The sequence below is a fragment of the Leifsonia shinshuensis genome, from assembly GCF_013410375.1.
Lineage (GTDB): Bacteria > Actinomycetota > Actinomycetes > Actinomycetales > Microbacteriaceae > Leifsonia > Leifsonia shinshuensis.
In genome coordinates this window covers 501,649-957,215 of sequence record NZ_JACCFL010000001.1, presented here as the reverse complement: position 1 = coordinate 957,215, position 455,567 = coordinate 501,649, and the positions used below count along the sequence as shown (strand labels likewise).

Here is a 455,567-nt window from a genome sequence, read left to right as displayed (position 1 = left end):
TCGTGGCCGGAACCGACCCGCTGCAGGGCGCGATCGACACCCAGGCCGTCCTCTCACGGTTCGCCGACACCGGGCGCGTGCAGACCGTCAGCGGCGTCGGAGCCGCCCGCGCGATCTCCCCCGCGCTCGCGGACGCCTTCGTCGCGGGTGGCGTGCACTCGATCCTGGTCGCGCCCATCCGGCACGACGATGTCCGATTCGGCGTCTTCGTCTGCTACTTCCTCCACCCCCGCCAGTTCGACAGCGAGGCGGCCCCACTCGCCGACGCGCTCGCGGGCCAGGCGGCGCAGATCGCCACGTCCCTGCGGCTCCAGCATCAGCTCGAGCAGGCCGCGATGCACGACGAGGTGACCGGCCTCCCGAACCGCCGCCGGCTGGAGGCGCACCTGCTCGAGTATCCGACGGAGGTCGACCTCGACCGCGGCGGCTCGGCGATCGCCGCCCTGTTCATCGACCTGGACGGGTTCAAGACCGTCAACGACGAATACGGCCACCACGCCGGCGACCAGCTTCTGAACGAAGTCGGCGTACGGATCCGCCACGCGGTCCGGCAGCAGGACTTCGTCAGCAGGTACGGCGGCGACGAGTTCGTCGTCGTCTGCGAAGTCCCCGACTCGGGGTCGGCGCACGACATCGCGGAGCGGATCAGGACGGCGATCGACCAGCCGTTCGCGGGTCTGCCGCCTACCCTCCCCATCCGCGCGAGCATCGGCTTGGCGGTGGCCGGGGACCGCGACCGCGGCTGGAACCCCGACGGGTTGATCCGCCTGGCCGACCACGCGATGTACACGGCCAAGAACGCCGGCGGCAATCGGATCGTCCAGCTGTCCGCCGTGTGAGCCCAGGAGCTTCAGACGATCACAGCGAGGGACCTTCGGACGGAAGTCCGAATGCCTGCGTGAGGTCCTCGATCCTTTCTTGCAGATAGCCGGCCTCGATGCGGTTGTCGGGCTCTGTCGCTTCGGTGGAGGCCGACTCCACCATCAGAGCAGTCGAGCTGTTCAGCAGGAAGCTCGCGTCGACGTCGTTGCCGTCCGCCCCGATCGCGTGGAGCCTGACGACATCGGAACCGCCGGCGCGACGGCCGTCTCGCTCGCCGACGGCGACCCGGTCGAGGCGATCATGGACGCGACCGACGGCTTCGGCGTCGACCGCGGCGTGGAAGCCGTCGGCTACCAGGCCCACGACGCCTCGGGGCACGAGCACCCCGAGCTTGCGCTCGACAACCTCGTGAGCGTAGTGCGCGCCACCGGCGGCATCGGCATCGTCGGCGTCTACGTCCCGGAGGACCCGGGAGCGTCCGACGAAGGGGCGAAGGAGGGTCGCATCCCCTGGGACTTCGGCGCCGCCTGGAAGAAGGGCATCGCGTCCGGCACCGGCCAGTGCCCGGTCAAGCGCTACAACCGCGAACTGCGCGACCTGATCATCCGCGGCAAGGCCACCCCGAGCGCGATCGTCTCCCACGAGCTGCCGCTCGACGAGGCCCCGGACGCCTTCGCGCACTTCGACGCCCGCGACGACGGCTGGACCAAGGTCCTGCTGCACCCCGAGGCCGCCTGAGCAGAGCGCAACGAGAACGGATGGGGCACGTCCAGCACGGACGCGCCCCCATCGCCGTCACCCCACGTCAGCGCGTGGCCGGCCGGCGGTTCTCCGCGCTCACCATCCAGGCGAGCTGCTCCAGTCGTTCGATGATCTGGTGGAGGAGATCGGCCGACGTCGGGTCCTCCTCGTCCACCTCGTCGTGCACCGAGCGCATCGTGCGGACGACCGCCTCCAGCCTCTCGGTGATGAGATCGACGGCCTCGGAGGTGTCGACCTCACCGCCGGGGAACTCGGCGAGCGACGTCGCCTCCGCCACCGTCCGCGACCGACCGTCGGTCGTCGCGTGCAGGGCGCGCAACCGCTCGCCGACCGCGTCGCTGAACTCGCGTGCGGCCGCGACGATCTCGTCCAGCTGCAGGTGGAGGTCGCGGAAGTTGCGTCCGACGATGTTCCAGTGCGCCTGCTTGCCCTGCAGCGACAGCTCGATCAGGTCGACCTGCACCCGCTGGAGGTCGCCGGCGAGCGCCTCGGAGGCGACGAAGCCGTTCTCCGCGTTCTCCCGCCGAGTCTCGTGCTCCCCGCGCGCGGCGTCTGTTTTCGTCTTCGTGTCGGTGTTCGTGGTCGCCACGTCTTCCCTCTTTCCGAGTCCCGGTCCGGATGGCTCTGCGTGCTGCACGGTAGGCCTGCTCCGTCCCGGGTGCGACCGCCTTCCCCAGGCCCGCGGGCGCGCGTATTCTCATCGATGCTTCCCTTTCGGGGGCGGCACAGTCCCAGGGGGACGGTGAAGACGAAGGAGTCCGGCATGGTGACCGGCACCACCACCACGCCCCGGAACGACGACAACGAGAAACCGGCGGCCGACGCGAAGGGGCGGCAGAACCCTGCTGATCGCCCGCGACCGGCGGTTGACGCGGGCCGGGGAACCAGCCGCATCCCGAGGGACGGGCTGACGGGGACGCACCGCCGTCACCGGTGCACCGCGTGCGCAAGGGGGTTGAGCTGAGCCCGGCGAGCGCTTGGAATCGGGAACATGACACTTTCAGTGCTTCACCGACCCACGAAGCGCGGTGGATCTGCGGCAGCCGGCGCCGACGCCGCCGTGATCCCGCCGATCGTCGTTGCTGCGTCCAGCGCGCGCGGACTGCTGTCCGGCACGCCGTGCATGTCCCCCAGCCCGGGAGCGACCCTCGCGGTCGTGTTCGGCTCGCCCCGGGAAGACGGGTGACAAGGTGGACTCCCCAGAGACGTCCCACACGGATCGCACGTCCCGCAGGGATCGCACGTCCCGCCCGGTTCGCGCGTCGTCCGTCCCGTCGGGCGTCCGCACCGCCTCCGAGTGGTCCTGGCGGCTGCTCGCCATCCTCGCGCTCGCCGGGGTCGTCGTCTACCTGGTGTTCACGTTCCACGAGATCGTGGTCCCGGTGCTGGTCGCGCTCCTCGTGGCCGCGCTCCTCCAGCCGGCGGTCGCCGGGCTGATCCGGCATCGGTGGCCCACGTGGGCGGCGATCCTCGTGTGCCTGCTCGCGTTCGCCGGAATCGTCGCCGGCCTCATCGCTCTGGTGACGTGGCAGGTGCGCGCGGGCCTGCCGCACCTCGAGCAGGAATCGGTCGCCGCCTACAACCGGGCTCGGGACGCGCTGCGCCAACCGCCGTGGAACATCAGCGACACGCAGTTCGCCGGTTACCTCCACGACGCCGGCGTCTACGCGCAGAAGGACAGCGGAGCGCTGATCGGCGGCGCTCTGCGGGTCGGCTCCACCACCGGACGCATCCTCGCCGACGCGCTGATCGCCCTGTTCGCGACCATCTTCATCCTGATCGACGGCGCCGGCATCTGGCGGTGGATCACCGGGCTCCTCCCCCGCGGCGGCCAGCCGGCCCTGCAGGCGGGAGGGGCCGCCGGGTGGCGCACCCTCACGAGCTTCGTGCGCGTGCAGATCCTGGTCGCGGCGGTGAACGGCGTCGGGATCGGACTCGTGGCGTTCTTCCTGGGCCTGCCGCTCGCGATCCCGATCGGCGTCATCGTGCTGCTGTTCTCGTTCATCCCGGTCATCGGCGCGATCGTCTCCGGCATCATCGCCGTGGCCATTGCCCTGGTCTTCGCCGGGCCCGTCCAGGCACTGATCATGCTCGCCGGCGTGCTCGTGGTGCATCTCCTGGAGGCCCACGTCATGCAGCCCCTGCTGGTCGGCGGCGCGGTCAAGGTCCATCCGCTCGCGGTCGTCGTCGGTGTCGCGGCGGGCACCGGCCTGGCCGGAGTGCCCGGCGCGCTCTTCGCCGTGCCCCTGATCGCCGTCGGGAACGCGATGATCTCGGCGATGGTCCGGGTCTCGCGCGGGGCCGCGCCGCGAGCCGCCGAGGCGGAAGCGGAGGACGAACCGCGGACCGAGCGGTGACCGGGTCCCGCGCGTATCCTCCGGCCGCGGGGTCGTGTCAATCCACTGAAACCCTTTCGCCTCGCGTGGATGTATGGACGCCACCACACTCGACGAGCGAAAGGGAGAGCCGAGGATGACGAACTCGGAGGACGAATACGGCGGAACGCCGGTGTTCGACAGCACACGCCAGACCACCAGCGCGCCCGCGACGTATCGCGGCCCCGCCGCTCCGGGCACGGCGGCCATGGGAACGGCCACCGCACCGGGCGACGCCGGCGCGGGCAAGACCGACGTCGCCAAGGAGGAGGCGGCACGGGTCGCCGACTCGGCCAAGGACGCGGCCGCGGACGTCGCGGGCGTCGCGAAGGACGAGGCGCGGGAGGTCGCGCACGAGACGAAGGCGCAAGCGCAGGACCTCTACCGCCAGACCCAGCAGGAACTGCGCGAGCAGGCCGCGATCCAGCAGCAGCGGGTCGCCGACGGCCTCCGGAGCATCGGCGACGAGCTGGCGCAGATGTCGTCCGCGTCGCAGCAGCAGGGCGTCGCCAGCGACATCGTCGGACAGGCGGCGGAGCGCACGCACTCGGTCGCTCGCTGGCTCGGCGAGCGCGATCCGGGCTCGCTGCTGCGGGAGGTAAAGTCGTACGCCCGCCGCAACCCGGGGACCTTCATCGCCGCGGCCGCCCTGACCGGTGTGCTCGCCGGCCGGCTGACCCGGGCTCTCGCGTCCGGGGACGACCAGCAGGGGGCGGGTGCGCACTCGGTGGGATCGTCGGGAGCGCCGGCTGCCGGCGCCCCCACCACTGGTCTGCCGGCCGCCGGCAGCGCCATCCCGGGCGGCACGATGGGCGGAGCCCTCGGTGGGACCGCCCCGGGCGACTCCACCGGCGGCCCCCGCCCGGGAGGCTCGCTGTGACCGACCAACCCACTCCCTCGGAGCGGCGGGCGGAACGGGAATCGCTGGGCGACCTGCTCGCCGAGGTGAGCCGCGACCTGTCCACGCTCGTCCGGCAGGAGGTCGAGCTCGCCAAGGCCGAGCTGAAGGAGACCGCCACCCGCACCGGGAAGGGCGCCGGCCTGCTCGGCGGCGCCGGATACGCCGCCCTGATGGCGGTGCTCTTCCTGTCCATCGCGCTCTGGTGGGCGCTGGGCTACCTGATGGGCAACGCCTGGTCCGGAGTCGTCGTGGCGATCATCTGGGCCGTCGTCGCGCTGATCCTGTACCTGGTCGGCCGCAATCAGCTCAAGGCGGTGAAGGGGATGCCGCAGACCGTCGAGACGGTCAAAGAGTTCCCCGAGACTCTGAAGCGAAACGGAGAGAACCGATGACCGACAACCCCGACGTGATCCGCGCCGAGATCGAGAACACCCGCCGCAACCTCAGCGGCGACGTCGACGCCCTGGCCGACAAGGTCACCCCGAGCAAGATCGCCGACCGGCAGAAGCGCAAGGTGAAGGGCGCGTTTCGCTCCTTCACCCAGCACATCATGGGGTCCGACGAGGAGGACGAGTACTCCTACTACGGGCGTTCGGACGCCTCCGTCGCCTCCCGGGCCGGCGACGCCCTCGATGACGCGAAGGACGCCACTGCCGAGGCCGGCCGCCGCGTCGTCGCCAAGGCGCAGGGCAGCCCGGTCGCGGTCGGGCTGATCGCCTTCGGCGTCGGCCTGCTCGCGGCCTCCCTGATCCCCGCCAGCGAGAAGGAGCAGGAGCTCGCCGCGAAGGCCAAGGACGCCGCGCAGCCGCTGCTTCAGGAGGCCGCGGACGTCGGCAAGGAGATCGCGAACGACCTCAAGGAGCCGGCACAGGAGGCGGTGGAGGCCGTGAAGCAGACTGCGCAGGAGTCGGTCGAGACGGTCAGGGCCGAGGCAGCCGACCGGGCCGCCGACGTCGCGGACGACGCCCAGGACGCGGGGCAGCGCGTGCAGGACGCCTGACCGAGGTCAGGACGACGGCGCGGCGCGGGCTTCGGCCGGCGCCGCGCCGTTCTTATTCCCCGACGGGGACCCGAACCCCCCATCGACGACACGAACACATGACAACACGAACACATAAGGAGCGACCTGATGAGCGACGACGACATCGGAGCCAGCCAGCGCCTGGCCGACGCCCCCTCCCCCGACGACCCCCGCAAGCCCGACAGCCCGCCGAAGCTGCACCGCAGCTCCTGGAGGATCGTGTTCAAGCGGACGCTGCGCGAGTTCAGCAACGACAAGTGCACCGACATCGCCGCGTCCCTCACCTACTACGCCGTCCTCTCGCTCTTTCCCGGCCTCCTGGCGCTCGTGTCGTTGCTGGGCGTCCTCGGCCAGGGGAAGTCCGCGACGACCCAGCTCGTCGACATCCTGAAGCAGGTCGCACCGGGCGATACCGCCACGCTGCTGCAGGGCCCGCTCCAGAACGCCGCGCACTCGCCCGCCTCCGGCATCGCGCTCGTGGCCGGCGTCGTCCTCGCGATCTGGTCGGCGTCGGGCTACATCGGAGCGTTCTCCCGCGCGATGAACCGCATCTACGAGATCGACGAGGGCCGGCCGTTCTGGAAGCTGAAGCCGCAGCAGCTGCTGGTCACCGTGATCTCGCTGGTCCTCGTGGCGATCGTGACGCTCATGCTCGTCGTCTCCGGCCCCGTCACGAAAGCGGTCGGGGGCGCGTTGGGCCTCGGCTCGACGCCGCAGACGGTGTGGGAGATCGTCAAGTGGCCGGTGATGCTCGTCGTCGTCATCGTCATCATCGCGGTGCTGTACTACTTCGCGCCGAACACGCGGCAGCCGAAGTTCCGCTGGATCAGCATGGGGGCGATCGTCGCGATCCTCATCCTTGCGATCGCCACGTTGCTGTTCGGGCTGTACGTGGCGACGTTCGCCAACTACTCCCGGGTGTACGGCCCGCTCGCGGGCGTGATCGTCTTCCTGCTCTGGGTGTGGATCGCCAACATCGCCCTCCTGTTCGGCGCCGAGCTGGACGCGGAGACCGAGCGCGGCCGCCAGCTGCAGGCCGGGATGGCGGCCGAGGAGACCATCCAGCTGCCGCCCCGCGACACCCGCCTGAGCGAGAAGTCGCTCAGGAAGGAGCAGGCGCTGATCGCCGAGTCGGTCACGCTCCGGGAGGGCGCAGGCGACGGATCTCCCGGGCGATCGCGCGGGGATGACTGAGCATGACCACATGCGGGGCGCGCGGCACCTCCAGGAGGCGGCCGGCCGGGGCCAGGGAGGCGATCGCGCGCGCCCAGCCGGCGCGTGCGATCGGGTCGCGCTCACCGCGGGCCACCGTGACCGGCACCTCCAGCGCCGGCAGGTCGTCCTCGACGCGGTAGGCGAGCATCGAGGGGAGCACCGCCAGATACCAGCGCGGTCCGCACCGGAGGTAGTCGGTGAACACGAGCGCGTTGCTGTGCGGGCTCTCCCGGAGCGTGTCGATCAGCAGCCGGGCCGCCGCACGGACCGGCGTCGCGTCCGCGGGCGGCATCACCGGCCCGAGCAGCACGACCGCGGTCACGAGGTCGGTGCGGCTCCGTGCCAGCCGCGTGGCGATCTGGGCGCCCATGGAGTGGCCCACGACCACGACAGGACCGATGTCTTCGGCGTCGAGGAACGACGCCACCACTCCGGCGAAGTCCTCCACGGTCAGGGGACGCCCCGGCTTCGGGGCGCGCCCGAAGCCGGGCAGGTCCACGGCGATCACGCGGCGGCCCTTGGCGAGCTCGAGCGCGAGCCGGTGGAAGTACCGCGAGCTGACGCCGATGCCGTGCAGCAGGAGAACAGTGTCCGCCGAACCGCCTCCGTGGCCGTTGTCGAACGTCACGACCATCGTGGGAGCCGGACGGGAACGCCCGCGCGCCGACTCCACCGTCACCATCGGCTCCCTCCGGGATTCTTCCACCGGAAACGAACCTCGGCCCCGCGGCTCCTCCGTGTCAACCCCTGCCCGACAACCGCGGGCGCGACTTCAGTGGGGGCAGGAACGGCGACGAAGGGAGTCGCACCATGTTGATGTCCTACGAAGGGACTCCCATCCCGGACGAGCTCGACTTCGTCGCGCTGACCGACCGCACCTGGCGCGTCTGCGGCAACCGTTTCCCGGGTTCCGGCTCGCCGGACACCCTCGCCTACATCGAGCAGGACGCCGCCGGGTTCGAGGTGATGCTGCTGCGCGGCGGACATGCGGAGACCCGACGGGCGGACTGCCTCGCGGCCGCGCTCGCCCTCGTGGCCACCGACGTGCGCGACGGCCTCTCCGCGGAATGATGACAGCACGCGACACCGGCCGCCGCGGACTCGACGACTCTCTCGCGCTGCTCGTCCGCGGCTACGATTTCGCGGCCGGCATCTGGTCGGCGGACCTCGAGAAGGCGCCGGAGCTGTACGAGCTGTTCCGCGACAAGAAGGACGGCTGCGTCAAGGTCGTGCTGCACCCCTGACGCCCGCGCCCTCGAAAAAGCCGGCCAGGGCGTCCGTCAGCTCGACCGGCGCTTCCTCCGCCAGGTGATGCCCCGACTCGATCGGACGGCCTGAGACCTGTACGGCCCAGTCGCGCCAGATCGCCAGGGGGTCGCCGAACAGCTCCTCCAGGTCGTCCCGGCTCGACCAGAGCACGAGCAGCGGCATCCGGAGTCGGCGGCCGGCCGCGCGGTCGGCCTCCTCGGCGAGCCGGTCGACGCCGAGCCCGGCGCGGTAGTCCTCGAGCATCGCGCGCACCACCCGCGGATCGTGGATCGCCCGGCGTCGCTCCGCGAAGTTCTCCGCACCCATCAGAACCGGATCGCCGCCGTACCAGGCGTCCGGGTCGGCCGAGATGACGCGCTCCGGCAGGTCCGGCTGGGCGAAGAAGAACCAGTGGTACCAGGCGGTCGCGAACGCGGGCGTGATCCGCTCCAGGTGCTCCACGATCGGGATGCAGTCGAGCAGTGCGACCGCGGGAACGGCCTCCGGGTGGTCCATGGCCAGCCGGAACGCGACATAGCTGCCGCGGTCGTGGCCGGCCAGCAGGAACCGCTCGTGGCCGAGCTCCCGCATCAGGGCGACGACGTCCTCCGCCATCGCCCGCTTCGAGGCCTGCGCGTGATCCGGTCGCGGCTCAGGGGCCGTCGAACGGCCGTAGCCGCGCAGATCCGGCACGACCACCCGGTAGCCCCGCCGGACGAGCAGCGGCGCGACGCGATGCCAGGTCGCGCCCGTCCGCGGGTGTCCGTGCAGCAGGACGACGGGCGGCCCGTCGCCGCCGTGCCGCACATGGATGACCGCGTCGCCGACGTCGATGTCCTCCTCGACGAATCCCTCGAACATGCCTGCTCGTCCCGTCCTATCCTCCCGCGAGCGTGAACCACGTCCCGTAGGCGCCGGCGACGCACATGACCGCGGTGGCGATCCATCCCATCGCGTTGGCCAGTCGGCCGTTCACGTGCTCCCCCATGATCGTCCGGCTGCGGGCGATCAGCATCAGGACGATGAGGAACGGCCCCGCGGCGATGCCGTTCACGATCGCCGAGAACACCAGCAGGTCGATCGGGTTCTTGTCGGCGACGGCGAGGATCGTCCCCACGATGATTCCGAGCGCCAGGAGGATGTAGAACAGGGGCGCCCGACGCGCGCCGCGGTCCAGGCCCCAGTCCTTGTTCAGCAGACCGGCCATCCCGGCCGCACCGGACGCGGCCAGCACCGGCACCGCCAGCACGCCCGAGCCGATGAAGCCCAGCGCGAAGAGCATCCCCGCGTAGCTCCCGGCGATCGGCTGAAGCGCCTTCGCGGCGTCCGCGGCGCTCGTGATCGCCGTGTGGTGGGCGCCGAGCGTGGCCGCGGAGGAGGCGATGATCGCGAACATGATGAGCACGCTGAAGGCCATGCCGGTGAAGACGTCCAGCCGGCCGTTGCGGAGCCTGCGCCGTGCCTCGGATCGTGGGCGGTCCTCGAGCGCGGGCGCCCGATCGCCGCCGCGTTCCTCGGCGCGCAGCTCCTCGACGCGCTGCGCCGACTGCCAGAAGAACATGTACGGGCTGATCGTCGTGCCCAGCACGCCGACCACCAGCCCGAGGAAGGCGGGCGTCGGCTTCATCCCCACGCCCACGAGCCCGCGGCCCACGTCCGCCCAGTTCACGTGCGAGACGAACAGCACGGCGATGTAGACCAGCAGCACCAGGCACAGCCACTTGAAGACGCGGCCGATCATCGCGAAGGATCCGCCGGTGATCGCCACCGCGATCACGATGCCCGCGATCGCGCTCCACATCACGGCCGGCCCGAGGTGGAGCAGGTACATCCCCTCGCCGATGGCGTTCAGGTCGGCGGCGATGTTGAGGACGTTCGCCACGATCAGGAACACGAGCAGCACCCCGATGGCCACCCGGAATCCGCGGCTGAAGTGGCGGCGGATCAGTCGCCCTAGGCTGTCGCCGGAGGCGAGCGCCATCCGGTCGCAGATCTCCTGCACCGCCATCATCAGCGGAAGGGTGAGCGGGACCGTCCACAGCATGCTGTTGCCGTACATCGCGCCGGCCTGCGAGTACGTGGCGATGCCCGAGGGGTCGTCGTCGGCAGCGCCTGTCACCAGACCCGGACCGAGGACACCGAAGAACCGGGCCAGGGGACCGCGTCGTGTCCGTTCCTGGCCCGGTTGGTCGGAGGTTCCCGCGTCGAGTTCGGGCGGCACCTCCTGCGGCGGCTGTTCCTGCATGAACGGACCGTTGCCCATTCCTACTCCTCGCCCGGGGCCGGCGGCTCCGTGCGGAAGCCGGTGAGTTTGTGGGTTCCGTCGCAGTACGGCTTGATCGTCGACACGCCGCAGCGGCACAGCGCGATGGTCCGGCGGCGCTGCTCGATCGGCTCGCCTTCGGTGTCCACGATCGCGACCGGCCCGCGGACCAGCAGAGGACCGTCCGGGCAGGCGACGATCGTCACCTCGCCGTCCGGGTGCCCGCTCATGCAGCGACGCCCGTCTCCGCACGCAGCGAACTGCGTCCCGCCTGCCAGCTCGCCAGCAGGTGCTCGCCGACGAGGCCGTCCACCACGAGGCAGCACCGTGCTCCGAAGACGATGTCCTCCAGCAGCTCCGGATGCTGCTCGGCCAGGCCGCCGGCGAGGTCGCGCCCGGCGATCTGCTCGTGCACGGCGTCCGCTTCCACGTGCTCGTCGTAGTACTCGGTCACGTCCTCGCCGAACCCCAGCCGGCGGAATCCGTTGCCGTAGAGGCGGTTCGGCACCGACGACGTCATCTCGAACGCCGCCAGGTGGCCGGCGATGGCTCCGCGGAGCCGCCCGTTCAGCCCGAACATGGACATCATGTTGAAGGACGCCAGCGTGATCGCCGGCACCCGGTCCAGGTAGACGCCGTAACGATCGTCCAACCCGACGCCCCGCATCGTCCGGGCGAAGATCGCCGCGTGGATGCGATGCGGCCGGCCGCCGCCGTACTCGTCGGACTGGACCTCGACCAGCGCGGCTTTGGCCCGGCCGGTCAGCCGCGGAATGGCCCACGAGTGCGGGTCGGCTTCCTTCAGCGTGTAGATCGACCGGTGGATGACGAACTCGATCGCCTGATCGCGGGTCGCCTTCTTCGCCACATACCGGGAGAGGCTCGGCCCGCTGTCCTCGGAGGTCAGGGCGAAGAGATACGACGCCACCGCGTCGGCCTCGGGCTCCGGGAGCACGACGTCGCCGACGAGCTCGCGCAGCCGGCGCTCGAACCGCTCCTCGATCGCGGTGCGCACCGCGACCTGGACGGGGTTCCACTCCCAGCGGCCGTCGCTCTCGGTCACGCCGCCGTAGGAGAGACCGTAGCTCAGCAGCAGAGTGAGCTGGAGGTCGTCGTCGTACAGGACGTCCGGCTCGCTTCGGAGGGCACTCTCGGCGAGGTCGAGCGCTTTCGCCATCGCCGGCGACTCGCGCTCGGCCGGCGCGCCCAGCGCTTCCAGGAACTGCGCGCTCACGGGTCCGCGCGGACGGATCGATACGGTCATGCACCGAACAGTCGGACGAAGAGGACGCGGCGTCAAGCCCGTTGAACATCCGGTTCTGCCCCGCTACGTTCGCGGGAGCAGCGGGAGCAGAAGGGATGCGTGGGTGGCGACGACGATCGGGGCGGAAGAGGAGTTCATCCTTCTCGACCCGATCTCGCTGACCCCGGTCGAACGGGCGACCGAAGCGCGGACCGCGCTCGCCGATCCCGACCGCGACGGCGAGGTGATGGCCGAGTTCTTCCCCTCGCAGCTCGAATACGCCTCGCCGGTCTGCTCGACGGCGGCAGAGCTCGGACGGTCGCTGTCGGGGTTCCGGGGCGAGCTCGCCGGCTGGGCGCGTGAGCACGGGGTCATCGGCGCGGGAGTCGGGGTCCCGTTCGATGTGACTGCCGGCGCCCGCGTCACCGACCTCCCGCGCTATCGGGACATCGCGAACGACTTCGGGCGGATCACCGCCGACCACCAGATCAGCGGCCTGCACGTGCACGTCGGCACGCGCGACCGGGACAGCGCCATCCGCGCCCTCAATCGGGTGCGACCCTGGCTGCCGACGCTGCTGGCGCTCTCCGCCAACTCCCCGTTCTGGGAGGGCGCGGACACCGGGTTCGACAGCTGGCGCGCGATCCACAGCCGCCGCTGGACCACGCACGGCATCCCGCCCGCGTTCCGGGACCCCGAGGACTATGCGCGGCGCACCGCGGCGCTCGGCGGGATCGGGGGCACCTCCGACGCGGGAACGCTCAACTGGGTCGTCCGCCCGTCCGAGAAGTACCCGACGCTCGAGGTGCGGGCCTTCGACGCCCAGCTCGACGTGCGGACCAGCACCGCCCTCGCCGTCCTCGTACGAGGGATGGTCGACGCCGGCCACGACGAGCCGGCCCATGACGCCGAGCTCCTGGACGCCGCATACTGGCACGCGGCGCGCTACGGCCTCGACCAAGACCTGTTCGACCCTCGATCCGGACGCCTGCGCCCCGCCGCCGACGTCGTCCACGCTCTCCTGGCCGCCGCCGGGCCCGGACTGAAACGCCACGGCGACGTGGAATGCGTCGGGTCCGTCGTCGACGGGATCCTCGAGCACGGCAACGGCGCGACGCGGCAGCGGCGGGCGTATCGGGACGGCGGCGCACCCGCGCTGGCCGAGCTACTCGACGCGGCGACCCGCTCCGATCGAGCGGCTCAGGGCCTGACCGAGATCCGGGAATGAGCCACGGACCGCGGGCTACTCCAGGTTGCCCCGGTCGGCGCCGTCGTACGGCACATCCGTCTCGTCCTTGCGGTCGTCGCGCTTGTCCGCACTGTCCTTCAGATGGGCTTTCACGTCGGCGACCGCGTCCTTGACGCTGCCTTTCGCCTGCTCCGCCTTGCCCTTCAGGACGCGCGACTCGTCATCGGTGGCCTTGCCGATGACCTCGTCGACCTTGCCCTTCAGCTTGTCGCTCTTCGCCTCGAACTTGTCGTCGATGCCCATGAGATCCTCCCTCTCGGCGAACGCGTCCGTTGTTCCCCGTAACGACTCGCCTCGTTCGCCGTGAACATACGCCGTCCCGGATCGTAGGTTAAGCGGTCCCCCGCACTCCGCGACGGCGGCGGCGCACACGGCGGAACACGACGACCCCGACGATGGCGAGCGCGAGAAGCACAGCGCAGGCGGAGACGACGACGATGACAGCGGAGTCTCCGGGTGCGGCACTGACCTTCGCCGGACTCTGCCCGACGGTGTGCGCCGGGTCGAGCACCCCCTGGATGGCGTTCGCGTCGGCAGCGCGGACGAGGATGCGCGAGCGGTCCCCCGACGCGTACAGCGTCGCGAGCGTCGTGACCCGGACCTCGCCGGCGGGGATGCGACCGATGTCGGCGGTCGCGTGACGGCGCTCGGACGAGCCGGGGGCGACGGTCACCGTCCACGCGGCTTCCGTCTTCTCCACGTGCGCGCCTTTCGCCTCCGAGAAGGCGGCGAAGGGCGGGAGAGCGACGACCAGTTCCGCGCTCACCGGCGTCGTCCCCCGGTTCGTGACCGTCACGGTGTAGTTCGAGGACGCACCGGAGGTCGTCTCCGCCGCCCCGTCGGTGATCGCGATCGAGAGCCCGTCCGGAGCCGGCTGGGCGGCCGCTACCGACGCGGCAGGCGCGGAGAGGAGGACGCTGCCGATGAGGGCCGCCGCCGCCACGATGGTCCATCGGCGGAGGGTGGGCCTGCGGTTGTGCGGGGTGTTCATGTGCGCGCTTTCGTGGTGGAGGTCGCTACGCGCCCGCCCCTGCGTGGGGCGGGCGCGCAGCACGGTTCTCGTCCGTCAGCTGCGGCGCCGACGTCGCAGCCGTGCCCCGAGCACCAGTCCGAATCCGGTCAGCAGGAGCAGAGCGCCCCAGAGGAACGGCGGCAGGAGGTCGCTGCCGGTGCGGGCGAGCGGGGTGGACGCTGCCGGCGGGTCCGTCGGCGGCACCCCCGGCGGGTCGACCGTCACATCCGCGGCGCAGTCCGGGTCGGTGTCTCCGGCCAGGCAGTTCGAGACCTCGCCCGCCGGGTCGGTCGGCGTGGCGACGACATTGTGCAGGACGGTGCCCGGACGGTCGGCGGCGAGGAGTCTCACGCTGTAGGTCACGTGGACGGTCTGGCCGACCGCCAGTGCGCCCGCCCAGGCGAGCGTCGGCGCGGTGTAGGTCGCGCCGCTCGTCGCATCGGCGTTGTAGGTGGCGCCGGTGAGGACGTCGGTCAGGTCGTCCGTGAAGGTCGCGGGCGCGCTGCTCGTGAACGGCACGGCTCCGGTGTTGGTGACGGTGATCGTGTAGGTCACGACTCCGCCGGGAGCGACCGTGGTCGCCGACGACTTCTTGGCGACGTGATACGACCGCACGGGGACCGTGGTCGTGCACGTGGAGTCGGTCGAGCCGGCCGCGCACGGTCCTGTCGGGGTGACGACCGCGTTCCGGAGGACGTGATCGCCGGTGTCCGGAGACTTCACCGTCACCGAGTAGGTGATGGTCGCCGTCCCCCCGACCGGGAGCGCCCCGGCCCAGCTCAGCGTCGGAGCCGCGTACACCGCTCCGCCGGTGGCGTCGTTGTTGTAGGTCGCGTCATCGAGGACCCGGCTGAGGTCGTCCCGGAAGGTCGCCGGCGCCGCAGCGGTGTACGGGACGGCTCCGGTGTTGGTGACCACGATCGTGTAGGTGACGGTCGCGCCCGGCGTGGTGTCGACCGCGGAGGCCGTCTTCACGGTCGAGTACGACTTCACGGGCACGACGACCACGCAGTCCGGATCGGTCGATCCCGACACACAGGGGCCAGTGGGAGTGACGACGGCGTTGGTGAGGAGCTTGTCCCCGGTGTCCGGGCTCTTCACCGTCACCGAGTACGTGACGGTGTGCGTGGCGCCGATCGCGAGGGCGCCGGACCAGGAGAGCACCGGGGCCGAGTAGACGGCCGCGTTCGTCGCGTCGTTGTTGTACGTCGCGTCGTCGAGCACGCTGGTGAGGTCGTCCGTGAAGGAGGCCGGGTTCGCCGCGGTGAACGGGACCTGTCCGGTGTTCGTCACGGTGATGGTGTACGAGACCGTGCCGCCGGGCTCCGTGGTCGTGGTGGACGATGTCTTCACCACCGAGTACGACTGGACGGGCGTCGTGGTGGCGCACCCTCCGGCCGTGGCGCAGCTTCCGCCGTCCGCCGTGGGCGCCACGCTGTTCTTCAGCGAGTGGTCGCCGTGGTCGGGGCTCGCGACCGTCACCGAATAGCTGATGGTCTTCGTGCCGCCGACGGGGAGGGCGCCCGCCCAGCTCAGGGTCGGCGCGGCGTAGGTCGCACCGTTCGTGGCGTCGTTGTTGTAGACGGCGTCATCGAGCACCTTCGTCAGGTCGTCGGTGAAGGTCGCCGGGGCTGCCGCGGTGTAGTCGACCGCGCCGGTGTTGGTCACCGTCACCGTGTAGGTGACGCGGGAGCCCTCGGTCGTGGTGGCCGTGGATGCCGCCTTCGCGACCGTGTACGACTGGACGGGGACCCTCACCGAGCAGTCCGGATCGGTCGAGTCGACCGTGCAGTCGCCGCCGAGACCGGGCGGGGTGACGACGGTGTTGTCGAGCACGTGGTCACCCGCGTCGGGATCCTTCACGGTCACCGTGTACGTGATCGTCCGGGAGGCGCCGACGGGGAGCGCGCCCGACCACGACAGCGTGGGCGCGGAGTAGACGGCCCCGTTCGTCGCGTCGTTGTTGTACGTCGCGTCGTCGAGCACGGCCGTGAGGTCGTCGGTGAAGCTCGCCGGGGCCGATGCCGGGTAGTCGACCTGGCCCGTGTTGGTCACCACGATCGTGTAGGTCACGGTCGCGCCCGGAGTCGTGGTGGACGACGAGGCCGACTTCGTGACGTGGAACGCCTTGGTCGGGATCTGCACCGCGCACGAGGGATCGGTCGATCCCGGCGCGCAGTTGCCGGTCACCCCGGTGACCACGGCGTTGTCGAGGACGTGGTCGCCGGCGTCCGGCGTGTTCACGGTCACCGAGTAGGTCACCGTCACGGTGGCTCCGACGGCCAGCGCACCCGACCAGGAGAGGGTGCTCCCGGTGAGGGTGGCGCCGTTCGTGGCGTCCCCGTTGTACACGGCGTCGTCGAGGACGCGCGTGAGGTCATCGGTGAACACCGCGGGATCGGCGGCCGTGTACGGGACCTGCCCCGTGTTGGTGATCGTGATCGTGTAGGGGACGACCTGGCCCGGGGTCACCGTGGTGGCGGGGCTCGTCTTGACGACCCGGTAGGACTTGACCGGCGTCACGGTCGAGCAGGCGGGGTCCGCGGAACCCGCGTCGCAGTTTCCGACGCCCGGCGGCGTGGACACGGTGTTCTTCAGCACGTGGTCGCCGCGATCCGGGTTCCGCACCGTCACCGAGTAGGTGATCGTCTGCGTGGCCCCGATGGCGAGCGGGCCCGCCCAGCTGAGCGTGGGCGCCGCGTAGGTCGCGCCGTTGGAGGCGTCGTTGTTGTAGACCGCGTCATCCAGCACGCCGGTGAGGTTGTCGGTGATCGTCGCGGGCTTGGCGGCGGTGTAGGCGACCTGCCCGGTGTTGGTGACGACGATCGTGTAGGTCACGGTCGAACCGGGAGTGGTGGAGGCCGTCGACGCGGTCTTCGCGACCGTGTAGCTTCCGACCGCGGTCGTGGTCGAGCAGTCCGCGGCCGTCGTGCAGCTTCCCCCCGAACCGGTCGGGACGACGGCGTTCTTCAGCAGATGGTCGCCTGCGTCCGGGGTGTTGACCGTGACGGAGTACGTGATCGTCCTGGTGGCTCCGATGGCGAGGGCACCCGACCACGAGATGGTCGGGGCGGCGTACGTCGCGCCGTTGTTCGCGTCGCCGTTGTAGGTCGCGTCGTCCAGCACACCGGCGAGGCTGTCGGTGAAGGAGGCGGGGTTCGCCGCCGTGTATCCGACCTGCCCCGTGTTGGTCACCGTCACGGTGTAGACCACGACGCCGCCCGGAGTGGTCGTCGCCGCCGACGCGGTCTTGGCGACCGTGTACGACGCGACCGGGGTGCGCGTCGCGCAGGCGCCCGCGGTGGCGCACGAGCCGCCGTCGCCGGTGGGCGTGACCGCGTTCTTCAGCACGTGGTCGCCGCCGTCGGGCGTCTTCACCGTCACGGAGTAGGTGACGGTCGTGGTGGCTCCGACGGCGAGCGCGCCGGACCAGGACACGGTCGGGGCGGCGTACGTCGCCCCGTTGCTCGCGTCGTTGTTGTACGTGGCGTCATCGAGCACACCCGCGAGGGAATCCGTGAACGACGCCGGGTGCGCCGCCGTGTACGCGGCTGTGCCGGTGTTCGTGACGGTCACCGTGTAGGTCACCGTCTGGCCTTCGGCGGCCTGCGCGACCGAGGCGGACTTCGCCACCGTGAACGACTCCACGTTCGTCGTGACCGTGCACGCGGGATCGGTGTTGCCGGTCACGCAGTTCCCGCCGGACGGGGTGGTGACCACGTTGGTCAGCACCTTGTCGCCGGTGTCGGGGTTGTTGACCTTCACCGAGTAGGTGATCGTGATGGTCTGCCCCGGCATGATCGACGCGGCCGACCACTGCAGGGTCTTCCCGGAGACGGACGCCGTTCCGGCCGACGCCGTGACGTCGCCGTTGTAGGTCGCGTCGTCCAGCACCTTCGACAGGTCGTCCGTCAGCGAGGGGTTCAGCGAGGGCGCGGAGCTGCCCGCCGGTTCCGACACCGTGATCGTGTAGGTCACGGTGCCGCCCGGGGCGACCGCGGTTCCCGGCGCCGGGTTGGCCGTCTTCACCACGCGGTACGGGTCGGGCACGACGATGCCGGCCGGGTCGGTGGCGGTCAGAACCGGTCCGGACGGCGGCGTCACCGACGTGGAGGCGACGTTGACCGTGGTGCCGACGACCGCGGTGCTGGAGCACGTGTTGGACGCCGACGCTCCCGCCGCGAGGCTGGCGACGGTGAAATCGCAGCCGGGGACGAGCGAATCGGTCACCGGGATGTTCGTCAGCGTGCCCGTGCCCTTGTTCGTCACGGTGATCTTGTAGGGAACCGTGTCGCCGGCGGCGTACTGCTGGTAGTCCGCGACGCTGTTCGCGTCATGCCAGTCGCCGGCCTTCGCGGGGTTGCCGCCCTTCACCAGCACGTACTTCTTCAGGTCGAGGGCGTAGCAGTCGCCGATCGCGGTGGTCGCCGACGACAGCATGGGCAGCGCGGTGTGCCCGGCGATCGAGTTCGCCGAGTTCACCAGCAGCTGGCCTGGCTTGTTGTCGGACGCCGCCGGAGCCGTGCAGCTCGAGCCGGCCGGGGTCGTGAACGCGATCCGGATCGTCTGGGAGCCGCCCGGTGCGAGCGCCGGGCCGATCACGCGCACCGCGGTCGGGTGGGCCACGGCCGTGGTCGACCAGCCCACCGTGTTGCCGGTGGTGCTGCCCGGCGTTCCGCCGTTGGAGGCGGCGCGCGGGTCGTTGCTCAGCGAGGCGATCGGCGCGGTCGAGTAGTACACCGTCGAACCGGCCGGTGCGGTCACGCCGGTCACGGAATACGTGCCGTCGATCGTGGTGCCGCGGCCGTCCGCCTTGTTCGGGAGGATGTCGATGGTGTCGGTGTACGGGTTGCTGACCGGGTCCTGCGACCGCACGACGAGGTCCCACGCCGAGGAGTCGCCGTAGAACGAGAGCGTGTTCGCCTCGGCCGACTTGCCGAGGGTCGTGGCGCCGTTGTTCGGGACCGTCACGGTGGCCGTCGCCTGGCGCGCGGCCGCCGGACGGTTGTCGCCCGGGACATCGATCTGAGCGAGGTTCGTCAACGCGGTACCCGGCGCGACCGTCGTCCCGGACGGGATCTGAGCCTGATACGTGATGGGCTGGGGGGTGTTCGCCGGCACGTTCGTGAACGTTTAGGTGAGCACCTGCTGGCCGGAGCCGTTCGTCGACAGCGCGGGCGTCGGCGTACCCGAGCCGGCGACGTAGCTCATGCCCGTCGGCAGCGTGTCCGTGACGGTGAAGGTCTGGTTGGGCGGGCTCTGGACGGCGAGGTCCGCCTCCGCCGTGAGGGAGTAGCTGACCGGGACGCCGGGCTGCGCGGTCGTGCTCGGGGTCGTCTTGGTGATGGCGCCGGTCGGGCCCTGGATCCGCATCGCGTCCCGGATGCCGTTGGTGTTCGGCCCGTAGGTGCTGCCCGGGATGGTGCCGGTCACGTTCGGGTTGGTGCTGATGTTGATGTAGTTGTTGAGGGTCGGGTAGCCCGGGAAGACCGTCGCCGTGTTGTAGGGGGCGTTGAACGCGCCGACCGCCCACGACTCGGATCCGATCGGCGCCGTCGTGGGGACGTATCCCCAGGCCCGCAGGAAGTGGTGGAACTGCTTGTCGACGGCCGGGTTCCAGGTCATCTTCACGGCGGTGACGCCGGCAGGCAGGCTCACGATGCACTTGTCGTCGGAGTAGGCGGGCGAGATCGACGCCGTCTGGGTGGAGCAGCCGGCCGGCAGCGGGATCGATGTCCAGGGGCTTCCGGCGACACCCACCGGCTCACCGCAGGTCTCGGTCTTGGTGTTCAGCGCATCGGTGCGGTACCAGAGGTGCGCGGTGGTCATGTTGGAGTAGGAGGCGCCGTCCGCGGCCAGGAAGTCCGCGTAGCGCGGAGTGAAGTCGGCCGGGTTCTGCACCATGACGCACGAGCCGGCCATGTCCGCGCCGCCCGATCCGCTGTAGGTGGACCAGGTGACGCTGTCGGCCTGGATCCCCAGCGGCTGGTCCGCAAGGGTGTACGGGCCGGGGTTCGTCGAGGACCCCGCAGCCGGCCAGGGGAACGTCTTGTCCTTCGCCGCCCCGGGCGCCGCCCAGAGGTTCGCATCCCAGGGGGAACGGCCCGCGGTCGGGCTGCCCATCCAGATGGTGGAGAACACGCCCGGGGTCACCAGAGTGGTGCCGGACGAGTCGTTCGTGGTGTTGGTCTCGGGCTGGGTGACGCCGTCGCTGAACGTGAAGGGAGTCGGGGTGGCGGTGAACGTCACGCCGGTGGTGGCCGTGATCGGGGTCGTGTAGCTGAAGTGGAGCTGGCCGGCTGCGATGAAGGAGCTCGTCGAGGGGATCGCGTTGCCGAGGCTGTCCGTCGTCGGCACGTGCTGCAGCGAGTAGTCCAGGCCGCTGAGGGTGACGGTGTAGTGCGTGCCGCTGCCGCTGATGGTGCACGCCGGGGCGTTGGTGCGGTTGGAGTAGCTGGTCGCCGAGTACGGGATCCCGGTGGCCTGAGCGGAGTCGTCGACCGGCGAGCAGCCTTCCCACTGGAGTCCCGGGAGCTGTCCGGCGACCGACACCGCGATGTCCACGGTGAAGGAGTAGCTCGACGGCCCCGGGATGCTCCCGGTCGTCATCGCGACACCGTAGTCGACCACGATGGAGGGACGGTTCCCGCCGCTGCGGCTCGGGATCGTGGACTGCTGGTAGTTCTGGTTCGGTGCGCTCAGCACCAGATCCATGCCGTGGCTGCCGGTGATCGGGAGCGGCGTCGTCGCCGTCGGCCCGGCCGGAGCGGCTGCGGAGTCCGAGGTCACCGTGCCCGACACCGAGAGCTTCGAACCGACAGCTCCTGTCGCGCGCACGGGCGCCTGGACGACCGAGGCCGTTCCTTCGGTGATCGTGCCCAGGTTGCAGACCAGGGTGGTGCCGTTGGCGGAGATGGCGGAGGCCGGCGTCACGCCCTTGGTCTGGCACACGGCGGGAATGCCGGCGAACACGCCGTTGGTGGCGACGAGGGTCAGGCGGACATTGTCGACCGGGGCATTCGCCTGCGGGTTGGTGGCATCGTTCGTGTTGACGTGCCATTCGCTCGTCAGCGCGGTGCCGTACGCCGCCGACGCCGGGTTCCCCACCCAGTTCGTCGTGATCTCGTGGACGGCGGTCGTCGCCGCCGTGGCGGCTCCGGCGAGGCCGAAGACGGAGACCGCGCCGACGCCGATCGCGAGCAGCGCGGAGACTACACGAAACCCTCGGGCCGGTCTGTCGCGGTACCAGAACAGCGAACGGATCGTCCGGCCGATCCGTCGGCCCGCGGTCGTGCCCTCAGCGGTGCCACGCGTCACAGCGGTTCCTTTCCCCCAGGTGTCTCCGGACGTCTTCGCGCACGGCCGATTCTCAGCTAAGCGAAAGGGTGCTCATCAGCGCCATCGGACCTGACCGGTTTCACCCCGAGATCACCCCGGGGTTCACCCCGCGCGAGGCGAGCGGGAGTCCGCCGGGCCGATCCACCCTCCGCGGGCCGCGCCCGTCGGCCCGCTTCGGGTGGCGGGCCGGACGGGCCCGGCCGGATCGTCGATGCTGATTCGGGCAGCACGCGACGCGTTCGTTTCTACCAAGCTCCGAAGCCGCGCCGGCCTCCGCTCACCCTGGAATCACCCGGCGGGCCGGGTCAGCCGTCGCGATCCGCCAGCAGGTGCCGGTCGAGGGCGACCGCGATCGCCTCGTCCCTGCTCGACACGCCGAGCTTGCGGTAGATGCTGCGCAACTGCGTCTTGACCGTGTTCACCGAGACCACCAGCTCCGCTGCGATCCCGGTCGGCGAACTGTGCCGCAGGAGCGCCGCGAGCACGACCTGCTCGCGTTCGCTGAGGATCGTGGCCGGGGTCGTCTCGGCGAGGACGGACCGGATGTCGCGTCCCTCGAACACGCCGCCGAACCCCTGTTCGACCAATGCCGCGCGGAGTCGCCCGAAATCGGCAGGCGGGACGAGCGCCAGCGGCATCCGCAGGCCGGTGTGCTCGAGCAGCGAACCGAGATGTTCGACCACTCCCGTCGACCGGACGCTCGAAGGAAGCCGGAGCAGTGCCGCAGCCTCGATCGTCATGGCCTCCGCCACGGCTCGCGGCGGGAGGTCGTCACCGGCGATCTTGCCCAGTTCCCGCAGGGCCGACCCGCTTCGACCCGCGACGAGCTCGACGCGCGCCTGCGCGATGTGACGGTCCGGGCCGGGCGACGCGTCGCGGTGGAGGATGACGCCGGCTGCGTCGCGCGCGCCCAGAGCCAGCTGGAGCAACGCGCGCGTCGCGGAGAGCCGCCCGCGCGCCGCCGCGGACCGGCCCTCACTGCGCGAGCCGGCGACGGCGTCCAGCCGCGAGAGCCCCTCGCCGGGGCGACCGGAGAGCAGCGCGGCCAGGGCCTCGGTCGTGGCGATCGTGATCCAGTGCTCGATCGTGCGCGGGTCGTTGACCATCGCGGAGAGGTGAGCCCGGGCGGCGACCGGGTCGAACTCCTCCAAGGCGGAGATCGCCTCGGCGATGCGATAGAACGTCCCGGTGTACATCGACCGCTGGTCATCGGACCACTCCGGGGAGTGCGCCAGCTCGATGTAGACCCGCGCCTCGTGCAGCTCCCCGCGCAGGGCGCGGATGCCGGCGAGCATCGCGAGGTTGCCGAATCCGTCGGAGGACCGCTTGTCCATGGACTCCGCCAAGCCCGACTCGAAGGCGGCCAGGGCCCCGTTCAGGTCGCCGCCGTAGTACAGGCTGACACCGGCCTGCGAGTAGACCCTCGGCAGCGAGCTGACCGCTTCGAGCTCGGCGGAGCTCATCCCGTCGAGGATCCGGATCGCGGAGTGCGCGGGCTTGACCCCCCTCGCGGGACGGCCGACCAGCCGGTAGACGGCGCTCTCGCTGACGAGGATCAGCGCACGGTCCACCGCGTCGAGAGCCGGCCGGCCGGAGCGCGCGGCGCGCACCGCGGTGGCGAAGTAGCGCAGCGCTCTGGCGCGCTTGTGCGGAACGCCGTTGTAGCAGATGCCCAGCATCATCGTCAGCAGCGGGTGGTCGCGCAGCGCGGCGGCCGGGATCGCGTCCAGCGCGACCCTCAGCTCGTCGCCGTGCGAGCGAAGCAGTTCGAACCAGAATCGGCGAACCAGAGCGTTCGCCGCCGCCAGATCGCCTCGCGAGATGAGCGACGGCAGTGCCGCGACCGCGTCGTCGACCTCGTCCGGAAGCCCCGGCCCGGAACCCCGGTGGACATCGACATCGTCAGCGAGATCGTCGTGCCGATCACTCACCATTGCCTCCGGAAGGGTGCTGGACATCACCGACCGGGCGACGACGTCCCCCGACTCGGCGAGGGCCGCCCCGGATGTGTCGCCCGGATGCGCACGGATCCACGGCGCCAACCGGGGAAGTGCCCGTCGCCGATGATCGATGCGGATGACTCACGCTACCGGATCGGGCGCCGGTCGGCGCATCATCGGCGAGCGCGACCCCTATGGCCCAGCGGGCCGCGGGCCAGCGGGCGCCGGGCCAGCAGCCGATGGATAGCGGCTCCCGCTCCCGCTGCCGCCAGTTGCCCGGCCGCTCGGCCGCCGAAGGTCGCCGCGAGGATGAGCGGGACCCGGTGAGCCGGCGACAGGACGGGATAGGACACGAGGAATAAGACCAGAGCCGAGACGAGCGCGGCGACCGCATACGCCCACCCGGGCGCACGGCGATCGGCCCGGCCCCGAGTGAGGCACCAGAGCACGGAGTCGTACGCGGCTCCCGCCCCGACGAACAGCACGACGATGAGGATGCCGATCGGGCTGAACGGCGCGGCGAGCACGGCGGCTACGACCCCGACCGTCGTCGCCGCCCACGTGTAGTCGAGGACACGACGCGCCAGGAACGGCACGACACTGTAGGCGCCAGCGATCAGCGCGTACAGCGGAGGGGAGAACGCGGCCGTCGCCGCGCTGAACGGCGAGAACGCCACGACGACGAGGGCGCCGACCGCGCCTGCGGCCACGGTGCCCAGCGCGAGTTGGAGCAGGGACCGTGGACGTGCCGTGGTTCGAGCGCCCTGATACGCGGTCATCCGATAGCTCCTTGGTCGATAGCCGGCTTGATCGAGAGGTGGGGAGTCCACATCATGCCACGCCGGGGAAGACGGCCGGTGCCGGCCCGGAGGAATCGACCATTTCCATCCCGCCGCCGCAGCACTATCCTGTTCGACGGCGGAAGGTTCGCCATGCCCGATGACACCGCTTCCCATCGAACCGTTCCGGACCCGACCAGTCCCCCACGACGACCCGGATCGCGACGAGCGCGCCGACGCGCGATCGCCGGCACGGTCGCGCTCGGCCTCGTCTCGCTCGGCGTCTCGCTGCCCGCGCACGCGGCGACCGTGACGCTGCCGGACATGACCATCAACGTGCCCACCTCGCTCATCTCCATCGGCATCGACCCGGCCACGCAGCACCGGATGCTGCGGTACACCCACATCACCGAGGACAGCGGGACCGGGCCGTTCGAGCTCGATCCGTCCTACGACGCGACGACCGGGATCGCGAGCTGGGTCCAGCGGATCTACAACAGCCCGTCGCCGGGGACCTGGACCACCGACCACACCGTTCCCCTGGCCGTGAACGGCGTCCGGGTCGCGCCGGACGATTTCCGGTTCCCGCTCACCTCGTTCACCCTGAACCACGTCCTCGCGAACGGGACGATCGGCGCCGTCGCCGCGACGAGCCCCAAGACCGACTACTGCATGACCGGTGACACCCGGGTCGGGGACGTCCCGAACACGCCGGCCGTGTCCTCGCCGTCGACCAGTAATTGCGGCGACCCGACCCTGCCGCTCGGCTGGAGCGTCGGCTGGGGCGACCAGTACGACCAGACCGACTCGGGGCAGCCCATCGACCTGACCGGGGTGCCGGACGGGTCCTACGCGCTCGTCGCGACAGTCGACCCGCAGCACGTGCTGACCGAGAGCAACGCGACGAACAACGTGACCGTGACCAAGCTGACCATCGCCGGCGCCAGCATCACCGTGGGCGCGCAGACGCGGCCGGCGACCGTGCCGCCGAGCGTGCGGGTGACCTCCCCGGCGGCCGGCTCCTCCGTCAGCGGGACGGTGCCGCTCACGGTCACCGCGACCGCGAACGCGCCGGCGTCGGTGGCCTCGGTGCAGTACCTGCTCGACGGCTCGCCGCTCGGGCCCGCACTGACCGCCGCGCCGTTCGGCTTCTCGTGGACGGTCGGCAGCACGCCGCCGGGGCCGCATCGGCTGAGCGCGCGCGTCACGGACACGACCGGCCTGATGGACACCGCCCCGGTCGACGCGATCACGGTCGCGCCGCCGCCGCTCCCCAGCGGGCTGGCGGTGGACCAGACGGTGACCGCGCAAGGCCACGGCTCGGTGACGGCGGCCGGGATCTCGCCGCGCGCGGCCGGGGAGGTCTTCGTCGCCCTCGTGGGTTCCGACGGACCGCCCACCGCGGGCGCGCAGACGTCCACCGTGAGCGGCGGCGGGCTGACCTGGCGGCGCCTGACGCGCGCCGACACGCAGTTCGGCGACAGCGAGATCTGGACGGCCACCGCATCGGGAACGCCGGCGGCGGTCAGCGTGACCGCCGTGCCCGGCGTCGCGGGCTACGACCAGCAGCTCACAGTGCTCACCTACGCGGGCGCCGCCGGTGCGGGAGCCGCGGCTTCCGCCTCCGCCGGGAGCGGCGCGCCGAGCGTGCCGCTCGTCACCACGGCCGCCGGCTCCCTCGCCGTCGGGGTCGGCAACGACTGGGACGCCGCGACCGCGCGGACCCCGGTCGCCGGACAGCTCGTGACGTCGCAGTGGCTGGACCCCGGCACCGGCGACACCTTCTGGACACAGGGGACGACGGCGGCCGGCGGCGCCGCCGGGTCGCACATCACCATCGCCGACACCGCACCCACGGCGGACCGGTGGAACCTCGCCGCGGCGGAGGTCGTCGCGGGGGCGCCGGCGCCTCCCGACACCGTGCCGCCCACCGTCGCCATCCTGAACCCGGCGCCAGGGCAGACCGTCTCCGGCACGGTCCCGGTCGCGGCCACCGCGAGCGACAACGTCGCCGTCGCGTCGGTCCAGTTCCTCCTCGACGGGGCCCCGCTGGGCGCGCCCGTCACGGCGCCGCCCTACTCGGTCCAGTGGGACACCACCACCGCCGCCGCGGGAGCGCACACGCTCGGGGCCGTCGCGACCGACACGAGCGGCAACCACGGGACGGCCGCGCCGATCCCGGTCACCGTGCAGAACCCGGCGCCGCCGATGACCTGCTTCGTCCTGCAGGCGCAGAAGACGGTGCACGGCACCGGGACGGTCTCGGCGCCGAGCCTGACCACCGCCCTCCCCGGGGAGTTCCTGGTCGCGTTCGTCGCGTCGGACGGTCCGGCGTCGGCCGGCTCCCAGCAGGTCACGGTCGCCGGAGGCGGCCTGACCTGGACGCTCGCCGCGCGAGCCAACGGCCAGGCCGGCGACGCCGAGATCTGGACGGCTCCGGCCGCGGCGCTCCTGAGCGGCGCGACCATCACCTCCACCCCGCTCGCCCAGGGCTACGACCAGTCGCTCACGGTCATCGCGACGGAGGGCGTGGCCGGCGCCGGCGCGACCGCGACCGCCTCAGCGGTCACGGGCGCGCCGTCGGTGAAGGTCACCACCGTGGCCGCGACCTCACTCGTCTTCGCCGTCGGCGCGGACTGGGACAACGCGATCGCCCGCACGCTGCCCACCGGGCTCGTGCCGCTCGACCAGTGGGTGGACACCGGCAGCGGCGACACGATGTGGTCCGAGTACACCAACCAGGCGACGGGCGCCGCGGGCAGCGTCGTCACGATCGGTGCGACCGCCCCGACCACGGACCGGTGGGACGTCGCGGCGGTGGAGCTCCGCAACTCCGGCGGCTGACCCTCAGCCGCGCAGTCCCGACGGGATGACCATCAGCACGGGTGTCGGCGCGACGAGCCCGTCAATAGCCCGCGGGCCACGAGAATGCCGCGGGCGGGGAGACCGTGGTCCCCGTCTTCGCCACCACGATGTCGATGTCCTCGTGCGAGGCGAGCGCGATCGTGCGGGGGTCTCCGGTGTAGGTCTTCCCGTCGACGAAGACGGTCACGGTCTGCCCGTCGACGCCGTTCCGGTAGGTCCCGACCTGACCTGTCCCGAGCTTCTGGCCCCACTCGTCGAACACCTGACCCAGCGTGAACGTCCGCACCTCCGGGGACTCGACGTGGATGATGCCGGACTCGTCGTGCGTGTGGATCGGCGAGATCCGCTGCTGCGCCTCGTCGATGCCGATGCCGGCGGGGACGGCGACGGGCCGGCCGTCCACGGTCACGGTGAGGTGCTGATGGATGTGCAGCGCGGTCCCCTCCGCGGTCAGCATCTGGAGGCCGGCGGTGCGCACGGCGGCCTCCACGTCGGCCGGGGCTGCCCAGTCCGCCGCGGCGGAGGAGGTCGCGGAGGGGGTCGCGCCCGAGCCTGCGACCGTCGCTGACGACGCGCCGTTCAGGACGACCGCGGTGACGATGCCCGCCACGGCCAGCGCGGCGACGGCGACGCCGCCTCCGATCAGCAGCCGGCGGCGACGGGCCCTCCGCTGCTCCTGCCTGCGGAGTTCGGCGGCGCGCTGCTGCGCTTCGAGCCGGCGGTCGCGCTTGGGGGTGTCGTTCACGCTCTCAGTCAACAAGCCGCCGCTGTGCGCCCGCCCCGGACTCGATGCGAATCGTGTCCGGATCCTCAGGATCCTGGGGATCCTGGGGATCCTGGGGATCCGGGCCAGCCGCGGCCCCTCAGCCGAGCAGTCCCGACCGCACGATGACCAGCACGCCGAGGACGCAGAACACGGCGGGCACCAGCCAGGCCTCCACCCGCTCGACGGCGCGCAGCACCCGGGGGTGGCCGGCGACCAGCCGGGCGGCGACGATCCACACGCCGATCAGCACGACGAACACGACCACCGTGACCACAGTCTCCGCGGCGGCCTGCACCCGGAACACCGGCGTGTAGACCGCGAGGTTGTCGCCGCCGTTGGCCAGGGTGATCCCGACGACGCCCCCGAGGCCGCCCGGGTTGAGCGAGGAGCGGATCTCCCGCGGGAGGCCGCGCGCGCGGGCGTAGCGGATGAGCCCGCGCACGCCGAGGGCGAGCGGGATCAGGCCGAGCAGCCCCACGTACCGGGCGGGCAGGAGGGTCAGGCCGAGGCCGGCGATGAGGCTCACCACGATGAGCGCGAGCACGCCGGCGTACTGGCCGACGACGACCTTCCAGGCGCGGATGGCGCCGCGCTGCGCGGCGAGGAAGAACAGCGTCAGGACGACGAAGTCGTCGATGTTGGTCGCGGCGAAGAGCCCGATGGCGGTCGCGACAGTGGAGAGCATGGGGGCGCCACCGGTCCTCTCCGTCACCGGCCGGGCGGCCGAATCCTGACAGGACTCTAACAACCGGCCTCCCGGGAATCGGCGCCCGACCAGGTGACAATGGCAGCGTCGGCTGTCTCTCCCGGCCGGCCGGAGGAGTGATCTCGAGTGAAGCCGCCCGTACTGCCCGCACCACGCAGGCCGGACGCGCCCGACACCGGCGCCGCCCGCGCCGGCGCGACCGCCGCGGCTGCCCCCGCCGCAGCCGCGAGGCGGCCGGCGAGACGCCGCCATCCGCGCAGCGTCTACGTGCGACGGCGGATCGTCGTCGGCACCCTCGCCCTCGGCGTCCTGCTCGTCGTGGCGATCGTCGCCTTCGCCGTCTTCTCGTTCGCCGACCTGATGACCGGACTGCACCGCTCCGACCTCGCCTCGGCCGCGGGCGGCGACCAGAACATCCTGGTGATGGGGCTGGACAGCCGGCTGGACGAGAACGGCGACGCCCTCCCCGCCGCCACGTACAACGCCCTGCACGCCGGCAGCCAGGACGACGGCGGCTACAACGCCAACGTGCTCATGCTCATCCACATCCCCGCCGACGGCGGCAAGGCGGTCGGCATCTCGATCCCGCGCGACGACTACGTGCCGCTGTCCGGCAAGCCCGACGGCGTCTCCCAGTCGAAGATCAAGGAGGCCTACGGGCTGGAGCTCGACCAGAAGCTCACCGAGCTGATGAAGGCAGGGAAGCTCAGCCGCGCCGACGCGTACCAGGAGGCACGCGCGGCCGCCAGGCGGACCGAGATCGCCACGGTCTCGGCGTTCCTCGGCGGCGTGCCGATCAACCACTTCATCGAGGTCACGATGGCCGCGTTCTACCAGGTCGCCCAAGCCGTCCAGCCGGTGACCGTGTGCATCGCGGAGGACACCAAGGACCCGTACTCCGGAGCGGACTTCACGGCGGGGGTGCAGCAGCTCTCGGCGTCGCAGGCGGTGAGCTTCGTGCGGCAGCGCCGCGACGAGAGCAACCCCTCCCTGAACTTCACCGACCTCGACCGCGAGCGCCGCCAGCAGGCGTTCATCGTGTCGCTGGCCACGAAGCTGAAGAAGGCGGACACGTTCGCGAACCCGGCGACGCTGGAGTCCCTGATCTCGGCGGCCAAGCAGAACATCGCCCTCGACTCCGGCCTGAACCTGCTCGACTTCGCCTCGGACGCCTCCCACTTCGCCGGAGGGAACATCACCTTCGACACACTCCCGATCGCGGGCTACGGCGTCCGCGACGGCCAGGACGTCAACCTCGTCGACACCAAGCAGATCCACGCCACCGTGCGACAGCTGCTGAACCCGGCGACCGCGAGCCCGGCCCCGGCGGCACCGGCGAAGTCGTCAACGTCGAAGGGGTCGGGGTCGTCCGGATCCGGGGCCGCGCAGTCGTCCGGGTCTGCGCCCGCGGCCCCGGCGCCGGCGGCTCCGAACGGCACGTACACGGATCCCACCGCGCCCCTGCCCTCGGGCGGCGTGCCGTGCGTGAAGTGACCGCACTCCGCTCCCCCGGCGCCCGCACAGCGACGCGCCTCCGCAACGTCGAGCTCCTGCTCCTGCTGACGGCGGGTGCGGTCTCGCTCGCCGCCGTCGCGCTGGTCCAGCTCGGCGCGCTGGGCAGGATCGAGGCCGGCTTCCTTCAGCTCAGCGCGATCCCGCTCGTGCTGGCGTTCGCGATGCACCTCACGATGCGGTTCGTGACGCCCACGGCCGACCCGTTCTTCCTGCCGATCATGACGGCGCTCAGCGGGCTGGGCATCGCCGAGATCTACCGGATCGACCTCCACTACGGGTACAGCGGGTGGGGAAGCACCAGCGTGCGCCAGATCGTCTGGTGCGCGATCGCGATCGTGTGCGCGATCCTCACGCTCGTCGTCATCCGGAACGTGCAGGTCCTCAACCGGTACACGTACACCGTCGGCCTGGTCGCCTTCGCCCTGCTGCTGCTGCCGCTGCTGCCGGGGATCGGCAAGACGGTGTCGGGCGCGCGGGCCTGGATCGGCATCGGCGCGTTCAGCTTCCAGCCGGGCGAGCTCGCGAAGATCGCGCTGGCCGCCTTCTTCGCCGGGTACCTCATGCGGCACAGGGACGCGCTCTCGCTGCTCGGCCACCGCTTCCTCGGCATGCGCTTCCCGCGGGTGCGGCACCTCGGGCCGGTCGTGCTGGTGTGGCTGCTCTCGATCCTGGTCGTCATCCTCCAGCACGACCTCGGGCCCGGGCTGCTGTACTTCGGGATCTTCCTCATCGTCATCTACGTCGCCACCGGCCGGATCGGCTGGCTGGCGATCGGCGGGGTCCTGATCGTCCTCGGCGGCGCGGCGGCCAACGCCGCCCTGACCTACGTGCACCTCCGCTTCGCCAACTGGCTGACGCCCTTCGACCAGCACGTCTACGACGCGGACGGCGGCAGCTTCCAGCTGGTCCAGGGCCTGTTCGGCATCGCCCACGGCGGCGTCATCGGCACCGGGCTCGGCCAAGGCCAGCCCTGGGTGACGCCGGTCTCGCAGAGCGACTACATCTTCGCCAGCCTCGGCGAAGAGCTCGGCCTCGCGGGCCTGTTCGCGATCATCTGCCTCTACCTGCTCTTCACCTTCCGCGGCCTGCGGATCGGGTTCGACAGCGCCGACGACTTCGGCGCGCTGCTCGCCGTCGGGCTGTCGTTCGGGGTCGCCCTGCAGGCGTTCATCATCATCGGCGGCGTGACGCGGGTCATCCCGCTCACCGGCCTGACCACGCCGTTCCTCGCGGCGGGAGGCTCCTCGCTCATCGCGAACTGGATCATCGGCGCCCTGCTGCTGCGGCTCTCCAGCGTGTGCCGGCTGCCGCAGCGGCTGCAGGGGGTCGGCGCCGCCTCCTGAGCTCAGTTCCCCGCGGTGTCGGTTCCCGCGGTGTCAGTTCCCCGGCGGTGTCAGTTCCCCTTGGTGCAGGTCTGCTGCGCGGCGGTCTGGCCGGTGACCGAGGAGGGCAGCGCGACCGACGTCGGGGTGGGGACGGGCGTCGGCGCGGTCGCCCCGGCGGACGGGGTCGGCGCGGGAGCGGCAGGCGCTGCCGGAGTGGCCGGCGTGGCAGGGGCGGCGGGCGCGCCTGCGGAAGGTGTCGGCGTCCCCGTCGCCGCGACGGTCCCCGACCCGAGCGTCCCGGTGAGCGTGACCGGAGTGTCGTTCTGGAGCGCTGTCTTCAGGATGCTCGCCGCGTACGTCGCCGGCACGACCCGGTTCGGGTCGGCCGGATCGGCTCCGGCCGGGTACTGCAGGAAGACGATGTTCGACAGGCTGACCGTCTTCAGGGTCAGCGCGATCGACACCAGGGTGGTCGGCTGGGTCAGCGTGTCCGAGAGCTCCATGTTCGTCACGGCGGCGTGCGCGAGCTGGTAGAGCGTGATCGGATTGCTGAGCACGCCCGCGCTCGTCATCTTGCGCAGCAGCGCGGACAGGAACAGCTGCTGGTTGCTGATCCGCCCCAGGTCGCTGCCGTCGCCGATCCCGTGCCGGCTGCGGACGAATGCGAGCGCCTGCGCGCCGACGAGCGTCTGCGTCCCGGCCGGGAGGTCCAGGCCGACGTACGGGTCGGTGAGCGGGGTGGCGAGGCAGACGGTGACCCCGCCGACCGCGTTGGACATCGCGATCACGCCGTCGAAGCTGATCAGCGCCGCGTCGCTGATCGTCAGGCCGGTCAGCTTCTCCGCCGTGAGGACGATGCAGGACAGCCCGCCGCGCGACAGGGTCGTGTTGAACATCGCGTCGTCGGTGGCCGGGACCGTGCCGCCGTTCGGTCCCGGGCACTCCGGGATCGGCACCATCAGGTCGCGCGGGATCGAGATCACCGTGGCGTGCTGGTGGTCGCCTGAGACGTGCAGCACCATCGTCACGTCGTTGCTGCCCGCCCCCGAGCTTCCCGCGAGCTCGTCCTTCGTGGCGAACTGGCCGCCCTGACCGGTGCGGGTGTCCGTGCCGGCGAGGAGGATGTTCACCGCCCCGCTCTCGGCGCCGACGCTCGCGATGTTCTGCGCGGTCAGCGACTTGCCCTTGGCGGTGACCAGGTGGATGCCCGGCTTGATCGAGCGGACCGTGTCGAGCACCGCGTACGCGGCCACGCTCGCCGTGCTCACCACGGCGACGGTCACCACGGCGACGAGGAACCGCACGACGAAGGTCCGCGGCCGGCGCACGGGCAGGCGGCCATGGCGGATCGCAACGCCGTGCGACCGTCGCGGCCGGCGCAGCGGCGCCTCTTGACCGCCCGGACCCGAAGGGTGATTCACAAGGTGAAGGTATCGGATGGACCCCGGGTCGTGAGGGTGGAAACCGTGAGAATCCTCATGTGATCCGGGCGGCGCACCCCCGGCGGCGGGTTTGACGGTGGCTGCGCGAGCCGCTACGGTGTGACCCGCAGCACTTCGTTAGGCGAAGCTCCTGCACGAACACAGGCCACTGATCTGACGACGTCGAGAGACGCCCAAGATCAGGACAGGTCACCCCGGCTTAAGGGGCGATCCCAAGTGGCTTCCCACCCCTGATCCGATCAGGTCGGCGGGACACGTCGTGCAGTGCCGAAGCTCTTACGTGGGAGTAGCTCCAAGAAGCGACCAGGCTTCCTGCCCCCACGTCTGCGTGTGCCGCGGACCGGTGAGGAGGTGACCCGAGATGGACGGCGACAGTCGATTGTCCTTCCCCCGCGGGTCCGCGGATCACCGGTCGCTTCCGGCGACGCGCTGACGAGCCCTCACCCGCGGGTATCCACTCTTCCGCGCTGCGCGCGCCCTGCACGGTCTCCCGGGTATCCGGCGATCCGTGCCCCGGCGCGCGCGAAACCCCGCCAGGAGGCCCGCCATGCGCACGTTCTTCCGCACCGATCTCGACCTGACCATCCCCACCGGCGACGACGTCCGCGCCGCACCCGCCGCACGCCGCGGCGGCAAGCGCCGCGGTGAGGAGGCGAGGACCGCCCGCCTCGCCGGCGAGCAGCAGGAGCTGCTGCTCGACGCGGCCATCCTGCCGCCCGAGGCCACCCTGAAGTCGCTCTCGACGACCGTCGCCGGCCTCTCCGACGACGAGGTGCGCAGCCGCCGCGCGCGGTTCGGGGACAACGCCGTCGACCACGACAAGCCCGCGCCGGCCATCGTCCAGTTCGGGAAGGCGTTCCTCAACCCGTTCATCCTCATCCTGATCTTCCTCGTGGTCGTGATGGTGTTCACCGACATCGTCTTCGCCGACCCCGCCGACGGCCCCGACTACACCGGGACGGTGACCGTGAGCGTGATGGTCCTCGTCAGCGTCACGCTCCGGTTCTGGCAGGAGTACCGGTCGTCCCGCGCAGCCGAAGCACTGAAGGCGATGGTGCGCACGACCGCGGCGGTCACCCGCACCCTGCACGGCACCCCGGTCACCCGGGAGCTGCCCATCGACCAGGTGGTGCGCGGCGATGTCGTCCAGCTCGCCGCCGGCGACATGATCCCGGCCGACGCGCGGATCGTCCGCGCCAAGGACCTGCAGATCAACCAGTCCATGCTGACCGGGGAGGCGCTCCCCGCCGAGAAGACGGCCGACGGCGACCTCGCCACCACCGCCGTCACGCTGCTCGACGCCCCCAACCTGGCGTTCATGGGCACCTCGGTGGTGTCCGGCTCCGGCACGGCCGTCGTCCTCGGCACCGGACGGGACACCTACTTCGGCAGCATGTCGTCGGCGATCGTCGGCGCCCGGCCGGAGACCGCGTTCGACCTCGGCATCAAGCGCGTCACGTTCACGCTCATCCGGTTCATGGTCGTCATGGTCCCCGTGGTGTTCGTCATCAACGGGCTCACGAAGGACTGGACCAGCGCATTCCTCTTCGGCGTCACCACCGCCGTCGGACTCACCCCGGAGATGCTCCCGCTGATCGTGACCGCGACGCTCGCGAAGGGCGCGCAGTACATGGCGAAGCGGAAGGTCATCGTCAAGCGGCTCAACTCCATCCAGAACCTCGGTGCGATGGACGTGCTCGCGACCGACAAGACCGGGACGCTCACCGAGGACCGGATCGTGCTGGAGCGCCACCTCGACACCGAGGGCCGGGCGAGCGGGACGACGCTCCGCTTCGCGACCGCGAACGCCTCGTTCCAGACCGGCCTGCGCAACCTGCTCGACGAGGCGATCATCGCCGCCGCGGGTCCGGACCGGCTCGACCGGGTGCGCCGGGAGTTCCGCGCGGTCGACGAGATGCCGTTCGACTTCGAGCGCCGCCGGATGTCGGTGGTCCTCGAGAGCGACGACACGCGCGTCATCGTCACGAAGGGCGCCGTCGAGGAGGTGCTCGGCGTCTGCGTCGCCGAGCAGACGGCCGGCGGGAGCGCGCCGCTGACGCCCGGCCGGCTGGCCGAGCTCGACCAGCTCGTCGCCGCGGAGAACGAGGCGGGCATGCGCGTGCTCGCCGTCGCGATCCGCGAGGTCGACGCGGACGGCGGGGACGAGTACGACCGCTCGGACGAGACGGGGATGACGCTGCTCGGCTTCCTCTCCTTCCTCGACCCGCCGAAGGCGTCCGCGGCCGCGGCGATCGCGAGCCTGCAGGGGCACGGCATCGCGGTCAAGGTGATCACCGGGGACAACCCGCTGGTCGCGGCGGCGGTCTGCACCCAGGTGGGGATCGACCCCGGCACGATCGTGCTGGGGCCGGAGACCGAGGAGCTCGGCCTCGCCGAACTGGGCGAGCTGGCCGCCGGGACGACGGTGTTCGCCAAGGTGAACCCGGCGCAGAAGGCCCGGATCGTGGAGGCGATGCGCGCGGCGGGCAGCACGGTCGGCTACCTCGGCGACGGCATCAACGACGCCGCGGCCCTGCGCACGGCCGACGTCGGCATCTCCGTCGACACCGCGGTGGACATCGCGAAGGAGTCGGCCGACATCATCCTGCTGGAGAAGGACCTCACGGTCCTGGAGGGCGGCGTGATCGAGGGCCGCCGCACCTTCGTCAACGCCATGAAGTACATCAAGATGACGGCGTCCTCCAACTTCGGGAACATGTTCTCGGTGCTGGTGGCGAGCGCGGTGCTCCCGTTCATCCCGATGATCCCCGTCGTCGTGCTGGTGCAGAACCTCGCCTACGACCTCTCGATGCTGACCCTCCCGTGGGACCGCGTCGACAAGGAGGACCTGGCGTCGCCGCGCAAGTGGGAGTCGACGGGCCTCGGCAGCTTCATGATGCGGATCGGCCCGATCTCCTCCGTCTTCGACATCACCACGTTCGCGCTCATGTGGTTCGTCTTCCAGGCGAACGGCCCCGAGCACGCGGCGCTGTTCCAGTCCGGCTGGTTCGTGGAGTCGATCATCTCCCAGACGCTGATCGTGCACCTGCTGCGGACCAAGCGGCTGCCCTTCGTCCGCTCCCGTGCCAGCATCGGCGTGCTGCTCGCGACCGGCGCGGTCTGCGCACTCGGACTGGTCCTGCCCTTCACGGGATGGGGCGCCGGGCTCGGGCTCGTCCCGCTTCCCTGGAGCTACTTCCCGTGGCTGATCGCGACGCTCGTCGCATACTGCGGACTCACCCAGCTCGCGAAGGTCCTGTTCATCCGGCGCTTCGGCACCTGGATCTGATCCGGAAGGAGTGTCCCATGACCCTCACCATGACCTACGACATCGCCCTGCGCGTGCTCGTCGCCGTCGGCTGCGGGACGCTCATCGGGTTCGAGCGCCAGTGGCGGGCGCGCACCGCCGGCGTCCGGACGAACGCCCTGGTCAGCCTGGGCGCCGCCCTGTTCGTCGTGATGGGCGCCTACAGCTTCCACGGCCCCGGCGCCGACCCGACCCGGGTGGCGGCGCAGATCGTCTCCGGCATCGGCTTCCTCGGCGCCGGCGTGATCATGAAGCAGGGCGCGTCGATCTCGGGACTGAACACGGCCGCCACGCTGTGGGCGTCCGCCGCGGTCGGCGCGCTCGCCGGCGGCGGCCTGCTGGCGGTCGCGTTCGGCGGCACGGTGGTCGTGATGCTCGCGAACACCCTGCTCCGGCCGCTGGGCCGTCTGCTGGACCGCCACGGCGACGGCCCGGCCGCGGAGACGCAGGAGGTCGACTACCGATTCGAGGTGCGCTGCACGGCCGCGTCGGAGCCCGAGGTGCGCGCCCTCGTCTTCGACGCGATCCGCCGTCCGCGGTTCTCGGTGCGGTCGCTCACCGCGACGGACCTCCCCGAGGGCGGAGTCATGATCGAGGCGGTCGTGCACAGTGCGGAGCGGGACGACACCGAGGTGGAGGACGCGCTGGAGGCGATCGTCCGCGCCGAGCCGGTCACGGCGGTGCGGTGGTCGGCCGCTCAGCTGGCGGTGCTGGACTAGGCGGCGAGCGGGCGTCACGGAACGGGCGCGCCGGCGGGTTCCTCCGCCTGCGCGCCCGCCCGAGCGAACCGTACGGTCACCTCCAGCCCGCCGCTCGCCGGCGCGACCGCCGTCACCGTCCCGCCGTGCGCGAGCGCCACCGAGCGGACGATGCTGAGGCCCAGGCCGAAGCCGTCGCCGGTGCGGTCGTTGAGCCGGGCGAAGGGCTCGAAGAGGCGGTCGACCTCCTCGGCGGGGACCGGCGGCCCGGTGTTCGTCACGCGGAGGACGACCTCCTCGCCCTCCTCGGTCACCGTCACGGTGACCTCGCCGTCCGGGCGGTTGTAGAGCAGGGCGTTCTCGACCAGGTTGCCGATCAGGCGCTCCAGGAGGGCGGCGTCGCCGAGGACGACGCCCTCGTCGGTCGCGACCTCGATCCGCACCCCGCCGCGGTGCGCGCGCTCCGCCACGTCGCGGGCCAGGTCGCCGAGCGCGACCGGGCGGGAGTCGACGACGATCCCCTCGCTGCGCGTGAGGGTGAGGAGCGCGTCGATCAGCTCGCCCGCGCGGTCCGTCTCGGCGCGGATCTCGTCCCCGGCCCGCCGGAACTCGGCGGCGCTCGGCGACGGCTTGGCGAGTGCGACGTCGACGGTCGTCCGGATGACCGTCAGCGGGGTGCGCAGCTCGTGGCTCGCGTTGGCGATGAAGCGCTGCTGGGCGACGAACGCCGCCTGGAGCCGGTCGAGCATGTCGTCGAAGGTGTCCGCGAGCTCCCTCAGCTCGTCGCGCGGGCCGGTCAGCGCGAGCCGCGCGCTCAGGTCGCCGTCGCCCGCCGCGCGCGCGGCCGCGGTGATCCGCGACACCGGCCGCAGGATCCGGCCGGCGACCAGCCAGCCGACCACGCCGGACACCGCCGTCAGCACCACGAGCGCGATCACCGCGGCCAGCGCCAGGGACTCGAGCATGTTCGCGCGCTGCGCCGCGGCGAGCGCCTGCGAGTTGTGGGACAGCAGGGTCGCGCACTTGAGCTTGAGGTTGGCGTCGACGGGTGTGCTGCCGGTCGCGAGACCTTCGCAGGTCTTCCGGAACTGCGCGTCGTTCGCCGGGGTGTTGAGGTCGACCGCCTTCACGTTCGCCGCGACCAGCGCGTACGTCATCGCGAGCAGCACGAGCCCGGACGCCGCGAACAGCCCCATGAAGACCAGCGCCAGCCGTCCCCGGGCGGTCGAGAGCGCGCGGATCACAGCCGGTACCCCGCTCCGACGACCGTCTCGATGACGGGAGGGTCGCCGAGCTTCTTCCGCAGCCGCGCCACGGTGACGGCGACCGTGTTGCTGAACGGGTCGGCGTTCACGTCCCAGACGTGCTCCAGCAGCTCCTCCGCGCTGACGACGGCGCCGTCCGCCGCGGCCAGGCATTCGAGCACGCCGAACTCCTTGCGGGTGAGCGCGAGCGGACGCCCGGCACGGGTGACCCGGACGCGCGGGCGGTCGATCACGAGGTCGCCCGAGCGAATCACCGCACGCTGCGAGGGCTCTCTCCTGCCGAGGGCGCGCACCCGCGCGACCAGCTCCTCGAACGCGAACGGCTTGCCGAGGTAGTCGTCCGCGCCGAGCTCGAGGCCGTCCACGCGGTCGGCGATGTCGGCTGCGGCGGTGAGCATGATGATCCGCACCGGCCGGTCCCGGCTCGCGAGCTCCCGGCAGACGCGGTCGCCGTGCACGCCGGGGAGGTCGCGGTCGAGGACGACGACGTCGTAGTCCACCTCGTCCGTCTGCTCCAGCGCCCGGGCGCCGTCGTAGACGACGTCGGTCGCGAGGCCGGCGTCCGTGAGGCCTTCGGCGATGAGATCGGCCAGCTGGCGGTGGTCCTCCACCACGAGAACGCGCATGCCTTCATTGTCGCGGCCGAGAGATGACACAGCCATAACACGGCCGGTTCGGCTGCTGTCATCGGCGCGGAGCTAGAACGGGTTCAGCGTCCGGCCCCGGGCGCGATCAGGAGGTGGACGATGAAGCGCACCCTCGCCGTCGCGCCCGTGCTCGCGGCGCTCGGCGCCGCACTGACGCTCGGCGCGCTGGCACTCGCCGGCTGCACATCGGGAGGCGGCGGCCCCACGGTTCCCGCGCTCGGCGGCGCGACCTCCGCCGCGACCGGCTCGGGCGGCGACCGCACGGCCCAGGTGCACGCGGTCGCCGAGTGCATCCGCACGCACGGCGCCCCCACGTACCAGGACCCGGTCATCGACGCGGCGGGCCACGTGTACTCCGACACCCGGAGCCTCGACCGGCTGAGCAGGTCGGCGCTCGACGAGCTCGACCGCTCCTGCGGGGCGCTCGCCGCCCGCGCCGGCTTCAGCCCGACCGACGAGCCGCCCGCGCCGCCCGCGCTGGTGGCGGCCGGGGTGCGCTCGGCCCAGTGCCTGCGGCAGAACGGGATGCCGAACATGCACGACCCGACCAGCTCCTCGACCTACACGCCGGGGCACGGCTTCGGGCTGCGGGCGAGCGACCTCCCGAACAACGGCGCGCTGGGCAAGGCCGACCCGGCGGTCCAGCGGGCGTTCAGCGCGTGCCGGCAGCTGCTGGACGCGGAGATCCGCGCATCGGAGCTGGCGAACCTTGCGAAGGGGTGAGCGCTCGGCGGTCTACTGGACGCTGACGACGTGCGTGCTGGTCGCCGCGGCGGCGGTGGGCGGCGGCGCCTGGACCGCCGCGCACTCCGCGCCGCCCGCGCGGACCGTCGTGCCCACGGCCACGGCGACGGTCCAGTCCACAACCCTGTCCAGCACGACCCAGCTCTCCGGCACGCTCGGCCACGGCGCGTCGCGCACCCTGTTCAGCCCGGCCGGCGGGACGGTCACCGGCGTGCCGGCCGTCGGCTCCACGGTGGCGGACGGCGGGGCCCTGCTCTCGGTCGACGGCCTGCCGGTCGTGCTCGTCGACGGCGCGGTGCCCGCGTGGCGCGACCTCGCCGTGGGATCCGCGCCCGGCGCCGACGTCGCCCAGCTGGAGCAGTACCTCGTCTCCGCCGGGTTCGCGGCCGGACTCGACCTGACCGTCGACCAGGACTACACCTGGGCCACGGCGACCGCCGTCGCGCGCTGGCAGCGCGCGGTCGGGCTGCCGGCGACCGGCGTCGCCGCCCGCTCGGAACTGGTCTTCGCTCCGGCGCCCGTGCGCGTAGTCGCCGTCGCCGCGCCCCTCGGGTCGCGCATCTCGGACGGCCAGCCCGCGCTCGAGGTCGGGTCGACCGCGGCGGAGGTCACGGCCGACGTCCCGGCGGCGCAGACCTACCTCGTGCACGCGGGCGACCGGGTCACCGTGACGCTGCCCTCCGGGCAGACGGTCCCCGGCTCGGTCACCGGGGTCTCCACGGTCGCCGAGGCGGCAGGGAGCGGCGGGGGCGGTGGCGGCGGGCAGCAGGGCGGCCCGGTGACCGTCCCGGCGACCGTCGTCCTGGACGACCCGGCCGCGGCGGCCGGACTGGACCAGGCGCCCGTCACCGTCCAGGTCACCGACCGGACGGTGCACGACGTGCTCGCCGTGCCGATCACCGCGCTCGTCGCGCTCGCCGGCGGCGGCTACGGCGTGTACGTCGTCGACCGCGGCGGCCGGCGGCTGGTGGCGGTCACGCCGGGGCTGTTCTCCGGCACGCTGGTGCAGGTCGGCTCCGGCTCCCTCCGCGCGGGCGACCGGGTGGTGATCCCGTCCTCATGACCGCGCACGCAGACCTGGTCGAACTCGACCACGTGAGCATGGAGTACCGGACTCCGGTCGCCTTCACGGCGCTCCGCGACGTCGGGCTGCGGATCGCGAGCGGCGAGACCGTCGCGGTGGTCGGGCCGTCCGGATCGGGGAAGACCACCCTGCTCGGCATCGTCGGCGGCCTGGAGCGGCCGACTTCCGGCGCCGTCCGGCTGCTCGGGGAGGACCTCGCGGCGCTCTCCGACGCGCAGGTCGCCGCCGCCCGGGCGCACAGCATCGGCTTCGTCTTCCAGCGCTTCCACCTCATCGAGCATCTCAGCGTGCTCGACAACGTCGCGACCGGCCTGCTCTACACCGGGGTGCGCGCCCGTGACCGGAGGAATGCCGCCCGCGCGGCCCTCGCGCGCGTCGGGCTGGGGCGGCGCGAGACGGAGCGGGTCGGCCACCTGTCGGGAGGCGAACGCCAGCGCGTCGCCATCGCCCGCGCCGTCGTCGGCGAGCCGCGGCTGCTGCTCGCCGACGAGCCGACCGGCAACCTCGACTCCGCGACAGGCGGCGCCGTGGTCGAGCTGCTCGCCGGGCTGGCCGGACCGGGCACCGCCGTCGTGGTGGTCACGCACGACCCCGCCGTGGCCGGCGCGCTCGCTCGCCGGATCGCGGTCCACGACGGCGAGATCGTGGACGACACCGGGAGGCCGGGATGAGCGCGGCCGGCGAGCGGCCGCGCTCCGTCCTCCGCCTCGGCGACGCCGTCGCGACCGGGTTCACCGCGCTCGCCGCCCGGAAGGCGCGGAGCCTCCTCTCGATCACCGGCATCGCGATCGCCGTCGCCTCACTGGTCTGCGTGACCGGGCTGGCGGCCTCGGCGCAGGCCGCCCTGATCGACCAGCTCGGGCGCGACGGCAACCTCCTCACCGTGGCCGCGGGGCAGACCTTCAGCGGCAACCCGACCCCGCTCCCGCCGACGGCGGAGACGATGGTGCGGGCCATCCCGCCGGTCACCGCGGTCACCGCGGTCGGGACGGTGCCGGACGCGACGGTGCGCCGGACGGACGCGATCCCGGCGCTGCAGACCAACGGCATCACCGTCCTCGCCGCCGAGCCGTCGTTCGGCGCGGTGATGTCGACGCCGCTCGTCGCGGGCCGGGCCCTGGACCGGGTGGCCCAGGCCTACCCGGAGGTCGTGCTCGGCTTCAGCGCCGCCCAGAACCTGGGCATCGACCGCCTCGACGGCGGCACCGCGGTGACGATCGACGGCGCCTCCTGGCCGGTCGTGGGCATCCTGGCGCCCTCCACCGTCGCCCCGGAGGTGGACGACGCCGCCCTGGTCTCCTTCCCGGTCGCGGTCCGCCTGCTCCACTTCGACGGCACGGCGACCCGCATCTACCTGCGGGCGGACCCGGACCAGGTCGCGGCGGTGGACGCGGTGCTCCCGTTCACCGTGTCGCCGCAGCAGCCGGAGGCGGTCGAGGTGCGCCGGCCGTCCGACATCCTCACCGCCCGCATCGCGGCGAAGAACGCGTTCGTCGGCCTGTACGTCGCCCTGGCCGCGGTCGCGCTGCTCGTCGGCGGCCTCAGCATCGCGAACGTCATGATCGTGGCCGTGGTCGAGCGCCGCACGGAGATCGGCCTGCGCCGCGCCCTCGGAGCGCGCTCGCGCCACATCGCGCAGCAGTTCCTCACGGAGTCGGCGCTGCTGGCCCTGATCGGCGGGCTGATCGGCGCGGGCATCGGCGCGGCGGTGACGGCTGCAGCCGCGACGGCTCAGGGCGAGCAGGTGATCGTGCCGCTGCCGTCACTGGCCGCGGCGCTCGCGGCCGCCGTGTCGGTCGGGCTCGTCGCGGGGGTGTGGCCCGCGCTGCGCGCGGCACGGCTGCCGCCGGCGGAGGCGCTGCGGGCGGGTGAGTGAGGGGAGCCGTCGGCCCGCGCCTCAGTCCACCCACACCCCGTTCACGAACAGCGCGGTGTTCACCGCGAGCAGCACCAGGCCGGCCCCGAGGACGGTGGCGAAGATCCAGCGCCGGCGGGGGTCGGTCACCGTCGTCGCGGCCAGGATCGTCAGGGGGAAGAGGATCGCGCTGGCGCGGGCGATCGAGAGGTACGTGGTGCTCGTCATCATCGCGACCGCCGTGAGGCCGACGTAGGCCGCCGCGCCCCACTGCCTGCGGCGGATCAGGACGACCAAGCCGGTCACGATGAGCGCCGCGAAGACGAGGTCGGCGGCGTTCTGGAGCTGGTGCTGCGCCGGCGGGACGAAGATGAACGCGACGGTGTTGCCGAGGCTGACCCACGGCCAGTTGAGAGCCCGGTGCCAGCCGAGGTGCTGCGCCACGAACCAGGCCGCCGGGTTGCCCGTCCAGGCCCAGAGCGCCGCCCAGTAGACCCCGATGCCGGCCCCGCCGATCGTCGCCGTGCCGAGGGCCTTCAGCAGGTACGGCTCGCCGCGGGCGCGGAGGCGGACGGCGACCAGGACCGCGAGGCCCGCGATCAGGAACAGCCCGTCGATCCGGGTGAAGGAGGCGCCGGCCGCGAGGAGGCCCGCGCTCAGCCACCTCCCGCGCTCCGCGCACAGCCAGGCGCCGAGGGCGAACGCGACGAACAGCGCCTCCGAGTACGGCGCCACCAGGAACAGGGCGTACGGACCGAGGACGAAGAGGAGCGTCGCGGCGACCGCGACCCGGTCGCCGTACCGGTGGTGGGCCAGCCGCCAGACCAGCAGCGCGGCGACGAGCGACGCGACCGCGGCCACCGCCTCCAGGGCGATCACGATCTGCTCGGGATCGGGGTGCGGAACGCCCACCATCGCCAGCGCGACCCGTGCGGACGCCGGGAAGCCGGGGAAGAACGCGGCCCAGGTGGGCCCGCTCTCCGGGCCGACGTAGCCGTGCTCCGCGATCGAGGCGAAGTACAGGCTATCCCAGCGGAAGAAGAGCGTCACCGGCGACAGGGCGGCGGCGTGGCCGCTCGCCACGAGCACGACGGCCCGCACGCACAGCGCCCAGCCGAAGATCAGCGCGTGGGCGACCGCCCACAGCGCCACCGGCACGACGACGGCCCGCGATTGCAGCCGGCCGAGCAACCAGGACCAGAGCCAGCGCGGGCCGGCGGGCCGCAGTCCGGCGATCCCGGACCCGGCCACGGCCGGACGCTCCAGCGTGCGCGTGCCCGTCAGCTGCGCGCGCCCGTCCTCCGCGCTGCTCGTCATCCGCGCCCGCCCGTCATCCGCGCCACCGTCATCCGGCCGCCACGTCCCGCTCGATTCTCGCCACGACACAATCCAACCCGAGGGACCCCGTGCGAAGGCGGGATAGCCCCGTTTGTTCACCATCGAATCCGCTCAGACTCCCGTCGTTCAGACTCCCGTCGCTCCGCCCGGCGGCTCAGCGGCTGTCCTCCGTCGTCCCGCCGTCGAGGGAGCGGCACGGCACGCTGACCGACCAACCGATCGTCTCCTTCAGGTTGACGAACCTCAGCTCGTCGTCCCGCCGGCACTGCGCGGCCGCGCTCGCGAGCTGGGGCTGCCAGGCGGGGCCGTCCGAACGGCGCGTGAACTGCGGTCCCGCCTGGGCGAGGATGAGGGCCGCGGACAGTCCGGCTGCCGCCAGGACCGACCAGACCCGCCACGGCCGGGGCGCGGGTCCGCCGAGCGCGCGCCGGACCGCGGCCTCCCGCCGGCGCGCGAGGGCGACCGTCGCCGCCACGGCGGGCACGAGCGCGAGCAGCATCGACGGGACGACGCCGTAGCGGGTGAGCCACGCGGTCTGCAACTGCGCCGGGGTGAGGCGCGCGTAGTCGTAGAAGGTGTTCGGGTTGGCGGCGACGCTCACCGTGTACAGCAGCACCGAGCCGGCCAGCGCCGCGATCACCAGCAGCCGCTGCGCGCGCGAGCCGCGGACGACGACGTACAGCGCCGTCGCAACGACGACGGCGAGGACGCCGAGCCCGACGGCCGGGCCGGTGGCCGCCAGCACGTGGCCGAGCTGCGCCTGCGGGACCGCGAGCGGCATGACCGCGTTGATGAGGTACCCGTACGCCATCGACAGCGGGTCGACGGCCGGGTTCGTGTTCTCCGCGCGCGGCCAGCCGAGGGTGACGACCAGCTGCACGGCCAGCCCCGCGATCAGGCTCGCGCGGACCAGCAGGACCCGCCGGTCCCGCCACGACGGCAGGCCGGGGCCGCGGAGCAGGAGCAGCGGCGCGAGGAACAGCGCCTGGATCTCCGTCAGCGCCCCGAGGAACGCGACGACGGCGAGCACGACACCGGCGCGGAGCGTCCGCGGCCGGGACAGCGCGATCCAGAACAGCGCCCAGAGTACGAGCGAGTGCAGGTCGGCGAGGTCCCCCAGCACCTCGCGCGGCACGAAGGGCGCGAGCACGGTCAGGCCGGCCACGAAGAGCCGCGCGGGCAGCCACGGGACCAGGTCGCGGGCGCAGACGAACACGACCACGGCGAGGCCGCCCGCGATCGCGCACGCGGCAGCGGTGGTCGCCAGCGCCCACCAGGAGACGGGGAGCAGCACGACCGCCGCCGCGACCAGCCGCGGGACGGTGTGCAGGTAACCGGCATAGGGCTGCAGGAGCACGGCCGGCCCGCCGAGCGCGGCCGAGGAGATGAACGTGCGCCCGTCCTCGGCCCAGAAGGTGTCGCGGGCGATCGCGGGGATCCGCAGCCAGGCCAGCACCGCGCAGCCGAGGCCGAGCGCGATCAGGAGCACGACCGGCCGGCGGGCGACGGCGTCGCGCAGCCGGACGGTGCGGGAGCGCGTGACGATCGGCGCGACGGTCATGCCCGTCACCTCCGATCTCCTCCCTTCCATCTCACCCGATCGTGCCCTGGATTCAGCCCAGAATCCGGCCGGTCCGCTGAGAGTTCGTCAGGGCTGGCCGACGGATCCGGCAGCCCACCCGGGCGCCCGCGCCGCGATAGCATGCGGCGCAGGAGGACGCGATGCGGGAACGGGTGCTCGATCTGGTGTTCCTCCTCGGCGTGCTGTTCAAGGGTCTGGACGGGCTGGTCGAGGTGGCCGGCGGGGTCCTGCTGCTGTTCACCACTCCGGCCGCCCTGCTCAGCGCGGCGAACCGGGTGACGGCGGAGGAGCTGTCCGAGGACCCCCACGACCTCATCGCCAACCTGATCGTCCACGGCGCCACCCACCTGCACTCCGGCGGCGTCGCGTTCGTCGCCGCCTACCTGCTGCTGCACGGTGTGGTGAAGCTGGCGATCGTCGTCGCGCTGCTGGTCGGGTCGCGCCGGGTGTACCCGTGGGCGATGGTCGCGCTCGGGGCGTTCCTGATCTTCCAGCTGTACGAGCTGGTGACCAAGCCGTCCGTAGGGGTGGCGGTCCTGACGGTGTTCGACGCGGTCATCATCTGGCTGACCTGGCGCGAGTGGCGGCGGAACCGCGAGCTGCGGACGACGTGGCGCGGGACGGTGGCCTGGGTGTTCCGGCGGCCGGCTCCGACGCAGGAGTGAAGCCGGGCGGAGCACCCGGGGCCGGGCGGAGCACCGAAGCCGGGCGGAGCAGCGGGGCCGCTCAGGCGGCCAGGGCCTCCGGAAGGCCGAGCCCGCCCAGGATCCGGGCCGCGAGGACGTCCGGCTCCGCGTCGATGTCCGCCGTGACACCGGCCTCGTCGGCGCCGAGCGGCTCCAGAGTGCGCAGCTGCGAGTCGAGCATCCCCGCCTTCATGAAGTGCCCGCTCCGCTCCGCGATCCGCCGCTCGAGCAGGTCCCGCGAGCCGCTCAGGTGCGCGAACACCACTCCCTCGCCGCGGAGGACGTCCCGGTAGCGCCGGGCGAGCGCGGAGCACGCGACCACCACGGGCCGGCCGGCGGCGCGACGCTCGCGCATCCGGTCGGCGATCGCCGCGAGCCAGGGCGCCCGGTCGGCGTCGTCGAGCGGGACGCCCGCGCTCATCCGTTCGACATTGCGGGCCGGGTGGAGGCTGTCGCCCTCCAGCAGCTCCCAGCCCAGCCGTTCGGCGAGGAGGGCGGCGACGGTGGACTTGCCGCAGCCCGCCACCCCCATCACGACGATCGTGGTCACCCGGCTCGCGGTCATGTCAGCCTCCGATGACCAGGGCGATCACCAGGGTTCCGGCGAGACCGACGACCGAGGCGATGCACTCCAGGACGGTCCAGCTCTTCAGCGTCTGCGGGATGCTGAGCCCCAGGTACTCCTTGACCAGCCAGAACCCGGCGTCGTTGACGTGGGAGAGGAACAGCGAGCCGGAGCCGATCGCCAGCACAAGCAGCGACACCATCGGGGTCGACAGGTGGGCGGTCAGCGGCACCATGATCCCGGCGGCGGTGACCGTGGCGACCGTGGCCGAGCCGGTGGCGACGCGGATCAGCGCCGCGATGAACCAGGCGAGCAGCAGGATGCCGATCCCGTTGCTGCCGTGGGCGAAGGACGCGATGACCTGGCCGATGCCGGTGTCGACCAGCACCTGCTTGAAGCCGCCGCCGGCGCCGACGATGAGCAGGATGCCGGCGATCGGGGGCAGCGATGCGGTGAGGCTGGCCTGCAGCGACTTGCGGTTCATCCCGCCGGGGATGCCGAGCAGGAAGAAACCGGCCAGCACGGCGATGGTGAGCGCGATGGCGGGCGTGCCGAGGAAGTCGAGGATCGTCTTCCACTCGGCGGTGGCCTTCGGGGCGGTGATGTCGGCGAGCGCCTTGCCGAGCATGAGGACTACGGGGAGCAGGATGCTGATGAGCGCGAGGGCGAACGCGGGGCGCTTGCGGTCGGCGGCGGCCGCGGTCGCGGCGGCGTCGTCGCCTTCGCCCTCGGTGCCGAGGAAGAGGCCTGGCACGTCGACCGGCACCCACCTGGCCGCGAAGCGGCTGAACACCGGTCCGGCGAGGATGATGACCGGGATCGCGACGAGCACGCCGAAGGCGAGGGTGACGCCGAGGTTCGCGCCGAGCGCGCCGATGGCCACGAGCGGGCCCGGGTGCGGCGGCACGAGGCCGTGCATGGCGGAGAGGCCGGCGATCGCCGGGAGGGCGACCCGCATCAGCGGCAGCCTCGACCGGCGCGTCACCAGGATGATGACCGGGATGAGCAGGACGAGGCCGATCTCGAAGAACATCGGCAGGCCGATGATCGCGCCGACCAGGCCCATCACCCACGGCAGGGCGCGGACGCTCGTGCGGGAGACCAGCGTGTCCACGATGCGGTCGGCGCCGCCGGAGTCGGCGAGCAGCTTGCCGTACATCGCGCCGAGCGCGATCAGGATTCCGACGCTGCCCTCGGTCGCGCCGAAACCGGTGATGAAGCTCGTGGTCGCCGCGTCGGCGGCCATGCCGGCGACGAGGCCGGTGACGAGCGAGCCGAGCAGCAGCGACAGGAACGGGTGGATCCGCAGCCAGGTGATGAGGACGACGATGACGGCGACGCCGACGACGGCGGCGAGGATCAGCTGCGGCTCGGAGGAGGCGGGGTGCGGCGCGGCCGGCGCCGCTGCGGCGGCGACGCGGAGCGCGCTGGAGGGAAGGTCGATCATGAGCATCCTTGGTCAGTCATGGGGACGTTGTGCTCGGCCACCCTACATATAAATCAGATAAATGCGAAGTCGAGCGAGCTTTCGTATGTATTAATCGCGGCGTAACCGTGTTTGTCCAGACGTAAGGGATCCTCGATAATGAGGCCATGCCTCCAACGGACTCCCTCCACGAGCTGGCCATCGAGTCCGTCGGCAGCCGCATCGTCACCGGGGCGATCCCGCCGGGCTCGGTGCTCACCCCGGAGGGTCTCGGTATCTCCCGCACCGTACTCCGGGAGTGCATCCGCGTCCTCGAAGCCCTGGGCCTCGTGCAGGCCAGACGGCGCCGCGGGACGGTCGTGCAGCCGGAGACCGAGTGGCGCGTCCTCGACCCGCGCGTCATCGCCTGGCGCCTCGCCGGCCCCGACCGGCTCGCCGCGCTGGGCACCCTGAGCGAGCTGCGGCTCGCGATCGAGCCCGTCGCCGCGCGCCTCGCCAGCACCCGCGCCACCCCGGAGCAGTGCGGCGCGCTCACCGAGGCGATCGTCGGCATGGCCTCCACCCAACGCGCGGCCGACCACGGCGAGTACCTGGCCTACGACCAGGCGTTCCACCGCGTCCTGCTGGAGGCCTCAGGCAACCCGGGCTTCCGCGCGCTCAGCCGGGCCGTGGTGGAGGCCCTGTCGGGCCGCACCGCGCACGCCCTCATGCCGCACACCGCCAACCCCGAGGCCATCCGGCTGCACCAGGAGGTCGCCGGCGCGGTCCGCTCGGGCGACGGCGCGCGTGCCGAGGCGGCCATGCGCGCGATCGTCGAGGAGGCCGACGCCGCGGTGCAGGCGATGGCGCGGGAGGACTCCGGAGCCTGAGCGCGTCCCCGGCTACGGCCCCGAGTTCGACACGTCGTGCTCGAGCTGCTTGAGGTGGTCGCCGAGCGTTCCGCCGACCGCCGGGTAGCTCCGCACCGGGTCCGGCGCGGGCTGCCCTCCCGCCGTCAGGGCGCCGATCGCGATCGCGATGACCACCGCGATCAGCACGACGGCGGCCGCCACGATCGCGAGCATGCCGCGCCGCAGCCCGAACACCGCGCGGGAGGTCCGGGTCGTGGCCGCAGGCGCGGGCGCGGCGGGCGCAGGCGCGGGCGCGGCGGACGCGGTCACCTGCCGCGTCGGCGGGAGCACCGTGGTCGCGGCGGACGCGGTCACCTGACGCGTCGGCGGGAGCACCGTGGTCGCGGCGGTGGGCCGCTCCTCGGGCATGGGCAGCAGCAGCGTCGGGGCGAGCCCCTCGGCGTCGGCGGCGGCGTCCGGCGGCGGGGCGGCCTGCGTCCGGGGCCCCGCGCTCGCCAGCAGCTCCCCCAGGCGGGCGGCCACGACGTCCGCGGCCGGCCGGTCGCCCGGCTCGCGCGCCACCATGGACCGGAGCAGCTGCCGCCAGTCCGGGTCCAGCGTCGCGGGCACCTCCGGGTCGCGCGCCAGCCGCGCGGCGGCCGACTCCACACCGCTGCCGGGGAACTCCCGCCGGCCGGTCAGGCACTCCAGGAGCACCAGGCCGAGCGAGTAGACGTCGCTCGGCGCGCCGACCGGCCCGCCCGCCGCCTGCTCGGGGCTCAGGTAGCTCGCCGTCCCGATCACGAAGCCCGTCGACGTGATCCTGGCGTCGTCGACGAGGCGGGCGATGCCGAGGTCGGTGAGCTTCGCGGCGACGCCCGAGGAGGTGGCGCCGGGCAGCAGGATGTTGGCGGGCGAGACGTCCCTGTGCACGACGCCCTTGGCGTGGATGTAGGCGAGCGCCCGCGCGATATCCGCCCCGAGCGCCGCGACGGCCGGCGCCGGAAGCGGTCCGGCCTTCAGGCGCGCGCCGGCGTCGGTGCCGTCGACGTACTCCAGCACCAGCACGCCCCGGCCGTCGACGTCCGACGTGGTGTCGAACAGCGTGACCAGGGAGGGGTGCGAGAGGTTCGCGAGCAGCCGCACCTCGGCCTGCTGGCGCTGGAGGTCCTCGGCGGAGGCGAACTCGCGTCGGAAGATCTTGAGCGCGACGTCCCGGCCGAGCATCTCGTCGTGGGCGCGGAAGACCTCGGCCATCCCGCCCGAGCCGACCCGCTCGACGAGGCGGTAGCGGTCGGCGACGCGCTCACCGGCGCGATGCGGCGCGGCGGCGGCGGGTGTCCTGCCGGTGGCGGTCATCCGTGGTCACCGCCCTCGTCGCCGCCCTTGCCTTTGCCCTTCTTGTCCTGCGGTTTCTGTTGCTGTTGCTGCTGCTGCTGCTGGAGCTGCTTGATCTGGTCCTGCAGGGCCTGGCGCTCGGCGGCGTCGCGGAGCTGCGTGAGATCGGCCTCGACGGCCGCGATGGACTTCGCGATCGCGTCGTGGCGGTCCGCGGCGATGGTGCCGGCCTTCAGTGCGGCGTCGTTCTGCTGCTTCAGCGCCGCCAGCTGCGCCAGGGCGCCGGCGTAGTCCTTCCCGCCCGCGGCGGTCACCACGCTCAGCACGCCGTGCTGCAGCCGGCTCGCCGTGTCGGTCGTGTAGGTCCCCCCGGCGCAGCCGGCGAGGCCGAGCGCGAGGGCGACGCCCGCCGCCGCGATGGGTAGTCGTCTCATAGCCCAGAGCACAGTAGTCGCAGAACGGGGCGGTGTCGAGTCGGCGGGCGCGCCATTGACCTGCGGCCCCGGAGGGAGTTCGGTGTGAGCATGGTTGCTCTCATCATCGTCCTGCTCGTGATCTGGCTGATCCTCGCGATCCTCGGCTTCGCGGTCAAGGGTCTGCTCTGGCTGGCGATCCTCGGGATCGTGTTCTTCGTGATCACCGCGATCGTCGGCTGGCTGCGCCGCGGGGCGTCGCGGAGCTGACCGCGGCCGATTGATCCGCGCGACGGCACAATCGCATCGTCGCGCCCTGTTGGACGAACCCGTGCGCGTGCACGAGGCTGGTGGCATGACCTACGTACCGAACGCGTCCCGCTACGACCGGATGCTGTACCGCCGCACCGGCCGCAGCGGTCTCGACCTGCCCGCGCTGTCCCTCGGGCTCTGGCACAACTTCGGCGACGACCGGCCGCTGGAGACGCAGCGCGCGATCGTCCGCCGCGCCTTCGACCTCGGGATCACGCACTTCGACCTGGCGAACAACTACGGGCCGCCGTACGGCGCGGCCGAGCTCAACTTCGGCCGCATCCTGCAGGAGGACCTGCGGCCGTACCGCGACGAGCTGATCGTGTCGTCGAAGGCCGGCTGGGACATGTGGCCCGGCCCGTACGGCCAGGGCGGCGGCAGCCGCAAGTACGTGCTCGCCAGCCTCGACCAGTCGCTCACCCGGCTCGGCCTCGACTACGTGGACATCTTCTACTCGCACCGGCCCGACCCGAGCACGCCGCTCGAGGAGACCATGCAGGCGCTCGACACCGCGGTGCGCAGCGGGAAGGCGCTGTATGTCGGGATCTCGTCCTACGGCGCGGAGGAGACGCGGCGCGCGGCGGAGATCCTCCGCGAGCTCGGCACCCCGCTCCTCATCCACCAGCCGTCGTACTCCATGCTGAACCGCTGGATCGAGACGGAGGGCCTGCTCGACGCCGCCGGCGAGCTGGGCGTCGGCGTCATCGGCTTCACCGCGCTGGCCCAGGGCATGCTCACCGGCAAGTACCTGGACGGCGTCCCCGAGGGCTCGCGGGCCGCCGCCGGCACCTCCTTCGACGCCGACTGGCTCACCGACGAGGCCGTGGAGCGGCTGCGCGGTCTGAACGCGATCGCGTCCGCGCGCGGGCAGTCGCTCGCGCAGCTCGCGCTGGCCTGGGCGCTCCGCGACCCGCGGGTGACCTCGCTGGTCATCGGCGCCAGCAGCGTCGCCCAGCTGGAGCAGAACGTGGGCGCGCTCGACAACCTCGCGTTCACCGCCGAGGAGCTCCGGGCCATCGACGAGCTCGCGATCGACGCGGGCGTCGACCTCTGGGCCGGCGCGCGCCGCGGGGAGCTGTAGGGCCTCCCGCTGCCGCGTACCACTCCCGCGCCGCCCCGTGAATCCCCTGCCCCGGATGCGCGAGCGCACGTAATCTCCCTAGTAGCACGCTGGATGCGGCGGAGCGTGGATCACGGACACCCCCGTCTTCCCGGCGTGTGTGGGGCGGATCCCGGGCGGCAGGGCGTGTTCGCGCCCGCGCCCGGGATCCAGCACTCAGACACGCGACTTCCGCTGACCGGAAACGCGGGGTGAATTCTCCGCAAAGTATGCGCTTCCGCAGTGGACCTTCAGCGACTCCCCGGGGACGTCTGGTTGGGTGGTCTGCGGACGTGCGTGCGCGAGGCGCTGCACGTGTGCGAGAACAGAGCCAGGCGCCAGGAGACGGGGGTGGGATGAGCGCGCTGACCGCGACAGAGCGCCCCACCGGCGTCGCGCCCCTCCGTGCCGTCCGGCCGTGGACCATCGCCGTCGCGTTCGGGCTGCTCGCGACCGTCATCTGCGCCGCAGGCAGCTGGATCCCGTCGCTCTGGGGCGACGAGGCGACCACCCTGATGTCGGCCCGGCGGCCGGTGTCCACGCTCTGGCCGATGCTGTTCCATGTCGATGCGGTGCACGGGCTGTACTACCTGGGCATGCACGGCTGGATCCGTCTGGCCGGCGAGAGCCCGTTCGCCCTGCGGCTCCCGAGCGCGGTCGCCATCGGGTTCGCCGTCGCGGCGGTCACGCTGCTGGCCGGCCGCAGGGGCGGCCCGAAGGCGGCGGTCGTCGCCGGCATCGTCGCGTGCGTCCTCCCCCGGCTGACCTACGCGGGCGAGGAGGCCCGGTCGTTCGCGTTCACCGCGGCCGCCGCGGGCTGGCTGACCCTGCTGCTGCTCTGGCTCGTGGACGGCAGCGGGCGGACGGCGCCCGCCTCGGTCCGGCGCACCTGCTGGGCCGTCTACGCCGCCGGGCTGGCGCTCACGTCGTACCTCTTCCTCTACACCGCGTCGCTCGCCCTTGCGCACCTCGCCGTCCTGCTGCTCTCCCGGGCGTCGCGGCCGACGCTGCGGGCGTGGCTGATCGCCACCGGCTGCGCCCTCCTCGCCCTCGCCCCGCTCGGCCTGCTGGCGTTCTTCGAGCGCAGCCAGATCGGCTACCTGGCCGACCAGAGCACCGACCCGCTGAGCCTGCTGTGGCAGCCGTGGTTCGGCAACGGCTGGGTGGCTGTGGCGGCGTGGGCGCTCATCCTGCTCGCGATCGGCGCCTGGGTGCGCGACCGCTGGGGACGACCCGGGGCCACTGCCTCCCCGGAGGGCGAGCTGCCGATCGGGGCCACGCTCGTCGGCGCCGCCTGGCTCCTGCTGCCCACGGGGGCGATGCTGCTGGTCAACCTGGTCTTCCCGATGTACACCGGCCGCTACTCCACCTTCGCGGCGCCCGCCGCCGCGCTGCTCATCGCGGAGGGCCTGCTCGTGCTCGGCCGGTTCGTCGCGCGGCGCAGTGCGATCCCGGCGGTCGCGGCGACCGGGGTGGGCGCCCTGCTGTTCATCGCGGTCTCGACCCCGGCCTACCTCGACCAGCGCGGTCCGTACTCCAAGAACGACTCGGACTGGTCGGAGGTCAGCAGCGCGATGGCGTCGGTGGCGCGACCCGGCGACGCCGTCGTCTTCGACGAGTCGACGCGGCCGTCGCAGCGCCCGCGCCTCGCGATGCACACCTACCCGTCCGGCTTCGCCGGCGTGATCGACCCGACGCTGGAGACGCCGTACACGCACAACATCGGCTGGGCCGACCGCGTCTACACCATCCCGCAGGCGGCGGCGCGCGGCCGGTTCGACGGGGTCCAGCGGGTGTGGCTGGTCGAGAACGACATGGACGGCAGCCTCCACCACTACGGCCTGGCCGACCTGGAGGCGCTGGGCTTCCACGAGACCGGACGCACCGTGCCGACGCACCGCACGATGCTGATCGAGCTGACCCGCTGACCTCCCGTCCACCGATGCCCCCTCCTCGCCGGCGGCGCGGGCAGCCTATGCTTCGACCATGAGTTCGGCGGTCTCGGAGGACAGCGCCGGCGAGCACGGTCCCGGCGAGAGCAGCGTCGGCGAGCGTGGTGCCGGTGAGCACGGTGCGGCCGAGCGGCTCGGCCGGCGGATGCGGGCGGCCTCCGTGGAGTCGCTCGCGCTCGGCGCCGGGGCGGTCGCCTTCGTGATCGTCGGCGTCGCCGCCTTCTTCGTCTTCGCCGGCCACGACCTCTCCATCTCCGGTGCGGGATCGGTCGGGCAGTTCGCGGCGATCGCCTGCTGCGCGGTGACGCTGGTCGTCTACGGCGGCGGCCGGGTCGCGACCTGGAGCATCCCCTGGTTCCGCCGCCCTCGCGAGCACCGGTCGCGCCTGGTCGCCGCCGTGGAGGTGTTCGACTCGCTCGCCATCGCCGTCGCGCACGCGGTGGTGGTGCTGCTGCTCTGGACGGTGCTGAGCGACGTTCTCGCCCGCAGCTTCCAGGACGCCCAGGTCTTCGCGATCCCCGCGACCCTCCTGGTCGGCACGGCCGCCGCCGTCACCGGCTACTACGTCTTCCTGGCCGCGGCGAACATGAACCCACTGCTGCTCTCCGCCGTGCTGGCGGTCTTCCTGGTCGTCGGGGCGCTCACCAGCATGCTCACGGCCTCCAACCCGCACTGGTGGAAGCAGAACCTGAGCGTCCTCGGCATCACCGACGACTGGTCGTCGGCGACCTTCAACATCACGGTCATCGTCGGCGGCGTCCTCGTGACGGCCATCGCCCGCTACGCGACCGACAGCGGCGCCGGCCGTCGCCCGGGGCGCGGCGAGCTGCAGGTGCGCACCGCGCTCGTCATCATCGGCACGATGCTCGCGTTCGTCGGCCTGTTCCCGGTCAACCGGTTCTTCCTGCTGCACAACACGGCGGCAACGGGGATGGCCGTGATCTTCTGCGTGCTCGCCGTCGGCATCCGCTGGGCGATGCCGCACCTCCCGCACGCGTTCTACGTGCTCGGCTGGGTGTTCATCGGCGTGATCGCCCTCGTCGCCCTGTTCTTCGCCGTCGGCTACTACAACCTGACGGCCGTCGAGCTCGTCGCCGCGGTGCTGATCTTCAGCTGGATCATCGTCTTCCTCCGGGTGACCGTCGCCGCCGGGAACGATAGGGAACCGATGCACTGAGGGGTGGACAGCCGGGGAATGTCGTGTTAATTTGCGTCGTCACCGGAGCCTCCGGGCGGCCCGGCGGGCCTCGCGCCCGGGTCTCACGCCCTCCGCTGGGCCATTGGCGCCACCCCCGGATCACGCTCCGCACGCCCCGCAATATCCCCCGAACTGGGGTCGATTATGCGGTCTGTTGTTCGGTTGCGACCTGATATAGCGGCCCCTACTATGGCCTCAACCGGCGCGCCCGACACGCCGGGGAAACCCCCCACCCACCCCCAGACGACGGAAGTGAACCCCGTGTGGTTCACCAATCGAACGGAAGATCCATCTATGTCCGACATGCCACGGCACAAACTGTCCGCGCGCAAAAATCGAGGGTTCCTGGCCGGTGCCGCAGCGCTGGCCACGATCGCGGTCACCGCTGGTGCGCTCGCGATCGGATCCGCAGCTGCGAAGGCCGATACGACCGGGATCTTCCCGGATGATCTGAGTCCCCGCATCGCAGCGGCCTCCGACAACGACTCCGTGGTGCTCGGAGTGAAGTTCGCTCCGACCCAGCCCGGCACCATCGTCGCCCTGCAGTACTACCAGGGCCCGAGGGACTCCGGCATCACCACCGCGACCCTGTGGTCGGCGTCCGGAGCGGCGCTGGCGTCCACCTCGGTGCCGGTGAACCGCACGGTCGGCTGGCACACCGTCCAGCTGCCCAAGCCGGTCACGGTGACGGCGAACACCACGTACGTCGCCTCCTACCTCGCGACCAAGGGCAACTACGCCGTCACCCAGAACGCGCTGAACAAGCCGCGCGTCCTCGGCGGCTTCTCGCTCCCGGCCAACGCGGGCGTCTTCACCTACAGCCGGACCAACACGATGCCGACGAGCACCTTCAAGGGCTCGAACTACCTGGCGGACATCGTGTTCTCCGCGACCGGAGCGGCCGGGAGCACCCCGACCCCCACCGCGACCACCACGCCGCGGCCGACGCCCACTCCCACGACGTCGCCGACCCCGGTGAACACGCCGACCCCGACGCCGACGCCCACTCCGACCACCACGCCGACCCCGCCCGCGACGGCCGGCGGCATCACGGCTCTCGGCCGGAGCTTCCCGTCGCCGGCGACCACCGGCGTGCCGGCGGGGACCGCGCTGACCCCGTACACGGGTCCGTGCACCATCCAGACCCCGAACGTCGTGATCGACGCGAAGGTGGTCAACTGCTACCTCCGCATCCTCGCCAAGGGCGTGGTGATCACCCGGTCGCAGATCGTGGGAGGCGTCTACGCCGACTACAACGACAACGTCGGATCGTTCACGATCTCCGACAGCCTGGTCGACGCCGGCAACTCGGCGGGCACCGGCATCGGTGACGCGTACTTCACGGCGACCCGCGTGCACGTGACCGGCGGCTCCCGCTCGATCAACTGCTACGCGGACTGCACGGTGCAGGACTCCTACGTGGCCGGCCAGTTCACCGACAACACGGGCGTCAACCACGAGTCCGGCATCCGCGTGAACACGAACAGCCACCTCATCCACAACACGATCGGCTGCACCGCGCCGGACGTCGCGCCGGATGCGGGCTGCTCGGCGGCGATCACCGGCTACCCGGACTTCGACCCGGTGCAGAACAACGTCATCCAGAACAACCTGATCCTCGCCGGCTCCGGCGGCTACTGCTCCTACGGCGGCTCGACCGCGGGCAAGCCGTTCTCCGGGCAGACGAAGAACATCACGTTCAAGGACAACATCTGGCAGCGCGGCACCGAGATGGGCGCGGGCAACCGCGGCTACGTGTGCGGCTACTGGGGCCCGATCACCTCGTTCGACATCACCGCCCCCGGTGCGGTCTGGTCGAACAACCTCTACGACGACGGATCGGCGGTCGCTCCGGCGAACTGATCCCGCGTCACCGCGAACGGGAGGTCTCCTGCACAGGAGGCCTCCCGTTCCGCGTTCACCACTGCACGAGCACGAGCTCGCTGTAGAGGTAGTCGAGCGTGGCGCCGTCGAGCTCCTTGCTGCGGACCATCTTCGGCCGGTTGCTCGCGAGCTCCCGGCCGGGACCGCCCGGCACGAACCCCAGCAGGCGCCGCTCCGCGAGCGTGACAGGGAGGCCGTGCCGGAGCAGGTGCGTTCCGACCCGCGGCCAGGCCCGCTCCAGGAGCGCCCGGTCGCCGCCGGCGTACAGCGGGACGGCGAACAGCGGCAGCCGCTTCCTGCGCTCCCGGCGGTAGACGAGGTAGGCGTACGAGCCCTCGGCCTCCACCAGCAGGTGCCGCGCCGCGGCGGCCCCGCGATGGTCGCGGTACACCTCCGCGTCGGTCCCCTCCAGCCGCCGCGACAGCGCGGCGGGGTCGTCGGTGACCCGCACGCCGGGCACCGGTCCGCGCGGGAGGTTGAGCGCCAGCCGGCCGGAGGTGTCGAGGTGCCGGAACCCGAGGCGCTCGTTCATCGCGACGACGTTCCCGCTCGGCGAGAAGTCCGTGAAGACGTACCCGCGCTGCCCCAGCAGCGCCCGGATCAGCCGGACGCTGTGCGCGCGGTGCTCCTCCCTGACGCAGAAGGCGGCCAGGTTGCAGACCTCCCGCAGCCGCCCCTCGAGCTCCCGGCGGGAGTACACGGCGGCGTACACGCCGACGATCCCCTCCTCGGCGACGAGCTGGAAGCCGTGGTTCGGGGCGCTGCCGTCGTCCCACGGCGGCAGCAGCAGCCGCAGCCATTGCCCGGCGCTGAGGCGCGCGTTGAGGTTCGCGTGCAGGAAGCCGGCGACGGCGGCCGCGTCGTCGGGCGAGATCGGCCTGACCTCGGGCGCCCCAGCTGTCTCCACGCGTACACCCTAGCGGCGCGGCGCGACGGCGTGGATTCCCCCGACCTGATGCGGGCATTTCCCGCTACTCTGGTGCCCAGACCGTCGATCGACGTCGCATGGACAGCTGTTGGGGGGTTGCCGGTGCCGAGCGTCGTGATCGCCGCTCACAACGAGGAGCAGGTCATCGGCGCGTGCCTGGACGCCCTCGCGGCGCAGGACTTCCCCGGCCCGGTCGAGGTCGTGGTGAGCGCGAACGGCTGCACCGACCGGACGGCCGAGCTGGCGCGCGGCCGCGGCGCGCTCGTCGTCGACCGGCCGGAGCCGGGCAAGCCCGCCGCGCTCAACGCGGGCGACGCGGTCGCGACGGCGTTCCCGCGACTGTACCTCGACGCGGACATCGTCCTGCCCCCGCATGCCCTCTCCGCCCTGGTGGCGCGGCTCTCGGAGGCGCCGGGGGCGCTCGCGGCCGTCCCGCGCCGACGGCTGGACACCACGGGCCGGCCCTGGCCGGTGCGGTCCTACTTCGCGATCAACGAGCGCCTGCCGGTGTTCCGCTCCAGCCTGTTCGGGCGCGGGGCGATCGTGCTGTCCGAGGCGGGACGCACGCGCTTCACGGAGTTCCCCGACGTGATCGCCGACGACCTCTACGTCGACTCGCTCTACGCCGAGGACGAGCGCGTGGTCGTGCCGGAGGTCGAGGTCGTCGTCGAGGCGCCGCACAGCACCCGCGCGCTGCTCCGCCGGCTCGTCCGTGTCCGCCGCGGGAACGCGCAGCTGCGGGCGGCGGCAGCCGACCCGGGCACCGGTTCCGCCGCCGCCGCATCTCCCGCGACCGTGCGGCGGACCCACCGCTGGGCGTGGCTCACCGACGTCGTCGTCCCCGAGCCGCGGCTCGCCCTCGCGGCGGTCCCGTACGTGACGATCACGCTCGCGGCCGCCCTGCTGGCGCGCCGCCGGGTCCGCGACGCGGGCCGGAGCTGGGGGCGCGACGAGAGCACCCGGGGCGGTCCCGCCTCCGCCGGCCGACGAGGAGCGCCGTGATCATCAACATCTGCTTCCACGGCGTCGGCACGGCCGGCGCGGAGCGCGAGCCCGGCGAGTCCTCCTACTGGATCGGCCGCGACCTCTTCCTCGGCGTCCTGGACGAGGTCCGCGGACGGCCGGAGGTGCGGCTGAGCTTCGACGACGGGAACGCGTCGGACATCGAGCTCGGCCTCCCCGCGCTGCTCGAGCGCGGCCTCCGCGCGACCTTCTTCCCGATCGCCGGGCGCCTGGAGGAGCCGGGCAGCCTGAGCCCGGCCGACCTGCGCACCCTCCGCGCCGCCGGCATGGACATCGGCAGCCACGGCTGGGCGCACATCCCCTGGCGCCGGCTCTCCGCGCCGGATCAGGAGCGCGAGTTCGTGACCGCCCGCGACGTGCTGGCCGAAGCGAGCGGCGGCCCGATCGCCGACGCCGCCCTTCCGCTCGGACGCTACGACCGCGCGATGCTGAACCGTCTGCGCGGGCTCGACTACCGCACCGTCTTCAGCAGCGACCGGTACCCGACCCGCGAGTCCGAGTGGCTGCAGCCGCGCTACAGCGTGACCGCGGGCGACACGGTGGCGACCGTCCGCGGCTTCATCACGCACCGCCCCGGCATCGCCGACCTCCGCGCCCGCGCGTCGAGCGCGTTCAAGCGACGCCGGTGAAGGTCGACCGCCGGCGCGGCGGCTCAGGGATGCGCCGGCGGCGGATCAACCCGCCGCGGCCGCCGGTCCCACGGCTCCGGACGAGCCGATCGGCCAGCACGACGGCCGCCGCGGTCACCCCCAATCCGAGGGCCGCGACCATGCCGAGCGAACGGGGCTTGCTGCCCCCGACGTGGTAGATCACGGTCGACCTCGGCGCCGCCTGGACGGTGATGTCGTTGATCGGTTCGACACCCCGTTCGCGCTGCAGCTTGTCGAGCTCGTCCTGGACCCGCGCCAGCATCGCCGTCTGCCGTTCCAGCACCGTCTCGCGCAGGGGCGCGACGATCTCCAGATTGAGGATCTGGCTCTGGAAGTTCGTCCCCCACTGACCGCCCGTATCCGGCAGGCCCAGCGACCAGCCGTCCCGGATGCCCTCGCCGATCAGGGTCACATCGGGGGACGCGTACTTGGTCACCGGACCCGGTCCGGTGATGCGTTTCGCGACCACCCCCGCGGTGTCGATGATGTCCTCCGACTGGGTCGCCAGAGTGTTCGGATAGTAGGTGCTGCTGGGGGCCAGGAAGACGATCTGCGTGCGGGTGTAATAGACCCCTTTGTCGCTCATCACACCGAAGGCAGCGATACCCGTGACGATGACTCCGACGAGCACGATCGGCCAGCGTCGGAGACAGGCGGCGAAAAATTCCCACAGAGTCATGAGCGTTCCTCGCTTAGACTAACCGTGATCCGCTGCCCCAGCCAGTCGCAGCGGCCCACTCGCATTCGATGGGGGAACAGTGACACGTGACGTCCTACGCGCGCTCGGCCGGCGATGGTACATCGTCGTCACGGGCCTGCTCATGACGGTCGCGCTGGCCCTCGGCGCGTACCACATCACCCCACCGAACTACACGGCGAGCGGCCTCATCCTGCTGCTCCCGTCGAAGACCCAGATCGGCCCGGGCGGCAACCCGTTCCTGGCGCTCTCCGACCTCGACCAGCCCGCCGGCATCCTGGTGGCGTACTTCTCCGGAGCGTCGGCGCAGGCCGACGTCAAGGCGCAGTACCGGACGGCGCAGTACACGGTGCAGATCAGCAGCTCCGCCCGCGGGCCGATCATCGAAGTGGACGTCACCGACAAGACGTCGGCCGGAACGCTCGGCGCCCTCGACTACATCACCAGCCAGATCCCGGAGGAGCTGCACCGGCTCCAGGCCGCGGTCGCCGCACCGGCCAACGCGATCATCACGTCGATGCCGCTGACGATCGACGGCAAGGCCAAGGCCGACTACTCCGGCACCATCCGCATGGTCATCACGGCCACCCTGATCGGGCTCCTCGTCACGGGCGTGGTGACGTTCGCGGTCGACGGCCTCCTGGCCAGCAGGCGCGCCCGGCGTCAGGCCAAGGCCGAGAAGGAGGGCGCAGCCGCGGCGGCCGCCCACGCGCCGGCGCCGCCTGCGCCGCCGACACCGCACCGGACGCCGTGGCGGCGCCCGGCCGCCGGACGGCAGCCCCCGCCGGCCGACGCGCACGACGCGCACGACGCGCAGGAGCCTGCCGCCTCGCACGAGCCCGGCGCCGGGAGCGGGCCCGGCGCCGCGCACGAGCCCGCCGCCGCGCACGAACCGGCGACGGCCCGCGATCGATCCGCTGAGATGGTGTCCCAGCTCTCCGGACGCGTCCCGGCCGACACCGGGCGGGAGCATTGACCACCACCAGGCTCTCCCCGCCGGAGCAACGGCTGGCGCCCGGTCAGATCGACGCCGTCGGGTGGCTCACGCTCTACGTGGTGCTGCTCCTCTTCATCCCCACCCGGCTGGTCTTCGGGCCGCTGGGGAGCGCAGGGGCTCCGTCGATGCTGTTCGGCCTCGGCAGTCTGGTGCTCTGGATGCTCATCCGGATCGGCGCGGGGCGCGGGGGCGCGCAGACCACCCAGCCCATCCGCATCGCGCTCGGGATCTTCCTGGTCTGCGTCGGGATCAGCTACGCGCTGGCCATGTCGGGGCCGATGCCGCCCGCCGAGATCAGCCCGGCCGACGTCGCCCTGCTCGCCCTCGCCTCCTGGAGCGGGACGCTGCTGCTCACGCACGACAACGTCCCCGACCGGAGCAGGCTGGAGACGCTGATCTGGCGCATCTGCGTGTGCGGCGCGATCATCGCCCTGCTCGGCATCTTCCAGGTGCTCACCCGGCAGATCTGGGTGGACCGGATCTCCATCCCGGGACTCGCCGGCTCAGCCGGTTACGCGCTCAATGACCGCGGCGGCTTCCCCCGGCCGGCCGGGACGGCGACCCACCCGATCGAGTACGGCACGCTCATCACGATGATCCTCCCGCTCGCCCTCTACGTGGGCTTCAACCGGAAGGACCGTCCGCTCCTCGTCCGCTGGCTGCCGGCCGCAGCGCTCGCGGCCGTCGTGCCGCTCACATCGTCGCGCTCGGCCTACCTGGGCGCGGCGGTCGGCCTCCTGGTCTGCCTGATCGGCTGGAAGCCGGCGCGCCGGTGGCGGATGCTCGGGTTCGTCGCGGTCGGGGTCGCGGCGATGAGCGTGGTGACGCCCAACCTCTTCAAGTCGATCATCGGCCTCTTCGCCGGCGCCTCCACCGACCCGAGCATCGCCTCCCGCACGGACAGCTACTCGCTGGCCGTGGAGTTCCTGCTGCGAAAACCGGTGTTCGGCCGGGGGCTGGGCACCTTCCTGCCGATCTACCGGATCTTCGACAACGAGTACCTGCTGCTCCTGGTCACGATCGGCGTGGTCGGCACCCTCGCCTTCATCGCGCTCGGCGTCACGTCCGTCGTCGCGATGGTCCGGCTCCGCGTCCGGCGGCGCGACGACGCCACCCGCGACCTGGCCATCGCGCTCGTCGCGTCGATCGCGACCGGCTTCATCTGCCTGCTGACCTTCGACGCGTTCGCCTTCCCGATGACGATGGGGACGCTGTTCCTCATCCTCGGGCTCGCGGGCGCCCTCCGACGGATCGAGGGCGGCGCGACCACGACGACGTTCACCCCGCTAGTAGGATGACCGCCATGCGCGTGGACGTCGCGGCGGTGGTCGTGACCTACAACAGTGAGGACCACATCGACGCGCTGCTCGACAGCATCCCCGCCGCCGCGGGCGGCCTGAGCTACTCGGTCGTCGTCGTGGACAACGGCTCCACCGACGGCACCCTCGAGCGGCTGGACCGGCGCACCGACTGCACGGTGATCCGCTCCACCAACCGCGGCTACGCGGCCGGCATGAACACCGCCGTCGCGGCGTCGCCCGAGGCCGAGGCGGTGCTCATCCTGAACCCGGACGCCACGCTCGACCCGGACTGCGCGCCGCGGATGCTCGCCGTCCTCCGCAAGCCCGGCATCGGCATCGTCGCCCCGCGCGTCCGCGAGGCCGACGGCAGTCTCTCGCCCACGCTCCGCCGCGGGCCGACGATGGCGCGCGTGGGCGGGCTCAGCTTCACCGGCCTCCCGGCGTTCACCGAGCGCATCGAGGACCCGCGCGAGTACGAGACCGAGCACGAGGTGGAGTGGGCGGTCGGCGCCATCCTGCTCATCCGCCGCGACTGCTACCGCGCGCTGCACGGGCTGGACGAGTCGTACTTCCTGTACTCGGAGGAGACCGACCTGAGCCTGCGCGCGAAGGACGCCGGCTGGGCGACGGTCTACACCCCCGACGCCGGCGCGATGCACATCGGCGGCGGCTCCGGCGAGAGCGCGACGACCCACACGATGAAGATCCTCAACCGGGTCCGCCTGTACCGCAGGCGCAGGGGCGTCGTGCTGGCCTCGGTGTACTTCGTGCTGACCGTCCTGGTCGAGCTGCGGAGGGCGATCCTCGGGCACGACAAGTCCTGGCCGACCGCGCGCGCCCTCCTCCAGCCGTCCCGCCGACCGCCCGCGCTCGGCGCGAGCCGCACCCTGATCCCGCGGTGAGCATGGCCGGGCGGAGGAAGGTGCTGCTGGTCGCGCCCGCGTGCGACGGCGACGACGTGGGCGAGTCGTGGGTGGCGTTCCAGTGGGCGTCGCTGCTGGCCGAGCGCGTCGACCTCACCCTGCTCTCGACCTACAAGCGCGGCCACCGGCCGCCGTCGCAGCAGCTGCCCGGCGTGGAGGTCGTGGAGTGGCCGGAGCCGCCGGGCGTGCACCGCTTCGAGCGGCTCAACAGCCTCATGCAGCCCGGCTACGCGCCGTTCGAGTTCCGGGCGCGCCGCTGGCTGAAGCAGCGGCTGGCGAGCGGCGACGGCTTCGACATCGCGCACCAGGTCGTCCCCGTGGCCATGCGCTACCCGTCGCCCGCCGCGGGCCTCGGCATCCCGTTCGTCATCGGCCCGGTCGGCGGCAGCCTCAGCTCGCCGCCGGCGTTCGCCGAAGAGGAGGGCGCGACCCCGTGGTACCAGCGGCTGCGCGCGCTCGACCGCTGGCGGATGCGCGCCGACCCGCTCCTGCGCAGGACGTACGAGTCGGCGGACTGCGTTATCGGCGTGGCCCCGTACGCGCGCGAGCTGCTCTCGGGCCTGCGGCTGAAGCGCTTCGAGGTCATGAGCGAGACCGCGATCCACGCCGTCAAGCCGCCGATCGACCGCTCGGGGCGCAGCGGGCCGGTCCGGCTGCTGCACGTCGGCCGGATCATCCGGACCAAGGGCCTGCGCGACGTCATCCGGGCGCTGGGCCTGCTCGCGGACCTGGACGTGGTCCTCGACGTCGTGGGCGACGGCAACGACCGGGCGGCGTGCGAGGCGCTGGTGGCGGAGCTCGGCCTGCAGGACCGGGTCGTCTTCCACGGCGCGATCCCCCGGGCCGAGGTCGACGGGTTCTACGAGCGCGCCGACGTGTTCGTGTTCCCGAGCTATCGCGAGCCGGGCGGCAACGTGAGCCTGGAGGCGATGGCCTACAGCCTCCCGCTGGTCGTGTGCCGGCGCGGCGGCCCCGGCGCGAACGTCGACGATTCGTGCGCCTTCCGGCTGGACGCGGTGTCGCCGGAGCAGCTCGCGGCCGACTGCGCTGCGGCGGTGCGCCGGCTCGTGGAGGATCCCGGCCTGCGGGCGCGCATGGGTGCTGCGGCGCGGATCCACGCGGAGCGCGCGCACCTCTGGAGCGCGCGGCTCGACCAGCTGAGCTCGCTCTACGACGAACTGGCGCCGCGCTCCGCCTGAGGCCCGGCCGGTGCCCGCGTGCCGGAGGCCGCGACCGGGCCGGACACGGCGACGAACAGGTTGGTCAGGAAGCCGACGGAGCTGGGCCGCGGCTCCACGGCGCCGGACATCATGTCGTCGAGCCACTTCTCGTCCAGGAGGCCGGTGCCGCCCAGGACATCGCGGACGGTCCCGTCCTCCCGCCAGGCCTGGACGACCTTGCGGGCCAGCACCTCGCCGCCGGCCGGCGGCCGGTTGCCGCGCCTGGCCCGCTGCGCCGCCTTCTTGACCAGACGGGTGCCCGTGCGCACGGTCTGCGCGACGGGATGCAGCGGCGACGGGTGCGCGTAGGCGGCCGGGCTCGGGCGACCCTCGAGCGGGAGCCGGCCCAGTTCCGGGTCGAGCTCCAGCTGGAGGGCGGCGAGGAAGCGGGAGTGCGCCTTGTCCTGCGGGGTCAGCCGCGCGCTGATGGCGAGGAAGTCGTGGTCCAGCATCGGGTTCACCACCACGCGGCGGTAGCCGACGGCGGTGTCGGTGGCGCCCGCCCACCGCTGCATCCGGTCGCGGAGGTAGAGCGTGTCGGTGGCGCGGAACCACTCGTCGCCGCCGCGGAGCAGCGCCGCGTAGACCTCGCCGTTCGCCGCCTCGCGCGCCCAGCCGGAGAATTCCGCCGTGAGCAGGCCGGGCTCGACCGCCTCGTTGACGAACATCCGCCAGGCGGCGAGCTGCTCCGCGTCCTTGCGCGTGTACGGCTTGTCCTGGACGCGGCCGACGTAGTAGAAGCCGCGCGCGACCTCGCCGCCCAGCCCGGAGATGCGCACGCCCTGGGCGAAGCCGCGTTCGGCCACCCCGAGCGCGGCGAGCGCGACCGGGTCGGACATCCCGTCGAGCTGGAGCGCCGCGCTCCGGCAGAGCTCCCACGCCTCGGCCGGGTCGATGCCGCCGAGGTCGGCCAGTCCGCGCACGTCGTGCACCATGCCGTAGCGGGCGGTGATCCCGCTGGCGATCCCGACGTCGCCGCTGCCCGGGACGCTGAGGGTCATGGCGTGCAGGCCGCGCCGGCGGGCGGGCGGGATCGCACTGAGCAGCAGCCGCGAGTCCAGGCCGCCGGTGAGCTGCAGCACGGCGTCCGGCTCGTCGTCGAGCAGGGTGGCGAGCGCGGTGCGGAGGACCGCTGCTGCCTCCGTCACGGCGCGGTCGAGCGGGATCGGCGGCGCCGGCTCGGCCTCCGCGGGCGTCACCCGTACGCCGTCCGCGCCGAGCTCGACGGTCGCGGCCGGTTCGAGCTTGCGGACGCCGTCGTGCAGGGTGCGCTGGCCGAGCTGCCAGCCGAGCAGGGACTGGACGCCGACGGCGACCCGGTCCAGCTCCGCGCCGCGGGTCCAGCCGGCCAGCAGGGCGGAGGTGGAGAGCACCCCGGGGCCGGCCGCGCCCGGCGCGCTGTGGAAGAGCTGCCGGAAGCCCATCGAGTCGGCGACCATCAGCACGGCGTCGTCCCGCGCGTGCGCCGCCGCGAACGGCGGGAGCAGGCGGGTGAGCGCGCCGGGGTCCGCGGCGATGAGGCGGGCGACCTCCTCCGGGCCGACCGCGCCCGACGCACGGCGCGAGACGCGGGAGAGCTGCACGGTCCTGCCGTCGGCGGCCGGGCCGAGCCCCCAGTGGGCGAGCCGGACCGTCCCGGCGTCGAGCCGGGCGGCGTCGCCGACGGCGGCCAGCACCTCCGCCGGGAGCGCGCCGGCGTCGGAGGCGAGGACTCCGGGAAGCGTCGCGCCGGCCATGACGTCAGGCGGCGAGCTTGGAGTCGACGAAGTCGGTCAGCGAGCCGACCGTCTCGAACAGGTCCGCGCCGAACTCGTCGTCGTCGATGACGATGTCGAACCGCTCCTCGAGCGCGACGACCAGCTGCACGACGCCGAACGAGTCCAGCTCGGGAAGCGCGCCGAACAGCGCCGTGTCGCGGGTGAGCTCGGCCGGGGTCCTGGACAGCTCGAGCGTGTCGATCAGGACCTCGCGGACGGCGTCGGCGGTCTCGGTCATGCGGGTTCTCCTTCTGGTCGGGTGGTGGAGCTGGCGGTTCAGACGAGCACCTCCGCCGGCGCGGCGTGGCCGAGGAAGGCGGTCGGGCTGGCCGTGAGGCCGTAGGCGCCCTGCTGGAAGATGACGATGAGGTCGTCGATCCCTGCGGGCGGGAGCGCGACGTCGTCGCCGAGGAGGTCGAGCGGCGTGCAGAGGCAGCCCACGACGGTCACGCCGTCGCCGTCCTCCGCGTCGACGCGGTTGCCGACCACGAGCGGGTAGTTGCGCCGGATGGCCTGCCCGAAGTTGCCGGACGCGGCGAGCTGGTGGTGCATCCCGCCGTCGACCACCAGGTAGGTGGTGCCGCGGGAGACCTTCCGGTCGAGGACGCGCGTGACGTACACGCCGCACTCGCCGACGAGGTAGCGGCCGAGCTCGATCACCGGGGTCGCCTCGGGCAGCCGCTCGGCGATGACGCCGTCGACCAGCTCGTGGAGCCCGGCCGCGATGGCGTCCAGGTCGAGCGGCCGGTCCCGTTCGGTGTACGGGATGCCGAAGCCGCCGCCCAGGTTGAGGTAGCGCAGCGGGCCGGGCAGGTGCTCGGCCAAGCCGCTCACCAGGTCCACCGTGCGGCGCTGCGCCTCCGCGATGATCGCCGCGTCCAGGTTCTGCGAGCCGGCGAAGACGTGGAAGCCCTGGATGTCCAGCCCGGACGACCCGTAGGCCGCCAGGAGCTCCGGCACCAGCTCCGCGTCGACGCCGAACTGCTGGGGACCGCCGCCCATCCGCATCCCGGAGCCCTTGACGGCGAAGTCCGGGTTCACGCGCACGGCGACGCTCGGGGTGAGCCCCAGGTCCTCCCCCGCCGCGATCACCCGCTCGACCTCGGTGGGCGACTCCACCTCGATGAGGATGCCCGCCGCCACGGCCTGCCGGAGCTCCGCCGGCGCCTTGCCCGGCCCGGCGAAGCTCACCCGGCCCGGGCGGATGCCGGTGTCGAGCGCCGCGCGCAGCTCCAGACCGGAGGCCACGTCGATGCGGTCGACCCGGGCCGCCAGGTGCTGCACCACGGCCGGCATCGGGTTGGCCTTCATGGCGTAGCTGAGCTCCACCCGGTCGGGCAGGAGGGCGCGGAGCCGGTCAACGCGGCGGTCGAGCAGGCCGCGGTCGTACGCGAAGAACGGCGTGGAGCCGACCCGGGCGGCGAGCCGGGACAGCGGCAGACCTCCGACGCGCAGCTCGCCGTCGACGGTGCCGAACGCTTCGACGTGCTCGTGCGGCCTCATCCCGCCACCTCCGCGCTGGCCGGGAGCGCGACCTTGGCCGAGACCTCGGCCTTCAGCAGCGTGCGGTCGAACTTGCCGTTGGGCGAGCGGGGCAGCTCGTCGCGCAGGTCGATCGTCGACGGCACCATGTACAGCGGGAGCGCTTGCCGGAGCGCGGCCACGAGCTCGGCGACGTCCAGCTCGCCGGACGCGGACGCCGCGACCAGGACGATCCGGTGGCCGATCCCCGGCTCCTCCACGCCGAGCGCGACCGCGTCGCGCACCAGCCCGGTGGCGTAGGCGGCCTCCTCGATCTCGGACGGGCTCACCCGGTAGCCGGAGGTCTTGATCATCTCGTCGGTGCGGCCCACGAAGTAGAGGAAGCCCTCCTCGTCGGCGACCACGGTGTCGCCCGACCACACGGCCAGCTCCGGCGCGCGCCACTCCTGCCCCGGCCGGTGCACCGGACGGTATCGCTCGGCCGTGCGGACCGGGTCGTTCCAGTAGCCGAGCGCGACGAGAGCGCCGCGGTGGACGAGCTCGCCCTCCTCGCCGGGGGCGCAGCGCGTGCCGTCCGGCCGCAGGACGAGCACCTCCGCGTTCGGGATGGCCTTGCCGATCGAGTCGGGGCGCCGGTCCACCTCGCGCGGGTCCAGGTACGTCGACCGGAACGCCTCGGTGAGGCCGTACATCAGGTACGGGTCGGCCTCGGTGAAGATGCCGCGGAGGCGGTCGAGGACGGTTCGCGGCATCCGGCCGCCGGTGTTGGCCCAGTACCGGACGCGCCGCGCGGCCTCCTCGGGCCAGGGCGCCTCGGTCAGCTGCAGCCAGAGCGGCGGCACGCCGGTGATCCCGGTCACGCCGTGCTTCGCGCACAGCCGCGGGACGTCGCGCGGCAGCAGGTAGTTCATGAGCACGCAGTGCGCCCCGACGGCGAACGCGGTGGTGACCTGGCTGAGGCCGGCGTCGAAGCTCAGCGGCAGGACGCTGAGGATCACGTCGTCGCTCGTGTTCTTCAGGTAGCTGCTGACGCTCTCGGCGCCGACGATCAGGTTGCGGTGGCTGAGCACGACACCCTTCGGCTTGCCGCTGCTTCCGGAGGTGTAGAGGATCGCGGCGGGGTCGACGTCGATGGCCCGCGCGGCCGGGAGCTCGACGGCCGGGACGTTGACGGTCGGGACATCGCCGGCCGGTGCCTCCGCCGGCCACGGATGCACCGCGATCCCCGCGGGCGCGGCGTCGCCCGCTCCGATCACCAGGACGTCGGTCACCGCCGTCCCGGGCAGCTCCTCGGCGAGCTGGCCCAGCCGGTCGCCCGAGGTGACGAGCACGCGGGCGCCGCTGTCGCGCAGGATGTGGCCGACCTGGGCGGGCTTGAGCACGTGGTTGACCGGCACGAAGACGGCGTCGGCGACGGAGGTGGCGAAGATCGCGACCACGGTCTCCACGCGCTTCTCCAGGTAGATCGCCACCCGGTCGCCGGGCTCGACCCCGAGCGCGGCCAGCCGGGCGCCGACCGCTACGACCTGCTCCCAGAGCTCCGCGTAGCCGACGGTGAGGTCCTTGTACGTGACGGCCGGGCTCTCCGGCGCGGAGGCGGCGGCCTGCGCGAGCAGATCGTGCAGGTGCGTCCTCATCGCGGAGCCCTCCGTTCCAGGACATACCGACGGAATCCCTCGGTGTCGTCGAGATCAACATAGCGCCGCCCCTGCGGGTCGGTGGTGGCGACGCCGTCGTCCTCCGGCACGGCGGGACCGGGCCGCGAGAAGCCGGACACCTCGTCGAACACGCCGACGTAGGCCTCCGCCTGCGGGCGCCAGTCGAGCTCCGACGCGACCCGCGCGCGTCCGGCCATCCCCAGCTCCGCGCGGAGGGCGGGGTCGTCGATGAGCCGCTCCACCGCCTCGGCGAAGGCCACGATGTCGCCGGAGGGCACGTAGAGGAGGCTGTCACCGCCCGACACCCGCGTCTCGGCCAAGTCGAACGACACGGACGGCAGGGCGTAGGCCATGTACTCCATCGTCTTGTTCATGGTGGAGAGGTCGTTGAGCGGCGTCTTCAGATCGGGGCACAGGCCGATGTCTGCCCGGCTGAGGTACTCGGCGATCGCCACCCGGTCGACGCGGCCGGTGAACGTCACGAAGTCGTCCAGGCCGAGCCGGGTGGACAGCGCCTTCAAGTCCTCCAGGCAGTCGCCGAAGCCGAGCAGCGTCGCGGTCACGTTGGCGCGTCCGCGCACGTGCACCAGCTCGTGCATGACGTGCAGCACCTGGTCCACGCCGTCCTGCGGGCCCATGATGCCGAGGTAGGCGAGCACGATCTCGTCCTCCGGCCGCGGGTCGGCCGGGAGGATCGGGCGCATCCGGCGGGTGTCCGGTCCGCTGCGGACCACCGTGACGTGGCCCGGGCGGCGGCCGCCGCGCGCGATCGCGATCGCCTTGTAGGACTCGTTCGTGGAGATGACCCGGTCGGCGGTGTGGAAGGTCCGCCGCTCCAGCCACAGCAGCGCGCGGAACTCCAGCCGCTGGGCGAGGCCCCGCGGCTTCCCGAACCGCGAGACGAAGAGCTCGGGGTTCAGGTCGTGGTGGTCGAAGACGAACCGGACCCCGCGGACGCGCCACAGCAGCGCGAGGAGCCAGTAGGTGTCCGGCGGATTGCAGGCCTGGATGATGTCGAAGCGCCGGCGCCGCCAGGCCTTCACCGACAGGAAGAAGGTGTTGATCCAGCAGAAGGCGAACTCCCACGCGAAGCCGAGCAGCCCGTTCGCCTCGGGAGGCGGGGCGTACTTGTAGATGTCGACGCCGTCGAGGTGCTGGCGGGCGGGGTCCCCCGGCCCCTTGGGGCAGATCACGCTCACGTGGTAGCCGCGGGCGACCAGCGCCTGGCACTCCAGCCACACCCGGCGGTCCAGCGGGACCGGCAGGTTCTCGACGATGATGAGCACGTGCGGCGCCCGTGACCCGGCGGTGTTCGTCATCTCTTCTCCCCCTGATGGACGGCTGCGGGCTGGTTGATGGCTGCGGGCTGATGGATAGCTGCGGGCTGAGCGTCCGGCTGCTCGATCGACGCGGCGTGCGGCGCCTGCTCCCCGTAGACCTCGTCCTCGACGATCTCCACGACCGCCCGGCAGGTCGGCTCCCACGAGCGGCCGACCACCGAGGCGGCGGCCGCGGCCGCGCGCTCGCGGACGTCCGGCGCCGAGACCGCGGCGCTGAGCTCCCCGGCGAGCGCCGCCGCCGTGGGCTGCGCCCAGCGGACGTGCTCGTTCGGCAGCACCAGGTGCGCCAGTGCCAGGTCGTTGACGACCGGGATGTTCCCGGCCGCGAGCATCTCCTCGGCGACCAGGGTGATGTTCGTGAACGACATCGCGAGCCCGGCGATCGTCCGGCCGTAGAGGTCGTTCAGCTCGCTCGTCGTCATCCGGCCGTGGAAGGTCACCGGGATGCCGAGGCCGCGCGGGCGCGCGCCGTAGACGTGGATCTCCTGGTCCGGGTGCAGCTCGTGGAACAGCCGGAGCGCGACGCAGGCCAGCTCGTAGCCGCGGCGCGGGAAGTCCGGGCGCGAGTAGAACACGATTCCGCTGCGTGCCGTCTCCCGCTCGGGGAGCCGGTAGACGCGGGAGTCGCAGCCGAACGGCACGACGTCGTTGCCGAGCCCGGTCTCCGCGGCGATCATCGCGTCGAGCATCTCGCCCAGAGCGATCCGCCGGAACGGCAGGCGGTAGGTCATCGCGGCCAGCTCGTACTGCGAGCCGTGGCCGTAGAAGTAGGGCTCGTAGTCCTGGATGAAGTAGAGCCGCCGCATCGGCTCGCGGCCGTACCGGACGATGACGTGCGCCGACTCCCAGCCGGAGGCGACGACCGCGTCGACGCCCCGGATGCCCGCCGTGACGTCCCGCACGGTCGCCCGCAGGCGCGGCCAGTGCTCGCGGATGACCGCGGTCACGGCGTCGACGTCGACGCCGTGCTTGTCGTAGAGGAAGAGGACGCAGCGGTGGCCGCGGCCCTCCAGCGCCTCCATCATCCGGAACAGGGTGGTGTGGCCGCCCGATCCCGGCGCCGGCGGGGTCGACACCCAGCCGATCGTCAGCGGCTCGCCGCGCGCGGGACGGGCGGCGGGGACCGGGAGGTCGCGCGGGACGTCGGTGAGGATGTCCTCGAACGCCAGGTTGAAGGAGAGCTCCGCCGCGCCGGTCCGCAGGTACGCGCGCTGGGCGAGGCGCTGCGCGATGCCGGCGACGCCCACGTCCCGTGCGCGCCGCAGCTTCGAGCGGATGGAGTGCAGTCTGTTCATCGTCTCCCCCAGGCGACTCGTTCGTTGCGTGGCGCCGCTTCGTTCCGTGGCGCCTCGGGGGCCTGCGCGGCTGCGCCGCGGAGCACCGCGGCGTGGCCCTCGACCATCGCCGCCATCAGCGCGTCGGCGTCCTGCGGGAGCGGCCGCTCCCCGGCACACACCCGGCGGGCGAACGCGTCCACCGCTGCCCCGAGCTCCGCGGCGTTGGGCTGGCGCGCGCAGTTCCGGCGCGCACGCGCCACGGCGGAGTCCGACACGGCGGCAGCGGGTCCGCAGGGGTTGGCGATCAGCACCGAGTGCCCCGGGTCGCGGCCGACCAGCTCGCGCGCCCCTCCGACGTCGGCGAGCACGAGTCCGAGACCCGCCGCCGCGGCCTCCGTCGCCGCCACCGGCCAACCCTCGAAGAACGAGTCGAGGACGAAGCCGTCGGCGGCGGCAAGCAGCGTGCGGGCGTCCGACCGGCCGAGCAGGCTCACCCGGTCCGCGCCGGGACGGCAGCGGCGGAGGGCGTCGGCGCGGCGCCACTCGGCCCAGTCCGACGGCTCCCCCGCGACCACGAGCCGCACCCGGTCGTCCGCGCTGTGCGCGAGGAACGACGCGACGAGCCCGGCGATGTTCTTCTGCGCGTCGTAGCGGGCGAGGCTGACCAGGACGACGTCGTCCGCGAGGTCGGCGCCCACGGTCCGTCCGAGCGCCGCGCGCGCCGCCCGGCGGTCGTCCGGCGTCGGCGCACCGGGAGACGGGACGGCGTTGGCCACCACGCGGATGCGGGCTGCGAGCTCCGCGGGGACGTGCCGCGCGTGGAACTCCCGCACCGACTCGCTGACCGCGACGGCCGCGACCGCGTGGCCGAGCACGCGCGCGAACCGCCGCCAGCGCGCCGGGGTGTAGTGGATCTCGGTGTTGTGCAGGACGGGGATCACCGGGATGCCCGAGGCGATCGCCGCCTCCTCCAGGTGGGCCGGGGCGCCGTGCAGCTCGATCGCGTCGAGCGCCAGCTCCCGCAGCACCCGGTGCGCGTCGGCCTCCGTCGCGGCGATCGCGACCTCCACGCCGTGCGATCGCAGCCGCTCCGCCCGGGCGCCGTCAACGGAGCAGACCACCACGGGGGTGACGCCGGCGGCCGGGAAGGCCGCGGCGAGCAGCTCCACGACCGCGCCGATCCCGCCGACGTCCAGGGCGCCGGCGAGCATCCCGCAGCGCAGGCCGCGGTCGCGGGCCGTGACAGGCAGCGGCATCGGGGCGGCGGAGGGCACGGCTGCGGCGAGGCCGGCGAGCGGACGCCCGAGGACGCGGCCGGTCAGCCGGTGCACGTAGCCGTAGCGGATGCGCGGCGGCAGGAGGTCGGTCAGGGTCACGACCGCGCCGAAGAGGGCGGCCTCCCGGCGTGCGCGGGCGCGGCGGCGCTCCTGCGTCGTCGACGTCTCAGCGGTCATGGATCACACCCCCGCTCTCAGCGGCGGCGGACTCGGTGCCGGCTTCCGTGGTGGCGGATCCGGCGTCGTCGGAGGTGTGGGCGGCGGTGCCGGCCGAGGCCCGCAGCAACCGGATCTGCTTGCGCAGCCACGGCCAGACCAGGGCGGCGTAGATCACGAGCGCCGCGCCTCCGCCCGCCAGCAGGGCGAGCACCGGGTTGCCGATCAGCAGCGTCGCGGCGACCGCGGCGGCCACCGCCGGAACGGTCGCCACCGTCGGCAGCCACGCCATCCGGAACAGCTCGCCGATCCGCACGCCCGACAGCTTGAGCGCGATCAGGTACGCGGGGAGGATCACCAGCGCGGCGACGAGCACGTGCGCCCAGCCGGCTCCGGCGATGCCGTAGGCCTCGGTCGCCGCGATCATCGCGCCGACCAGCGCGACCAGCCAGATGATCTGGATCCACAGCACCGGCCGCGACCGGCCCTGGGAGTAGAGGTAGCCGGCGGAGATGTCGAAGGCGACCCGGAGGCTGCCGTACAGGCCGAGCGCCGCGAGCACCGGCGCTCCGGGGAGCCAGCGCGCCCCGTAGAGCACGTCGATCAGCGGGAAGCTCAGCGCGGCGAGCACCGTCCCGGCGGGCAGAGCTCCGGCCCAGGCGACCGCCGTGACCGTGGCGAACGCCCTGCTGCCTCCCCCGGAGCGCGAGAAGAACGGCAGGGCGATCGAGCGCACCACCTGCGACAGCGCGTTCATCGGCCAGCTGGAGATGTTGAAGGCGAGCACGTAGTAGCCGAGGGCGGTGGCCCCGGCGACCCGGGCGAGGACGATGTTGTCGACGTTCAGCAGCGCCCAGGAGAGCAGGTTGGCCGCGGCGATCGGGAGGCCGAACGCGAGCACGCCCTTGACGACCGTCCGGTCGATCGAGAACCGCGGCTTCACGCGGGCGAGGAGGAACTGCATCGTGGAGGCGACGAGCTGGGCGGCGACCCGGCCGATGGCCAGGCCCATGACGCCGAAGCCGAGCGCGACGAGCAGCAGCGTGACCGTGGTGGACACCACGAAGTCGGCGACGCCGACGAAGAACAGCTCGCGCTGCTGGAACCGCCGCTGCAGCATCGCGTAGGGCACGACCGTGCCGCCGGCGAGCAGGAGCGTGATGGAGAGGACGCCGATCGCGGGGGCGGCCTGCGGGCTGTCCAGGAGGGTGGCGAGGCCGACGCTGGAGGCCGCCGTGGCCAGCATCGTGACCGTCCCCGCGGTGAGTCCGAGCGTGGCGACGGTGGGCGCGATCCGGTCGGGGTCGTCGGAGCGGATGAGGTCGGCGGAGAGCCCCAGGTCGGCGACGGTGATCAGGATGCCCTGCACGGTGAGGGCGACCGCGTAGACGCCGAACTGCTCCGGTGCGAGCAGGCGGGCGAGCACGATCCCGACGACCAGGCCGCCCAGCCGCAGGACCACCGTGCTGACGCCGCTCCACGCGGCGCCGTGGGCGGCGCGCGACAGCAGCGACGTCGTGCCGGCCTCCTCGGTCACGCGGGCACCTCGTCCCTGCGGGTGCGCGAGCGCCGCGGGACGCTGCCGGCGGCCTTCCTGGCGAGGATGGCGAGCTCCGGCCCGAGGTCGGCGCCCCAGCGCCGCAGCCCGTAGGCTCCGACGGCCTCGCCGTAGAAGCCGGCGAGCCGGGCCGCCATCAGGGTCAGCCCGAACCGCTCCACCGCGAACCGACGTCCGAGCTCCCCGAGCTCGGCCCTCCGCGCGTCGTCGGCGAGCAGGGGCGCGACGATGCCGGCGAGGCGCTCGACCGGCTGCTCGACGGCGTCCGCGCTCCAGAAGCTGTAGCGGGCCAGGGCGGCCGCGGTGCGCTCCTCGAAGAGCTCCGACCAGCCGGCCTCGCCCTGGACGACCAGCGGCTTGCCGAACGCCAGGCCGCGCGCGGCCGAGCTGCCCATGCCGAGCACCACGTCCGCCGCGGCGTACGCGGGCCGCGGGTTGGCCATCGGCCCGACGAACCGGACCGCCGCGCGGCCGACCGCCTGGTTCACCCGGTCGCCGGCCGCGCGCAGCCGCGCCGCGTCATCGCCCGTGCCGACGATCGCCAGCGTGGTGTCGTCCGGGAGGGTGCGCATGGCCTCGATCGCGAGCCCGATCGGGAGGGCCTTCATGCTGGCGTCCAGCCGGCTGACGATGACGAGGAGCTTCCCGTCCAGGCCGAGCTCGCGGCGGAACGCGGCGCCGGCGGCGTCGTCGGGCCGGTCGGCGTCGGTGTCGACGGGCGGGCTGATCAGGATGGTCCGGCCGGGCCGGTGCTCCAATTCGTCGATGAGGTAGCCGGTCCCGACGATGAGCGGCATGTGCCGCTTGATCTTGGGCGAGACCTCCATCTCGTAGACGGTCTGGACCCACGGCCGCCGACCGAAGCGGGAGTAGCCCCAGTAGGTCGGGCGCGCGCCGCCTCCCCACGATCCGTACACGTGCACGAGCCGGGCTCCGTGCTTCCGGGCGAGGGCGGTGAGCTGCCGTCCGCGGCCGAGGATCGACTCCTCCGGCTCGTACACCTCGACGGCGATGCCGCGCTCCGCGGCGATGTCCAGCAGCGAGGGTCCGGCGGGAAGCGTCTCCTTGGCTCCCACGAGCACGGACTGGATCCCGTGGTGAGCGCGCAGCGTCACGGCCAGATCGAGCGCGTTGATCTGGGTTCCCCCGAGCTCGAGGCTGTTGAGGTGCACGAGGACGCTACCCTCGAAGGCCCCATCCTTCGATTGAGACTTACTCACCTTTGAACAGTGCCATAGGCGGGGGTGGATAGTAAGCCCCTCATTGGAGGGGGTGACGGGTGTCCCCCTCACCGTCGGTGGCACCCGGTACGCTGCCCTCATGTGCGGACGATTCGCCCTCGACTCGGAGACCGATGAGCTGATCCAGGAGTTCGTCGCCGCGGGCGGCGATTTCCGCGAGTGGCGGCCGACGTTCTCGCTCGCGCCGACGGACCGGGTGCCCATCGTGCGGGAGCGCGTACGCAGCGGGACCGGCGAGCTGGAGCGCACCGTCGACGCCGCGGTGTGGGACTTCCACCCGGCCTTCATCCGCGAGTCCAAGCGGCCCAACTTCAACGCGCGGCTGGAGACCGTCGCCAGCAACGGGCTGTGGAAGGGCGCCTTCGCCTCCTCGCGCGCGCTCGTCCCGATGCGTGGCTACTACGAGTGGACGGGCGAGGCCGGCCACAAGGACGCGCACTTCCTGCACGCCGCCGACGGGGGCCTGCTCGCCGCCGCCGGCATCTACACCGCCCGCAAGCTCGGCGACGAGTGGCAGGTCTCCACCGCGATCATCACGCGCCCCGCCCGCGACGCCTCCGGTGAGATCCACGACCGGATGCCGGTGTTCCTCGAGTCCTCCGCGTGGGACGAGTACCTCGACCCCGCGAAGCTCGACGAGCAGGGCAAGGAGCGCATGGTCGACTTCCTGACCACGGAGTCCGAGCGGACCTCGCCGGGCATCACCAGCTACGAGGTCGACCGCCGGGTGAACAACTCGCGGACCATCGACCCGGCCGACCCGACGCTCATCGAGCCGCTCGAGAAGGAGTGAGCGGCCAGCGCCTCCCGCTCAGCGCCCTCCCGCTCAGTGCACGACCGACGGCGACCAGGCGTGCCGCAGGAACAGCGTCGGCGCCGCCGAGCCGTCGGCCTTGACCGCGTACACGTTGCTGTCGCCCGGCGCCTTCGGGTCGGCGAGGCCGTAGAGCAGCGTGCCGTCGTCGAGCCATTCGGCCTGGTCGTCGACGCTCACCGACGGCGGGATGGGCAGCTCCTTCTCCACCCCGGTCGCGAAGTCGAGCACCGCGAGCGTCCAGTGCTTGGTCGCCGTGGTGGAGATGTTCTTCTTGTACGCCACCCGGGTGCCGTCCGGGGACAGCGACGGGCACTCGGCGCCGTCCTTCACCGCGACGAGCGCCCGCGCCCGCAGGTTGCCGCGCACGAGCCAGATCCGGCCCTCCGACATCGCCGTCGCGAAGAAGGTGTTGTCGTCGGACGAGAAGGTGACGCCCCAGATGTCGTGGTCGGCGGTGACCTGCTGCCCGTTGACGATCAGCGCGAACTTCTCGAGGTTGCCGTAGTCGATCCCGCTCACCGCCGAGATCGTGGTCTGGGTGGAGAACCCGGCGGTGCCGTACGAGGAGCCGGTCACGAAGGACGTCTGCGCGACCAGCGACGAGTCGGGCGAGATGCGGGTGCGGCTCGGGAAGCCGGGCAGCGGCCACGTGTTCAGGACGTCGCCGCCCGCGTCGTAGAGGGTCGCGCCGAAGCTGGTGTGCGTCCCGCTGTCGGTGTGCAGGCACATCAGGTTCTGGTGCGTGGCGTAGACCCGGTCGCAGACCAGACCGGTGGAGGTCCGCGCGGCGGACGGGTCGGCCAGCGGGACGGACGCCACCTGTCCGTAGTGGGCGCCGGGCGAGGTGTCCCGGAACACCAGCCGGCTCCCCGCCGGCACCGTCGGCCTCGGGGTGGCGACCACGGTCGCGGTCGCGCGCGACTGGTACTGCGCGATCGCGACGGTCGCGTACGCCACCGCCCCGCCGAGCGCGAGCACGGTGACGGCCACCAGCAGCCACCTCAGACGCACCGCTTTCATGCGGCCATTCTCCACGATCCGCCGCCTGCGCTGTCCGCGGTCAGCCCGCGGCGGTGAACGCACCGTAGAGCGCGTAGGTCGTCCCGCCCTTGGCGGGCGAGACCGTGAGCGTCACGGAGTTGCCGTCCCGCTTGAACACGGCGGACGTGGACCCGGAGAGCGCCGGCGAGGCGCTGTCGTACATCCCGTACTTCGCCAGCTCCGCGCGGTAGAACGCGACGATGTCCACGACCTGCTGCGTCGATGCCGCCGTCAGCGTGACCTGCAGGTGGCCGCTCTGCGACGCGATCGCGCTGGTCGCGATGGTCGAGCCCGGCGCCTGCGGGAGCACGCCGGCCGGGTAGCCGGCGGCCAGCTTGCCCACGGCGGACGCCGAGGGAGGCAGCGGCGCTTTCACCGGGTACGGCAGCGGGTTCGAGGCGGGCAGCGCCGGCGCGGTCGCAGGAGCCGCGGGCAGCACCTCCGTCGTGAACCGCTTGCTCGCCACGGGCGGGGTGGTCGGCGCGGCGGGCGAGCCCTTGGGGCCGGTGGAGCCGGAACCGCCGCCCGGCGTCCCGCTGTGCGGCGACGACGGCGTCGAGGGCGCGGCGCTCCCGGCGACGGACGCCGGTGTCGGAACAGGCGCCTGGGAGAGCGCGAAGGCGCCCGCGGCGATGACCGCCGCGGCCGAGAGGCCCAGGATGATCCAGGTGCGCTGGGACGGCCGCTTCATGCGAGGTCCTCCTCGCGGATCAGGATGCCGTCGTTCTCGCGGTAGCCGTGCCGGGTGCGCGGGCAGCGCCACCGGCCGGCGCCCTCGTCGACCAGCGGGAAGCCGGCCTCGCCGACCCAGCCGATCCGGCGGGCGGGCACCCCGGCGACGAGCGCGTAGTCGGGGACGTCCGAGCGGACGACCGAGCCGGCGGCCACGAGCGCCCAGCGCCCGATCCGCACCGGGGCGATGCAGACGGCGCGCGCCCCGATCGAGGCGCCGGTCAGGACGGTCACGCCGACGGCGTCCCAGTCCTCCGCGGACTTGAGCGAGCCGTCCGGGTTCACCGCGCGCGGGAAGACGTCATTGGTGAAGACCGCGGCCGGGCCGACGAAGACGCCGTCCCCGAGCACGGCCGGCTCGTACACGAGGGCGTAGTTCTGCAGCTTGCAGTTGTCGCCGATGCGGACGCCCGGGCCGACATAGGCCCCGCGGCCGACTACGCAGTCCGCGCCGATCGTGGCGTCCTCGCGCACGTGGGCGAGGTTCCACACCCGGGTGCGCGCGCCGATCCGCGCCCGCGGATCGACCTCGGCGCCCGGAGCGACGGAGGCCGAGCCGGCCGGAGCGGCCGTCGCCTCCTCCGCTCTCGCTGTGCTGGTGATGATGGTCATCGGCGTCGCCCCCAGGTCGTCGCTCGTTCTCGGTCGGGTGGTGGCGCCTCAGTAGGCGCCGGTGGGATGCAGGAGCACGCGAGCCGTGCGCCAGAGGATCACCAGGTCGCCGGTGAGCGACCAGTTCTCCACGTAGTACAGGTCGAGCCGGACGCTCTCCTCCCAGGAGAGGTCGGAGCGGCCGTTGACCTGCCACATCCCCGTGAGACCCGGCTTGATGTACAAGCGGCGGTGGACGTGGCTCTCGTAGCCGTCGACCTCGCGTCGCAGCGGCGGACGCGGACCGACGAGACTCATGTCGCCGACGAGCACGTTCCACAGCTGCGGGAACTCGTCGATGGAGTACTTGCGGATGATGTGGCCGATGCGGGTGACGCGCGGGTCGTCCTTGAGCTTGAACAGCAGGCCGTTGCCCTCGTTCTTGTCGTTCAGCTCGGCCAGCCGCGCCTCCGCGTCGACGACCATCGAGCGGAACTTCAGCATCTTGAAGGTCGAGCCGTTGCGGCCCACCCGGTCCTGCCGGAACAGCGCGGGCCCCGGCGAGTCCAGGCGGACCAGCAGGCCGACGATCAGCATCGGGACGGCCAGGACGATCAGGGCCGCTCCCGCGAGCACGATGTCGAGCATCCGCTTGAGGATGTGCTTGCCGCCCTCGAACTGCGGGATCTCGACGTGGATCAGCGGCAGGCCCTCGACCGGCCGGAAGTGGATGCGCGGCCCGGCCACGTCGGTCAGCCGCGACGCCAGCACGAGGTCGGTCGCGGTGCCCTCCAGGGCCCAGCCCAGGTCGCGGATGTACCGGCTGCCGCCGCGCGGCTGCCCGGCGACGATCACGGTGTCGACGCCGAGGCGGCGCGCGGCGTCCGTGACGTCGGACAGGCCGCCGACGACCGGGAGCCGCTCGGTGCCGATGTCGATCAGGTCGCGGCCGGCGTTCTCGGTCGCGACGCCGACCACGTGGTAGGCCGCTCCCGACTTCGCCTGGATCTGCGCGGCGACGTAGCCGACGTCGTCGCGGTCGCCGACCACGAGGGCGCGGGAGAGGTAGTGGTCGTAGCGCTGCTGGCCGATGAGCCAGCGCCGCCACATCCACCGGCTGCCGAGCAGCGCGAGCGCGCCGGCGGGGAGCGCGAGGATGAAGTAGCCGCGGGCGACGTTCACGTCGCCGACGAGGAAGACGATGGCGAGCAGGCCGAAGGTCAGCGCGCTGGCGGACGCCACGCGGCGGTACTCGGTGAGGCCGGTGCCGCAGACCCGCGCGTCCCTGGTGTGCCCGGCGGAGAGGGCGATCGACCAGCTGAGCGCGATCAGGAGCGAGATCAGCGCGTAGGGCACCGGGAAGCCGGCGACGCTCGCGGCGACGTCGTGGGGGCCGAAGCGCACGACGAAGGCGGTGCCGATCGCGGCGAGGATGATGACCGTGTCGGTGATCCGCAGCCGCACCAGGTAGGAGTGCGCCCACGGGCGGCCGTCGCCCGGGCGGAGGCTCTCGACGCCTCCGGAGACGGCGAAGCGCCGCCAGGAGCGCGGGGTGCGGCCGCCGACGGCTCCGGCGACGGAGCGGGGGCGCACGACCGTCATGACCGGCCCCCTCTCGGTGCGGCGCCGTGGCGGGCGCGGTGGACAGAACCGGCGGCGGCTGGGGGAAAGCCGTGGTCTCGAACGACTTTGCCGCCGCCGGTCCCGTTCAAGGGGACGGCCGTGCTGACGCTGACCGGGCGGACCTTCCCGGCGCGTTGACTCGGAGTTATCGGGTGCATCACGACTCGTCCCTGCTCATCGGGTTTCACAGGTGTATTCGGGTGCAGGACTGCGGGTCGTCAGAAAGTGACTGTTCCTCAGCTCTACAAAAATGAGAATACATCGTCTTTTGAACGGGACCCTATCCCCCGTCCGGGGGGGGTGCAGGGGGGCTGGCGCCTCAGGCCGGGACGCCGGTCTCCGCGACCAGGTACGCCGCGATCTCCAGAGCGCTCGTCGCCGCCGGGGAGGGCGCGTTGAGCACGTGGAGCTGGTGGCGGGAGCGCTGGATGACGAAGTCGTCCGCGAGCGTCCCGTCCCTCCGCACGGCCTGCGCGCGCACGCCGGCCCCGGCGCGCACGATGTCCCTGCGCTCGATCCGCGGCACCAGTCGCGCCAGGCTCGCGGCGAAGGCCGAGCGGCTGAGCGAGCGGGTCACCTCGCGCACTCCGGTCTCCAGGTTGTGCGACGCCATCCGGAGGAACCCGGGATAGGTGAGCGCGTCGGCCGCGTCGCGGAGGTCGATGTCCCGCCAGCGGTAGCCCTCGCGCTTGAGGGCCAGCACGGCGTTCGGGCCGGCGTGCACGGAGCCGTCGATCATCCGGGTCAGGTGGACGCCGAGGAACGGCAGCTGCGGGTCGGGGACCGGGTAGATCAGCCCGCGGACGAGGTCGCGGCGCTCCGGGACGAGCTCGTAGTACTCGCCGCGGAACGGGACGATGCGCACCTCCGGCTCGACGCCGGCGAGGAGGGCGATGCGGTCGGCCTGCAGCCCGGCGCAGTTGACCAGCAGCGCTCCGCGCGCCTCGCCGCCCTCGTGCTCGACGACGACGCCGTCGGCGGTGTCGTGGATCGCGGTCACCCGCGCCCCGGTGTGCAGCTCGGCGCCGTGCCTGCTCGCGATCTCGGCGAGAGCCCGGCAGACCGCCGGGTAGTCGATGATGCCCGTCGTCTCCACCCGGAGCGCCTCCACGGCATACACCTCCGGCTCGTACTCGGAGGCCTCGTCGGCGTCGATGAGGCGGCACGGGACACCGTTGGCCTCGGCCCGCCTGTGCAGCTCGTGCAGGCCGTCGAGCTCACTGTCGTCGGTCGCGACGATCAGCTTGCCCGGCACGGCGTAGGGGATGTCGTGGTCGCGTGCGAAGGCGATCATGGAGGCGTTCCCCGCCGCGCACATCCGCGCCTTGAGCGAGCCCGGCCGGTAGTACGGCCCCGCGTGGACGACCCCGCTGTTGTGGCCGGTCTGATGGGCGGCCCAGTGGTCCTCCTTCTCCAGGAGGGTGACCTTGGTGCCGCGCTGCGCCGCGTGCGCGGCGACGGCCAGGCCGAGGATGCCTCCTCCGACCACGACGACGCTCGGACCCATCGACTCCTCCAGCACGGTTCGGTGACGCGGCGCTCTGCCCTGGGATCAGGGAAACTGAATAGTTCTCATAATCTCCCGTCCGCGCGACGGAATCACAGTCCCCCATCGGGAAAAGGGCCGGAATCACCCCCGCACTGGGGTCAAAGCAGGGCCGCGGCGAGCTCCTCCGCGACGAACTCCTGCTGGTCCGCCGTGATGTGCGGGTAGATCGGGAGCGAGAGGATCCGGTCGGCCGCCGCCTCCGCGACCGGGAACGACCCGCGGCCGAGCCCGGCGCCCTGATAGGCGGCGGTGAGGTGGAGCGGGGTCGGGTAGTGGATGGCCGCGCCGATGCCGGCCTCGTTGAGCCGGGCGAGCACGCGGTCGCGGTCGTCCACGCGCACGACGTACAGGTGCCATACGTCGAGGTTGCCCGGCGCGCTGGAGGGCAGCCGGACGCCCGCCACTCCCTCCAGCAGGGCGCCGTAGCGCGCGGCGGCGACCCGCCTGCGGCGGTTCCAGTCGGCGAGGTGCCGCAGCTTCACGCGCAGCACGGCCGCCTGCAGCGAGTCCATCCGCGAGTTGAAGCCGACCAGCTCGTGCACGTACTTCCGCTCGCTGCCGTGCGAGGCGATGAGCCGGACGGTTCGGGCGATCTCGGGATCGTCGGTGGTCACCGCACCGGCGTCTCCCGCCGCGCCCAGGTTCTTGCCCGGGTAGAACGACGTGGAGGAGACCAGGCCCAGGCTCCCCGCCCGGCCGTCCCAGCTCTCCGCGCCCTGCGACTGCGCGCCGTCCTCCACGATCGGGACGTCGCTCGAGCCGAGCGCCCGGCGGAGCGCGCCGACCGGCGCGACCTGGCCGAACAGGTGGACGGGGACCACCGCCTGCGTGCGCGAGGTGACCGCCGCGGCGGCCGCGGCCGGATCGAGCAGCAGGTGCTCGTCGTCCACGTCCGCGAACACCGGGACGGCCCCGATGCGCGAGACCGCCTCCGCGGTCGCGATGAACGTGTTGGCCGGGAGGACGACCTCGCCGCCCGCTGTCACGCCGGCCGCGCGCAGCGCGAGCTCCAGGGCGTCGGTGCCGTTGCCGACGCCGACGCAGTGGCCCGCGCCCGTGGCCTCGGCGTACTCGGTCTCGAAGGCGCCGACGTCGCTTCCTCCGATGTAGGAGGCCGTCTCGAACACGTGGTCGACCGCGACGCGGATGTCGTCGGCGGTCTCGGTGTTCTGCGCCACCAGATCGACGAGTGGGACTCTCACAGCCGTACCCCCAGTTCTCGTGCGGGCACGCCGGCCCAGGTCTGTCCTGCCGGGACGTCGGTGAGCACGACGGCCCCCATCCCGATGGTCGCGCCCGCCCCGACGGAGACCCGCTGGCGGATGGACGAGTTCATGCCGAGGTAGGCGGCCTCGCCCACGCGGACCACGCCGCCGACGGCGACGCCGGCCGCGAGGGTCGCGTAGTCGTCCACGATGTCGTCGTGGGTGAGCGTGCAGTTCGGCATCACCACGACGTGCCGCCCGACGATGACGTCGGCGGTCAGCACGGTGCCCGCCAGGATGATCGTGCCGGCGCCGACCAGGCTGTTCTCGGAGAGCCGGGCGCCGTCGTCCACCAACGTGGCGTAGCGCTCCGGGCCGACGCCGAGCGCCGCCAGCCGCTGCACGATGGCCCGGCGGCCCGCGCCGCCGCCGACGCAGACGGCGAGCGCGCCGGGAAGCTGCGCGGCCAGCTCGAGGCCGCCGAGGATCTCGACGCCGCCGATGCTGTGCCCGTGCAGACCGGGGTCGTCGTCCAGCACGCCGATCACGCGCATGCCGGGCTGACGCATGGCCATCACCTCGCGGGCGAGACCGCTGGCGCCGATCAGGACCAGGTCCCTCATGCCGCACCCCGCAGTTCCGCGGCGTCGCGCAGGGCGTCCACGACGCGCAGCTGCTCGTCGTCGGTCAGCTCGTGGAAGAGCGGCAGGATCAGCGTGCGGTCGGTCAGCCGCTCGGTCACCGGCAGGGGCACTGAGCCCGTGTCGACGTCGCGGTAGGCCGGCTGCCGGTGGGCCGCCATGATGCCGCGCCGGGCGGAGACGCCCGCCTCGGCGAGCACCTCCATCGTGCGCTCCCGCGTGGCCGGGAACGACGGCTCGACCTCCACCCAGTAGGACTGGAAGTTGCCGGTCCCCCACTCCGGGTCGGCGACCGGGCGCAGCCCGGGGATGTCGGCGAGGAGCTCGGCGTAGCGGGCCGCCAGCTCCCTGCGCCGCCGCACGATCTCCGGGAGGCGACCGAGCTGGACGATGCCAACGGCGGCCTGCAGGTCGGTCATCCGGTAGTTGAAGCCGATCTCGGTGTACTCCTCCTGCGGCGCGAGGATGCTCGCCTGGCGGTCGGCCGCCGAGACGCTCATGGAGTGCTCGCGGAGCCGGCGGGCGCGGTCGGCCCACGCCGCGTTGCGCGTGGTCAGCATCCCGCCCTCGCCGGTGGTCAGCAGCTTGCGCGGGTGGAACGACCACGCCGTCACGTCCGCCCCGGCCCCGACCGGGCGGCCGCGGTAGGTCGAGCCGGCGCCGCAGGCGGCGTCCTCGATCACGACGATGCCGCGCGGGTCGCACACCGCGCGGATCGCGTCGAGGTCGGCGGGCACGCCGCCCTGGTCGACGACGATCACGGCGCGGGTGCGCTCGGTGAGCGCCGCGGCGACCGACCCAGGGGTGAGGTCGCCCGTCGCGGCGTCCACGTCGGCGAACACGGGTCGCGCTCCGACATAGGTCGGGGCGTTCGCCGTGGCGATGAAAGAGAAGGACGGGACGACCACGTCGTCGCCCCGTCCCACACCGGCGACGACCAGCGCGAGGTGCAGCGCCGTCGTGCAGTTGGAGGTGGCGACCGCGTACGGCGCGTCCATCGCGGCGGCGAACTCCTGCTCGAAGCGCGCCACGCGCGGGCCCTGCGCCACCCAGCCGGAGGCGATCACCTCCGTGACGGCGGCGATCTCCTCCTCGCCGAGCCACGGCTTCATCACGTTGATCCGGTTCATGACGTCACCAGCTCCGCGCGGCCCGCGGCGATCTCCTCGCGGAGCGGGCGCCACCACTCGACCAGCTCGCGGAGCCCGTCGGCGAGCGGCACCTCCGCGGTGAAGCCGAGGTCGCGCTGCGCCGCGGTGGTGTCGGCCAGCCGCCGGGTGACGCCGTTGACCGCGCGCTCCGGGCCGTGCTCGACCTCCAGGTCGGAGTCCATCGCCTGCAGCAGCGCCTGCGCCAGCTCCAGGAGGCTGGTCTCGGTCCCGCTCGCGATGTTGTAGAAGCCCTCCTGCACGTCGGCGGTCGCCGCCAGCAGGTTGGCCCGGGCGATGTCGCGCGTGAAGACGAAGTCCATCGTCTGCTGGCCGTCGCCGAAGATCAGCGGCGGCTTGCCGTCGGCGATCCGCTCCATCCAGCGCACCAGCACCTCGGTGTAGAGGCCGTGCACGTCCATCCGCGGTCCGTAGACGTTGAAGTAGCGGAGGATGACGTAGTCGAGGCCGTTCATCGCGCGGAAGCTGCGCAGCATCCCCTCGTTGAACGACTTGGCCGCGCCGTAGAACGTGTCGTTGTTGTGGTGGTGGTGGCGCTCGGGGGTCGGGAACTCCTCGGCCAGTCCGTAGACGGAGGCGGAGGACGCCGTGATGAGCTTGTCGACGCCGTGCTCGACCGCCGCCTCGTAGACGTTGAAGCTGCCGTCGACCAGCACCTCCAGCGCGAGCCTCGGCTCCTCCGCGCACTGCGTGATGCGGATGGCGGCCTCGTGGTAGACGAGGTCCTTCCCGCGCGTGACGTCGTGGACGAGGTCGCGGTCGCGCAGGTCGCCCTGCACGAGCGTCACCCGGCCGGACGCCAGCGCGTCGTCCAGGTTGGCCAGCCGGCCGCGCACGAGGTTGTCGAGCACGTCGACGTGGGCCACGCCGGCGTCCAGGAGCTGGTCGACGATCTGCGAGCCGATGGTGCCGGCGCCTCCCGTGACGAGGACGTCGGCGCCGTCCAGGGCGGTCACCGCGCACCCGCCAGCTGCTCGGCGCCCGCGGGATCCTCGACGCCGACCACGGCGCCGTCCTTCGCGAGGCTGCGCGTGGCCGCCTCCAGGACGGACAGCACCCGGAGGCCGGCGGCGCCGTCGGTGCGCGGCGCCCGCCTGTCCCGGATGCTCTCGGCGAACTCGGCGGCCATCTGGCCGAGGGCCTCGCGCTCGGGAAGCGCGGGCGACCAGGTGTCGCCGAGCCGGTACGAGACCGTGGCCGCCGTGCGCTCGACGCCGTCGACGGCCTGGAGGCCGAGGTCGACGCCGCGGTCGTAGACGCTGATCCGCTGCTGCGGGTTCAGGTCGTCCCAGACCAGGGTGCGCTTCGTGCCGCCGATCACCATCTGCCGGATCTTGGTCGGGCTGAGCCAGTTGACGTGCACGTGCGCCATCGCGCCGCCCTGCAGCGGCAGCACCAGGTAGCCGACGCACGACTTGCCCGCGCCGAGCGGGTCGGCGCCGTGGGCCGCCAGGGTCTGCGGGCGCAGGCCGCCGGGGAGGATGAAGTCGATGATCGACAGGTCGTGCGGCGCCAGGTCCCAGAACACGTCGACGTCGGGCTGGATGAGGCCGAGGTTGATCCGGGTGGAGTCGATGAAGAGGATGTCGCCGAGCGCGCCCTCCTCGATCAGCTCGCGGATCTTCAGCACGGCCGGGGTGTAGCAGTAGGTGTGGTCGGCCATCAGCACGAGGCCGTTCGCCGCGGCGGTGTCGACCATCGCGCGTCCCCGCTCGCCGGCGTCGGCCAGCGGCTTCTCCACCATGACGTGCTTGCCCGCGGCGAGCGCCTTGAGGGCGAGGGCGTGGTGGGTCCTGGCGGGTGTGGCGATGGCGACGGCGTCGATGTCGTCCCTGGCGAGCAGGTCGTCGACATCGGTGACGACGTCGACGTTGCCGACGCGGGCGGCGAGACCTTCCGCCCGTTCCCGGTCCAGGTCGCAGATGGCGACGAGCCGCCAGTCCGGGCCGGCCGAGAAGTTCCTGGCCAGGTTCGGGCCCCAGTAGCCGGCGCCGATCACCGCGATTCGGAGTTGTGTTTCCATGAGTGCCCCCAGCACCTTTCTTGTGTCGACGGGATCGCCTTCGGGTGACGATCCCGGGGTTGTGCGGAACCGCTACTGACTCGCGACGAAGTTGACGTCGGCCCAGTAGTTGTTCGAGACCGTGTTGCTCGGGAAGACTGTCGAGTAGGTGTAGACGCCGCCGTTCGCGACCGTGGACAGCGGTCCGTTGACGACGGGGTTGGCCAGCGTTCCCGAGTCGACCGCGTAGGCCAGGTTGGTGGTGTAGTACGACGCCCGGTACTCCGTGCCCGCCGTGATGGTCACGGGGGTGGTGAAGAAGACGTCCTGCCAGCCGCTCGCCGTCTCGCCGGTGGAGACCGCGGTGGCCAGCTGCGTGCCGGTCGCCGACCACAGGTAGACGGTGTGGGTGCCGGTGTCGCCCGCTCCCTTGTAGAACCGGATGCCGGTGATCGTCCCGGCGGCCGTGGAGGTGAACCGCACGCCGAGCTGCACCGCCGCGGTGTCGGGCCAGGCCGTGTGGGCCGGGGTGGCCGTGCTCGGGAAGATCGAGACGCCCGCGGCCGGGTTGGTCCCGCCGGTGCCGCCCGTGCCTCCGGTGCCGCCCGTGCCTCCGGTTCCGCCCGTGCCGCCCGTCGTGGTCCCGCTGCCCGCGTTGGGCGAGTACACGATGTCCACGAAGTAGTTGGTCGAGCCGTACGAGTAGGTCGGGAAGCCGCCGGAGGCCCCGTAGAGGTAGAGGCCGTTCGCTCCGGAGGGCGCGGTGAGCGGCCCGTTGACCTTCGGCTGGGCGAAGTAGTTGCCGGTGAAGGCGTAGTTGCCCTGCGGCGCGAAGTACGAGACGACGTAGGTGGTCCCGGCCGTGACCGCGAGCGGGGTGGCCAGCTGCGCGGTCTGCCAGCCCACCGAGGTCTCGTTGGCGAAGGTCACCGTGGCGAGCTTGGTCCCGGTCGAGGACCAGATCGAGCCGACGTGGGTCCCGATGTTGCCCGTGCCCTTGAAGAACCGGATGGCCGAGACGGTCCCGTCCTGCGACGGGACGAACTTCATGCCGAGCTCGACAGCGGACGAGTCATTGGTGGCGTCGGAGGTCGCGGGCGACTCGCTGCCGAGCAGCGTGTAGTTCGTCACCGCCGCGGCCTTCACCGTGAACGACCAGGTCTGGGTCCCGAGGGTCGACCCCTGCGTGGACTTGATGCCGGACAGCGTCGCGGTCACCACGGCGCCCGACGGCAGCGCGGCGGACGGGGTGAAGGTGACGGTCGTCCCGTCGCTCGACAGCGCGACCGTCCCGGCGATCGCCGTGGAGCCCACGGCCGCCGTCAGCGAGTACCCGCTCGCGAGCGGGGTCGACAGGGTCGCCGAGATCGTCGCGGACGGGTCGACCTCGACCGCGCCGTTGGCCGGGGACTCCGACACGACGGACACCGGGGCCGGCGCCTTGTTGAAGACCACGTCGACCATGTAGCTGGTGGTCGAGGTCGACGACGGGAAGCCGCTGCCGTAGGTGTACATGCCCGTGCCGGTGCCGGCGACGAGCGGCGGGTTGCTGATCCCGGAGCCGGAGAACGCGCCGGGCGTCACCGAGTAGTTGCCGGTCGGCGTGCGGTACGAGACCACGTAGTCGGTGTTGGCGGCGATGTTCACCGGCGTGCTGAACGTCAGCGTCTGCCAGCCCGCGGTGGACTCCCCGCTGAAGGTGCCGGTCGCCAGCTGCTGGCCCGCCATGTTCCAGAGGGTGCCGGTGTGGGTGCCGGTGTTGCCGGAGCTCTTGTAGAAGCGCACGCCGGTGACCGCGCCCGCGGCCGAGCTGGCGAACTTCACGCCGAGCGTGACGGGCGAGTCGCTGACCTGGAGGACGGACGGGACGGCCGAGTCGGAGTACAGGCTGCACGGGCAGACGCCGGGCGCCGGATCCGGTTTCGCGGTGAGGAAGCTCCACGACCCGCCGCCGGAGAGCGCGGTGCCGTAGGTGTCCTTGGCGGTCACGGCGACCGTGTAGTTCACGAAGCCGTTCAGCGGAGCGGACGGGGTGAAGGTCGCGGTCCTCGTCGAGGCGGCGTAGCTGACGCTGCCGGCCACGGTGTTGCCGAGCGCGTCCTTCACGGTGAAGGCGATGCTGGTGGGATCGACCGCCTTGGACATGACCGTCCCGATGGTCGTCGAGAGCGGCACGCTGGAGGAGCCGGGCAGCGGCCACTGTCCCGTCGCCACGAGCGGCGAGTTGTCCACGGTCGAGAACACGGCGTCCACGAAGTAGTTGGAGCTGTTGTAGCTGCTCTGCGGGAACGAGCCGACGCTCGTGCTGTAGACGCCGGGGGACGGCGAGCCGAAGCCGCCGGCGACGGCGAACACGTTGTCGGTCGGGCCGCGGTACGAGAACGTGTTCGGGATCGCCGTGTAGTGGCCGGCCGGGTCGGAGTAGGAGACCGTGTACTTGGTCCCCGTCGTCACCGACACCGGCGAGACGAAGTTCGCCGACTGCCAGCCGGAGGCCGTCTCATTGCTGAAGGTCACCGTCGCGAGCCGGTTGCCCGAGGCGTCCCACAGCGAGCCGGTGTGCGTGCCGGTGTTCGCCGAGCTCTTGTAGAAGCGGACGCCGGTGATGAAGCCGTTCTGCTGCGCCGTGAACTGCAGGCCGAGCTCGACGGCGGACGCGTCGCCCGCGTCGGCCACCGCCGGGGTCGCCGCGCCGAAGATGGTCGCCGGCCCGGTCACCGTGATCGGCTGGGTGACGGGCGTCGAGGTGTTGACGCTGTCGTCGGTCGCGCGGACCATGATCGACTGCGCTCCGAGGCCCTTCTGCGGGTAGGTGTACGACCAGGAGGTCGTGCCCGTCGCCGGGTGCCAGCTGGCGCCGCCGTCGGTGGACACCTCCACGCCCGCGACGACACCGCCGACGTCCGCGGCCGTGCCGCTCACCGTGACGGACGCGCCGTTCGCGACGCTCGCGCCGGCGGCGGGCGACGTGACCGCGACGGTCGGGGGCGTGTGGTCGGTGCTGGCCGTCGCCGCGACCAGCCCGGACTGGAGCGACCCGGGCTGCGCGTTCATGTCGGCCAGCAGGTTCACCTGGGCCTGCTGCATCCGCGGGTCGGCTGCGGCGCCCGCGCCGTCGTGGGTGGCGTCGAGGCCCCACGACCACTGCACGGAGCCCGCCGAGAAGACGAGCGCTCCGCTCGAGGCGCGGTACAGCGTCACGTGGTGCGTGGTCGTGCCGGGCACCACCGTGTTGCCGAAGTCCTGCAGGTACTGGGGGACGGCGCCGACCGTCGTGGAGAGGTCCACCAGGCCGGCCGGCCTGAACCCGTTGTCGACGTCCTCGTCGGACTCGTAGCCGATGGTGTGCGCCGCGAGCGCCGTCGTGGTCCCCGCGGACATCGAGGTCAGGCTGGTGTTGCGCCACAGTCGCGTCTTGCCCTGGGCGGCCGTGACCGTGATCGGCAGGTCGGAGAAGTTGGACAGGTACTCGGTGCCCGTGATGCCGTTCTCCGGCAGCCCGGCGCCGTTGGCCTGAGAGGCGAAGCGCGGGTCGCGCCAGGTGCCCGTCCACTCCGGCTTCGGGTCGATCTTGGCGTTCGCCCAGGTCTCCTTGTAGGTCACCAGCGTCCGGTAGTTCGTCGCGGTGCCCGCCACGGACGGCTCGTACCGGGTGTGCCAGTACATCTCGTTGCCGGAGAGGAACTGCGCGTTCACGCCGGCGTTGATCGCGGCCTGGACGTTTGCACGCTGGTTCGCCGACCAGTACTCGTCGTGGCCGACCGAGAGGAAGACCTTGTGGTTGAGCAGCTCCGAGCCGTAGCGGTCGGTGTCGACACCGGAGAAGTACGACATGTTGTAGCCGTTCTTCTCCAGGAAGCGCACCTCGGGGTACTCGGCGCTGAAGTAGAAGTCGCGGCCGGAGTTGTCGCCGCGGGTCGTGATCGGGCGGTTGTAGCTGACCTTGTAGGCCCGGCCGTTCGCGGCGCCCTGGTAGAAGTCCGAGCCGCCGTAGGTGTTGTAGGCCTGCCAGGTCGGGTCCGAGGTCTGGTACAGGACGTCCGAGTGGCTGGCGTCGTTGCGCACGACGAAGGTGATCTGGCTCTGGTCGCCGTTGTCGTTGCGGGTGAGCAGTGCGATGTAGACGCCGGAGACCGCGGACGGCGGGACGGTCCACGACGCCGACTGCGCCCAGTTGCCGCAGTCGGTGAGCTCGACCGTCGGGTCCCAATAGCAGGCGGGCTGCGTCTGCGGGAGGGTGGCGGAGGGCGTGACGTCGGCGATCTTGCGGGCGCCGAGGCCCTGGTAGTAGCCGGTGCGGAAGATCTGGATCGTGTACGCCTTGGCGGTCGTGTTGATCTTGAAGCCGATGGTGCCGCCGATATTGACGCTGATGTCGGTGGAGAAGCCCTGGATGTCGGAGTCGCCCGCGCCGCTGATGTCCCACACGGACGGATCGGTGCCGGTGAGCGCGTTCTCGCAGACGATCGGGTTCGGCGCGGCGTTGCAGCCCTGGTCCGCTCGCGCGGGCTGGCTGGTCACGAGGCTGACCCACGCGAACAGCACCACGACGAGCGCGCACGCGGTCGCGAACATCGCGTTGCGCCGGCGGGTCGGGTGCCCGGCGCGAACTCCCACAGATTGAGCTTTGCTCATATCTGAGAGATTGTCACAAATTTGGCGTCATCGCTCACCCCCCAATAGGGGGCGAACGGCCGGGCGACCCGGGCGCGGGGGCCCGGTCGGGTCAGTCCTCGGGGCGCTCCCCGGGCTCGTCGGGGGCCTCGGCGGCGTCCTCGTCGGAGTGCTCGGCGGGGTCCTCGCCGGACTCCTCGCCGGACTCGTCGCCGGACTCGTCGCCGGGCTCCTCGCGCTCCTCGTCGGGCTCCTCACCTCCGGCGAAGCGATCCGTCGCCGCGATCAGCGCGTCCAGGATGCCGGGCTCGTCGTACGCGTGGCCCGCGTCCGGCACGATCGTCAGGTCCGCCTCCGGCCACGCCCTGTGCAGGTCCCACGCCGTCATCGCGGGCGTGCAGACGTCGTAGCGGCCCTGCACGATGACGCCGGGGATGCCCTCCAGCTTGTACGCGTCGCGGATCAGCTGGTCCTCCTCGAACCAGCCGCCGTGGACGAAGTAGTGGTTCTCGATGCGCGCGAACGCGACCGCGTACTTCTCCTCCGTGAACGCCTCGACGACCTCCGGCCGGGGCAGCAGCGTGATCGTGGAGGACTCCCAGCGCGACCAGGCCACCGCGGCCGGTCCGTGCACGGCCGGGTCCTCGTCGGCGAGCAGGCGGCTGTACGCCCGGATCAGGTGGCCGCGCTCCGCCACCGGGACGGGCTCGACGAACCCCTCCCACAGGTCGGGGAACAGCGCGGCGGCGCCGCCCTCGTAGAACCAGTCGAGCTCGGCAGGGCGCAGCGTGAAGATGCCGCGCAGGATCAGCTCGGTCACCCGCTCGGGGTGCGTCTCGGCGTACGCGAGCGCCAGGGCACTGCCCCACGAGCCGCCGAAGACCTGCCAGCGCTCGATGTCGAGCTCCTCACGCAGCTTCTCCATGTCGGCCACGAGCTTCCAGGTGGTGTTCGCCGCCAGGTCGGCGTCCGGGTCGCTCGCGTGCGGGAGGCTGCGCCCGCAGTTGCGCTGGTCGAACAGCACGATCCGGTAGCGCTCCGGGTCGAACAGCCTGCGGTGCGACGGCGTCGTGCCGCCGCCCGGGCCGCCGTGCAGGAAGACGACCGGCTTGCCGTCGGGGTTGCCGCTGGTCTCCCAGTACACCTGCTGGCCATCGCCGACGTCCAGCATCCCGCTGTCGTACGGCTCGATCTCCGGATACAGAGTGCGCATGGTGCGACTGTAGCGGCCCACCGCCCCTCGCCCCTCACGCCGCGCGCACCCCCACCCCGCAACGTGCCTACGGAGGACATCCCCCCTCCCCCCGCCCCGATCTCCTCCGTTAACGGCGATCCGGGCCCGCTCGCGACCGGATGTCCTCCGTTGCCGACAGCGCTAGGCTCGCGGCATGAGCACCCCCGTGACCGTCGCCGTCACCGGCGCCGGTGGACAGATCGGCTACGCCCTCCTCTTCCGCATCGCCTCCGGGCAGCTGCTCGGGCCCGACGTGCCGGTGCGGCTGCGGCTGCTGGAGATCCCCGCCGGGCTCGGCGCGGCCGAGGGCACGGCACTGGAGCTGCAGGACGGCGCCTTCCCGCTGCTGCACGGCGTCGACGTCACCGACGACCCGCGCGCGGCCTTCGACGGCGCGAGCGTCGCCCTGCTCGTCGGCGCGCGCCCGCGCACCGCCGGGATGGAGCGCGCCGACCTGCTGGAGGCGAACGGCGGCATCTTCGGCCCGCAGGGCGCCGCGCTCAACGACGTGGCCGCCGACGACCTCCGCGTGCTCGTCGTGGGCAACCCGGCCAACACGAACGCGCTCATCGCGAGCGCGCACGCCCCGGACATTCCCGCCGAACGGTTCACCGCGATGACCCGGCTCGACCACAACCGCGCGGTCGCCCAGCTCGCGGCGAAGCTCGGCGTGCCCGTCCACGCCATCGAGGGCGTCATCGTGTGGGGCAACCACTCGGCCAGCCAGTATCCCGACCTCAGCCACGCGACCGTGAACGGCCGCCCCGCCACCGAGCTGGTCGACGAGGACTGGCTCGCGGACGAGTACATCCCGCGGGTGGCGAAGCGCGGCGCCGAGATCATCGCGGTCCGCGGCTCGTCGTCCGCGGCCTCCGCGGCGAGCGCCGCCATCGACCACGTGCGCGACTGGGTGGACGGCACCGGCGACCGCTGGACCTCCGCCGCGGTGGTGTCGGACGGCTCCTACGGCGTGCCGGAAGGCCTGATCTCCTCGTTCCCGGTCCGGTCCGTGGACGGCCGCTGGGAGATCGTCCAAGGCCTCACGATCGACGCGTTCTCCCGCGAGCGGATCGACGCGTCGGTCGCCGAGCTCGTGGCCGAGCGCGATGCGGTGCGTGCCCTGGGGTTGCTCTAGCCCCTCGCGCCCGCCCCCGCCCCTGGCCGACATTCGTGCCGAATGTCGCGTTACACCGCCCGAAACCGCACATTCGTCACGAATGTCCCGTCGCGGCGCCGCTCCCACATTCGTCACGAATGTCGCGTTACCACGTCCGAATCTCCACTTTCGTGCCGAATGTCGCGTCGCGGCGCCGCCGCGACGTTCGGCACGAATGTGCGTCAGCGGTGCTTGCTCGGCGCCTTTTCCGGCGTGGGGAGCGTGCCGTCGGCTCGGCGCGCCGCGTAGTACGCCCGGGCCTCCGCCTGGCGCTCGGCCTCCGCACCGCTCGCGATCTTGGCGCGCACCAGCTCCGGGCCGTAGCCGAACGCGTCGACCAGGTCGACCGCGTGCGGGCGGATGCGGGTGAGCAGTCGGTCGATGTACGCCGAGACGGCCTGCGCGCGCTGCGGCGAGAGGCGGCCGTGGATGAGGTACCAGGCCAGGTGCTTCTCGATCAGCCCGAAGCCGAACAGGTCGCGCAGCCAGGTCAGCACCTGCTTGGTGCCGGCGTCCGGCGCCTGCTCCAGCGCCTCGGTGAAGGCCTCCCACTGCAGCAGCTCGGCGTGGGCGCGGGCGGCCTCGATGAGCTCGTTCTGCTGCGAGTTGAACAGGTCGGCCGCGGCCTTCTTGCCGAGCTTGGAGGCCGGGCGCAGCCGTCCGCCGATCTCGGCGATCATCGTCGCCACACGGTCGGTGAGCAGCTCGCGCTGGGTCGCGGACTCCTGCAGCCAGTTGACCGAGCGCGCCGTCGAGCCGAAGTCGCGCACGGTCTGGGCCACGCTGCGGAGGCCGGAGCCGTGGTACGCCTTGCCGGCCGCCTGCACGACGACGTACCGGGCGAGCGCGCCCGCGTCGGCCTTCGCGAACTTGCGGCTGTAGTCGGTCAGCAGCCGCTTGGCGACGAGCTGAAGGAGGACGTTGTTGTCGCCCTCGAAGGTCACCCAGATGTCGAGGTCCTGGCGCAGCGAGGTGATCCGGTTCTCGGTGAGGAAGCCCGCCCCGCCGCAGGCCTCGCGGGCCTCCTGGAGGGTCTCCAGCGCGTGCCAGGTGCTCAGCGGCTTGAGCGCGGCCGCGATGGTCTCCAGGTCCTGCCGGTCGGCGTCGGTGTCGGTCTTGCCGCTGAACACGTCGTCGAACTTGTGCAGGAACATTTCGTGCGCGAAGCTCGCCGCGTACGTCGTGGCCAGCAGCGGCAGCAGCCGGCGCTGGTGGCGCTGGTAGTCGAGCACGACCTCCTCGTCGGTGTCGCTGCCCGCGGTGAACTGACGGCGCTGGTCGCCGTAGGTGAGCGCGATCTTCAGGCCGAGCTTGGCCGCGATCGTCGCCGAGCCGTCGAGCGAGACCCGGCCCTGGACGAGCGTGCCGAGCATCGTGAAGAAGCGGCGGCCCGGGCTCGCGATCGGCGAGGAGTACGTGCCGTCCTCCGCGACGTCGCCGTAGCGGTTGAGGAGGTCGGTGCGCGGGATCCGGACGCCGGTGAAGTGCAGCCGCCCGTTGTCGATGCCGTTCAGGCCGCCCTTCTGGCCGTCGTCCTCGCCGCCGATCCCCGGCAGGAAGTCGCCGTTCGCGTCGCGGATCGGCACGTAGAAGGCGTGGACGCCGTGGTTGACGCCCTTCGTCACGAGCTGCGCGAACACGACGGCCGCCGTGGCGTCGACCGCCGCGTTGCCGAGGTAGTCCTTCCACGCGCCGCGGAACGGGGTGTCCAGGACGAACTCCCGGCTCTCCGGGTCGTACGTGGCGGTGGTCGCGATCGCGGCGACGTCCGAGCCGTGCCCGGTCTCCGTCATCGCGAAGGCGCCGGGCACGTCGAGCGACATGATCCCCGGCAGGTAGGTGGTGTGGTGGTACTCGGTGCCGAGGTGCAGGACGGCGGCGCCGAACAGCCCCCACTGCACGCCCGACTTGATCTGGAGCGACGGGTCGGCCGCGACGAGCTCCTCGAACGCGGCGATGTTCCCGCCGTGGTCCTCCAGGCCGCCGACCGCCTTCGGGAAGGCGCGGTGCACCTGGCCGTGGTCGACCAGCAGCTTCAGCTGCTCGAAGACGCGCTTGCGGTGGTCGGCGACGGAGAGGCCCTCCACCTTCTGCAGCTCGGGTCGCGAGGAGAGCTCCCGCGAGGCCAGCCGGACCTCCGCCCAGGTGCCCAGCAGCTGGCGGCCCAGCGCCTCCACGTCGACGTGCGGCGCGGCGCCGGCCGGAGCGGTGGCGGCTGCGGCGGCCGCCGCTTCGTGCTCTGCGGCGTCCACGACGGGGGTGGACGTGCGGGACTGCTCTGCTGCGCGCTCGGCGGTATCAACCATGAGTTTCCTCTTCGTCTCTCGGGGTCACCGTCACGCTACGACGGGCCGGTCGGGGGACGGAAACCGTCGGTGCGGAGGCGACAAAAACGGCCCGCGGGGTCCGCGGGCCGTTTGTGGGAAGCTCCAAATCGATGCCGCAACCCTCATCGGGTGTGGACAAGGCGGGCGGTGTGCCGGTACGGCTCAGGCCGCCCGGCGGGTCGCCCGCTGCTCGTGCAGCGGGGCGGCGAGGGACATCCGCGCGGCGGTCGCGCCGCGCAGCTCGATCACCGCTCCGGCCGGGACCTGCTCGTCGCGGTCCACCCGGGAGCCGTTGCCGATCATCGCGTTCTCGCCCACCTTGACGTTGCTGCCGATGCGGACGCCGCTGCCGATGACGCAGCCCTTGCCGATGTGGACGTTGGCGCCGACGAACGTCCGGTCGCCGACGGTCGCGCCGGAGTCGATCCAGCTGCCCGCGCCGATGTAGGCGTCGAGCCCGACGCGGGCGTCGGCCTCCACGTAGGCGCTCGGCTCGACCCGGGCCGAGTCGGCCACGCGCGCCGACGGGGACACCAGTCCCTTGCCGTTCGCGTGCCGCCTGTACTTGATGATTGCGCCGGTCTCGTCCTCGAGCTCTTCGATCCTCCGTGCCATTTCATCCCCTCCTTCGAGATCGTCGCGAAACTATGCCAACTGACATAACCGTGGACGGAGGGAAAAGATTCCCTGATCGCCCCACGGAACGGGCACTGTACGCCTGCGATCCGGGGGCGACCAGGGGCAACGCTCGGAAGATGCTGAGCGCGCGCGGCCTAGTAGCTCAGGCCATGGCCGAAGCGGTAGAGCGGGTCGGCCGTGTCGAAGGGCACGTCCGGGCGGTTCGCGATCACGGCGGCCATCGACGAGGGCAGGTCCATCGGGAGCCGGCCCTGCGGCGCCGCCTCGCCGAACAGGACGTCCAGCAGGGCGGCGGAGCTCGCGCCGAAGTCGGCCGCGATCGCGCACACCTCGCCCGCGAACGGCGTCAGGATCGCCGGCCGGTCGAGGAACACCTCCAGCACGGTCGGCACGGCGCGGGCGATCGCGAGGACCTCGTCTATCGTCTCCTGCGGGAAGTCGAGCGAGCCGGCGTGGAAGAAGTTCTCGAACACGGTCGAGCGCTGCTCGTACGGGGCGTGCAGGCGCACGAGCGCGACGTCCGCCTCCTCCGGGGTGGCGACGACGGTCGCGTAGGCGGCGACGGCCTCCGGGTCGAAGCCGTGCACGAACACCTTCGCGCCGCGCGCGAGCGGGAGGACCGCCTCGTTCTTCAGCAGGGTGACCGACGCGCGCTGCGCCGCCTCCCCCGCCGCGACGAACGCGGCGTTGCCGACCACGGCAGCCGCGCGGGCCGGGTCGACCGTCGGCGCGTCGAACAGGCCGAGCCGGAACTTCTCGCGCAGCAGGCGACGCGCGGACACGTCGAGGCGCTCCTCCGGCAGCTCGCCGCTGCGGACCAGGTCGATCAGGAGGTCCGGGATGGCCTCCCCGCCGAACTGGTCGGCTCCGGCGTCCAAGACCTTCAGCATCCGCTCGCGCGTGCTCAGGTGCTCGACGCCCCAGGCGCGGGCGGGGAACGGCTGGCCGGCGATCTCGGCGTCCGACAGCAGTCCCCAGTCGGTGCAGACGATGCCGTCGAAGCCGTAGCGCTCGCGCAGCAGGCCGGTGACGACGGACTTGTTGAAGCCGAAGCCGACCTCCTCGTACTCGGTGCCGACCGGCATCCCGTAGTACGGCATGATCTGGCTCGTCCCGGCTTCGAACGCGGCCTCGAACGGCTTGAGGTGCGTCTCGAACTCGCCGCCCGGGTAGATCTGCTCGCGGCCGTACGGGAAGTGCGGGTCCTCGCCGTCCTTCTGCGGGCCGCCGCCCGGGAAGTGCTTGGTCATCGTCGCGACGGAGTCGGGCCGAGCTCGGCGCCCTGGAAGCCGCGGATGTAGGCGGCGCCGAGCCGCGAGGTGAGGTCGGGGTCCTCGCCGAAGGTGGCGACCTGGCGCGCCCAGCGCGGCTCGGTGGCGAGGTCGATCTGCGGGTGCAGGGCGACGCGGATGCCGACCGCGGTGTACTCCTGGCGGGCGATGTCGGCGAACTTTTCGACCAGCTCCTCGTCGCCGATCGCCGCGAGGCCGAGGGTCTCCGGCCACTGCGAGAACGGGCCGGCCATGATCGCGGCCCCCGGGTTGTCGCTGAACGAGTGCCGCGGGTCGGTGGAGAGCGTGACCGGGATGCCGAGCCGGGTGCCGGCGGCGACCTCCTGGATGCGGTTGTGCCACTCGGCCATCTCGGCGGCCGAGCTGGCGGCGCCGAAGACGTTGAAGTGCGACATGTGCCGGTCGCGGATCATCTCGGCGCTGTCGGCGATGCCGAACTGCGGGATCGGCCCGGCGACCGTGCCGCCCTCACCGATGGTGATCATGGTCTGGAAGAAGAGCCCGGCCTTCTCCTCGAGGGTCATCTGACCGAGCAGGTTCTCCACGCGTTCGTCGAGCGGAAGGCTCGCGTCGCGGAAGGCGGGGTCGACGGGGAGGGTGTCGTCGGCGATCGGGTCGGTGGTCGTGTCGGTCATTCGCACTCCTTCGGGCGTCACGGGTTGACGGTTCCGATCATAAACCGACTACCGCTTGGTTTTTGCCGTGAGTGTGCGAGAACGACGCGGACGCGCCGGACTGACGGTCGGCCCTACCCCTCCCCCGCCACCACCTCCAGCAGTGCCTCCCCGTAGGTCTCCTTCTTCTTCGCGCCGATGCCGCTGATGCCGTCGAGTTCGGCCAGCGATGTCGGGCGGGCGGCGGCGACCGCGCGGAGGGTGGCGTCGCCGAAGACGATGTAGGCCGGGACGCCCTGCGTCTTCGCCTCGCCCGCGCGCCACGCGCGCAGCGCCTCGAACAGGCCGGCGTCGGCCGGCGCGAGGTCGGCCGCGGCGACGGAACGGCCGCCGCGGGAGGAGCGCGCCGCCCGCTCGGGCTCGCGGCGCAGGACGACCTCCCTGCCCCCGGACAGCACCTCGGCGCTCGCGGGCGTCAGGGTGAGCACGCCGTACTCGCCCTCGGGCTTCAGCAGCTCCTGCGCGATGAGCTGGCGGACGACGCCGCGCCACTGGCTCTCGCCGAGGTCCTCCCCGATGCCCCAGGTGGACAGCCGGTCGTGGCCGTACTGCTCGACGCGCGGGGTGCGCTTGGCGCGGAGGATGTCGATGAGGTGGCCGGCGCCGAAGCGCTGGTTGCGCTCGCGCTGCAGGCGGACGACCGTGGAGAGGAGCTTCTGGGCGGGGACGGTGCCGTCCCAGGTCTCCGGCGGGGTGAGGCAGGTGTCGCAGTTGCCGCAGGGCGTCGCGCGCTGGCCGAAGTAGTTGAGCAGGTTCACCCGGCGGCACTGCACGGTCTCGCACAGCGCGAGCATGGCGTCCAGGTGCTGGGTGAGGCGGCGGCGGTGCGCGAGGTCGCCGGGCGACTCGTCGATCATGCGGCGCTGCTGAACGACGTCCTGCAGCCCGTACGCCAGCCAGGTGGTCGACGGGAGGCCGTCGCGGCCCGCGCGGCCGGTCTCTTGGTAGTAGCCCTCGACCGACTTGGGGAGGTCGATGTGGGCGACGAACCGCACGTCCGGCTTGTCGATGCCCATGCCGAAGGCGATGGTCGCGACGACGATCACGCCGTCCTCGCGCAGGAAGCGCGCCTGGGTGCGTGCCCGCGTCTGGGCGTCGAGACCCGCGTGATAGGGGAGGGCGGTGAGACCGCGGCCGGACAGGAATTCGGCCGTGCGCTCCACCGAGTTGCGGGAGAGCGCGTAGACGATGCCGGCCTCGCCCGGGTGCTCGCCGGTGATGAAGTCGAGGAGCTGCTTGCGGACCTCCACCTTCGGCACGATCCGGTACTGGATGTTGGGCCGGTCGAAGTCGGAGACGAAGTGCTCGGCGTCCTGCAGGCGCAGCCGCTCGGTGAGCTCGCGGTGGGTCGCCTCGGTCGCCGTCGCGGTGAGCGCGATGCGCGGCACGTCGGGCCAGCGGTCCGCCAGCTCGGAGAGGGCCAGGTAGTCCGGGCGGAAGTCGTGGCCCCACTGCGAGACGCAGTGCGCCTCGTCGATCGCGAACAGCGCGACGCGGCCGCGCTCCAGGAAGCGCTTGGTGGCCTCGCTCGACAGCCGCTCCGGGGCGACGTAGAGGATGTCGAGCTCGCCGGCGAGGTAGTCGCGCTCGACCGCGGCGCGCTGGCCGGCGTCCTGCGTGGAGTTGAGGAAGGCCGCGCGCACGCCGACGGCGGTGAGGGCGTCGACCTGGTCCTGCATGAGGGCGATGAGCGGGGAGACGACGACGCCGGTGCCCTCACGGACCAGCGATGGGATCTGGTAGCAGAGCGACTTGCCGCCGCCGGTCGGCATCAGCACGACGGCGTCGCCGCCCGCGACGACGCGGTCGATGATGGCGGCCTGCTGCCCGCGGAAGGAGTCGTAGCCGAACACCGTGCGCAGCGCCTCGGCGGGCGAGGCGAACCGGGGCGGGGTCGCCCGCGGGGTCCGCGGTGCGGCGGCGGACGGACCGTCCGAGGGAGCCGCCGACGGCCCATCGGGGAGCGGCACGTCCGCGTACGGATCCTCGCCGAAGTCCGGCAGCGGGGGCTCGACGTCGAACGGCGGCTCGTCGAAGGGCGGCGCCTCCCGGTCGTCGGGCTCCCACGTGTTCCAGCTCATCCCTCGATCGTAACGACCGCCGCCGACCGCGGAGCCCGGACCGGGAAACCGTGGAGAACATCCCCGGGCAGCGGCCTGTGGAGGACGCCGGCCTCCGCTACGATCGCCCCATGCGGACGCACAGCACGCCGGCCCCCGGCGCCCGGATGCTCCGCGTCGACCGCTCGGCCCTCGGCTGATGCCGGCCGCGATCCTCGGCCTGCTCAGCGCTCTCGTCTACGGCTCGGCCGACTTCGTCGGAGGTGTCGCCGCGCGCGCGATCGGGCCGCTGCGCACCACCGCGCTCGGCGCCGTCGGCGGCCTGGCCCTGCTGCTGCTGGCGCTGCCGTTCGTCGGCGGCGTGTGGTCCGCCTCGGCGGTCGGCTGGGGCGCGGTCTCCGGAGCGGTGGGCTCCCTCGCGGTCGCGCTGCTCTACGCGTGCCTCGCCATCGGCCCGATGAGCATCCTGTCCCCGCTGACCGCGCTCGTCTCGGCGCTCGTGCCGATGGTCTGGGGACTCGTCGGCGGCGACCGGTTCGCCCCCATCGGCTACGTCGCGCTCGGACTGGCGCTGGTCGCCGTCGTCCTGGTCGGCTTCGTGCCGGAGCGCGGGGCGGTCCGGCCCAGCGCGCGGGCGCTCGGGATGGCGGTCGCCGCCGGCGCGCTCATCGGCGTCTTCCTCATCCTCCTGGACCAGACGCCCGCCGACTCCGGGCTCGTCCCCCTGGTCGCGAACCGCACCGTCAACGCGGCGATCATGTGGACGATCGTCGGCGTCCTGGCGCTCCGCGGCGCGACCAGGCGGCTCCCCCGCCGGGGCGCCCTGCTCGCGCTCGGCTCCGGCCTCCTGGACGCCTCGGCCAACGTGCTCATCCTGCTCGGCCTGCGGGCGGGCGACCTCACGACGATGTCGGTGCTCGTGGCGCTGTATCCCGCGGGCACGATCGTGCTGGCGGCGGTCGTCCTCCGGGAGCGGATCGCCCCCGTGCAGTGGGTCGGGCTCGTCCTCGCGGTGGTCGCCGCCGCCCTCCTCGCCGTCGCCTGACGCCGGACCGCCCCGCGGACACCGGGTACTGTGGTACGCCGGACCACGGGAGGCCCCGATGAGCACACCACAGCACGACCCCGCCGACGATCTGGAGAACCGCCGCGAGCACCTGGGCGACCTCTCGCAGGCGGTGCAGGACTTCTCCAGCGAGCAGGAGGGCTACCACAAGGCACTGTCGTCGCGGCAGCTCCAGATGATCGCCATCGGCGGCGCGATCGGCACCGGCCTCTTCCTCGGCGCGGGCGGCCGGCTCCAGCAGGGCGGCCCGCTCCTCGTGCTCGTCTACGCCGTCTGCGGGTTCTTCGCCTTCCTGGTGCTGCGCGCGCTCGGCGAGCTCGTGCTGCACCGGCCGTCGTCGGGGTCCTTCGTCTCGTATGCGCGCGAGTTCTACGGCGAGAAGATGGCCTACGTCGCCGGCTGGATGTACTTCCTCAACTGGGCGATGACCGCGATCGTGGACTCCACCGCGGTCGCGCTCTACGTGAAGTACTGGCAGCTGTTCTCCTCGGTCCCGCAGTGGCTGCTCGCGCTGATCGCGCTGGTGGTGGTCGTGAGCCTCAACCTGATCTCGGTGAAGGTGTTCGGCGAGATGGAGTTCTGGTTCGCGATCATCAAGGTGGGCGCCCTGGTGGCGTTCCTCGTCGTCGGCATCGTCGTGCTCTCGGCCGGCTGGCCGACCGATCAGGGTCCGACCGGGCTCGCGATGCTCGCGCAGAACGGCTGGCTGCTCCCGCACGGCGTCGCCACGATCGGGATGGCGATCGTGCTCGTGCAGGGCGTGGTCTTCGCCTACGCGGGCGTCGAGCTGGTCGGTATCGCGGCCGGCGAGACCGAGAACCCGGAGAAGATCATGCCGCGTGCGATCAACAGCGTGGTGTTCCGCATCGCGGTGTTCTACTGCGGTTCGGTGCTGCTGCTCGCGCTGCTGCTCCCGGCGAGCGTCTACAGCGGGAGCGAGAGCCCGTTCGTCACCTTCTTCAGCCACCTCGGCGGCCCGCAGCTCAGCGCAATCGTCGGCTCGGTGATGAACTTCGTCGTGCTCACCGCGGCGCTCTCCAGCCTCAATGCCGGCATGTACTCGACCGGCCGCATCCTGCACTCGATGGCGCAGACCGGCGCGGCCCCGGCTTTCACCGCCCGGATGAACGCGCGCGGCGTGCCGTACGGCGGCATCCTCCTGACCGCGTGCATCGGCGTCCTCGGCGTCTTCCTCAACCTGATCGTGCCCGCGGAGGCGTTCAACATCGTGCTGAACGTGGCCTCCCTCGGCATCGTCACGAGCTGGGCGATGATCATCCTCTGCCAGATGCAGCTGCGCCGCTGGGCGCTGCAGGGCAAGCTGGCGCGGCCGTCGTTCCGGCTGTTCGGGGCGCCGTTCACCGCGTATCTGACGCTCGCGTTCCTGGCGACCGTGATCGTGCTGATGGCGTTCGACTACCCGACGGGCACCTACACGGTCGCCTCGCTGGTCATCATCATCCCCCTGCTCATCCTCGGCTGGTACGCCCAGCGCTCCCGCATCCTGGCCATCGCCCAATCCCGCGAAGGCTACACCGGCGCCCACCCCGTCATCGCCGCCCGCCGCCCCCGCCAACCGCGCAACGAGAGGTGAGTAATCGCGGAAATCCGGGCCGGGATTTCCGCGATTGCTCACGTCTCGACGGCGGGGTGGGTTTGGGCGGCCTGCTCGAGGGCGGGGAGGGCCGCCTGGACGGCCGCCAGGTCCTCGGGGGACAGTTCGGCGAGGATCGCGGCCACGGCGCGCGCGCGGTCCGAGCGGGCCGCGAGCAGCAGGTCGTTGCCGGCCTGCGTGCCGGAGACGAAGAACGAGCGGCCGTCCGCCGGGTCGGGGCTGCGCTCGACGAGTCCTCGCGCCTCCAGGTCGGAGACCACGCGGGTGATCGTCGGCGCCGCCACGATCTCGATCGCGGCGATCTCGCTCGGCCGCAGCGGCCCGCGGCGCACGATCGTGGAGAGCGCCGAGAGCTGGCCGTGGCTGAGGCCTCCCGTTGCCGAGCGGATGCGGCGGTTCAGCCGCCCGACGGCCAGGGCCAGGCGGCCGGGGACATCGTCGTCACCGGTCGTCGGCCGTCCGGAATGGTCACGCTCGCCCTGCACCGACTTCCTCGCCTTCCACAAGGGCCGGCCGCGCGGCTGCGACGGCCTCCTCATGAACATACTTCGATCCGCCGAGGAACGAGGCGATCGCGCCGATGATCGACATGACCGCGGCGGCGATGAACACCACCACCAGGCCGTCGTGGAACGGTCCGGAGATGAGCTGCGGGAAGAACTCCTTGCCCGTCAGCGTCGCCGCGTCCACGTGCGGGGACTGCAGCAGGCCGGTCGGCCCGAGCAGGCTCGCGATCGGGTTGTAGCCGAGGAACGCCGCGAACAGGCTGCCGACCGGCGGGGTCGCGCCGATCTGCGCCGCCACGTTCTGCGGCACGCCGTGCGAGGTGAGCCCGGTGGTCAGCGCCGTCGGCAGCGCGACCGAGAGGCCCGCGATCATCAGCGAGAAGAAGATGCCGATGGAGAGCGAGCTTCCCGCGTTGAGGGCGACGCCCGCCATCCCGGAGGCCGAGCCGCGCTCGTTCGCCGGCACGCTGTTCATGATCGCCGTGCGGTTCGGCGACGAGAACAGGCCGGAGCCGATGCCGTTCAGGCCGGTCAGCAGTGCGAACTGCCAGTACTCGAAGTTCACCGGGATGAGCAGCAGGCCGACGAAGGTCGCCGCGACCAGCACGAGTCCGACGGTCGCGAACGCCCGCGACCCGAACCGGTCGGACAGCGCGCCGGAGATCGGCCCGGCGATGAGGAAGCCGATGGTGATCGGGAGCATGTAGATGCCGGCCCAGAGCGGCGTGGACTCGTAGCTGTAGCCGTGCAGCGGCAGCCAGATCCCCTGCAGCCAGATGATGAGCATGAACTGGAGACCGCCTCGCCCGATCGCCGCGAGGAAGCCCGCGAAGATGCCCGACGAGAACGCGCGGATCTTGAATAGCCGCATGTCGAACATCGGCGACGGCACCTTCAGTTCGATGACCACGAACGCGATCAGCAGCAGGATGCCGCCGATGATCGCGCCGAGCACCCACGGGTTGCCCCAGCCCTGCGAGCTGCCGCCGTACGGCTGGATGCCGTAGGTGATGCCGGTGAGGAGGGCGATCAGGCCGATCGCGAAGGTGACGTTGCCGAGCCAGTCGATCCTGCCGGGGTTCTTCTGGCCGACCTCGTGCAGCGACTTGTACGACCAGATGGTGCCGATGATCCCGAACGGGACGGACACGAAGAACACCGCGCGCCAGTCGATCTCGGCGAGCACGCCGCCGAGGATGAGGCCGATGAAGGAGCCGGCGATCGCGGCGACCTGGTTGAGGCCGAGTGCGAACCCGCGCTTGTTGGCCGGGAACGCGTCGGTCAGGATCGCGGTCGAGTTGGCGAACAGCATGGCGCCGCCGACGCCCTGGACGAACCGCCACGCGATCAGCCACATGGCGCCGGGTCCGCCCGAGAACGGGTCGAGGCAGAGCGCGATGGCCGCGACCGTGAAGATCACGAAGCCGAGGTTGTAGATCCGCACCCGGCCGTACTGGTCGCCCATGCGCCCGAACATCACGACGAGGACGGCGGTGACGAGCATGTAGCCCATCAGCATCCAGAGCAGGTACGAGACGTTGCCCGGCTCGAGCGGGTTCAGCTTGACGCCGGTGAAGATGGCGGGCAGCGAGATGATGACGATCGAGGAGTTGATCGTCGCCATGAGCATGCCGAGGGTGGTGTTGGAGAGCGCCACCCAGCGATAGTGCGGGTGATCCTTGCTGAAGATGCCGGTGCGGGCCAAGAGAGTCCTTCGTGCGTTTCGTGTCGTGTGTCGTGGGTCGCCGGCCCAGGCGGAGGGTGCACGCCGGGACGGGAAGCGCGTCGGCGCGCTGATGATTTATATGCGTTAACTATATATCCGGGTGGGTTGTTCCCGGAAGCGATAGCCCGAGCCGCTCGGCGATCGCGTGAACGCGTGCCTCCAGCGTGCTCTCCGACCTGCAGGGCTCAGAACTGCGAGCACTTTGCGCCGTCAGGAGACCATCAGTCCGCAGGGAGCGTGAAACCCGCGCCCGCGGCGGCGCAGTTCTGCCGCACCTCGTCGACAGCCCTGTTTGCATCGTTGCTTTCCGAGGGGGTGACGGTCGAGTCGTGATCGAGGTTGATCCGCTTTCCGACACGCGCGATGAGTGCCATGTCCCGCGCGATGGTCTCCCATCTCGCGTCCTCAGAAGCCGCTTGCCGCGCGATGGAAGCAGCCCTCTCCTGGTTCAGGAGCTTCGCCGCGACCTTCTGCTCGAAGGTCTTCCCGAACAGAATGCAGGCCCGTTGCCCGAGGCTCGCCGTCTCGTCGGGCGCCGGCGCCGTAGGGATCGCACTGGCAGGACCCGTCCGATGGGAACCCGCGGGACTCGGGGCCGGGGTACCCGCGGTGGCGCCCCCGAGATCTGGCGCGCAGCCCGTAAGGACGAGCACGCCAGCCACAAGAGCGGCAAACGGCAGCATCAGCACGGTCGGGTCGGGTCGCTTCATGGGTCGCGTACCTCATCCAGTCATGTCGTGATCACAGCGGAGCCGTCTCGGCGCGGCTGAAACTACAATATGCTATTTGTGTGAATCACCTGAGCATCAACGGTACCGTGACGCGGCGAAAGGCCTTCTGGGCCCGATTCGTTCTAGTGATGGGGGTTGTGGTCGCGGTGTGCAGCGGCGCTCTCACCACCTCCGCCCCAGCCGAGGCTGCCTGCGATATCGCGTGCGCGACCAGCAACCTTCCGAACACGCCCCAGGCCGCCGCCCGGGAACTCATGACGTACGCGTCCACAGGACAGCTGACGCAAGCCACGATCGTGCACGGGTCGATCATCAGCGACGAGATCGCGCCGCTCGCCAACAACACCCTCACCAACGCAAGCTGTCGCGTCGACAAGCGAACGATGCAGACCCTGATCGCGATCATCAGATTCACCGGAAGCGTACGGGTGACCGACCTCAACCGGCACTGTGCGAACGACGGCCAATACACATGCCCATCGTCTTCTCCGCACTGCGTGCTGAGCCTCGACAGCGACGGGCTCATGTCGTCGACGGCCATGGATATCGACGCGACGGGGCACGGCAAAGTCGACGGATACAACAACACCGCGACATCGAATCTTCGCAACCTCATGAAGGCCCTGGTGCCGCGTGTCAACGCCGCAGGCTTCTCACCTTCCGGCGCCAACATGGGCCAGAACAACTGCAGCACCGTCAATCTGGACTCGCCCTACTTCAATGCGTTCAACGACAGCTGCAACCATCAGCACGCCGATTTCCGCGGAAACAGCCGGAGTCTCAACGTCCCGACAAGCGAGAGCTCCCCGTCGGTTGTGAATGTGCGTGCTGGTGGGTCGGTGTGGGGCAAGTCGGGGTTGAACACCGACTGGGTCCAGCTGACCGATGACGGCGAATACGTCGCTGTCGCCACCTCGCCCGGCTCCGGTCATCCGCTCTTCGGTGCCCTCTCGGCCACCGGGGCACTGAAGGCCAAGACCGGCCTGAACGGGACCTGGATGAACCTCTGGCCATCGGGAGTGCGCTCGTTCGCAATGGACAGCTACTCCGACAACGGCGTCCTGGTCGCCGCCGTCATGGAGGACGGAACCCTGAAAGCGAAAGAAGGACTCAACACCGACTGGGTCCCCCTCGAACACAACGTCCAACAGGTCGCCGTCGCGATCGACCCGGTCAACGGACCACACATCATCGCCCTCTTCAACGACGGAACCGTCCGCGTCAAAACCAACCTCCGCACCGACTGGGTCACCGCCTTCTTCCCCACCCCCGCCGCCGCGGTCACGGTCGCCAGCGACACCGCCCACGGCCCGACCTTCGCCGTCATCAACACCGCAGGCACCGCGTTCGCCAAAACCGGAATCAACGAACGATGGATCAACATCGAGGACGCCGTGACCCAGCTCGCCGTCACCTCCGACACCGCCAACGGACCCTCCCTCGCCGTGCTCCGCACCGGAGGCGAACTCAAAGCCAAAACCGGAATCAACACCAACTGGATCCAACTCGACACCGCAATCACCAGCATGGGACTCGCCAACGGCCAAACCGTCCTCGCCAACAAAGCAGGAACCCTCCGAGCCAAAACCGGCTACAACACCAACTGGTTCACCCTCGACACCACCACAAAAACCGCAAGCGTGGGGAGGTAGGACCGGAGAGAACGTCCCGGAAGTCGGTGCCGATATCCCGACGAGCCCGGGGCGCGCGGACGGCACATCGCGGCGGCGCCGAGGTCCAGCACTCCCGCGTCATCGGTTGACAGCCGCCACCCCGCCTGGCTTAGATGAGCCACTGAGCGAGCCCAGAGGAGGAACCGTGTCGAAAGCGAGGCTCGAGGCGTTCAGCGACGGGGTGCTCGCCGTCGCGATCACCCTCCTGGTGCTCGACCTCCACCTCGCACCGGGAAACGGAACGAGCCTGCTGGCCCAGGTGGCGGCCGCCTGGCCGTCGTTCGCCGCGTACGTCGTCAGCTTCCTCGTGATCGGGGTCATCTGGGTCAACCACCACTCCGTCCTGCGGCTCGTGGTCACCGTCGACCGGCTCCTCTTGTTCTGGAACCTCATCCTGCTGATGTTCGTCACCGCGATCCCCTTCACCACGGCCACGCTGTCGGCGGCGCTCGCGGACGGCAGCGCCGCGGACGTGCGTGTGGCGGCGGTGCTGTACGGCGGCGTGTCGACCGGGTTCGCGGTCGCCTTCACGCTGCTCTTCGGCCGGGTCACGCTCATCGAGGTGCGCGAGGGCCGGCTCGATCCGCGCGAGCGCAGGGGGGCGCTTCGTCGGTTCGGGGCGGGTACGGTGTTCTACCCGCTGCTGACGATCATCGGCATCGTCTACGCCCCGGCGATGCTGGTCGGGTTCACCGCGCTGAGCGTGTACTACCTCTTCAATCAGACCGGCGCAGCGGAGGCTTAGCGCACGGGCGTCACGCGCTCCAGAGCGCCGGCACCAGCACCCACAGCACCTCGGCGCCGTCATCGCTGAGCACACGCCAGCTGTGCGGCTCGTGGCCGCTGAAGGTGAGGCTGTCGCCCGGGCCGAGCCGCCACTCGCGGTCGGAGAAGCGGACCTCGATCTCGCCGCGGAGGACGTGCAGTACGTCCACGTCCGCCGCCACCGCGTAGAGCTCCTCGCCGCCGTGGCCGCCGGACTGGATGACCGAGCGGATCACCTGCACGCGCGACTCGGAACGCGGCGACAGCAGCCGCTCCTCGGTGTCGACGCCGCCGAGGTTGACCTTCGCGCCGGTGCCGGCCGGGACCAGCTGCACCTCCGGCTCCTCGAACAGCGAGCCGACCGGGATGGAGAGCACGTCGCACAGGCTGATCAGCGAGCTCACGCTCGGGGAGGTCATGTCGCGCTCGACCCGCGACAGGAACCCCTTGGTCAGGCCGGTGATCCGCGCCACCTCGTCGATCGTCAGCTGCTGCGCCCGCCGCGCCGCGCGCAGCCGGGGGCCGATCGCCACGCGGCGGTCGGCGGGTTCGAGGGGCATCGGGCGCATGGGTCCACGGTAGCCGTTCCGCCCGCCCGCGCTCTCGAATCCCGCGAGCGCGTTGACGGAGGACGGATCGCGTTGTAGCCTCTCATGCAACAAAGGTTCCATAACAGGCAACCCGAATCGCACCAGCACCACCCGTCAGTACCGCACCAAGGAGGTTGCATGCCGCAGAACGTCGGCCCCATCGACTCGTCGCGCACACCCCGCTACGCCGGCCGGGACGGCTTCGCCCGGCTCCCGCGGCTCGACCAGGTGGGCCGCGCCGACATCGTCGTAGCGGGCGTCCCGTTCGACACCGGCGTCTCCTACCGGCCGGGCGCGCGCTTCGGCCCGAACCACATCCGCGAGGCCTCCCGCCTGCTGCGCCCCTACAACCCGGCGCTCGACGTCTCCCCGTTCGAGCTCACCCAGGTGGCCGACGCCGGCGACATCGCGGTCAACCCGTTCGACATCGCGGAGGCGATCGAGACCGTCCAGTCGGCGGCGTACGACCTGACCGCCGACGGGACGCGCCTCGTCACTCTCGGCGGCGACCACACCATCTCGCTCCCGCTGCTCCGCGCCGCCGCCGAGCGCCACGGGCCGGTCGCGCTGCTGCACTTCGACGCGCACCTGGACACCTGGGACACCTACTTCGGCGCGGAGTTCACGCACGGCACGCCCTTCCGCCGCGCGTTCGAGGAGGGCATCCTCGACACCGAGGCGCTCAGCCACGTCGGCACCCGCGGCCCGCTCTACGGCAAGAAGGACCTCGACGACGACCACCGCTTCGGCTTCGGCATCGTCACCAGCGCCGACGTCTACCGGCAGGGCGTGGACGAGGTCGTCGCCAAGCTCCGCGACCGGATCGGCGACCGCCCCCTCTACATCTCCATCGACGTGGACGTCATGGACCCGGCCCACGCTCCGGGCACCGGCACCCCGGAGGCCGGCGGCGTCACCAGCCGGGAGCTGCTGGAGATCATCCGCGGCTTCGTGGGTCTCAACCTGATCGGCGCAGACGTCGTGGAGGTCGCGCCCGCCTACGACCACGCCGAGCTCACCGGCGTGGCCGCCTCCCACCTCGCCTACGACCTGGTGTCGCTGCTCGCGCTGCGGCACAGGGAGACCTCGGCCGGGCAGCCGGCCGACGCCTCCGCCCTCTCCCGCTGAGAACACCCCCACCCGATTCCGCCACCCGCCCCCGAAGGGAACCCGCATGTCCGACGACGACGTCACCGCTGCCCTCAACCCGCGCCCCAGGATCACGGAAGTGGAGGCCCACGGGATCGACACGATCCCGGACGCCGACCGCACCTCGAACTGGCTCGACCTGGCCCGCATCCAGTTCGGCGGTGTGAACACGTTCGCCACCATCCTGCTCGGCACCTTCCCCATCGCCCTCGGGCTGTCGTTCTGGCAGGCCGTGGCCGCCACGGTGCTCGGCGTCGCCGTCGGCATCGCGTTCCTGGCGCCGATGGCACTGTTCGGCCCGAAGACCGGCACCAACAACGCCGTCTCCTCCGGCGCGCTGTTCGGCGTCCGCGGCCGGATCGTCGGCTCTTTCCTGTCGCTGCTCACCGCGATCGCGTTCTACTCGATCTCCGTGTGGGTGTCCGGCGACGCGATCGTCGGCGCGCTGACCCGGCTCGCCGGGGTGCCCGACTCGGTCGGGCTGCGGCTGGGGATCTACGCGGTCATCGGCCTGATCGTGATCGTCGTGGTGATCTACGGCTTCCAGTTCATGCTGCTGGTCAACAAGATCGCCGTCTTCGCCAACACGGCGCTGATCCTGCTCGCCATCGTGGCCTACTCCGGCGTCTTCAACGCCGGCTACGACCCCGGACCCAAGGCGCTCGCGATCGGCGGGGCGTTCTGGCCGACCTTCATCGCCGCGGCGCTCATCGTGATGGCCAACCCGATCTCTTTCGGCGCGTTCCTCGGCGACTGGTCCCGCTACATCCCGCGGGCGACCAAGCCGCGCAAGCTGATCGGCGCGACCATCCTCGGCCAGGGCCTCGGACTCATCCCGCTGCTGTTCGGCGTCGCCACCGCGACCCTCGTCTTCGGCAAGTCGGACTACGTCGTCTCGCTCATCCACGTCTCGCCGCTCTGGTACGCGCTGCTGCTGCTCGTGGTGGCCTTCATCGGCGGTCTGTCGACCGGCACGACGTCGCTCTACGGCACCGGGCTGGACTTCTCGTCGGTCGTGCCGCGGTTCAGCCGGGTGCAGGCGACGATCTTCATCGGGACCATCGCATTCCTCTTCATCCTGGTCGGCCGTCTGGTGTTCGACCTGCTCGGGACCGTGAACGCCTTCGTCGGCGCGATCGTGGTCACGACGACGCCGTGGATGGTCATCATGACCATCGGCTACGTCGTGCGCCGCGGCTTCTACGACCCGTCGGACCTGCAGGTGTTCAACCGCGGCGAGACCGGCGGCCGGTACTGGTTCGCCGCCGGCGTGAACTGGCGCGGGATGACGGCGTGGATCGTCGCCGCTGTGGTGGGCCTGCTGTTCGCGAACTACCCGCCGATCATCGTCGGACCGTTCAGCGACCTCGCCGGCGGCATCGACCTGAGCCTGCTGTCGAGCGTCGTCGTAGCCGGCGTCCTCTACGGCGTGCTGCTGGCGATCTTCCCGGAGCCGCGGTACGTGTTCGGGCCGGACGGCCCCCGCGGGGTGCGCTCCGCGGACGCGACCGTGCCGCCCATCCACCTGGACGAGCGCTCGGCGGCCGCCCGCGCCCACGCGTCGCGGCGGGCGAAGGCCCAGCTGCTGGAGTCCCGCACCATCGAGGCGCCGGAGGCCGGGGCATGAGCGAGCAGGACGTCCTCGCCGCCGTCGACCGCATCATCGACGACTTCGGCCGCCACCGCCGCGACGCCTACTTCGCGGGCTTCGCCGACGACGCCACCTTCGTCCTGCACACGCACCCGGTCCGCCTGGAGTCGCGCGCCGAATACGAGGCGGCGTGGGACGACTGGGAGCGCGACGGCTTCCGCGTGCTCGGCTGCCGCTCGACCGGGCGCCGCGTGCAGTTCGCGGGCGACGACGTCGCGATCTTCACGCACGACGTCGAGACCGAACTCGCCGACGGCGACGGCAGCACGACCGTGCGGGAACGCGAGACCATCGTCATGCAGCGCCGCGACGGCGCCTGGATCTGCGTGCACGAGCACCTGTCCCCGCGGGAGGAGGCCTAGATGCGGGTGGTCGACCTGAGCCATCCCCTCCGCGGCGGGATGACGGTCTTCCCCGGCGACCCGGAGGTCCGCGTGGAACCGGCCGTGACGATCGCGGAGGCCGGAGTGAGCGTGCTGAGCCTGGAGCTGGGCAGCCACACCGGCACACACGTGGACGCGCCGTCGCACACCGTCGAGGGCGGGGCGACGATCGACGCCGTCGATCTCGGCCGGCTGATCGGGCCGGCGCTCGTGGTGGACGTGAACGGCCTCCCGCCGCGGACGCGGATCCGGGCGGAGGACGTGCGCGACGCTCTCCGGGAGGTCGAGCCGGGGACCATCGTGCTGTTCCGCACGGGCTGGTCGGCGCTGTTCGACGAGCCGGGATACCTCGACCACCCGTTCCTGGACGCCGGGGTCGCCTCGGCGCTGCTCGATGCGGGCGTCACCGTGGTCGGCGTCGACGCGCTCAACCCGGACGAGACGCCACGCGACGACCCGGCCCCGAGCCTCCCGTTCCACGACGTCTTCCTCGGCGCGGGCGGGCTCATCATCGAGAACCTGACCGGGCTCGACCGGATCACGGCGAGCGCGCCGCAGTTCGTGGGGCTGCCGCTGCCGATCGCGGGCAGAGACGGGGCGCCGCTGCGGGCGGTGGTGGTGGAGGACGACGCGGAGTAACAGAGGAGCGGGAGCGCACCTACCGCCCACGGCCGAGCATGAGCCACGAGCTGCGGTCCGGGCGCCGGGACCCGAGGATCGCCGCCCCGAGGGCGCCGCCGAGGTCGCCGAGCTCCGACACCCGCACCGGCGGCGTCGCGGAGTACGTCGCGACCTCGCCCAGCCGCGCGAGGAGCGCGGGAGCGTACGCGGCGAAGTAGGAAGCCGCGCTGCCACCGAGCACGACGCCCGCTGAGCGGTGCACGGTGAGCAGATCCAGGAGGCCGTCGGCGATCCCGCTGCCGTAGTCGTCGAACAGCGCCGCAGCGGCCGCGTCTCCGTCGAGAGCGCGGTCGAACACCGTCCGGATGTCCTGCGGGCCTCCGCTCGGCCGGGCGAGCAGCGCGCTCGCCGAGCGCTGCAACGCCGTGCGCGACCCGACCTGCTCGAAGCACGCGCTCCGGCCGCAGTAACAGGGCGCCGTCCGGCCGGACAGGCTGAGGTGACCGGCTTCCGGGTGGACACCGTCGGCGCCGCGGACCGGTCCGCCTTCCACCAGCGCGGCCACGCCGACGCCGGTGCCGAGGGTCAGCATGAGCACGCTCCGGAACGGCCGGCCGGCGCCCGCGACCGCCTCCCCGATGGCGGCCGTCACAGCGTCGTTGTCGACTGCGACGGGCGCGCCGAAGGCGGCGGCGAGCGCCCCGGCGAGGTCGACGCCCGTGAAGGCGGGGAGGGTGTCGTCGTTCCGGATGACGCCGTCCGCGTCGATCGGCCCGCTCGCGCCGATCCCGATCGAGCGGACGTTCGCCTCTCCGGCGAGCGAGGCGACCCGCTCCACCAGGAAGTCGACCGCGGCGTCCGCGGGGACCGCGCCGGGCGTCGGGACGACCAGCTGCGCGACGGTGTCGCCGTAGCCGTCGAGAGCGACCAGCCTGGTCCCGGTACCGCCGAGGTCCACCCCGATCGCGATATCGGATCCGCGCCCTGACGCGTCCACGCTCGCGGCTTCCGCGCTCACGTCCTCGCTCACAGCGTCGTCGTCACCTTGCTGCCGAACGCGAACGCGCCGGGCACGACACCGTTCGTGCGCGCCAGGTCGACGGCGACGAGCTCGGCCACGACTGCTCCCGTCGCGAGGCGGGCCAGCGACGGCCCGTCAGGCGTTCGGACGATCGTCGCACCGTCGACACGGAGGTCGCCGACGACGACCACGTGCGCGCCGCTGTCCACGAGGTCGGCGGCCAGCCGGGCGGTGCTCTCGTCGGCGTCGGCCTCGTAGGCGCCGTACAGGAACGCCGTCATCCCGGGTCCGGCGAGCTCGAACGGTCCGTGCCGGAACTGGCCACCGACGTAGGCCTCGATGGCGACCTTCGACGACTCCTTCGTGATAAGCCCGGCGAGTAGGGCGGTCGCGGCGTCGTCGCGCTTGGCGACGGCCGCCAGCCGTGGGCGCGCGGGCTCCAGCACGCGGGCTGCGAGGCCGGCGTCTATTTCGCGCCCGAGCTGGGCCTCGACGGCGTCGGCCGCCGCGGCGATCTCACCCTCCACGGTTGCCGGCTCCTCGCCGGCGAGCACGGCGGCGAGGCGGCGGTGCACGGCCAGGGTGTTGAGGTAGCTCTTCGTGCTCACCGTCGCCTCGTCCCCGCTGAGGAGCGGAAGGTAAACGTCGGACTGGAGCGCGAGCGGGCTGGCGGCGTCAGCGGCGATCCCGACCACGGCGCCGGTACGGAGCCGACCGGAGTCCAGCCGGTCGAGCAGCTCGACCACCTCACCGCTGGCGCCGGACTGCGAGGTCGCGACGAGCAGCGTGCCGGGCGTCAGGAGCCCCGGCGCGTCGAGCAGCTCCCCGGCGTCGACGCGCCAGGCGTCGTGGCCGGCGCTGACCGCGCTGCGCCAGGTCGGGATGCTCGCGAAGTGCGAGCTGCCCATGCCGGTGAACACGATCCGGTCCCAGCGGCGTCCGCCGAGGGCGGCGAGCTCCGGCGCCGGGCCCGCCGTCACGAGTCGGCGCAGGGCGGCGGGCTGCTCCAGGATGTCCTCTTCGAAGGGGGTGAGCGTCGTCATGATCGGTCTCCTCAGCGCGCGTCCGCGGTCGTGCCCGCGGCGTCGAGGACGCGCGCGCCGAGCAGGCGGTTCGCGACGTTCACCCCGATCATCGCGGTCGGCAGGTTGATGTTGCCCCGGGTGATCGTCGGCATGATCGACGCGTCCGCGACGTAGAGCCCGGTCACCCCGTGCACAGCACCGTCGTTGTCGACCACCGCGAGCGGGTCGGTGGACGGCCCCATCTTGCAGGTGCCCGCCGGATGGCAGTAATTGACGATGTCGTCCAGCGGGTCGGCCTTCCCGACGCGCTCGCCGAGCACCTCGGCCAGCCCCGGCTGCGACACCATCGACTCGAGCAGGTCCAGCGCCTCGCGCAGGACGGTGCGGTCGTGGCCGTCGGGATCCGTCCCGTAACGGTGGTCGATCACCGGTTCGGTGACATCGAGGCCGAGGCCGAGCGTGACGCTGCCCTCGGAGCGGGCGCGCATCGCCCCGCCGTAAAGGGTGATCGGCGGCAGCCCGGGGTGGCCACTGTTGGCGCCGGCGACCATGAACACGTGGATGTCGTAGGGGCCGTCGTCGCAGACGCTGGAGCGGGCGCGGCCGACAGTCTGCTCATCCGGGTTCCAGTCCAGCGCGGCGAGCTCGTCGACAAGGCCGGGGCGGCCGGCGAAGTCGAGTTGCACGCACTCATGATCGAGCAGGTGCTTGCCGACGCCGGGCACGTCGGCGACCACCGGTATGCCGAGCGCCGTCAGCTCGGCCGCTGGACCGACGCCCGAGCGCAGCAGAATCGCGGGCGAGTGGTAGGCGCCGGCGGCGAGCACGACCCGCCCCGCGTCGATGTGGGCGACGCCGGACGCGTGCGTGACGAACGCTCCGGTGACCCGCGTGCCGTCGAAGCTGAGTCCGGTGACGGCCACGCCTCCCGCGATGGTCAGGTTGGGGCGGTCGCGCACCGGGTCCAGGAAGGCGAAGGCACTGTTCCAGCGCACGCCGTCCGAGATGTTGACCGGCATCGGGCCGATCCCCTCCGCGGCCTCCAGGTCGTCCAGGTCGTCGGCGAACGGAAGGCCCGCCGCCACCCCCGCCTCCACGAATGCGCGCTGCGGCGGCGTGAGCTCCGGCATCGTGTAGCGGCGGACGCGGAAGCGCTCCCGGACCGCGTCGAGCAGCGGAGCGACCTCGTCGGCCGACCAGCCCGGGTTGCCGAGCCCGGCCCACTCGTCGTACTCGAACCGCGCCCCGACCGAGGCGGTGCAGCCGTTGTGCGCCGAGCAGCCGCCGATGATCCGGGCACGCGGAAGATCGAGCGCCCCCTCGCCGGACGACCGGGCGGTCCGGAGGTCGTAGTCGTGCGACAGCGGGATCGAGCGCGCGTCGAGCATGTCGGCCGGCCATGCGCTCCGGTCGAACGCCCCGTAGTCGGGGCCGGCCTCCACCAGGAGGACGGTCTCGTCGCTGTGCGCGGCGAGGGTCCCCGCGAACGCGGCGCCCCCGGTGCCGCCGCCGATGACGAGGGTATCGACGCGGGTGGGAAGGGATGGTGTGGTGTTCATGGTGTTCCTTGGGTCAGGCGATCAGCAGCTCGGTGCCGGACACCGAGAAGTCGCGCTTCTGTTCTGAGCTGATCGCCGCGTCGGTGACGACGGCGGCGACCTGGTCGAGGCCGCAGATGCGGGCGAACGCCTCGCGGCCGAACTTGGAGGAGTCGACGGCGGCGATGGTCCGTCGTGACGCGGCGAGGCTGGCGCGCTTGATCGCGGCGTCCTCGAGATTCCACTCGGTGAACCCGGCGGCGGCGTCGACGGCGGAGGCCGTCATCACGTAGAGGTCGTAGCGGAAGTTCTGCAGCGCACGTTCCGCCTCGGAGCCGACAATGCTCGACTCGCCCGTCCGGATGAGCCCGCCCGGGATCATGACGCGGGTGGCGGACTCCGCGGAGAGAATGTCGGCGACGCGGAGGTTCAGGGCGCACACCGTGATGTTCCTGCCCACGAGCTCCTCCGCGATGGCCAGGCCGGTCGTCCCGCCGTCGAGGATGACGGTCTGGCCGTCGAGCACCTGCTTGGCGACGGCGATGGCGATCTGCCGCTTCGCCTCGCTGTTGGTGCGCGAGCGCAGACCGAACGGCGGCTCGAAGCTCCCGCTCGCCGCAGGCGCGGCCCCGCCGTGGGTGCGGACGACGACGCCGGCGGCGGCGAGCTGGTTGAGGTCGCGGCGGATGGTCATCTCCGACACGTCGAACCGGGCGCTGAGCTCCGCGATCGTGGCCTCGCCGCGGCGGGCGAGCTGCTCGAGGATCTGCTGCTGGCGGGTTTCGGCGTTCATCGTGGTCTCCTGAGGCTCTGGTGGTGCGGTCCGGGATCAGTCAACCTCAGGCAACTCCCCTGCGCGTGCCATCCAGGCCCGATTCCCCGGACGCAGGTTGCGGCCGATCAGGACGGCAAGGCCGATGACCACGTAGAGGACGGCGATGAACGGTGCCAGCAGCACCGGGAAGTCCGGGAGCGGAACGATGCTGTAGTAGGCGATCAGCAGTAGCGCGACCGTGGACACGATCGGCGCGACCACGTACGCCCAGACGCTGAACTCGTCGGGGTGGTGCCGCCGGAAGAAGAGGAACGCGGCGACGTTCATCAGGATGAAGATCGGGATGTAGACGAAGGTCCCCGCGGTCCCGAGCAGGTTGAAGAGGTTGTACGGGCCGAGCGGGAGACCGACGGCGAGGCAGACCACCACCGCGACGATCGACTGCACGTAGACCGCGACGACCGGCGTGCGGTGCTTCCGCTGAACGGTCGCGAGCACGGACGGGAGGGCACCGGTGCGGGCGATCCCGAAGATCGTGCGGGTCGCGCTGGTGGTGCAGGCGATGCAGACGCCGAGGCCGGAGTTGACGAGTGCGATCAGGATGATGATCGAAGCGCCGTCGAACAGGCGGTCAGCGAGCACGAACGCCGGAGCGGTGGGCGACGACGCGAGCTTGCCGAGGTCGCTGGTGCCCCAGCCGATCTGCAGGCCCCAGGCGGTGACGACGTAGAAGATGCCGATGAGGGTGAGCGAGCCGATGATCGCCTTGGGCACGATCCGCTTCGGGTCGCGCGACTCCTCGCCGACGGCGGCGGCGCTCTCGAAGCCGGTGAACGCGAAGATCGAGAGGACGATCGCGAGGAAGAAGCCGGAGCCGTCGGTGATGTTGGCCGGGTTGAAACCCTTTAGGTTCACGCCGCCGGGGCCGGGGTGGATGAGGCCGGAAAGCGCTAGCCCGAGTCCGACGACCATCTCGAAGCAGGTCATCACGACGAGGAACTTGATCGAGATGACGATCCCGCGGTAGGCGCACGCGAAGCAGATCGCGAGGATGACGACCGCATAGACCCACCACGGCACGTCGAACCCGTACTTGCCGGACAGCTCGTCCTGGAGCACGGCGCCGGTGAAGGCGGCGAGCGCGGCGGGGACGACGGTGACCATGATCGCGTAGAGCCAGCCGGTCATGAATCCGGCCTTCGGGCCGATCCCCGCCGAGACGTAGGTGTAGAAGCCGCCGGCGGAGGGGAGGTGGCGGGCGAGCCCGCGCATCGGCACCGCGATGATGAGGCAGACGAGGAAGGCCGCGAGGTAGGTCAGCGGAGCGGTGACACCGGCCTGGCCGGTCGTGAAGGCGATCGTGTAGAAGATGCCGAGGGTCGGCGAGATCTGGGCGATCGACTGCATCAGGGTGCCGCCGAGCCCGATGGAGCCTCGGTTGAGACCGGAGGGGAGATCGGGCTCCTCCACCGTCGAGGCTTCGTACTGGGTTGCTGACATGTGCGCTCTCCTTTGAACCGGGTGACCACACTGTAACACACATGGTGTTCATTCGCACACACTCAATGTTCGAATGAACAGCTTCTGTGCGAGTCGCGGTGCACCGCGCTGCAGGCCCACCGCGTGCCGCCCGCCTCCTAGGATTGGTGGATGACCGACGACGCCGAGACCGCCGAACGCCCCGGGACGGCGTGGAACGTGCTCGTCTACCGGGTCCCCTCCGAGCCGACCCGGCTGCGGGCGACGGTGTGGCGCCGGCTGAAGGCGCTCGGCGCGATCTACCTGCAGAACTCGGTCGCCGCCCTTCCCGACGACGTCGCGAGCGAGCGGGCGCTGCGCAAGCTGCGGCACGAGATCCTGGAGCTCGGCGGCACGGCCGCCCTTCTCCGCTCGGAGGTTCTCGCGGGTGACGCCGGCATCGTCTCGGCGTTCCAGGACGCCCGCACCGACGAGTACGAGGAGATCATCGACCGGTGCCAGGGCTTCCTGCGCGAGCTCGAGAAGGAGTACACGGAGTCGCACTTCAGCTACGCCGAGTTGGAGGAGAACGAGGTCGACTACACCAAGCTCGTCAACTGGCTGGAGAAGGTGCAGACCCGCGACCGCTTCGGGGCGCCGAAGCGCGCCGAGGCGGAGGAGGCCGTGGCGTCGTGCGCCACAGCGCTGGAGGAGTACGCGGCCCGCGTATACGCGGAGGAGCCGGAGGGGCACTGATCCCCCCGGGCGCGCGCTCCGACGGGGCCGGGCTCAGCGCAGTGCGCGCATGATTCCGTAGGGGATGAGGAGCGCCACGACGACCGGCATGACCAGCCACGCTCCCGACCAGCCGCTCACCGCGAACGTGATCGCGAGCCCGACGGCCGTTCCGGCCGCGATCTGCCAGTCGTCGCCGACGATGAAGTCCCACCAGAACAGCCCGAACGAGCGCAGTCCGCGCACCACGGCGTTCTGCCGCTGCGGGGCGGAGGCGGTTGTGGCGGAGGCCGGCGCCGCGGCCGTCTCGGCAGCGTGCCCCTGGGCGTCGCCCGTCGTCGTGACGAGGACCGGCGCCGGCTCGGACGCACCGACCGGCCGCGACTCGCGGCGCAGCTGAGCGGCCTTCCGGCGGCGGAGCACCGCGACGAGCAGCAGCGAGAACACGCCGACGGCGGGGATGATGACCAGCAGCGCCAGGTCGGCGCCCGGCCAGACGGCTCCCGCGCCCTCCGCACCCCAGAACAGGCCGAACGAGGTCAGCATCACGCCGACGACGAACTTCAGGGTGTTCTCCGGCACGCGCGACAGCGGGGCGCGCACCGCGGCGCCGATCAGGACGACCACGACGATCGCGGCGACGGCGGCGAGGGAGGCCAGGCCGATCTGGTTCTGGTTCGCGCCGAAGGTGAGGACGATGAAGACGACCTCCAGCCCCTCCAGCAGCACCGCCTTGAACGACAGCGTGAAGGCGAACCAGTCGCGGACACCGAAGCGGCTCTCCTTGCGGGCGGCGCGCGCCTCCGCCACCTCCCGTTCGTAGATCAGCGTCTCGTCGTGCAGGGCCTTGTAGCCGCTCGCGCGCAGCACGGCCTTGCGGATCCACTGCATTCCGAAGACGAGCAGGAGACCGCCGACCACCAGCCGGAGGAAGCCGATCGGGATGAGCGTGATCGCCGGGCCTACGACGGCGACGATGACGGCGAGCACGACCACGCCGGCCGCGGTCCCGGTCAGCGCCGAGCGCCAGTTGCGGGTGGCGCCGGCGGCGAGCACGATCGTGGTCGCCTCGACGGCTTCGACCAGGCACGCCAGGAAGACAGCGACGAACAAGGCGAGTGAGTTCACGGAGGGTCCTTCCACGGAGGTACCCCAGATTGTAACCACTGTTAGATCGTCTGTGTGACGAAATAGATGAATTGGGCATGAACGACGAAGCCCCGCGGCGATCGGGATCGCCGCGGGGCTCCATCAACCACGCAGGAGGTCAGCCGACCCCCTCCAGCGACTCGGTCTCGGTGTTGCCGATGTTCCGGATGACCTCCGGCCGGCGGCGCGCCAGGTACACGAACCACGCCACCGCCCCGATCAGCGTCAGGAGGAAGAGGTACGGGATGACGTTCAGCGGGAACGCCGGCACCGGCCAGATGTTCGCGAAGAACACGTACGCCATCGCCGCGACGGCGACCACCGCGCAGACCCAGACCAGCCGGTTCGGGATGCCCGCGTGGCGGGTGTAGGCGATGCACGCGATCGCGACCAGCGCGTAGGCGACCATGTAGCCGTAGGTGCCGTAGGTGTCCACCCAGACCGTGATGTCCATCGGGTCGGAGCCGACCAGCAGCAGGATCACGTCGAGCAGGATCGCCGCGGGGCCGGCGACCAGGAGCACGCGGTGCGGGGTCAGGTGGCGCTCGTGGGTGCGGCCGAAGCGCTCGGGGAGGACGCCCTCCTTGCCCATCACGTACATGACCCGGCCGACGACGTTGAGCGGGGCCACGACGACCGCGAAGAACGAGGCGCCGACGCCGAAGGTGAGGATGGGCGCGAACCAGGACGGCATGCCGATCAGCTTCGCGATGTCCTCCAGCGGGCTGGCGCTGGTGGCGAGGTGCTCGTGCAGCACGGCGATCTGCGTGTAGGCGGCGAACACGTAGAGGATGCCGACGACGACCGCGCTCCACATGATCGCGCGCGGGATGGCGGTGTACGGGTTCTTGGCCTCGCGGCCGAGCGCGTCCGCGGAGGAGAAGCCGACGAAGCCGAGGATGCCGAGCACCATGCCGGCGGCGATGCCCTGGAACGGAGCGCCCTGCGCGAAGACCTGCGCCGGGTCCCAGGCCTTCGGGCCGGCCCAGACGAGCGCCGCGATCAGCAGGATGGTGATGATCGTGACGGAGACGAGCTCCAGCACGAGCGAGACGCGGGCCGACAGCCGGATGCCGCGGATGGTGAACAGCGTCGCCAGGCCGCCGAGCACGATCGCGAGGCCGACGTACCAGCCGACGCCACCGGTCGGGACGCCGAGCAGCGCCAGGAACTGGTTGAAGTACGAGACCGCGCCGCCGAGCGAGCCGGCGGCGATGCCCCAGCAGCCGATGACCAGCGTGACGCCGGCGAGGTAGGCGCCGGTCGGGCCGAGGCCCTTGGCGACGTACGTGTAGAGCGAGCCGGCCGACGCGTGCTTGCGGGCGAAGACCACCACGCAGTAGCCGACGCAGAGGATGACGATGGTGGCGAGCACGAACGAGTAGATCGTGCCGTTGCCCGCGCCGATGAAGATGGACGCCGCGGTGAAGGCGATGACGGCGCTGGGCGCGATGTTGGCGATCGCCTGCGCGGCCAGCTCGGGTCCGCTCATGACGCCGTGCCGGAGTCCGGCGTCGGTCGGGCTGCCGGGCCGCGCGGCCAGACGGGGGTCGGAACTGGTGGTCATGGTGGCTCTCCAGTGAGTCGGGTTCGGGGGTGCAGGGGGTGGCGGTGCGGGTGCGGGTGCGCGGTGCTGGGGATCGGGTGGCGCTACGGGATGAGCAGGGTGCGGAGCACGGAGCCCTTCTCGAGGTCGTCGAAGGCCTCCGCCGCCTCCGCGAGCGGCCGCCGGCCCGAGATCAGGGGGTCGAGCTTGAGCTGGCCGTCCATGTAGCGGTCGACCAGCGCGGGGATGTCGATGGAGGGGCGCACCGAGCCGTAGTTGGAGCCCAGGATGCGCTGGTCGGCCTCCGCGAGCACGAGCGGCTCGAACGAGGCCTTCGCACCCGTCGGCGGGAGGCCGACGATGACGGCGGCGCCGCCGAGGCCGAGCATCCGGATCGCCTGCTCGGTGGTGGAGGTGCGACCGATCGCGTCGAAGGCGTAGTCGACACCGTCCGGGATCAGGTCGAAGAGCTGCTCCACTGCGTCGGCCTGCGACGCGTCGATGCGGTCGGTGGCGCCGAACTGCAGCGCGGTCTGCGTCTTGTCCGCGAGCACGTCGATCGCGACGATCCGCTCCGCTCCGGCCAGGCGCGCGCCCTGCACGACGTTGAGGCCGACGCCGCCGCAGCCGATCACGGCGACGGTGGAGCCCGGCTCGACGGCAGCCGTGTTGAGCACGGCGCCGACGCCGGTCGCGACGGCGCAGCCGACCACGGCGATGATGTCGAGCGGGGCGTCGTCGCGCACCTTCACCGCGCCGGAGGCCGGGACCACGACCTCCTCGGCGAACGACGAGACGCCGAGGTAGTGGTGGACGGTCGCGCCGTCGCGCGAGAGCCGGGAGGTGCCGTCGAAGAGCACGCCCTGCGGAGCGACCACGGTCGCGACCTTCTGGCAGCGGGCCTCGTGGCCCGACCGGCAGTACCGGCACTCGCCGCACGGCGGCACCCAGCTGAGGACGACGTGGTCGCCGATGGCGAGCGAGCTGACGCCCTCGCCGAGCTCGGTCACGACGCCGGAGCCCTCGTGTCCCATGACCAGGGGCGCCGGGGCGTCCCACTCCCCGCGCTTGACGTGCAGGTCGGAGTGGCAGACGCCGGCCGCGGCGATGCGGACGCGGACCTCGCCCGGTCCGGGGGCGGCGAGCTCCACGTCGGTGTACTCGATCGGGGAGGACGGCTCTCGGAAGACGACGGCCTTCATGGGGCTCCTTCGGGGGTGGTGCAGACGCGCTGCGGTGCGGGTGTCGCTCCCCCACCGGCCGGGGGCCGTGCTGGGGGCGGCCGACGGGGGAACTCCGCTCCATGCTAGGGAGGGCGGTGCGGCTCAGCACTGTGCGAAAGTGTGGATCGCGGCGGTTCGCTTCGACATCTCGTACACTGACCTCCATGTCCCGCGACGTCGCCTCCATCGCCCGCACCCTCGGCGGCGAGCTCGTGGAGGGCGCGCGGAACGGCGGGACTCCGGTGGACGAGGTGGTCGGGCTGGACGACTTCTCCGTCGTCGGTCACCCCTCCTACGCCACGCTCGTCGTCGTCCCCGCCCGCCGGCTGCGGGAGGCGCTCGGGGCGACCGACGACCGCGCGGCGGCTCTGCGGCAGGCGGTGCTGGTCACCCACGGCGGCGGCGCCGCGACCCGGCGCGCCGTCCAGGCCGCCGGGATGACCGCCATCGTCTCAGCGGAGCCGGCCGACGAGCTCCTGGCGCCGACGCTGACCGCGCTGCTCGCCGTCGACCAGGCCGCGGAGGACCGCGCCGTGACCTCCGCCATGAAGGTGCTGACCCTCGCGGCCCGGCGCGGCGGCGTCTCGGGCGTGGTCGCCGAGCTGGCCCATCGGATCGACGGCTGGGCCGTCCTCCTCGACCGGCACGGCCAGGTGATCACGACCGCCGGCGCGGGCGGCCTCCACATCCAGGACGCGATCGCCGTCGCGCTCGACCGGCCGGTGCGCGTCCGCCACCGCGGACTGCAGGTGCACGCCGTGGGCGCCGGCGAGGACCTCTCCGCCCGGCTCATCGTCAGCTCGCGCACCGAGGCCTCCAGCCGGGCGCGCGAGCTCGGCTCGCAGACGGCGGCGCTCCTGGACCTGCTGCTGCGCACCGACGACCCCACCCGCACCGAACGGCTGGGCCGCGCGGTCATGGTGGACGCGCTGCTCGCGGGCGGCGACGCGGCCGCGGACCTGCTGCGCAAGTGGGGCGTCCACGAGACGACGCTGACGGCGTTCGTCCTCACCGCCCGGTCGGCGGCGGTGGAGGTCGAGCGGCTGGTGAGCCACTGGCTGGACGAGCTCGGCGCCGCCCACATCCTGACCGCCGACCGCAATACGGTCACCGGTTTCCTCCGGGACGACCAGGTCGACGCGATCGGCGACCGGGCGGAAGCCTACTCGTCCGCCCTTTTCCTCGGCCTGGGCCTGCCCGCGCCGGTGGACGCCCTCGCGCGCAGCGCCGCGGAGGCGCGGCTGGCGGTCGAGGCGGCGCGCGCGGAGGGCCGCCGCGTGGTGCGCTATCGCAGCATCCCGACAGTCCAGTACGTGATCGACCGGCTCAGCGACGGCGACGCCCTCCGGCTGGGCCACCTGCTCGACCCACTGCGCGACGCCGACGGCCGGCACGGCGAGCTGACCGAGACGCTCCGTGTCTACCTCGCCGAGAACGGCGCCTGGGGAGTCACCGCCGAACGGCTCGGCGTCCACCGCCAGACCCTGACCGGCCGCATCCACCGGGTGGAGGAGCTGACCGGCCTGTCGATGGCGGACGCCGACGACCGCGCGTCGGCCTGGCTGGCCCTGCGGGCGCTGGGGCGGCCGGGAGCCTGACCGGCCTCAGTCCTGCGCGTCATCCACCGCCGCATCCTCCGGCGCCACCCCCGCGTGCGCCCGCACGCGCGCCACCACCGGACCGAGCGCGAACGCCGCGAGCAGCAGCACCACGATCCCGACCGCGAGCGGCACGCTGCCGCCGACGAGCGTCGGCAGGTTCTGCAGGATGAGCACCAGGAAGAGCAGGAGGCCCGCCAGGCCGAGCGCCGGGGCGATGGCGCGGCGCCAGAGCGAGACGCCGGTGCCGCGGTTGCGGCCGAAGAAGACCAGCACCGCCACGCTCGTGATGCCGAGCAGCAGGACGATGCCGACGGAGGAGAAGCCCGCGAGCCACGTGTAGAACTGGTTGATCGGGTCCAGCCCGGTGACCACGCCGGCCAGGAGCAGCACGCCGACGACCACGCCGGTCGCGACGGAGGCGCGGTGCGGCGAGCCGAGCCGGGCGTGCGCGTGGCCGAGGCGCTGCGGGAGGGCGGCGCGGCCGGAGAGGGTGAACACGTAGCGCGAGACGATGTTGTGGAACGACAGGATGCAGGCGAACAGGCTGGTCACGAACAGCACCTGGATGATGTGCTCGCCGACCGTCCCGAGGTACTTCTGGGTGACGTCCGCGAGCAGCGTGCCGCCGTGGTCGGTCGCGGTCTTGACGGCCTTGGAGTCGCCGACCGCGCTGATCAGCGCCCAGCTGGAGACCGCGTAGAAGACGCCGATCAGGATCAGGGACAGGTAGGTGGCCCGCGGGATGGTGCGGTCGGGGTCGCGGGCCTCGTCGCGGAACACCGCGGTCGCCTCGAAGCCGATGAAGCTCAAGATGGCGAACAGGATGCCGATGCCGGGCGCGCCGGAGAGGATCGCCGACGGCGACACGATCCCGGTCGAGAGGCCCTCCGGGGTGTTGCCGCCGAACACGATCACCGCGTCCAGGACGAGCACGATCAGCACCTCGGCGACGAGCAGCACCGCGAGCACGCGGCCGGACAGCTCGATGTTGCGGTAGCCGAGGAAGACGACGACCCCGAACGCGACGGCCGCGTAGATCCACCAGGGGATGCTCGGGACGCCGTAGGAGCCGAGCAGCGACTGCACGCCCGGGCCGATCAGGCCGAAGACCGCGGCCTCCAGCGTGATGTACGAGAGCAGGGCGGCGAACCCGGTGCCGAGGCCGGCCGCGCGGCCGAGGCTGCGGTCGACGTAGGAGTAGAAGGCGCCGGCCGACTTCACGTACGGGGTCATGGTCGTGAAGCCGACCGCGAAGAGCAGCAGCACGACGGTCGCGATCACGAACGTGAACGGGAAGCCGGTGCCGTTGCCGATCGCGATGCCGAGCGGGACCGGTCCGCCGATCACGCCGAGCGGGGAGGCCGCGGCGACGACCATGAACACGATCGAGGCGACGCCGAGGTTGCCGCGCAGGCGCGAGCGCACCGGGGCGGAGGTCGTGGCGGCCGTCGTGGCGGTGGGGGTCGGGATGGGCGCGGCGCTGGTCTGGTCTTCGATGGCCATGAGGGTTCTTTCGGGTGGAAGAAGGAGCGGAGCGGGACGGGTGTCAGCAGACAGTAGCGACCCGGCGGAAGCGGTGTCGCGGCGGATTACCGAATGTTGCCGGCGGGCGGCGGCGGGCGGCGTCAGACGGCCGGGACGGGCTCGTCGAGCGCGATCAGCGCGGCGGGGTGCGGCGCGCTCGGGCGTGCCGACGCACCGCCCAGCTTCTCGCGCAGCGTGCCCGGCCGGTACGCGGTCTGGTAGCGCCCGCGGCGCTGCAGCTCAGGCACGAGCAGGTCCACGACGCCCTCGAAGGTCTCCGGCACCGCGGCCGCCGCCAGGTTGAAGCCGTCGACGCCGGTCTCGTCGACCCACTCCTCCAGTGCGTCGGCGACCGTCTCCGGCGAGCCGGCGATCACCGGGCCGTCGCCGCCGATCCTCGCGTACTCCGCGATCTCGCGCACGGTCCACTCCCGGTCGGGATCGGCGGCGCTGAACGCCTTCACCACCGACTGGATGGCGTTGGAGTCCTGGTCGCGCAGCACGGCGTCGTCGTCCAGCGCGCTGAAGTCGATGCCGGTCCAGCCCGACATCAGCGTCAGCGCGCCGACCCGGGAGGCGACCTCCAGGTACTCGTCCAGCCTGCGCCGGGCCTCGGCGTTCGTCTCCGCGACGATCACGGTTTGCTGGTTGATCACCGCGACCGACGCGGCGTCGCGGCCGGCCGCGAACACGGCCTCCCTGAGCCCGGCGACCTGGCGCGCCAGCACCGCCTTGCTCGGAGCCGCGACGAACACGTTCTCGGCGTGCTTCGCCGCGAACGCGAGCCCGCGCGCCGAGGCGCCGGCCTGGAACAGGAAGGGCGTGCGCTGCGGGCTGGGCTCGCTGAGGTGGATGCCGGGCACCCGGAAGAACTCGCCTTCGTGCCGGATCGGCCGCACCCGCTCGGGGTCGGCGTACACGCCGGACTCGGCGTCCGCGACCACAGCGTCGTCATCCCAGCTCGCCTGCCAGAGCTTGTAGACGACCTCCAGGTACTCCTCCGCGATCTCGTACCGGCGGTCGTGCGCCTCCTGGCCGCTGACGCCGAGGTTCAGCGCTCCGCTGTTCAGGTAGGAGGTGACGATGTTCCAGCCGATGCGGCCGTTCGTCAGGTGGTCGAGCGTCGACATCCTCCGCGCGAAGGGATACGGGTGCTCGAACGAGACACTCGCGGTCACGCCGAAACCGAGGTGCTCGGTCGCGGCCGCCATCGCCGGGATCAGCTGCAGCGGATCGTTGACCGGCACCTGCACGCCGCCGCGCAGCGCCGCATCCCTGCTGCCGCCGTAGACGTCGTACACGCCGAGGACGTCGGCGAGGAAGACCGCGTCGATCAGCCCGCGCTCGAGCGTCTGCGCCAGCTCGATCCAGTAGTCGAGGTCGAGGTAGCGGCGGGACTCGTCCCTGGGATGCCGCCAGAGGCCGGGCGAGAGGTGCCCGACCGAGTTCATCGTGAACGCGTTGAGCCGGATCTGCTGCGCCATCGGTCAGATCCAGGAGTGCCGCGCGGGCAGTGTGCCGTTGAGCGCGTAGTCGCCGATGATGACCGGCTTCCAGCGCACCGGGTCGTGCAGCGTGTGGACGCGGGCATTCCGCCAGTACCGGTCGAGCGCCTTGGCGCCGAGGGTCGCGCGGGTCCCGCCGAGCTCGAGCAGCCGGGTGGAGGCCTCCAGCGACAGCTCGGTGGTGAGCACCTTGGCGCGGGCGACGGCGATGGAGGCCGCGGCCACGTTCGCCTCGTCGGCCGCGGGCTTGGCGGCGTCGATGGCCTCCCCGGCCTTCTCGGTAAGCGCCTCCGCGGCGGCGAGGTCGATGTCGAGCCGGCCGAGCCGCTCCAGGGTCAGCGGGTCCTTGGCGGCGGAGTCCACGCCGCTGTCGATCCAGGGCCGTGCCGCGCGGACGGCGTCGTGGGTCTCCCGGATGGCGCCGCGCGCGATGCCGAGGTCGATGGCCGCGGTCGTCAGCTGGGCGAAGGGTCCGGCGATCGTCGGGTTCTCGTACTCGGTGTGCATCGGGAACACCCGGTCGGCAGGGACGCGCAGGTCCTCCAGCACCACCGAGCCGCTGGAGGTCGCCCGCTGGCCGAACGCGGACCAGTCGTCCACCACGGTCAGGCCCGCGGAGTCGCGCTCGGTGAAGACGAGCTGCTCGAGCCCGTCCTCGTCCACCGCGAGCACCGGGATCCAGTGCGCGTAGGCCGAGCCGGTCGAGTAGAACTTGCGTCCGGTCACGACGACCTCGTCGCGGTCGCGCACGAGGCGGGTCTGGATCTCGGCGACGTTCTTGCCGCCGGCCTCCGAGAACGCGTTGGCGAAGCGGGCGCCCGCCAGCACGAGCTCGAAGAAGAACGCCTTCTGCTCCGGGGTGCCGGAGAGCCGGATGTCCTCGACCAGGCAGAAGTGGTTCTGCGGGATCTGGCCGAGCGACGGCTCGACGGCCGACACCGTGGCGATCACGTCGGCGAGCGTCGCGTGCGACACCTCCGCTCCGCCGTACTCGCGCGGGATGGTGATCGCCCACAGCCCGGTCGCACTGAACGCGTCGACGATCTCGATCGGGATGCGCCGGTCGGCGTCGATCTGCGCCGCGTGCGGGCGCACGGTCTCGGCGAAGGCACGAGCGGCGGCGCGGGCCTCCGCGTCGGAGGAGATCACGCGGGCGGGCGCGATGCTGCGGGCAGGGCTGACGACGGTGTCGCTGGGCATGGTGCACCTCGGGAGGGTCGGGACGGGTTCTCTCGCGCAGAACGCTATCGCGCTGCGCACCGCCCCCGTCGCCGCGGCGAAACCCGCCGTAACCTCCGGAGCGATTCGTGCCGAATGTCGCGTTACGCGCGCACTATCACGACATTCGTCACGAATGTGCGTTCGGCGATTCGTCACGAATGTCGCGTTACGCGCTCGCATTCGCGACATTCGTCACGAATGTGCACGCGGGGTGCTAGGCGGCGGCGCGGCGGCCGCCGCCGGTGAAGACCCGACGTGCGACGAGGTTCCACAGCCCGGCGAACAGCAGCACGCCGGCGACGCCGTTGAGCACGCCGCCGACCACGTCCGTCCCGTAGTGGACGCCGACGTAGAGGCGCGACCACATCACCAGCGCGACGAACAGCGCGCCGACCACGATGACGATCGTGCGCGACAGTGTGCCACGGCAGACCATCACCAGGGCGGTCACCAGCGCGGCGGCGAACACCACGTGCCCGCTCGGGTAGCTCAGCGTCGCCGGGTTCACGTGCAGCAGGTGGGTCAGCCCGGCCGTCGTCGGGCGCGGCTGGGCGACGACCGTCTTCACGACCAGCGTGGTGAGCCAGCCGAGGCCGGTGACCAGGACGGTGCCGAGGGCGAGCCGCCAGCCCCTCACGAAGAACAGGATGACGAAGACGATGACGAGGATGACCGCGACCACCGTGGGCCGGTCGAGCTCGTCGAGCAGCAGGGCGACCTTGTCCAGCAGCGGCGAGTTCAGGGCGTTGACCGTCGCGTCCAGTGAGTCGAAGCGCAGCGCGACGATCCATTTGGCGGCGAAGCCGAGCGCGAAGGTCAGAGCGAACAGGACCACGGTCCAGACGATCCAGTGCCGAGGGATGCTGAGCTGAGCGGGCTTCACGAAAACGGTCTCCTTCCGGGCGGACGTCTCAGTCAAGCACTTTTCGGCTCAGCAACCTCTAAGAGCGCACGGAGAATCGGTGCGCGCCCTCTCAGACGCCGCGCCCGGACGCAGCTCAGGCGACGCGGGCAGGGCGCGTGTTGACGACCTCGGCGTGCGAGTCGATGAACGAGTGCACGCTCTCGTGGATGTGGTACTGGGTGTGCGACAGCCGTGCGTCGTGCGAGCGCAGCAGCGCCCGCGCCGCCGCCCGGCGGGAGCGGATCCCGGCGAGCGAGACCGCGGCGCAGACGACCACGACCACGGCGAACGCGATCGCCACCGCGTCGGCGAGCAGCAGCCAGCCGGCCGGCAGGTGCGCGGCCGCCGCGACGGCCTCGCCCACGCCGACCGCTGCGAGCAGGACGAGGGAGATCGCGACGGTGCGGCGGGCGAGCGCCCAGGGGGTCGAGGCGAGCAACGCGGAGGCCGCGGCGACCTCGCGCTCGTGCTGGCGGCGGCGCTCCTTGGCCCAGTGCAGGTCGCGCTCGTGACGGCGGGCGAGCCGTTGCGCGTCGTCGTGGGCGCGGTCGTAGGCGGAATGGTGGTTCACAGACGTGTCCTTCGGGTGAACGTGACTGCTTCGGGTCAGTGTGGGTTACGCGCGCCGGACGGCGCCCGGGATCAGTGCGAGGGCGTGGTGACGACGGCCGGGGCGCTCGGCGTGCTCGACGTCGTGGTGCTGGACGCCGGTGTGCTCGACGTCGGGGTGCTCGACGTGGGCGGGAACGACGACACCGAGCCGAGCGTCGGCGCCGGGCCGAACGCGGGCGCGGAGACGACCGGCGCCGGCGCGGGCGGCGGCGTCAGGGCGACGACCGGGGCGAGCGCGGGCGAGGAGGGGATGGCCGGCGCGGCGGGCGCAGCGGCGCTGTCGGAGGCGTCCGCTGAGCGACGGCCGCTCGGGGCCGGCAGGGACTCCGGTGCGCGCAGGCCGATGTCGGAGAGCGTGCTGTCCGTCCAGCCGGCGCGCTGGGCCACCTGCCACGCGGACAGGTACTCGGCGATGGCGGTGTCCAGGTCGTTGAGGCGCTTGGCGAGCTGGCGGACTGCGTCGAGTCGGGAGTTGATCTCGGACTCGAGGAGCACGTGCGCGCGCTCGGCGGCCTTCTCGGGGTCGACGGCGTTTCCGTACGAAGGGTTCACGATAGCGTCCTTCCGCTTTGTTCGGGTCGGGGCAAAAGGCGATGGAACTGCGACGCGTCGGTGCGTCAGGCCGAGCATAGCCAGAAAGACCGTTCTGTGGGTCGTTTGGAGGACATTGATCTGTCCCCCAAATCGGGCGACACGACGACGGCGTGTCGCCGCGCTCGGCCGCTGCCGGCTACGGGCGCAGCAGGACCTTGCCGGTCCGGCCGGGACGGGTGGCGACCTCCACGGCCTCCCGCACCTGGTCGAACCCGAACACCTCCTGCACCGGCAGCGTGATCGCGCCGGTCGAGGCGGCCCGGATCAGCTCGCCGAACAGCTCGGCGCGCTTGCCGGGCTCCATCGACGCGCTCACTTTGCTGCCCCAGAAGCCCTTCACGGTGATCTGCCGGAAGATCACGTCGCCGGAGGGCACCCGCATCGGCTCGCCTCCGGTCGAGCCGAACGACACCAGCGTGCCGCCGTCGGAGAGGAGACCCGTGAGATCCCCGCTCGCGTCCCCGCCGACCGAGTCGACCGCCACCGCGATCCGCGCTCCGTCCGCGAGGTCGCGGACGCGGTCGCGCCAGTCGTCGTGACCGGTCGCGACCAGGTCGGGGATGCCCTGAGCCGTCAGCACATCGACGTCGTGCTGCCGGCGCATCAGTCCGATGACCCTCTCGTCGCGCGTCGCCGCGAACTGCGCGAGCAGCCGCCCGACAGCGCCGTTCGCCGCGTTCTGGAGGATGATCTCCCCCGGCTTCACGTCGAGGTAGTCGAGCAGGCTTAGCGCACTGAACGGCATCGCGACGAGCTGGGCGGCCACCTCGTCGGTGAGCCCGTCCGGCACCGGGATGAGCGCCCCGGCCGGCGCGACGAAGTCCTCCGCCCAGACGCCGAAGGTGCCGCCGGTGACCACGCGCTGCCCGACGGCGAGCGCCGAGACGCCCTCGCCGAGCGCGTCGACGACGCCGACGGCCTCCGTCCCCGCGCCGGCGGGAAGGGCGGGCTTGAAGCCGTACGTGCCGCGGATCGTCCACAGGTCGTGGTTGTGGATGGGCGAGAGCACCGTGCGCACGCGCACCTGCCCCGCTCCCGGCTCGGGGAGCGGCCGCTCCTGAACACTGAGGACCCGTGCCGGGTCGCCGAACTCGTCGTGGACGATCGCGCGCATGGAGTCCATGCTAGGCGGCTCGGCGTCGGCGCCGCCAGGACTCAGCGCGCCTCGGCGACCGTCCCACCCGGGACCAGCTCGCCCCGCATCAGGAGCTGCCCCGGCTCCCCCGCGCCCTGCTCGATCGCGTCGATCATCAGGTCCACCGAGGCGCGGCCGATCTTCTCGATGGGCTGGCGGAAGGTGGTCAACTCCAGCAGCGAGGTCGTGAGCGGGCCGATCCCGTCGAAGCCGGTCACCGAGAGCCGGCCGGGGACGTCCACGGCCGCCGCACGGCAGTACTCCATCACGGCGACCTGCGTGCGGTCATTCGGGCACATGATGGCGGTGAGGTCCGGCAGGCCGACGAGGCCGGGCAGCACGGCGCTCACGTCGGCGTTGGTGGCGACCTCCCGCACGAGCACGGTCGCGCCGCCCTCCCGGAGCCGGCCGATCATGGCCACGCCGCGCAGGTGCTGGCTGTAGGAGTAGGCGCCGTCCACGAGGATCACGGCGACCGTGCGGTGGCCGAGTCCGAGCAGGTGGTCGGCGAGGCGTTCGCCGCCGTCGCGGTCGTCCACGCACACGCTGGAGAGCGCGGTCTCGTGGCGGCCGGCCGCGACGACGGGGAGCCGGTCGACGAACGGCAGCACCCGATCGGACGGGAAGCGCGCAGAGCAGATCAGGAGGCCGTCCACCTGGAGCGAGATCAGCGTCCGCAGCGCCGTGAGCGCGTTATCGAGCGTCAGATCGCCCGGGTTGGTCGCCGTGACGACGGAGTAGCCCAGCTCGGTCGCGCGGGTCTGCATCGCCACGTGGAGATAGCCCGCGAACGGGTCGGTCACGTCGTGCAGCACGACGCCCAGGGTCCTGGTGCGCTCGGAGACCAGGCCGCGCGCCATCGCGTTGGCGACGTAGCCGAGCCGGTCAGCGGCCTCCAGGACCCGCTGCCGCACGCTCTCGCTCACCTCGCCCTGGCCGAGGAGCGCGCGGGAGACAGCGGATTTGGAGACTCCCGACGCGTTCGCCACGTCGATGATCGTGGGTGGTCTGGTGCGCTCGCGTGGCACGGGGGCTCCCTGGGCGGAGAGGAGGACGGGTCGGCGCCAGCCTATTCGCGCGCCCGCGTCTCCCGCACGCTCGCCGCGAGGTCGGGATGGTCGGCGAAGACCGCGGCGGCGCCGCTGCGCTGGACCAGCTCGAAAACGCGCCGCCAGTCGCCCGGTGAGCCAGGCCCGCCGCCGAGCCGCGCGGACGGCGGCAGGAACGCGTTCTCGGGGCGCAGCGTCCAGCAGTACGTCTGCAGCCCGGCCGCCGCGGCCCGGCGCGCGATGTCGGTCGCGACCAGGGCGCCGTCCCCGGTCGTCCTGAGCATCCGGGACAGGTCGACGCTGACGCCGGTGAGCCCGCAGGCGGCGAGCGCGGCGAGTCCGGCGTCGGTGACGTCGTCGTCGTAGGCGCGCGCCGCCGCGCCGGACCGGGCGACCCGGTCGGCCGGAGCGCCGTGCGCCTCCACGAGGTAGACGAGGTCGGCGTCGACGCCGGCTGCGGCCAGCGAGACGAGGATGTCCTGCTCGAAGCTCTCGACGGCCAGCGGCGCCGAGCGGTCCCAGCCGGCGGCGGCCAGCTCGGCCGGGAACAGCTCGTCCAACGGCAGGCCGAGGGAGTCGAAGTAGGTGGCGTGCTTGAGCTCGGCGACGATCCCGAGCGGGCGGTCGAGCCGGGCGGAGGCCGCCGTGACGAGGTCGAGCAGCTCGCTCAGGCGGAGGACTCCATAGCGGCCGTCGAAGGTCGCGCTCAGCGGCCGCAGTGCGGCCAACCGCTCGACGCAGCGCAGCGTGGCGAGCTGCGCCCACGTGAAGTCCTCGGTGAACCAACCGGTGAGGACCGCCCCGTCGACTTCTTTGGTCGTGCGCAGCGCGGCGAACTCCGGCCGCGACGCGACATCGGTCGTCGCCGAGATCTCGACGTCGTGCCGGATGACCAGGACGCCGTCCCTGGTCGCGACGATGTCCGGCTCCACGGCGTCCGCACCGAGGGCGAAGGCGAGCTCGTAGGCCGCGGCAGTGTGCTCCGGCCGGTAGCCGCTCGCGCCGCGATGGGCGATGATCGCCGGCAGCGGGCGGTCGCCCGGGGCGATCCGCGGTCTGCTCCCCCTCGATGCCGAGTCGGTCGTCACTGGCCGCATCCCACGCTCCTCGATCGATTTGTTCACCCAGGCTTCACCCAGCGCGCTCGGGAACGTTCCCGAGCGCTCTGTAGATTAGCAAACATCACCGAGGCGGGAACCTTCCCGGTCGCAGTGCGGACACCACGTCCGCTCTGGCAATTCCCTCGACCGGGGACGTTCCCGCACCAGTGCGGGCAGGAGTGAGAATGACACAGACCACAGCACCCGGGCGCCGCGCCCGTAGCGGTGTCCGGGCGGGCATCGGCCCCTGGATGCTGCTGCCCGCCGCCGTGCTCATCGCCGTCTTCCTCTACGGCCCACTCGTCACCGGCGTGCGCCTGAGCCTGTTCGGCACCGACCTGTTCGGCGACGCGACCCGCTTCGTCGGCCTGCAGAACTACGCGAAGCTGCTCGGGCAGCCGTCGTTCTGGCAGGTGATCGGGACCACCCTCCTGATCGCGTGCCTGTCGATGGCGATGTCCGTCGGCGTCGCGCTGTCCGCGGTCATCCTGCTGCGCACATGGATACCGGGACGCGGCGTGTTCCGGGTGATCTTCTCGCTCCCGTTCGCGTTCTCGGCCGCGTCCGCGTCGGCGATCTTCTCGGGCATGTTCGCCCCGGCCGCCGGCGTCGTGAACCAGATCCTCGCGCACGTGGGGATCGGCGCGGTCCCGTGGCTGCAGCAGCCGGGCTGGGCGATCTTCACGATCGCGCTGACCACCGCCTGGTACGAGCTCGGCTTCGCCTTCCTCGTCCTCGCCGCCGCGATGCGCACTCTCCCGCCCGAGGTCATCGAGGCCGCGGAGCTCGACGGCGCGTCCGGGATCCGGTTCGTGCGCTCGATCCTCATCCCGCTGCTCAGCCCGAGCCTGTTCTTCCTGCTCGTCACCCAGACCATCTCTGGGCTGCAGACGTTCACCCAGGTGCGCATCCTCACCGGGGGCGGACCAGCGGGCGGGACCACGACGCTCGTCTACCAGCTCTACATGTACGCGTTCGGGCAGGGGACGCCCGACTACGGCCGGGCCTCCGTGGTCGCCGTGATCCTCGTGCTGATCGTCGCGATGATCACCTGGCTCCAGTTCCGCTTCCTCAACAGGAGGGTCACCGCATGAGCGCCGTCGGCACCGTCACCCGCACCGAGCCATCTCGATCGCGCCCTGCACAGTCCCGCCCGCGCTCGCGCCGACGACGCCTGCGCGCCGCCGACCTCCCCCGCCTGCTCGCGCTGGTCGTGCTCGCGTTGCTGATCGCGTTCCCGATCTACCTCACGTTCGTGAGCGGCTTCTTCCGCACCGGCGCGTTCGTCCGCAGCGGCCTCTTCCCGCCGCCCGCCGACTTCACCCTGGACAACTTCACCGCCGCGCTCACCGCGATCCCGCTCGGGCAGCAGTACCTGACCAGCATCGTCGTGATGGTGCTGCAGACGCTCGGCCAGCTCGTCACGTCCGCCCTCGCCGCCTACGCGCTGGTCTTCCCGAAGTGGCGCGGACGCGGGATCGCCTTCGCGCTCGTGATCGCGACGCTCGCCATCCCCGGGGAGAGCCTGGTGGTGCCGAACTACCAGCTCGTCAGCAGCCTGGGACTGCGGGACACCGTGTTCGGCATCATCATCCCGTACCTGGCGTTCGGCTACCCGATCTTCCTGCTCCGCCAGGCGTTCGCCTCGCTGCCGCGCGAGATCTGGGAGGCCAGCCGGCTGGACGGCTGCGGCGACCTCCGCACGCTGCTGCTGGTCGTCCTGCCCGCCTGCCGCAGCCAGGTCACCACCGCGATCATGTGGAGCGCGCTGTTCGCCTGGAACGGCTTCTTCTGGCCGCTGCTGATCACCGACAGCCCGGTCAACCGCACCGTGCAGGTCGGCCTCTCGCAGCTCGTCTCCTCCGAGTCCACCGCGCCCGCGACGATCTTCGCCGGAACCGCGCTCGTGCTGCTGCCCACCGTCATCCTCGTCATCGTCAGCCAGAGGTTCCTGCTCTCCGGCATGTCGCGCGGCGTCCTCCGCTGAACCCCACCACCGCCCCCACCACGAGAAAGTGAACGCACCGCAATGAAGAGATCCGTCGCCCTGGGAGCCGCCGCGCTCCTCCTGCTCTCGCTGGCCGGCTGCAGCGCCGGCGCCGACTCTCCCGCCACGTCGGCGTCCGACGCCCCCGGCCCGTCCGCCCTCGCAAACGCGAAGGGCGTCACCGAGATCAGCTTCTGGCACGGTCTCGGCGGCATCAACGCGCAGGCCCTCCAGTCGCTGATCGACGAGTTCAACACCGAGAACGCCGGAAAGATCAAGGTCGACACCAGCGCGCAGGGCTCCTACGCCGACCTCCTCGCCAAGTACACGGCGTCGCTGCGCGACAAGTCGACCCCGACCGTCACGCTCAGCAACGACATCTCCTCCGGCTTCCTCCACGACGTCAAGCGCAGCGTCTCCCCCGAGGCGATGGCCGCCGCCAACCCCGGCGACCTGAAGCTCGACCAGCTCGCACCCGCCGGAAAGCGCTACTACAGCGTGAACGACGAACTCGTCGCCGTCCCGATGAACATGTCCACCCCGCTGCTGTTCGTCAACACCGAGCTGCTGCAGCAGGCCGGCGTCGAGACCTCCTCCCTGAAGACGCTCGACGGCCTCGCCGCCGCCGCGACGAAGATCACGCAGGCCACCGGCGTCCCCGGCATCGCGGAGGCGTTCGACGACTGGTGGTTCGAGCAGCTCACCGCCACCAGCGGCAACCTGTACTGCACGCCGGAAAACGGCCGCGGCACCAAGAGCGCCGACAAGGTCAGCTTCCAGCAGGCGTCGCAGGTCAAGGCGTTCAGCACCATGGCCGACCTCTACAAGGCGGATGCCGGGCTCGACGTCGGCACCGACAACAACAACGCCGTCACCGCCTTCGCCGCCGGCAAGACCGCGATGATGTTCAACTCGTCCGCCACCGCCGCCTCCGTCGCCAACAGCACCACGTTCCCCTATGGCGCCCTGCCGTTCCCGCTGTCGGCGCCGTCGTCGAAGGCCGGCACCGTCGTCGGCGGCTCGGCCATGTGGCTGAGCAATCAGGCCACCCCCGCCCAGCAGGTCGCCGGCTGGAAGCTGATCTCCTTCCTCGCCTCCCCGGCCTCGCAAGCCAAGTTCAGCGAGGCGACCGGCTATGTCCCCGCCAACACCGCACTGGAGAACACCACGGCCCGGAAGGACTACCTGGCCAGCCACCCGGTCGCCCAGGTCGCGATCGACCAGGTCAAGGATGTGGCGGACGTCCCGGCCAGCCACGGCTGCTTCACCGGAGCCTTCAGCGCGATCCGCGCCGCGATGGTCCCGCAGATGCAGGCCGCGTTCTCCGGCTCGAAGACGATGAAGCAGGCGCTCGCGGACGCGACCACCGCCGCGAACCAGGCGATCTCCGATTACAAGGAGCAGCTCGCGGGAGACTGAGACGTCACTCGTTGAAATGGGGCGGGGTCCGAAGGGACTTCGCCCCTCGTCGTGCCGCCACGAGTATCAGGCGCTCGGGTTCGCTCCCGCGAACGCCTTCTCGAGCAGACCGTCGTACTCCCGCTTCGCGTCGTCGTGCACGCGCGCGCCATCCGCGGTGATGCCCACGAAGAGGGCCCGCCTGTCGTAGTCGCAGGTGCTGCGCTCGACCAGGCCGGCCTTCACGAGCCGGTCGACGATGCGGGAGAGGGCGCTCTGAGTCATCGGGGTGAGGTCGACGAGGTTGCGCATGGTGCACGACTCTTTCGCGTAGCCGGCGACGAGGTCGAGCACCTCGTACTCGCTTAGGCCCAGGTGGTGGCTCTGCTGGAGGGTGCGCTCGAGCTCCGCGGCCGTGCTGAGGTAGAGGCCCTGCAGTTCTCGCCAGCGGGCCGACACGTCGACCGGTTCGTTCACGAGTGCAATGATACGCTCGCTTTCTTGCGAACTACATGAATGTGCATATTTTGCTGACACAATCTATTCCGTGTCATAGACTTTCGCTCGTGCTGAACTCCGACACCGCCTCCCGCCCCGCCGTCCGGCCTGTGCCGACCACAGGGGCCGCTCCGGCCGCCCGCTGGAGCCGCGCCCGCTGGCTGCTGCTCTTCGCCACCTGCATCGTGATCGCCCTCGACGGGCTCGACGTCTCGATGGTGGGGGTCGCCCTCCCGTCGATCGGCAAGGACCTCGGGCTCCAAGCCGGGGCGCTGCAGTGGATCGTGTCGGGCTACGTGCTCGGCTACGGCAGCCTGCTGCTGCTCGGCGGCCGCCTGGCCGACCTGCTCGGCCGCCGCACCGTGCTGCTCGTGGCGCTGAGCGTCTTCACCGTCGCCTCCCTCGCGGGCGGGCTCTCGATGGACGCCGGCCTCCTCATCGCGAGCCGGTTCGTCAAGGGCGTGGCGGCCGCGTTCACCGCACCGGCGGCCTTCTCGCTCATCACCACCAACTTCGAGGAGGGCCCGGAGCGCAACAAGGCTATCTCGATCTTCACCACGTTCGCGGCGAGCGGCTTCTCGCTCGGCCTCATCATGAGCGGCCTGATGACGTCGCTGAGCTGGCGCTGGACCTTCCTCTTCTCCGTGCCGCTCGCCATCCTCGCGCTGGTGCTCGGCTTCTTCTTCGTCCCCAAGGACGCCCGCGAGCGCGGCGCCGGCCACGACGTCGTCGGCGCGATCCTGCTGGCGGCCGGGATGCTCCTGCTGGTCTACACGGTGGTGTCCGCGCCCGGCGCGGGCTGGGGCTCGCTGCCGACCGTGCTCGGGTTCGTCGTCGCGGGGGCGCTGCTGACCGCGTTCGTGATCCTGGAGCTGCGGGTGCGGCACCCGCTCATCCGGTTCGGGATCTTCCGGGTCGCGGCGGTGCTGCGGGCGAACCTCACCGCGATCACGCTGTTCGGCTCGTACGTCTCGTTCCAGTTCGTGCTCACGCTCTACCTGCAGGACGTCCTCGGCTGGTCGCCGCTCGGGATGGCGCTCGCCCTGCTGCCGACCGGGCTGGTCGTCGTCACGAGCGCGCCGTTCGCCGACCGGCTGATCGACCGTTTCGGACCCACCGTGCTCATCATCGTCGGCCTCGGGTCGCTCTCGGCCGGCTACCTGCTGTTCCTCCGGCTCGGCACGGCGCCGGTCTACTGGCTCGATGTGCTGCCGCCCGTCGTGCTGCTCGGGATCGGCTTCGGCATCGGGTTCCCGGCCATCCAGGTGCAGGCGACGACAGGCGTCCACGACGACGAGCAGGGCCTCGCGGCGGGCCTCGTGCAGACCAGCGCCCAGGTCGGCGGCGCGCTCGCGCTGGCGGTCACGACCGCCCTGATCGCGGGCGGCCCCGCGGCGGTCGGCGGGCACGACCCGGCCGGCCTCGCGGAGCAGCTCGCCCAGTACCGTCCGGGGCTGTACCTCAGCGCCGGGCTGGCGCTCGCCGGTCTGCTCATCGCGGCGCTTCCCCGGAGGCGGCGGCTCGCGGTCCAGCCCGGGTGACGAGACAGGTGAAACTCCCGCGTCGGTCCGCTGCGGCCGTGACGGCCGGGCGGGTGGCGCCACCCGCCCGGCCGTAGGCTTCCTGCCAGCCATTCGCCGATCCCGGAGGGGCGCACGTGCCGCAGGACTTCGACCACTTCGTGATCACGCGGTTCGCGGTGCGCTGGCGGGCCGAGGACCCTCCGCCCGACGAGGCCTGGCTCCGCTACCGGATCGGCCTGTTCGAGGCGGTGTGCCTGCCGAGCGTCGCGAGCCAGGTCGGTGCGCAGTTCACCTGGCTGCTGCTGCTCGACGAGGGCTGCCGGGCGCCGTGGCTGGAGGCCGAGCTGGCCGAGCTCGGCGCCGACGGCGTCTTCGAGGTGGTCTGGCTGACCGACGTCTTCTGGTCGAGCATCGACCGGGTCGTGACCGAGCGGGCCACCGCGCCGCACGTCATCACGACCCGGCTCGACAGCGACGACGCGATCGCCCGCGACTACCTCGGCCGCGTCCAGGCGACCTTCGACGGCCAGGACCGCCTCTACGTCAACTTCCAGCGCGGCTTCCAGTTCGAGCGCGACGGCGCCCTGTACTCCTACCTGCATCCGGCGAACGCGTTCCTGTCGTTCATCGAGCGCCGCACCGAGAACACGCCGGTGCGCACCGTGTTCTCCTCGACCGCGCACCCGGACGCGGCGAAGTACGGGGACGTGCTGCAGGTGTCCGCGCCGCCGTGCTGGATCATCGTCGTCCACGGCGCGAACCTGCTCAACGAGGTTCATCCCGTGGCCTGGCGGCTGCGGCCCGAGGCGCTCGGCGACCGGTTCGAGGTCGCGCTGCCGCTCGCGCCGGTGACGGGCCGCGATCTCGTCGCCTCGCGGATCCGGACGCTGCGCCACCAGGCGGTGCGGGTATTCACCCGGTGGCGGATCGGGAAGCAGATCCTGCTGAACCTCGCCCAGGGCGACCGCGTCCAGGCGCAGCGGACCGACGGGAGCGGCTGACTCAGCGCTCCTCGACCGGCCCGCTCAACGCCGGCGGCGCGACGCGGAACAGCCGAGTCCGCCAGAGCAGGTAGCCGAGTCCGAGCGCGACCCAGACGCCGCCCACGACCATGGCGCTCGGCTCCAGGCTGAACCAGAGCGCGACGTTGACCGCCACCCCGAGCGCGGGGAGCACGACGAAGCCGAGGGCCTGCCGCCAGCCGCGCTCCTTCACGAAGCGGACGTAGGTGAACATCACCGACAGGTTGACGAAGACGAACGCCACGAAGGCGCCGAAGTTGATGAGGGACGCCGCCCGGCTGAGGTCGAGGAAGACCGCCGAGCACGCCAGCGCCGCGATCAGCAGCACGTTGCCGGCCGGGACGCCCGCCTTGTTGAGCCGCCCGAAGAACCGTCGAGGGAGGGCGCCGTCGCGGCCCATCGCGAACAGCAGGCGCGCGGCGCTCATCTGCTGCGTGATCCCGCAGCCGAGCACCGCCACCATGTAGCCGCCGATGAAGAGCGCCTGGAACGCGGCTCCGCCGATGTACTTGGCGATCTCCGGGGACGCGCCCACGATGTTCCCCACCTTCGTCACGTCCGGGAACAGCACCTGCATGACGTACGTGACGCTCACGAAGAACAGCCCGGCGACCCCGACGATGATCAGGATGGCGCGCGGGATGTCCCTGCGCGGGTGCTCGGCCTCCTCGGCGAGCGTGCTCACCGCGTCGAAGCCGAGGAACGACAGCGCCAGGATCGCCGCGCCCGACGCGATCGCGCCCGCGTCGATCCCCGGCGAGAAGAACGGCGTCATCGAGAAGTGCGCGCCGTTCGCGCCCTCGACGATGTTCTTGATCGTGAGCGCCACGAAGGCCACGGCGACGACCACCTGGATGACCACCAGGATCACGTTGACCTTGGCCGCGATCCGCACGCCGATCAGGTTGAGCGCGGTGCAGACGACGATGGTGGAGAGGATCCACACCCACGACGGCACCTCGGGGAACGCCGCCGTCATGTAGATGGCCGACAGCAGCGCGTTGATCATCGGCAGCAGCAGGTAGTCGAGCGTCGCGGCCCAGCCGACCAGGAAGCCGAGGTGCGGGTTGATCGCCTCCCGCGTGTACGTGTAGGCCGACCCGGCGCGCGGGTAGAAGCGGACCATCTTGGCGTAGCTGAGCGCGGTGATGAGTACGGCGACCAGCACCAGCAGGTACGACAGCGGGACGTGCCCGTGTGTGATGTCGGCGACGATCCCGAAGGTGTCGAAGACCGCGAGCGGCGCCATGTAGGCGAGGCCGAGGAAGACGATGTGCCGCAGGGTGAGGCTGCGGCGGAGGCCGGCGGCCTGCAGGTCGCTGGGCGCCTCCGCCGAGCGCGCGGGCGAGATGGCGGGGTCGAGCTGGGACATTTCGGTTTCCTTTCACAGCGTTGTGATGCGCACGCCCGCGAGCACACGAAAAACGTCGCGATCGGGCCCGAAACCCGACGTTTTCCCTGTGCTCGGCGGCTGGTCAGGGGGCCGCGGTGGAGTGCGCGGCCGAGCAGTGGGTGAGGGCGTCGTGCTGTTCGGGCGCGGCCGCGTCGCGGTCCGCGTCGTGGACGATCTCGCCGCCGACGACGGTCAGCGCCGCCCGCTGCTCCAGCAGCGCGGCCGGGTCGCCCTCGTGCTCGTAGAGGTCGGCCGACCAGGCGACGACATCCGCTTTCGCCCCGACGCGCAGCACGCCGAGGTCGTCCTCCGCGTGCCACGCCCACGCCCCCTCGCGGGTGTAGCCGCGGATCGCGTCGTCCAGGCCGATCCGCTCGGCGGGCGTCCAGGCGTCCCGGCCGTCGAGGCCCGCGCGGGTGAGGGCGGAGTAGAACCCGACGAGCGGGTCCATCTCGCCGACCTGCCAGTCGCTGGACAGCGCGACGTGCGCGCCCGACTCCATCAGCGAGCGGAGGCGCCAGGCGCGGTCCCAGCGTTGCTCGCCCACGTTCTCCATCCAGGTGCCGGCCACCAGGTCGGGCGAGCAGTGCCGCGGCTGCATCGCGGCGGTGATGCCGAGCGCGGCGAACCGCGGGAGGTCGTCCGGGTGCAGGCACTCGACGTGCACGATCCCGTGCCGGCGGTCGCGGGTGCCGTTGGCGCGGGCGGCCGCCTCGATCGCGTCGAGGGCGAGGCGGATGCCACCGTCGCCCGTGGCGTGCGTGTGCGTCTGGAAGCCGAGCCGGTCGAGCTCGGTGACGATCCGGGTCAGCTCCCCGATCGGGGCGGAGGGGTGGCCGCGGTGGCCGGGGCGGTTCGCGTAGTCGTCGAGCATCCAGGCGGTGTGCGGCTCGATGACGTCGTCCGCGTAGAGCTTCACCGGGCCGAAGCGCAGCCGCTCGTCGGTCGTCGCGCCGTCGACGGCCTCGCGCAGGTCGCGCCGGAACGCGGCGTCCGCGTCGATCGGGTGGAACAGCGCCGCGATCACCCGGGAGCTGAGCAGCCCGCGCTCGCGTGCCCGGTCGAGGAGGCCGAGCTCGGCGAGCGGGACCTGCGGCTCCACGACCGTGGTGATCCCGGACGCAGTGGCGAGGGCGAGACTGCCGAGCAGGCGGCGGTAGCGGCGCTCGGGCGAGTAGAGCGGGATGTCGCGCTGCAGGCCGGCCAGCCCCGCGGTGGTCATGGCGCTGGTGTAGAAGTCGGTCACCCAGCCGGTCGGCCTGCCGGCATCGTCGCGCTCGGGACGACCCCACGGGATGTCGTGGCCGTCGGCGATCCCGAGCAGCCGCAGCGCGGCGTCGTTCAGCCAGACCGAGTGCTGGTCGTAGGTGGTGACGAACACCGGCCGGTCGGTGAGCCCGGCGAGGTCGGCGGCGTTCGGCCGGCGCCCCGGCACGATCGAGTAGACGGCGTTCTCCGCGCAGATCCAGTCGAGGTCGGGACGGCGCTCGGCGAGGTCGCGGATGCGGCGGCGCACCTCCTCCAGCGTCTCGGCGCCCTCCAGGCTCACCGCGTCGGGATCGAAGCCGAGCAGGAGGTGGTTGTGGCTGTCGATGATCCCGGGTGTGACAAGGGCGCCGCCGAGGTCGCGGGTCTCGCGGGCGGCGGGGGCGTCGGCGGCCGGGCCGATATAGCTGATCCGGCCGTCCGTGACGCCGATGGCCTCCGCCCAGGGCTGCGCGTCGTCGAAGGTCCTGACCCGGGCTCCGGTGAGCAGGAGGTCGGCGTTCTGCGGTGCGGTCATGACGGTCCCATCGACGGTGAAGAGAATTCTTTGACACTTGCGTCAAAGAATTCCACGAGTGTGCCACGAGCCTGCGAGAGGTGTCAAGCGGACCGCGCGCCCGCGCGCCGGTAGGGTCGACTCATGGCACGGCCGAAGAAGCAGGACGAGCGCCGCGCCGATCTCATCGAGGCGGCGCTCAGCGCCGTCGGCGAGCGCGGCCTCCGCTCGCTCTCCCTGGCCGACGTCGCGGCGAAGGCGGGGCTCACCCGCGGCGCGATCCTCTACTACTACGAGGACCTCGACCAGCTCCTGGTGGAGGCCCACCGGGCCGGCCTCGAGCGGTTCTGCGACCACAGGGACGCCGTGGTCGCCGGCATCCCCGAGCCGCAGCTGCAGCTCGCCGCCGCCATCCGGGAGGGCCTGCCGAGCGGCCCGGACGACGCCCTCATGCGCCTGCTCTACGAGTTCGACGTGCTCGCCGGCACCTCCTCGCTGCACGACGAGCTGGTCGAGCGGATGTACCGGCGCCAGCTCGCCACCTACACGGGCATCCTGGAGCGCGGCGCCGCCGCGGGCGTCTTCGCGCCGACACTCCCCGTCGAGACGCTGGCGATGAACCTGGTCGCGCTGGAGGACGCCTACGGCCTCCACATCGTCGCGGGCAACAGCCTGATCACGGTCGCGAGCGCGGAGGCCGCGATGCGCGCCGCCGCCTCCGGACTGGGCGCCCCGACCACCCTCTGAGCCGGATTCGAGGCCACGCCCCGGAAGGAGACACGGTCGCGGATCTCCTTCCGAAGGCTGTCCGAACGGACTCGGGCGGCGTGTCCCGGTCCGTTCTCCTGCGCAAGCGGAGACCGCGTGGACCGGGCGCTACGCCGGCGGCGCCGTGCTCGCGCGGCGGATGAGCCGCGTCGGGAGGCGGATGTGCGTCGGGTCCGGCTCCTCGCCGGCCATCAGCGCCACGACCAGCTCCGCCGCGGCCGCGCCCAGCCGCCCCATCGGCTGCCGGATCGTCGTCAGCGGTGTGGAGAACCGGGACGCCTCGGGGATGTCGTCGAACCCGACCACCGACAGGTCGCGCGGCACCTCCAGCCCGAGCTCGTGCGCCACCTCGATGACCACGATCGCGGACAGGTCGTTGGCGGCGAAGATCGCGCTGGGCCGCTCCGGCGCGGCGAGGAGCCGGCGCGCGGCCTCCCGTGCGCTCTCCTGCTCGTAGTTGCCGACGCCGACGATCGACGGGTCGAACGGGATGCCGGCCTCCGCGAGCGCACGCCGGTAGCCCGCGTCGCGCGCGGCCGAGGAGCGCAGGTCCGGCCGGCCGGCCACGAAGCCGATGCGGCGGTGGCCGAGGCCGATCAGGAAGTCGACAGCGCTCCGGGCGCCGCCGAAGCTGTCCGACTCCACGGTCGGGAGGTCTGCGCGGCCGGTGTGCGGGTCGACGGCGACGATCGGGACGTCCGCGTTCACGTTCACCACGGTCGGCGTCACCATGATGACGCCGTCGATGAGCGTGCCGCTGAGCCTGCTGAGCGAGCGGCGCTCCCAGCCCTCGGGCGCGAGCTGGCGCGAGCCGCTGTAGGCGAGGAGGTCGTAGCGCGAGTCGGACAGCGCGGCCCCGACGCCCTTGAGCACCTCGGCGCTGAACGGCTCGAAGTCGGCCACGAGCACGCCGATCACGCCGGTCTGCCGCGACCGCATGCTGCTCGCGACGAGACTGGACTCGTAGCCGAGCTCCTCCACGACCTGGAGCACGCGCTCGGCCGTGTGCGAGGCGACGCCGTAGCGGCCGTTGACCGCTTTGGAGACCGTCGCGGCGGACACGCCGGCGGCCTCCGCCACGTCGTTGATGGTTGGACGTCGTCCCATGATCGAGCAGCATAGCAACCTCGAAAAGGATTTCGAAAAGGATTTCGAAAACGTTTGACACTCCCAGGTGGGCTTGCGACACTGACGTGGTCCGGTCAGCCTCCCGGACCCGACGAGTCCTTGTCCGGCCCCAGGCGAGAGGCTTCGCCCGGCCGGCAGCCCCCGGCACGGACTTCCGTCACAGGCATCGCGAATCCGCGGATGCCGCTCAACGAAGAGAACAGGTTGGAATCACATGAAAGCCAAGAAGCTCCTCATCGGAGCTGCTGTCCTGGCCGCCGGCTCGCTCGCGCTGACCGCGTGCAGCGGCACCTCCTCCGACAGCTCCAGCAACAGCAAAGTCAGCATGACGCTCTGGCAGAACTCGACGACCGGCCCCGGCCAGCAGTACTGGAAGGACGCGATCGCCGCGTTCGAGAAGGCCAACCCGAACGTCACGATCAAGATGCAGTCGATCCAGAACGAGGACCTCGACGGCAAGCTGCAGACGGCGCTCAACTCGGGTGACGCCCCGGACATCTTCCTGCAGCGCGGCGGCGGCAAGATGGCCGCGATGGTCCAGGCCGGCCAGGTCATGGACATCACCGACAAGATCTCCGCCGACACCAAGAAGGTCATCTCCTCGGGCTCGTTCAAGGCGGAGACCTACCAGAACAAGGTCTACGCGATGCCCCTCGCGGTCCTCCCCGGCGGCCTCTTCTACAGCCAGAACCTCTTCAAGGCGGCAGGGATCACCGAGGCTCCCAAGACCATCGACGACCTCAGCGCCGACGTCCAGAAGCTGAAGGCCACGGGCGTCGCCCCGATCGCCCTCGGCGCCAAGGACGCCTGGCCGGCCGCGCACTGGTTCTACTGGTTCGCGCTCCGCGAGTGCTCCGGCACCACGATGGAGAAGACGGCGGACTCGAAGAGCTTCTCTGACGGCTGCTGGCTCAAGGCCGCTCAGGACCTGGAGAACTTCGCCGGCCAGAAGCCCTTCAACGACGGCTTCCTGACCACCTCCGCCCAGCAGGGCGCCGGCTCCTCCGCCGGCCTGGTGGCCAACCACAAGGCCGCCATGGAGCTCATGGGCGCGTGGGACCCGGGCGTGATCGCCTCGCTCACCCCCGACCAGAAGCCCCTCCCCGACCTCGGCTTCTACCCCTTCCCGGAGCTCTCCGGCGGTAAGGGCGAGCCCGGCTCGATCATGGGCGGCGTCGACGGCTACTCCTGCTCCGTGAAGGCGCCGAAGGAGTGCGTGGACTTCCTCAACTTCATCGCGACGACCCCGCAGCAGATCGCCTACTACAAGGCGTTCAACTCGCCGCCGGTCAACACCGACGCCCAGAAGGAGGTCACCGAGCCCTACCTGAAGGAGGTCCTCGCGGCCTACAACAAGGCGCCGTACGTCTCGCAGTGGCTCGACACCGTCCTCGGCCAGAACATCGGCAACGCGCTGAACGTCGCCGTGGTCGACATGCTCGCCGGCAAGACCGACGCCAAGGGCATGATCCAGGCCGCGAACGACGCCGCGAAGAAGGGCTGAGAGGCCCGATAGTGAGCAACACCCGCGAGTCAACCTCGACCGAGCGCGTGTCGACGGCGGATCTCGCGCAGCACGACGGGAGCGGCGCCACCGCGTCGCTCCCGTCGCAGCCGCGCCGCCGCCGCGGCGCGGGCTGGGGCCTCCGCGCCGAGATCCTCCTCCTGGCCGGCCCCGCCGTCATCGTCTTCCTGGCCTTCGTGATCTTCCCGGTCGTGATGGCCGCCTACTACGGCTTCTTCCGCTGGGCCGGGTACGGCACCCCCACCGACTTCGTCGGCCTCCAGAACTACGTCGTCATCCTCACCGACCCGGCCTTCCTGGCGGCGCTCGGGCACAACGCCTTCATCGTCGTGATGTCCATCGTCATCCAGGGCCCGATCGCCATCCTCCTCGCGCTCCTCCTCAACCGGCGCATGAGGGGCCAGTCGCTCATCCGCGTGCTGATCTTCGTGCCCTACGTGATCTCGGAGGTCGTGGTCGGCACCGGCTGGAGCCTGATGCTCGCCACCAACGGCGCGCTCAACGGCTTCCTGCACAATGTCGGCCTCGGCTGGATGGCCCACGACTGGCTGTCCGACCCGAACATCGCCATCTGGACCCTGATGGGCATCCTGACCTGGAAGTACGTCGGCTTCGCCGTCATCCTCTTCCTCGCCGGCCTGCAGGGCATCCCGGAGGAGCTCTACGAGGCCGCAGCGCTCGACGGCGCGTCGTACTGGCAGATCCAGCGCAGGATCACCCTGCCGCTGCTCGGCCCGACGCTCCGGATCTGGGCGTTCCTCTCGATCATCGGCGCCCTCCAGCTGTTCGACCTCGTCTACATCATCTGGGGCCAGTACGTGGCCTCCACCGCGGGCACCTCGACGATGGCCACCTACATGGTCGCGAACGGCCGCAACGCCGGCAACTACGGCTACGGCAACGCCGTGGCCGTCGTGATCTTCCTCATCTCCCTGATCGTCGCGCTCATCTACCAGCGCTTCGTCCTCCGCCGTGACACCGCCGGTGCGGTCACGACCGCCAAGAAGGCCGAAGGCCGCACGGGCCGCCGCAACGGGGCCGCAACAGAAAGGACGGCGTGATGACCACCCTCACCGTCTCCACCCGCGCCGCGCGCCGCGCCGAGCGGAAGAGCCTCCCCTGGGGATCGCCGGCCGTCTACTTCGTCGCGCTGATCGTGATCGCGCTGATGATCGTGCCGATCGCGTACATCATCATCGGCGGCTTCCGCACGAACTCGCAGATCACCGTCGACCCGGCCGGCTTCCCGAACCCGTGGAACCCGGCGAACTACCTGGACGTGCTCACCGGAAGCGTCTTCTGGGGCCAGGTCCTCAACTCCACGGTCGTCGCCCTCGTCACGACCGTCGGCGCGGTGGCGCTCGGGCTGATGGCCAGCTACGTGCTCGCCCGGTACACCTTCCGGGGCAGCGGCTTCCTCTACGCGCTGTTCGCCGCCGGGCTGATGTTCCCGATCACCGTCGCGATCACGCCGCTCTACATCGTGGTGCGCAACCTCGGCCTGATGAACTCGCTCGCGGGCGTCATCATCCCGCAGATCGCGTTCGCGCTGCCGACGACGATCATCATCCTGGTGCCGTTCCTCCGCGCGATCCCGGACGAGATCCAGGAGGCCGCCTTCATCGACGGCTGCAGCCGGATCGGCTTCTTCTTCCGGATGGTGCTGCGGCTCTCGCTCCCCGGCGTGATCACGGTGGGCATCCTCGCCTTCATCGCGAGCTGGAACAGCTACCTGCTGCCGCTGTTCATCCTCAACGACCAGGCGACCTTCACCCTGCCGCTCGGCGTGCAGGCGTTCTCGTCGCAGTACGCCACCGACACCTCCAAGGTGCTGGCGTTCACGTCGCTCTCGATGATCCCCGCGCTGATCTTCTTCAGCCTGTTCGAGCGCCGGATCGTCGGCGGTCTCACCGGTGCGGTCAAGGGCTGAGCCCGGCTCCCCGCTCGCGTTCCCGACACGTTCCCGTACCACCCGTATGCAGGAAAGAAGCATGACTACGACTGACAACCTCCCCACCGTCTCCGAGCGCGTGCGCGACCTGCACGCCCGGATGACTCTCGACGAGAAGCTCGCGCAGATCGTCGGCTACTGGGTCGACAAGGGCGACGACAACGTCGCACCGCTCGACGGGGAGATGACCACCGGCCAGAGCTACGAGGACGCCACCGCGAACGGCATCGGCCACCTCACCCGCGTGTACGGCACGCGCCCCGTCGACCCCGTGGAGCGCGCCTCCTGGCTGTGGTCGGAGCAGCGCCGGCTGCGCGAGCAGACCCGGCTCGGCATCCCCGCGCTCGTGCACGAGGAGTGCCTGACCGGGCTGGCGGCGTGGAAGGCCGCGACCTTCCCGACCCCGCTCGCCTGGGGCGCCGCGTTCGACCCGGAGCTGGTGGAGGAACTGGGTGCGGTGATCGGCGCCTCGATGCGCGAGCTCGGCATCCACCAGGGCCTCGCCCCCGTGCTCGACGTGATCCGCGACCCGCGCTGGGGCCGGGTGGACGAGTGCATCGCGGAGGACCCGTACGTGGTCGGGACGATCGCCACCGCGTACGTGCGCGGCCTGCAGTCGTCGGGCGTGCACGCCACGCTCAAGCACTTCGTCGGCTACTCGGCGTCGCAGGCCGGGCGCAACCACGCTCCGGTGCACGCCGGGACGCGCGAGGTGCGGGACACGCTGCTGCCCCCGTTCGAGATGGCGGTCCGCGACGGCGGCGTCCGCTCGGTGATGAACTCGTACGCGGAGATCGACGGCGTGCCCGTCGCCGCGAACCCGGCCTACCTCACCGGCGTGCTCCGGGACGAGTGGGGCTTCGACGGCACCGTCGTCGCCGACTACTTCGCGGTGGCGTTCCTGCACACCATGCACCGCGTCGCGGCCGACCGCGGCGAGGCGGCCGCGCTGGCCCTGGCGGCCGGCATCGACGTCGAGCTGCCGACCGGCGACGCGTTCCTCGCCCCGCTGGCCGAGCGCATTCGCGCCGGGCTCGCCGACGAGGCGCTGGTCGACCGCGCCGTGCTGCGCCTGCTCGCGCAGAAGGAGGAGCTCGGCCTGCTGGACGAGACCTTCGAGGAGCCGCCGACGTCCGTCGACCTGGACTCCCCCGCGCACCGCGCGCTCGCGCTGCGCCTGGCCGAGGAGTCGCTGGTGCTGCTCACCAACGACGGCGCCCTCCCGCTCGAGGGCGACCGCGCCGCCGCCCGCATCGCGGTCGTCGGCCCGAACTCCGACGCCGCCGAGGCGCTGATGGGCTGCTACTCGTTCGCCAACCACGTGCTCGCCCACCACCCGGAGGTCCCGCTCGGCTTCGAGCTCCCCTCGGTGCTGGAGGCGCTGCGCGAGGAGTTCCCCGCGGCGGAACTCGTGCACGCCCGCGGCTGCGACGTGGAGGGCGACGACCGCTCCGGCATCGTCACCGCGGTCAGCGCGGCGGCCGACGCCGACGTGGCCGTGGTCGTCGTCGGCGACCGCGCGGGCCTGTTCGGCCGCGGCACGGTCGGCGAGGGCAACGACGTGGAGAGCCTGGAGCTCCCCGGCGTGCAGCGCGAGCTGGTGGAGGCCGTCGTCCGCACCGGGACGCCGACCGTCGTCATCGTGCTGTCCGGCCGCCCGTACGCGATCGACTGGGCCATCACCGGACCGGACGCGCCCGCGGCCGTGCTGCAGGCGTTCTTCCCCGGCGAGGAGGGCGGCCGAGCCATCGCCGCCGTGCTGTCCGGCCGGGTCTCGCCCAGCGGCCACCTCCCGGTGTCGCTGCCGCGGTCGGCCGGCGCTCAGCCGTTCTCGTACCTGCACCCGCTGCTCGGCGGCCCGTCCGACGTGACGAGCGCCGACAGCACCCCGGTCCTGCCGTTCGGTCACGGCCTCAGCTACACGACCTTCGAGCGCACCGGGCTGGAGGCCGACGCGGCCGTGGCCGCCGGCGGCGAGTTCGAGGTGCGGGTCACCGTCCGCAACAGCGGCGAGCGCGCGGGCTCCGACCTGGTGCAGCTCTACGCCCGCGACGTGTTCGCGAGCGTCACGCGCCCGGTCGCCCAGCTGCTCGGCTACGCCCGCGTCTCGCTGGAGCCGGGCGAGGAGGCCGTGGTCGCCTTCCAGGTGCCGTCCACCCGGCTGGCCTTCACCGGCCTCGACGGCGTCCGCATCGTGGAGCCCGGCGACGTCGAGCTCTGGGTGGGCCCGTCCTGCGCCGAGCGCGAGACGGAGACGCGCATCGCGCTGACCGGCCCGAAGCACGCGGTCACCCCGGCCGACGCGCGCCTGGTCCGCACCACGGTCGCCGCCTCCGCTCCCGCCCCCACCGCCTGACCCCTACCCGCTTCCCCCTCCCCTCCGCGAACGGAGGAGATCCGCCCTCCCCCGGCCGCGATCTCCTCCGTTCGCTGCGTTTCGGCGGCGTGTCGCCCTCGATCTCCTCCGTTCCCGACAGCCCCTTCTTCCGCCGGGCCGCGGCCCGCGGGTAGGGTGCCGGTGTGGGCGGACGCGCCCGGGAAGGAAAGCGGCTATGGCGGACCTCTCGGGGCGCAGGTCCCTCATCACCGGCGGTGCGAGCGGCATCGGTCTGGCGTGCGCCGAGGCCTTCGCCGCCGCCGGCGCGCGGGTCACGATCGCCGACCTCAACGGCGACGCGGCACGTGCCGCGGCCGACCGGCTGGGCGGCGACGCGTGGGAGGTCGACCTCTCGGACACCGCCGCGCTCGGCGACCTCCGCCTCGACACCGACATCCTCGTCAACAACGCCGGTCTGCAGCACGTGCGGCCGATCCCGGAGTTCGAGCCGGAGAGCTTCGCACTCCTGCTGCGGATCATGCTGGAGGCGCCGTTCCTCCTCATCCGCGCCGCCCTCCCCGGCATGTACGAACGTGGCTTCGGGCGGATCATCAACATCTCCAGCGTCCACGGCCTGCGCGCCTCCGAGTTCAAGTCCGCCTACGTCGCGGCGAAGCACGGCCTCGAGGGCCTCTCGAAGGTGACCGCGCTGGAGGGCGCCGCGCACGGCGTCACCTCCAACTGCATCGAGCCCAGCTACGTCCGCACGCCGCTGGTCGAGAAGCAGATCGCGGACCAGGCCCGGCTGCACGGTATCCCGGAGGACGAGGTGGTCGAGAGGATCATGCTCACCGAGCCCGCGATCAAGAGCCTGGTCGAGCCGGAGGAGGTCGCCGGCCTCGCGCTCTGGCTCGCGGGCAGCGGATCACGGATGGTCACCGGCGCGAGCTACACGATCGACGGCGGCTGGAGCGCGAAGTGACGGGCTTCACGCCGGCGGAGCCGTTCCGCGTCCCGGTCGCCGGCGGCGAGCTCGCCGGCGGACAGTGGCACGCGGACGCCGGCGGGACGCCGCTGGTCGGCATCCACGGGATCACCGCCAACCACGTCTCGTGGAGCATGGTCGCCGCGGCACTGCCGGGCGTTCGGCTGATCGCGCCGGACCTGCGCGGGCGCGGCCGCAGCAACGGCCTCCCCGGGCCGTACGGGCTGACCCAGCACGCCGATGACATCGCCCGGATGCTCGACGGGCTCGGCGTCGAGCGCGCCATCGTCGCCGGGCATTCGATGGGTGCGTTCGTGGCGGTCTGGCTGGCCGAACGCCACCCCGACCGGGTGGAGCGGTTGGTGCTGATCGACGGCGGTCTCCCGGTCTACGGCACGGCCGACCTCGGCCCCGCGCGCGACCGGCTGCGGATGACCTTCGCGAGCGAGGAGGAGTACCTGGCGTTCTGGCGCCGGCATCCCGCGCTCGGGCCCTGGTGGAACGACGCTGTCGAGGCCTACGCGCTGTACGACCTGGTCGGCGCGCCGCCCGAGCTGCGGTCGAGCGTGTCGGAGGAGGCCATGTCGGCCAACGCGATCGAGGTCGGCGGCGCCGACGGCTACGAAGAGGCCCTCGCCGGGCTGACGCTGCCGATCGCGTTCGTGCGCGCGCCGCGCGGCCTCCTGAACACGGACCCGCTCTACCCGCCGGAGGAGCCCGCCGAGTGGCGCACCCGGCTGCCCTGGTTCGAGGCGTTCGAGGCCGAGGACGTGAACCACTACACGATCGTGATGACGGAGGCCGGGGTCCGTCAGCTCACTCCGCACCTGCCCGGCGCGTATCCCGCCCACCCGCACTACCACTCCCACCCGCACACCTCCGATCCCGGCACCTCCGACCCGAAGGAGACGTAAGTGACCGCAACCCTGCTCCCCGGCATCGTCGCCCGCAGCGTCACGACGCCCCGCTACACGGCCAACGTGCTGGCGCGCACGACCGACCCGACCGTCGCCGCCGACGCCACCCGGACCATCGTGTTCGTGCACGGCAACGTGTCGTCGTCGCTGTTCTGGCAGCCGCTGATGCTGTCGCTCCCCGAGGGCACGCGCGCCCTCGCGATCGACCTCCGCGGCTTCGGGGAGAGCGAGACGCTGCCCGTCGACGCGACCCGCGGGGTCGGCGACTTCTCGGAGGACGTCGCGGCCGTGCTCGACGCGCTCGACAGCGGGCCGGTGCACCTGGTCGGCTGGAGCATGGGCGGCGGTGTGGTGATGCAGCTGCTGCTCGACCGTCCCGACCTGGTGCGCAGCCTGACGCTGGTATCCACGGTCTCCCCGTACGGTTTCGGCGGAACGGCGCTCGACGGCAGCCTCCTCAACTCCGACGCCTCGGGAACCGGCGGCGGCGGAGCGAACCCGGACTTCGTGGAGCGGCTCGCCGCCCACGACACCGGCGAGGACTCGCCGACCTCGCCGCGCGCCGTCTACCGCTCGGCCTACGTGGCGCCGGGCTTCACGACCGAGTACGAGGACCTCTGGGTGCAGTCGATGCTCACGACCGCGACCGGCGTGGACAACTACCCCGGCGACGCGACGGCGACCGACGAGTGGCCGGGCTTCGCGCCCGGCCCGCACGGCGTCCTCAACACGATGGCGCCGACCTACTTCGACACGACCGACATCATCGACCTCCCGGTCAAGCCGCCGATCCTCTGGATCCACGGCGCGCTCGACGCGATCGTCAACGACGCGTCCTTCTTCGACCTCAACCAGCTCGGCGCCGCCGGCGTCATCCCCGGCTGGCCCGGCGAGGAGGTCGCACCCCCGCAGCCGATGCTCAAGCAGATCCGCGCGGTGCTGGAGAGCTACCAGGCGCAGGGCGGGGTGACGCGGGAGGTGGTGTTCGAGGACTGCGGGCACTCGCCGCACATCGAGAAGCCGGAGGAGTTCCTGGCGGAACTGGTGGCGTGGGTGCAGTAGGTCTCCTACCCCACCAGCACCCCGCGCTCCACCCCCAGCATCCCCTCGACCGCATGCCCGAGCAGCGACCCGCGGTCGGCGGCGCCGCCCCAGCGGACCAGCGCCTGAGCGTTGAGGCCGTCGAGCATCCCGAGGAGCTGCCAGGCGACCGCGCGCGGGTCCTCCACCCGGAACGATCCGGCCGCGACTCCCTCAGCGATCACGCCCTCGAACACGTCGCTCCAGGCGTCCATCTGGTCGCGGACCGCCGCGCCCAGCACCGGGTTTCGGCGGCCGAGCGCCCAGGCCTCCACCCACACGACGGTGACGTCGTCGCGGCTGCCGTCGAGGAGCGTGCGCAGCAGCGTCGCGAGCCCGGCGGCCGGGGACGGGGCCGCGGCGAGCAGGCCGCGCAGCTCCGCGATCTCCGCGGCGACGATGCTCGTGAAGGTCTCGGCGACCAGTGCGTCCATCGACTCGTGGTAGTGCGCGACCAGCGCGGGCGCGACCGCCGCGCGGGCGGCGACGGCGCGCAGCGTCACGGCGGCCAGGCCCTCGTCGAGGGCGAGCGCGCGGGCGGCGGCGGCCAGTTCGGCGCGGCGCTCGGCGGGCGGTCTGCGGGCTGCTCTTGACATCGTGGGTCCAGTATAGGTATCTATTGATCATCCGATCAATAGAGCCCGGAGGTTCACGATGACCTGGCGCATGCCCGCCGAGACCGCACCGCACGAGCGCACCTGGATGGCTTTCCCGCGCGCCGGCATCACCCTCGGCGACGACGCCGCGTCCGCCGAGGAGGCCTACGCCGCCTGGACCGCCGTCGCCCACGCGGTCGCCGAGTTCGAGCCGGTCACGATGGTGGTCGACCCGTCCGAGCGCGAGCGCGCCGCCCGCATGCTCGGCTCGCACGTCGAGCAGATCGAGGCGCCGCTCGACGAGTTCTGGATGCGCGACTTCGGCCCGACCTTCGTGGTCGACGACGAGCGCCCCGGCGTGCTCGGCGCCGTCGACTGGACCTTCAACGGCTGGGGCGACCCGGCCTGGTCCGAGTGGCGCAAGTCCGCGGAGATCGCCCGCTTCGTCGCCGACCGCACCGGCGCCGAGCTGGTCAGCTCGGTCCTCGTGAACGAGGGCGGCGGCATCCACGTCGACGGCGACGGCACCGTGCTGCTCACCGAGACCGTCCAGCTCGACCCGCGCCGCAACAAGTACGCCGACAAGGCCCGCGTGGAGGCCGAGCTCGCCCGCACGATCGGCGCCACCCACGCCGTCTGGCTGCCGCGCGGCCTCACCCGCGACTACGACGACTTCGGCACCAACGGCCACGTCGACATCGTCGCCACCATCCCCTCCCCCGGCCGCCTGCTGCTGCACACCCAGCGCAACCCCGAGCACCCCGACTTCGCGGTGTCCCGCGAGCTGCGCGCCTTCCTCTCCGGGACGACCGACGCCGCCGGCCGCGCTTGGGACATCATCGACCTCCCCGCGCCGACGACCCTCCGCGACGAGGAGGGCTTCGTCGACTGGAGCTACGTGAACCACCTCGTCGTCAACGACGGCGTGATCGCGTGCGGCTTCGGCGAGGAGGCCGCGGACGCCGAGGCCACCGAGATCCTGGCGGCCGCGTACCCGGGCCGCCGGGTGAGCATGGTCGACTCGCGCCCGATCTTCGCCCGCGGCGGCGGCATCCACTGCATCACGCAGCAGCAGCCGGCGGTGCAGCGATGACGGGCCGCGCCCGCACCCTCCGGAGTTCCGGAGCCGACCGCAGCACCGAAGGAGCCCGCGCATGACCGCCTTCGACGTCGTGGAGGCCGGCATCGCCGACCTCCGCCGGGCCCTGGAGTCCGGCGAGACCACCAGCGCCGAACTGGTCGACGCCTACCTCGCCCGCATCGACGCGTACGACGCCGCCGGCCCGCGGCTCAACGCCGTGATCGTGCGCAACCCCGACGCCCGCGCCGAGGCCCGCGCCGCCGACGAGCGCCGCGCCCGCGGCGAGACGCACGGCCCGCTGGACGGCATCCCGTACACGGCCAAGGACAGTTACCTGGCCCGCGGGCTCACCGCGGCGGCCGGCTCCCCGGCGTTCGAGCACCTCGTCGCCCAGCGCGACGCCTTCACCATCGAGCGGCTGCGCGCCGGCGGGGCGATCCTGCTCGGCCTCACCAACATGCCGCCGATGGCGAACGGCGGCATGCAGCGCGGCGTCTACGGCCGCGCCGAGAGCCCCTACAACGGCGACTACCTCACGGCCGCGTTCGGCTCCGGGTCGTCCAACGGCTCCGGCACCGCGACGGCCGCGAGCTTCGCCGCGTTCGGTCTCGGGGAGGAGACCTGGTCGTCCGGCCGGGCCCCGGCCTCCAACAACGCGCTCTGCGCCTACACCCCGTCGCGCGGCGTCATCTCCGTGCGCGGCAACTGGCCGCTGGTGCCGACGATGGACGTCGTGGTCCCGCACACCCGCACGATGGCCGACCTCCTGGAGGTCCTGGACGTCATCGTCGCCGACGACACCGAGACCCGCGGCGACTTCTGGCGCGCGCAGCCGTGGGTGCCGATCCCGCCCGCTTCGGAACTGCGGCCCGCGTCATACCCGGCGCTGGCCGAGGGCGCGAGCCTCGCCGGCCGCCGCATCGCCGTCCCGCGCATGTACATCAACAAGGACGAGGAGGCCGGCACCGGCGAGCACGTCGGCATCGGCGGCCCGACCGGGCAGCGCATCCGCACCCGCGACTCGGTGATCGCGCTGTGGGAGGCCGCCCGCCGCGACCTGGAGGCCGCCGGCGCCGAGGTGGTCGAGACCGACTTCCCCGTCGTGTCGAACTACGAGGGCGACCGCCCGGGCGCCCCGACCATCGCCACCCGCGGCCTGGTCTCGCCCGCGTACCTGCGCCGGGAGATCATCGACCTCTCCGCGTGGAGCTGGGACGACTTCCTCGCCGCCAACGGCGACCCGGCGCTGAACACGCTCGCCGACGTCGACGGCGCGCGGATCTTCCCCCAGCCGGAAGGCGCGCTGCCGGACCGGTACACCGGCTTCGACGACGACATCGCCGAGTACCCGGCCTGGGTGCGCGAGCACCCGGGAACGACGCTCGAGGGCATCCCGGAGCTGGCCAACGGCCTGCGCGGCCTCGAGGAGACCCGCCGCGTGGACCTCGAGGAGTGGATGGCCGGCCTCGGCGTCGATGCCGTCGTCTTCCCCGCGGTCGCGGACGTGGCCCCGGCCGACATGGACGTGAACCCGGCCTCCGCAGACCTCGGCTGGCGCAACGGCGTCTGGGTGGCGAACGGCAACCTGGTGCCCCGCCACCTCGGCATCCCGACCGTGACGGTCCCGATGGGGACCATGACCGACACCGGCATGCCCGTCGGCCTGACCTTCGCGGGCCGCGCCTACGACGACGCGGCGCTGCTGACGCTGGCCGCGGCGTTCGAGGCGACCGGCCGGCGGAGGACAGAGCCGCCGCGCACGCCGCGGCTGGGTTAGGGGTCCGCGGCGCGCGGGTGCCGCCTCCGGGGAGTCCGGGTGCGGCACCCGCGCGGGCCGGTTCGACGGGCTGGCGAGGGACCGAGCCGTCGCGCACCCCCGGACTCGGCTAGGCGCCGCGCATCCGGCGGATGCCGCCTCGGCGTCCGGGCACGCCCACCCGCCCCGCCGGGTCCGCCCCGCGGCGGACCCGGATACCTCCCGCGGAGGACGCCCGGCCCGGGCACCGCTTGAGAGCGTGGGGCAATGCCCTCCCACCGGCCGCTCCTGCATCTCGCCCTGGCCCTCTCCGCCCTCGTCGCCCTCACCGGGTGCAGCGCCGCCGCGGTCGCGCCGCCGGTGTCGGACGCCGCGCAGCTCACCGACGACGACGGCTACATCCCGGACGGCTCGTCGCTCACGCTCGACAGCGACCTCCCGGCGGTGCGGCGGCTGGAGCCCGCGCTGCTGGACGCGCTCCGGTCGGCGGCCGCGGCGGCGGCCGAACACGGCGCGGAGGTGACGATCGTGGACGGCTGGCGCTCCGAGCGCTACCAGGAGTACCTGTTCGCGCAGGCCGTGCGAACGTACGGGAGCGAGGAGGAGGCGTCCCGCTGGGTGAAGCGCGGCGCCGACTCGGCCCACGTCGCGGGCGCGGCGGTCGACATCGGGACGGCGGACGCGATGGACTTCCTCAGCCGGTTCGGCTCCGAGTGGGGCCTGTGCCAGACCTACGCGAACGAACGCTGGCACTTCGAGCTGCTGACCCGACCGGGCGGCGACTGCCCGGCGCCCCTGGCGGACGGGAGGGGTTAGGGCCGGGCGACGCGATGAGCAGCGCCACGGCGGTTTCGCGCGGCGGGGCCGCCGTGACGCTGCTGTCCCCCTTGTTTCCCCTGGTCCCCTCCAGGTGCCGGCTCGCGAAACGAGGCGGCGAGATCCACATTAGCATCTCACATTTCTAGAGCGCAAATCTAACCATTCCCTTTCGTGCAGCCCGTGCGACCACCCCGCAGGACGCACCCCCACCGCCCGCACTAAGCTGGAAGCCGTGTCCAAAGTCTTGAGCAGTCTTCCCGTCGGTGAGCGAGTCGGCATCGCGTTCTCGGGGGGTCTCGACACCTCCTGCGCGGTCGCGTGGATGCGCGAGAAGGGCGCAGTCCCCTGCACCTACACCGCGGACATCGGCCAGTACGACGAGCCGAACATCGACGAGGTGCCCGGCCGCGCCAAGGAGTACGGCGCGGAGGTCGCACGCCTGGTCGATGCCAAGCGCGCGCTGGTCGAGGAGGGGCTGATCGCGCTGCAGTGCGGCGCCTTCCACATCCGCTCGGGCGGCAAGACCTACTTCAACACCACGCCGCTGGGCCGCGCCGTCACGGGCGTCATGCTCGTGCGCGCCATGATGGACGACGGCGTCGAGATCTGGGGTGACGGCTCCACCTACAAAGGCAACGACATCGAGCGGTTCTACCGCTACGGCCTCATCGCCAACCCCCGGCTGCGCATCTACAAGCCGTGGCTGGACACCGCGTTCGTGGAGGAGCTGGGCGGCCGCACCGAGATGAGCGAGTGGCTCGTCGCGCGCGGGTTCCCGTACCGCGACCCGAGCGAGAAGGCGTACTCGACCGACGCCAACATCTGGGGCGCCACCCACGAGGCCAAGCGGCTCGAGGAGCTCGACGCCGGGCTGGACATCGTGGACCCGATCATGGGCGTCGCCGCCTGGCGCGAGGACGTCGAGGTCACTCCCGAGACCGTCACCGTCGGGTTCGAGGCCGGCCGCCCGGTCGCGCTGAACGGCGTGGAGTTCTCCGACCCGGTGGCGCTCGTGCTGGAGGCCAACGCGATCGGAGGCCGCCACGGTCTCGGCGCGTCCGACCAGATCGAGAACCGCATCATCGAGGCCAAGAGCCGGGGGATCTACGAGGCGCCGGGCATGGCGCTCCTCCACATCGCGTACGAGCGGCTGCTCAACGCGATCCACAACGAGGACACCGTCGCCAACTACCACAACGAGGGCCGCCGCCTCGGCCGACTCATGTACGAGGGCCGCTGGCTCGACCCGCAGTCGCTGATGCTGCGGGAGTCGCTGCAGCGCTGGGTCGGCTCCGCGATCACCGGCGAGGTGACCCTGCGCCTGCGCCGCGGCGACGACTACACGATCCTGGACACGACCGGTCCGGCGCTCAGCTACCACCCCGACAAGCTCTCGATGGAGCGCGTCGGCAACGCCGCCTTCGGTCCGTCCGACCGCATCGGCCAGCTCACCATGCGCAACCTCGACATCGCCGACTCGCGCTCTCGGCTCGAGCAGTACGCGGCGGCCGGACTGATCGGCGGCCCGACCGGCGAGCTCGTCGGCGAGCTGGAGGAGGGCAGCGCCCGCTCGATCCTGGAGCTCGACGTGAGCGCGACCGACGACGCGCTGTCGCGCGAGATCGACGCGTCCTCCGAGGGCGCCGCGTTCGACGCCGGCACCGACTGAGGCGCAGCCGATGGCGCACGAGGTGACGCAGGGCCCCGCCGGAGCGCCCGGCCGCCTCGGCGCCGCGGAGCGCGAGCCGGAGCCCGGACCGGAGAGCGCGCACGAGCCGGAGCACTGGCCGCTCGGCCGCCTGCTCGGCGCCGCCTCCCGCGCCGTCGAGCGGGCCTGGTACGAGGCGCTGGAGGCCCGCGGCCTCACCCACGCCGGCCTCATCGTGCTGCACTTCCTCGAGCTCGGCTTCGACTCGCAGAGCGACCTCGCCCGGGCGGCGCAGGTGGAGGCGCAGACCATGTCGCGCACGGTCGACCGGCTGGAGCGCGAAGGGCTCGTCATCCGGACGCCCGACCCCGCCGACCGCCGGCGCCACATCGTGTCGATCACCGAACGCGGTCACGCCGCGTTCGAGGCGGTGCGCGGCCTGGAGGACGAGGTCTTCCCCACGGTCGACGACCCGGCGGCGCTGCGGGCCGCGCTGATCCAGATCGTCAGCGCAGCCCCCGCGCGACCGCCCCGCTGAGCCGGGGCGGCCGGATCAGGCGATCCGGTCGTCGCCCTCGTAGCGGTTCTTCCCGATCGGCAGCCGCGGCCGCAGCAGCCCGAGGTCGTACGCGATCCGCACCGCCTCCTCGCGGGAGTTGGCCCCCAGCTTGCGGTAGATGCTCCTGGTCTGCGTCTTCACCGTGTTGATGGAGACGACCAGCGAGCGGGCGATGTACTCGAGGCTCGCGGTCGACTGGAGCCGGTCGAGCACGATCCGCTCCCGCTGCGTGAGCTGTGCCGCCATCGCCGCCTCCGAGAAGAGCGGCTTGATCCGCCGGCGCTGAGCCTCGACGCCGTCCGCCTCCGCGGCGGAGGCCGGCAGCAGCGGGGCGACCTGGCCCTCGATCGTGAGGACGAAGGGCGTGAGCAGGGCGTTCGCCTCCGCGAGCTGCCGCGCGTTCAGCCGGATCGCCGTCGCCCTGGCGCTCTTCAGCCGCTGCAGCGCCTCCGCCTGGACGAGGAGCATCTCCACCCGCGTCCGCGGCCCGGCGCCCTCCGCCAGGACCGCCTCCGCCAGCAGCTGAGCGCTCCGGTACTCGCGGAACATCAGCAGCAGGCGCGCCGAGACCGGGCGCAGCGCGTTCGTCCCGTCCGGGAACACCTTGATGAGCTTCTGGGCGGCGACGAGGTTGCCCTGGGACATAAGCAGGTCGGCGCTGAGCGCGACGAAGCGCGCGCTCTCGCTGTTGCTCGGCGTGTGCGACCCCTTGCTGAGCAGCTCCGCGTCGATGATCCGCTGCGCCTCCTCCAGCTCGCCCGTGGCGAGGGCGCGCAGCGCGGACGCGTAGGCCCTGTAGCTGTGCAGCTCCCCGATGTGCGTCTCGTCCCGGGGCTCCCGGCCGGCGCGGGCCTCGCCTTCGGCCTCCGACGCCGCGAACGGCGCGCGTTCGGTCTCGATCAGGCGCCGCGCGATCGCGAGGGGCGCGAGCGCGCGCGGGAGCCTCTTCCTGTCATCGCTCACGAACGAGCGCAGCCGGTCGGCCACCGTCTTGGCGCGGTCCAGCTCGCCGTGCAGCGCGTAGGCCAGCGCCGCGGCGCCGGAGGCGAAGAGGTACAGGTCGGGGTCGTCGGAGACGCCGATCGCGCAGCGCTCGAAGGAGGTGATCGACTCCTGCTCCCGGCCGAGCCGCAGCTGCGTCAACCCCATCTCCAGCCACGCCAGCGGCGGGACCGGCACCGAGGGATCCGGCGTCGACAGGGCGCTCAGGAAGTCGTCGGCGTGCGCGAGCCGCCCCACCTTGCGCAGCGCGACCATGCTGGCCAGATCCGTCCAGTACTGCCGGACCGGGTCGAGCCGCCTGCCGCGGAGCGCCTGCGGCTCGGCGGCGGCGTGGTAGAGCTCGAGCGCCGCCGCGGGCTCGGCTCCGGCGTTCTCGCGCAGGAGACCGGTCACCGTGAGCAGGATGACCGACGAGCGCAGCGCGCCGAGCTCGATGGCGCCGAGCTCCTGGAGGTACTCCGCGGCGTCGTCGCTGAACGCCGACGTCCAGTTGCGGGCGACGATCGTCTCGGCCGCGGCGAGGTCGTTGGTCCGCAGGGCCTGGCGGAGTGCGGCGATGGAGTCGCCGTTCGCCTCCAGGACGTCGAGGAGCTCGGCCGCGAGCCGGTCTCCCTCGCCCGGCGACGCCGCGTCGAGCTCGGCCCTCAGGACCGTGCGGACCGCGTCGAGGAGCTCGTAGACCAGCCTGCCCTGGCCGCGGGCGTAGGTCCAGACGCCGAGACCGGCCGACTCCGCGACCGCGAGGACGCCGTCGGCGGCCGCGTCCGCCCCGATCCGCTCCACGATGTGCGGGTCGAGGTAAGGCGCGACCGACGCGCGCTGCAGCCCGAGGCGGCCCTCGTCCCCGTCGGGGGCCTGGGCCAGCAGCTCGGTCACGACGGTGTCCATGATCTCGTCGAGCGCCCGCGCCGCGACCGGCTCCGCGAGCGCGGACCGCGGGTCGTCGAACAGACGGACCATCGCGCGGGCCGCCAGCGGCCAGCCGCGGCTCTGGCGCCACACGTGGTCGAGGATGCGGTGCTCGACGTCGAGCCCGATGGCGCGCGCGACCTCGTCGAGCTCGTCGCGGTCGAAGGCGAGGTCGTCGTTCTGCACGACCACGAGGTCGAGGATCGCGGCGAGCGCCGGCGCCTCGAACGCGGTGAGCGCCCGGGTGAGGACGACGAGGTGCAGGTTCGGCGTGCGCCGCAGCAGGTGCACGAGCCGGGAGGTCATCAGACCGTCCCAGCGCCGGCTGTAGCCGTCGAGCACCAGGACGACGGTCCCGCCCCGCCGGCCGATGGCGTCCTGCGCGGCCGCCTCGGGGTCGGTGTCCCAGCCCGCCGACGCCTCCTGCGGGTCGAGCACGGTGCGGCACGCGTCCCAGAACCCTCTGGTCTCGCCGGTGACGACGTCGAGGTCGATCCAGGCCGCGGCCGCCCAGCGGGATCCGCCCGGGCGTTCGAGCCACTTGCGGACGAGGGAGGTCTTGCCGTAGCCGGCCGGGGCGCGCACGACGGTCGCCTGCTCCCGCAGGCCGCGATCGAGGCGCTCGCTCAGCGCGGTCCGCTCGATCGTGTACCGGGAGAGCCGGGGCAGGCCCCGCTGGGCTCCCCCGTCGTCGAACGCCGTGGTCGGCGCGTCACGCAGTTCTATCGTCGTCATGCCGGGCTCCTTACGCTCGTTGTCACTGCGTGTGACCCGTTCACGCGCCGGAGTATGACGCGCCCTCGTCGTGACATCACCCGTGCATCACCCATTCCGTTCCCCCTCGTAGTCCTGCCCCCGTCAACCGGATCGCCTGCACCCACGCGCGGTTGTCTGCACCCGGGAGCGCTGCGATGATCGCAGGCGCCCGGTCTCGAATATCCACTCAGTGGAAGACTTTCTCGGAGAGTCGCGGGCGCCTCTCCGCGTCTTCACACGGCCAATCACCCGAACGCTTGCAGGTAACATTGCAGAGATCATACGCCACGTCCACGATGCTCACCTGAGAGATGCCTCAGGGTTCGCGACGGGCGCCGTCACCCCGTCGCCCGGGGTGATCCGGGAGGGCGGGGCGGGTGAAATCCGCCCCAGAGACTTGCGGTCTCGACGCCATGAAGCACAAAATGTGACACATCGCAGCGTCACTTTTCGGGATTCGCTGCGATGTGTCCGCTGCCTATCCCCTCCGGCGGCGAGAGGTGCGGGCGTCGTCCCCTGACATGAGCGGCGCCCGCACCGGGGCGCGAGGAGTGAGAGCGTGAGACTTTCGGTAGTGGGCTGCGGGTACCTCGGAGCGGTCCACGCGGCCGCGATGGCCGACCTCGGGCACGACGTCGTCGGGATCGATGTCGACGCGGGGAAGATCGAGCGGCTCTCCCGGGGCGAAGCGCCCTTCTTCGAGCCCGGCCTCCAGGACCTGCTGCACTCCGGCCTGGGCAGCGGCCGGCTGCGCTTCACCACCGACCCCGCCGCGCTGGCCTCCGCCGAGCTGCACTTCATCGCCGTGGGCACCCCGCAGCGGGGCGACGGCGACGGCGCTGACCTCTCGTTCGTGGACGCCGCGTTCGCCCAGGTGCTGGCGCACGGCGCCGACGGGGACATCGTGGTCGGCAAGTCGACGGTCCCGGTCGGCACGGTGGAACGTCTCGCCGCCTCGATCCCCGCGGACGGCCCGGACCTGACCCTGGCGTGGAACCCGGAGTTCCTCCGCGAAGGCCATGCGGTCGCCGACTCGCTGACTCCGGACCGCCTCGTCTTCGGCGTCGCGGACGGCTCGGCGGACTCTCCGGCGGCCGCGGCGCTCGAGCGCGTGTACGCCCGGCCGCTGCACGAAGGCACGCCGCTGATCGTGACCGACTGGGCGACGGCGGAGCTGGTGAAGGTCGCGGCGAACGCGTTCCTGGCCACGAAGATCTCGTTCATCAACGCGATGGCGGAGATCGCGGAGGTCACCGGCGCCGATGTGACGCAGCTGGCGGACGCGATCGGCCACGACGCCCGGATCGGCCGACGCTTCCTCAACGCCGGTGTCGGGTTCGGCGGCGGCTGCCTGCCCAAGGACATCCGCGCGTTCAGCGCCCGCGCCCGGGAACTGGGCCGCGGCGACTCCGTTCGGTTCCTGGACGAGGTCGACACGATCAACCTGCGCCGCCGCGACCGCGTCGTGCGGCTGGCCGCGGAGCTGCTCGGCGACGAGCCCGCCGGACACCGCATCGCGGTGCTGGGCCTCGCCTTCAAGCCCGACTCGGACGACGTCAGGGACTCGCCCGCGCTGGAGATCGCGAGCGCTCTCCGCGCGGCCGGGGCCGTCGTGGTGGCGGCCGACCCGCACGCGGCGGCCAACGCCCGCCTGCGCGACCCCGGGCTCCGGACCGTCGACACGGCGGCCGAGGCGCTGGCCGGCGCCGAACTCGTGATTCTGCTCACCGAGTGGACCGAGTTCGTGACGCTCGATCCGGTGGCGGTCGCGGGCCTGACCGCGGAGCGCCGCGTCATCGACGCGCGCAACGCGCTGGACCCGGAGGCGTGGATCCGCGCGGGCTGGGACTACCGCGGGCTCGGGCGCCGCTCCGCGGCGGCGGTCGGCGTCTCCTGACCGCCGACGGCGGGCTCAGCCGCCGCCTTTGCCCTTGCCGTGGCCGTGGCCGGGACCGTTCCCCGGATTCGGAGCCGGCTTCTGCGGGGCCGGCTTCTGAGGGACCGGCTTCTGCGGGACCGGTGCGGCCGGTGCCGGTGCGGCCGGGGCCGGTGCGGCCGGCGCCACCGTCGTCGTCACGGCGGGTGCGACCGTCTGCGCCGGGACCACGACGCTCGGAGTCGGCCGGGGCGTGCCGACTGCGCCCGTCGGTGACGGGGTCGGTTCAGTGAAGGCCGGGGCGAGCACACCGCCCAGGGCCAGCGCCAGCCCGACGAGTGCTGCGGCCCCTGCCGCGACCGCGCCGGCGAGGACCCGGCGCCGCTTCGCGTCGGTCCGCCCCGCGGCGGGCCCGGAGTCCGTTCCCGCGGTCGGAGCGTCGCCCAGCGCGCCCGCCCTCAGCGCGCCCGCCCCCAGGGCGCCCGCCCCCAACTCGCTCACCGGCAGGGCGGCCGTCGGGGCGACCCACCCGGGGACGTCCACCGCGGGAAGCGTCCAGCCGGCGAGCTGGGGAGCCAGCTCCCTGGCCATGACGGCGACCTCCAGCGCGGTCGGCCTCAGAGCGGGGTCGCGCGCCGTCATCGCGCCGAGCAGCCCGCGCCAGTCCTCGGAAAGCGACCGCGGGATGCGCGGGTCGCGGGCGAGCCTCGCCGTCACGGCCTCCAGCGGGGTGCCGGGATACTCGGTCACGCCGGTGAGGGACTCCAGCGCGACGAGGCCGAGCGCGTAGATGTCCGCGGGCGGCCCCGGCTCGGCGACGTTCGCCTGCTCCGGGCTGAGGTAGCCCGCGGTGCCGATGATCGTTCCCGCCGTGGTCAGCCGCTCGGCGCCGATCAGGTGCGCGATGCCGAAGTCCGCCAGCTTCGCGTGCGGCATCGCGCCGGGCACGCCGGGGTCGGCCAGCAGGATGTTCGCGGGCTTGAGGTCGCGGTGCACCATCCCGGCGCCGTGCACGACCACCAGCGCTTCGGCGATGCCGCCGGCGATCGCCGCGGCCTCCTCCGGGGCCACCGGGCCGCGGTCGAGCCGGGAGCGGAGGTCCTCGCCGTCCACCAGCTCCAGGACGAGGAAGCTCGGGCCGTCGTCGCCTTCGGTCGACAGGTGCGCGTCGAGCAGCGTGACGAGATTCGGATGCGAGACCCGCGCCAGCGCGGTCGCCTCCGCGCGCCGGCGGGCGTCCTCCTGCGCCTCCCCGGCCGCGAACACCTTCACCGCGACGAAGCGCTCCAGCTGCCGGTCGAAGGCGCGATACACCGTGCCCATGCCTCCACGTCCGAGCCGGGCGCGGAGCTCGTAGCGGTCGAGCAGGACGGTGTCGGGGTGCACCGCCCGAGCATACGCGCACTCCGCCATGCCGTGAATCCGCCGAAAATCCGCGCCCCTCCCGTTGCGTTCCTCACCAGGCGGGGGCTGAGTGTCAAGAGTGACTGAACGCTCCGAGACACCCCCGCCCGACACGGGCGTGCTCGAGGCGCTGCAGGTCTACCGAGCTGCCGAGACCGCGATGCGACGGCGCACCGGAGCGGCCATGGGCATCGGCGAGAACGACTTCCTCGCTCTGCGCCTCATCCTCGACAATGCCGCGGAGGGGCGCCGGACGTCGGCGAAGGACGTCAGCGCGTACGTCGGAGTGTCGAGCGCCTCCACCACCGCGCTGATCGACCGGCTGGTCCGCGGCGGCTTCATCGAGCGCCGGACGAACGACGCCGACCGCAGGTCGGTGGACCTCGTGCCGACCCGCGCGGCCCTCGGCGACACCGGCCCGCTGGTCATCGCGCAGGAGCAGATCGCGGCCAAGGCGGCCGAGTTGAGCGAGGAGGACGCCAGGACCGTCACCCGGTTCCTCACGCGGATGCGCGAGACCGTGGACGGCATCGGCGCGGAACGACACGCGAATAGGCCGGAAAGGCCCTGACGTCAAGGGGATTGTTCGATAACCGAAGCAGTTGTTGCGTGGGTCGGGTCAAGGAAAGGACAACCCCTCCATGAACATCCTGCTCATCATCATCGCCATCATCGCGATCGTTCTTCTGCTCACCGGCGGATTCGTGTCGTCCCTGAACTTCCTGCTCTGGGTGGGCATCATCCTGCTGGTCCTGGCAGTGATCGTCTGGCTCGTGCGGCTGCTGACCGGCAGCCGACGCGTATAAGGGAGGCCCCCATGAGTCTGGGCACCGGAATCGTCCTGTTCGTGATCGGTGCGATCCTCGCGTTCGCCCTCAACATCCAGGTCGACTGGATCAATCTCCACCTCGTCGGCTACATCCTGATGGTCGCCGGCGTGGTCGGCATCATCATCGGGATCATCCTGCTGACGCGTCGCCGCCGCACGATCGCGACGACGCGCACCGCCGTCGACCCGGTGACGGGTGACCGCGTCACCCGCCGCGGCGTCGACGACGACATCGTCTGAGTCGGAGAGCTCGGAGTCGGAACCCCCCGGAAAGGACGAGGCCCCCGCCACACGGCGGGGGCCTCGTCGCGTCCGGCCTCCGGTCAGTCCTCCATCGAATCGAGGATCTCGACGAGGTCCTCGAAGGTCGTGAGCGGATTCAGGATGGCGAAGCGCGTGTTGGTCCGGCCGGCGTGCGAGCTCGGCGTGACGAAGGCGCGCTGCTCGTCCAGGAGCCGGGCGGACCACAGCGCGTAGTCCTCCTTGGTCCAGCCCTCGCGCTCGAACACCACGACCGAGAGCTGCGGCTGCCGCACCAGGTGGAAGCCGTCCCGCCGGTCGATCTCGTCGGCGATCCGCCGGGCCAGCAACAGGGACGCCGTGACGGCGTCCCGGTAGGCGGCCGCGCCGTGGGAGGCGAGCGAGAACCAGAACGGCAGGCCGCGGGCGCGCCGGGTGAGGTGTGCGGCGTAGTCGGACGGGCTCCACTCGGTGGCCTCGGTGAGCGTGTCGAGGTACTCGGCGTGCTGGGTGTGCGCGCGCCGCCCCTGCTCCGGGTCGCGGTAGAGCAGCGCGCACGCGTCGAACGGCGCGAACAGCCACTTGTGCGGGTCGACGATGAGCGAGTCGGCGCGCTCGACGCCGGCGAACCGCGGCCGGGCGAGCGGCGACAGCATCCCGGCGAGGCCGTAGGCCCCGTCCACGTGCAGCCAGAAGTCGAACTCGTCCTTCAACGCGGCGATGGAGGCGATGTCGTCGACGATGCCGAAGTTGGTGGAGCCCGCGGTCGCGACGACCGCGAAGACGGCGCCGCCGTGCTCGGCGAGCGCCGGGCGGACGGCGTCGCCGCTCAGCACGCCGGACTCCCCGGGGGAGACGGTGACGACGTCCACGTCCATCACCCGTGCCGCCGAGGCGACGGAGGAGTGCGCCTCCGCGCTGCAGACGATGATCCAGCGCCCGGCCGGGTTGCCGCGCTCGCTGCGCGCGTGGTCGCGGGCGGCCACGAGGGCGGAGAGGTTGCCGAGCGTCCCGCCCTGCACGAACACGCCGCCGGCGGTCGCCGGGAGCCCGAACTCGGAGGCCAGCCAGGCCAGCACCTGGTTCTCGGCGTAGACGGCGCCGGAGCCCTCCAGCCACGACCCGCCGTAGACGGCGCTCGCGGAGACGACGAGGTCGAACGCGGTGGCCGCCTTCGTCGGAGCCGTCGGGATGAAGGAGAGGTATCGCGGGTGGTCGGTCGTGATGCACGCGGGGGCGAGCACGTGCTCGAAGACGGCGAGCGCGCGCTCGGCGCCCATCCCGTTCTCGGAGACGGTGCGCCCGGCCAGCCGGCGCAGCTCCGACTCGGGGAGCGGCTTGTCGAGCGGGGTGTCGGTCGCGAGGATGCGGCGGCGCGAGTAGTCGAGGACGAGGTCGACGAGCTCGGTGGTGTCGCCGGTGACGCTGTGCATACGGGCGGGGTCGGTAGTCATGAGGCCTCCGCACCAATGCTGACACACGACTTCAGCACGTTTTCGCGGCGGTACGCGTGTTCGCTGCGCATCCGACCGGCCGGACGCAGCGAATCTGCGCGGCCCCGCGTTCCGACGGGACGGATGGCGCGTCGTGGGGCCTCTGGACGCCGCCTCCGCCGCTCGGCAGACTCGACGGATGACCGTCTGCTAGGTTCGTCCGGTGCCGCTGACCCCGCCCGCCGACATCCCCACCGACGCCGACCTCGTCGCCGCGCTGGTCGCGGCGCAGCACCCGGATCTCGCCGGCCCGCTCCGGCTGGTGTCGGACGGCTGGGACAACCAGCTCTACCGGCTGGGCGACGCGTACGCCGTGCGCATCCCGCGGCGGGAGGTCGCCGCGCACCTGATCGAGCACGAGCAGCAGCTGCTGCCGGGGATCGCCGCCCGCGTGAGCGCGAGGGTCCCCGCTCCGGTCCGGGTCGGGGCGCCGTCCGACCTGTTCCCCTGGCCGTGGAGCATCGTCGAGTGGATCGACGGCGTCGACGGCGCGTCGGTCGGCGCGGGCGAGCGGGCGGGGATCGCCGAGGCGCTGGCGGAGTTCGTCGGGGAGCTCGCCGTGCCGGCGCCCGACGCGCCGCACAACCCCGTGCGCGGGGTCCCGCTCGCGTCACGGCGGGAGGTCGTGGCGACCCGGCTCCGCTCCCTGTCCGGGCGGATGGAGGTCGCGGCGCTGGAGCAGGCCTGGCGGGAGGCGCTCGCGGCGCCGGCGTGGGACGGCCCTCCGCTGCTGCTGCACGGCGACCTCCACCCGGGGAACCTGCTGCTCACCGAGACAGGCGGGCTGGCTGCGGTCATCGACTTCGGCGACGTCACCTCGGGCGATCCGGCGACCGACCTGGCGACCGCGTGGCTCACCTTCGACGGGGACGCCCGCGAGCGGTTCCGGGCGGCGCTCCCCGTCGCGCCCGATCGCGCGACCTGGCTCCGCGCCCGGGGCTGGGCCGTCACGATGGGGAGCGCGCTCGCCATGTCGTCGGACGACAACCCCCGCATGGCCTCCCTGGCCCGCCACGCCCTCGACCAACTGGCCTGAGAACAAACCGCCGAGTACGCAGATAATCTGCGTACTCGGCGGTTTTCGCCTGAATTATGGCGTACTCGGCGGGTGTTACGCCTGCGAGAGGGTGAGGACCACGTCGTCGCCGGGGGCGGCGGGCACGAAGTCTGCCGCGATCTCGGCGCGCTCCAGGAGCTCGCTCATGCGGCGCTGACGGTGGCGCGGGATGAGCGTCACGACCGTGCCCTGCTTGCCGGCGCGGCCGGTGCGGCCGGAGCGGTGCAGGTAGGTCTTGTACTCGTCCGGCGCGTCGGCCTGGATGACCAGGTCGATGTCGTCCACGTGGATGCCGCGGGCGGCGACGTCGGTCGCGACCAGCACGCTGACCCGGCCGCTGGTGAGCTGCGCCAGGTTGCGCGTGCGGCGCGACTGGTTGAGGTCGCCGTGCAGGCTGACCGCCGGGATGCCGGCGTCGTCCAGCTGGTCGGCCAGCATCTCGGCGAACGCGCGGGTGCGGGCGAAGATCAGCGTCTTGCCGTCGCGGTCCGCGAGCTGCTCGATGATGGCCGGCTTGTCGCGGTGCTCGATGACCAGCACGCGGTGGTCGATGGTCGAGGACGCCTGGTCCTCGCCGGCGACCTCGTGCACGGTCGGCTCGACCAGGAACTCGTCCACCAGCTGCGCCACCCCGGAGTCGAGGGTCGCGGAGAACAGCAGCTTCTGGCCGCCCTCGGAGGTGCGGCGCAGGATGCGCTGCACCGGCTCCAGGAAGCCGAGGTCGCACATGTGGTCGGCCTCGTCCAGGACGCTGACGACGACCTCGCTGAGGTCGAGGCGGCCCTGCTCCACGAGGTCCTCGATGCGGCCGGGGGTGCCGATCACGATGTCGACACCGCGCTGGAGGGCGCCGACCTGGCGGCCCTGCGGGACGCCGCCGTAGATCTGCGTGGTGAACAGGCCGACGCTACGCGCGATGGGCTGCACAGTGCGGTCGATCTGGAGGGCGAGCTCGCGGGTCGGCGCGAGGATCAGCGCGCGCGGGGCGCGGCCCAGCTGGCGCTTGCCGCCGGACTTGCCGGACTCCGCCCAGAGCTGCATGAGACGCTCGACCATCGGGGCGGCGAACGCGATCGTCTTGCCGGAGCCGGTGCGGCCGCGGCCGAGGACGTCCTTGCCCGCGAGCACGTCGGGGGTGGTGGCGGCCTGGATCGGGAACGGCGTCTCGGCGCCGAGCTCGGCAAGCGCGCGGACGATGTTGCCGCCGAGGCCCAGGTCGGCGAAGGTCACGCCCTCCACGTCCGCGGCCTGGATGGCCTCGGCCTCCAGGCGCTCGAGGACGACGTCCTCCTGCGGGGAGAACGACGGCTTCTCGTCGCGCGACGGGTAGAAGGAGGAGTCGCGGCGCGGGGCGCGGTCGTCGCGGTCGAAGCTGCGGCGCGGACGGTCGTCGGCGTCCCGGCGGGGACGGTCGTCCCGGTCGAACTGACGACGCGGGCGGTCGTCGAACTCACGGCGCGGAGCACGGTCGGCGCGGTCGAAGTCGCGGCGCGGACGGTCGTCACGGTCACGGCGGGGCGCACGGTCGTCGCGGTCGACGTCACGGCGCGGGCGGTCATCCCGCTCGAAGCGACGCGGACGGTCGTCGCTGTCGCGACGGGGCGCGCGGTCGTCACGATCGAAGTCGCGGCGCGGGCGGTCGTCCCTCTCGAAGCGACGCGGGCGGTCGTCGACGTCACGGCGCGGGGCGCGGTCGTCGCGGTCGAACTGACGGCGCGGACGGTCGTCGTACTCGCGGCGCGGCGCACGGTCGTCCCGATCGAAGCGACGCGGACGGTCGTCGTCGCGACGGCCGGCGCGGGCGCGGTCCTCCCACTCGCGCTCGGTGCGGCGGGCGTCCTTCCCGCGCGGCTCCCAGTTCGGGCGCTCGCCACGGCCGGAGCCGGTGCGGGAGTCGCCGCGGGCGCCGTAGGTGTCACGGCCGCGGGCGGCGCGGTCCTCGGCGCTCCAGCGGTTCTTCTTGCCGGTCTCGGGGGCCTCGTCGCGGTAGCCGCGGTGCTTCGGGCTGCGGCTGCCCGCACCCTTCGGCGCGTGCTGCTGCGCGGGGCGGCCGGAGCTCTGCTGTCGGGTGTTCTTCTTGTACGGGGGCATGCGTGGTTCTTCCTGGGTTGTTGTTGCGAAATGCGCGGCGGCACGCTGAAGCGCACCGGAGGTATCCCCAGCAGACATCGCCCGGGGCCGTTCACATCGTGATGAATCCGCTCACCGACTGGCTGCGGAACCGGCCCACTTGACTTACAAACCCATCCGCGCGACAAATAGGCGCGGTGTCAAGAGCCGACCTCCCAACGATACAGGATCGCGCCTGGGAGGACGCTGCCGATCCGCAACCCCCTCCCGGGCCACGGTCGCCGGGGTATACATGGGGCATGACCTCCGTCGACGCGATCGTCATCGGGTCCGGCCCCAACGGGCTCGCGGCCGCCGTCACCCTCGCCCGGGCCGGGCTGAGCGTGCACGTCTACGAACGCAACGCGACGCCGGGCGGCGGCGTCCGGACGGAGGAGATCACGCTGCCGGGGTTCCGCCACGACATCTGCTCCGCGGTGCACCCGCTCGCGCTCGCCTCGGGCTTCTTCCGCAAATTCGGGCTGGCGGACCGCGTGCCGTTCATCACGCCGTCCGCCTCGTACGGGCATCCGCTGCCGGACGGGGAGGTCGCCGTCGCCTACCGCGACCTGGAGCGCACGGCAGACGCGCTCGGCCCCGACGGCCCCGCCTGGCGCGCCCTCCTCGGCCCGCTCGCGCGCAACGCGGACGCGGTCGCCCAGTTCACCGGGTCGTCGCTCCTGCAGGTGCCGCGGAATCCGCTCGTCGCCGCGCGGTTCGGCCTCACCGCGCTGTCGCAGGGCGGCCCGTGGTGGAACCTGCCGTTCCGCACGCCGAAGCCGGGCGCCCTGCTCACCGGCGTGATCGCGCACGCCACGCTGCCGCTGCCGAACCTCGCCGCGTCGGCCGCCGGGTTGGCCCTCGCGACCTACGCGCACGCGCGCGGCTGGCCCATCCCGGTCGGCGGATCGCAGGCGATCGCGGACGCGATGGTCGACGACCTCCGCGCGCACGGCGGAGAGGTCGTCACCGGCGCGGCGATCGAGTCGCTCGGCGAGCTGCCCGACGCCCGCGCCATCCTGTTCGACACCCACGTCGCCATCGCGGCCCGGCTCGGCGAGGACCTCCTGCCCGCCGACTACCTCCGTCGCGTCGCCGGCTTCCGTGACGGCAACGGCGTCTTCAAGATCGACTTCGCGCTGTCCGGCCCGGTGCCGTGGACGAACCCCGAGCTGCTGGAGACCGCGACCGTCCATCTCGGCGGCGAGCGCGGCGCGATCGCCCGCTCCGAGCGCGTGGTGGCGGCCGGACGCGAGAGCGACGACCCCTACGTGCTCGTCGCCCAGCCCACGCTGTTCGACCCCTCGCGCGCGCCGGCCGGCAAGCACGTGCTGTGGGCGTACACGCACGTTCCACGCGGCTCCACGTCGGATCGCAGCGAGGCGGTGATCGCGCAGATCGAGCGGTTCGCGCCCGGCTTCCGCGACCTGATCCTCGCGAAGACCACCCGGACCGCGCACGAGCTGGAGGGCTACAACCCCAGCTACATCGGCGGCGACATCTCCTCGGGGATGCCCGACCTCTCCCAGCTGGTCATGCGGCCGGTGCTGTCGACCGACCCGTGGCGGATGCCGGGCCGCGGGCTCTACCTGGCCTCGTCCTCCGCCGTGCCGGGGCCGGGCGTGCACGGGCTGGCCGGCTACTACGCGGCGCGCAGCGCGCTCCGGCACGAGTTCGGGGTGACCAGGATGCCGTCGCTGGCGCCCGACCGTCCGGCCGCGGCGCCGGGCGCGCCCGCCAGCGGCTTCAACCAGACCACCGGCTTCATCGAGGAGGAGATCGCCTGATGTCCGTCAACGTCCGCCGCTTCGCGTGCACGCCCGAAGAAGTCTTCACCGCCCTCGCCGACCCCTGGGTGTTCCCGACCTGGGTCGTCGGCGCCTCGCGGATGCGCGGGGCGGACGGGCACTTCCCGGAACCGGGCTCCCGCCTCCACCACTCGATCGGGATCTGGCCGTTCGTGCTGAACGACGAGACCAGCGTCGAGGTGTGGGACCGGCCGAAACGGTTCGTGCTGGAAGCCAAGACGCGACCGGTCGGGACCGAGCGCGTCGTCATCGAGGTGCAGCCGCGCGGCTCCGGGTGCCTCGTGCGCATGGAGGAGCACGCGATCACCGGGATCGCCTCGCGCATCCCGACGCCGATCATCGATCCCATCCTGTGGATCCGCAACCGGGAGGCGCTGCGCCGACTGGAGTGGGTCGCACGCGGCATCTCGCGGCAGAAGTCGCACAAGGCGGGCTGAGCGCCGAAATCTGCCCGACATACGGGCTCGCTAGCATCGGGCGCATGACGACCACGCGCGTGTCCGCCGAGCCCGCCCGCTCCCCCGGCGTCGCCGAGCTGCTGCGGATGAGCGATGAGTTCACGTTCGCGCTGTACCCCGCCGAGAGCTGCTACCTGCTCGACATCTCCGAGCTCGAGCGTCCCGGCGTGACCGTGTTCGTCGGGCGCGACGAGGACGGCAGCGCGCTCGGTATGGCGGCGCTGGTGCGGAAGACCGACGGCAGCGCCGAGCTCAAGCGGATGTTCGTGCACGAGGCCGCGCGCGGCCGCGGGCTGGCCGGGAGCCTGCTCGGGGCGGTGGAGGCCGAGGCGTCCCGCGCCGGAGTCGCCACCCTGCAGCTCGAGACCGGCCCGCTGCAGCACGCCGCGATCGCGCTGTACGAGAGCCGCGGCTACGCGCGCATCCCGAACTTCGGCGAGTACGTCGGCGACCCGCACTCGGTCTGCTACGCGAAGGCGCTCTAGCTCCGCGCCGCGACCTTCTTCTTGAGGAAGATCAGCGGCAGCAGCCAGCCGCCGAGCGCCGTCACCACCCAGACGACGAGCGCCGCGAGTATCCAGGTCACGAAATCGTCCACCCGGATGCCGCCCGGGAGCAGCGACGCGACCAGCAGGGCGATCAGCGTCGACACCAGCCCGATCCCGCCGAGCAGCGCGGACGCGTACTTCCGGGCGAGATTGAAGATGAAAGGCGCGAGGATGCTCTGCGCCACCGCGAAGACCAGCACCGCGACCAGCAGCCCCTCCCAGTCGAGGTGGAACCCCGGCAGGAGCCAGGACGCCACCAGCAGGCCGAGGGCCGCGGTGACCACGAAGATCGCCGCTCGGATCAGGAATCTCACCATGCACGCAGGCTAGCGGCCTCCGTACCCGGCGGGAACACCCCTGTTCCGTCAGCGGCCCGTCCCGCTAGCCTGGCGCCACCGTCGACAGGGGGAAGACCGTGACCGAGCAGAAGACCACCCTGCGCAGCTGGACGATCGCACTGCTCGTGCTCGGCGCGGCGCTCGTGCTGATCGGCGGCGGGATGATCGCGGGCGGCTTCGCCGTCGCCGTCGTCTCCGCCGGACGCAGCGGCTCGTGCGACGCGGCGCGCGTCAGCGACCGCGTGCTCCCGACGGTGGTCACCATCGGCGTCACCGGTTCCCGCGGGACGAGCAACGGCACCGGCGAGATCATCACCGGCGACGGCTACATCCTCACCAACAACCACGTGATCGCCGACGCGGCGTCCGGGGCGACGCTCGCGGTGCGGTTCAGCGACGGCCACGAGCTCCCGGCCGAGCTGACCGGCCGCGACCCGAAGACCGACCTGGCCGTCATCAAGGTGAAGGACGACGCGCCGCTGCCGATCATCGAGACCGGTGACTCCGGAGCGCTGGTGGTCGGGCAGCCGGTGGTCGCCCTCGGCGCCCCGCTCGGTCTCTCCTCGACCGTGACCGCCGGCATCGTGAGCGCGCTCGGGAGGACGGTCCCGGTGCCGAGCGACGACGACCGGAACGCGGTCCTCGCCGGCGCCATCCAGACCGACGCGTCGATCAACCCCGGCAACTCGGGCGGCCCGCTGGTCGACTGCGACGGGCGCCTGGTCGGCGTCAACACGGCGATCGCGACCGTGCCGGGCTCGGGCGGGCAGGCGAGCACGGGCAGCGTCGGGATCGGGTTCGCGATCCCGGAGTCGCTGGCGCTGCCGATCGCGCACGAGCTCATCGCGCACGGCGAGGTCTCGCACCCCACCGCGGGGCTCACGGTCGTGCCCATCCCCCCGGGGGCCGCCGCCGCGTTCGGCGTGACCGACGGGCTGTTCGTGCAGTCGATCGTCTCCGGCGGCCCCGCGCAGCAGGCGGGCCTGCGGGTCGGGGACGTGATCACCGCGGTGAACGGCAACCCCGCGACCAACGTCGACGTGCTCACCGCGATCCAGGTCACCAGCAACGCCGGCGACGAGGTGAAGGTCGAGTACGTCCGCGGCGGCGCGGAGCACACCACGACCGTCACGCTCCAGTAGTGCGGGTCAGCTGCCGCGGATGCGCCGGGACAGCTCGGCCGCGGCCTCCCGCACCCGGGCGGCGAGCGCCTCCCACTCGGACGCAGGCACGTTCTCCCGGGGGAAGGTGACGGCGATGCCGGCGGCGGGCCAGCCGGCGTGGTCGCGCACCGAGACCGCCACGGACGCGAAGCCGGGCGTCACGTCGCCGTCCTCCGTGGCGTAGCCGCGCTCCCGCGCCTCCGTCACGAGCCGGCGCAGCTCGGCGTACGAGTGCGGCCCCGCTCCGGTCCGGTCCTCGAACGCGCCGGCGTCCGGGTACAGCGCGCGCAGCTGCCCGGCGGGGAGGGAGGCCAGCAGGGCGCGTCCGCTCGCCGTCAGGTGGGCCGGGAGGCGGACGCCGACGTCCGTGACCAGCCGCGGACGCCGCGGCGCGCGCTCCTCCACGATGTAGACGACGTCCCGCCCGTGCAGCACGGCGACGTGACCGGACTCGCCGATCGCGTCCACGAGCGCGGCCACGATCGGCCGGCCGAGGCGGCTGAGCGGCTGCTGCCGGGAGAACCCGCTCGACAGCTCGTAGGCGGCGACGCCGAGCCCATACCTGCGCGCCTCGGGGAAGTGCAGGACGAAGCCGTGCTCGGCCAGCACGGTCAGCAGGTGGTAGACGGTCGAGCGCGGGAGGCCGAGGGAGGTCGCGATCCCCGCGGCGGGGACCGGGCCGCGCTGGGTGGCGAGGTAGGCGAGGATGCGCAGGGTGTTCTCCGCTGCGGGGACCTTGCTCATGGTGCTCCTCCCCGCTCCGCTCGGCGGCTCGTCTGGTATCCCGGACACCGATGAGCCTAACCCCCGGGCGCCACGGAGGCGGTGCGGCGCATGATCGGAGCATGTCCGCAGTCACCACCGGTTCCACCTCCGCAACCACCCGCCGCGTCCCCGCCGAGGCCGCGCCCGTCACCGTCGGCGCCCGCCCGCTCACCATCGCGGAGGTCGTCGCGGTGGCGCGGCACGACGCGCCCGTCGTCCTCGACCCCGCGGCCCTCGACGCCGTCGAGGCGTCGCGCGCGATCATCGAAGCGCTCGCCGACGACGTCGAGCCGCACTACGGGATCTCCACCGGCTTCGGCGCACTGGCGACCACGTTCATCCCCGCGGAACGCCGCGCGCAGTTGCAGGCCTCCCTCGTCCGCTCGCATGCGGCCGGGTCGGGCCCGGAGGTCGAGCGGGAGGTCGTCCGCGCCCTCATGCTGCTCCGGCTGGCCACGCTGATGACCGGCCGCACCGGCGCGCAGCGCCGCACGGTCGAGACCTACGCCGCCCTGCTCAACGCGGGCATCACGCCGATCGTGCGCGAGTACGGCTCGCTCGGCTGCTCCGGCGACCTCGCCCCGCTCGCGCACTGCGCGCTGGCGGCGATGGGCGAGGGCCAGGTGCGCGTCGACGGTCGCCTGGTCGAGGCCTCCGACGCCCTCGCCGCCGCCGGCATCGAGCCCGTCGTCCTCGCCGAGAAGGAGGGCCTCGCGCTCATCAACGGCACCGACGGCATGCTCGGGATGCTGTCGCTCGCGCTGCACGATCTCGGCGCCCTGCTCACCACAGCCGACATCGCGGCGGCGATGAGCGTGGAGGCCCTGCTCGGCACCGACGCGGTGTTCGCCGCCGACCTCCAGCAGCTGCGCCCGCAGGCCGGCCAGGCGGTCTCCGCCGCCAACCTCCGTGCGCTGCTCGCCGACTCCCCGCTCGTGGCGAGCCACAAGGGCCCGGAGTGCACCCGCGTTCAGGACGCCTACTCGCTGCGCTGCTCGCCGCAGGTCAACGGCGGCGCCCGTGACACGGTCGCCCACGCGACGATGGTCGCGGAGCGGGAGCTGGCCTCCGCGATCGACAACCCCGTGCTCGCCCCGGACGGCCGGGTGGAGTCGAACGGCAACTTCCACGGCGCGCCCGTCGCGTACGTGCTCGACTTCCTCGCGATCGTCGTCGCGGACGTCGCGAGCATGTCGGAGCGGCGCACCGACCGCTTCCTCGACCCGGCGCGCAACCAGGGGCTGCCGCCGTTCCTCGCGCACGAGGTCGGCGTCGACTCCGGCCTGATGATCGCGCAGTACACCGCGGCGGGGATCGTGTCGGAGCTCAAGCGCCTGGCGGTCCCGGCGTCGGCGGACAGCATCCCGTCGTCGGCGATGCAGGAGGACCACGTGTCGATGGGCTGGGCCGCCGCCCGCAAGCTGCGCCGCGCGATCGACGGGCTGACCCGGGTGCTCGCGATCGAGCTGATGACCGCCGCGCGCGGCGCCGACCTGCGCGCCCCGCTGCGCCAGGGACCGGCCACCGCCGCGGTCACGACAGCGCTGCGCGCCACCGTCCCGGGCCCCGGCCCGGACCGCCACCTCTCCCCCGAGATCGAGGCCGCGGTCGCCTTCGTCGCCTCCGGCGAAGCCGTCGCCGCGGCCCTCACCACCACCGACCTCTCCTGACCTCCCGCCCCCAGCCATCGCTTCCTCACTTTCTCCCGCGACACACAGGAGGGATGCGGGAGAAAGTGAGGAACAGATGGCTGCCGGGCGGGACCATACGAACTGAAAGGACCAGATGATGCAGGGATCACGACCCGTGAGGGCTGCTCGCGGCACGGAGCTCAGCGCGAAGAGCTGGCAGACCGAGGCGCCGCTGCGCATGTTGATGAACAACCTGGACCCGGAGGTGGCCGAGCGGCCCGACGATCTGGTCGTCTACGGCGGCACCGGCCGGGCCGCGCGGAGCTGGGAGGCGTACGACGCGATCGTCGCGACGCTCCGCGACTTGGAGGCGGATGAGACGCTGCTGGTGCAGTCGGGCAAGCCGGTGGGTGTGTTCCGCACCCACGAGTGGGCTCCGCGGGTGCTGATCGCCAACTCCAACCTGGTCGGGGATTGGGCGACCTGGCCCGAGTTCCGCCGCCTGGAGGCGCTCGGCCTGACCATGTACGGGCAGATGACCGCGGGCTCGTGGATCTACATCGGCTCGCAGGGGATCCTGCAGGGCACCTATGAGACGTTCGCGGCGATCGCCGACAAGCGGTTCGGGGGATCCCTGGCCGGGACGCTCACCCTGACCGGCGGCTGTGGCGGGATGGGCGGCGCACAGCCCCTGGCCGTCACCCTCAACGGCGGCGTCGTGCTGATCGTGGACGTCGACCGCACCCGCCTGCAGCGCCGCGTCGACCACGGGTACCTCGACGAGCTCACCGACGATCTCGACGACGCGATCGCCCGGGTCCTCGCCGCCAAGGACGAGCGCCGGGCGCTGTCGGTCGGGCTGGTCGGCAACGCCGCCACCGTCTTCCCGGAACTGCTGGCCCGCGGGGTGCCGATCGATATCGTCACCGACCAGACCAGCGCCCACGACCCGCTCAGCTACCTCCCCGAAGGCATCACCGTCGCGGAGTGGCACGACCGTGCCGCCGCCGATCCGGAGGCCTTCACGATCGCCGCGCGGCTGTCGATGGCGAAGCAGGTGCAGGCGATGGTCGGCTTCCTCGACGCCGGCGCCGAGGTCTTCGACTACGGCAACTCGATCCGCACCGAAGCCCAGCTCGGCGGCTATGACCGGGCGTTCGCGTTCCCCGGCTTCGTCCCCGCCTACATCCGCCCGCAGTTCGAGGAGGGCCGCGGCCCGTTCCGCTGGGCGGCGCTCTCCGGCGACCCGGCCGACATCGCCGCCACCGACCGGGCCATCCTGGAACTGTTCCCGAACGACCACAAACTGGCCCGCTGGATCACCCAGGCCGGCGAGAAGGTCCACTTCGAGGGCCTCCCGGCGCGGATCTGCTGGCTCGGCTACAAGGAACGCCACCTCGCCGGGCTGAAGTTCAATCAGATGGTCGCCTCCGGGGAGCTCTCCGCCCCGATCGTGATCGGCCGTGACCACCTCGACTCCGGCTCGGTCGCCTCCCCCTACCGGGAGACCGAGGCGATGAAGGACGGCTCCGACGCGATCGCCGACTGGCCGCTGCTGAACGCACTGCTCAACACCGCCTCCGGCGCCACCTGGGTGTCCCTGCACCACGGCGGCGGCGTCGGCATCGGCCGCAGCATCCACGCCGGCCAGGTCGTCGTCGCCGACGGCACCCCCCTCGCCGCCCAGAAGATCGAACGCGTGCTCACCAACGACCCCGGCACCGGCGTCATGCGGCACGTCGACGCCGGCTACGAGCACGCCGCCGACATCGCCCGCGAACGCGGACTACGCATCCCCATGCAGGAGGCCGCCGCGGTGCCCTCGGGGCCGGTCGCCTGATGCCCGGCGCGACGCTGCTGACCGGGATCGGCGAACTCGTCACCCTGGATCCCGCCCACCCCGGACCGCTCGGCATCCTCCCCGACGCGGCCCTGCTGGAAGTGGACGGCCGGGTCGAGTGGACCGGTCCCGCGTCGGCGGCGCCGCGCGATGACGCGGACGAGGTCATCGACGTCGAGGGAGCGGCCGTGATCCCGGGCTTCGTCGACAGCCACACCCACCTCGTCTTCGGCGGCGACCGCTCGGCGGAGTTCGAGGCGCGGATGGCCGGGCGACCGTATTCCGCGGGCGGCATACGCAGCACCGTCGCCGCGACCCGGGCGGCCTCCGACGAGGAGCTGCGCCGCCGGCTCGCCGGCTTCGTGCGCGAGTTGCGCGCGCAGGGCACCACGACCTTCGAGATCAAGAGCGGCTACGGGCTCACCGTCGAGGACGAGGCGCGCATCCTCCGGATCGCCCGGGAGGTCACGGACGAGACGACATTCCTCGGCGCGCATGTCGTGCCGACCGAGTACGCGGACGACCCGGACGCGTACGTGGAGCTGGTCACCGGCCCGATGCTGGACGCCTGCGCGCCGCACGCCCGCTGGGTCGACGTGTTCTGCGAGACCGGCGCCTTCACCGTGCCGCAGTCGCGGCGCATCCTGGAGGCCGGCGCCGCCCGCGGGCTGGGCGTCCGGGTGCACGCGAGCCAGCTCGGCCCGGGCGACGGCGTCGCGCTGGCCGTGGAGCTGGATGCAGCGAGCGTCGACCACGGGACCTACCTGACGGACCGCGACGTCGAGCTGCTGGCCGGATCGAACACCGTCGCGACGCTGCTGCCCGGGGTGGAGTTCTCCACGCGGCACCCGTACCCGGACGCCCGCCGACTGATCGACGCCGGCGTGCGAGTCGCGCTGGCGAGCGACTGCAACCCGGGCTCGTCATTCACGTCGTCGATGCCGTTCTGCGTCGCCGTCGCGGTGCGCGACATGGGGATGACCGTGGCCGAAGCGCTACGCGCCGCCACCCTCGGCGGCGCGGAGGCCCTGCGCCGCGAGGACGTCGGCCACCTGCGCCCGGGCGCCCGTGCCGACTACGTCGTGCTCGACGCGCCGTCGTACGTGCACCTCGCGTACCGCCCCGGCGTTCCGCTGGTCGCCCGCACCCACGTCGCCTGACGCAGCCACCGCTTCCTCACTTTCTCCCGCCCGCGCGCGGCGTGTTGCGGGAGAAGCTGAGGAACGGATGGCTGCCCAGCGGCCGTGCAGCCATCGCTTCCTCACTTTCTCCCGCCCGCGCGCGGCGTGTTGCGGGAGGAAGTGAGGAAGCGTTGGCCGGCGAGCGGGAGGCGCGGATCAGCGCGAGGCGAGGCCGGCGGCGGCTTCGAGGACGAGGAGGGCGGCGAGGCGGACCGTGCGCTGGTCGGCGGTGTCGGCGGTCGCGTCGACCTCGGCGATGTCGATCGAGCGGACGCGCGGGTCCGCCCCTGCGAGGCGCGCGAACCTCCGCAGCTCCCACGCCGCGAGGCCGCCGGGCACGGAGGCCGGGCAGCCGGGGGCGACGGAGCGGTCGCAGACGTCCACGTCGAGGTCGACGTGGATCGGGCCGCCCGCGGCGCCCGCACGCTCCAGCGCCTCCGCCATGACCTCGTCGATCGGGCGACTGTGCAGCTCGTCGCGGTGGACGACGGTGATGCCGTACTCCGCGGCCCGTAGCGCGTACGCGGCGGAGTTGGCGAAGTCGGCGATGCCGATCTGCACGATCCGGCGGCCGTCGAGGCCGGCCTCCACCAGGCGGCGCACCGGGGAACCGTTGGAGACGCCGTCGCGCAGGTCGTGGTGGGCGTCGAGCGTCACCAGCCCGGCACGCGACGCGTCGCCGCCCCAGGCGCCGAGCGCGCTAGCGACGGTGAGGGAGTTGTCGCCGCCGACGGCGACGGTCAGCCGCGATCGGGAGACGGCCTCCCGGACCGCGTCGACAGCGCGCCGCTCGCCGTCCGGGCCGTCCGGCTCGGCGACGTCCCCGGCGTCCGCGAAGCGCAGCGCCTCGACCGCCAGGTCGGGGACGTGGACCGAGTAGCGCCGCAGCGCCTCGCGCACCGCGCCGGGAGTGGCGTGCGCGCCCGTCGGGGAGAGGGAGCTCCGCCAGGTCGGCAGGCCGATCAGGGTGAGGTCCGCCTGCTCCCCGTCCGGGAGCTCGGCGAGCGACGGCCAGGATCCGGCACGGGGCCAGAGCGGATCGACGGAGAGGCTCATACGGCGACGGTAGCAACGCCCGCCGTCAGCGGCGCCGCCGCCTCACCATCGGCCGTCTGGTATCCCGGACACGCCCACCCTCCGCCCACATGCCGACGGGCACGCAAGCGCCCCTGAAACAGGGTCTCAGAGGCGTCTACGTGCCCTTCGGCGACGGGTCAGAGCTGGCGGCCGCCCGCCGGGGTCGTGAACACGGGGGGCTGCGGCGAGCCGTCATCCGTCACCGAGTCACCCACACCCGGGCCACCGGAACCGGGCCCGCCCGAGCCGGGGCCGCCTCCCGCACCGGCGGCGCCGCCGCCCTTGGCCGCCTTGCGCGCCAGCCGGCGCTCGCGGGCGCCCTCCACCAGGTTGTAGAGCGTCGGCAGCACCACGAGCGTGAGCACCGTGGACGAGATCAGACCGCCGATCACGACGATGGCGAGCGGCTGCGAGATGAAGCCGCCGTGCCCGGTCAGGCCGATCGCCATCGGCGTCAGCGCGGCGATCGTCGCGAGGGCCGTCATCAGGATCGGGCGCAGACGCCGGGAGGCGCCGTGCACGACCGCGTCGCTGACCGTCAGGCCGCGCGCACGGTACTGGTTCACCAGGTCGATCAGCACGATCGCGTTGGTCACCACGATGCCGATCAGCATCAGCACGCCGATGAGCGATGCGACGCCGAGCGGGATCCCGGAGGCGAGCTGCAGCAGGATGGCGCCGGTCGCCGCGAACGGCACCGAGACCAGGAGCAGCAGCGGCTGCCGCAGTGAGCGGAACGTCGCCACCATGACGATGTAGACGATCAGGATCGCCGCCAGCAGGGCGAGGCCGAGCTGGCCGAACGCGCTGGACTGGCTGGACGAGACGCCGCCGATCTTTGCGGTCGCTCCCGCCGGCAGGTCGGCGTCCTTGAGCGCCTTGGTCACGTCGGCATTCGCCGTCGTGAGGTTGTCGGTGGCGGGCGTCGCGGTGACCGTGGAGGTGCGCAGCCCGCGCTCGGTCGTCACGGTCGCCGGCCCCTTGGCCTCGGCGACGGTCGCCACGGAGCTGAGCGGCACGACGCCCTTGGCGGTCGGGATCGGCAGGTCGGACAGCCCGGCGACCGTGGTCGGCGGATTGTCGCTCTGCAGATAGATCTTGAGCGTCGCGTTCTCGATCGCGACCGAGCCGATCTGGGTCGGCTGCATCGCCTGCGACACGAGCGTGCCGACCGCGGCCTCGCTGAGGCCCGCCTCGGCGGCCTTCGTCCGGTCGACGCTCACCGAGACGTACGGCAGCGACGCGCTCAGGTTGTCCGTGACCTGCTTGAGCGACGACTTCTTCTTCAGCTCGGCGACGACCGAGTCGGTGGCCTTCTGGAGATCGGCGTTGGTGCTCGCGCTGATGTCCACCTGGATGTCGGTGGACCCGCCGAACCCGCTGGACGCGGACACGGTGATGTCGCCGGCGCCGGTGATCGAGGCCATCTCGTTCTGGATGGTGGTCTGCAGCTTGTCCTGGTCGGCGTTCGGGTCGGTCGTGACCGAGAAGGTCGTCGCCCCGCCCCCGCCGGTGAACGCGTCGCGCAGCGTCGAGCCGCTGGAGCCGATCGACACCTGGACGGTCTTCACGCCGGTCGTGTGCAGGAGCTTGTCCTCGACCTTGCGCGCGGCGTCGTCCTTGGTCTGGAGGCTGGCGCCCGGCTCGAGCGTCTGCGAGACGGTGAGCGAGTTCTGGCCGCTGGAGCCGAGGAAGTTCGTCTTGAGCAGCGGGAACGAGAAGAAGGTGAGGACCAGCACGACCACGGCGGCGACCACGGTGAGCACCGAGTGCTTCAGCGTCCAGCGGATGATCGGCAGGTAGCCGCGCTGCAGGAGGGACGGGTGCTCCAGCTCGTCGTGGCCGGAGGCCGTCGCCTCCGCGACCGACAGGTGCGCGGCCTCGTCGTCGTGCTCGCCGCCCTCGTGCTTGCGGGCCTTCGGCGCGCGCAGGAACCAGTACGCCAGCACCGGGACGATCGTCAGCGCGACCAGGAGCGACGAGAGCAGCGCGATGGTGACGGTGAGCGCGAACGGCCGGAACAGCTCGCCGGTGACGTCGCCGACGAACGCCAGCGGGAGGAACACCGCGACGGTCGTGATGGTGGAGGCCGTGATCGCGCCGCCGACCTCGCGCACGGCGCGGATGATCGTGACGGCCCGGTCCACCCCGGGCACGAGCTGCCGCTTGATGTTCTCGATGACGACAATCGAGTCGTCCACGACGCGGCCGATCGCGATGGTGAGCGCGCCGAGCGTGATGATGTTGAGCGTGTAGCCGCTCGCCCACATCACGATGAAGGTGATGAGCACGCTGGTCGGGATCGAGACGACCGTCACCAGGGTGGAGCGCACCGAGAGCAGGAACACCAGGATGACGATGACCGCGAACGCGAGGCCGAGCAGGCCCTCCTCCGCGAGCGAGTTGATCGACTGCGTGATGAACGGCGCCTGGTCGAACACCACGGTGATGGTGGCGTTGTGGCCGAGCTTGGTCTCCAGGCTCGGGATGAGCGCGGACACCGCGTGCGACACGGCGACCGTGTTGGCGGAGGGCAGCTTGGTGACCGCGATGGTGAGCGCCGGCTTGCCGTTGACGCGCGAGAGCGAGGTCACCGGGTCGTCGGTCTGCGCGACCGTGGCGACCTCGCCGATCGTGTGCGGCGTGGTGTTCGCGGCGGCGGCCGCGGCTGCTGCGGCCTGGCTCGCGGCCGCACCTCCGGCAGCGGAGCCCGCGGCTCCGGCGGCCCCGGGGGCGCCGGACGCACCCGCCGCACCGGACGCACCCGAAGCACCGGACGCGCCCGAAGCCCCGGACGCGCCCGAAGCTCCGGACGCTCCGGCGCTCGTGGACGACTTGATCAGCGGCAGCGCCGAGATGTCGGCCACCGACGTCAGCTGCGCCCCCGACTGGATGGTGAGCGTCTTGCCGTTCTCGGTGATCGAGCCGCCGGGGAGGAGCACGCCGTTCTGCTGCAGCGCGTCCTTGATCGCGGAGGAGCTGACACCGGCGGCGGCCAGCTTGGCCGGGTCCGGCGTGATGGTGATGCGCTGGCCGACCTCGCCGACCAGCTGCGCGTCGTTGACGCCGTTCACGGCCTTGAGGTCGGGCAGGGCGAGCTTGGTGATGGCGTCGCCGAGCGTGCGCTGGTCGGTGTCGCCGCTGACCGCGAGCTGGATGACCGGGAGGTCGTCGATCGAGCCGGAGAGCACCTGCGGGTCGACGCCGGAGGGCAGCGTCGACTTGATCCGGTTGATCGCCTGGTCGATCTTCTGCTCGGCCGTCGCCAGGTCGGTGCCGTACGTGAACTTCGCCGTGATGATCGACTGGTTGGTGCTGCTGACCGCCGAGGTGGAGTCGAGGTTCGGCACGCCCTGGATCGCGGCCTCCACCGGCGTGCTCACGTCGTGGTTGACGACCTCGGGCGACGCGCCGGAGTAGGTCGACAGCACGACGAGCTGGGGGAACGAGATGGAGGGCGCCAGCTCCTGCTTGAGGCTGCTGAGCGCGACGCCGCCGAAGATGGCGGCCACGATCGTGACGAGCGCGATCAGGGCGCGGTTCTTCATGCTGAGAACGGCGAGATAGTGCACGGAGGGTCCCCTCGGCGGAGTGTGATTGCTGGCGCGCGACGACGGCGGCGCTGCCAAAGTATCTCATTGCAGGCTGTGCAACTTCCTCATCCCCAGGTACCACGTCTGTCCTCGTCGGCGCGGTACCGGTGGAGGAGTTCTCAGACCACGCTGGGCAGCGCCGCCGCGTCGAAGTACGGCGCGGGCTCGGCCGACGCGACGGCCCAGGCGCGCTCCAGCGCGGCGAAGGCGCGCTGCGTCTCCTCCTCGCTGTAGGTGATCGGCACGCGCAGGAAGCGCTCGAACGCGCCGTCCAGGCCGAAGCGCGGGCCGGCCGCGATGAGGAGGCCGTGGTTGCGCGCGGCGAGCGCGAGCGCCGAGCTGACCGGCGCACCGATCCCGACCCAGGCCGCCAGGCCGCCGTGCAGGCGCGGGAGGCGCCACTCGGGGAAGACCTCCCCCGCCAGCCGGCGCACGGTCTCCCGCCCCGCGCCGAGCTGCACCCGGCGCTCCTCGAGGATCTCGCGGAGCTGCGGCAGCATCCGCGCCACGACCAGCTGCTCGATCATGGGCGTGCCGAGGTCGGTCGACGGCTTGGCCGCCGTGAGCCGCTGGATCAACGGGCGCTCGGCGCGGATCCAGCCGATCCGGAGGCCGCCCCAGAGGCTCTTGGAGGCCGAGCCGATCAGCAGGACGGGCGGGTCGCCGGCCCTGCGATGGGCGTAACGCGGCAGCGGCAGGTATTCGCCGACCCGGTCGATGTCGAGGTCTGCGGTCGTCTCGTCGCCGACGACCACGGTGCCGTGCGCCGCGGCGGCCGCCAGGATCCGCTCGCGGGTCGCGGGCGACATGGAGGCGCCGGTCGGGTTGTGGAAGTCCGGGATGAGGTACGCCAGGGCCGGGTTCGCCCGCCGGATCGCCTGCTCGGCAGCGTCGGCGTCCCAGCCGTCCTCCCCAGCGGGCTCGCTGCCGTCCGCCGCGAGCGCGTGCGGCGCGTCGGTGGGCGGCGTGACCGTGATCGGGAGGAGCCGGGCGCCGGCGAGCTTGAGCGCCTCCGTCGCGTGCGGGTAGGTCGGCATCTCCACCAGGGCACGGTCTCCGCGCGAGAGGAACGTGCGGGCGATCAGGGCGATGGCCTGCTGGGCCCCCACCGTCACGAGCACCTGGTCGGCCGTGGTCGGGAGGCCGCGCTCGGCGTACCGGTCGGCGATGGCCTGGCGCAGGTGCGGGAGGCCGACCGGGTCGTAGCCGGAGTCCGGGAGGAAGTGCGGCAGCTCTTCCGCCGCGGCGCGGGCGGCGGCGGGCAGCGACGTGGCCGCGGGCAGCGCCGCCTTGGTGAAGTCGAGCATCCCCTCGCCTCCCGTCGCGGGGAGGGCGAGCGCCGGGCCGGGGAGGCGCGCGACGCTTCCGGAGCCGCGCACGCTGTCGAGGAAGCCGCCCTCCCTGAGCTGCCGGTACGCGGCGCTGACCGTCGTGCGGCTCAGGTCGAGCCGGCCGGCCAGATCGCGCTCGGCGGGGAGGCGGGTGCCGATCGGGATGCGACCGTCGAGCACCAGGAGGCGGACGCGGTCGGCCAGCGACTGGTAGCCCGGGGCCGCTCCCCTCCAGTCGCCGAGGAGGGACTCGAGGGAGCGTGCGGTCAGAACGGCGTCGGGCATGCGGGCCACTTTATCTGAATTGGCATCTTGTTGTAAGGCCAATTGAGCGATTGGATTGTCAACATGTCCCGTTTCCTCCTCGTCCGCCGCATCGGCCAGCTCCTCGTCGGACTGTTCCTGTACGGCATCGCGATCGCGCTGATGGTCCGCGCGGGGATCGGCGTCTCGCCGTGGGACGTGCTGGCGCAGGGTGTGTCGTACAAGACCGGCATCCCGTTCGGGCTGGTGACCAACCTGGTCGGGCTCGTCGTGCTGGCGTTCTGGATCCCGCTGCGGCAGCGGCCGGGGCTCGGGACCGTGCTGAACGTGCTCCTGGTCGGGCCGAGCGCGCAGCTCGGGCTGTGGCTCATCCCGCAGCAGACCGTGCTGTGGGCGCAGGTGCTGGTGTTCGCCGCCGGCCTGCTGCTGCTCGCGGTCGCGACCGGCCTCTACATCGGGCCGAAGCTCGGCCCGGGACCGCGCGACGGGCTGATGACCGGCCTGCACGCCCGCACCGGACGCCCGATCTGGGCCGTGCGGACGGCGATCGAGGTCACGGTGCTCATCATCGGCTGGTTCCTCGGCGGCAACGTCGGCATCGGGACGCTCGCGTTCGCGCTGCTGGTCGGGCCGCTGTGCAGTCTCACCCTCCCGTTCTTCGCCATCCGGCTGCCGGAGCCCGCGCCCGCGGACGCCGCGCTGGAGGGCGAGCTGGAAGGCACGGCGGAGCAGGGCCCCGGCCTCCGCGCGGAGGGTGCGGACGAGCGGGATGCCGTCCGTTTCGACGTGCGAGACGGCATCCTGCTCGAGTCCGACGCTGCCGCCCGGTCGCGTGCGGTGGACCGCGCGGACTCCCCGCTGGTGCGCGGCCCGCAACCCGACCGCGCCCCCGCCGAGCCGCCGGCCGCGCGCCCGTCCCGCCTCATCGCCGCCCACTGGCTCGACGACCGCCTCACCGGCCGCTCCCGCCGCCCCCGCACCCGCCGCGCCTGACCCGCTCCCGCACCCCGCCAGCTGCCGAGCACAGGAAAACCGTCGTGATCCGGGTCCGGATCGCGACGGTTTTCCTGTGCTCGCGGGCAGGCGAGGGGGCGAGGGTCAGGCGGGCAGGGACTCGGCGTAGATGCGGAGGGCGTCGCGCACGAAGGTGGCGCCCTCCACGCCGCCGTAGTTGGCGGCGAAGCGCGGGTCGGCGACGTACATGTCGCCGAGCCCGGTCAGATAGGCCGGACGCGGCGCGCCCGTGCCGTAGCCGGGCGTGCCCGGGATGTCGGCCAGCCAGTCGGCGTGCCGGCGCGCGAGCGCCTGCGCCTCCTCCGACCCAGGGTCGACCCCCCGCGCGGCGGCGGCCGTCCAGTCGGCGGCGAGCGCCTTCTGCCGCTGCTGCCAGCCTGAGCGCTCCTCAGCGGTCATCCCGCGCCACCAGCGGTCGGACGCCGCGTACGCGTCCTTCCCCCAGCGCTCCTCGACCTCCTCCTTGTACTGGGTGTGGTCGAAGCCGTCGAACATCTCCTCAGCCACGATCTCCCCTCCTTCCTCCACAGCGTGGATCGTCGACTCGACCGACGCGATCTGCCGCGCCAGCCGCTCCCGCTCACTGCGCAGCCACGTCAGGTGGTCGCGCAGCGCGGGGACCGCATCCTGCCGGTCGTCGAGCACGCGGGCGATGGCCGGGAGGCCGAGCCCGAGGTCCCGCAGCAGGAGGATGCGCTGCAGCCGCACGAGGGAGTCGCGGTCGTAGTGGCGGTAGCCGTTGGCGGCGATCCGGCTCGGCGGGAGCAGGCCGAGCTCGTCGTAGTGACGCAGCGTCCTGCTCGTCGTGCCGGCGATGCGCGCGATGTCCTGGATGCTCCAGTCCACGGTCGCCTCCACCATGATCCGTCTCCTCTCGTGGGATGCGCTAACCACGTTAGAAGTTGACGTTACGTCAAGGTCAAGCTCGGCGCGATACTGTCTGCGTGTGCGTGAAATCCGTTCGATGACCACCGTCGCCCCCGGCATCCTCTTCGTCGAGGGACCGGCCTCCAACTGGACCGTCTTCCACGGGCGCGGGCACGTCGAGCTGGTCGACTGCGGCTATCCGGCCGACCGCCCGCTGGTCGAGAAGTCGATCGCCGCGACGGGGCTCGAGGTCTCGGCCCTTTCCCGCATCGTCGTCACGCACGGGCACTCCGACCACCTCGGCGCGGCGCGCGACTACAGCGAGCGCTCCGGGGTGGAGGTGCTGGCCGCCCCGGGCGAGCTGCCGAACGTCCGCCGTGAGGTCACGGAGCAGGTGACGGTCGCGGATCTGATGCCGGTCGCGCTCCGCCGGGCACCATCCCGTGGGCGGTCTCGGCCATCCGCGCGGGCGGTCTCGGCGACGTCGGCGTCGCGGCGGCGCAGGCGATCACGGCCGACGTGCTCGAACTGTCGACCGGGCACCGCTTGGAGGTGCTGCCGACCCCCGGCCACACGACGGGCCACGCCTGCTTCTTCGAGCCGGACGCCGAGGTCCTCATCACGGGCGACGCGCTCGTCTCCGGACACGCGCTGCTCGACGACGAGGGCGAGCTGCAACAGCTGCCGGCGTTCTTCCACCACGACGCGGCCGGGGCGGAGGCGAGCGCTCGGAGGCTCAGCCTGTGCGACGCGCGCTGGGTGCTGCCCGGCCACGGGCCGGCGCTGCGGTTGTCAGGCGGCTAGCGCTTCGCCTTGGCCGGCACGGCCTCCTGCTCGCCGGAGCCTTGCGACGCACGCTCGCTCCCACCCACCGGCGGCACCGCCAGCTCCCCGGGAGCCGCGAACTCGCTCTGCTCCCCCGAGGTGATGGGCGTCGGGTGGATGTGGATCCGCGCTCGCGCCGCCGACGCCGGCGCCAGCGGACGCCGCGCGATCGGGCGCGTCGGCTCGCCGCGCCGGTCCTGTCCCGGCAGCGGGCGCGACCGGCGGCCGTAGATCAGCGACGACGAGTCGAGCAGCCACGGGACGAGCGCGACGGTGACGCCGTGGCACAGCATGAGCTGCTTGCTCAGCCGGCGGGCGCGGTGGTTGTGCAGCAGCGACTCCCACCAGTGGCCGACGATGTACTGCGGCAGGTAGACCGTCACGACCTCGGAGCCGTGCTCCTCGCGGCGGTGCTTGAGGTACTTGATCACCGGCACGCCGAACTCGCGGTACGGCGACTCGATGATCGTCAGCGGGACGTGGATGTTCTGCTCGATCCACTGCCGCTGCAGCTTCTGCGTGGCCTCCTCCTCGATGGAGACGTGGACCGCCTCGATCGAGTCGTGCCGCGCCGCGATCGCGTAGTCCAGCGCCTTCAACGCCGGCTTCTGCATCTTGCCGATGAGGACGACGGCGTGGTCGCCGACGCTGCCGAAGGTCGTGACCGGGTCGACCTCGATCTCCTTCTCCACGTCCCGGTAGTACCGGTTCACGCCGAGCATCAGGAACCAGAGGATCGGCATGAAGATGAAGACGAGGTAGGCGCCGTGCGTGAACTTCGTGATCGTCACCACGATGAGGACGACGAAGGTCAGGGTCGCGCCGAACGCATTGATGCAGAGCGAACGGACGATGCTGCTGCGCTCGCGCTGGCTCAGCACGGCCGCGCCGTCCGTGCCGCTGCCGCGCAGCATCGTGACCCAGTGCTTCACCATCCCGGACTGGCCGAGCGTGAACGAGACGAAGACGCCGATGATGTACAGCTGGATGAGCTGCGTCAGGTTCGCCTGGTAGACGAGCAGCAGGACCGTCGCGGCGAGCGCCAGCAGGATCATGCCGTTCGAGTAGACGAGCCGGTCGCCGCGGGTGTTGAGTGCCTTGGGTGCGTAGGAGTCGCGGGCGAGCACCGAGCCGAGCAGCGGGAATCCGTTGAAGGCGGTGTTCGCGGCTAGCAGCAGCACGACCGCGGTGGCGGCCTGCACGATGAAGAAGAAGAAGGTGTTGTTGCCGAACGTCGCCGCGGCGATCTGCGCGATCAGCGAGCGCTGCGGGGAGGTGGCGCACTGGGCCCAGCCCTGCAGGTCGCACGGGTTCTCCGCGTAGTGCACGCCGCTGATCAACGCGGTGGCGGTGAGGCCGGCGAACAGGACGATCGCGATGCCGCCCATCATCGCCAACGTGGTGCGGGCGTTGCGGATCTTGGGCGTCCGGAAGGCGGGGACGCCGTTGGCGACGGCCTCCACACCGGTCAGCGCGGAACAGCCGCTGGAGAAGGCGCGCAGGAGGAGCAGCACCATCGCCGCCTGCGTGACGCTGCTGGTGTGCACGACGTAGCCGGCCGACTCCGCGACCGGCGCGCTCCCCAGGACGGTGCGGACGAGCGCGGTGACGATCATCACCGCAATGCTGCCGATGAAGATGTAGGTCGGCAGCGCGAACGCCTTGCTGGACTCGCGAACGCCGCGGAGGTTGACCGCGGCGAGGATGATCACGCAGAGCACGGCGAGCTCGACCCGCCACGGCGCGAGGAACGGCAGCGCGGAGATGACATTGTCGACGCCGGACGCGACCGACACGGCGACGGTCAGCACGTAGTCGACGAGCAGGGCGGAGGCGACGACCAGACCGGCCTTCTCACCGAGGTTCTTGTGCGCCACCTCGTAGTCGCCGCCACCCGAGGGGTAGGCCTTGACCAGCTGGCGGTAGCTCAGCACCACGGTGATCATCAGGACGACGACGGCCGCCGCGACCCAGGGCGCGAACGTCAGGAAGGACAGCCCGCCCAGCAGCAGGATCATCAGGAGTTCCTGCGGCGCGTACGCGACGCTGGACAGTGCGTCGCTGGCGAAGATGGGTAGGGCGAGGTGCTTCGGGAGCAGCTGCCCTTCGAGCTTCTCGCTCGGCAGCGGGTCGCCGATCAACCAGCGCTTCGGGGATCTCCCCTCATTTGTCACGAGGGTCGAGAATACTCGCTGCCAAAATGCTGTCAAATCGGCGCGTCGCGTCCTCGCCGGTCCGGGATTCCGCCAACACTGGGTCGGCGCCCCGCGGAGCGTCCGTTGCCGCGGATTCTCGCGGGAGTCGGCTCGTCATCGGCCTCACTGGGAGCGAGATGAGCATGGGCTGAGACTTTCTGGGATTCTTCCGAAAACCCGCTCTCACCGGCCGATTTCAGCCGCGGCCGATCGCCTCGACGATCGCCCGGCGCACACGGAGCAGCTCGTTCTTGAGAAGCGGCACGACGTCCTCCGGGAGCGCGCCGCGCGCCGCCTGGGAGCGCAGGTCGGTGCGCAGCTGCTGGCGGAACTCGTTGATCGCGACCTCCGCCTCTCGCGCCGCCGCGTTCGCGGCCGCGCGCGCGTCCCGGCCCGCCTCGCGCGCCTCCTGCCGCGCGTCGACCCGGTGCGCGTCGCGCTTGGCCTCCCGCGCCGCCGAGGCCAGCTCGGCGCGCAGGGTGCGCATGGCGTCGTTCACGCCGGCCCGGACCTCGTCCGCGAGCCGGCGGACGGAGTCGGTGACCTCGTCCTCGATCGCGTCCAGCTCGGGCTCGCGGGCGGCGAGCTCGGCGCGGCCGGCGTCGGTGATCGCGTAGACGGTCTTTCGGCCGTCCGTCGTCTTGGTGACCAGCCCCTCCTCCTCCAGCTTCGCCAGCCGGGGGTAGATGGTGCCGGCGCTCGGGACGTACGTGCCGCCGAAGCGGTCGCTCAGCGCCTGGATGAGCTCGTAGCCGTGGCGCGGCTCCTCGGCCAGGAGGCTGAGCAGGTAGAGGCGGAGGCTGCCGTGGGCGAAGACGGGGGTCACGCCGACGCCTCCCGCTGAGCCGCGGAGCTGCGGAGCACCGAGACGGCGCCGGAGACGGAGTTGACCGTGATGTCGACCCAGTAGCCGTCGAGGCTGCCGGTGGTCGCGGTGTACCCCTTTCCGGCGGAGCCGACGACCATGACGTTGTCGAGCTGGACGCGGCCGGAGACGGTGTTGGCCCGGTAGCGGGCGCCGAGCGCCTCGGGGATGCGGATGGTCGTGTCGCCCGAGACGGTGTTGACCTGGATCTCGTCGGGTGTGCCGGAGATGTCCACCATGATGTCGGCGGAGACGCCGTCCGCGGTGAAGCGCGGGATGGCTCCGGTGGCCGTGATGTCCCCCGAGACCGTGTGCGCGGTGATGCGCCCGGTGTGACCGCGGGCGGAGAGCTCTCCGCTGACGGAGTTGAGCTCGAGGGCGCCTTCGAGGCCGTCGATCACCACGTCCCCGGAGACGGTGCTGAGCCGCGCGTCGGTCTTCAGGCCCGAGATGAGGGCTCCGGCCGAGACCACGCCGAACTTGAGGGCGACGTCGCGCGGGACCAGCACGCTGATGTCGGCGCGGGCGCTGGAGCGCATCGACTTGAAGACGTCGATGAAGTTGTCCCAGCGCAGCTGCGGGTGGTCGATCTCGAGGCGGTCCTCGTCGATGCTGACCTTGAGGTCGCGGCCGGACACCGAGTGGACCTCCACCCGGGCCCCCGGCTCGTCGTGACCGATGATGTCGATCTGGCCGCCCAGCAGCCCGACCTTGAGGGAGCGGACCAGCTCCACGTCGATCGTGCGGCTCTCGCCGGGCTGGATCAGCCACTTCTCCTGTGCCATGCTCTCGCGCTCCTTGCCTCGTGTACGTGCGTACGTGCTTCGTGCGTTCGGGCTCCGGCGGAGCCCTCGGTGACTCGCGATATATCGCGATGTTGACAAATTCACGATATATCGCGAGTGAACGCGACGCAACCCTCCGCCCCGAATCTCAGGGTCGCCTCAGGGACATCCCCCACCCGCGCACTCCCGCCTGCCCAACCCGCGAGTACGCAGAAAATCAGGCGAAAACCGCCGAGTGCGCAGATATTCGTCGTACTCGGCAGGTGCCTGGGGTGGTCAGCGGCGGGCGAGCCAGGGGTGCAGGAGGCGGGTGACGAAGGGGAGCAGGAAGTAGGTCATCGTCGGAGTGAGGAGCAGCGTCGTGATGAGGACGGTTGCGAGCGGCCACAGCTGGTGCCAGCCGGGCACGAGATAGAACGTGAAGTAGGTGAAGGCGAGCGAGAGCGGGAAGAATCCCAGCCAGATCGTCACGGCCTGCTTCCAGCGCGGCGGGGCGGCCGGGACGCCGGGCTGCGGCTCGTCGAACCAGCCCTCGATCCCGGTGCGGCGCTCCACGCGCGACACCTCGACGAGCTCGCGGCCCTCGTACAGCCAGTCGGCACGGTCGTCCGAGGCCTCCCACGCCTCCAAGGACGCGGCGTCGGCGAAGCGGTAGAGCATGTGCCACTCGTGCGAGTGGGCGTTCGCGCGCACCCAGCCGGAGCCGAGGAAGCCCTCGTAGGTGTTGGCCAGATTGACGCCCGCCTGGACCCAGTGCGTGACCTCGGGGAGACGGCTGGGGTCGACGCGGCGGGTGATCGAGACGGTGACGGGGATGCGCGGGGGAGTGTCCGGGTGCTGCGCTTGTGGCGCGGAGGCGTTCGGCTCTTGTGGAGTCATGCCTCCATTGTCGCCGCCGCGGGTTTCGGGCGCGTTTCGGCGCCGCGGGTGCCGCTGCCCCGATAGCCAGGCGTCACCCTCCGGTCGGCGTCAGCGGTAGAGGATCCACATGTAGTTGGTCCAGGAGACAGCCGTGTTCAAGTCGGGTCCGGAGGCGTTCGGGAACGGCATCCGCCCTCCCGGGCAGGTGTACACCACGTTGTAGCCACCCGCGACCGGCCACGTCTGAACATCGGAGCAGTACACGCTCGTCGTCGAGTTGTAGGCGATCCAAGCCGCATTGCCGGCGGCGTCGGCGGGAGTGTTCCCGACACCCTTGAACGTCTTCCATTGCAGGGACTGCCCCCAGCCGATGGTCCCATCTGTGCTGACCGACCAATCATGAATGGTTTCCGAGCACGAGATGGTGGCCAGGTAGCCACCGGCGGTCGGGACCACGGATTGAGTCTGGCAATTGGATGCAGCACTCGCCGGTGTGGCGACAGCGAGCCCGAGCGCCGCAGTCGCTGCGACGGTCGCGACCACGACACCGAGCCGTCGAACAAGTTTCCTCACGATATCTCCTTCGATTGTGCGACGAGGAAGCAAGGCGTCGTACGCCTTCAGAGCCTCACGTGTGACGAAAATCTAGCGTTGTTGTGGTTACATTTCAATGATAGACAGGGAGCTGCGCGTCTGGTAGTAAGCAGGCGACGTCAATGCCGCAACGACGACGTCAGCCGACCGATCCCGACATCACGCTCGGACGCGGCGCACAGCGCCGCATCAAGCGACCGCCATTCCCACGCGACGTCGCCGGCGGCGTTTCTGCTCTCCCCGACGAGGTTCTGCGCTTTTTCGCAGCGCCCTGCGCTCAGCGCGCGCCGAGGAGGGTCGCGCCCTCCCGCAGCACGAGCTGCGGCGTCACGAGCCGGTGCCGCGGGTCGTCCACCGAGGACTGCACCCGGCCGCCGTGGGCGCCGGTCAGCAGCTCGAGCACGCCGGAGGCCACCTCGTCCAGCGGCTGGCGCACGCTGGAGAAGCCCAGCGACGCGGCAACCGGGGTGTCGTCGTAGCCGATCACCGGGATGCTGCCTCCGGTCGCGGTGAGCGCCCCGAGGGCGAGGGAGTCGGACGCGCACACCACGGCCTCCACGTCGACGCGCGCCGCGAGGCGGCGCATGGCCTCCGCGCCGAACGGCACGCCGTCCTCGGCGGCCTCCTCCAGCGTCGCGAGGGTCGTCTCGTCCACCGCGCGGGCGTCGCGCATCGCCTCCAGCCAGCCCGCCCGGCGGTCGTCGCCGGTCCCGGAGCCGGCGGGCCAGCCCAGGTAGCCGATCCGCCGCAGGCCCAGCGCGAGGAAGTGGTCGGTCGCCTCCCGCAGGCCGGCCCGGCCGTCCACATCGACCCACAGGTGCAGCGGGTCGGTCATGTCGTCGATGCCCCACGGCCGGCCGAACGTGACGAACGACTGGCCGTGCTCGATCAGCCACTCCGTGCGCGGGTCCCCGTGGAAGGTCGAGGTCAGCACGAACGCGTCCACGTCGGCGCCGTCGGAGAGCCGCCGGAACTGCTCGATCTCGTCCTGCGGATCGTCCGCCGTGAAGAGCAGGACGCGCAGGCCCTTGCGATCGGCCTGCTCCGTGAGCGCGTGCAGGAAGCGGTCGAGCACGCTGCCGGAGATGCCGTCGCGGGTCATCGGGTCGAGGCGGATGCCGATGGTGGAGCTCTTCTGCGTGCGCAGCCGGCGCGCCGAGGCGTGCGGCCGGTAGCCGAGCGAGCGGATGGCCTCCTCGACGCGTTCGCGGGTCTCCGGGCGGACGATCGCAGGGGTGTTCAGCACGTTGGAGACGGTCTGCCGCGACACGCCCGCGGCGTCGGCGACGTCGCTGACCGTCGGCTGCGCACCCATGCTCATCCCTCCCCGGCGCGCTCCCGGGCGGACCCGAGAAACGCTGTCTCAGACCTTACCGCTGCGTCGCCGTGCTCGTCGGCTGCCCCGCTTGACACGTCCGGAAGGCCGTGACTATGGTGACAGCGTCCCCATTTGATCGTTCAAAGTGCACTGTAGCATCATCGAATTTGATCGATCAAAGGGGCGTCCACCCAGAACGAGACCGCAGGAGGTCGGATGCGCGCAGAGCAGCGGGCCATCCCCACCGCTCCCGTCGTCGTGTCCTCCACAGGCCTGCGTTCACCGCGTACGATCCACGACTTCGGCGACCCCGACCGCGTCGGCCCGGCCGTTCGGGCACACTCACACCAAGGAGAGAAACACATGCGAAGAATCACATCCCGCTGGCTCGCGGGCGGCGCCGTCGCCGCCGCGGCCGCCCTCGCCCTCACCGCCTGCGGCTCCGGCTTCGGCGGCAGCGGCAGCAGCGACACCGGCAAGCTGACCTCGTCGAACAAGGCGCTCACGGTCATGATCGGCTCGTCCGGCGACGCCGAGACGGCCGCGGTCAAGTCCGCCGTCGGCGACTGGTCGAAGAGCTCGGGCACCACGGCCAACGTCGTGGCCGCGAGCGACCTCAACCAGCAGCTCTCGCAGGGCTTCGCCGCCAAGAAGCCGGCGGATGTGTTCTACCTCTCGACCGACGCGCTCGCCGGCTACGCCTCCAACGGCTCGCTGCTCGCGTACGGCGACCAGCTCGCCAACAAGAGCGACTTCTACCCGAGCCTGGTCAAGTCCTTCACTTACGACGGCAAGTTCTACTGCGCGCCGAAGGACTTCTCCACCCTCCAGCTCATCATCAACAAGGACATGTGGAGCGCCGCCGGCCTGACCGACAGCGACATCCCCAAGACCTGGGACCAGCTCGAGGCCGTCGCCAAGAAGCTCACCGCGGCCGGCCACGTCGGCCTCGGCATCTCGGGCGAGTACGCGCGCATCGGCTCCTTCATGGTGCAGGCGGGCGGCAACCTGATGAACGACGACAGCACCAAGGCGACCGCCAACAGCGACGCCAACGTCAAGGCGCTCGACTTCGTCAAGCAGATGCTCAACGCGGGCGACCTCAAGTACGCCAAGAACCTCGGAGCGGGCTGGGGCGGCGAGGCGTTCGGCAAGGGCCTGGCCGCGATGACCATCGAGGGCAACTGGATCACCGGCGCCATGAAGTCCGACTACCCGAACGTCAAGTACCAGGTCGCCGAGCTCCCGGCCGGCCCCGCCGGCAAGGGCACCCTCCAGTTCACCAACTGCTGGGGCATCGCCGCCGACAGCCCCAACCAGGCCGCCGCCCTCAAGCTCGTCGAGCAGCTGACCAGCAAGGACGACCAGCTCGCCTTCTCCAAGGCGTTCGGCCCGATGCCGTCGATCAAGTCCGCCGCGAGCGAGTGGAAGTCGGCCAACCCCGACCTCGTCCCGTTCCTCAACGCCGCCGACTACGCCAAGGGCGTGCCGACCGCCAAGGGCGCTGCCGACGTCGTGACCGACCTCAACAGCAAGCTGGAGACGCTGGCCACGAGCGACCCGAAGACGATCCTCGACGCCACGCAGAAGAACCTCGAAGCGCTGAAGTAAGGATTGCAGCCACCATGTCGCAAGCCACGAGTCGGTCTCGCCGTTCCGGAATCCGGCGCGGCGAGGCCGCCTCGGGGTGGTTGTTCACCGCCCCGGTCATCCTGCTGCTCGGCGTGTTCCTCGTCATCCCGGTGCTCATGGCGCTGTGGGTCAGCTTCTCCGACTGGGGAGGGCGCGGCAGCCCCTTCTCCTCCGACGTGAACTTCGTCGGGCTCAAGAACTACACGACCCTGCTGGCGGGCGGCGGGCTCGCGGAGCAGGACTTCGGCATGGCGCTGAAGAACAACGCCTGGTACGTGGTGCTGGTCGTCCCGATCCAGACCGCGGTCGCGCTCTTCCTCGCGGTGCTCGTCAACCGGGCCGTCCTGCGCGGGCGCGGCTTCTTCCGCACCGCCTTCTACTTCCCGTCGGTGACCAGCTCGGTCGCCATCACCGTGCTGTGGCTGTTCCTGTTCAGCACCTCCGGCGCGGTGAACAAGGTGCTCTCCTGGTTCGGCGTGAACGGACCGAACTGGTTCAACGACCCGAGCGGGATCATCCACAACCTGCTCGGCGTGTTCGGCGTCAGCACGGGCCCCGCCGCCCTCACCCAGAACACGCTGCTCGGCGTCTCCTGGTGGGACTGGCTGGGCGGGCCGTCCGTCGCGATGACCGCGTACATCATCATGGCCGTGTTCACCACGAGCGGCACCTTCATGCTGCTGTTCATCGCGGCCCTGCAGAACCTCGGCGGCGACATCACCGAGGCCGCCATGATGGACGGCGCCAACGGCTGGCAGCGGTTCTGGCGCATCACGCTCCCGCAGCTGCGGCCGACGCTCTTCACCGTCCTGACCCTCGGCTTGATCGGCTGCTGGCAGGTCTTCGACCAGATCTACACCGGCAGCAAGGGCGCGCCGAGCAAGACCACGCTGACGCCGGCGTACCTCTCGTACCAGACCTCGTTCACCAACCAGGAGTGGGGCCAGGGCGCCGCGATCGCCTTCATCCTGTTCGTCATCATCGTGCTGTTCACGATCTTCCAGCGCTGGGTGCTGCGCGAGCGCACGGTCTCCAAGCGGCGCATGCGGCCCTACGACGCGATGGTGATCGCCGCGACCGCGCCGAGCAACTCGTCCGGCTCCGCCATGAAGGGAGGCCTCGGATGACCGCCACCTCAACGGTCGCCGCGTCGGCCACGACGTCGCCGGGCGCCTCCGCTCCGCGACCGGCGCGCCGACGCCGCCGCACCACCGGCAGCATCGCGGCCACGTCCGTCAGCTACGCGATCCTCGTCGTGCTCGCGGTCGTGTACATCATGCCGTTCCTCATCCAGGTGGCGACGTCGTTCAAGACCGACGCCGACGCGACGGCCAACCCGGTGTCGCTCATCCCCCAGGTGTGGACGACGGCGGCCTACACGAAGCTGTTCGTCAACTCGGACTTCCCGATCTGGTTCATGAACTCGGCGATCGTCACGGTGTTCGTGACCCTCGGCCGCGTGTTCTTCAACTCCCTCGCCGGCTACGCCCTCGCCCGGCTGCACTTCCGCGGGCGCGGGTTCGTGTTCGCAGCGCTGGTCGCGGTGATGTCCGTGCCCATGGTCGTGCTGCTCATCCCGAAGTTCCTCGTCATCAACCAGCTCGGCATGTACGACTCGTACACCGGCATGATCCTGCCGCTGCTCACCGACGCGGCCGGCGTCTTCATCATGAAGGGGTTCTTCGAGTCCATCCCGGCCAGCGTCGAGGAGCAGGCGCGCATCGACGGCGCCGGAACCTTCCGGGTGTTCTGGTCGATCGTGCTGCCGATGGCGCGGCCGGCGCTCATCACGATCATCATCCTGTCCTTCCAGGGATCCTGGAACGAGCTGGCGCACTTCATCATCTCGACGCAGGACCCGTCGCTCACCACCCTGACCAAGGGCGTCGCCGGGCTCGCGAGCGGGCAGCTCAGCCAGGGCAGCCAGTACCCGATCAAGCTCGCGGCCGCCGCGATCATGACCATCCCGGTCGCCGTGCTGTTCTTCATCTTCCAGCGCCGGATCATGAACTCCAGCGAGGGAGCGGTGAAGGAGTGACGGCCATCGCCCCCACGGTCCTGGCCACCTGCGGCGGCCTCGTCGCCGGCGACTGGACCGACTCGCTCTACGGGCCGCTGCTGCACCACGCGATCGAGCTGGCGCAGGTCGTCGGCCGCCGCCCTCGGGTGACGCACATCAACACGGCCGGCGGCGACCAGCGGCACGTCGAAGGCGCCGAGCTGGAAGCCGCGCGCGCCGCGGGCGTCGACGCCAGCCACGTGCGCTTCTTCCCGCACCCGAACATCCCCGACCTCCGCGCGCACGTTCTCGCCCAGGACGTCGTGTGGGTCAGCGGCGGGAGCCTGCTCAACCTGCTGGCGGTCTGGCGCGCGCACGGGCTCGACGAGATCCTCCGGGAGGCCTGGCAGCGCGGCGTCGTGCTGGCCGGCGGCTCGGCCGGAGCGCTGTGCTGGCACGAGGGCGGAACCACGGCGTCCCGCGGACCAGACATCTCGGCGCTGCCCGACGGCCTCGGACTGGTGCCGGGATCACTCGCGGTCCACTACGACTCCGATCCACGCCGGCGGCCCGCCCATCAGGCGGGAGTCGCGTCGGGTGAGCTGCCCGGCGGCTACGCGCTCGAGGAGGGGACCGGTCTCGTCTACCAGGGCACGACGCTGGTGGATGTGGTGTCGGAGCGCCAAGGCGCGACCGTCTGGCGCGTGCAGCGCACGGAGGCCGGCGGGACGACGGGGGTGAGCGAGACGCGGATCGAGCCGCGGCTGCTGCCGCCGCTCCTCGAACCGGCAGCGGGCCTCGCCGCTCGCGAGACCACGGTCCTGGCGGCGTCGCCGGTCGGCGACGGCGCGTCCCGTGCCTCGGACGCCGCAGTCTCGATCACCTCGCCGAACGGCGCCCCCGTGTCCCCCACCCCGGACGCCCCCATCGAGTCCGCAGCGATGCCTCCATCCCACACGACTTCCCCATCCCCCACACCATCCACGATCGAGGAGGCGCGAACGCCACGATGACCCAGCCGCTCCAACCCCTGCTGCACGACAGCGTCGTGGTGCTCACCGCGCCCAGCCAAGCCTGGTCCGCCGCGGACGGCACCGTCGACGGCAGCGGGATCCACGGGTTCTACCACTCGGACCTCCGGGTGCTCGACCGCATCCTCCTGACCGTCGGCGGCGAGCTGCCCGAGCACATCGCCACCGCCGGCCCCGACGCGGCGAACGCGGTCTTCACCGCGCTGGCCCGGCGGATCGACGATGCCACGGCAGACCCCCGCGTCCGGCTGGACCGCACGCGCACGGTCGCGGCGGGGAGCCTGCGGGAGCGGATCGTGCTGCGCAACGCCCTCCGCTCCCCGATCGCGACGACCGTCGAGGTGGCGGTCCGCGGCGACTTCACCCCCATGCAGACGGTGAAGGCCGGGCTGACCGGCGCCGAGCATCCGGTCTCCACGGAGGTCGCCGCCACCCAGGGCGCCGACGCGGGCGTGGTCTTCCGCTCCGGGCGGGTGACCGCCCGGCTCCGGGCCGCCGGCGCGCACGTCGCCGTCGACGGCCAGGACGCGACGCTCCGCTGGGAGGTCGAGGTCCCCGCGAACGGTCAGGCCGTCGTGGAGTGGGCGGTCGACGTCGACGACCCGACGGCCGTCGTCGCGGGCGCGGAGCCGTCCGCCGACTGGGCAGCGTTCCGCGCGGCCACCGGCGACTCGCGGCTGTCCTCCTGGCTCGACCGGGCGCTCACGGACCTCCAGTCGCTCCGCATGTCCACCACGGCCCGGCCGGACGACACCTTCCTCGCGGCCGGCGCTCCCTGGTTCTTCACGCTGTTCGGGCGCGACTCGCTCTGGGCCGCGCGTCTGCTGCTGCCGCTCGGGACCGACCTCGCCGCCTCCACGCTGCGCGTCCTCGCCCACTTCCAGGGCACCGAGAACGTCGGCGCGACCGCCGAGCAGCCAGGCAAGATCATGCACGAGCTGCGGCCGGCCGAGCTCACCATCCCGGGCGAGGGTGTCGTGCTCCCGCCGCTGTACTACGGCACCGTCGACGCGACCGCGCTCTGGATCGGCCTGCTCCACGACGCGTGGAAGTGGGGGATGGCGGACGACGAGGTGCGCGAGCTGCTCCCGGCGATGCAGGCGGCGCTCGCCTGGATGCGCGACTACGGCGACAGCGACGGCGACGGATTCCTCGAGTACGTCGACACCACCGGCCACGGTCTCGCCAACCAGGGCTGGAAGGACTCGGGCGACTCCATCCAGTGGAAGGACGGCACGCTCGCGGACGGCCCGATCGCGCTCTGCGAAGTGCAGGGCTACGCCTACGAGGCCGCGGTCGGCGGCGCCGAGCTGCTCGACGCGTTCGGCCTGGACGGTGGCGACGAGTGGCGCGCCTGGGCGGCGGAGCTGAAGAGCCGCTTCGGCGCCGCGTTCTGGATCGACGACCCCGCAGGCGCCTACCCCGCCGTCGCGCTGGACGCCGCCAAGCGCAAGGTCGACACGGTGACCAGCAACATCGGCCACCTGCTCGGCACCGGCATCCTCACCCCCGAGCAGTCGGAGCTCATCGCGCGCCGCCTGGCGTCGCCCGAGTTGTCCTCCGGCTACGGCCTCCGCACCATGTCGACCGACTCCGGCGGCTACTGGCCGCTCAGCTACCACGGCGGCTCGGTGTGGGCGCACGACACCGCGATCGCGATTGTCGGGCTGTCGCGCGACGGCCACGCGGCGGAGGCCGACCTCCTCGCGGACGGCCTGCTCGCCGCGGCGGACGGCTTCGGCTACCGGATGCCGGAACTGCACTCCGGTGACTCCGCCGAGCAGACCAGCGCGCCGATCCCGTACCCGGCGGCGTGCCGCCCGCAGGCCTGGTCCGCGGCGGCGGCCGTCGCGGTGCTGTCCGCCCGCCTCGGCCTCCGGGCCGACGCGCAGGCGGGGGAGCTCGACGTGCGCCCCACCCCGGGGGCGGGCAGCATCCGCGTCAGCGGCCTCCGCTTCGCGGGCGCGCGCCGCGACCTGGAGGTGTAGCCGCGCGATTCGTGCCGAATGTCGGCTCTCGCCCCGCGAAAGTCGACATTCGGCACGAATCGCGGTCCCTTGCGCGCCTGGCAGGCGGTCTCCACATTCGGCACGAATCGCGGCTTTCGCCCCGCGAAAGCCCACATTCGGCGCGAATGTCGGCCCCACCCCCACCTCGCTGCGGGCACCCACATTCGGCACGAATCGCGGCTTTCGGTCGGGCGGATTCGACATTCGGCGCGAATGTCGACCCCACCCCCACCTCTCCGCGGGCACCCACATTCGGCACGAATCGCGGCTTTCGGGCGGCCGGATTCGACATTCGGCGCGAATGTCGGCGCGGGCGGCGAAGGATGCGCTAAATCTGCGCCATGATCTGCCGCGCGATGACGCGGCCGGCGCGGTTCGCGCCGATCGTGCTCGCCTGCGGGCCGTAGCCGGCCAGGAAGATCCGCGAGTCCTGCCAGGACGCACCGGAGGCGACGGTCAGGCCGCCGGCCTTCTCGCGCAGCTTGAGCGGGGCCAGGTGACGCAGCTCGGGCCGGAACCCGGTCGCCCAGATGATCGCGTCGGCCGGCGCGGTCGAGCCGTCCGCCCAGACCACGCGGTCGCGCTCGATACGTGAGAACATCTCGCGCTCCACCAGCAGGCCGCGCTCGATCCCGGCGGCGATCCGCCGGGTGCGCGGCACCCCCGTGCCGCTGACGATGCTCGGCAGCGCCAGGCCCGCGCGCGCCGCCGCGTCCTGCGCGGAGACCGCGGCGACACCGCCCTCGATCGTGAGCTCGGACTCGTCGCGGAAGTCCACCGGCCGCCGGGTCGCCCAGGTCAGGCTGCCCGCGACGCCCTCCAGCTCCAGCAGGAAGCCGATCGCGCTCGTGCCGCCGCCGACGACCACGACCGACTGCCCGGCCAGCTCCTCCGCCGACACGTACGACGACGTGTGCAGGTGGCGTCCCGCGAAGTCGTTCATCCCCGGATACCACGGGATGAACGGAGCGCCCCAGGTCCCGGACGCGTTCACCACGACCCGGGTCCTGGTCTCGCCGTGGTCGTGCGCGACCACCAGGTCCGCACCGCGGTCGTAGACCCGCGAGACGGTCACCGGCCGCTGCACCTGGAGCCCGTAGTGCTCCTCGTAGCGGCGGTAGTAGCCGGCGACGATGTCCTTGGCCGGGAGCGACCGATCGGCGGTGTCGAAGCTGAGCCCCAGCTCCGCCATTCCCGGGAGGTCGTTCACGTGGTGGGCGCTGCCCAGCCGCAGGGCGTCCCAGCGGTGCTGCCACGCCCCTCCGGTGCCGGGGCCGCGGTCCAGGACGACGAAATCCTCGCCCGGCGTCAGCTCGAACCGGCGCAGGTAGTAGGCGACCGCCAGCCCGGCCTGCCCGGCGCCGACGATCACCACCTGGGTGTCGGTCATGCCACTGATCACGCGCTCATTCCATCATCCGACGCTGTGCGGGAACTCGGGGTCCATAGGGGTCACCATGCTAAACTCGACGCTAGTTTTCACTATTTCTGTTGGATCCCCGGGTGCCATTCCCCGGGCAGGATCAAAAGGGGGTCACGCATGGGGCGCGGCCGTCAAAAGGCAAAGCACACCAAGATCGCTCGTCAGTTGAAGTCGTTCAGCCCGAACGTCAACTACGACGCGCTCGAGCGTGAGCTCACCGGACATTCCCACCACGACGACGAGCGCCAGTACGACGCGTGGGCCGACTACGACCCGGACGGCGACGACGAGACCGAAGGGTACGACGCCGCCGACGAGGACGAGTACGAGGACAGCGAGTCCGAGACGCCGAAGCGCGCCTGAGCGCGACCGTCATCCCTGCGATCACCCGAACGCGGGTCCCACCCCGTCACAGCCACCCCTGACGCGTCGCGATCGCGACCGCCTCGGAGCGGTTGCGGGCGCCCGTCTTGCCGATCGCGCTGGACAGGTGGTTGCGCACCGTCCCGTCGCTGAGGTGGAGGCGGCGCGCGATGTCGGTGATGGTGCCGCCCTGGCCGGCGACGGCGAGCACCTCGGCCTCCCGCATGGTGAGCGGTGACGCCCCCGACGCCAGCGACTCCGCGGCGAGTGCCGGATCGACGACGCGCAGCCCCGACGCCACCCGGCGGACCGCGTCGGCGAGCTGGCCGGAGGGTGTGTCCTTCACGATGAACCCGGACGCCCCGGCCTCCATCGCCCGCCGCAGGTAGCCCGGGCGGCCGAACGTCGTGACGATCAGCGACCGGCAGGACGGGAAGGCGCGCGCGAGCTCGGCGGCGACCTGGATGCCGTCGAGGCCGGGCATCTCCACGTCGAGCAGCGCCACGTCGGCGGACGACGCGCGCGCCGCGTCCAGCACTTCGTCGCCGCGGCCCACCTGGGCCACCACCTCCAGGTCGGCCTCCAGGTCGAGGAGCGCGGCGAGCGCCCCGCGAACGAGCGCCTGGTCGTCCGCGAGCAGCAGCCGGATGGTCACGCCATTCTCCTCACCGTCAGCAGCGTGCCCCCGCGCGGTCCCGCCTCCACGGTGACCGCGGCGCCGAACTCCTTCGCCCGGTCGGCCAGCCCCGCGATGCCCGACCCGTGCACCAGTTCGCGGCGCTCGGCGCCCAGCGGGGCAGGGCCGCGGCCGTCGTCCTCGATCCGGAGGGCGTCCGGCTCGACTGTCACCCAGCAGTTGCGCGAACCGGAGTGGCGGATCACGTTGGTCACGCCCTCCCGCAGCACCCAGCCGAACAGCTCGCGCAGCTCCGGAGCGACGTCCTCGCCGTTCCGAGGCAGGTGCGCCTGGATGTCCGCGGCGGCGAGGCCCGCCTGCGCCGCGGCCAGCTCCGTCGAGAGGCTCATCTCGCGGTACCCGGCGACGGCGGCCCGGAGGTCGGCGAGCGCCGAGCGCGTCAGTCGCTCGATGTCGGCGAGCTCCTCCTCCGCCCGGTGCGGGTCGACGGGGATGAGCCGGCGCGCCAGCTCCGACTTGACCGTCACGACCGTCAGCGAGTGGCCGAGCACGTCGTGCATGTCGCGGGAGAACCGCGCGCGCTCGTCCACGACGGCGAGCCGGGCGATCTCGCCCTGCGCGTTCCGCAGCCGGCGGAGGGTGTCGATCTGGCGGGCGAACGCGCTCATCATGATGCCGATCGACACCGTGATGAGCGCGATGTACCACGCCTCCCCGAACGTCCCCGTGAGCAGGAGCACGATCAGCTGCACCGCGCCGAGGCTGCCGATGATCGTGTTCGCGACCCAGGTCCGCGCGATCGACATCCCGGCGACGCACGCGACGTAGACCCAGGTCCAGAGCGTGTCGACGCCGGCGAACGGGATGAGCGTCAGCGTCAGCGCGAAGTACGCGAACACCCCGACGAGTCGCGTGCGCTCGCTCTCCCACCACAGGATCGGTGGGAGGGCGAGGAACCCGACGTAGACGATGGCCAGCAGCACGGTCGCGACGATCTTGGTGGCCAGGGCGCCGGACGACGCCCACAGACCGCCCAGCACGGAGATCTGATAGAGCAGGCCGATCGCCGCGCCCGGATACCAGCGGTAGGCGGACCGATGGGTCAGCCGCGCCCACACCCCGGTGGGCCGGTACTCGTCGACCTCGCTGCTGAACACGTCCCTACCCTAGCCAGCCGTGGCCGGTCGCCCGCGGCTCAGCCCCGCGCCGCGTCGCGGCGGTAGCGCCAGACGATCAGCGCACCGAGGGCGAGCGTCCACGCGGTCAGCACGAGGGCGGGCGTGAGGGCGTCGCCGCTCTGCAGCGCGCCGAGCTGGCCCACCCGGTTGAGCCAGTAGGACGGCACGGCCTGGGCGACGTTCGCGACCCAGGCGGGGAAGATCTGCAGCGGGATCCACAGTCCGCCCAGCACCGCCATCCCCATGAAGACCGCCATGAAGAGCGGCTGCGCGAACTCCGGCTTGGCGAACTGGCCGATCAGGATCCCGAGCAGGGCGAACGGCACGACGCCGGCCCAGATCGCCAGGCATGCCAGCAGCCAGCTCGCCGCCGACAGGTCGGGGTGGTACAGCATGATCGCGACCCCGACGATCACGACGATGCTGAGCAGCGCGAGCGCCAGGGCCGCGACCAGCTTGGAGACCAGGTAGCCCGTGCCGGTCAGCGGGGTGACCCGCAGCTGGCGGTTCCAGCCGAGCGAGCGCTCGGTGACGATGTTGAAGTCCTGCGACAGGGCGGCCATCATCCCGCCGTACGCGGACACCTGGATGGTCGTGACGACGATCCACGGGAGGTGCGTGACGGCGTCGACCTGCCCGCGGCCGCCGAACGTCCCGCCGAAGGCGAGCAGCATGACGAGCGGGACGGCGAGGGTGAAGATCATCGCGCGCATGTTCTTGAGCTGGCGGAGGGACTCGCGCCCCAGGTAGGCGATGCTCATCGGAGGGCTCCTTCGGGCTGGGACTGCTGCGGCTGCTGCTGCGCCGACTGCGCGTCGTGCGCCGCGTCGTCGCGGGACTCGGTGAGGGCGAGGAACGCGTCGTCCATCGTGTGCGCGGTGACCTCGATGTCGTGGAGGTCGTCGTGCGCGGCGAGGAGGGCGCGGAGGGTGGCGTCCGAGTCGTCGCTGACGATCGAGAGCCGGCCGGCGCGCTGGTCGACGCTGCGGACGCCGGGGAGGGCGGCGAGCTCGTCGGCGACCGCGGGCGTCCACGCGAAGCCGGCGGTCGCGGCGATCCGGCGGCCGGACACCACGGCCTTCACCTCGGCCGGCGTCCCGTCGGCGACGACCCGGCCGCGGGCGAGCATGACGATCCGGTCGGCGTAGGCGTCGGCCTCGTCGAGGTAGTGCGTCGCGAACACGACCGTGCGGCCCTGGTCGGTGAACTCCCGCATCGAGAGCCAGAAATGCGCCGGGCCTCCACGTCCATCGCGGCGGTCGGCTCGTCCAGGAACAGCAGGTCGGGGTTCGACACCACGGCGACGGCGAACCGTGCGCGCTGCATCTGGCCGCCGGACAGCTTGGAGACGCGCTGCTTCGCGATCTCGGTGCAGCGGGCGCGTTCGAGCGCCTCGGCCACGCTGAGCGGGTGCTTGTGCGCGGAGGCGACGAGCGCCACCGACTCGGCGACGGTGAGGGTGGGCAGGAGCGCGCCGCCCTGCAGCATCGCGCCGACCCTCCCCTCGCGGATGGCGCGGCGCGGGTCGCCGCCGAACAGCTCGGCGGTTCCCGCGGTCGGGCGGGCGAGGCCGAGCGCGAGGTCGATGGTGGTGGACTTGCCCGCGCCGTTGGGGCCGAGCAGGGCGATGACCTCGCCGGTGCGGACGGTGAGGTCCACGCCGTCGACGGCGGTGAGCGACCCGAACGTCTTGCGGAGGCCGCTGAGGCGGATGGCTGGTGACTGGTTCACGCTCTCAGCGTGCCGGGGCGCCGGAGGGAGCGCGCAGGGCCTGCGTCAGGACCTGGGGGTGACGTTTGTCATGTGCGGAGGCGCCGTCGCTCGGTGCGGCACGCCGGTGTTGTGGAGCTCGCTCCGGTCAGGACAGGGCGTCGCGCGCGCGGACGGAACGGACGAGGCCGATGACGCCCGCGATGCCGCCGGCCGTGATCAGCGCGGCGCCGAGGAGGAGCAGGAGGTCCTGCCCGACCGGAGCGGCGACGACCGGGGACTGCGAGGTCGGGTCATGCTGCGGCAGGGCGGAGGCCGGTCCGGCCGTCCCTCCGCCGCCCGCGCCTCCCGCGGTCACCGCCGGCAGCGGCGCTGCGGGCACCGCCGGGAGGGAGACGACCGCGACGGCGCCGGCGACATCCACCGTCGCGTGCTTCAGCACGACGAAGAAGACGGACGCGGGCGAGCCGGGCGCCCGGGCCGGCAGGCTCACGGTCGTGGTCGCGGTGTCCTGGCCGTCGGCGAGCGCCAGCGTCCCGGAGGCCGCCGCGTAGTCGGTCCCGGCGTGGGCCGTGCCGTCGAGCGTCGCGAAGTCCACCGTGGCCGGGCCGGACGCGACCGTGCGGGTCACACTGACACGGACGGAGGTGCTCCCCGCGACGACACTGTCGGTCACCACGGCCAGCGGACCGGAGGCCGCGGCGACCGTGAGCGTCGCGGCGGCCGTCGCGGGGCGGAGGGTGGAGCCGGTGGCGGGGGCGAACGCCGCGGTGACGGTGTGCGGGCCGGCGGCGGGCGCCGGGAGGTCGGCGCGCGCGACACCGCCGGGGCCGACGGGCACCGCCAGTGCCGGTGTCCCGTCGATCGCGAAGATCACGGCACCGGTGTCCGGGGGCGCGAGCAGGAAGCGGGTGACCAGCGCGGTCACGGCGATGCTCCCGCCGGTGGTGGCGGTCGCGGGCGCGCTGATCGCGACCGCGGTCGCGTCCGTGCACGCCGGAGCGGTGGCGTCGACGGCCACCGACCGGCCGGCGAGCGTCCAGGTTAGCGACGGCTCGGCCGCGGCATCGACGGTCAGCAGCCAGACACCGTGGTGCTCGCCCGGCTGGAAGGTGGACGGCTGCCCGCGGTCCGCGACGCCGGACAGGTCGTTCGCGCCGGAGCCGGCGGCGACCGTCACAGGAGCGGTCGCGGCCGAGCGGTAGCCGAGCACGACCGTGCGGGAGGTCACCGCTCCGAGCGGCGCGTCCTGCACGCAGTCGACGATCGGCGTGAGGTCCGGCGAGGTCGCTGCGGGTGCCGGGCCGGGCGCCGCGACGGCCGCGAGCGCCGGACCTCCGGTCAACGCGACACCGATCAGCGCGACCCCGAGCGCGCACGCCGAGCGGAGGCTGGCAGGCGGGGTCACAGCGGCCACTCTAGCGGGAGGCCGCGGCCGCTCGCGCGTCCACGAAGGGGTCACGTCATCCGGCGTCGCCAACGGAGGAGATCCGCCGCCGCAGACCCGCGGAAAGCAGTCTGCGGAGGAGATCGGCGCGCGCGGAGGGCCGGAGTCCTCCGGTGGCGGCGCCGGAGCGGCGCGCGAGGGGGAGCCGGTCAGCCCGCGTAGCTGCCGACCAGGCGGACCGCGCCGCCGTCGACGCCCTTGGCGCCCTGCTCGAAGCCGTCCAGGTCGCGTGCCGCCGTCGACACGACGCCGGCGCGCCAGGTCGGGATGCCGCCGGCCGTGATCGTCGCCGCGATCGCGTCTGCGGCCTCCGCGGCCACCACGGCGAACATGCCGATGCCGAGGTTCCAGGTGCCCTCCGACGACTCCAGGCTGCTACCGGCCAGGTCGCTCAGCACCCGGAACACCGGGGTCGGCGACCAGGTCGCGCGGTCGACCTCCACCCACGACCCGACCGGGAGGACGCGCGCGAGGTTCGCCGCGATCCCGCCGCCGGTGACGTGGCTGAGCGAGTGGACGGCGCCGGAGAACTCCGGGGCGCCGAGCACGTCCAGCAGCGGCGACGTGTAGAGGCGGGTCGGCTCCAGCAGGGCCTCCCCGACCGTGCCGCCGAACTCGTCGAGCCGGTCGGTGAAGGCGATGCCGCGCTGGGCCAGGATGTGGCGCACAAGCGAGAAGCCGTTGGAGTGGATGCCCGACGACGCCAGCGCGAGCACCACGTCGCCGTCGCGGACGCGCTCGGCGCCGAGCAGTTCGTCGGCCTCCACCGCGCCGACCGCCGCGCCCGCGACGTCATAGTCGTCCGGGCCGAGCAGGCCGGGGTGCTCGGCCGTCTCGCCGCCGACGAGCGCCGTGCCGGTCGCCTCGCAGGCGCGGGCGATGCCGGCAACGATCGCCGCGATCCGCTCGGGGACGACCTTGCCGCACGCGATGTAGTCGGTCATGAACAGCGGGCGGGCGCCCACCACGACGATGTCGTCCACGACCATCCCGACCAGGTCCTGGCCGATGGTGTCGTGCTTGTCCAGCGCCTGCGCGATGGCGACCTTGGTGCCGACGCCGTCGGTGGAGGTCGCCAGCAGCGGCCGCCGGAAGTCCTTGAGCGCGGACACGTCGAACATGCCGGCGAAGCCGCCGACGCCGCCCAGCACCTGCGGGCCCTGCGTGCGCGCGACGGCCGCCTTCATCAGCTCGACGGCGCGGTCGCCGGCGGCGGTGTCGACACCGGCGGCGGCGTAGGACGAGGATGCGGATGCGGTGGGCTCGGTCACTGCTCCATGGTATCCGGGCGCCTCCGTCGTCGCCGACGCCATCGGTTCCGGAGTTCTGCACGCAAGACGCCGGAGCAGAGCGTGCAGAACTCCGGAACGGATGGTCGGGGGTGCGATTACTCCTGGCGGCCGGGGTCGCCGTAGGCGATCAGGCGCTCGTACTCGGAGTCGGGGCCGGGCTCGCAACCGTCGCTGGTCGCGTCGGCGCCGGTGTCGGTCGCCGTGACGGTGGCCGCGCGCTCGGCGGCGGTCTCCACGGCATCGTCGCCCGGGCGCTCCAGGAGGTTCTTGCCGAGGTGGTGCGCGTCGGGCAGCTCGATCGGGTAGACCCCGGTGAAGCACGCGGTGCAGAGACGCTCGCGGGGCTGGTCGGTCGCGGCGATCATGCCGTCCTCCGACAGGTAGCCGAGCGAGTCGGCGCCGATCGACTGACGGACCTCGTCCACGCCGAGGCCGGTCGCGATCAGCTCGGCACGGGAGGCGAAGTCGATGCCGTAGAAGCAGGGCCAGGTGATGGGCGGGCTGGAGATGCGCACATGCACCTCGGCCGCGCCGGCCTCCCGCAGCATCGAGACGAGCGCGCGCTGGGTGTTGCCGCGCACGATCGAGTCGTCGACCACCACGAGGCGCTTGCCCTTGATGACCTCCTTGAGCGGGTTCAGCTTGAGCTTGATGCCGCGCTGGCGGATGGTCTGCGACGGCTGGATGAAGGTCCGGCCGACGTAGGAGTTCTTGACCAGGCCCTGGCCGAACGGGATGCCGGACGCCTGGGCGTAGCCGATCGCCGCCGGGGTGCCGGACTCGGGCGTCGGGATGACCAGGTCGGCCTCCACCTCGTGCTCGCGGGCGAGCTGGCGGCCCATCTCGACGCGGGCCTCGTAGACGCCGCGGCCGGCGATGGTGGTGTCGGGCCGGGCGAGGTAGACGTACTCGAAGACGCAGCCGGCGCGCTTCTCGGCGGCGAACCGCTGCGTGCGGAGGCCGTTCTCGTCGATCGCGATCAGCTCGCCGGGCTCCACCTCGCGCACGAAGCTGGCGCCGACGATGTCGAGCGCGGCGGTCTCGGAGGCGACCACCCAGCCGCGCTCCAGGCGGCCGAGCACCAGCGGGCGGACGCCCTGCGGGTCGCGCGCCGCGTACAGGGTGTGCTCGTCCATGAAGACCAGGCAGAAGGCGCCGCGCAGCCGGGGCAGGACCTCCAGGGCCGTGGCCTCCAGCGTGTGGTCGAGGTCGCCGGTGAGCAGCGCGGTGACCACCGCGGTGTCGGTCGTGTTGCCGCGGGACAGCTCGCCGTCGAGCTGCGGGTAGCGGTCGTGCACGAGCTGCATCAGCTCGGCGGTGTTGGTCAGGTTGCCGTTGTGGCCCAGCGCCACGGTGCCGCCGGAGGTGCGGCCGAGGGTCGGCTGCGCGTTCTGCCAGCTGGAGGCCCCGGTGGTGGAGTAGCGCGTGTGGCCGACGGCGATGTGGCCGGTCAGCGAGTTGAGCGCGTTCTCGTTGAAGACCTGGGAGACCAGGCCCATGTCCTTGTAGATGAGGATCTTGCTGCCGTCGCTCGTCGCGATGCCCGCGGACTCCTGCCCGCGGTGCTGCAGGGCGTAGAGGCCGAAGTAGCTGAGCTTGGCGACCTCCTCGCCGGGCGCCCACACTCCGAAGACGCCGCAGGCGTCCTGCGGCCCCTTCTCACCGGGCAGAAGATCATGACTCAGACGACCGTCGCCTCCGGCCACAGCGGGCCCCTTTCTCGAGGAATTCCGGGATGTTCAGCTGTCGACGGACGGGCGCGAGCCGTTGCTCTTCTCGTCCGAATCGGGACCCGGCTCCGCGCCGGCCTCGGTGTCGAGTTCGGCGCCGGTGTCGGGAAGGCGCACGTCGATTCTATCCGCCTGCACGGTGCGCGCCCGGCGGGTGACCGCGCGGTCGATCAGGAGGGCGACCAGCGCGCCGACGGCGACGCCGATGGTCGCGCAGATGGCCAGCAGGAAGCCGAAGACCTGGCCGCGGTCGTAGGTCGGGTTCGCGGGGAACGCGTAGGTGAGGATGAGCGCGATGACGCCGAAGACGACGGCGCCGGTGAGCATGAAGCGGAAGTAGCGCGGCGAGCGGTGCACGCGCACCTCGGCCTCCGTGACGGTGGCGTCGACCTCGGGGTCGGGAGCGGGCTCGGCGGCGGGAGCGGCGGGCGCGGCGGCGCCGTCCGAGTGCCCGGGTGCGGCGGCGTCGGCGGCGTGCGCCTCTTCGGGCACGGCGGACTCCTCCGGGTTCGAGCTCATGCGTCCATTCTCTCGCACCGCACCTGAGCGGACGCCCACTGCGGAGCGGCCTGCGGGCCCCGTCAGAAGCGGAGCGGGAGGAGGCCTTCGAGGGTGGCGCGCTGGCCGGAGGCGTGCACGGATCCGGAGGCGAGGCCGGCGTCCCAGGAGAGGCTCCCGGAGGCGAGGGCCAGCCAGGTCGCCGCGTCGGTCTCGATCACGTTCGGCGGGGTGCCGCGGGTGTGCCGCGGACCGGGGATGCACTGCACGGCGCCGAACGGCGGCACCCGCACCTCCACGGTGTTGCCGGGGGCGCGCTCGGCCAGGAGCTGGAGGAGGTAGCGCACGGCGGTGGCGGTGGTGTTCCGGTCGGCGCCCTCCGCGAGCGCGCCGCGGACCGCCGCGCCGCCGACCTCGTCGGTGATCTTCGCTCTGGCCATGCGTCCATCCTCGCACCGAGGCGTCACAGGTCGGACGGCGCCGGCCGCGCCCTCTAGCATGGGTCGCGTGAAGATTCTGGTCCTCGGTTCCGGTGCCCGCGAGCACGCCATCATCACCGCGCTCCTGGCCGAGGAGGCCGGGCACGCGATCGTCGCGGCCCCGGGCAACGCCGGGATCGCGGCCGACGTCCCGGTCGAGCCGGGTCTCGACCCGCTGGACGGCGCCGCCGTCGCCGAGTACGCGATCGAGAACGGCGTCGAGCTCGTCGTGATCGGACCGGAGGCTCCGCTCGTCGCCGGTGTCGCCGACCCGCTGCGCACGCGCGGCATCCCGGTGTTCGGCCCCGGCCGCGCCGCCGCGCAGCTGGAGGGCTCGAAGACCTTCGCGAAGCGGATCATGGAGGAGGCGGGCGTCCCGACCGGACGCGCCGCCCGCGCTGGCACCCTGGCCGAGGCCGAGCGCGCGCTGGATGAGTTCGGCGCGCCCTACGTCGTGAAGGCCGACGGCCTCGCGGCGGGCAAGGGCGTCATCGTGACCTCCGACCGCGCCGCTGCCGTCGAGCACGCCCGCCACTACCTGGCGCAGGGCGGAGTGCTGATCGAGGAGTTCCTGGACGGCGAGGAGGTGTCGCTATTCCTTGTCAGCGACGGCCACACCGTCCTCCCGCTCAGCCCCGCGCAGGACTACAAGCGCCTCCTCGACGGCGATGCCGGGCCGAACACCGGCGGGATGGGCGCCTACTCGCCGCTCCCCTGGCTCCCGGAGAACTTCGTGGACGAGGTCATCGACACGATCGCCCTCCCGACCGTGCGGCAGCTGGCGGCCGAGCAGACGCCGTTCATCGGCCTCCTCTACTGCGGGCTCATCGTGACTTCGAAGGGCATCCGCGTCATCGAGTTCAACGCGCGCTTCGGCGACCCGGAGACCCAGGTCGTGCTGCCGCGGCTGCTGACCCCGCTGTCGTCGCTGCTCTACGCTGCGGCGACCGGCGAGCTGTCCGGGATGCCGCGCCCCGAGTTCGCGCTCGACACCGCGGTGACCGTGGTGCTCGCCAGCGAGGGCTACCCGGAGGCGCCGCAGACCGGCCGGCCGATCACCGGGCTGGACGAGGCGGCGCAGGTCCCGGAGGTCACGATCGCTCACGCCGCGACCGCGCTCGACGCCGACACCGGCGCGCTGCTCGCGACCGGAGGCCGCGTCCTCTCCGTCGTCGCCCGCGGCACGAGCTTCGACGAGGCCCGCGAGCGCGCCTACGACGCGGTCGCGCGCATCCACCTCCCCGGCGCCCAGTACCGCACCGACATCGCCGCCCGCGTCGCCCGCTCCTGACCCCGCCGTGCGCGCAGCCCGCGAGCACAGGAAAAACGTCGCTGACTCGGGAGTATTCGCGACGTTTTTCCTGTGCTCGGCGGCTGCGGGAAGGGGGAACGGGGTTAGGCGAGGAGGCGCGTGAGGAAGGGGTTGCGGAAGCGGCCCGCAGGGTCGAAGGACGCGGCCAGCGCGCGGAAGTCGTCGAGGCGGGGGTAGAGCGACGGGACGACGCCGTCGACGTCGAGGTAGAGCTTGCCCCAGTGCGGGCGCGCGCCGAGCGGGAGCAGCGCGGCCTCCAGGGCCGGGAGCACGGCCTCCACGCCGGCCTGGTCGCGGAACCACGTGAAGTGCAGGCCGACCGCGTCGGTGCCGTACGCGCTCGACAGCCACAGGTCGTCGGCCGCGACCGTGCGGATCTCGCTGATCTGCAGCAGCGGCGCGATCACCGGGGCGAGCGCGCGGACCGCCTGGATGGCCTCCACCGCACGGGCCCGCGGCACCAGGTACTCGGACTGGATCTCCTCGCCGTTGGAGGGCGTGAACTCGAACCGGAAGTGCGCGAGCCGCTCGCTCCACGGGCCGACCACGCCGAGCTGCTCGGTGGTGTTCCGGACGTCCATCGCGGCGATCATGTGCCGGGCCTCGGTGAGCGCGGGTGCGCCGAAGAAGTCGTCGGCGATCGTCGTCGCGGCGCCGTCCAGCTCCTTCAGCCAGGCGAGCGAGACGGACTCCTCGTCCCACGTGGTGAAGAGCGACACGCTGTACGCGACCGAGGTGACCTCGTCGAAGCGTTCGATCACGACATCCCACGGGACGCCGCCGAACAGCCGCTGTCGCGCGTCGAAGGTCGGCCGGATGTCGAGGACGACCTCCGTCACCACGCCCAGCGCGCCGAGCGACACCGCCGCGCCCTCGAACCCGGCGTCGCCGCGGGCGATGTCCACGAGCTCCCCCGACCCGGTCAGGATGCGCAGCCCGGCCACGGCGGTGGAGAGGTTGCCGTTGCGGTCGCCGGAGCCGTGCGTCGCGGTCGCGATCGCGCCGGCGACGGAGATGTGCGGCAGCGACGCCAGGTTGTGCAGCGCCCAGCCCGCCGCCTGCAGCTCGCGGGCGAGGTCGCCGTAGCGCACGCCGCCGCCGACGGTCACCGTCCGCGCGTCGGGGTCGATGCGGATGCCCGCCGGGAGGCCGGCGGTGCTGACCAGGAGGCCGTCGGTGTCGGCCAGGTCGTTGAAGGAGTGCCTGCTGCCGAGCGCCCGCACGGACGTCGCGCCCGTCACGAGCTCGCGGAGCTCCTCCACGCTGGTCGGGCGCGCGATCCGACCCCGGTACTCGTGGTTTCCTGCCCAGTTCTTCTCGCCCACCAGGGTCCCTTCTCGACGTCGACGGCGGTGTCCGCAGGCTCCCAGTCTAGGGATGTGACCGTGCACATTCCGCACCGCCGGTCGGCCTCAAATCAGTCATTGCCGGGCTGAGTACGCCTGTGTATCGTCTGCCGTGAAAGCGGGACGGGCCCGCTGACGGAGGCGTGAGATGGCTGAATTCGAGTACGGCCCGGCGGAGTTCATCGTCGCCCAGTTCGACAACGACAGACCGTCGCCCGGGGTGGTCCAGGCCATCCTCGACCTCGTGGAGAGCGGCACGGTCCGCCTCCTGGACCTCGTGTTCGTGATGCGTCACGCCGACGGCGGGGTCGAGATCGTGGAGCTGGAGGAGATCGGCGACGAGATCGGCATGGCGGACATCACCCTGGACGCCGGCGGTCTCGCGGGCGCCGAGGACGTGGACTCGATCGCGGAGCTGATCGAGCCGGGCACCACCGGCGCGATCCTGGTGATCGAGCACCTCTGGGCGAAGGACCTCGCCAGCAAGTTCTTCCAGGCGGGCGGCCTCGTGGTCCACAGCGAGCGCATCCCGGCGCCGGTCGTCAACGCGGTCGTGGCCGGGGAGTTCGAGGACTACGTCGAGTCCGACGCCGCTGTCGAGTCGGTCGAGAGCTGAGGAGTGGGGAAATGCCTCTAGGACGCATGGGACGCCCGGGACTGATCGGGATGGCGGCCCGCACGGCCGTGGTGGCCGGCACCGCGACGGCGGTGTCGGGCAACGTGCAGCGCCGCCAGGCGCAGCGCGAACAGGACAAGTACGAGCAGCAGATGTACGAGGAGCAGCAGCAACAGGCGCAGATGCAGGCGGCTGCTCAGCAGGCCGCCGCGCAACAGGCGGCCGCGGCTCCGGCGGCGGCTCCGGCTGCGGCTCCCGCTGACGACATGATGGCGAAGCTCCAGCAGCTCGCCACCCTGCACTCGCAGGGGATCCTCTCCGACGAGGAGTTCAGCGCCGCCAAGGCCAAACTGCTCGCCTGAACCAACCGCCGAGTACGCGGATTATCTGCGTACTCGGCGGTTCTCGCCTGAATTCGGGCGTACTCGGCGGTTGCGCATGACAGCCGGGGGACCGGCCAGGGGGTCAGCGGCGGAAGCCGGGGTGGCCGTCGGGCGGGAAGGAGGAGGCGGCCGCGAGCTTCGCGAGCAGCGCCGCGAGAGCGACCTGCTCGTCGTCGTCGAGCGGGGACAGCACGTCGCCCTGGTGCGCCTCGGCGACCTCCCGCAACCGCGCCAGCATCCGCTCGCCGTCGGGCGCGAGGGTGAGCACGTTGTTGCGCCGGTCGCCCTCGCTGCGCTCGCGGACGACGAACCCCTTCGCCTCGAGTTCGTCCACGAGCGCGACCAGCCGGCTCGGGACCGTGCCGAGCTGCTCGGCGAGCTCGCGCTGGCTGAGGCCCTGGCGCCTGCCGAGCACCCGGATCGCACCGGCCTCCCGCGGCGTCAGCCCCAGCGCGGCGACGCGTTCGGCGAAACGGTCGGCGGCCTCCGCACCGACCTGGGCGAGCAGGAACGCGGTACGCGGCGGGGCGCCACGGCGGGCGCGTTCGGGAGTGGACGTCACGGAATCCAGAATAGCGCTTGCGCGTAACGATTACACAGTGTAATCATTTCAACTATGAACGATATTCAGCCGATCTCCCGCCGCCGCTCGGGCGGGCCGCCTCTCGGCATCCTCGCGATCGTCCACGCGGGACTGTTCCTGCTCGCGCTGATCGTCGGCTTCGTCCTGTCCGGGGCCGGCGTCTTCCTCTCGCCGTTCGCCGGCGCCGATGCCGTTGCGGCGCACGCCCACGCCGACGGGGCGGCCATCCGGGTCGGCGCGATGCTGCAGTTCGGGTCGGCCGTGCCGCTCGGGATCTACGCGGCCACCGCGTTCGCCCGCCTGCAGCGGCTCGGCGTCCGGGTCCCCGGCCCGGTGATCGGCTTCACCGGAGGGCTCACCGCGTCGATCATGCTCATGGTGTCGGCCTTCGGCAGCTACCTGCTCAGCCGGCCGGAGCTCACCTCCGACCCGCGGCTGGCGCTCGCGTTCTCGTTCCTGGCGTTCGTCGCCGGGGGCGTCGGCTACGTCGTCGGCCTGGGCCTGCTGATCGCGGGCATGGCCGTGCCCGGCGTCATCCTGGGGCTGCTGCCGCGCTGGCTGGCGTGGGCGGGCCTGGTCGTGGCGGCGCTGTCGGAGCTCTCCTTCCTGTCCCTCGCCGTCGAGCCGCTGCAGTTCCTGCTCCCGATCGGGCGCTTCGCGGGCATGGCCTGGCTGATCGCCGCGGGCTTCCTGCTGCCGGTCGATCGCCGCGACGTGCGGGACCGCGGGAGGACACCCGAGGAGGTGCGGTCGTGAGCGCGGCGGACGGGGTCGATGGCGCGGGCTGGCGCGCAGATGCGGGTGGGAAACCGACCGGCGACTCGGAACAGGACGCGCACACCGCCACGAGCGCGGAGCCGCGCGTCGCGTTCGTGCTCGGCGCGAACGGGGCCATCGGCAACGCGATCTGCCGGGCGCTCGGCGCCGACGGTCTGACGATCCTGCCCGCCGCGCGGAACGCCGATGCCCTCCGCCCGCTGCAGGAGGAGCTGACCGGGTCGGGTGTCGCGTGCCCGCTGATCCTCCCGCTCGACGCCACAGACGACGCGGCACTTGAGGCGGCGGTCGCCGAGGCGTCCGGGCTCGGCGTGCTCTCCGTCGCCGTGAACAACGTGGGCCGCGGCCACCAGCCCGTCCCGCTGGCGGACATGCCTGCCGAGCTGTTCGACGAGCTGCTCGCCGTGAACTTCCGGAGCGTCGCCGTCGCGATGCGGGCGGAGCTGCGGGCCCTGCGCGCCTCCTCCGGCCCGCGGGCGATCGTGAACATCACCTCCACCGCCGGAACCCGCGGCGCCCCCGGCATGTCGGCGTACGCGGCGGCGAAGCACGCCGTGATCGGCCTGACCCTCACCGCGGCGCTGGACGAGGCACGGTCGGGCATCCGGGTCAACGCGGTCGCCCCGGGCCCGATCCTGTCCGGCGGCAACCTCCGGCTGGACGACGCGACGCGGGAGCGGATCGGCGGCTACGTCCCCGTCGGCCGGATGGGGACACCGCAGGAGGTCGCCGCGGCGGTCGCGTGGCTCGCCTCCCCCGCGGCGTCGTACGTGACCGGCGACGTCCTCGCCGTCGATGGCGGCCGCACGATCTGAGGCCCGGATCGGCAGCCACCGCTTCCTCACTTTCTCCCGCTCGCTGCGGCGTGTCGCGAGAGGAAGTGAGGAAGCGATGGCCGCGCGGCGCGACCCCTACGATGGACGGGTGAGCGAACTGGCAGGCTGGAAGCACGTCTACTCCGGGAAGGTCCGCGACCTGTACGTCCCCGAGGGGGCGAGCGGGCTGGACGACACCTCCGCGGTCCTCGTCGTGGCGTCCGACCGGGTGAGCGCGTTCGACCACGTGCTGGAGCCGGGCATCCCGGGCAAGGGCGAGCTGCTCACCACGCTGAGCCTGTGGTGGTTCGACCGCCTGAGCGTCGCCAACCACCTGATCCCCGACCACGAGCTCGTCGGCGACCGCGTCGTGGAGCGCATCCCCGCGGAGGTCGCCGGCCGTGCGATGCTCGTGAAGCCGCTCGACATGTTCCCGATCGAGTGCGTGGTGCGCGGCTACCTGACCGGCAGCGGCTGGGCCGAGTACCAGCGGACGCAGAGCGTCTGCGGTGTCCCGCTCCCCGCCGGGCTCACGGACGGCGACCGCCTGCCGGAGCCGATCTACACGCCCGCGTGGAAGGCCCCGCTCGGCGAGCACGACGAGAACATCAGCTTCGAGCGCACGGTCGAGCTGGTCGGCCCGGAGGTCGCTGAGGAGCTCCGCCGGGTGTCCCTCGAGGTCTATGCGCGCGGCGCGGCGATCGCCGAGGAGCACGGCGTCATCATCGCCGACACCAAGTTCGAGTTCGGCGCCGATCGCGCCACCGGCGAGATCACCCTGGCCGACGAGGTGCTCACCAGCGACTCCAGCCGCTACTGGGACGCCCGCGTCTTCGCGACGGCGGCGACGCCGGCGGAGCGGATGGCCAGCTTCGACAAGCAGATCGTCCGCGACTGGCTCTCCGCCAACTGGGACAAGCAGGGCACGCCGCCCGAGCTCCCCGCGGAGGTCGTCGAGCGGACGGCCGCCCGCTACCGCGAACTGCTGGAGCGGCTGACCGGGCGCTGACCGCCGCCCTCCTCCGTCCCGAACCGCTCGAAGCCCTATCGCGAACCGCTCGGCCTACCCCGAACTGCTGGACGGCGTCGCGGGCGCAAACGGTCCCGCCCGCGGCTCCGTCGCCTCCCGCGCGTCGAGCCTCCCGCCGATCGCGCGCAGTGCGGCGAGGATCGTGGCCAGGTCGACGAGCTCCTGGATGAGCGCGCCCGCCGTGGCCGGGATGAACCCGAACGCCGCGATCACCATCAGCACGACCGACACGACGATGCCCAGCCAGATGCTCTGCAGCGCGATGCGGACGGTGTCCGTGCCGATCCGGACCGCGCGGGCGACGCCGTGGATGTCGTCCACGAGGATCACGGCGTCGGCGGACTCGCTCGCGGCGGTGGCGCCCTTGGCCCCCATCGCGATGCCGACGTCCGCCGCCGCGAGGACGGGCGCGTCGTTCACCCCGTCGCCGACCATGATGACCGGTCGCTCCGCGATGCCCGCGACCTCGGCCACCTTGTCGGCCGGAAGGCACTCGGCGCGCACGTTGGTGATCCCGAGCTCCGCGGCGATGTGCTCCGCGGTCTCGCGGGCGTCGCCGGTCAGCATCATCGTGTTCGTCACCCCGAGGGCGGACAGCTCGCGGAGGGTCGCCGCCGCGTTCTCCCGCAGCCGGTCGCTCGCGAGCAGCGCTCCGGCGTACCGGCCGCCGATCGCGACGTAGACGGCGAGCTCCCCCGGCGCGATCGCGGTGCGGACCGCGTCGGGCGCGTGCTCCGCGACGAACGCGAACTTGCCCACCACGACCTCCCGGCCGTCGATCTCCGCCACCACGCCGTTGGTCGCGGCCTCCTGCGCCGACGCGGCCTCGCGCAGCTCCAGCCCGCGGTCCTTCGCGGCGCGGATGAACGACGCCGCGAGCACGTGGGACGAGTACTGCTCCGCACTGGCGACGGCCGCGAGCAGCTCGTCCGCGTCGAAGGGCGGCTGCGGGCGCACCGCGCTCAGCGCCGGCGCCCCGTAGGTGAGCGTCCCGGTCTTGTCGAAGACGGCCGTGCGGGCCCGGGCCAGCTGTTCGAGCACGCCGCCCGACTTCACGATGATGCTGTTCCGCGCTCCCCTGCTCATCCCGCCGATGAAGGCGACGGGGGCGGCGATCAGGAGCGGGCACGGCGTCGCCAGCACCAGGACCTCGGCGAACCGGACCGGGTCGCCGCTCGCCCACCACGCCACCGCGCCGAGCGCCAGCGAGAACACGGTGAACGGCACGGCGTAGCGGTCGGCGAGCCGGACCACCGGCGCCTTGCTCTCCGCCGCCTGCGCGACGAGCGCGACGATCTGCTGGTACTGGGAGGACGCGGCCGTGGAGGTGGCCCGCAGCTCGACGGCCTCCTGCCCGTTCACCGAGCCGCTCAGCACCTCGTCGCCCGTCGTCTTCTCGACCGGGATGCTCTCGCCGGTGATGGACGCCTGGTCGAACGCGCCGCGCGCCGAGATCAGCACACCGTCGACCGGGACGATCTCGGACGGCCGGACCAGCAGCGCGTCGCCCACGCGCACCTGGTCGACCGGAACCTCCTGGTAGCCGCCGTCGACGACGAGATGCGCGAACTGCGGCGCGCGCGTGAGGAGGGCGTCGAGCTCGCGCTTGGCCCGGCGGTTGGCGTAGTCCTCCAGGGCGTCGCCGCCGGTCAGCATCAGGACGACGAGGAGCGCCGCGACGTACTCGCCCACCAGCACCGTGGCGACGATCGCCGTGATGGCGAGGATGTCGAGTCCGAACCGGCCCTGCGCCATCTGGCGCACCATGCCGACGCCCTGCCAGACCGCGACGGCGAGCGCGTACACACTGAACAGCCACTGCACCAGCCAGCCCGCGCCCGCGAGCGCGAGCACGATGCCGACCAGGCCGATGCCGAGCGTGAGCGTCACGACCCAGTACCGGCGAGCCAGCCGGGCGATGCGTGTCATGGGACCTCCTGCGACCATCCTTGAGCACGGGGAAGCGTCGCAGAAGACCCGACCGGGATCCGTGGAGAACCCGCCAGGACGAGGGACTGTGCAGGAGTACGCATTCCCCCGTCCGCATGGACGCGGCGGTAGCGTCTCGGCATGGACACGATCGCCCCGCTCCCGACCGCCGCCGTCGCCGACGCCGCCGTCCGCCTCGGCATCCCTGTCGCCACGGCCCCGGTCGCGCTGGCGCCGCTGCTGCCCAGCCGCGCATTCCAGGGCCCCGCGGCCCCGGTCACCCACCTCGGGAGCGTCGACGTGCTGCTCGAGACCATCGACGATGCCCCGCCGGGCGCGGTGCTCGTCGTCGACAACGGCGGCCGCCGTGACGAGGCCTGCGTGGGCGACCTGATGCTGCTGGAGGCGCGCCTCGCCGGGATGTCCGGCGCCGTGATCTGGGGGCTGCACCGCGACACCGCCCAGCTCCGCGAGATCGGCCTCCCGCTGTTCAGCCTGGGCGCCCACCCGTACGGACCGCGGCGGGTGCCGCCCGCCGGAGCCGCGATGCGCAGCGCGACCCTCGACGGCGTCGCCGTTGCGCCCGGCGACTGGATCGTCGCCGACGACGACGGCGTGCTGGTCGTCGGCGCCGACCGCCGCGACGAGCTGTTCGCCGAGGCGCGCCGGATCCAGTCGGTGGAGGGCGCCCAGTCCGAGCGGATGCGCGCGGGCACGTCGCTCCGCGAGCAGCTCGACTTCAGCCGCTACCGCGAGCTCCAGGCCGCGGACCCGACCCTCACCCTCCGTCGCTACCTCACGGAGACCGGCGGGGCGATCGAGACCTGAAATACTCGGGGCCTCTCGCGTGTTGCATTACGCATGCCCGAATTGCTCCCTGCCGACTCCGCGATGGGTGCGGTGACCCTCCGGGTCGCCGACCTCGACGCGATGACCGCCTACTACCGCGACGCCGTGACGCTCTCCGTGCTCGCCGCGGAGGGAGGGCGCGTCATCCTGGGCCGCGGCAGCACGCCGTCGGTGATCCTGGAGCACGCGCCGGAACTGAAGCACGCCTCCCCCGGCGAGGCCGGCCTGTTCCACACGGCGATCGTGTTCGACAGCCAGGAGGCCCTCGCCGCGGCGGTCTACTCGGTCGCCCGCCGCGCGCCCGGCACGTTCACCGGCAGCGCCGACCACCTCGTCTCGCAAGCCTTCTACTTCACCGACCCGGAGGGGAACGGCGTCGAGCTGTACTGGGACCGCGACCGCAGCCAGTGGAGCTGGACGCACGGACAGGTGGAGATGGACACGCTCTACCTCGACCCGAACGCGTTCCTGCGCGAGCACCTCAGCGAGCGCGGCGCGGCGTTGGCCGAACTGCCCGCCCTGGACGGTTCGACGCACGCCGACGACCCGCGCTTCGGCGACGCCGTGGTCGGCCACGTGCACCTGTCCGTCGGGGACGTCGCGTCGGCCCGCGCGTTCTACGTGGACCGGCTCGGGTTCGAGGCCACGGCCTCCCTGGGCTCGTCCGCCCTGTTCGTCTCGGCGGGCGGCTACCACCACCACATGGCCATGAACACGTGGAACAGCCGCGGCGCCGGAGTGCGGCGGCTCGCGCTGGGTCTCGGCGAGGTGCAGCTGCGGCTGCCCAGCACGGACGACGTGGGCGCCCTGACCGAGCGGATGCGGCACTACGGGGTCCCGACGCGGGACGACGGGCGGTCGGTGTCGTTCGACGACCCGTGGGCGAACGTCGTGCGGGTGGTCGCGGAGGCGTAGGCATCGGAGGAGATCCGGGGCGACACGCCGTTCGGAAGCTGTGAACGGAGGACTCCCGGGCCAGATTGGCCCGGGAGTCCTCCCTTCGTCACCGGGTGGCCGCGTCAGTCGGTCGCGGGCGCAGCGTGGATGCCGTGGTGCTCCTCGCCGTCGCGGCGCGCGTCGGCCGCCGGTTCCGCGGCGTGCGCGCCGTGCCGGGCGGCGTCCACCGGGCCGGAGGCCGCGTGCGCTCCGTGCGCCGGCGCGGTGCCGGTCGCCTCGAGCGGGTCGGCGGCAGCTGCGACGGCAGCGACCCCGGCTCCGGCAGCGTCGTCGGCCGCAGCCTCCGCCCCTCCACCGGCGACGGCGCCCACGGCGACGGGCTCACCGGCCTGGCCGGCCTCGGCCGGACGGCCCGCGCCTTCCGCCCGCGGACCCCACGCCGGCGGCTTCGGCTTCGCCCACCACACCACGATGAGCGCACCGAGGAACGCCACCGCCGCGGGCAGCAGCAGCGCCTCCGACATCGCCTGGGTGAACCCTGCGTGCAGGAAGGACGGCAGCTCCGTCCCGGCGGTCGCGGTCGGTGCCGCTCCGCTCGGGGCCTTCGGCAGGTCGACCGCGAGGCGGCCCGTGATGAGGGCGGAGATGGACGCGCTTCCGAGCACGGCGCCGATCTGACGGGTCGTGTTGAACACGCCGGAGCCGGCTCCGGCCTGGTTCATCGGCAGGTTGCGGGTGGTGACGGCCGAGATCGGCCCCCAGACGCCCGACATCGCGATGCCCATCAGGGCGCTCGGGATGAGCAGCCACCAGATGCTCACGTCCGGGGTCAGCATCCGCGAGTAGAGGAACAGCGACAGCGAGAACAGCACCAGCCCGGGAGTGGCGATGAACTTCGGGTTGATCTTGTCGATCAGCCGGCCCATGATCGGCGCCAGCACGCCGGAGAACACCGCGGTCGGCGCGAGCATCAGCGCCGACTGGGTCGGGGTGAGGCCACGCACCGTCTGGAAGTAGAACACCAGCGGAAGCGCCATACAGGTCACCGCGAAGCCGACCGTGGTGATCGCCCCGTTCGACAGCGAGAAGTTGCGGTCGCGGAACAGCGGGAGCGGCAGCAGCGGCTCCTTCTTGTTGAGCGCCTGCCAGACCACGAACGCGATCAGCACGACGATGCCGGCGATGATGAGGCCCCAGACCGAGAACGGCCCGTCCCCGATGACGCCCCAGTTGTAGGTGCCGCCCTCCTGGATGCCGAACACCAGCAGGAACATGCCCACCGCCGAGAGCACGACGCCGAGGATGTCGAAGGCGTGCGTGTGGGTCGGGAGCTTCGGCACGAGCCGCACGGCGAGGATGAAGGCCACGACGCCGACGGGGACGTTGATGAAGAAGATCCACTCCCAGCCGAGCCAGTCGACCAGCACGCCGCCGAGCAGTGGGCCGATCAGCGTGGCGACGCCGGCGACGGCGCCCCAGAGGCCCATCGCCGCACCGCGGCGGTCCGGCGGGAAGATGCGGGTGATGACGGCCATCGTCTGCGGGGTCATCAGCGAGGCGCCGAGGCCCTGGACGACGCGGGCGGTGATCAGCATCCCGATGCCGCCTCCGGCCATGACGCCGGAGAACCCGCACCAGGCCGAGGCCAGGGTGAAGATGACGAGGCCGATCAGGTACATGTTCTTCGGGCCGAAGCGGTCGCCGAGGCGGCCGGTGATCAGCAGCGGGACGGCGTACGCGAGGAGGTAGGCGCTGGTGACCCAGATGACCGCGTTGTAGTCGGTCCCGAGGTTGAGGCCCTTCATGATCGAGGGGTTGGCGACCGACACGATGGTGGTGTCGATCAGGATCATGAAGAACCCGATGACGAGCGCCCAGAGGGCGGGCCACGGCTTCAGTTGGCGTTCCATGTGATTCTTTCTCTCAGTGCTGCTTCTCCTCGTCCCAGGAGATGGCTCCCGTGGCGAGGTCGTCGATGAGGGCTTCGAGGGCGGCGGCTTCGGCCTCCGCCGTCGTGCGCAGGTAGCGCACGTCGAGCCAGTACTTCTCGGGCAGGCCCTTCGCGCGGACCCGGTGGATGCCGTCGTCGAGGAGGGCGATGTCGGCGCGCATGAGGCCGACGCGGTTGCGAAGGAGGTCGATCACGGTCTCGAGCGGGAGGTTGTGCGCCTCGCCGAGGCCGAGCGGGAACTCGGGGAACTCGTTGACCGGCGTCGCGATGATGTCCGCGACGCGCTCGCCGAGCGCCCGGGTGCCCTCCTCCGTGATCTCGTAGGTGGTGCGCTCCGGGCGGTTGCCCTCACGCTCGGTGCCGGTCGCGCGCACCAGGCCCTGGCGGGCCAGGCGGTCGACCGTGTGGTAGAGCGAGCCCGGCCGCACCTTGACGAGCCGGTCCTCCGAGCGCAGCACGAGCGTCTGATACATCTCGTACGGGTGCGTCGGCCCCTCGGCGAGCAGCGCGAGCGCTGCGACGGCGAGCGGGGTGAGGGTCGGGGTGTGCGGCATGGGTTCTCTGGCGGTCCGTCGATCGGGAGTGGATTCGGATGGTCGGAAAGGATTATTCCACGTGGAATAGTACGCCCGGGGCAATGGCGGAGTCAACAGTGGCTCGGTGGATCGCTGTCACGATCGGCTGCTTAGTGGCGGGACAACAGTCGCGTGATGTTTCTAGATCGTCTAGATAATTTCTGCCAGAAGGCAGCGTCTCGACGGTGAGACCATCGGGATCTTGCCCCGCCATCACAGGCGTGTCGACGATTGTCACGCATTCCAAGTATTTTCCGTCCAATGGATAGCTAGTTGACCTAGCGAAGGCTATGATCGATCCAAGGCATGCCCCCAGTGAAAGGAACCCGAGGATGGGCGCTCTGATCTACGACGGACAGTCGTTCGACTTCGACGACCGCGCGCTCGCGCACCTGCAGGCCATCATCACCATGAAGCTCCGCCGCCGGGAGCCCTTCCTGCTGACCTGGACTCCGGACGACGGGGAGCCGATCGGCCGGTACGCCGTCTGGATCGACAACGCGATCCCCCTCCGCTACGAGTTCACGTCCCCCACCCCCGAGCACCTCGACGACCAGTGGCTGAACGTGCTCGCGGATCACGCCTCCCGCGCCAGCGGCCTCATGTTCGTCCCGCAGGCCGCAGAGCCCGCCGCGGTCTGATCGAGGGCCGCTGCCGGTGGGACACGCTGGATTATCATCGATGCCATGACGACGGACAATCCGGGTTCGACGCCATCCGCGTCCGGAAACACGGACGCGGACCGGCGGCGCGCGCTCGAGGTGCTCGAGGGTCTACGGAGCTACCTGGTCGCCGAGTCGGCGATGCAGCGCCGCTCCGAGAAGAGCATGAACCTCACGGTCAACGACATCTCCGCGCTGCGCTACCTGCTGCGTGCGCGCGAGCGCGGCATCGCGGTCGGCCCGAAGGAGCTCGGCGACTACCTCGGCATCCAGAGCTCGTCGGTCACGGTACTGCTCGACCGCCTGGAGCGGGCCGGCCACATCCGCCGGGAGCCGAGCCCGTTCGACCGGCGCGCCCTCATCATCGTCCCCGCCGTGCCCGTCGACGAGATCCACCGCGCGATCCTCGGCGACGTGAGGGAGGAGCTGGTGGAGGTCGCCGCGGCGCTGGACGATGACGAGGCCCGCGCGGTCATCCACTTCCTCGACCGGCTCCGCGACACCATCGACACCATCGACGACCTGTCCGCGGGGCGGGACACGAAGCGGGCCGGCCGCTAGGCAGACCTGGTCGGCCGGGATGCCACGGGCGGCCGACGCCCCAGGCGGAACGGCTCAGCCGGCCAGCGCCCGGTTCAGCTCGATGAGCTGCTCGGCGAACAGCCCCGCACCGCCCTGCGCGGGATGCCGGATCGCCGGAGCCTCCAGCCCCGCGGTCGCGATCGCGCCCTGCGCCTTCCTGCCCACGGCGACGACGGTCTCGATCCCGAGCGCACGAATCAGCTCCAGCGCCACGGGCGCCCCGGCGCGGACCTCCGCGGGCCGCGGCGTCCGGTTGCTCTGCGGGTTGCCGGCGACGAACGGATGCAGCGGGTAGACCGGCCACGACAGCGGGAGGAGGCCCCGCCAATCCCGGAGGGTGGCCCACACCACCCGGCTGGATGCCTCCCACGGCGCCTGCGGATGCTCCGGCAGCTCCAGCCCCGGCACGACCCCGGCCTCCGCTTCCCGCGCCGAAACGAACGGGACGCCGGTCACCGTCATCCCCCGCCAGCCGGGCGCCTCGCCCAGCAGCAGCACGGACGCGTGCGGCATCGCGAAGTAGCGCCGCAGGTTGCGCTCCCTGCGCCGCCCCTCCAGGTCGTCGCCGTACAGCGCCTCGGCGTCGGCGGGCTCCGGGACGGCGCGCAGCAGCTCGAAGAAGTGGGCGAGCGGGTCGGCGGCCATGCTCCTACAGTGCCATGAGCGGCACGGAGACGGTCAGTGAATCAGCCCGGCCGGACCGCCACCCGCGGCGACCCGGTGGCCGCCAGCGCCGCGTCCACCTCGGCGAGCGGGAAGACCGCGCCGACCTGCTCCGCGAACGGGTACTTCGTGCCGGCCTCGGCGAGGAACCGCACCGCCTGCTCCAGGTGCCGGGGCGCGTAGTTGTGCACGCCGCGGATCGTGAGCAGACGCCGGACCAGCTGCTCGGGCACGACCGACAGCTCCGGGCCGTCCGACACCGAGCCGGCGAGCACGAGGACGCCGCCGATGTCCACCGCGGTCAGCAGCGACCGCAGCGCGGAGGGGGAGCCGGAGAACTCGAGGGCGATGGTGGGCGCCGACGCCCGTCCGCCCGCCTTGGCCAGAGCCGCTGCCAGGCCGGCGCGCGACTCGGGGGCCGCGCGCGGGTCGGCCACCGCCGCCGCGCCGAACAGGCGCGCGGCCTCCCGGCGCTCCGGGTCCGGGTCGCTCACCACGACCTTGGCGCCGGCCTCCGTCGCCATCGCCGCCGCGGTGAGGCCGAGCATCCCTGCCCCGGTGATCAGGACCAGAGCGCCGTCCAGCGGCACGATCGCCGCGGCCGCCTCGAGCGCGGCCGCCACGGTCGCCGTCGAACACGAGGCCGGAGCGAGCACCGCGGCGGGGAGCTCCTCCGGCACGGCCACGATCGCCGTGCCGTCGAGGAGGTGCGTGTGGGTCGCGAAGCCGCCGGACAGCTCCCAGCCGCGCCGCATCCGCTCGTGCCCGTACTTCTGGAGGCTCACGCAGCGCTGCGGGAGGCCGCGCCGGCAGCGGGCGCACCGGCCGCACGGCACGGCCACCGACCACACGACGCGCTCGCCGAGCGCGACCCGGCGCCCGTCGGTGGTCTTGGCGCCGCCGCGGCCCAGCGCGACGACGCGGCCGACCTGCTCGTGCCCGAGCACCAGCGGGGTGGGCGCCGGCCGGTGGCCCAGCACGGTGTGCACGTCGGAGCCGCAGACCGTCGCGAGCTCGACCTCCACCAGCGCGTCGCCCGGCGCCAGCCGGACGCCGGGGACCGCGACCGCCTCGTGCAGGTGGCCCACCCCCTGCCAGACCATCGCCGTCGCCGACGGGTACACGCTCACCCCCATCCCCAGGCTCGCCGGCGGCTCGACGACGCGTGGGGTCACCGCTTTGATCGTCACCGCCGGCTCTGCCCGTCCGGCGCGTCGGCCTCCAGCTCGTCCAGTCCGAGGAGCTCGACGAGGTCGGCGACGCTCGCCACGACCGCGTCGGCTCCCGCCTCGGTGAGCGCGGACTCGTCGTGCGCGCCGGTGAGCACTCCGACGACCAGTCCGGCGCCCGCGGCGAGTCCGGAGGCGATGTCGCTCTCCGTGTCGCCGACGACGACCATGCCGTCGACGCTCGACGCGCCGGTCCGGAGCAGCGCGGTCAGCGGCAGGTCGGGGTACGGGAGGCCACGGCCGGCCTCGTCCGCGCTCAGGGTCAGGTCGGCCAGGTCGCGCCAGCCGAGCAGGTCGAGCACGCGGTCCTGGGTGGTGCGGGAGAAGGCGGAGACGAGGACCACGGCGACGCCGATGGCACGCAGGCGGCGGATGAGGTCCTCGGCGCCGGGGACCTCGCGGAGGCCCTGGTCGGCGACAAGCTCGGCATAGGCCGACTCGAAGACGGCGTGCGCGTGCTGCGCCTGGTCCTCGTCCGCGGTGAGCGCGTGGAGCACCTCGATCGGGGACCGTCCGGCGGTGCCGCGCGCGAACGCCCGCGCGCGGCGGAGCTCGTCGTCGGTGACGGCGATCCCCGCGGCGTCGACCGCGCGCAGGAACGCGCGCTCGACCAGTCCGTCGTCGACGACCGTGGTGCCGTCGAGGTCGAGAACGACCAGTTCCAGTTCCGCGATGTCGTCGGCGTCGACGGACTCCACGTCGACGACCGCGACGGCGTCGACCTCGGTGTCGATGATCGCGGCGTCGTCGAACTCGCTCGTGATGAGGCCTTCAGGGGACATGGCCGGTGCCTTTCTGTGCGTCAGCTGCTGTGGTCGGCGGGGGTCGGTCGGCGGGACGGGCGGGATCAGTGCGAACGCGCGGCGCCCGCCGCGGTCAGCACTCCGGGTGCGGTGGCGAACAGCTCGTCGACGACCCGGTCGGCGAGACCGAGCCCGGAGGTCATGCCGACGCCGGAGGTGACGGAGACCACGCGCACCGACGGCGCGGGCGAGGATACGAGGAAGTCGTCGGGGGCGGAAGCGTGGATGCCCTGCCAGCGCTCGACCACGCGCACCCGGTCGAGGCCGAAGAGCGCGCGAACGCTGCCGAGCAGCAGGTCGAACGCGAGCTCGGACTGGAACGGCGGCACGTCGTCGCCGAGCCGGCGGGCGGCCCCGACGATGAGCGACCCGTCCGGACGCGGCGCGAACACCTGGTCCACGTCGTGGGCGGCGAGGTCGGGGCGCTCGGCGGCGAGCCGGTCGCGGACGGCGTCGGCGCTCGGGGCGCCGGCGAACCCGGCGGCGCGGATCAGCGACCAGCCGGTCAGCACGGGAGCCGCGAGCGGGCGTTCGAGGTCGGCCTCGACGAGCATCATGTCGAGCCCGCAGCGCTGGATGCCGTGCGCCTCGGCGATCCCGGGGAACAGCCGGTCCACCTCGTGGTCGACGGCGACGACGACCGCGTCGGCCGACACCCGCCCGCGCGAGGTGTGCACGCGGCCGGTCTCCACGCCGGTCACCGTGGTGTGCCAGAAGAAGTCGACGCCGTGCGCGTCCAGCCAGCGGGCGATCGCCGGGGCGGCCTCGCGCGGGTCGACCTGGAGGTCCGCCGGCAGGAACGCGCCGCCGGTCGCGACCCCGTCGGCGACCGGGATGCGCTCGCGCACCTGGCCCGGGGTCAGCAACCGGACGTCCTGGGGGCCGCGGGCGTCGCGGAACTCCTCGAGCACGGCGAGCTCGTCCGGGGCCTGCGCGACGACGACCGTCCCCGACTCGCGCAGCCAGAAGCCGGCCTCCACGGCCAGGGTCAGCCACAGCTCGCGACCGAGGTCGGCATAGGCGCGGGCCTCGCCCTCCTGCGCGGTGATGGAGAGGTGGCCGAAGTTGCGGACGGAGGCGCCTTCGACGGTGGAAGCGCGGTCCACGACGGCCACGGTCAGGCCGCGCCGCAGGGCCGCGACGGCGTGCCCGAGCCCGACGATGCCCCCGCCGACGATCGCGAGGTCGTAGTGCCTGCCCATGCCCGTCTCCCGTCCGCAGGAAGTCCCGCGACGAACCTAGGATCCGGCGACGACGGAGGCGGCAACTCCGGGTAACCGGCCGGTGAACGGCAGTGAACGTCCGCGTGCCGGGCGGCGCGCGACTCGGTAGCTGTTGCACTTCCGTGACGATCGGCGCAGAATCGCAACATGACGTCGAACCAGAACACGCGCGAGTTCGATCCGGACATCGTCACGGACTTCCGCGAGCGCATGTCGTACGGGTCCTACCTGGACCTCGCCACCCTGCTCAGCGCGCAGAAGCCGGTGAGCGTCCCGGAGCACCACGACGAGCTGCTGTTCATCATCCAGCACCAGACCACCGAGCTGTGGCTCAAGCTCGTGCTGCACGAGCTGGAGTCCGCGCGCGACCTGCTCCGCGCCGACGAGCTGCAGCAGGCGCTCAAGCGCATCGCCCGGGTCAAGCACATCCAGAAGACGCTCACGGAGCAGTGGTCGGTGCTCGCGACGCTCACCCCGACCGAGTACGCCCAGTTCCGCGGGTTCCTCGGCAACTCCTCCGGCTTCCAGTCGTACCAGTACCGCGCGGTGGAGTTCGTGCTCGGCAACAAGAACCGGCGCATGCTCTCGGTCTTCCGCGACGACCCGGCCGCGCTCGCGCTGCTCACCGAGCTGCTGGAGGCCCCGAGCGTCTACGACGAGTTCCTGCGCTACCTGGCCCGCGCAGGGCACGCGGTGCCCGCGTCGCTGCTCGACCGCGACGTCACCGAGGCGCACGTGTTCACCCCCGAGCTCGTGCCGGTGTTCCGCGACATCTACGAGCACGCGGCGGAGCACTGGAGCGAGTACGAAGCCTGCGAAGAACTGGTCGACCTGGAGGACAACTTCCAGCTCTGGCGCTTCCGCCACCTCAAGACCGTGCTGCGCACCATCGGCATGAAGACCGGCACCGGTGGCTCCACCGGCGTCAGCTTCCTGCAGAAGGCCCTCGACCTCACCTTCTTCCCCGAGCTCTTCGCCGTGCGCACCGAGATCGGCGCCCCGGAATGAGCGACGGCGAGCGCGCACCGGACCGGCCGCTCCAGGTGGACGCCGTCTGGACCGGGACCGCGTTCGACGGCCCGCGGGCCTTCCGCGTCGACGGCGAGCGCCTCGTCACCGCGCCCGCGGGTTCGACCGCCGCGCTCCCGCTCGGCGGCACGCTCTTCCCGTCGCTGACCGACCACCACGTCCATCTCGGCCTCGTCGACCCCGGCGCGCTCTTCGCGGGCGGCATCACGCACGCCGTCGATCTGGGCTGGATCCCGGACGTCGCGGCCTCCTGGCTGGCCGACGACCCCGCCCTCCCGGCGGTCGCGATCGCGGGCGCGCTCCTCACCGCGCCCGGCGGCTATCCCGTCCGCTCCGGCTGGGCTCCGGAGGGCGCGGCGGCGGAGGTCGGCGGCCCGCGCGAGGCCGGGGATGCGGTGCGGAGACAGGTCATGCTGGGAGCCTCCCGCATCAAGGTCGCCCTCAACACCGATGCCGGCGAAACCGTGGACAACCCGACTCTGGCCGCGATTGTGGAGGACGCCCACGCCGCCGGCCTCCCGGTCGTCGCGCACGTCCAGGGCCCGGGTCAGGCCGCCCGCGCCGTCGAGGCCGGCGTCGACCAGCTCGCCCACACCCCGTTCACCGAGCGTCTGGACGACGCCCTCATAGCGGAGGCGGTGCGCCGCGGGATGACCTGGATCAGCACCCTCGACATCCACGGCTGGGGCGTCCCGACCGAGCACCACCGCATCGCCGTCGACAACCTCCGCCGCTTCATCGCGCAGGGCGGACGCGTGCTGTACGGCACGGACCTCGGCAACGGCGACCTCCCGGTCGGCGTGAACGCGCGCGAGCTCGCGGCCCTCCAGAAGGCCGGACTCACCCGCACGGACCTCGTCCGCGCCATCGCGGGCGACCAGCCCGCCACCGCGCCCGGCCCGCGCGTCGCCTGGGTCCCCACGCCGCCGCCCGCCGACGACGACGACCTCCCCGCCTGGCTCGCCACCGCCCGCGGACTGCGCGTCCCCGATCTCCTCACCCTCCCCGGCCTCCTCACCCTCCCCGCCCGCCGACCGCTTGGACAGGACCTCCCATGACCGACATCCCCGACGACCTGTTCGCCTACGACCCCCTCGACGACGAGGCGACAGCGGCCGACACCGACATCCTGGTGGGCGACCCGCTCGCCGCCGCGCGCGCCCTCGACGCAGCCGATCCGCTCGCGCACTACCGCGAGCGCTTCGTCGGAGTCGCGGCGGCAGGCGCGGCGGGCGCGCACAGCGCGCCCGACCTCGGCGCCGCGTCGCCGGTCGTCGCCTACTTCGACGGCAACTCGCTCGGGCGCCCCACCCGCGCGAGCGTCGAGCGCGTGCACCGGTTCCTCGTCGAGGGCTGGGGCGGGCGGCTCATCCGCGGCTGGGACGAGGAGTGGATGGAGCTGCCGTTCCGCATCGGCGACGCCCTCGGCGAGACCGCGCTCGGCGCCGCGACCGGCCAGGCCTTCATCGGCGACTCCACCACGGTGCTGCTCTACAAGCTCGCCCGCGCCGCGGTGGACTCCCTCCCCGAGCGCAGCGAGATCGTGCTGGACACCGACAACTTCCCCACCGACCGGTACGTGCTCGACGGCATTGCGCGCGAGCGCGGGCTGTCGCTGGTCTGGATCGAGGCGGACACCGAGTCGGGCGTCACGGCGGAGCAGGTCGCCGCGGCGGTCGGCCCGCGCACCGCGCTCGTGGTCCTCAGCCACGTGGCCTACCGCTCGGGCTTCCTCGCCGACGCGCGCGCGATCACCCGGATCGTCCACGACGCCGGAGCGCTCGTCCTCTGGGACCTCTGCCACTCGGCCGGCTCCGTCCCGGTCGACCTCGACGACTGGGACGCGGACCTCGCCGTCGGCTGCACCTACAAGTACTTGAACGGCGGACCGGGCTCGCCCGCGTTCGGCTACGTCAACCGCCGCCTCCAGCGCCGGCTCACGCAGCCGATCCAGGGCTGGATGGGCGTCCGCGACGTGTTCCTGATGGGTCCGGAGTACCAGCCGGCCGACGGCATCCGCCGCTTCATCTCCGGCACGCCGCCGATCGTCGGGATGCTCGCCCTCCAGGACACGGTCGCCATGATCGGGGAGTGCGGGATCGACGCCGTCCGCGCCAAGTCCGTCGACCTCACGACCTTCGCCGTGCGGCTCGCCGACACCTGGCTGACGCCGCTCGGCGTCACGCTCGCGAGCCCGCGCGACCCGGCCCAGCGCGGCGGGCATGTCACCCTCAGCCACCCGGCGATGCGCGAGGTCACGGCCCGGCTGTGGGAGCGCGACGTCATCCCCGACTACCGCGACCCGGACGGCCTCCGCATCGGGCTCTCCCCGCTGAGCACGAGCTTCGAGGAGGTCGCGGTCGGGCTCGCCGCCGTCCGCGACGTGCTCGGCGAGCTGATCACCGAATGAGCGCACCGGTCGAAGAGCGGGCGACCGAGCCGGGCCGCGAGGACCTCGAGGCCCGCAGCGGCTCGGCCACCGCCGTGCTGCGCACCGTGGTCGGCAGCACGCTGCGTCCGATCGGCGGCTGGATGAGCGCCGCGGGTGCGGTGGAGCTGATGGCCGCGCTCGGCGTGCCCGCCGCCACCGCGCGCTCCAGCCTCGCCCGGCTCTGCGCGCGCGGCGTGCTCGTCCGCCAGCCCAGGGACGGCACGGCCGGCTATGCGCTCGACCCGGCCGCCGTGCCGATGCTGGAGCGCGGCGACGCCCGGATCTTCGGCGAGCGCACGGCGCCCGCCTCCTGGTGCCTGGTGTCGTTCTCGTTCCCGGAGCATCAGCGCTCACAGCGGCACCGGCTGCGGCGGACCCTCGCGGCGCTCGGCTGCGGCACGGTCGCGGACGGCCTGTGGATCGGGCCGGCGGCCCTGGAGCCGGAGCTGGCCGACGTCGCGCGCGCATTCGGCGCCGACCTCTTCACCGGCGCCCGGCCGGCCGCCGACCTGGCCGACGGGCTCCCGCGCTGGTACGACCTGGACGCGATCGGCGCCCTGCACACCGCCTTCCTCGACCGGTTCGGCTCCGTGCGGGCGCCCACCGACGACCGCGAGGCCTTCGCGCTCTGGATCCGGCTGCTCGACGAGTGGCGGGTCATCCCCTACCGCGACCCCGGCCTGCCGGCGGCCGCCCTCCCCGCGGACTGGCCGGGCGGCGCCTCCGCCGCGCTGTTCGCGCGCCTGCACGCGGAGCTCGCAGGCCGGGCGCTCGCCTTCGCGGCCGAGACCGCCCGCGCGGACCGAGCGCCCTCCGCCCCACGGTAGAATCGCTGTGGCCCGGATGCGCGAGTGGAGCGGAGATCACCCTTTGTCGACGATCGTTGTGGAAGTCATGCCCAAGGCTGAGCTGCTCGACCCCCAGGGCAAGGCCGTCGCCGGCGCCCTGGCCCGGATCGGCAAGGGCCAGTTCTCGGGAGTCCGCGTCGGCAAGCGGTTCGAGCTGACCGTCGACGGCCCGATCGACGACGCCACCCGCGCCGCGGTCACCGAGATCGCGAACGAGATCCTCTCCAACTCGGTCATCGAGGACGTGGTGGGCATCCACTACCCGGGCGAGGACGCCTGATGCGCATCGGCGTCATCACCTTCCCCGGTTCGCTGGACGACCGGGACGCGCTGCGCGCCGTCCGCATCGCCGGCGGCGAGCCGGTCGCGCTCTGGCACGGCGACCACGACCTGCAGGGCGTCGACGCCCTCGTGCTGCCGGGCGGCTTCAGCTACGGCGACTACCTGCGCTGCGGCGCCATCGCCTCCCTCTCGCCGATCATGACCGAGGTCGTGGACGCGGCGGGCAAGGGGATGCCGGTGCTCGGCATCTGCAACGGCTTCCAGATGCTCGCCGAGGCGCACCTCGTCGCCGGCGGCCTCATCCGCAACGACCACGGCAACTTCATCCGCCGCGACCAGCACCTGATCGTCGAGAACGCGGACACCCCGTGGACCAGCGGCTTCGAGCAGGGCCAGGAGATCGTCATCCCTCTGAAGAACGGCGAGGGCGGCTTCATCGCGTCCGCCGAGGAACTGAAGCGGCTGGAGGGCGAGGGCCTCGTCGTCTTCCGCTACACCGGTGTGAACCCGAACGGCTCGCTGGACGACATCGCGGGCGTCCGCAACGAGCGCGGCAACGTGGTCGGCCTCATGCCGCACCCCGAGCACGCGGTCGAGCCCGGCTTCGGCCCCGACACCGCTGCCGCGATGCGCTCCGGCGTCGACGGCCTCACCTTCTTCACCAGCGTCATCCGCTCCACTCTCATCGACGCCTGAGCTGCCGAGTACGCCCGAAATGAGGCGAAAACGCTCGAGTACGCAGAGGATTCGCGTACTCGGCGGTTAGCCGAGGCGGGTGTAGACGACGAGCCGCAGGTCGGGGTGGTCGGTCGGCGCGAGCTGGTGGTGCTCCAGCGCGACCTCGCCCTGGCGCGGGTGGTGGAAGCGGCGCTCGCGGGACGCGAAGCCGCGGATGTCGTAGCGCTCCCACGCCGCCCGGAACGCCGGGCTGGCCTCCCGCAGCCGCTCCACGAGCGCGCGCACGGCCGGGTCCCCCGCGCGCGTCCCCGTCTCGGCGCGGAACTCCGCCAGGAAGCGCGCGCTGGTCTCCTCCCAGTCCGGCAGCAGCTCCCGCACGGCCGGGTCGGTGAACACCAGCCAGAGCAGGTTGCGGTCCTCGCGCGCCACCCGGGCCACGTTCGGGTACAGCTCCGCGTACGCCGTGTTCCAGCCGGCGATCCCCCAGTCGGGCGCGAGCGCGAACGCGGGATTGGCGCCGAGCGCGTCGAGGAGACGCTGCACGTGAGCCGGCGCGTCCTCCACCGGCCGGGTCGGCGCCAGCGCCGGGAGGCCGAATCCGGCGAGCGAGAGCAGGTACTCGTGCTCGGGCGGCGTGAGCCGCAGCGTGCGGGCGACGGCGTCGAGCACCGAGCGGGACGGGTTGATCGGGCGGCCCTGCTCCAGCCAGGTGTACCAGGTGACGCTGACGCCGGACAGGTAGGCGACCTCCTCGCGGCGCAGCCCGACGTCGCGCGCGCGGCCGACCGGCGGGAGGCCGTAGTCGGCGCGGGGCGCCTGCTCGCGCCGGCTGCGGAGGAAGCGTCCCAGCTCGCCGCGGCGGTCGTCCTGATCGGTCACGCGTCGATACTAGTGCTCCCACTACTAGTAGTGACGCCGCCTTCCGCTCCCGCGGACGCGCCCGCACGATGGGATCATGCCAGCCCTCCGTTCCCGCACTGTCACCCACGGCCGCAACATGGCCGGCGCCCGCGCACTGCTGCGCGCCGCCGGCGTCGCCCGGGAGGACTTCGGAAAGCCGATCGTCGCCGTCGCGAACAGCTTCACCGAGTTCGTCCCCGGCCACACCCACCTGCAGCCGGTCGGCCGCATCGTGTCGCAGGCCGTGCAGGCCGCGGGCGGCATCCCGCGCGAGTTCAACACGATCGCGGTGGACGACGGCATCGCCATGGGCCACGGCGGGATGCTGTACTCGCTGCCGTCGCGCGAGCTGATCGCGGACTCGGTCGAGTACATGGTGAACGCGCACTGCGCGGACGCCCTGGTCTGCGTCTCCAACTGCGACAAGATCACCCCGGGCATGCTGCTCGCCGCGCTGCGCCTGAACATCCCGACCGTCTTCGTCTCCGGCGGGCCGATGGAGGGCGGCCGCACGGTGCTCGTGGACGGCACGGTCCGCAAGCTCGACCTCATCTCGGCGATGGCCGACTCCGCGAACGATGCCGTCTCCGACGAGGACCTGCTGCGCGTCGAGGAGGCCGCCTGCCCGACCTGCGGCTCGTGCTCCGGCATGTTCACCGCGAACTCGATGAACTTCCTGGTCGAGGCGCTCGGCCTCGGCCTGCCGGGCAACGGCTCCACCCTCGCCACGCACACCGCCCGCCGCGCGCTCTACGAGAAGGCCGGCGCGACCGCCGTCGAGCTCGCGCACCGCTACTACGACGGTGAGGACGAGTCGGTCCTCCCCCGCTCGATCGCGACCCGCGAGGCGTTCGGCAACGCGATGGCGCTCGACATCGCGATGGGCGGCTCGACGAACACGATCCTGCACCTGCTCGCCGCGGCCCGCGAGGGCGGCATCGACTACGACCTCGACGACATCGACCGGCTCTCCCGCCGGGTCCCCTGCCTGAGCAAGGTCGCGCCCAACGGAGCGGCCCTCGTGGAGGACGTGCACCGCGCGGGCGGCGTGCCCGCGTTGCTCGGCGAGCTCGACCGCGCGGGCCTGCTCGACCGCGGCGTGCACAGCATCCACGCGTCGTCGCTGGAGTCGTGGCTGGCCGACTGGGACATCCGCGGCGGCTCGGCGACGGCCGAGGCGATCGAGCTGTTCCACGCCGCCCCGGGCGGCGTGCGGTCGGCGCAGGCGTCGTCGCAGTCCGCGCGGTGGGAGTCGCTCGACACGGACGGCGCCGGCGGCGTGATCCGGGATGTCGAGCACGCGCACTCGGCGGACGGCGGCCTCGCTATCCTCCGCGGCAACCTCGCGCCGGACGGCTGCGTGGTGAAGACCGCGGGCGTCGACCCGAGCATCCTGGTGTTCTCCGGCCCTGCCGTGGTGGTCGAGTCGCAGGAGGAGGCGGTCGACGCGATCCTGACCAAGCGAGTGCAGGCCGGCGACGTGGTCGTGGTGCGCTACGAGGGCCCGCGCGGCGGCCCGGGGATGCAGGAGATGCTGTACCCGACGTCGTTCCTGAAGGGCCGTGGCCTCGGCGCGAAGTGCGCGCTGATCACCGACGGCCGCTTCTCCGGCGGCACGTCGGGCCTGTCGATCGGCCACGTCTCGCCGGAGGCAGCGGCCGGCGGCACGATCGCGCTGGTGGAGGACGGCGACACGATCACCATCGACGTCGCGGCGCGCAGCATCCGGCTGGAGGTGCCGGACGCGGAGCTCGACGCGCGGCGCGAGGCGCTGGCCGCGGGCCGCGGCTTCCGCCCGCTCGACCGCGAGCGGCCGGTGTCGGCGGCGCTGCGGGCCTACGCGGCGATGACGCTGTCGGCCGACCAGGGCGCGGCGCGGGATGTGGACCAGCTCACGCGCATCCCCGTCCCCACCCACTGAGCGCCGGTCAGCAGCACAGGGGTCGCAACACGCCGTTACAGCGCCACGCAAACGGCGTGTTGCGACCCCTGTGCTGCTTTTCGGGCGCTCACGGTCTGCGCGTGCGCGGCTTCTTCTCCTTCGGGGGCATCCGGCCGACCTGCTCCAGGGCGACGCCGATCCACTCCCGGAGGCGGTCGGGCTCGTCGCGCCAGGCGTCGGGGAGGGCGACGTAGCCGCCCATCGGCCGCTCGGCCGGCCCGTACGGCCCGGTGCCGTCGATCGCCTGCAGCTCCTCCCGCACGGCGTCGTCCGGGAGGCGCACCCCGACGCTCTCGCCGAACAGCCCGGCGAACATGTTGCCGTTCACGAACGCGCCCAGGTTGGCGAACATCGGTTTGACCTCCACACCGGGAGCGTCGGGGACCACCGAGCGGAACAGCTCCATCGTCTCCTGCGACGGTCGTGGGATCTGCATGGCGGCCTCCTCGGAGCCACCCTAGACGCGGGAACCGTTCCCGCGCATCGGACACTATGTGAGTGTGAGGGGATCTCTGCTCGACGAGCCTGATGTGCTCGAACGCGTGCGCGCCGACGACGCCGACGCGTTCGGGGTGCTGTTCGACCTGCACCACGACCGGGTGTTCCGCCAGGCGCTGCGGCTGACCGCCTCGGTGCACGACGCCGAGGACATCACGGCCGTGGTGTTCCTGGAGGCGTGGCGCCGGCGGGACGCCATGCGCGTCGTGAACGGGTCGGTCGTGGGGTGGCTGCTCGTGACGACGAACAATGTGTTCCGCAACCATCTGCGGTCGTCCCGCCGCTACCGCGCCGCGCTCGCTGCGCTCCCGGCCCCGGAGCCGGCCCCCGACCACGCGGGCACCGTCGACGACCGGCTCGACGGCGATGCGCGCCGCGGCGCCGTGCGAGCGGCGCTCGCGCAGCTCCCGCGACGCGACCAGGACATCCTCACCCTCTGCGTGCTCGAGGACTTCAGCACCGCGGCGGCCGCGGAAGCCCTCGGGATCGCCGCCGGAACGGTGAAGTCGCGGCTTTCGCGGGCGAAGGCGAAGCTCTCCGCCCTGGTTCAGGAGCAGGACCCCACGATCATGACGGGAGGCGCACGATGAACGGCGAGCCCACCTTCGACCCGCGCCGCAAAGCGGCGATCCGCGAACTGGTCGTGACCACGGCGGCGGACGGACGGTACGGCCGGGTGCGCAAACACACGGCGCTCGTAGTGACGCTGGTGCTGGTGGCGCTCGGGATCTCCGGCGGGAGCGTCGCGTACGCGCTCGGCTCGGGGTTGCTGGCGCCGGAGGCCGCGCCGACGCCGACGCCGAGCGCGAGCCCGACCGTGACGGCGACCCCCAGCCCGACGCCCCCCCCGGTCCCGACGCCGACAGCGACGCCCACGCAGGCACCGGCCGCCGAGGATCCCGCCGACCCCTCCACGTGGAGGATCGACGTCGACCGCATGGGCCCGGTCACCCTGGGCCGGCCGCTGGCCGACGTCAAGGCGGAGCTCTCCACCTTCTCCGATGAGACGGACCCGATCTGCCTGCCGTTCAGCCTCTACCTCGGCCTGCCGGACAGGACGACACTCCGGGTGATCGACGACAACGGTCAGGTAACGGCGGACACGATCGAGTTGCTCGGTCGCCCCGGTAACGACGTCTCACTCTCCCCGAAGACCGCGGAGGGAATCGGGCTGGGATCGACGGCCGAGGCTCTGGCGGCCGCCTATCCGGACCTCGTGAAAACGGGCGAGTACAACAACACCTCCGTGCAGTACACGCTCACCCGAAGCGATGGACGACGGATCATCTTCAAAGTGATCTCGGGCGAGGTGCAGGGCATCCAGATCGGCGCGGAGAGCTCGATGCCCCCGGAGCGCTGCCCCGCTTAACCCCCGGTAGAATGGCTCCCATCCCCCGCCACCGCCAGCAGCCTGGAGTGCCCGCGTGACCGACACCACCGTCCAGCATGTCGTCGACACCGTCGCGAACGCCGCCGCGACTCCGGAGAAGGAGCAGCCGTACGCGGCGCTCGGCCTCAAGGACGACGAGTACGCGCGCATCCGCGAGATCCTGGGCCGCCGCCCCACCTCGGGCGAGCTGGCGATGTACTCGGTGATGTGGTCGGAGCACTGCTCCTACAAGTCGTCCAAGATCTACCTGCGTCAGTTCGGCCAGAAGGTCTCGCCGGCGATGAAGAAGAACCTCATGGTCGGCATGGGCGAGAACGCGGGCGTCGTGGACGTCGGCGAGGGCTGGGCGGTCACCTTCAAGGTGGAGTCGCACAACCACCCCTCCTACATCGAGCCGTTCCAGGGCGCCGCGACCGGCGTCGGCGGCATCGTCCGCGACATCATCTCGATGGGCGCCCGCCCGGTCGCGGTCATGGACCAGCTGCGCTTCGGCCGCATCGACGACCCGGACACCGCGCGGGTCGTGCACGGCGTCGTCTCCGGCATCTCGTTCTACGGCAACTGCCTCGGCCTGCCGAACATCGGCGGCGAGACCTACTTCGACTCCGTGTACCAGGGCAACCCGCTGGTCAACGCGCTCTCGGTCGGCGTGCTGCGCCACGAGGACCTGCACCTCGCCAACGCGTCCGGCGCGGGCAACAAGGTCGTCCTCTTCGGCGCCCGCACCGGCGGCGACGGCATCGGCGGCGCAAGCATCCTGGCCTCCGACACGTTCTCCGAGGGCGGCCCGACCAAGCGGCCCGCCGTGCAGGTCGGCGACCCGTTCGCCGAGAAGGTGCTCATCGAGTGCTGCCTGGAGCTGTTCCGCGACAAGCTGGTGGAGGGCATCCAGGACCTCGGCGCCGCCGGCATCTCCTGCGCGACGAGCGAGCTGGCCTCCAACGGCGACGGCGGCATGTTCGTCGAGCTCGACAAGGTGCTGCTGCGCGACCCCACGCTCACGGCGGAGGAGATCCTCATGTCCGAGAGCCAGGAGCGCATGATGGCGGTCGTCAAGCCCGAGCTGCTGGACGCCTTCCTCGCCGTGACCGCCAAGTGGGACGTCGAGACGAGCGTGCTGGGCGAGGTGACCGAGAACGGCCGCCTGGTCATCAACTGGAAGGGCGAGGAGATCGTCAACGTCGACCCGCGCACCGTCGCGGTCGACGGCCCGGTCTACGAGCGCCCGGTCGCCTACCCGACCTGGATCGACGCCCTCCAGGCCGACAGCGCCAGCGTCCTGGCGCGCCCGACCTCCGGCGACGAGCTGCGCGAGCAGGTGCTGGCCCTGCTCGGCAGCGCCAACCTGGCCGACAAGAGCTGGATCACCGACCAGTACGACTACTTCGTCGGCGGCAACACCGCGCTGTCCTTCCCGGACGACTCCGGCATGATCCGCGTCGACGAGGAGAGCGGCCTCGGCTTCGCGATCGCGACCGACGCCAACGGCCGGTACTGCCAGCTCGACCCGAAGCAGGGCGCCAAGCTGGCGCTGGCCGAGGCGTACCGCAACGTCGCCGCTTCCGGCGCGGTGCCCGCCGCGGTCACCGACTGCCTCAACTTCGGCAGCCCGGAGAACCCCGAGGTCATGTGGCAGTTCTCGCAGGCGGTGGAGGGCCTCTCCGACGCCTGCCTGGAGCTGGAGATCCCGGTCACCGGCGGCAACGTGTCGTTCTACAACCAGACCGGCGACACCCCGATCTTCCCGACCCCCGTCGTCGGCGTGCTCGGCGTCATCGACGACGTCGCCCGCCGCATCCCGGCCGGCTGGCAGGACGAGGGCGAGAACATCTACCTGCTCGGCGTCACCCGCGAGGAGCTCGACGGCTCGGCCTGGGCCGGCACGGTCCACGGCCACCTCGGCGGACGGCCGCCGGCGGTCGACCTCGCGGCGGAGCGCACCCTGGCTGAGACGCTGCACGCGGCCTCGGTCGAGGGCCTGGTCTCGTCGGCGCACGACCTCGCGGACGGCGGCCTCGCCCAGGCACTGGCCGAGAGCGTGATGCGGTTCGGCGTCGGCGCGCGCGTCTGGCTCGGCGAGCTGCAGGAGCGCGACGGCGTGGACGCCGCGACCGCGCTGTTCAGCGAGTCCACGGCCCGTGTCATCGTCTCGGTGCCGCGCGAGGACGACGTGAAGTTCCGCGGGCTCTGCGAGGGCCGCGGCGTGCCGCTCCTCCGCATCGGCGTCACCGACGCCGAGGTCGGCGCGCAGCCGGTGCTCGAGGTGCAGGACCTCTTCACGGTCGGCCTGGAGGAGCTGCGCGGGGTGCACCGCTCCACGCTCCCCGAGCACTTCGGCCCGACGGTCGCCTAGCGCTGCTCACATTCGTGCCGAATGTCGCTTCTGGCGCCGCCAGAGTGGACATTCGGCACGAATGTGTCAGTCGGCCTGCCTGACCAGCTCGACCTGGCGGCGGGTGAAGAGGCGCACGCGCTGCTGCGTCAGCAGGATGCCGCAGAGGACGATCGCGGCGCCGACCGGCTCGTTCCAGCTGAGGTGCTCCCCGAGCACGAGGATGCCCAGCGCCACACCCACGACCGGCGTCACGTAGGTGACCCCGGACGTGGCGGTCGGCCCCCACGCGCGCAGCACGTTCATGTTCCAGATGTAGACCACGCCCGTGCCGAGCGCGCCGAGCGCCAGCAGGCTGAGCAGCACCGGCCAGCTGAATGTGATCGGCGACAGGGCCACCACCGGCGTCAGCAGCACCATGATCACCGCGGCGAGGCCGATGTTGAGGAAGGCGACGGAGTTCGTCGGGATGTCGCGGTGGCTGATGAACCGGCGGATGTAGCCGAAGCTGAACCCGTAGCAGGTGACGGCGCCCAGGCACGCGAGCTGACCCCAGACGCTGCCGGAGAGCGCCGCGATCGACCACGGCCCGACCACCACGACGACGCCGATCACGCCCACCAGCACGCCCAGCACCTGGTCCCGGTTGAGCCTCTCGACCCGGAACGCGGCGGTCGCCAGGATCGCCGTCGTGATCGGGGTGACAGCGTTGTAGATGCTGGCGAGGCTGGAGGAGACGTACTGCTCGGCCCACGCGAAGAGCAGGAACGGCACCACGCAGTACGTGATCGCGACCACCACGAAGTGCAGGTAGACGATTGGCTGCTTCGGCAGGCGGCTGCGCGTCGCCAGCACGATGATCCCGAGCGTCAGCGCCCCGAACACCAGGCGCGCCCAGGCCACCTGACCGAACGCGACGCCCTCCAGCGCCACCTTCATGAACAGGAAGCTGGCGCCCCAGACGAGACCCATGGCGACGAACTGCAGAGCGACCTTCACTCGTCGAGGCTACTGCCCGCCGCCGACGTCGACCGGCGGAAAACGGACCCGGGGGCTCAGTCGCGCACCGGTCGCGGGGAGGACTCCGGGAAGGCGTCGCCGGGGAGTGCCTTGTTCGCCGCCGTCATGTACTGCTTCCAGACCCGGTGGCGGAGCTGGTCGGCCTGGATGCCGCCCACCTTCGAGCGCCGCAGGGACACGTCCCCGTTGACGTTGCCGACCCAGACCGCGGTGGTCAGCCTGGTGGTGGAGCCCACGAACCAGGTGTCCTTCTCCGAGTCGGTCGTGCCGGTCTTGCCGAAGACGGGGATCCCGTCACCCGGGTTCGACGCCGACCCCGTGCCGCCGCGCACGACGCTCTGCAGGGCGGACGCCATCGTCGCGGCGACCTCCGGCGCGACGGCCTCCGAGCAGGCGCTCGCCGGCACCGGGAGCTCGGCGCCGTCCGGGCCGACGATGCGGTCGATCGCGATCGGCGCGCAGTACACGCCCTTGTTGGCGATGCCCGCGAACGCGGCGGCCATGCGCACCGGCGAGACCTCGTTGGTGCCGAGCACGTCGGACACGTAGGACGTGAGCGGCTTGCCGTCGGCGCGCTTGAGGCCGAACGCCTCCGCCGTCTTGCGGATCTCGCACTGGTCGAGCTTCTGCGCCATCGAGAAGTACGCGCCGTTGACCGAGCCGGCGGTCGCCGACCGCACCGACATGTTCCCCGGGCGCTGCGCGCTGTCGTTCTTGGGCGAGTAGGTGCCGGTCCCCGAGCCCTGGCAGCTGTCCTTGAACGTGGACAGGTTCATCGGGCGCGCGTCGCCGTTCACGGTGTCGTTGAGCGACCGGCCGTCCTTCAGCCACTCGGCGAGGGTGAAGACCTTGTAGGTGGAGCCGGCCTGGAACCCGCTCGACCCGCCGTAGTCGTAGTCCGCGCCGTAGTTGACGGCGGTGTTCTCGGCCGACGTCTCGTCCGGGTCGGCGTTGAAGTCCTTGTTCTGCGCCATCGCGAGGATGCGCCCGGTGCCCGGCTCGACCGTGACCAGCGAGGCGCCCAGGTCGAGCACGTCCGTCGCGTGCGGGACGTACGCGTCGACCGCCGCGACGGCCGCCGCCTGGAGGTCCAGGTCGAGCGTCGTGAAGATGTCGTAGCCGCCGCGGCTCAGGGTGCTGTGGCCGGAGTCCTTCGGGTCGGCGAGGACCTTCTCGTTCTCGATGACGCGCTGCACGTAGTCGCAGAAGAAGCCGGCGCCGAGCGGGTTGGCGGTGCGGCAACCCGTGGACGGCGGCGTGATGTTCGGCTCGATCTCGGTGGCGACGGCCTCGTCGTGCTGCGCCTGCGTGATGGCGTGCTCGCGCAGCATCGCGGCGAGGACGTCGTTGTCGCGGCGGAACCTGTTGTCGCCGATGTTCTCCGGGTCGTCGATGCGGAGGCCGTTCGGCTCGTTGACCGTGGCGACGAGGGTGGCGGCCTGGGCGAGCGTGAGGTCCGCCGCGTTCACGCCGTAGTAGTACTCGGCCGCGGCCTGGATGCCGTACACAGACCCGCCGAAGTGCGCGATGTTGAGGTAGCCGAGCAGGATCTGGTCCTTGGTGAGGGACTTCTCGAGCCCGATCGCGAGGCGCATCTCGCGGAGCTTCCTGTCCATCCCGGTCTTGGTGGCCTCCCGGTAGGCCGCCTGGCGCTCCGCCTTGTCGCGGATCGCCTCGGCCCGCTGGACGAGGATGTTCTTGACGTACTGCATGGTGATGGTCGAGGCGCCGGAGCCGACCTCCCCCGAGGCCGCATTGCCGATCGCCGCGCGCAGGGCCGACGGGATGTCGACACCGCTGTGCCGGTAGAAGCGCGGGTCCTCCGTCGAGATCAGGGCGTCCTTGACGTAGCCTGACACCTCGTCCCAGCCGACGTTCTTGCGGTTCTGCTCGTAGACGGACGCCAGGAGGACCGGCTCGCCTGCGCCGTTCCTCGCGTAGATGTCGGTCGTCTGCGCGAGCGCGTCGACCGTCAGCGCCTCCGGCATCGTCTCGAAGACGTGGATGCCGGCCCCTGTCGCGACGCCCGCGACGGCGACGACCGGCGTCACCATCGCGCTGACGAGCACTCCCGCGGCGACGCTCAGCGCGAGGAAGCCGGTCGCGGCCCCTGCACGTCGGCGCGCTGGATTGATGTTGTCGTTCTCCCCCATGAGTCCACCCTGCCGGACTCGTCTGGGAGATCGCTGATGTGTGATATACGCACGCCCGCGGGCGGAACGCCGATCCTGGTCTCCCCCGGCGCGGTGCGTCATGCTGGTGCCACCACCCGCCGGGAATACTTCCAGCTCGGTGTCGTTATATGCGTTTGCATAGATACGGCGAGAACGAACCTGAGGAGCCAGCAATGCAGTACGGAATCTTCTCCGTCAGCGACATCACCCGCGACCCGGTCTCCGGAGAGACCCCGAGCGAGGCGGAGCGCATCGACGCGATCGTGAAGATCGCCACCCACGCGGAGGAGGTCGGGCTGGACGTCTTCGCGATCGGCGAGCACCACAACCCGCCGTTCTTCTCCTCGTCGCCCACCACCCTGCTGGCTCACATCGCCGCCCTCACCGAGCGGCTGATCGTGACGACCTCCACCACGCTGATCACCACGAACGACCCGGTGCGGCTCGCGGAGGAGTACGCGATGCTCCAGCACCTGTCCAAGGGCCGCATGGACCTCATGCTCGGCCGCGGCAACACCGGCCCGGTGTACCCGTGGTTCGGCAAGGACATCCGCCAGAGCCTGCCGCTCGCGCTGGAGAACTACAACCTCCTGCACCGGCTGTGGCACGAGGACGTCGTGGACTGGGAGGGCAAGTTCCGCACCCCGCTGCAGGGCTTCACCTCCACCCCGCGCCCGCTGGACGACGTGCCGCCGTTCGTCTGGCACGGCAGCATCCGCACGCCGGAGATCGCCGAGCAGGCCGCGTACTACGGAAACGGCTTCTTCGCCAACAACATCTTCTGGCCGAAGGAGCACTACCAGCGCCTGATCGCCTTCTACCGCGAGCGCTTCGAGCACTACGGCCACGGCACCGCCAAGCAGGCGATCGTCGGGCTCGGCGGCCAGGCCTACATCGCCAAGACCTCGCAGGAGGCCAAGAGCGAGTTCCGCCCCTACTTCAACGAGGCCCCGGTCTACGGCAACGGGCCGACGATGGAGGAGTTCACCGACGCGACCCCGCTCACGGTCGGCAGCCCCCAGGAGGTCATCGACAAGACGCTGACCTTCCGCGAGTGGGCCGGCGACTACCAGCGCCAGCTGTTCCTGATGGACCACGCCGGCCTGCCGCTGAAGACGGTCCTCAAGCAGCTGGACCTGCTCGGCGAGGAGGTCATCCCGGTGCTCCGCAAGGAGACCGAGGCCCGCAAGGACCCGGAGACCCCCGAGGCGCCGACGCACGCGTCGCTGGTGAAGGCGAAGTACGGCGACGCCGCGCCGCGCCAGCCGCGCCCGAACGCCAACCGCGGCGACAACGTGACCGGGGCCTCCCCCTACCAGGACTCGGCCGACGAGTTCCAGGCGGAGTACCCGTCGCTCTGAGCGCCGGCGTCGAACGAGAGAAGGACATCATGACCAGCACCGACCAGCGCCCGTTCCGGGTGGTCGTCGTCAACGCGGGCGTCAGCGACCCGTCGTCCACCAAGATGCTCGCCGACCGCCTCGCCCTGCGGGTGGAGGCCGCCGCCCAGCGCGACGGCCACACGGTCGAGACGAAGAACCTCGACCTGCGCGAGCTGCTGCCCGAGCTGTCCGGCGCGCTCGCGTCGGGCCACCTCGGCCCGCGCTTCACGGCGGCGATCGAGGCCCTGGCGTCGGCGGACGGCATCATCGCGACGGCGCCGGTCTACAAGGCGGGCCCGAGCGGGCTGTTCAGCTCGTTCTTCCAGGTGCTCGACAACGACCTCCTGATCGCGAAGCCGGTCATCCTCGGCGCGACCGCGGGGACGGCCCGGCACGCGCTGGTCGTCGACGAGCAGATGCGCTCGATGTTCGCCTACCTCCGCACCATGACGGCTCCCACCTCGGTGTTCGCCTCGACGGAGGACTGGCAGGACAACGCCCTCGGCAAGCGGATCGACCGCGCCGCGCGCGAGCTGGTCGTGCTGATGGAGACCGGTGTGGAGGCCCGCATCAAGGACACGTCCTGGAACAGCTACCAGCACGAGTACGGCTCGGCCGGCGGCAACGAGCTCGGGATCGACCTGGGCTCGGACCTGATGCGCCTCGCTGCCGGCGGGACGCTGGGCGGCCCGGCGCGGAGCTGATCCGCAGCGTCATCGGCTGCTTCCCGCCGTAGGCTGGTGCCACGCACGAGCCGGGCGAGGAGCAGCCGATGACAGCCGAAGAGGGCCACCTCCGCCTCGACCACGAGGCGATCCACAGCGCAGCCGATCTCTTCCGGGCCGGAAAGGACGCCCGCTCGCGTCTCCCACGGAGCAGCCACGGCGAATACGCGCCAGCCGCCGATCGCGACCCCGTCGGCATCCTGAAGCGACAGCACCAGCACCGGGTGGCCGAGCTCATCCCGCTCCGCCTGGAGCGGATGACGGCGAACCCGTTCGCGTTCTACCGGGGATCGGCGGCGATCCAGGCCGCCGACCTCGCGCCAGAGCCGCGGACCGGCGTCGACGTCACCATCTGCGGTGACGCCCACATCGCCAACTTCGGGCTCTTCGCGTCGCCCGAGCGCAGTCTCGTCTTCGACCTCAACGACTTCGACGAGTCGGCCTACGGAGCGTGGGAGTGGGACCTGAAGCGCTTCCTGGCGAGCGTCGTGCTGGCGGCGCGCCAGCGCGGCTTCGGGGAGCCGGACATCCGGATCGCCGCCCTGGAGGCCGCCGCCGCCTACCGCATCGGCCTCCGGCAGATGACGCGGCTCGACGTCCTGGAGCGGTACTACGTCCGCGCCGACGTGACCAGGTTCCGGAGCGCCCTGAGCTCCCAGCAAGTGCTCGACCGGGCGATCGAGGCCGCGTCCCGGCGCACGTCAGCCCGGGTCGTCCGCAAGATCACGCAGCGCGGCGCGGACGGCGCGATGACGATCGTCGAGAACCCGCCGCGGCAGACCCACGTGCCCGAGGCGACCGAGCAGAACGTGCTCTCGATCCTCCGCAGCTACCTGGACACCGTCCCGACGGACATCGCGGTGCTGCTGTCGCAGTACGTGCCGACGGACGCCGCACGCCGCGTCGTCGGCGTCGGCAGCGTGGGAACGCGGTGCTACATCATCGTGCTCACCGGGCCCGCCGGCGAGCCGCTGGTGCTGCAGGTGAAGGAGGCGAGCGAGTCCGTCGCGGTCGAGTTCGGCGGGGCTCCCGCCGGGCGCTCGCCCGTGTTCGACGACCACGCCCACGACGACGAGCACGGCCATCGGGTCGTCGGCAACCAGCGCGTGCTGCAGGCCGTCAGCGACCCGTTCCTGGGCTACGCCAGGCAGGACGGGCACGCCTTCTACATCCGGCAGTTCCGCGACCACAACGTGTCGATCGACACGGAGGAGCTCGACTTCCGGCCGTTCGCCGACTACGTCGACGCCTGCGGCACCGTGCTCGCGCGCGCCCACGCGCAGTCCCCGAACGCGCCCTTCATCGCGGGCTACCTGGGGAGCGGCACGACGTTCGACGTCGCCGTGGTCGAGTGGGCCATTGCGTACGCCGACCAGGCGCACGCGGACTACCTGACGGTCCGCCAGGCGGTCGCCGACGGCGAGTTCTCCGCAGCGGCCGCTCCCGCACCGCTTTCCACTTAGTCGCACCGGTCCCCCGGGGCGGAACGCCCAGTAGTGTGGGGAGGGACGGAGGGGAGCCCGCGTGGACGTGCTGGGCGTGCTGGAGTGGATCGGCGTCATCGTGTGCCTGATCCTCGCGCTGACCGGGCTCATCCCGGTGATCGCGGCCGCGGCGACGTTCGTCGTCATCCCGTTCCACGCCTGGATCAACCACTACAAGAAGGCCGCCCCCTACCTCCCGCGCGTCGCCATCATCGTCCCTGCGTGGAACGAGGGCGCCGTGATCGGCGCCTCCATCGACCGGCTCATGGCGCTCGACTACCCCAAAGAGGCGCTGCGCATCTACGTGGTCGACGACGCCAGCACCGACGACACCCCGGTCGTCGTCGCGAACCGCGCCGAGCAGTACCCCGGCAACGTCTTCCTGCTGCGCCGCGAGCAGGGCGGCCAGGGCAAGGCGCACACCCTCAACCACGGCATCGAGCGCGTCCTCGCGGAGGACTGGATGGAGGCGCTCCTGATCATGGACGCCGACGTCATCTACCTCCCCGACTCGCTGCGGCGGATGACCAGGCACCTGGCCGACCCGGAGGTCGGCGCCGTCTCCGCCTACATCCGCGAGGGCAGCCGGGACCGCAACTACCTCACCAAGTTCGTGAGCGTGGAGTACGTGCTGTCGCAGCCGGCCGCCAGGCGCGCGCAGAACGTGCTCGGCGCGCAGGCCTGCCTCGCCGGCGGCGCCCAACTGCACACCCGCGAGAACCTGGTCGCCATCGGCGGCCGCGTGGACACCTCCACTCTCGCGGAGGACACCATCACGACCTTCGAGACGCAGCTGCACGGCAAGAAGGTCGTGTTCGAGCCGCACGCGCACGTGCTCGCCGAGGAGCCGCGGGCCGTCGACGCGCTGTGGAAGCAGCGGCTGCGCTGGGCGCGCGGCAACGTCTCCGTCACCGCCCGCTACTCGAAGGTCTGGTTCCGGCCCTCGCGTGTCCACCACCTCGGCGCGTGGACGTTCGGCATCGTCTGGTTCAGCCTGTGGCTGCTGCCGCTCATCATGGTGACCTCGGCGATCGGCCTCGCCGGACTGCTCTTCCTGCAGAACGAGCTGGCCGCGACCGTGTTCCGCGTCCTCTGGATCTCGGCGGCGCTCGCGTACCTGTTCGTGCTCATCCTGGGCTCGCTCACGGACGCGAAGACCAGCCGCAAGGAGCTCGGGCACATCCTGCTGTTCCCCGGGATCATCAACATGCTGGTGATGATCACTGCGCTGTTCCCGCCGGTGACCCTGGTGTGGCTGCCCGGCCTGTTCGGGATCACGCTGAGCACGGAGGCGCTGTTCGTCCTGACGCTCGCGATCTACATCTGGATCCCGTTCTCCATGGTCGTCGCCTGGCTCGCCCGCCGGTCGGAGCGCACGCGCGCGGGACGCTGGCTGGCGCCTGCGCTGATCTACCTGGCGGGCTACGGGTCGCTGCTCTGCGCGATCACCTTCGACTCGTACCTCAAGGAGCTGGCCGGCGCGGAGGCGCGCTGGGACAAGACCGAGAAGGTCGGGCGGGTCACCGCGAACTGAGCGGCCGGCAGGATCGAGTGGTCAGTCGGACCGAGCGGTCAGTCGACCAGCGTCAGCTTGACCGGGATGTTGCCGCGCGTGGCGTTGGAGTACGGGCAGACGTGGTGCGCCTTCTCCATCGTCTCCTCGGCGGTCTCCCGGCCGAGGCGCGGGATGTAGACGTCCAGCTCGACCGTGAGGCCGTAGCCGCCCTCGCCGTTGTCGCCGATGCCGACGCTCGCCGAGACGGCGGAGTCGCGCGTGTCGAGCTTGTGCGCGCGCCCGACGGCGTGGATGGCGCTGAGGAAGCACGCCGCGAAGCCGGCGGCGAAGAGCTGCTCGGGGTTGGTGCCCTCCCCCGAGCCGCCGAGCTCGCGCGGCGGGCGGGTGTCCAGGTCGAGCAGGTCGTCCTCACTGCGGACGTGGCCGTCGCGTCCGCCTCCCGTGGCGTGCGCGATGGCGGTGTAGGCGATGTCCATGCCCCCAGCCCACTCGACCGGACTGAGCGTCCGCTGTGAGCGCGCCCAGGATACTCGTGTAGTGGATTCGGGTAGCGTTGCCTGCGATGAGAGTGCACGGCGTGACGCAGACCACCGAGACCCGCGAGCTCACCGCGGAGGCGGACGACGCCCAGACCGCGCGGGCGCTCGTCGAGGAGCAGGTGCCGCAGGGATTCGAGCTGCTGCAGGTGCACAACGCGATGCCGCGCGGCGGGCGCGTCATCGCCACCGCGATCATCCGCGAGGCGGCCACCCGGCAGATCGAGGCGGACGGGCCCGACTACGCCGGCGCGCGCGACGCCCTGCGGGCCAAGGTGCCGGAGGGGGAGCGGCTGCTCTCGATCGTCGTCGACGACTGACGCCGGCGCTGCGGGGCCCCGGCCACGCCGACTCCGGTCAGGGGAGCGGGAACTCCTGATCCGACGCGGCCTCCAGCAGCGGCCACAGCCGGGCGCCGGTGCGCGGCGAGCGGGAGGACCGGGTGGCGCGCCCGTTCACGGGGACGCCCTTCGTGAGCGCGGCCGGCCCGAGGTAGTCGGCCCCGGTGACCGTGGGGTCGAGCACGGCCCGCACCGGAACCCACGCGCCGTGGTCCTTGCCCTGCGTCCACGCGGCCTGCAGGTTGTCGGCGAACCGCTTGACGCGGCCGGGCTGGTTGACGCCCCGCACGCCCGGGGTGCGGCCCGACGTCGAGTAACCGGGGTGGACGACCAGGCTGGTGACCCCGCTCCCCGCGGCGCGGAGCCGGCGGTCGAGTTCGAACCCGAACGCCTGCGCGGCGATCTTCGACCCGGAGTACGCTCGCCACGACGTGTACGACCGCTCGAGCTGGAGGTCGTCCAGCCGGAGCGAGCCCAGGCGGGTGGCCAGCGAGCCGAGGGTGACCACCCGGGCGCGCTCGGTGCGCTCCAGGGCCGGCAGCGCCCGGGCGACGAGCCGGAAGTGGCCGAGCACGTTGGTGGACAGCACCAGCTCGTTGCCGTACCGGTCGGTCCTGCGTTCGCGCGGCGGGTGCACCATCCCCGCGTTGAGCACCAGGGCGTCCACGCGCTCGCGTTCGAGGAGCGCGTCGGCGAGGGCGTCGATCGAGCCGCGGTCCGTGACGTCGAGCGGCGTCGCCTCCACGCGTGCGCCGCGCACCCGCCTGCGGATCGCGGCGACGGCGGCCTCGGCGTGCTCCGGATCCCGGCAGGCCAGCACCACGTGGGCTCCGGCGCGCGCGAGCTGTTCGCCGGTGAAGTAGCCGACGCCGGCGTTGCCGCCGGTGATGACGACCGTCCGGCCGTGGGCGTCGGGGAGCCCGGCGGGGTCCCAGGCCACCGCCTAGCGGCCGTTCTCTGACGCGATGCGCTCGTGGTGGTGGATGACCTCCGCCACGATGAAGTTCAGGAACTTCTCCGCGAACGCGGGGTCGAGGTGGCTCTCCTCCGCGAGCACGCGGAGCCGCTGGATCTGCTCCCGCTCGCGCTCGGGATCGGCAGGCGGGAGCCCGTGCTCGGCCTTGAGCGCACCGACCTGCTGCGTGAACTTGAACCGCTCCGCGAGCATGTGGATGACGGCCGCGTCGATGTTGTCGATGCTCTGCCGGATGCTCTGCAGCCGCTCCAGCGCCTGCACGGTCGACTCGTTCTCAGCCATGCTCCGACCCTACCGGGCGGAGGGTTGCGCGGACGACGACGAACGGTTTAGTCTATGCATAGATCATCTTCGCACAGAGAAAGGACAACCCCATGTGGACCACAGCGGAGACTGCGACGACCCCACTCCCCCGCGACCGGGTCTGGGAGGCCGTGCGCGACCTCCACACCGGCGCCCTGACCTATTCGGGAGCCGACGGCTTCGAGCTGCATGGGCCGTTCGCGGTCGGTACCGAGCTGACCGTCACCCCGGAGGGCCAGGAGTCCATCCGCTCCACCATCGCCGTCCTCGAACCGGGGCGCACCTACGCGGACGTGACCGAGTTCGGCGACGTGCGGCTGACCTTCCGCTACGACCTGGAGGATGGCCCGGGGGATGACACCGCGGGTGAGCCGGCGGGCACGGTCGTGCGCTACTCGCTCACCATCGACGGCCCGGGAGCGGACGCCGTCGGACCGGAGCTCGGGCCGCAGATCAGCGCCGACTTCCCCGAATCGCTCGCCGCCCTGCTGGCCGAGTCGGAGCGGCGGGCGGGACGGAGCAGACTGGACGCATGACGGACTTCCCCGAGGGCCCGGCGACCAGCCCGGGCTTCCTGCTCTGGCACGCGACCCTCCGCTGGCAGCGCGCGATGGTGGACGCACTGCGGCCGCACGACCTGACGCACGCGCAGTTCGTGCTCCTCGCCTCCACCTGGTGGCTGAACGGGCAGTCCGAGAGCCCCAGCCAGGCCCGGCTGTCCGAGCAGACCGGCTCGGACCCGCGGATGACCTCGGAGATCGTGCGGCGACTGGTCGCCAAGGGCCTGGTCGAGCGGGCGACGGACCCGGCGGACAGCCGGGCGAAGGTGCTGCGGGTCACGGCCGCCGGCGCGGCGGCGGCCGAGGCGGCGATCGGGTCGGTGGAGGCCGCCGACGCCGCGTTCTTCGCAGCGGCCCAGCGGGCCGCGCCCGGCGTGCTGCTGCCGGTGCTGCACGCGCTGGCGGATCGCTGACGGCGGGCCCGCTGCCGCGTCCCGCGCCCGGACGGTCCTGGTCCGGCGTCGCATCGCCCCGATACGGTGGAGCAATGACCGACACGCACCTCACCGCAGCCCTGGACGAGCGATCCGCCACCGACCTCGCCGGGTCCGGACTCCGGCTCGCGCTGGTCGACCCGACGGACACCGCCGCTCTCGACGCGTGGATCGTCGCCGACTTCCGCGGCTTCCACGGCCGCCGGCCGACGGCAGAGGTCCTCGCGGAGGCCAGGAAGAACTTCGGCGGGCGCCGCACGACGGCGGTGTACGACGAGGGCGTGACCACGCCCGTCGGCACGGTCAACTCCTGGGTGGCGCCGCTCACCGTCCCGGGCGGAGGCGCGCTCGACACCTGGGCGATCAGCTCCGTGACCGTCGCTCCCACGCACCGGCGTCGCGGTGTGGCGACGGCGCTGCTCGGCGCCGAGCTGCGCACCGCGCACGCGCTCCGCGTCCCCGCCGCGATCCTCACCGTCTCGGAGTCCACGATCTACGGCCGCTGGGGCTTCGGCCCCGCGACGTTCGCGACCGGCTGGAGCGTCGACGCCAAGCGGGTGCGCTGGGCCGGCGGCCCGACGCCCGGGCGGCTGTCGTTCACCACGCCCGACGAGTACCGCGAGACGGGGTACGCGGTGCTGGCCGACGCCATGCGCGCCCGCCACGGCGAGATCGCGCTGGAGCCCTACCTGGCCGACCGCCTGCTCGGCCCGCTCACCGGCGACGACGACGAGGCGCGCTACCTGCTGGTCCGCTACGACTCCCCCGACGGGCGGCCCGAGGGGTTCGTCAGCTACCTCGTCCGCGGCGGCGAGGAGGACTTCTCCCGCCACGTGGTCGAGGTCAACTACCTGGCGGCCGCAACCGACGCGGCGCTCACCGCGCTGTGGCGCTACCTCCTGGAGCTGGACCTCGTCGCCGAGGTGAAGGCGTGGACCCGCGGGGTGGACGAGCCCGTGCAGCTGCTCGTCCAGGACATCCGCGGCGCCCGCATCACGAGCGAACAGGACCACCTCTGGGTGCGGATCCTCGACGTGCCGGCGACGCTGACGGCGCGGCGCTACGAGAGCGACGGCGACATCGTCCTGGAGGTGACCGACGGGCTCGGCTTCGCCGGCGGCCGCTACCGGCTGATCGTCGAGGACGGCGAGGCGCGGGTCGAGTCGAGCAGCGACGCCCCGGATGTCACGCTGCCGGTCGAGTCGCTCGGCAGCGTCTACCTCGGGCACGACCTGGCGCGCGGGCTGGCGCTTGCGGGCCGCATCCAGGGCGACGCCGAGGCGTTGGACCGCCTGTTCCGGACGGCCGTGCCGCCGCGGCTCAGTACGTGGTTCTAGCCAAGGCAGCCGGAATAGCGGGCGCGTTATTCCGGGTTGAGGGGCTCAAGCCGGAATAGCGGCGGCGTTATTCCGGTTCCGGGCCACAACCCGGAATAGCGGTGGCGCGATCCCGGGTTGGGATGCGCCTGACCGAGCCCGCCTAGTCCACCAGGTCGTGCCGCACAACGATCTCGTCGCGCGCCGGGCCGACGCCGATCGCGGAGATGCGGGCGCCGGAGATGGCCTCCAGGGCGAGGACGTAGTCCTGCGCGTTCTTCGGCAGGTCCTCGAACGTGCGGGCGCCGCTGATGTCCTCGGTCCAGCCGGGGAACTCCTCGTAGATCGGCACCGCGTGGTGGAAGTCGGTCTGCGACGACGGCACCTCGTCGTGGCGCACGCCGTCGACGTCGTAGGCGACGCAGACCGGGATGCGCTCGATGCCGGTGAGGGTGTCCAGCTTGGTCAGGACGAAGTCGGTGACGCCGTTGATGCGGGCCGTGTAGCGGGCGACGGGCGCGTCGTACCAGCCGGTGCGGCGCGGACGGCCGGTGGTGGTGCCGAACTCGAAGCCACGGTCGCGGAGGAACTCGCCCCACTCGTCGAACAGCTCGGTCGGGAAGGGGCCGGCGCCGACGCGCGTCGTGTACGCCTTCACGATGCCGATCACCCGGTCGATGCGGTTCGGGCCGATGCCCGAGCCGGTCGCGGCGCCGCCGGAGGTCGAGCTCGAGGAGGTGACGAACGGGTAGGTACCGTGGTCGACGTCCAGCATGGTGGCCTGGCCGCCCTCGAACAGGACGTACTTGCCGTCCTCCAGCGCGCGGTGGAGCAGCAGCGAGGAGTCGACCACCATCGGTCGCAGCCGCTCGGCGTAGCTCAGCAGCTCCTCGACCACCTCGTCCACGCTGATGGCGCGGCGGTTGTAGACCTTGACCAGCAGGTGGTTCTTCTGGTCGAGCGCGCCCTCCACCTTCTGCCGCAGGATGTTCTCGTCGAACAGGTCCTGGATGCGGATGCCGACCCGGTTGATCTTGTCGGCGTAGGTCGGGCCGATGCCGCGGCCGGTGGTGCCGATCTGGCGCTTGCCGAGGAAGCGCTCGGTGACCTTGTCGATGGTGCGGTGGTACTGGGTGATGACGTGCGCGTTGGAGCTCACCTTGAGTCGCGACACGTCGACGCCGCGGGCGATGAGCCCGTCGAGCTCCTGGAACAGCACCTCGATGTCGACGACGACGCCGTTGGCGATGACCGGGGTGACGCCCTCCGTCAGGATGCCGGACGGCAGCAGGTGCAGCGCGTACTTCTCGTCGCCGACGACGACCGTGTGACCGGCATTGTTGCCGCCGTTGAACTTGACGACGTAGTCGATGCGGCTGCCGAGCAGGTCGGTGGCTTTGCCTTTGCCTTCGTCGCCCCACTGGGCGCCGATGATCACGATCGCGGGCACGTTTCGTCCTCTCGAATGTCGGGAGTGCGTCGGCGCCTCGCGGACGACCGTCGCACTCGATCCTATCGCGCCGTGTTCACCGGCCCTCGCGGACGGCGCGGGCGCGGGCGATCACAGCGATGCCCGCCCAGAGGAACCACACCGCCTGCAGCACGGAGAGCGCGATCCCCGCATACACGCCCACCGCGGTGAACACCGCGAGCAGGCCGACGACGACGAACGCGATCGCCAGTGCGAGCGCCGCGCCGCGGAGGGCCCGCGTCAGCACCCCGGCGCCGGCGTACGCCATCCCGAAGAACACCAGCGGGGCGGGGATGAGCGGGAAGATCCGCACGAACGTCCCGTTGCTCAGGGCGAAGCAGATCGCGACCGTCGCACGGTCGCCCGCAGCGGCGGCGGCGGGCAGCGCGATGAGGAAGACCGCCTCGGCGAGCACGACGGCGAGCAGCACGGCGGAGCCCACGATCGCGAGCAGCCCGGGGAGCGTCCACGCGGTGCGGGCGAGCCGGACCACCACGAGCACGAACACGATGCAGAGCGCGCTGCCGACGCCCTGCAGCCAGCCGCCGGCGTAGAAGAGCAGGGCGTGGTCGTCGACGTAGCGGATCAGCTGGTCGGCTGTCCCGCCCGCGTACGGCCAGCCCGCGAGCGAGGGGACGGTGAAGTAGGCGATCAGGAAGACCGTCCCGACGACCGCCGCAGCGCCTCCGGCCCGCGCCATCCGAATGGCGACGTCGTCGCCGCCGACAGACCCTCCCCGCTCGCCGGTGGCAGCCATGCGCGCCCCTCCCTCGTGGCGCGGCCCGATCCGCGACCCCGGGCCATCCAACTCCCCAATCGGGCGCCGCGCAACGAAACGGGCATTGTCGCAAAGCTGAGCGAAGTTCTACATTGGCCGGGATGTCGTCCCTTCTGTACCAGCTGGGTCGCGCCGCCTTCCGCGGCGCAGTGTGCGGCTGCCGAGGTTGGCGGGAGGCCGCGCGGTGTCCGCCTGACGACTTAACTTGCACACAAGTGTGCAAGAAGAGTAGGATCGTCGCATGCCCACGATCCCTGCGTCCCGCTCGGGCGCGCCCGCGCGCGCCCCGCGGCGCGACGCGACCGCGAACCGGGAGGCTCTCCTGGTCGCGGCCGCCGCCGCCCTCAACGAGGACATCGACGCCTCCCTCGAGGCCATCGCCGCGCGCGCCGGGCTCAGCCGCCGCGCCGTCTACGGCCACTTCGCCAACCGCGACGAGTTGCTGATCGACGTGTTCACGCGCGGCGCCGCCCGGCTGGCCGCCCTGCTCGACCCGGTGTCGCATCCCGACGCCCGGGTCGAGATCGCGCTGTTCGGCGCCACCCTCTGGGCCGAGGTGGAGCACATCCGGGTCAGCGCCGCGCTCGCCGTGCGCGGCCCGCACCGCGAACTGGTCGGCACCGCGCTCGACCCGGCGCGCGAGCGCCTGCGCTCCACGGTCGGCCGGGGCATGGCCGACGGCACGATCCGCGCCGACCTCGACCGGGAGACCGTCACCCGCCTCATCGAGCACGCCGCCGTGTCCGTGCTGGACGAGGCGACGCGCGCGAAGCTCTCCGACCGCGACGGCCACCGGCTCGTCATCCTGGCGGCGCTCTCGGCCGCGGGGATGGGCTGGCGCGAGGCGGACGACCTGCTCGCGGCGACCCCCGAGCTGGCGTTCGACGCCGTGCAGGACGACGACGCCATGCAGCACGACGCCGTGCAGGACGACGAGGGGGCGGACCGATGAGGATCGTCCTCGACTCCGTCGCCAAGGGCCCCCGCGACGCCGCCCTCCCGGCGACCACCATCGCCTTCGAGACCGGGCGCGCCGCGCTCTCGCGCGCCGAGACCGAGCAGCGGCCGACCGTGCTCGGCCTCATCGCGTCCGGGCGGATGCGGCCGGACAGCGGCGCCGTGACCATCGACGGCCGCACCGACTACGGCGCCATGCGCCGCCGCATCGCACTGGTCGACGCCCCCGATGTCTGCGAGCCCGCGCCGGACGTGACCGTCGCCGGCATCGTCGCCGAGGAGCTCATGTTCGCCGGCCTCGCCTCGCACCCGCTCGCGGTCCGCCGGCGCCTGGCCGAGTTCGGCGCCGCCGAGTACGCCCGCTACGCCATCGGCACCGTGCCGCCCACCGTCCGCATCCGGCTCCTCACCGAGCTCGCGCTCCTCCGGAAGGGCGTGGAGGGCGTCGTCATCGTCTCCCCCGACCGGCACGGCGGCGACCCGGTGGAGTGGTGGGGCTTCGCCCGCGAGCTCGCCGCGCGCGGGCTGGCGGTGCTCGTCGTGGCCGGAGACGCCTCCGCCGCGGCGATCGCGGCCTCCGCACTCGTGTCGCGGCAGTTCGCCGCGGACGGGGACGCCGCCGACGGCGGACCCCAGACCTACGACGAAGACCCGGGCAGGGACGACACCGACGAACTGCCCGACCTGATCCTGACCGAGCCGTCCGTGGAGGGCGCATGAAGATCCCCCAGATGATCGCGGCGGAGTTCCGCCGCCTGACCGCCAGCCCGATGTCCATCGTCGCGCTTATCGCGCTGATGTGCGTGCCCGTGCTCTACGGCGGCCTCTACCTCTGGGCCAACCAGAACCCGTACGCTAACCTCAACCGCATCCCCGCGGCGATCGTCGTGGACGACGCCGGGACGACCATCGACGGCAAGAGCGTCAACTACGGCGACCAGGTCGCCGACCAGCTCATCGCGGACGGCTCGTTCCAGTGGCACCGGGTCGCCTCGGGGTCGGCGGCGACGGGCGTCGACGACTCCAAGTACGACTTCAGCATCACCTTCCCGTCCGACTTCTCGTCGTCGCTCGCCTCGGCCTCCGGCACCGCGCCGCAGCGCGCCGTCGTCACCCTGACGACCAACGACACCAACAGCTACCTGGCCTCGACCATCGGGACACAGGCGGCCGAGAAGATCCGCACCGCCATCGTCAAGCAGGTCAACGAGGAGGCCGCGCAGCGGTTCCTGCTCGGCCTCGCCGACATCCGCTCCAGCCTGGTGAAGGCCGAGAGCGGCGCGGCCCAGCTCGTGGACGGCAGCGCGAGCGCCCAGAGCGGCGCGGCCCAGCTGGCCGACGGCACCGCGCAGCTCGCCGACGGGTCCCAGACGCTCGCGAGCAAGCTCGGCGACCTCTCGTCCGGTGCGGCGCAGGTGCGCGACGGCGCGCAGCAGGTCAGCGCGGGCGCGGCGAAGGTCGCGTCGGGGAACGACCAGCTCGCCGCGCAGGCGAGGCAGGCCGGTCAGGCCGCTGCGCAGCTCGCCGTCGACGCTCCCGCGGCCGGGCAGCAGCTCATTGCGCAGCTCCACGCGGCCGGCGTCAACCAGGCCGTGATCGACCAGGTGCAGGCCGGTCTCGACGGGATCGACAAGAAAGTCCAGGCTGGAAACACCACGATCCAGTCGGCCGTCGGCCAGGTGAACCAGCTCGCCGCGGGCTCCGACCAGGTCGCGGCCGGCGCCGCGCAGGTGTCGTCGGGCGCCACGCAGGTCGCCGCCGGCGCGTCCCAGGCCCAGGCGGGAGCGAGCCAGCTGGCGAGCGGAGCCTCCAGCGCCGCCGCCGGTTCGGCACAGCTGCGCGACGGGCTCACGACCCTGCACAACGGGACGACCCAGTTGCATGACGGGCTCTCGAACGGCGTCGCCCAGATCCCGGACAACTCGCCCGCCCTGCAGAAGAAGCAGGCGTCCACCATCGCCGACCCCGTGAACCTGAAGAACGACTCGGTCACGTCGGCCGGCACCTACGGCGCGGGACTGGCGCCGTTCTTCGTCGCGCTCGCGGGCTGGATCGGCATCTACGCGCTGTTCCTCATCGTCAAGCCGGTGTCGCGGCGCGCGATCACCGCGCTGCACTCGCCGGTCAAGATCACGCTCGCGGGCTGGCTCACGCCCGGCCTGCTCGGCGCGGTGCAGATGATCGGGCTGTTCGCGATCGTGTCGGGAGCCCTCGGCTTCGGCATCCACAACCCGCTCGGCATGTTCGGGATGATGGCGCTCGCGTCGGTGACGTTCGCGGCGATCATCCTCGCCCTCAACGTCTGGCTGGGCAGCGTCGGCCAGTTCCTCGGCCTCGTGCTCATGGTGCTCCAGCTGGTGACGGCGGGCGGGACCTTCCCGTGGCAGACCCTCCCCGGCCCGCTGGCGGGGCTGCACCACGTGCTGCCGATGTCGTATGCCGTCGACGGCATCCGTCAGCTCATGTACGGCGGCAACCCCGCGACGGCGTGGGCGGACGCGGGCGTGCTCGCGGTGTGGATGCTGATCGCGCTGCTCGTGTCGGCGATCGGCGTGACGCGGATGACGCACTTCCGCACGCTGCGCGACCTGCGGCCGTCGCTGATCGGCTGAGCGGATCGGCCGGGCGCGCCAGGCGCCCCGGCCGTCCCGCCGACCCGGGATGGTCGGGCCCCGGCGCTAGGGTGGGCGGCGTGACCGATCGACTGCGCATCCTGCACCTGAGCGACACCCACCTCTACGGCGACGGCCGCCTGCAGTACGGCCTGGTCGACACGCTCGCCGCGCTCGACCGCGTGCTCGCGCGCGCCGGGGAGCTGGACGCCGTCGACCTCGTGGTCGCCTCCGGGGACCTCTCCGACGACGGGAGCGCGGCCTCCTACCGCCTGCTGCGGGACCGCCTCGAGCCCTGGGCGGCCGAACGCGGCGCGGTCGTGGCGTACGCGATGGGCAACCACGACCTCGCCGAGGGCTTCGAGGAGGTGCTCGGGGCGCGCGAGGCGACGTTCGGCGTGCGCGGATTCCGCGTGGTCACCGTGGACACGACCGTCGCCCGCGCCGGATACGGGTTGATCGGCGAGGCACGCCTCGAACGGCTGCGGGAGGCTCTGGCCGAGCCGAGCGCCGACGGCACCGTCGTCGTGCTGCACCACCCGCCCGTTCCGCCCACGACGGGACTGTTCGAGACGCTGCGGCTGGTCGACCCCGGGCCGCTGCTCGACCTGTGCGCGGCGGGGGACGTCCGGCTGATCCTGGCCGGGCACTACCACCACGCGCTCGTCACCGAGGCGGGAGCGGGCGGCATCCCGGTCGTCGTCGCGCCCGCCGTCGCCAACACCACCGACGTCCTCCAGCCGCCGCCGCACCAGCGCGCCGAGCGCGGAGCCGGGTTCGCGCTGATCGAGCTCCCCGCCGACGGGCCGCCGCGCACCCACGTCGTGCGGGCGCCCGACGCCCGCGACGGCGAGACGGTCTACGACCTCGACGCCGACGCCGTCGCACGCATCGCGGCCGGCGCCGGCTGGACGGGCGCCTCGTGACCGGCGTGCGCACGGCGGGCTACTCGGGAACGCCGCTCTGGAAGAAGCTCGGGCTCAAGCCGGGGATGCGCGCGCAGCTCCTGCACGCCGACCCGGGCTGGGCGGTGCCGGTGGAGGACGGGCCCGTGGACGTCGAGTGGCTCCCGCCCGCGTCGACGGAGCCGGCCGGGCTGATCGTCGCGTTCTACCGGGAGGCGGCTGACTACGTGGGCGAGCTGGACGCGCTCGCGCCGCGGATCCACCCGGCCGGGATGATCTGGGCCGCCTGGCCGCGGAAGGCCGCGGGCCACGTCAGCGACCTCGACGAGAACATCATCCGCGACACCGCGCTCGCCCGCGGCCTCGTCGACGTCAAAGTCGCCGCACTGTCCCAGGACTGGTCCGCCCTCAAACTCGTCCACCGCCGCGCCAACCGCTGACCCCGCAAGCCGCCGAGCACAGGATAAACGTCGCCTCCACGCCACGTTTAGCGACGTTTTTCCTGTGCTCGGGGGCTAAGTGGGGAAGGGGACGTGCTGGAGGATCCAGGCGTGCATGGCGACGGCGGCCGCGGCCGAGGCGTTGATGGAGCGCGTGGAGCCGAACTGGGAGATCTCCACGACGACGTCCGCCGCCTCCAGGGCGGCCGGCGACAGGCCGGGCCCCTCCTGACCGAACAGCAGGACGCACGCGCGCGGCAGGGCGTACGTCTCGATCAGCACGGAACCGGGCACGTTGTCCACCGCCACGATCGGGAGGCCGGCGTCCCGCGCCCAGGCGACGAACGCCTCCACGTCGTCATGGTGGACGACATGCTGGTAACGGTCGGTCACCATCGCCCCGCGCTTGTTCCAGCGGCGGCGGCCGATGATGTGCACCGTGTCCGCCGCGAACGCGTTGGCACTGCGCACGATGGAGCCGATGTTCATGTCGTGCTGCCAGTTCTCGATCGCCACGTGGAACGGGTGGCGGTGCTCGTCGAGGTCGGCGACCACGGCCTCCATGCGCCAGTACCGGTAGCGGTCGATGACGTTGCGGGTGTCGCCGTGCCTCAGCAGCTCCGGGTCGTAGCGCTCGTCGTCCGGCCACGCACCGGGCCACGGGCCGACGCCGTGCGTGCTCAGCTCGGCGGTCGGCGGCAGTCCCGGCGGCAGGGGCGGCTCGGCCTGCTCGGGCGGCTGCGGGGTGTCCGGACTCACCGACTCAGCGTAACGGGAGGCGGCCGGAGGGATCTCGACAGCGGACCGGAACCCGGCGCTGTGCGTCATCCCGACAGCAGGCCGAAACCCGCCCGCAACCCCCGGGCAATAAGCTGGTGGCGTCACTTCACCTTCGGAAGGGGTCCTGCGTGGCGCGTCGCGACGAGATCGAATGCTGGCTGACCGACATGGACGGCGTGCTCGTCCACGAGAACTCCGCGCTCCCCGGAGCCCCCGAGCTGATCCAGCAGTGGCGCGACCAGGGCACGCCCTTCCTCGTGCTCACCAACAACTCGATCTACACCCCGCGCGACCTCGCCGCCCGGCTGCGCGCTTCCGGCCTGGACGTTCCGGAGGAGTCGATCTGGACCTCCGCTCTGGCCACCGCCGACTTCCTCAAGTCGCAGGCCCCCGGCGGCAGCGCGTACGTGATCGGGGAGGCCGGCCTGACCACCGCGCTCCACGAGGCGGGCTTCATCATGACCGACACGAACCCGGACTACGTTGTCGTCGGCGAGACCCGCAGCTACTCCTTCGACGCGATCACCAAGGCGATCCGCTTGATCGGCGCCGGCGCACGCTTCATCTCCACGAACCCGGACGCCACCGGCCCGAGCGCCGAGGGCCCGCTGCCCGCCACGGGCGCGGTCACCGCCATGATCACGAAGGCCACCGGCGGCATGGAGCCGTACGTGGTGGGCAAGCCGAACCCGATGATGTTCCGCTCGGCGCTCAACCGCATCGGCGCCCACTCCGAGAACACGGCGATGATCGGCGACCGGATGGACACCGACGTCGTCGCGGGGATCGAGGCCGGCCTCCACACGATCCTGGTGCTGACGGGCATCAGCGACCAGGCCGAGATCGACCGCTACCCGTTCCGCCCGGACGAGATCCTGTCGGGCGTGCACGAGCTGGTCTCGACCGGACCCGTCGAGTCCGACCTCTGAGCCGCCGGGGCGGGCTCGGCCGCCGGGGCGGGCTCGCCGCCGGGCGTCAGCCCGTGGGGCCTTTGCCCGCGACCGAGGTGGTCAGCGGCTGGCCGCTGGAGCGGTTGGCGAAGCAGTAGTAGGAGCGCTGCCCGCTCTTCCACTGCGCCTCCGTCGCCGGGAACGTGCCCTGCACCTGGAGGTCCGGGTACGCCGCCGCGGCGGTCAGGTCGATGACGCCCGACGCGGTGCACAGCGTGTTGATCTGCTGGGCCAGCGCGTCCGCGCCCGGGTACGCGGCCGCCGGGTCGGCCGAGATCAGGTTCGTGTAGGCGAGCTGTGCGGAGTGCGGGGTGGCGCAGTCCACGACGGTGAACGTCTCGGCCCACGGGTTCGTGTACGGCTGGATGCACTCGCCGCCGCCGAGGGTGTCCCACTGGTGGACGCCGGGCCCGACCGCCGCGGCGGGCTTCGGGATGACGGTCGGTGTCGGCGTGGGCGTCGGCGTCGGGGTCGCCGACGGTTTGGTGGACGGGGAGGCGGGCGGAGCCGTCGCGGCCGCGCCGAACATCGACGGGATGCGGGTCCCCAGCGCGAACAGGCCCACCAGCACGAGCAGCACGGCCAGCACACCGAGGATCAGGAAGAGCCGGCGGTTCAGCGGGTGCGGTTCGGTGGGCGGAGCGGGCGGGGTCGGTGGGGTGGTCGTGGGTGCGGAGGCGGAGGAGGTGGGGGTGGAGGGTCCGGGTGCGGCTCCAGCCGTGGCGGCTCCGGCGGTCGCGGCGGCTCCGGCGGTCGCGGCGGCACCGGTCGCGGCGGGGCCGGACCCGTGGGCAGGGGCGGCCGTCCCTGCGCCGTCGGTCGCGGCGGCCGCTCCGGCCCCGGCGGTCCCCGCAGCGGGCGGCGGAGTCGTGTCGCGCGCGGCGGCGGCCGCGTCGAAGGCGACCGTCGGCGTGCTGAGCGGATCGAAGGCGACCGTGGGCGTCTCGGCGGAGTCGAAGCCGATCGCGCCCGTGCCGAACTGCGGACCCTCCATCGCGGCGGACGGCTCGTCGAACGGCGAGAGTCCGGGAGCGGCGTCCGTGGCCCCGAACGGCGGGTGAGCGGCAGCGTGATGCGGCGGCGCGGCCGGATCGGGCTCGGCCGGGGACTCCCCTGTGGCGAGATCCGGGAAGAGGATCGCGTCCATCCCGAGGCCGGCGGCGGCAGCCGCAGGTGCGGCGTCCGCGGGCCCTGCGATTTCGGACGCAGCGGGTGCGGGTGCGGTGGGAGCGGCCGGCTCGGCCTGCCCGACGGCGTGATCATCGTGAGCGTCGCCGGGTTCGTGGTGGTCCACGTCCTCGTCGACGCCGAAGTCGCCGAAGAGGGCGGCGATGCCGTCCGGCTCCTCTCCGTGCCCGGCCTCGTCCCCGTGCTCAGCGGACGCGTCCGCGGATTCGTCGCCCGGCTGCTCCCCCAGCGTCCAGGTCGAGACGGACTCTCCGGCCTGACCGGTGGGCGGCGCGAAACGGTCCGCCTCGTCCGCGGAGGCGGCGGCGAGCGCCGCAGCATCGAACGGGCTGGTCGCGGGCGACGGCGGAGCCCCGAGGATCGCCTCGGTCTGCGCCGCGCCGTCGAATCGACCGAACGGGCCCTGCGGTTCCGGCTCCGGCTCCGGCTCGCTCACGGGCTCAGGCGCGAGCGACGCGAACGGCCACACGGAGGCCGTGGAGGCGGGCACCTCGGCCCCGGGCGTCGGCACGGCGGCCTCACCGCGGGGCTCGTCGCCCCCCGGCGCACGCGTATCGCTGAGCTGCCCAGACGGGACCGGCGCGACGGGCTCGGTGGTGAAGGGCTCGGCAAAGGGCGCGCCAGTGGATGCCTCGGTGGCGGTGAGCTCGCCGGTGGAGAGCTCGGTGGCGGTGGACTCGCCAGTGGATGCATCGGTGGCGGTGGGCTCGCCAGTGGATGCATCGGTGGCGGTGAGCTCGCCGGTGGAGGACTCGGTGGCGGTGGGCTCACCGGTGGAGGACTCGGTGGCGGAGGGCTCGGTGGTGAAGAGCCCGGCGCTGAAGGGCGCAGCAGCCACCGGGTGGACGGGTTCAGTGGGCTCAGCCGTCGGCTCCGCTGCGGCGGGCGCAGGCGCAGGCGCAGGCGCGGAGGGGTAGGTCGCCGGCGGCTGCGTTGCGTCGGACCCGGTGGCGGGCGGCCACGTCGCCGCAGGAGGCACGGGCGCCGCGGTCTCAGCCGACGCCGGATCCGTCGCGGAGGCCGCGGTCTCCGCTGCGGCGGTCGCGGGTGCGGGCGCCCGGCCGGAGTCGGCGTCCGCCTCTGCCTCGGCCTCCGCCTGGAGCGCCTCGCGGCGTGTCAGCGGCGACGTAGGCGTGGGCGGCAGCGGGATGATTCCGGTCGTGTCGCCGAGCAGCGGTCGCGGGGCAGGACGTTCCTCGTCGAGCAGTCCGAGGAGGGCAGCCAGTCCGTGGCCTTCGATCGGGCCGGTCGCGGGAGGCGGCTCCTCGGTCGCGGGCTCGGGAGCGTCGGCCCCAGGGGAGGTCGCCGCAGGGGAGGTCGTCTCCGGGGAGGTCGTCTCCGGGGAGGTCGTCTCCGGGGCGGTCGGCTCCGACGTGGTCGGCTCCAGCGTCTCCTGGGGGCCGGTGAAGAGGTCGCCGGCCTCCGGGGGCTGCGGCATCCGGAGCGCGGCGACGAAACCGGCCTCCTCGAACGCCTGCGTCGGCGGAACCGACGGGACGTCCGACGGCGCCGGAGCAGCCTGAGGGCGCTCCGTCGGACTCTGCGATGCGACCGCCGCCTGGTCGGCCGCAGCGCCGGGGGCGGCCGAGGACTCACCGAAAGAAGCGCCGGACCGAACCGTCGGCGGCTCGGGCGAAGGCTCGGCGGCGAAGGGCGGCACGTCGAAAGCCACCGTCGGCGGGCTGGAGGGCTCCTCCGACGCGGGCGCGGCCGGCGTCGGCTCGGGGGCAGGCTCGGCAGCGAAGGGCGGCAGGTTGAGAGCCACCGTCGGCGCACTGGAAGGCTCCTCCGGCGTATCGAAGGGCATGGCCGCCGGAGGCTCCTGCGAGGACGCGGGCACGGCCGGCGCGGCCGGCGTTCCCTCGGCTCCCGGCGCCACACCCCGTGTGGGCGGCTCGACGAAGTTGGAGCGGCGGAGCGGCGGTTCCGCGTCCCCGTCGTCCGAGGGGCCCTCGTCCACCAGCCCGCCACCGGCCTGCTCGAACGCGCCGGCTTGCTCGAACGCGCCGGCCTGCTCGAACGCCCCGGCCTGCTCGAACGCCGAAGCCGGCTCGGCACCTCCGCCACCAGGCGTCGCCTCATCCTGCGGCGCGGAGTTCCGGGACGTCAGGTTCCAGGTGAAGCCCGGTTCCGTCGGGGCGACGAAGGGCGCGTCCGAGGCTCCAGCGTCCTCGCCGGGCTCGTCCGGGCGCTCCCGGAGGAGGTCCTCGAACGCAGACGGGGCGTCCGGCTGCGGGGGCGCTGCGGGCGCCGGGTGAGGGACGCCCGCGACGGGCTGCGGCGCCTCGAAGGGGAAGAACGGCTCCGCCCCGTCGGGCTCCGGCGCCTCCACCGGCTCAGCCGGAGCAGCAGCAGCGGCGGCGTCCGCCTCGGCGTCACCGGCCTCCGACGCAGGCTCCGACGCGGGCGACACCGCAGGCTCCGCCCGCTCGACGCGGCGGCCGCCGCTCAGTTGCGCGAGGAACCACTCGGAGCTGCCGACCTCCGGCTCGGCCGGCTCGTCCCCCGGCGCGCTGTCGCGGTGTTCCGCCACTATTCCAGCCCCAGATCGTCCAGGCCGATCGCAGCGAAGTACGGGTACCCCGCCGACTCGATGACCTCGCGGGCGCCCGTGTTGCGGTCGACGACGACGGCCACACCGGCGATCTCCGCTCCCACCTTCTTCAGGGCCTCGATCGCCTTCAGCGGGGAGCCTCCGGTGGTGGAGGTGTCCTCGAGCACGATGACGCGCTTGCCGGCGAGGTCCGGGCCCTCGATCTGCTTGCCGCGGCCGTGGTCCTTCGGCTCCTTGCGGACGACGAACGCGTCGTACGCCAGGCCGCGCGCAGCGCCCTGGTGCAGGATCGCGGCCGCGACCGGGTCGGCGCCCATCGTCATCCCGCCGACCGCGACGACGTCGGGGACGCCGGCGATCAGGTCGATCATGACCTGCCCGATCAGGGGCGCCACCCGGTGGTCGAGGCTCACTTTGCGCAGGTCGACGTAGTAGCTGGCCTTCTTGCCGCTGGTCAGCGTGAAGTCGCCGTGGAAGACGGCCTCGGCCGAGATGAAGTCGATGAGCTGCTGTCGTGCGTCGGTCACGTCTGACATTCTACGGTTAACGCGCTCCCGGGAGCGGGGTCGCCGGTGGCCGATACGATCGGGGCATGCGCGTCGCCACCTGGAATGTGAACTCCATCCGCACCCGAGTCGCCCGGGTGGTGGACTGGATGGTCAGGGAGGACGTGGATGTCCTGGCCATGCAGGAGATCAAGTGCAAGCCGGAGCAGTTCCCCTACGAGGCGTTCGAGTCGGCCGGGTACGAGGTCGTCCTGCACGGGCTGAACCAGTGGAACGGCGTCGCCATCGCCTCCCGGCTGCCCATCGAGGACGTCGAGATCGGCTTCCCCGACATGCCGGGCTTCCTGAAGGACCACGACGGCCCCGACCTCCCGAAGGAGGCGCGCGCGATCGGCGCGACCGTGGACGGCGTCCGGCTGTGGAGCCTCTACGTCCCCAACGGGCGCTCCCTCGATGACCCGCACTACGTCTACAAGCTGGACTGGCTCGCCGCCCTCGCCGCCGACACGCAGCGCTGGCTGGGCGAGGACCCGCACCAGCAGCTCGCGCTGATGGGCGACTGGAACGTCGCCCCGCTCGACTCCGATGTGGGTGACCCGAGCCTCGTCCCGGGAGTCTCCACGCACATCTCGCCGCCGGAGCGCACCGCGTTCGCGGCCTTCGAGAAGGCCGGCCTGACCGACGTCGTGCGGCCGATCGTGCCCGACGGCTACACCTACTGGGACTACAAGCAGCTGCGCTTCCCGCGCAACGAGGGACTGCGGATCGACTTCATCCTCGGCTCCCCGGCCTTCGCCGACCGCGTGACCGGCGCGAGCATCCACCGCAACGAGCGCAAGGGCGACGCCCCCAGCGACCACGTCCCCGTGCTGGTCGAGCTCGCGGACGCGGCCGCCGAGGAGGACGACGACGACCGGCCGATGATCTGGTGATCGCGCTCGCCGGGCGCGCCTGAACGCTCCCGGCGATTGCACCGATGCCCACGGTCGCGGTATCCCGGTGTCATGCGCAGCGCGGCTCCCCGGCCACAGGCCATCGCCCTCCTCATCGCGTTCGGGGTGCAGTTCGCCCTCGGGATGCTGCTCAACCTGTTCGTGCAGCTGCCGAAGACGCACCCCGGCAGCACCGGCGGCGAGTACTTCTCGCGGTCCTTCACGAGCCTCGGCTGGGCGCTCAGCGGGGGCGGCGGACCGTGGCTGCTCGTCCACGCGGGACTCGGGCTGCTGCTGGCTCTCGGGACGCTGGCGCTCTTCATCGGCTGCCTCGTGCGGCGCGTGCGCGGCTGGCGCTGGCTCACCGGCGTCGCGGCACTGGTCACGGTGGGCGCGTTCTTCAACGGGATGAGCTTCGTCGACTACGGCGAGGACTTCAGCTCCGCGATCATGGCCGGCTGCTGGCTGATCGCGGTGACACTGCTGGTGGTGGCGGTCGCGCGATCCCACCATCCGGACGACCTGTCCACCCCCTCGCCGTCCGGCGGGGCGCGGCCTAGCGTCGCCCCCGAACCAGACCGGTAAGGAAAGGACCAGCCTCATGGCCACAGTGACCGAGAGCATCGACGTGGACGTGCCCGTCACGACCGCGTACAACCAGTGGACGCAGTTCGAGAGCTTCCCGCACTTCCTCGACGAGGTGGAGGAGGTGCGCCAGGTCGACGCCACCACCAGCCACTGGCGGGTGAAGATCGGCGGGACGGCGCGCGAGTTCGACACGGTCATCACCGAGCAGCACCCCGACGAGCGGGTGGCGTGGAAGACCGTCGCGGGCGACGTCCTCCACGCGGGTGTCGTGACGTTCCACCGGCTGTCCGACACGGGCACGCGGGTGACCGTGCAGTTCGACTGGGAGCCCGGAGACGCGCTCGAGAAGATCGGCGCGGCGCTGGGCGTCGACGACCACGCCGTCAAGAAGGACCTGCGCAACTTCAAGAAGTTCATCGAGGCGCAGCCCGCGGAGACGGGCAGCTGGCGCGGGAACGTCGAGCCCGGGGGTGTCGCCTGAGCGCCTGACGGCCACGCGTCAGAACAGAGTGACCTTCACGATGGTCACCGGTCCGCCGCTGATGGCGACGGGACCGGTGGTCTTCGGGCCTGTGACAGTCGAGCTTCCTGATTTCCACTGCAGCTGGCCGATGCGGTTCCCGTTCGTGTACGTGCTGACTCCGCCGACGTTGACCGCCATGCTGCCCGTCCCCTGGTAACCCCGGTACGGGCTCGAGTACAGGCACAAGGAGGTGGTGGTGCACCCCGGACCGATGATGCTCACGCCACGAGTCCGGACATCGGTCCGGGTGCCGACGATTTCGCCCGTCGCGGCATCGACCACCGTCACGGTTTCGACAGCCGGCGCGAACCCCGGAAAGGAGGGGAGCTCTTGCTCTCGCGGCACCTCATGGATGCTGCTCTCGTCGGCATTCGCTGGTCCGCCAACGAGCAGTCCCGCGAACGCGACGGCTGTGATCCCAAGTGAGGCGGCGAGCGCGCGAATTCTTCTCACGGTGATTCCTTCCAGTAGTCACATTGTCAATGTAAGATGACAATGTCACGTGTCTGGATCGTTTTGCAAGGCGCAGACCGTGGATTCACCCTTGGAGCTTCCCGCCGCCGTCTGCTAGGTTCTCACCAAGAATCTCATATCTCACCGGCCACTCCGGGCCGGTGAGCCTGGACGGGAGAACGGGCGGTCACCATGAAGCCTGTGGAGCGGCCGCGTGCCGTGCGGTTCGCGGGCCTGCGCCTGCGCTTCGACGAGGCGCGCCGGGCGCTGAGCGAGGCGACGGTCCCGCTGATCTGCTCGTCCACGGAGACGCAGACCTTCCGCACCATCGCCAGCGGGGCCGTCGTCGGCGACATCGTGCTCAACGCGATCGGCGGCTCGCGTCACACCGTCGAGCAGCCGGAGCCGTACGGCGAGAGCGCGACCGGCGCCAACGCGATGATCCACATCCAGCTCTCCGGCGAGAGCGCACTGACCCAGGACGGGCGCTCGGCGGTCGTCCGCGCCGGTGACGTCACGGCGTACACGGCCTCCCGCCCCTTCCAGCTCCACCATGCCGGCGAGAGCCTCATCGTGCGGATCCCGCACCGCGCCCTGCCGGTCCCCGCCCGCAGCGTGGACGAGGTGGTCGGCGTCCGGCTGGCACGGGAGCGGCCCCTCGTCGGCCTCATCCACCCGCTCGCGCTCCATCTCTCCCGCACGGTCGACCGGCTCCAGGGCAGTGCGGGCCGGCGCGTGGTCGAGAGCGCGGTCGGGATGCTCGGCGCCGTCATCGTGGAGACGCTCCAGGAGCGCGAGAACGGGCCGGGGGAGTCCCAGCTCGACGTCGTCATGGACTACATCGAGTCGAACCTCTCCCGGCCCGACCTCACGGTGGCCGAGATCGCCAGCGCCAACTTCATGTCGGCGCGCAAGCTTCACACGCTGTTCGAGGAGCACGACAGCACGGTCGCGGCCTGGGTGCGGGCGCGGCGCCTGGAGCGCTGCCGCCGCGACCTCGCCGACTCGGAGTACGCGGGACTCCGGATCGGCGAGATCGCTGCGCGGTGGGGCTTCACCGACGCGGCGCACTTCAGCCGGCTGTTCGCCGACCGGTTCGGCGCCCCGCCGCGGGCCTTCCGCGCGGCGGTCGCTGCGCGCTAGCCCCGGTGCGACCGCCGCGCCCGCGCCTGCGCCACGGCGAGCGCTCCGCTCGTGAGGAGGAGGACGAGCGCCAGCACGCCCACCTTGTACGCGCCGAGGAGGGGGTCGCCCGTGCGGGCGAGGAGCCCACCTGGGGCGCTCGCGACCACCACCGCGTCGACCGGCGGCGGGTCGAGCGGCGGCACGACGATGTCCACGTCGTCGTCGGTGCAGGGGCCCGACTCCGTCGCCGGGTCCTCCTCGCAGACACCCTCCGACGTGATGGACGCGGTGTTCACGATGGCGTCGCCGACCGCGACGTCGTGTCGCACCGTCGCCGAGACCACGATCTCCCGCACCTCCCCCGCGGCGAGGTCGCCCAGCTCCCAGACCAGCGACCGGCCCTCCGACGCGTCGCTCAGCGGGATCGACGTCGACACCAGGTCCAGCTGCTCGGGGAGGGTGTCGGTGACGACCACGTCGGGCGCCGCGAAGTCGGACGCGTTGGCGGCGACGAGCACGTAGTCGAGCCGTTCGCCCGCGACGACCGTGGTGCGGCCGTCGTCCTTCGCGATCGACACCGCGGGCAGGATCACCGGGTCGCGCGGCGGCGGGACGACGGGCCGGAAGTCCTCCTCGAGCACGATCTCGAACGCGGACTCGAACAGGTTGGAGAGGACGGTCTTGATCTGGTCGTTCGCTGCCCGGACGCCCGTGCCGAGCAGCGGGCCGCCGCCGAGGCCGTGCGCGAACGTCTTCCGGAACGACAGCGACAGCGGACGGTCGAACGGCTTCTTCTTGGTCAGGTGGATGCCGCCGTCGGCCGTGGTGGTGACCCCCACGTACGCGTCGGCGCCGGGAGTGGAGGCCTCCGGGTCGAGCTGCACGGCGAAGCCGCCGAGCGCGTCCGGGTCGGAGAGCGAGAGCCGCTCGTCGAACGAGAGCGGCGACGTACTGAAACCCGGTGTCGCCTCGAACCGCTCGACCAGCCGGTCCAGCTCGTCGAACAGCGGCGCCAGAGGGACGTCCGGGATGGTCTCGACGCCGCCGTCCGGCGACGCGAACCGCTTGTCCACGGAGAAGTGGCTCAGCTCGAGGTGCGGCAGCGGCTGGGAGACGTTGTCCCGCGCGAACAGGTACCACGCCGTGATCTGGGCGGCGAGCATGATGTCGGACGCCTCGACGGTGCGGAACGTCAGCGGCTGCGACCCGTCGGTGGCGATGGAGAGGCCGCGCTCGGCGGCCAGCTGGAGGCCGGCGTTCAGCGTGCGCGAGATCCGGACCGCCGTCTCCTCCGGCACCAGGCTCGCCAGGTCGAAGTACTCGGAGCCGTCCGGAACGCGGTAGTCGACGTGGAGGATGTCGATGCAGACCAGGACGCTCTCGGGCAGGTACGCGCCCGTGACGGGGTCGCGGCCCAGGAAGTAGTAGGGCATCCCGACCACGGGGTCCCCGTTGGCGTGGCGCAGCGCCGGGAGCGGCAGTCCGGCGTGCGCCGCCTCGATCCGGTCCACGTCCAGCCGGACGTGGCTGTAGACGCCGCCGTACAGGGTGGGCCTGGTCTCCCAGTCGATGGCGGCGATCGCGCCGGGTCCGGCGGCGGCCGCCCGGGGCGCCTCCGTGAGCGTCGCGAGCGCGACGCCCGTCGTGACGACGAGGGCGATCGCCGTCCTGATCCGTGTTCCGATCCGTTTCATGTTGGAGCCTTTCGAACGAACGGGCCAGGTTTCGGCCCGCGCTCTCAGGCTCGGCCACGCGTGCGGCGCGGAGGACGGAGCGTGCACGGATCTCCAGGTCCGGCCCCGGGATCGGCACGGATCGTCAAGTCGCGGACGCTCGCCGCGACCGGCGGGACCCACGACCGTCGGCACCCGCCGGCGGTCAGCGCCCGGTGAACTCGTCCATCGAGGAGTAGACCCCGAACACCCGGCCGGCGAGGGCGTCCCACGCGCGGGTGGGGAGGACGCCCTTGAGCGTCTTGGCGAGGCCGACCGACCACGGCAGCATCAGGACGGGCTTGCCGGCGAGCATCGCCCGCCAGACCCGGTCCACCACGTACTCCGGGGTGAGGATCGGGGTGAGTAGCGGGCCGCGGGCGCCCGCGAACATCCCGGTGTCGATGTAGCTCGGCGCGACGGTGGTCACCTTCACATGGCCGTAGCCCTGCTGCTCCAGTTCGAGCCGGAGGCTGTCGCTCCAGTTGATGACGGCGGACTTGCTCGCCGCGTACACGCTCATCCGCGGGTTCGCGAGCGTTCCCGCCGCCGAGGCGATGTTGACGATGCGCGCCTCGCGCGGGCTCGCGATCATGCCGGGGAGGAACTCCCGCGTGGTGTACATCGGCGCCAGCGCGTTGACCTGCATCGTGGCGCGGGTGTCGTCGCCGTTGTCGTGCTCCCAGAAGTACTTGCCGCGCACGATGCCGGCATTGTTGACCAGCACGTCGATGCCGCCGAGCTCCTTGCGCACCGACTGGGCGGTCTGCGCGATGCCGCCGAGCTCCCCCAGGTCGACAACGTAGGGGTGGATGCTGGTCCCGGCCGCGGCCGCGCCTCCCGCAGAGCTCGGCGAGCCGGCCGGCGCGCCCCACGCGGTGACGGTGCGACCGGCGAGGACCTCGCCCCGGAGGCGGTCGGTGAGCCGGGTGAGGCCGGCCTCGTCGCGGTCCCAGAGCACGACGGCGCGCGCGCCCTCCCGGACGGCGCGCTCCGCGTAGAGGAGCCCCATCCCGGAGGCGGCCCCCGTGATCAGGACACGTGCTCCTCGAACCGTTCTCGCCATTCGTCCATCATCCCAGGCCGCCCCGGCTCCGGGGAGCCGCGGCGGCCCGGCGGGGCACCGCCCGGTACGCGGCCCGGGTCGCGGCGTCCAGGTGCTCGGTGGCGTACGCGAGCATCGTGCGCGGCATCCGCGCCGCGTGCTCGTCGAGGAAGCCGAGGAGCAGCGCCCGGTCGACGCGCTTGCCCGTCTCGCGCAGCATCCAGCCCACGGCCTTGTGCATCAGGTCCTCCGGGTCGTCCAGCAGCCGCGACCCGAGCTCCAGCGTGGTGGACGCGTCGCCGGCCTTCAGGAACGCGAACGTGGAGAGCACGGCGACCCGGCGCTCCCAGAGCACCGGGCTCGCGGCCAGCTCGTCCAGCACCCCGCGCGGGCGGACGAGGAGGAACGCGCCGAGCACGTACTCGGCGGAGGCGTCGACGAGGTCCCAGTTGTTGACCCGGCCGTCGCGGACCGCCTGCAGGTAGAAGTCCGCCAGGCGTTGCCGCTCGGCGTCGTCGCGGGTGCGGATGCCGCTCGCGCGGGCGAACGCGGCGTTCAGGACGATCAGACCGGCGAGCCGGTACTCGTGGACGGGGCTGTCGAGCAGTGCGCGCACCTCGGGCAGGGGCAGCCCGGCGAAGCGCTTCGCGACGGCGCGGGTCTGCGGCACCCGCACGCCGATGAAGACGTCGCCTTCGCCGTACTCGCCGGGGCCGGTCTTGAAGAAGCGCTGCAGGAACACCGCGTCGGCCGGGTCGGCGACGGCGGCCAGCGCCGCCATGACGGCGTCGGCGGTCTGCTCCGTGGTCACGAGAGCACTCTAGGTCCCCGCGGGGCGGCGAGGGGGTCGCGGGGCGTCCGGCCTTCCCGAATGCACGGACACCCCGCGAGCAGCCTCCTCTCGAGCTGCACCGGTCGGCAACGAGGACGTCCCGGCATAGAGGAGAGCGCGTCCTCGCCGATTCATGACGCGGCGGAGAGGATTCCGTCGGGGCGGCTCGTCAGCGAGAGGGCCCACGCCGCTTTCCTGCGCGATCGGCCGCCGGTGCGCAGCTTTCCGCCGAAACAGTCAAGAAATCGTCCGGTCTTCGCGGTTAGGCTCGGATGAGAACGCCGAAAAGGCGTCTATCGCAGTGCCGCGAGCGCGGCCGATCGTACGACGGGAGGTTCGTCATGTCTCAATTCGTCCCGCAGTTCACTGCAGGAGCCATTGTCGGGGAGCCCGAGGTCGTCGAGGACGCCCGCTCCGTTCGTGAGGTCGCGACGCATCCCGCGTGGCTGCGACTGAAGGAGGCGGCGACCGCACTCCAGGCGCTGCAGGTCAAGGACGGCTCGGTCGGGCTGGAGTCCGACCGGCTCGCCGCCGCGGAGCTCACCGCCACCATCGTGGACGCCATCGCCGAGCTCGCCCCGTTCTTCCCGCACGACGCGTCCTACCTGGCCGCCCTCCGCGCGGACTTCGCCCGCTGGGCGGATGAGGGGTTCGGGGTGCCGGACTTCCTCGACGCGCTGAACGAGTTCCAGCCGCAGCGGAACCGCGTCGACGGGCTCGGCCACCTCGTGGTCTTCCCGATGTACACGCAGAACGGCAGCACGAACCGGTTCGTGGAGGCCGTGCTCGTGGAGGTCATCTGGCCCGAGTTCGTGGCGGCGCTGGAGGCCGGCGACTACGGCAACAAGCTGTTCGTGGCGCTGCGCTTCGTGGACTTCACGCCCGGCTACGACACCAACTCGGCTGTGCTGTTCCCCGAGACGGTCGCGATGCGCGAGATCCCGACGTTCACGTGGGGTGCGATCTTCCAAGACCGCGAGGCCGCCCGCTACCGCCGGGTCGTGCGCGCCGCCGCCGAGATCACGAAACTCGACCTGCCGGCGGATGCCGCCCTCATGCTGGAGGACCAGCGGCTCACGGAGGAGACCTTCGTGATGTGGGACCTCATCCACGACCGCTCCCACATGCGCGGCGACCTGCCCTTCGACCCGTTCATGATCAAACAGCGCATGCCGTTCTTCCTCTACTCGTTGGAAGAGCTCCGCTGCGACCTCACCGCGTTCCGGGAGTCCGTGCGGCTGGAACGCCAGCTCGGCGCCCTGCCGGAGTCGGAACTGTCGGACCCGCAACGGCAGATCCGCGACCACGCCAAACTGGTGCAGTACGCGGTGATCTTCGACCGGATCTTCCGGTTCGCGATCACCGGCAGCCGGATCCGCAACTACGACGGCCTCGGCGGACAGCTCCTGTTCGCCTGGCTGCACCAGCACAACGTCCTGCACTGGACCGACACCCAACTCACCATCGACTGGGATCAGGTCCCCGACGTGGTCGTGGCGCTCTCGGACCGGATCAACGACCTGTACTGGAGGTCCATCGACCGGCCCAAGGTCGCGCACTGGCTCGCCGCCTACGACATGCTCACCGAAACGCTGACCCCGAACCCGGCATCGGTGTGGGCACGCGGCCTCTCCGATGAGGTGCTGGCCGGACCGCCGAAGGGCTACACCGACGCGGTGCTGGACGACGAGTTCCCCCTCTCCATGTTCTACGAAGCGCTGAACAAGAAGATGACCGCCGTCATCGAATCCACCTCCGGCATCACCGGAACGACGGACGAGGCGTGACGGATCAGGAAGGTTCGACGCCGGCGCGGTTCTCACCCGAAGGGACCGCGCCGGCGTCGGCGACCGGCGTCGCCGGACGCCTCGTGCTGATCGCCGGCGCGACCAGCGCGTCCGGCGAGGCGGTGGCGCGTGCGCTCACGACGGCAGGCGCGACCGTGCTCGCCGTCGGCACCCGGCAGGAGGCGCTCGACGCACTGGCGGAGGCCGTGCCGGGCGTCGACACGCGGGCCTGCGACCTCGCCGACCGTGACGCCGTGGCCGAGCTCGCGATGCGCATCCACCTCAAGTTCGGGCGCGTCGACGGTCTGGTCCACCTGGTCGGCGGCTGGCGCGGGGGTGGCGGCATCGCCGGGCAGAGCGACGCGGACTGGGAGTTCCTGGAGCGCGGCTTCCAGACCCTGCGGAACACCACGCGCATCTTCTACGACGACCTGGTCGCCTCCCCGGCCGGCCGGCTGGTCACCGTGTCCTCCACGGCAGTCGACAGGCCGTACGCGGGCGGCGCGAACTACGCCGCGGCCAAGGCAGCGGCGGACGCGTGGACGCGCGCCGTCGCGCACGGCCTCGGCAAGGAGGCTCCGCAGTCGGCGGCCGTCGAGTTCGTCGTGAAGACGCTCGCCGGCCTCGAGGAGCGCCTCGGCGACGAGGTCGTGCGCCTCTGGCGCACCGACCCTTCGTCGATCAACGGCACGCGCCTCCCCCTCTGACATTCGTGCCGAATGTCCACTTTCGCGGCGCCATAACGTGCATTCGTGCCGAATCGGGGCCGCGCTTTCAGCGAATCTAGGATGGAACAGTGACGCTTCAACTCCATGACCTCAACCTGCGCGGCTTCGCGTCGGACAACTACGCGGGCGTGCACCCCGAGATTCTCGACGCGATCGCCGCGGCGAACAACGGGCACCAGATCTCCTACGGCGAGGACGTGTACACCGAGCGCCTGCACGAGGTGTTCGCCGAGCACTTCGGCGAGGGCGTCCAGGTGTTCCCGGTCTTCAACGGCACCGGCGCGAACGTCGTCGGCCTGCAGTCGATGGTGCCGCGCTGGGGTGCGGTGATCTGCGCCAAGACCGCGCACATCAACACCGACGAGGCCGGCGCCCCGGAGAAGGTCGGCGGCCTCAAGCTGCTGACGGTCGAGACCCCGGACGGCAAGCTGACACCCGAGCTCATCGACCGCGAGGCCTGGGGCTGGGGCGACGAGCACCGCGCGCAGCCGCTCGCCGTCTCCATCACGCAGACCACCGAGCTCGGCACCGCGTACAGCGTCGAGGAGATCCGCGCGATCGCCGACCACGTGCACGCGCGCGGCATGAAGCTGCACATGGACGGCGCCCGCATCTCCAACGCCGCCGCCACGCTCGGCGTGCCGCTGAAGGAGTTCACCACGGACGCCGGCGTCGACGTGCTCAGCTTCGGCGGCACCAAGAACGGGATGCTCTACGGCGAGGCCGTCGTGGTCCTCAACCCGGCCGCCTCGGAGGGCCTGCTCTACCTGCGCAAGCTGAACATGCAGCTCGCCTCCAAGATGCGCTTCATCTCGGCGCAGCTCATCGCGCTCCTCCACGACGACCTCTACCTGCGCTCGGCGTCGCACGCCAACGCGATGGCGTCGCGGCTGCGCGGCGCGCTGGAGGCCGGGATCGCCGACGGCAGCATCCAGGGCGTCGGCTTCAGCCAGGCCACGGAGGCGAACGGCGTCTTCGCGACGCTCCCGGCCGGCGTCGCCGACCGCCTGCGGCAGCACTTCCGGTTCTACGACTGGGACGCCGCCCGCCACGAGGTGCGCTGGATGTGCTCGTTCGACACGACCGAGCAGGACATCGACGACTTCGTCGCCGCCCTGGTGGCCGAACTGGCGGCCTGATCGGGCCTGCCCCCTCACCGTGCCCCCTCTAACTGGGGACAGACCGGGGTACAAAATGGTCCCCCATTTGGCCGACACATCCGCTAGTCTCTAAGAGTCGACGGAGGAACCCGAATAATCCTCCAGCGATAACCCCGAAACGCATGCCGGGCTGTGTGGAGTAACCCTAGTATCCACACCGCCCGGCATCGTGGTTTAACAGCGTCGTGCCAGCCGAACCTCAGCGGGACTGCCAGTAGGAGTAGTGCGACGCCGGGTGGAAGCCGAGCCCCGCGTAGAGCGCGTGGGCGGCGGCGTTGCCGGCGAGCACCTGCAGCCACAGACGCCGCACGCCGCGCTCCCCCGCCGCGCCGGCGAGCGCCACCGCGAGGGATCTGGCCAGCCCGCGGCGGCGTGCCTCCGGAAGCGTGGCGACCGCGTAGAGTCCCGCCCAGTCGCCGACGAGGGCGAGCCGCGCCACGGCGACGGGAGCGCCGCGCCGCGGGCCGGGCGCAGCGGCGTACAGCGCCGGGCCGCCGCTGAGGATGCGACCGACGATGTCGCGTTCGGCGTCGCCGCCGCGACCGTCCACCTCCCACCAGGTGTCGAGCCAGCCGGGAGGCGGAGCGTCCGCGACCCGGACGGCGGCCGCTCCGGGCGACGGCGGCGCGGCCGCGACCTCGGCGCGGTCGGCCACCAGGACGTCGGTCCGCGAATGCTCCCGGTAGCCGCGGCGCGCAAGCAGGGCGGGGAGCCCGGCCGGCGACGCCGGACTGACCTGGAACACCGTGGGGAGGAGGCGGTCCCGGTACCAGCGTTCGGCCCGGGCGATCGCGGCCTCCGGGTCCGCGACCTCGCCGCAGGTGAGCACCGAGTTGGCGCGGTTGGTCACGCCGCCCGCCGACCGGAGGGTCCAGCCGCCCAGCTCCTCGCGCTCCAGGGCCGGCCAGCCGCGGTCGGCGAGGCGGTCGAGGACGGCGGGCTCGGGAACGCGCATCCGTCGACTGTAACCGGTGACACCGCACCGTGCGGGGGCGTACCGTGCGTGGCATGACCGACACGAAGGACGCCGTGACCTGGAACGGCGCGGAGCCGTTCCCCGCCGCGGAGATCGCGGGGCTCAAGGCCAAGACCGTGGCGCACGTCGTGCACTACCGCCGCAAGACGTACGTCACGCTGCCCTCCGAGGGCTACGCCCTCCTCAAGCGGGTGCGGACGCTGCTGCGCGACGGCACCACCGACCTGGTGCCGCTGGTGCACCGCGACGGCTTCGTGTGGCTGGCCATCGGTCCGAACATCCCCATCGCGGTCGACGAGGTGGAGACCGACTCGGGCGAGAGCGAGAAGCACACGCTCAAGCGGCTCGGGCTGCGCTGACGACCCTCCCGCCCGGCGGCCCGCTCAGGCTCCGGCGATCTGCAGGAGCTCCCGCGCGGCCGGCTCCAGCGGCACGGGCAGCGCCGGGATGGAGCCGGTGTCCGCCGGTCCCGCATTGGCGGAGAAGTCGCGCAGCCACGGCAGCAGCTCCGGACCGAGGTCGTCGCGCGCGACGGCGAGCTGCACGATCGCCTTGAGGTAGTCCAGCCGGTCGCCGGTGTCATAGCGCCGGCCGCGGAAGACGACGCCGTGCACGCCGCCGGTCCAGGCCGGGGCGGTGGCCAGGCCCTCGAGCGCGTCGGTCAGCTGGATCTCGCCGCCCTTGCCCGGGGGCGTCTTCTCCAGGATGTCGAAGATCTCCGGACGCAGCACGTAGCGGCCGATGACGGCGTAGTTCGAGGGCGCGTTCTCGCGGCTCGGCTTCTCGACGAGCCCGGTGATCCGCACCACGTCCTCGTGCTCGGTCGGCACGACGGCGGCCGCGCCGTACAGATGGATGCTCTCCGGCGGCACCTCCATCAGCGCCACGACGGTCGTGTTGAGCGCGTGCTGCACCTGCAGCATCCGCGTCAGCAGCGGGTCGCGCGCGTCGATGATGTCGTCGCCGAGCAGGACGGCGAACGGCTCATGGCCGATGTGCGCCTTCGCGCGGAGGACGGCGTGGCCGAGGCCCTTGGGGTCGCCCTGCCGCGTGTAGTGGAGGTCGGCCAGCGAGGTGGAGTAGCTCACCTTGTGCAGGCGGTCGGTGTCGCCCTTGCGGGCCAGGGTGTCCTCCAGCTCGGCGTTGCGGTCGAAGTGGTTCTCCAGCGCGTTCTTGTTGCGGCCCGTGATCATCAGGACGTCGTGGAGCCCGCTGGCGACGGCCTCCTCGACCACGTACTGGATGGCCGGCTTGTCCACCACCGGCAGCATCTCCTTCGGCATCGCCTTGGTCGCCGGGAGGAACCGGGTGCCGAGGCCGGCCGCGGGGATGACGGCCTTCGTGACGTAACTGCTCATGTCGGTTGCTCGCTTTCTCGAGTCGGAGGCGGAGGATCAGTGGAGGGGGAGGGCGTCGGGGACGAGCGCGGCGGAGGCCGGGACGCGGCCCATGCCCAGGACGGTCCAGCCCGCGGCGTTCCACGCGGTCGCGTCGAGGCAGTTGCGGGCGTCGATCACAGTGCCGCCGGAGGCGAGCTCACGCAGCGCGGCCGGGTCGGCTCCGGTGAACTCGTCCCACTCGGTGAGCACCACGGTCAGGTCCGCTCCGGCGAGCGCCTCCTCCTTCGACTCCGCGTAGCCGAGCGTCGGGAAGAGCCGCTGCGCGGTGCCGCGGGCCTGCGGGTCGTAGACCACGACCTGCGCGCCGCGGAGGTGCAGCGCGGCCGCCACGTTGAGGGCGGGCGAGTCGCGGACGTCGTCGGTGTGCGGCTTGAAGGCGGCGCCGAGCACGCCGATCCGCCGGTTCAGCACCGAGCCGCCGAGCGCCTGGAGGGCGAGGTCGATCACCCGCTGGCGACGGCCCATGTTGATCTCGTCCACCTGCTGCAGGAGGCCGACCGCCGCGTGCGCTCCCAGCTCGCCGGAGCGGTGCATGAGCGCCCGGATGTCCTTCGGGAGGCAGCCGCCGCCGAACCCGAGGCCGGCGTTGAGGAACTGGCGCCCGATGCGGGTGTCGTGACCGAGCGCGTCCGCCAGCAGGGCGACGTCGGCGCCTGCGGCGTCGCAGACCTCGGCGATCGCGTTGATGAACGAGATCTTGGTGGCGAGGAAGGCGTTCGCGCTCACCTTCACCAGTTCGGCCGTGGGCAGGTCGGCGATGAGCACCGGCGTGCCGTCGGCGATCGGCGTCGCGTAGACGCGGCGGAGCAGCGCCTCCGACCGCTCCGAGGTGCCGCCGAACACGAGCCGGTCGGGACGCAGAGTGTCGTCCACGGCCTTGCCCTCGCGGAGGAACTCGGGGTTCCAGACCAGTTCGGCGTCGACGCCGGCCGGCGCGGCCTCCGCCACGATCGCCCGCAGCCGGGCGCCGGTGCCGACGGGCACGGTCGACTTCCCGACGATCAGCGCGTCGTGGGTCAGCGCGGCCGCGATGCCGCGGGTCGCGGCCTCCACGTAGCTCAGGTTCGCGGCGAACGAGCCGGACTGCTGCGGCGTCCCGACGCAGATGAAGTGCACGTCGGAGGCGGCGACCGCCTCGGCGAGGTCGGTCGTGAAGCGCAGCCGGCCGGCCGCGACGTTCGAGCGGATCAGCTCGGGCAGGCCGGGCTCGAAGAACGGCGCGCGGCCCTCGGTGAGCTCGGCGACCTTGTACGGGTCGGTGTCGACGCCGATCACGTCGAAGCCGAGCTCGGCCATCGCCGCCGCGTGGGTGGCGCCGAGATAGCCGGTGCCGATCACGCTGATGCGCGGGGCGGCCTGGTCCTTCTGGGTCTTCTTGGCGGTGGTCATGTCGTGTCCTTCCGGATGCGGCGCCGGATCACGGCGCCGGGGTGAGGGTGAAGCGGTCCTCGGGCCTCGTCAGCCCCGCGATGAACGCGGACAGCGAGTCGGCCCGGGAGTCGATGCGCCAGTCGTTGGTGGCGCGCACGCCCTCCACGTAGCTGGTCACGGCGAGGTTGAACCAGGAGAAGCCGATGATGTCGGCGTTCTGCGGCTTGGCGAGCCCGGCGAAGAGCGAGGTGATCCAGGCGGGCTTGTGGCCCTCGGTCTCGGAGGCCCCGACCTCGGCGAGGATGATCGGCTTCGACGTGAGGGCGCGCAGCTTGTCCAGGCTGGGCTTGAAGGTGTAGTCGAAGCTGAAGTCGTTGTCCGCCTTGAACGGCGGCCGCAGGTAGCCGGAGAGGCCCACCCAGTCGACGTACTGGTCGCCGGGGTAGAGGTTCTCGAGGTAGCCGGGGACCTTGTGCGTGGCGGGCAGGTTGTTGACGATGTTCGGCGCCCACACCCAGACCACGAGGTCGTTCGCGCCCTCCTGCTGGAAGATGTCGTGGACGTGCCGCCACATCTTCACGTAGTCGCCGGGGTTGTTGCCGTTGATGGACTTGCCCGCGCCGTCGGTCTCCGACCACGGGTACCAGATGGCGTTCATCTCGTGGTCGAGGCGGATGGCGAGCGGCAGGCCGCCAGCGACGATGTCCTTCGCGTACTGGTGCAGGTAGGTGTCGAAGTCGCCGCCGATGATCTTCGGCAGGGAGTACTCGGGCGCCGAGTTGGAGTCGTTGGCCGCCGTGATCGGACGGGACTCCCACGTCATCATCGGCATCCGGCCCTGCTGCCAGGCGCGCTTCACCGCGTCCGGGCGGAAGGTCTGGTCCCAGCCCTGGAAGTAGCCGACCAGGTTGGGCGTGACGCCGATCTTCGAGCTGGTCGCGTCGAAGGTGGCCCAGTTGAACGGGGCCTGCTCGGTGTACATCCCGAAGTAGCGGCTCGACGGGTTCAGGAGGTCGGCGCGGGCCGGTGCGGTGACCGGCGGCGCCACGTTGCCGCCGGAACCGGAGGATCCGGAGGCGGGCTTGCCGGTGACGGCGGAGCCCGTCGCGTGGCCGGCCTTCGCCTGCGCTGCGGCGAGCTGCGCCTTCACGCTCGCGAGCTCGCTCTGCGCGGCCTGCGCCTTCTGCTGCGCGGCCGCGAGCTGCTTGGCCGCCCCCGCCTGCGCGGCGAGCGTCTCCGCCTGCATGGCCGTCAGCTTGCCCTTCTGGGAGGCGATGGTCTGGGTCGCCCGGTCGAGGTTGCGCTTGAGCTCGGCGTTCTGGGCGGCGAACGGCGTCACCGTCTCGGTGACGTCGGCGACGGCCTTCCGCAGCGGGGCCCCGGTGGGCGAGACCCACACGTAGGCGGAGATTCCGAGCAGGACGGTGGCGAGGACGAGGAAGGCGGCCAGGGTGGCCTGCGAGCGGGACTTGGACTGGGCCCACCAGCTGTGGGCTCGGCCGGCGACGCGGCCGGTGAAGGTCGGGCTAGACAAGGAACAGGGCCTCCAGGGTCAGGATCGCGATGCCGATCAGATACGGGATGGCGGCGAGCGGGTTGAGCCGGCGCCGGGTGGACTTCTTCGCGGCGGTCTTCGTCGCAGTCTTCGCCTGCGCGCGGGTGACGACCTCCGTTGCGGGCCGGGTGGCGGTCGCGAGGGCGGTGGACGAGGTGACGCCGCCGACGGCGTCGGGCAGGTCGAGCCGGGGAGCCGTCGCTGCGCTCGGGGTCGCGCCCAGCGCAGTCGTCTCCGGCGCCGTCGTCCCCAGCGCCGTCGTCCCCAGCGCGGCGATCTCGTCGTCCGAGCTGATCTCTCCCGGCCCTCCCGCGTACGCCCCGGCCCGGGTCCCCCAGCCGCTGGCGTGCGCCATGCGGAAGAACCCGATGAGCCGGATCGGCATGAGGAAGAAGGTCGAGACGATGATGAACACCGGCAGCCGGAAGAAGTCGCTCGGCTTCTCCGAGAGGTGCCGGATCTGCCGGATGGACATGCTGATGACCGACGACGCGACCATCAGCGCGGCCACCGCGAGGATGCCGCCCTGGATGCCGTAGGACTTCAGGAAGCCCTCGTAGAAGTTGTAGCCCGCCCCGGTGATCGACCGGTACACCCAGCCGCCCATGACGCCGGCGAGGATGAACGGCAGGAGGATGTCCATCACGAAGAAGAACGCCAGGATCGGCGCGTGGCCGAGCATCCAGGGCAGCATCCGCATGGTGTTGTACTGACTCCCGCGCGCCCAGCGGAGCTGCTGCTTGAAGAGCTTCTTCACCTTCAGCGGCGCATCCGTGTAGACCAGGCTGGTGTGCTGGTAGACGGTGCGGTAGCCCTCCTTCAGCGTGAGGTTCGTCAGGGTGCGGTCGTCGGAGACCTCCAGGAACACCCCGAGGAACTTCTCGGTCATGAACTTGTCCATGACGCGCATCAGGATCGAGCGGCGGAACGCGATCGTCCGCCCGGGCAGGCAGCCGATCTGGCCGACCACGCTCTGCGCGGGCATCGAGTAGAGCGCCCGCGAGTTCTCCAGCCAGTCCGCCCAGCGGGTGATCCAGCTGCGCTCGGGCTCCAGGATGCGCTGCTTGGTGGTCACGCCGCCGACGCGCCGGTCGGCGAACGGCTTGACCAGCTCGCTCAGCGTGTCCTGCGTCCAGACGGTGTCGGAGTCGACCAGGACGGTGATCTCGCCGGTGGACATCCGCGTCCCGATCATCACCGCATTGCGCTTGCCCGGGATGGGCGTGTGCACCCAGCGCACCAGCGGGGCGAACTCCTCGCACACCTCCGCCAGCTCCGGGTTCGGGGCGCCGTTGATGACGACGATGATCTCGCCCGGCCGCTGCTCGACCATGCGGCCGAGCACGTCGCGGAACAGGTCGAGGGGCTCGTCCACGACGGGGACGACGACGCTGGTCGTGCCGTGGAACTCGTCGGTGTACGGCCGGTAGCGGCGGGACATCAGGACCTTGACGATCCAGATGACCCAGATCAGCGCGGAATAGATGGCGAACAGGTAGAACTCGGGATGGCCGCCCAGCATGTGCCGGAGCTGCAGCAGGAAGATGAACACGAGACAGGCCTCTCGGTGCGGAAAGGGGGGGTGGCATCCACGTCGGCGGGGATCTGGTCGGTTCGGGTGGTCCTAGTTGTACGGGTCCTCATGAACGACCCGCAAGTGGGGGTGGAACGGACTTGACGGCGCGTCGCCGATCTGTATTCGGGGGACATGTCCGCCGACATGCCGACACCCGGTGCCACTCCGCGGTGAGCGACCGGAATCCCAGGTCAGAAGCCTGATCGGCGGGTTGCGTCCCGGGCGCGGCGGCGACAAATGCAGGCATTCTTTGTACCCCGATGGAGGCAGGAAAGCGCTCTCTGTGAGGTTACGAAGTTTTACGTCCGCGACATACGGCGTTCACACAGAAGGGCGGTTTCGCACCCCTCCCCGGCGCCCGCGAACGGGCCTACTGCGCGCCTCATCCGCGGGGCTATGCTGACGCCGTGAGCGCAGACGCCGGCACCGCAACCCGCACCGTCCGTCGCGGCCTGACCCGCCGCCGTGTCTCCGCCGCGCTGGTCGGGGTCGCCGTCCTGGGGCTGCTGGCCGGGTGCGATCTGATCGCCCCGCAGGACACGAAGTACATCCAGGAGACCGCCACCGGGGTCAACGGCGACATCGGGCCAATCTTCATCGGCAACGCCGTCCTGCTCACGAAGCACTCGTCGTCGCTCGCGAGCCTGGTCGCCACCCTCGTCAACCAGGGCACGTCGAGCGAGGACGTGCGGATCGTCACCCACGCCGGCTCCGAGACGGTCACCGTGAAGGCGTCCGAGTCGGTGCAGGTCGGGACGCCCGATGGGGAGACGGTCACCTTCGACGGCCTCGGCGCGCAGCCGGGTTCGCTCGCCCCGGTGACGTTCCAGACCAGCACCATGACGGAGACCCTCGAGGTGCCGGTGCTGGACGGATCGCTGCCCCAGTACCAGAACCTGGTGCCCTGAGCTCGCCCTCCGGTCAGCCGCGCGCCGCGAGTCGGGCCCGCCAATCGGCGGGCACCCGGTCGGCCGGTCCCGGGGTGGTCTGCGTGTCGGGATGGCTGTCCGGCGGAGCGAGGCGCGGGCCGTCGACGTACGCGTCGAGCGCGTAGTCCCAGAACCAGTCCTCCCCCGGCTCGAAGCTCTGGGCGACGGGATGACCGGTCGCGGCGGCGTGCGCGCGAGCGTGCCGGGAGAGCGAGGAGTCGCAGCAGCCGACGTGGCCGCACTCCGCGCAGCGGCGGAGGTGGACCCACCACCCGCCGGACGCGTCGCACTCTACGCAGCCGGCACCGGATGGCGGGACGGTGGGGTCGATCCCCTCAGACATCGGTGGCCTCCTCCTTGTGTGTGCGCGCTCAGCCTAGGCAGCGGCCCGGCGGGCGGGAAGTGCCACCCGGATTGGGGCGGCGCCGCGGCCCGATCATGAGAAGTCCATCACGTTCAACCGGCGACGACTCAGCGGGGAGGTCGTAGGTTGGATCGTCAGCCAACGAGGAGGTCGCGTGTCGCAGCAGGTTCAGGAGTCCCTCCGGCTCCGGGGGGCGCTCTTCGACGGGGACGAGCGCACGGAGGTCGGCTCGCTCGCCGAGTTGATGGAGGCGCTGCAGACGTCGACGGCCTTCGGCTATCTCGAGATCCGGGACCCGGACCGGCTGCAGCTCTCGGAACTCGCCGAGCACCTCGGCGCGCCGGAGCTCCTCCACCCGCCGGCGTCGGCCTCCAGCGGCCACACGCCGATGGTCGCGGGTGCGCACGTCCGCCTCTCCACCCACCGGGTGCAGCTGGAGGAGCCGACGTTCCAGCTCGTCGTCGCCGACCTGCACATCTACGTGCTCCCCCGGCTGCTGATCCTCGACCACGACGGCGGCTTCGACTTCGAGCCGCTGCGCGCCCGGCTCGACACCGAGAAGCGGCACCGCGACCAGGGCGTCGGCTGGCTGCTCTGGCTGGTGCTGGACGAGCTCCTCGGCGAGGCCGGATCCGCGCTGAACGCCCTGGACGACGAGCTCGACGACATCGAGGACGTGCTCCTGACGCCCGGCAACAAGCCGGCGGCGATCCAGAACCGTGTCTACCGGCTGCGCAAGTCGGCCTCCCGGCTGCGGCGCTGCCTGCTGCCGCTGCGCGACGCGGTGGACGCCCTGCTGCGCCGCGAGGCGGACTGCGTCAGCCCGTCGTTGTTCCCGCTCTTCCAGGGGCTCTACGACCGCGGCGTGCACCACGTGGAGTGGGCGGACTCGCTGCGCGACCTGGTCACCGCGCTGTCGGACACCCAGATCGCGATGGAGGGCAATCGCCTCAATGTCATCATGAAGAAGGTGACGAGCTGGGCGGCGATCATCGCCATCCCCGCCGCGGTGACCGGCTTCTACGGGCAGAACCTGCCCTACCCGGGCTTCAACACGGTCGGCGGCCTGTGGACGTCCACGCTGCTGATGGTCGTCGGGTGCGGCGGCCTGTACGTGACGTTCAAGCGCAAGGACTGGTTGTAGACACGTCACCCATTCCTGGAATACTCTCCCAGGTCCATGTGTTCACATCGACATAGCTGGGCAATGGAGCCTCGTCACCCTGTTCCCACCCGTCGAGGAGATCCCCTCATGTCGCTGACCGACACCGTCACCCGCACCGCCGACACGTCCTTCCCCCTGCTGCCCGCGCTCGCCGAGCGCTGGAGCCCGCGCGCCTTCGACGCCGAGGCCGTGATCGACCAGGACAAGCTGACCGCCGCCCTCGAGGCCGCGCGCTGGTCGCCGTCCGCCAACAACTCGCAGCCCTGGCGCTTCATCGTCGCCCGGCGCGGCAGTGCGGCGTTCGACACCATCGTGGCCAACCTGATGGGCTTCAACCAGGCCTGGGCCGGAGCCGCCGGCGCGCTGGTCGTCGCCCTCGCCGAGGTCGCCGACGCCGAGGGCAACGAGCGCCGCTGGGCGACCTACGACGTCGGCCAGGCGGTCGCGCACTTCAGCGTCCAGGCCCACCACGACGGCCTCCACACGCACCAGATGGGCGGCTTCGACGCGGCCGGCCTGCGTGCGGCGTTCGACATCGACGAGCGCTTCGTTCCGGTCTCGGTGACCGCCGTCGGCATGCTCGGCGACGCGGAGGCGCTGCCGGAGCCGCTCCGCGAGCGCGAGCTCGCCCCGCGCACCCGCAACGCGCTCGACGAGGTCCTGCTCGTCAACGCCTGACCCGTCCCGCCCCGCACACGAAGGAGGGCACGTCGCGAACGCGACGTGCCCTCCTTCGTTTTCCGCGAGCGCTAGGGGCGCACGAGGGTCTTGATCGCGCGGCGCTCGTCCATCGCGGCGTACGCCTCGGCGATGTCGGTCAGCGGCAGCTCCAGGTCGAAGACCTTGCCCGGCTCGATCGCGCCGGACCAGACGTCCTGCAGCAGCTCCTCCACGTAGTTGCGGACCGGAGCGACGCCGCCGTTCACGCCGACGTTGCTGCTGAACAGCGCGCGGATCGGCAGCTCGGCCCCGCCGTTCGGGACGCCGACGTAGCCGACCATGCCGCCGGGGCGCGCGGAGCGGATCGCCTGGTCCATCGACTCCTTGGTGCCGACGGCCTCCAGGACGCAGTCCGGGCCGATGCCGTCGAACAGCTCCTTGACGGCGGCGACGCCCGCGTCGCCGCGCTCGGCGACGATGTCGGTCGCGCCGAACTCCCGCGCGAGCGCCTGCCGCGACTCGTGCCGGGACATGGCGACGATGCGGGAGGCGCCGAGCCGGGCGGAGGCGAGCACGGCGCACAGGCCGACCGCGCCGTCGCCGACCACGACCACGGTGCTGCCCTCGGTGACGCCCGCCGAGACGGCGGCGTGGTGGCCGGTGCCCATCACGTCGGACAGGGTGAGGAGGCTGGGGATGAGCTCCGGGCGCGGGTACTCCGGGGTCGCGACCAGGGAGCCGTCGGCGTGCGGAACGCGCACCTTCTGGCCCTGGCCGCCGTCGGCGAAGCCGCCGAGCTGGTCCTCGGCGCCCCACCAGCCGCCGTGCAGGCAGGAGGTGCTGACGCCGTTCTTGCAGTTCACGCAGGTCATGTCGCAGTCGTAGAACGGGGCGATGACGAAGTCGCCGACGGCGATGGTCCGCACGTCGGGGCCCACCTCCTCGACGACGCCGACGAACTCGTGGCCGATGCGGCGCGGGGACGCGGTCGGCGTCACGCCGCGGTAGGGCCACAGGTCCGACCCGCAGACGCACGCCGCCACGACGCGCACGATGGCGTCTCCGCCGGTCGAGAGGACGGGGTCGGGGACTTCTTCGAGGCGCACGTCGCGCTCTCCGTGGATGATGGTCGCAAGCATGCGTCCGAGCCTACGCCCGCCGGGTGAACAGTCTCCGGGGTGCCGGATCACGCGTCCGGGAGGCTACGCCCGCCGCGCCCGCCTGCGAACCAGCAGCAGCGCGCCCGCGGCGAGCAGGGACAGCGCGAGCAGCGCCACCGGCGTCACATCGCTGCCCGTCGCCGCCAGACCGCTCTGCGCGGCAGTGGACGCGCCGGAGCCGGATCCGGCCGCCGAGCCGGAACCGCCGGAGCCGCCGCCTCCCGTCCCGGTCGACGCGCCGGGCAGCTGGATGTCGGTCCGCAGCACGCGGTCGCTCCCGTCCGGCGCCGTGCCGACCGCGACCAGCGAGTGCGCACCCGTGTAGCCGGCGGGGATGACGACCGTCGCCGTGGCGACGCCGCTGCTGTCCGCGTTCACCGTCGCGAGCGCCACCGGGCTGGAGTAGATGCCGAAGGTCACCGGGGAGTCGCCCGCGAAGCCGGACGCGGTCAGCGTGACGGACTGGCCGGCGACCGGCGAGCCCAGCACACCGGCGACGGGTCCGTCCGGCGCCGGGGGCAGCAGCGGGAGGCTGAGCGCCGGCACGTCCGCCACCGTCACGCTCAGGGTCTGGGTCGCGCCGCCCGCCGTCAGCGTCACGGTGCCGACGCCCGCCGGGTCCAGCGTGATCCCGGTGATCGTCGCGGTGCCGTCGCCGTTGTCGTGGAAGGCCAGCCCGGACGGGAGGGTCCCGCTCAGGGCGATCGCGCCGACCGCCGGGTAGGCGTGCCCGGTGACGATGCGGAAGTCGACGTCCACGCCGCGCTCGACGGCCAGCGTCGCCGCACTGGTGAAGGCGGCGGCCTCGTTCACGGTGAGGGTGTAGCTCTGGGAGGCCGCGGGCGCCAGCGTGTTGGCGGCCGTGACGGTCACCGGGTAGACGCCTCCGGAGCCGGCGGCGGGGGTCCCGGTGAAGGAACCGGTCCCGTCGCCGTTGTCGACGAACCGCACGCCGGACGGCAGCGCGCCGGACACATGCAGCGCCGTCGCCGCAGGGTAGCCGGCCGTCGTGGTGACGGTGAGACCCCCCGCCGTCCCGGCCGTCAGCGTCCCCGCCGCCGCGCTCGTGATCGCCGGCGACTCCGCGACGGTCAGCGCGAAGCTCTGCGTCGCCTGCGGCAGGTAGCCGTTCGCCGCGGTGATGGTGAAGGTGTGGACGCCACCCGAGCCGGCGGGCGGGGTCCCGGCGATCGTCGCCGTGCCGTCGCCGGCGTCGGTGAAGCTCAGCCAGCCCGGCAGCGTCCCGCTCGCGGTGAGCGCGGCCGCGGGGATGCCCGAGGTCGTGACCCGGAACGATCCGGCCGTCCCGACCGTGAAGGTGGTCCCCCCGGAGCTGGTGATCAGCGGCGTCTGGCCGACCGTGAGCGCGGCGTCCGTGCTGACGGCGCCCGCCTGGTTGGTGAAGGTGGCGCGGTAGCGGTGGCCGCTGTCGGAGAGCGCCGCGGTGAAGCTCAGCGTCGGCGCGGTCTCGCCGGGGAGGTCCTGGTACGTCGCGCCGCCGTCGGCGGAGACCGCCCACTGCACGGTCGGCGCGGGGTAGCCGGACGCCGCGGCGGTGAAGGTGGCCGTGCCGCCGGTCGCGACCGACTGGTTCTGCGCGGCCGTCGTGATCGCCGGGAGCTGCTCGACGAGGAGGGTCAGGGAGGCCGTGACCACCGGCCCGACGCCGTTCGCGGCGGAGACGGTGAGCGCCGCGGTCTGGCCCGGGCCGGCCGGAGTGCCGGAGATGGTCGCCGTGCCGTCGCCGTTGTCGTGGAACGCGAGGCCCGCCGGGAGGGCGCCGATCACGCCGAGCGTCGGCACCGGGTACGCGTGCGCGGTCGTCACGGTGTAGCTGAACGGGACGCCGACCCGCGCGGTGGCCTGCGTGCCGCTGGTGAGGCGCGGCGCCTCCTGGACGGTCAGAGCGAACGACTGGACGGCGGGCGAGCCCTGGCCGTTGTTCGCGGTCAGGGTGAGCGGCGCCACGCCGCCGGCGCCCGCGGCGGGAGTGCCCGCGATGGTCGCCGTGCCGTCACCGTTGTCGTGGAACGTGACGCCGGCCGGGAGCGCACCGGAGACCGTCACGGCGGGATTGCTCGGACGGCCGCTGGTGGTGACCGTGAACGAGCCAGCGCTGCCCACGCTGAAGGTGGTCGCGTTGGCGCTCGTGAACGCCGGCGCCTGGTACACCGAGAAGGTGAGGGGCCGGGTGGCGTCGCCCGCCGCGTTGTGCGCGAGGATCGACACGGCGGTGTCCCCGGCCGGACCGGTCGGCGTGCCGGTGAACGATCCGGTCCCGTCGCCGTTGTCGTGGAAGACGAGACCGGCGGGCGCGGAACCGACGAGCGACAGCGTCGGCACCGGGTAGCCGGTCGCGGTCACGGTGGCCGTCGACGGGGTTCCGACGACGGCGGTGAGCGGGCCGGCGGTCGTGACGACCGGGAGCGCGTACACCGGCACGGCGAGCGTGGACCACCCGCCCGCGAAGGCGGCGCTGACGGTGGCACTGCCGGTCCGCGCCGAGGTGAACGTGGTCGAGGCCGAGCCGGAGGCGAGCGCCGTCGAGCTCGGCGACACGGACGCCCCGGCGATGCCGCCGACGCTCCACGCGACGGACAGGCCGGCGAAGGCGCCGAGGGAGCCGGCGGGCGGGGTCGCGCCGAGCGCGTCCACCAGCGAGGCCGTGACCTGAGTCATCGTCGCGGGCTGCAGCACCGTGGTCGGCGATGCCGCGAGGGCGAGCGTCAGGACCGGGGAGACGGTCACCGCGCCGGCGACTGTGTCGCAGCCGGCCCCGCCCGGCCCGCCGTTGCAGCCCCACCAGGACCGGGTCAGCGCGACGGAGCCGCCGATCCGGTCGACCGCGGCGCCGCCGTTGCCGGTGATCCGGTCGTACTGGCCGGTCAGCGTGCCGGAGGTCACCGACACCGCCGAGCCGTCTCCGGTTGTGCCGGTGTTGCCGGTGAGGACGGAGCTCGACACGTCGAGCGCTCCGCCGTCCAGCCAGACGGCGCCGTGGAACGCGCCGGTCCCGGCCGTGACGGTGTTGCCGCTGATCGTGGAGCCGCTGATCGACAGCGAGTTCCCGCCCGACGGGTCGCTGACGGCGATCGCCGATCCGCCGGTGACCCCGGTCGCCGTCGCGCGGTTGCCGGTGAACGTGCTGCCCGTGACGCTGAGCTTCTGGCCCTGCGTCCCGACGGTCTGGTAGTAGATCGCGCCGCCCGAGCCGACTCCGGCGTCGTTGTTCGTGAACGTCGAGTTCTGCACCACGAGAGAGCCGCCGATGAACTGCACAGCGCCGCCCGGGTTCGCGGTCGAGCCTCCGGTGGTGTTCGCCGCGTTGCCGGAGAACACCGAGCCGTTGATGGTGAGGGAGTCCGGCGCCGCGGGGTCCGGCGAGCCGCCGACCACGGCGCCGCCGCCGAACACGTTGTCCACGCCGCCGGTGACCGTGAGGCCCGCGAGCGTGACGCTCACGTTCCCGATCGTCTGGGGGTCGAGCAGGAACACCTGGTGCGTGCCGTCGCCGACGATGGTCGGCGCGGTCGTGCCGCCGTCGATGGTGATGTTCGCTCCCGCCCGGGTGCCCACCTGCAACGCACCGGAGTTCGCGGCCAGCCGGTACGTCCCCGCCGGGACGGAGACCGTCTGGGCGCCGCCCAGGTTGTTCGCCACGCAGATCGCGTTGCGCAGCGTCACCGGCAACGCGGTCGCCGTGACGTTGGGGTCGGTGCACGCGTTGTTGGCGTCCCCGTCGGCCGAGGTCCCCACGCTGATGGTCCCGGCCGCCTGCGCGGGAAGCGCCCCGCCGAGCAGCGCGGCCGCCAGCGCGGTCACCACGCCGATCGCGGCGAGCGGGAGGCGGCGACCGTACGTCGACGAGGGACGGGTCGACGGCACGGTCGTGTGCGGCATGGAGGTCGGGTCCCCTCGCGCGATCGGGTATGGGCAGGTCGATGCTATCGACGGCACGGCACGCCCGGATGCCCCCTCTCTGCGGGCCAGAGCGACAGCGCGCCCATGCCCTAAGCTCGCATCCATGCTCCGCGGAACCCGGCCGCGTGGAGCGAACCCGGCCAGGAAGGACCGACCGTGCCCGACGTGTCGCGCCGCGCTGTGATGACCACGGCGCTCGGCGGCCTCGGCGCGCTCGGCGCCCTCGGCACGGTGACGGGCGCAGCGGCCCCCGCGCTCGCCGGCGGCCTCCGCCGCGCGGCCGCGACCGCCGCCTCCCCTGCCGTGGTCGACCCCGTCCGCTCGCTCTTCGCGCCGGCCGTCGGGGGGATGTTCCGCGCCGACGACGGCGACCGCAGCATCGACCTCCTGCTGACCGCGATCGAGGACGTGCCGGGGGGCTCCCGGGGCGACGAGCACCGCTTCTCGCTCCTGTTCTCCGCGTCCGGCTTCGTCGCGTCGGACGCCATCTACACGCTGCGTCGCTCCGGCGTCCCGCCGGTCGACCTGTTCCTCAGCCCGATCGGCCCGCGTGGGATGACCCGCACGATGCAGGCCGTGGTGAACCGGACGGCGTGATGGCGCTGAGCACCATCGAGCTGCGGGCGGCGACCTCCGCCGATGAGGCGTTCCTGCGCCGGGTGTTCCTCGACGCCCGCCGGAGCGAGTTCCCCGGGGTGGCCGCCGCCGACCTCGACCCGCTGCTGGCGCTGCAGTACCGCGCGCACTCCGCCGACCGGCACGCCCGCTACCCTGACGCCGAGACGTCGATCATCCTCGACGACGGCGAGCCGGTCGGCCTGTTCACCGTGCACCGGGAGGGCGGACGCACCCACCTGGTCGACCTGGCCGTGCTCAGCGAGCGGCGCGGGCGCGGCATCGCCTCGACCGTGCTGGCCGGCCTCCTCGCCTCGCACCACCACGTGACGCTGACCGTCTGGGCGCTCAACCACGGTGCGCGCCGGCTGTACGAGCGGCACGGCTTCGCGGTGATCGCCGAGCAGTTCGGGTACCTCCTGATGGCGACGGAGGTCGACGAATGACGGCCGGGCATGCCGGCTGGAGCGCGGCCGCCGGGCGGCCCTTCCGCGCCACGGCGCCGGACGGGACGACGCACGAGCTCGTGCTCTCCCGCGTGAGCGACGTGACCGGCTCGGCCGGCTGGGTCTCGTACGCCCTCTCGTTCACCGCCGCGCCGGACGCGCAGGTCGGGCAGCAGACCTACGCCCTCACCGGCCCGGGGATCGCGGAGGACGTCTTCCTGGTCCCGTCCGGGCGCAGCGACGACGCGCTGACGCTGGACGCCGTCTTCACCGATCGCGACGAGGAGACCCCATGAGCCAGCCTTACGTCGGCGAGATCCGCATGTTCGCCGGCAACTTCGCACCGGTGGGATGGTTCTTCTGCGACGGCAGCGTGCTGCCGATCGATCAGTACCCCACTCTCTTCAACCTGATCGGCACGACCTACGGCGGCGACGGCACCAGCACCTTCCAGCTGCCGGACCTGCGCGGTCGGTTCCCCGTGCACCAGGGCAGCGGTCCCGGCGCGACCTTCTCGATCGGGCAGCAGGGCGGGTCGCCCTCCGTCACCCTCTTCACGATGCAGATCCCCCGGCACACGCACACCCCGCAGGCGGCCGCGAGCGCGACCACGGCGAACGCGGCGAACGCGTTCCCCGCCGGCTGGGCGGACGTGCCGTACAGCGCCGTCGACCCGACCGTCGCCCTCGCGCCGCAGCAGCTCTCCTTCGCCGGAGGCTCGCAGCCCCACGAGAACCGCCAGCCCTACCTCGCCGTCGGATTCATCATCTCGGCCTTCGGCGTCTTCCCGTCGCAGACCTGATCGGAGCACCGCATGGGCATACCGTACCTGGGCGAGATCCGCCTGATGAGCTTCAACTTCGCGCCGAAGGGCTGGGCGCAGTGCAACGGCCAGCTGCTGCCGATCAACCAGAACCAGGCGCTGTTCGCGCTGCTCGGCACGAACTACGGCGGCGACGGAATCCGCACGTTCGGCCTCCCGGACCTGCAGGGCCGGGTGCCGGTCGGCGTGGGGACGGCGTATCCGCTCGGGCTGCGATTCGGCGAGTACGCGCACACCCTCACGGTCCAGGAGATGCCGGCCCACGTGCACGGGGCGTCCGTCGCCGCGACCGCGACAGCGACCGTCCCGAGCGGGACCGTCGCGCTGGCCCAGCCGGGGAAGGCCGCCTACGGCCAGACGGCGTCGGTGGCGATGAACCCGACCACGGTCTCCACCGTCGGCGGCAACCAGCCGCACGAGAACACCGCCCCGTACCTGACCGTCCAGTTCGCCATCGCGCTCACGGGCATCTTCCCCTCGCAGAACTAGGAGACCCGATGTCAGATCAGTTCGTCGGCGAGATCCGCCTCGTCGCCTTCACCTTCGCACCGACAGGCTGGGCGTTCTGCGCGGGACAGCTGCTGCCGATCTCGCAGAACGTCGCCCTGTTCTCGCTGCTCGGGACGACGTACGGCGGCAACGGCACCTCGAACTTCGCACTGCCGAACCTGCAGGGCAACACGCCGCTCGGCTTCGGCCAGAGCAACTACGGCGAGGACTACGCCGAGGGCGAGCAGGGCGGGGTCGCCCAGCTGGCGCTGCTCCAGAGCGAGCTGCCTGCACACACCCACGGCGTGCTCGCCGTGCCGGCGCCCGGCACGACGGGGAGCCCGTCCGGCGCCGCGTTCGCCGAGCCGCGGGTCGGCCGCCTCACCGAGGCGGCGTACGGCAGCCCGACCGCGCCGGGCCCGGTCCCGCTCAACCCCGGCGCCTTCGCGGCCGCCGGAGGCTCCCAGCCGCACAACAACCTGCAGCCCTCAGTCGCGCTGAACTACGTCATCGCGCTGCAGGGGGTCTACCCGGCTCGGTCCTGACCGCCCCGGCCGGGTCTTGATCGCGGCGGCGCCGCCCCGGCCCGCTACTCGCGGACGGGGGCGACGGCCAGGCGCTCGCCGGAAGGGTCCAGGTCGACCCGCACCGTGTCGCCGTCGCGGATCTCGCCCGCGAGCAGCTCGGTGGCGAGCCTGTCCTCGATCTCCCGCTGCATCAGCCGGCGCAGCGGACGCGCGCCGTAGATCGGGTCGTACCCCCGCTCGGCCAGCCAGCGCCGCGCGTCCGGCGTGACCGCCAGCTCCAGCCTGCGCTCCTCGAGCCGGCGCATCAGCCGGTCGATGTTGAGCTCCACGATCTCGCCGAGCTCCTCCTGGGTCAGCGCCGAGAACACGACGATGTCGTCCAGCCGGTTGACGAACTCGGGCTTGAACGCCTGCCGCACCATCTGCAGCACGGCCTCCTCGCGCTCGATCTCGTTCAGGGTCGGGTCGACCAGGTACTGGCTGCCCAGGTTGGAGGTCAGGATCAGGATCGTGTTGCGGAAGTCGACCGTCCGGCCCTGACCGTCGGTCAGCCGGCCGTCGTCGAGCACCTGCAGCAGCACGTCGAACACCTCGGGATGCGCCTTCTCGACCTCGTCCAGCAGGATGACCGAGTACGGACGGCGCCGCACGGCCTCGGTGAGCTGGCCGCCCTGCTCGTAGCCCACATACCCGGGAGGGGCGCCGACGAGCCGCGAGACGGAGAACTTCTCCCCGTACTCGCTCATGTCGATGCGCACCATCGCCTTCTCGTCGTCGAACAGGAACGCGGCGAGCGCCTTCGCCAGCTCGGTCTTGCCGACGCCGGTGGGGCCGAGGAACAGGAACGAACCGGTCGGGCGGCCCGGGTCGGAGATGCCCGCCCTGGTGCGGCGCACCGCGTCGGCGACCGCCTGCACGGCCTTCTTCTGGCCGATGATGCGGCGGCCAAGCTCGAACTCCAGGTTCAGCAGCTTCTCGGTCTCGCCCTGGGTGAGCCGGTCGACCGGGATGCCGGTCCACGCGGCGACGACGGCGGCGATGTCGTCGGCGGTGACCTGCTCGTTCACCATGCGCGGGTGGCTGTGCTCGGCCTGCTCCGCCTCCGCCAGCTCGCGCTCGATGTTCGGGATGGTCTCGTACTCGATGCGGGACGCCTCCTGGTAGCGGCCGTCGCGCAGCGCGAGGTCGCGGCGGGTCTTGGCCTCCTCCAGCTGGGAGCGCAGCTCGCCCACGCGGTTGAGCGCGGCCTTCTCGGCGCGCCAGCGCTCCTGCAGCTCCTCGAGGGTGGCCTCCTGCTCCTGCAGGCGCTCGCGGAGCTGCTGGAGGCGGTCCTTGCTCGCGTCGTCCTTCTCCTTCTTGAGCGCGAACTCCTCCAGCTTCATGCGCTCGACCTGGCGCTGCAGGGTGTCGATCTCCACCGGGGCGGAGTCGATCTCCATCTTGAGGCGGCTGGCGGCCTCGTCGATCAGGTCGATCGCCTTGTCCGGCAGCTGGCGCGCGGTGATGTAGCGGTTGGAGAGGGAGGCGGCGGCGACCAGTGCGGAGTCCTCGATGGTGACCCCGTGGTGCGCCTCGTAGCGGCCCTTGAGGCCGCGCAGGATGGCGACCGTGTCCTCCACGCTGGGCTCGCCGACGTAGACCTGCTGGAAGCGGCGCTCCAGCGCGGCGTCCTTCTCGATGAACTCGCGGTACTCGTTGAGCGTGGTGGCGCCGATCAGGCGCAGCTCGCCGCGGGCCAGCATGGGCTTGAGCATGTTGGAGGCCGCGACGGAGCCTTCCCCGCCGCCGGCGCCCATCAGGATGTGGAGCTCGTCGACGAAGGTGATGATCTCGCCCTCGGCGTCGTTGATCTCCTTGAGGACGGCCTTCAGCCGCTCCTCGAACTGCCCGCGGTACATCGCGCCGGCGACCAGAGCCGAGAGGTCGAGGGCCACGAGCTGCTTGCCCTTGAGCGAGTCGGCGACGTCGCCGGCGACGATGCGCTGCGCGAGCCCCTCGACGACGGCGGTCTTGCCGACGCCGGGCTCGCCGATGAGCACCGGGTTGTTCTTGGTGCGCCGGGTCAGCACCTGGCTGACGCGGCGGATCTCGGCGTCCCGCCCGATGACGGGGTCGAGCTTGCCGCTCTTGGCGATCTCGGTGAGGTTGATGCCGTACTGTTCGAGCGCGCTCTTCGCGTCCTCCTGCGTGGAGGGGGCGCCCTGCATGTTCGCCATACTCCTGGGTTTCCTTTCGAAGTCCTGTGACAAAGTTGAGTCTACTAAGCTCAAGTTTGGTTCTGCCAGAGGTATTCCGGACTGCACTAGCCTGACACTCATGATCGACCCGTTGGACGCGCGTGTGGTGCTGCTGGACGGTCCGACCGCCGCCACGCTCGCGCAGATCCTCCCCCTGCTCCTGCTGACCCTCATGGTCGAGCTGCGGCGCGTAGAGGTGCACCGGCGCGGCCGGGTCCGGGTGACGCGGACGCTGCTGGGGCTGTTCTTCCTGGTCTTCGGGATCGTGGAGACCGTGCTGGTCATGTCGATCGACGGCACGTTCATCCCGTTCGAGTGGACCGACCTGGCGCTGGCGCTGCTGATCTTCGGCCTGCTCAGCCTGCTCTTCTGGCTCTCGCTCCTGGATGCGCCGGGGCCGAAGAAGCGGGCGCGCGACGACTCGCGCGCCGAGCGTCCCCGTTCCTGACGTCGGCAGCGGAGGAGATCCCGGCCGACACGCCGCTGCGGAGCAGCCAGCGGAGGAGATCGGCGGCGCAGCACGGCCGAACTCCTCCGTTCCCGCGCCGGGCGGCGCCGGGGAGAACGGAGGAGTTCGGACGGAGGGAGGGGCCGGAGTCCTCCGTTAGCTGCGGTCGGACGGCGTGTCGGGCGCGGACTCCTCCGTTGCCGACGGCCGCCTCCGCGCCGTCAGCACCACGATCGCGACGCCGATCAGAGCCAGCACCACGATGCCGACCGCGATGCCGATGACCAGACCGAGGTTGTCGTCGCCCGCCTTGGTGGGCACGGCGGTCGACGCGGTCGAGGTCGGCGCCGCGGCCGCGGGGGCCGTCGCACCCGACTTCGCACAGCCGGGTGCGGAGCTGCCGGGAGCGGCGGACGTCCCCGCGGGCGGCCGGTAGGTGAACCCGTAGGACCCGGACACCGTGTGGCCGTCCGCCGAGACGACCTGCCAGTCCACCGTGTACGCGCCCGCCGCGCCGAGCGCGACCGGGGCCGAGACCGTGGTGTCGAGGATGGCAGGGCAGCCCGTCTCGAAGTGCCGGCCGGAGCCGTCCACCACCCGGAGGATCGCCGACGATCCGTCGCCGCCCAGGTCGAGCACCCGGTCGTTGAAGGTCAGCTTCACCTGGTCGAGCGGGTCGGTCTGGGTGGCGCCGCTCTGGGGCGACGTCTGCACCAGGTAGTCGTGCGCGCTCGCGGCGACGGCGGGCGCCAGCGCCAGCGCGGCCGCGGCCAGGACGCCGCCGAGCCCGGCGAGCAGGCGGGTGGTCGCACGGGGCATCGTCACTTCTCCGACGATACCGGTGCGGCCGCCCGCGGACGCCGGGTCGCCGCGAACACGGCGACGACGAGCGCGATGGCGCCGAGCGCGAGCCCGCCGATCCCGAGGCCGATCGCGACCGCGGCCGCGCCCGGCGACGCCGCGGCGCTGGCGGGAGACGGCGCGGCTCCGGAGGTGGCCAGCACGCCGGACGACCCGCTCGCGGCAGGGGGCGCGTCGTTGATGTAGACCGTCGGAGCCGGGTGCTCCGGCTCGGCGCCGGAGGCCGGTGTCTTCTCGTCCCAGTTCACGACGGTGCCGTCCGAGTAGAACTGGTGGGTCGGGAGCACGATGCGGCCGGTGTCGGGCATCGCGCCGGCGGAGATGACGAACTGCTGGAACTGGCCGGGCGCGATCTGAACTCCGGACGCGGCCGTCCAGATGACCTTGATCGGCGCCTCGGTGACCGTTCCGTCGTCGGTCTTGATCGGTGTGGCGAGCTTCTCGGTGACCACCTGCGTGCTCCACCCGGCGATGGGCTGGTACGAGACGGAGCCGAGCGGGGTGTCGGTCGGCAGGTCGACCTCCAGCTTCACCGTGCCGGCGGTCGCCGACTCGGTCGGGACCTTGAAGGTGAGGGTGGCGTAGCTGCCCGAGGCGGCCTGGTTCGGGCCGACGGTGACGTGCGCGCTGGCGGCGAGCGGGGACGCCAGCGCGAGAGCGATCGCGGCGACCGAGGCCGCGCCGGCGAGGCCGAGCGTGCGGGTGCGGGTGTGGAGCGCGTGCGTGCGCGCGGAAGTGCTGTTCATGGTTTCGTCCGGTTTCTCGGCCGCGACGGCGGCCGGGTGGGAGGGAAGTGAGCTGCCTCTGTCCCGGACGCGACGAGCGAACGCTCAGCCGGCCGGGACCACCACCCGCGGAGGACCCCGGTGCCGGAGCGAGCCGATCAGCGCGTCCACGCCCCGCAGGCTCGCGGGGACGGTGTCGATCGGCGTGGCGACGCGTCGCAGCGGCGCGGGCGCGACGGCGGCGACGCGATCGGCGAACCGGGTGAGCCGGAAGAACGCGAAACGTGCGACCGCGAGGAGGGTGCGCTCGCCGCGCAGCAGCACCGCGATGGTGAGGGCGGCGGCAGCGGCGTGGGCCAGCCACATCCCCGCGTCCTCGCCGAGGAAGGTTGGGCCCGCGATCATCCCCGCGGGCGCCATCCCCGCGGACGCCACCGCGGAGCCGGGCACCAGCGTCAGGTGCATCCCCGCGTGGAGGTGGCCGTCCGCCGGCATCCCGCTGAAGGTCGCGGACGGGCTCAGCGTGAACAGCGCGTGGAAGAGGAACTGGCTGACCGGCACGGCGAGCGCCAGCCGCCACAGCGCGACCCGCCTGCCGACCAGGACGATGCTCGCGAGGGACGAGAAGACCAGGCTGAGCGTGAGGGCCAGCGCGCTGGGCGCCTGGCCGCCTCCCGCCATGTGGAAGAGCGCGGCGACGAGGGTGGCGACGCCGGCGGCCGCGAAGCCGCGGACGACCCGGGATCCGCGCGCACTCATGGCCCCCACTCTACGCGTTGTCGAACTTCGGGCGCCGACGCGCCGGCAGCGCAAACGCGACCGCCGAGCATCCCAGGGGTGGGAGGATGCTCGGCGGTCGCGTCGGGTCGGGTCAGGACCGCGCTCGATTCGGGTTCAGAGCGCGGCAGGGTCCCTGTCGTCGATGTTCGCCGGCGCCTTCGCGTCGAGCTCCGCGGGGAGCTCGAGCGGGCGGCGGGTGTAGTACTCCTTGCCCTTCCGGTAGAAGAGCACAAGCGGGATGATGCCCACTGCGATCAGGCCGACGCCGAGGACGTTCACGATCGGGGTGTTCTGCGTGATCCCCATCACGAAGATCACGCCCATGAAGATCGCGCCCGCCAGCGGCCAGAGGAAGATCAGAAGGGCGTTCTTCACCGATTTGAACAGGACGCGGCGGTAGGCGACCACCACCGCGACGCCCGCGAGGGTGTAGTAGAAAGCGATCTGCATGCCGATCGACGCGATCGCGTTGGTCATGATCTGCCCGACCGAGCCGAGCAGGTTGGAGCCGACGAACAGGATGATCGAGACGCCGACGACGACCAGGGTCGCGAACGCCGGGGTCCGCCAGCGCGGGTGGATGCGGCCGAACGCCTTCGGGATGGTGTGGTCGCGGCCCATGGCGAACAGCGTGCGGGTCACCTGGATGAGCGTGGTCTCCAGCGTCGCGATGGTGGACAGCGCGACGGCCACGACGAGGATCTTGCCGCCGATGCCCGGCCAGACGGCGTCGCCGAGGACCGAGAGGATGTTGGCGCTGTTGTTCTCGATGGTCTTCGACGGCAGCATGATGAGCGTCGCGATCGTGAAGATCTCGAACAGCAGGAACACGATGACGATGCCGATGATGCCGGCGGAGCCCGCGTTCTTGTGGCCGTCCTTGGTCTCCTCGTTGAGGTTCGAGGAGACGTCCCAGCCCCAGTAGTAGAACGCGGCGATCAGCGCGGCCGAGACGAAGACGCCCTGGCCGGTCAGGTGGCTGAAGCCCAGCCAGTCCCACGAGAAGTTCGGGCCGGCGTGGCTGCTCGTCGCGGCACGGACGATCATCAGCACGGCGAAGAGGATGAGGATGCCGACCTCGATGACCGACATGATCCACTGCGCCCGCGCGGTCACGTGCACGCCGAACAGGACGCACGCCGCCATCACGAGGAACCAGATCGCACCGACGCCGGTGATCAGCCAGGCATTGTTCGCCTGGTCGGGCGCGAACAGCGTGACCGTCATCGCACCGGCCGGGAGGGCTCCCGCGACCATGAAGATCGTCGCCGAGATGACCAGCGCCCAGCCCGACAGGAAGCCGAGGATGGGGTGGAGGGCCCGGGCGACCCACGAGTAGGTGGCTCCGGCGTTCACGTCGGCGCGACCGAGATAGAGGAACGCCCACGCGATGCCGAGCATCGGGAGGCCGCACCAGAGCAGTGCGGCCGGCGCGCCGAGCGCTGCGGCGCCCACGAGCGTCGCGGTGGTGGCTGCGATCGAGTACGCGGGAGCGCTGCCCGCCACGGCCATCACGATGGAGCCGGCGGCGCTCACCCCGTCCGCCTGCAGTGCGTGCTTGTCTTCGCCCCCGCGAGGGTCGGCTCCGCGTTCGGGTGCGGCGGAGTCCGGCCGGGAATATTCCTGCGTCATTGCTCTCCCTGGCTAGGGTCGCGTATGCGACAGGGGGACGTTAGCAATTCCGGGACCCGAGGACAAGCTTTTTCGCCACGGAATCGGTCGTTAATGTGCTCGAAACAAACGGAAACCGAGGTAGTTGAGGGTCTACTCAGAGATTATCGACACTTTTCGTCCCGAACGGCGGCGTATCCGCAGACCCGCACGCCGGCTGGGCCGCTCGCAGCGCGGCGTCGTCCGCCTCCGCCAGCACGAAGGTCGCGCGCTGCGCGGTCGCTCCCGCGAGGCGGAAGCCCAACCGGAGCGCCAGTCGCGCCGAAGACAGGTTGGAGCGGTCCACCACCGCCGTCACCAGGCACGCGCCCACCTCGCCGAAGGCCAGGTCGAGCATCGCGCGAGCGGCTTCCGTCGCGTAGCCGCGGCCTCCCTCTGAGGTCAGCTGCAACCAGCCGATCTCCACGACCCGCGTCTCCGCGGCGACCGTACGCAGGTGCAGCGAGACGTCGCCGATCACGCGGCCGTCGTGCTCGACGGCCAGCACGAGCAGGTCTCCCGGCTCGGAGAGAGAGGTGTGCGTCGTGCGGGCGAGCAGGTGCTCGTGCGCCTGGCGGGGAGTGCGCAGCGGCCTGTCGAGCCCGCGGCGCACCTCCTCGTCGTCCTCGATGCGACGCCAGTCGGCGTCGTCGGTCGCCCGGTACGGCCGCAGCAGGAGCCGCGCCGTCCGCACCTCGCGAGCCACGACCGGCATCCCGAGCACCGGCGGGCTCCACAGCGCGCGAAGGCCGGACAGGCCGCGCATCAGGCCGCCGTGGCGCAGCGGGCGGGGGCGGCGCGGGAGAGAGGTCACGTCGGTCCTCCTCTCCTGCCTCGACGGTAGGACGGCGGTGCTATGGCTGGGCTGCGACCAGCGCGGCCCGCGTGAGAAGCCCGGAAGCGTCCCATAGCGGGCGCCCAGGCGGGCACAGGCGGGCGCACAGGCCGGCGCGCGGGGCCCGCGTGGCCCCGCGGGTCAGCGGCGCTGCGACGCGGTGACGGTGAACTTCGGGTTGCGGGCGACCTGTCGGGTCGGCCCGACCGCGCGCTCCAGCGCTGGGCGGTAGCCGAGGTGCGAATTCCAGACGGTCCAGAGCTCTCCGCCGGGAGCCAGCACACGGCCGGCGTCCGCGAACATCCGGTGCGCGATGCCGGTGTGCACCGCGCCGCCGATGTGGAACGGCGGGTTGAGCACGATGAGCTCCGCCGAGCCGTCGGGCTGGGCGGCCAGGCCGTCGTCGCGCACGACCGTCACCCGGTCGGCGACACCGTTGGCCGACGCCGTCGCGCGCGCCGACGCGACGGCCGCCGCCGACTGGTCGGTCGCGATCACGCGGAGGCCCGGCCGCGCGGTCGCGAGTGCCGCGGCCAGCACACCGGTGCCGCAGCCGAGGTCGATCGCCGTGGCCGCCTCCGGCATCGCGTCGCCGAGCACCGACAGCAGGAGCCGGGTGCCGATGTCGACCGTCGCCCCGGCGAAGGCCGCGCCGTAGGCGCAGACGTGGAGCCCGGTCTCCGCGTCGAAGGCGCGGTCCGGCCAGCGGTCCAGCGCCGTCGCCGCGGCGGGCTCCGGGACGCGCGCCGTGAGCACGCGCGCCTTCTGCCGGGCGAGGGAGGCCCGGACGTCGCCGAAGACCTCGCCCAGCACACCGTTCATCGCCGGGGTCATGTGCTTGAGCATCCCGCCCGCGTGGACGACGACGCGGGGGTCGGCGTGCTCGGCGGTGAGCGCGGCGATCTCGGCCAGCGCCTCCAGGTTCCGGGGCAGCCGCAGCAGGACCGTACGGGCTCCGGCGACGAGGGAGGCATCGAGCGGCCGGTGCTCGTAGGTCCCGCCGAGCCCGAGGTCATCCGCGTTGGCGTCGAGCGCGCGCTCGGCGGTCAGCGGGTCCTGGTGCACCCGGATGCCGCGCGCGCCGCGGGCGGCCGCGGCGAGGGTGAGCGCGCCGTACGCGTCCCCGATGACCACCAGGCCGTCCTCGAGGACGTCGTCGCCGGCGAGGTCGGCGAGCAACCGGTCGGCCGCGTCGGAGGCGAACAGGTTGGACGCCTCGACGTCGGGGCGCCGCCGCAGCCGCTCGTAGGGGAACACCCTGCCAGTCAACCAGAACCGGGGTGCCGGGGTGCGGCGCGGCCGGTGTGGTAATCCTGACGCATGACCGACGCCGACCCGCACGTGCTCGCGCCCGGGCTCGCACCGACGCCGTTCACTGCCGCGGAGATCCGGCGGGGCTGCCCGGCCGGCCGGGTGTCGGTCGTGCGTCACCCCGAGGGGTTGACCGCCATCCGGTTCGCGGAGGACGACGAGGAGGGCGCCTGGATCGAGGACACCCCGCTCGACGAGAGCGGGAAGCCTGCCGGCCCGGTCGAGCGCGAGCGGTCGACATGGCTCGAGCTCCAGGAGCACGCCGCCTTCCCCGCCGACGCCACCACCATCGACCGCGTGAAGCTGGAGGGCCCGCTCGGGACGCGGTCCTGCCTGCGCTACACGGTGCGGCGCGGCGACGCCATGCTGGTGTTCTGGTTCGCCGTCGACCTCCCCGGCATGCCGATCCGGCTGGAGCGCACCGAGGACGGGATCACACGGGTCGCGCTCGAGGTGGTCGCGGTCTCCGGGCTGGCGCCGGCACCCTGACGTCGGTCGGTCGGTGCCGGTCAGCCGAAGACGACGTCCTCGCTCCCGACGACCTCCGCCGTGCGCCCAGGCGCCCGGTGGTTGCCCCAGTAGAGGTTGGTGTGCGCGATGACGAGGTCCGGTGTCGGCGCACCCCACTCGCTCAGGTCCTCCGTGGTGTGGGCGTCGCCGACCAGCGTCACGTCGTAGCCGCGGGTGAGGCCGCCGTGGATGGTGGACCGGATGCACTCGTCGGTCTGCGACCCGGTCACCACGAGCCGTCCGACGCCCGCCGCGGCGAGCACCTCCTCCAGCCGCGTGTCCTCGAACGCGTCGGCGTAGTGCTTGGGGACCAGCGCCTCGGCGTCGTCCCTGCTCAGCTCCGGCACGTACTCCCAGGCCTCGCTGCCGTACTCGACGTTCTCGTCGGAGTGCTGGATCCACACGACAGGAACGCCCTCGGAGCGCGCCCGCTCGACGAGCCCGGCGATGTTCCGCACCACCTCGTCCCGGCGGTACGCGCCGCCGATCACACCGTTCTGAACGTCGATCACGAGCAGCGCCGAGCCCTCGCGGCCATGGAGTGTGGTCATGTCGTCCCCCTTTGGCCCAGACGCTACTCGCGTCCACCGACGGACGCGACAGGCTGCCCACGAGAACGCCCGGAGAATGGTGCGCCCCCTCGGCCGGAAGGTCACGGCCGAGGGGGCGGGTCTTGCAACGGGCGGCGCGCGCGGCCGCCCGGGGTCACACGGTGAACCGGATGGGCTCCCCGAGGGTGGCGACCGACGTGCCGACCTGGACCGCGTATTCGCCGGGCTCGGTGCGCCAGGCGTGGTCGTCGACCGACCAGTACTGCAGCGAGCGCGCTTCCAGCTCCACGGTCGCGACCGCGGCCTCGCCCGCCTCCGCGCGGATGAGGGCGTAGCCGGCCAGCCAGAGCACGGGGCGCTCGATGTCGGACTCCGAGACGCGCGACAGGTAGACCTGCACGACCTGCTTGCCCGCTCGGTCGCCGACGTTCGTGACCGGGACGCTGACGGTGCGGCCGTCGAGGGTGGACTCGCCGAGCTCCCACTCGGTGTAGCCGAGGCCGTGGCCGAACGGGATGGCCGGGGCCGGGCCGCCGAGGGCCGCGCGGCGCAGCCACTCGCGGTAGCCGACGTTCAGCTTCTCGTCGTAGAACAGCTTCCCGTCGATCGGCTCGACCTGCCAGACCGGCACGTCCTCCTCGTCCGCCGCCCAGGTGGTCGGGATGCGGCCGCCGGGCTCGCGGGCGCCGGAGAGCACGTCGGCGAGCGCCCCGCCGGTCTCCTGGCCGGGGAACCAGGTGAGCAGCACGGCCGGCGCCTCCTCCAGCCAGGGGAGGATGACCGGGCCGCCGGAGTTCACGACCACGACGGTGCGCGGGTTGACCGCGAGGACCCGGCGGACGAGCTCGTCCTGGCCGTCGGGGAGGCGCAGGCCGGTGCGGTCGAAGCCTTCCGACTCCAGCGTCTCGGTCGTCCCGACCACCACCACGGCGACATCGGACGCGGCGGCCAGCTCGACCGCGCGGGCCAGCTCGGCCTCCGGGTCGGCGAAGGGCTCCTCGTAGCCGAAGGTGAACATGACGGCCGCGAGGCCCGCCTGCTGCTGCGGGCGGTGCTCCAGCCGCAGCGAGACGCTCTGGCCGGCCTTCAGGTCGACGGGGAACGACTGCTTCGGCGGGTTGAGGAACGCCATGAACGGGTCGGTGCCCTCCGGGAAGAACAGGCCGTCGCTCTTCAGCTCGCCGTCCACCTCGAAGCGGAACAGCCCGAGGCCCGCGAAGCCGACCGAGTACTCGCCGTCCGCCGGCGCGGTGAACTCGGCGGTGGCCTCCACCACGGCGGTCTCGCCGAGGATCGGGTCGCCCAGCCAGACCAGCTTGCCGGAGGCGCGGTGCTCGTCGAGCAGCACGGCGCCGTCCTCCGCGAGAAAGCGGACGTGCACGCCGGGCTCCCCGGTGACCGGGTCCGTCGCGACGCGCCCGTCGATGGGGAGGACCGACTCGGACGACTTCACGCCGGCCGCGTAACGGACGCGCTCGGCGCCGTAGGCCTCCACGAGCCCGTCGAACGGGGTGACCACGTGGTCCGGGAAGACCGTCGCCGAGCCGCCGCCCTGCGTGCGGGCGATGCGGGCGTGCTCGCCCAGCAGCGCGATCGTCGGAGCGGCTGCGGGGTCGAGCGGCAGCAGACCCTCGTTGCGGACCAGCACCATCCCGTCGGCCGCGGCCTCCCGCAGCAGGGCGTCGATGCGCTCCTGCGGCCAGGGCTCGGCGAGCGGAGTCGCGGCCTCCACACCCTCCAGCGCGCCGAGGCGGCCCGCCAGGCGGAGGATGCGGCGGACCTTCTCGTCGATGGCGGCCTCGTCCACCTGGCCGGCCTGGACGGCCTCCACCAGCGCGTCGCCCCAGACGCCGTCCGGGCCGGGCATCGCGAGATCCTGCGCGGAGCTGCCGGCGGCGACGGTGTCGCGGACGCCCATCCAGTCGGAGACCACGACGCCGTCGAAGCCCCACTCCTCCTTGAGCGGCGAGCGCAGCAGGTCGTTCTCGGTCATCGTCACACCGTTGACCGAGTTGTAGGAGGACATCACCAGCCAGGCGCCGCCCTCCACCACCATGCGCTCGAACGGGGCGAGGTACACCTCGCGCAGGGTCCGCTCGTCCACCTGGACGTCGACCGTCATGCGGTCGGTCTCGCTGTCGTTCGCCACGTAGTGCTTCGGCGTGGCGCCCACACCGCAGGACTGGACGCCCTTCACGAAGGCGGTGCCGACGACGCCGGAGAGCCACGGGTCCTCGCTGTACGCCTCGAAGTGGCGGCCGCCGCGCGGCGAGCGCTGGATGTTGACGGTCGGGCCGAGCGCGACGCCGACGCCCTTGCGGCGCGCCTCGGCCGCGATCAGCCGGCCGAGCCGGTGCACCCGCTCGACGTCCCACGACGCGGCGAGGGAGGTCGGCGACGGCAGGCTGGCGGACGAGTCGCGCTCGTCCCACAGCTGTCCGCGGACGCCGGCCGGGCCGTCGGAGACCACGATGGTCTCCAGCCCGATCTGGGGCTCGTCGTGCAGGGTCCAGAAGGACGCTCCGGTGAGGAGGCGCACCTTCTGCTCCAGGGAGAGGGAGCCGAGCAGGCCGTCGAGGAACTCGTCGGCGACGTCGGTGGCGGTGGTGGTGTCGGTCATGACGGTGGTGCTCCTAGCGGACGGACTTGATCGGGAGGACCGCGAACGCGCCGAGGAGCGCGATCACGATGCCGATCGGGAACAGGGCGGCGTAGCCGCCGAGAGTGAGGATGACGATGCTCGCGATACCGGGGGCGAGCGTCTGCGGCAGCGTGGCGGCGATGTTGAGCACGCCCAGGTCCTTGGCGAAGTCGTCCTTGGACGGCAGCACCTCGCTCATGAGCGCCGTGTCGACGGCCTGGAAGGCGCCGAAGCCGAGGCCGGCGACGAAGGAGAACAGCATCATGCCTACGAGCGACGGCAGGATCAGCGGGAACAGCATCGACAGCGCCATCACCGAGCCGGCGACGATGACGACGACCTTCCGGCGGCCGAGCTTGTCGGACAGCGGACCACCGATGAGGGTGGTGATGATCGTGCCGGCCATGCTGATCAGGCTGAGCAGCGGGACGAAGGCTCCGGCCTTGGCACCGAGACCGACGTAGTCGCGGAGGATGAAGAGCTGGTAGCCGGTGACCATGAAGTAGCCCGCGTAGAGCAGCAGGCGGCCGGTGAAGCCCCAGAAGAAGTCCGGGTGCTTGACGGGGTTGACCCAGAAGGTCCGCAGGAAGGCGCCCAGGCTGAACGGGGGCTTCGGCTCGCCCTTGTTCGAGCGGTCCGGGTTGAACACGACGAAGAGCACGAGCACGATCAGCGCGAAGCCTGCGAAGACGAGGTAGCCGGTCGAGACGTTCGTGAGGAACATCGCACCCGCGATGCTGCCGCCGAGCGCACCGACCATGAGACCGAGGCCGGACAGCGACGAGAAGGTGCCGCGCGCTCCGCTCGGGACCCGGTCGGGAAGGATCGCCGACAGCGGGCCCTGCGCGAAGTTGTAGCAGACCTGGACCATGACCCAGGCGATGCCGAGTTGGACGATGCCGTTCGAGGCGCCCATGAAGATGAGTGAGAGTCCACCGAGGAGACCGCCGGCGACCATCCAGGGAGCGCGACGGCCGAACCGGCTGCGCGTGCGGTCCGAGACCAGACCCGCGATCGGCTGCGCGACCATCGCCGCGAACGCACCGATCGTGGCGATGAGGCCGAACGCTCCCACACTCGCGTCCTTGCCGACGATGTTCGTGATCTGCGTCGGCAGCAGCAGGCCGGGAACCGCTCCCCAGATGCCGAACACTGCGATGTTGGCCAGCGCCATCCAGAGCATCAGCTTCAGCAGCTTGCCGCGCACCTTCACCTTCTGCGGCGACTGGGCCGAGACGGCGGAGGTCGGGGCGGCCGAGAACGCCGAGTCGGCGGTGGTCAGGGTCGAGCCGAGCGCGACGCTGTCGGGGGCGCCGGAGAGGTTCGGGGGGAGCGTGGGCTGGACGGGCCGGGGGCCCTCGGGGAAGTCATCAGACGGCGTTGTCACGGGGGATTGTCCTTTCAGAGCAGGCGACGTTGCGTGCTAACACGCGTAACCATACGCCACCCGTCTTCCCGAATACAAGCCATTGGTCGGTTTTGCTAACGCGCGTAATCGAATCCATGGCGGAGACCTAGACTGAGCACACCATGTTCACGCCGCAGGTCGTCAAAGCACCGACGAGCGCCGACGTCGCGCTCGCGGCGGGCGTCTCGCGCGCGACGGTGTCGTTCGTCCTCAACGACAAGCCCAACTCCCGAGTGTCCGACGACACCCGGCACCGGGTCTTGGAGGCCGCGCGCCTGCTGGGCTACACGCCCAACACCGCCGCCCGCTCGCTCGCCAGCGGCGAGGCCGTCGCGGGACTGCTCGTCGCGTCGTCGGCCGCCGACCACGGCGCCACCGTCGCGCGGGCGCTGGACGCGCTCCTCGCCCGCACGGTCGACGACGGCATCGACGCGCTCCGGCACGCCGACACGGCGACGACCGGCGCGGAGGCCGGACAACTCTGGGCGAAGCTCCGCCCGGAGGCGGTGCTCGCCGAGTCCGCACGCTGCGACGGCGAGGCCACCGAGGTGCTGCGCCTCGCCGGAGTGCGCGCGCTCATCGTGCACGGCACGACCGCCGTCGACTACGCGCCGTCGCTGGTCATCCCGCAGCGCCCGTTCGGCGGTCTCGCCGTCGAGCATCTCGCCGCGCTCGGCCACGAGCACATCGTCTACCTCGCCCCGGCGACGCCGGGCCCGGCTGCCGCGGAACGCCTGGCCGGGGCGCGGGAGACCGCCGAGCTGCTCGGCGTCCGGCTCGACGTGACGCACGCCGCAGCATCCGCCCGTACCCTTCGTGACTGGGCGCACGGCCTCCGCTACGACGCCCATGCCCCCACGGCGATCGCCGCCTCGGACGACGGCCTGGCGATGGCCGCGATCCGGGCCCTCGCCGACGCGGGCCTCCGCGCGCCCGCCGACCTCTCGGTGGTCGGCGCCGACGACCACCCGGGGGCGGCCGACTTCCTCCCCCGGCTCAGCACGATCACGTTCGACGCCGATGCGCTTGCAGGCACGCTCCTCGACGCGTTCGCCCGGATGCGCGCGGGCGAGCGCGTGGAACTGCTGGAGGCCCCGCCCGTGCGACTCGTCGCGCGGGAATCGTCGGCGGCGCCCGCCCGCTGACCGCGACGCGCTCGCAGGCACCCTCCTCGACGCGTTCGCGCGGATGCGCGCCGGCGAGCGCGTGGAACTGCTGGAGGCCCCGCCCGTGCGATTCGTCGCGCGGGAATCGTCGGCCGCGCCGGCCCGCTGACGGCCCCCGGTTACGGGGGGCCGTTCCCCGCTCACGCGCAGGTATCGCCACTTAGGCTGGAAACCGTGGGGACTCTCGCCTGGCTGACGCTCGCCCTCGGGCTGCTCGCCGCCTATCCGGTGGCGCGCTTCGCCGTGCGCGGGTGGCGGTTCCGCGCCGGCCTGACGGTGCGCGCCGTCATCGTCGGCCAGGTCGCCGGGCTGGCGTTCATCCTCGCCTGGTGCCTGATCTCCCCGCGCCCCGACCTGGGCGGCGCCGGCTGGTTCGCCATTGCGCTCGCGTCCCTGGCCCTCCCCCTGGCGCTCGGCGACGCGCTGCAGTCGAGCGGCGGCCTCCGCGCGGTCTCGATCGTGCTCGCCTCCGTGATCGGGGTCGCCGGCGTCGGCGCCGGGGCGCTCACGCTCCCGCAGACCCTCGCGACCGCGACGGTCGCTGGGAAGGCCGTGCCGGTCACCGAGGAGACGCTGACGGACGGCGCCCAGCTCACCATCCACGTCCCGCCGACGGCCTCCGGGTTCGCCGCCCGCGACGCCCACCTCTTCGTGCCGCCCGGGTGGCTGCGCAACCCCTCGACCACCCGCCCGGTCGTCGAGATGATGATGGGCCAGCCCGGCAGCCCGAACCTCGGGGCGACGCTCGACGCCCTCCACGCCCTCGGCGGCGAGCGGCTGGACGACGCCCCCTTCATCCTGGTGGTGGACCAGCTCGGCAACATCAAGGCGAACCCGCCGTGCAGCGACACGAGCGCGGGCAAGCTCGACACCTACCTGTCGAAGGACGTCCCGGACTGGATCCGCGGCAACCTCCCGGTGAGCGGCGACCGCCTGGACTGGGCCATCGCCGGATACTCGCACGGCGGCGAGTGCGCGGCCTACCTCGGCGCGAAGCACCCGAATGTCTGGGCGAACGTCGTCTCCATCTCCGGGCCGGACAAGCCGGGCGAGCACCGCCCGATCTACACCCGGGACACCTACTACGGCGGAAGCCAGTCCGCGTTCGAGGCCACCTGGCCGGCGAACATCCTGGCGTCCACCCGGTACCCCGAGAAGATGACCGGGATCTTCGTGGCCGGCGCGCTGGACCCCCACTTCCGCCCGCAGGTCGAGGCGACGGCGACCGCCGCGGAGAAGGCGGGCTGGAAGGTCACCTACTGGGCCGTTCCCGACTCCACCCACACCCAGGCGCTGCAGCCGGGGCTGAAGACCGCGTACAACCAGCTGATCGGCGGCTGGGTCGCGTCGGGCGCCGTCGTGGCCACCGGCGACCGGTTCCTCTGCAGCTCCGACCAGACGGCCCGCGCGTGCGGGCTCACCCAGGCGTCCGCCGTGGCGGGCACGGTCGCGATCGCGGACCTCAGCGTGCTCGCCGTGTTCCTCGGTGCGCAGCTGCTGCTGTTCTTCCGCCGCGGACGCCGCCTCCGCGCCGACGCGGCCTGACGCCGCGCCGCATTCGCGACTCACGCCGCATCCCACGCTCTTCGCGATTCGTGCCTAATGTCGCGTCTGGCGAAGCCGTAGGCGCGATTCGTGCCGAATGGCGGCACAGGCCGTGGGCGCGATTCGTGCCGAATGCGGCGTCTCGGCACGCGGTGGGCGTCATTCGCGCAAAACGTCGGAACCGGCGCCACGAGCGCTTCATGCCGGATGCCGCGTCACGCAGCGTGCAACGCGACTTCCGGCACGGATCGTCAGGCGGCGACGGCGTCCCGCGCCGCGCTGAAGGCCGCGACGCAGCGGCGGATCTCGTCCTCGGTGTGCGCGGCGGACAGCTGCACGCGGATGCGCGCCTTGCCGCGCGGCACCACCGGGAACGAGAACGCCGTCACGTACACGCCGTGCTTCTGCATCTCGTCCGCGATCCGCGCGGTGAGCGCGGCGTCGCCGAACATCACCGGCACGATCGGGTGCTCGCCGGGCAGCAGATCGAAGCCGGCCTCGGTCATGAGCTCGCGGAACAGCGCGGCGTTGCTCACGAGGCGCGCGCGCAGCTCGTCCGACTGCTCCAGCAGGTCGAGCGCGGCGAGCGTGCCGGCGACGATGGACGGCGCGAGCGTGTTCGAGAACAGGTACGGCCGGGCGCGCTGGCGCAGCAGGTCGACGACCTCCTTGCGGGACGACACGTAGCCTCCCGAGGCACCGCCGAGCGCCTTGCCGAAGGTGCCGGTATAGATGTCGACGCGGTCGGCGACGCCGCAGAGCTCCGGAGTGCCGCGGCCGTGCTCGCCGACGAAGCCGACAGCGTGCGAGTCGTCCACGAACACGAGCGCGCCGAACTCGTCGGCCAGGTCGCAGATCTCCCGCAGCGGGGCGATGTAGCCGTCCATCGAGAACACGCCGTCGGTGACGATCACGGTGTAGCGCGCCCCCGCATCGCGAGCCGCGGTGAGCTGGGCGCGCAGGTCGTCCAGGTCGCGGTTCTTGTAGCGGTAGCGCTGCGCCTTCGACAGCCGGATGCCGTCGATGATCGAGGCGTGGTTGAGCTCGTCGGAGACGATCGCGTCCTCCGCCGAGAACAGCGTCTCGAACACGCCGCCGTTGGCGTCGAAGCACGACGAGAACAGGATGGTCGCTTCGGTGCCGAGGAACGCCGACACGCGGCGCTCCAGTTCCAGGTGCTGCTCCTGCGTGCCGCAGATGAAGCGCACGCTGGCCATCCCGTAGCCCCACTCGTCGAGCGCGGACTTCGCCGCGTCGCGGAGGGCCGGGTGGTCGGCGAGGCCGAGGTAGTTGTTGGCGCAGAAGTTCAGCACCTCCGCGCCGTCCGCGGTGATCAGCGCCGCCTGCGGACCGTGGATGCTGCGCTCGCGCTTGGTGAGCCCGGCCTCCTCGATCTCCGTCAGCTGCGCCGCCAGGTGGTCGCGAAACGTCCCGTACATCAGACCTCCGTCCAGTCGAGGATGACCTTGCCGCCGCCGGCCGAGGCAGCCGCGGCGAACCCCTTCTCCCAGTCGCGGGCGGGGAAGCGGTCGGAGACGATCGAGGCGATGGAGTCGTGCAGCGGCTTCGACGTCTGCAGCATCGCGCCCATCGCGTTCCAGGTCTCGAACATCTCGCGGCCGTAGATGCCCTTCAGCGTGAGCATGTGCGTCACGACGATGCCCCAGTCGATGGCGATCTGCTGCGACGGGAGGCCGAGCATGGCGATCCGGCCGCCGTGGTTCATGTTCTCGATCATCGAGGGCAGCGCGGTGGGGGCGCCGCTCATCTCGAAGCCGACGTCGAAGCCCTCGCGCATCCCGAGCGCCCGCTGGGCCTCCCGGATGTCGTGCTTCGAGACGTCCACGGTGAAGTCCGCGCCCATCCCCTTCGCCAGCTCCAGCCGCTGCGCGCTGACGTCGGTGCCGACGATGAAGCGGGCGCCGACGTGGCGGGCGACGGCGATGGCCATCAGCCCGATCGGGCCGCAGCCGGTGACGAGGACGTCCTCGCCGACGACGGGGAACGCGAGCGCGGTGTGGACCGCGTTGCCGAGCGGGTCGAACAGGGCGCCGACCTCCGGCTCGATGCCGGTGTGGTGCACCCACACGTTCGTGGCGGGGAGGACGAGGTACTCGGCGAACGCGCCGTCGCGCTGCACGCCCACGCCCTGCGTGCGGATGCACATCTGGCGGCGGCCGGCGCGGCAGTTGCGGCAGGTTCCGCAGACGATGTGACCCTCGCCGGAGACCTTGTCGCCGACCTCCACGTCGTGGACGAACGGCCCGACCTCGACGACCTCGCCGTAGAACTCGTGGCCGGGCACCAGCGGCGCGGCGACGGCGGAGGCCGCCCAGTCGTCCCAGCGCAGGATGTGCAGGTCGGTGCCGCAGATGCCGGTGCGGAGCACCCGGATCTTGACGTCCTCCGGCCCGATCTCGGGCTCCGGGACGTCCACCAGGGCCAGCCCGGGCCCGGCTTCGCTCTTGTACAGGGCCTTCATGTTCGCCATCCTCGTGGGGTCGTGCGTGTGCGTCTTCGCGTCGGCTCCCTGCCTTGTGAGCGGGAGGCCGCGCACCAGCCTACCCGCCCGCCCGCGCTACATTTCATCCCATGTGGTCCCCGTTCGGGCACGTCCTCGCCGAGTTCTTCCCGCTCGCGGTCGGGGTGGCGATCAGCTCGACGCCGCTCATCGCGGTGCTCGTGATCGCGCTCGGCCGGAGCGGCGCCGTGCGCGGGGCCGCGCTGGTCCTCGGGCGCTTCCTCGGCATCGTCGTCGTGGTCGGCGCCTTCGCGGCCGCGTCGGAGCTGTTCGTCGACCTGCGCGGCTCGGACGTCGCCCTCCACGTCGTCACCGCGGTCGTCGGGGTGGGGATGATGACCATCGGCGTCATCACCTGGGTCAAGCGTCCGCGTGGCGCCATCGCGGGCACACCGCCGAAGTGGCTGACCTCCCTGACCCGCGTCTCCGCCCCGAACGCCTTCGGCCTGGGCTTCGCGCTCGCGACGGCGAACGTGAAGGAGCTCGCCCTCGGCGCCGGAGCCGGCGTCGTGATCGGCGGCTCGCTCACGGAGCCGCCGCCCACCATCGCGGCCGTCGCCTTATTCGCCGCCATCGGGATCGTCACCGTGAGCGTCCCCGTGGTCGCCGTCGCGGTCAGCGGCGAGCGCATCCGGCCACGCCTCGACCGGATCCGCGCCGCGCTGGAGCGCTCCAGCCGGACCATCACCTGCGTGGTGCTGGTGCTGTTCGGGTCGGTGCTGGTGGGGAACTCGTTCCTGTGAGCGCGACGGGCGCGGTCCGCCGGCGTTAGAGTGCGACCATGAAGCGCGCACTCATCGTGATCGACGTGCAGAACGAGTACGTCACCGGCAACCTGAAGATCTGCCACCCCGACCTGATGACGTCCATCCCGAACATCGAAGTGGCGATGGACGCCGCCGCCGACCACGGCGTGAAGCTGGTGCTCGTGCAGCACATCGAGGACGAGGGCTCCCCGGTGTTCGCGCGCGGTTCGGAGGGGGCGGCGCTGCACTCGTCGGTCGCCGACCGCACGCCGGACCTCCTGATCACCAAGCAGGGCGTCTCCTCGTTCGCGGGCACGCAGCTGGAGCAGTGGCTGCGCTCCGAGGGCGTGGACACGGTCACGATCGCCGGCTACATGACCCAGCACTGCTGCGCCGGCACGGCCCGCGACGCGGCGGCCCTCGGCTTCACGGTGGAGTTCCTGTCCGACGCGACGGGCACGCTCGACCTGGTCAACCCGGCCGGCTCCATCTCGGCGGACGCCCTCCACATCAGCGTCCTGGTCACGATGGACTCCGAGTTCGCCGCGGTGGCGACCACCGAGGAGTGGACACTGGCGGTGGAGGCCGGCGACACCCTCCCGGCGTCCAACCTCTGGGACAGCACGGGCCACGCGCGGGTGCCGGGCAAGCACGAGGAGCTGCACAAGCTCATGCGCGAGGTGCGCGCGGGCATCGACAGCGACATCGCGTCGGAAGAGGCGCGCGAGTTCCGGAACACGCTGTACGTGGGGCAGGGGGCGTCGGCGGCGTTGTAGGGGTCAGCGGTGCGGCGGGCGTCCCGCCGAGCGGTTCGCCCGCACCGTTCCGATGAACACGCCCGCGAAGAGCACTGCGACGGCGATGGAGGTCAACCCGGCCGACCCGTCGTCCCACACCACTGAGGCAGCAGCGAGCACGACCACGACGATCGCGGTCAGCAAGGTGGGCGCCACGGCGGCACGATGCCCGCGGACCCAGGCGGAGTCGCTGCGCCGGACGGCGGTCGTCCGGATGCCGAGGATGCCGTTCCTCGGGAGGCGCCTTCGCGCGGCGAGGTGGACGGCGAGCGCGGCGCCGACCGCGACGAGGGCGATGAGGACGTCCACGTGAGCACCTTTCCACATGGAACATATCAGTTTCAGGCGGGGTGCCCTGAACACCCCCTCATGTACACCCCCGCAGCCAACCGCCGCGTTACCTGAAAGCCCCCTCCACGCCGCCCCCCGCCCGGTGAACTCCGCGTGAAGCCTGGGCGAGCAGTCCGGCGCGCGCATGGTGGCGCGCCCGCGCGCGGGCCAGGATCGACGAGGTTGAACGCCCCCGTTCGGGGGCGACCTCTCGAAAGGATGCTGATGGCCCCCATCAGACGGACCGCCCGCCCGCGGTTCCTCGCCGCGAGCGCCGCCATCGCCGGCGGCGCGCTGCTCGTCGGCGTCACCGCCGCGCCCTCCCTCGCCGACGAAGGCCACGGTGGCGACCATGACGGCCGCACCGCGGTCAAGCACGTCCTCCTGCTCTCCGTGGACGGCCTCCACCAGAAGGACCTCGACTGGTACGTCCGCACCCACCCGGCCTCCGCCCTGGCCGCGCTGGCCGCGCACGGCACCGACTACACCCACGCCTCCACTCCGGTCCCCTCCGACTCGTTCCCCGGGATGGTCGCTCAGGTCACCGGCGGCAACCCCGGCACCACCGGCGTGTACTACGACGACACCTTCAACCACGCACTGCTCCCGGCCGGGACCACGAACTGCGTCGGCGTGAAGCCGGGCGCCGAGGTGGCCTACACGGAGGCCGCGGACAAGAACCAGAACAGCATCGACGCCGGCCAGGGACTCTCCGGGCTCCCCGGCAGCATCCTGTCGATGACCGGGACCCCGGCCACGCTGCTCGACCCGGCCCAGCTGCCGGTCGACCCGGCCACCTGCAAGCCGGTCTACCCGCACCAGTACATCAAGGTGAACACGGTGTTCGAGGTCGCCAAGCATGCCGGCCTCCACACCGCGTGGAGCGACAAGCACCCGGCCTACGAGATCCTCAACGGCCCGTCCGGCACGGGCGTCGACGACCTCTTCACGCCGGAGATCAACAGCAAGGCCGCCGCGCCGTTCACCGGCGACTGGACCCAGGACAACCTGGCCACCCAGCAGTACGACGGCTACAAGGTGAAGGCCGTGCTCAACGAGATCGACGGCAAGGACCACTCCGGCGCCAGCGCCGCACCGGTGCCCGCCATCTTCGGCATGAACTTCCAGACGGTCTCGACCGCCCAGAAGCTGCCGACCTCCGACGGGCTGACCGGCGGCTACCTCGCCGACGGCTCCACCCCCGGCCCGCTGCTGAGCAAGGCGCTCGACTACGTCGACGCGTCGTTGGGCGCTTTCACCTCCGAGCTGAAGAAGACCGGCCACGCGGGTGACACGACGATCATCGTGTCGGCCAAGCACGGCCAGTCCCCGACCGACCCGGCCGCCCTCAAGCGCGTCGACGACGGCCCGATCATCGCCGGCCTGAACACCGCGTGGAAGGCCGCCCACTCGGGCGCGACCGACCTTGTCGCCTTCTCGACGGACGACGACATCATGCAGCTCTGGCTGAACGACCACACCCAGGCGGCCGCCGACTTCGCCAAGCAGTACCTCGCGACGCACAGCGCCGCGGGCAACACCATCTCGAAGGCGCCCACCACGGTGCAGGCCTCCGGCCTGACCACGATCTACGCCGGCGCCGGCGTCGCGAAGTACTTCGGCACCGCGTCGACCGACCCGCGCATCCCGGACGTCCTGGGCATCGCGCAGACGGGCGTCGTCTACACCGGCGGCACCGCGAAGATCGCGGAGCACGGCGGCGCGAGCGCCGACGACCGCAACGTCCCGATCCTCGTGTCGACCCCCGGCGCGAAGCACGCGCAGCGGATCGGCGCCCCGGTCGAGACGACGCAGATCGCGCCGACGATCCTGGACCAGCTCGGGCTCGACCCGCGCGCGCTCCAGGCGGTGAAGATCGAGGGCACGGAGGCCCTCCCGGCTTCGCGGCGCTAGCAATAGCGGCACTCCACGCCGGAGCCCACAGGGGCCCGTCGTCCTCGCCCTTCGTCCGGAGAGGTGAGGCGGCGGGCCCCTTTTCGTGCCGAGGGTTAAACACACAACGCTTAAAAACCTACAAATTATACACCTGAGGCTAAACAACCCTGAAAGGGGAACAAAATCAAGGTGAAGCGGTCGGTGAGTTCTCCACCGGGATGCGCCTGCGGACCGCCGAAATCCACGAGAAAGGCGGCTCGGCTCCCCTAACGTCTCGCGATGGCGGCCTCCTCGCCGAAGCACCATCGAGAAACAAGGAACACATGTCGACTACCAACGAAGCTCAGCGACCAGACGCAGGGCGTCGCCTCCCCTCCCGACGGACCGTCGTCGCGGCGAGCGCCTGGAGCGTCCCCGCCATCGTCGTGGCCACCGCGTCACCGGCGTACGCCGCGTCGACCGACGGCCCGGTCACCATCCCGCAGGCGCTGACCGGCGTCATCGGCGGCGGCTGGTCGATCGCCACCAACTTCGGCGTCAACGGCCTGCCGCTGGGAGCCCCCACCGCTTCCCGGTCGACCGCGACCGTGGTCCCGATCACCGTGTCGCCCGCTCGCGCCACGACCGTCAGCCTGACGCTGAGCGGCGCCGGGTTCTCGTTCTTCACCGTGGCGACGAACGCGACCTTCATCCCGACCCAGACGGTGACGGTGACGACCTCCGCCAACGGGGTCGCCGAGGTCTACGTCGCGATCCCGCCCTACAGCAAGGGCGACACGGTGGCCACGATCACCGCGACCGGGAACGGCGGCAGCGCCGTCTCGACCCTGACGGCCCGCACCGCGCACGTGTACGCCGTCGGCGGTCACACCCCGGAAGGCCAGACCGGCAACGGCTCCGCGCTCAACGGCGTCGCCTGGCCGACGCCGATGGCGATCGACGAGCGGCTGTCGAGCGTCCACGCCAGCATCAGCTCCTACCTCTTCGTCACCGAGAGCGGGAAGCTCCGCAGTGGCGGCTACAACCCGTTCGCGGAGGTCGGCACGGGCGGCAACGAGGTCGCCGTGCTGAACCCGATCGAGCCGCTGAAGAAGGACGGCACGGCGTTCACGGATGCCGTCCGGGCGGTCGTCGACACCTGCGGGTCCGAGCAGGGCCTGTTCGTCGTGGAGGACTCGGCCGGCGACTGGTGGGCGACCGGCGAGCAGGTCTCCAACTACCTCGCGATCCCGGGCGACACCACCGGCTCACGGTACGTGACCCGGTGGGAGAAGATCGGCGGCAACCTCCCGGCGAAGCCCGCGACCCTCAGCCCGAACCGGTTCGGCGACACGCTCGTCTGGAGCCTCGAGGACGGCACGGTCTGGTTCACCGGATCCAGCGCGAGCTTCCGGAACTACTCCAACGGCCTGCCGACGACCGCCGTCCGCGGTGCGATGGAGCAGCTGAAGATGCCCGACGGCACGCCGGTCACCGGCGTGAAGCGGGTGCAGCAGAGCGAGGACCACTCGGTCATGATGCTCACCACCGACGGGCGCCTGCTCTACTCGAGCACGCAGCCCGCGGCCATCACCCCGGCCGACTACAGCGTCCGCGGCGATGTCCAGGAGATCGCCGGGCCTCCCGGCGACGTCGTCGAGATCTGGGCGAAGCACCCGTATGACACGGACGGAGGGGCCTACTACGCCAAGACCTCGGACAATTCGCTATGGGCGATCGGCAGCAACGGACTCGCGCGCGGCTACCTCGGCATCGGCACGACCACCGCGACCCGCACGTGGGCGAAGGTGCTCGTCGACGATGTGAAGGAGATGGCCTGCGGCGCGCACAACTTGATCGTGCTCGACAACTCGGGCGACGTCTGGTTCGCAGGCCTGTACGAGGAGGGCAACCCCGGGCTGGGCACCGGGATCGCGCCCACCTTCCCGACGCCGGTGAAGATCACCACCCTGCCGCCGAACGCGCGGACCATCGCCAGCACCTGGTGGGACGTTCCGTACATCGCGTACTGAGCGCTCCCCGCAGGGACGCGAAAGCCGGCCGACGCCGTTCCCACGGCGCCGGCCGGCTCAGGTTCGCCGGGACGTTACCGCTCCAGCGGCCGCCAGACCACGATCTGGTTGCTGCGCCGCACCCGGGTGCCGGCGCGCATGGAGACGACCTCGCCCTCCGATCCGGCGGCGAAGACGCGCCGGCCCGGCCGGTTGAGCAGTTCGTCGGCGAGGGCCGACTCCAGCTCCCGCACCCGATCGCTCAGCGCGGCGACGTGGTCCTCCAGCTCCAGGATGCGGCGGATGCCCTCCAGGCTGACGCCCTCCGAGCCCAGCCGCGCGATCTCCTGCAGCTTCTGGACGTCGCGCATCGAGTAGCGACGCGACTTGCCCGCCGTCCGGCGCGGGCTGACCAGCCCCAGCCGGTCGTACTGCCGGAGGGTCTGCGGGTGCATGCCCGCCAGCTCCGCGGCGATCGAGATCACGAAGACCTGGGTGTTCTCGTCCATGAGGCTGCTCAGCCCCTCGCCTTCGCGAGGATGTCGTCGCGCGGGTTCTCGTCGGGCAGTTTGGCGGCGAAGGCCTCCAGCGCCTCCTTGGCGTCGGCGGACAGGTGCGACGGCACCGCGATCTGCACGACGGCCAGGAGGTCGCCGGTGCCCTTCGCGGTCTGGACGCCGCGGCCCTTCACGCGCAGCACGCGGCCGCTCGGAGTGCCGGGCGCCACGCGGAGCTTGACCGGGTCGCCGCCGAGCGTCGGCACCTCGATGGTCGCGCCGAGGGCGGCCTCCACGAAGGTGACCGGCACGGTGACGCGGAGGTTCAGCCCGTCGCGCTCGAACACCGGGTGCTTGCGCACGGTGACGGTGAGGACGATGTCGCCGGCCTCGCCGCCGTCCGGGCTGGGCTGGCCCTTGCCGCGCAGCTTGATCTTCTGGCCGTCGGCGACGCCCGCGGGGATCTTGACCTTGAACGGCTTGCCGTCCCCGGCCTGCAGGCTGATGGTCTCGCCCTTGGTGGCGGTGACGAAGTCGATGGTGGTGTGCGCGGTGACGTCGTTGCCGCGCGTCGGGCCGCCGTAGCCGCGGAAGCCGCCGCTCGTCGTGCCGAACCGGCCGTTGCCGAACAGGCCGCTGAAGACGTCATCGAAGCCGCCCTGGCCGCCCTGCTGGAAGGTGTAGCGCTGGCCGCCCTGGCCGCCGCCGAACATCCCGCCGAACACGTCGTCGAACCCGCCCTGACCGGCCGAGCCGGGGGCGGTGAACCGTGCGCCGGACCCCATCGCCCGGATCTGGTCGTACTCCTTGCGCTGCTCGGGATCGCTCAGCACCGAGTGGGCCTCGCTGATCTCCTTGAACTTGGCCTCCGCCGCCGGGTCGCCGGGGTTGGAGTCCGGGTGGTACTTGCGCGCGAGCTTGCGGTAGGTCTTCTTGAGCTCCGCCTCGCTGACGTCCTTGGAGACGCCTAGGACCTTGTAGAAGTCCTTGTCGAACCAGTCCTGGCTTGCCACGGCGCCTCCTCTCCTGCCTGTGCTTTCGTGATCTGTGCTGTCGTGATCTGTGTCGAAGTCTGCATGTCTGCCGGCGCGAGGAGCGGCGGGACACGCATCCCGCCGCTCCGTGCGCTCATCGCGCTCGTCGTCCGGCCGGTCAGGCCGGGGTGGCGACGACCACCTTGGCCACCCGGACCACGGTGGAGCCCAGCCGATAGCCGGTCTCCACCACCTCGGCGACCGTGTCGGAGGTCACGCCCGGGGTGGGCTGCTGGAAGATCGCCTCGTGGACCTGCGGGTCGAAGGGCTCGCCCTTCTCGCCGTACGGGGTGAGGCCGAGCCGCTCGACCGCGGTGCGCAGCTTGCCCGCGATGGTCGCGAACGCGCTGCCCTCGGCCAGGTCGCCGTGCTTGTCGGCGCGCTCCAGGTCGTCGAGCACCGGGATGAGACCCTTGACGGCGTCCCCGATCGCGCGCTCCCGCTCGATCTCCCGGTTGGCCTCGGTGCGCTTGCGGTAGTTCGCGTACTCCGCGGTCACCCGCTGGAGGTCGGCGAGCCGCTCCGCCGCGACCTGGTCGGCCGTGGTCTGCCCGGAGAGGATGTCGAGGTCGTCGTCCGACAGGACGCTCTCCTCCTCGCCCGGACCCACGTCCACCAGCTCCTCGTGCGCGAGGTCGTGCTCTTCGCCCTGGGGCTCGCGAACCTTGCCGGTCTCGGGGTCGATCCTCCGCTTGTCACGGATGATCGGCTCCTCGCGCTCCGGCTCCTCCGAGCCGTGCCCGTCGCGGTTCTGGTCGGCCATGGTTACTTCTTCTCCTCGTCCTCGACGACCTCGGCGTCGATGACGTCCTCATCGTCGGAGGAGGAGCCCGCGCCGGCCCCGCCCGCCTCGCCGGCGTCGCCGGCCGGTGCCTCGGACGCCTGCGCGGCCGAGTAGATGGCCTGGCCGATCTTCTGCTGGCTCTCGTTCAGCTTGTCGTACGCGGTCTTCACGGCCTCGTCGTCGTCTCCGGCGAGCGCGGTCTTCAGCGCGTCGATGTCGCCCTGGACCTCGTTCTTGACGTCCTCGGGGAGCTTGTCCTCGTTGTCCTTGATGAGCTTCTCGTTCGAGTAGACGAGCTGCTCGGCCTGGTTGCGGGTCTCGGCGGACTCGCGGCGCTTCTTGTCCTCCGCCGCGTGCTCCTCGGCCTCGCGCACCATGCGCTCGATGTCGTCCTTCGGCAGGCTGGACCCGCCGGTGATCGTCATCGACTGCTCCTTGCCGGTGCCCTTGTCCTTGGCGGACACGTGCACGATGCCGTTGGCGTCGATGTCGAAGGTGACCTCGATCTGCGGGATGCCGCGGGGGGCCGGGGCGATGCCGGTCAGCTCGAAGGTGCCGAGCGGCTTGTTGTCGCGGGTGAACTCGCGCTCGCCCTGGAAGACCTGGATCGCGACGGACGGCTGGTTGTCGTCGGCCGTGGTGAAGGTCTCGCTGCGCTTGGTCGGGATGGCCGTGTTGCGCTCGATGAGCTTGGTCATGATCCCGCCCTTGGTCTCGATGCCGAGGGACAGCGGGGTGACGTCGATCAGGAGGACGTCCTTGCGCTCGCCCTTGAGGACACCTGCCTGCAGGGCGGCGCCGACGGCGACGACCTCGTCCGGGTTCACGCCCTTGTTGGGCTCCTTGCCGCCGGTCTCCTGCTTCACGAGCTCGCTCACGGCGGGCATGCGGGTGGAGCCGCCGACGAGGACGACGTGCGCGATGTCGGACACCTTGATGCCGGCCTCGCGGATGACGTCCTGGAACGGCTTCTTGGTGCGGTCGAGGAGGTCGCTGGTCATCTGCTCGAACTGGGCGCGGGTGAGCGTCTCGTCGAGGTTCGCCGGGCCGTTCTCGGTCAGCGACAGGTAGGGCAGCTGGATGCTGGTGCTCATCGAGGAGCTGAGCTCCTTCTTGGCCTGCTCCGCGGCCTCCTTGAGGCGCTGCAGCGCGATCTTGTCCTTGGAGACGTCGACGCCGGTCGAGTCCTTGAAGCGCTTGATCAGCCAGTCGACGATGCGCTGGTCCCAGTCGTCGCCGCCGAGGCGGTTGTCGCCGGCGGTCGCGCGGACCTGGATCGTGGAGAAGTCGTCGTCCTTGCCCACCTCGAGGAGGGAGACGTCGAAGGTTCCGCCACCGAGGTCGAAGACGAGGATGAGCTCGTCCTCCTTGCCCTTGTCGAGGCCGTAGGCGAGGGCCGCGGCGGTGGGCTCGTTGATGATGCGGAGCACGTTGAGGCCCGCGATCTCACCGGCCTCCTTGGTGGCCTGGCGCTCGGCGTCGTTGAAGTAGGCCGGGACGGTGATGACCGCGTCGGTGACGGTGTCGCCGAGGTACTGCTCCGCGTCGCGCTTGAGCTTCTGCAGGATGCGGGCCGAGATCTCCTGGGCGGTGTACTTCTTGCCGTCGATCTCCGTGGTCCAGTCGGTGCCCATGTGGCGCTTGACGGACGAGATGGTGCGGTCGACGTTGGTGACCGCCTGGCGCTTCGCGGTCTCGCCGACGAGCACCTCGCCGTCCTTGGTGAACGCGACGACGGACGGGGTGGTGCGGAAGCCCTCCGCGTTCGCGATGACCGTGGGCTCGCCGCCCTCCAGCACCGAGACGACGGAGTTGGTGGTTCCGAGGTCGATTCCTACTGCACGTGACATATGTGCTTTCTCTCCTTTGTTGCGGGCGTTTGATAGCCGGTAAAAGTCATGGGGTCAAGAGTTGAGCCTCGACGGCTCAAGCCTGGCATCCCGGGTGGGACGCTGTCAAGCCGTCCAGCTCAAAACTTGAGCACACTTGACTCAACTTTGAGAGGGCGCGGACTATTCCGCGTCAGCCGAGCACCGGGGCGTCGCTGTCCGACGGCGCGGGATCGGGGAGGCGGCGCATCCGCAGCGCGTTGCCCGCCCCCAGGAGCCCGGCCACGAGCGGGACGAGGAGCGCGACCTGCAGCGCGAGCGGCCGCGCGTCGGTGTTGATGCGGACCACCTCCGCGCGCACCTCCGGCGTCTCGGTGGCGAGCTGCTTCTCCAGCTGGGTGTTCGACATCACCTGGGCGTCCTCCTCCAGCGCGGCGGCCACCTGCTGCTTGTCCGCCGGCGGGAGCACCGTGCTGGCGTTCGCCATCGAGGTGAACGTGAACGCCAGCGTCGCGAGCATGATCGCTCCGGCGAACGCCAGGCCGAAGGACAGGCCGAACGACCCCGCCGCGGAGTTGACGCCCGCGGCCTCGCTGACCCGCTCGTCGCTGATCGGCGAGAGCGTGTAGTTGTTCAGCTGGGAGACCAGGAGGCCGAGGCCGCCTCCCGACACGATGAGCGGGACGGTGAGGTACCAGCCGTTCGTCGCGATCGGCACGATCGGCAGCAGGATGACGATGCCCAGCACGGTGAGCGTGAAACCGGTCAGGATCAGGTTCGCCGGGCGGCCCTTCGCCCGCCGCCCGGCCAGGAGGGCGACCACGAACATGGACAGCGACAGCGGCGCGATCGACAGGCCGGCCTGCAGCGCGTTGTACTCCAGCACCATCTGCAGGTAGATGGGCAGCGCGATCATGGTGCCGCCGAGCGCCACCTGCTGCAGCAGCTGGCCACTGACGCCGGTGCGGAAGAGCCTCGACGAGAACAGGGCGGGATCGAGCAGGGTCGGCTTGTCCCTGCGGGCGCGGGAGCGCAGCCAGAACACCAGGCCGACGAGGGCCGCGACGCCGACGACGATCAGGAGCAGCACGTACTGGCCGCCCTCCTGCCAGACCAGGATGCCCGTGACGATGCCGCCCATCCCGATGACGGAGAGCAGCGCGCCGACCAGGTCGATCGAGCGCGAGCCGGTGTACGGGACGTCGTGGACCAGGCCGATCCCGGCGAGCACCACCGCGATGATCACGGCCTCCAGCAGGAACCCGACCCGCCAGGACAGGAACGTCGTGATGAAGCCGCCCAGCAGCGGGCCGACGGCGGCGGCGATGGCGGCCGAGGCGCCCACGAGCGCGTAGACCCGCTTCTGGTGCGCCCCCTCGAAGTTGCCGTGGATGAGCGACTGCATCGCCGGCAGCAGCAGCGAGGCGCCGATCCCGCCGACGACCGCCCAGAACAGGATGATGGCGAAGAGGTTCTGCGCGAGCGTCATCGCGACAGCTCCGACGGCGTAGCCGAGCAGGCCGAGGATGTAGGCGAGCTTGCGGCCGATCAGGTCGCCGGTCTTGCCCCCGATCAGGATGAACGCGGCCGAGACCAGCGCCTCCAGGGCGATCGCGCCCTGCACGCCGCTCACGGTCGTGTGGAGGTCGTGGACGACGGCCGAGATCGACACGTTCATCAGCGACGTGTCCACGACGAGCACGAACATCGCCATCGCGAGAAGGATCGCGAGGCGGAGGTTGAAAGGCGCGTCGGCGCCGTCCCCGCCGCTCATGCGCACACGAAAGCACAGCGGGAGGGGGTTTGGCGACAGCCGATTCACACCGGTTGCACAACACGCGTCGATAGCGTCGGAGGCATGGATTCGGACCCCGCACCGCTGCTCTCCACCCGGGCGATCATGGCTCTGCAGAGCATCGATCCGGCCACCCTGAGCGAGGTGCAGGCGTTCCGCGAGGACTTCGCGCGGTTCATCATGCCGTACAAGTTCGGCATCGACGAGATCTCCACGAAGGTGTCCATCCTGCGCGAGGAGTTCGCCGAGCTGCAGGACTACAACCCGATCGAGCACATCTCCAGCCGGCTGAAGTCGGCGGAGAGCATCGAGCAGAAGGTCATCCGCAAGAACTGCGAGCCGTCGTTCGAGGCGATCCGGGCGGCCATCACCGACATCGCCGGCGTGCGCATCGTCTGCTCGTTCGTCTCCGACGTCTACCGCGTGTTCGAGCTGCTGACCGCGCAGGAGGACGTGCACGTGCTGCAGGTGAAGGACTACATCGCGCACCCGAAGCCCAACGGCTACAAGAGCCTCCACGTGATCGTGGAGGTGCCGGTCTTCCTCAGCGGCGGGCCGGTCGCGGTGCCGGTCGAGGTGCAGCTGCGCACCGTCGCGATGGACTTCTGGGCGAGCCTCGAGCACAAGATCTACTACAAGTACGACGGCGAGGTTCCGGAGGCGCTGCTGCGCGACCTCACAGCGGCGGCGGGCACGGCGGGCCAGCTCGACATCACGATGGAGGACATCCACCGGCAGGTGCGCGGCGACGGCGGGGCGGCGCAGTACGCGCTGCCGGTGTCGGTGTAGCCGATCGATTAAGGGTGCGAGGATTGCTGGGTGACCGAGAGCACCCCACCGTCCGAGACCGGGCCAGAGCCCGCGACCGCTGACGCCGGGTTCGCGCGGCGGCGCTCGCGCGCGCTCGTCATTATCCTGCTGATCGCGGTGCTCGTCGTTCTCGCGGACCAGCTGACCAAGCTGTGGGCAACCGCCACCCTCCAGGTCGGCGTCTACCACTCGCTGATCGGGAACCTCCTCGGCATCCAACTCGTCTACAACTCGGGCGCGGCGTTCTCGTTCCTGGTCGACCAGACCTGGGTCTTCACGATCATCGCCGCGCTGGCGGTCGTCGCCCTCCTCTACTTCTCCCGCCGGGTCGGCGCGCGCTCCTGGGCGGTCGCGTTCGGCCTCCTGCTCGGCGGGGCGCTCACCCACCTGGGCGACCGGCTGTTCCGGGCGCCGTCGTTCGGGCAGGGGCACGTGGTCGACTTCATCGCGTACGCGGACTGGTTCATCGGGAACGTGGCGGACATCGCGATCTTCTGCGGCGCGCTGCTCGCGCTGATCCTCGCTGTCGTCGGCGTCCCGCTGCGCGGCGGCCCACGCCACACCCACCCGCACCCGCACCCGCACCCACCGACGGACTGACGTCTCCAGCCATCGCTTCCTCACTTTCTCCCGCGCATGCCCGGCGTGTCGCGGGAGGAAGTGAGGAAGAGATCGCTGGGGTCAGGGAGTTCGGGAGACCGTGGCGAGCCAGTCGTCGAAGGTCTGGGTGCCGAGCTGGGCGTCCGGGCCGGGCAGCAGGGTGCCGTCGCGGAGGGCGCGGCCCCAGCGGCCCGGCAGCGGGACGGCGAAGACTCGGGCCCGCGAGCCGGTCGCGGCGAGGTAGCGGCGCACGAGCGTCGGCATGTCCTCCACCTTCGGGCCGCCGAGGTCGCGGCTGAGCCCGACCGGTTCGCCCGTCGCCAGCTGGGCGAGGCGCGCGCCGACCTCCGCCGCCGCGACCGGCTGCGAGCGCACCGCAGGGACCGGCTTCACCCGGCCGCGTGAACGCGCGGCGAGCTGGGACGCGAACTCGTGGAACTGCGTCGCACGCAGCAGGCTCCAGGAGTCGCCGCTCGCCATCACCAACCGCTCCTGAGCCGCCTTGCCGGCGTAGTAGGCGTACGGAGCGGCCGCCGCGCCCACGATCGAGAGCGCCACGTGGTGCGTCACCCCGGCGGCGCGCTCCGCGGTGAGGAGCGCCGTCGTCACCGCCTCGAAGAAGCGCGTGGAAGCCGCGCCTCCCATCGTCGTCACCGACGTCACGTCCACCACGGCCGCGCAGCCCTCCAGAGTTCGCGCGAGCCGGTGCGCCTCCCCGGTGTCGCGGGCCGCCGCGAGGAGGTCCGTGCCCTCGGAGCGGCTCAGCACCACCGCCTCCTGCCCCGCCCTCCTCAGCGCCTCGACCGTGCGTGCGCCCACCACGCCTGTTCCGCCGGCGACCGCAACCGTCATCGTCTCCATACCGACAGCATCCGCACCTTCGCCCGGCCGGACAACCTCCCATCCCGGGCGGTCGTCGCGCCGACGTACGATCGGGCCATGACATTCACCGGGTTCGACCCCGACGCGATCGCCTTCTACCGGGAGCTCACCCTCCGCAACGACAAGGCGTTCTGGCTGGAGAACCGGGAACGCTACGAGCATCGCGTCGCGGCGCCGATGCACGCGCTCGCGGAGGCGCTCGAGCCGGCCTTCGGCGCCGGGCGGCTGTTCCGTCCCTACCGGGACGTGCGGTTCTCCCCGGACAAGTCGCCGTACAAGCTGCACGCGGCGCTCACGTTCGAGCGCGGCGGGTACGTCCAGGTCTCCGCGGAGGGACTCGCCGGCGGGGCGGGCGTGTACCAGCTCGACAAGGAGCAGCTCGACCGCTATCGACGTGCCGTCGACGCCCCGCGCACCGGCCAGGAGCTGGAGGCCGCCCTCGCCACGCTGCGCGGCTCCGGGATCGGCATCGAGATCCCCGAGCAGCTGAAGACCTCCCCGCGCGGCTACCCGGGCGACCATCCGCGCGCCGAGCTGCTGCGGTACAAGGGGATCATCACCTGGGCGGACTGGGGCATCCCCGAGTGGTTCGCGACCCCGGAGGCCGCCGACCGGATCGCGCGGTTCCTCCACGACAGCGAGCCGGTGACGGCGTGGTTCCGGGCCCACGTGACGGGTGCGGGCGACTGACCTCGCGCGCGTTCACCGCCGGTTCCCCGGCACGCCCTACGCTGTCCCCATGACGACCGAACGACCGGCCGGCGGGGACGGCGACGCCCTCGCGACCGCGGCGAGCCCGATCTTCGCCGAGAGCTCCACCGAGCGCCGCATCCCGCGCAGCTGGGTCGCGTCGTGGGCGCTGTGGGACGCGGGCGGCGCCGCCTTCAACGCGGTCATCACGACGTTCGTCTTCACCGTCTACCTGACCTCCAGCTACTTCATCTCCCCCGGGCTGGTCGCGGCGCAGGACGCGGAGAAGGACGCCTCGGGTCCCGCGCACCACGCGGTCACCGGCGCGATCGCCGGGCTCTCCAGCGGACTGGCGTGGGGCATCGGGATCGCCGGGATCGTCGTCGCGGTTCTCGCCCCGGTGCTGGGCCGGCGCACCGACGGCTCGGGGCGGCGCAAGCTCTGGCTGGGGATCAACACCGGCGTGGTCGTCGTCATCACGGCCCTGATGTTCTTCGTCGTCGGGGAGCCGTCATTCTTCCTGTTCGGCGTCGTGCTCGTCGCGGTCGGGACGGTGTTCTACGAGATCGCGACCGTCAACTACAACGCGATGCTGGTGCAGGTGTCCACGCCGAAGACGGTCGGCCGGGTGAGCGGACTCGGCTGGGCCAGTGGCTACTTCGGCGGCATCCTGCTGCTGATCATCGTGCTCGTGCTGCTGGCCTCCCCCAACGGCGACGGCACGGGAGGCGTCCTCCACGTCACCACCGACCAGGGGCTCAACTACCGGCTCGTCGCGGTGGTCGCCGCGATCTGGACGCTCGCGCTCTCCATCCCGGTGCTCCTGAAGGTGCCGGAGGCGCCGGCCAACCGGCGGCTGCCGCGGGTCGGGTTCTTCGCCTCGTACGGGCTGCTGTTCCGGGACCTCGGGGCGCTGTGGCGGGAGAGCAGGAACACGGTGCTGTTCCTCATCTCGTCGGCGCTGTTCCGGGACGGGCTGGTCGGGGTGTTCACGTTCGGCGGCATCCTCGCCAAGGGGACGTTCGGGTTCAGCCAGTCGGGTGTGATCGTGTTCGCCATCGCGGCGAACGTCGTCGCGGGCGTCAGCACGGTGCTGTCCGGGCGCTTCGACGACCGGTTCGGGGCGAAGCCGGTGATCGTGACGGCGCTGGTGGGCTTGGTGATCGCGGGCCTCGCGGTGTTCTTCCTCCACGACGCGGGGGCGATCGCGTTCTGGGTGTTCGGCCTGATCCTGTGCCTGTTCGTCGGGCCGGCGCAGTCGGCGAGCCGGACGTTCCTGGCGCGCGTGACGCCGGCCGGACGCGAGGGGGAGGTGTTCGGGCTGTACGCGACGTGCGGACGCGCGGTGTCGTTCGTGGCACCGCTGCTGTTCGCGCTGTTCGTCGCGGTCGGTGGGGCGCAGTACTGGGGGATCCTCGGGATCGTGGTGGTGCTGCTCGTGGGGCTGGGGCTGCTGATCCCGGTCCGGTCGCCGCGGTAGGTCGCGGGCGCGGCGTCGGCAACGGAGGAGATCGGCGCCGACACGCCGGGGCGCGGCAGTGAACGGAGGAGATCGGCGGCGCGGGAGGCGGGATGTCCTCCGCTGGCGACGGGGACGCTAGCGGAGGAGATCCGGGCCGACACGCCGGGGTGCGGCAGTCAGCGGAGGAGATCGGCGGCGCGGGAGGCGGGATGTCCTCCGCTGGCGACGGGGACGCTAACGGAGGAGACCGGGGCCGACACACCGGGGCGCGGCAGTCAACGGAGGAGACCGGGGGCGCGGGAGGCGGGATGTCCTCCGTTGGCGACGGGGGCGCGTCAGCGGGGCCAGGCCTGGACGAAGCGGGCGAACAGCTCGGCGAAGGTGCGCGCCTCCTCCGGGGTGAAGGAGGCCAGCGCGGTCTCGACGGCGGAGCGGCGGTGGTCCTGGACCTCGCCGAGCTGCGAGCGTCCGGCGGTGGTGAGCTGGATGAGCGCCCGCCGCGCATCGGACGGGTCGGGGATCCGCCGCACGAGGCCGCGCTCGACGCCCTCCTGTACGAGCCGGCTCGCGCGCGGCTGATCGACGCCGATGGCGGTGGCGAGGGAGCTGACGGAGAGCTGCCGCCCCTCCGCGTCGGCGGCGGCGAGCGCCTCCAGCATGCGGATGCGGGCGAAGCGGCCGAGCGACCCGTCGCGGCCTCGGCGGCCCGGGCCGGGGCGGGCGGAGTCGCCGAAGGGGCCGGGGAAGCCGCCACCCCAGGGGCCGCGCGCGCCCCAGGCGTGCGGGTCGAAGCCGTGGGCGGGGTGGGAGTGGCCGTTGTGGTGGTCATGGGGCGCGGTGCCGTTGCGGGCGTCGGTGTCGTCGTTGTGGCGGTCGCGGGCGGCGGCGCCGTTGCGGGGGTCAGTGTCGCCGGTGCCGGTGGTGGAGTGGCTGCGGTCGGCGCCGTCGGGGTTGGCGCTGTCACTCCCGTTGGCGGTGCGGTTTTGGTCGGGTCCCGTGCCGGTGTGGTCGTGGGGGCCGTGACCGCGGCCGGGGTAGCCGCCGTGGTCCCACGGGCCCATCGGGCGGCGGCGCGACTGGTCGCGTCGGACGGCGACCAGTGAGCGCTCGATCAGTGCGACCACGTCCGCTTCGGGCGAACGGTCCTGCTCTTGACGATCCTCAGCCATGCATGTAACTATACATTCACTTGTAATAGTACATAGAAAACGAAGGGAGTCTCCCGATGACGACCATCGACGACTCGAACACCCACGACTCATCCGATACCCCGCCGTACTTCTGGTTCGGCGAGATCAGTGCGCGCCTCCGCGCCCGGACCCGCGACGAACTCCGCGAGCTCGACCTCGGCCGCCGGGGCTGGCGCGTGCTGCACACGCTCGCGGACGGCCCGGCCACCGCCGACGAGCTCTCCGCCTCCCTGGCGCACCGCGGACGCCGCGCCGGTCGGCCGTTCGGCGGCCGGCCCGGCGACACCGGGCGTCCCACTGAGGCGGACCCGCGCCCGGAGAGCGACGCCTCCTCCGGCGAACAGGCCCACGCGGCCGCACGGCCCAGGGAGTGGCGAGGCCGCCCCGACTGGATGCGGCGCGAATGGGAGCGCCGCCAGCAGATGTACCGCGCCTGGATGGAGCACGACAGCTCCCGCGCGCAGGGAGGCCCGCACGGGCCGGATCGCCACGGCGACCACGACCACGACCACGCCCACGCCCACGACAGCTACGGGCCCGAGTACCACGGCCACGACAGCCAGGGGCACGACGGGCGCGAGCACGAGCACCACCACGACCACGCCCGCGACAGCTACGGGCCCGGATACCACGGCCGCGACAGCCAGGAACACGACGGGCACGAGCACGAGCACGAGCACGAGCACGACCACGACCACGACCAGGCCCACGACAGCTACGGGCCCGGATACCACGGCCGCGACAGCCAGGGACACGACGGGCACGAGCACGAACACGGGCACGGGCACGGACACGACAGCTACGGGCCCGAGTACCACGGCAACGACAGCCAGGGGCACAACGGGCAAGAGTCCGGGCACGACCACGACGAGCACGCCCACGACCACGCCGAACACCCCCACCACCACCACCCGCATCCCGACCACCACGGCGCCGAGCAGGCGTTCGAACGTGGGTTCGAGCGGGGCTTCCTCCGTGGCGTCGAGCGCGGCGGCCCGTTCGGGCATGGCGCGCACGGCTTCGGTCCTGGCGGGTTCGGGTACGGCGGGTTCGGCCCAGGCCGGTACGGTCGGGGGTTCGGCCCGGGCTCGTTCGGGGCAGGCGCGTTCGGCCCAGGGCGATTCGGCCCCGACGCTTGGGGCCACGAGCACGGCCACGGCCGTCCGTTCGCGGGCCGGTACGGCTTCGAGGGGCGTTGCCGCGGTGGCGTGGATCGCATCCTCGCGGACTTCGTCGAGCGCGGCTGGGTCTGGTTCGACGGCGACCGCGCGACGCTGACCGACGAGGGGCGCGCTGCGCATGACGCCGCCCTCGCGCACGTCACTGCGGTGCGCGCCACGGTCACCGAGGGGATTGACCCCGCCGACCTGGCCACCACCCTCGCGACCCTCGAGGCGATGGCCCGCAACCTCGGCTGGACCCCGCGTGCCGACGCGGCCGACGCGGACGGCCCCGACGCAGAGGGCGCCGAGCGCGCCACCAGCACCGGGACCGACGAGGCCACCGAGACCGACCGGGACACCGAGACCGACGGGGACACCGAGACCGACCGGGACACCGAGACCGACCGGGGCACAGACGCCGACTGACGCATCGGCACACCCGCAGGGGCGCGACCGCGAGGCCGCGCCCCTCCGCCTCTGCGGCCGCGTCCACCCACCCCGCGCCTAGGATGGTCGCATGACGTCACCGCGCGAAGAGGTCGTCCTGCTCGCTGAGGACGGCACCCCGATCGGGACCGCGGACAAGGCGACCGTCCACACCGCGGACACCCCCCTCCACCTGGCGTTCTCGTGCCACGTCTTCGACGGGGAGGGGCGGATCCTGGTCACGCGGCGGGCGCTCGGCAAGGCGACCTGGCCGGGAGTGTGGACCAACTCGTTCTGCGGGCATCCCGCGCCCGGGGAGGCGATGGAGGCCGCGATCGCGCGTCGCGCCGCCGATGAGCTCGGCACCGTAGTGGAGAACTTGGTGCCCGCGCTGCCCGAGTTCCGTTATCGCGCCACCGACGCGGCCGGTGTCGTGGAGTACGAGGTCTGCCCGGTCTTCACCGCCACGATCGCGGGCGAGCTGAGCCCGGCGGCGAGTGAGGTCGCCGAGTGGCAGTGGGTGGATCCGCGCGTGCTGCTGACCGCGGTGGAGGCGACGCCGTGGGCGTTCAGCCCGTGGCTGACCCTCCAGCTGCCCGCGCTGTACGCCGACGATGCACCCGAAGCTTCAGGCCAGCTGTGAGTCCGACTCACTATTTTCCACCTGTGTAATCAACTGTGGATAACCTTCGGGGCGTATGCCGCGAAGTGAATCCCTTCGGAGGCGAAGCAGTCTCCCGGGCAAGCAGTTGCGCCACCGCAAGCCGTGAGTGCGACCGGGTTCAGCCGGTTCGCGTCGCGTCGATGTGCTGCTCGAGCCACCAGGTGCGGCCCTCGTCGTCGGAGACCCAGCCGTCCCACTCGAACGAGTCCGCCGTGATCTTCGAGAAGTTCCAGCGGATCGGGCGTCCATCCGTCTGGGTGCCGTCCTGGCGGATCCCGTCGCGGCGGTGCGGCGTCGCGACCAGGGTGCAGAAGTCGCCTCTCGCGGCGCCGAACCAGCTCACTCGCCAGGCGCCGAGCGTGGGGTCGTAGACGCGCACAGTGGATCCGTGCGCGGCCGGCGTGCCGTCGGCGTCCGGGTCGTGGGCGACGAGGACGTCCTGCACCGCCCGCCCGCCGAGCGTGTAGGCGAACACCCAGTCCTCGACGCGCTCGGCCCACTCGCCGGAGGCCTCGTCGAGAAAGCGCACGTCGGCGCGCCAGCTCCCGACGAGCCGCCCGAAGAGGTGCATCCGCTGCGGGCGCTCCGGGGTGGACCCGGTGGAGATCAGGGCTCGCGCGAAAAGGGAATCGGTCGACTCGCTCATGGGCAGCCCTCTCGGCTCGGGGGGTCTAGCTGGACGGGCGTCCGGCTTCGGTCGCGGACACGTCGGTCCGGTGGAAGTTCAGGTACGAACGCGAGGCGGTCGGACCGCGCTGCCCCTGGTAGCGGGAGCTGTACTCGGCCGAGCCGTACGGCCGCTCGGCAGCCGACGACAGCCGGAAGAAGCACATCTGGCCGATCTTCATCCCGGGCCACAGCTTGATCGGGAGCGTCGCGACGTTGCTCAGCTCCAGCGTCACGTGGCCGGAGAAGCCGGGGTCGATGAAGCCGGCGGTGGAGTGGGTGAGGAGGCCGAGCCGGCCGAGCGAGCTCTTGCCCTCCAGCCGCGCGGCGACGTCGTCGGGCAGACTCACCAGCTCGAAGGTGGACCCGAGCACGAACTCCCCCGGGTGCAGGATGAACGGCTGGTCGGGGTCGACCTCCACGAACCGGGTCAGCTCCGGCTGATCGACCGCCGGGTCGATGAACGGGTACTTGTGGTTGTCGAACAGGCGGAAGAACCGGTCGAGCCGCACGTCGATGCTCGACGGCTGGACCATCGCCGGCTCGTACGGCTCCAGCGCGATCCGCCCGGCACCCAGTTCGGCCTTGATGTCACGATCGGAGAGAAGCACGCGCCCAGCCTATCGGGTGCGCCGGTTCCATCATCGCCGGTTACGGCAGGCGACGAGGCGGCGCTGCCGCGGGGGCTAGAACCCGCCGAGCGAGCGGAGGACCGCGGTGCGGATCGCCTCCCCCGCGACGGCCCCGGAGGCGGCGGTCGGGTGCACGCCGTCGAGGGTCGCCCCGGCGACCCACCGGCCGTCGGGCGCGCGCAGCGACGTCCACGGGTCGACCCATACCCAGCCGGAGCGGCCGGCGAGGTCGGCAAGCGCCGCGTTGAGCGCGAGTGTCGCGGCGGCGCCGCCGTTGTCCTTCGGAGCGAGCGCCGAGAGCACGTGGACGCGCCCTCCCGCCTTGGCGACGATCGCGGAGATGTTGGCGAGGGTCTGCGCCGTCGGCTGCGGCGCGGAGCCGTCGAGGATGTCGTTGGTCCCGGCCATGACGACGACCGCGTCGGCGGTGAGCGGGGTGGTGCCGGCGAGGATCTGGGCCGTGCTGTCGCCGTAGTGGCGGTAGCCGCCCGCGTCGACGATGTCGCCGGTCACGGCCGTGCGCACCCACGACCAGGGCGTGGGGTTCCCAGCGCGGTCGGTGAAGGCCGTGATCGAGTCGCCGATGGCGCCCATCCGGACGACCTGGTGCGTGGGCGACGTGTTGAAGGTCGGCGACGAGGCCCCGGCCGGCGCGGTCGCGGCCGCGGGCGAGACCGGCCCTGCGCTCGCTCCGGAGTCCTGGACCCCGGCGGAAGCAGCGGGAGCACCGGAGCCACCGGAAGCGCCACGAGCATCGGCCGCGACCGCATTCCCCGCGACGCCGTTCGCCGGAATGCGCTGCGACACCGTGACGACTCCCGCGGTCATCCGCGCCGCGGACTCCGAGGCCGCGACATCAGTCAGCCGAGCCGTCACGCGCGACGCGCCGACCGCGACCGGCGCCGAGTGAGTGTCCGCACGTCCGTCGGCCAGCACGGGCAGGACCGGCTGGACCGCCAGGGCGACGGCGAGCACGGCTCCGACGAGGACGATCCGCCCGGCACGGGACGACGCGGAAGCGCGGCGGCGGCGGGAATCGGACACGTGATCTCATGCTTTCTACCGCAACCCGGAACGTGCAGCACCGCAACGCTACCGGCGGCCGCCTCCCCGACTCCAATCGCGGTGGGCCGGAAGCGCGCTCTCCAGACCCCCAATTCGGGGGACGCTCCGCCCGCTCGGAGCGCCGCCTGCGGCCGGATGGTCGGGCTGACCCCCGACACGCCGGTAGGATTGCCCGGTTTGCGGCGGTGATCTGGGAGGTAGTGTGCGCGCGGTCGTCATCATGCCGACGTACAACGAGCAGGAGAACCTCCGCTCGATGGTCGGACGGCTCCGTGCGGCCGTCCCCGACGCCCACCTCCTCGTCGTCGACGACGACTCCCCCGACGGGACCGGGGTCACCGCGGACGAGCTCGCCGCCTCCGACGAGGCCGTCCACGTGCTGCATCGCGCAGGGAAGGCCGGGCTCGGCGCGGCGTATCGTGCCGGCATGCGGTGGGCACTCGACGCCGGCTACGACGTCGTCGTGGAGATGGACGCGGACGGCTCGCACCAGCCCGAGCAGCTCTCCCGGCTCCTCGACGCGGTGGGACCGGCCGACGTCGTCCTCGGCTCGCGCTGGGTCGCCGGCGGAGGCACCGAGAACTGGCCGTTCCGCCGCCGCCTCCTCTCGCGCGGCGGCAGCAGCTACGCGCGGATCGCGCTCGGCGTCCCGGCCCGGGACGTCACTGGAGGCTACCGCGCGTTCACGGCGGAGGCGCTCGAGGCGATCGGGTTCGAGGACGTCGCCAGCCAGGGCTACTGCTTCCAGATCGACATGCTGCGCCGCGCCTACGGGGCGGGGCTGCGCGTGACGGAGGTCCCGATCACCTTCGTCGAGCGGGTGCACGGCGCCTCCAAGATGAGCGGCGCGATCGTGGTCGAGGCCATGGTCCGGGTCACCGGGTGGGGGATCACCGGCCTCCCGGCGCGCTGGCGGCGGACGCCGGACCGCGCCTCCGCGGAGCGACCGTCATGACCACGGCCGAGGCGACGCGCGAGGCCACGCCGGAGAAGCGCCAGGGGATCCTCGACCGGACGGCCGTGCGCTGGGGCGCGTTCGCGCTCGTGTTCCTGTGGGGCCTCTACCAGGCCGTGTGGAACATCGCCACGGCGACCCCGAACGCCGACGAGCCCCAGTACGTGCTCGTCGGCCGGCTGTACCTCTCGGGCGACGTGGCGGCGAACCACGAGCAGCCGCCGACGGCGAAGTACCTCTTCGGCGCGGTGCAGTTCGTCTTCGGCGAGGGGATGCTGGCGCCCCGCGTGCTCGTCGGGGTCCTCACGGTGCTCGCCGGACTCATCATCTTCCTGTGGATGCGTCCGGAGCTCGGCTGGATGCCCGCCCTCGTGCCCACGGCGTTCTGGCTGCTGCTGCCCCGCGGCGTCTGGGGCACCTACGAGTTCCGGCTCGACCGCTTCGCCGTCCTGGAGCCGGTCATGGTCTTCTTCGCGATCGCGGCGATGGCCGCGGCCTGGCAATGGCATCGCGGGAGGTCCGTGCTCTGGCTCGCGCTGGCCGGCGTCAGCATGGGGCTCTCGGTCACCAGCAAGCCCTCGACCATCGTGATGCTGCCGGCGTTCGTGGTCCTGATCCTCGCCCGCAGGCGCCTCAAGGACATCCTGATCGCCCTCGCGGTGTCGGTCGCAGCATTGCTGGTCACCGCGTTCGTCGCGTACCTGGCCATCGGCCTCGTCCCCGGCGTGACCGACCTGGTCAAGTTCCAGGCGGCGCAGAACGCGGTCGGCCACCTCATCGATTTCGCGGGCACGGCGACCGCGCACCCGCCCTGGTGGGCGAACCTCTACTTCGCCTGGCACGGCTTCGGGCCCGTCACCGCCGTCGTCCTGGTCGCCGGCACACTCGCGGCCTTCTTCGACCGGGAGCGCCGCTGGCTGGTCGTCTACCTCACGGTCGCCCTCGCGCCGCTCGTGATCTTCTACCTGTTCGTCGCGCGCAACGCGCTGCCGTCCTACTACTACGCCTGGGCGTGGGCGCTCTGCTGTCTCGCCGGCATCGGCGTCGCGTGGCTGCTCCGGCGCCACCGCGGCGCCGCACTCACTGCGGTGCTGCGCACGGCGGGCTACGGGCTGCTCGCCCTCGCGCTCGTCGCCGCGGCCGGGACGTCGGCGCTGGTCTGGAACGACGGTCCGACCGAGTTCGGCCGGGTCGACTCCACGCTGCGGTCGCTGGGCATCGACCATGGGATGGTCCTCGTCAGCGGCGTGGCCCCGTGGGAGCCGAACGAGTCGATCGGCGACCGGGCGACCACCGACCCGACGGCGCACTGCATCGTCGCCGTCGCCACCAAGGACTCGCCCCGCTCCCCCATCGCGCCGGAGGTCACGGGCTACATCGCGGAGCACCGGGCGAACCTGCGCCACCTGATGCTGAACGACGTCAGCTTCTACGTCTTCGACACCACCACGGCCGCGGCGAACTGCCGGTGACGGGCGGGAGCCGCTAGACCGGCACCCGCTCCTCGTGACCGCCGGCGGCCTGCACGGCGTCGCCCGCCGCCCCGTGCTGCGTCGTGGGCCGGCCGAACACGGGGACCGCCTTCAGCGGGCGCACCCGGTTCACCCAGTACGCGATGCCGCGCCCCGGACCCCAGCCCTTGAGCGACATGGCGGGGCGCTCGACGAAGCGCCAGCTGAGCCACGCGATCCCGAGCACGATCGCCGATGCGACGACGATCATGACGGCCGGCCCGAGCCGGGTGAGCCCGACGTAGGCGAGCGTCTGCTGGACCGGGAACGCGAACAGGTAGACGCCGTAGGAGATGTCGTTCACCTGTCCCACCCGGCGGATCCGCCCGGGGATCGCCGAACCCGCCCAGAGGACGAAATACACACCGGCGGGGACGCCGACCACCGGGTAGCCGCCGGTCAGCAGAGTCCAGGCCAGCACGACGCCGGCCACGACGCCGAAGCGCGCGTTCATGGGGATGGAGCGCGAGTACACCGCGAATACCGCTCCGACCATGAACGGGTACGCCAGCGTGAGGAACCAGCCGTCGCCGAGCGGCGGGAAGACCACGCCCATCGCCCCCGGCTTGACCAGCTGCACGATCTGCCCGGCGAAGATAACCGCGGCCACGGCCACGACGACCGGCTTCGCCTTGATGAGGACGCCCGCCAAGACGAGCGCCGCGACGATCATGTAGCAGTCCCACTCGTGCCCGAGGGTCCACATCGAGCCGTTGATCACGCTGGAGTCGGTGGCCCGGCCGTAGGGCGTGGAGTGCTGGAAGATGTCCAGGATGCCCCACGTGCTGACGTGCAGGTTCCAGTTCGAGCCCAGGTAGTGCCACGGACTGGACGGCGAGTGCGCGAAGTAGGCCGGGAGGGTGTGCCCGTCGAGGGTCCAGATGACCGGGCCGAGCACGAACGCCGTGAGCAGCAGGACGAGCAGGAACGCCGGGAAGATGCGCAGCGTCCGCCGCCACATGAACTGGAGGATGTCGGCCGACATTCCGCTCTTCGTGATGAGGTAGCCGCTGATCGCGAAGAATCCGGCGACCGCGAGGGAGCCGAGGCTGGCCTGCCCGTGCGTGATCCCGGTCCCCGGGTCGTGGCCGTAGCCGCCGAGCGGCCAGGTGTGCGACACGAGCACCGAGAGCGCCAGGACGAGCCGGATCAGGCCCAGCGCGTTGTCGTGCCCGCGCAGCGCGGAGCTGATGGTCCGCACAGGGTCAGTGGAAAGCATCCACATAGGATAAGCGGATCGCGCGGGTGCTCCCGACCGCGGGGATCCCGCTGGGCCATCCACGTTCGGGCCGCGGCGGCCGCGCCGCGCCGCCGCTACAGCCGCAGGCCGCCCTCCAGGAACGAGAACGCCTCGTCGACGAGGTCGGCGAGCTCGGCCGTCGGGTCGTCCGCGAGCTGGGCGAGGACGGCGAACATGCTGCCGACGATCGCACCGGCGATGGTGCGCACCGCGAAGTCGTCGCGCCGGCGGCCCGCGCGGTCGGCGATGGTCTCCGAGACCAGGAGCATCGACTGGGAGAGCTGGTCGAGCATCGCTCCGCGCAGCGCCGGGACCTCGAGGACGAGGGCGAGGCGCTCGCGCTGCTCCTCCAGCTGCTCGGCGCTCAGGCCGCCGAAGGCCTCCCGCAGCGCGACCCGCATGGCCGCGACCGGCTCGAGCTCGGCGGGCTGGGCGAGGAAGGCGGCGACGATCTGCGGGTCGAAGTCGTCGAACAGCACGACGGACTCCTTGGTCGGGAAGTAGCGGAAGAACGTGCTCGCGGAGACCTCCGCCGCCTCGATGACCTGGTCGATGGTCGTCGCGTCGTAGCCCTGCTCCGTGAACAGGCGCAGCGCGTGCGACTGGATCGCCGCGCGGGTGCGGGCCTTCTTCCGCTCGCGCAGGCCCGGTCTGTCAGCTGTGCCGTCCGGCATGCACGCTCCTTCCGTCGGGGGTGGTCGCCGCCGCAGGGACCGCAGCGTCCGCCGCCGCGCCGTCGGCCGCCGCCTCCGCGACGTGCGCACCGTGCGACGCCCGCGCCCGGCGCGGGAGGACCACCACCGCCATGATGGCCCCCGCGACCGCGATGCCGGCGGAGACCAGCAGCGACACGCTCATCCCCCGCGTGAACGCGGTCCGCACGGCGTCGCCGAGCGCGGCCGAGTGGAGCGTGTCGGCGACGGCGATCCCCGCGTAGACACTGGACTTCGCCGCGCTCGCGACCGCGGGCGGAACCGGAGAGGACGCGAACACGGAGGTGAGCTGCGCGGTGTACACGGCCGCGACCACGCTGCCGAGGATGGCCGTCCCGAGCGGAGCGCTCGTCTTCTGCAGCGCCTGGACGACGCCGGAGCCGACGCCGCTGTGCTCAGCGGTCAGCTGGGAGAGCGCGGCGGACATCGCGGAGGTGAGCGCGAGGCCGGCGCCCGCGCAGACCGTCGCCATCCATCCCGCGACGATGAGCTCGCTGGTCGCGCCCGTCGTCCACGAGCCGATGACCGAGCCGGCCGCGATGACGACGAAACCGATGGTCACGGTCGCGCGGAAGCCGATCGCCGCCACGATGCGCGACGCGGGGAGCGCGCCGATCAGCATGCCGCCGACGAACGGGAGCAGCCGCAGCCCGGAGGTGAACACGTCCACGCCCTGCACGGCCTGGAAGAACTGCGGCATCACGAAGAGCAGCCCGACCATCCCCATGCCGGCGACCCCGGCGAGAGCCGCTCCGCCGGTGAAGGTGCGGGAGCGGAACAGCCGGGTGTCGACCAGCGGCGAGCGGCCGCGCCGGGTGAGGGCGACCTCCCAGAGCACGAAGCCGGCGAGGATCGCGACACCGGCCGCGAGCGCGGTCAGCGCCCAGGGGTCGGACCAGCCGTGCTGGCCCGCCTCGATGATGCCCCACGTGAACACGACCAGGCCGGCCACCGACGCGAGCACGCCCACGGCGTCGAAGGCCGGGCGCTCAGCCGCCTTCGACTCGGGGACGAGCAGCGCCACCGCGAGCAGGCCGATCGCGACCACCGGGACGTTGAGGAGGAAGACCCAGCCCCACCAGAAGTTCGCGAGCATCCAGCCGCCCAGGATGGGGCCGAGCGGCAGCGACAGGAAGTTCGCCGCGGCGAACACGCCGACCGCCTTGGGCCGGGACGCCTCGTCGAAGAACACCGTCAGCGCGGACAGGGCCATGACGGCGATGCCGGCGCCGGCGACCCCCATCAGCAGCCGCGCGATCAGGAAGACGACGGGTGTCGTCGCGAAGGCGCACAGCGCCGACCCGGCCCCGAACGTCACGAGCGAGACGAGCAGCACGGCCTTGCGGCCGAAGCGGTCGCCGAGCAGGCCGAGCGGGAGCACCGCGGCGGCCAGCATGAGCAGGTAGCCGGACGAGAACCACTCCAGCTCGGTCTCGGTCGCGTGCAGCGCGCCGGCGAGCGTGGGCAGGGCGATCGACAGCACGGTGCCGTCGATCCCGACCGCCAGGACGCTCAGGCTCACCGCGCCGAGCGCCCACCACCTCCGCTGTCCGGTCATCCGTCCGGTCGCGGCTTCGGTCATGTTCATCATGAGAGTCACCTCCTATTGAATGGTAACTCGTTTTTGACAGTTGCTGTCAGATTTTTTCGGGAACACCGCCGCGGCTGCTCATGGTCCGCGGGAGCGGCGGCCGCGGCGTCAGGACGCCCGCTCCTCCTGCTCGGCGTCGGGGTGGGTCGGGAGGAGCAGGCGGCCGGTGTCGGCGTCGTACTCGAACAGCTCGCCGTAGCGGCCCCAGTCGATCGCGGTGTCGAGCTGCTGCTGGGCGTCGTCGTCACCGAAGTGGGCCTTGAGCTCAGCGAGGATTTCGTCGGCGCGGATCGCCCCGGACGTGGTGTGCCGGAGGTCGCGGACGATGCGGCGCACCAGCGGCGCGGCCTCCATCGCGAGCGTCGCGAACTGCTCCTTGGCCCGGAGCAGGTCGGCGGCGGCGTACCGCCTGCCCTGCTCGGTGATGCGCAGCTCCGTCCCCTGCGGCCGGGCCAGCTTGAGCAGCTGCGCAGCGTCGACCACCGGGAGCAGGTCGTCCAGCTCGTAGCGCAGCTCGTCGGCGATCTCGGCCAGTCCCTCAGTGCCGCCGCGCTCGGCGAGCAGTTCGACCAGGCCGCCCAGGGAGCCGGTGCTCGCGGCGGGCAGCGGGAAGTCGATCTCGTTCGCGGTCGCGGCCGCGGCGGCGATGGACACGTCCACCGGCGCCCCCGCGATGCCGGCCACGGCGGCGCGCGGCTCGGCCTGCTGGCCGGTGAGGATGCCGTAGACCTCGTCCACGAGCGCCTCGAACGCCGGGCTCCGGCGGTCGCGCGGCTGCGGGAGGTCGACGGTCAGCTCCGCCTTGATCCGGCCGGGGTTGGAGTCGAGGACGACGACCCGGTCGGCGAGCTGGATGGCCTCCTCGATGTTGTGCGTGACGATCAGCGCCGTGCGAGTGGGGAGGGTACCGTCGCTCCACATCCGCACGAGCTCGCCGCGCAGGTTCTCGCTGGTCAGCACGTCGAGCGCCGAGAACGGCTCGTCCATCAGCAGCACGTCGGGCTCGACGACGAGCGCGCGGGCGAACCCGACGCGCTGCCGCATCCCGCCGGAGAGCTCCTTGGGGTAGGCCGACTCGAAGCCGTCGAGGCCGATCTGGTCGATGGCGCGCAGGGCGCGCTCGCGGCGGACTTCCGGGCGGACGCCCTTCGCCTCCAGCCCGAGCTCGACGTTCTCGAGCACGGTCAGCCACGGCAGCAGGGCGAACGACTGGAAGACGAGGGCCGTGCCCGGGTTGGCGCCGTTGAGCTCGCCGCCCTTGAACGACACGGTCCCGGAGGTGGGCGCGATCAGTCCGGCGATGCAGCGCAGCAGCGTGCTCTTGCCGGAGCCGGAGCGGCCGAGCAAGGCGACGATCTCGCCCTGGTGGATGGTGAGCGTGACGCCGGAGAGGACGGTCTTCTCGCCGCCGTCGGTGGCGAACGACTTCGTGACATCGCGGACGTCGATGAGTGCGGTGTTCGTGGTGGTCATGACGGGAGTCTCCTCACAGGCTGAAGCGCTTCTCGGCGACGGCGTAGAGCCGGCGCCAGAACAGACGGTTGAGTCCGACGACGAAGACGGACATGACGATGACGCCGACGAGCACGCGCGCCATGTCACCGGTCTGGGTGGCCTCGGCGATGTAGGCGCCGAGGCCGGTCGCGGTGTAGGTGTGGTGGTTGTAGGTGACGACCTCGGCGACGATGGATGCGTTCCACGCGCCGCCCGCCGCGGTGATGCCGCCGGTCACGTAGGCCGGGAAGATCGCCGGGAGGATCAGCCTCCGCCAGCGCTGCACCCGGCCCACCCCGAAGCTGTCCATCGCCTGCCGCAGGTCGGTGGGGATCGCGCTCGCCCCGGCGATGACGTTGAACAGGATGTACCACTGCGATCCGAGCGCCATCAGCAGGATGCCGCCGTAGTCGAGCGGGATGCTCGTGGCCACGAAGAACGCGATCGCGAACGGGAACAGGAAGTTCGCCGGGAAGCTCGCCAGCAGCTGCACGACCGGCTGGGCCAGCCGGCTGATCCGCGGGTTCATGCCGATCCAGACCCCGACCGGGACCCAGACGATCGTCGCGAACAGCAGGATCACGACGACGCGGGCCATCGTGACCGCGCCGAGCCCGAACGCCCCCAGGAAGGCGCCGAGCCCGACCGAGCGCTGGATGAAGAGGTAGGAGGCGACCGCGCCGACCACGATCGCGGCGATGACGACCACCGTCACGACCACGTCCAGCGTGCGCTTGCGCAGTACGAGCGGGTGCCTGCGCTGCTGCAGACCCGGGTGCTCGGCGCGATGAAGGCGAGCGCCTACCTCGGCGTCCCGTTGGGCTCGCTCCTCGGCGGCGTGCTCGCGCAGGGCGTCGGCCTGACCTGGGCGTGCGTCGGCGCGGGCGCGGTGATGCTGCTGGCGACGATCACGCCGCTGGTGTTCCCGGTGTGGCGGCAGCTCGACCGTCCGAGCGCGGCGCCGGGGGCGGCGCGGCTCGGGCCCGAGGCGGCGTGAGACGCGAGTCCGGAAGGGCGCGCCTCGGGCCCGAGGCGGCGTGAGACTCGAGTCCGGAAGGGCGCGCCTCAGTCGCCGTCGAAGTCGACCTCGCGCCCGCGCAGCGCAGCGATCGCTTTGACGATGAGCTGCACCGCCGCGACCGCGATCAGCGCCGAAACGGCGAGCGCCAGCACCGGGTCGAGCCAGTACAGGCCGCCGGTGACCAGGATGATCACTCCGGCGACGGCGATGGCGCCCGCCGCCGCCGCGTCGGCGAGCGCGTCCAGGAGGACCGATCGCATGTGCACGTCCTCGTCCGCGGCGGAGCGGCCGAGCACGAGCGCGCCCGCGAGCATCACGGCGACAGTGACGAGGCTGACGATCACCATCGGCACGCCTTCGACGGGTGGTGAGCCCTCCCGCAACCGGATCACGGCGTCAACGACGACCGTGACCGTGACGACGAGGAGGAGCGCCGCGTTGACCAGGGCCGCGATCGCAATGGGCCGCTGCGCGTGCGGGTGGCCGGGGTCCCGGTCGCGCAGCGCGATCGCGACGAGCCCGAGGACCAGGGCGAAGCAGTCCGCCACGGTGTCGCCTGCCGCGGCCAGCACGCTCACGGAGTTCGCCAGCAGTCCGGCGACGACGAGGCCGACGATCAGGGCGGCGTTCAAGCCGAGGACGATCAGCAACCGGCGGCGCTGGCTCCATCGGGGCGGCCGCGGTCCGGGACCGGCGGGAGCGGCGTCGCGATGCTCGGCGCCTGGGTTTCCAGCGTCGGGGTGCTCGGCGTCGGGTGGCACGGCGTCATTCTGCCATCCCCGGTGCCGCCGACCGCGAACCCGACGTATCGTTCCGGCATGGAGCTCACCGGCTACCTCTCCTACCGGGACGCGCCGCGCGCGCTCGACTGGCTGACCGCCATCGGCTTCGAGGTCGTCGTGCGGCTCGACGGCGCCGAGGGGAGGGTCGAGCACGCCGAGGTCCGGGCCGGTGACGCAACGATCATGGTGTCCACGAGCGACCGGGCGTACGAGCCGCGGGCGCTGCTCGGCAGCTCGACCGGGGGCGGTCTCTATCTGCTGGTGCGCGACGTCGACGCGGTGTTCGCCCGTGCCGTCGACGCCGGTGCCACTGCGGTCATCCCGCCCGAGGACACCGACTGGGGCGGGCGCCGCGCGCGGGTCCTCGACCCCGAGGGCAACGAGTGGAGCTTCGGGACCTACCGGCCGGGCGGGGAACCGTCCGCCCGGCCCGGTCTCAAGATCGTGCCGCTCGTCCACGTCGACCGCGTCGACGCCGCCGTCGAGTTCTTCGCGGCGCTCGGCGCGGAGGTCGTCGCGCGTGCGCCGGAGGGGGATTTCGCCCGCCTCCGGTTTCCGTCCGGAGACGAGCTGCAGGTGCTCGGGCACCCGCCGAACCCGGAGCAGGACCCCGGGCTCGTGGAACTGACCGCCGTCGCGCGCGACCTCGCGGCGGTCCAGGACGCGCTCGCGCGAACCGCGGGCGGGCGGGTCGAGGCGCAGCCGACCGGGTTCGGGAGACAGGCCCTTTACCGGATCCCCGGCGGCGGTCCGCAGTTGAAGGTCAACGCGTTCGGCCCCGCGCCGGACGCGGAGGAAGAGGGACGGCCCGCGCAGAACGGGTGAAGAAGGGGTGAAATCACCCCTTTCCACGCCCGACGACCACCACCTACCCTGTACCCCATGCGGGGGAGCACGAGAGCACACCGACTCGGCCCAGCAGTCGCGATGCTGGCATTGGCCGCAGCCGTCATCGGCGCGGTTGTGCCGGCGTGGCAGCCGCCCGCCGTCGCGCAGTCCCCGGCGCCGCTGCAGGTCACCTACGTCGCGCGCGTGTGCGACAACTACTCCGACATCATGGCCAACAAGGCCCGCAACAACATCCAGGAGTCGCTGTTCAACCTCGGTCCGGACTCCACCTACGCGCCCAATGGGATCGTCAGCCCGACCGCAGAGCAGAACGGGTCGCCGAACTGCCGGCCCTACACCGGCTGGCGGTTCTCCACCGGCGCCGGCATCACCGGCAAGTCGCCGGCTACCGACAACCTGTCCACCGTGACGGGCCTGTACCGGTCCGACATCGTCACACAGGCCAGCACCCCGCTGCTCGACCCGCAGGGCCAGCCGGTGCTCGGCCCCGGCGGCGTCCCGCAGACCATCCCCGGCGCGGTCACCGTCCAGCTGAACGCAGCGGAGACCGCCGCGGCCCAGGGCGGCCGCACCGTGTGGGTGGAGGGCGGCACGCCGACCGACCCGTTGAACGCCAACCCGAACGTCGGTTTCGGCGCGCTGCGCTGCGCGCAGGACGCGCTCAACGGGGACAACGTGGACGCGGTCACGTTCCCGCAGGCGAGCACGCACGTGTTCTGCTACTACTACCTGGTCACGCCGCCGCCGCCCCCCGGCACGATCACGATCGTCAAGCACGTGCTCGGGGCCCAGTCCGACACCTTCCCGTTCCAGGGGAACATCTCCTACAACCCGGGCGGCGCCTTCACCGTGGCCGGCGCACCGGGCCAGGACGGTTCGATCGAGTTCGTCCGCGGCGCCACCCTCGGGAGCCTGACCCAGCCGCCGTGGAGCTTCACCGAGCAGAGCAAGGCCGGGTGGCAGCCGCCGGCGCAGGCGTCCTGCGTGTCCGCGAACGGGCAGAGCGTCGTCACGCACTCCGGCGCGACGACGAGCGTGAACCTGGCGCCGAACGACCACGTCACGTGCACCTACACGAACACGCCGACCCCGCTCGGCGACGCAGAGCTGTGGAAGGTCTCCACGGGCGCGGTAGGCACCTTCCCGTTCGCCATCACCGGCCCCACCACGACGGAGCACTACCCCGACGTGACGACCGTGCAACCCGGCGTCCCCATCAAGTTCGCCACACGCACTGGCGCCCCGGCCGGGAACTACAGCGCCACCGAGGACATGCCCACCGACTTCTCGCAGACCGGCCCGGGCACCTGGCGGATGACCAACGCGGTCTGCAACGGCGCGGCGATCCCGTTCACGAACACGCCGGGCACTCCCGCGACGGCCACGGCGACCTACACCGCGGCCCCCGGGACGGACGTCGCCTGCCTGTTCGCGAACGAGTTCGACCCGTCGGGTCGCCTCGACATCTACAAGACGACGCTGAACGGCGTCGGCCGTTTCGAGTACACCGTCCTCGACAACCGGGACAACCTGACCCGCGTGCAGGACCCGGTGGCGACCACCACCACCCCGGGCGTCGAGGTCCAGGCGCAGCCGTCGGCCACCGGGCTGTCCGCCGCGCCGGGCTCGGAGTACACGATCCTGGAGGCGATGCCGGCGCCGGACTCCGGCGGCTTCTGGGTGCTCGACTCGGCGACCTGCGGCGCCAACACCGTGTCGGTCGACCTGACCGCGGCGAGCGTCGTGGTCGCGCTGTCGCCCGACCTCGCCGCGGCGAGCTGCCACTTCGTCAACCGCTACCAGCCGTACGGCTCGTTCTCGGTGGTGAAGGACACGACCCCGGACACCGCCCTGCGCCCCGGCGCCGCCCAGCTCGCGATCGACTGCTCCGACAACGCCTTCGACGGCGACCTGACCGTCGCATCGGGACAGGGCGCGAACGACACCGGGATCGCCCTCACCGACGCGACCATGACCTGCTCGGTCACCGAACCGCAGACCGGAGCGGCGCCGAACGTGGACGTCACCACCACCGCCTACCTCGAGATCGGCGGGACCCGGCAGCCGTACACGCTCGGCGACACCTTCACCGCACCGCTCGGCAGCTTCACGCAGGTCGTCGTCCAGAACACCCTGAAGGCGGTGACGCCGACGCCGCCCCCGACGCCCACTCCCACGCCCCCGCCGGTCGCGCCTGCGGGCGACGGCCAGCCGCCGTCCGGCCTGGCGGACACGGGATCGAGCGCGCCCTCGCTGTGGCTGCTCCTCTGCGTCGGCGGGCTGGTCGTGGCCGGGAGCGGGCTGGTGGCGCTGGCGGCCGGACGGAGACGCGTCGGCCGGACCCCGCACCGGGATGGTCGGTAGCGGACGGCAGGCATACGCTGTCGCCATGCACCGCGCCACGCGGGGAACCGGGGGCCGCACGCGCGCTCGCCTCGGGGCGGCCGCGCTGAGCGGAGCGCTGCTGCTGGCCGGCTGCACGGCGGCGTCGACGCCCGCGCCGACAACCTCCCGCGCGTCCGGCACGCCGACGCCGACGCGCCCGACGCCGACCGGGTCGCCGGCACCCGTGGCGGTCCCGGTCCCCGGGATCACGGCCTGGACCTCCTACCACGCCACCGCGTCGCGCACCGGGGCGGTCGGCGCAGGGGCGTCGCTCTCCCCGCTCGCGCGCGCGTGGTCCGCCGACCTCGGCGGAGCGGTCTTCGGGCAGCCCGTCGTCGCGGGCGGCCGGGTGATCGCCGCGACCGAGACGAACCGGGTGGTCGCGCTCGACCCCGCCAGCGGGAACGTCGTGTGGTCGGCGTCCCTCGGGGCGCCGCTCACGGATGTCGGATCGGCCGCCGGCTGCGGGGACATCGACCCGCTCGGCATCACCAGTACGCCGGCCGTCGACCCCACCACAGGGACGGTGTTCGTCGTCGGCGAGGTGAGCGCCGGCCGAGCGGTGCACCACCAGCTGGAGGGGTTCAGCATCGCCACCGGGCAGGTGGTCCTCTCGGAGTCCGTCGACCCGCCACTCCCGGCCGGGGAGGACCCCGTCCACCTCCTCCAGCGGGCGTCCCTCGCGGTCGCGAACGGACGCGTCTACATCGGCTTCGGCGGCAACTACGGCGACTGCGGCGCCTATCACGGCTGGGTGGTGGGGGTGAACGAGACCGGCTCCCCGGGCCTGGTCGCGTTCGAGGCGGCGGCGGACGGCCACGGCGGCGCGATCTGGCAGGGCGGCGGCGCACCGGCGATCGACGCGGCGGGGGACCTCTACGTGTCGACCGGCAACTCCAACCCCGACCCGCCGGCCGGCGGGCCCGACCCCGTCCAGTACGCGGAGAGCGTGGTGAAACTCTCGCCGGATCTGAAGCCCCTCGCCGCCTTCAAGGACCGGTCCGCGGGCGCCGACGACGACCTCGGCACCGGCAATCCGGTGCTGCTGCCCGGCGGCCTGCTGTTCGTCGCGGGGAAGACCGACGTGGGCTTCGTCCTCCGCCAGTCCGACCTCTCCCAGGTGGCCGCCATCCCCGGCGTCTGCGGCAGCGACCCCGACGGCGGCGCCGCCTACGACCAGGCCACGGGCCGTCTGTTCGTCCCCTGCGCCGGCGGCGGCATCCAGATCGTCGAACCGGCCACCGGGCAACGCGGACCACGGCTGTCCGGCGCGAACGGCGCACCCATCGACATCGGCGGCACCATCTGGGCGGTGCGCTACCCGGGAGGCACGCTCAGCCAATTCAGCGCCGCGACCGGGGCGCTCCTCCAGCGCCAGCAGATCGGCGACTCGGTCCCCCACTTCGCCAGCCCGTCCACCGCGCTCGGGGTGCTGCTGGTCGGGACGGACTCGGGGGTCGTGGCGTTCCGCGGCGGGTAGCGGACGACCCCCTTCACAACCTCGGGTCCACCGGCTCCGACTCCATGGCGAGGACCGCGAACACCGCTTCGTGGACGCGCCACAGCGGCTCCCGCTCCACGAACCGGTGCAGCGACTCCAGCCCGAGGGCGTACTCGCGCAGTGCCATCGACCGCTTGTGGCCGACGTTGCGGTCGCGCAGCCGGTCCAGGCTGGACGGGTCGGTGTAGTCCGGGCCGTAGATGATGCGGAGGTACTCGCGGCCGCGCACCTTGATGCCCGGCTGGGCCAGCCCCCGCTCGTTCCGGACGAGGCCGGCCGCGGGCTTCACGACCATGCCCTCCCCTCCGGCCTCGGTCAGCGCCGTCCACCACTCGACCGCCGCCTCCACCGACCCGGGATCGTCGAGGTCGACCTCGACGCGCCGGGTCTCCCGGAGCAGCCGCGGGTCGGCCGCCACCAGCCGGTCGGCCACCGCGAGGTGCCAGGCGTGCTCCCGCGCGGCATGGACCCGGCCCTCGACGGCCAGCACCTGGAACGGCGCCAGCTGGACACCGTCGATGCCGTCCGTCCGCCGTACATAGCGGCGGTAGGCGTCGGTGTAGCGAGCCGCGTCAGCCTCGCGCCGCCGGGTCCGCTCCAGCATCGCGGCGACATCGAGCCCGCGCTCCGCCGCCCGCTCCAGCGTCGCCGCCGCGGCGGGCAGGGCCGAGGCCGCCGCAGCCCCGACCGCGGCGTACTGCTCCCGGATGAGCGCGCCGGCCTTCAGCGACCAGGGCAGGACCTCCCCGTCGAGCAGCAGCCAGTCGGTCTCCAGTTCCTCCCAAAGCGCCGCCCGGGAGACGGCCTCGTGCACACCGGACAGGAACGCGTCCTCGTCGGCGGACGACGGGAAGAACCGACGGCCGGTGCGGGTGTGGACGATGCCCCGCCACCCGTCCGGGGCGCCGAACCGGGACGGGTCGCGCGTCACGAGCGTGACGGCCCGCGAACCCATGTGCTTCTCCTCGGCGATGAGGCGCGTCACCCCGCTCGTGCGGTACGCCTCGAACGCCTCGTCCGGGTGCTCCAGCATCCCGGCGCGGGAGGACGGCCCGGGCGGCGACATCGTCGGCGGCAGGTAGAGCAGCCGGCGCGGGTCCACCGCCCAGCGGCTCATGGTCTCCAGGGCGCCGAGTGCGAACTCCGGGCGCAGTCGGATCTTCCCGGACGTGCGCGTCTCGACGATGGGCGTCTCCAGCACGTCCTCGATCCGGAGCACGTCGTCCGCCCGCTCGGCGGACGTGTCGACCGCGAGCGCGAACGGCCGCGCCGGCTCGCTCCAGACCTGCTCGGCAGGGACCGCGACGAGCTCCCGCTCGGGATACCGCAGTGCGGTCAGCGCGCCGCCGAACACGCAGCCAGTGTCGAGGCACATGGTGTTGTTGACCCACTCGGCGCGCGGGACGGGGGTGTGGCCATAGAGCACGGTGGCCGCGCCGCGGTAGTCGCGCGCCCAGTCCAGCCGAACCGGCAGGCCGTACTCGTCCTTCTCACCGGTGACGTCGCCGTAGAGCGCGAACGCCCGGACGCGGCCCGACGCTCTGCCGTGGAACTGCTCCGGGAGGCCGGCGTGCGCGACGACCAGCCGGCCGTCGTCGAGCACCAGATGCGAGACGAGTTCGCGGCAGAACGCCTGCACCTCGTCGCGGAACTCGGGCGGCTCCTCCGCCAGCTGCGCGAGCGAGACCTCCAGGCCGTTCGCCACGGTGACCTTGTCGCCGCGCAGCGCCCGCGCGAGCTTGTCCTCGTGGTTGCCGGGGACGGCGATCGCGTGTCCGGCGGCGACCATCCCCATCGCCAGCCGGAGCACGCCGGGGGTGTCCGGCCCGCGGTCCACCAGGTCGCCCAGGAAGAGCGCGCGGCGGCCGTCCGGGTGGACGGCGTCGACCGCGCGCCCGCGGTCGTCGCGGGCGAGGTCGTAGCCGAGCACCCCCAGCAGCGTCTCCAGCTCGGAACGGCAGCCGTGCACGTCGCCGATGGCGTCGAACGGGCCGTGGTCGTCCGAACGGTCGTTGAGCAGGCGCGTCCGGACGATCGTCGCGGCGTCGATCTCGGCCTGATCGCGCAGGACGTGGACCGTCCGGAACCCTTCGCGGCGCAGCGCGGACAGGCCGCTCCGGAGCTGCTTGGACTGGCGCCGGATGACCTCGGCGCCGAAGGCCCGGTCGTCGCGGGCCTCCGTCCGTGCGACGGCGACCCGCTCCGGGACGTCGAGGACGATGGCGACGGGCAGCACGTCGTGCTCCTTCGCGAGCGCGATCATGCTCTTGCGAGCGGTGGCCTGGACGTTGGTCGCGTCGATCACGGTGAGCAGGCCGGTGCGCAGCCGCTTGCCCGCGACGAAGCGCAGCGCGTCGAAGGCGTCGCCTGTCGCACCCTGGTCGTTCTCGTCGTTGGAGACCAGCCCGCGAAAAGTGTCGCTGGAGAGGGTCTCCCAGGGCCCGAACTTCTCCCGCGCGAACGTCGACTTGCCCGACCCGCTCACCCCGACGAGCACGACGAGCGAGGTGGCGGGGATGCGCAGCTCGGTCATGCGGCCGCCTCCTTCCGGAACAGGGCGAGCTGCGTCGGCGCCCCGAGGACGGGATCCGCCGCTCCGACCGGCCGGAACTCGACGCGGTAGCCGTAGTGCTCGGCGATCGCGCCGGCCCACGCGGCCAGTTCGGCCCTGGTCCATTCGAACCGGTGATCGGGATGCCGGAACGATCCCGCGGCGAGGGTCGGGTACAGCGCGTTGTACTCGGCGTTCGGCGTGGTGAGGACGACGGAGGCCGGCGCCGCCAGGCCGAACACCGAGCGCGCCAGAGCGTCCAGGCGTTCGGGCTCGACGTGCTCGACGACCTCCATCAGCACCAGGGCGTCGAGTCCGGCGATCCGGTCGTCCTGGTAGGTGACCGACGACGGATGCAGCCGGATGCGTTCCCGCTGGGCGTCGCTGCGCTCGGCGAGGCCCAGACGACGCGCGGCCGTCTCCAGCGCCGGGGGCGAGACGTCGGTCCCGACGATGCGGGTGAACCGCGGGTCGGCGGCCAGGCGGGAGAGCAGCGCTCCGGGCCCGCAGCCGACGTCCGCGACGGTGCGGGCGCCGACCTCGTCGAGGACCGCGAGGACCGCGTCGGCACGCAGCCGGTTGAGCGGGCGGCTCTCGCTCGCGTCGTCGTCGGTGTCGCCGCCGGTTGCCGCGTCGACAAGCTCGGGCCCCTGGTCGAGCGCCGCGAGGCGCGCCGTCGCCTCGGCGACGTACTCGCGCTGATGCGCGAGGTACCGCCGGGAGATCAGCTCCCGTTCGGGATGCTGCGCCAGCCACCCCTCACCGGCGCGGAGCAGCTTGTCCACCTCGGCGTCCGCGACCCAGTAGTGCTTCGCGTCGTCGAGGACGGGGAGCAGCACGTAGAGCTCCCGCAGCGCCTCCCCCAGCCGGGAGACGCCGCGGAGCGTGATCGTCGCGTACGGCGAGGGCCCCCACTCGGGGAACTCGTCGTCGAGCAGCCCGGTGGACTGCTCGACGGTCCAGCCGAGCGGCGCGAAGAGCCGCTCGGGGAGGTCGGCGCCGCCGCGCAACGGCACCGCGTGCAGCCCGAGCTCGAGCTCGAGCTCGGAGGCGGCGAGCTCCGGCCGCGCGTCGCATCGACCGGTCAGGGCGGTCCGGAACACCGACCCGAGAGCGACGGCGAGCATCGACCCTGACACGTAGGCCCGGTCGTTGACGTAGTGCCCGAGCGTCCCGGCGTCGCCGCGGAACCGCCGGCTGCGGACGAGTTCGATCGGATCGACCTCCAGCAGGAGCGCCGCGGTGCAGCGTTCGTCGCCGACCTCGGGATAGAAGACGTGCGCCCGGCCGACCGGCAGCGCGAAGTCGTGCACGCGGTCGGGATGCTTGTGCAGCAGGAACCCGAGATCGCCCGGTGCGGCGCCGCGGTAGGTGATGGTCAGCAGCACGCGGCGCCCTCCCCTGATCGACCGTCGGTTCAGTGTACGGGCTCTCAGGCCGCCGGCCACGGCGGTCCGCCCGCTCTGCCGTTCCACGCCCGCGGACCGCGCCGCCGGGTGGGACGTGTATGGTAAGAGCAAGTCCGACTCCAGAGGTTCTTCCCTCCGTCGGACCTGATCACGCGTTTCTGATCGTGTGACCGAGACGGTCCCGCATCCAGAAACCGGTCCTTCCCAGCCGGGTGTCGCGTGCGGGGCCGCCTTCCAGAAACCGATACCAGGAGCGGCGAATCCGCCCGCTACCGACACCGATCTTCTCGTCCGCAGCAGCGTCGGCCGCGGCATCACCCCCGCCTCGACCGAGGCGAAAGGACTCACCATCACCAGCACTCCGCGGCCCTCGGCCGCACTCACCTGGCGCCAGGCCGACGACACCGTCTGGGTCGCCACCGCCGACAGCGAGTACGCCGGCATCGCCGCGCTCGACGACGGACGGTTCCACGTACTCGACGAGCGTTCGCGCACCGTCGGGACCGCCGCCACGATCGCCGAGGCGGAGGCCCTCCTCCGGCGCACACCGCCGCACCGCGTCCCCCGGGGCGCCCACCACCGTCCGCGCCGATTCGGGCGCGGCGACCGGAGCCGTCCGCACGGCTCCCGAAGAATAATGAAGGAAGAAAAGATGCCCACTGGCACCGTCAAATGGTTCAACTCGGAGAAGGGCTACGGCTTCATCGCCCCGGATGACGGCAGCGCCGACGTCTTCGCCCACTACAGCGAGATCGCCTCCACCGGCGGCTACCGCAACCTCGACGAGAACCAGAAGGTCGAGTACGACCTCGCTCAGGGCCCCAAGGGTCCCCAGGCCGCGAACATCCGCCAGGCCTGATCGATACGGTGCCCGGTCGCGAGACCGGGCACCGTTTCCACAGCGGGGCACCGACGAACACTCAGCCTCCGCGCCTACGCTTGCGGCATCTCGGGCATTCGCCCACACCCTCGGCTGGGAAGTCGTCACGACACAGCGGAGGAAGCATGACCGCAACCATTCTCGGGCCGGTCCTGAAGACCAGGCCTCGCTCGGAGGCCCGCCGTCCGGTCACCAGCACGTACAACGAGCTGCTCGCGCGCGTGCGCGGCGAAGGCCTCCTCGAACGCCGGCGCGGCTTCTACATCGCGATGTTCACGGCGCTCACGATCGGCCTGCTCGGTGCGGCGACCGGGTTCGTCCTCCTCGGGGACTCCTGGTTCCAGCTGCTCATCGCCGCGGCGCTGGGCCTGATCTTCACCCAGTTCGCGTTCCTCGGCCACGAGGCCTCCCACCGCCAGGTGTTCGCCTCCGGCCCCACCAACGACCGGGCCGGGCGCCTCATCGCGACCTGGCTGGTCGGCATGAGCTACCAGTGGTGGATGACCAAGCACACCCGCCACCACGCCAACCCGAACACCGAGGGCAAAGACCCCGACATCGCCTTCGACACGATCTCCTTCACGGTGGAGGACGCCGCCCGGCAGCGCGGGATCCTCGCCGCGATCACCCGCCGGCAGGGCTACCTGTTCTTCCCGCTGCTCCTGCTGGAGGGCGTCAACCTCCACGTCACGTCGATCCGCTCGCTGCTCGCGCGCGGGCCGGTCGAGCGCCGGCGCACGGAGCTGGTCGCCATCGGACTGCGCCTCTCGATCTACGTCGCCATCGTGTTCCTGATGCTGCCGGTGGGGATGGCGTTCGCGTTCCTCGGCGTGCAGCTGGCGGTGTTCGGCGTCTACATGGGCGCGTCGTTCGCCCCCAACCACAAGGGCATGCCGCTGCTGCCGGCCGGCTCCCGGGTCGACTTCCTCAACAAGCAGGTGCTGACCTCCCGCAACATCCGCGGCGGCTGGACGATGAGCGTGCTGATGGGCGGCCTCAACCACCAGATCGAGCACCACCTCTTCCCCAGCATGCCCCGTCCGCACCTGCGTCGGGCGCGGGAACTCGTCCGCGAGCACTGCGCCGCCCACGACATCCCGTACACGGAGACCGGGCTCGTGAACTCCTACCGGATCGTCGTCCGCTACCTCAACCGGGTCGGCCTCGCCGCCCGCGACCCCTTCGACTGCCCGGCGGCGCAGCGCTTCCGGCGGGCGTAAGGTCCGGACGACGCGCGGTCGGCGGCCGCGCCCTCCCGCACGCCTGGCAATCGCCTCCATCCGTTCGCTTTCGCGCGTTGCAGGGCGCAGACTGGACAGACACCCTCCGGTTGACGTGAAGCCTCGCCTGGCAGCCGATTCTTTGCCCCCTTCCGGACAAACCCAGGAGGGCAACATCATGGGCTACCTCAGCTACGAGGATCACGAGTACGCGTTCGACGACCGGACTCTCGCACACCTGCACATCGTCATCGTCAACAAGCTCAGCCACGGCCGGAGCTTCGCCATGTCATGGAAGGACCTCCCCGTCGCGGGAGGCGGACGCACCACCATCTGGCTGCACCCGGCGGCCAACCTGCGCTTCCACTTCGACGGCTCGCACGCACCGGGACTCAACCGCGAGTGGCTGGCACAGCTCGCCGAATCCGCCGAGAGCTCCCGCGGGCTCACCCTCGAAGCGGAGCACCGCGCGCCGCTCCGGGCGCTCGAAACGGCCTGAAACCGGTCAGAGCGATCCGCCGGCCTCCGCGACGTCGAGCGCGCCGGTGAACGAGTACGGCGGCCACGGTCCGATGAAACTCACCCGCACTCCCGGCTGCTCCTCGCGAACATCGGCGAGCACCGACCCGATGGGCTCCACCGCGTCGCGCTCGGCGAGGACGGCCATGTTGAGCACGGTGACGAACCCCCGCGGAGCATGGGCGCGCCGGTTCTCGGCGAGGTCCACGCTGTGCTCGGCGAGGCGCCGCCGGGCATCCCGATACAGCTCGTCCGCCCTTCGCTCCGCCGCGTCCCGTTCGAGCTCGTCGAGCTTCCGCTCCAGCAGCCGACGGACCCCGGGAGGCCGTTCGCCCAGGGAGTCCCGCAGCTGCGTCGCTTCCGGGTCCGACCGCGCCGCCACCTCTTGGTCGAGGTCGATCTCGACGCGCAGTTCGACGAGCCCGGAGAGGGCACGCAGCCTGGCCGCGAAGGCTCCGGCGGAGGCGGTCAGCCAGCCGCGCAGGCGCTCCTCGGCGGACTCGCCGTCGGCCGGCGCCACGATCACGTTGAAACCGGCGGGCAGCGCGGTGCCGCCGAGGGCCCACACCCGCTCCACGACCGCGCTGTGCTGGAGGATCCATTCGGTGACCTCCTCGTCGGGCCCGGTGAGCGGCGCGGTCGGGCCGTCGTGGACCACCGCGGCGACGCCGCCCGCGGAGACCAGCCGGAGCGGCGCGCCGCCGACACCGGCTCCGAGCGCCGGTGGGGTCTCGGGCTCCGGCACGATCGCGTACAGGTAGAGCCCGGCGGCCCCGACCTCCGTCACCGCTTCCACGGGAGCCCTCTGCCCGGCTCGCCGTCGCCGCTCTCCGGGTCGACGAGCCGGCGGACGAGATCGTCGACGACGTCGTCGAGGGACGAGTGCAGCTCCGCGACCGACTCCGTGATCCCGTTGTCGTTCTTCAGCTGCTCCATCGCCCGGTCGAGCTCGAGCAGGGCCTCCCCGAGCCGGTTCTGCTCCTCCTCCGTGAGGGAGCCGCCCTCCAGGCGCCGCAGGGCCTGCGTCTCCAGAGCCTGCTGGATCACCTCGACCAGGGTCACGACCAGCGTCAGCACGCCGTTCTTGAGGCTGTCCTCATCGACGTTCAGCGCCATCGCGCACCTCCCTGCTCGTCCCGTGGAGGACCGCCGCCCACTCCCGCACCCGGTCGCCGGCGAGGCGCACCGTCGCGTCAGGTGATTCGATCACCAGCAGCTCCGCGCCACCGGCCGGGCCGTGCCCCTCCTCCGTGCGGACGCCGGTGATCTCGTCGGGCCGCAGCCGGACAGCGGGTCGGCTGTCCTGCGCCGCCTTCCAGGCGAACCCGTTCGTGCCGTCGTACGCGGCGGCGCCCTCGCGCCAGACCGGGGCCGACGCCCGGGGCTCCAGCAGCCAGAGCTCTCCGGCGAACGGTTCCGCCGCGGGCGATCCGTCCCGGCGTGCCTCGGCCCGGACACGGTCGTCCCATTCCGTCATCAGCCCGTAGCGGAGCATGGTCTCCATGCCCGCGATCGTCGCCCGCAGGTTAACGCCGATCAGCGGGACGTCGGCCACGGTGATGATGAGGTCGAGGTTCAGATAGACGCCCTTGTCGAGCAGCACATCGACCAGAGCACCCAGGGTCGCCTTCTGGTCACGCGTCGGCTGCACGGGCGATTGCGGCGACAGCGACATCGGCGCCTCAGCCTCCCGATCCGGACTGTTTCGATCCGGACTGGCTCGATCCGGACTGGCTCGATCCGGACTGTTTCGAAAGGGCCTGCGCGCTCTGCCAGCCGCACCAGGGGCAGAACTCGTCGAGCAGCTGGCTCAGGGGCGCCTTCTTGCCGCAGGCCGGGCAGGTCTCCTTCTGCTCGACCGCATCCTGGAAGGCCGCGGAGTCACGGTCGGTGCCGGAGGGGAAGTCCAGGCCGTAGCGCGCCGCGGTCTCGAGGGACGCCAACGCGGCCCGGATCCGGATCCCCAGGAGGTCGACGCCCGCCACCGAGACCGTGATGTCGGCGTTGATGACGAGGCCCTTGTCCAGCAGGGTCTCGATGACGTGCGAGAGCGTGCCGTCGCCCGACTTCTGCGGTTGCATGGCCTGCCCGCGTTGCACGGGCTGCTCGCGTTGCATGGCCTGCCCGCGTGCCGGCGTCATGGCGCCGAGGTCGTCGTTGCTCATGCGGGTCCCGTCATTCGCGGGCGGTCCGGCCCCGCACATACCGGGACCGGCGCGAATAGCTCGTGAGGTCGCCGCGATCGTCCACGCCGACCTCGTACTCGGCGAGGACGTCCGCGGTGTCCGGGATGCGCCGGCTCTCGACGACCTCGACAGTCACGGTCCAGCCGCCGTCGTCGCCCTTCTCGACGCCGACGACGCCTTCGACCTCGTGCCGGGTCAGCTCCTGCAACTGCCGCATCGCCTCGCGCGCGGCCTTCGCCGGGCTCAGGGTGCGATCGTGGTCGCGCTTGTGGCCGTGATCGTGGCCGGGGCCGTGATCGTGGTCGTGCCCGGCTTCGCGGTCGTGCCCGTTGTCGCGGCCCCGGCTCCGGCCGTCGTCCCGGCTCTTCTCACTGTCGCGACGCCGTCCACGGTCACGGCTCTCGTCACTGTCGCGGCCCTCGCTACGGTCGCGGCCGTCGTCACCGTCGTCGCTCTCGTCACTGTCACCGCCCTCGTCACTGTCACCGCTCTCGTCAGGGTCACCGCTCTCGTCAGGGTCACCGCTCTCGTCACGGTTGCGGCCCTCACTGTCGCGGCCCGCGTCACGGTCACGGCCCTCGTCACTGTCACCGGTCTCGTCTCGGTCGCGGGCCTCGTCACGGTCGCGGTCCTCGTCACGGTCGCGGTCCTCGTCACGGTCGCGGCCCTCGTCGCTGTCGCGGCTGTGGCCGTCGTCGGTGGGCCGCTCCTTCGACGCGCGCGAGCGCTGCGGGCTCTTCGCGCGCGTGCCGGCACCGGAGGCGCTGGATGCGCGGCGCCTCCGCTGCGTGGTCGTGGGCTGGTCTTCGTCAGCCATGTCCTGTCCTTCCGGCTGGTTCTCCCGGGCTCGTTCTCCCGCTAGTTCTCCCGGCGCGGACGCCTCGTGGATTCGATCAGCCTGGCGACGAGCTCCCGCTCGATCGCGCGCGCGTCCTCCTCGGAGATCCTCCCGGCGTCTCGCGCGTCACCGACCTCTTCGAGCTGCCGGCGGATCGCGCCAGGGTCGTAGTACTGCCGCTCGGCCTCCTCCAGCACGCGTTCCGCGATCCAGGTGGTCCCCCGGATCGGCGCCAGCGGCAGGCCGAGCAGACTGAGCAACGAGGCCATCCGCTCACACCTCCCCCACGAAGTCGTAGGGCGCCTGCGGACCCAGCAGGCGGAAGAGGATCCTGCCCGCGCTCTCGGCCGCCAGACTCTCGACCGCGCGCTCGAACCCGGGCTGCGCCTCGCGATCGACCAGCGCGACGAACTCGACCACGTCCTCCGACCGGCTCGAGTCGCGCACCAGCGATTCGCGCGTCACCGGCGTCAGACGCTCGGCGATGGCGCGCGCGTCCACGGCGGCCTTGCGCGCCAGGGCGTCGGAGACCAGGCGCCCCAGCTCGATCAGCTCGTAGTGCGCCTCGTCCTCGCTGCGGCCTTTGGTCGCCTCGCGCAGGCGCGCGATGTCCGGATCCTCGTCGATCACCTCGGCGAGCACCGCGTCCTCGACGTAGCGCGCGCTCACGGTGAACTGGGCGGCGCCCTCGATCCGCTGCAACCCGGCGAGGTACTCGTCGTGCATGCGCGGCAGGACGTCGTTCAGGATGGCGTCCGGGTCCGGGACGACCGTTCCGAACGCCATCGGGAGCACGGCGTGCTCCGCCGCCACCTGGTCCAGGATCCGGCTGTGCGCCAGAAGGTTCTCCGGCGTCGCCAGCTCGCCGGGGACCGCGACGGGGGTGACGAGCACCGCCACCTCGCCGGAGGTCAGGAGGCCGACCGCTTCACCGTCGACCCCCGGGAGAGTGGGAGCCGGCGTCCCGGCACGGACGATGCCGTAGACATACTGGTCGGCCACGGTGACGGTCATTCGCTGCGGCTCGCCGTCCGGCGACGGGCGGGCCGGCGCTCGCCACTCTTGTCGTCGTCATCGTCGCCGTTGCGGTCGTCGTCGTCCTTGTTGCCCGTGAGCGCGTTCTTGACGCCGGAGATCGCTCCGCTGGTCTTGCCTCTGGCTCCGCTCTCGGACATCCCCTCGATCAGACCGGGCAGATCCTTCCCGCCCTGCTTGGTCAAGTCGAGCCGGTTCGTCGCCTCGGCGAACCGCAGATACGTGTCGACACTCGCGATCACGATCCGAGCGTCGATGGTCAGCACCTCGATCCCGACCAGCGAGACCCGCACGTACGCGTCGATCACCAGGCCCTTGTCGAGGATCACCTCGATCACGTCCGCCAGGGAACTCGACTGGGGGCGCTCGAGATAGCCACCACGGGATTGCGTCGTCATGCTCATCGCTCTCACCTACCTTCTCGCCGGCTCGCGCTCGTCGGCGTCGTCGTACTCTTCGTCCTCGTCGAGAGGCTCGTCTTCCTCGTCGGGCTGTTCGCCCTCGTCGTCGGCGGGCTCGTCCGCCTCGTCGGCGGGCTCCTCGTCCTCGTCGGCGGGCTCCTCCTCCTCGGAGTCGGGCTCCTCCTCGTACTCGTCGCCGTCGTACTCGTCGTCCGCCGGCTCGTCGCCGTCGCCTTCCTCGTACTCGTCGTCGGCGGGCTCCTCCTCGTCGTCGGCGGGCTCCTCCTCGTCCGAGGGCTCGTCGTCGTACTCGTCGGAGCCCTGGTCCTCGTCGGCACCCTGGTCCTCGTCGGAACCCTGGTCCTCGTCGGAACCCTGGTCCTCGTCGGAACCCTGGTCCTCGCGCTCGGCCTGCTCCTGCTCCACGACCTCGTCGTGCGTGCGGACGATCTCCTCGTCGCGGATCTCGCCGCGCCAGCCTTCGACGCTGTCCGGGTCGAGCATCGTGGTCGTCATCACGTGCCGCACGTAGCGCTTCAGCTCGACGCGCACACGCCGTCCGACCGCGCGCCAGATCTGCGCGGTCTTCTCGAAGAGCCCTTGCGGGTAGTACTCCACGACCGCGATGATCCTGGTCAGCCGGGGAGCGAGCGGGTGGAACGTCACGGCGCCGTCGAGATGGCCCTTCTGCCCCGTGGACTTCCAGACGATGCGATCGTCCGGCACCATCTCCTTGATCGTCGCGTCCCACGTGCGGTGCGAGAGGAAGACCTGTCCCTTGAAGTGGACCTTCCGCTCGTCCTTGTCGTCGTGGTCGGAGTTCTCGACCTTCTTCATGAAGTCGGACCAGTCGTTGAACTCGGTCCACTGGTTGTAGGCGACCGTGATCGGAACGCCGACGTCGATCTCCTCGACGATGTTCACCAGCTTCTGGTTCTTGCTCCCGGACCCGCCACCGCCGGTGAACGCGTCCTTGATCTTGTCCTTGACGCCGGAGACCGCACCGCCGACGGCCGCCTTGGCGGGGTTCTCGCCCTTGGCGGCCGCCTCGACACCGGCCTTGGTGGCCTTGCCGGCCACGGTCGACGACTCGCCGCTGGCGAAGTCGCCCAGTTTGCCTGTCATGTCCTCGACCTTCTCGGAGGCCTTGCGGAGGCCGCTCCCGAGGAGCGACTTCCCGTAGCGGACCGTGCTGTCCATCAGCTCGCTGAGCGGCAGTCTGTCCGCCAACGACTGGGGGGCTTTGTCAGCCATGTCGTGGGCTCCTCACTTGGACGATCTGCTGGATCGGCTGCGCTGGGAGCCGCTGTTCGACGACGTCGAAGAGCTGCTCCGCCGCGGCGCGGGCTTGGACGACGACGAGGAGCCGGCCGACTTGGTCGACGAGGTCGACCGCTGGCTGCCGGAACGCTGCGTCCCGGAGCGCTGAGCCGGCTTCTTCGTCGTCGAGGCGTTCCCGGACGAGCTCCCGGACGAGCTCCGGGACGGGTTCTGCGACCCGCTCCGGGATGCGCTCTGCGATGTGCTCCGCGAGCGGGTGGACGACTTCTTCGGCGCCTCCTCCGGCTCCTCCTGGTCATCCGAGTCCGCCTCGTCGGCCGGCTCGTCCTCGTCCTCCTGGTCCGCCTCGTCCGCCTCGTCCTGGGGCTCGTCCTCCTCGGGCTCGTCCTCCTCGGACTCCTCCTCGTCGACGGGCTCCTGGTCGCGCTCGTCCTCGTCCTCCTCGGGCTCCTCCTCGTCGGGCTCGTCCTGGTCGGACTCCTCGTCGACGCCGTTCAGGCGGTCCGTTCTGGTCTGGATCCGGTCGGTCAGAGCGGAGATGCCTTTGGCGGCGCCTGCGACGCCGGCCTCCTTGACCGCGCCGATCATCTTGCCGGTGACCTGCTCGACCAGCTTCATCGCCTCCGGGGACGATTCGAGCAGCTCTCTGCCCTTCGCGAGAAGCGCGGGCGCCAGTTTCCTGCCGGCCACGACACCGGCGATCAACAACGCCAGTTTCAAGTTCTTCGTCCGGCCGAGCAGATAGCCGCCCAGCAAGAGGCCAGCGGTTTTCGTCTTTTCATCCATGGGTCAATGCCTCCCCAGGTTCTGAATCCACGCGGCATATCGGTGGGGTCGCCGCGAGGTTTCCCTCATCAGTAGACGGGTGCGGTCCGCCAGGGAGTCCCCTTGACTCATGGGGTTTCGGGGGTAGCGCGGGCCGATCAGGGCGTGAGACCGCGCAAGTAGTCCGCATACCCGGCGGAAGCGCGGCCGACGAGCCGCCCCGAGGTGGTCACCGGATGGCGCTCGCTCTCCGCGACGGCGCAGCGGGCGGCGCGAAGCCGGGAGACGAGGTCCACGTCCTCGCCGACGAAGAGCGGCAGGAACCCGCCGACCCGGAGGTACGCGTCGGCGCGGACGCCGAGGTTGGCACCGTGCACGTGACCGAGCGTCGCGCCGGGCGGGTGACTGCGCTCCCAGGCCCGCCGGCGCGCCTCGTCCAGCTCTCCCAGCTGCGGGACGACGGCGCCGACGTACGCGTCGCTGCCCCGGGCCGCCCGGAGGTGCTCGCGCAGCCAGGTGCGCGGCACCGAGCTGTCCGCGTCGGTGAAGGCGATCCAGGTACGAGACGGCGTCACGCCCGCCCCTCTCAGTCCGACGAGGACGGCGTCGTGCCTGCTGCGGCCGACATTGCCGTGGTCTCGCTCGATCGCGAGGACGTCCGCGAAGCCCCGCGCCACATCCGCCGAGCCGTCGGTGCAGGAGTCCAGCACCACGACGACCGAGGACGGGACGGCGATCGCGCCGCGGGCGATCTCGATGGAGCGCAGGCAGTCCGCGAGCGTCGACTCCTCGTCGCGGGCGGGCACAGCGATGAGGACGTGGTCGACCGTCACCCGAAGACCTCCAGGAGGAAGTCCTCGTCGTGGTGCTGCACGAGCACGCGGAGCCCGCTGCGGTTCGCGAAGGCGGCGTGAGCGTCCCAGCCCGACTGGGCGAAGTCGTCGGCGTGCCCCGTCCAGTGGCAGAGCACCACCTGACCGCCGTCGGCGAGCGACCCGAGGATGCGGTCGATGGCGACCGCCCACTGATCGGGCGCCAGGTAATAGGCGACCTCGGAGACGACGACGAGGTCGAAGGACCCGTCCGGCCACTCCTCGGGAACGTGCATCCGCTTCACCGTGACGTTGGCGGCCGCCCGGGTCCGCTCGGTCGCGAGCGCCACCGCGGTCGGCGCGCCGTCGACGCTGAGCAGCGTCTCGCAGCGTGCGGCCAGGAGGGCCGACATCTCCCCGTTGGAGCAGCCGATCTCGAACCCGCGAGCGTACCTCTCCTTCGGGAGCACGGCGCAGGTGAGCTCCCGCTTCCTGCGCTCGTACCAGCGCGTCCGCACCGCCCACGGGTCGGCGCTCACCCGGTGGAGCGCCTCGAAGTGGTCGCCGATCGCACTCTCCTCCGGTTCGAACAGCACCTCCCTGCCGTGCACGGCGCGCTCGACGAACTCCCGGGTGAGCACGCCGTCCGGATTCGCCGCGGTGTGCAGCTGACTGGTGAAGGCGGAGAGGGCGGCGCGCTTGCGTTCGCGGGCCGACGCGGTCAGCTCCACCTCGCTGGCCCGGCCCCACGGCAGATCCTCCGGCGAGCCCCACTGCCACAGCCAGATCGGGTACAGCAGGAGGCGGTCGCCGTGGACCGCGCATGCGGCGGCGACCTCACGGCCGAGCGTTCGGTGGTCGCCGTGCCGGTCGCCCGGCCACGGTGCGAGTACCAGAGTCGTGTCGCCGCGGCGGGACGCGAGCGCCAGGTCCACTCCGTCGCGGAGGAGGCTCGCCTCGTTCTTGAGGGCGCCGTCCGTGAGGCCGAGCACGGTCAGGTCGGTGGTGGACCCGAGCCGGGACAGGGCGGCGGTCAACTCGACGAGGCGCTCGTCGCGTTCGCTCGTCGCCACGATCACCGAGACGTCGATCCCGAGCTCGCCGGCCAGGACGAGGAGGCCGCCGACGCCGAGCGTCTCGTCGTCGGGATGCGCGGAGAAGACGACGATCCGGGTGAAGCCCGCGAGCCACTCCCGGGTGCGCGACGGCACGGACGCCCAGAGCAGGGGGTCCTCCCACACGGCGGCCGGGGTCGCCGCGACGAGCGGGTCGAAGGTCACCATCCGAGCAGCCCTCCCGCCAGGTGGCCCGCCAGCGAGGCGTCGTCGCGCCCGCGGTGGTACTGGGAGACGTAGAGCTCGAGGTCGGCGCAGCGGCGGGCGAGGTCCTCGTCGAAGGCGAGCGCGGCCGGGCCGAGCACCTCGCGGGCGGCGTCGAGGGTCGCGACGACCGCGTCCGCGATGGTGCCGCGCACGGCGTGAGCGAGGACCGCCGCGTCGGCGACTCGGTCCTCGTCGATCCGTGCCGCCGCGTCCTCCAGGGCCAGCCGGCCGGCGTCGAGGCGGCGGTAGAGCTCTCCGGTCCGCGCGGCCGGGATGGCGTCGTCCGGACGCTTCCGGGTGCGTGCGATCAGCGCGTCCACGACCGGGAGGCAGCCGCCCCACCAGCAGGCGGCGACCCCGATCGCACCCCAGCGGAAGCCCGGGCGGTCGAGGTACCAGCCGTCGCCGCCGACGGGGCGCGCGGGCGTACGGTCGAAGTCGACCGGTCCGCTGACGACCTCGCTGAGACCGCGCGCGACCCACCGCGCCGGTTCAGCCGTCACGCCGGGCGCGCCCAGCGAGACGGCGAACATCCGGCGCCCGCCGTCCGGGGTCGCAGCGGTCACGAGCGCGCTGGTGAGCCGGCCCGCCAGCGAGCACCACGGCTTGCGGCCGCGGAGCGCCCAGCGGTCCTGCTCCGGGCAGGCGAGCAGCACGGCGTCCGGCGCCTCCGCGGCGAACACGCCCCACGTCGTGCCCTGCCCGGGCTCCGGGGCGTCCGCCTCCGCGAGGATCGCCACCGCGTCGAGGTGCGGTTCGATCACGCGCGCCGCGGTCACGTCCACCGCGGCGATCCGGGCGAGCCCGCGGAAGCGCTCCGCCGTCCGCCCCGACCCCGGCAGCGGCAGCAGCCGGGCTGGCGGCGTCGCCCGCAGGACCTCCAGCAGCGGCGCGACCGCGCCACCGCAGCGCGCCGCCGCGTCGAGGTAGGCGTCGAGTCCGGTGGCCGTCGTCGGAGCGGGCATCATGCGCCGACCGGCCCCGGCGTACGCTCCTCGCGCCGCGCCCGCGGGTGAGTGCGGGTCTTCTCCATGCACGCCGCAGTCTTCTCCATGCAGGCTACAGTCGGCCGCGATCCGCGCGGTTCAACCCCTTGCGCGCGAAGCGGATCCGTGACGCCGTGCTGCGGCCGTCGCCCGCACGGTACGCGCGGGCTCCCGGCTGGGCAACCGGGTCCGGTGCGGCGATTCGCCGCGTAGCGTCCGGGGCGGATCGAACCAAAGGCCGCCCTGTACCGGGAGGCGGCCGGAGCGGAAGAGGAGACATGCCCGAGAGCCAGTACGAATTCGACAATCCCGTGGACCGCTACCCGCACATCCACCCGCCGGAGGCGCAGGTCCCGGAGCCGGGACGCGACAGCGAGCTCGAGCCGCCCGCCGACCACGGCGAGGCCAGCTACGTCGGGACCGGCCGGCTCACCGCCCGGAAGGCGATCGTCACCGGAGGGGACTCCGGGATCGGCGCGGCCGTCGCCATCGCGTTCGCCCGCGAAGGCGCGGACGTGGCGATCGTCTATCAGCCCGAGGAGGAGGTCGACGCCCAGGCCATCGCGGAGCAGATCCGCGGCGCTGGGCGGACCGCGCTGACGATCCCAGGCGACCTGACCGACCGGGCGTTCTGCGACCGGGTCGTCCAGCGCGCGGTGGACGAGTTCGGCGGGATCGACATCCTCGTCAACAACGCCGGAAAGCAGGTCTTCTGCCCCGACCTGACCGAGCTGCCGGACGACCAGTTCGACCTGACGATGAAGACGAACGTGTACGCGATGTTCTGGCTCACCAAGTCGGCGCTGCCCCATCTGGCGGCCGGCTCCACGATCATCAACACGACCTCCGTGCAGGCGTACCTGCCCAGCGAACTACTGGTGGACTACGCCACGACGAAGGCCGCGATCAACACCTTCACCAAGGCGCTCGGCCAGCAGCTCGCGCCGAAGGGCATCCGGGTGAACGCCGTCGCGCCGGGACCGATCTGGACGCCGTTGCAGGTCAGCGCCGGACAGCCTCCCGAGAAGCTCCCGGACTTCGGCTCGCAGACGCCGCTCGGCCGGCCGGGACAGCCCGCCGAGCTGGCCCCGGCGTACGTGTTCCTGGCCTCCCCGGAGTCCAGCTACGTCGTCGGGGAGACGCTCACGGTCACGGGCGGCATGCCGACGCCCTGAGCACGGCCGCACACGCGGCAGCATCGGCGGGCGCGCTCACCTCCACGGTAGGCGCGTCCGCCCCCGTCTGCGAGCGCCTTCCGCCGCCGTGCGGGCGCGCGTACTGTCATCGCCGGTCGAGGCGTCGCCGTCGGGGGTCGCCCCGGCGGGACGGAGGTTTCATGAGAGCGTTCATCGAGGCCGCGTGCTGGTTCGTGGCCGGGATGGTGTTCTGGATGGCGACCGTGTCCGCCATCACCCTGGCGGAGACGATCGTCGCGGTGTGCACGTCCGTGGTGCTGAGCGTCTTCGCCGTCGTCGCCCGGCGCGCGATGGGGCTGCGGTTCCGGCCGTCCGCGGCGTGGCTGCGCTGGGCGCTGCTCGTGCCGGTCGCCGCCGCGGCGGACCTCGGGCGGCTGTTCGCGTGGATCGCGCGGGGCGCGCGCGACCCGGTCGAGGCGGACGCTATAGAGCGCCGGCACGTCCCGGCCGGCGACGCTCCGGAGGCGGTCGGACACCGCGCCGCAGCGATCATCGCCGTCTCGGCCACGCCCGGCTCCTGCGTCATCGACGCCCGCGACGACGGGGCCTTCCTGCTGCACCGGCTGGTGGGCGGTCCCCCGTCGCTCGACGAGCGGGTGTCGTCGTGAGCCTGGTCTGGGAGGTCGCGATCGGCGTCCTCATCGTGGCGGGGCCGCTGGTCGGGCTCGTGCTGGCGGCGCGCGGCGAGGCCGTCGGGCGGCTGGTCGGCCTCCAGCTCGCCGGGGTCACCACCGTGATGATCCTGGTGGCGGTCTCCGTCGGCGACGGCCAGACCTCGTATCTGATCGTGCCGCTGACGCTGGCCGTGCTCCTGACGACGGGGACCCTCGTGTTCACGCGGCTGATCCGGCAACGCAGCCAGCGGATCGCGGACGCGCAGGCCGCGGACGGCGACGGCGACGGGCCGCAGGGGCGGCGCTCATGATCGCCGTGCTCACCTGGGTGCTCGTGCTCCTCGCGCTCGCCATCGTGGTGTTCTGCGCCGTCGGCGCACTGGTCGCGCGTCGCCCGCTGACCCGGCTGCACTTCCTTGCGCCGATCACCACCATCGCGGTTCCGCTGTTCTGCCTCGGCGCCGCGCTCCCCACCGGCTGGACCCTCGGGACCGCGACCATCGTCGCGATCGCCGTCGTGGTGGCCGGGGGCAGCCCGGTGCTCACCGCCGCGGTCGCCCGCGCCCTCGCGGCGGACGCCGGCATCGAGGTCGGGAGGTCGCCCGAATGACGGTCCTCATCGTCATCGCGCTCCTCGCCGTACTGGGGGGCGCCGCCGTCGTGGTGTTCACGGACGACCCGGCGCGGCAGGCCGTCGTGCTCGGCGTCTACGGCCTCCTGCTCACCGTCTTCTTCATGGTCCTCCAGGCGCCCGACGTCGCCCTCAGCCAGCTCGCGGTCGGCACCGCGGTGACGCCGCTCATGGTGCTGCTGGCGGTGCGGAAGGTGGCGCAATCCAAGCGCGGGAAGCGGGACGGCCGATGACCCGGCGCGTGCGGATGGCCCTGCTCTGCGTCGGCGTGATCGGCATGGCCGCGTTCTTCGTCCTGGCCTGGCTGCAGCTTCCGCCGTTCGGCGGCTCCTGGCACCCGTACCGCGACCTGGCCGTGACCGCGGCGTACGCGCACTCCACCGCGAACGTCGTCTCCTCGATCAACTTCGACCAGCGCGGCTTCGACACCTTCGGCGAGGAGAGCATCCTGGTCGCCTCGATCGCCGGCGTCGCGGTGCTGCTGCGCGCCGGGCACGAGGAGGAGCGCGTGAAGCCGGACGACCGCGGCCGGCTTCTGGACTCGACGCGCGTGCTCGTCTACGTCTTCCTGCCGCTCACGCTGCTGATCGGGGTGGACGTCGTCACCCACGGCGCGGTGACCCCGGGCGGCGGCTTCCAGGGAGGCGTGGTGCTCGCGACCGGCCTCCACCTGCTCTACGTCGGCGGCCGGTTCCCGCTGCTGGAGCGCTTCCGGCCGCTCGACCTGTTCCCGCCGGTGGAGTCGGCGGGCCTCCTGCTCTACGCCGCGATCGGGCTCGCGGGGCTCGCGCTCGGCGGATCGTTCCTCGCGAACATCATCCCGCAGGGGACCATGGCCGACCTGGTCTCGTCCGGCACCGTGCCGCTGCTGAGCGTGGCGGTCGGGATGGCGGTCGTCAGCAGCGTCATCCTGCTCCTGGCGCACTTCCTCGACCAGGCGCTCGTGATCCGAGAGAAGGACCCGGCGCCGTCCGACGACGCCACCGACCGAGGAGCCGCCGCGTGAGCATCTTCCCCTACCTCGTCGCCGGCGCGATCGTGCTGCTCGGGATCGTCGGCATCGCCCGCAGCCGCGACCTCGTGCACACCGTGGTGTGCCTGTCGGTGGCGCAGTCGGGCACCTACGTGTTCCTGATCGCAGCCGGCTACCAGTACGGCGGGCTCGCGCCGATCTTCGGCTCCGGCGTCGGCCGGCACACCCCGGTGGTCGACCCGGTCGTCCAAGCGCTGACGCTCACGGACGTGGTGGTCTCGGCCGCCGTGACGTCGATGCTGCTCGCGCTCGTCGTCCAGATCGCCAAACGCCGCCGCACCGTCGCGCCCGACGAGCTCTCGAACCTCGAAGGCTGACGCGGTGACGACCTCCGCTCTGGCGAGCGCGCTGCCGCTGCTCATCGTCGTGCCGATCGCGTTCGGCTGCGTCGTGCTGGCCGTCGGCCGCTGGCTGCCGTGGCGGCTCATCGAGCTGCTGTCGCTGGCGGGCGCGGGCGCGGCGCTCGTCCTGGACGCCGTGCTGCTCGCGGGCAGCGGCCGCGCGCGCATCGCGGAGTGGGTGGGCGGCTGGACTCCGCTGCGCGGTGTCAGCGTCGGCATCGCGCTGGTCTGCGACCAGGTCGCCGCCGGGCTCGCCGTGCTCGCCGCCGCCCTCGTGATCGCGGCCGTCGTCTTCTCGTGGCGGTACTTCGAGGGCTCCCGCACGCAGTTCCACGGTCTCCTGCTGTTCTTCCTCGGCGGGATGACGGGGTTCGTCCTCGCCGGCGACATCTTCACCATGTTCGTCTTCTTCGAGCTGATGAGCGTGGCCGCGTACGCGCTGGCCGGGATGAAGATCGAGGACCCGTCGGCGGTGCAAGGCGCGATCAACTTCGGGATCGTCAACTCGCTGGCCGCCTACGTGTCGCTGATCGGCGTCGGCACGATCTACGCGCACACCGGACAGCTCAACCTCGCCGAGCTCGCCCGCACGCTCGCGCACCAGCACGGCCCGCTCGTCGTCCTCGGCTTCGTGCTCATCTGCACCGGCTTCCTCGTCAAGGCGGCTGTCGTCCCGTTCCACTTCTGGCTCGACGACGCCCACGCCGTCGCGCCGACCCCGGTGTGCGTGCTGTTCTCCGGCGTCATGGTCGAGCTCGGTCTGTACGGGGTCGCGCGCGTGCTGGCGGTGGCCTTCGCCGCCCCGCTCGGCGCGGCCGTGCAGCCGTTCCTCCTCGCGCTCGGGGCGCTCACCGCCGCGGTCGGCGCGGTGATGTGCCTCCTGCAGCGCCACCTCAAGCGGCTGCTCGCGTTCTCGACCATCGCGCACGTCGGGATGTTCTTCCTGATCCTCGGGGTCGGAGGCCGGGACGCGGGCGGCGCGCTGATCGTCTACCTGCTCGGGCACGCGGCGGTGAAGGGCGCGCTCTTCCTGCTCGCGGGCATCCTGCTGAACCGCTACGGCAGCGTGGACGAGATCACCCTGCACGGCCGGGCCCGGCCGCTCCGCTTCGTGGGGATCCTCTACGGGCTCGCCGCCCTCGCGCTGGCCGGGCTCCCGCCCTTCGCCACCGCGGTCGGCAAGTCGATGGCGGACAGCGCGGCCGACCAGGCCAGGCTCGGCTGGGTGCCGGTCGCGCTCCTGCTGACCTCCGCGCTCACGGGAGCCGCCGTGCTGCGTGCGGGCGGACGCGTCTTCCTCGCGATGGGCGCCGTCCCCGAGGGCATCGAGGCCGAGGGGATGAGCGGGGACACGGAGCTGATCGAGGTGCGCATCGACAGCGACCGCACGCCGCCGAGCATGCTGGCGCCACCCGCCGTGCTCGTGGGCGGCGCCCTGGTGCTCGGCCTCCTGCCGGGCCTCCCGGCTGCGGCCGCGGTGGCCGCCGGACGCTTCCTGGACAGCACCGGATACGCGGCGACCGCGCTCGCCGGACGAGCGGGGTACGCCGCGAGCGCGCCTCCCGCCGTCGAGGTCTGGTCGCCGATGGCGCTCGCGCTCGCAGGACTCACCGTCCTCCTCGCCGTCGGCGTGGCGGCGTTCGAGCTGTTCGGCGTGCGCACCCCGGTCCGCCGGGCGGTGGACGCCGTCCTCCGCGCGCCCGCCCACGTGCTGCGGCGAGCGCACTCGGGTCACGTCGGCGACTACGTCGTCTGGCTCGCGCTCGGCGTCGCCGCGATGGGATTCGGGTTGCTGGCGCTGAGTTGACCGCGAGTTCGGCCGGCCCGTGTCTCCGGGTTACGCCGCGAACCGGGGACGAGGTGGAGGATCGTCCCATGGATGTCCCGTTCTTCTGGGTCGATGTGTTCGCCGACCGGCCGCTGACCGGCAACCCGCTGTCCCTCGTTCCGGACGCCGACGCCCTCGATGAGGCGACGATGCGCGCGATCGCCCGCGAGTTCAACCAGTCGGAGACGACGTTCCTGGTCGAGCCGACCGAGCCCGGCGCGGAGGTCCGGCTGCGGTCCTTCACCCCGGACGGCGTGGAGGTGTTCGGCGCGGGGCACAACGCGATGGGGGCCTGGCTGTGGCTCGCCGGGTCGGGACGGCTCGGGGCGGGCGAAGCGTTCGCCCAGCAGATCGGGGGCGAGCTTCTGTCCGTGCGGGTGAGCTGGGACTGCGACGGCAGAGCCCGGGTGTCGATGGATCAGTCGGCGGCCGAGTTCGCCGGGCGGCTGACCGATCACGTGCCGTTGGCTTCGGCGCTCGGCGTGGCCGAGGACGCGGTCGCGGGCGTTCCCGAGGTCGGATCCACAGGCGCCGCCCACCTCCTCGTCCCGCTGGTGTCCGCAGAGGCGGTGGACGCGGTGCTGCCGGATCCGTCTGCCCTGAAAACGGTGCTCGCCAGCGCCGGAGCCGAAGGCTGCTACGTGTACACGACCGCCGTGCCGTCCGGCAGCGCCGCCCTGGCGTACGCGCGTTTCTTCAACCCCACGGTCGGAATCGCCGAGGACGCGGCCACCGGGACGGCAGCCGGACCGCTGGCCGCACGGCTGGTCCGCGACGGCGACGCTGCGGCGGGCGCGCCGATCGTCATCGAGCAGGGCCGGTCCCTCGGCCGGCCGAGCGGGATCACCGTGCTGGTCGACGATGGACGCGTGACGATCAGCGGGACCGGCCTGATCACCGGCTCCGGAGTGCTCGCGCTCTGAACCGCGGACGTCACGCCTCTAGGCGAGACGCCTCGCCGAGTCGATGCCAGGTGCGATTGTGGTAGACCAGCGGCGCGGCCTCGACCTCGGGGACCTGCGCCTGCAACGCGTGGACGGCGACGATCGTGGACTTGCCCGCGCTCATCGTGTCCACGACGCGGCCGCGGATCCAGGAATGGGCGGCGGGGAAGTACGGCTCGCCGGTGATCAGCCGAGTCCAGATGCTCGTGTCGGCGAACCGGTCGATTCCGCTCGTCGCGCACAGCTGCGCGAGGTCGAGCTGCTCGTCGGCCAGCAGGTGCACCACGACATGCTCGGCCTTCAGGATCGTCGGCGCGCTGGAGGACTGCGCCGAGATCGAGAACACCAGCAGCGGCGGCTCGGCGCTGACCGAGAACACGCTCGTCGCAGTGAGGCCGACGGGTCCGTCACCGGCGTCCGCGGTGATGACCGCGACGCCCGCCGCGTGGTTGCGGAAGGCGAGCTTGAACTCGTCGGGGGTGAGCCCCACCGGGAAACGGCGCGCCTCGTGTCCCTCGTCGGTGCGCTCGTCGCGCAGGATCTGCGTCTCGGTCACGGTGTCCTCCCGGTGTGGTTGAGCCCTGGGTCGTTGGTCGTTGAGCCCTGGGTCGTTGAGCTGAGCTTCATCGTGTTCCACCCTCGCGACCGGCGCACGGTCGCGTTACGCCGGCTTACGTCCTGAGCTTCCGCTGAACGGTAAGCAATCGTCATCGACGCTTCCGCCGCGACGGGGAGCGAACCAGCATGGTGGACATGACCTCCACGCTCCCCGACCTCTCCACGCTCCAGGACGAGACGCTGCGGTTCGCGCAGGAGCTGATCCGGATCCCGACCGTCAACACGGGCGACCCGAGGACGATCGGAGACGGTGAGGCCCGAGCCGCTCGGTATCTGCAGTCGCTGCTCGAGGAGGTCGGGTACGAGACCGAGTACGCCGAATCCGCCCCCGGCCGCGGCAACCTTCTCGCCCGGCTGCGCGGCAGCGATCCCGACCGGGGAGCGCTGCTCGTGCACGCGCACCTCGACGTCGTTCCCGCCGCCGCCGACGACTGGACGCACCCGCCGTTCGGCGGCGAGCTCCACGACGGCTTCCTCTACGGGCGCGGCGCGCTCGACATGAAAGGGTTCGCGGGGGTGCTCGTCGCGATCGCACGCCACTTCGCGCGTTCGCGGACGCGTCCCCGCCGCGACCTGGTCTTCGCGTTCTTCGCCGACGAGGAGGCCGGCGGCGTGTTCGGCGTGCGCTGGCTGCTCCGGCACCGGCCGCACTGGTTCGACGGCGTCACGGAGGCGATCAGCGAGGTCGGCGGCTTCTCCGTGCCGCTCGGCGCGCAGCGCGCGTACCTCGTCGCCACGGCCGAGAAGGGCATCGGCAGGCTGGTGCTGACGGCCCGGGGCACGGCCGGGCACGGCTCCCGCCCGACCGCGGACAACGCCGTCACCCGGATCGCGCGGGCGGTCGACGCGATCGGATCGCACACCTTCCCGGTCATCCCGACACCAGCGGTCGAGGCGTTCGCCGAACGCGCGACGGCACTGCTCGGCGAGCGCGTCGACCTCAGCACCATCGACCAGCATCCGGATTTGCTCGGGACGGCCGGCCCGCTGGTCGCGGCGGCGCTGCGCAACACGGTCTCGCCGACGATCATCCAGGGCGGCTACAAGTCCAATGTGATTCCGGGGGAGGCCCGCGCGGAGTTCGACGTGCGAGTGCTGCCCGGACAGGAGGACGCCCTCCGTCGCGAGGTGGAGGCGCTGCTCGAACCGGGAATCGACATCGAATGGGATCGGTGGGTCCATCCCATCGAGGCGCCGTCGTCCGGCCCGCTGCTGGACGTGATGGCGGTGGCCATCGCCGCAGAGGACGAGCAGGGCGTCGTCGTGCCCTACCTGATGCCGGCGAGCACCGACAACAAGCACCTGGCGTCGGCCGGCATCGCCGGGTACGGATTCACACCGTTGCGCACGGACGCCGACTTCGACGCGTTCGGGCACTTCCATGCGGTCGACGAACGGGTGCCCGTCGACGCTCTGGCTTTCTGCGCGTGGGTGACCGAGCGCATCCTCCGCGACGCCTGACGCGGAGCCACGCCGATTGCGGGAGGCGGTCAGTCCTCCGGCGTCGCCGTCGGCTCGCCCACCGGGAGGCCGCTGTCCTTCCAGGCCGGGAAACCGCCGTCGACGTGGGCGACATCGATGAAACCGTTGCCGACCAGCCATTCCGCCACCGGCCCCGAACCGTTCACGGAGCCGCACACCACCACGACGGGCTGATCCTTGGCTGCGCCCGCGAACGCCGCCTCCAGCTGTTCGCGGTCGACGATGTCGGCGCCGGGAAGCGCGCCGGCCGCCGAGCGGCCCTTCTCGCTGCGCACGTCGATGAGGCGGGCTCCCCCGGCGACGCGCTCGGCGGCGTCGGTGGCGGAGATGAGGGCGGGTTCACGGTTGTCGGTCATGAGACGAATCCACCTGCTCCGGCCGCCGCGGGCAAGTCCCGGTTACGCCGCGTTGCGGAGTTGACGGTTCGTGACGCGCACGCTTCTGCGCAGCCGCCGGGCTCTGCGAGTCTGCCCCGCACGAGACGAGAACCACCCAGGTGGGGAGGGAGAGACCATGAGCGAGAACCTCATCCTCGCGGTCGCGCTGGACGGGGCCGGCTGGCACCCCGCCGCGTGGCGCGACGCGGGAATCGAGCAGTCGACCGTGTTCCAGGCGCCGTACTGGGTCGAGCAGGTCCGGCGCGCGGAGGCGGCAGGGGCCGACTTCGTCACCTTCGAAGATGCGCTGAGCGTCCCGTCGCCCGAGCGGCCCGGTCGCCTGCACGGCCGGCTGGACGCGGTCCAGATCGCGAACTTCGTCGCACGGCGGACCGAGCGGATCGGGCTGGTCCCGACGACGAGCGTGCTGGAGACGGAGCCGTTCCACGCCTCGACGCAGCTGGCCACGCTCGACTACACGAGCGAAGGCCGTGCGGGCTGGAAGGTCCAGGCGACCCGGCCCGGGGAGACTGCGAACTTCGGCAGGCGCGACGCCCTCGCGTTCGGCCCCGAACTGCTCTCGACGCCGGAGGGACAGGAACGGCTGGCGCGCGTCTTCGACGAAGCGGCGGAGTTCGTCACCGTGGTGCGACAGCTCTGGGACAGCTGGGAGGACGACGCGGTCATCCGCGATACGGCGACCGGCCGGTTCCTCGACCGGGACAAGCTGCATCACGTCCACTTCACCGGCAGCGCCTTCAGCGTGGCCGGCCCGTCCATCACGCCCCGGCCGCCGCAAGGACAACCGGTGGTGACGGCTCTGGCGCACGCGGAGATCCCCTATCGCCTGGCGGCGCGGACCGCCGATGTCGTCTTCGTCACCCCGATCGAGGACGCCGACGCCGCGCGCATCGTCGAGACCGTGCGTGCCATCGAGGCGGCGGACAGGACCGAGCCGGAGCCGCTGCGGATCGTCGCGGACCTCGTCGTCGCGCTCGGGCCGTCGGCCGCCGACGCTCGCGCCCGCCTGGAGGCGTGGGACGCCCTCCACGGCGAGGAGTACCGCAGCGACGCCGCCATCGTCGCGGCCACCGCCTCCGAGCTCGCGGATCGGATCGAGGCGTTGCGGGCCGACGGCATCGAAGGCGTGCGGCTGCGACCGGCGTCCGTCCACCTGGATCTGCCCGCCATCGGCGAGCAGCTGGTACCCGAGCTCGGCCGCCGAGGCCTCCTCCCATCCACACCCCGGAACGGCACGCTCCGCGACCGGCTCGACCTCGGCCGCCCTCTCAACCGTTACGCCGCCTGAAACCGTTACGCCGCCTGAAAGCAGGATGACCATGTCACAGCCAGCAAAGCGCCGCCTCCGTCTCGCCGCCGGAGTCCCTGGCGTCAACCACTGGACCGTCTGGGGCGCGCCAGGCGCCGGGAGCCAGATCGACTTCTCCACCTTCGAGCACGTCGCCCGCACCGCGGAGCGCGGGTTCTTCGACTACTTCTTCCTCGCCGAGGGACTCCGGGTGCGCGAGCACAAGGGGCGCCTGCATGAGCTCGATGTCGCCGGACGCCCCGACAACTTTTCGGTTCTCGCCGCGGTCGCGGCCGTGACCGAGCACATCGGCCTGGTGGGGACGGCGAGCGCGACCTTCAACGAGCCGTACGACCTCGCCCGCCGGATCGCGTCGCTCGATCACCTCTCCGGTGGCCGCGCCGGCTGGAACATCGTCACGTCCTCCGACGCGTTCACCGGCGCGAACTTCCGCCGCGGCGGCTACCTCGACTACCCGGACCGGTACCGCCGGGCGGCCGAGTTCGTCGAGCTCTCACGTGCGCTCTGGGACAGCTGGGACGCCGACGGACCGCAGCACTACCGGTTCGACGGCGAGTTCTTCGACACCGAAGGCTGGTTCCCGGTTGCGCCCGGGCCGCAGGGCCACCCGGTGCTGGTGCAGGCGGGCGACTCGGGCGACGGCCGTGACTTCGCGGTCACCACGGCGGACGTCGTCTTCAGCCGGCACGGCGAGCCGGAGGCGGGACGCGCGTTCCGCAGCGACATCCGCGCCCGGGCGCTGGCGGCCGGCCGTGACCCGGACGGGATCCTCGTCATTCCGGCCGTGAGCATCGTGCTCGGCGACACACCCGCGGAGGCCGAGGCGCGCGCCAGGGAGACCCAGTTCACGCAGGTCACCCCGCAGACGGCGATCCACCTCCTCGAGCAGATCTGGGGAGTCGACCTGTCGGCGCACGACCCCGAGGGCCCGGTGCCCACTCCGCCGGACTCGCTCGGCGACCAGCTGACCCACGGTCAGGCGCGCCGGGTGGACGACCCTCTCGCCGCCGCTCACGCCTGGCACGCGGAGGCCGTGGAGCGCGACTGGAGCATCCGCGAGCTCGTCGTGGCGAAGACGACCCGCCACGAGTTCATCGGCACGCCCTCGCAGATCGCCGAGCGGCTGGACGACGCCGCCCAGACCGGTGCGGCGGACGGCTACGTGCTCTCGGGCTCGGTCGTCCCGCACGGGATCGACGAGTTCGTCGACAAGGTGGTGCCGCTGCTGCAGGAACGCGGGGTGCTGCGGACGTCGTACGAGCACCCGACGCTGCGCGAGAACCTCGGACTCGGCGACCGCCCGTGGGTCCGGGAGGGCGCCCTCGCGCGGGCGGAGCTTGCGTCGTGACGCGCATCCCGCTCGGCATCCTCGATCTCGTCCCCGTGCCGAGTGGGGCCACCCCGGCGCAGGCCGTCGCGGCGACCCTCGACATCGTGCGCCGGGCGGAGGCCGCCGGCTACCACCGGTACTGGTTCGCCGAACACCACTTCAACCCGGGTGTCATCGGCTCGTCGCCCGCCGTGCTCATCGCGCTTGCGGGCGCGGTCACCGACCGTATCCGCCTCGGCTCGGGCGCCGTCCAGCTCAGCCCGCAGGACACCGAGGCCACCATCGCCGAGGAGTACGCCCTCCTCGCGACCGCCTTCCCGGGCCGGATCGACCTGGGCGTCGGGCGGTCCGGGCTGGCGAGCGGGGGCCCGAGCGGTCCGATCGACGCGCCGGAGTCCGTGACGCCGGAAGGGCTCCTCATCCCGGAGCCCTTCCGCTTCGAGCGGGTGTTCGATGCGCCGAAGTTCAAGACCCTCGCACGCCTGCTCGTCCGCGGGCAAGGCGGCGCCGACTTCGCCGATCAGGTCGAGACGATCGTCGCGCTCCTCGCGGACGGAGTGGGATCCGGTGACGAGCGCGTCGGCCTCGGCACCAGTCCGGCCGGCGTCGCCCCGGAGCTGCGGCTGTTCGGCAGCGGCACCCTCACCGCGCGGCTCGCCGGGCGGCTCGGGCTCCCGTTCGCCGCCAACTATCACAGCGCGCCCTCCGGGGTCCTCGTGTCGATCCAGGAGTACCGGCGCAGCTTCGTTCCATCGGAACGGCTCGGGAAGCCGCACGTGATCGTCTCCGCCGACGTCGTCGCCGCTCCGACGAGCGCCCGCGCCGCCGAGCTGGCGTCCGGGTACCCGGCGTGGGTGCGCAGCATCCGCAGCGGACTCGGAGCGATCCCGTACCCGACGGCCGCCGAGGCCGCCGAGCTGGACTGGACCGACGCCGAGCGCAGACTCGTCGACGACCGGGTGCGCACGCAGTTCGTCGGCACGCCGGCCGAGGTCGTCGAGCGGCTGACGACGCTGCAGCGGGCAACCGGGGCGGACGAACTGGTGCTGACCACGATCACCCACGACCCCGAGGACCGGGCGGCGAGCTTCGAGTCGATCGCGCGGGAATGGGATGCGCGGGAACGGCGTGACTGAGCTGCGCGACCTCTCCCGGCCGACGGAGCCGAGCAGCAGCTACCTCGACGCGCTCCGCGACCGCACCGCCGAACGGGCAGCCCGAGCCGAGGCGCTGACCTCGCCCCACCGTGGTGCGGCTCCTGAGCTCGCCTCGGCGGTGGCTTCGGCCGTCCAGGAGCGGTCCGCCGCGATCGCCGCCCTGTCCCGGCGGATCTTCGGCACGCCGGAGGAGGCGTTCCGGGAGCACCACTCGGCGGCCGCGATCGCCGGCGCCGTCCGGGCCGAAGGGTGGGACGCCGCGGTGGGCGTCTTCGGCCAGCCGACCGCCGTCCTCGCGCAGGCCGGACGTCCCGACGGCCCGGCCATCGCCATCCTCGCGGAGTACGACGCCCTCCCGGGCATCGGCCACGGCTGCGGTCACAACATCATCGCGGCGAGCGCCGTCGGCGCCTTCCTCGCCGTCGCCTCGGTCGCCGACCGGCTCGACGGACGGATCGTGCTCCTCGGCACCCCGGCCGAGGAGGGCAACAGCGGCAAGGAGCTCCTGGCGCGGGCGGGCGCGTTCGACGGGCTCGACGCGGCGATCATGGCCCACCCGTTCGGCTACGACGCCGCCGACCATCCCTTCATCGGCCGCCGGATCCTCCGCGTCCACTACGCCGGCGTCGCCGCCCACGCCTCCGCCACACCGTTCATGGGCCGCAACGCACTGGACGCGGCGACCCTGCACTACCAGGCGGTCGCGCAACTGCGTCAGCACCTGCCACCCGGCGACCGGGTGCACGGCATCGTGCTGCACGGCGGCGACCGGCCGAGCATCGTCCCGGCGAGCGCCACGCTGGAGTACTACCTCCGCTCCCACGAGGCCGCGACCCTCCGGGAGCTGAGCACCCGGCTCCGGGAGATCTCCGAGGGGGTCGCGCTCGCCACCGGAACCGGCGTCCGGCTCGAGTGGGACCCGCAGCCGTACACGCTGCCGACCCGGTTCAACCGGCCGCTCACCGAGCGCTGGGCCGTGCACCAGGAGCAGGTGGGGCGGCGGGTGCTCACCAGGGACGTCGTCCCGAGCGAGCTCGCGGCGTCCACCGACTTCGGCAATGTCAGCGTCCGCGTCCCCGGCATCCACCCGGTCATCGCGGTGAGCCCGCCCGAGGTCGCGTTGCACACCGAGGAGTTCGCCCGGTACGCCTCCTCCGCGGCGGGCGACCGCGCCGCCGTCGATGCCGCGCACGGGCTCGCCCTGACCGCGCTCGACTTCCTGACCGACCCGGCGCTCCGCGAGGCCGCCGCAGCCGACTTCGCCGCCGCCGGCGGCCGCCTCGATGTGGAAGGGTACTTCTCGTGACCACTGCTCCCGCCGTCTACGCGATCCATGAGAACCCGGACTGGTTCGGCCCGTTCCGGGACGCGTTCGAAGCCGAGGGCGTCCCCCTCGTCGAGTGGCTGCTCGTCGACGGCGTGCTCGACCTCGACGCCGCGCCCCCGGAGGGCGTGTTCTGGTCGCGGATCAGCGCGTCCTCGCACACCCGCGGCCACGCCCGGTCGAAGGACTACGCCCGCAGCGTGCTGTCCTGGCTGGAGTCGCACGGACGGCGGACGGTGAACGGCCGCAGCGTGATCGAGCTGGAGATGAGCAAGGTCGCCCAGCTCACCGCGCTGCGAGCGGCGGGGATCGACACGCCGCGCACTGTCGCGGTGATCGGCACGCACAACCTCCCCGCGGCCGCACAGGACTTCCCGACTCCGTTCGTGATCAAGCACAACCAGGGCGGCAAGGGCATCAGCGTGCGCCGGTTCGACTCGGCCGACGAGCTCGCTCGTGCCGTCGAGGCCGGCGAGCTGGACGAGCCGGAGGACGGCATCATGCTGCTCCAGGAGCTTCTGGTCGCCGCCGAACCGACGATCACGCGCGTGGAGATCGTCGACCACGAGCTCGTCTACGCGGTCGCCGCCGACACCGCCCGCGGCGGGTATCAGCTCTGCCCGGCCGACGCCTGCGCCATCGACCCCGACACCGGAGCGCTGCTCACCCCGCCGGGCGCCACGATCGCACCGGAGCCGGATCAGCAGCTGTTCCGGCTGCGCGAGGGCTTCGACCATCCGCTGGTCGCGCAGTACGTCGACTTCACCCGCCGCCACGGGATCGAGGTCGCCGGGATCGAGTTCATCGAGACCGTCGACGGACGCGCGGTCACCTACGACGTGAACACGAACACGAACTACAACGCGGTCGTGGAGGCCGCGGCCCCCGCCTCCGGTCCGCGAGCCATCGCGCGGTTCCTCGGGCGGGAACTCGCGACGCTCTACGCGACCGTCTGAATCTCCGCCTCCGCGGCACGCCCGGCTCCGGGCACGTAACCGAATCGCGGTGCGATGAGTTCGATCGTGTCGTTCAGCACCTGCTCGTAGTCCGGCTCCTCGAACTCGTACGGCAGCTCCAGGCGCAGCTCGGACACGTCCGCGAACGCGGCGTCCTCAGCCAGCCGTTCAGCGATCTCCTCTGCCGGCCCGACCAGGTCGGCGGCGAAAAGCGTCCGCCGGGGACCGTGCGCGACACCCACCCGCGCATCGCGCTCGCGCGCGTACTCGCGGTACTTCTGCCGGGTCGCCCGGTCGGCACTGTCGGTGGGAAGGAGCACCCGCCCGAACGCCACCCGGAGGTCGTCCGGCCGGGTGGTGAGCGATCGGTGCAGGGCGATCAGCGCGCGCTGGGCCTCCACGAAGTCGTCCGTGCCCTCGCCCGAGATCACGTTCCCGGTCAGCAGGTGCAGCCCGTGCGTCGCCGCCCAGCGGATGGACGCGCTGCTGCCCCCGCCGTACCAGACCCGCCGGTCGAGGCCCGGGCTGTGCGGCTGCAGCCGGGGGCGCTGCACGTTCCCCGGCGAATGGATGACGGTGTCCTCGTCGCCGATGAACTCGCCGGAGAGGTCCGCCAGCAGGCGCTCGATGCGGCCGTAGGAGAGGTCGTACCCGCGCCAGTCGCCGTCGAACACCCGATCGCCGATGAGGTCGGCGTGCGGCGGTGTGCCCGCGCTCAGCCCGATGGCCAAGCGGCCTCCCGAGAGCACGTCGGCGGTCGCGAGGTCCTCGCCCAGCCGGAACGGGCTCTCGTAGCCGATCGGGATGACCGCGGTGCCGAGTTCGATCGTCGACGTCCGCTGCGTCGCGGCGCCGAGGAACACGGCGGCGGAGGAGATCCCGTGCTCGAGGTGGCGCTGCCGCACCCAGGCGCCGTCGTAGCCCAGCCGCTCCCCCGCCTCGATCAGCCGGAGGGTGTTCTCCAGGCCGCGTGCCGGGTCGTCGTCGGGATAGTTTCCCGGCGTGAGGAAGTGCAGGCGGGTGAGCCGGGTCACGCGGGCACCGCCTCGGCCAGAGCGGGCGCCTCGGCGACGGACGCGGGCCAGGCCGGGTCGCCGATGAACCCGTCCGCGACCGGGCGCACGTCCGAGCGGAAGAGCTCCAGACTGTCCGCCCACGCCGTCCGCGAAAGCTGACCGGGGTGGCCGCCGATGGAGATCGTGGTGTGCCCGAACGCCTCGTGGTATCGGGCGAGCTTGTCGAGCGCCTCCTGCGGGCTGCCGATCAGCGCGGACGAACGCGCCACATAGTCGTCGTAGTCGGCGTAGTCGGTGCGGGTGCCGGGCAGCGAGTGGTCGGCCTTCGACACGGCGGCGACGAACGCCTCGTAGGCGGGCCGGTACTCCTCGCGGGCTTGCTGGGAGGTGCGGGCCACGTGCAGGACGTGGCCGGCGCCCACCGTCGCGTCCGCCGGGTCGCGCCCGGTCTCGGCCCACGTCTCGCGGTAGCGGCGGACCAGCGCGGCGTACTGCTCGAGGGGATTCATCGCGTTCGCGGAGAAGATCGGGTCGCCGTGCCGGGCGGCCAGCTCCACCGACGCCGGCGAGGTCGCCGAACCGTGCCAGACGCGGATCCGCGACTGCAGCGGCCGGGGTTGCACGTCAGCCCCGCGCAACGGAGAGTGCCGGATCCCCGGCGCGCCGGCCGGTGGGTCCCAGTCTACCGAACGGGAGGACCAGAGCTGCCGGAGCAGCGTGTAGTTCTCCCGCAGGGTGTCCCACGCCTCGGTGCGCTCGATGCCGAACAGCTCGGCCTGCTCGGGGCCGTTGCCCTTCCCGATGATCAGCTCGAGCCGGCCGCCGGAGAGGTGGTCGATCGTGGCGTAGTCCTCGGCCACCCTCACCGGGTCGAGCACCGAGAGCAGGGTGACGCCGGTGAACAGCCGGATGCGCGAGGTCACGGCCGCCAGGTGCCCGAGCAGAACGGTCGGCGAGCTGGAGAGGAACGGCGCGTGATGCCGCTCCCCGACGGCGAACCCGTCGAAGCCCAGCTCCTCGAACAGGCGGGCGTTCGCCACCACCTCGGCCAGCCGCTCCCGGGGGGAGGGGGCGGGTCGCCCGTCTCCCCCCGGCGCGTTGGCGATCAGGTCGAGTCCGATGACCTTCATGACGCGACCCCTATTTCGTCTTGTACGCGTCGACGAGGGACCCGAGCCGCGAGTCCGCGCCGAGCACGATGCCGTGCACGTTCTGCCCGGTCCCGAGGATCGTCGTCAGCTCGACGACGGGGATGTAGTAGGCCAGGTCGACGATGCGCTGACCGGCCTGCTGCGCGATGGCGTTCCGCTTGTCCTGATCCGGCGTCGCGAGCTGGTCGAGCAGCAGCTGGTTGAGCTGCGGGTCCGTGTAGCCCTTGACCGTGTTCGACGGGAGGGCGTTGAGGAACTGCGTGCGCAGCACGTCCCCGTCAGCGCGGGAGAGGTTGCCGTAGGCGAGGTCGAACGCGCCGGCGTTCGACTGGGCGAAGTACTGCGGGACCGTTCCGGTCCACACGGTGACCTCGATGCCGAGCTGCTTCAGCTGCTGCTGGATGAGTTCGACGATGGACTGGTTCGGGTTGAAGTTGGCGATGTAACCGAGCCGGAGGGTGAGGCGCTTGCCGTCCTTGACCCGGATGCCGTCCGCTCCCTTCTTCCAGCCGTCGTCGTCGAGCAGCTTCGCCGACGCCTTGGGGTCGCTGGTGAGCTGCTTGCTCAGGTCCACCCAGCCGGGCGTGTTGGCGGCGAGCACGCTCGACGCCACTTTGAAGTCGGAGGTCAGCGCCGACTGCTGGATCGCGGTGCGGTCGATCGCGGTCAGCAGTGCCGTGCGGACCTTCTGGTCGCTCAGGATCGTGCCCGGCTTGGTGTAGGTGGTCAGGCCGAAGGCGACGCCGGGGTTCGGGCGGATGACGAGGCCGGTCTCGCCGGCCTTGAGTGTGGCGATGTCCTGCGGCAGCACGCCGCCGACCGCGTCGAACTGCTTCGACGTCAGGCCTCCGGTGCGCACACCGGCCTCCGGGACGATCTTGAACGTCACCGTGTCGAGGTGAGCGGCGGCGCGGTTGCTGTAGTCCTCCGGAGCCCAGCTGTAGCCGGAGCGCTTCTTCAGCACCACCGAGGTGTTCTTGGTGTAGCTCTCGAGCGTGAACGGACCGGTCCCGCTGAGGCCGGTGCCGGTGGCGCGGTCGTCGAAGGGGATCGCCAACGACTTCGGCGACAGCAGCGCCAGCGCGACGCTGGACGCGGCCTGCGGGAACGCACCGTTGGGCTTGCTGAAGGACACCGTCGCGGTGGAGTCGTTCACGACGGTGGTGCCGGCGTAGTTGGGCAGTGCGGTGACCGCGTTCACCGCCTTCGTGGCGTTCGCCACGATGTCGTCGAAGTTGGCCTTCACCACGGAGGCGGTCAGCGGGGTGCCGTCCGAGAAGGTGACGCCCGGACGCAGCGTGAAGGTGAACTGCGTCGCGTCCGCGTTGGCCTGCCACTTGGTCGCGAGGCCCGGGATGACCTTGCCGGTCTTCGGGTCCTGCTCGGTCAGCGACTCGAAGAGCTGGCGCTCCACGTACAGGGTGTCGTTGCCGCTGCCGAGCGCCGTCGGGTTGAGGGTGATCGGGTCGTTCGCCAGAGCGAAGGTCAGATCGCCTCCCTCGACGGGCTTCGCCGAGGCGGCGCTCGTGGAACCTGCCGCGTGCGCGGCGCACGCGCTGAGGACGAGGGCGGCCGCCGCGGCGGTCGCGATCCCGGCGGTGACGCGCCGGATCCGTGGACTGGTCATGCTGTTCTCCTTGGGGTGAGGGGTGCGCTGCGGCCCGGGATGGCCTCCAGCAGGTCGCGGGTGTAGGGGTGGTCGGGGCTGTCGAACACGCCGGCGACGGTTCCCGTCTCGACGACGCGGCCCTCGCGGAGGACGGCGACGTCGTCGGAGACCTGACGGACGACAGCGAGGTCGTGGCTGATGAAGAGGTACGCGACGCCGAGCTCGGCCTGCAGCGAGGCGAGCAGGTCGAGGACTTGGGCCTGCACGCGAACGTCCAGCGCGGAGACCGGCTCGTCCAGCACGACCAGGTCGGGGCGGATGGCGAGCGCACGCGCGATGGCGACGCGCTGGCGCTGGCCTCCCGAGAGCTCGGACGGCCGGCGCTCCGCTGCGTCCGAGGGGAGGCCGACCTGGTCGAGCAGCAGCCGTGCGCGCGCGGCTCGTTCCTGCCGCGTCCCGATGCCGTGCGAGCGCAGCGGCTCGGCGACCAGGTCGGCGATGCGGAACCGCGGGTTGAGCGAGGCGTAGGGGTTCTGGTGGACGACCTGGATGCGACGGCGCAGCCGGCGGAGCGCGGCTCCGCGGGCGGCGGTGATGTCCTCCCCGTCGAAGACGATCCGGCCGGCGGTCGGGTCGTCCAGCCGGAGCACCAGCCGGGAGGTCGTCGTCTTGCCCGAACCGGACTCGCCGACGAGGGCGAGCGTCCGGCCGCGGTGGATGGCGAGGCTCACGTCGTCCACCGCCCGGTTCCCGCCGAAGTCCTTGACCAGACCGGTCGCGATGAGCAGGGGCTCGCCCGGCTCCTGCGGGTCGGTGGATTCCGGCCGTTCGGCTCGGGCGCGGGTCAGGAACGTGCCGCCCGAGGTGTTCAGGCTCGGCGCCGCGGCCAGCAGCGCGCGCGTGTAGGCATGCTGCGGCGAGCCGAGGACCCGGTCGGGGGTCCCGGACTCGACCAGCCTGCCCTCGGACAGTACGAGGATGCGGTCGGCGCGGTCGGCGGCGATCCCGAGGTCGTGCGTGATGAGCAGGGTGGACGCGCCGAGGTCGTCGGTCAGTTCGTCCAAGTGGTCGAGGATGCGCCGCTGCACGGTCACGTCGAGTGCGCTGGTCGGCTCGTCGGCGATCACCAGTTCCGGCCGCGCGGCCAGCGCGATGGCGATCAGGACCCGCTGACGCTGCCCTCCCGAGAGCTGGTGCGGATACTGCGCCGCACGTTCCGCCGGCCGGTCGATGCCGGCCCGCTCCAGCGCCTCGAGCGCGTGCTCGTGGGCCGCGCGCCGGTCGGCGAGCCGGTGGATGCTGAGCACCTCCGCCACCTGCTGCCCGATGGTCTTGACCGGGTTGAGCGAGACGGTCGGGTCCTGCGGGACATAGCCGATCCGCCGCCCGAGCAGCCCGCGGAAGGAGCGCTCACCGAGCGAGGAGACCTCGTCCCCCGCGAAGCGGATGGCCCCGGAGACGGTGGCGTTCGCCGCGAGCAGCCGAACGATCGCCGCTGCGGTCGTGGACTTGCCCGAACCGGACTCGCCGACCACGGCGACCCGTTCGCCGGCCGCGACCTCGAAGCCGATGCCGCGCACGGCCTCCACGTCGCGCCCGGCGGAGTGATAGCGGACACGGAGGTCGTCGATCTCCAGCAGCGCGCTCATCGGGCGCCCTCCGCGGTGAACGCCCGCGACAGCCGGTTGCCGGCGAGCACGGTGAGAGCGATGACCAGCCCGGGGAGAGTGGTCATCCACCACGCGGTCGCGAGGAAGTCGCGGCCGCCGGCGACCAGGGCGCCCCACTCCGGCGTCGGCGGCTGGGCGCCGTAGCCGAGGAAGCTGAGCGCCGAGATCGCCAGGATCGCGGCGGAGAAGTCGAGGGCGACGAGCGCGAGCAGTGGTGCGATCGAGTTCGGCAGCACGTGCCGCAGCAGGACCCGGACGGGGCGGGCGCCGCCGGCGACGGCCGCCTCCACGAACACGCTGTTGCGCACCTTCAGCACCTCGGATCGCAGCACCCGGGCGTTGGAGGCGATCGAGGTGACGCCGACCGCGATCGCGACGTTCACCGTCCCGAAGCCGAGCGCGACCACGAAGGCCAGCGACAGCAGGAGGCCGGGGATCGCCAGCAGCACATCGGCGAAACGCATCAGCACCGCGTCGACCCATCCCCCGCGATACCCCGCGAGCAGTCCGATCAGCGTGCCCGCGAGGACGCCGACGAGCACGGCGATCGCGGCGGCGCCGAGCGACAGTCCCGCGCCGTGGACGACCCGGGAGAACAGATCGCGGCCGATCGCGTCGGTGCCGAAGAGGTGAGCGGCCGACGGCGGCTGCCGGATCGCGCTGGACACCGCCAGCGGATCGGTCGCGGTGAAGAGCGTGGGGACCAGGGCGGCGAGCAGGAGGACGGCGATCCAGAGGGCGCTCACCGCGACCCCTGGCCGGCTGCGCAGCCAGGTGAGCGCGGCGGCCAGGCGGGAACCCCGCAAGCCGGATGCCCCGGCGCGCTCGCCCGGGAGAGGCGCTGTGTCCGCCGAGGACGTGGACGCGTGGGAGACCTGCTTCAGCTCGGCCACGATGGTCTCGGTCATGCGGTCACCGCTTTCAGGGGGGCCCGGCGCGCGGCGCGCGAGGTGACGATCCGCGGGTCGAGCAGCGGGTAGAGGAGGTCCACGGCCAGGTTGACCGTCACGAACACGAGAGCCCCGAACACGACGACGCCCTGCACCACCGGGATGTCCTGCGCCGCGACGGCGTCGGCCGTCAGCCGTCCGACTCCCGTGCGGCCGAAGACCGTCTCCGTTACCACCGACCCGGCGAGCAACTGCCCGACGAGGAGTCCGGCGATCGTCAGCGCCGGGAGCGCCGCGTTCCGGAACGCGTGCCGCAGCTGGACGCGGGTCGCCGACGCGCCCTTGGCCCGCGCGGTGTCCGCGTACGGCTGCCGCAGCTCCCGCTCCAGTCCCTGCGCGAGCAGCTGGGCGACGAGCGCGCTGGTCGGGACCGCGAGCGTGATCGCCGGCAGGACGGCGCTGATCAGACCGTCGTTGCCCGTCGCCGGGAAGATCGGCAGCTGGAACGAGAAGAACTGGATCAGCAGCAGACCGAGCCAGAACGACGGGATCGCGACGCCCAGCGGCGGCAGCGCCAGCAGGAGTCCGCGGAGCCTGTTCGAGCGTGACCGCGTCGCGGCGAGCGCGATGCCGGTGCCGGCGATCAGCGCGAACAGGATCCCGAGACCGGCGATCTCCAGCGTGGCCGGCAGGCTCTCGGCGATCAGCGCGGACACCGGGCGTCCGGAGACGAACGATCGGCCGAAGTCGCCGGAGGCGGCGTGCAGCGCGGCGGTCCCGAGACGGACGAGCACCGGCTGGTCGAGCCCCCACTCAGTGCGGATGGCCGCCAGCTGTCCGGCGCTCAGGTCGCTCGACTGGCCGCCGGTGATGCTCGCCAGCGCGTCCCCGGGGAGCGCCCAGAGCACGAGGTAGCTCACGACGTAGGCGACCACCAGGACGAACACGGCCTGGCCGAGCCTCCGGAGGATGTATCTGCTCACGCGCGGCGTCCCTTTCTCTCGTGGCGGACACCTCATTCGGCCAGGGTTCGCGCGCCCGGACCAGCACGGATGACGGACTGTGTCGGGGGTTACGGATCGTGTCGACGACGGTGGATTTCACGCCGGCCCACCGCTATCCCGCGCTCGCGGATCGCAGCCTCGCAGTGCGTTACGGACCTTGACGCCGATGCTGGAGGCGCGCGCAGCACGCCGCCTACGGTGCCTGCGAGGATGGAACCGCCAGCTCGAAGGGAGCACCCCGATGACCACCACCCACCCGTCAGCGACCGTCCGCATCCGCAGCGCGCGTGCGGACGAGTACCCGGCGATCGGGGAGCTCACCCATGCCGCCTACACGCACGACTACGCGGACCTCTCGGCGCACTACCGCGAGGAGCTCAAGCACCCGGAAGCGCTGCTCGACGCGTTCGACTTCTTCGTGGCGGAGGACACGAGCAGCGGGGAGCTCGTCGGGACCATCGCGCTCCTTCGGCCCGGGATCGATCAGGACGGCCGGATCGGCTCGGACGAGCTCTACTTCCGGCTGCTGGCCACGCATCCGTCAGCGCGGGGCCGCGGGATCGGTGCCGAGCTGACCCGGTTCGCCGTCGATCAGGCGAGAGAGCGCGGCCAGCGCGCGGTCGTGCTGAACAGCGGGCCGGACATGCTGGGCGCCCACGCGCTCTACCGGAAGCTCGGCTTCACGAGGCGCGCGGAACGGGAGGGCACGATCGTCCTGCCCGAGGGGCGCACGCTCCACCTGCTGACCTTCGTCCTCGACCTTCCGGACTGAACCGTCCGGAAGGCCGAGGAGACGTCACGCCGTCCGTCGCGCGAGCGCCGCGGAGTCGAGCGGACGCAGCCCGAGGTTCTCGCGCAGAGTGTTCCCCTCGTAGCTCGTCGGGTAGATCCCGCGTTCCTGCAGCTCCGGGACGAGCCGGTCGACGATGTCGTCCATCCCGGACGGCACCAGCCACGGTGTGATGTTGAAGCCGTCGACCACCCCGGCGTCGGCGTAGCGCTGCAGGGTCGCCGCCACCGACGACGGGCTGCCGACGAAACCGCGGCCCGAGTTGAGCCGGATGACGAGCTCGCGGATGGAGAGGCCCTCCGCCTCCGCACGCTCGCGCCAGGCGTCGGCCGTGGTCTTGGCCTGCGCCGCGCGGAAGCCCGCTCCGCGGGTCTCGCCGGTGACGTCCTGCACCGGGTCGATGTCCGGCAGCGGGCCGTCCGGGTCGTAGCCGCTGAGGTCGGTGCCCCAGATGTTCTCGATGAAGGCGATCGCGGTCTGCGGGGTGACCTGCTTGCGGCGCACCCACCGCGCCTTCTCCTCGGCCTCCGCGTCGGTGTCGGCGAGGATGAACTCCTGCCCGGGGAAGATCTTCACGTCGTCCGCCGGGCGCCCGGCCTTCAGGGTGCGCTGCCGGATGTCCGCCGCGAAGCTCTGCGCGTCGTCGAACGCGCTGTGGGCCGAGAAGATGACGTCGGCCTGACGGGCGGCGAAGTCGCGGCCCTCGGCCGAGTCGCCGGCCTGGAACAGGACCGGGCGCCCTTGCGGGCTCTGCGGGAGGCGGCTGCGCCCGCGCGCGCGGTAGTGCCCGGTGTCCACCTCGACCGTCGGCGACGGCGCCCCGGCGCTCCACGCGTCCGCGTCCGGGGAGTCCGCGATGTCGGCGGCCCAGGCGGCCCAGAGCTCCTTGGCGGCGACCACGACGGCCTCCGCGTGCCGGTAGCGGTCCGCGTGGTCGAGGTAGCCGCCGCGCCGGAAGTTCTCGCCCGTCCACGCGTTGTCCGTCGTCACCACGTTCCACGCGGCGCGGCCGCCGGAGAGCAGGTCGAGGCTGGCGAACCGGTGGGCGAGGTCCAGCGGGTCGTTGTAGGTGGTGTTCTGCGTCGCGACCAGTCCGATGCGGGACGTGACGGCGGCGAGCGCCGCCAGCTGCGTCTGCGCGTCCGGCCGTCCCGCCACGTCGAGCTGGTGGAGGCGGCCGAGGTGCTCACGCAATCGCAGCCCCTCGCCGAGGAAGAACGCCGAGAACAGGCCGCGCTCGGCCGTCTGCGCGAGGCGCCGGAAGCTCTCGAAGTCGATCTGGGAGCCGCTCTCCGGCTCGGTCCACACGGTCGAGAAGTTGACGCCCTGGAAGAAGACGCCGAAGCGGAGGACGGTCGGTGCGGTCATGCGGACTCCTGGTAGCGGTTGACGGCGGCGGGCAGGCCCAGCGTCGCGCGCAGGGTGTCGCCGGGGCGCGGGATGGCGAGCGGGATGCGGTCGCGGAGCCGCGGCGCGACGGCGAACGCGAACTCCGCGAGGTCGACGTCGAGCACGGCGGGGTGGAGGCGGACGCCGTCGACGACGGGCGCGAGCGAGACGAGCAGGTCGATCAGCCCGTCGGCGGTTCCCGTGTAGCGCGCGCGGCGTGCGGGCCACGGTGTCCGGGCGTCGAGGGTGTGCACCCGCTCGCCTGCCGGAAGACCGGCGGCGTCGAGCGCGAACTCGAGGTCGAGGATCGCGAGCGCGGCCGTCGAGCGGACCGCCGCCGCGGTGTCGGTCGCGCGCGCGAGCACCTCCTCCGCGCTCCCCGGCCGCACGTCGAAGAGGGCCGCATCCAGTTCGGCGGTCCCGGCCAGGGCCGCCGCGCCGAAGACCGGGAGGGCGCCCTGCGGCGGCCTCGGCACGATCGACGGTCCCACGATCGAGTAGTCGTCGCCGGTGAAGCGGATGTGGTGCAGACGGTCCCGGTCGAGGTACCGGCCGGTCGCCACGTCGCGGATCACCGCGTCGTCCTCCCACGAGTCCCAGAGCCGACGCGCGACCTCCACCGCATCCTGCGGCCGTCCCGGCTGCCCGTCGCGCCCGTAGAGCGCCGCCGTCCCGGGGTCGTCCACCGCGGTCGCGACCCAGCCGGCGCGTCCGCGCGACGCGAAGTCGAGCGAAGCGAGCTGGGTGGCGACGTGGAACGGCTCCGTGTAGACCGTGCCCGCCTCCGGAACCAACCCGATCGCGCTGGTCAGTGGGGCGACGAACGCCGCCCGCTGGATCGCGTCCAGCCGGGCGGAGATGCCGTCGGGATCCGCCGGCGGCAGGGCCGAGTCGGCGAAGCTCGCGAAGGCGAATCCGGCGCGCTCGGCCTCCTGCGCGCGCTCGGCGTGCACCCGGCCGCCGAGCAGCTCGGCCGGGCTGTGCGAGGACGCCCGCCACGCGGCGGGGTGCGCTCCGTCGCCGTCGAGCTCGACGCCGAGGACGAGGGGATGCTCCGGGCGGCTCATCGGGCGCTCCGCTCGTGCGGGATCTTCTCTCCGGCCTCCACCGCGAACGGCAGACGGTTGCCGGCGGGCGGCAGCGGGCAGGTGGCGAAGTCGGTGTACGCGCACGGGAGGTTGACCGCCCGGTTGAAGTCGAGGACGACCGATCCGTCATCACCGGGAGCGGCGACGGCCAGCGACCGGTTGGCCGGGTAGGTGGTGACACCGCTGGTCTCGTCGGTGAAGAGGATGAACAGCGACCCCGGGGTGTGCCCGTTGAAGGCGGTCAGCCGGTGCACGCCGCCGTCGCGCGAGAACTCCACCTCCCCGGGAGCGGCGTAGACGTGCTGGAGGCCTTCGGCGACCGAGCCGACCGTCACCTCGACCGGCTGGTCGAACGGGACGAAGCGGCCCTCGATCGCCCACGCGGCATCCGGAGCGTAGGTCGGGGTCCCGTGGTACCCGGAGCGGGTGGGATGACCGGGATGCCGCGGCCGGAGCAGGTCGGATCCGCCCCGTTTCGCGATCTCGATCACCACGTCGCCGAACGCGGCGACGCGACCACCACGCTCCGGGATGGCGCCGAAGGCGACACGGCCGGTGACCGTGTCGCCGTCGACGAGGAGGGTCTCACCATCGCCGAGCTCCACGACCGGGCCGTCTTCGGAGCTCCACCAGCGTCCGGGGAGGCCGTCGTAGGCCGTCGGCTCCGCCGTCAGCCAGTGCAGCGCGGTGATGGCGAGGAAGCCGTGCGCGGAAGCCCGGTCGGCCTCGTGGGCCTGATGCCAGGCGCTCCACGCCGATTCGAAAGCGGTTGTCGTGGTGTCTGCTGCGATGGTCATCGTCGTCACCTCACTGGTTGCTGATCGGGAGCCCGGGCGGGTTGATCTCGGACTTCGGCAGGCCCTCGTTGGTGAGGTTGTACGCCTTCAGCCACTTGGCGTACTGGCCGTTGTCGATCAGGTAGTTGATGGCGTCGGCGATCGGCTTGTCGAGGCCGCTGCCCTTCTTGACGGTCGCGGCGATCAGTCCCTGGAGGCTCGCCCCGGCTCCGGAGTAGGTTCCGGCGGTGCGGGTCGGGTTCGCCGACGACGCGCTCTGGGTGTTCTGGTACGCGGCGCCCGGGTTCGGCCCGAAGCTGGCGTCGATCTTGCCCGAGTTCAGGGCCAGGATCGTCGAGTTCGTGTCGGGATAGTACTTGACGTTGAGGGTCTTGCCCTCGCCCTCGAGCTTCGTCTTCCACTCCAGCAGGATCTTCTCCTGGTTGGTGCCGGAGCTGACGGCGATGGTCTTGCCCGCCAGGTTCTCGTAGTCGCCGTTGAACTCCCACGTGTTCTTCTTCAGAACGGTGAAGGCGAGCTCGTCCTTGCGGTACGAAGCGAAGTCGTACTTCTCCTTGCGCTGCTCGGTGTCGGTGATGTTCGAGAAACCGACATCGGTCGCGCCGGTGTCGATGCCGACGAAGAGGTTGTCCCAGGTCGCGTTCTTCACCTCGGGCTTCAGACCGAGCACGGCGGCGACGAGACGGCCGAGGTCGGGCTCGGAGCCGGTGAGCGTCTTCTGGTCGTCGCCGGTGAAGGCGAGGGGCGGGAAGCCCGCCGGCAGCGCGCCGACGCCGATCACGAGCTTTCCGCTGGACTTCACGGCGGCGGGCAGCTCATCGGCGATCTTCGCGACCGTGGTCACCTGGATGGTGGTCGGGGTGCCGACGCCGTTGGTGTGCGCGGCGATGGCGACGCCGCCGTTCGAGGATCCGTCGTTCTCGGCTGACGCCTGTCCGGAGCAGGCCGCGAGAGAGACGACGAGGGCGGCCGACGCGAGGACGGCCCCGGCGACGCCGAGGCGGCGTCTGGGTGGGGTGATGTGGGGGGACATGGCTTCTCCTTGGTGGGGATGGGTTGGGGTGTTCAGAGCACGCGGCTCAGGAACTCTCGGGTGCGCGCTTCGCGCGGGTTGTCGAGGACGTCGGACGGGCGGCCCTGCTCGACGATGACGCCCTCGTCGAGGAACACCACCTGATCGGCGACCTCACGGGCGAAGCCGATCTCGTGGGTGACCACGACGAGGGTGACGCCGTTGCCGGCGAGGGACCGGATGACGCCCAGCACGTCGCCGACCAGCTCGGGGTCGAGAGCCGAGGTCGGCTCGTCGAACAGCAGCACCTCCGGCTCCAGGGCGAGAGCGCGGGCGATGGCGACGCGCTGCTGCTGGCCTCCGGAGAGCTGCCGGGGGTACGCCGACGCCTTCTCGGACAGGCCGACCCGCTCCAGCAGCGCGCGCGCCTGCTCACGGGCGGTCGCGGGAGGCGTGCCCAGCGCGATCGGCGCCTCCGACACGTTCTCGAGGATCGTCAGGTGCGGGAACAGGTTGAAGTTCTGGAAGACGAACCCGATGCGGGCCCGCTGGCGCAGGATCTCCCGCTCGCTGAGCTCCTTCAGCCGGCCGTGGTGCACTCGGACGCCGATCAGCTCGTCGCCGACGACGACGTAGCCCTCATCGAGCGGTTCGAGGTGGTTGATGGCGCGGAGCAGGGTGGACTTCCCCGAACCGGACGGTCCGAGGATGACGGTGACCGTCCCGGCCTCGATCGTCAGGTCGACCCCGCGGAGCACCGGCCGGTCGCCGAAGGACTTGGTCGCGTTCGCGATCTCGATCCCGGCGCTCATGCCGCACCGTCCAGGCGGTTGTTCGCCCAGCCGCGCAGCCGCTGGAACGGAGTGGGCGGCAGGGTCCGCACCGCGCCGCGCGCGTAGAAGCGCTCGACGTAGTACTGGATCACCGAGACGACGCTGGTGAGCACCAGGTACCAGATGGTGGCGACTACGAGCAGCGGGATGATGTCGGTCGGGTAGGTGCTGCTGAGGTTCTGGACGACGCCGAACAGGTCGAGCAGCGACACGTAGAACAGCAGCGAGCTCGCCTTCAGCAGGCCGATGATCTGGTTCACGTACGCCGGGACGATCGACCGGAGCGCCTGGGGCAGCACGATCCGGCGGAACTGCCGCCCGCGCGGGAGCCCGAGCGACTTCGCCGCCTCGTGCTGGCCCTGGTCGACCGACAGGATGCCGGCCCGCACGATCTCGGAGCTGTACGCGATCTCGCTCAGGCTCAGTCCGATGACGCCGAGCGTGAGGTCGGACAGCACGGACACCGTCTTCACCTCGACCTGCGGCCCGAAGGGGATGCCGACCCCGATCGTCGGGTACAGGTTGCCGAGGTTGTAGAGGAAGATCAGCACGAGGATCAGCGGCACGGAGCGGAACAGCCAGACGTACAGCCAGCTCACCGAGCTGAGCACCGGGTTCGCCGACAGCCGGCCGAGCGCCACGACGATGCCGCCCGCGAAGGAGACGACCGCCGAGATGGCCGTCGCCGCCAGGGTCAGCTGGAGCCCGGTGAGGATGGCCGGGCTGAACAGCCACTTGCCCACCTTCGCCCACTCCCACGACGGGTTCGTGAACAGCGTCTGCCCGAAGTTCAGCAGCAGCACGAGCACCAGGGCCGCCGCGATCCACCGGCCCGGGTGCCGCAGCGGGAGGACCGGGCGCTCGGCGAGGCGGCGCAGATCGATGCCGTCCGGCAGCGGGCTGGTAGCGGCCGGAGTGGCCACGGCGGTCCGCTCGACCGCGGTGCTGACCGCGCTCATCGCGCACCTCCCACGAACTTCTGGAAGGGGTGGATTCCCACCTCTTCGGCCGGGAGCGCGGTGTCGAAGAGCGGGCTGTAGCCGGCGGCGAGGTACAACGCCTTCGCCTCCGGCTGCCGGGGGCCGGTCGTTAGGTAGATCCGCGTGTAGCCCTGCCGCACGGCCTCGGCTTCGAGCTCTTCGACGACCCGGCGGGCCAGGCCCTGGCGGCGGTGGGCGGAGCTCGTCCAGATGCGCTTGAGCTCCGCGGTCTCCGGGTCGAGGCGCTTGAACGCCCCTCCGGCGATGGGCGCGCCTTCGCGCAGCAGCAGGACGAATGCGCCTCCGTGGGCAGCGGAGAAGAGCTCGGCGGGGTAGCGGTTCAGTTCGGTGGAGGCCCGCTCCCCGAAGAAGTCGCCGTAGCGGGTGTCGTACTCGAGCTCCAGCTCGGCCAGCAGCGGACGGGCCAGCTCGTCTGTCGCCTGGACATAGCGGAACTCGTCAGCGTCGACGTTCGTGACAGTCACCATGCCTCCTTTTCGCAGGGTGTGGGCGGATGTTGCGGACGACCGTACGGGGCATTCCGCGACGGGCGGCAACCCCGGTTACGGATTGCGTCGGGCGCCGAAACAGTCCGTCACGGTCGTTTGCGGCGGGGTGGTCGGCGGAGGCAGGGTGACCCGATGCTCCCCCGTTCCGAACGCTCAGCGCACGCCACCGTCGTCGTCATCGGCGCCGGCCCGCGTGCCATCGGCTGGCTGGAGCGTTTCGCGGCGGCACGCTCCGTCGCGGCCGAGCGACCGCGGGTCGTGGTGCAGCTGATCGATCCGTTCCCGGCGGGGCCCGGCCGGATCTGGCGCCGCGAGCAGTCTCCCCTGCTCAAGCTGAACTCGATGGTCGAGGACGTCACGATGTTCACCGACGACTCGTGCTCGGTCGAGGGACCCGTCCGGCCGGGGCCGTCGCTGCTGGAGTGGGTCGAAGCCGTGCGGGACGGCCGGATCGAGGACGTGCAGGTGGACCCGCTGGTCGCCGACGAGCTCGCCCGGCTGCGTCGCGGGGACTTCCCGACCCGTCGCCTCCACGCCCACTACCTGGACTGGTTCCTCCGCCGTGCGATCGCGGACCTCGACGGCCGCGCCGTCGTCGTGCGCCGCACGGACACGGTCGTCGCCGTCGAGTCGGCCGACGACCACGACCTCGTCCGCCTGGCGGGCGGCGACGAGCTCACCGCCGACGCCGTCGTCTACGCCATCGGCCACACCGGAAGCGAGCCCGCCGGGGAGACCGCCGGCCTCGTCCGCTTCGCCCGCCGACACGGTCTGAGCTACCAGCCTCCCGCGTTCACCGCGGACGCCGACCTCACCGCATTCGGGCCCGGGGATGTCGTCGCCGTCCGCGGGATGGGGCTCGCGGCCATCGACCTGATCGTGCTGCTCACCGAGGGCCGGGGCGGACGTTTCCGGCGCAGCGGCGACTCACTGGAGTACGTTCCGAGCGGGCGCGAGCCGAAGCTCCTCCTCGGGTCGCGGCGCGGGATCCCGTACCGGTCGAAGATCTCCTCGACCCTCACCGGGGAGGCGCCTGCGCTGCGGTATCTGACCCCCGACGTTGTCGCGCAGCTGACGGCGAGCCCGGATTCTCTCGACTTCCGCCGGGACATCTGGCCGCTGGTCGAGCGCGAGATGCTGCACGGGTACTACCGCGAACTCTTCACCGGTCACCCGGAGCGCACGTCCCGGTCCTGGGCCGAGTTCCGGGCCGACCTCGACACGGTCGATCCGCATTCGCCCGCCTACCGGTCGCTGCTGGCGGACGCGATCCCGGACCCCGCCGACCATCTGCTCCTCGAGCTCTTCGACCGCCCCCTGACCGGGGCACGCTTCGAGGATCGCGACGAACTGCAGCGGTGGGTCCGCGCCCACCTCGCCGACGACCTCCACCGGCGCACCGCCCCCGAGCACAGCGCCAGCCTCGGCCTCTTCACCGCGTTGCTGCTGACGATGTTCGCGCTCGCTCCCGTCAGCGCCTCCCCCGCCTGGACGGAGGAGTCGAGGGTCCGCGACCTCCACGGCTGGTGGCCGGCCTACTTCAGCTACGTGGCCTCCGGACCGCCCGGGCATCGCATCGCCGAGCTCATCGCGCTCTCCGAGGCCGGCGTCATCGAGTTCGCCGGCGCGGACATCGGCGTCGAGCCGGACGAGCAGCGGGGTCGCTTCGTCGTCTCCAGCCCGTCGGTCGGCGGCGCCGTCGCCGTGGACGCTCTCATCGACGCCTGGCTCCCGCCGGCGCACGCGGACCGCACCGACAACAGCGCACTGCGCGACCTCGCCGTCTCGGGCGCCGGCTCCTTCCGCCAGGGGATGCTGCGCGTCGATCCGGCGGACGCACGGGTCATCGACGCCGCCGGCCGGCCGCACCCGCGGCGGTGGGCGATCGGGCCCTTCACGGACGCGCCGTTCGCCGGTGCGTTCTCCCGGCCGAACACGAATGCGCTCTCGTTCCGCGAGAACGACCGGACGGCGCACGCCGTGATCCGGCGGATCGAGCACGTCACGGACCGCGGCGCCGAGCGTGCCGGAGATCCACGAACGCTCGCACTCACGGGGGAACCGCTATGACGTACAACGAGTATCTGCTCGAAGTCCGGGCCGGCGTCGAGCTCGACCGGCCGCCCCGGATCGCCTTCGACGCGGTGGTGGCGCCGTACTTGCTCTCCCAGTGGTTCGCCGACCGCGCGAAGGTCGCGGCGCGGCGCGGAGGCGCCTACGAGATCACCCGCCACGACGAGACGGCGAGCGGTCGCATCCTGGACCTCGTCCCGAACCGCCGCGTGCTGATCTCCTGGGACCCGGTCCAGGCGTCCCACGTCGTCGTCCCCGGCTCGGAGCTGGAGTTCTTCGTCGAGCCGACGCCGACCGGGTCCCGGATCCACGCGGTCTGGTGGAAGATCCCGACCGCGGAGACGGAGGCGCTGACCGCCGACCTGACGCAACGGCTCGAGCGGCTCCGCGAGGCCGTGCACCGTCTGCCGGTGCTGCCCGGCGACTGAGCAGTGCAGGGGCTTCCGGTGCTGCGGCGCCAGGAGGTCCAGGAGGCGGAGCTCAGCGCCCCGGGGCCGCGGCCAGGCCGTCGATTGCGAGCGACGCGAACCGGTGGGCGGCCGCCGGCAGGAGGTCGGGCCGCTCGGCATGGAGTCCGCGGCCGGCGGAGAGGATGAGCAGCAGGTCCGAGAGGACGAAGTCGCGCCGGAGCTCCCCGGCATCCTGGGCCCGGCGCGTGACGCCTCGGAGCATGCCCAGCAGCTCCTGGCGGTGCCGTACGACGGCGGACGAGGGCTCGCCGGTGATCAGGGCGTCGACGAACCCTCGGTTCCGCGCGTTCAGGCCGATCAGCCGATGGACCGCTGATGAGAACCCACGCCACGGGTCCGGGTCCGCGGCCGCGTCCTCGACGATCCGCCGACAGGCGCTCATCTCGGCGGAAAACGCCGTGTCGATGAGAGCCTGCCGCGTGGGGAACCGGCGGTAGAGGGTCGCCGGGCCGACGTCCGCTCGCCGGGCGATCTCGCGCATCCCGACAGCGAGGCCCCGCTGGGCGAACAATTCGCGCGCGGCTTCGATGATGCGGTCCCGGTTCTCCTCGGCGTCGACGCGCAGGCGAGTCATCTCGGCGGTCATCTGTCTCACTTCCCCTAACCGGACGGGTGCGTCCGGTACCGTGCGGGAGCGTAGCACTTGCCGCGAAGGCACCGCGAAGACACGGAGGATCAGTGAAGGCAGTAGTCATCGACCGCTACGGCGATCCGGCCGGGATGACCGTCGTCGAGCGAGAAGAACCCGGCCTCGAGGCCGCACAGGTGCTGGTGCGCACGGAGGCCATCGGCGTGGGCGGTGTCGACGCGGTCATCCGCCGCGGCACCGTCGGTCTCGGCTTTCCCCAGGGGATGGTCCCCGGGAGCGAGGTGGCCGGGACGGTCGTCGCCGTGGGCGCCGACGCGGATCCTGCCCTCGTCGGCCGGCGCGTGTGGGCGTTCACCGGCACGTCGGGCGGGTACGCCGAGTACGCGGCCGCGTATGAGGAGGACGTCTCACCGCTTCCCGACGGCCTCTCGGCGGTGGACGCCGTGACGGTCGGCAGCGCGGCCACCGTCGCCCACTGCGCGCTCGCGCACGCGCACCTCACGGCCGGCGAGTCGCTGCTCGTCCGGGGCGGAGCGGGCAGCATCGGGATCGCGGCGATCGAGCTCGCCGCACGCGCGGGAGCGTCCGTCATCGCCGCCACTGCGTCGAGCGCTGAGCGGGCGCACCGCCTCCGCGGACTCGGCGCCACCCACACCCTGGACCGCTCCGGCCGAGGCGACGACATCGCCGCGGCGGGATTCGACGTGATCGTCGACATCGTCGGCGGCCCCGACGTGCCGTCCTTCCTCGAGCTGCTCCGGCCGAACGGACGCTACATCCTCGTCGGCGCGGTCGCCGGGTACCCGCCACCCGACTTCGGTATGGTCCTGCTGCGATCGTTCCGGCAGTCCCGCTCCGTCGCGACCTTCAGCCTGGACAGCATCCCGAAGCCCGAGCGGAACCGCGTCCGCGAAGAGCTCTTCGGCCAGGCCGCGCGCGGCGAGATCAGCGCGGTCGTGCACGGCGTACTGCCGCTCGGCGAAGCCGCCGAGGCGCACCGCTCGATGGACGCGGGCGGCGTCTTCGGGCGTTACGTCCTCGTGCCCGGCTGAGGCGCGGCGGGGGTCTCACCGTGACGAGTCGAGGATCAGTTCCGCCATACGTCGCGCGGCCTTCGCGGCCGAGACCTGCTTGTCCATCTGCGCCGTCGTCGTGGCGCCGTCGTAGAGGATCACCAGCTGCTGGGTCGTCCAGGCCGGATCGCTGACGCCGATCTCGGCGACGAGCCCGCCGATGAGTCCGTGGAGCCAGTCGCGGAACCTCTCGCTCGCCGCCTCTTCCACGCCACCCGGCTCGGCTTCCGCGACCGCGTTCACGAACGCGCAGCCGCGATAGTCCGGCCGGGCGAAGAGGATGCCGAGGGAGTCGAAGATCGAGAGCAGGCGGTCCCGGGGGTCCGGCCCGGCGGATGCGATCCCGTCGTCGATGGTCTTCTCCCAGGCGGCGTGGCGGCCGGCCAGATACGCGGAGACGAGCTCGTCCTTCCCGCCTTCGAAGTTGTAGTAGAGCGACCCCTTGGCGACCTGCGCCTTCTCGAGCACCCGGTCGATGCCCACGGTGTGGATGCCCTCGTTGTAGAACAGCTCGTCGCTCGCCCGAAGCAGCCGTTCGCGCGCCGACGGCTTCTTGGACGGAGAATCGGTCATCCGGATCACTGTACCTTTCCCACGCCGGCAGCCTCAGGTCAGATGGCCGCCCGGCCGCCGTCGACGGCCAGGGTGACGCCGGTGATGTAACTCGCCGCCGGAGAGGCGAGGAAGCCGATGGCGTCGGCGATCTCCTGGTCGGTTCCCGGGCGTCCCATGATGGTCGTCTCGCCGAGCGCCGCCGTGTCCCCCTTCGCGCCCGGGGTCGCGACAGGGCCGGGCGCGACCGCGTTGACCCGGACTCCGCGCGGGCTGAACTCGGCGGCCCACGCGCGGGTGAGTGCGTCCAACGCGGCCTTGGTGGCGCTGTAGGCCGCGCCGCCGGCCAGGCCCACGTTGGCGGCCATGCTGGAGACGCTCACGATCGCCCCGTCGCCTCGCTCGGCCATGCCCGCGGCCAACCGGGAGGTCAGCAGGTAGGCCGACTCGACATTCCCGGTGAACAGGGAGCCGAGCGTCTCGGCCGAAAGCTGGTCGCTCGGCCCGAACCATGCGAGCCCGGCGTTGTTGACGAGGATGTCGACCGCGCCCGCGTCCTCCGCCAGCCGCACGGCCTGGTCGGTGTCGGAGAGGTCGGCGGCCACGAAGCGCGCCCGCCCGCCGGCCAGCTCGATCTCCTCCACGACCTGCGCACCGCGGTCGACGTTGCGGCCGTGGACGACGACCTCCGCGCCTTGCGCGGCGAGCTGGAGGGCGGCAGCGCGCCCGAGTCCGGAGGTCGCGCCGGTGACGAGGGCCGTCTTTCCTGCGAGCGACCACGAGTTCTGAAGTTCCATGAGATCAATCCTTTTCGTTGTACCGATCTGTCTAAAGCGACTTTAGACCAGTCTGTCTAATAGCGCAAGAGTCGATCGGCGGCGGGCTCCCCGGACGAGGTCAACCCCTGCCGTGGCCGAATCGCCGGACGTACCGTCGGGCCATGCCCACCTACACCGCGACCCGCCCGCTCGACGGCGACGCCGACGAGTACTTCGACTACATCGCCGACCCGGAGAACCTCCCGGCGTACTTCCCCCGCATGACGGAGGCCCACGAACGGCCCGACGGCAAGGTCGAGACGACCGCGCACGTCGACGCGGACCGCGACGGCCACGACGAAACGGTCACCTCCGTCGCCGAGTTCGACGTCGACCACGCGGCGCAGGAGGTCCGCTGGTCGGCGCCCGGCCCGCACGACTACCACGGGTCGCTGCGCCTGGCCGGCGACCGGGTGGAGCTGACCATCCACACGACCGAGGACGTCGACGGGATGCAGCAGGCCCTCGACGGCACTCTCGAGGCGATCGCGGACAACCTCCGCCGGCGGGCGTGAGCTGCCGCCGACCGGAGGGACTGGCGCCATCGCCCGGCTGACCGGATACTGAGCGCGTGGAGATTCTGCAGGTCGCACAGCACGCCGACGACCTCGACCGTGCCGCGACGTTCTACGAGAACTTGCTCGGGGAGGCGCCGGCCGCCCGCTTCGACCCACCGGGCCTGCTGTTCTTCAACATCGGGATCGGCCGCCTCCTGCTCGACAAGGCCGCCCCGTCGGCGCTGGTCTACATCCAGGTGGACGATGTGGCCGAGACGATCGAGCGGCTGCGCGGCGACGGCGTGCGCGTGGTCACCGAGCCCCACGTGATCTTCACCCACCCCGACGACACGATCGGCCCGGCCGGCAACGACGAGTGGATGGCGTTCATCGAAGACAGCGAGGGCAACACGGTCGGGCTGGTGAGCTTCGAGCCCCGGCACGACCCGTGATGCCCGGACAGGCCGGGTGAGCCCCGCCGACGAGTTTGGCCGGAGCCGGTTGACCGGGTAGTCTGGGCGGCAGCCTTACTTCCCAGTGTTTTACTGGGATCCCGGGCCGCGCGAGTGTAGTTCAATGGTAGAACCTCAGCTTCCCAAGCTGATAGCGCGGGTTCGATTCCCGTCACTCGCTCCATGTGTGACTTCTTGAGCTAGGTGGGCACTTCTCGTCGTACTTGGGCATGAGCGCCGATGCGACGATCAAGAACGCCGCGCTCTGCAGCGCTGAATCGCCCGACAGCTCTTCCGGCAGCTGAGCGCGGTCACGGCCTGACCCTGCGAGCGACCGCCCCCTCTGGCGGGCATTCCCTGCAAGGCAGGAGCCAGCGGCGGTCAGTCGAGCTTGAGGAGTTGCTCGAGCTTTTCGTGGGCGGGGATGTCGTTGACGGGGCCGGCGAAGCGGATCGTGACGTGGTCGAGTTCTCCCGTGAAGTGGGAAGTTCGGCTTGTCGGCCGTCTGCACTGCCCCCAGGAATCGTGACCGCGGTGACGGTGTGGTCGGCGTTCCTTGTTTTCGGGGCGCCGTTTTCGGGGCGCCGCTGCCCTCGGCGAGATGGGTCATGCCCGGCCGGAACGTGACGTGGTCCCGGCCGAAGAAGTAGCTCGGCCGCAGGCGGGGTCGCCGCCCTAGTCGTCGAAGCCCGCGCTCAGCCGGCGCATCAGGTCGCGCATGGAGGTGCCGCGCGGTACGCCGTACATCGTCCCGGGGAAGTCCAGCTCGCGCTGCACCGCCCACAGCTCGTCGTGGCGGTCGGGTGAGAACAGCTGAGCCGGATCGCCGGCCGCGATCCAGCCGATCGGGACGACAGTGTCGGGCGGCAGCACCGAGTTGACCTGCAGAACGGCGTGGATGCGCAGTTCCGACCGTGCGCCGACGACCGCGCCGGCGAACACGCACGCGCCCGTGGCGACGAACACCTCGTCCCCGATGCGGGCTCCCGTGACGTTGGTGTGCGGGCCGATCAGCACGGCGTCGCCGACCGTCACGGGATGCTCGGGCCGCCCCCGCAGGACCGCGTGCTCCATGACCAGCACGTCCTCCCCGAGCGTGATCGGGCCGCGAGAGCCGTCGAGCACGGCCCCCGCCAGCACCCGCACACCCGGGCCGAGCGTCACGTCCCCGCTGACCACCGCGCTCGACGCCACCGACGCTGTCTCATGAACACGCACCATCCGACCAGCCTATGTCCGGCGGCCAACGGTGCGATCCGTCCGTGCAGAGAGCGGCTACCGCCCCACCAGTCGCGCCAGCCGGCAGATCGCGGCCGGCCGCCCGGTTCGCTCCCCGCCCTTCGTCCCCCAAACACCCCCCGATCGGCGGACTCCTCCCCACGGACCCGCTCGATACCCTTGAGCGTCGGGCGTGGGAGGAGACGGATGATTCGCGTGGTCGTCGTGGACGACGAGGCCCTGGTGCGGTCGGGGTTCAGCCTGATCCTGAACTCGGCCGACGACATCAGCGTCGTCGCCACCGCCACCGGCGCCGACGCGCTGCAGGTCGTCCAGGCGGAGAAGCCGGACGTGCTTCTGCTGGACATCCGGATGCCGGACGTCGACGGGCTCGCGGTGCTCAACAGCCTCCGGCGTGCTCCGCACCGGCCGGCCGTGGCGATGCTGACGACGTTCGACGCCGACGAGTACATCCTCACCGCGCTGCGGCTCGGCGCGTCGGGGTTCCTCCTCAAGGACACCGAGCCGCGGCAGCTCGCCGACTACGTGCGCGTCCTCGCCGGCGGCGGGGTCGTTCTCTCCCCCAAGGCGTCGCTGTCGCTCGTGGAGCACCATCCCGCGTTCCTGGCCGTGCTGGACGAGGAGGCGGAGCGGATCGAGCAACTCACCGAGCGGGAGCGGGACGTGCTCGTCCTCGTGGCCGAGGGGCTGTCCAACGCGGACATCGGGTCGCGGCTGTTCCTCGGGGCCGGGACGGTGAAGGATCACGTGAGCGCGATCCTGGCGAAGCTCGGGGTGAGCAGCCGCGTGCAGGCGGCCCTTGCCGCACAGCGGGCGGGACTCCTGCAGAGTCGCGGAGCGCCGGAGACGAAGGGGCCCGCGCGGCCGTGAACGCGATCGCCTCCCTCTGGGCGCGGCTGCCGCCGCTCGTCGTCGACATCCTGGCGGTGCTCCTCGCGGCGCTCGACGCGCTGATCAACTCGGCGGAGGAGCCGTCCGCGTGGTCGCCTCTCGATGTGACGGTCGTGGCCGTCGCCTGCGCCGGACTGCTCCTGCGCCGCCGGTTCCCGCTCGTCGTGTTCCTGCTGACCCTGCCGGCGGCGGTCGCCCAGGATCTGCTGGCCGCACCGATCATCGCCCTGTTCACCCTGTCCCGGGTCTCGCGGCGGCGCTGGCTGCTCGTGGCGTGCGCGGCGCTGTTCGCGTTCTCGAGCGCGTTCCCGTGGCCGTTCGCGGGCGCGGACCGGGTCGACCAGTTCGGCGCCTTCGTCTACTTCGTCTACCAGTTCGCGACCGCGGCCGCGCCGGTCGCCCTCGGCCAGCTGCTGCAGGCGCGGGAGGACCTCGCGAAGCGGCTGGTGGAGATCGAGGACGCGAAGGAGCACGAGCAGGCCCTGTACGCGCAGACCGTGCTCGCGCGCGAGCGCAACCAGCTCGCGCGGGAGATGCACGACGTCGTGTCGCACCAGGTGAGCCTGATCGCGGTCCAGGCGGCCGCCCTGCAGGTCACGGCCGGGACGGAGCAGGAGCGCTCGGGCGCCGAGGCCATCCGCGAGCTCAGCGTCGCCACGCTGGACGAGCTGCGCACGATGGTCGCCCTGCTGCGGATGGCCGGCTCCTCCAGCCCCGGGCTCACCCCGCAGCCGACCTCGGCCGACATCCGGACCCTCATCGCGGCGAGCGGTCTGGAGGTCGAACTGGACGGCGAGCTGCCGCGCGAGGCGCCGGCCGCCGTGCAGCGCGCCGTCTACCGCACGATCCAGGAGGCCCTGACCAACGCGCGCAAGCACTCCCCTGGAGCGCCCGTCTCGGTCCGGCTGGAGGCGGGGGACGGCGTCGTCGGGGTCACCGTCGCGAACGGCCCGGCGCGCAGCCGGGCGCTGGCGCTGCCCGGATCGCGGGTGGGGCTCGTGGGGCTGCGCGAGCGCAGCGAGCTGCTGGGTGGGACCTTCCGTGCCGGTTCGACGCCGGCGGGCGGCTTCGAGGTGCACGCGGACTTCCCGCTGCGGTGACGGGCGGACCGCGGCCCCGGCTCAGCGGGTCGGCGGCGCCCCACCCGGAACCGCCAGCCCACCTCACGGTGACCGACGGACCGCAGCACCGACTCAACGACGCACCGGCTCAGCCGCGCCCGATCCGGAACGGGCAGACCACCTCACGATGACCGGCGGAGCGTCTCACCGGCTCACCGACCCACCGGCTCAGCCGCGCCCGAGCCGGAACCGCCAGACCGCTTCGAGGACCCCGGAGTCCGGCAGGTCGAAGGTCGACCGGACGATCACCAGCCGGGTGCGCGCGCCCGCCGGGAGTTCGATGGTCGCGCTCCCCGCACGCGTCGAGAGTGTGCAGCGGCCGCCTGCGACGCAGTCGTACTGGTCGCCGCCGTCGACCGGCCGGCCCTTCCTGTCGAGCGCGGAGAAGGTGCCGGCGTACAGGCCGTTCGCGGTGTAGCCGCTGACCAGCCGGGCGCGCAGAACTCCGGTCTTCGGCGCGCGCACCAGCGGATCCGAGTGCGCGTCCCGGACGCTCCGGCGGGTCCCGCCGGGCAGGCGGTACCGGTACGCAACAGGGTGGAGGCGCACGCCGTCGACCGTGAGGGTCGGCACGATGATCCCGTCGGCGGCGGTTTCGGCGGCGGCCGCATCGGCGTCTCTCGCGACGGGGACGCAGCCGGACAGGAGGAGCGCCGCGGCGAGCGCGCCCGCGATCACCGCGGCGAGCCGCTTACGCCTCATCCCAGTACCCGTCGTCCTCCCACCCGGAGTCGTCCCGGTCGGCGTCGTGGTCGGCCGCGGAGGCGTCGTGGAAGAGACCGCCGATGCCCTGCGCGAGCAGGATCCCACCGGCGACACCGGCGGCGCCGGCCGCCGCCGATCGGAGGAAAGATACGCCGCCGGACGGCTGGGCCTGGACCTGCTGCGAAGGCTGCGCCTGCTGCTGTCGCCCTCCGAGCAGGCCGAACAGCCCGCGCCCCTGTGAGCCGGAGGCTGGGGCCGGGCCGGAAGCCGAACCGCCCTGCGCGGAGGCCGCTCCGGCGGCGAGCGCCTCGCGCTGCACGAGCACCGTCTGCACCAGGAAGTAGACGGCGTCCGGCTGGGAGGCGATCAGATGGGTGATCAGCTCGGCGGCCTGGCGCTCCTTCTGCACCGGCGACGCCTGGCGGATGCTCTCCGCCAGGTCGGAGATCAGCTTGACGTCGTTCGCGTCCATCGGTGTGTCCTTCCGGGTCTCGCGCGGCGTCCGTCCGTACGTCGCGGTCCCTCCATGCTCGAAGGCCGGCCCCGGCGCCGGCACCCGCCGATCGGTTGGCATCCCCCGACGGCCGGGGGTCCGCGGCGGCCCGCGTGGCTGCGACAGTGGGGGGCGGTGCGAGGGGTCCTCGGGCGATCCACCGCTCCGCCTACCGAATCCCGGCACCGGCTCTCCGGCGGTCGTCCCCAGCTGCCGCCGGAGAGCCCGGCGGCGCCCGGGCCCCGGCGCCGCCCGGACCGCGGGACCGCGTCACCCGAACCGCGGCACCCGGTCATCCTCGAGGCGGACCCCGGACCAGCCGATCGGGTGGCGGATCCCCCCGCCCGGCTGATCCGCCGGCGGCGCGCCCCTGCGAGCGTGGACTGGTGAGACCCGTCCTGACCCGCTTCGCCCGAGCCCTGCCGCAGTTCCCCGCGACCGTCGCGGCCGCGATCTTCGCGTCCGGGGCGCTGATCCTGCACCTGCAGACCCTGAACGAGCCGGCCTTCCCCGCGCCGTGGATCGGCGTCGGCTTCTGGCTGGCCTTCGTCGCCGCGATGGCGCTGGCGGAACGGCTGCTCGGCACGTTCACCGCCCTGCTGGCCGGAGCGGTGAGCTCGGCGGCGGCGCTGCTCGCGGCCTGGGGCGCTCTCACCCTCGGCTCCCGGCTCGGCGACTCGTTCTCGATCGACGCGCTGCAGCATCCGCTCTGGGCGTCGTCGATCGCGACGGTCGCCCTGCTGGGTGCGGCGAGCGCGCGACTGCGGCCAGTGGCCCGCACCTCGGTGCGCTGGTTCACGGTCGGCGCGGCCGTCGTGCTCCTGCTCGCGAACGGCCACGCGGCGGATGTCGCCCGCGTCCTGGCCGCCGCCTTCGGCATCGTCGCGGGCTCGATCGGCCTGCGCGGCGACGACGGGTGGACGTGGGGCACCTCCACCCGGGCCCGGCTGCGGCGGATCACCAGCGCGGTGCTCATCCTCGCCGGCGCCAGCGTCGTCACCACCTTCGTCGCGCCGGACGCCAACGGGATCTCCGCCTCCCTCTCGTTCACGCTCGACCCGCCGGCGACGGTCGCCGTGGGCGTTGCGCTCATCGGCAGCGCGCTCCTGGTGCTGAGCGGCCGGCGGCTCGCTCTCGCGTCCGCGATCGGCATCCTGCTGACGGTCGCGATCGTCCTGACGGTCACGGCCGTCCAGGCGATCGCCGACGACGACGGCTTCCAGTGGGCCGGCCTCACCCCGGACGAGATCGACTGGGAGATCACGGTCTTCGCGGTCTCGCTGCTCCCCGCGGTCATCGCGGTGGTCCTCGCCGGCTGCGCGCGCGTGCTGCTGCGGAAGAAGGCCCGTCCGGCGACGACGGACGACCTCGACCGCCTGGACCGCGCGGTCGCGCAGGCCGGCGGCGGCTCGCTCACGCACATGTCCACCTGGGCGGGCAACTCGGTGTGGTTCTCCGACGACGGCGCGGCGGTCGCCTACCGGGTCAGCCGCGGGGTCGCGTTCACCGTTTCCGACCCGATCTGCGCCCCCGAGCGGACGGCGGGGACGCTCCGCGACTTCGCGGTGTTCTGCGAGGGGCAGGGCTGGGTCCCGGTGTTCTACAGCGTCCACGACGCGGTCGCGGACCACGCCGCCGGACTCGGCTGGGTGCGCACGCCGGTCGGGGTGGAGGCCGTGGTCCCGCTGGACGGCTTCAGCCTCTCCGGCAAGCGCCGCCAGGACCTCCGCACCGCGCTGAACCGCGCCGGGCGCGAGGGCGTGGAGGCCCGCTGGGGCCGCTTCGCCGACCTGCCCGACGAGCTCAGCCGGCAGGTCGCCGAGATCTGCACGAGCTGGCAGTCGACGAAGGCGCTGCCCGAGATGACCTTCACCCTGGGCGGCCTGGACGAGCTCGCGGACCCGCGCACCCGGCTGATGATCGCCGTCGACGGCGCGGGCCGCGTCCACGGCGTGACCAGCTGGCTGCCGGTCACCCGGGGCGGGCGGCCGTTCTCGTGGACGCTGGACGTGATGCGCCGGGGTCAGGACGCGATGCCCGGCACGATGGAGTTCCTGATCGTCTCGACCATCCTGCGCGCGAAGGACGACGGCCTCCACGAGGTCAGCCTGTCCGGCACGCCGCTGGCGCCGCACGACGCCCGGCGCACCGCCCTCTCCCGCCTCTCCGCCACCCTGGAGCGGATCCTGGAGCCCGCCTACGGCTTCGTCACGCTGCGCCGGTTCAAGGAGAAGTTCGCTCCGGAGACGCGCCCGCTCTGGATGGTCTACCCGCAGCACACCCAACTGCCGCGGATCGGCCCCGCCCTCGCGCAGACCTACGTGCCGTCGCTCCGGGTGCGCCACCTGATGCGCCTCGGCGGCATGCAGTCGCGCGCCGGAGTCCGTCGATCCGCGTGGTGACGGCGCTCCTCGAGGTCGACATCCTCGACGGTCCGGTGCGCGGCGTCGTCTACGCTCTCGGCGTCGTCGCGCTCGTGGCGCTCCTCGTGCGGGCGCCCACCCGGTCGTGGCTGACCGCCGCGGCCGTCGCGGCCGTGGGCGGCGGGGCGGTCGCCGTGCTGCTGTGGCTGGTCTGCGTGCGCTGGCTGGACCTGTTCGGAGGGTCGCTCGGCAGGGCGGCCTATCTCTGGCTCGCGGCGACCTGCGCGGCGGTCGCGGTGGCGGCGGTGTCGCTGTTCCGGGTGCGCTGGTGGCGGCGGATCGTGGCCACGTCCGCTGTCGTGGTCTTCCTCTGCTGCGGCGTGCTCGGGATCAACGCGGCCTTCGGTGTGAACCGCACGGTCGGCAACCTGCTCAACATCGTCGTCCCGCACCCGCTCCGGCTGGCGCCGCCGGCGGCGCACGGCACCACGCCGGCCGTCGCCGACCTGTGGGCGAGGTGGAGGCCACCGGCGGGGATGCCGGAGGCCGGGGAGACGGGGACGGCGGACATCCCGCCCACCGCCAGCGGCTTCCGCGCCCGCCCGGCCGGGCTGTACCTGCCGCCGGCCGCGCGCACCGCGAACCCGCCTGCCCTCCCCGTCGTGGTGATGCTGATGGGCCAGCCCGGCAACCCGGATCCGGGACCGATCGCGTCGGTCCTCGACCGGTTCGCGCGCGCCCACCACGGCCTCGCGCCGATCGTGGTGGTCGCCGACCAGCTCGGGCCGGGCATCGCCGACACCGGCTGCGTGGACTCCCGACGGTACGGGAAGGTCTACCGCTACCTCACCGAGGACGTCCCGGCCTGGATCCGCACCCAGCTGAACGTCACGGCCGACCACCGCTTCTGGGCGATCGCGGGCTATTCGAACGGCGGCCAGTGCGCCCTTTCGATCGGCGTGAAACGGCCGGACCTCTTCACGTCGATCATCGACGTCTCCGGCGAGGAGTTCCCCGGCTCGACGAACCCGAAGAAGGCGCTCGCTGACCTCTTCGGCCACGACCAGGCCGCCTACGACGGCCAGAAGCCGCTCGCCCTCCTCGCGGCGAGACACCTCCCCGGCATGACCGCCGTCTTCACCGCCAGCACGGACGACCCGCACTACTACGGCGTCGCCCGGAAGCTCACGACGGCGGCGCAGGCCGCCGGCATGGACGCGACACTGCACGCGCTCCCGAGCGGAGGCCACGGTCGTGCCGCACTGATCGGCGGCCTCGAAGCGGGGTTCGGCGTGATCTACCCCGTCGTCGGGCTCTCGCCGCCCGGAGCTGTCGCAGCCGTCCCGACGGCGGGATAGCGACGCGCGCGGCCGGTAGCCGGGAGGACAGGGGCCGCGCGTCCAGTCCCCCCGGATCGACGCGCGGCCCTCGACGTCGTCGCGGCCGGATGAAGCCCCCCTGAATGACGACGTCACACTGTAATGTCCGGTGGCGGCCGGTCGGTTCCATCGAATTCGGCGGGCGGGCGGATCAGGTTCCGGGGCCGACCAGGAAACGGCCCACCCGGGTGACGCCATCGCTCCGGTAGACCGGGAGCCACTGGCCGTCCGGGTACTTCCGCAGGCGCTCCCGCTGCTGTTCGAGCGCCTGGGCCGGGGAGGTGGGTTCCGGTCCGCCGAACTCTGCCTCCGCGAGCTGCGAGCTCAGCACGTACCCGGTGACCGGTTTCCCGTTCGCGTCCTCGCCCTCGACCTCGATGAGGTCGGGTGCGACGGGACTGGAACCCTGCTGTCCGTAGGTCTGACCGTTCGCGTTGCGTGGCCACGCGGGGATCGATCCGTACGAGGGAGCGCCCGGGTGCGTGCCGGGCAGCGCGATCCAGCCCGGCGCCCCGATGACGGCAGCGGACGCGCCGACACCCACGATCGCGGCGCCGGCGATGAGTGCGGTCGTGAGGACGAGCCTCCGGCGCCGGGCTCTGACCTGCGGGCCGCTGCTGTCGAAGCGGACCCGGTCGGCGAGCGCTTGCTCGAGCGCGCGGCTGCGCGCTCCATCGAACTGGACGCTGTCCGTCATCGCAGGCTCCTCAGCTCTTCGAGACCGCCGTCGTGGGTGATGAGGTCGGCGAGGCGCCGGCGTGCGCGCGAAAGCCGGGATTTGACCGTGCCGGCGGGGACGCGGAGGATCGCCGCGGCGTCCGCCGTGCTGAGCTCCTCGAGCACGCAGAGGCTGAGGATCTGCCTGTCCCGCTCCGACAGCCGGTCGAACGACTCGCGCACCCGGGCGGAGACCTCGGACCCGTGGACACGGTCCACGACCTCGATGGCCGGATCGGGGACGACGGCCGGTTGCGGCAGTCTCGCGAGCAGCGCGTCGTGCCGACGTCGCGCACGGGAGCTGTTGCGCGCGAGATTGGCGCCGGTCACGAGCAGCCACGGCAGGAGGGAGGCGTCGATGAAGGTGACCGATCGGCGCTTCCGCCACGCTTCGGCGAACGCCAGCCCGACGATGTCCTCGGCGTCCGCCGGTGCGGCGACCAGACGCAGGACGTGACGGAAGAGCCGGTCGCGGTGACGGCGGAAGAGGTCCGCGAAGGCATCCCCGTCACCGTCGATGGCTCGCTGGAGAAGCCATTCGTCGGTCTGCGGCTCGTTCATGCTCTGGAATGTCCGGAAGGTCGTCTGCGGTTCCTCCGCGCTGGACGGGACCCGGCTACGATCGAGGTCTCCGGCCGGTTCCTCGTCTCCTTCGCGAGGCGACGGCTGGAGGAGCTTCGAGAATCGACGAGGGGCGGGCGGGGTGCGCGGTCGGAACCGGTGGCCGGGCGGTGCGGTCGTGAGGATGGCGGCGATCGCCGTCGGCCTGTCCTCGCTCATTCTGGCGGGAGGCGCCCTGGCCGGCGTCGGCGCCGCGCCCGCGTCGGCCCAGCCCGCGCAGGCGCCCGCCGCACCTGCCGGCGCCGCACCCGCCGGCGCCGCACCCTCCGGGGTCCAGGACTTCACCTTCGCGAGCTTCGACGGCGACTACCGCCTGGGGCGCGACGCGGGAGGCCATTCGACGCTCACCACGGTCGAGACGCTGGTCGCGCGGTTCCCCGAGACCGACCAGAACCACGGCATCCGGCGGCAGCTGGTCGAGGACTACGACGGCCATCCGACCGACCTTCAGGTGGTGTCGGTGACGGACCAGCACGGCACGCCGCGCGCGTACACCAGCGCGTCCGACCACGGGATCCGCACCCTCACGATCGCGGCGCCCGGGTTCGTGCACGGCGAGCAGACCTACGTCATCACGTACCGCCAGACGAACGTCACGCGGTACTTCGCCGACACCCGGAACGACGAGTTCTACTGGGACACCAACGGGACGGCGTGGGCGCAACCCTTCGACCGCGTCACCGCCACGGTGCGCCTCGGCCCCGGGCTGGCCGAGGCCCTGAAGGGCGAGCCGTCCGCCTACCGCGGTGCCCAGGGCTCCACGCAGGCCGCGACCGTCGAGCGCACGGGCGACGGGTTCCGGTTCAGCGCGGACCGGCTCGGGCCGGGCGAGAACCTCACGTTCGCGATCGGCTTCGTCCCCGGCACCTTCACGCCGCGGGCGGACGGGCTGTTCGACACCGGCTGGGGCTTCGCGGCCGTCGCCGGGCTGCTGCTCGGCATCCTGGCGCTGGTCGCCGCGATCGTCGTGCGCGTGCGGCTGCTGCGCGACGCCCCCGGCCGCGGCATCATCGTCCCCGAGTACGTGCCGCCGAAGGAGGGGCTGCTGCTCTCGGCGGACCTGGCCGGCGACACCAAGAAGGCGGTCGCGGCGCAGACGCTGGACCTCGCGGTGTCGGGCCGGGTGCGCGTGCTGGAGTCCAAGGGATTCCTCGGCAAGCCCTCCTACACCCTCGAGCTCGTCTCGACGGAGGCGATCGGCCGCCAGGCGCTGCGCGACCCGCACCCGACCGCGGACGAGCTGCAGTTCCTGCAGGCGCTGTTCGGGGAGTCCGTCGTCCCCGGCAGCACGCTGGCGCTCGGCTCCTCCAACTCGCGGGTGGCACGCGCCATCGCGGCCCTCCTCAAGCGGGTGCACGCGGACGCCACCGGGTACGGCTACCGCACCTCCGGCCCGCGCGGCCCGGTCAGGGCGGTGGTGCTCACCGGCCTCGTCGGGACGGCGCTCGCGGCGGCCGGCTCAGTGCTCTGCATCGTCGGCGTGTACGGAGGCGCGATCCCCTTCGCGATCCTCATCGGCTCGATCCTCCTCTTCATCGCCTCCGCCGCCCTGGTGTCCCGCTCCCCGCTGACCAGCACCGGCACGGCCCTCCGCGAGTACGTGGACGGGCTGCGGATGTACGTGCGCCTCGCCGAGGCGGACCGGATCCGCTACCTGCAATCGCCGCAGGGAGCGGAGCGGGTCCCGGTCGCCGTGGACGACCCGCGCGAGATGCTGCGGCTCACGGAACGGCTGCTGCCCTGGGCCGTGCTGTTCGGCGACGAGAAGAAGTGGCTGGCGGAGCTCGGGAGGTTCTACGAGCAGACCGGCGAGGCTCCTACCTGGTACTCGGGCCAGACCGCCTTCTCGGCCGCGGTGCTCTCGCAGATGGTGAGCGGGATCTCCTCCAGCACGACGATGGCGAGCAGCTCGTCGTCGGGCGGCACCGGAGGCGGCGGCTTCTCCGGCGGCGGAGGGGGCGGCGGCGGAGGCGGCGGGGTCTGACCGCGCCTCAGTACTTGTCCGGCGAGTCCACAGCGACCCCGACGGTCACCTCCGCCGGGACGCTGGTGTCGCCGCCGACGGCGGCCGTGAACTCCTGGATGGCGGGCTGGGCGAAGAAGGCCTGGAACGCCTCCACCGTCTCCCACTCGTCCAGGAGCACCCCGAAGCCGTCGCCCACGATGTACTGGTGGTGGATGCCGCCCGCCGCCTTGGCCTGCTCCATGAGCGAGCGGTACTCGTCGGCGCGCTCCTCGAGCGACCGCCGGAACACGTCGGTGTCGGCGGGGATCTTCATCATGACGATCACGGACATTGGGAGTCTCCTTCGGTCAGCGGGGCGGCGTGTAACGGATCGGATGCGCCCCGGCGCGCTGGAACGGGTCGACCGGGACGGGCTGCGCCGACACGACGGAGCGGCCCGTGCCGAGCCCGCCCGGCCCGGCGGCATGGCCCGACCCCGCCGCCGGCATCGCCAGGAGGGACACCGCGACGACCACGCCCGCGGCCGCCTGGATGAGCATCGCGCACCCCCGATCGCTGCGATCGTGCCCGATCCGGAGAGGACGGTGCCATACGCAGAACTACGGACGGACGGCCCGGTCGGCGGCGAGCAGAGCGGCGGAGACCCGGTCGTGCACTCCGAGCTTCGCGTAGATGTGCTCGATGTGCTTCTGGACGGTGCGCGGGCTGACCCGCGACACGTACGCGATGGAGGTGGCGGTCATCCCCGAGCCGAGCATGCCGAGGATCTCCGCCTCTCGCACGGTGAGCCCCGCCCGCGCGACCGGCGGCGGCGGGCCTCCGCCCTGGTCCTGGGCGACCGCGACCCGGTCGACCGCGGCCAGGAGCGGCTGCAGGCGGCGGGCGAGGTCGAGCTCGTCGTCCCCGAAGTCGGCGTGCGCGCGGTTGAACACCCACGCCCGCATCCGGCCGGCGCCGAGCGGCTGCACGGGGAGCACGAGCTGGTAGGTCGTGCCCATCAGCCGGAACAGCTCCGAGTAGACCTCGTGCCGCCGCCACGCCCGGAGCTCGATCTGGTCGCTCATGCGGATCGGGTCCACCGACAGCGGGCGCCGCCGGAGGGCCAGCATCATCGGGTGCACGTCGGCTGTGCGCTTCAGCGCGTCCACGATGACCGGCCGCTCCGGCCCGTACCGTGCGACCAGCGTGACGTCGCCCGGCGCCGTCCCGACGTCCGCCCAGCCGGAGTGCTCGGCCGGCAGGAGCGCGTCCAGCGACTCCGCGATGGCGGAGATGCGCGCGTCCGTCCCTGCGACGCCCTCGACGTCGTAGCTGACCGACAGAATCCGCGCCCGAAGGTCCATGATCGTGCTCGCCCGGCGCCCCCAACGCACCTGCCCGACACGATACGACCGTGCACCGACCGTCCTGGTGCAGTCTTCGAGGACTCTCAGAGAACGGGCTACGGAGAACTGCGTCCACCGGCAGGCGCCGCCGCTTCTTGCCGGGTGCGAAAGAACCGCGATTCTTTCACCCCGATCTGGCGCGAAGAACCTCCGTTCGCCCGATACGGTTCCCATGCGGGCGATCTCCGCACACGAGCAGACGCGTCCATCCGGCGCGGAAGGGCCCTGAGTACCAAGAGTGACCACCTTCAACTCCGACCACCCCCACGCCTTCGAGTCCCACCGTGCGGCGTGGGTCGAACGGGAGGTGCAGGCCGAGCAGCTCATCCCGCTGATCGGGCGGCTCTACCGCGACCACGGCGTCGTCACCTCCATCCACGGCCACCGGCTCATCAACCTCTCCGCCACCGGCGTCATCTCCGTGCACGATCGCGCGCGGGAGCTCGGGCACGAGGAGCTGACGCTGCGGGAGACCGCGGCCGTCCTCACCGCCCTCCTCGGGATGGCCCCGACCCCGGCCTCCATCGACGTCGGCCGGCTCGCCATGTCGCTGCGCGGGCTCGGCGACGCGGAGGTGGCAGAGCGGGTGCGGGCCGAGCTCGACCAGGCCCACCCCACCTACGCGGCGGGGCCGACCGACGTCGTGCTCTACGGGTTCGGCCGCATCGGCCGGCTGCTCGCGCGCATCCTCATCAACCACGCCGGCAACGGCAACGGGCTGCGCCTGCGGGCGATCGTCGTGCGCCGCGGGTCGGACAACGACCTCGACAAGCGCGCCAGCCTCCTCGCGCGCGACTCCGTGCACGGCCCGTTCCCCGGCTCGGTCACGGTCGACGCCGAGCACGACGTGCTCATCGCCAACGGCACGCGCATCCAGGTCATCTACTCCGACGACCCCGCCGGCGTGGACTACGCCGCCTACGGCATCCGCGACGCGATCGTGGTCGACAACACCGGCCGCTGGCGCGACGAGGCCGGCCTCGCGCAGCACCTGGCCAGCCCGGGAGTGGCGCGCGTCCTGCTGACGGCGCCGGGGAAGACGCCGCTCAAGAACATCGTGCACGGCATCAACGACGACACGATCGGCGCGGACGACCTCATCGTCTCGGCGGCGTCCTGCACGACCAACGCGATCACGCCCGTGCTCAAGGCGCTCGAGGAGGCCTACGGCATCGTGCGCGGGCACGTGGAGACGGTGCACTCGTTCACCAACGACCAGAACCTCACCGACAACTTCCACAAGGGCGACCGGCGCGGCCGCTCGGCGGTGCTCAACATGGTCATCACCGAGACGGGCGCCGCGAAGGCCGTCGCCAAGGCGCTGCCGTCGCTCGCGGGCAAGCTCACCGGCTCCAGCATCCGCGTCCCCACCCCGGACGTCTCCCTCGCGATCCTGAACCTGACGCTGGAGCGGCCGGCCACGAAGGAGCAGGTCAACGACTACCTGCGCCGGGTGTCGCTGCACTCCAAGCTGCGCCAGCAGATCGACTACGTCGAGTCGCCGGAGGTGGTGTCCAGCGACTTCGTCGGCTCGCACCGCGCCGGCATCGTGGACGGCCTCGCCACCATCGCCGACGGGACGAACCTCGTCCTGTACGTCTGGTACGACAACGAATACGGCTACTCCTGCCAGGTCGTCCGGGTGCTGGAGCGCATGGCGGGGACGCATCCCGCGGTCGTCCCGCCGCGCGCGGAGGTGCGGTTGCTGGAGGTGGCGACTACCGTTCAAGGGTGAGCACGCCCCAGAACGACCCCGCCGACACGACCCAGACCTCCGCCGACACGACCCAGACCCCCGCCGAGACCGCGACCCACACCGAACCCACGGTCACCTTCTCCGACCTGGGCCTGGACCCCCACGTCCTGAAGGCGCTGAAGGATGTCGGCTACGAGACCCCGTCCGCCATCCAGGCGGCGACGATCCCGCTGCTGCTGGAGGGCCGCGACGTGGTCGGGCTCGCCCAGACCGGCACCGGCAAGACGGCGGCGTTCGCGCTGCCGATCCTGTCCCGGCTGGACCTGTCGCAGAAGACCCCGCAAGCGCTGGTGCTCGCGCCCACCCGTGAGCTGGCGCTCCAGGTGGCGGAGGCGTTCGAGAGCTACGCGGCGCATCTGCGCGGCGTGCACCTGCTGCCGGTCTACGGCGGGCAGGGCTACGGCGTGCAGCTCTCCGCCCTCCGGCGCGGCGTCCACATCGTCGTCGGGACGCCCGGCCGGATCATGGACCACCTCGACAAGGGCACGCTCGACCTGTCCGAGCTCCGCTACCTCGTGCTGGACGAGGCGGACGAGATGCTCAAGATGGGCTTCGCGGAAGACGTGGAGACGATCCTCGCCGACACCCCGGACGACAAGCAGGTGGCGCTGTTCTCGGCGACGATGCCCGCCCAGATCCGGCGCATCTCCAAGAAGTACCTGCACGACCCGGAAGAGGTCACGGTCAAGACCAAAACCACGACCTCCCCGAACATCACCCAGCGCTACCTGGTCGTCTCCTACCCGCAGAAGGTGGACGCGCTCACCCGCATCCTCGAGGTGGAGAACTTCGAGGGGATGATCATCTTCGTCCGCACCAAGAACGAGACCGAGACGCTGGCCGAGCGGCTGCGCGCCCGCGGCTACTCGGCTGCGGCGATCAACGGGGACGTCCCGCAGGCCCAGCGCGAGCGCACGGTCGACCAGCTCAAGTCCGGCAAGCTCGACATTCTGGTGGCCACGGACGTCGCCGCGCGCGGCCTCGACGTGGAGCGGATCAGCCACGTGGTCAACTTCGACATCCCGGTCGACACCGAGTCGTACGTCCACCGCATCGGGCGGACGGGTCGCGCGGGTCGCAGCGGGGCGGCGATCAGCTTCGTCACCCCGCGCGAGCGCCGGCTGCTCACGGCCATCGAGAAGGCGACCCGCCAGCCGCTCACGCAGATGCAGCTGCCGAGCGTGGACGACATCAACGTCACCCGCCTCGCCCGCTTCGACGACGCGATCACCGCGGCGCTGGGTCAGGACGACCGGATCGCCCGCTTCCGCGACATCATCGGCCACTATGTCGAGCACCACGACGTGCCGGAGGCCGACGTCGCGGCGGCGCTCGCGGTGGTGGCGCAGGGCGACGAGCCGCTGCTGCTGGACGCCGACGACGCGCTGGCGCGGAGCGTGGAGCGGGACGGGCGCGACACGCGCTCCGGCACGCGCGACGACCGCGGCGGCCGCGGCGAGCGGAGCGAACGGGGCCCGCGACGGGAGCGCAGCGACAAGCCGATGGCGGCGTACCGGATCGAGGTCGGCAAGCGGCAGAAGGTGGAGCCGCGCCAGATCGTCGGAGCGCTCGCCAACGAGGGCGGCCTCAGCCGCGAGGACTTCGGCCACATCCGGATCATGCCGGACTTCTCGCTGGTGGAGCTGCCGGCGGACCTCCCGGCGGACACGCTGTCCCGGCTCGAGGGCACGCGGATCAGCGGGAAGCTGATCGAGATCCGGCCGGACCGCGGCGCGGGCGCCCGGCGCGAGCGCGGGCAGTGGGAGGAGCGGCGACCGCGGGAGCAGCGCCGCGGACGCGACGACCGACCGGCGCGTTACGACCGCGACGACCGCGCCGCGCGCGACGAGCGGCCGCCCCGCAAGCCGCGGCACCGCTAGGGCCAGACGGGGTACCGGGGTGCGCCCGCCCCGGCGGGCCTAGCGGGCATTGTCCTCGACGACGTGCCGGATCGCGGCCACCGCGAGGTGCAGCATCCCGCCGAAGACGCCGAGCACGCCGAGCCGGTTGGCCCAGGCGAACACGTCCGTGGCGCCGGCCGCGTCGGTGGGCCGCACGGCGAAACCGACGAAGTAGAGGACCACGGCGCTGATCAGCGCGACGACGTAGATGGTCACCAGCACGGTGATCGCGAGGTTCGGGGTCCGGCGGGTCTTCGGTCGGTGCGCCTCGGTCGACATGAGGCGAACGATACCGACGACCCGCAGGCGTCGGCAACGACGCACCCCTCGCGGTGCGTCCTGCGGGGGCTACCATGAGCCGCGTCCCGACCCGTCGAGAGGAACCCCCATGTCCGTGCTCACCGACACGTTCGCCCTGTCCAACGGCGTCGAGATCCCGAAAGTCGGGTTCGGCACCTGGCAGATCCCGAATGGCCCGCTCACCTACGACTCGGTGCGCACGGCGCTCGACGTCGGCTACCGGCACATCGACACGGCGCGCGCCTACGGCAACGAGGCGAGCGTCGGACGGGCGGTGCGGGACAGCGGCATCCCGCGCGAGGAGGTGTTCATCACCACCAAGTGCCCCGCCGAGGTGAAGGACGCCGCGGGCGCCCGGCACGCGTTCGAACGGTCGACCGCGCTGCTGGATCTCGGGCCGATCGACCTCTACCTGATCCACGCGCCGTGGCCGTGGAACCACCAGGGCAGCGACCACCGCGCCGGCAACATCGAGGTCTGGAAGGTGTTCGAGGAGCTCTACGAAGCCGGCCGCACGCGCGCCATCGGGGTGAGCAACTTCGTCGTCGCGGACTTGGAGTCGCTGATCGGCGGGACGAGCGTGGTGCCGCACGCGGACCAGATCCGCTGGTACGTCGGGCACACCCAGCCCGAGACGACGGCGTACTGCCAGGAGCGCGGCATCCTCGTCGAGGGCTACTCGCCGCTGGCGACCGGGCGGCTGATCGGGAACGAGGACATCGACCTGATCGCGGAGAAGTACGGCAAGACCGGCGCGCAGGTGAGCCTGCGCTACCTGCTGCAGAAGGACGTCCTCCCGCTTCCGAAGTCGACGACACCGCGCCGGATCGCGGAGAACGCCCAGCTGGACTTCGAGCTGAGCCCGGAGGACGTGGCCGCACTGGACGCACTGTCGCCGACGGGCGCGTGAGCGCCGCCGAGCGATGCGGGCGCAGTACGCGCTGATGGTTTCATTTGTTGGACATTTGGCTATTTGGATGAGTACGCTTCTGGGGTGACCCGCATCGCCCCGAACGTGACCATCGCCGAACAGGTGGCCGACCAGCTGCGCCGCCGCATCGCGGACGGCGAGTTCCCGGTCGGCTCCCTCCTCCCGACCGAGGCCGAGCTGACGCAGGAGCTGGGCGTCAGCCGCAACAGCGTGCGAGAGGCGCTGCGCTCGCTCGTGCACGTCGGGCTCATCGGCGCCCGCGCCGGCTACGGGACGTTCGTCCGCGCGACCAACGAGGTCGCGCCCACACTGGCACGACGGCTCGACCACGAGCGCGCCGCCGACGTCGCAGAGGTGCGGCTGCTGCTGGAGCGGGAGTGCGCGCGCCTCGCCGCGCTCCGCCGCACGCCCGAGCAGGCCGGTCGGCTGGAGGCCGCACTCACGGCGCGCACCGAGCAGATCGGCCGCGCCGGGTACGACGAGGCGGACATCGAGTTCCACCGCATCCTGCTGGAGGCCTCCGGCAACGCACTGCTCGCCGAGCTCTACCGCGGGGTCGGCGGCAACGAGCAGGCGCTGCTGGCGCTGCGGTCCGGCGACGAGGCGGGGGGCGGAGGCGAGGGCCTGACCGACATCGACGACGCCCACGCCGCCATCGCCCGCGCTGTCATCGCGGGCGACCCGGTCGCGGCGGAGGCCGCGGCCGCGCACGCGGTGCGGCTGGTCAATGAGAAGCAGGGCATCCACCTCCCGGCGGGGGACGCGGACGGCAAGCCCGGAGCCACCCGATGAGCGTGGACGACCGCACCCTCTCCGCGCCCGCCACGACGGCGCGCATCCTCAGCCCCACGCTCGTCCTCGTCGGCCTGCTGTTGGTGGCCGGCAACCTGCGCGCCGGGATCACGACGGTCGGCCCGGTGCTAGCCGACATCGAGCGCGACCTCGGGCTGAGCTCCGTCGAGGCGTCGGTGCTGGTGAGCCTGCCGCTGCTGGCGTTCGCCGTCGTCTCCCCGCTCGCGCCGCGCCTGGCGCGCCGCGTCGGCCTCGAGTGGGCGCTGGGGCTCGGTCTGATCGGGCTGGCGGTCGGACTCGTGCTGCGGTCACTGCCCGGCGCCGTCCTGCTGTGGGGCGGCACCGCACTCATCGGCGTGGCGATCGCCGTCCTCAACGTGGTGCTTCCCGCTCTGGTGAAGCGCGACTTCCCGACCAGGATCGGCCAGATCACCGGGTCGTACTCGGCCGTCCAGTCGATCTTCGCTGCGCTGGCGGCCGGCGTCGCCGTCCCGGTCGCAGGGATGTCGGCGCTCGGCTGGCGGCTGCCGCTCGGGATGTGGGCGGTGCTCGCGGTCGTCGCGCTCGCCGTCCTCGCGCCGCAGCTCCGCCGTCGCACCGTCGTCGCCCGCGGTCAGGACGACGTCAGCGTCAGCGCACAGGACCTGCACGGCACGCGCTGGCGCTCTCCGTGGCGGTCGGCGCTCGGCTGGCAGGTGACCGCGTTCATGGGGATGCAGTCGGTGGGGTTCTACGTGTTCATCACCTGGCTGCCGTCGATCGAGACGTCAGCCGGCGTCGGCGCGGGGGAGGCCGGCCTCCACCAGCTGTTCCTCAACGGCTTCGGGATCCTCGGCAGCATCGGCTGCTCGTTCCTCATACCGCGCTTCCGCGATCAGCGCCTCCTCGCCATGATCGCGCCGGCGCTGATCGTGGTCTCCGCGACCGGCATCCTGATCGCCCCGCAGCTGTCCGGCGTCTGGACGAGCCTGACCGGTGTCGCGGGAGGTGCGAGCATCGTGCTCGCACTGTCGTTCTTCGGCCTCCGCACCACCCATCACTCGCAGGCAGCCGCGCTCTCCGGCATGGCCCAGACCGTCGGCTACGGCTTCGCGGCCGCCGGTCCGATCGCAGTCGGCGCGCTCCACGACGCGACCGGGTCGTGGACGCCGGCGCTCGCGGTGGTCATCGTGCTGCAGGTGCTGCTGGTGGTCGTCGGCGGTTTCGCCGGGAGGGCGCGCGTCATCGGCTGACGGACGCCCTACTTCCCGGCTCCCACGGCGATCCCCGCGACGACGTAGCGCTGCAGCGCGAGGAACACGATGAACAGCGGGAGCACGCCGAGCACGAGCGTCGGCAGCAGCTGCTCCGGGCTCATCGTGTGCGTCCCGATCGTCGCGTAGACGGCGAGCGTGACGGTCTGCTTGTCGTCGGAGGACAGCAGCACGAGCGGCAGGATGAGGTCGTTCCAGACCTGCAGGATGACGAAGATCGCGAGCGTCGCCGTCGCCGGGCGCAGCAGCGGGAAGACGATCTTCCAGTAGGTGCGGATGAGCCCGGCGCCGTCGACGGCCGCGGCCTCCTCCAGTTCCGGCGGCACGGTGCGCAGGAAGCCGGCGAAGAAGAACACGGCGAACGGCATGATCGTCGCCGTGTACGCGAGCACGATGCCGATGTAGCTGTCCAGCAGGTGGAGCTTCTGCATCACTTCGTACAGCGGCGTGAGCACCACGAAGATCGGGATCGTGAGGCCGGAGACGAAGATCTGGTACAGCGTGCGCGTCCAGCGCCGCGTGTGCCGCACGATCGCCCAGGCCGCCAGGGAGGCCGCGAAGACCGTGATGACTGCGGTCGCGAGGGTGATGATGAGCGTGTTCCCGACACTGCGCAGGTAGTGCATGTTCTGGAACGCGTTGATGTAGTTCTGGAAGTCGATCGGCGCCGGGAGCGCGAACGGGTTCGACGGGGAGGTGTTCCCGTGGTGCAGCGACACCATCACGAGCACCCAGATCGGCGTGAGGACGACGGCCGTGAAGGCGATCAGGACGACGGAGGCGATGACCGTCGACGCTCGCGCGCGGAAGCGACGGGACCGGAAGCGCGGGGCGCGCGACGCGGGACCCGCGGGCGTGACGCCGCCGTCGCGGGCGGCCTCGGTCTCCTGGCTGATGAGTGCGGTCATGCGAGGTCGGCCTCCCGTCGGCGCAGCAGCGTCGCCTGCGTGACCCCCACGACGATCGTGAGGATGAGCAGCAGGACGGCGAGCGTCGTGCCGTAGGCGAACTGATAGTTCGCGAAGCTGTTGTTGTAGATGACGAGGCTCAGCGTCTGGGTCGCGTCCTCGGGGGCGCCCTGCGTCATGATGAACGGCAGGTCGAACACGCGCAGCGACCCGATGACGCTGAGCGTGATGTTGATCGTGAACGACGGGGCGAGCAGCCGCCAGTCGATGCTCCAGAACCGGCGCCAGCCCGCGGCGCCGTCCAGGTTCGCGGCCTCGATCAGGGCCGGGTCGATCGCCAGGTAGTTGGCGAGGTAGATCGTCGCCGTGTAGCCGAGGAACATCCAGATGTAGATGGCGGCGATCGACATCAGCGCCGTGTGCGGGTCGCCCAGCCAGATCGGCTCGAGCCAGTGCAGGCCGAGGGCGTTCATGACGTCGTCGATCGGTCCTCCGAGCGGGGAGTACATGTACGACCACAGGTAGCCGACGGCGACGAACGCCATCATCGCGGGGAGCAGCAGGCCCGCGCGGACGAAGTTGCGCACGCGCTCCAGCTTGAACAGCCAGAAGGCGACCAGGAGGGCGAGGCCGTTCTGCACGATGACGACCACGATCGTGTAGACGATGGTGTTGCCGAGCGCGTGCAGCACGGTCGGGTCGGACAGCGCGTGCAGGTAGTTCTTCAGCCCGACGAAGTTCCCGCCGCTCGGCCCGATGGCGTCGGTGAAGCTGAGCTGCACGCCGCGGATGAGCGGGTAGATCACGAACACGGCGAAGATCAGGGCTGCCGGCGCGATCAGCACCATCGCGGAACGGCCACGGATTTGCATGGGATCGCCTTTCGGGGGCTGGGTGGTGCGGGTGCGGTGGTGCGGGTGCGGTGGTGCGTGGATGCCCGGCCGGGGAGGCGAGCGCACTCCCCGGCCGGGACGCGGGCGACGGGTCCGCGGTGCCTACTTCGTCTTCGGGATCGTCTGGTCGAGCTGCTTGAGGAGCGCGCTCGTCGACTGCGTCGGGTCGTTGAAGAGCGAGGTGCCGACCTTCCAGAACTCCTGCTCGTAGGTCGGGAAGTGCAGGTACTCGATCGGCGAGACCTGCGAGTGGCCGGCGTTGAAGGCGTCCACGTAGGCGGTCGCCTTCTCCATCGTCGGGCTCGGCACGTTCTTCAGCGTCGTGAAGGAGTTCTCGGCGGCCAGGTAGCGGCTGTCGTTCGCCGGGTCGGCCATGAACGCGACGTACTTCTTCGCGGCGTCGGTGTGCTGGCTGGCGGCGTTGACGCCCCAGCCGGAGCCGACGAAGGTCACGCCGTAGGGGCTGCTGCCCGCGTCGCCGCCGGGGAACGGGTTGAGCGAGAAGTCGAACTTCGCGTTCTGCTGGAAGTTCTGCAGCTCCCACGCGCCCATGATGGTGAACGCCCACTTGCCGGCGGCGAAGTCCGCGTTGCCGGTGTTGAACGGCTCGATGCCGTTCATCAGCTTGCCGTCGACGTCACCGGAGGTCAGCAGCTGCTTGATGTGGTCGAAGACCGGCGCGAACGACGGGTTCCAGTTGGTCTTGCCCTCGTCGTAGCCCTGGCCCCACGTGGGGTCGACCAGGTTCGCGGCGAGCGCCAGCGACAGCTGCTCGCTGGTCCAGCCGCCCTGGTCGGCGAGCAGCAGGCCGGGCTGGCCGGCGGCCTTCAGCTTCTGCAGCGCGTCCAGGAAGTCCGGCCAGGTCTGCGGGACCTGGCTGATGCTGGCCTTCTTCAGGATGTCGAGGTTGGCGTAGAGGCCGATCGGGATGTTCTGCTGCGTGAACGCGTAGGTCTTGCCGTTGATCGCGCCGAACGGCGCGACGTTCGGGAGCAGCTGCTTCACCCAGGACTGGTCGCTGAGGTCGGCGAGGTAGCCCTGCTTCTGCCACTGCTGCACGCGGGTCGCGTTCGTCATCAGGACGTCAGCGGCGGTGCCGGCGGCGAGGCGGGTGTTGTTGTACTGGTCGTACTCGCCGTTGGCGACGTACTTGTAGTCGATCGTGATGTCCGGGTACTTCTTGTGGAAGTCGGCGTTGATCTGGGGGATGTCGGCGAGCTCGGTGCCGCCGCCCTCGAAGCCGACGACGGTCAGCGTGACCTTGCCGCTGCTGGAGCCGTCTCCCGACGAGCAGCCGGCGAGCGCCAGCGCCACCGCCGAGACGGCGGCCGCGGCGAGGATCAGTTTCTTGCGCATGGGTGTCCACTCCTTTGTGAGGTGCATTGTGTTGTCGGTGCTGGGTGGTGCAGGGGTCGGATGGTGCCTGCCGCGCCCGCTCAGGGTTCGAGGGGCCGGACGTCGTCGAGCTCGTAGGCCGCGGGCCGCGACTGGATGTCCCTCAGGGTCCGGAGGTCGAACTTCGGCACGCGGCGGAAGTCGAGCACGCCGTTCTTCTCCTGGAAGACGTCCGTGAGCTGGGTGAAGCAGTAGCCGAACATCGCCGGGTCGTCGAGCAGCGCGTCGACGAGCCGGCGGAAGCGGTCGAGCCACTCGTCGCGGGTGCGCGGCGCCTCGCCGTAGCCCCAGGACTCGTCGCCGGTGCGGTCCGTGTCCGACCACCAGATGCCGCCGAACTCGCTGCAGAAGTACGGCTGCCCGGCGTACGGGACCGACCACTCGGTCCCGTCGGGGGCGGTGTTGACGTAGGGGCGGCCGTCGGCGAGGCCGCCCATGAGCGTGGCGAACACCTCGGGGTCCTGCTCGTACAGGTGCGAGTCGTAGATGTCCGCGGCGGGGACCCGGTGCGAGTAGCCGGACGCGTCGATCACCGGCCGGGTGGGGTCGATGGCCTTGGTGACCGTGTAGAGCGCCTTCGTGGCGTCGTCGAGGATGGTGAGCCGGTCCGTGATCGGCTGGTAGGTCTCGTTGAGCGGGCACCAGCCGACGATCGACGGATGCGAGAGGTCGCGGGTGAGCGCCTCCACCCACTCGGCGACGAAGGACACGGTCGGCTCCTGCGGGCCGCCAGGGCCGACCTTGGCGCCCCAGTCGGCGAACTCGCCCCAGACCAGGTAGCCGAGCCGGTCGGCGTGGAAGAGGTAGCGCTCCTCGAACACCTTCTGGTGCAGGCGGGCGCCGTTGAAGCCGGCGGCCAGGCCGAGCTCGATGTCGGCCACGAGGGCGTCGTCGCTGGGCGCCGTCATGAGGGTGTCCGGCCAGTAGCCCTGGTCGAGCACCAGCCGCTGGAAGACCGGGCGGCCGTTGAGCAGGACGCGGCGGCCGTCGATGGCGATCGAGCGCATCCCGGCGTAGCTGTCGAGCTCGTCGAGCACCGTCTCGCCGCGCAGGAGCGTGAAGCGGACCCGGTAGAGGTGCGGGTCCTCCGGCGACCAGGTGCGGAGCCGGTCGGCGGGGACGGGGAGCGTGACCACGGGCGTCAGCTGGGCGGTCACCGCCGCGGTCGCGGCGGCGACGAGTCCGTCCGCGTCGAGGAGCTCGACCCGGGCGGTGAGCCCGGCGGCGGGGGCGACGACGTCGAGCTCGACCGCGAACGACGACGACGGGAGGTCGGGGCGGATCACCGGGCGGCCGAAGCGGGCGGCGGCGACCGGCTCCAGCCAGACCGTCTGCCAGATGCCGGTCGTGCGCGTGTAGAACGCCTCGTAGTTCTCCGGGCGGCGCGACTGCTTGCCCCTGGCCTGGATGGCCACGGTGTCGTCCTCGGCGAGGACCGACAGCACGAAGGAGCCGTCCGCGGCGGAGGCGACCGCCGCGGCCTCCGTGATGTCGAAGCTGAACGAGGTGAACCCGCCGCGGTGGCGGCCGACCTCGACGTCCCCGACCCACACCGTGGTGTCGAAGTCGACGGCGCCGAAGTGGAGCAGGATCCGGTCGCCGGCCCAGTCGGCCGGCAGCTCGACGGTGCGCTGATAGCGCACCGCGGGGTGGAAGCCGGTGTCGCCGATGCCGGAGCGCTCCGACTCGGGGGCGAACGGGACGAGGATGTCGCGGTCGAGCTCCCAGCGCGACGGCGCCGCCTGGTCGCCGCCGAAGCCGAAGCTCCACACGCCGTTGAGGTTCAGCCAGCGGTCGCGCACGAACTGCGGACGCGGGTATTCCGGGCGCGGCACGGCCTGCGCAGCGGGAGCGTCGCCGCCCTGTTCAATTTCCCTCGATGCAAATGACACGATCAGGATGCTAGCGCGATACATTGCCTCGATGCAAACACCGCGCGGAAAATGTGTCCGCTCGCGGTCTGCGCCGTGTCGCCCCCGGGTCAGCCGGCGGCGGAACCGGCCGGTTCCGCGCCGGGCAGCGTTGGCGCGCTCTCCCGCACGACGAGGCGATGCGGCCCCACCAGCACCTCCGGCGCCAGCTCCTCACCGGCGAGCCGCCGCACGATGCGGTCGAGCGCCGTCTCGGCCAGCCACTGCTTGTCCGGGCTCACCGTGGTGAGGGAGGGGATCGAGAAGCGGCCGTCCTCGATGTCGTCCCAGCCGACGACCGCGACCTGGTCCGGGACCGCGACCCCGGCCTCGTGGAGCGTGCGCAGCGCGCCGAGCGCGAGGGCGTCGGAGAAGCAGAAGATCGCGTCGAACCGCTGCCCGCTGTCGAGCAGTCGCCGCATCGCCGCCGCACCCTCCGGCCGGCGGAAGCCGTCGACGTACTCGACGATCTCCGGGAGGCCGAGGTCGGAGTGGGCGGCGATCGCGGCCCGATAGCCCGCGAGGCGCTGGGAGCTCGACGCGCGGTGGCTCGCCTCGGCGCCGATCGCCGCGATCCGGCGGCGACCCTGCGCCAGCAGATGCTCCACGGCCTCCCGGGCGGCCCGGAAGTTGTCGATCATCACCTTGTCGAAGCCGGGGAACTCGTCCTCGCCGAGGAACACCAGGGGGCCGGCCGCGAGCGCGTCCAGGTCCTCGGCGCGCAGGGCCAGCGGGCTCAGCGCGAGCGCGTCGAAGAGCGAGCCGCCGGCCGTGCGCCGCAGCAGCGCGAGCTCGCGCTCGCGGTCACCGTCGGTCTGGTCGACCACCACCGTGAGGCCGCGCTCGGCGCCGCCCTCGACGAACGCCCGGGTGAGCTCGGCGAAGTAGGCCGTGTCGAGCTCCGGGAGCATCAGCCCGATGAGACCGGACCGGCCGACCTTGAGGCTGCGGGCGAGCTCACTCGGCCGGTACTCGAGCTCCCGGATGACGGCGAGCACGCGCTCCCGGGTCGCGGGCGCGACGTGGTCGAAGCCGTTGACGACGTTCGAGACGGTCCGGACGGAGACGCCGGCGGCCTCGGCCACCTCACGACGCGTAGCCGCCATGCGTCCCCCGCTCCGTCGTCCGGTGTGCTCGGTCGTCTGCCCCGTGGGCATCCGTTCGCCTCGTGGCGCCTGTTCGCCTCGTGGCGCTTGTTCGCCACGCGGCCCCTGTTTGCCTCGTGGCAACAGGGCGCGATCATCCTAGCGGGAACGCGCGCGCCGGACGCGAGTCAGCCGAGCGGGACCTCGGGCGCGGTCGCGGCGCCGGAAGCGGCCAGCGGACCGGCGCCGGGCACAGCGGCGGCCTCGTCCGGGGCGGCCGACTGCTGCGGCCGACCCTCCGGCGCCGGCGCCTCCCGCACTGCGTCACCCGAGGTGTCCACGCGCACGAGAGCGATCCCGCCGAGGATGAGCGCGCCGCCGAGCAGCTGGAGGGCGTTCAGCGACTCCCCCAGCAGCAGCCAGGCGTAGAACGTGGCGGCCACGACCTCCAGCAGCCCGGCGAACGACCCCAGCCGGGAGCCGAGCATGTTGGCGGCGGTGATGCCGGACGCGTAGGCGAGCGCCGTCGCCAGCACCCCGACGACGGCCAGCGGTATCCACCACGGCGCCGGGTGCCCGAAGAGCTGGACGTCCCGCGTGCTCACCACCCACGGGAGCAGGCCGGTCGCGCTGACGGCGAGCAGCGCGACGCCGCCCGCGAGGAGGCCGCCCGCGGCGAGTGCGACCGGCGGGAGGCCGTCGGCCGGTCGCGCGGCGATGATGTAGTAGCCGGCGCAGCCGAGCATCGCCGTCACGGCGAGGGCGACGCCGACGACGTCGAGCGACTTCCCGCCGCCCGGCGACACCACCAGGAGGAGGCCGGCGATCGCGACGGCGGAGCCGGCCAGCACGACCGCCTTCGGCGCGCGCCGGGTGCGCGCCCACACGAACAGGACGAGCACCACGGGTGCGAGGTACTCGATCAGGATGGCCGTGCTGACCGGGATGCGCTCGATCGCCGCGAAGTAGAGCACCTGCGTCCCGGCGACGCCGATCAGGGCCATCCCGAGCAGCCGCCAGCGCCCGCGCCACAGCGTGGCCCACCGCCCGCGCAGCGCGAGGATCGCGAACGGGGCCAGCACGACGCCGCCGATCAGCACGCGCGCGGTGACCGCGGCGGCGGGCGACCAGCCGCTCTCCAGGAGCGGCTTGATGAACGCGCCCGAGAGCCCGAACGATGCGGCGGCGACGACCGCGACGGCGAGGCCCTTGGACGTCTGGCTCAGTGCCATCGGAGGCCTCCTGACTGCGTGCGCGGGGTGTCCGGCCCGATCAGCGGATCGCAGCCGCGTCAGGACCGTAGTGGGTTATGATCCTGACGCTAGTACCCCGCGCGGTAAGGAGTCAACTTGCATTTTGCCCCTGACACGGAGGACGCTCTCCAGTTCGCCGTGGTCCTCTGCAACACCGTCCCCACGGCCTCCCGCAGCGGGGAGGACGAGCTCGCCACCCCGACCCAGCTCGTCGCGCTGCTGCACGAGAACCAGTACTCGGGACGCATCGACGGCGACGAGGCGGAGCTGCAGCAGGTGCACGAGACCCGGGACCGCCTGCGCAGGGCCTGGACGATGGAGCGCGACGCCGCAGTGGCCGAGGTGAACGCCATGCTCGCCGACGCCCACGCCTCCCCCTACCTGATGCGCCACGACGGCTTCGACTGGCACCTGCACGCCACCTCCCTGGAGGCGCCCCTGGCCGAGCGGATCCGGGTCGAGATCGCGCTCGCGCTCGTCGACGTGATCCGCTCGAACGAGAACGACCGGCTGCGCAGCTGCGCGGCCGACGACTGCGACGGCCTCCTCCTCGACCTGTCGCGCAACGGCTCCAAGCGCTTCTGCAGCGTGCGCTGCGGCAACCGGATGAACATGGTGGCGTTCCGCGCCAGGCAGGAGGCCTGAGCGCACCGGCGCGGGCGGCCCCGCGTGAGATGATGACGGATCAGATCCACCGGAACCGAGGAGCCGCCCAGCCCATGACGGGTGACAAGCTGCCCACGATGCAGGCCGTCGCCGAGAAGGCGGGGGTGTCGCTCGCCACCGTCTCCAACGTCATGAACCAGCCCTCTCGCGTCGCCCCGGCGACCAGGGACAGGGTGCGCGCCGCGATCGAGTCGCTCGGCTACATCCGCAACGCGGCCGCGCGCGACCTCAAGCGCAGCAGGAGCGACGGCATCGGGCTCATCGTGCCGGACATCCTCAACCGGCTGTTCGTGGACATGGCCCGCGGCGCGCAGATCACCGCGGGTCAGCGCGGGCTGAGCCTGCTGCTGGCGAACGCCGTCTACGCGTTCGAGTCGTTCGACCCGCTGGTGGTCACCGACCAGCAGGACCAGTTCCTCGACTTCTTCGCCGAGGAGCGCACCAGCGGCATCCTGTACGCGGCGATGAGCGACCCGACCGACGGGATCAACCGCATCCGCGGCCACGTGCGCCCCATCGTCGTCATCAACTACGACCAGCCGGGCGACTGGTGCTCGGTGCTGATGGACAACCGGCAGGCCGGGCGCATCGCCGTCGAGCACCTGGCCGGGATCGGGGTGCGCCGGGTCTTCTACGTGTCGCCGCCCGACGCGGCCCAGCCGATCGCGGACCGGCGCCGCGGCGTCGCGGAAGGCGCCGCGAGCCAGGGCCTGGAGCTGACCGAGGTCACCACGGACGGCCTCGAGTTCGAGCACGGGAGCGCAGCGATGGCCGAGCTGCTCGCCGGCCGCGCCGACGGCGAGCGCATCGGCTTCGTCGGGATGACCGACGCGCTGGCGCTCGGCGCGCTCGGCGTCCTCCGCGAGCACCCGGAGTTGCGCATCCCGGAGGACGTCGCGGTCATCGGCCTGGACGGCACCCACGACGGCGCGCGCTCGGACTGGGTCAGCCTCACCTCCATCACCCTCCCCGGCTACCGGATGGGCGAGGAGGCGATCCGGCTCGTCCTCGACGAGGCCCAGCCGGGGCACCGCCACGAGCGGGTGATCCTGCCGGTGGGGATGCGGCTCGGGGCCAGCACACTCGGGTCCGCCGCGACCGCGGGCGGCGCGGACGGCACGACGCCGTAGCGGCTTACCGCTCCGCCAGCAGCGCCAGCACCTCCGCGGTCGTGCCGAGCTCGCCGAGCTTCGGGAACTGGTACGCGATGGAGGCCTCGTGGGCCTCGAGGACGTCGCTCATCGCGTCGGTGACGAACGCGACGTGGTAGCCGAGCTCGTACGCCGAGCGGGCCGTCGACTCGACACCGGACGTGGTGGAGACGCCGGTGAGCACGATCTGCGTCACGCCGGCCGCCTTCAGCTGCGCGTCGAGGTCGGTCGAGAGGAAGGCGCCCAGCGTGCGCTTGGTGACGGTGATGTCGCCCGGCTGCCGGTCGAGCTCCGGCAGGAGCTCCGTGGCCTGCGCGGGGAGCGTCTGCGCCCCGACGCGCCCCATCGCCTTGCCGCGGTCGGTGCGGCCGGGGGCGGTCCCCGCGACGTTGACCAGCACGACCGGGAGGCCGTTGGCGCGGAACGACGCCGCCAGCTCCGCGGAGCGGGCGACGACCTGCTCGACCGGGTGGGCGGTGGGCTGGCCCAGGATGCCGGTCTGGAGGTCGATGACGACGAGGGCGGGGGTCTGCTCGAGCTCGATGCTCATGGGATGGGTCTCCTCATAACGTTCGCTCGCACAATCGTTTGTGTGGCTGACGATCAGCCTACGCTATGATTTCGGCATGTCCAGCGCGAGGCCGGCGGCCGGTGACCCGAGCGAGCTGCTCACGTACCTCCTCAAGCACGCCCACCGGCGGCTGCTGGCGCTCGCGGACGCCGCGATCGAGCCCCTGGGGCTGGAAGGCAGGGAGTTCGGCGTCCTCCGCGCACTCGCCGCCCGCGAACCGCTGTCGCAGCAGGCGCTCGCGGGCGACCTCGGCGTGGACCCGACCACGATGGTCGCCGTGATCGACGCGCTCGAGGACAAGGGGATCGTCACCCGGCGCCCCGACCCGGCCGACCGGCGCCGCAACGCGATCGAGCTGACGGAGGCGGGACGCGCGACGAACCGCGACGCCGAGGCCGCCTACCGGGCGGCCGAGGCCGAGTTCCTGGCGCCGCTCGGCGGCGCGGAGGCGGCCGCGTTCAGTGCGTCGCTGCGCGCTGTGCTGGCGATCCCGGACGGACCGGACACCGGGGACGCCGGAGTCGCGCCGGCGCGGACGGACGCGGGCTGACGAGCCGAGCAGCGACGGATCAGAGCAGCGGACTGTCGTCGTCCGCGTCCTCCTGCCACACCCCGGTGCCGCCGGCGTAGCCGTAGGGGAACAGCGCGATCGCGACCGGCGAGACCATGACGGAGGCCGCCACCGCGGGCAGCAACGGACCCAGCACGCGCTCGAGGCTCCCCGGCCGGGTGACCTCCAGGTCGGTGGCGACGCGCGCGAGGGTCTCCGGGCGCTCGTCGACCGGCCGGTCCGCCTCATCGACGCTCTGCGCGAGCCGGGTGCGGAGCTCGTCCCGCTGCGTGTCGCTCAACGCGGCGAAGGCCTCGGTGTGCACCTGGACGAGCTGATCCTCCTGGGCGGTCGCGAGCACGGACTCGTAGCGCTCGACGGCCGCCTCCGCGTCTCCGCCGGAGCGGTGCTTCCTGAACACGAGACCCGAGTGTAGACCGGGGGTCCGCGGGCGTCGAGGGTGCGGCGTGTCACCTTCGGTCACGTCGCGAGCTTAGCGCCGCACCGACACCCCTCACGCCTCCGGGATCGCCATCGCGAACCGCTCCGGCCGGGCCACGTCCGGGTCAGGCCCGTTCCGTACGCCCGCGTCGAGACCGTCGATGCGTGCCAGTTCCTCGTCGGTCAGGTCGAAGTCGAAGACGTCGAAGTTCTCCGCGATGCGGCCGGGGTCGACCGACTTGGGGATGGCCGAGCGGCCCTGCTGGAGGTGCCAGCGGAGCATGACCTGGGCGGGCGTCCTGCCGTGGGCGCGGGCGAGCTCCGCCAGCAGCGGGTCCTCCATCACATTGCGGCGCTGCTCGCCCCAGCCCGGGTAGAACGTGATGCCGCCGATCGGGGACCAGGCCTGCGTGACGATGCCGTGCGCGGCGTCGGCCGCCTGCACCTCCGGCTGGGTGAAGTACGGGTGCAGCTCGACCTGGTTCACAGCCGGGACGACGCCGACCGCGTCGAGCAGCCGGTCGAGGTGGTGCGGCATGAAGTTGCTGACGCCGATCGCGCGCACCCGGCCGTCCGCCAGCAGGGTCTCCAGCGCGCGGTAGGCGGCGACGGTCCGGTCGAACCGGTCGGGGGCGGGCTGGTGGAGGATGAGGAGGTCGAGCCGGTCCAGGCCGAGCTTGCCCGCGGCCTTCTCCCACGCGTGCAGGGTCTCGTCGTAGCCGTAGTCGGACACCCACACCTTGGTCTCCACGAACACCTCGCCGCGGTCGAGGCCGGAGCGGCGGATCCCCTCCCCGACCTCCCGCTCGTTGCCGTAGGCGGCCGCGGTGTCGATGTGCCGGTAGCCGGTCGCGAGGGCGGCCTCCACCGCATTGGTGGTCTCCTCCGGCGGACTCTGGAAGACGCCGAGCCCGAGCGCGGGCATCGTGACGCCGTTGTTGAGAGTGAGATCGATGGTCATGGCACCACGCTAAGCGCGGCGCAGACGCACCGGGAGGGCATGGCAGTGCCTCCCTCCACCCCTCCGCGCGGCGTAGCGTCGGGGTATGAGCGATCCGGGCCTGAGCAACAGCGACGACGTGCGGGAGTTCCTGACCTCCCGCCGCGCCCGGATCACGCCGGAGCAGGCCGGGCTGCCCGCGTACGGCGGCAACCGCCGGGTGGCGGGCCTCCGCCGCGAGGAGGTCGCGATGCTCGCCGGGGTGAGCGTCGACTACTACACCCGGCTGGAGCGCGGGAATCTCTCCGGCGCCTCCGACAGCGTCCTGGAGGCGCTCGCGCGGGCCCTCCAGCTGGACGACGCGGAGACCGCGCACCTCTACGACCTGGCCAGGGCCGCCGATGTCGCGCCGCGCGTCCGCCGCCGGCGCAGCCCGCAGACGGTCCGCCCCAGCCTGCAGCGCGTCATCGACGCCATCGTGGGGGCGCCCGCCTGGGTGCGCAACGACCGCGGCGACGTGCTCGCCGCCAACGAGCTCGGCCGGGCGCTCTACCTCGACCTGATGGCGGAGGAGGTGAAGCCGCCGAACGCGTCCCGGTTCACCTTCCTCAACCCGAAGTCGCGGCAGTTCTACGCGAACTGGGAGCAGGCCGCCGACGACATGGTCGCGATCCTCCGCTCGGCCGCCGGCCGCAACCCGTACGACAGGGACCTCACCGACCTCATCGGGGAGCTCTCCACCCGCAGCGAGGAGTTCCGCACCCGCTGGGCACGGCACGACGTCAAGTACCACCGCACCGGCCGCAAGCGCGTCCACCATCCGATCGTCGGCGACCTCGACCTCGCGTTCGAGGCGCTGGAGCTGCCGGGCGAGCCCGGGCTCCGCGTCAACGTGTACACGGCCGACCCCGGCACACCGTCGGAGGACGCGCTGAAGCTGCTGGCGAGCTGGGCGGCGACGCAGCGCGAGGCCGAGTACGGGAGGCGATCCTGACGCGCGGCAGCCGCGAGCGCCGCCGCGAGAGCCGCCGCTTCGCGCGGGAGGTGCGGCGGACGATCGTCGCGCTGCCCCGGGACGAGGACGCCGAGCTTCGCGTGGAGGCCGCCCTGCGCGCGGCGCCCGGCTTCGTCGCGGCGCCGCCGTTGTGGCGCCTGTTCCGGAGGCCGGCGAGCGACCTGGACACCGAGCCGCGCCGTCGGCGCGAGCCGGAGACCAACTGACCACGCGCCGACCGGGCCTATGCGGAAGCCGCCCGAGAGGGGCATTCCCCTCGGGCGGCTTCCGCGGTCTGCTCGCAGACCCCTCGGCTCACTTGGCCGGAGGCATCAGCACCGAGTCGATCAGGTAGACGGTGGCGTTGGCGGTGTGCACGCCGCCGCAGATCACGTTCGCGTCGTTCACCTTGAGGTTGTCACCGGAGCCGGTGACCGTGACGGTGCCGCCCTGGACGGTCTTGTGCGTCCCGACGATGTCCTTCGGCGCCAGCTGACCCGGGATGACGTGGTAGGTCAGGATGCTGGTCAGCGTCGGCGCTCCGGCGTCGGTCTTCAGCGTGTCGATCGTGGCCGGGTCGATCTTCTTGAACGCGTCGTCCACCGGGGCGAACACGGTGAACTGGCCGCTGTTGAGCGTGTCGACCAGGTTCACCTTGGCGTTCAGCTTGCCCGAGACCGCGGCGACGAGCGTGGTCAGCAGGGGGTTGTTGCTCGCGGCCGTCGCGACCGGGTCCTGGGCCATCCCCTGGACCGAGCCGGCGCCGGAGGGCACCTGCTTGGCGTAGGCGGCGCAGCCCGGGCCGACGAGGTCGGCGGCCGGGTCCATCGTCGCGGACGCCGACGGGGACGACGACGTCATGGCCGAGCTGGTGTCGGTGGACGCGGAGCCGGCCCCGGACGAGCAGGCGGTGAGCGCGAGCGCCGCGGCGGCGAGGATGCCGGCTGCGGCGAGGCGGGTGGTGGTGCGCATCGTTTTCTCCTTCGAGTGGTGCTGCTGATCGGTGCTTCTGACGACTGCTGCCAGGGTGTGCTGCCGTGGTGCGGATCGGGCAGCCGCGGCGGCGGCCGACATCAGGGGTTCGGCCCCGCCGCCCGATCGGATTGGAACTCGTCGTCCGCGCGTCCGGCGCCAATCCGGAACCGGGCTCGGCGCCGAACAGCACGCATGAGCATCCGCCGAGGACACCTCGCCGCCTGGGGATGGGCCGCGCTCGCCGGCGCTGTGAGCGGCGGCCTCTTCATCGCCGTCGCCGAGATCGTCGCGCTCCTCGCGGCCCGGGAGGCCGACCCGCTCATCGCGGTCGGATCGTTCGTGATCGACATCGTGCCGCGCTGGGCGAAGGAGCTCGCCATCGAGCTGTTCGGATCCAACGACAAGCTGTTCCTGCTGTCGTCGCTCGGGGTCGCGGTGTTCGTGGCGGCGGCCGTCGCCGGGCTCCTGGAGCTCTGGCGCCGGTGGGTCGGCTTCGCACTGTTCCTCGTCGCCGGGGTCCTGGCGGTCGCGGCCACCGTGACCCGCGCCGACGCGAGCCCGCTCGCGTTCCTGCCGTCCGCGCTCGGCGCGCTCGCGGGGGCCGCGACGCTCCGGTTCCTCGTGGAAGCGCTGCGGCGCTGGCGGAACGCGCTCGACGGCGAGCGCCCGATCGCCGCCGCCGTCGACCGGCGCCGCTTCCTGCTGCTCACCGGCGCGGGCGCGGCACTCGCTGTGCTGGCCGGCGTCGGCTCCCGCCTCGGATCGGCCGCGACCTCCTCGATCGCGGCCGTCCGCTCCGCGCTGCGCTTGCCTGCTCCGGCCTCCCGGGTCCTCGTCCCCGCCGGCGCGGAGCTGCACCTCCCGGATCTGTCTCCGCTCTTCACCCCGAACGCCGACTTCTACCGGGTGGACACCGCGCTGACCGTCCCGTCGGTCGACCCGTCCGGCTGGCGGCTCACCGTGGACGGGATGGTGGAGAGCCGCGTCGAACTGACGTTCCACGACCTGCTCGCGATGGGCCTCCGCGAGTACGCGATCACGCTCACCTGCGTCTCCAACCAGGTCGGCGGGAACCTCGTCGGCAACGCCCGCTGGCTGGGCGTGCCGGTGCGGGAGGTGCTCGCCCGCGCCCGCCCCCGGCACGGGGCCGACATGGTCCTGTCGCGCAGCGTCGACGGCTTCACCGCCAGCACACCGCTCACCGCGCTCACCGACCCGGGCCGCGACGCGATCCTCGCGGTCGGGATGAACGGCGAGCCACTCCCGCTGGAGCACGGCTTCCCGGTGCGGATGGTCGTCCCCGGCCTCTACGGCTACGTCTCGGCGACCAAGTGGCTCACCGAGCTGAAGGTCACGACGTTCGCCGCCGACCAGGCCTACTGGACGCCCCGCGGCTACAGCCCGCAGGCCCCGATCAAGCTCTCCAGCCGCATCGACACGCCGCGGATCGACCGCCCGCTCTCCGCCGGCCCGACGAAGATCGCGGGCGTCGCCTGGGCGCAGACGGTCGGCATCCAGAAGGTCGAGGTGCAGATCGACGGCGGCGCTTGGCAGGAGGCGACCCTCGCAGCCGCGGTCAACGCGGACACCTGGGTGCAGTGGTCCCTCGACTGGAACGCCACGACCGGCTCGCACACCCTGGCGGTCCGGGCTACCGACCGGGCCGGGCGGCTGCAGGAGGAGCGGCGTACGCCGATCGCGCCGAACGGGTCGACGGGGTGGCAGTCGACTCTCGTGCGCGTGGGGTGAGGGGTCGTACGCCACGCGACAGCGCGAAGATGTCGCCTGCCACACTGAGAGACTGATCGGGTGATCGCTGAACTCCCACTGCCTACTGTCCTCTCTGGAGCCCGGTCGATCGAGTTGCGCAGGGCGACACGCGACGATCTCCACCAGCTCATCGCACTTCTCGGGGACGACCCGATCAGCGCAGGCCGCGGCGACATCGCCGAAGAGAGCGATCGCCCGGCCTACGAGGCGGCGTTGGACGCGATCCAAAGCGACGCGGGGAACGACGTCATCGCCGCAACGGATCAGTCCGGGCGCATCCTCGGCACTCTTCAGCTGACTCGAATCCCTGGCATGGCTCGACGAGGGTCCACCCGGCTTCTTGTGGAGGCCGTCCGAGTCTCCAGCTCCGCCCGGTCAAGCGGGATCGGGACAGCGCTCATGCGCTGGGTACTGCTCGAGGCGGCGCCAAGCATCGGTGCGGACCTGGTTCAACTCACGTCCGACGCCCAGCGAGCCGATGCCCACCGCTTCTACGAACGACTCGGCTTCGTCGGCTCCCACATCGGATTCAAGTACTTACTGCGCCACTGATCGTTACTCGTGGGCAGGAACCAGGAACAGGGACGCGGATACGCCACAGAACCCGCTCACGCGCGCAGAACTTCAAGCCGTCGCCCTAGCTGAGCTAAGGCCTCGTCCACTGCACCGACGGCTTCTGTGTCGCACTTGATCACGGGCCCCCTCAGGTCGAGCACCTCGGCGCGTCCATCTGTCAGGCTTGCCCGGAAGCCTTCGAGTCGCTTGTCGTCGGCGTGTCCGGGATGTCGGTGACCGTCCTGCTGGCGCTTCGTGAATCTCCGGACGAGCTCGTCATCCGAGGCAGTGCAGTGCACCTGGATCGCTGTGAATCCGTACTCCTCCTGCCAGGCCTGAAACTTCGCGTTCTCGAACGCCGCGTTGTATGCAGCGTCGACGATGAATGACGCGCCGGCGCGAAGCTGCGCCTGAATGACATAGTCCAGCAACGCGAAGCTCGCCTTGCCGAGCGTCTCCGACCACGCCTGGTCATCATGCCCGAGCGTGTCGAACAGGATCTCCTTGAGCGCGTCCTTCGCGATGACAGAGCAGCCCGATTCCTCGGAGATGCGCGCGCTGATGGTGCTCTTCCCAGAAGCCGGTCGTCCTACGACAAGGATCACAACCTGATCGGACGGTCCAGCGGGCTCGGCGTTCATGGCTACTCCAGGGTCGGTGCACCGAAATCTACGCCTCCTGCGCCGCCGAAGAGATTGTCCCCATCGCAGAAACGAACCCACAATGACCCCATGACCACCCCCTCCCCCTCCAAGGAGACGCAGCGCCAGCTCCGCTCCTGGCGCAAGCAGGCCGCGAAGTACGACCGAAAGGTCGGCCGGGCAGAGCAGACGATGCTCGCGGGCAGCCGCGAGTGGATCGTCGCCCGGGCGAGCGGACGGGTGCTGGAGGTCGCGGTCGGGACCGGGCGCGACCTCCCCTACTATCCCGCGGGGATCGACCTGACCGGGATCGACCTGAGCCCCGAGGTGCTGGCGATCGCCCGCGCGCGGGCGGCCGAGCAGGGGATCGCCGCCGACCTGCGAGAGGGCGACGCCGAGGCGCTGGCGTTCGCCGACGCGTCCTTCGACACGGTGGTGTGCGCGCTCGCGCTGTGCTCGATCCCGCGTCCCGCTGTCGCGATCGCCGAGATGGCGCGCGTGGTCGCGCCAGGCGGTTCCGTCGTGCTGGTCGACCACACGCGCAGCGACCGGGCGCTCGTGTACGCCGGGCAGTGGGTGATCGAGCGGTTCACCATCCCGCTCCAGGGCGAGCACCTGACCCGGCGGCACCGCGCCGAGGTGGAAGCCGCCGGGCTGCAGGTCGTGGAGCACGAGCGCCTCCGCTCCGGGGCCGTCGAGCGGATCCGCGCCACCCGCCCCTGAGACATTCGGCACGAATGTCGCGAATCCCGCGCCCTTACCGCACATTCGGCACGAATGTCAGCGAGCGACATTCGGCACGAATCGCGCGAATCCCGCGCCGGTACCGCGCATTCGGCACGAATGTCGGCGGCGCCGGCGCACGAAGAAGCCCGCCCGGTGCGCTGGATGGCTGGACGCACCGGACGGGCTGTTGGGGGTTTCCGCGTGACGGGATCAGCCGTCCGCGCCGGCCGGCTTCGTCGTGGTCGTGAAGCCTTCCAGCTTGTTCGCCGCTTCGGCGTACTTCTGGGTGAAGGTGTCGGAGTACTTCACCTTGGAGGTGTCGACGCCGATGGTCTTCTCCATGTCGAAGATGACCTTCGGGCCGCCGGCGGGCATGATGCCGTCCGGCAGGAACTGGCCCTTGTCGGTCGACAGGCCGTCGATGTACTGCTGCTTGGTGATCGTGCTGTTCTGCACGAAGTCCTGCGGCATCTTGTTCGCGATGTCCGCGGCCGAGTGGGTCGAGATCCAGTGCATCGTGGCGACGAGCGCGTCGACGACCTTCTGCGCGGCGTCCTCGTGGCTCTTCACCCAGCTGGCCTGCGCGAGCAGACCGGCCGCGGGCCAAGCGCCGCCGAGCGCCGCAGTCGCGCCCTTCGTCGTCGCCATGTCGACGGCCGAGACGGCAAGCTTCTGCGAGGTGAGCGCGCCGACCGTCGGCTGCGTGGTCATCACGCAGTCCGCGGAGCCGCGCTGGATGGCCGCGATCGCGGTGGCGCCGGCGTGCACGGCGATGGTGTTGTACTCCTTCTTCGTCACGCCCTGTTTGGCGGCCAGGAACTGGGTGAGCTCGTCGGTGCCCGACCCGAGGTCGGTGACGCCCATGTTCTTGCCCTTGAAGTCGGCCGCCGAGGAGACGTTCGCCTTCGGGTTGCACATGACGCGCTCGCCGGGGGCGCCGGAGAGCTGGACGAGGTTGATGACGTCCTTGCCCTTCGACTGGAAGTCGACGGTGTGGATGTACCACGCGCCCGCCATGTCCACCTGGCCGGAGGCCATCGCGTCCTCGGCGCCGACGCCGCCGTTCTGCTCGGTCGAGAGCTCGACGTTCACGCCGTACTTCTTGTAGTAGCCGAGCTGCTGGGCCAGCTGGTAGGGGAGGTAGATCTGCTTGTCGATGCCGCCGACCATCATCTTGACGGTCGGGACCGGTCCGGAGCTGCTGCCGCCGGCCGCCGCGGTGCCGCCTCCACCGCCGGAGCAGGCGGCGAGGCTCAGGGCCACGACGACGCCGGCTGCCGCGATGGCACCGATGCTGCGCTTCTTCATGGGGGTTGTTCCTTTCATCGTGCCGGACGGGTCCGGCGTTCTGCTTCGTTGCAGGACAGTTGGGATGGGCGCGCTCAGATCGCCTGAGCCTCGGACCGGCTCGGCGGACGCCACTTGAGGAGGGACTTCTCCAGGAGGGTGATCAGGTACTCGGCGACGAGCGTGACCACGGCCACGATGACCATGCAGGCGAAGACCGTGTTCGGGTCGAAGCTGCCCTGCGCCTGGCTGATGATGAGGCCGACGCCGTGCTGGGCGCCGAGCACTTCGGCCACCAGCGCGCCGATGATCGCGAAGCCGAACGCGGTGTGGAGGCTCGCGATGATCCACGTCATCGCCGAGGGGATGGTCACGTGCCGGGCGACCTGCACGGGCGAGGCGCCGAGGACCCGCACGTTCGCGACCAGGTTCTGGTCGACCTCCCGCACGCCCTGGAAGGCGTTGAAGAAGACGACGAAGAACACCAGCACCGCGGCGAGCAGCACCTTCGGGAAGACGCCGAGGCCGAAAGCGACGATGAAGATCGAGCCGAGCACGATGCGGGGGATCGAGTTCACGACCTTGATGTACGGGCCGAAGACCGAGGCGAGGTAGCGGTTGGAGCCGAGCAGGATGCCGAAGACGACGCCCAGCAGGGTGCCGAGCAGGAAGCCGAGGAAGGCCTCCTGGACGGTGATCCACAGGTTCTCCCAGATGGTCCCGAACGCCGTGCCCTGCGTGAACAGGTGCACGAGGCTGTCCCAGATGCCGGACGGCTGGCCGTAGAAGAACTTGTCGACCCAGCCCACCGAGGTGAACCACTGCCACCCGCCGACCACGATGACGGCGACGGCGATGCGTCCCGCCCAGATCCAGGCGACCCGGCGGCTGTGCGCCCGGCGGCCCGCGACGCGGAGCTCGGTCTCGCGCTCGGTACGCGAAGTGGAGGTGTTGTTCTTCTTCTCCGTGTTGTTCTGTTCTGCGTTGTTCTGTTCTGCGATCGTCATGGTGGTCACGCCGCCGCTCCTGCCGTCTGCTCGTAGGCCCGCGTGACCTCGTCACGGAGCGACTCCCAGATCCGGCCCTGGATGTCGAGGAACTTCTCCTCGTGCCGGATCTCCTGGACGTTGCCGCGCGGTCGCGGCAGGTCGATGTCGAAGACGTCCTTGACCGTCCCCGGGCTGCTGGTCATGATCACCACGCGGTCGGACAGCGCCACGGCCTCATCGAGGTCGTGCGTGATGAACAGCACCGACGGCCGCAGCTCCTCCCACAGGGTGAGAAGCTCGGTCTGCATGATCGCCTTGGTCTGCACGTCGAGCGCGCCGAAGGGTTCGTCCATGAGCAGGATGCGCGGGTTGTTGATGAGCGCGGCCGCCATCGCGACGCGCTTGCGCATGCCGCCGGAGAGCTGGTGCGGGTAGCGGTCCTCGAAGCCGGCCAGGCCGACGCGGCGCAGCCAGTCGAGCGCCAGCGCCGTGGCCTCCTTCTTGGGTGTGCCGAGGAGGATGGGGCCGATCATGACATTGGCCAGAACGGTCTTCCAGGGGAAGAGCGAGTCGGCCTGGAACATGTAGCTCACGCCGCTGGTGATGCCGTCCACGATCCGGCCGCCGACGCTGACCGAGCCGGCGCTCGGCCGCTCGAGGCCCGAGACCTGCGCGAGCGTGGTGGACTTGCCGCAGCCGGTCGGGCCGACGATGGCGCAGAACTGGCCGGGCTCGACCGTGAGGGTCACGTCGCGGATGGCCGTGAACGTGTCGCCCTTCGGCGTCAGGAAGCGTTTCGTCAGACCGACGATGTCGATGCGCGCCGGCTCGTCGGCCGCTGGAGCGGCGGTGGCGGCGCCTCGGGGTCGATGTTCGACCATGGTTCAAGACCTCTCTGTCTTCGGATGCACGGGGTCGGATGCACGAGTCCTCGTGAGCCTTCCCGGCGGAGCGTTCCCACCGGTCCGTGTGGCTTCGATGCTCCCCGGCCGGGGAGCTGCTGTCTCGCTTGCGCCCGATTCACCGCGTTGTGTGCGTTGTCGCAGGTTTTGTGCATTCTGCGCGCACGCTCTCCCCAGCAGGAGATGACACAATCTCGGGTGATGCGACGACGGATCAGACGACTCTCGAGCCAGATACTCCTGGCTCAATTGGCGATCCTGGCCGTCTCGATGCTGGTCGGCTTCCTCCTCCTGGCGCAGACCGCCCGCAGCAACCTCGACTCCGACTACCAGGCGCGAGCCGCGGCGATCGCGCAGACCTTCGCGGCGATGCCCGAGGTCCAGACCTGCATGGCGAACGGCGGCACGGCCTGCGGCTCGACCATCCAGAACCTGGCGTCGCAGACCGCGAACAGCACCGGCGCCGCGTATGTCGTGGTGATCGACCGGAACCGCGTGCGGCACTCGCACCCCGACCCCGCGCTGATCGGGCAGAAGGTCGAGGAGCCGTTCGTCGCGGCCGACGGCAAGGTGCACCTCCGGACCGACACCGGCGCGACCGGCGTCAACGCCAACGCGCGCGTCCCGCTCTACGCGCCGGCCTCCCCCGACATCGTCGGGGAGGTGTCGGTCGGCATCCGGGAGAGCTCCGTGGCGAGCGAGCTGGTCTCCGAGCTGCCCGCCTACGGCGCCTGGTTCGTGCTGGCGCTCGCGATCGGTGCGCTCGCCTCCTTCGGGCTCGCCAGCCTCCTGAAGCGCCGCACGTTCGGGCTCGAACTGGACGAGATCGCCCGCCTGCTGCAGGAGCGGGAGGCCACGCTGCACGGCATCCGGGAGGGCGTCATCGCCATCGACCCGGCCGGCCGGATCACGGTCGTCAACGACGAGGCCCAGCGGCTCCTGCGCCTGCCGGAGGGAGCGCGCGGGCGGCTGCTGGCGGACGTCCTGGTCGCCGGCCCGATCCGCGACACCCTCACCGGCACCTCCGAGGTGAAGGACGCCATCGCGATCACCGACGACCACGTGCTCGTCATCAACCGGATGCCGGTGAAGCTGGGCGGCCGTCCGCACGGCGCGGTGTTCACCCTCCAGGACCGGACCGAGCTGATCGGGCTCACCCGGGAGCTGGACGGCGAGCGCAGCTTCAGCGAGTCGATCCGGGCGCAGCAGCACGAGTTCTCCAACCGCATGCACGCGGTGTCCGGCCTGCTGGAGCTGGGGCGGACCAAGGAGGCGCTGGAGTATCTCAACGAGATCCGCGGGACGACCGCCGACCTCGACGCCACCCTGCGCTCGCACATCGGCTCGCCGCTGATCGTCGGCCTCCTGCTCGGCAAGGCCGCGGAGGCGAACGAGCGCGGCATCGATCTGGTGATCGCGCCGGACACCGACCTCGGCGAGGCGCCGGAGCGGGTTCAGGCGCTGACGACGATCCTCGGCAACCTGATCGACAACGCGTTCGACGCGCTCTCCGGCGCTCCGGCGCCGCGGCGGACGGTCGTGAGCGTCGTGGAGACGCCGGAGTCGCTGACCGTGCGCGTCGCGGACAACGGGCCGGGCGTTCCGAACGCGGAACTCCCGCGGATCTTCGAGAACGGCTACTCGACCAAGCGCGGCTCGCTCGTGCGCCACAGCGGACTCGGGCTGTCGCTGGTCCACTCGACGGTCACCAAGCTGGGCGGGACGGTGACCGTCTCCGGCGGCCCGGGGGCGACGTTCACGATCGTGCTGCCGCGGACGGCGCCGGCGGCGCCCGCGTCGGCTCCCGTCGCGGCTCCCGGCGCGGACTCCCCGCATCGGGAAGGGGCCGCGCGATGAGCGGGCAGCCGGTGTCGCCGTCGCTGACGGTGCTGGTGGTCGACGACGACTACCGGGTCGCGTCCGTGCACGTCGGATTCGTGGAGGCCGTGCCGGGCTTCCGCGTCGTCGGCCAGGCGCACAGCGCCGCCGACGCCCTCCGCCTCGCCTGCGAGCTGAAGCCCGATCTGGTGCTGATGGACATCTACCTGCCGGACGGGGACGGCCTCCAGGTCGTCCGGGAGCTGCTCGGCGAGCCGTCGGCGCCCGCGGTGATCGTCATCTCAGCGGCCAACGACATCGCCACCGTTCGGAAGGCCGTGCAGCTCGGCGCGCTGCACTACCTGGTGAAGCCGTTCGGCTTCGCCCAGCTGGCCGAACGGCTCGCGGCGTTCCGGCGGGCGAACGAGGACCTCGGCGGTTTCCCCGAGGAGGCGACGCAACACGACATCGACCGCGTCTTCGACCTGCTGCGGCCCGCGACGGTCGGCCAGCAGGAGGAGCTGCGCCGCCTCGCGCCGACCCTCCAGTCCGTCTACGACGCGGTCGCGTCCGGGACCGGCAGCCTGTCGGCCAACGACGTCGCCGCGGCGGTCGGGATCAGCCGGACCACCGCGCAGCGCGCGCTCACCCAGCTGGAGCAGAGCGACGTGCTCAAGCTGGAGCTCCGCTACGGCGCGACGGGGCGGCCCGAGCATCGCTACGGGGTCAAGCGGCGCTAGGCGGCGGGGCGGCGGCGCGCGGCGGTCGTCAGGAGCACATCCACCCCGACGGCGACGGCGACGACGGCCGCGCCCGCCATCAGCGCCAGGACGATGTAGAGCAGGGTGCGGGTGGCCCGTGCCTCGGTCGGCTTCAGCGACTGGCCGGCCACGATGACGTCCTGCCCCACCGGCTTCGCCACGATCGCGTAGCGGAGGCCCTGCTCCGGCTGCCAGCTCACGGAGTCCTCGCCGGTCGCCCGCGCCGTGTCGAGCACGCCCTTCGGGACCCGGGCGAGCGTGCCGTCCAGGTAGGCGTTCCCGGCGATGGGGGTTCCGTTCGCGTCGTACTGCACCCAGAAGGTGCCGAGGTAGTAGGTGAGGTCGACACGATCGGGCTGGGTCGGGGCCGCCGTGGTCTGCCCGGTCGAGATCAGGGCGCGCGGGGCGTCCTCCACGGCGCTGCGGCCCGTCTGCTGCTCGACGATGTAGAGCGTGGCGAGCCCGCCCGCGAACAGCGCGTACGCCGCCACGGCGATGACGATCCTGTGCAGCCACATGCTCGCATCATGCTCCCGCGCGCGGCGGGACGGCATCCGCCTCGGGGACGATTCCGCGCCGCGCCGCCGCGACGCGAACGCGCCCCCGCCTCCACCCGTTTTGACGAGTGCGGCGGGGGCGCGATGCGCGCGGACCCTATCGGGGTGGACCTATCGGCCCTTCCGTTCAGCGGAGAGGGGAGGCCGCGTGCGGCCCACGCCTCAGTGGGCCGCGGTGAGAGCCGACTCGAGCTGGTCGGCGACCTGCTGGACCTGCGAGCCGTAGCCGCCGCTGAGGGCGGTGGTCGCGAGGTGCTGGAGGTCGGCGGTCTGCGCGGAGGCCGGGGCCGACGCGAGCTGCGACAGGTCGGTGCGCAGCGAGTCGGGGAGCTTCGACGCGAGCTGGCTGTCGCCGGTCACGGTCGAGGCGATCGTGCTCACCTCGGAGCTGAGCTGCGAGGTGCTGCCCGTGGCGGAGCCGAGGAGGTCGCCGCTGCGCAGGCCGTCGATCAGGCCCTTCACGTCGAGCCCCTTCAGGTCCAGGCCGCCCCGGGTGTCCGAGTTCTCCGAGCCGCTGGCCGAGGTCCCGCCCTTGAGCTGGTCGGCGAGCTTCTGGATGGCGGTGCCGTAGCCGCCGTCGAGCGCGGTCGACACGAGCTTCTTCGCGTCGGCCGTGCGGTCCTGCGAGGCGGCGTTCGCCAGCGTCTTCAGGTCGCTCTGCAGGCTGTCGGGCAGCAGCGAGAAGACCGGGGTGTCCGCCACGATCTTCTGGGCGAGCTTCTGCGCCTTGGCGCCGTTGATGTGACCGTTGAAGAGCGCGTGGGCCTGACCGAACAGCGAGGAGCCGTGGTCCTGGTCGCCGAACGAGGCCGAGCCCCCGGCCGACGCCGAACCCGACACGCCAGGGGTCGAGGTCGAGCTGGACACGGTCGCCGAGCCGGAGCCGGCAGCACCGGTGTCGCCGGTGGCCGCGAAGGCCCCCTGCGCCCCCACGCCGATGAGAGCTCCTGCCGCCACGATCGAGGCGGCGCCGATGACGACGCGACGGGCGCCGAACGCGGTGCGGGTGGTTCCGGAGGTGTTCTGGATGGTGTTCTTCACGTGGATCCTTTCCGTCGCCCGCGACGAGGCCGGCAGGGGTGCCGGCCTGGGTCGACCACGGGCATCCGGCGACGTTACGAGACCCGTCTGGACCTCCCGTCCGTACCCTCTGCGAGGTCGCGAAGACCACTTGAACCGGTCGGAGCATCGCGGTAGTCGGCGATCATACCGACCGGTATGGGATGCTCTGCGGGCTACCGCGACCGGCCCCCTCGGGTGCACCATGGGGTCGACGGCGAGCCAGGTCGCCCGGCCGAGCCGTGAGACAAGAGCGGGAGCACCGGGTTTCAGGCGGTCCGCCCCACGGGCAGCGCCAAGCAGACGGCGGCTGGTCCCACCCGCCGCCGGGCGACCGCGGCGAGGAGCGCGAGGACGCGGTCCGGCGCTCGAAGATGCTTGAAGATTCGCGGAGAGGGGAACGACGATGGACGATCTCGAGGGGACGGCGGCGGAGCGGCTCGACCGGCTCGCACGGCTCGGCGACGGCGAGGTGACCCACGACTGGACGCGGCGCCAGCTGGAGCGCGCGCTGCGCGACTGGTCGGAGGACCAGGACACCCTGTCAGTGCTCGGCGAGGGACGCGAGGACTACTGACGGTCAGGCGCATGACGCTTGATTTCACACACGCACGAAGACTCTAGACACCGCGGGT

At 72.1% G+C, this 455,567-nt stretch carries 423 protein-coding genes, 1 tRNA gene, 2 pseudogenes and 1 riboswitch (1 of these 427 running past the window's edge); of the genes and pseudogenes, 202 read left to right on the top strand and 224 right to left on the bottom strand.

Annotation, left to right across the window (positions count from 1 at the left end; genetic code table 11):
- A protein-coding gene (locus HNR13_RS04625) for a diguanylate cyclase (RefSeq protein WP_179604671.1) crosses the window boundary here: on the top strand, positions 1–839 show its 3' portion. Its footprint begins 487 nt before the window's first position; the window shows 839 of its 1,326 coding nt (coding positions 488–1,326); its start codon lies off the left edge, out of view; the stop codon is at positions 837–839.
- 19 nt (positions 840–858) lie between these two features.
- On the opposite strand, the gene HNR13_RS21835 is transcribed toward HNR13_RS04625, so the two are convergent.
- Positions 859–984, bottom strand: coding sequence for a hypothetical protein (locus tag HNR13_RS21835; protein ID WP_281369273.1), 126 nt, complete (start codon positions 982–984; stop codon positions 859–861).
- A 63-nt stretch (positions 985–1,047) separates the two neighbouring features.
- Here HNR13_RS21835 and HNR13_RS04620 point away from each other — a divergent pair, with 63 nt between their 5' ends.
- Positions 1,048–1,560, top strand: coding sequence for an MDR/zinc-dependent alcohol dehydrogenase-like family protein (locus HNR13_RS04620; RefSeq protein WP_179604670.1), 513 nt, complete (start codon positions 1,048–1,050; stop codon positions 1,558–1,560).
- Positions 1,561–1,627: 67 nt separating this feature from the next.
- On the opposite strand, the gene HNR13_RS04615 is transcribed toward HNR13_RS04620, so the two are convergent.
- Positions 1,628–2,173, bottom strand: coding sequence for a ferritin-like domain-containing protein (locus HNR13_RS04615; RefSeq protein ID WP_179604669.1), 546 nt, complete (start codon positions 2,171–2,173; stop codon positions 1,628–1,630).
- Positions 2,174–2,774: 601 nt separating this feature from the next.
- Here HNR13_RS04615 and HNR13_RS04610 point away from each other — a divergent pair.
- The 5 genes from HNR13_RS04610 to HNR13_RS04590 all read left to right on the top strand — a co-directional run bounded on the left by HNR13_RS04610 (position 2,775) and on the right by HNR13_RS04590 (position 7,075).
- A complete protein-coding gene (locus tag HNR13_RS04610; protein WP_179604668.1) occupies positions 2,775–3,941 on the top strand; it encodes an AI-2E family transporter in 1,167 nt (388 codons plus the stop codon).
- 115 nt (positions 3,942–4,056) lie between these two features.
- The gene (locus HNR13_RS04605) at positions 4,057–4,839 is read left to right on the top strand and encodes a hypothetical protein (protein WP_179604667.1); all 783 of its coding nucleotides are present in this window, start codon (positions 4,057–4,059) and stop codon (positions 4,837–4,839) included.
- The gene (locus HNR13_RS04600) at positions 4,836–5,252 is read left to right on the top strand and encodes a phage holin family protein (RefSeq protein ID WP_179604666.1); all 417 of its coding nucleotides are present in this window, start codon (positions 4,836–4,838) and stop codon (positions 5,250–5,252) included. The genes HNR13_RS04605 and HNR13_RS04600 overlap by 4 nt, the downstream gene beginning before the upstream one ends.
- Entirely contained in the window at positions 5,249–5,860 is a 612-nt protein-coding gene (locus tag HNR13_RS04595; RefSeq protein ID WP_179604665.1) for a DUF3618 domain-containing protein, read from the top strand. Before HNR13_RS04600 ends, HNR13_RS04595 begins: the two co-directional genes overlap by 4 nt.
- A 129-nt stretch (positions 5,861–5,989) precedes the next feature.
- Positions 5,990–7,075 (top strand): YihY/virulence factor BrkB family protein, encoded by a 1,086-nt coding sequence (locus HNR13_RS04590; RefSeq protein WP_179604664.1) that lies wholly within the window; start codon positions 5,990–5,992, stop codon positions 7,073–7,075.
- Here the strand turns inward: HNR13_RS04590 and HNR13_RS04585 are convergent.
- Positions 7,017–7,802, bottom strand: coding sequence for an alpha/beta fold hydrolase (locus tag HNR13_RS04585; protein ID WP_179604663.1), 786 nt, complete (start codon positions 7,800–7,802; stop codon positions 7,017–7,019). The genes HNR13_RS04590 and HNR13_RS04585 overlap by 59 nt on opposite strands.
- A gap of 104 nt (positions 7,803–7,906) precedes the next feature.
- Here HNR13_RS04585 and HNR13_RS04580 point away from each other — a divergent pair, with 104 nt between their 5' ends.
- On the top strand, positions 7,907–8,167 hold the full coding sequence (locus HNR13_RS04580) for a hypothetical protein (RefSeq protein ID WP_179604662.1): 261 nt from the start codon (positions 7,907–7,909) through the stop codon (positions 8,165–8,167).
- Entirely contained in the window at positions 8,164–8,340 is a 177-nt protein-coding gene (locus tag HNR13_RS04575) for a hypothetical protein (RefSeq protein ID WP_179603894.1), read from the top strand. Before HNR13_RS04580 ends, HNR13_RS04575 begins: the two co-directional genes overlap by 4 nt.
- Here HNR13_RS04575 and HNR13_RS04570 read toward each other — a convergent pair.
- The 4 genes from HNR13_RS04570 to HNR13_RS04555 are packed head-to-tail and all read right to left on the bottom strand — an operon-like array spanning position 8,318 to position 11,871.
- Positions 8,318–9,205: an alpha/beta fold hydrolase gene (locus HNR13_RS04570; RefSeq protein ID WP_179604661.1), complete on the bottom strand. Its 888-nt coding sequence runs from the start codon at positions 9,203–9,205 to the stop codon at positions 8,318–8,320. The genes HNR13_RS04575 and HNR13_RS04570 overlap by 23 nt on opposite strands.
- Before the next feature lie 16 nt (positions 9,206–9,221).
- Positions 9,222–10,607, bottom strand: a complete 1,386-nt coding sequence (locus tag HNR13_RS04565) for an Nramp family divalent metal transporter (protein WP_179604660.1) — start codon at positions 10,605–10,607, stop codon at positions 9,222–9,224.
- 2 nt (positions 10,608–10,609) lie between these two features.
- On the bottom strand, positions 10,610–10,837 hold the full coding sequence (locus HNR13_RS04560) for a CDGSH iron-sulfur domain-containing protein (protein ID WP_179604659.1): 228 nt from the start codon (positions 10,835–10,837) through the stop codon (positions 10,610–10,612).
- Positions 10,834–11,871, bottom strand: coding sequence for an iron-containing redox enzyme family protein (locus HNR13_RS04555; protein ID WP_179604658.1), 1,038 nt, complete (start codon positions 11,869–11,871; stop codon positions 10,834–10,836). The genes HNR13_RS04560 and HNR13_RS04555 overlap by 4 nt, the downstream gene beginning before the upstream one ends.
- Before the next feature lie 103 nt (positions 11,872–11,974).
- Here HNR13_RS04555 and HNR13_RS04550 point away from each other — a divergent pair, with 103 nt between their 5' ends.
- A complete protein-coding gene (locus HNR13_RS04550; RefSeq protein ID WP_179604657.1) occupies positions 11,975–13,078 on the top strand; it encodes a YbdK family carboxylate-amine ligase in 1,104 nt (367 codons plus the stop codon).
- A 15-nt stretch (positions 13,079–13,093) separates the two neighbouring features.
- Here the strand turns inward: HNR13_RS04550 and HNR13_RS04545 are convergent, their stop codons facing one another.
- The 6 genes from HNR13_RS04545 to HNR13_RS04520 all read right to left on the bottom strand — a co-directional run bounded on the left by HNR13_RS04545 (position 13,094) and on the right by HNR13_RS04520 (position 24,168).
- Entirely contained in the window at positions 13,094–13,342 is a 249-nt protein-coding gene (locus tag HNR13_RS04545; RefSeq protein ID WP_179604656.1) for a CsbD family protein, read from the bottom strand.
- Between the two features lie 88 nt (positions 13,343–13,430).
- The gene (locus HNR13_RS04540; protein ID WP_179604655.1) at positions 13,431–14,090 is read right to left on the bottom strand and encodes a hypothetical protein; all 660 of its coding nucleotides are present in this window, start codon (positions 14,088–14,090) and stop codon (positions 13,431–13,433) included.
- A gap of 75 nt (positions 14,091–14,165) precedes the next feature.
- Complete coding sequence (locus tag HNR13_RS04535; protein ID WP_179604654.1) at positions 14,166–19,232, bottom strand: beta strand repeat-containing protein; 5,067 nt, start codon at positions 19,230–19,232, stop codon at positions 14,166–14,168.
- A gap of 12 nt (positions 19,233–19,244) precedes the next feature.
- Positions 19,245–21,428 (bottom strand): hypothetical protein, encoded by a 2,184-nt coding sequence (locus tag HNR13_RS04530; protein WP_179604653.1) that lies wholly within the window; start codon positions 21,426–21,428, stop codon positions 19,245–19,247.
- Between the two features lie 326 nt (positions 21,429–21,754).
- A complete protein-coding gene (locus HNR13_RS04525) occupies positions 21,755–23,383 on the bottom strand; it encodes a LuxR C-terminal-related transcriptional regulator (protein WP_179604652.1) in 1,629 nt (542 codons plus the stop codon).
- Positions 23,384–23,562: 179 nt separating this feature from the next.
- On the bottom strand, positions 23,563–24,168 hold the full coding sequence (locus tag HNR13_RS04520; protein WP_179604651.1) for a hypothetical protein: 606 nt from the start codon (positions 24,166–24,168) through the stop codon (positions 23,563–23,565).
- 153 nt (positions 24,169–24,321) lie between these two features.
- Here HNR13_RS04520 and HNR13_RS04515 point away from each other — a divergent pair, with 153 nt between their 5' ends.
- The gene (locus tag HNR13_RS04515) at positions 24,322–27,012 is read left to right on the top strand and encodes an Ig-like domain-containing protein (RefSeq protein WP_179604650.1); all 2,691 of its coding nucleotides are present in this window, start codon (positions 24,322–24,324) and stop codon (positions 27,010–27,012) included.
- Between the two features lie 61 nt (positions 27,013–27,073).
- Here the strand turns inward: HNR13_RS04515 and HNR13_RS04510 are convergent, their stop codons facing one another.
- Positions 27,074–27,778 carry a hypothetical protein gene (locus HNR13_RS04510; RefSeq protein ID WP_179604649.1) on the bottom strand — a complete coding sequence of 235 codons (705 nt, stop codon included), beginning with the start codon at positions 27,776–27,778 and terminating at the stop codon, positions 27,074–27,076.
- Between the two features lie 118 nt (positions 27,779–27,896).
- Positions 27,897–28,484 (bottom strand): cadmium resistance transporter, encoded by a 588-nt coding sequence (locus tag HNR13_RS04505; protein WP_179604648.1) that lies wholly within the window; start codon positions 28,482–28,484, stop codon positions 27,897–27,899.
- Positions 28,485–28,631: 147 nt separating this feature from the next.
- Here HNR13_RS04505 and HNR13_RS04500 point away from each other — a divergent pair, with 147 nt between their 5' ends.
- Together HNR13_RS04500 and HNR13_RS04495 are read left to right on the top strand one after the other, a co-directional pair.
- Entirely contained in the window at positions 28,632–29,999 is a 1,368-nt protein-coding gene (locus HNR13_RS04500; RefSeq protein ID WP_343063460.1) for an LCP family protein, read from the top strand.
- A complete protein-coding gene (locus HNR13_RS04495) occupies positions 29,996–31,363 on the top strand; it encodes an FtsW/RodA/SpoVE family cell cycle protein (protein WP_343063459.1) in 1,368 nt (455 codons plus the stop codon). The genes HNR13_RS04500 and HNR13_RS04495 overlap by 4 nt, the downstream gene beginning before the upstream one ends.
- 50 nt (positions 31,364–31,413) lie before the next feature.
- Here the strand turns inward: HNR13_RS04495 and HNR13_RS04490 are convergent, their stop codons facing one another.
- Positions 31,414–32,649 (bottom strand): LCP family protein, encoded by a 1,236-nt coding sequence (locus HNR13_RS04490; protein ID WP_343063458.1) that lies wholly within the window; start codon positions 32,647–32,649, stop codon positions 31,414–31,416.
- Between the two features lie 244 nt (positions 32,650–32,893).
- Positions 32,894–33,080, top strand: a riboswitch (M-box (ykoK) riboswitch).
- 254 nt (positions 33,081–33,334) lie between these two features.
- On the opposite strand from HNR13_RS04490, the gene mgtA reads away from it, so the two are divergent.
- Both mgtA and HNR13_RS04480 read left to right on the top strand, forming a co-directional pair.
- Positions 33,335–36,076, top strand: a complete 2,742-nt coding sequence (gene mgtA, locus HNR13_RS04485; protein ID WP_179604646.1) for a magnesium-translocating P-type ATPase — start codon at positions 33,335–33,337, stop codon at positions 36,074–36,076.
- 17 nt (positions 36,077–36,093) lie between these two features.
- Positions 36,094–36,813, top strand: a complete 720-nt coding sequence (locus HNR13_RS04480; RefSeq protein WP_179604645.1) for an MgtC/SapB family protein — start codon at positions 36,094–36,096, stop codon at positions 36,811–36,813.
- Between the two features lie 14 nt (positions 36,814–36,827).
- Here HNR13_RS04480 and HNR13_RS04475 read toward each other — a convergent pair whose 3' ends face one another.
- Both HNR13_RS04475 and HNR13_RS04470 read right to left on the bottom strand, forming a co-directional pair.
- Entirely contained in the window at positions 36,828–38,036 is a 1,209-nt protein-coding gene (locus HNR13_RS04475) for an ATP-binding protein (protein WP_179604644.1), read from the bottom strand.
- The gene (locus tag HNR13_RS04470; protein ID WP_179604643.1) at positions 38,033–38,683 is read right to left on the bottom strand and encodes a response regulator transcription factor; all 651 of its coding nucleotides are present in this window, start codon (positions 38,681–38,683) and stop codon (positions 38,033–38,035) included. Before HNR13_RS04470 ends, HNR13_RS04475 begins: the two co-directional genes overlap by 4 nt.
- A 120-nt stretch (positions 38,684–38,803) precedes the next feature.
- Between HNR13_RS04470 and HNR13_RS04465 the strand changes: the two genes are divergently transcribed.
- From HNR13_RS04465 to HNR13_RS04450, 4 genes are read left to right on the top strand one after another with little or no spacing between them, the layout of a single operon-like run.
- A complete protein-coding gene (locus tag HNR13_RS04465) occupies positions 38,804–39,427 on the top strand; it encodes a hypothetical protein (RefSeq protein WP_179604642.1) in 624 nt (207 codons plus the stop codon).
- Complete coding sequence (locus tag HNR13_RS04460) at positions 39,414–40,511, top strand: peptidoglycan-binding protein (RefSeq protein ID WP_179604641.1); 1,098 nt, start codon at positions 39,414–39,416, stop codon at positions 40,509–40,511. The genes HNR13_RS04465 and HNR13_RS04460 overlap by 14 nt, the downstream gene beginning before the upstream one ends.
- Positions 40,508–41,203: an ABC transporter ATP-binding protein gene (locus tag HNR13_RS04455; RefSeq protein WP_179604640.1), complete on the top strand. Its 696-nt coding sequence runs from the start codon at positions 40,508–40,510 to the stop codon at positions 41,201–41,203. The genes HNR13_RS04460 and HNR13_RS04455 overlap by 4 nt, the downstream gene beginning before the upstream one ends.
- The gene (locus HNR13_RS04450) at positions 41,200–42,408 is read left to right on the top strand and encodes an ABC transporter permease (protein WP_179604639.1); all 1,209 of its coding nucleotides are present in this window, start codon (positions 41,200–41,202) and stop codon (positions 42,406–42,408) included. The genes HNR13_RS04455 and HNR13_RS04450 overlap by 4 nt, the downstream gene beginning before the upstream one ends.
- Positions 42,409–42,429: 21 nt before the next feature.
- On the opposite strand, the gene HNR13_RS04445 is transcribed toward HNR13_RS04450, so the two are convergent.
- Both HNR13_RS04445 and HNR13_RS04440 read right to left on the bottom strand, forming a co-directional pair.
- Positions 42,430–43,704 carry a mannosyltransferase family protein gene (locus HNR13_RS04445; protein WP_179604638.1) on the bottom strand — a complete coding sequence of 425 codons (1,275 nt, stop codon included), beginning with the start codon at positions 43,702–43,704 and terminating at the stop codon, positions 42,430–42,432.
- 175 nt (positions 43,705–43,879) lie between these two features.
- Positions 43,880–45,295 (bottom strand): hypothetical protein, encoded by a 1,416-nt coding sequence (locus HNR13_RS04440; protein ID WP_179604637.1) that lies wholly within the window; start codon positions 45,293–45,295, stop codon positions 43,880–43,882.
- Between the two features lie 152 nt (positions 45,296–45,447).
- Between HNR13_RS04440 and HNR13_RS04435 the strand changes: the two genes are divergently transcribed.
- A complete protein-coding gene (locus HNR13_RS04435) occupies positions 45,448–45,972 on the top strand; it encodes a DUF2127 domain-containing protein (protein ID WP_179604636.1) in 525 nt (174 codons plus the stop codon).
- Between the two features lie 61 nt (positions 45,973–46,033).
- On the opposite strand, the gene HNR13_RS04430 is transcribed toward HNR13_RS04435, so the two are convergent.
- Together HNR13_RS04430 and HNR13_RS04425 are read right to left on the bottom strand one after the other, a co-directional pair.
- The gene (locus HNR13_RS04430) at positions 46,034–46,558 is read right to left on the bottom strand and encodes a gluconokinase (RefSeq protein WP_179604635.1); all 525 of its coding nucleotides are present in this window, start codon (positions 46,556–46,558) and stop codon (positions 46,034–46,036) included.
- A gap of 1 nt (position 46,559) precedes the next feature.
- Positions 46,560–48,005 (bottom strand): GntP family permease, encoded by a 1,446-nt coding sequence (locus HNR13_RS04425; RefSeq protein ID WP_179604634.1) that lies wholly within the window; start codon positions 48,003–48,005, stop codon positions 46,560–46,562.
- Between the two features lie 146 nt (positions 48,006–48,151).
- On the opposite strand from HNR13_RS04425, the gene HNR13_RS04420 reads away from it, so the two are divergent.
- On the top strand, positions 48,152–48,853 hold the full coding sequence (locus tag HNR13_RS04420; protein ID WP_179604633.1) for a FadR/GntR family transcriptional regulator: 702 nt from the start codon (positions 48,152–48,154) through the stop codon (positions 48,851–48,853).
- A 12-nt stretch (positions 48,854–48,865) separates the two neighbouring features.
- Here HNR13_RS04420 and HNR13_RS04415 read toward each other — a convergent pair whose 3' ends face one another.
- A complete protein-coding gene (locus HNR13_RS04415) occupies positions 48,866–50,173 on the bottom strand; it encodes a serine/threonine-protein kinase (RefSeq protein ID WP_179604632.1) in 1,308 nt (435 codons plus the stop codon).
- Complete coding sequence (locus HNR13_RS04410; protein ID WP_179604631.1) at positions 50,170–50,586, bottom strand: hypothetical protein; 417 nt, start codon at positions 50,584–50,586, stop codon at positions 50,170–50,172. Before HNR13_RS04410 ends, HNR13_RS04415 begins: the two co-directional genes overlap by 4 nt.
- A 90-nt stretch (positions 50,587–50,676) precedes the next feature.
- On the opposite strand from HNR13_RS04410, the gene HNR13_RS04405 reads away from it, so the two are divergent.
- The 5 genes from HNR13_RS04405 to HNR13_RS04385 all read left to right on the top strand — a co-directional run bounded on the left by HNR13_RS04405 (position 50,677) and on the right by HNR13_RS04385 (position 56,989).
- The gene (locus tag HNR13_RS04405) at positions 50,677–50,835 is read left to right on the top strand and encodes a hypothetical protein (RefSeq protein WP_179604630.1); all 159 of its coding nucleotides are present in this window, start codon (positions 50,677–50,679) and stop codon (positions 50,833–50,835) included.
- A gap of 85 nt (positions 50,836–50,920) precedes the next feature.
- Positions 50,921–51,958, top strand: a complete 1,038-nt coding sequence (mgrA, locus tag HNR13_RS04400) for an L-glyceraldehyde 3-phosphate reductase (protein WP_179604629.1) — start codon at positions 50,921–50,923, stop codon at positions 51,956–51,958.
- A 374-nt stretch (positions 51,959–52,332) separates the two neighbouring features.
- Positions 52,333–53,904: a glycosyltransferase family 39 protein gene (locus HNR13_RS04395; protein WP_179604628.1), complete on the top strand. Its 1,572-nt coding sequence runs from the start codon at positions 52,333–52,335 to the stop codon at positions 53,902–53,904.
- A gap of 58 nt (positions 53,905–53,962) precedes the next feature.
- Positions 53,963–55,105, top strand: coding sequence for a hypothetical protein (locus HNR13_RS04390; RefSeq protein WP_179604627.1), 1,143 nt, complete (start codon positions 53,963–53,965; stop codon positions 55,103–55,105).
- A 315-nt stretch (positions 55,106–55,420) separates the two neighbouring features.
- The gene (locus HNR13_RS04385; RefSeq protein ID WP_179604626.1) at positions 55,421–56,989 is read left to right on the top strand and encodes a DUF4082 domain-containing protein; all 1,569 of its coding nucleotides are present in this window, start codon (positions 55,421–55,423) and stop codon (positions 56,987–56,989) included.
- Positions 56,990–57,044: 55 nt separating this feature from the next.
- Here the strand turns inward: HNR13_RS04385 and HNR13_RS04380 are convergent, their stop codons facing one another.
- On the bottom strand, positions 57,045–57,917 hold the full coding sequence (locus HNR13_RS04380) for a GNAT family N-acetyltransferase (RefSeq protein ID WP_218881165.1): 873 nt from the start codon (positions 57,915–57,917) through the stop codon (positions 57,045–57,047).
- 123 nt (positions 57,918–58,040) lie between these two features.
- Here HNR13_RS04380 and HNR13_RS04375 point away from each other — a divergent pair, with 123 nt between their 5' ends.
- Both HNR13_RS04375 and HNR13_RS04370 read left to right on the top strand, forming a co-directional pair.
- Positions 58,041–58,940, top strand: coding sequence for a glycosyltransferase (locus HNR13_RS04375; RefSeq protein WP_179604625.1), 900 nt, complete (start codon positions 58,041–58,043; stop codon positions 58,938–58,940).
- Positions 58,937–59,590, top strand: coding sequence for a polysaccharide deacetylase family protein (locus tag HNR13_RS04370; RefSeq protein WP_218881164.1), 654 nt, complete (start codon positions 58,937–58,939; stop codon positions 59,588–59,590). Before HNR13_RS04375 ends, HNR13_RS04370 begins: the two co-directional genes overlap by 4 nt.
- Here the strand turns inward: HNR13_RS04370 and HNR13_RS04365 are convergent.
- Positions 59,574–60,290, bottom strand: a complete 717-nt coding sequence (locus tag HNR13_RS04365; protein WP_179604624.1) for a YveK family protein — start codon at positions 60,288–60,290, stop codon at positions 59,574–59,576. The genes HNR13_RS04370 and HNR13_RS04365 overlap by 17 nt on opposite strands.
- A gap of 79 nt (positions 60,291–60,369) precedes the next feature.
- On the opposite strand from HNR13_RS04365, the gene HNR13_RS04360 reads away from it, so the two are divergent.
- The 4 genes from HNR13_RS04360 to HNR13_RS04345 are packed head-to-tail and all read left to right on the top strand — an operon-like array spanning position 60,370 to position 64,728.
- Positions 60,370–61,284, top strand: coding sequence for a hypothetical protein (locus HNR13_RS04360; RefSeq protein ID WP_179604623.1), 915 nt, complete (start codon positions 60,370–60,372; stop codon positions 61,282–61,284).
- On the top strand, positions 61,281–62,603 hold the full coding sequence (locus HNR13_RS04355) for an O-antigen ligase family protein (protein ID WP_179604622.1): 1,323 nt from the start codon (positions 61,281–61,283) through the stop codon (positions 62,601–62,603). The genes HNR13_RS04360 and HNR13_RS04355 overlap by 4 nt, the downstream gene beginning before the upstream one ends.
- A 5-nt stretch (positions 62,604–62,608) precedes the next feature.
- On the top strand, positions 62,609–63,508 hold the full coding sequence (locus HNR13_RS04350; RefSeq protein ID WP_179604621.1) for a glycosyltransferase family 2 protein: 900 nt from the start codon (positions 62,609–62,611) through the stop codon (positions 63,506–63,508).
- Positions 63,509–63,510: 2 nt separating this feature from the next.
- Entirely contained in the window at positions 63,511–64,728 is a 1,218-nt protein-coding gene (locus tag HNR13_RS04345) for a glycosyltransferase family 4 protein (RefSeq protein WP_179609118.1), read from the top strand.
- Here HNR13_RS04345 and HNR13_RS04340 read toward each other — a convergent pair.
- The 9 genes from HNR13_RS04340 to HNR13_RS21460 are packed head-to-tail and all read right to left on the bottom strand — an operon-like array spanning position 64,698 to position 76,426.
- A complete protein-coding gene (locus HNR13_RS04340; protein ID WP_179604620.1) occupies positions 64,698–66,485 on the bottom strand; it encodes an asparagine synthetase B family protein in 1,788 nt (595 codons plus the stop codon). The genes HNR13_RS04345 and HNR13_RS04340 overlap by 31 nt on opposite strands.
- Before the next feature lie 4 nt (positions 66,486–66,489).
- On the bottom strand, positions 66,490–66,744 hold the full coding sequence (locus HNR13_RS04335; protein ID WP_179604619.1) for an acyl carrier protein: 255 nt from the start codon (positions 66,742–66,744) through the stop codon (positions 66,490–66,492).
- A gap of 38 nt (positions 66,745–66,782) precedes the next feature.
- Positions 66,783–68,009 carry a pyridoxal-dependent decarboxylase, exosortase A system-associated gene (locus HNR13_RS04330; protein WP_179604618.1) on the bottom strand — a complete coding sequence of 409 codons (1,227 nt, stop codon included), beginning with the start codon at positions 68,007–68,009 and terminating at the stop codon, positions 66,783–66,785.
- Positions 68,006–69,625: an acyl-CoA ligase (AMP-forming), exosortase A system-associated gene (locus HNR13_RS04325; protein WP_179604617.1), complete on the bottom strand. Its 1,620-nt coding sequence runs from the start codon at positions 69,623–69,625 to the stop codon at positions 68,006–68,008. Before HNR13_RS04325 ends, HNR13_RS04330 begins: the two co-directional genes overlap by 4 nt.
- Positions 69,622–70,965 carry a glycosyltransferase family 4 protein gene (locus HNR13_RS04320; protein ID WP_179604616.1) on the bottom strand — a complete coding sequence of 448 codons (1,344 nt, stop codon included), beginning with the start codon at positions 70,963–70,965 and terminating at the stop codon, positions 69,622–69,624. The genes HNR13_RS04325 and HNR13_RS04320 overlap by 4 nt, the downstream gene beginning before the upstream one ends.
- Positions 70,962–72,281, bottom strand: coding sequence for a rhamnosyltransferase WsaF family glycosyltransferase (locus tag HNR13_RS04315; RefSeq protein ID WP_179604615.1), 1,320 nt, complete (start codon positions 72,279–72,281; stop codon positions 70,962–70,964). Before HNR13_RS04315 ends, HNR13_RS04320 begins: the two co-directional genes overlap by 4 nt.
- Positions 72,278–73,717, bottom strand: coding sequence for a glycosyltransferase (locus HNR13_RS04310; RefSeq protein ID WP_179604614.1), 1,440 nt, complete (start codon positions 73,715–73,717; stop codon positions 72,278–72,280). The genes HNR13_RS04315 and HNR13_RS04310 overlap by 4 nt, the downstream gene beginning before the upstream one ends.
- Positions 73,707–75,233 (bottom strand): oligosaccharide flippase family protein, encoded by a 1,527-nt coding sequence (locus HNR13_RS04305; RefSeq protein ID WP_179604613.1) that lies wholly within the window; start codon positions 75,231–75,233, stop codon positions 73,707–73,709. Before HNR13_RS04305 ends, HNR13_RS04310 begins: the two co-directional genes overlap by 11 nt.
- Positions 75,230–76,426 carry a glycosyltransferase family protein gene (locus HNR13_RS21460; protein ID WP_179604612.1) on the bottom strand — a complete coding sequence of 399 codons (1,197 nt, stop codon included), beginning with the start codon at positions 76,424–76,426 and terminating at the stop codon, positions 75,230–75,232. Before HNR13_RS21460 ends, HNR13_RS04305 begins: the two co-directional genes overlap by 4 nt.
- 148 nt (positions 76,427–76,574) lie before the next feature.
- Here HNR13_RS21460 and HNR13_RS04295 point away from each other — a divergent pair, with 148 nt between their 5' ends.
- Positions 76,575–77,288, top strand: a complete 714-nt coding sequence (locus HNR13_RS04295; RefSeq protein WP_179604611.1) for an SOS response-associated peptidase — start codon at positions 76,575–76,577, stop codon at positions 77,286–77,288.
- Positions 77,289–77,321: 33 nt separating this feature from the next.
- On the opposite strand, the gene HNR13_RS04290 is transcribed toward HNR13_RS04295, so the two are convergent.
- The 12 genes from HNR13_RS04290 to pip form a co-directional block, all read right to left on the bottom strand.
- Complete coding sequence (locus HNR13_RS04290) at positions 77,322–78,332, bottom strand: hypothetical protein (protein WP_179604610.1); 1,011 nt, start codon at positions 78,330–78,332, stop codon at positions 77,322–77,324.
- Positions 78,333–78,372: 40 nt separating this feature from the next.
- Positions 78,373–79,044 (bottom strand): hypothetical protein, encoded by a 672-nt coding sequence (locus HNR13_RS04285; RefSeq protein WP_179604609.1) that lies wholly within the window; start codon positions 79,042–79,044, stop codon positions 78,373–78,375.
- Positions 79,041–79,697, bottom strand: coding sequence for an acyltransferase (locus tag HNR13_RS04280; RefSeq protein ID WP_179604608.1), 657 nt, complete (start codon positions 79,695–79,697; stop codon positions 79,041–79,043). Before HNR13_RS04280 ends, HNR13_RS04285 begins: the two co-directional genes overlap by 4 nt.
- A 48-nt stretch (positions 79,698–79,745) precedes the next feature.
- Positions 79,746–81,278, bottom strand: a complete 1,533-nt coding sequence (locus tag HNR13_RS04275) for a sugar transferase (protein ID WP_179604607.1) — start codon at positions 81,276–81,278, stop codon at positions 79,746–79,748.
- 340 nt (positions 81,279–81,618) lie between these two features.
- Complete coding sequence (lhgO, locus tag HNR13_RS04270; protein WP_343063457.1) at positions 81,619–82,821, bottom strand: L-2-hydroxyglutarate oxidase; 1,203 nt, start codon at positions 82,819–82,821, stop codon at positions 81,619–81,621.
- Positions 82,822–82,946: 125 nt separating this feature from the next.
- Entirely contained in the window at positions 82,947–84,050 is a 1,104-nt protein-coding gene (locus HNR13_RS04265; protein ID WP_179604605.1) for a DegT/DnrJ/EryC1/StrS family aminotransferase, read from the bottom strand.
- Positions 84,047–84,676 carry a NeuD/PglB/VioB family sugar acetyltransferase gene (locus HNR13_RS04260; RefSeq protein ID WP_179604604.1) on the bottom strand — a complete coding sequence of 210 codons (630 nt, stop codon included), beginning with the start codon at positions 84,674–84,676 and terminating at the stop codon, positions 84,047–84,049. The genes HNR13_RS04265 and HNR13_RS04260 overlap by 4 nt, the downstream gene beginning before the upstream one ends.
- Positions 84,673–85,824, bottom strand: a complete 1,152-nt coding sequence (locus HNR13_RS04255; protein ID WP_179604603.1) for a DegT/DnrJ/EryC1/StrS family aminotransferase — start codon at positions 85,822–85,824, stop codon at positions 84,673–84,675. The genes HNR13_RS04260 and HNR13_RS04255 overlap by 4 nt, the downstream gene beginning before the upstream one ends.
- Positions 85,821–86,819, bottom strand: a complete 999-nt coding sequence (locus HNR13_RS04250) for an NAD-dependent epimerase/dehydratase family protein (protein WP_179604602.1) — start codon at positions 86,817–86,819, stop codon at positions 85,821–85,823. The genes HNR13_RS04255 and HNR13_RS04250 overlap by 4 nt, the downstream gene beginning before the upstream one ends.
- Positions 86,816–87,886 (bottom strand): Gfo/Idh/MocA family protein, encoded by a 1,071-nt coding sequence (locus HNR13_RS04245; RefSeq protein ID WP_179604601.1) that lies wholly within the window; start codon positions 87,884–87,886, stop codon positions 86,816–86,818. Before HNR13_RS04245 ends, HNR13_RS04250 begins: the two co-directional genes overlap by 4 nt.
- A gap of 72 nt (positions 87,887–87,958) precedes the next feature.
- Positions 87,959–92,482 carry a DUF4082 domain-containing protein gene (locus tag HNR13_RS04240; RefSeq protein WP_179604600.1) on the bottom strand — a complete coding sequence of 1,508 codons (4,524 nt, stop codon included), beginning with the start codon at positions 92,480–92,482 and terminating at the stop codon, positions 87,959–87,961.
- Positions 92,483–92,591: 109 nt separating this feature from the next.
- The gene (gene pip, locus HNR13_RS04235) at positions 92,592–93,692 is read right to left on the bottom strand and encodes a prolyl aminopeptidase (protein WP_179604599.1); all 1,101 of its coding nucleotides are present in this window, start codon (positions 93,690–93,692) and stop codon (positions 92,592–92,594) included.
- 175 nt (positions 93,693–93,867) lie between these two features.
- Between pip and HNR13_RS04230 the strand changes: the two genes are divergently transcribed.
- A complete protein-coding gene (locus HNR13_RS04230) occupies positions 93,868–94,848 on the top strand; it encodes a malate dehydrogenase (protein WP_179604598.1) in 981 nt (326 codons plus the stop codon).
- Between the two features lie 203 nt (positions 94,849–95,051).
- Here the strand turns inward: HNR13_RS04230 and HNR13_RS04225 are convergent, their stop codons facing one another.
- The 4 genes and pseudogenes from HNR13_RS04225 to recQ all read right to left on the bottom strand — a co-directional run bounded on the left by HNR13_RS04225 (position 95,052) and on the right by recQ (position 101,882).
- Positions 95,052–97,175 (bottom strand): acyl-CoA dehydrogenase family protein, encoded by a 2,124-nt coding sequence (locus tag HNR13_RS04225; protein WP_179604597.1) that lies wholly within the window; start codon positions 97,173–97,175, stop codon positions 95,052–95,054.
- A gap of 183 nt (positions 97,176–97,358) precedes the next feature.
- Entirely contained in the window at positions 97,359–97,811 is a 453-nt protein-coding gene (locus HNR13_RS04220) for a DapH/DapD/GlmU-related protein (RefSeq protein WP_179604596.1), read from the bottom strand.
- Positions 97,812–97,969: 158 nt separating this feature from the next.
- Positions 97,970–99,762: pseudogene (locus HNR13_RS04215) on the bottom strand (glycoside hydrolase family 3 protein).
- Between the two features lie 113 nt (positions 99,763–99,875).
- Entirely contained in the window at positions 99,876–101,882 is a 2,007-nt protein-coding gene (recQ, locus tag HNR13_RS04210; protein ID WP_179604595.1) for a DNA helicase RecQ, read from the bottom strand.
- Positions 101,883–101,932: 50 nt separating this feature from the next.
- On the opposite strand from recQ, the gene HNR13_RS21830 reads away from it, so the two are divergent.
- The 3 genes from HNR13_RS21830 to HNR13_RS04200 are packed head-to-tail and all read left to right on the top strand — an operon-like array spanning position 101,933 to position 104,521.
- Positions 101,933–102,061: a hypothetical protein gene (locus HNR13_RS21830; protein WP_281369271.1), complete on the top strand. Its 129-nt coding sequence runs from the start codon at positions 101,933–101,935 to the stop codon at positions 102,059–102,061.
- Complete coding sequence (locus tag HNR13_RS04205) at positions 102,061–102,906, top strand: EamA family transporter (RefSeq protein ID WP_179604594.1); 846 nt, start codon at positions 102,061–102,063, stop codon at positions 102,904–102,906. Before HNR13_RS21830 ends, HNR13_RS04205 begins: the two co-directional genes overlap by 1 nt.
- Positions 102,907–102,964: 58 nt before the next feature.
- Positions 102,965–104,521: an amino acid permease gene (locus HNR13_RS04200; RefSeq protein WP_179604593.1), complete on the top strand. Its 1,557-nt coding sequence runs from the start codon at positions 102,965–102,967 to the stop codon at positions 104,519–104,521.
- A 38-nt stretch (positions 104,522–104,559) separates the two neighbouring features.
- Here HNR13_RS04200 and HNR13_RS04195 read toward each other — a convergent pair whose 3' ends face one another.
- From HNR13_RS04195 to HNR13_RS04185, 3 genes are all read right to left on the bottom strand, one after another.
- On the bottom strand, positions 104,560–105,027 hold the full coding sequence (locus tag HNR13_RS04195) for a MarR family winged helix-turn-helix transcriptional regulator (protein ID WP_343063456.1): 468 nt from the start codon (positions 105,025–105,027) through the stop codon (positions 104,560–104,562).
- Positions 105,011–106,753: an MFS transporter gene (locus HNR13_RS04190; protein WP_179604591.1), complete on the bottom strand. Its 1,743-nt coding sequence runs from the start codon at positions 106,751–106,753 to the stop codon at positions 105,011–105,013. Before HNR13_RS04190 ends, HNR13_RS04195 begins: the two co-directional genes overlap by 17 nt.
- Before the next feature lie 242 nt (positions 106,754–106,995).
- Positions 106,996–107,484: a hypothetical protein gene (locus HNR13_RS04185; RefSeq protein WP_179604590.1), complete on the bottom strand. Its 489-nt coding sequence runs from the start codon at positions 107,482–107,484 to the stop codon at positions 106,996–106,998.
- Between the two features lie 80 nt (positions 107,485–107,564).
- Here HNR13_RS04185 and HNR13_RS04180 point away from each other — a divergent pair, with 80 nt between their 5' ends.
- A complete protein-coding gene (locus HNR13_RS04180) occupies positions 107,565–109,157 on the top strand; it encodes a hypothetical protein (protein WP_179604589.1) in 1,593 nt (530 codons plus the stop codon).
- A gap of 166 nt (positions 109,158–109,323) precedes the next feature.
- Complete coding sequence (locus HNR13_RS04175) at positions 109,324–109,923, top strand: TMEM175 family protein (protein WP_343063455.1); 600 nt, start codon at positions 109,324–109,326, stop codon at positions 109,921–109,923.
- Between the two features lie 10 nt (positions 109,924–109,933).
- On the opposite strand, the gene HNR13_RS04170 is transcribed toward HNR13_RS04175, so the two are convergent.
- Positions 109,934–110,512, bottom strand: a complete 579-nt coding sequence (locus HNR13_RS04170) for a helix-turn-helix domain-containing protein (RefSeq protein ID WP_179604588.1) — start codon at positions 110,510–110,512, stop codon at positions 109,934–109,936.
- 159 nt (positions 110,513–110,671) lie between these two features.
- Between HNR13_RS04170 and speB the strand changes: the two genes are divergently transcribed.
- Genes speB through HNR13_RS04150 form a run of 4 tightly spaced genes read left to right on the top strand, consistent with a single transcriptional unit; the run spans position 110,672 to position 114,355 of the window.
- Positions 110,672–111,661 carry an agmatinase gene (gene speB / locus HNR13_RS04165; protein WP_179604587.1) on the top strand — a complete coding sequence of 330 codons (990 nt, stop codon included), beginning with the start codon at positions 110,672–110,674 and terminating at the stop codon, positions 111,659–111,661.
- A 46-nt stretch (positions 111,662–111,707) separates the two neighbouring features.
- Positions 111,708–113,309: a purine-cytosine permease family protein gene (locus HNR13_RS04160; RefSeq protein ID WP_179604586.1), complete on the top strand. Its 1,602-nt coding sequence runs from the start codon at positions 111,708–111,710 to the stop codon at positions 113,307–113,309.
- Positions 113,306–113,695: a nuclear transport factor 2 family protein gene (locus HNR13_RS04155; RefSeq protein ID WP_179604585.1), complete on the top strand. Its 390-nt coding sequence runs from the start codon at positions 113,306–113,308 to the stop codon at positions 113,693–113,695. Before HNR13_RS04160 ends, HNR13_RS04155 begins: the two co-directional genes overlap by 4 nt.
- Complete coding sequence (locus HNR13_RS04150) at positions 113,696–114,355, top strand: cyclase family protein (RefSeq protein ID WP_179604584.1); 660 nt, start codon at positions 113,696–113,698, stop codon at positions 114,353–114,355.
- A 19-nt stretch (positions 114,356–114,374) separates the two neighbouring features.
- Here the strand turns inward: HNR13_RS04150 and HNR13_RS04145 are convergent, their stop codons facing one another.
- From HNR13_RS04145 to HNR13_RS04125, 5 genes are read right to left on the bottom strand one after another with little or no spacing between them, the layout of a single operon-like run.
- A complete protein-coding gene (locus HNR13_RS04145) occupies positions 114,375–115,367 on the bottom strand; it encodes an ROK family protein (RefSeq protein ID WP_179604583.1) in 993 nt (330 codons plus the stop codon).
- Positions 115,364–116,401, bottom strand: a complete 1,038-nt coding sequence (locus HNR13_RS04140) for an SIS domain-containing protein (protein ID WP_179604582.1) — start codon at positions 116,399–116,401, stop codon at positions 115,364–115,366. Before HNR13_RS04140 ends, HNR13_RS04145 begins: the two co-directional genes overlap by 4 nt.
- An 11-nt stretch (positions 116,402–116,412) precedes the next feature.
- On the bottom strand, positions 116,413–117,942 hold the full coding sequence (locus HNR13_RS04135) for a GMC family oxidoreductase (RefSeq protein ID WP_179604581.1): 1,530 nt from the start codon (positions 117,940–117,942) through the stop codon (positions 116,413–116,415).
- Between the two features lie 13 nt (positions 117,943–117,955).
- Positions 117,956–118,714 carry a DeoR/GlpR family DNA-binding transcription regulator gene (locus HNR13_RS04130; RefSeq protein WP_179604580.1) on the bottom strand — a complete coding sequence of 253 codons (759 nt, stop codon included), beginning with the start codon at positions 118,712–118,714 and terminating at the stop codon, positions 117,956–117,958.
- 36 nt (positions 118,715–118,750) lie between these two features.
- Positions 118,751–120,196, bottom strand: a complete 1,446-nt coding sequence (locus HNR13_RS04125) for an APC family permease (protein WP_179604579.1) — start codon at positions 120,194–120,196, stop codon at positions 118,751–118,753.
- A 150-nt stretch (positions 120,197–120,346) separates the two neighbouring features.
- On the opposite strand from HNR13_RS04125, the gene HNR13_RS04120 reads away from it, so the two are divergent.
- A complete protein-coding gene (locus HNR13_RS04120) occupies positions 120,347–120,910 on the top strand; it encodes a Chromate resistance protein ChrB (RefSeq protein ID WP_179604578.1) in 564 nt (187 codons plus the stop codon).
- Between the two features lie 33 nt (positions 120,911–120,943).
- Here the strand turns inward: HNR13_RS04120 and HNR13_RS04110 are convergent, their stop codons facing one another.
- The 3 genes from HNR13_RS04110 to HNR13_RS04100 form a co-directional block, all read right to left on the bottom strand.
- Entirely contained in the window at positions 120,944–122,017 is a 1,074-nt protein-coding gene (locus HNR13_RS04110; RefSeq protein WP_218881163.1) for a COG4280 domain-containing protein, read from the bottom strand.
- Between the two features lie 139 nt (positions 122,018–122,156).
- Positions 122,157–123,605 carry an APC family permease gene (locus HNR13_RS04105; RefSeq protein WP_179604577.1) on the bottom strand — a complete coding sequence of 483 codons (1,449 nt, stop codon included), beginning with the start codon at positions 123,603–123,605 and terminating at the stop codon, positions 122,157–122,159.
- 83 nt (positions 123,606–123,688) lie between these two features.
- Positions 123,689–124,786, bottom strand: coding sequence for a Zn-dependent alcohol dehydrogenase (locus HNR13_RS04100; RefSeq protein WP_179604576.1), 1,098 nt, complete (start codon positions 124,784–124,786; stop codon positions 123,689–123,691).
- A gap of 185 nt (positions 124,787–124,971) precedes the next feature.
- Between HNR13_RS04100 and HNR13_RS04095 the strand changes: the two genes are divergently transcribed.
- Positions 124,972–126,405: a helix-turn-helix domain-containing protein gene (locus HNR13_RS04095; protein WP_179604575.1), complete on the top strand. Its 1,434-nt coding sequence runs from the start codon at positions 124,972–124,974 to the stop codon at positions 126,403–126,405.
- Between the two features lie 6 nt (positions 126,406–126,411).
- Here the strand turns inward: HNR13_RS04095 and HNR13_RS04090 are convergent, their stop codons facing one another.
- From HNR13_RS04090 to HNR13_RS04050, 9 genes are all read right to left on the bottom strand, one after another.
- Positions 126,412–127,911 carry an APC family permease gene (locus HNR13_RS04090; protein ID WP_179604574.1) on the bottom strand — a complete coding sequence of 500 codons (1,500 nt, stop codon included), beginning with the start codon at positions 127,909–127,911 and terminating at the stop codon, positions 126,412–126,414.
- A 122-nt stretch (positions 127,912–128,033) separates the two neighbouring features.
- On the bottom strand, positions 128,034–129,416 hold the full coding sequence (locus HNR13_RS04085) for an LLM class flavin-dependent oxidoreductase (RefSeq protein ID WP_179604573.1): 1,383 nt from the start codon (positions 129,414–129,416) through the stop codon (positions 128,034–128,036).
- Positions 129,417–129,419: 3 nt separating this feature from the next.
- Positions 129,420–130,637, bottom strand: coding sequence for an SfnB family sulfur acquisition oxidoreductase (locus tag HNR13_RS04080; RefSeq protein WP_179604572.1), 1,218 nt, complete (start codon positions 130,635–130,637; stop codon positions 129,420–129,422).
- A gap of 235 nt (positions 130,638–130,872) precedes the next feature.
- Entirely contained in the window at positions 130,873–131,541 is a 669-nt protein-coding gene (locus tag HNR13_RS04075) for a phosphatase PAP2 family protein (protein ID WP_179604571.1), read from the bottom strand.
- A 115-nt stretch (positions 131,542–131,656) separates the two neighbouring features.
- On the bottom strand, positions 131,657–132,133 hold the full coding sequence (locus tag HNR13_RS04070; protein ID WP_179604570.1) for a hypothetical protein: 477 nt from the start codon (positions 132,131–132,133) through the stop codon (positions 131,657–131,659).
- 71 nt (positions 132,134–132,204) lie between these two features.
- Positions 132,205–132,726: a hypothetical protein gene (locus HNR13_RS04065; RefSeq protein WP_179604569.1), complete on the bottom strand. Its 522-nt coding sequence runs from the start codon at positions 132,724–132,726 to the stop codon at positions 132,205–132,207.
- 178 nt (positions 132,727–132,904) lie between these two features.
- The gene (locus HNR13_RS04060) at positions 132,905–133,882 is read right to left on the bottom strand and encodes a zinc-binding dehydrogenase (protein WP_179604568.1); all 978 of its coding nucleotides are present in this window, start codon (positions 133,880–133,882) and stop codon (positions 132,905–132,907) included.
- A gap of 41 nt (positions 133,883–133,923) precedes the next feature.
- Entirely contained in the window at positions 133,924–134,931 is a 1,008-nt protein-coding gene (locus HNR13_RS04055; RefSeq protein WP_179604567.1) for a substrate-binding domain-containing protein, read from the bottom strand.
- A gap of 41 nt (positions 134,932–134,972) precedes the next feature.
- The gene (locus HNR13_RS04050) at positions 134,973–136,049 is read right to left on the bottom strand and encodes a glycerophosphodiester phosphodiesterase family protein (protein ID WP_179604566.1); all 1,077 of its coding nucleotides are present in this window, start codon (positions 136,047–136,049) and stop codon (positions 134,973–134,975) included.
- 188 nt (positions 136,050–136,237) lie between these two features.
- Between HNR13_RS04050 and HNR13_RS04045 the strand changes: the two genes are divergently transcribed.
- From HNR13_RS04045 to HNR13_RS04035, 3 genes are read left to right on the top strand one after another with little or no spacing between them, the layout of a single operon-like run.
- Positions 136,238–137,146, top strand: a complete 909-nt coding sequence (locus HNR13_RS04045; protein WP_179604565.1) for a carbohydrate ABC transporter permease — start codon at positions 136,238–136,240, stop codon at positions 137,144–137,146.
- The gene (locus HNR13_RS04040; RefSeq protein WP_179604564.1) at positions 137,143–138,039 is read left to right on the top strand and encodes a carbohydrate ABC transporter permease; all 897 of its coding nucleotides are present in this window, start codon (positions 137,143–137,145) and stop codon (positions 138,037–138,039) included. Before HNR13_RS04045 ends, HNR13_RS04040 begins: the two co-directional genes overlap by 4 nt.
- A gap of 42 nt (positions 138,040–138,081) precedes the next feature.
- Positions 138,082–139,458, top strand: a complete 1,377-nt coding sequence (locus HNR13_RS04035; RefSeq protein WP_179604563.1) for an ABC transporter substrate-binding protein — start codon at positions 138,082–138,084, stop codon at positions 139,456–139,458.
- Between the two features lie 66 nt (positions 139,459–139,524).
- Here HNR13_RS04035 and HNR13_RS21455 read toward each other — a convergent pair whose 3' ends face one another.
- The gene (locus HNR13_RS21455) at positions 139,525–139,914 is read right to left on the bottom strand and encodes a MarR family transcriptional regulator (protein WP_179604562.1); all 390 of its coding nucleotides are present in this window, start codon (positions 139,912–139,914) and stop codon (positions 139,525–139,527) included.
- Between the two features lie 89 nt (positions 139,915–140,003).
- Between HNR13_RS21455 and HNR13_RS04025 the strand changes: the two genes are divergently transcribed.
- Positions 140,004–141,476: an MFS transporter gene (locus tag HNR13_RS04025; RefSeq protein ID WP_343063454.1), complete on the top strand. Its 1,473-nt coding sequence runs from the start codon at positions 140,004–140,006 to the stop codon at positions 141,474–141,476.
- Between the two features lie 116 nt (positions 141,477–141,592).
- A complete protein-coding gene (locus tag HNR13_RS04020; RefSeq protein WP_179604560.1) occupies positions 141,593–142,459 on the top strand; it encodes a glycosyltransferase in 867 nt (288 codons plus the stop codon).
- 1 nt (position 142,460) lies between these two features.
- On the opposite strand, the gene HNR13_RS04015 is transcribed toward HNR13_RS04020, so the two are convergent.
- The gene (locus tag HNR13_RS04015) at positions 142,461–143,852 is read right to left on the bottom strand and encodes an APC family permease (RefSeq protein ID WP_179604559.1); all 1,392 of its coding nucleotides are present in this window, start codon (positions 143,850–143,852) and stop codon (positions 142,461–142,463) included.
- A 103-nt stretch (positions 143,853–143,955) separates the two neighbouring features.
- Positions 143,956–145,656, bottom strand: a complete 1,701-nt coding sequence (locus tag HNR13_RS04010) for an amidohydrolase (protein ID WP_179604558.1) — start codon at positions 145,654–145,656, stop codon at positions 143,956–143,958.
- A gap of 123 nt (positions 145,657–145,779) precedes the next feature.
- Here HNR13_RS04010 and HNR13_RS04005 point away from each other — a divergent pair, with 123 nt between their 5' ends.
- A complete protein-coding gene (locus HNR13_RS04005) occupies positions 145,780–146,382 on the top strand; it encodes a TetR/AcrR family transcriptional regulator (RefSeq protein ID WP_179604557.1) in 603 nt (200 codons plus the stop codon).
- 129 nt (positions 146,383–146,511) lie between these two features.
- Here the strand turns inward: HNR13_RS04005 and HNR13_RS04000 are convergent, their stop codons facing one another.
- A complete protein-coding gene (locus HNR13_RS04000; protein ID WP_179604556.1) occupies positions 146,512–147,510 on the bottom strand; it encodes a LacI family DNA-binding transcriptional regulator in 999 nt (332 codons plus the stop codon).
- 235 nt (positions 147,511–147,745) lie between these two features.
- Between HNR13_RS04000 and HNR13_RS03995 the strand changes: the two genes are divergently transcribed.
- The 7 genes from HNR13_RS03995 to HNR13_RS03965 all read left to right on the top strand — a co-directional run bounded on the left by HNR13_RS03995 (position 147,746) and on the right by HNR13_RS03965 (position 156,288).
- Complete coding sequence (locus HNR13_RS03995; RefSeq protein WP_179604555.1) at positions 147,746–149,035, top strand: extracellular solute-binding protein; 1,290 nt, start codon at positions 147,746–147,748, stop codon at positions 149,033–149,035.
- Between the two features lie 11 nt (positions 149,036–149,046).
- Entirely contained in the window at positions 149,047–150,117 is a 1,071-nt protein-coding gene (locus HNR13_RS03990; RefSeq protein WP_179604554.1) for a carbohydrate ABC transporter permease, read from the top strand.
- Complete coding sequence (locus HNR13_RS03985; protein ID WP_179604553.1) at positions 150,117–150,986, top strand: carbohydrate ABC transporter permease; 870 nt, start codon at positions 150,117–150,119, stop codon at positions 150,984–150,986. The genes HNR13_RS03990 and HNR13_RS03985 overlap by 1 nt, the downstream gene beginning before the upstream one ends.
- 61 nt (positions 150,987–151,047) lie before the next feature.
- On the top strand, positions 151,048–153,363 hold the full coding sequence (locus HNR13_RS03980) for a beta-xylosidase/alpha-l-arabinosidase (protein ID WP_246312712.1): 2,316 nt from the start codon (positions 151,048–151,050) through the stop codon (positions 153,361–153,363).
- A 196-nt stretch (positions 153,364–153,559) separates the two neighbouring features.
- Positions 153,560–154,306 carry a 3-hydroxybutyrate dehydrogenase gene (locus HNR13_RS03975; protein WP_179604551.1) on the top strand — a complete coding sequence of 249 codons (747 nt, stop codon included), beginning with the start codon at positions 153,560–153,562 and terminating at the stop codon, positions 154,304–154,306.
- Positions 154,303–155,223 (top strand): alpha/beta fold hydrolase, encoded by a 921-nt coding sequence (locus HNR13_RS03970; protein WP_343063453.1) that lies wholly within the window; start codon positions 154,303–154,305, stop codon positions 155,221–155,223. Before HNR13_RS03975 ends, HNR13_RS03970 begins: the two co-directional genes overlap by 4 nt.
- Positions 155,224–156,288 carry an alpha/beta fold hydrolase gene (locus HNR13_RS03965; protein ID WP_179604550.1) on the top strand — a complete coding sequence of 355 codons (1,065 nt, stop codon included), beginning with the start codon at positions 155,224–155,226 and terminating at the stop codon, positions 156,286–156,288.
- 5 nt (positions 156,289–156,293) lie between these two features.
- Here HNR13_RS03965 and HNR13_RS03960 read toward each other — a convergent pair whose 3' ends face one another.
- Positions 156,294–156,902, bottom strand: a complete 609-nt coding sequence (locus HNR13_RS03960; protein WP_179604549.1) for a TetR family transcriptional regulator C-terminal domain-containing protein — start codon at positions 156,900–156,902, stop codon at positions 156,294–156,296.
- Positions 156,903–156,960: 58 nt separating this feature from the next.
- On the opposite strand from HNR13_RS03960, the gene HNR13_RS03955 reads away from it, so the two are divergent.
- From HNR13_RS03955 to HNR13_RS03935, 5 genes are all read left to right on the top strand, one after another.
- A complete protein-coding gene (locus tag HNR13_RS03955) occupies positions 156,961–157,995 on the top strand; it encodes an agmatine deiminase family protein (protein ID WP_179604548.1) in 1,035 nt (344 codons plus the stop codon).
- 61 nt (positions 157,996–158,056) lie between these two features.
- Positions 158,057–159,760: an amidase gene (locus HNR13_RS03950; RefSeq protein ID WP_179604547.1), complete on the top strand. Its 1,704-nt coding sequence runs from the start codon at positions 158,057–158,059 to the stop codon at positions 159,758–159,760.
- A gap of 246 nt (positions 159,761–160,006) precedes the next feature.
- Positions 160,007–160,555: a D-alanyl-D-alanine carboxypeptidase family protein gene (locus HNR13_RS03945; protein WP_179604546.1), complete on the top strand. Its 549-nt coding sequence runs from the start codon at positions 160,007–160,009 to the stop codon at positions 160,553–160,555.
- A 235-nt stretch (positions 160,556–160,790) separates the two neighbouring features.
- Positions 160,791–162,227, top strand: a complete 1,437-nt coding sequence (argG, locus tag HNR13_RS03940; RefSeq protein WP_179604545.1) for an argininosuccinate synthase — start codon at positions 160,791–160,793, stop codon at positions 162,225–162,227.
- Between the two features lie 10 nt (positions 162,228–162,237).
- Positions 162,238–162,744 carry a MarR family winged helix-turn-helix transcriptional regulator gene (locus HNR13_RS03935; RefSeq protein ID WP_179604544.1) on the top strand — a complete coding sequence of 169 codons (507 nt, stop codon included), beginning with the start codon at positions 162,238–162,240 and terminating at the stop codon, positions 162,742–162,744.
- Between the two features lie 15 nt (positions 162,745–162,759).
- On the opposite strand, the gene HNR13_RS03930 is transcribed toward HNR13_RS03935, so the two are convergent.
- A complete protein-coding gene (locus HNR13_RS03930; protein ID WP_179604543.1) occupies positions 162,760–165,411 on the bottom strand; it encodes a LuxR C-terminal-related transcriptional regulator in 2,652 nt (883 codons plus the stop codon).
- Between the two features lie 580 nt (positions 165,412–165,991).
- On the opposite strand from HNR13_RS03930, the gene HNR13_RS03925 reads away from it, so the two are divergent.
- Positions 165,992–167,329, top strand: a complete 1,338-nt coding sequence (locus HNR13_RS03925) for a nucleotide sugar dehydrogenase (protein ID WP_179604542.1) — start codon at positions 165,992–165,994, stop codon at positions 167,327–167,329.
- A gap of 15 nt (positions 167,330–167,344) precedes the next feature.
- On the opposite strand, the gene HNR13_RS03920 is transcribed toward HNR13_RS03925, so the two are convergent.
- Positions 167,345–168,694, bottom strand: a complete 1,350-nt coding sequence (locus tag HNR13_RS03920; RefSeq protein ID WP_343063452.1) for a serine/threonine-protein kinase — start codon at positions 168,692–168,694, stop codon at positions 167,345–167,347.
- 97 nt (positions 168,695–168,791) lie between these two features.
- Between HNR13_RS03920 and HNR13_RS03915 the strand changes: the two genes are divergently transcribed.
- The 3 genes from HNR13_RS03915 to HNR13_RS03905 all read left to right on the top strand — a co-directional run bounded on the left by HNR13_RS03915 (position 168,792) and on the right by HNR13_RS03905 (position 169,781).
- A complete protein-coding gene (locus HNR13_RS03915) occupies positions 168,792–169,283 on the top strand; it encodes a MarR family winged helix-turn-helix transcriptional regulator (RefSeq protein WP_343063451.1) in 492 nt (163 codons plus the stop codon).
- 70 nt (positions 169,284–169,353) lie between these two features.
- Positions 169,354–169,518 (top strand): hypothetical protein, encoded by a 165-nt coding sequence (locus HNR13_RS03910; protein ID WP_179604540.1) that lies wholly within the window; start codon positions 169,354–169,356, stop codon positions 169,516–169,518.
- Between the two features lie 11 nt (positions 169,519–169,529).
- Complete coding sequence (locus tag HNR13_RS03905; RefSeq protein ID WP_179604539.1) at positions 169,530–169,781, top strand: DUF6458 family protein; 252 nt, start codon at positions 169,530–169,532, stop codon at positions 169,779–169,781.
- 83 nt (positions 169,782–169,864) lie between these two features.
- Here the strand turns inward: HNR13_RS03905 and HNR13_RS03900 are convergent, their stop codons facing one another.
- Complete coding sequence (locus HNR13_RS03900; protein ID WP_179604538.1) at positions 169,865–171,235, bottom strand: pyridoxal phosphate-dependent decarboxylase family protein; 1,371 nt, start codon at positions 171,233–171,235, stop codon at positions 169,865–169,867.
- A gap of 202 nt (positions 171,236–171,437) precedes the next feature.
- On the opposite strand from HNR13_RS03900, the gene HNR13_RS03895 reads away from it, so the two are divergent.
- Positions 171,438–172,310, top strand: a complete 873-nt coding sequence (locus HNR13_RS03895) for a phosphotransferase (RefSeq protein ID WP_179604537.1) — start codon at positions 171,438–171,440, stop codon at positions 172,308–172,310.
- 75 nt (positions 172,311–172,385) lie between these two features.
- On the opposite strand, the gene HNR13_RS03890 is transcribed toward HNR13_RS03895, so the two are convergent.
- Complete coding sequence (locus HNR13_RS03890) at positions 172,386–174,422, bottom strand: DEAD/DEAH box helicase (protein WP_179604536.1); 2,037 nt, start codon at positions 174,420–174,422, stop codon at positions 172,386–172,388.
- A 278-nt stretch (positions 174,423–174,700) separates the two neighbouring features.
- Between HNR13_RS03890 and HNR13_RS03885 the strand changes: the two genes are divergently transcribed.
- The 3 genes from HNR13_RS03885 to HNR13_RS03875 are packed head-to-tail and all read left to right on the top strand — an operon-like array spanning position 174,701 to position 177,191.
- Positions 174,701–176,227, top strand: coding sequence for a phytoene desaturase family protein (locus HNR13_RS03885; protein WP_179604535.1), 1,527 nt, complete (start codon positions 174,701–174,703; stop codon positions 176,225–176,227).
- The gene (locus tag HNR13_RS03880) at positions 176,227–176,685 is read left to right on the top strand and encodes an SRPBCC family protein (RefSeq protein ID WP_179604534.1); all 459 of its coding nucleotides are present in this window, start codon (positions 176,227–176,229) and stop codon (positions 176,683–176,685) included. Before HNR13_RS03885 ends, HNR13_RS03880 begins: the two co-directional genes overlap by 1 nt.
- A gap of 44 nt (positions 176,686–176,729) precedes the next feature.
- Positions 176,730–177,191 (top strand): GNAT family N-acetyltransferase, encoded by a 462-nt coding sequence (locus HNR13_RS03875; RefSeq protein ID WP_179604533.1) that lies wholly within the window; start codon positions 176,730–176,732, stop codon positions 177,189–177,191.
- Here HNR13_RS03875 and HNR13_RS03870 read toward each other — a convergent pair.
- Positions 177,188–177,571, bottom strand: coding sequence for a phage holin family protein (locus HNR13_RS03870; protein ID WP_179604532.1), 384 nt, complete (start codon positions 177,569–177,571; stop codon positions 177,188–177,190). The two genes, HNR13_RS03875 and HNR13_RS03870, sit on opposite strands and share 4 nt — an antisense overlap.
- 98 nt (positions 177,572–177,669) lie before the next feature.
- On the opposite strand from HNR13_RS03870, the gene HNR13_RS03865 reads away from it, so the two are divergent.
- Positions 177,670–178,734 (top strand): S1C family serine protease, encoded by a 1,065-nt coding sequence (locus HNR13_RS03865; RefSeq protein WP_343063450.1) that lies wholly within the window; start codon positions 177,670–177,672, stop codon positions 178,732–178,734.
- A gap of 6 nt (positions 178,735–178,740) precedes the next feature.
- Here the strand turns inward: HNR13_RS03865 and HNR13_RS03860 are convergent, their stop codons facing one another.
- A complete protein-coding gene (locus HNR13_RS03860) occupies positions 178,741–179,499 on the bottom strand; it encodes an IclR family transcriptional regulator (RefSeq protein WP_179604531.1) in 759 nt (252 codons plus the stop codon).
- Positions 179,500–179,600: 101 nt separating this feature from the next.
- On the opposite strand from HNR13_RS03860, the gene hutH reads away from it, so the two are divergent.
- From hutH to hutI, 3 genes are all read left to right on the top strand, one after another.
- Positions 179,601–181,190 (top strand): histidine ammonia-lyase, encoded by a 1,590-nt coding sequence (gene hutH, locus HNR13_RS03855; protein ID WP_179604530.1) that lies wholly within the window; start codon positions 179,601–179,603, stop codon positions 181,188–181,190.
- Positions 181,191–181,308: 118 nt separating this feature from the next.
- Positions 181,309–182,991 carry a urocanate hydratase gene (hutU, locus tag HNR13_RS03850; protein WP_179604529.1) on the top strand — a complete coding sequence of 561 codons (1,683 nt, stop codon included), beginning with the start codon at positions 181,309–181,311 and terminating at the stop codon, positions 182,989–182,991.
- Positions 182,991–184,151 (top strand): imidazolonepropionase, encoded by a 1,161-nt coding sequence (gene hutI / locus HNR13_RS03845; RefSeq protein ID WP_179604528.1) that lies wholly within the window; start codon positions 182,991–182,993, stop codon positions 184,149–184,151. The genes hutU and hutI overlap by 1 nt, the downstream gene beginning before the upstream one ends.
- 177 nt (positions 184,152–184,328) lie before the next feature.
- On the opposite strand, the gene HNR13_RS03840 is transcribed toward hutI, so the two are convergent.
- The 3 genes from HNR13_RS03840 to yczR all read right to left on the bottom strand — a co-directional run bounded on the left by HNR13_RS03840 (position 184,329) and on the right by yczR (position 190,458).
- Entirely contained in the window at positions 184,329–185,228 is a 900-nt protein-coding gene (locus tag HNR13_RS03840; RefSeq protein WP_179604527.1) for an arginase family protein, read from the bottom strand.
- A 158-nt stretch (positions 185,229–185,386) separates the two neighbouring features.
- The gene (locus HNR13_RS03835; protein ID WP_179604526.1) at positions 185,387–188,821 is read right to left on the bottom strand and encodes an efflux RND transporter permease subunit; all 3,435 of its coding nucleotides are present in this window, start codon (positions 188,819–188,821) and stop codon (positions 185,387–185,389) included.
- A gap of 140 nt (positions 188,822–188,961) precedes the next feature.
- The gene (gene yczR / locus HNR13_RS03830; protein WP_179604525.1) at positions 188,962–190,458 is read right to left on the bottom strand and encodes a MocR-like transcription factor YczR; all 1,497 of its coding nucleotides are present in this window, start codon (positions 190,456–190,458) and stop codon (positions 188,962–188,964) included.
- 63 nt (positions 190,459–190,521) lie between these two features.
- Between yczR and yczE the strand changes: the two genes are divergently transcribed.
- Positions 190,522–191,430 (top strand): membrane protein YczE, encoded by a 909-nt coding sequence (gene yczE / locus HNR13_RS21985; RefSeq protein ID WP_179604524.1) that lies wholly within the window; start codon positions 190,522–190,524, stop codon positions 191,428–191,430.
- Positions 191,431–191,535: 105 nt separating this feature from the next.
- On the opposite strand, the gene HNR13_RS03820 is transcribed toward yczE, so the two are convergent.
- On the bottom strand, positions 191,536–192,297 hold the full coding sequence (locus tag HNR13_RS03820) for a TipAS antibiotic-recognition domain-containing protein (protein ID WP_179609107.1): 762 nt from the start codon (positions 192,295–192,297) through the stop codon (positions 191,536–191,538).
- Here HNR13_RS03820 and HNR13_RS21980 point away from each other — a divergent pair.
- Positions 192,266–192,676 (top strand): annotated as a pseudogene (locus tag HNR13_RS21980) (MBL fold metallo-hydrolase); the annotation flags it as partial. The gene HNR13_RS03820 and the pseudogene HNR13_RS21980 overlap by 32 nt on opposite strands.
- A gap of 161 nt (positions 192,677–192,837) precedes the next feature.
- The gene (locus HNR13_RS21820; protein ID WP_343063449.1) at positions 192,838–193,122 is read left to right on the top strand and encodes an MBL fold metallo-hydrolase; all 285 of its coding nucleotides are present in this window, start codon (positions 192,838–192,840) and stop codon (positions 193,120–193,122) included.
- Here the strand turns inward: HNR13_RS21820 and HNR13_RS03810 are convergent.
- The 6 genes from HNR13_RS03810 to HNR13_RS03785 all read right to left on the bottom strand — a co-directional run bounded on the left by HNR13_RS03810 (position 193,119) and on the right by HNR13_RS03785 (position 199,758).
- Positions 193,119–195,284, bottom strand: a complete 2,166-nt coding sequence (locus tag HNR13_RS03810; protein ID WP_246312914.1) for an APC family permease — start codon at positions 195,282–195,284, stop codon at positions 193,119–193,121. The genes HNR13_RS21820 and HNR13_RS03810 overlap by 4 nt on opposite strands.
- Before the next feature lie 250 nt (positions 195,285–195,534).
- Positions 195,535–196,164: a helix-turn-helix transcriptional regulator gene (locus tag HNR13_RS03805; protein WP_179604523.1), complete on the bottom strand. Its 630-nt coding sequence runs from the start codon at positions 196,162–196,164 to the stop codon at positions 195,535–195,537.
- Positions 196,161–196,988 (bottom strand): DUF4097 family beta strand repeat-containing protein, encoded by an 828-nt coding sequence (locus tag HNR13_RS03800; RefSeq protein WP_179604522.1) that lies wholly within the window; start codon positions 196,986–196,988, stop codon positions 196,161–196,163. The genes HNR13_RS03805 and HNR13_RS03800 overlap by 4 nt, the downstream gene beginning before the upstream one ends.
- Before the next feature lie 276 nt (positions 196,989–197,264).
- Positions 197,265–197,867, bottom strand: coding sequence for an antibiotic biosynthesis monooxygenase (locus tag HNR13_RS03795; RefSeq protein ID WP_179604521.1), 603 nt, complete (start codon positions 197,865–197,867; stop codon positions 197,265–197,267).
- A 90-nt stretch (positions 197,868–197,957) separates the two neighbouring features.
- The gene (locus HNR13_RS03790) at positions 197,958–198,305 is read right to left on the bottom strand and encodes a hypothetical protein (protein WP_179604520.1); all 348 of its coding nucleotides are present in this window, start codon (positions 198,303–198,305) and stop codon (positions 197,958–197,960) included.
- 415 nt (positions 198,306–198,720) lie between these two features.
- Positions 198,721–199,758: a LacI family DNA-binding transcriptional regulator gene (locus HNR13_RS03785; RefSeq protein ID WP_179604519.1), complete on the bottom strand. Its 1,038-nt coding sequence runs from the start codon at positions 199,756–199,758 to the stop codon at positions 198,721–198,723.
- Between the two features lie 366 nt (positions 199,759–200,124).
- On the opposite strand from HNR13_RS03785, the gene HNR13_RS03780 reads away from it, so the two are divergent.
- From HNR13_RS03780 to HNR13_RS03760, 5 genes are read left to right on the top strand one after another with little or no spacing between them, the layout of a single operon-like run.
- Positions 200,125–201,372, top strand: coding sequence for a sugar ABC transporter substrate-binding protein (locus tag HNR13_RS03780; RefSeq protein WP_179604518.1), 1,248 nt, complete (start codon positions 200,125–200,127; stop codon positions 201,370–201,372).
- A gap of 14 nt (positions 201,373–201,386) precedes the next feature.
- Positions 201,387–202,520, top strand: a complete 1,134-nt coding sequence (locus tag HNR13_RS03775) for a carbohydrate ABC transporter permease (protein WP_179604517.1) — start codon at positions 201,387–201,389, stop codon at positions 202,518–202,520.
- On the top strand, positions 202,517–203,431 hold the full coding sequence (locus tag HNR13_RS03770) for a carbohydrate ABC transporter permease (RefSeq protein ID WP_179604516.1): 915 nt from the start codon (positions 202,517–202,519) through the stop codon (positions 203,429–203,431). Before HNR13_RS03775 ends, HNR13_RS03770 begins: the two co-directional genes overlap by 4 nt.
- Positions 203,428–204,405 (top strand): Type 1 glutamine amidotransferase-like domain-containing protein, encoded by a 978-nt coding sequence (locus HNR13_RS03765; RefSeq protein WP_343063448.1) that lies wholly within the window; start codon positions 203,428–203,430, stop codon positions 204,403–204,405. The genes HNR13_RS03770 and HNR13_RS03765 overlap by 4 nt, the downstream gene beginning before the upstream one ends.
- Positions 204,402–206,411, top strand: coding sequence for a glycogen debranching N-terminal domain-containing protein (locus HNR13_RS03760; protein ID WP_179604515.1), 2,010 nt, complete (start codon positions 204,402–204,404; stop codon positions 206,409–206,411). The genes HNR13_RS03765 and HNR13_RS03760 overlap by 4 nt, the downstream gene beginning before the upstream one ends.
- 349 nt (positions 206,412–206,760) lie before the next feature.
- Here HNR13_RS03760 and HNR13_RS03755 read toward each other — a convergent pair whose 3' ends face one another.
- Entirely contained in the window at positions 206,761–207,822 is a 1,062-nt protein-coding gene (locus tag HNR13_RS03755) for an NAD(P)-binding domain-containing protein (RefSeq protein ID WP_179604514.1), read from the bottom strand.
- 198 nt (positions 207,823–208,020) lie between these two features.
- Here HNR13_RS03755 and HNR13_RS03750 point away from each other — a divergent pair, with 198 nt between their 5' ends.
- Positions 208,021–208,218, top strand: a complete 198-nt coding sequence (locus HNR13_RS03750) for a DUF3073 family protein (protein WP_382313385.1) — start codon at positions 208,021–208,023, stop codon at positions 208,216–208,218.
- Positions 208,219–208,264: 46 nt separating this feature from the next.
- Here the strand turns inward: HNR13_RS03750 and HNR13_RS03745 are convergent, their stop codons facing one another.
- The 10 genes from HNR13_RS03745 to HNR13_RS03705 all read right to left on the bottom strand — a co-directional run bounded on the left by HNR13_RS03745 (position 208,265) and on the right by HNR13_RS03705 (position 217,150).
- A complete protein-coding gene (locus HNR13_RS03745) occupies positions 208,265–208,873 on the bottom strand; it encodes a response regulator (RefSeq protein WP_179604512.1) in 609 nt (202 codons plus the stop codon).
- Positions 208,870–210,012 carry a histidine kinase gene (locus HNR13_RS03740; RefSeq protein WP_179604511.1) on the bottom strand — a complete coding sequence of 381 codons (1,143 nt, stop codon included), beginning with the start codon at positions 210,010–210,012 and terminating at the stop codon, positions 208,870–208,872. Before HNR13_RS03740 ends, HNR13_RS03745 begins: the two co-directional genes overlap by 4 nt.
- Before the next feature lie 38 nt (positions 210,013–210,050).
- The gene (locus HNR13_RS03735; RefSeq protein WP_179604510.1) at positions 210,051–210,794 is read right to left on the bottom strand and encodes an ABC transporter permease; all 744 of its coding nucleotides are present in this window, start codon (positions 210,792–210,794) and stop codon (positions 210,051–210,053) included.
- Positions 210,791–211,216, bottom strand: coding sequence for an ATP-binding cassette domain-containing protein (locus HNR13_RS21975; protein ID WP_343063447.1), 426 nt, complete (start codon positions 211,214–211,216; stop codon positions 210,791–210,793). The genes HNR13_RS03735 and HNR13_RS21975 overlap by 4 nt, the downstream gene beginning before the upstream one ends.
- Positions 211,114–211,764 carry an ABC transporter ATP-binding protein gene (locus HNR13_RS03730; RefSeq protein ID WP_343063446.1) on the bottom strand — a complete coding sequence of 217 codons (651 nt, stop codon included), beginning with the start codon at positions 211,762–211,764 and terminating at the stop codon, positions 211,114–211,116. Before HNR13_RS03730 ends, HNR13_RS21975 begins: the two co-directional genes overlap by 103 nt.
- A gap of 127 nt (positions 211,765–211,891) precedes the next feature.
- Positions 211,892–213,151: a Calx-beta domain-containing protein gene (locus HNR13_RS03725; protein WP_179604509.1), complete on the bottom strand. Its 1,260-nt coding sequence runs from the start codon at positions 213,149–213,151 to the stop codon at positions 211,892–211,894.
- Between the two features lie 188 nt (positions 213,152–213,339).
- On the bottom strand, positions 213,340–214,503 hold the full coding sequence (purM, locus tag HNR13_RS03720) for a phosphoribosylformylglycinamidine cyclo-ligase (protein WP_179604508.1): 1,164 nt from the start codon (positions 214,501–214,503) through the stop codon (positions 213,340–213,342).
- A 74-nt stretch (positions 214,504–214,577) separates the two neighbouring features.
- Positions 214,578–216,188, bottom strand: coding sequence for an amidophosphoribosyltransferase (gene purF, locus HNR13_RS03715; RefSeq protein WP_179604507.1), 1,611 nt, complete (start codon positions 216,186–216,188; stop codon positions 214,578–214,580).
- 33 nt (positions 216,189–216,221) lie between these two features.
- Positions 216,222–216,731, bottom strand: coding sequence for a hypothetical protein (locus HNR13_RS03710; RefSeq protein WP_218881160.1), 510 nt, complete (start codon positions 216,729–216,731; stop codon positions 216,222–216,224).
- Between the two features lie 62 nt (positions 216,732–216,793).
- Positions 216,794–217,150 (bottom strand): sterol carrier family protein, encoded by a 357-nt coding sequence (locus HNR13_RS03705; protein WP_179604505.1) that lies wholly within the window; start codon positions 217,148–217,150, stop codon positions 216,794–216,796.
- A 67-nt stretch (positions 217,151–217,217) separates the two neighbouring features.
- On the opposite strand from HNR13_RS03705, the gene purD reads away from it, so the two are divergent.
- Positions 217,218–218,480, top strand: a complete 1,263-nt coding sequence (purD, locus tag HNR13_RS03700) for a phosphoribosylamine--glycine ligase (protein ID WP_179604504.1) — start codon at positions 217,218–217,220, stop codon at positions 218,478–218,480.
- Between the two features lie 104 nt (positions 218,481–218,584).
- Here the strand turns inward: purD and HNR13_RS03695 are convergent, their stop codons facing one another.
- Positions 218,585–219,826 carry an FAD-binding protein gene (locus tag HNR13_RS03695; RefSeq protein ID WP_179604503.1) on the bottom strand — a complete coding sequence of 414 codons (1,242 nt, stop codon included), beginning with the start codon at positions 219,824–219,826 and terminating at the stop codon, positions 218,585–218,587.
- Positions 219,827–219,995: 169 nt separating this feature from the next.
- On the opposite strand from HNR13_RS03695, the gene HNR13_RS03690 reads away from it, so the two are divergent.
- Positions 219,996–220,463 carry a DUF6325 family protein gene (locus HNR13_RS03690; protein WP_179604502.1) on the top strand — a complete coding sequence of 156 codons (468 nt, stop codon included), beginning with the start codon at positions 219,996–219,998 and terminating at the stop codon, positions 220,461–220,463.
- A 26-nt stretch (positions 220,464–220,489) separates the two neighbouring features.
- Positions 220,490–220,825 (top strand): SHOCT domain-containing protein, encoded by a 336-nt coding sequence (locus HNR13_RS03685; protein ID WP_179604501.1) that lies wholly within the window; start codon positions 220,490–220,492, stop codon positions 220,823–220,825.
- Between the two features lie 103 nt (positions 220,826–220,928).
- On the opposite strand, the gene HNR13_RS03680 is transcribed toward HNR13_RS03685, so the two are convergent.
- Positions 220,929–221,408: a MarR family transcriptional regulator gene (locus HNR13_RS03680; RefSeq protein ID WP_179604500.1), complete on the bottom strand. Its 480-nt coding sequence runs from the start codon at positions 221,406–221,408 to the stop codon at positions 220,929–220,931.
- A gap of 54 nt (positions 221,409–221,462) precedes the next feature.
- Between HNR13_RS03680 and HNR13_RS03675 the strand changes: the two genes are divergently transcribed.
- The 3 genes from HNR13_RS03675 (at position 221,463) to HNR13_RS03665 (ending at position 224,030) form a co-directional block, all read left to right on the top strand.
- Positions 221,463–222,185: a hypothetical protein gene (locus HNR13_RS03675; RefSeq protein ID WP_179604499.1), complete on the top strand. Its 723-nt coding sequence runs from the start codon at positions 221,463–221,465 to the stop codon at positions 222,183–222,185.
- A complete protein-coding gene (locus HNR13_RS03670) occupies positions 222,182–223,021 on the top strand; it encodes an SDR family oxidoreductase (protein WP_179604498.1) in 840 nt (279 codons plus the stop codon). The genes HNR13_RS03675 and HNR13_RS03670 overlap by 4 nt, the downstream gene beginning before the upstream one ends.
- Before the next feature lie 76 nt (positions 223,022–223,097).
- On the top strand, positions 223,098–224,030 hold the full coding sequence (locus tag HNR13_RS03665; protein WP_179604497.1) for a phosphoribosylaminoimidazolesuccinocarboxamide synthase: 933 nt from the start codon (positions 223,098–223,100) through the stop codon (positions 224,028–224,030).
- Between the two features lie 54 nt (positions 224,031–224,084).
- Here HNR13_RS03665 and HNR13_RS03660 read toward each other — a convergent pair whose 3' ends face one another.
- Positions 224,085–225,980 (bottom strand): heavy metal translocating P-type ATPase, encoded by a 1,896-nt coding sequence (locus tag HNR13_RS03660; protein ID WP_179604496.1) that lies wholly within the window; start codon positions 225,978–225,980, stop codon positions 224,085–224,087.
- A 141-nt stretch (positions 225,981–226,121) separates the two neighbouring features.
- Between HNR13_RS03660 and HNR13_RS03655 the strand changes: the two genes are divergently transcribed.
- Complete coding sequence (locus HNR13_RS03655) at positions 226,122–226,808, top strand: RraA family protein (protein WP_179604495.1); 687 nt, start codon at positions 226,122–226,124, stop codon at positions 226,806–226,808.
- 33 nt (positions 226,809–226,841) lie between these two features.
- The gene (locus HNR13_RS03650; protein ID WP_246312711.1) at positions 226,842–227,744 is read left to right on the top strand and encodes a VOC family protein; all 903 of its coding nucleotides are present in this window, start codon (positions 226,842–226,844) and stop codon (positions 227,742–227,744) included.
- A gap of 104 nt (positions 227,745–227,848) precedes the next feature.
- Here the strand turns inward: HNR13_RS03650 and HNR13_RS03645 are convergent, their stop codons facing one another.
- Together HNR13_RS03645 and HNR13_RS03640 are read right to left on the bottom strand one after the other, a co-directional pair.
- On the bottom strand, positions 227,849–229,636 hold the full coding sequence (locus HNR13_RS03645) for a DHA2 family efflux MFS transporter permease subunit (RefSeq protein WP_179604494.1): 1,788 nt from the start codon (positions 229,634–229,636) through the stop codon (positions 227,849–227,851).
- A gap of 13 nt (positions 229,637–229,649) precedes the next feature.
- A complete protein-coding gene (locus tag HNR13_RS03640) occupies positions 229,650–230,231 on the bottom strand; it encodes a PadR family transcriptional regulator (protein ID WP_179604493.1) in 582 nt (193 codons plus the stop codon).
- A gap of 353 nt (positions 230,232–230,584) precedes the next feature.
- On the opposite strand from HNR13_RS03640, the gene HNR13_RS03635 reads away from it, so the two are divergent.
- Complete coding sequence (locus tag HNR13_RS03635) at positions 230,585–230,893, top strand: DUF7882 family protein (RefSeq protein WP_179604492.1); 309 nt, start codon at positions 230,585–230,587, stop codon at positions 230,891–230,893.
- 45 nt (positions 230,894–230,938) lie between these two features.
- Positions 230,939–231,475 (top strand): MarR family winged helix-turn-helix transcriptional regulator, encoded by a 537-nt coding sequence (locus HNR13_RS03630; protein ID WP_179604491.1) that lies wholly within the window; start codon positions 230,939–230,941, stop codon positions 231,473–231,475.
- Positions 231,476–231,529: 54 nt separating this feature from the next.
- Here the strand turns inward: HNR13_RS03630 and HNR13_RS03625 are convergent, their stop codons facing one another.
- The 4 genes from HNR13_RS03625 to HNR13_RS03610 form a co-directional block, all read right to left on the bottom strand.
- Entirely contained in the window at positions 231,530–232,141 is a 612-nt protein-coding gene (locus HNR13_RS03625) for a uracil-DNA glycosylase (protein ID WP_179604490.1), read from the bottom strand.
- Between the two features lie 41 nt (positions 232,142–232,182).
- Complete coding sequence (locus tag HNR13_RS03620) at positions 232,183–233,334, bottom strand: alcohol dehydrogenase catalytic domain-containing protein (RefSeq protein ID WP_343063443.1); 1,152 nt, start codon at positions 233,332–233,334, stop codon at positions 232,183–232,185.
- 11 nt (positions 233,335–233,345) lie between these two features.
- The gene (locus tag HNR13_RS03615; RefSeq protein ID WP_179604488.1) at positions 233,346–234,170 is read right to left on the bottom strand and encodes an HAD family hydrolase; all 825 of its coding nucleotides are present in this window, start codon (positions 234,168–234,170) and stop codon (positions 233,346–233,348) included.
- Between the two features lie 65 nt (positions 234,171–234,235).
- On the bottom strand, positions 234,236–235,393 hold the full coding sequence (locus HNR13_RS03610; RefSeq protein ID WP_179604487.1) for a TIGR03364 family FAD-dependent oxidoreductase: 1,158 nt from the start codon (positions 235,391–235,393) through the stop codon (positions 234,236–234,238).
- A 168-nt stretch (positions 235,394–235,561) separates the two neighbouring features.
- Here HNR13_RS03610 and kynA point away from each other — a divergent pair, with 168 nt between their 5' ends.
- The 6 genes from kynA to purQ are packed head-to-tail and all read left to right on the top strand — an operon-like array spanning position 235,562 to position 240,700.
- Positions 235,562–236,422: a tryptophan 2,3-dioxygenase gene (gene kynA / locus HNR13_RS03605; protein WP_179604486.1), complete on the top strand. Its 861-nt coding sequence runs from the start codon at positions 235,562–235,564 to the stop codon at positions 236,420–236,422.
- The gene (locus HNR13_RS03600) at positions 236,419–237,501 is read left to right on the top strand and encodes an amidohydrolase family protein (protein WP_179604485.1); all 1,083 of its coding nucleotides are present in this window, start codon (positions 236,419–236,421) and stop codon (positions 237,499–237,501) included. The genes kynA and HNR13_RS03600 overlap by 4 nt, the downstream gene beginning before the upstream one ends.
- A complete protein-coding gene (locus HNR13_RS03595) occupies positions 237,498–238,853 on the top strand; it encodes a kynureninase (RefSeq protein ID WP_179604484.1) in 1,356 nt (451 codons plus the stop codon). Before HNR13_RS03600 ends, HNR13_RS03595 begins: the two co-directional genes overlap by 4 nt.
- A complete protein-coding gene (locus HNR13_RS03590) occupies positions 238,850–239,701 on the top strand; it encodes a PaaX family transcriptional regulator (protein ID WP_179604483.1) in 852 nt (283 codons plus the stop codon). The genes HNR13_RS03595 and HNR13_RS03590 overlap by 4 nt, the downstream gene beginning before the upstream one ends.
- A 43-nt stretch (positions 239,702–239,744) precedes the next feature.
- Entirely contained in the window at positions 239,745–240,002 is a 258-nt protein-coding gene (gene purS / locus HNR13_RS03585; protein ID WP_179604482.1) for a phosphoribosylformylglycinamidine synthase subunit PurS, read from the top strand.
- Positions 240,002–240,700: a phosphoribosylformylglycinamidine synthase subunit PurQ gene (gene purQ, locus HNR13_RS03580; RefSeq protein ID WP_179604481.1), complete on the top strand. Its 699-nt coding sequence runs from the start codon at positions 240,002–240,004 to the stop codon at positions 240,698–240,700. Before purS ends, purQ begins: the two co-directional genes overlap by 1 nt.
- 66 nt (positions 240,701–240,766) lie before the next feature.
- On the opposite strand, the gene HNR13_RS03575 is transcribed toward purQ, so the two are convergent.
- Positions 240,767–241,561, bottom strand: a complete 795-nt coding sequence (locus tag HNR13_RS03575; protein ID WP_179604480.1) for an MmyB family transcriptional regulator — start codon at positions 241,559–241,561, stop codon at positions 240,767–240,769.
- Positions 241,562–241,637: 76 nt separating this feature from the next.
- Between HNR13_RS03575 and ilvD the strand changes: the two genes are divergently transcribed.
- Positions 241,638–243,503 carry a dihydroxy-acid dehydratase gene (gene ilvD / locus HNR13_RS03570; RefSeq protein WP_179604479.1) on the top strand — a complete coding sequence of 622 codons (1,866 nt, stop codon included), beginning with the start codon at positions 241,638–241,640 and terminating at the stop codon, positions 243,501–243,503.
- Positions 243,504–243,591: 88 nt separating this feature from the next.
- Here the strand turns inward: ilvD and HNR13_RS03565 are convergent, their stop codons facing one another.
- A complete protein-coding gene (locus tag HNR13_RS03565; RefSeq protein WP_179604478.1) occupies positions 243,592–243,960 on the bottom strand; it encodes a TfoX/Sxy family protein in 369 nt (122 codons plus the stop codon).
- Between the two features lie 64 nt (positions 243,961–244,024).
- Between HNR13_RS03565 and HNR13_RS03560 the strand changes: the two genes are divergently transcribed.
- From HNR13_RS03560 to purL, 3 genes are read left to right on the top strand one after another with little or no spacing between them, the layout of a single operon-like run.
- Complete coding sequence (locus tag HNR13_RS03560) at positions 244,025–244,612, top strand: RNA polymerase sigma factor (RefSeq protein ID WP_343063440.1); 588 nt, start codon at positions 244,025–244,027, stop codon at positions 244,610–244,612.
- Positions 244,609–245,391, top strand: coding sequence for a hypothetical protein (locus HNR13_RS03555; RefSeq protein ID WP_179604477.1), 783 nt, complete (start codon positions 244,609–244,611; stop codon positions 245,389–245,391). The genes HNR13_RS03560 and HNR13_RS03555 overlap by 4 nt, the downstream gene beginning before the upstream one ends.
- A 55-nt stretch (positions 245,392–245,446) precedes the next feature.
- Entirely contained in the window at positions 245,447–247,765 is a 2,319-nt protein-coding gene (gene purL / locus HNR13_RS03550; protein WP_179604476.1) for a phosphoribosylformylglycinamidine synthase subunit PurL, read from the top strand.
- Positions 247,766–247,831: 66 nt separating this feature from the next.
- Here purL and HNR13_RS03545 read toward each other — a convergent pair whose 3' ends face one another.
- Together HNR13_RS03545 and HNR13_RS03540 are read right to left on the bottom strand one after the other, a co-directional pair.
- Positions 247,832–248,743 (bottom strand): EamA family transporter, encoded by a 912-nt coding sequence (locus HNR13_RS03545; protein ID WP_179604475.1) that lies wholly within the window; start codon positions 248,741–248,743, stop codon positions 247,832–247,834.
- Between the two features lie 56 nt (positions 248,744–248,799).
- Complete coding sequence (locus HNR13_RS03540; RefSeq protein ID WP_179604474.1) at positions 248,800–250,917, bottom strand: transglycosylase domain-containing protein; 2,118 nt, start codon at positions 250,915–250,917, stop codon at positions 248,800–248,802.
- 194 nt (positions 250,918–251,111) lie between these two features.
- On the opposite strand from HNR13_RS03540, the gene HNR13_RS03535 reads away from it, so the two are divergent.
- The 4 genes from HNR13_RS03535 (at position 251,112) to HNR13_RS03520 (ending at position 256,063) form a co-directional block, all read left to right on the top strand.
- Positions 251,112–252,299, top strand: coding sequence for an LLM class flavin-dependent oxidoreductase (locus HNR13_RS03535; RefSeq protein ID WP_179604473.1), 1,188 nt, complete (start codon positions 251,112–251,114; stop codon positions 252,297–252,299).
- A 29-nt stretch (positions 252,300–252,328) separates the two neighbouring features.
- Positions 252,329–253,024: a CE1759 family FMN reductase gene (locus HNR13_RS03530; RefSeq protein WP_179604472.1), complete on the top strand. Its 696-nt coding sequence runs from the start codon at positions 252,329–252,331 to the stop codon at positions 253,022–253,024.
- Between the two features lie 68 nt (positions 253,025–253,092).
- Entirely contained in the window at positions 253,093–254,508 is a 1,416-nt protein-coding gene (locus tag HNR13_RS03525) for a DUF2252 domain-containing protein (RefSeq protein WP_179604471.1), read from the top strand.
- A 76-nt stretch (positions 254,509–254,584) separates the two neighbouring features.
- Positions 254,585–256,063: a glycosyltransferase gene (locus HNR13_RS03520; protein ID WP_179609101.1), complete on the top strand. Its 1,479-nt coding sequence runs from the start codon at positions 254,585–254,587 to the stop codon at positions 256,061–256,063.
- Positions 256,064–256,101: 38 nt separating this feature from the next.
- Here HNR13_RS03520 and HNR13_RS03515 read toward each other — a convergent pair whose 3' ends face one another.
- A complete protein-coding gene (locus HNR13_RS03515) occupies positions 256,102–256,521 on the bottom strand; it encodes an organic hydroperoxide resistance protein (RefSeq protein ID WP_179604470.1) in 420 nt (139 codons plus the stop codon).
- Between the two features lie 101 nt (positions 256,522–256,622).
- On the opposite strand from HNR13_RS03515, the gene HNR13_RS03510 reads away from it, so the two are divergent.
- Positions 256,623–256,901 carry a hypothetical protein gene (locus HNR13_RS03510; RefSeq protein ID WP_343063437.1) on the top strand — a complete coding sequence of 93 codons (279 nt, stop codon included), beginning with the start codon at positions 256,623–256,625 and terminating at the stop codon, positions 256,899–256,901.
- A gap of 37 nt (positions 256,902–256,938) precedes the next feature.
- Here HNR13_RS03510 and HNR13_RS03505 read toward each other — a convergent pair whose 3' ends face one another.
- Positions 256,939–257,862, bottom strand: a complete 924-nt coding sequence (locus tag HNR13_RS03505; RefSeq protein ID WP_179604468.1) for an SDR family NAD(P)-dependent oxidoreductase — start codon at positions 257,860–257,862, stop codon at positions 256,939–256,941.
- Positions 257,863–257,865: 3 nt separating this feature from the next.
- Positions 257,866–258,180: a chorismate mutase gene (locus HNR13_RS03500; RefSeq protein ID WP_179604467.1), complete on the bottom strand. Its 315-nt coding sequence runs from the start codon at positions 258,178–258,180 to the stop codon at positions 257,866–257,868.
- A gap of 92 nt (positions 258,181–258,272) precedes the next feature.
- Here HNR13_RS03500 and HNR13_RS03495 point away from each other — a divergent pair, with 92 nt between their 5' ends.
- The 3 genes from HNR13_RS03495 (at position 258,273) to HNR13_RS03485 (ending at position 260,532) form a co-directional block, all read left to right on the top strand.
- On the top strand, positions 258,273–258,737 hold the full coding sequence (locus HNR13_RS03495) for an SRPBCC family protein (RefSeq protein WP_179604466.1): 465 nt from the start codon (positions 258,273–258,275) through the stop codon (positions 258,735–258,737).
- Positions 258,734–259,174 carry a MarR family winged helix-turn-helix transcriptional regulator gene (locus HNR13_RS03490; RefSeq protein ID WP_179604465.1) on the top strand — a complete coding sequence of 147 codons (441 nt, stop codon included), beginning with the start codon at positions 258,734–258,736 and terminating at the stop codon, positions 259,172–259,174. The genes HNR13_RS03495 and HNR13_RS03490 overlap by 4 nt, the downstream gene beginning before the upstream one ends.
- A 74-nt stretch (positions 259,175–259,248) precedes the next feature.
- Entirely contained in the window at positions 259,249–260,532 is a 1,284-nt protein-coding gene (locus HNR13_RS03485; protein WP_179604464.1) for a GNAT family N-acetyltransferase, read from the top strand.
- A 142-nt stretch (positions 260,533–260,674) separates the two neighbouring features.
- Here the strand turns inward: HNR13_RS03485 and HNR13_RS03480 are convergent, their stop codons facing one another.
- A complete protein-coding gene (locus HNR13_RS03480; protein WP_179604463.1) occupies positions 260,675–261,961 on the bottom strand; it encodes an adenylosuccinate synthase in 1,287 nt (428 codons plus the stop codon).
- A gap of 76 nt (positions 261,962–262,037) precedes the next feature.
- On the bottom strand, positions 262,038–262,739 hold the full coding sequence (locus HNR13_RS03475) for a hypothetical protein (RefSeq protein ID WP_179604462.1): 702 nt from the start codon (positions 262,737–262,739) through the stop codon (positions 262,038–262,040).
- Positions 262,740–263,001: 262 nt separating this feature from the next.
- Here HNR13_RS03475 and HNR13_RS03470 point away from each other — a divergent pair, with 262 nt between their 5' ends.
- From HNR13_RS03470 to HNR13_RS03450, 5 genes are all read left to right on the top strand, one after another.
- Positions 263,002–263,712, top strand: a complete 711-nt coding sequence (locus tag HNR13_RS03470) for a TetR/AcrR family transcriptional regulator (protein WP_179604461.1) — start codon at positions 263,002–263,004, stop codon at positions 263,710–263,712.
- Positions 263,709–264,437: a hypothetical protein gene (locus HNR13_RS03465; RefSeq protein ID WP_179604460.1), complete on the top strand. Its 729-nt coding sequence runs from the start codon at positions 263,709–263,711 to the stop codon at positions 264,435–264,437. Before HNR13_RS03470 ends, HNR13_RS03465 begins: the two co-directional genes overlap by 4 nt.
- On the top strand, positions 264,434–266,329 hold the full coding sequence (locus HNR13_RS03460; protein ID WP_179604459.1) for a YhgE/Pip family protein: 1,896 nt from the start codon (positions 264,434–264,436) through the stop codon (positions 266,327–266,329). The genes HNR13_RS03465 and HNR13_RS03460 overlap by 4 nt, the downstream gene beginning before the upstream one ends.
- Before the next feature lie 80 nt (positions 266,330–266,409).
- Entirely contained in the window at positions 266,410–267,255 is an 846-nt protein-coding gene (locus HNR13_RS03455; protein ID WP_179604458.1) for a metallophosphoesterase, read from the top strand.
- Positions 267,252–267,674, top strand: coding sequence for a DUF3052 family protein (locus HNR13_RS03450; protein ID WP_246312709.1), 423 nt, complete (start codon positions 267,252–267,254; stop codon positions 267,672–267,674). The genes HNR13_RS03455 and HNR13_RS03450 overlap by 4 nt, the downstream gene beginning before the upstream one ends.
- Positions 267,675–267,749: 75 nt before the next feature.
- On the opposite strand, the gene HNR13_RS03445 is transcribed toward HNR13_RS03450, so the two are convergent.
- A complete protein-coding gene (locus HNR13_RS03445; protein WP_382313648.1) occupies positions 267,750–268,433 on the bottom strand; it encodes a TrmH family RNA methyltransferase in 684 nt (227 codons plus the stop codon).
- Between the two features lie 149 nt (positions 268,434–268,582).
- Between HNR13_RS03445 and HNR13_RS03440 the strand changes: the two genes are divergently transcribed.
- Positions 268,583–269,383, top strand: coding sequence for an HAD-IIA family hydrolase (locus HNR13_RS03440; protein WP_179604456.1), 801 nt, complete (start codon positions 268,583–268,585; stop codon positions 269,381–269,383).
- A gap of 46 nt (positions 269,384–269,429) precedes the next feature.
- Here HNR13_RS03440 and HNR13_RS03435 read toward each other — a convergent pair whose 3' ends face one another.
- Positions 269,430–273,125 (bottom strand): septum formation family protein, encoded by a 3,696-nt coding sequence (locus HNR13_RS03435; protein WP_179604455.1) that lies wholly within the window; start codon positions 273,123–273,125, stop codon positions 269,430–269,432.
- A complete protein-coding gene (gene pyrE / locus HNR13_RS03430) occupies positions 273,125–273,682 on the bottom strand; it encodes an orotate phosphoribosyltransferase (RefSeq protein ID WP_179604454.1) in 558 nt (185 codons plus the stop codon). Before pyrE ends, HNR13_RS03435 begins: the two co-directional genes overlap by 1 nt.
- A gap of 56 nt (positions 273,683–273,738) precedes the next feature.
- Here pyrE and HNR13_RS03425 point away from each other — a divergent pair, with 56 nt between their 5' ends.
- The 3 genes from HNR13_RS03425 (at position 273,739) to HNR13_RS03415 (ending at position 275,653) form a co-directional block, all read left to right on the top strand.
- Complete coding sequence (locus tag HNR13_RS03425) at positions 273,739–274,584, top strand: exodeoxyribonuclease III (RefSeq protein ID WP_179604453.1); 846 nt, start codon at positions 273,739–273,741, stop codon at positions 274,582–274,584.
- 72 nt (positions 274,585–274,656) lie between these two features.
- Positions 274,657–275,169, top strand: coding sequence for a hypothetical protein (locus tag HNR13_RS03420; protein ID WP_179604452.1), 513 nt, complete (start codon positions 274,657–274,659; stop codon positions 275,167–275,169).
- A 16-nt stretch (positions 275,170–275,185) separates the two neighbouring features.
- The gene (locus HNR13_RS03415; RefSeq protein ID WP_179604451.1) at positions 275,186–275,653 is read left to right on the top strand and encodes an SRPBCC family protein; all 468 of its coding nucleotides are present in this window, start codon (positions 275,186–275,188) and stop codon (positions 275,651–275,653) included.
- Between the two features lie 18 nt (positions 275,654–275,671).
- On the opposite strand, the gene HNR13_RS03410 is transcribed toward HNR13_RS03415, so the two are convergent.
- Complete coding sequence (locus tag HNR13_RS03410; protein ID WP_179604450.1) at positions 275,672–276,148, bottom strand: hypothetical protein; 477 nt, start codon at positions 276,146–276,148, stop codon at positions 275,672–275,674.
- Positions 276,149–276,349: 201 nt separating this feature from the next.
- On the opposite strand from HNR13_RS03410, the gene HNR13_RS03405 reads away from it, so the two are divergent.
- Positions 276,350–277,291, top strand: coding sequence for a helix-turn-helix domain-containing protein (locus HNR13_RS03405; RefSeq protein ID WP_179604449.1), 942 nt, complete (start codon positions 276,350–276,352; stop codon positions 277,289–277,291).
- Here HNR13_RS03405 and HNR13_RS03400 read toward each other — a convergent pair.
- The 3 genes from HNR13_RS03400 to HNR13_RS03390 form a co-directional block, all read right to left on the bottom strand.
- Positions 277,288–278,967, bottom strand: coding sequence for a DUF11 domain-containing protein (locus HNR13_RS03400; protein WP_179604448.1), 1,680 nt, complete (start codon positions 278,965–278,967; stop codon positions 277,288–277,290). The two genes, HNR13_RS03405 and HNR13_RS03400, sit on opposite strands and share 4 nt — an antisense overlap.
- 184 nt (positions 278,968–279,151) lie before the next feature.
- A complete protein-coding gene (locus HNR13_RS03395) occupies positions 279,152–280,051 on the bottom strand; it encodes an SDR family NAD(P)-dependent oxidoreductase (protein WP_179604447.1) in 900 nt (299 codons plus the stop codon).
- A 7-nt stretch (positions 280,052–280,058) separates the two neighbouring features.
- Positions 280,059–280,841: a DNA alkylation repair protein gene (locus HNR13_RS03390; RefSeq protein ID WP_218881158.1), complete on the bottom strand. Its 783-nt coding sequence runs from the start codon at positions 280,839–280,841 to the stop codon at positions 280,059–280,061.
- Positions 280,842–281,203: 362 nt separating this feature from the next.
- Here HNR13_RS03390 and HNR13_RS03385 point away from each other — a divergent pair, with 362 nt between their 5' ends.
- The 3 genes from HNR13_RS03385 (at position 281,204) to HNR13_RS03375 (ending at position 284,516) form a co-directional block, all read left to right on the top strand.
- The gene (locus HNR13_RS03385; protein WP_179604446.1) at positions 281,204–282,649 is read left to right on the top strand and encodes a DUF6421 family protein; all 1,446 of its coding nucleotides are present in this window, start codon (positions 281,204–281,206) and stop codon (positions 282,647–282,649) included.
- Between the two features lie 83 nt (positions 282,650–282,732).
- On the top strand, positions 282,733–283,356 hold the full coding sequence (locus tag HNR13_RS03380) for an SDR family NAD(P)-dependent oxidoreductase (RefSeq protein WP_179609096.1): 624 nt from the start codon (positions 282,733–282,735) through the stop codon (positions 283,354–283,356).
- Between the two features lie 89 nt (positions 283,357–283,445).
- A complete protein-coding gene (locus HNR13_RS03375; protein ID WP_179604445.1) occupies positions 283,446–284,516 on the top strand; it encodes a beta-eliminating lyase-related protein in 1,071 nt (356 codons plus the stop codon).
- 220 nt (positions 284,517–284,736) lie between these two features.
- On the opposite strand, the gene HNR13_RS03370 is transcribed toward HNR13_RS03375, so the two are convergent.
- Positions 284,737–285,492 carry a GNAT family N-acetyltransferase gene (locus HNR13_RS03370; protein WP_179604444.1) on the bottom strand — a complete coding sequence of 252 codons (756 nt, stop codon included), beginning with the start codon at positions 285,490–285,492 and terminating at the stop codon, positions 284,737–284,739.
- 53 nt (positions 285,493–285,545) lie between these two features.
- Here HNR13_RS03370 and HNR13_RS03365 point away from each other — a divergent pair, with 53 nt between their 5' ends.
- Entirely contained in the window at positions 285,546–285,872 is a 327-nt protein-coding gene (locus HNR13_RS03365) for a hypothetical protein (RefSeq protein ID WP_179604443.1), read from the top strand.
- A 24-nt stretch (positions 285,873–285,896) separates the two neighbouring features.
- Here the strand turns inward: HNR13_RS03365 and galU are convergent, their stop codons facing one another.
- From galU to HNR13_RS03345, 4 genes are read right to left on the bottom strand one after another with little or no spacing between them, the layout of a single operon-like run.
- Positions 285,897–286,871 carry a UTP--glucose-1-phosphate uridylyltransferase GalU gene (gene galU, locus HNR13_RS03360; RefSeq protein WP_179604442.1) on the bottom strand — a complete coding sequence of 325 codons (975 nt, stop codon included), beginning with the start codon at positions 286,869–286,871 and terminating at the stop codon, positions 285,897–285,899.
- A gap of 36 nt (positions 286,872–286,907) precedes the next feature.
- Positions 286,908–288,302, bottom strand: a complete 1,395-nt coding sequence (locus HNR13_RS03355; RefSeq protein ID WP_179604441.1) for a UDP-glucose dehydrogenase family protein — start codon at positions 288,300–288,302, stop codon at positions 286,908–286,910.
- A 28-nt stretch (positions 288,303–288,330) separates the two neighbouring features.
- Complete coding sequence (locus HNR13_RS03350; protein ID WP_179604440.1) at positions 288,331–289,818, bottom strand: glycoside hydrolase family 26 protein; 1,488 nt, start codon at positions 289,816–289,818, stop codon at positions 288,331–288,333.
- Positions 289,811–291,391 carry a glycosyltransferase gene (locus HNR13_RS03345; RefSeq protein ID WP_179604439.1) on the bottom strand — a complete coding sequence of 527 codons (1,581 nt, stop codon included), beginning with the start codon at positions 291,389–291,391 and terminating at the stop codon, positions 289,811–289,813. Before HNR13_RS03345 ends, HNR13_RS03350 begins: the two co-directional genes overlap by 8 nt.
- Positions 291,392–291,822: 431 nt before the next feature.
- Between HNR13_RS03345 and HNR13_RS03340 the strand changes: the two genes are divergently transcribed.
- Positions 291,823–292,323 (top strand): hypothetical protein, encoded by a 501-nt coding sequence (locus HNR13_RS03340; protein ID WP_179604438.1) that lies wholly within the window; start codon positions 291,823–291,825, stop codon positions 292,321–292,323.
- 13 nt (positions 292,324–292,336) lie between these two features.
- On the opposite strand, the gene HNR13_RS03335 is transcribed toward HNR13_RS03340, so the two are convergent.
- Positions 292,337–292,687, bottom strand: a complete 351-nt coding sequence (locus HNR13_RS03335) for a UBP-type zinc finger domain-containing protein (RefSeq protein WP_179604437.1) — start codon at positions 292,685–292,687, stop codon at positions 292,337–292,339.
- Between the two features lie 175 nt (positions 292,688–292,862).
- Between HNR13_RS03335 and HNR13_RS03330 the strand changes: the two genes are divergently transcribed.
- Together HNR13_RS03330 and HNR13_RS03325 are read left to right on the top strand one after the other, a co-directional pair.
- A complete protein-coding gene (locus HNR13_RS03330; RefSeq protein WP_179604436.1) occupies positions 292,863–293,852 on the top strand; it encodes a CorA family divalent cation transporter in 990 nt (329 codons plus the stop codon).
- 108 nt (positions 293,853–293,960) lie between these two features.
- Positions 293,961–294,551: a nitroreductase family protein gene (locus HNR13_RS03325; RefSeq protein ID WP_179604435.1), complete on the top strand. Its 591-nt coding sequence runs from the start codon at positions 293,961–293,963 to the stop codon at positions 294,549–294,551.
- 71 nt (positions 294,552–294,622) lie between these two features.
- Here the strand turns inward: HNR13_RS03325 and HNR13_RS03320 are convergent, their stop codons facing one another.
- Together HNR13_RS03320 and HNR13_RS03315 are read right to left on the bottom strand one after the other, a co-directional pair.
- Positions 294,623–295,672 carry a zinc-dependent alcohol dehydrogenase family protein gene (locus HNR13_RS03320; protein ID WP_179604434.1) on the bottom strand — a complete coding sequence of 350 codons (1,050 nt, stop codon included), beginning with the start codon at positions 295,670–295,672 and terminating at the stop codon, positions 294,623–294,625.
- A 63-nt stretch (positions 295,673–295,735) separates the two neighbouring features.
- A complete protein-coding gene (locus HNR13_RS03315; protein WP_179604433.1) occupies positions 295,736–299,593 on the bottom strand; it encodes a beta strand repeat-containing protein in 3,858 nt (1,285 codons plus the stop codon).
- Positions 299,594–299,770: 177 nt separating this feature from the next.
- Between HNR13_RS03315 and HNR13_RS03310 the strand changes: the two genes are divergently transcribed.
- From HNR13_RS03310 to HNR13_RS03285, 6 genes are read left to right on the top strand one after another with little or no spacing between them, the layout of a single operon-like run.
- Positions 299,771–300,211: a DUF6916 family protein gene (locus HNR13_RS03310; protein WP_179604432.1), complete on the top strand. Its 441-nt coding sequence runs from the start codon at positions 299,771–299,773 to the stop codon at positions 300,209–300,211.
- Positions 300,211–300,675, top strand: coding sequence for a GNAT family N-acetyltransferase (locus tag HNR13_RS03305; RefSeq protein ID WP_179604431.1), 465 nt, complete (start codon positions 300,211–300,213; stop codon positions 300,673–300,675). The genes HNR13_RS03310 and HNR13_RS03305 overlap by 1 nt, the downstream gene beginning before the upstream one ends.
- Entirely contained in the window at positions 300,672–300,971 is a 300-nt protein-coding gene (locus HNR13_RS03300) for a DUF6916 family protein (protein ID WP_179604430.1), read from the top strand. Before HNR13_RS03305 ends, HNR13_RS03300 begins: the two co-directional genes overlap by 4 nt.
- Positions 300,968–301,477: a phage tail protein gene (locus tag HNR13_RS03295; RefSeq protein WP_179604429.1), complete on the top strand. Its 510-nt coding sequence runs from the start codon at positions 300,968–300,970 to the stop codon at positions 301,475–301,477. Before HNR13_RS03300 ends, HNR13_RS03295 begins: the two co-directional genes overlap by 4 nt.
- Before the next feature lie 12 nt (positions 301,478–301,489).
- Entirely contained in the window at positions 301,490–301,987 is a 498-nt protein-coding gene (locus HNR13_RS03290) for a phage tail protein (protein WP_179604428.1), read from the top strand.
- Positions 301,988–301,995: 8 nt separating this feature from the next.
- Positions 301,996–302,532 (top strand): phage tail protein, encoded by a 537-nt coding sequence (locus HNR13_RS03285; protein ID WP_179604427.1) that lies wholly within the window; start codon positions 301,996–301,998, stop codon positions 302,530–302,532.
- A gap of 44 nt (positions 302,533–302,576) precedes the next feature.
- Here HNR13_RS03285 and HNR13_RS03280 read toward each other — a convergent pair whose 3' ends face one another.
- Positions 302,577–304,730 carry an ATP-dependent Clp protease ATP-binding subunit gene (locus HNR13_RS03280; protein ID WP_179604426.1) on the bottom strand — a complete coding sequence of 718 codons (2,154 nt, stop codon included), beginning with the start codon at positions 304,728–304,730 and terminating at the stop codon, positions 302,577–302,579.
- Positions 304,731–304,830: 100 nt separating this feature from the next.
- Here HNR13_RS03280 and HNR13_RS03275 point away from each other — a divergent pair, with 100 nt between their 5' ends.
- Positions 304,831–305,199, top strand: a complete 369-nt coding sequence (locus tag HNR13_RS03275) for a hypothetical protein (protein WP_179604425.1) — start codon at positions 304,831–304,833, stop codon at positions 305,197–305,199.
- A 156-nt stretch (positions 305,200–305,355) separates the two neighbouring features.
- On the opposite strand, the gene HNR13_RS03270 is transcribed toward HNR13_RS03275, so the two are convergent.
- The 6 genes from HNR13_RS03270 to HNR13_RS03245 all read right to left on the bottom strand — a co-directional run bounded on the left by HNR13_RS03270 (position 305,356) and on the right by HNR13_RS03245 (position 311,307).
- On the bottom strand, positions 305,356–306,018 hold the full coding sequence (locus HNR13_RS03270) for a copper resistance CopC family protein (RefSeq protein ID WP_179609094.1): 663 nt from the start codon (positions 306,016–306,018) through the stop codon (positions 305,356–305,358).
- A 2-nt stretch (positions 306,019–306,020) separates the two neighbouring features.
- Complete coding sequence (locus tag HNR13_RS03265; protein WP_179604424.1) at positions 306,021–306,806, bottom strand: YcnI family copper-binding membrane protein; 786 nt, start codon at positions 306,804–306,806, stop codon at positions 306,021–306,023.
- 84 nt (positions 306,807–306,890) lie between these two features.
- Entirely contained in the window at positions 306,891–307,544 is a 654-nt protein-coding gene (locus tag HNR13_RS03260) for a hypothetical protein (protein WP_179604423.1), read from the bottom strand.
- A gap of 135 nt (positions 307,545–307,679) precedes the next feature.
- Positions 307,680–309,197, bottom strand: a complete 1,518-nt coding sequence (locus HNR13_RS03255) for an APC family permease (protein WP_179604422.1) — start codon at positions 309,195–309,197, stop codon at positions 307,680–307,682.
- 136 nt (positions 309,198–309,333) lie between these two features.
- Positions 309,334–310,029, bottom strand: coding sequence for a GNAT family N-acetyltransferase (locus HNR13_RS03250; RefSeq protein ID WP_179604421.1), 696 nt, complete (start codon positions 310,027–310,029; stop codon positions 309,334–309,336).
- A 162-nt stretch (positions 310,030–310,191) separates the two neighbouring features.
- A complete protein-coding gene (locus HNR13_RS03245) occupies positions 310,192–311,307 on the bottom strand; it encodes a class I SAM-dependent methyltransferase (RefSeq protein WP_343063434.1) in 1,116 nt (371 codons plus the stop codon).
- 63 nt (positions 311,308–311,370) lie between these two features.
- Here HNR13_RS03245 and HNR13_RS03240 point away from each other — a divergent pair, with 63 nt between their 5' ends.
- Positions 311,371–311,850 (top strand): hypothetical protein, encoded by a 480-nt coding sequence (locus HNR13_RS03240; protein ID WP_179604419.1) that lies wholly within the window; start codon positions 311,371–311,373, stop codon positions 311,848–311,850.
- Between the two features lie 20 nt (positions 311,851–311,870).
- Here the strand turns inward: HNR13_RS03240 and HNR13_RS03235 are convergent, their stop codons facing one another.
- From HNR13_RS03235 to HNR13_RS03225, 3 genes are all read right to left on the bottom strand, one after another.
- Positions 311,871–312,422: an isochorismatase family protein gene (locus HNR13_RS03235; RefSeq protein WP_179604418.1), complete on the bottom strand. Its 552-nt coding sequence runs from the start codon at positions 312,420–312,422 to the stop codon at positions 311,871–311,873.
- A gap of 154 nt (positions 312,423–312,576) precedes the next feature.
- Positions 312,577–315,042, bottom strand: a complete 2,466-nt coding sequence (locus HNR13_RS03230) for a beta-glucosidase H (protein ID WP_179604417.1) — start codon at positions 315,040–315,042, stop codon at positions 312,577–312,579.
- Between the two features lie 13 nt (positions 315,043–315,055).
- The gene (locus tag HNR13_RS03225) at positions 315,056–316,450 is read right to left on the bottom strand and encodes an MFS transporter (protein ID WP_343063433.1); all 1,395 of its coding nucleotides are present in this window, start codon (positions 316,448–316,450) and stop codon (positions 315,056–315,058) included.
- Positions 316,451–316,593: 143 nt separating this feature from the next.
- On the opposite strand from HNR13_RS03225, the gene HNR13_RS03220 reads away from it, so the two are divergent.
- Together HNR13_RS03220 and HNR13_RS03215 are read left to right on the top strand one after the other, a co-directional pair.
- Positions 316,594–317,616, top strand: a complete 1,023-nt coding sequence (locus HNR13_RS03220) for a LacI family DNA-binding transcriptional regulator (RefSeq protein ID WP_179604416.1) — start codon at positions 316,594–316,596, stop codon at positions 317,614–317,616.
- Between the two features lie 195 nt (positions 317,617–317,811).
- Positions 317,812–319,182 (top strand): alpha/beta hydrolase-fold protein, encoded by a 1,371-nt coding sequence (locus HNR13_RS03215; protein WP_179604415.1) that lies wholly within the window; start codon positions 317,812–317,814, stop codon positions 319,180–319,182.
- A 251-nt stretch (positions 319,183–319,433) separates the two neighbouring features.
- On the opposite strand, the gene HNR13_RS03210 is transcribed toward HNR13_RS03215, so the two are convergent.
- Together HNR13_RS03210 and tdh are read right to left on the bottom strand one after the other, a co-directional pair.
- Positions 319,434–320,621 carry a glycine C-acetyltransferase gene (locus HNR13_RS03210; RefSeq protein ID WP_179604414.1) on the bottom strand — a complete coding sequence of 396 codons (1,188 nt, stop codon included), beginning with the start codon at positions 320,619–320,621 and terminating at the stop codon, positions 319,434–319,436.
- Positions 320,621–321,664, bottom strand: a complete 1,044-nt coding sequence (gene tdh, locus HNR13_RS03205; protein ID WP_179604413.1) for an L-threonine 3-dehydrogenase — start codon at positions 321,662–321,664, stop codon at positions 320,621–320,623. Before tdh ends, HNR13_RS03210 begins: the two co-directional genes overlap by 1 nt.
- A gap of 110 nt (positions 321,665–321,774) precedes the next feature.
- On the opposite strand from tdh, the gene HNR13_RS03200 reads away from it, so the two are divergent.
- Together HNR13_RS03200 and HNR13_RS03195 are read left to right on the top strand one after the other, a co-directional pair.
- Positions 321,775–322,446 carry a GAP family protein gene (locus HNR13_RS03200; RefSeq protein ID WP_179604412.1) on the top strand — a complete coding sequence of 224 codons (672 nt, stop codon included), beginning with the start codon at positions 321,775–321,777 and terminating at the stop codon, positions 322,444–322,446.
- A 38-nt stretch (positions 322,447–322,484) separates the two neighbouring features.
- On the top strand, positions 322,485–323,225 hold the full coding sequence (locus HNR13_RS03195) for a cysteine hydrolase family protein (RefSeq protein WP_179604411.1): 741 nt from the start codon (positions 322,485–322,487) through the stop codon (positions 323,223–323,225).
- A gap of 3 nt (positions 323,226–323,228) precedes the next feature.
- Here the strand turns inward: HNR13_RS03195 and HNR13_RS03190 are convergent, their stop codons facing one another.
- Complete coding sequence (locus tag HNR13_RS03190) at positions 323,229–323,555, bottom strand: SdpI family protein (protein WP_179604410.1); 327 nt, start codon at positions 323,553–323,555, stop codon at positions 323,229–323,231.
- Positions 323,556–323,801: 246 nt separating this feature from the next.
- Between HNR13_RS03190 and HNR13_RS03185 the strand changes: the two genes are divergently transcribed.
- Together HNR13_RS03185 and HNR13_RS03180 are read left to right on the top strand one after the other, a co-directional pair.
- Positions 323,802–325,490 carry an alkaline phosphatase family protein gene (locus HNR13_RS03185; RefSeq protein WP_179604409.1) on the top strand — a complete coding sequence of 563 codons (1,689 nt, stop codon included), beginning with the start codon at positions 323,802–323,804 and terminating at the stop codon, positions 325,488–325,490.
- Positions 325,491–325,795: 305 nt separating this feature from the next.
- Complete coding sequence (locus tag HNR13_RS03180; protein WP_179604408.1) at positions 325,796–327,484, top strand: RCC1 domain-containing protein; 1,689 nt, start codon at positions 325,796–325,798, stop codon at positions 327,482–327,484.
- Between the two features lie 74 nt (positions 327,485–327,558).
- Here HNR13_RS03180 and HNR13_RS03175 read toward each other — a convergent pair whose 3' ends face one another.
- The 5 genes from HNR13_RS03175 to HNR13_RS03155 form a co-directional block, all read right to left on the bottom strand.
- A complete protein-coding gene (locus HNR13_RS03175) occupies positions 327,559–327,972 on the bottom strand; it encodes a heat shock protein transcriptional repressor HspR (RefSeq protein ID WP_179604407.1) in 414 nt (137 codons plus the stop codon).
- Positions 327,973–327,980: 8 nt separating this feature from the next.
- Positions 327,981–328,973, bottom strand: coding sequence for a DnaJ C-terminal domain-containing protein (locus tag HNR13_RS03170; protein ID WP_179604406.1), 993 nt, complete (start codon positions 328,971–328,973; stop codon positions 327,981–327,983).
- A 139-nt stretch (positions 328,974–329,112) separates the two neighbouring features.
- On the bottom strand, positions 329,113–329,757 hold the full coding sequence (locus HNR13_RS03165) for a nucleotide exchange factor GrpE (protein ID WP_179604405.1): 645 nt from the start codon (positions 329,755–329,757) through the stop codon (positions 329,113–329,115).
- A gap of 2 nt (positions 329,758–329,759) precedes the next feature.
- Positions 329,760–331,628 (bottom strand): molecular chaperone DnaK, encoded by a 1,869-nt coding sequence (gene dnaK, locus HNR13_RS03160; RefSeq protein ID WP_179604404.1) that lies wholly within the window; start codon positions 331,626–331,628, stop codon positions 329,760–329,762.
- A 172-nt stretch (positions 331,629–331,800) separates the two neighbouring features.
- The gene (locus HNR13_RS03155) at positions 331,801–333,381 is read right to left on the bottom strand and encodes an MFS transporter (RefSeq protein WP_179604403.1); all 1,581 of its coding nucleotides are present in this window, start codon (positions 333,379–333,381) and stop codon (positions 331,801–331,803) included.
- 84 nt (positions 333,382–333,465) lie between these two features.
- On the opposite strand from HNR13_RS03155, the gene HNR13_RS03150 reads away from it, so the two are divergent.
- Together HNR13_RS03150 and HNR13_RS03145 are read left to right on the top strand one after the other, a co-directional pair.
- Entirely contained in the window at positions 333,466–334,191 is a 726-nt protein-coding gene (locus tag HNR13_RS03150; protein WP_179604402.1) for a GTP pyrophosphokinase, read from the top strand.
- Positions 334,192–334,221: 30 nt separating this feature from the next.
- Positions 334,222–334,812, top strand: a complete 591-nt coding sequence (locus HNR13_RS03145) for a signal peptidase II (RefSeq protein ID WP_179604401.1) — start codon at positions 334,222–334,224, stop codon at positions 334,810–334,812.
- 81 nt (positions 334,813–334,893) lie between these two features.
- Here the strand turns inward: HNR13_RS03145 and HNR13_RS03140 are convergent, their stop codons facing one another.
- Positions 334,894–335,673 (bottom strand): SDR family oxidoreductase, encoded by a 780-nt coding sequence (locus tag HNR13_RS03140; RefSeq protein ID WP_343063430.1) that lies wholly within the window; start codon positions 335,671–335,673, stop codon positions 334,894–334,896.
- A 78-nt stretch (positions 335,674–335,751) separates the two neighbouring features.
- Here HNR13_RS03140 and HNR13_RS03135 point away from each other — a divergent pair, with 78 nt between their 5' ends.
- Positions 335,752–336,384, top strand: coding sequence for a DUF2461 domain-containing protein (locus HNR13_RS03135; protein ID WP_179604400.1), 633 nt, complete (start codon positions 335,752–335,754; stop codon positions 336,382–336,384).
- A 49-nt stretch (positions 336,385–336,433) separates the two neighbouring features.
- Positions 336,434–337,864, top strand: a complete 1,431-nt coding sequence (locus HNR13_RS03130) for an MFS transporter (RefSeq protein ID WP_179604399.1) — start codon at positions 336,434–336,436, stop codon at positions 337,862–337,864.
- Positions 337,865–338,181: 317 nt separating this feature from the next.
- On the opposite strand, the gene HNR13_RS21445 is transcribed toward HNR13_RS03130, so the two are convergent.
- Complete coding sequence (locus HNR13_RS21445) at positions 338,182–339,015, bottom strand: MarR family winged helix-turn-helix transcriptional regulator (protein WP_246312706.1); 834 nt, start codon at positions 339,013–339,015, stop codon at positions 338,182–338,184.
- 56 nt (positions 339,016–339,071) lie between these two features.
- On the opposite strand from HNR13_RS21445, the gene HNR13_RS03120 reads away from it, so the two are divergent.
- Positions 339,072–340,625: a MarR family winged helix-turn-helix transcriptional regulator gene (locus tag HNR13_RS03120; protein ID WP_179604398.1), complete on the top strand. Its 1,554-nt coding sequence runs from the start codon at positions 339,072–339,074 to the stop codon at positions 340,623–340,625.
- A 91-nt stretch (positions 340,626–340,716) separates the two neighbouring features.
- A complete protein-coding gene (gene idi, locus HNR13_RS03115) occupies positions 340,717–341,268 on the top strand; it encodes an isopentenyl-diphosphate Delta-isomerase (RefSeq protein ID WP_179604397.1) in 552 nt (183 codons plus the stop codon).
- Between the two features lie 139 nt (positions 341,269–341,407).
- On the opposite strand, the gene HNR13_RS03110 is transcribed toward idi, so the two are convergent.
- The 3 genes from HNR13_RS03110 to HNR13_RS21970 form a co-directional block, all read right to left on the bottom strand.
- Entirely contained in the window at positions 341,408–341,935 is a 528-nt protein-coding gene (locus HNR13_RS03110; protein ID WP_179604396.1) for a hypothetical protein, read from the bottom strand.
- A 25-nt stretch (positions 341,936–341,960) separates the two neighbouring features.
- Positions 341,961–342,566 (bottom strand): dCTP deaminase, encoded by a 606-nt coding sequence (dcd, locus tag HNR13_RS03105; protein ID WP_179604395.1) that lies wholly within the window; start codon positions 342,564–342,566, stop codon positions 341,961–341,963.
- Positions 342,567–342,641: 75 nt separating this feature from the next.
- The gene (locus HNR13_RS21970; protein ID WP_179604394.1) at positions 342,642–343,631 is read right to left on the bottom strand and encodes a GDSL-type esterase/lipase family protein; all 990 of its coding nucleotides are present in this window, start codon (positions 343,629–343,631) and stop codon (positions 342,642–342,644) included.
- A 223-nt stretch (positions 343,632–343,854) separates the two neighbouring features.
- Between HNR13_RS21970 and HNR13_RS03095 the strand changes: the two genes are divergently transcribed.
- Both HNR13_RS03095 and HNR13_RS03090 read left to right on the top strand, forming a co-directional pair.
- Positions 343,855–344,607, top strand: a complete 753-nt coding sequence (locus HNR13_RS03095; protein WP_343063429.1) for a polyprenol monophosphomannose synthase — start codon at positions 343,855–343,857, stop codon at positions 344,605–344,607.
- Positions 344,604–346,079 carry an ArnT family glycosyltransferase gene (locus HNR13_RS03090; protein WP_179604393.1) on the top strand — a complete coding sequence of 492 codons (1,476 nt, stop codon included), beginning with the start codon at positions 344,604–344,606 and terminating at the stop codon, positions 346,077–346,079. The genes HNR13_RS03095 and HNR13_RS03090 overlap by 4 nt, the downstream gene beginning before the upstream one ends.
- A gap of 13 nt (positions 346,080–346,092) precedes the next feature.
- On the opposite strand, the gene HNR13_RS03085 is transcribed toward HNR13_RS03090, so the two are convergent.
- From HNR13_RS03085 to HNR13_RS03065, 5 genes are all read right to left on the bottom strand, one after another.
- Positions 346,093–347,337, bottom strand: coding sequence for an acyltransferase family protein (locus HNR13_RS03085; RefSeq protein WP_179604392.1), 1,245 nt, complete (start codon positions 347,335–347,337; stop codon positions 346,093–346,095).
- Positions 347,338–347,432: 95 nt separating this feature from the next.
- Positions 347,433–348,032 (bottom strand): acyl-CoA-like ligand-binding transcription factor, encoded by a 600-nt coding sequence (locus tag HNR13_RS03080; protein WP_179604391.1) that lies wholly within the window; start codon positions 348,030–348,032, stop codon positions 347,433–347,435.
- Positions 348,013–349,662: an MFS transporter gene (locus HNR13_RS03075; RefSeq protein ID WP_218881157.1), complete on the bottom strand. Its 1,650-nt coding sequence runs from the start codon at positions 349,660–349,662 to the stop codon at positions 348,013–348,015. The genes HNR13_RS03080 and HNR13_RS03075 overlap by 20 nt, the downstream gene beginning before the upstream one ends.
- 108 nt (positions 349,663–349,770) lie before the next feature.
- Positions 349,771–351,135 carry an ABC transporter ATP-binding protein gene (locus HNR13_RS03070; RefSeq protein WP_179604390.1) on the bottom strand — a complete coding sequence of 455 codons (1,365 nt, stop codon included), beginning with the start codon at positions 351,133–351,135 and terminating at the stop codon, positions 349,771–349,773.
- A gap of 13 nt (positions 351,136–351,148) precedes the next feature.
- Positions 351,149–351,871, bottom strand: coding sequence for an ABC transporter permease subunit (locus HNR13_RS03065; protein WP_343063428.1), 723 nt, complete (start codon positions 351,869–351,871; stop codon positions 351,149–351,151).
- A 36-nt stretch (positions 351,872–351,907) separates the two neighbouring features.
- Between HNR13_RS03065 and HNR13_RS03060 the strand changes: the two genes are divergently transcribed.
- The gene (locus tag HNR13_RS03060) at positions 351,908–352,153 is read left to right on the top strand and encodes a hypothetical protein (protein ID WP_179604389.1); all 246 of its coding nucleotides are present in this window, start codon (positions 351,908–351,910) and stop codon (positions 352,151–352,153) included.
- Between the two features lie 68 nt (positions 352,154–352,221).
- Here the strand turns inward: HNR13_RS03060 and HNR13_RS03055 are convergent, their stop codons facing one another.
- Positions 352,222–352,938 carry a cation diffusion facilitator family transporter gene (locus HNR13_RS03055; RefSeq protein ID WP_179604388.1) on the bottom strand — a complete coding sequence of 239 codons (717 nt, stop codon included), beginning with the start codon at positions 352,936–352,938 and terminating at the stop codon, positions 352,222–352,224.
- 57 nt (positions 352,939–352,995) lie between these two features.
- Here HNR13_RS03055 and HNR13_RS03050 point away from each other — a divergent pair, with 57 nt between their 5' ends.
- The 3 genes from HNR13_RS03050 to HNR13_RS03040 all read left to right on the top strand — a co-directional run bounded on the left by HNR13_RS03050 (position 352,996) and on the right by HNR13_RS03040 (position 357,673).
- Complete coding sequence (locus HNR13_RS03050; RefSeq protein ID WP_179604387.1) at positions 352,996–353,784, top strand: VOC family protein; 789 nt, start codon at positions 352,996–352,998, stop codon at positions 353,782–353,784.
- 102 nt (positions 353,785–353,886) lie between these two features.
- Complete coding sequence (locus HNR13_RS03045) at positions 353,887–356,172, top strand: prealbumin-like fold domain-containing protein (RefSeq protein ID WP_179604386.1); 2,286 nt, start codon at positions 353,887–353,889, stop codon at positions 356,170–356,172.
- Positions 356,173–356,197: 25 nt separating this feature from the next.
- Positions 356,198–357,673 (top strand): outer membrane protein assembly factor BamB family protein, encoded by a 1,476-nt coding sequence (locus tag HNR13_RS03040; protein WP_179604385.1) that lies wholly within the window; start codon positions 356,198–356,200, stop codon positions 357,671–357,673.
- A 13-nt stretch (positions 357,674–357,686) separates the two neighbouring features.
- Here HNR13_RS03040 and HNR13_RS03035 read toward each other — a convergent pair whose 3' ends face one another.
- On the bottom strand, positions 357,687–360,227 hold the full coding sequence (locus tag HNR13_RS03035; protein WP_179604384.1) for a polynucleotide kinase-phosphatase: 2,541 nt from the start codon (positions 360,225–360,227) through the stop codon (positions 357,687–357,689).
- Complete coding sequence (locus tag HNR13_RS03030; protein WP_343063427.1) at positions 360,224–361,633, bottom strand: 3' terminal RNA ribose 2'-O-methyltransferase Hen1; 1,410 nt, start codon at positions 361,631–361,633, stop codon at positions 360,224–360,226. The genes HNR13_RS03035 and HNR13_RS03030 overlap by 4 nt, the downstream gene beginning before the upstream one ends.
- A 673-nt stretch (positions 361,634–362,306) precedes the next feature.
- Here HNR13_RS03030 and HNR13_RS03025 point away from each other — a divergent pair.
- The 3 genes from HNR13_RS03025 to HNR13_RS03015 all read left to right on the top strand — a co-directional run bounded on the left by HNR13_RS03025 (position 362,307) and on the right by HNR13_RS03015 (position 364,253).
- Complete coding sequence (locus HNR13_RS03025; RefSeq protein ID WP_179604383.1) at positions 362,307–362,513, top strand: cold-shock protein; 207 nt, start codon at positions 362,307–362,309, stop codon at positions 362,511–362,513.
- Positions 362,514–362,659: 146 nt separating this feature from the next.
- Positions 362,660–363,754, top strand: a complete 1,095-nt coding sequence (locus HNR13_RS03020) for a fatty acid desaturase family protein (RefSeq protein ID WP_179604382.1) — start codon at positions 362,660–362,662, stop codon at positions 363,752–363,754.
- 178 nt (positions 363,755–363,932) lie between these two features.
- On the top strand, positions 363,933–364,253 hold the full coding sequence (locus HNR13_RS03015) for a DUF7882 family protein (RefSeq protein WP_179604381.1): 321 nt from the start codon (positions 363,933–363,935) through the stop codon (positions 364,251–364,253).
- Positions 364,254–364,259: 6 nt separating this feature from the next.
- Here the strand turns inward: HNR13_RS03015 and HNR13_RS03010 are convergent, their stop codons facing one another.
- From HNR13_RS03010 to gvpO, 5 genes are read right to left on the bottom strand one after another with little or no spacing between them, the layout of a single operon-like run.
- A complete protein-coding gene (locus HNR13_RS03010) occupies positions 364,260–365,069 on the bottom strand; it encodes a GvpL/GvpF family gas vesicle protein (RefSeq protein WP_179604380.1) in 810 nt (269 codons plus the stop codon).
- Positions 365,057–365,389 carry a gas vesicle protein K gene (locus HNR13_RS03005; protein WP_179604379.1) on the bottom strand — a complete coding sequence of 111 codons (333 nt, stop codon included), beginning with the start codon at positions 365,387–365,389 and terminating at the stop codon, positions 365,057–365,059. The genes HNR13_RS03010 and HNR13_RS03005 overlap by 13 nt, the downstream gene beginning before the upstream one ends.
- Positions 365,370–365,924 (bottom strand): gas vesicle protein GvpJ, encoded by a 555-nt coding sequence (locus HNR13_RS03000; protein WP_179604378.1) that lies wholly within the window; start codon positions 365,922–365,924, stop codon positions 365,370–365,372. Before HNR13_RS03000 ends, HNR13_RS03005 begins: the two co-directional genes overlap by 20 nt.
- A 31-nt stretch (positions 365,925–365,955) precedes the next feature.
- The gene (locus HNR13_RS21815; protein ID WP_281369270.1) at positions 365,956–366,438 is read right to left on the bottom strand and encodes a gas vesicle protein; all 483 of its coding nucleotides are present in this window, start codon (positions 366,436–366,438) and stop codon (positions 365,956–365,958) included.
- 10 nt (positions 366,439–366,448) lie between these two features.
- On the bottom strand, positions 366,449–366,676 hold the full coding sequence (gene gvpO / locus HNR13_RS21430) for a gas vesicle protein GvpO (RefSeq protein ID WP_246312704.1): 228 nt from the start codon (positions 366,674–366,676) through the stop codon (positions 366,449–366,451).
- A 39-nt stretch (positions 366,677–366,715) separates the two neighbouring features.
- Between gvpO and HNR13_RS21425 the strand changes: the two genes are divergently transcribed.
- Positions 366,716–367,321 carry a hypothetical protein gene (locus HNR13_RS21425; protein WP_246312703.1) on the top strand — a complete coding sequence of 202 codons (606 nt, stop codon included), beginning with the start codon at positions 366,716–366,718 and terminating at the stop codon, positions 367,319–367,321.
- Here HNR13_RS21425 and HNR13_RS02985 read toward each other — a convergent pair.
- The 8 genes from HNR13_RS02985 to HNR13_RS02950 form a co-directional block, all read right to left on the bottom strand.
- Positions 367,318–367,566, bottom strand: coding sequence for a gas vesicle protein GvpG (locus HNR13_RS02985; protein ID WP_179604376.1), 249 nt, complete (start codon positions 367,564–367,566; stop codon positions 367,318–367,320). The two genes, HNR13_RS21425 and HNR13_RS02985, sit on opposite strands and share 4 nt — an antisense overlap.
- A gap of 4 nt (positions 367,567–367,570) precedes the next feature.
- The gene (locus tag HNR13_RS02980) at positions 367,571–368,311 is read right to left on the bottom strand and encodes a GvpL/GvpF family gas vesicle protein (RefSeq protein WP_179604375.1); all 741 of its coding nucleotides are present in this window, start codon (positions 368,309–368,311) and stop codon (positions 367,571–367,573) included.
- A complete protein-coding gene (gene gvpJ, locus HNR13_RS02975) occupies positions 368,308–368,736 on the bottom strand; it encodes a gas vesicle protein GvpJ (RefSeq protein ID WP_179604374.1) in 429 nt (142 codons plus the stop codon). The genes HNR13_RS02980 and gvpJ overlap by 4 nt, the downstream gene beginning before the upstream one ends.
- A gap of 9 nt (positions 368,737–368,745) precedes the next feature.
- A complete protein-coding gene (locus HNR13_RS02970) occupies positions 368,746–369,987 on the bottom strand; it encodes an SRPBCC family protein (RefSeq protein WP_179604373.1) in 1,242 nt (413 codons plus the stop codon).
- Between the two features lie 12 nt (positions 369,988–369,999).
- Positions 370,000–370,800, bottom strand: coding sequence for a hypothetical protein (locus HNR13_RS02965; RefSeq protein WP_179604372.1), 801 nt, complete (start codon positions 370,798–370,800; stop codon positions 370,000–370,002).
- A 137-nt stretch (positions 370,801–370,937) separates the two neighbouring features.
- The gene (locus tag HNR13_RS02960) at positions 370,938–371,612 is read right to left on the bottom strand and encodes a glycosyltransferase (protein ID WP_179604371.1); all 675 of its coding nucleotides are present in this window, start codon (positions 371,610–371,612) and stop codon (positions 370,938–370,940) included.
- Positions 371,609–372,874, bottom strand: coding sequence for a bifunctional PIG-L family deacetylase/class I SAM-dependent methyltransferase (locus tag HNR13_RS02955; protein WP_179604370.1), 1,266 nt, complete (start codon positions 372,872–372,874; stop codon positions 371,609–371,611). Before HNR13_RS02955 ends, HNR13_RS02960 begins: the two co-directional genes overlap by 4 nt.
- Complete coding sequence (locus tag HNR13_RS02950; protein ID WP_179604369.1) at positions 372,868–373,881, bottom strand: acyl-CoA dehydrogenase family protein; 1,014 nt, start codon at positions 373,879–373,881, stop codon at positions 372,868–372,870. Before HNR13_RS02950 ends, HNR13_RS02955 begins: the two co-directional genes overlap by 7 nt.
- Positions 373,882–374,177: 296 nt before the next feature.
- Here HNR13_RS02950 and HNR13_RS02945 point away from each other — a divergent pair, with 296 nt between their 5' ends.
- The 9 genes from HNR13_RS02945 (at position 374,178) to HNR13_RS02905 (ending at position 380,465) form a co-directional block, all read left to right on the top strand.
- On the top strand, positions 374,178–375,074 hold the full coding sequence (locus tag HNR13_RS02945; RefSeq protein WP_179604368.1) for an SDR family oxidoreductase: 897 nt from the start codon (positions 374,178–374,180) through the stop codon (positions 375,072–375,074).
- 161 nt (positions 375,075–375,235) lie between these two features.
- Positions 375,236–375,703, top strand: a complete 468-nt coding sequence (locus HNR13_RS02940) for a hypothetical protein (RefSeq protein ID WP_179604367.1) — start codon at positions 375,236–375,238, stop codon at positions 375,701–375,703.
- Positions 375,700–376,020 (top strand): monovalent cation/H+ antiporter complex subunit F, encoded by a 321-nt coding sequence (locus HNR13_RS02935; RefSeq protein WP_218881156.1) that lies wholly within the window; start codon positions 375,700–375,702, stop codon positions 376,018–376,020. Before HNR13_RS02940 ends, HNR13_RS02935 begins: the two co-directional genes overlap by 4 nt.
- Positions 376,017–376,319, top strand: a complete 303-nt coding sequence (locus HNR13_RS02930) for a monovalent cation/H(+) antiporter subunit G (RefSeq protein ID WP_179604366.1) — start codon at positions 376,017–376,019, stop codon at positions 376,317–376,319. Before HNR13_RS02935 ends, HNR13_RS02930 begins: the two co-directional genes overlap by 4 nt.
- A complete protein-coding gene (locus tag HNR13_RS02925; RefSeq protein ID WP_179604365.1) occupies positions 376,316–376,573 on the top strand; it encodes a Na(+)/H(+) antiporter subunit B in 258 nt (85 codons plus the stop codon). Before HNR13_RS02930 ends, HNR13_RS02925 begins: the two co-directional genes overlap by 4 nt.
- On the top strand, positions 376,570–377,346 hold the full coding sequence (locus tag HNR13_RS02920; RefSeq protein WP_179604364.1) for an MnhB domain-containing protein: 777 nt from the start codon (positions 376,570–376,572) through the stop codon (positions 377,344–377,346). Before HNR13_RS02925 ends, HNR13_RS02920 begins: the two co-directional genes overlap by 4 nt.
- The gene (locus tag HNR13_RS02915; protein WP_179604363.1) at positions 377,343–377,690 is read left to right on the top strand and encodes an NADH-quinone oxidoreductase subunit K; all 348 of its coding nucleotides are present in this window, start codon (positions 377,343–377,345) and stop codon (positions 377,688–377,690) included. The genes HNR13_RS02920 and HNR13_RS02915 overlap by 4 nt, the downstream gene beginning before the upstream one ends.
- Before the next feature lie 4 nt (positions 377,691–377,694).
- Positions 377,695–379,521 carry a proton-conducting transporter transmembrane domain-containing protein gene (locus HNR13_RS02910; protein ID WP_218881155.1) on the top strand — a complete coding sequence of 609 codons (1,827 nt, stop codon included), beginning with the start codon at positions 377,695–377,697 and terminating at the stop codon, positions 379,519–379,521.
- Between the two features lie 68 nt (positions 379,522–379,589).
- Positions 379,590–380,465 carry a PhzF family phenazine biosynthesis protein gene (locus HNR13_RS02905; RefSeq protein ID WP_179604362.1) on the top strand — a complete coding sequence of 292 codons (876 nt, stop codon included), beginning with the start codon at positions 379,590–379,592 and terminating at the stop codon, positions 380,463–380,465.
- A 10-nt stretch (positions 380,466–380,475) separates the two neighbouring features.
- On the opposite strand, the gene HNR13_RS02900 is transcribed toward HNR13_RS02905, so the two are convergent.
- A complete protein-coding gene (locus tag HNR13_RS02900) occupies positions 380,476–381,042 on the bottom strand; it encodes a flavin reductase family protein (RefSeq protein WP_382312239.1) in 567 nt (188 codons plus the stop codon).
- Between the two features lie 197 nt (positions 381,043–381,239).
- On the opposite strand from HNR13_RS02900, the gene HNR13_RS02895 reads away from it, so the two are divergent.
- The gene (locus tag HNR13_RS02895) at positions 381,240–382,565 is read left to right on the top strand and encodes a M20/M25/M40 family metallo-hydrolase (RefSeq protein ID WP_179604361.1); all 1,326 of its coding nucleotides are present in this window, start codon (positions 381,240–381,242) and stop codon (positions 382,563–382,565) included.
- Between the two features lie 29 nt (positions 382,566–382,594).
- Here the strand turns inward: HNR13_RS02895 and HNR13_RS02890 are convergent, their stop codons facing one another.
- Positions 382,595–382,942 carry a rhodanese-like domain-containing protein gene (locus HNR13_RS02890; protein WP_179604360.1) on the bottom strand — a complete coding sequence of 116 codons (348 nt, stop codon included), beginning with the start codon at positions 382,940–382,942 and terminating at the stop codon, positions 382,595–382,597.
- A 157-nt stretch (positions 382,943–383,099) separates the two neighbouring features.
- On the opposite strand from HNR13_RS02890, the gene HNR13_RS02885 reads away from it, so the two are divergent.
- From HNR13_RS02885 to HNR13_RS02865, 5 genes are read left to right on the top strand one after another with little or no spacing between them, the layout of a single operon-like run.
- Positions 383,100–384,272 carry an LLM class flavin-dependent oxidoreductase gene (locus HNR13_RS02885; protein ID WP_179604359.1) on the top strand — a complete coding sequence of 391 codons (1,173 nt, stop codon included), beginning with the start codon at positions 383,100–383,102 and terminating at the stop codon, positions 384,270–384,272.
- 31 nt (positions 384,273–384,303) lie between these two features.
- Entirely contained in the window at positions 384,304–385,641 is a 1,338-nt protein-coding gene (locus HNR13_RS02880) for an NtaA/DmoA family FMN-dependent monooxygenase (protein WP_179604358.1), read from the top strand.
- Positions 385,638–386,759: an LLM class flavin-dependent oxidoreductase gene (locus tag HNR13_RS02875; RefSeq protein ID WP_179604357.1), complete on the top strand. Its 1,122-nt coding sequence runs from the start codon at positions 385,638–385,640 to the stop codon at positions 386,757–386,759. Before HNR13_RS02880 ends, HNR13_RS02875 begins: the two co-directional genes overlap by 4 nt.
- A complete protein-coding gene (locus HNR13_RS02870; protein WP_343063425.1) occupies positions 386,752–388,086 on the top strand; it encodes an amidohydrolase in 1,335 nt (444 codons plus the stop codon). Before HNR13_RS02875 ends, HNR13_RS02870 begins: the two co-directional genes overlap by 8 nt.
- On the top strand, positions 388,083–389,060 hold the full coding sequence (locus HNR13_RS02865) for an ATP-grasp domain-containing protein (protein ID WP_179604355.1): 978 nt from the start codon (positions 388,083–388,085) through the stop codon (positions 389,058–389,060). The genes HNR13_RS02870 and HNR13_RS02865 overlap by 4 nt, the downstream gene beginning before the upstream one ends.
- Here HNR13_RS02865 and HNR13_RS02860 read toward each other — a convergent pair.
- Genes HNR13_RS02860 through HNR13_RS02840 form a run of 6 tightly spaced genes read right to left on the bottom strand, consistent with a single transcriptional unit; the run spans position 389,045 to position 396,379 of the window.
- Positions 389,045–390,094 (bottom strand): LLM class flavin-dependent oxidoreductase, encoded by a 1,050-nt coding sequence (locus HNR13_RS02860; RefSeq protein ID WP_343063424.1) that lies wholly within the window; start codon positions 390,092–390,094, stop codon positions 389,045–389,047. The two genes, HNR13_RS02865 and HNR13_RS02860, sit on opposite strands and share 16 nt — an antisense overlap.
- A complete protein-coding gene (locus HNR13_RS21265; RefSeq protein WP_218881154.1) occupies positions 390,091–391,206 on the bottom strand; it encodes an LLM class flavin-dependent oxidoreductase in 1,116 nt (371 codons plus the stop codon). The genes HNR13_RS02860 and HNR13_RS21265 overlap by 4 nt, the downstream gene beginning before the upstream one ends.
- Positions 391,207–391,216: 10 nt before the next feature.
- On the bottom strand, positions 391,217–392,854 hold the full coding sequence (locus HNR13_RS02855) for an ABC transporter substrate-binding protein (RefSeq protein WP_179604353.1): 1,638 nt from the start codon (positions 392,852–392,854) through the stop codon (positions 391,217–391,219).
- Positions 392,851–394,485 (bottom strand): dipeptide ABC transporter ATP-binding protein, encoded by a 1,635-nt coding sequence (locus tag HNR13_RS02850; RefSeq protein WP_179604352.1) that lies wholly within the window; start codon positions 394,483–394,485, stop codon positions 392,851–392,853. The genes HNR13_RS02855 and HNR13_RS02850 overlap by 4 nt, the downstream gene beginning before the upstream one ends.
- Positions 394,482–395,414 carry an ABC transporter permease gene (locus HNR13_RS02845; RefSeq protein ID WP_179604351.1) on the bottom strand — a complete coding sequence of 311 codons (933 nt, stop codon included), beginning with the start codon at positions 395,412–395,414 and terminating at the stop codon, positions 394,482–394,484. Before HNR13_RS02845 ends, HNR13_RS02850 begins: the two co-directional genes overlap by 4 nt.
- Complete coding sequence (locus tag HNR13_RS02840; RefSeq protein ID WP_179604350.1) at positions 395,411–396,379, bottom strand: ABC transporter permease subunit; 969 nt, start codon at positions 396,377–396,379, stop codon at positions 395,411–395,413. Before HNR13_RS02840 ends, HNR13_RS02845 begins: the two co-directional genes overlap by 4 nt.
- Positions 396,380–396,641: 262 nt before the next feature.
- Here HNR13_RS02840 and HNR13_RS02835 point away from each other — a divergent pair, with 262 nt between their 5' ends.
- Positions 396,642–397,172, top strand: a complete 531-nt coding sequence (locus HNR13_RS02835) for a GNAT family N-acetyltransferase (protein ID WP_179604349.1) — start codon at positions 396,642–396,644, stop codon at positions 397,170–397,172.
- A 24-nt stretch (positions 397,173–397,196) separates the two neighbouring features.
- On the opposite strand, the gene HNR13_RS02830 is transcribed toward HNR13_RS02835, so the two are convergent.
- The 7 genes from HNR13_RS02830 to HNR13_RS02800 are packed head-to-tail and all read right to left on the bottom strand — an operon-like array spanning position 397,197 to position 403,777.
- Positions 397,197–398,558 carry an NtaA/DmoA family FMN-dependent monooxygenase gene (locus tag HNR13_RS02830; RefSeq protein WP_179604348.1) on the bottom strand — a complete coding sequence of 454 codons (1,362 nt, stop codon included), beginning with the start codon at positions 398,556–398,558 and terminating at the stop codon, positions 397,197–397,199.
- Positions 398,555–399,646: an LLM class flavin-dependent oxidoreductase gene (locus HNR13_RS02825; protein WP_179604347.1), complete on the bottom strand. Its 1,092-nt coding sequence runs from the start codon at positions 399,644–399,646 to the stop codon at positions 398,555–398,557. The genes HNR13_RS02830 and HNR13_RS02825 overlap by 4 nt, the downstream gene beginning before the upstream one ends.
- Positions 399,643–400,464 (bottom strand): DUF1684 domain-containing protein, encoded by an 822-nt coding sequence (locus tag HNR13_RS02820; RefSeq protein WP_179604346.1) that lies wholly within the window; start codon positions 400,462–400,464, stop codon positions 399,643–399,645. The genes HNR13_RS02825 and HNR13_RS02820 overlap by 4 nt, the downstream gene beginning before the upstream one ends.
- 10 nt (positions 400,465–400,474) lie before the next feature.
- Complete coding sequence (locus tag HNR13_RS02815) at positions 400,475–401,497, bottom strand: transporter substrate-binding domain-containing protein (RefSeq protein WP_179604345.1); 1,023 nt, start codon at positions 401,495–401,497, stop codon at positions 400,475–400,477.
- A 32-nt stretch (positions 401,498–401,529) separates the two neighbouring features.
- A complete protein-coding gene (locus tag HNR13_RS02810) occupies positions 401,530–402,288 on the bottom strand; it encodes an amino acid ABC transporter ATP-binding protein (protein ID WP_179604344.1) in 759 nt (252 codons plus the stop codon).
- Positions 402,285–403,268 (bottom strand): amino acid ABC transporter permease, encoded by a 984-nt coding sequence (locus tag HNR13_RS02805; protein ID WP_179604343.1) that lies wholly within the window; start codon positions 403,266–403,268, stop codon positions 402,285–402,287. Before HNR13_RS02805 ends, HNR13_RS02810 begins: the two co-directional genes overlap by 4 nt.
- Positions 403,265–403,777: a GNAT family N-acetyltransferase gene (locus tag HNR13_RS02800; RefSeq protein WP_179604342.1), complete on the bottom strand. Its 513-nt coding sequence runs from the start codon at positions 403,775–403,777 to the stop codon at positions 403,265–403,267. Before HNR13_RS02800 ends, HNR13_RS02805 begins: the two co-directional genes overlap by 4 nt.
- A 153-nt stretch (positions 403,778–403,930) precedes the next feature.
- Here HNR13_RS02800 and HNR13_RS02795 point away from each other — a divergent pair, with 153 nt between their 5' ends.
- Positions 403,931–405,868: an FAD/NAD(P)-binding protein gene (locus HNR13_RS02795; protein WP_179604341.1), complete on the top strand. Its 1,938-nt coding sequence runs from the start codon at positions 403,931–403,933 to the stop codon at positions 405,866–405,868.
- Positions 405,865–406,299 carry an SRPBCC domain-containing protein gene (locus HNR13_RS02790; protein ID WP_179604340.1) on the top strand — a complete coding sequence of 145 codons (435 nt, stop codon included), beginning with the start codon at positions 405,865–405,867 and terminating at the stop codon, positions 406,297–406,299. The genes HNR13_RS02795 and HNR13_RS02790 overlap by 4 nt, the downstream gene beginning before the upstream one ends.
- A gap of 52 nt (positions 406,300–406,351) precedes the next feature.
- On the opposite strand, the gene HNR13_RS02785 is transcribed toward HNR13_RS02790, so the two are convergent.
- On the bottom strand, positions 406,352–406,927 hold the full coding sequence (locus tag HNR13_RS02785) for a TetR/AcrR family transcriptional regulator (RefSeq protein ID WP_246312702.1): 576 nt from the start codon (positions 406,925–406,927) through the stop codon (positions 406,352–406,354).
- A 92-nt stretch (positions 406,928–407,019) separates the two neighbouring features.
- Between HNR13_RS02785 and HNR13_RS02780 the strand changes: the two genes are divergently transcribed.
- Positions 407,020–407,982 carry a zinc-binding dehydrogenase gene (locus HNR13_RS02780; RefSeq protein ID WP_179604339.1) on the top strand — a complete coding sequence of 321 codons (963 nt, stop codon included), beginning with the start codon at positions 407,020–407,022 and terminating at the stop codon, positions 407,980–407,982.
- Between the two features lie 15 nt (positions 407,983–407,997).
- On the opposite strand, the gene HNR13_RS02775 is transcribed toward HNR13_RS02780, so the two are convergent.
- On the bottom strand, positions 407,998–408,576 hold the full coding sequence (locus tag HNR13_RS02775) for a TetR/AcrR family transcriptional regulator (RefSeq protein ID WP_179604338.1): 579 nt from the start codon (positions 408,574–408,576) through the stop codon (positions 407,998–408,000).
- A gap of 38 nt (positions 408,577–408,614) precedes the next feature.
- Complete coding sequence (locus HNR13_RS02770; RefSeq protein ID WP_179604337.1) at positions 408,615–409,352, bottom strand: SDR family NAD(P)-dependent oxidoreductase; 738 nt, start codon at positions 409,350–409,352, stop codon at positions 408,615–408,617.
- A 143-nt stretch (positions 409,353–409,495) separates the two neighbouring features.
- Here HNR13_RS02770 and HNR13_RS02765 point away from each other — a divergent pair, with 143 nt between their 5' ends.
- From HNR13_RS02765 to HNR13_RS02755, 3 genes are all read left to right on the top strand, one after another.
- Positions 409,496–409,888 (top strand): SRPBCC family protein, encoded by a 393-nt coding sequence (locus HNR13_RS02765; protein ID WP_179604336.1) that lies wholly within the window; start codon positions 409,496–409,498, stop codon positions 409,886–409,888.
- A gap of 56 nt (positions 409,889–409,944) precedes the next feature.
- Positions 409,945–410,322: a VOC family protein gene (locus HNR13_RS02760; protein ID WP_179604335.1), complete on the top strand. Its 378-nt coding sequence runs from the start codon at positions 409,945–409,947 to the stop codon at positions 410,320–410,322.
- Between the two features lie 110 nt (positions 410,323–410,432).
- A tRNA-Gly gene (locus tag HNR13_RS02755) sits at positions 410,433–410,506 on the top strand.
- Positions 410,507–410,997: 491 nt separating this feature from the next.
- Here HNR13_RS02755 and HNR13_RS02750 read toward each other — a convergent pair.
- Entirely contained in the window at positions 410,998–411,543 is a 546-nt protein-coding gene (locus tag HNR13_RS02750) for a gamma carbonic anhydrase family protein (protein WP_179604334.1), read from the bottom strand.
- A gap of 204 nt (positions 411,544–411,747) precedes the next feature.
- Here HNR13_RS02750 and HNR13_RS02745 point away from each other — a divergent pair, with 204 nt between their 5' ends.
- Together HNR13_RS02745 and HNR13_RS21810 are read left to right on the top strand one after the other, a co-directional pair.
- Positions 411,748–412,431 carry a response regulator gene (locus HNR13_RS02745; RefSeq protein ID WP_179604333.1) on the top strand — a complete coding sequence of 228 codons (684 nt, stop codon included), beginning with the start codon at positions 411,748–411,750 and terminating at the stop codon, positions 412,429–412,431.
- Entirely contained in the window at positions 412,428–413,552 is a 1,125-nt protein-coding gene (locus HNR13_RS21810) for a histidine kinase (protein ID WP_179604332.1), read from the top strand. The genes HNR13_RS02745 and HNR13_RS21810 overlap by 4 nt, the downstream gene beginning before the upstream one ends.
- A gap of 189 nt (positions 413,553–413,741) precedes the next feature.
- On the opposite strand, the gene HNR13_RS02735 is transcribed toward HNR13_RS21810, so the two are convergent.
- Positions 413,742–414,275, bottom strand: a complete 534-nt coding sequence (locus tag HNR13_RS02735; RefSeq protein WP_179604331.1) for a hypothetical protein — start codon at positions 414,273–414,275, stop codon at positions 413,742–413,744.
- Complete coding sequence (locus tag HNR13_RS02730) at positions 414,265–414,750, bottom strand: DUF2076 family protein (protein ID WP_179604330.1); 486 nt, start codon at positions 414,748–414,750, stop codon at positions 414,265–414,267. Before HNR13_RS02730 ends, HNR13_RS02735 begins: the two co-directional genes overlap by 11 nt.
- A 407-nt stretch (positions 414,751–415,157) precedes the next feature.
- On the opposite strand from HNR13_RS02730, the gene HNR13_RS21805 reads away from it, so the two are divergent.
- The gene (locus tag HNR13_RS21805) at positions 415,158–417,173 is read left to right on the top strand and encodes a phosphatidylglycerol lysyltransferase domain-containing protein (protein WP_179604329.1); all 2,016 of its coding nucleotides are present in this window, start codon (positions 415,158–415,160) and stop codon (positions 417,171–417,173) included.
- Complete coding sequence (locus tag HNR13_RS21965; protein ID WP_343063423.1) at positions 417,170–418,492, top strand: alpha/beta hydrolase; 1,323 nt, start codon at positions 417,170–417,172, stop codon at positions 418,490–418,492. Before HNR13_RS21805 ends, HNR13_RS21965 begins: the two co-directional genes overlap by 4 nt.
- 172 nt (positions 418,493–418,664) lie before the next feature.
- Here the strand turns inward: HNR13_RS21965 and HNR13_RS02715 are convergent, their stop codons facing one another.
- Together HNR13_RS02715 and HNR13_RS02710 are read right to left on the bottom strand one after the other, a co-directional pair.
- Complete coding sequence (locus tag HNR13_RS02715; RefSeq protein WP_179604327.1) at positions 418,665–419,210, bottom strand: hypothetical protein; 546 nt, start codon at positions 419,208–419,210, stop codon at positions 418,665–418,667.
- Complete coding sequence (locus tag HNR13_RS02710) at positions 419,207–419,791, bottom strand: RNA polymerase sigma factor (RefSeq protein WP_179604326.1); 585 nt, start codon at positions 419,789–419,791, stop codon at positions 419,207–419,209. The genes HNR13_RS02715 and HNR13_RS02710 overlap by 4 nt, the downstream gene beginning before the upstream one ends.
- 142 nt (positions 419,792–419,933) lie before the next feature.
- Here HNR13_RS02710 and HNR13_RS02705 point away from each other — a divergent pair, with 142 nt between their 5' ends.
- The gene (locus tag HNR13_RS02705) at positions 419,934–421,835 is read left to right on the top strand and encodes a DUF2207 domain-containing protein (RefSeq protein WP_179604325.1); all 1,902 of its coding nucleotides are present in this window, start codon (positions 419,934–419,936) and stop codon (positions 421,833–421,835) included.
- Positions 421,836–421,842: 7 nt separating this feature from the next.
- Here HNR13_RS02705 and HNR13_RS02700 read toward each other — a convergent pair whose 3' ends face one another.
- Genes HNR13_RS02700 through HNR13_RS02690 form a run of 3 tightly spaced genes read right to left on the bottom strand, consistent with a single transcriptional unit; the run spans position 421,843 to position 423,160 of the window.
- A complete protein-coding gene (locus HNR13_RS02700; protein ID WP_179604324.1) occupies positions 421,843–422,148 on the bottom strand; it encodes a hypothetical protein in 306 nt (101 codons plus the stop codon).
- 16 nt (positions 422,149–422,164) lie between these two features.
- Complete coding sequence (locus HNR13_RS02695) at positions 422,165–422,356, bottom strand: hypothetical protein (RefSeq protein ID WP_179604323.1); 192 nt, start codon at positions 422,354–422,356, stop codon at positions 422,165–422,167.
- Between the two features lie 60 nt (positions 422,357–422,416).
- On the bottom strand, positions 422,417–423,160 hold the full coding sequence (locus HNR13_RS02690) for a response regulator transcription factor (RefSeq protein ID WP_179604322.1): 744 nt from the start codon (positions 423,158–423,160) through the stop codon (positions 422,417–422,419).
- A gap of 280 nt (positions 423,161–423,440) precedes the next feature.
- On the opposite strand from HNR13_RS02690, the gene HNR13_RS02685 reads away from it, so the two are divergent.
- Both HNR13_RS02685 and HNR13_RS02680 read left to right on the top strand, forming a co-directional pair.
- Positions 423,441–424,937, top strand: a complete 1,497-nt coding sequence (locus HNR13_RS02685; protein ID WP_179604321.1) for a glyceraldehyde-3-phosphate dehydrogenase — start codon at positions 423,441–423,443, stop codon at positions 424,935–424,937.
- A complete protein-coding gene (locus tag HNR13_RS02680; protein ID WP_179604320.1) occupies positions 424,934–426,838 on the top strand; it encodes a DEAD/DEAH box helicase in 1,905 nt (634 codons plus the stop codon). The genes HNR13_RS02685 and HNR13_RS02680 overlap by 4 nt, the downstream gene beginning before the upstream one ends.
- Positions 426,839–426,877: 39 nt before the next feature.
- On the opposite strand, the gene HNR13_RS02675 is transcribed toward HNR13_RS02680, so the two are convergent.
- Entirely contained in the window at positions 426,878–427,138 is a 261-nt protein-coding gene (locus HNR13_RS02675; RefSeq protein ID WP_179604319.1) for a hypothetical protein, read from the bottom strand.
- 109 nt (positions 427,139–427,247) lie between these two features.
- Between HNR13_RS02675 and HNR13_RS02670 the strand changes: the two genes are divergently transcribed.
- From HNR13_RS02670 to HNR13_RS02660, 3 genes are all read left to right on the top strand, one after another.
- On the top strand, positions 427,248–428,069 hold the full coding sequence (locus HNR13_RS02670; protein ID WP_179604318.1) for an aldo/keto reductase: 822 nt from the start codon (positions 427,248–427,250) through the stop codon (positions 428,067–428,069).
- Positions 428,070–428,153: 84 nt separating this feature from the next.
- Positions 428,154–428,882: an FCD domain-containing protein gene (locus tag HNR13_RS02665; RefSeq protein WP_179604317.1), complete on the top strand. Its 729-nt coding sequence runs from the start codon at positions 428,154–428,156 to the stop codon at positions 428,880–428,882.
- Positions 428,879–430,114: a CynX/NimT family MFS transporter gene (locus HNR13_RS02660; protein ID WP_179604316.1), complete on the top strand. Its 1,236-nt coding sequence runs from the start codon at positions 428,879–428,881 to the stop codon at positions 430,112–430,114. The genes HNR13_RS02665 and HNR13_RS02660 overlap by 4 nt, the downstream gene beginning before the upstream one ends.
- A gap of 8 nt (positions 430,115–430,122) precedes the next feature.
- Here HNR13_RS02660 and HNR13_RS02655 read toward each other — a convergent pair whose 3' ends face one another.
- The 6 genes from HNR13_RS02655 to HNR13_RS02630 all read right to left on the bottom strand — a co-directional run bounded on the left by HNR13_RS02655 (position 430,123) and on the right by HNR13_RS02630 (position 437,558).
- Positions 430,123–431,043 carry a carbohydrate ABC transporter permease gene (locus HNR13_RS02655; protein WP_179604315.1) on the bottom strand — a complete coding sequence of 307 codons (921 nt, stop codon included), beginning with the start codon at positions 431,041–431,043 and terminating at the stop codon, positions 430,123–430,125.
- Positions 431,040–431,915: a carbohydrate ABC transporter permease gene (locus HNR13_RS02650; protein ID WP_179604314.1), complete on the bottom strand. Its 876-nt coding sequence runs from the start codon at positions 431,913–431,915 to the stop codon at positions 431,040–431,042. Before HNR13_RS02650 ends, HNR13_RS02655 begins: the two co-directional genes overlap by 4 nt.
- A gap of 123 nt (positions 431,916–432,038) precedes the next feature.
- A complete protein-coding gene (locus HNR13_RS02645) occupies positions 432,039–433,292 on the bottom strand; it encodes an ABC transporter substrate-binding protein (RefSeq protein ID WP_179604313.1) in 1,254 nt (417 codons plus the stop codon).
- Positions 433,293–433,372: 80 nt separating this feature from the next.
- Positions 433,373–435,223: a glycoside hydrolase family 2 protein gene (locus HNR13_RS02640; protein ID WP_343063422.1), complete on the bottom strand. Its 1,851-nt coding sequence runs from the start codon at positions 435,221–435,223 to the stop codon at positions 433,373–433,375.
- 89 nt (positions 435,224–435,312) lie between these two features.
- A complete protein-coding gene (locus HNR13_RS02635) occupies positions 435,313–436,398 on the bottom strand; it encodes a LacI family DNA-binding transcriptional regulator (RefSeq protein WP_246312701.1) in 1,086 nt (361 codons plus the stop codon).
- A gap of 116 nt (positions 436,399–436,514) precedes the next feature.
- Complete coding sequence (locus HNR13_RS02630) at positions 436,515–437,558, bottom strand: EamA family transporter (protein WP_179604311.1); 1,044 nt, start codon at positions 437,556–437,558, stop codon at positions 436,515–436,517.
- A 117-nt stretch (positions 437,559–437,675) separates the two neighbouring features.
- Between HNR13_RS02630 and HNR13_RS02625 the strand changes: the two genes are divergently transcribed.
- Positions 437,676–438,224: a CGNR zinc finger domain-containing protein gene (locus HNR13_RS02625; RefSeq protein WP_179604310.1), complete on the top strand. Its 549-nt coding sequence runs from the start codon at positions 437,676–437,678 to the stop codon at positions 438,222–438,224.
- A 74-nt stretch (positions 438,225–438,298) separates the two neighbouring features.
- Complete coding sequence (locus tag HNR13_RS02620; RefSeq protein WP_179604309.1) at positions 438,299–439,375, top strand: LacI family DNA-binding transcriptional regulator; 1,077 nt, start codon at positions 438,299–438,301, stop codon at positions 439,373–439,375.
- A 4-nt stretch (positions 439,376–439,379) separates the two neighbouring features.
- On the opposite strand, the gene HNR13_RS02615 is transcribed toward HNR13_RS02620, so the two are convergent.
- Positions 439,380–439,946 (bottom strand): isochorismatase family protein, encoded by a 567-nt coding sequence (locus HNR13_RS02615; RefSeq protein WP_179604308.1) that lies wholly within the window; start codon positions 439,944–439,946, stop codon positions 439,380–439,382.
- Positions 439,947–440,022: 76 nt separating this feature from the next.
- Here HNR13_RS02615 and HNR13_RS02610 point away from each other — a divergent pair, with 76 nt between their 5' ends.
- Complete coding sequence (locus tag HNR13_RS02610) at positions 440,023–440,517, top strand: MarR family winged helix-turn-helix transcriptional regulator (RefSeq protein ID WP_179604307.1); 495 nt, start codon at positions 440,023–440,025, stop codon at positions 440,515–440,517.
- Between the two features lie 19 nt (positions 440,518–440,536).
- Here HNR13_RS02610 and HNR13_RS02605 read toward each other — a convergent pair whose 3' ends face one another.
- A complete protein-coding gene (locus HNR13_RS02605) occupies positions 440,537–440,938 on the bottom strand; it encodes a hypothetical protein (protein WP_179604306.1) in 402 nt (133 codons plus the stop codon).
- Positions 440,939–441,031: 93 nt separating this feature from the next.
- Positions 441,032–441,919, bottom strand: coding sequence for an aldo/keto reductase (locus tag HNR13_RS02600; protein ID WP_179604305.1), 888 nt, complete (start codon positions 441,917–441,919; stop codon positions 441,032–441,034).
- 100 nt (positions 441,920–442,019) lie between these two features.
- Here HNR13_RS02600 and HNR13_RS02595 point away from each other — a divergent pair, with 100 nt between their 5' ends.
- Positions 442,020–442,892 (top strand): helix-turn-helix transcriptional regulator, encoded by an 873-nt coding sequence (locus tag HNR13_RS02595; protein WP_179609066.1) that lies wholly within the window; start codon positions 442,020–442,022, stop codon positions 442,890–442,892.
- Between the two features lie 50 nt (positions 442,893–442,942).
- The gene (locus HNR13_RS02590; protein WP_179604304.1) at positions 442,943–443,119 is read left to right on the top strand and encodes a hypothetical protein; all 177 of its coding nucleotides are present in this window, start codon (positions 442,943–442,945) and stop codon (positions 443,117–443,119) included.
- An 88-nt stretch (positions 443,120–443,207) separates the two neighbouring features.
- Here the strand turns inward: HNR13_RS02590 and HNR13_RS02585 are convergent, their stop codons facing one another.
- Positions 443,208–443,864, bottom strand: coding sequence for a fasciclin domain-containing protein (locus HNR13_RS02585; RefSeq protein ID WP_179604303.1), 657 nt, complete (start codon positions 443,862–443,864; stop codon positions 443,208–443,210).
- Between the two features lie 195 nt (positions 443,865–444,059).
- Here HNR13_RS02585 and HNR13_RS02580 point away from each other — a divergent pair, with 195 nt between their 5' ends.
- Positions 444,060–445,616: a molybdopterin-dependent oxidoreductase gene (locus HNR13_RS02580; protein WP_179604302.1), complete on the top strand. Its 1,557-nt coding sequence runs from the start codon at positions 444,060–444,062 to the stop codon at positions 445,614–445,616.
- Between the two features lie 60 nt (positions 445,617–445,676).
- Positions 445,677–446,189, top strand: a complete 513-nt coding sequence (locus HNR13_RS02575; RefSeq protein WP_179604301.1) for a GNAT family N-acetyltransferase — start codon at positions 445,677–445,679, stop codon at positions 446,187–446,189.
- Between the two features lie 56 nt (positions 446,190–446,245).
- Here the strand turns inward: HNR13_RS02575 and HNR13_RS02570 are convergent, their stop codons facing one another.
- A complete protein-coding gene (locus HNR13_RS02570) occupies positions 446,246–446,833 on the bottom strand; it encodes a P-loop nucleotide/nucleoside kinase family protein (protein ID WP_179604300.1) in 588 nt (195 codons plus the stop codon).
- Positions 446,834–446,923: 90 nt separating this feature from the next.
- Here HNR13_RS02570 and HNR13_RS02565 point away from each other — a divergent pair, with 90 nt between their 5' ends.
- Positions 446,924–447,556 carry a class I SAM-dependent methyltransferase gene (locus tag HNR13_RS02565; RefSeq protein WP_179604299.1) on the top strand — a complete coding sequence of 211 codons (633 nt, stop codon included), beginning with the start codon at positions 446,924–446,926 and terminating at the stop codon, positions 447,554–447,556.
- 213 nt (positions 447,557–447,769) lie between these two features.
- On the opposite strand, the gene HNR13_RS02560 is transcribed toward HNR13_RS02565, so the two are convergent.
- The 3 genes from HNR13_RS02560 to HNR13_RS02550 all read right to left on the bottom strand — a co-directional run bounded on the left by HNR13_RS02560 (position 447,770) and on the right by HNR13_RS02550 (position 450,716).
- Positions 447,770–448,867, bottom strand: a complete 1,098-nt coding sequence (locus HNR13_RS02560) for an ABC transporter substrate-binding protein (protein WP_179604298.1) — start codon at positions 448,865–448,867, stop codon at positions 447,770–447,772.
- A 74-nt stretch (positions 448,868–448,941) separates the two neighbouring features.
- Positions 448,942–449,853, bottom strand: a complete 912-nt coding sequence (locus HNR13_RS02555; protein ID WP_179609064.1) for an ABC transporter permease — start codon at positions 449,851–449,853, stop codon at positions 448,942–448,944.
- Between the two features lie 5 nt (positions 449,854–449,858).
- On the bottom strand, positions 449,859–450,716 hold the full coding sequence (locus tag HNR13_RS02550) for an ABC transporter ATP-binding protein (RefSeq protein ID WP_179604297.1): 858 nt from the start codon (positions 450,714–450,716) through the stop codon (positions 449,859–449,861).
- A 270-nt stretch (positions 450,717–450,986) separates the two neighbouring features.
- Between HNR13_RS02550 and HNR13_RS02545 the strand changes: the two genes are divergently transcribed.
- Both HNR13_RS02545 and HNR13_RS02540 read left to right on the top strand, forming a co-directional pair.
- Entirely contained in the window at positions 450,987–452,594 is a 1,608-nt protein-coding gene (locus HNR13_RS02545; RefSeq protein ID WP_179604296.1) for a sensor histidine kinase, read from the top strand.
- Positions 452,591–453,295, top strand: coding sequence for a response regulator (locus HNR13_RS02540; RefSeq protein WP_179604295.1), 705 nt, complete (start codon positions 452,591–452,593; stop codon positions 453,293–453,295). Before HNR13_RS02545 ends, HNR13_RS02540 begins: the two co-directional genes overlap by 4 nt.
- Here HNR13_RS02540 and HNR13_RS02535 read toward each other — a convergent pair.
- Together HNR13_RS02535 and HNR13_RS02530 are read right to left on the bottom strand one after the other, a co-directional pair.
- The gene (locus HNR13_RS02535) at positions 453,292–453,834 is read right to left on the bottom strand and encodes a hypothetical protein (RefSeq protein WP_179604294.1); all 543 of its coding nucleotides are present in this window, start codon (positions 453,832–453,834) and stop codon (positions 453,292–453,294) included. The two genes, HNR13_RS02540 and HNR13_RS02535, sit on opposite strands and share 4 nt — an antisense overlap.
- Before the next feature lie 201 nt (positions 453,835–454,035).
- On the bottom strand, positions 454,036–454,914 hold the full coding sequence (locus HNR13_RS02530) for a hypothetical protein (RefSeq protein WP_179604293.1): 879 nt from the start codon (positions 454,912–454,914) through the stop codon (positions 454,036–454,038).
- A gap of 424 nt (positions 454,915–455,338) precedes the next feature.
- Here HNR13_RS02530 and HNR13_RS02525 point away from each other — a divergent pair, with 424 nt between their 5' ends.
- Positions 455,339–455,509: a hypothetical protein gene (locus HNR13_RS02525; RefSeq protein ID WP_179604292.1), complete on the top strand. Its 171-nt coding sequence runs from the start codon at positions 455,339–455,341 to the stop codon at positions 455,507–455,509.
- Positions 455,510–455,567: the final 58 nt, after the last annotated feature.

Coding starts and splice junctions, on each gene's coding strand:
- HNR13_RS03420 (WP_179604452.1), top strand. CDS start 274,657: ATGCGCAGCGCGGCTCCCCGGCCACAGGCCATCGCCCTCCTCATCGCG.
- HNR13_RS04335 (WP_179604619.1), bottom strand. CDS start 66,744: ATGACCGAGACCGCCGACGCCGTCCGCGAGGTCCTGATCGACACGCTC.
- HNR13_RS03140 (WP_343063430.1), bottom strand. CDS start 335,673: ATGGAGACGATGACGGTTGCGGTCGCCGGCGGAACAGGCGTGGTGGGC.
- HNR13_RS02715 (WP_179604327.1), bottom strand. CDS start 419,210: ATGACGGACAGCGTCCAGTTCGATGGAGCGCGCAGCCGCGCGCTCGAG.
- HNR13_RS02745 (WP_179604333.1), top strand. CDS start 411,748: ATGATTCGCGTGGTCGTCGTGGACGACGAGGCCCTGGTGCGGTCGGGG.
- HNR13_RS04330 (WP_179604618.1), bottom strand. CDS start 68,009: ATGAGGCCGCACGAGCACGTCGAAGCGTTCGGCACCGTCGACGGCGAG.
- HNR13_RS02850 (WP_179604352.1), bottom strand. CDS start 394,485: ATGAGCGCGCTGCTGGAGATCGACGACCTCCGTGTCCGCTATCACTCC.
- HNR13_RS02540 (WP_179604295.1), top strand. CDS start 452,591: ATGAGCGGGCAGCCGGTGTCGCCGTCGCTGACGGTGCTGGTGGTCGAC.
- HNR13_RS03425 (WP_179604453.1), top strand. CDS start 273,739: ATGCGCGTCGCCACCTGGAATGTGAACTCCATCCGCACCCGAGTCGCC.
- HNR13_RS04000 (WP_179604556.1), bottom strand. CDS start 147,510: ATGGGACGACGTCCAACCATCAACGACGTGGCGGAGGCCGCCGGCGTG.
- HNR13_RS03710 (WP_218881160.1), bottom strand. CDS start 216,731: ATGAGCTCGAACCCGGAGGAGTCCGCCGTGCCCGAAGAGGCGCACGCC.
- HNR13_RS04595 (WP_179604665.1), top strand. CDS start 5,249: ATGACCGACAACCCCGACGTGATCCGCGCCGAGATCGAGAACACCCGC.
- HNR13_RS03775 (WP_179604517.1), top strand. CDS start 201,387: ATGTCGCAAGCCACGAGTCGGTCTCGCCGTTCCGGAATCCGGCGCGGC.
- HNR13_RS03530 (WP_179604472.1), top strand. CDS start 252,329: ATGACCAGCACCGACCAGCGCCCGTTCCGGGTGGTCGTCGTCAACGCG.
- HNR13_RS03660 (WP_179604496.1), bottom strand. CDS start 225,980: ATGACACGCATCGCCCGGCTGGCTCGCCGGTACTGGGTCGTGACGCTC.
- HNR13_RS04085 (WP_179604573.1), bottom strand. CDS start 129,416: ATGGCGCAGCAGATCCGGCTCAACGCGTTCACGATGAACTCGGTCGGG.
- HNR13_RS02920 (WP_179604364.1), top strand. CDS start 376,570: ATGACCCGGCGCGTGCGGATGGCCCTGCTCTGCGTCGGCGTGATCGGC.
- HNR13_RS04415 (WP_179604632.1), bottom strand. CDS start 50,173: ATGACCGCCACCGGCAGGACACCCGCCGCCGCCGCGCCGCATCGCGCC.
- HNR13_RS03800 (WP_179604522.1), bottom strand. CDS start 196,988: ATGGCACAGGAGAAGTGGCTGATCCAGCCCGGCGAGAGCCGCACGATC.
- HNR13_RS03945 (WP_179604546.1), top strand. CDS start 160,007: ATGCCCTCCCACCGGCCGCTCCTGCATCTCGCCCTGGCCCTCTCCGCC.
- HNR13_RS03535 (WP_179604473.1), top strand. CDS start 251,112: ATGCAGTACGGAATCTTCTCCGTCAGCGACATCACCCGCGACCCGGTC.
- HNR13_RS02630 (WP_179604311.1), bottom strand. CDS start 437,558: ATGGCACTGAGCCAGACGTCCAAGGGCCTCGCCGTCGCGGTCGTCGCC.
- HNR13_RS02970 (WP_179604373.1), bottom strand. CDS start 369,987: ATGGCTGACAAAGCCCCCCAGTCGTTGGCGGACAGACTGCCGCTCAGC.
- HNR13_RS02790 (WP_179604340.1), top strand. CDS start 405,865: ATGACGTACAACGAGTATCTGCTCGAAGTCCGGGCCGGCGTCGAGCTC.
- HNR13_RS04465 (WP_179604642.1), top strand. CDS start 38,804: ATGAAGCGCACCCTCGCCGTCGCGCCCGTGCTCGCGGCGCTCGGCGCC.
- HNR13_RS03980 (WP_246312712.1), top strand. CDS start 151,048: ATGACTACGACTGACAACCTCCCCACCGTCTCCGAGCGCGTGCGCGAC.
- HNR13_RS03495 (WP_179604466.1), top strand. CDS start 258,273: ATGTGGACCACAGCGGAGACTGCGACGACCCCACTCCCCCGCGACCGG.
- HNR13_RS04420 (WP_179604633.1), top strand. CDS start 48,152: ATGCCTCCAACGGACTCCCTCCACGAGCTGGCCATCGAGTCCGTCGGC.
- HNR13_RS03640 (WP_179604493.1), bottom strand. CDS start 230,231: ATGCCGCACACCCCGACCCTCACCCCGCTCGCCGTCGCAGCGCTCGCG.
- HNR13_RS02570 (WP_179604300.1), bottom strand. CDS start 446,833: ATGAACGCCGAGCCCGCTGGACCGTCCGATCAGGTTGTGATCCTTGTC.
- HNR13_RS04350 (WP_179604621.1), top strand. CDS start 62,609: ATGCGCGTGGACGTCGCGGCGGTGGTCGTGACCTACAACAGTGAGGAC.
- HNR13_RS02895 (WP_179604361.1), top strand. CDS start 381,240: ATGACCTCCACGCTCCCCGACCTCTCCACGCTCCAGGACGAGACGCTG.
- HNR13_RS04345 (WP_179609118.1), top strand. CDS start 63,511: ATGGCCGGGCGGAGGAAGGTGCTGCTGGTCGCGCCCGCGTGCGACGGC.
- HNR13_RS03265 (WP_179604424.1), bottom strand. CDS start 306,806: ATGAACAGCACTTCCGCGCGCACGCACGCGCTCCACACCCGCACCCGC.
- HNR13_RS03780 (WP_179604518.1), top strand. CDS start 200,125: ATGCGAAGAATCACATCCCGCTGGCTCGCGGGCGGCGCCGTCGCCGCC.
- HNR13_RS03365 (WP_179604443.1), top strand. CDS start 285,546: ATGACCGACACGAAGGACGCCGTGACCTGGAACGGCGCGGAGCCGTTC.
- HNR13_RS04590 (WP_179604664.1), top strand. CDS start 5,990: ATGAGCGACGACGACATCGGAGCCAGCCAGCGCCTGGCCGACGCCCCC.
- HNR13_RS03685 (WP_179604501.1), top strand. CDS start 220,490: ATGGGACGCCCGGGACTGATCGGGATGGCGGCCCGCACGGCCGTGGTG.
- HNR13_RS03910 (WP_179604540.1), top strand. CDS start 169,354: ATGAACATCCTGCTCATCATCATCGCCATCATCGCGATCGTTCTTCTG.
- HNR13_RS03260 (WP_179604423.1), bottom strand. CDS start 307,544: ATGAGTGCGCGCGGATCCCGGGTCGTCCGCGGCTTCGCGGCCGCCGGC.
- HNR13_RS03050 (WP_179604387.1), top strand. CDS start 352,996: ATGGAGCTCACCGGCTACCTCTCCTACCGGGACGCGCCGCGCGCGCTC.
- tdh (WP_179604413.1), bottom strand. CDS start 321,664: ATGAAGGCCCTGTACAAGAGCGAAGCCGGGCCCGGGCTGGCCCTGGTG.
- HNR13_RS02930 (WP_179604366.1), top strand. CDS start 376,017: ATGATCGCCGTGCTCACCTGGGTGCTCGTGCTCCTCGCGCTCGCCATC.
- HNR13_RS02655 (WP_179604315.1), bottom strand. CDS start 431,043: ATGACCGCACTCATCAGCCAGGAGACCGAGGCCGCCCGCGACGGCGGC.
- HNR13_RS02940 (WP_179604367.1), top strand. CDS start 375,236: ATGAGAGCGTTCATCGAGGCCGCGTGCTGGTTCGTGGCCGGGATGGTG.
- HNR13_RS02580 (WP_179604302.1), top strand. CDS start 444,060: ATGAGCATCCGCCGAGGACACCTCGCCGCCTGGGGATGGGCCGCGCTC.
- HNR13_RS03400 (WP_179604448.1), bottom strand. CDS start 278,967: ATGAAACGGATCGGAACACGGATCAGGACGGCGATCGCCCTCGTCGTC.
- HNR13_RS02795 (WP_179604341.1), top strand. CDS start 403,931: ATGCTCCCCCGTTCCGAACGCTCAGCGCACGCCACCGTCGTCGTCATC.
- HNR13_RS04185 (WP_179604590.1), bottom strand. CDS start 107,484: ATGAAGCGACCCGACCCGACCGTGCTGATGCTGCCGTTTGCCGCTCTT.
- HNR13_RS04120 (WP_179604578.1), top strand. CDS start 120,347: ATGACCGACGACGCCGAGACCGCCGAACGCCCCGGGACGGCGTGGAAC.
- HNR13_RS04310 (WP_179604614.1), bottom strand. CDS start 73,717: ATGACCGCTGAGACGTCGACGACGCAGGAGCGCCGCCGCGCCCGCGCA.
- HNR13_RS03930 (WP_179604543.1), bottom strand. CDS start 165,411: ATGACGACGATAGAACTGCGTGACGCGCCGACCACGGCGTTCGACGAC.
- HNR13_RS02845 (WP_179604351.1), bottom strand. CDS start 395,414: ATGACCGAGACCATCGTGGCCGAGCTGAAGCAGGTCTCCCACGCGTCC.
- galU (WP_179604442.1), bottom strand. CDS start 286,871: ATGAGCAGTTACGTCACGAAGGCCGTCATCCCCGCGGCCGGCCTCGGC.
- ilvD (WP_179604479.1), top strand. CDS start 241,638: ATGCCAGCCCTCCGTTCCCGCACTGTCACCCACGGCCGCAACATGGCC.
- HNR13_RS04385 (WP_179604626.1), top strand. CDS start 55,421: ATGTCCGACATGCCACGGCACAAACTGTCCGCGCGCAAAAATCGAGGG.
- HNR13_RS03130 (WP_179604399.1), top strand. CDS start 336,434: ATGACGACCGAACGACCGGCCGGCGGGGACGGCGACGCCCTCGCGACC.
- gvpJ (WP_179604374.1), bottom strand. CDS start 368,736: ATGAGCATGACGACGCAATCCCGTGGTGGCTATCTCGAGCGCCCCCAG.
- HNR13_RS02820 (WP_179604346.1), bottom strand. CDS start 400,464: ATGACCATCGCAGCAGACACCACGACAACCGCTTTCGAATCGGCGTGG.
- HNR13_RS03755 (WP_179604514.1), bottom strand. CDS start 207,822: ATGACCGACACCCAGGTGGTGATCGTCGGCGCCGGGCAGGCCGGGCTG.
- HNR13_RS04445 (WP_179604638.1), bottom strand. CDS start 43,704: ATGACGAGCAGCGCGGAGGACGGGCGCGCGCAGCTGACGGGCACGCGC.
- HNR13_RS04225 (WP_179604597.1), bottom strand. CDS start 97,175: ATGGTTGATACCGCCGAGCGCGCAGCAGAGCAGTCCCGCACGTCCACC.
- HNR13_RS04580 (WP_179604662.1), top strand. CDS start 7,907: ATGTTGATGTCCTACGAAGGGACTCCCATCCCGGACGAGCTCGACTTC.
- HNR13_RS04390 (WP_179604627.1), top strand. CDS start 53,963: ATGAGTTCGGCGGTCTCGGAGGACAGCGCCGGCGAGCACGGTCCCGGC.
- HNR13_RS03565 (WP_179604478.1), bottom strand. CDS start 243,960: ATGCAGATCCCACGACCGTCGCAGGAGACGATGGAGCTGTTCCGCTCG.
- HNR13_RS04220 (WP_179604596.1), bottom strand. CDS start 97,811: ATGGCACGGAGGATCGAAGAGCTCGAGGACGAGACCGGCGCAATCATC.
- HNR13_RS03320 (WP_179604434.1), bottom strand. CDS start 295,672: ATGCTTGCGACCATCATCCACGGAGAGCGCGACGTGCGCCTCGAAGAA.
- HNR13_RS03240 (WP_179604419.1), top strand. CDS start 311,371: ATGACCGACGCCGACCCGCACGTGCTCGCGCCCGGGCTCGCACCGACG.
- HNR13_RS21815 (WP_281369270.1), bottom strand. CDS start 366,438: ATGAGCAACGACGACCTCGGCGCCATGACGCCGGCACGCGGGCAGGCC.
- HNR13_RS03325 (WP_179604435.1), top strand. CDS start 293,961: ATGTCGCTGACCGACACCGTCACCCGCACCGCCGACACGTCCTTCCCC.
- HNR13_RS02555 (WP_179609064.1), bottom strand. CDS start 449,853: ATGACGATCGCAGAACAGAACAACGCAGAACAGAACAACACGGAGAAG.
- HNR13_RS04395 (WP_179604628.1), top strand. CDS start 52,333: ATGAGCGCGCTGACCGCGACAGAGCGCCCCACCGGCGTCGCGCCCCTC.
- HNR13_RS04435 (WP_179604636.1), top strand. CDS start 45,448: ATGCGGGAACGGGTGCTCGATCTGGTGTTCCTCCTCGGCGTGCTGTTC.
- HNR13_RS03025 (WP_179604383.1), top strand. CDS start 362,307: ATGCCCACTGGCACCGTCAAATGGTTCAACTCGGAGAAGGGCTACGGC.
- HNR13_RS02610 (WP_179604307.1), top strand. CDS start 440,023: ATGTCCAGCGCGAGGCCGGCGGCCGGTGACCCGAGCGAGCTGCTCACG.
- HNR13_RS03200 (WP_179604412.1), top strand. CDS start 321,775: ATGTGGTCCCCGTTCGGGCACGTCCTCGCCGAGTTCTTCCCGCTCGCG.
- HNR13_RS02660 (WP_179604316.1), top strand. CDS start 428,879: ATGAGCGTGGACGACCGCACCCTCTCCGCGCCCGCCACGACGGCGCGC.
- HNR13_RS04565 (WP_179604660.1), bottom strand. CDS start 10,607: ATGGGCAACGGTCCGTTCATGCAGGAACAGCCGCCGCAGGAGGTGCCG.
- HNR13_RS03690 (WP_179604502.1), top strand. CDS start 219,996: ATGGCTGAATTCGAGTACGGCCCGGCGGAGTTCATCGTCGCCCAGTTC.
- HNR13_RS03090 (WP_179604393.1), top strand. CDS start 344,604: ATGACCACGGCCGAGGCGACGCGCGAGGCCACGCCGGAGAAGCGCCAG.
- HNR13_RS04060 (WP_179604568.1), bottom strand. CDS start 133,882: ATGCGCGCGATCGTCCACGACGAGTTCGGCGACCCGGCACGGGTCCTC.
- HNR13_RS03230 (WP_179604417.1), bottom strand. CDS start 315,042: ATGACCGACACCACCACCGCCACCGACGTCGCCGACGAGTTCCTCGAC.
- HNR13_RS03045 (WP_179604386.1), top strand. CDS start 353,887: ATGCTGGCATTGGCCGCAGCCGTCATCGGCGCGGTTGTGCCGGCGTGG.
- HNR13_RS02945 (WP_179604368.1), top strand. CDS start 374,178: ATGCCCGAGAGCCAGTACGAATTCGACAATCCCGTGGACCGCTACCCG.
- HNR13_RS04010 (WP_179604558.1), bottom strand. CDS start 145,656: ATGACCGCACCGCAGAACGCCGACCTCCTGCTCACCGGAGCCCGGGTC.
- HNR13_RS03935 (WP_179604544.1), top strand. CDS start 162,238: ATGGCGCACGAGGTGACGCAGGGCCCCGCCGGAGCGCCCGGCCGCCTC.
- HNR13_RS04540 (WP_179604655.1), bottom strand. CDS start 14,090: ATGAACACCCCGCACAACCGCAGGCCCACCCTCCGCCGATGGACCATC.
- HNR13_RS03460 (WP_179604459.1), top strand. CDS start 264,434: ATGAAGATCCCCCAGATGATCGCGGCGGAGTTCCGCCGCCTGACCGCC.
- HNR13_RS02880 (WP_179604358.1), top strand. CDS start 384,304: ATGTCACAGCCAGCAAAGCGCCGCCTCCGTCTCGCCGCCGGAGTCCCT.
- HNR13_RS02805 (WP_179604343.1), bottom strand. CDS start 403,268: ATGAGCGCGGTCAGCACCGCGGTCGAGCGGACCGCCGTGGCCACTCCG.
- purM (WP_179604508.1), bottom strand. CDS start 214,503: ATGGCGTCGGCGACGACGGAGGCGCCCGGATACCATGGAGCAGTGACC.
- HNR13_RS02615 (WP_179604308.1), bottom strand. CDS start 439,946: ATGAGCATCGAGCTCGAGCAGACCCCCGCCCTCGTCGTCATCGACCTC.
- HNR13_RS02815 (WP_179604345.1), bottom strand. CDS start 401,497: ATGTCCCCCCACATCACCCCACCCAGACGCCGCCTCGGCGTCGCCGGG.
- HNR13_RS21835 (WP_281369273.1), bottom strand. CDS start 984: ATGGTGGAGTCGGCCTCCACCGAAGCGACAGAGCCCGACAACCGCATC.
- HNR13_RS03975 (WP_179604551.1), top strand. CDS start 153,560: ATGGCGGACCTCTCGGGGCGCAGGTCCCTCATCACCGGCGGTGCGAGC.
- HNR13_RS03120 (WP_179604398.1), top strand. CDS start 339,072: ATGACGACCATCGACGACTCGAACACCCACGACTCATCCGATACCCCG.
- HNR13_RS02885 (WP_179604359.1), top strand. CDS start 383,100: ATGAGCGAGAACCTCATCCTCGCGGTCGCGCTGGACGGGGCCGGCTGG.
- HNR13_RS02810 (WP_179604344.1), bottom strand. CDS start 402,288: ATGAGCGCCGGGATCGAGATCGCGAACGCGACCAAGTCCTTCGGCGAC.
- HNR13_RS02550 (WP_179604297.1), bottom strand. CDS start 450,716: ATGGTCGAACATCGACCCCGAGGCGCCGCCACCGCCGCTCCAGCGGCC.
- HNR13_RS03185 (WP_179604409.1), top strand. CDS start 323,802: ATGGCCCCCATCAGACGGACCGCCCGCCCGCGGTTCCTCGCCGCGAGC.
- HNR13_RS04410 (WP_179604631.1), bottom strand. CDS start 50,586: ATGAGACGACTACCCATCGCGGCGGCGGGCGTCGCCCTCGCGCTCGGC.
- HNR13_RS03985 (WP_179604553.1), top strand. CDS start 150,117: ATGACCACCCTCACCGTCTCCACCCGCGCCGCGCGCCGCGCCGAGCGG.
- HNR13_RS02645 (WP_179604313.1), bottom strand. CDS start 433,292: ATGCGCAAGAAACTGATCCTCGCCGCGGCCGCCGTCTCGGCGGTGGCG.
- HNR13_RS04015 (WP_179604559.1), bottom strand. CDS start 143,852: ATGTCCCAGCTCGACCCCGCCATCTCGCCCGCGCGCTCGGCGGAGGCG.
- HNR13_RS04050 (WP_179604566.1), bottom strand. CDS start 136,049: ATGCGGCCAGTGACGACCGACTCGGCATCGAGGGGGAGCAGACCGCGG.
- gvpO (WP_246312704.1), bottom strand. CDS start 366,676: ATGCGGCAGTTGCAGGAGCTGACCCGGCACGAGGTCGAAGGCGTCGTC.
- HNR13_RS03870 (WP_179604532.1), bottom strand. CDS start 177,571: ATGGTGAGATTCCTGATCCGAGCGGCGATCTTCGTGGTCACCGCGGCC.
- HNR13_RS03630 (WP_179604491.1), top strand. CDS start 230,939: ATGACGACGGACAATCCGGGTTCGACGCCATCCGCGTCCGGAAACACG.
- hutH (WP_179604530.1), top strand. CDS start 179,601: ATGTCCGCAGTCACCACCGGTTCCACCTCCGCAACCACCCGCCGCGTC.
- HNR13_RS03785 (WP_179604519.1), bottom strand. CDS start 199,758: ATGGGTGCGCAGCCGACGGTCAGCGACGTCGCCGACGCCGCGGGCGTG.
- HNR13_RS04425 (WP_179604634.1), bottom strand. CDS start 48,005: ATGATCGACCTTCCCTCCAGCGCGCTCCGCGTCGCCGCCGCAGCGGCG.
- HNR13_RS04455 (WP_179604640.1), top strand. CDS start 40,508: ATGACCGCGCACGCAGACCTGGTCGAACTCGACCACGTGAGCATGGAG.
- HNR13_RS02535 (WP_179604294.1), bottom strand. CDS start 453,834: ATGTGGCTGCACAGGATCGTCATCGCCGTGGCGGCGTACGCGCTGTTC.
- HNR13_RS03485 (WP_179604464.1), top strand. CDS start 259,249: ATGACCGACACGCACCTCACCGCAGCCCTGGACGAGCGATCCGCCACC.
- HNR13_RS04040 (WP_179604564.1), top strand. CDS start 137,143: ATGAGCGCCGTCGGCACCGTCACCCGCACCGAGCCATCTCGATCGCGC.
- HNR13_RS02890 (WP_179604360.1), bottom strand. CDS start 382,942: ATGACCGACAACCGTGAACCCGCCCTCATCTCCGCCACCGACGCCGCC.
- HNR13_RS02965 (WP_179604372.1), bottom strand. CDS start 370,800: ATGGATGAAAAGACGAAAACCGCTGGCCTCTTGCTGGGCGGCTATCTG.
- HNR13_RS02775 (WP_179604338.1), bottom strand. CDS start 408,576: ATGACCGATTCTCCGTCCAAGAAGCCGTCGGCGCGCGAACGGCTGCTT.
- HNR13_RS02785 (WP_246312702.1), bottom strand. CDS start 406,927: ATGACCGCCGAGATGACTCGCCTGCGCGTCGACGCCGAGGAGAACCGG.
- HNR13_RS03595 (WP_179604484.1), top strand. CDS start 237,498: ATGACCGACATCCCCGACGACCTGTTCGCCTACGACCCCCTCGACGAC.
- HNR13_RS03600 (WP_179604485.1), top strand. CDS start 236,419: ATGAGCGACGGCGAGCGCGCACCGGACCGGCCGCTCCAGGTGGACGCC.
- HNR13_RS03635 (WP_179604492.1), top strand. CDS start 230,585: ATGGGCGCTCTGATCTACGACGGACAGTCGTTCGACTTCGACGACCGC.
- HNR13_RS03590 (WP_179604483.1), top strand. CDS start 238,850: ATGAGCGCACCGGTCGAAGAGCGGGCGACCGAGCCGGGCCGCGAGGAC.
- HNR13_RS02525 (WP_179604292.1), top strand. CDS start 455,339: ATGGACGATCTCGAGGGGACGGCGGCGGAGCGGCTCGACCGGCTCGCA.
- HNR13_RS02985 (WP_179604376.1), bottom strand. CDS start 367,566: ATGGCCTCGTTGCTCAGTCTGCTCGGCCTGCCGCTGGCGCCGATCCGG.
- HNR13_RS21445 (WP_246312706.1), bottom strand. CDS start 339,015: ATGGCTGAGGATCGTCAAGAGCAGGACCGTTCGCCCGAAGCGGACGTG.
- HNR13_RS03875 (WP_179604533.1), top strand. CDS start 176,730: ATGACGACCACGCGCGTGTCCGCCGAGCCCGCCCGCTCCCCCGGCGTC.
- HNR13_RS04430 (WP_179604635.1), bottom strand. CDS start 46,558: ATGACCGCGAGCCGGGTGACCACGATCGTCGTGATGGGGGTGGCGGGC.
- HNR13_RS03470 (WP_179604461.1), top strand. CDS start 263,002: ATGCCCACGATCCCTGCGTCCCGCTCGGGCGCGCCCGCGCGCGCCCCG.
- HNR13_RS02750 (WP_179604334.1), bottom strand. CDS start 411,543: ATGGTGCGTGTTCATGAGACAGCGTCGGTGGCGTCGAGCGCGGTGGTC.
- HNR13_RS04285 (WP_179604609.1), bottom strand. CDS start 79,044: ATGAAGCGGCCGTCCCAGCGCACCTGGATCATCCTGGGCCTCTCGGCC.
- HNR13_RS03760 (WP_179604515.1), top strand. CDS start 204,402: ATGACCCAGCCGCTCCAACCCCTGCTGCACGACAGCGTCGTGGTGCTC.
- HNR13_RS03905 (WP_179604539.1), top strand. CDS start 169,530: ATGAGTCTGGGCACCGGAATCGTCCTGTTCGTGATCGGTGCGATCCTC.
- HNR13_RS04545 (WP_179604656.1), bottom strand. CDS start 13,342: ATGGGCATCGACGACAAGTTCGAGGCGAAGAGCGACAAGCTGAAGGGC.
- HNR13_RS04230 (WP_179604598.1), top strand. CDS start 93,868: ATGAGCACCCCCGTGACCGTCGCCGTCACCGGCGCCGGTGGACAGATC.
- pyrE (WP_179604454.1), bottom strand. CDS start 273,682: ATGTCAGACGTGACCGACGCACGACAGCAGCTCATCGACTTCATCTCG.
- HNR13_RS04405 (WP_179604630.1), top strand. CDS start 50,677: ATGGTTGCTCTCATCATCGTCCTGCTCGTGATCTGGCTGATCCTCGCG.
- HNR13_RS03370 (WP_179604444.1), bottom strand. CDS start 285,492: ATGCGCGTTCCCGAGCCCGCCGTCCTCGACCGCCTCGCCGACCGCGGC.
- HNR13_RS04045 (WP_179604565.1), top strand. CDS start 136,238: ATGACACAGACCACAGCACCCGGGCGCCGCGCCCGTAGCGGTGTCCGG.
- HNR13_RS03315 (WP_179604433.1), bottom strand. CDS start 299,593: ATGCCGCACACGACCGTGCCGTCGACCCGTCCCTCGTCGACGTACGGT.
- HNR13_RS02735 (WP_179604331.1), bottom strand. CDS start 414,275: ATGAGGCGTAAGCGGCTCGCCGCGGTGATCGCGGGCGCGCTCGCCGCG.
- HNR13_RS02830 (WP_179604348.1), bottom strand. CDS start 398,558: ATGACCGCACCGACCGTCCTCCGCTTCGGCGTCTTCTTCCAGGGCGTC.
- HNR13_RS03070 (WP_179604390.1), bottom strand. CDS start 351,135: ATGACCACCACGAACACCGCACTCATCGACGTCCGCGATGTCACGAAG.
- HNR13_RS03770 (WP_179604516.1), top strand. CDS start 202,517: ATGACCGCCACCTCAACGGTCGCCGCGTCGGCCACGACGTCGCCGGGC.
- HNR13_RS03885 (WP_179604535.1), top strand. CDS start 174,701: ATGACCTCCGTCGACGCGATCGTCATCGGGTCCGGCCCCAACGGGCTC.
- HNR13_RS04260 (WP_179604604.1), bottom strand. CDS start 84,676: ATGAGGGACCTGGTCCTGATCGGCGCCAGCGGTCTCGCCCGCGAGGTG.
- HNR13_RS03305 (WP_179604431.1), top strand. CDS start 300,211: ATGGCGCTGAGCACCATCGAGCTGCGGGCGGCGACCTCCGCCGATGAG.
- HNR13_RS02565 (WP_179604299.1), top strand. CDS start 446,924: ATGACCACCCCCTCCCCCTCCAAGGAGACGCAGCGCCAGCTCCGCTCC.
- HNR13_RS03040 (WP_179604385.1), top strand. CDS start 356,198: ATGCACCGCGCCACGCGGGGAACCGGGGGCCGCACGCGCGCTCGCCTC.
- HNR13_RS02825 (WP_179604347.1), bottom strand. CDS start 399,646: ATGAGCCGCCCGGAGCATCCCCTCGTCCTCGGCGTCGAGCTCGACGGC.
- HNR13_RS03395 (WP_179604447.1), bottom strand. CDS start 280,051: ATGGCGAGAACGGTTCGAGGAGCACGTGTCCTGATCACGGGGGCCGCC.
- HNR13_RS03880 (WP_179604534.1), top strand. CDS start 176,227: ATGTCCGTCAACGTCCGCCGCTTCGCGTGCACGCCCGAAGAAGTCTTC.
- HNR13_RS04005 (WP_179604557.1), top strand. CDS start 145,780: ATGGCACGGCCGAAGAAGCAGGACGAGCGCCGCGCCGATCTCATCGAG.
- HNR13_RS04320 (WP_179604616.1), bottom strand. CDS start 70,965: ATGACGAACACCGCCGGGTCACGGGCGCCGCACGTGCTCATCATCGTC.
- HNR13_RS02690 (WP_179604322.1), bottom strand. CDS start 423,160: ATGGACCTTCGGGCGCGGATTCTGTCGGTCAGCTACGACGTCGAGGGC.
- HNR13_RS03080 (WP_179604391.1), bottom strand. CDS start 348,032: ATGCCGGACGGCACAGCTGACAGACCGGGCCTGCGCGAGCGGAAGAAG.
- HNR13_RS03735 (WP_179604510.1), bottom strand. CDS start 210,794: ATGAGCATCGCCTACCTGGGGCGCGAGTCCCTCCGCCAGCTCAAGAAC.
- recQ (WP_179604595.1), bottom strand. CDS start 101,882: ATGAGCTGGAACACGTGGGAGCCCGACGACCGGGAGGCGCCGCCCTTC.
- HNR13_RS04515 (WP_179604650.1), top strand. CDS start 24,322: ATGCCCGATGACACCGCTTCCCATCGAACCGTTCCGGACCCGACCAGT.
- HNR13_RS03955 (WP_179604548.1), top strand. CDS start 156,961: ATGACCTGGCGCATGCCCGCCGAGACCGCACCGCACGAGCGCACCTGG.
- HNR13_RS04560 (WP_179604659.1), bottom strand. CDS start 10,837: ATGAGCGGGCACCCGGACGGCGAGGTGACGATCGTCGCCTGCCCGGAC.
- HNR13_RS03285 (WP_179604427.1), top strand. CDS start 301,996: ATGTCAGATCAGTTCGTCGGCGAGATCCGCCTCGTCGCCTTCACCTTC.
- HNR13_RS02695 (WP_179604323.1), bottom strand. CDS start 422,356: ATGCTCATCCAGGCGGCCGCGGGCGTGGTCGTCGCGGTGTCCCTCCTG.
- HNR13_RS04105 (WP_179604577.1), bottom strand. CDS start 123,605: ATGACCACCAGTTCCGACCCCCGTCTGGCCGCGCGGCCCGGCAGCCCG.
- HNR13_RS04280 (WP_179604608.1), bottom strand. CDS start 79,697: ATGACCATCATCACCAGCACAGCGAGAGCGGAGGAGGCGACGGCCGCT.
- HNR13_RS03355 (WP_179604441.1), bottom strand. CDS start 288,302: ATGACCACCGCCAAGAAGACCCAGAAGGACCAGGCCGCCCCGCGCATC.
- HNR13_RS04090 (WP_179604574.1), bottom strand. CDS start 127,911: ATGGCCATCGAAGACCAGACCAGCGCCGCGCCCATCCCGACCCCCACC.
- HNR13_RS03015 (WP_179604381.1), top strand. CDS start 363,933: ATGGGCTACCTCAGCTACGAGGATCACGAGTACGCGTTCGACGACCGG.
- HNR13_RS03665 (WP_179604497.1), top strand. CDS start 223,098: ATGGCCGCGCGGCGCGACCCCTACGATGGACGGGTGAGCGAACTGGCA.
- HNR13_RS03295 (WP_179604429.1), top strand. CDS start 300,968: ATGAGCCAGCCTTACGTCGGCGAGATCCGCATGTTCGCCGGCAACTTC.
- purQ (WP_179604481.1), top strand. CDS start 240,002: ATGCGCATCGGCGTCATCACCTTCCCCGGTTCGCTGGACGACCGGGAC.
- hutU (WP_179604529.1), top strand. CDS start 181,309: ATGCAGGGATCACGACCCGTGAGGGCTGCTCGCGGCACGGAGCTCAGC.
- HNR13_RS03075 (WP_218881157.1), bottom strand. CDS start 349,662: ATGATGAACATGACCGAAGCCGCGACCGGACGGATGACCGGACAGCGG.
- pip (WP_179604599.1), bottom strand. CDS start 93,692: ATGCGCACTCTGTATCCGGAGATCGAGCCGTACGACAGCGGGATGCTG.
- HNR13_RS03255 (WP_179604422.1), bottom strand. CDS start 309,197: ATGACGCAGGAATATTCCCGGCCGGACTCCGCCGCACCCGAACGCGGA.
- HNR13_RS03175 (WP_179604407.1), bottom strand. CDS start 327,972: ATGGACGAGAACACCCAGGTCTTCGTGATCTCGATCGCCGCGGAGCTG.
- HNR13_RS02800 (WP_179604342.1), bottom strand. CDS start 403,777: ATGGTGACTGTCACGAACGTCGACGCTGACGAGTTCCGCTATGTCCAG.
- HNR13_RS04470 (WP_179604643.1), bottom strand. CDS start 38,683: ATGCGCGTTCTCGTGGTGGAGGACCACCGCCAGCTGGCCGATCTCATC.
- HNR13_RS03705 (WP_179604505.1), bottom strand. CDS start 217,150: ATGGCCAGAGCGAAGATCACCGACGAGGTCGGCGGCGCGGCGGTCCGC.
- HNR13_RS04035 (WP_179604563.1), top strand. CDS start 138,082: ATGAAGAGATCCGTCGCCCTGGGAGCCGCCGCGCTCCTCCTGCTCTCG.
- kynA (WP_179604486.1), top strand. CDS start 235,562: ATGACGTCGAACCAGAACACGCGCGAGTTCGATCCGGACATCGTCACG.
- HNR13_RS03860 (WP_179604531.1), bottom strand. CDS start 179,499: ATGAGCAAGGTCCCCGCAGCGGAGAACACCCTGCGCATCCTCGCCTAC.
- HNR13_RS03020 (WP_179604382.1), top strand. CDS start 362,660: ATGACCGCAACCATTCTCGGGCCGGTCCTGAAGACCAGGCCTCGCTCG.
- HNR13_RS03135 (WP_179604400.1), top strand. CDS start 335,752: ATGACATTCACCGGGTTCGACCCCGACGCGATCGCCTTCTACCGGGAG.
- HNR13_RS02635 (WP_246312701.1), bottom strand. CDS start 436,398: ATGCCCACGGGGCAGACGACCGAGCACACCGGACGACGGAGCGGGGGA.
- HNR13_RS03625 (WP_179604490.1), bottom strand. CDS start 232,141: ATGGCCGCCGACCCGCTCGCCCACTTCTTCGAGCTGCTGCGCGCCGTC.
- HNR13_RS03110 (WP_179604396.1), bottom strand. CDS start 341,935: ATGAGCGAGTCGACCGATTCCCTTTTCGCGCGAGCCCTGATCTCCACC.
- HNR13_RS02835 (WP_179604349.1), top strand. CDS start 396,642: ATGACCACCACCCACCCGTCAGCGACCGTCCGCATCCGCAGCGCGCGT.
- idi (WP_179604397.1), top strand. CDS start 340,717: ATGACGTCACCGCGCGAAGAGGTCGTCCTGCTCGCTGAGGACGGCACC.
- HNR13_RS02560 (WP_179604298.1), bottom strand. CDS start 448,867: ATGAAGAAGCGCAGCATCGGTGCCATCGCGGCAGCCGGCGTCGTCGTG.
- HNR13_RS04505 (WP_179604648.1), bottom strand. CDS start 28,484: ATGCTCTCCACTGTCGCGACCGCCATCGGGCTCTTCGCCGCGACCAAC.
- HNR13_RS03035 (WP_179604384.1), bottom strand. CDS start 360,227: ATGACCGAGCTGCGCATCCCCGCCACCTCGCTCGTCGTGCTCGTCGGG.
- HNR13_RS03995 (WP_179604555.1), top strand. CDS start 147,746: ATGAAAGCCAAGAAGCTCCTCATCGGAGCTGCTGTCCTGGCCGCCGGC.
- HNR13_RS03960 (WP_179604549.1), bottom strand. CDS start 156,902: ATGTCAAGAGCAGCCCGCAGACCGCCCGCCGAGCGCCGCGCCGAACTG.
- HNR13_RS04135 (WP_179604581.1), bottom strand. CDS start 117,942: ATGAACACCACACCATCCCTTCCCACCCGCGTCGATACCCTCGTCATC.
- HNR13_RS03615 (WP_179604488.1), bottom strand. CDS start 234,170: ATGTCCCCTGAAGGCCTCATCACGAGCGAGTTCGACGACGCCGCGATC.
- HNR13_RS04130 (WP_179604580.1), bottom strand. CDS start 118,714: ATGAACGCCGAAACCCGCCAGCAGCAGATCCTCGAGCAGCTCGCCCGC.
- HNR13_RS03220 (WP_179604416.1), top strand. CDS start 316,594: ATGTTCACGCCGCAGGTCGTCAAAGCACCGACGAGCGCCGACGTCGCG.
- HNR13_RS03290 (WP_179604428.1), top strand. CDS start 301,490: ATGGGCATACCGTACCTGGGCGAGATCCGCCTGATGAGCTTCAACTTC.
- HNR13_RS03300 (WP_179604430.1), top strand. CDS start 300,672: ATGACGGCCGGGCATGCCGGCTGGAGCGCGGCCGCCGGGCGGCCCTTC.
- HNR13_RS03155 (WP_179604403.1), bottom strand. CDS start 333,381: ATGAGCGGCGGGGACGGCGCCGACGCGCCTTTCAACCTCCGCCTCGCG.
- HNR13_RS04605 (WP_179604667.1), top strand. CDS start 4,057: ATGACGAACTCGGAGGACGAATACGGCGGAACGCCGGTGTTCGACAGC.
- HNR13_RS04160 (WP_179604586.1), top strand. CDS start 111,708: ATGTCCGACGACGACGTCACCGCTGCCCTCAACCCGCGCCCCAGGATC.
- mgrA (WP_179604629.1), top strand. CDS start 50,921: ATGACCTACGTACCGAACGCGTCCCGCTACGACCGGATGCTGTACCGC.
- HNR13_RS04155 (WP_179604585.1), top strand. CDS start 113,306: ATGAGCGAGCAGGACGTCCTCGCCGCCGTCGACCGCATCATCGACGAC.
- HNR13_RS03645 (WP_179604494.1), bottom strand. CDS start 229,636: ATGGAACGCCAACTGAAGCCGTGGCCCGCCCTCTGGGCGCTCGTCATC.
- HNR13_RS04340 (WP_179604620.1), bottom strand. CDS start 66,485: ATGGCCGGCGCGACGCTTCCCGGAGTCCTCGCCTCCGACGCCGGCGCG.
- HNR13_RS04100 (WP_179604576.1), bottom strand. CDS start 124,786: ATGAAGGCCGTCGTCTTCCGAGAGCCGTCCTCCCCGATCGAGTACACC.
- HNR13_RS04255 (WP_179604603.1), bottom strand. CDS start 85,824: ATGAACCGGATCAACGTGATGAAGCCGTGGCTCGGCGAGGAGGAGATC.
- speB (WP_179604587.1), top strand. CDS start 110,672: ATGCCGCAGAACGTCGGCCCCATCGACTCGTCGCGCACACCCCGCTAC.
- HNR13_RS03475 (WP_179604462.1), bottom strand. CDS start 262,739: ATGGCTGCCACCGGCGAGCGGGGAGGGTCTGTCGGCGGCGACGACGTC.
- HNR13_RS03085 (WP_179604392.1), bottom strand. CDS start 347,337: ATGCTTTCCACTGACCCTGTGCGGACCATCAGCTCCGCGCTGCGCGGG.
- yczE (WP_179604524.1), top strand. CDS start 190,522: ATGTCCCGTTTCCTCCTCGTCCGCCGCATCGGCCAGCTCCTCGTCGGA.
- HNR13_RS04315 (WP_179604615.1), bottom strand. CDS start 72,281: ATGAACAGACTGCACTCCATCCGCTCGAAGCTGCGGCGCGCACGGGAC.
- HNR13_RS03655 (WP_179604495.1), top strand. CDS start 226,122: ATGGACACGATCGCCCCGCTCCCGACCGCCGCCGTCGCCGACGCCGCC.
- dnaK (WP_179604404.1), bottom strand. CDS start 331,628: ATGTCACGTGCAGTAGGAATCGACCTCGGAACCACCAACTCCGTCGTC.
- HNR13_RS03415 (WP_179604451.1), top strand. CDS start 275,186: ATGGCCACAGTGACCGAGAGCATCGACGTGGACGTGCCCGTCACGACC.
- HNR13_RS02650 (WP_179604314.1), bottom strand. CDS start 431,915: ATGCAAATCCGTGGCCGTTCCGCGATGGTGCTGATCGCGCCGGCAGCC.
- HNR13_RS02925 (WP_179604365.1), top strand. CDS start 376,316: ATGACGGTCCTCATCGTCATCGCGCTCCTCGCCGTACTGGGGGGCGCC.
- HNR13_RS03795 (WP_179604521.1), bottom strand. CDS start 197,867: ATGACTCCACAAGAGCCGAACGCCTCCGCGCCACAAGCGCAGCACCCG.
- HNR13_RS03555 (WP_179604477.1), top strand. CDS start 244,609: ATGAACGGCGAGCCCACCTTCGACCCGCGCCGCAAAGCGGCGATCCGC.
- hutI (WP_179604528.1), top strand. CDS start 182,991: ATGCCCGGCGCGACGCTGCTGACCGGGATCGGCGAACTCGTCACCCTG.
- HNR13_RS03515 (WP_179604470.1), bottom strand. CDS start 256,521: ATGGACATCGCCTACACCGCCATCGCGCACGCCACGGGAGGCGGACGC.
- HNR13_RS02770 (WP_179604337.1), bottom strand. CDS start 409,352: ATGGAACTTCAGAACTCGTGGTCGCTCGCAGGAAAGACGGCCCTCGTC.
- HNR13_RS04290 (WP_179604610.1), bottom strand. CDS start 78,332: ATGAAAGCGGTGCGTCTGAGGTGGCTGCTGGTGGCCGTCACCGTGCTC.
- HNR13_RS04095 (WP_179604575.1), top strand. CDS start 124,972: ATGTCCCGCGACGTCGCCTCCATCGCCCGCACCCTCGGCGGCGAGCTC.
- HNR13_RS04555 (WP_179604658.1), bottom strand. CDS start 11,871: ATGACCGTATCGATCCGTCCGCGCGGACCCGTGAGCGCGCAGTTCCTG.
- HNR13_RS02980 (WP_179604375.1), bottom strand. CDS start 368,311: ATGACCGTCACCGTGGCCGACCAGTATGTCTACGGCATCGTCCGTGCC.
- HNR13_RS02905 (WP_179604362.1), top strand. CDS start 379,590: ATGGATGTCCCGTTCTTCTGGGTCGATGTGTTCGCCGACCGGCCGCTG.
- HNR13_RS04295 (WP_179604611.1), top strand. CDS start 76,575: ATGTGCGGACGATTCGCCCTCGACTCGGAGACCGATGAGCTGATCCAG.
- HNR13_RS04140 (WP_179604582.1), bottom strand. CDS start 116,401: ATGACGACGCTCACCCCCTTCGAAGAGGACATCCTGGAGCAGCCCGCC.
- HNR13_RS03210 (WP_179604414.1), bottom strand. CDS start 320,621: ATGTACGGGACGTTTCGCGACCACCTGGCGGCGCAGCTGACGGAGATC.
- HNR13_RS03840 (WP_179604527.1), bottom strand. CDS start 185,228: ATGAGCCTCTCCGTCGATCCGCTCTGGCCCCGTGCCGGATCCTGGCCG.
- HNR13_RS02950 (WP_179604369.1), bottom strand. CDS start 373,881: ATGATGCCCGCTCCGACGACGGCCACCGGACTCGACGCCTACCTCGAC.
- HNR13_RS02670 (WP_179604318.1), top strand. CDS start 427,248: ATGTCCGTGCTCACCGACACGTTCGCCCTGTCCAACGGCGTCGAGATC.
- HNR13_RS04200 (WP_179604593.1), top strand. CDS start 102,965: ATGAGCACACCACAGCACGACCCCGCCGACGATCTGGAGAACCGCCGC.
- HNR13_RS04450 (WP_179604639.1), top strand. CDS start 41,200: ATGAGCGCGGCCGGCGAGCGGCCGCGCTCCGTCCTCCGCCTCGGCGAC.
- HNR13_RS04365 (WP_179604624.1), bottom strand. CDS start 60,290: ATGACTCTGTGGGAATTTTTCGCCGCCTGTCTCCGACGCTGGCCGATC.
- HNR13_RS02675 (WP_179604319.1), bottom strand. CDS start 427,138: ATGTCGACCGAGGCGCACCGACCGAAGACCCGCCGGACCCCGAACCTC.
- HNR13_RS03150 (WP_179604402.1), top strand. CDS start 333,466: ATGGATTCGGACCCCGCACCGCTGCTCTCCACCCGGGCGATCATGGCT.
- HNR13_RS03490 (WP_179604465.1), top strand. CDS start 258,734: ATGACGGACTTCCCCGAGGGCCCGGCGACCAGCCCGGGCTTCCTGCTC.
- HNR13_RS03165 (WP_179604405.1), bottom strand. CDS start 329,757: ATGGCCGACCAGAACCGCGACGGGCACGGCTCGGAGGAGCCGGAGCGC.
- HNR13_RS04575 (WP_179603894.1), top strand. CDS start 8,164: ATGATGACAGCACGCGACACCGGCCGCCGCGGACTCGACGACTCTCTC.
- HNR13_RS03650 (WP_246312711.1), top strand. CDS start 226,842: ATGCCCGAATTGCTCCCTGCCGACTCCGCGATGGGTGCGGTGACCCTC.
- HNR13_RS02585 (WP_179604303.1), bottom strand. CDS start 443,864: ATGCGCACCACCACCCGCCTCGCCGCAGCCGGCATCCTCGCCGCCGCG.
- HNR13_RS02765 (WP_179604336.1), top strand. CDS start 409,496: ATGCCCACCTACACCGCGACCCGCCCGCTCGACGGCGACGCCGACGAG.
- HNR13_RS04525 (WP_179604652.1), bottom strand. CDS start 23,383: ATGGTGAGTGATCGGCACGACGATCTCGCTGACGATGTCGATGTCCAC.
- HNR13_RS03900 (WP_179604538.1), bottom strand. CDS start 171,235: ATGACTACCGACCCCGCCCGTATGCACAGCGTCACCGGCGACACCACC.
- HNR13_RS04570 (WP_179604661.1), bottom strand. CDS start 9,205: ATGTTCGAGGGATTCGTCGAGGAGGACATCGACGTCGGCGACGCGGTC.
- HNR13_RS02620 (WP_179604309.1), top strand. CDS start 438,299: ATGACGGGTGACAAGCTGCCCACGATGCAGGCCGTCGCCGAGAAGGCG.
- HNR13_RS04245 (WP_179604601.1), bottom strand. CDS start 87,886: ATGGAAACACAACTCCGAATCGCGGTGATCGGCGCCGGCTACTGGGGC.
- HNR13_RS04150 (WP_179604584.1), top strand. CDS start 113,696: ATGCGGGTGGTCGACCTGAGCCATCCCCTCCGCGGCGGGATGACGGTC.
- HNR13_RS03275 (WP_179604425.1), top strand. CDS start 304,831: ATGATCGACCCGTTGGACGCGCGTGTGGTGCTGCTGGACGGTCCGACC.
- HNR13_RS04080 (WP_179604572.1), bottom strand. CDS start 130,637: ATGCCCAGCGACACCGTCGTCAGCCCTGCCCGCAGCATCGCGCCCGCC.
- HNR13_RS03195 (WP_179604411.1), top strand. CDS start 322,485: ATGAAGCGCGCACTCATCGTGATCGACGTGCAGAACGAGTACGTCACC.
- HNR13_RS02955 (WP_179604370.1), bottom strand. CDS start 372,874: ATGGTGACCTTCGACCCGCTCGTCGCGGCGACCCCGGCCGCCGTGTGG.
- HNR13_RS03385 (WP_179604446.1), top strand. CDS start 281,204: ATGTCTCAATTCGTCCCGCAGTTCACTGCAGGAGCCATTGTCGGGGAG.
- HNR13_RS21265 (WP_218881154.1), bottom strand. CDS start 391,206: ATGAAGGTCATCGGACTCGACCTGATCGCCAACGCGCCGGGGGGAGAC.
- HNR13_RS04125 (WP_179604579.1), bottom strand. CDS start 120,196: ATGTCAGCAACCCAGTACGAAGCCTCGACGGTGGAGGAGCCCGATCTC.
- HNR13_RS02700 (WP_179604324.1), bottom strand. CDS start 422,148: ATGTCCGTGATCGTCATGATGAAGATCCCCGCCGACACCGACGTGTTC.
- HNR13_RS02600 (WP_179604305.1), bottom strand. CDS start 441,919: ATGACCATCGATCTCACTCTCAACAACGGCGTCACGATGCCCGCGCTC.
- HNR13_RS03180 (WP_179604408.1), top strand. CDS start 325,796: ATGTCGACTACCAACGAAGCTCAGCGACCAGACGCAGGGCGTCGCCTC.
- mgtA (WP_179604646.1), top strand. CDS start 33,335: ATGCGCACGTTCTTCCGCACCGATCTCGACCTGACCATCCCCACCGGC.
- HNR13_RS03950 (WP_179604547.1), top strand. CDS start 158,057: ATGACCGCCTTCGACGTCGTGGAGGCCGGCATCGCCGACCTCCGCCGG.
- HNR13_RS02710 (WP_179604326.1), bottom strand. CDS start 419,791: ATGAACGAGCCGCAGACCGACGAATGGCTTCTCCAGCGAGCCATCGAC.
- HNR13_RS04480 (WP_179604645.1), top strand. CDS start 36,094: ATGACCCTCACCATGACCTACGACATCGCCCTGCGCGTGCTCGTCGCC.
- HNR13_RS02730 (WP_179604330.1), bottom strand. CDS start 414,750: ATGGACGCGAACGACGTCAAGCTGATCTCCGACCTGGCGGAGAGCATC.
- HNR13_RS03280 (WP_179604426.1), bottom strand. CDS start 304,730: ATGGCGAACATGCAGGGCGCCCCCTCCACGCAGGAGGACGCGAAGAGC.
- yczR (WP_179604525.1), bottom strand. CDS start 190,458: ATGCCCGACGCCGTTCTGACCGCACGCTCCCTCGAGTCCCTCCTCGGC.
- HNR13_RS03890 (WP_179604536.1), bottom strand. CDS start 174,422: ATGCCCCCGTACAAGAAGAACACCCGACAGCAGAGCTCCGGCCGCCCC.
- HNR13_RS03270 (WP_179609094.1), bottom strand. CDS start 306,018: ATGCCCCGTGCGACCACCCGCCTGCTCGCCGGGCTCGGCGGCGTCCTG.
- HNR13_RS03525 (WP_179604471.1), top strand. CDS start 253,093: ATGACAGCCGAAGAGGGCCACCTCCGCCTCGACCACGAGGCGATCCAC.
- HNR13_RS04325 (WP_179604617.1), bottom strand. CDS start 69,625: ATGAGGACGCACCTGCACGATCTGCTCGCGCAGGCCGCCGCCTCCGCG.
- HNR13_RS04275 (WP_179604607.1), bottom strand. CDS start 81,278: ATGACGGTCGTGCGCCCCCGCTCCGTCGCCGGAGCCGTCGGCGGCCGC.
- HNR13_RS03235 (WP_179604418.1), bottom strand. CDS start 312,422: ATGACCACACTCCATGGCCGCGAGGGCTCGGCGCTGCTCGTGATCGAC.
- HNR13_RS03005 (WP_179604379.1), bottom strand. CDS start 365,389: ATGGCGCTGAACGTCGATGAGGACAGCCTCAAGAACGGCGTGCTGACG.
- HNR13_RS03335 (WP_179604437.1), bottom strand. CDS start 292,687: ATGTCTGAGGGGATCGACCCCACCGTCCCGCCATCCGGTGCCGGCTGC.
- HNR13_RS02855 (WP_179604353.1), bottom strand. CDS start 392,854: ATGACCAGTCCACGGATCCGGCGCGTCACCGCCGGGATCGCGACCGCC.
- HNR13_RS04170 (WP_179604588.1), bottom strand. CDS start 110,512: ATGCGCCCGATGCCCCTCGAACCCGCCGACCGCCGCGTGGCGATCGGC.
- HNR13_RS04205 (WP_179604594.1), top strand. CDS start 102,061: ATGCCGGCCGCGATCCTCGGCCTGCTCAGCGCTCTCGTCTACGGCTCG.
- HNR13_RS03465 (WP_179604460.1), top strand. CDS start 263,709: ATGAGGATCGTCCTCGACTCCGTCGCCAAGGGCCCCCGCGACGCCGCC.
- HNR13_RS04520 (WP_179604651.1), bottom strand. CDS start 24,168: ATGACCGCGTATCAGGGCGCTCGAACCACGGCACGTCCACGGTCCCTG.
- HNR13_RS03500 (WP_179604467.1), bottom strand. CDS start 258,180: ATGGCTGAGAACGAGTCGACCGTGCAGGCGCTGGAGCGGCTGCAGAGC.
- HNR13_RS03610 (WP_179604487.1), bottom strand. CDS start 235,393: ATGGGCAGGCACTACGACCTCGCGATCGTCGGCGGGGGCATCGTCGGG.
- HNR13_RS03675 (WP_179604499.1), top strand. CDS start 221,463: ATGAACGATATTCAGCCGATCTCCCGCCGCCGCTCGGGCGGGCCGCCT.
- HNR13_RS03540 (WP_179604474.1), bottom strand. CDS start 250,917: ATGGGGGAGAACGACAACATCAATCCAGCGCGCCGACGTGCAGGGGCC.